At 71.6% G+C, this 453037-nt stretch carries 426 protein-coding genes, 7 tRNA genes and 7 pseudogenes (2 of these 440 cut by a window edge); 169 read left to right on the top strand and 271 right to left on the bottom strand.

The genetic code is table 11. The features are described from left to right. Positions 1-2542, bottom strand: the 5' portion of a protein-coding gene (gene secA / locus ACGFI8_RS10020; RefSeq protein WP_392802525.1) for a preprotein translocase subunit SecA. The gene continues 380 nt to the left of window position 1, outside the view; the window shows 2542 of its 2922 coding nt (coding positions 1-2542); the start codon lies at positions 2540-2542; its stop codon lies beyond the left edge, outside the window. Positions 2543-2724: 182 nt separating this feature from the next. On the opposite strand from secA, the gene ACGFI8_RS10015 reads away from it, so the two are divergent. From ACGFI8_RS10015 to ACGFI8_RS10005, 3 genes are all read left to right on the top strand, one after another. Then, positions 2725-3873 carry a GNAT family N-acetyltransferase gene (locus ACGFI8_RS10015; RefSeq protein ID WP_392802523.1) on the top strand — a complete coding sequence of 383 codons (1149 nt, stop codon included), beginning with the start codon at positions 2725-2727 and terminating at the stop codon, positions 3871-3873. A gap of 8 nt (positions 3874-3881) precedes the next feature. After that, the gene (locus ACGFI8_RS10010) at positions 3882-4949 is read left to right on the top strand and encodes a GNAT family N-acetyltransferase (RefSeq protein WP_392802520.1); all 1068 of its coding nucleotides are present in this window, start codon (positions 3882-3884) and stop codon (positions 4947-4949) included. A 68-nt stretch (positions 4950-5017) separates the two neighbouring features. Further along, positions 5018-6121 (top strand): glycerophosphodiester phosphodiesterase, encoded by a 1104-nt coding sequence (locus ACGFI8_RS10005; protein ID WP_392802517.1) that lies wholly within the window; start codon positions 5018-5020, stop codon positions 6119-6121. Positions 6122-6226: 105 nt separating this feature from the next. Here the strand turns inward: ACGFI8_RS10005 and hpf are convergent, their stop codons facing one another. The 5 genes from hpf to mtrA form a co-directional block, all read right to left on the bottom strand. After that, positions 6227-6886 (bottom strand): ribosome hibernation-promoting factor, HPF/YfiA family, encoded by a 660-nt coding sequence (gene hpf / locus ACGFI8_RS10000; RefSeq protein ID WP_392802899.1) that lies wholly within the window; start codon positions 6884-6886, stop codon positions 6227-6229. 574 nt (positions 6887-7460) lie between these two features. Beyond that, positions 7461-8516, bottom strand: a complete 1056-nt coding sequence (locus tag ACGFI8_RS09995; RefSeq protein ID WP_392802514.1) for a ComF family protein — start codon at positions 8514-8516, stop codon at positions 7461-7463. A 28-nt stretch (positions 8517-8544) separates the two neighbouring features. Continuing rightward, positions 8545-10533 (bottom strand): LpqB family beta-propeller domain-containing protein, encoded by a 1989-nt coding sequence (locus ACGFI8_RS09990; RefSeq protein WP_392802896.1) that lies wholly within the window; start codon positions 10531-10533, stop codon positions 8545-8547. After that, entirely contained in the window at positions 10533-12200 is a 1668-nt protein-coding gene (gene mtrB, locus ACGFI8_RS09985) for an MtrAB system histidine kinase MtrB (RefSeq protein ID WP_392802511.1), read from the bottom strand. Before mtrB ends, ACGFI8_RS09990 begins: the two co-directional genes overlap by 1 nt. A 6-nt stretch (positions 12201-12206) precedes the next feature. Next, the gene (mtrA, locus tag ACGFI8_RS09980) at positions 12207-12896 is read right to left on the bottom strand and encodes an MtrAB system response regulator MtrA (protein WP_392802508.1); all 690 of its coding nucleotides are present in this window, start codon (positions 12894-12896) and stop codon (positions 12207-12209) included. A 139-nt stretch (positions 12897-13035) separates the two neighbouring features. Here mtrA and ACGFI8_RS09975 point away from each other — a divergent pair, with 139 nt between their 5' ends. The 5 genes from ACGFI8_RS09975 to ACGFI8_RS09955 are packed head-to-tail and all read left to right on the top strand — an operon-like array spanning position 13036 to position 18442. After that, entirely contained in the window at positions 13036-13890 is an 855-nt protein-coding gene (locus ACGFI8_RS09975) for a hypothetical protein (RefSeq protein WP_392802505.1), read from the top strand. Further along, positions 13887-14465, top strand: a complete 579-nt coding sequence (locus tag ACGFI8_RS09970) for a DUF4129 domain-containing protein (RefSeq protein WP_392802502.1) — start codon at positions 13887-13889, stop codon at positions 14463-14465. Before ACGFI8_RS09975 ends, ACGFI8_RS09970 begins: the two co-directional genes overlap by 4 nt. Next, positions 14462-16069, top strand: a complete 1608-nt coding sequence (locus tag ACGFI8_RS09965; protein ID WP_392802500.1) for a DUF4350 domain-containing protein — start codon at positions 14462-14464, stop codon at positions 16067-16069. Before ACGFI8_RS09970 ends, ACGFI8_RS09965 begins: the two co-directional genes overlap by 4 nt. Before the next feature lie 5 nt (positions 16070-16074). Then, positions 16075-17064, top strand: coding sequence for an AAA family ATPase (locus ACGFI8_RS09960; RefSeq protein ID WP_392802894.1), 990 nt, complete (start codon positions 16075-16077; stop codon positions 17062-17064). 31 nt (positions 17065-17095) lie between these two features. Then, the gene (locus ACGFI8_RS09955; RefSeq protein ID WP_392802497.1) at positions 17096-18442 is read left to right on the top strand and encodes a DUF58 domain-containing protein; all 1347 of its coding nucleotides are present in this window, start codon (positions 17096-17098) and stop codon (positions 18440-18442) included. Between the two features lie 34 nt (positions 18443-18476). Here ACGFI8_RS09955 and ACGFI8_RS09950 read toward each other — a convergent pair whose 3' ends face one another. Next, positions 18477-19472 carry a stage II sporulation protein M gene (locus ACGFI8_RS09950; protein ID WP_392802495.1) on the bottom strand — a complete coding sequence of 332 codons (996 nt, stop codon included), beginning with the start codon at positions 19470-19472 and terminating at the stop codon, positions 18477-18479. Positions 19473-19532: 60 nt separating this feature from the next. On the opposite strand from ACGFI8_RS09950, the gene ACGFI8_RS09945 reads away from it, so the two are divergent. Then, on the top strand, positions 19533-20504 hold the full coding sequence (locus tag ACGFI8_RS09945; protein ID WP_392802492.1) for an RDD family protein: 972 nt from the start codon (positions 19533-19535) through the stop codon (positions 20502-20504). 7 nt (positions 20505-20511) lie between these two features. Here ACGFI8_RS09945 and ACGFI8_RS09940 read toward each other — a convergent pair whose 3' ends face one another. The 10 genes from ACGFI8_RS09940 to ACGFI8_RS09895 form a co-directional block, all read right to left on the bottom strand. Then, a complete protein-coding gene (locus tag ACGFI8_RS09940) occupies positions 20512-22245 on the bottom strand; it encodes an ABC transporter family substrate-binding protein (protein ID WP_392802490.1) in 1734 nt (577 codons plus the stop codon). Positions 22246-22291: 46 nt separating this feature from the next. After that, the gene (gene efeB, locus ACGFI8_RS09935) at positions 22292-23548 is read right to left on the bottom strand and encodes an iron uptake transporter deferrochelatase/peroxidase subunit (RefSeq protein WP_392802488.1); all 1257 of its coding nucleotides are present in this window, start codon (positions 23546-23548) and stop codon (positions 22292-22294) included. Between the two features lie 68 nt (positions 23549-23616). Then, entirely contained in the window at positions 23617-24762 is a 1146-nt protein-coding gene (gene efeO / locus ACGFI8_RS09930; protein ID WP_392802485.1) for an iron uptake system protein EfeO, read from the bottom strand. A 31-nt stretch (positions 24763-24793) separates the two neighbouring features. Then, positions 24794-25642, bottom strand: a complete 849-nt coding sequence (efeU, locus tag ACGFI8_RS09925) for an iron uptake transporter permease EfeU (RefSeq protein WP_392802483.1) — start codon at positions 25640-25642, stop codon at positions 24794-24796. Between the two features lie 162 nt (positions 25643-25804). Continuing rightward, on the bottom strand, positions 25805-27271 hold the full coding sequence (ahcY, locus tag ACGFI8_RS09920) for an adenosylhomocysteinase (protein WP_392802481.1): 1467 nt from the start codon (positions 27269-27271) through the stop codon (positions 25805-25807). Positions 27272-27805: 534 nt separating this feature from the next. Then, positions 27806-28948 (bottom strand): mannose-6-phosphate isomerase, class I, encoded by a 1143-nt coding sequence (gene manA / locus ACGFI8_RS09915; RefSeq protein ID WP_392802478.1) that lies wholly within the window; start codon positions 28946-28948, stop codon positions 27806-27808. A 2-nt stretch (positions 28949-28950) separates the two neighbouring features. Continuing rightward, entirely contained in the window at positions 28951-29919 is a 969-nt protein-coding gene (locus ACGFI8_RS09910) for a cation diffusion facilitator family transporter (RefSeq protein WP_392802475.1), read from the bottom strand. A 79-nt stretch (positions 29920-29998) separates the two neighbouring features. Further along, positions 29999-31195 carry an SIS domain-containing protein gene (locus tag ACGFI8_RS09905; RefSeq protein WP_392802891.1) on the bottom strand — a complete coding sequence of 399 codons (1197 nt, stop codon included), beginning with the start codon at positions 31193-31195 and terminating at the stop codon, positions 29999-30001. A gap of 5 nt (positions 31196-31200) precedes the next feature. Continuing rightward, positions 31201-31440, bottom strand: a complete 240-nt coding sequence (locus tag ACGFI8_RS09900; protein ID WP_392802473.1) for a Trm112 family protein — start codon at positions 31438-31440, stop codon at positions 31201-31203. Between the two features lie 30 nt (positions 31441-31470). Then, positions 31471-32844, bottom strand: coding sequence for a phosphomannomutase/phosphoglucomutase (locus ACGFI8_RS09895; protein ID WP_392802470.1), 1374 nt, complete (start codon positions 32842-32844; stop codon positions 31471-31473). Between the two features lie 125 nt (positions 32845-32969). Here ACGFI8_RS09895 and ACGFI8_RS09890 point away from each other — a divergent pair, with 125 nt between their 5' ends. Beyond that, the gene (locus ACGFI8_RS09890; protein ID WP_392802467.1) at positions 32970-33950 is read left to right on the top strand and encodes a cation diffusion facilitator family transporter; all 981 of its coding nucleotides are present in this window, start codon (positions 32970-32972) and stop codon (positions 33948-33950) included. A 4-nt stretch (positions 33951-33954) separates the two neighbouring features. Here the strand turns inward: ACGFI8_RS09890 and ACGFI8_RS09885 are convergent, their stop codons facing one another. Further along, a complete protein-coding gene (locus tag ACGFI8_RS09885) occupies positions 33955-35379 on the bottom strand; it encodes an aldehyde dehydrogenase family protein (protein ID WP_392802464.1) in 1425 nt (474 codons plus the stop codon). A 115-nt stretch (positions 35380-35494) separates the two neighbouring features. Between ACGFI8_RS09885 and ACGFI8_RS09880 the strand changes: the two genes are divergently transcribed. The 5 genes from ACGFI8_RS09880 to ACGFI8_RS09860 all read left to right on the top strand — a co-directional run bounded on the left by ACGFI8_RS09880 (position 35495) and on the right by ACGFI8_RS09860 (position 41572). After that, a complete protein-coding gene (locus ACGFI8_RS09880; protein ID WP_392802462.1) occupies positions 35495-36925 on the top strand; it encodes a gamma-aminobutyraldehyde dehydrogenase in 1431 nt (476 codons plus the stop codon). Beyond that, complete coding sequence (gabT, locus tag ACGFI8_RS09875) at positions 36925-38259, top strand: 4-aminobutyrate--2-oxoglutarate transaminase (RefSeq protein WP_392802460.1); 1335 nt, start codon at positions 36925-36927, stop codon at positions 38257-38259. Before ACGFI8_RS09880 ends, gabT begins: the two co-directional genes overlap by 1 nt. A 104-nt stretch (positions 38260-38363) precedes the next feature. Beyond that, positions 38364-39650 (top strand): GAF domain-containing protein, encoded by a 1287-nt coding sequence (locus tag ACGFI8_RS09870; RefSeq protein ID WP_392802457.1) that lies wholly within the window; start codon positions 38364-38366, stop codon positions 39648-39650. Positions 39651-39659: 9 nt separating this feature from the next. Next, the gene (gene adh / locus ACGFI8_RS09865) at positions 39660-41183 is read left to right on the top strand and encodes an aldehyde dehydrogenase (protein WP_392802454.1); all 1524 of its coding nucleotides are present in this window, start codon (positions 39660-39662) and stop codon (positions 41181-41183) included. 2 nt (positions 41184-41185) lie between these two features. After that, the gene (locus tag ACGFI8_RS09860) at positions 41186-41572 is read left to right on the top strand and encodes a DUF779 domain-containing protein (protein ID WP_392802451.1); all 387 of its coding nucleotides are present in this window, start codon (positions 41186-41188) and stop codon (positions 41570-41572) included. On the opposite strand, the gene speB is transcribed toward ACGFI8_RS09860, so the two are convergent. The 6 genes from speB to ACGFI8_RS09830 all read right to left on the bottom strand — a co-directional run bounded on the left by speB (position 41555) and on the right by ACGFI8_RS09830 (position 47965). Further along, entirely contained in the window at positions 41555-42556 is a 1002-nt protein-coding gene (speB, locus tag ACGFI8_RS09855) for an agmatinase (protein ID WP_392802448.1), read from the bottom strand. The genes ACGFI8_RS09860 and speB overlap by 18 nt on opposite strands. Next, positions 42553-43758, bottom strand: a complete 1206-nt coding sequence (locus tag ACGFI8_RS09850) for a saccharopine dehydrogenase family protein (protein ID WP_392802445.1) — start codon at positions 43756-43758, stop codon at positions 42553-42555. Before ACGFI8_RS09850 ends, speB begins: the two co-directional genes overlap by 4 nt. 19 nt (positions 43759-43777) lie before the next feature. Then, positions 43778-44584 (bottom strand): ABC transporter permease, encoded by an 807-nt coding sequence (locus tag ACGFI8_RS09845; protein WP_392802443.1) that lies wholly within the window; start codon positions 44582-44584, stop codon positions 43778-43780. Further along, positions 44584-45492 carry an ABC transporter permease gene (locus tag ACGFI8_RS09840; protein ID WP_392802440.1) on the bottom strand — a complete coding sequence of 303 codons (909 nt, stop codon included), beginning with the start codon at positions 45490-45492 and terminating at the stop codon, positions 44584-44586. Before ACGFI8_RS09840 ends, ACGFI8_RS09845 begins: the two co-directional genes overlap by 1 nt. Positions 45493-45577: 85 nt before the next feature. Continuing rightward, positions 45578-46723 (bottom strand): ABC transporter ATP-binding protein, encoded by a 1146-nt coding sequence (locus ACGFI8_RS09835; RefSeq protein ID WP_392802437.1) that lies wholly within the window; start codon positions 46721-46723, stop codon positions 45578-45580. Positions 46724-46726: 3 nt separating this feature from the next. Beyond that, complete coding sequence (locus tag ACGFI8_RS09830; protein ID WP_392802434.1) at positions 46727-47965, bottom strand: extracellular solute-binding protein; 1239 nt, start codon at positions 47963-47965, stop codon at positions 46727-46729. A 293-nt stretch (positions 47966-48258) separates the two neighbouring features. On the opposite strand from ACGFI8_RS09830, the gene ACGFI8_RS09825 reads away from it, so the two are divergent. Genes ACGFI8_RS09825 through ACGFI8_RS09810 form a run of 4 tightly spaced genes read left to right on the top strand, consistent with a single transcriptional unit; the run spans position 48259 to position 52008 of the window. Then, entirely contained in the window at positions 48259-48714 is a 456-nt protein-coding gene (locus ACGFI8_RS09825) for an Lrp/AsnC family transcriptional regulator (protein WP_392802431.1), read from the top strand. Beyond that, entirely contained in the window at positions 48711-50093 is a 1383-nt protein-coding gene (locus tag ACGFI8_RS09820) for an aspartate aminotransferase family protein (RefSeq protein WP_392802428.1), read from the top strand. Before ACGFI8_RS09825 ends, ACGFI8_RS09820 begins: the two co-directional genes overlap by 4 nt. Then, positions 50078-50665: a pyridoxamine 5'-phosphate oxidase family protein gene (locus ACGFI8_RS09815; RefSeq protein ID WP_392802425.1), complete on the top strand. Its 588-nt coding sequence runs from the start codon at positions 50078-50080 to the stop codon at positions 50663-50665. The genes ACGFI8_RS09820 and ACGFI8_RS09815 overlap by 16 nt, the downstream gene beginning before the upstream one ends. Further along, positions 50662-52008: an NAD(P)/FAD-dependent oxidoreductase gene (locus tag ACGFI8_RS09810; protein WP_392802422.1), complete on the top strand. Its 1347-nt coding sequence runs from the start codon at positions 50662-50664 to the stop codon at positions 52006-52008. The genes ACGFI8_RS09815 and ACGFI8_RS09810 overlap by 4 nt, the downstream gene beginning before the upstream one ends. Positions 52009-52036: 28 nt before the next feature. Here the strand turns inward: ACGFI8_RS09810 and ACGFI8_RS09805 are convergent, their stop codons facing one another. Next, positions 52037-52486 (bottom strand): metallopeptidase family protein, encoded by a 450-nt coding sequence (locus ACGFI8_RS09805; protein WP_392802419.1) that lies wholly within the window; start codon positions 52484-52486, stop codon positions 52037-52039. 118 nt (positions 52487-52604) lie between these two features. Between ACGFI8_RS09805 and ACGFI8_RS09800 the strand changes: the two genes are divergently transcribed. Then, positions 52605-52958 carry a DUF3499 domain-containing protein gene (locus ACGFI8_RS09800; protein WP_345134832.1) on the top strand — a complete coding sequence of 118 codons (354 nt, stop codon included), beginning with the start codon at positions 52605-52607 and terminating at the stop codon, positions 52956-52958. An 83-nt stretch (positions 52959-53041) separates the two neighbouring features. Here the strand turns inward: ACGFI8_RS09800 and ACGFI8_RS09795 are convergent, their stop codons facing one another. From ACGFI8_RS09795 to ACGFI8_RS09785, 3 genes are all read right to left on the bottom strand, one after another. Continuing rightward, positions 53042-53299: a WhiB family transcriptional regulator gene (locus ACGFI8_RS09795; RefSeq protein ID WP_033364663.1), complete on the bottom strand. Its 258-nt coding sequence runs from the start codon at positions 53297-53299 to the stop codon at positions 53042-53044. A gap of 618 nt (positions 53300-53917) precedes the next feature. Further along, positions 53918-56434, bottom strand: a complete 2517-nt coding sequence (locus ACGFI8_RS09790; protein ID WP_392802415.1) for a bifunctional FO biosynthesis protein CofGH — start codon at positions 56432-56434, stop codon at positions 53918-53920. A 105-nt stretch (positions 56435-56539) separates the two neighbouring features. After that, positions 56540-58249, bottom strand: a complete 1710-nt coding sequence (locus ACGFI8_RS09785) for a hypothetical protein (RefSeq protein WP_392802413.1) — start codon at positions 58247-58249, stop codon at positions 56540-56542. A 149-nt stretch (positions 58250-58398) separates the two neighbouring features. Between ACGFI8_RS09785 and cofD the strand changes: the two genes are divergently transcribed. From cofD to ACGFI8_RS09770, 3 genes are read left to right on the top strand one after another with little or no spacing between them, the layout of a single operon-like run. Further along, positions 58399-59355 carry a 2-phospho-L-lactate transferase gene (gene cofD / locus ACGFI8_RS09780; protein WP_392802410.1) on the top strand — a complete coding sequence of 319 codons (957 nt, stop codon included), beginning with the start codon at positions 58399-58401 and terminating at the stop codon, positions 59353-59355. Then, positions 59352-60449: a coenzyme F420-0:L-glutamate ligase gene (locus tag ACGFI8_RS09775; RefSeq protein ID WP_392802407.1), complete on the top strand. Its 1098-nt coding sequence runs from the start codon at positions 59352-59354 to the stop codon at positions 60447-60449. Before cofD ends, ACGFI8_RS09775 begins: the two co-directional genes overlap by 4 nt. Next, positions 60446-60991, top strand: coding sequence for an NUDIX hydrolase (locus ACGFI8_RS09770; RefSeq protein ID WP_392802405.1), 546 nt, complete (start codon positions 60446-60448; stop codon positions 60989-60991). The genes ACGFI8_RS09775 and ACGFI8_RS09770 overlap by 4 nt, the downstream gene beginning before the upstream one ends. A gap of 111 nt (positions 60992-61102) precedes the next feature. Here the strand turns inward: ACGFI8_RS09770 and ACGFI8_RS09765 are convergent, their stop codons facing one another. The 3 genes from ACGFI8_RS09765 to ACGFI8_RS09755 all read right to left on the bottom strand — a co-directional run bounded on the left by ACGFI8_RS09765 (position 61103) and on the right by ACGFI8_RS09755 (position 63886). After that, positions 61103-62224, bottom strand: a complete 1122-nt coding sequence (locus ACGFI8_RS09765; protein ID WP_392802402.1) for a mannose-1-phosphate guanylyltransferase — start codon at positions 62222-62224, stop codon at positions 61103-61105. Between the two features lie 118 nt (positions 62225-62342). Continuing rightward, complete coding sequence (locus tag ACGFI8_RS09760) at positions 62343-63491, bottom strand: glycosyltransferase family 4 protein (protein WP_392802399.1); 1149 nt, start codon at positions 63489-63491, stop codon at positions 62343-62345. Between the two features lie 143 nt (positions 63492-63634). Continuing rightward, positions 63635-63886, bottom strand: coding sequence for a hypothetical protein (locus tag ACGFI8_RS09755; RefSeq protein WP_392802396.1), 252 nt, complete (start codon positions 63884-63886; stop codon positions 63635-63637). Between the two features lie 316 nt (positions 63887-64202). Between ACGFI8_RS09755 and ACGFI8_RS09750 the strand changes: the two genes are divergently transcribed. After that, positions 64203-64901 carry a TIGR03089 family protein gene (locus tag ACGFI8_RS09750; protein ID WP_392802393.1) on the top strand — a complete coding sequence of 233 codons (699 nt, stop codon included), beginning with the start codon at positions 64203-64205 and terminating at the stop codon, positions 64899-64901. A gap of 25 nt (positions 64902-64926) precedes the next feature. Here the strand turns inward: ACGFI8_RS09750 and ACGFI8_RS09745 are convergent, their stop codons facing one another. Together ACGFI8_RS09745 and ACGFI8_RS09740 are read right to left on the bottom strand one after the other, a co-directional pair. Then, positions 64927-66879 carry an acetoacetate--CoA ligase gene (locus ACGFI8_RS09745; protein ID WP_392802390.1) on the bottom strand — a complete coding sequence of 651 codons (1953 nt, stop codon included), beginning with the start codon at positions 66877-66879 and terminating at the stop codon, positions 64927-64929. Positions 66880-66990: 111 nt separating this feature from the next. Beyond that, on the bottom strand, positions 66991-67512 hold the full coding sequence (locus tag ACGFI8_RS09740) for an acyl-CoA thioesterase (RefSeq protein WP_392802387.1): 522 nt from the start codon (positions 67510-67512) through the stop codon (positions 66991-66993). A gap of 24 nt (positions 67513-67536) precedes the next feature. Here ACGFI8_RS09740 and ACGFI8_RS09735 point away from each other — a divergent pair, with 24 nt between their 5' ends. Together ACGFI8_RS09735 and ACGFI8_RS09730 are read left to right on the top strand one after the other, a co-directional pair. After that, positions 67537-70122 carry a hypothetical protein gene (locus tag ACGFI8_RS09735; protein ID WP_392802385.1) on the top strand — a complete coding sequence of 862 codons (2586 nt, stop codon included), beginning with the start codon at positions 67537-67539 and terminating at the stop codon, positions 70120-70122. Positions 70123-70386: 264 nt separating this feature from the next. Then, positions 70387-71766, top strand: a complete 1380-nt coding sequence (locus ACGFI8_RS09730; RefSeq protein ID WP_392802382.1) for a carbohydrate-binding protein — start codon at positions 70387-70389, stop codon at positions 71764-71766. Positions 71767-71937: 171 nt separating this feature from the next. On the opposite strand, the gene ACGFI8_RS09725 is transcribed toward ACGFI8_RS09730, so the two are convergent. Further along, a complete protein-coding gene (locus ACGFI8_RS09725; protein ID WP_392802888.1) occupies positions 71938-72129 on the bottom strand; it encodes an FIST N-terminal domain-containing protein in 192 nt (63 codons plus the stop codon). A gap of 330 nt (positions 72130-72459) precedes the next feature. After that, on the bottom strand, positions 72460-73296 hold the full coding sequence (locus tag ACGFI8_RS09720) for a LysR family transcriptional regulator (protein ID WP_392802379.1): 837 nt from the start codon (positions 73294-73296) through the stop codon (positions 72460-72462). Between the two features lie 71 nt (positions 73297-73367). Here ACGFI8_RS09720 and ACGFI8_RS09715 point away from each other — a divergent pair, with 71 nt between their 5' ends. Continuing rightward, entirely contained in the window at positions 73368-74243 is an 876-nt protein-coding gene (locus tag ACGFI8_RS09715; protein WP_392802376.1) for an NAD(P)H-binding protein, read from the top strand. Here the strand turns inward: ACGFI8_RS09715 and ACGFI8_RS09710 are convergent. Continuing rightward, entirely contained in the window at positions 74221-74877 is a 657-nt protein-coding gene (locus ACGFI8_RS09710) for a VC0807 family protein (protein WP_392802373.1), read from the bottom strand. The two genes, ACGFI8_RS09715 and ACGFI8_RS09710, sit on opposite strands and share 23 nt — an antisense overlap. A 138-nt stretch (positions 74878-75015) precedes the next feature. Here ACGFI8_RS09710 and ACGFI8_RS09705 point away from each other — a divergent pair, with 138 nt between their 5' ends. Next, positions 75016-75558: a PadR family transcriptional regulator gene (locus ACGFI8_RS09705; RefSeq protein WP_392802371.1), complete on the top strand. Its 543-nt coding sequence runs from the start codon at positions 75016-75018 to the stop codon at positions 75556-75558. Between the two features lie 4 nt (positions 75559-75562). Here ACGFI8_RS09705 and ACGFI8_RS09700 read toward each other — a convergent pair whose 3' ends face one another. Together ACGFI8_RS09700 and ACGFI8_RS09695 are read right to left on the bottom strand one after the other, a co-directional pair. Continuing rightward, entirely contained in the window at positions 75563-80602 is a 5040-nt protein-coding gene (locus ACGFI8_RS09700; protein WP_392802369.1) for an SCO7613 C-terminal domain-containing membrane protein, read from the bottom strand. Positions 80603-80726: 124 nt separating this feature from the next. After that, on the bottom strand, positions 80727-82148 hold the full coding sequence (locus ACGFI8_RS09695; protein ID WP_392802366.1) for a UDP-glucose dehydrogenase family protein: 1422 nt from the start codon (positions 82146-82148) through the stop codon (positions 80727-80729). Between the two features lie 185 nt (positions 82149-82333). Here ACGFI8_RS09695 and ACGFI8_RS09690 point away from each other — a divergent pair, with 185 nt between their 5' ends. Beyond that, positions 82334-83482 (top strand): acyl-CoA dehydrogenase family protein, encoded by a 1149-nt coding sequence (locus ACGFI8_RS09690; RefSeq protein ID WP_392802363.1) that lies wholly within the window; start codon positions 82334-82336, stop codon positions 83480-83482. 366 nt (positions 83483-83848) lie between these two features. Then, positions 83849-84004 (top strand): hypothetical protein, encoded by a 156-nt coding sequence (locus tag ACGFI8_RS09685; protein ID WP_392802360.1) that lies wholly within the window; start codon positions 83849-83851, stop codon positions 84002-84004. Between the two features lie 5 nt (positions 84005-84009). On the opposite strand, the gene ACGFI8_RS09680 is transcribed toward ACGFI8_RS09685, so the two are convergent. The 11 genes from ACGFI8_RS09680 to ACGFI8_RS09630 form a co-directional block, all read right to left on the bottom strand. Next, positions 84010-84132 carry a hypothetical protein gene (locus ACGFI8_RS09680; protein WP_392802358.1) on the bottom strand — a complete coding sequence of 41 codons (123 nt, stop codon included), beginning with the start codon at positions 84130-84132 and terminating at the stop codon, positions 84010-84012. 123 nt (positions 84133-84255) lie between these two features. Further along, positions 84256-84549: a hypothetical protein gene (locus tag ACGFI8_RS09675; RefSeq protein ID WP_392802355.1), complete on the bottom strand. Its 294-nt coding sequence runs from the start codon at positions 84547-84549 to the stop codon at positions 84256-84258. Positions 84550-84605: 56 nt separating this feature from the next. Next, positions 84606-85466 (bottom strand): hypothetical protein, encoded by an 861-nt coding sequence (locus ACGFI8_RS09670; protein ID WP_392802352.1) that lies wholly within the window; start codon positions 85464-85466, stop codon positions 84606-84608. Then, entirely contained in the window at positions 85454-85972 is a 519-nt protein-coding gene (locus ACGFI8_RS09665; RefSeq protein WP_392802349.1) for a SigE family RNA polymerase sigma factor, read from the bottom strand. Before ACGFI8_RS09665 ends, ACGFI8_RS09670 begins: the two co-directional genes overlap by 13 nt. Before the next feature lie 41 nt (positions 85973-86013). Then, complete coding sequence (locus tag ACGFI8_RS09660) at positions 86014-86271, bottom strand: hypothetical protein (RefSeq protein WP_392802346.1); 258 nt, start codon at positions 86269-86271, stop codon at positions 86014-86016. A 99-nt stretch (positions 86272-86370) separates the two neighbouring features. Further along, positions 86371-86931 carry an exonuclease domain-containing protein gene (locus tag ACGFI8_RS09655; RefSeq protein WP_392802344.1) on the bottom strand — a complete coding sequence of 187 codons (561 nt, stop codon included), beginning with the start codon at positions 86929-86931 and terminating at the stop codon, positions 86371-86373. A gap of 37 nt (positions 86932-86968) precedes the next feature. Continuing rightward, on the bottom strand, positions 86969-87487 hold the full coding sequence (gene purE, locus ACGFI8_RS09650) for a 5-(carboxyamino)imidazole ribonucleotide mutase (protein WP_392802342.1): 519 nt from the start codon (positions 87485-87487) through the stop codon (positions 86969-86971). Beyond that, entirely contained in the window at positions 87484-88614 is a 1131-nt protein-coding gene (locus ACGFI8_RS09645) for a 5-(carboxyamino)imidazole ribonucleotide synthase (protein WP_392802339.1), read from the bottom strand. The genes purE and ACGFI8_RS09645 overlap by 4 nt, the downstream gene beginning before the upstream one ends. Positions 88615-88744: 130 nt before the next feature. After that, positions 88745-89311 carry a hypothetical protein gene (locus ACGFI8_RS09640; RefSeq protein ID WP_392802336.1) on the bottom strand — a complete coding sequence of 189 codons (567 nt, stop codon included), beginning with the start codon at positions 89309-89311 and terminating at the stop codon, positions 88745-88747. 108 nt (positions 89312-89419) lie between these two features. Continuing rightward, positions 89420-91390 carry a thioredoxin domain-containing protein gene (locus ACGFI8_RS09635; protein WP_392802333.1) on the bottom strand — a complete coding sequence of 657 codons (1971 nt, stop codon included), beginning with the start codon at positions 91388-91390 and terminating at the stop codon, positions 89420-89422. A gap of 265 nt (positions 91391-91655) precedes the next feature. Next, positions 91656-92216, bottom strand: a complete 561-nt coding sequence (locus ACGFI8_RS09630) for a Uma2 family endonuclease (RefSeq protein ID WP_392802330.1) — start codon at positions 92214-92216, stop codon at positions 91656-91658. A 286-nt stretch (positions 92217-92502) separates the two neighbouring features. Between ACGFI8_RS09630 and trpB the strand changes: the two genes are divergently transcribed. The 3 genes and pseudogenes from trpB to ACGFI8_RS09615 all read left to right on the top strand — a co-directional run bounded on the left by trpB (position 92503) and on the right by ACGFI8_RS09615 (position 95101). Further along, positions 92503-93648, top strand: coding sequence for a tryptophan synthase subunit beta (trpB, locus tag ACGFI8_RS09625; protein ID WP_392802328.1), 1146 nt, complete (start codon positions 92503-92505; stop codon positions 93646-93648). An 8-nt stretch (positions 93649-93656) separates the two neighbouring features. After that, positions 93657-94360, top strand: a pseudogene (gene trpA / locus ACGFI8_RS09620) (tryptophan synthase subunit alpha). 3 nt (positions 94361-94363) lie between these two features. Next, a complete protein-coding gene (locus ACGFI8_RS09615) occupies positions 94364-95101 on the top strand; it encodes a GntR family transcriptional regulator (RefSeq protein ID WP_392802325.1) in 738 nt (245 codons plus the stop codon). Here ACGFI8_RS09615 and ACGFI8_RS09610 read toward each other — a convergent pair. The 4 genes from ACGFI8_RS09610 to mca form a co-directional block, all read right to left on the bottom strand. Then, positions 95081-95716, bottom strand: a complete 636-nt coding sequence (locus ACGFI8_RS09610; protein ID WP_392802323.1) for a hypothetical protein — start codon at positions 95714-95716, stop codon at positions 95081-95083. The two genes, ACGFI8_RS09615 and ACGFI8_RS09610, sit on opposite strands and share 21 nt — an antisense overlap. Positions 95717-95804: 88 nt before the next feature. Then, positions 95805-98291 carry a putative bifunctional diguanylate cyclase/phosphodiesterase gene (locus ACGFI8_RS09605; RefSeq protein ID WP_392802321.1) on the bottom strand — a complete coding sequence of 829 codons (2487 nt, stop codon included), beginning with the start codon at positions 98289-98291 and terminating at the stop codon, positions 95805-95807. A gap of 223 nt (positions 98292-98514) precedes the next feature. Then, positions 98515-98781: a hypothetical protein gene (locus ACGFI8_RS09600; RefSeq protein WP_392802318.1), complete on the bottom strand. Its 267-nt coding sequence runs from the start codon at positions 98779-98781 to the stop codon at positions 98515-98517. Positions 98782-98786: 5 nt separating this feature from the next. Beyond that, positions 98787-99656: a mycothiol conjugate amidase Mca gene (gene mca / locus ACGFI8_RS09595; RefSeq protein WP_392802315.1), complete on the bottom strand. Its 870-nt coding sequence runs from the start codon at positions 99654-99656 to the stop codon at positions 98787-98789. Positions 99657-99769: 113 nt separating this feature from the next. Between mca and ACGFI8_RS09590 the strand changes: the two genes are divergently transcribed. Then, a complete protein-coding gene (locus tag ACGFI8_RS09590; protein ID WP_392802314.1) occupies positions 99770-100198 on the top strand; it encodes a DUF4307 domain-containing protein in 429 nt (142 codons plus the stop codon). 102 nt (positions 100199-100300) lie between these two features. Then, a complete protein-coding gene (gene greA, locus ACGFI8_RS09585; protein WP_392802311.1) occupies positions 100301-100801 on the top strand; it encodes a transcription elongation factor GreA in 501 nt (166 codons plus the stop codon). A 35-nt stretch (positions 100802-100836) separates the two neighbouring features. Here greA and ACGFI8_RS09580 read toward each other — a convergent pair whose 3' ends face one another. From ACGFI8_RS09580 to ACGFI8_RS09560, 5 genes are read right to left on the bottom strand one after another with little or no spacing between them, the layout of a single operon-like run. Further along, positions 100837-101988 (bottom strand): M48 family metalloprotease, encoded by a 1152-nt coding sequence (locus ACGFI8_RS09580; protein ID WP_392802309.1) that lies wholly within the window; start codon positions 101986-101988, stop codon positions 100837-100839. Between the two features lie 14 nt (positions 101989-102002). Beyond that, the gene (gene ilvA, locus ACGFI8_RS09575; RefSeq protein WP_392802307.1) at positions 102003-103232 is read right to left on the bottom strand and encodes a threonine ammonia-lyase; all 1230 of its coding nucleotides are present in this window, start codon (positions 103230-103232) and stop codon (positions 102003-102005) included. Then, complete coding sequence (locus ACGFI8_RS09570) at positions 103229-103906, bottom strand: hypothetical protein (protein WP_392802305.1); 678 nt, start codon at positions 103904-103906, stop codon at positions 103229-103231. Before ACGFI8_RS09570 ends, ilvA begins: the two co-directional genes overlap by 4 nt. Next, complete coding sequence (locus ACGFI8_RS09565; protein ID WP_392802302.1) at positions 103903-105291, bottom strand: amidase; 1389 nt, start codon at positions 105289-105291, stop codon at positions 103903-103905. The genes ACGFI8_RS09570 and ACGFI8_RS09565 overlap by 4 nt, the downstream gene beginning before the upstream one ends. A 43-nt stretch (positions 105292-105334) precedes the next feature. Continuing rightward, complete coding sequence (locus ACGFI8_RS09560; protein WP_392802300.1) at positions 105335-106474, bottom strand: cystathionine gamma-synthase; 1140 nt, start codon at positions 106472-106474, stop codon at positions 105335-105337. A 34-nt stretch (positions 106475-106508) separates the two neighbouring features. Here ACGFI8_RS09560 and ACGFI8_RS09555 point away from each other — a divergent pair, with 34 nt between their 5' ends. From ACGFI8_RS09555 to ACGFI8_RS09525, 7 genes are all read left to right on the top strand, one after another. Then, complete coding sequence (locus ACGFI8_RS09555; RefSeq protein WP_392802297.1) at positions 106509-106925, top strand: HIT family protein; 417 nt, start codon at positions 106509-106511, stop codon at positions 106923-106925. A 64-nt stretch (positions 106926-106989) separates the two neighbouring features. Further along, positions 106990-107661, top strand: coding sequence for a peptide-methionine (S)-S-oxide reductase MsrA (gene msrA / locus ACGFI8_RS09550; protein WP_392802295.1), 672 nt, complete (start codon positions 106990-106992; stop codon positions 107659-107661). Between the two features lie 135 nt (positions 107662-107796). Next, the gene (locus ACGFI8_RS09545) at positions 107797-108324 is read left to right on the top strand and encodes a hypothetical protein (protein WP_392802292.1); all 528 of its coding nucleotides are present in this window, start codon (positions 107797-107799) and stop codon (positions 108322-108324) included. 180 nt (positions 108325-108504) lie between these two features. Continuing rightward, on the top strand, positions 108505-108786 hold the full coding sequence (locus ACGFI8_RS09540; protein WP_392802289.1) for a DUF1778 domain-containing protein: 282 nt from the start codon (positions 108505-108507) through the stop codon (positions 108784-108786). A gap of 6 nt (positions 108787-108792) precedes the next feature. After that, entirely contained in the window at positions 108793-109284 is a 492-nt protein-coding gene (locus ACGFI8_RS09535; RefSeq protein ID WP_392802287.1) for a GNAT family N-acetyltransferase, read from the top strand. A gap of 62 nt (positions 109285-109346) precedes the next feature. Further along, positions 109347-109652: a type II toxin-antitoxin system Phd/YefM family antitoxin gene (locus ACGFI8_RS09530; RefSeq protein ID WP_392802285.1), complete on the top strand. Its 306-nt coding sequence runs from the start codon at positions 109347-109349 to the stop codon at positions 109650-109652. A 4-nt stretch (positions 109653-109656) separates the two neighbouring features. Continuing rightward, positions 109657-110175 (top strand): type II toxin-antitoxin system RelE/ParE family toxin, encoded by a 519-nt coding sequence (locus tag ACGFI8_RS09525; RefSeq protein WP_392802283.1) that lies wholly within the window; start codon positions 109657-109659, stop codon positions 110173-110175. 165 nt (positions 110176-110340) lie between these two features. Here the strand turns inward: ACGFI8_RS09525 and ACGFI8_RS09520 are convergent, their stop codons facing one another. Then, a complete protein-coding gene (locus tag ACGFI8_RS09520; protein ID WP_392802281.1) occupies positions 110341-110466 on the bottom strand; it encodes a hypothetical protein in 126 nt (41 codons plus the stop codon). A 321-nt stretch (positions 110467-110787) separates the two neighbouring features. Then, complete coding sequence (locus ACGFI8_RS09515) at positions 110788-111111, bottom strand: hypothetical protein (RefSeq protein WP_392802279.1); 324 nt, start codon at positions 111109-111111, stop codon at positions 110788-110790. 148 nt (positions 111112-111259) lie between these two features. Between ACGFI8_RS09515 and ACGFI8_RS09510 the strand changes: the two genes are divergently transcribed. Together ACGFI8_RS09510 and ACGFI8_RS09505 are read left to right on the top strand one after the other, a co-directional pair. Further along, positions 111260-112933, top strand: coding sequence for an aminotransferase class V-fold PLP-dependent enzyme (locus ACGFI8_RS09510; RefSeq protein WP_392802277.1), 1674 nt, complete (start codon positions 111260-111262; stop codon positions 112931-112933). A gap of 43 nt (positions 112934-112976) precedes the next feature. Beyond that, entirely contained in the window at positions 112977-113906 is a 930-nt protein-coding gene (locus tag ACGFI8_RS09505; protein ID WP_392802275.1) for a S1C family serine protease, read from the top strand. A gap of 76 nt (positions 113907-113982) precedes the next feature. On the opposite strand, the gene ACGFI8_RS09500 is transcribed toward ACGFI8_RS09505, so the two are convergent. The 4 genes from ACGFI8_RS09500 to ACGFI8_RS09485 all read right to left on the bottom strand — a co-directional run bounded on the left by ACGFI8_RS09500 (position 113983) and on the right by ACGFI8_RS09485 (position 117835). Further along, on the bottom strand, positions 113983-115230 hold the full coding sequence (locus tag ACGFI8_RS09500; protein ID WP_392802272.1) for an acetyl-CoA C-acetyltransferase: 1248 nt from the start codon (positions 115228-115230) through the stop codon (positions 113983-113985). 101 nt (positions 115231-115331) lie between these two features. Continuing rightward, positions 115332-116114, bottom strand: a complete 783-nt coding sequence (locus ACGFI8_RS09495; protein WP_392802270.1) for an SGNH/GDSL hydrolase family protein — start codon at positions 116112-116114, stop codon at positions 115332-115334. A gap of 188 nt (positions 116115-116302) precedes the next feature. Then, positions 116303-117343 (bottom strand): SGNH/GDSL hydrolase family protein, encoded by a 1041-nt coding sequence (locus tag ACGFI8_RS09490; protein WP_392802267.1) that lies wholly within the window; start codon positions 117341-117343, stop codon positions 116303-116305. Between the two features lie 78 nt (positions 117344-117421). Continuing rightward, positions 117422-117835, bottom strand: a complete 414-nt coding sequence (locus tag ACGFI8_RS09485; protein WP_392802265.1) for a PPOX class F420-dependent oxidoreductase — start codon at positions 117833-117835, stop codon at positions 117422-117424. Between the two features lie 73 nt (positions 117836-117908). Between ACGFI8_RS09485 and ACGFI8_RS09480 the strand changes: the two genes are divergently transcribed. Together ACGFI8_RS09480 and ACGFI8_RS09475 are read left to right on the top strand one after the other, a co-directional pair. Next, entirely contained in the window at positions 117909-118259 is a 351-nt protein-coding gene (locus tag ACGFI8_RS09480; RefSeq protein WP_392802263.1) for a YkvA family protein, read from the top strand. A 27-nt stretch (positions 118260-118286) separates the two neighbouring features. Beyond that, positions 118287-119651, top strand: a complete 1365-nt coding sequence (locus ACGFI8_RS09475) for a cystathionine beta-synthase (RefSeq protein ID WP_392802261.1) — start codon at positions 118287-118289, stop codon at positions 119649-119651. A 40-nt stretch (positions 119652-119691) separates the two neighbouring features. On the opposite strand, the gene ACGFI8_RS09470 is transcribed toward ACGFI8_RS09475, so the two are convergent. The 3 genes from ACGFI8_RS09470 to ACGFI8_RS09460 all read right to left on the bottom strand — a co-directional run bounded on the left by ACGFI8_RS09470 (position 119692) and on the right by ACGFI8_RS09460 (position 120994). Beyond that, complete coding sequence (locus ACGFI8_RS09470) at positions 119692-120012, bottom strand: hypothetical protein (protein WP_392802259.1); 321 nt, start codon at positions 120010-120012, stop codon at positions 119692-119694. After that, a complete protein-coding gene (locus ACGFI8_RS09465) occupies positions 120012-120797 on the bottom strand; it encodes a Bax inhibitor-1/YccA family protein (protein ID WP_392802257.1) in 786 nt (261 codons plus the stop codon). The genes ACGFI8_RS09470 and ACGFI8_RS09465 overlap by 1 nt, the downstream gene beginning before the upstream one ends. A gap of 116 nt (positions 120798-120913) precedes the next feature. Continuing rightward, positions 120914-120994: transfer RNA gene (locus ACGFI8_RS09460), tRNA-Leu, on the bottom strand. A gap of 76 nt (positions 120995-121070) precedes the next feature. On the opposite strand from ACGFI8_RS09460, the gene ACGFI8_RS09455 reads away from it, so the two are divergent. Next, positions 121071-122921, top strand: coding sequence for a hypothetical protein (locus ACGFI8_RS09455; RefSeq protein WP_392802254.1), 1851 nt, complete (start codon positions 121071-121073; stop codon positions 122919-122921). Positions 122922-122945: 24 nt separating this feature from the next. On the opposite strand, the gene ACGFI8_RS09450 is transcribed toward ACGFI8_RS09455, so the two are convergent. The 10 genes from ACGFI8_RS09450 to ACGFI8_RS09405 all read right to left on the bottom strand — a co-directional run bounded on the left by ACGFI8_RS09450 (position 122946) and on the right by ACGFI8_RS09405 (position 131591). Continuing rightward, positions 122946-124313, bottom strand: a complete 1368-nt coding sequence (locus tag ACGFI8_RS09450) for an NAD(P)/FAD-dependent oxidoreductase (protein WP_392802252.1) — start codon at positions 124311-124313, stop codon at positions 122946-122948. 144 nt (positions 124314-124457) lie between these two features. Further along, on the bottom strand, positions 124458-125051 hold the full coding sequence (locus ACGFI8_RS09445) for a hypothetical protein (protein WP_392802250.1): 594 nt from the start codon (positions 125049-125051) through the stop codon (positions 124458-124460). Further along, the gene (locus ACGFI8_RS09440) at positions 125051-126379 is read right to left on the bottom strand and encodes a DUF58 domain-containing protein (RefSeq protein WP_392802247.1); all 1329 of its coding nucleotides are present in this window, start codon (positions 126377-126379) and stop codon (positions 125051-125053) included. Before ACGFI8_RS09440 ends, ACGFI8_RS09445 begins: the two co-directional genes overlap by 1 nt. 5 nt (positions 126380-126384) lie before the next feature. Next, entirely contained in the window at positions 126385-127374 is a 990-nt protein-coding gene (locus ACGFI8_RS09435) for an AAA family ATPase (protein WP_392802244.1), read from the bottom strand. Further along, positions 127371-128024, bottom strand: coding sequence for a hypothetical protein (locus tag ACGFI8_RS09430; protein WP_392802241.1), 654 nt, complete (start codon positions 128022-128024; stop codon positions 127371-127373). The genes ACGFI8_RS09435 and ACGFI8_RS09430 overlap by 4 nt, the downstream gene beginning before the upstream one ends. Further along, positions 128014-128748: a DUF4129 domain-containing protein gene (locus tag ACGFI8_RS09425; RefSeq protein WP_392802239.1), complete on the bottom strand. Its 735-nt coding sequence runs from the start codon at positions 128746-128748 to the stop codon at positions 128014-128016. The genes ACGFI8_RS09430 and ACGFI8_RS09425 overlap by 11 nt, the downstream gene beginning before the upstream one ends. Positions 128749-128771: 23 nt before the next feature. Beyond that, positions 128772-129473 (bottom strand): uracil-DNA glycosylase, encoded by a 702-nt coding sequence (locus tag ACGFI8_RS09420; protein ID WP_392802237.1) that lies wholly within the window; start codon positions 129471-129473, stop codon positions 128772-128774. 10 nt (positions 129474-129483) lie between these two features. Continuing rightward, a complete protein-coding gene (locus ACGFI8_RS09415; RefSeq protein WP_392802234.1) occupies positions 129484-130389 on the bottom strand; it encodes an HAAS signaling domain-containing protein in 906 nt (301 codons plus the stop codon). A 136-nt stretch (positions 130390-130525) separates the two neighbouring features. Then, positions 130526-130849: a PadR family transcriptional regulator gene (locus ACGFI8_RS09410; RefSeq protein ID WP_392802232.1), complete on the bottom strand. Its 324-nt coding sequence runs from the start codon at positions 130847-130849 to the stop codon at positions 130526-130528. Positions 130850-130973: 124 nt separating this feature from the next. Then, positions 130974-131591, bottom strand: a complete 618-nt coding sequence (locus ACGFI8_RS09405) for a hypothetical protein (RefSeq protein ID WP_392802230.1) — start codon at positions 131589-131591, stop codon at positions 130974-130976. Between the two features lie 155 nt (positions 131592-131746). On the opposite strand from ACGFI8_RS09405, the gene ACGFI8_RS09400 reads away from it, so the two are divergent. After that, on the top strand, positions 131747-132169 hold the full coding sequence (locus ACGFI8_RS09400; RefSeq protein ID WP_392802227.1) for a hypothetical protein: 423 nt from the start codon (positions 131747-131749) through the stop codon (positions 132167-132169). Between the two features lie 31 nt (positions 132170-132200). On the opposite strand, the gene ACGFI8_RS09395 is transcribed toward ACGFI8_RS09400, so the two are convergent. Both ACGFI8_RS09395 and ACGFI8_RS09390 read right to left on the bottom strand, forming a co-directional pair. Beyond that, positions 132201-133103 carry an exopolyphosphatase gene (locus tag ACGFI8_RS09395; protein WP_392802885.1) on the bottom strand — a complete coding sequence of 301 codons (903 nt, stop codon included), beginning with the start codon at positions 133101-133103 and terminating at the stop codon, positions 132201-132203. A gap of 20 nt (positions 133104-133123) precedes the next feature. Then, the gene (locus ACGFI8_RS09390) at positions 133124-133627 is read right to left on the bottom strand and encodes an amino-acid N-acetyltransferase (protein ID WP_392802225.1); all 504 of its coding nucleotides are present in this window, start codon (positions 133625-133627) and stop codon (positions 133124-133126) included. A gap of 24 nt (positions 133628-133651) precedes the next feature. Here ACGFI8_RS09390 and ACGFI8_RS09385 point away from each other — a divergent pair, with 24 nt between their 5' ends. Genes ACGFI8_RS09385 through ACGFI8_RS09375 form a run of 3 tightly spaced genes read left to right on the top strand, consistent with a single transcriptional unit; the run spans position 133652 to position 135900 of the window. Continuing rightward, positions 133652-134146, top strand: a complete 495-nt coding sequence (locus ACGFI8_RS09385; RefSeq protein WP_392802223.1) for a cellulose binding domain-containing protein — start codon at positions 133652-133654, stop codon at positions 134144-134146. A gap of 42 nt (positions 134147-134188) precedes the next feature. Then, positions 134189-134941: a hypothetical protein gene (locus tag ACGFI8_RS09380; RefSeq protein ID WP_392802222.1), complete on the top strand. Its 753-nt coding sequence runs from the start codon at positions 134189-134191 to the stop codon at positions 134939-134941. 59 nt (positions 134942-135000) lie between these two features. After that, positions 135001-135900 (top strand): phosphotransferase, encoded by a 900-nt coding sequence (locus tag ACGFI8_RS09375; RefSeq protein ID WP_392802219.1) that lies wholly within the window; start codon positions 135001-135003, stop codon positions 135898-135900. Here ACGFI8_RS09375 and ACGFI8_RS09370 read toward each other — a convergent pair. The 5 genes from ACGFI8_RS09370 to ACGFI8_RS09350 form a co-directional block, all read right to left on the bottom strand. Continuing rightward, positions 135877-136434, bottom strand: coding sequence for a DUF501 domain-containing protein (locus ACGFI8_RS09370; RefSeq protein WP_392802217.1), 558 nt, complete (start codon positions 136432-136434; stop codon positions 135877-135879). The two genes, ACGFI8_RS09375 and ACGFI8_RS09370, sit on opposite strands and share 24 nt — an antisense overlap. After that, positions 136431-136865 carry a septum formation initiator family protein gene (locus ACGFI8_RS09365; protein ID WP_392802214.1) on the bottom strand — a complete coding sequence of 145 codons (435 nt, stop codon included), beginning with the start codon at positions 136863-136865 and terminating at the stop codon, positions 136431-136433. Before ACGFI8_RS09365 ends, ACGFI8_RS09370 begins: the two co-directional genes overlap by 4 nt. 198 nt (positions 136866-137063) lie before the next feature. Next, complete coding sequence (eno, locus tag ACGFI8_RS09360) at positions 137064-138341, bottom strand: phosphopyruvate hydratase (RefSeq protein WP_392802212.1); 1278 nt, start codon at positions 138339-138341, stop codon at positions 137064-137066. A gap of 88 nt (positions 138342-138429) precedes the next feature. Continuing rightward, entirely contained in the window at positions 138430-140061 is a 1632-nt protein-coding gene (locus ACGFI8_RS09355) for a DUF885 domain-containing protein (protein ID WP_392802210.1), read from the bottom strand. A 136-nt stretch (positions 140062-140197) separates the two neighbouring features. Continuing rightward, entirely contained in the window at positions 140198-141568 is a 1371-nt protein-coding gene (locus ACGFI8_RS09350) for a PLP-dependent aminotransferase family protein (RefSeq protein WP_392802208.1), read from the bottom strand. Between the two features lie 69 nt (positions 141569-141637). On the opposite strand from ACGFI8_RS09350, the gene ACGFI8_RS09345 reads away from it, so the two are divergent. Next, positions 141638-142537 (top strand): DMT family transporter, encoded by a 900-nt coding sequence (locus tag ACGFI8_RS09345; protein WP_392802206.1) that lies wholly within the window; start codon positions 141638-141640, stop codon positions 142535-142537. Positions 142538-142621: 84 nt separating this feature from the next. Here ACGFI8_RS09345 and cysC read toward each other — a convergent pair whose 3' ends face one another. Next, positions 142622-144166 (bottom strand): adenylyl-sulfate kinase, encoded by a 1545-nt coding sequence (cysC, locus tag ACGFI8_RS09340; RefSeq protein WP_392802883.1) that lies wholly within the window; start codon positions 144164-144166, stop codon positions 142622-142624. A gap of 28 nt (positions 144167-144194) precedes the next feature. Continuing rightward, complete coding sequence (gene ppc / locus ACGFI8_RS09335; RefSeq protein WP_392802204.1) at positions 144195-147020, bottom strand: phosphoenolpyruvate carboxylase; 2826 nt, start codon at positions 147018-147020, stop codon at positions 144195-144197. Between the two features lie 300 nt (positions 147021-147320). Here ppc and mfd point away from each other — a divergent pair, with 300 nt between their 5' ends. Together mfd and ACGFI8_RS09325 are read left to right on the top strand one after the other, a co-directional pair. Beyond that, positions 147321-150911, top strand: a complete 3591-nt coding sequence (gene mfd, locus ACGFI8_RS09330; RefSeq protein ID WP_392802201.1) for a transcription-repair coupling factor — start codon at positions 147321-147323, stop codon at positions 150909-150911. Positions 150912-150977: 66 nt separating this feature from the next. Next, on the top strand, positions 150978-151925 hold the full coding sequence (locus ACGFI8_RS09325) for a MazG family protein (protein WP_392802199.1): 948 nt from the start codon (positions 150978-150980) through the stop codon (positions 151923-151925). On the opposite strand, the gene ACGFI8_RS09320 is transcribed toward ACGFI8_RS09325, so the two are convergent. The 4 genes from ACGFI8_RS09320 to ACGFI8_RS09305 are packed head-to-tail and all read right to left on the bottom strand — an operon-like array spanning position 151917 to position 153876. Next, a complete protein-coding gene (locus tag ACGFI8_RS09320) occupies positions 151917-153032 on the bottom strand; it encodes a Fic family protein (RefSeq protein ID WP_392802196.1) in 1116 nt (371 codons plus the stop codon). The genes ACGFI8_RS09325 and ACGFI8_RS09320 overlap by 9 nt on opposite strands. Before the next feature lie 37 nt (positions 153033-153069). Then, positions 153070-153267, bottom strand: coding sequence for a WecB/TagA/CpsF family glycosyltransferase (locus tag ACGFI8_RS09315; protein ID WP_392802193.1), 198 nt, complete (start codon positions 153265-153267; stop codon positions 153070-153072). Continuing rightward, entirely contained in the window at positions 153264-153698 is a 435-nt protein-coding gene (locus tag ACGFI8_RS09310) for a WecB/TagA/CpsF family glycosyltransferase (RefSeq protein WP_392802190.1), read from the bottom strand. The genes ACGFI8_RS09315 and ACGFI8_RS09310 overlap by 4 nt, the downstream gene beginning before the upstream one ends. Then, positions 153589-153876, bottom strand: a complete 288-nt coding sequence (locus ACGFI8_RS09305; RefSeq protein WP_392802187.1) for a WecB/TagA/CpsF family glycosyltransferase — start codon at positions 153874-153876, stop codon at positions 153589-153591. Before ACGFI8_RS09305 ends, ACGFI8_RS09310 begins: the two co-directional genes overlap by 110 nt. 355 nt (positions 153877-154231) lie before the next feature. Here ACGFI8_RS09305 and ACGFI8_RS09300 point away from each other — a divergent pair, with 355 nt between their 5' ends. From ACGFI8_RS09300 to ACGFI8_RS09290, 3 genes are read left to right on the top strand one after another with little or no spacing between them, the layout of a single operon-like run. Further along, positions 154232-155449 (top strand): NADP-dependent isocitrate dehydrogenase, encoded by a 1218-nt coding sequence (locus ACGFI8_RS09300; RefSeq protein ID WP_392802184.1) that lies wholly within the window; start codon positions 154232-154234, stop codon positions 155447-155449. Next, positions 155383-155625 carry a CGNR zinc finger domain-containing protein gene (locus ACGFI8_RS09295; protein ID WP_392802181.1) on the top strand — a complete coding sequence of 81 codons (243 nt, stop codon included), beginning with the start codon at positions 155383-155385 and terminating at the stop codon, positions 155623-155625. Before ACGFI8_RS09300 ends, ACGFI8_RS09295 begins: the two co-directional genes overlap by 67 nt. 32 nt (positions 155626-155657) lie before the next feature. Next, positions 155658-157220, top strand: a complete 1563-nt coding sequence (locus ACGFI8_RS09290) for a hypothetical protein (RefSeq protein ID WP_392802178.1) — start codon at positions 155658-155660, stop codon at positions 157218-157220. A gap of 155 nt (positions 157221-157375) precedes the next feature. On the opposite strand, the gene ACGFI8_RS09285 is transcribed toward ACGFI8_RS09290, so the two are convergent. After that, positions 157376-158245 (bottom strand): bifunctional methylenetetrahydrofolate dehydrogenase/methenyltetrahydrofolate cyclohydrolase, encoded by an 870-nt coding sequence (locus tag ACGFI8_RS09285; protein WP_392802175.1) that lies wholly within the window; start codon positions 158243-158245, stop codon positions 157376-157378. A 31-nt stretch (positions 158246-158276) separates the two neighbouring features. Between ACGFI8_RS09285 and ACGFI8_RS09280 the strand changes: the two genes are divergently transcribed. Then, on the top strand, positions 158277-159194 hold the full coding sequence (locus ACGFI8_RS09280) for a serine hydrolase (protein WP_392802172.1): 918 nt from the start codon (positions 158277-158279) through the stop codon (positions 159192-159194). Positions 159195-159218: 24 nt separating this feature from the next. Here ACGFI8_RS09280 and purH read toward each other — a convergent pair whose 3' ends face one another. Beyond that, entirely contained in the window at positions 159219-160751 is a 1533-nt protein-coding gene (gene purH, locus ACGFI8_RS09275; protein ID WP_392802169.1) for a bifunctional phosphoribosylaminoimidazolecarboxamide formyltransferase/IMP cyclohydrolase, read from the bottom strand. Then, the gene (purN, locus tag ACGFI8_RS09270) at positions 160744-161358 is read right to left on the bottom strand and encodes a phosphoribosylglycinamide formyltransferase (RefSeq protein ID WP_392802166.1); all 615 of its coding nucleotides are present in this window, start codon (positions 161356-161358) and stop codon (positions 160744-160746) included. Before purN ends, purH begins: the two co-directional genes overlap by 8 nt. Positions 161359-161591: 233 nt before the next feature. On the opposite strand from purN, the gene ACGFI8_RS09265 reads away from it, so the two are divergent. Next, positions 161592-162182 (top strand): DUF4190 domain-containing protein, encoded by a 591-nt coding sequence (locus tag ACGFI8_RS09265; protein ID WP_392802164.1) that lies wholly within the window; start codon positions 161592-161594, stop codon positions 162180-162182. A gap of 33 nt (positions 162183-162215) precedes the next feature. Here ACGFI8_RS09265 and ACGFI8_RS09260 read toward each other — a convergent pair whose 3' ends face one another. The 4 genes from ACGFI8_RS09260 to ACGFI8_RS09245 all read right to left on the bottom strand — a co-directional run bounded on the left by ACGFI8_RS09260 (position 162216) and on the right by ACGFI8_RS09245 (position 166414). Further along, on the bottom strand, positions 162216-163517 hold the full coding sequence (locus ACGFI8_RS09260; protein ID WP_392802161.1) for a DUF6350 family protein: 1302 nt from the start codon (positions 163515-163517) through the stop codon (positions 162216-162218). 62 nt (positions 163518-163579) lie between these two features. Then, positions 163580-164467, bottom strand: a complete 888-nt coding sequence (sucD, locus tag ACGFI8_RS09255) for a succinate--CoA ligase subunit alpha (RefSeq protein WP_392802158.1) — start codon at positions 164465-164467, stop codon at positions 163580-163582. Between the two features lie 5 nt (positions 164468-164472). Further along, the gene (gene sucC, locus ACGFI8_RS09250; protein WP_392802156.1) at positions 164473-165648 is read right to left on the bottom strand and encodes an ADP-forming succinate--CoA ligase subunit beta; all 1176 of its coding nucleotides are present in this window, start codon (positions 165646-165648) and stop codon (positions 164473-164475) included. A gap of 370 nt (positions 165649-166018) precedes the next feature. Next, positions 166019-166414 (bottom strand): cobalamin B12-binding domain-containing protein, encoded by a 396-nt coding sequence (locus ACGFI8_RS09245; protein WP_392802154.1) that lies wholly within the window; start codon positions 166412-166414, stop codon positions 166019-166021. A gap of 294 nt (positions 166415-166708) precedes the next feature. Here ACGFI8_RS09245 and ACGFI8_RS09240 point away from each other — a divergent pair, with 294 nt between their 5' ends. After that, the gene (locus tag ACGFI8_RS09240; RefSeq protein WP_392802151.1) at positions 166709-167398 is read left to right on the top strand and encodes a M23 family metallopeptidase; all 690 of its coding nucleotides are present in this window, start codon (positions 166709-166711) and stop codon (positions 167396-167398) included. Positions 167399-167417: 19 nt separating this feature from the next. Here the strand turns inward: ACGFI8_RS09240 and pcrA are convergent, their stop codons facing one another. Next, positions 167418-169817, bottom strand: coding sequence for a DNA helicase PcrA (pcrA, locus tag ACGFI8_RS09235; RefSeq protein ID WP_392802148.1), 2400 nt, complete (start codon positions 169815-169817; stop codon positions 167418-167420). Positions 169818-170166: 349 nt separating this feature from the next. On the opposite strand from pcrA, the gene ACGFI8_RS09230 reads away from it, so the two are divergent. Next, entirely contained in the window at positions 170167-170460 is a 294-nt protein-coding gene (locus ACGFI8_RS09230) for a chorismate mutase (protein ID WP_392802145.1), read from the top strand. Between the two features lie 26 nt (positions 170461-170486). Beyond that, the gene (locus tag ACGFI8_RS09225; protein WP_392802142.1) at positions 170487-171215 is read left to right on the top strand and encodes a PIG-L deacetylase family protein; all 729 of its coding nucleotides are present in this window, start codon (positions 170487-170489) and stop codon (positions 171213-171215) included. 3 nt (positions 171216-171218) lie between these two features. Here ACGFI8_RS09225 and ACGFI8_RS09220 read toward each other — a convergent pair whose 3' ends face one another. Further along, on the bottom strand, positions 171219-171875 hold the full coding sequence (locus tag ACGFI8_RS09220) for a response regulator (protein WP_392802139.1): 657 nt from the start codon (positions 171873-171875) through the stop codon (positions 171219-171221). Beyond that, positions 171872-173152, bottom strand: a complete 1281-nt coding sequence (locus ACGFI8_RS09215; protein ID WP_392802136.1) for a PspC domain-containing protein — start codon at positions 173150-173152, stop codon at positions 171872-171874. Before ACGFI8_RS09215 ends, ACGFI8_RS09220 begins: the two co-directional genes overlap by 4 nt. 159 nt (positions 173153-173311) lie before the next feature. On the opposite strand from ACGFI8_RS09215, the gene ACGFI8_RS09210 reads away from it, so the two are divergent. The 3 genes from ACGFI8_RS09210 (at position 173312) to ACGFI8_RS09200 (ending at position 176977) form a co-directional block, all read left to right on the top strand. Continuing rightward, positions 173312-175354, top strand: a complete 2043-nt coding sequence (locus ACGFI8_RS09210) for a PspC domain-containing protein (protein ID WP_392802134.1) — start codon at positions 173312-173314, stop codon at positions 175352-175354. Next, entirely contained in the window at positions 175351-175599 is a 249-nt protein-coding gene (locus tag ACGFI8_RS09205) for a hypothetical protein (protein WP_392802132.1), read from the top strand. Before ACGFI8_RS09210 ends, ACGFI8_RS09205 begins: the two co-directional genes overlap by 4 nt. Positions 175600-175723: 124 nt before the next feature. Beyond that, complete coding sequence (locus ACGFI8_RS09200; protein ID WP_392802130.1) at positions 175724-176977, top strand: phosphatidylserine decarboxylase; 1254 nt, start codon at positions 175724-175726, stop codon at positions 176975-176977. Between the two features lie 84 nt (positions 176978-177061). On the opposite strand, the gene ACGFI8_RS09195 is transcribed toward ACGFI8_RS09200, so the two are convergent. The 5 genes from ACGFI8_RS09195 to ACGFI8_RS09175 all read right to left on the bottom strand — a co-directional run bounded on the left by ACGFI8_RS09195 (position 177062) and on the right by ACGFI8_RS09175 (position 183289). Further along, positions 177062-178060: a CDP-alcohol phosphatidyltransferase family protein gene (locus ACGFI8_RS09195; RefSeq protein ID WP_392802880.1), complete on the bottom strand. Its 999-nt coding sequence runs from the start codon at positions 178058-178060 to the stop codon at positions 177062-177064. A gap of 277 nt (positions 178061-178337) precedes the next feature. Further along, positions 178338-179072 (bottom strand): NUDIX hydrolase, encoded by a 735-nt coding sequence (locus tag ACGFI8_RS09190; RefSeq protein ID WP_392802128.1) that lies wholly within the window; start codon positions 179070-179072, stop codon positions 178338-178340. Between the two features lie 5 nt (positions 179073-179077). Continuing rightward, on the bottom strand, positions 179078-180013 hold the full coding sequence (locus tag ACGFI8_RS09185; protein ID WP_392802125.1) for an NUDIX domain-containing protein: 936 nt from the start codon (positions 180011-180013) through the stop codon (positions 179078-179080). A 61-nt stretch (positions 180014-180074) separates the two neighbouring features. Then, a complete protein-coding gene (gene guaA / locus ACGFI8_RS09180) occupies positions 180075-181625 on the bottom strand; it encodes a glutamine-hydrolyzing GMP synthase (protein ID WP_392802122.1) in 1551 nt (516 codons plus the stop codon). Continuing rightward, positions 181622-183289, bottom strand: coding sequence for an FAD-dependent oxidoreductase (locus ACGFI8_RS09175; RefSeq protein ID WP_392802120.1), 1668 nt, complete (start codon positions 183287-183289; stop codon positions 181622-181624). Before ACGFI8_RS09175 ends, guaA begins: the two co-directional genes overlap by 4 nt. 77 nt (positions 183290-183366) lie before the next feature. Here ACGFI8_RS09175 and ACGFI8_RS09170 point away from each other — a divergent pair, with 77 nt between their 5' ends. Continuing rightward, positions 183367-184611: a hypothetical protein gene (locus tag ACGFI8_RS09170; protein ID WP_392802117.1), complete on the top strand. Its 1245-nt coding sequence runs from the start codon at positions 183367-183369 to the stop codon at positions 184609-184611. Positions 184612-184620: 9 nt separating this feature from the next. On the opposite strand, the gene ACGFI8_RS09165 is transcribed toward ACGFI8_RS09170, so the two are convergent. Further along, a complete protein-coding gene (locus ACGFI8_RS09165) occupies positions 184621-185877 on the bottom strand; it encodes an ABC transporter substrate-binding protein (RefSeq protein ID WP_392802114.1) in 1257 nt (418 codons plus the stop codon). A gap of 319 nt (positions 185878-186196) precedes the next feature. Here ACGFI8_RS09165 and ACGFI8_RS09160 point away from each other — a divergent pair, with 319 nt between their 5' ends. Continuing rightward, positions 186197-189166: a nitrate- and nitrite sensing domain-containing protein gene (locus tag ACGFI8_RS09160; protein WP_392802111.1), complete on the top strand. Its 2970-nt coding sequence runs from the start codon at positions 186197-186199 to the stop codon at positions 189164-189166. Positions 189167-189168: 2 nt separating this feature from the next. After that, positions 189169-189582, top strand: a complete 414-nt coding sequence (locus tag ACGFI8_RS09155) for a roadblock/LC7 domain-containing protein (protein ID WP_344616054.1) — start codon at positions 189169-189171, stop codon at positions 189580-189582. 66 nt (positions 189583-189648) lie between these two features. Here the strand turns inward: ACGFI8_RS09155 and ACGFI8_RS09150 are convergent, their stop codons facing one another. Together ACGFI8_RS09150 and guaB are read right to left on the bottom strand one after the other, a co-directional pair. Beyond that, complete coding sequence (locus ACGFI8_RS09150; protein ID WP_392802109.1) at positions 189649-190767, bottom strand: GuaB3 family IMP dehydrogenase-related protein; 1119 nt, start codon at positions 190765-190767, stop codon at positions 189649-189651. 37 nt (positions 190768-190804) lie between these two features. Then, positions 190805-192295, bottom strand: coding sequence for an IMP dehydrogenase (gene guaB / locus ACGFI8_RS09145; protein WP_392802878.1), 1491 nt, complete (start codon positions 192293-192295; stop codon positions 190805-190807). Positions 192296-192425: 130 nt separating this feature from the next. Between guaB and ACGFI8_RS09140 the strand changes: the two genes are divergently transcribed. After that, positions 192426-192818, top strand: a complete 393-nt coding sequence (locus ACGFI8_RS09140) for a DUF5319 domain-containing protein (protein ID WP_350543513.1) — start codon at positions 192426-192428, stop codon at positions 192816-192818. A 70-nt stretch (positions 192819-192888) separates the two neighbouring features. Here the strand turns inward: ACGFI8_RS09140 and ACGFI8_RS09135 are convergent, their stop codons facing one another. Continuing rightward, positions 192889-193647, bottom strand: coding sequence for a LuxR C-terminal-related transcriptional regulator (locus tag ACGFI8_RS09135; RefSeq protein ID WP_392802106.1), 759 nt, complete (start codon positions 193645-193647; stop codon positions 192889-192891). Between the two features lie 180 nt (positions 193648-193827). Here ACGFI8_RS09135 and ACGFI8_RS09130 point away from each other — a divergent pair. Next, positions 193828-194193 (top strand): annotated as a pseudogene (locus ACGFI8_RS09130) (WhiB family transcriptional regulator); the annotation flags it as partial. A gap of 148 nt (positions 194194-194341) precedes the next feature. On the opposite strand, the gene ACGFI8_RS09125 reads toward ACGFI8_RS09130, so the two are convergent. The 3 genes from ACGFI8_RS09125 to groES all read right to left on the bottom strand — a co-directional run bounded on the left by ACGFI8_RS09125 (position 194342) and on the right by groES (position 198042). Next, a complete protein-coding gene (locus tag ACGFI8_RS09125; RefSeq protein ID WP_392802104.1) occupies positions 194342-195850 on the bottom strand; it encodes a molybdopterin-dependent oxidoreductase in 1509 nt (502 codons plus the stop codon). Positions 195851-195984: 134 nt separating this feature from the next. After that, on the bottom strand, positions 195985-197622 hold the full coding sequence (gene groL, locus ACGFI8_RS09120) for a chaperonin GroEL (RefSeq protein WP_392802102.1): 1638 nt from the start codon (positions 197620-197622) through the stop codon (positions 195985-195987). Positions 197623-197727: 105 nt separating this feature from the next. Continuing rightward, positions 197728-198042, bottom strand: a complete 315-nt coding sequence (gene groES, locus ACGFI8_RS09115; protein ID WP_344616035.1) for a co-chaperone GroES — start codon at positions 198040-198042, stop codon at positions 197728-197730. A 184-nt stretch (positions 198043-198226) separates the two neighbouring features. Between groES and ACGFI8_RS09110 the strand changes: the two genes are divergently transcribed. Next, positions 198227-199432 (top strand): methyltransferase domain-containing protein, encoded by a 1206-nt coding sequence (locus ACGFI8_RS09110; RefSeq protein WP_392802099.1) that lies wholly within the window; start codon positions 198227-198229, stop codon positions 199430-199432. Here ACGFI8_RS09110 and ACGFI8_RS09105 read toward each other — a convergent pair. Beyond that, entirely contained in the window at positions 199392-200138 is a 747-nt protein-coding gene (locus ACGFI8_RS09105) for a hypothetical protein (RefSeq protein ID WP_392802096.1), read from the bottom strand. The genes ACGFI8_RS09110 and ACGFI8_RS09105 overlap by 41 nt on opposite strands. 17 nt (positions 200139-200155) lie before the next feature. Here ACGFI8_RS09105 and ybaK point away from each other — a divergent pair, with 17 nt between their 5' ends. Both ybaK and ACGFI8_RS09095 read left to right on the top strand, forming a co-directional pair. Next, complete coding sequence (gene ybaK / locus ACGFI8_RS09100; protein WP_392802093.1) at positions 200156-200635, top strand: Cys-tRNA(Pro) deacylase; 480 nt, start codon at positions 200156-200158, stop codon at positions 200633-200635. Positions 200636-200639: 4 nt separating this feature from the next. Beyond that, entirely contained in the window at positions 200640-200927 is a 288-nt protein-coding gene (locus ACGFI8_RS09095) for a DUF1707 domain-containing protein (RefSeq protein ID WP_392802090.1), read from the top strand. 3 nt (positions 200928-200930) lie between these two features. Here the strand turns inward: ACGFI8_RS09095 and ACGFI8_RS09090 are convergent, their stop codons facing one another. From ACGFI8_RS09090 to tsaB, 6 genes are all read right to left on the bottom strand, one after another. Beyond that, on the bottom strand, positions 200931-202655 hold the full coding sequence (locus ACGFI8_RS09090; RefSeq protein WP_392802088.1) for an ABC transporter ATP-binding protein: 1725 nt from the start codon (positions 202653-202655) through the stop codon (positions 200931-200933). Continuing rightward, on the bottom strand, positions 202655-204328 hold the full coding sequence (locus ACGFI8_RS09085; protein WP_392802086.1) for an ABC transporter transmembrane domain-containing protein: 1674 nt from the start codon (positions 204326-204328) through the stop codon (positions 202655-202657). Before ACGFI8_RS09085 ends, ACGFI8_RS09090 begins: the two co-directional genes overlap by 1 nt. Before the next feature lie 46 nt (positions 204329-204374). Beyond that, positions 204375-204632 carry a hypothetical protein gene (locus tag ACGFI8_RS09080; RefSeq protein WP_392802084.1) on the bottom strand — a complete coding sequence of 86 codons (258 nt, stop codon included), beginning with the start codon at positions 204630-204632 and terminating at the stop codon, positions 204375-204377. A gap of 220 nt (positions 204633-204852) precedes the next feature. Next, on the bottom strand, positions 204853-205902 hold the full coding sequence (gene tsaD / locus ACGFI8_RS09075; RefSeq protein WP_392802081.1) for a tRNA (adenosine(37)-N6)-threonylcarbamoyltransferase complex transferase subunit TsaD: 1050 nt from the start codon (positions 205900-205902) through the stop codon (positions 204853-204855). Continuing rightward, the gene (rimI, locus tag ACGFI8_RS09070) at positions 205886-206374 is read right to left on the bottom strand and encodes a ribosomal protein S18-alanine N-acetyltransferase (RefSeq protein WP_392802876.1); all 489 of its coding nucleotides are present in this window, start codon (positions 206372-206374) and stop codon (positions 205886-205888) included. Before rimI ends, tsaD begins: the two co-directional genes overlap by 17 nt. Before the next feature lie 8 nt (positions 206375-206382). After that, entirely contained in the window at positions 206383-207036 is a 654-nt protein-coding gene (gene tsaB, locus ACGFI8_RS09065) for a tRNA (adenosine(37)-N6)-threonylcarbamoyltransferase complex dimerization subunit type 1 TsaB (RefSeq protein ID WP_392802079.1), read from the bottom strand. Between the two features lie 137 nt (positions 207037-207173). Between tsaB and ACGFI8_RS09060 the strand changes: the two genes are divergently transcribed. Then, on the top strand, positions 207174-209246 hold the full coding sequence (locus tag ACGFI8_RS09060) for an Hsp70 family protein (RefSeq protein WP_392802077.1): 2073 nt from the start codon (positions 207174-207176) through the stop codon (positions 209244-209246). A 3-nt stretch (positions 209247-209249) separates the two neighbouring features. Here ACGFI8_RS09060 and ACGFI8_RS09055 read toward each other — a convergent pair whose 3' ends face one another. The 13 genes from ACGFI8_RS09055 to ACGFI8_RS08995 all read right to left on the bottom strand — a co-directional run bounded on the left by ACGFI8_RS09055 (position 209250) and on the right by ACGFI8_RS08995 (position 222162). Beyond that, complete coding sequence (locus tag ACGFI8_RS09055; RefSeq protein ID WP_392802075.1) at positions 209250-209888, bottom strand: RloB family protein; 639 nt, start codon at positions 209886-209888, stop codon at positions 209250-209252. Continuing rightward, on the bottom strand, positions 209888-211117 hold the full coding sequence (locus ACGFI8_RS09050) for an ATP/GTP-binding protein (protein ID WP_392802072.1): 1230 nt from the start codon (positions 211115-211117) through the stop codon (positions 209888-209890). Before ACGFI8_RS09050 ends, ACGFI8_RS09055 begins: the two co-directional genes overlap by 1 nt. Positions 211118-211232: 115 nt before the next feature. Further along, complete coding sequence (gene tsaE / locus ACGFI8_RS09045) at positions 211233-211712, bottom strand: tRNA (adenosine(37)-N6)-threonylcarbamoyltransferase complex ATPase subunit type 1 TsaE (protein WP_392802069.1); 480 nt, start codon at positions 211710-211712, stop codon at positions 211233-211235. After that, positions 211709-212785, bottom strand: a complete 1077-nt coding sequence (locus tag ACGFI8_RS09040; RefSeq protein WP_392802066.1) for an alpha/beta fold hydrolase — start codon at positions 212783-212785, stop codon at positions 211709-211711. Before ACGFI8_RS09040 ends, tsaE begins: the two co-directional genes overlap by 4 nt. A 20-nt stretch (positions 212786-212805) precedes the next feature. Beyond that, positions 212806-214251 carry an NAD(P)H-hydrate dehydratase gene (locus ACGFI8_RS09035; RefSeq protein ID WP_392802063.1) on the bottom strand — a complete coding sequence of 482 codons (1446 nt, stop codon included), beginning with the start codon at positions 214249-214251 and terminating at the stop codon, positions 212806-212808. Beyond that, positions 214248-214643: a holo-ACP synthase gene (locus tag ACGFI8_RS09030; RefSeq protein WP_392802060.1), complete on the bottom strand. Its 396-nt coding sequence runs from the start codon at positions 214641-214643 to the stop codon at positions 214248-214250. Before ACGFI8_RS09030 ends, ACGFI8_RS09035 begins: the two co-directional genes overlap by 4 nt. A 24-nt stretch (positions 214644-214667) precedes the next feature. Then, complete coding sequence (gene glmS / locus ACGFI8_RS09025; RefSeq protein WP_392802058.1) at positions 214668-216551, bottom strand: glutamine--fructose-6-phosphate transaminase (isomerizing); 1884 nt, start codon at positions 216549-216551, stop codon at positions 214668-214670. 85 nt (positions 216552-216636) lie between these two features. Then, the gene (locus ACGFI8_RS09020) at positions 216637-217395 is read right to left on the bottom strand and encodes an SDR family oxidoreductase (protein ID WP_392802056.1); all 759 of its coding nucleotides are present in this window, start codon (positions 217393-217395) and stop codon (positions 216637-216639) included. 28 nt (positions 217396-217423) lie between these two features. Further along, positions 217424-218770 (bottom strand): phosphoglucosamine mutase, encoded by a 1347-nt coding sequence (gene glmM / locus ACGFI8_RS09015; RefSeq protein WP_392802054.1) that lies wholly within the window; start codon positions 218768-218770, stop codon positions 217424-217426. 88 nt (positions 218771-218858) lie between these two features. Continuing rightward, positions 218859-219350, bottom strand: coding sequence for a 30S ribosomal protein S9 (gene rpsI, locus ACGFI8_RS09010; protein WP_392802052.1), 492 nt, complete (start codon positions 219348-219350; stop codon positions 218859-218861). A 20-nt stretch (positions 219351-219370) separates the two neighbouring features. Continuing rightward, positions 219371-219814, bottom strand: a complete 444-nt coding sequence (gene rplM, locus ACGFI8_RS09005) for a 50S ribosomal protein L13 (protein ID WP_350543468.1) — start codon at positions 219812-219814, stop codon at positions 219371-219373. A 177-nt stretch (positions 219815-219991) separates the two neighbouring features. Next, complete coding sequence (locus tag ACGFI8_RS09000) at positions 219992-221332, bottom strand: nitrate/nitrite transporter (protein ID WP_392802049.1); 1341 nt, start codon at positions 221330-221332, stop codon at positions 219992-219994. A 122-nt stretch (positions 221333-221454) separates the two neighbouring features. Continuing rightward, complete coding sequence (locus tag ACGFI8_RS08995) at positions 221455-222162, bottom strand: hypothetical protein (RefSeq protein ID WP_392802046.1); 708 nt, start codon at positions 222160-222162, stop codon at positions 221455-221457. 373 nt (positions 222163-222535) lie between these two features. On the opposite strand from ACGFI8_RS08995, the gene nirB reads away from it, so the two are divergent. The 3 genes from nirB to ACGFI8_RS08980 are packed head-to-tail and all read left to right on the top strand — an operon-like array spanning position 222536 to position 226490. Further along, positions 222536-224998 (top strand): nitrite reductase large subunit NirB, encoded by a 2463-nt coding sequence (nirB, locus tag ACGFI8_RS08990; RefSeq protein ID WP_392802043.1) that lies wholly within the window; start codon positions 222536-222538, stop codon positions 224996-224998. Next, positions 224995-225351: a nitrite reductase small subunit NirD gene (gene nirD / locus ACGFI8_RS08985; protein WP_392802040.1), complete on the top strand. Its 357-nt coding sequence runs from the start codon at positions 224995-224997 to the stop codon at positions 225349-225351. The genes nirB and nirD overlap by 4 nt, the downstream gene beginning before the upstream one ends. A 50-nt stretch (positions 225352-225401) precedes the next feature. Then, entirely contained in the window at positions 225402-226490 is a 1089-nt protein-coding gene (locus ACGFI8_RS08980; protein ID WP_392802873.1) for a uroporphyrinogen-III synthase, read from the top strand. A gap of 15 nt (positions 226491-226505) precedes the next feature. Here the strand turns inward: ACGFI8_RS08980 and ACGFI8_RS08975 are convergent, their stop codons facing one another. From ACGFI8_RS08975 to ACGFI8_RS08960, 4 genes are all read right to left on the bottom strand, one after another. Next, positions 226506-226751: a DUF2630 family protein gene (locus ACGFI8_RS08975; RefSeq protein ID WP_392802038.1), complete on the bottom strand. Its 246-nt coding sequence runs from the start codon at positions 226749-226751 to the stop codon at positions 226506-226508. Positions 226752-227085: 334 nt separating this feature from the next. Further along, positions 227086-227382, bottom strand: coding sequence for a bifunctional hydroxymethylpyrimidine kinase/phosphomethylpyrimidine kinase (locus ACGFI8_RS08970; RefSeq protein WP_392802035.1), 297 nt, complete (start codon positions 227380-227382; stop codon positions 227086-227088). A gap of 50 nt (positions 227383-227432) precedes the next feature. Continuing rightward, entirely contained in the window at positions 227433-229100 is a 1668-nt protein-coding gene (locus ACGFI8_RS08965; protein ID WP_392802033.1) for an ABC-F family ATP-binding cassette domain-containing protein, read from the bottom strand. A 28-nt stretch (positions 229101-229128) separates the two neighbouring features. Then, entirely contained in the window at positions 229129-229743 is a 615-nt protein-coding gene (locus tag ACGFI8_RS08960) for a class I SAM-dependent methyltransferase (RefSeq protein ID WP_392802030.1), read from the bottom strand. A 485-nt stretch (positions 229744-230228) separates the two neighbouring features. Here ACGFI8_RS08960 and ACGFI8_RS08955 point away from each other — a divergent pair, with 485 nt between their 5' ends. Continuing rightward, entirely contained in the window at positions 230229-232589 is a 2361-nt protein-coding gene (locus ACGFI8_RS08955) for a hypothetical protein (protein WP_392802029.1), read from the top strand. A gap of 4 nt (positions 232590-232593) precedes the next feature. Here ACGFI8_RS08955 and truA read toward each other — a convergent pair whose 3' ends face one another. The 58 genes and pseudogenes from truA to ACGFI8_RS08665 form a co-directional block, all read right to left on the bottom strand. Beyond that, positions 232594-233403 carry a tRNA pseudouridine(38-40) synthase TruA gene (truA, locus tag ACGFI8_RS08950; protein ID WP_392802027.1) on the bottom strand — a complete coding sequence of 270 codons (810 nt, stop codon included), beginning with the start codon at positions 233401-233403 and terminating at the stop codon, positions 232594-232596. Positions 233404-233474: 71 nt separating this feature from the next. Continuing rightward, a complete protein-coding gene (rplQ, locus tag ACGFI8_RS08945) occupies positions 233475-234017 on the bottom strand; it encodes a 50S ribosomal protein L17 (RefSeq protein ID WP_392802025.1) in 543 nt (180 codons plus the stop codon). Positions 234018-234047: 30 nt separating this feature from the next. Then, complete coding sequence (locus ACGFI8_RS08940; protein ID WP_363340519.1) at positions 234048-235070, bottom strand: DNA-directed RNA polymerase subunit alpha; 1023 nt, start codon at positions 235068-235070, stop codon at positions 234048-234050. Between the two features lie 137 nt (positions 235071-235207). Then, positions 235208-235834: a 30S ribosomal protein S4 gene (gene rpsD, locus ACGFI8_RS08935; RefSeq protein ID WP_392802022.1), complete on the bottom strand. Its 627-nt coding sequence runs from the start codon at positions 235832-235834 to the stop codon at positions 235208-235210. Positions 235835-235853: 19 nt separating this feature from the next. Then, positions 235854-236264, bottom strand: coding sequence for a 30S ribosomal protein S11 (rpsK, locus tag ACGFI8_RS08930; protein ID WP_033357646.1), 411 nt, complete (start codon positions 236262-236264; stop codon positions 235854-235856). A 43-nt stretch (positions 236265-236307) separates the two neighbouring features. Then, entirely contained in the window at positions 236308-236688 is a 381-nt protein-coding gene (gene rpsM, locus ACGFI8_RS08925; protein WP_392802018.1) for a 30S ribosomal protein S13, read from the bottom strand. A 179-nt stretch (positions 236689-236867) separates the two neighbouring features. Beyond that, positions 236868-236984: a 50S ribosomal protein L36 gene (rpmJ, locus tag ACGFI8_RS08920; protein WP_014687778.1), complete on the bottom strand. Its 117-nt coding sequence runs from the start codon at positions 236982-236984 to the stop codon at positions 236868-236870. A gap of 81 nt (positions 236985-237065) precedes the next feature. Further along, positions 237066-237287, bottom strand: coding sequence for a translation initiation factor IF-1 (infA, locus tag ACGFI8_RS08915; RefSeq protein WP_007073013.1), 222 nt, complete (start codon positions 237285-237287; stop codon positions 237066-237068). A gap of 210 nt (positions 237288-237497) precedes the next feature. Further along, positions 237498-237986, bottom strand: a complete 489-nt coding sequence (locus ACGFI8_RS08910) for a DUF1707 domain-containing protein (RefSeq protein ID WP_392802016.1) — start codon at positions 237984-237986, stop codon at positions 237498-237500. Positions 237987-238055: 69 nt separating this feature from the next. Beyond that, entirely contained in the window at positions 238056-238901 is an 846-nt protein-coding gene (gene map, locus ACGFI8_RS08905) for a type I methionyl aminopeptidase (RefSeq protein ID WP_392802013.1), read from the bottom strand. A gap of 20 nt (positions 238902-238921) precedes the next feature. After that, the gene (locus ACGFI8_RS08900) at positions 238922-239575 is read right to left on the bottom strand and encodes an adenylate kinase (protein WP_392802010.1); all 654 of its coding nucleotides are present in this window, start codon (positions 239573-239575) and stop codon (positions 238922-238924) included. Continuing rightward, positions 239575-240912 (bottom strand): preprotein translocase subunit SecY, encoded by a 1338-nt coding sequence (secY, locus tag ACGFI8_RS08895; RefSeq protein ID WP_392802007.1) that lies wholly within the window; start codon positions 240910-240912, stop codon positions 239575-239577. Before secY ends, ACGFI8_RS08900 begins: the two co-directional genes overlap by 1 nt. A gap of 196 nt (positions 240913-241108) precedes the next feature. After that, positions 241109-241567: a 50S ribosomal protein L15 gene (gene rplO, locus ACGFI8_RS08890; RefSeq protein ID WP_392802005.1), complete on the bottom strand. Its 459-nt coding sequence runs from the start codon at positions 241565-241567 to the stop codon at positions 241109-241111. Between the two features lie 4 nt (positions 241568-241571). Then, a complete protein-coding gene (gene rpmD, locus ACGFI8_RS08885) occupies positions 241572-241754 on the bottom strand; it encodes a 50S ribosomal protein L30 (RefSeq protein WP_190249371.1) in 183 nt (60 codons plus the stop codon). 2 nt (positions 241755-241756) lie between these two features. After that, positions 241757-242383: a 30S ribosomal protein S5 gene (gene rpsE, locus ACGFI8_RS08880; protein WP_392802001.1), complete on the bottom strand. Its 627-nt coding sequence runs from the start codon at positions 242381-242383 to the stop codon at positions 241757-241759. A 15-nt stretch (positions 242384-242398) separates the two neighbouring features. Continuing rightward, positions 242399-242794 (bottom strand): 50S ribosomal protein L18, encoded by a 396-nt coding sequence (rplR, locus tag ACGFI8_RS08875; RefSeq protein ID WP_392801999.1) that lies wholly within the window; start codon positions 242792-242794, stop codon positions 242399-242401. Then, positions 242791-243333, bottom strand: coding sequence for a 50S ribosomal protein L6 (gene rplF / locus ACGFI8_RS08870; protein ID WP_392801996.1), 543 nt, complete (start codon positions 243331-243333; stop codon positions 242791-242793). The genes rplR and rplF overlap by 4 nt, the downstream gene beginning before the upstream one ends. A gap of 13 nt (positions 243334-243346) precedes the next feature. Further along, entirely contained in the window at positions 243347-243754 is a 408-nt protein-coding gene (gene rpsH / locus ACGFI8_RS08865) for a 30S ribosomal protein S8 (RefSeq protein ID WP_392801993.1), read from the bottom strand. 63 nt (positions 243755-243817) lie between these two features. Continuing rightward, positions 243818-244003 carry a type Z 30S ribosomal protein S14 gene (locus ACGFI8_RS08860; RefSeq protein WP_190249376.1) on the bottom strand — a complete coding sequence of 62 codons (186 nt, stop codon included), beginning with the start codon at positions 244001-244003 and terminating at the stop codon, positions 243818-243820. Between the two features lie 13 nt (positions 244004-244016). Beyond that, complete coding sequence (rplE, locus tag ACGFI8_RS08855) at positions 244017-244580, bottom strand: 50S ribosomal protein L5 (RefSeq protein ID WP_392801990.1); 564 nt, start codon at positions 244578-244580, stop codon at positions 244017-244019. After that, complete coding sequence (gene rplX, locus ACGFI8_RS08850; protein WP_392801987.1) at positions 244580-244894, bottom strand: 50S ribosomal protein L24; 315 nt, start codon at positions 244892-244894, stop codon at positions 244580-244582. Before rplX ends, rplE begins: the two co-directional genes overlap by 1 nt. Positions 244895-244896: 2 nt before the next feature. After that, positions 244897-245265, bottom strand: a complete 369-nt coding sequence (gene rplN / locus ACGFI8_RS08845) for a 50S ribosomal protein L14 (RefSeq protein ID WP_033357657.1) — start codon at positions 245263-245265, stop codon at positions 244897-244899. A gap of 88 nt (positions 245266-245353) precedes the next feature. Continuing rightward, positions 245354-245638 (bottom strand): 30S ribosomal protein S17, encoded by a 285-nt coding sequence (gene rpsQ, locus ACGFI8_RS08840; protein ID WP_238007611.1) that lies wholly within the window; start codon positions 245636-245638, stop codon positions 245354-245356. A gap of 2 nt (positions 245639-245640) precedes the next feature. Continuing rightward, positions 245641-245880: a 50S ribosomal protein L29 gene (gene rpmC / locus ACGFI8_RS08835; RefSeq protein ID WP_259859806.1), complete on the bottom strand. Its 240-nt coding sequence runs from the start codon at positions 245878-245880 to the stop codon at positions 245641-245643. After that, the gene (gene rplP / locus ACGFI8_RS08830) at positions 245880-246305 is read right to left on the bottom strand and encodes a 50S ribosomal protein L16 (protein WP_350543396.1); all 426 of its coding nucleotides are present in this window, start codon (positions 246303-246305) and stop codon (positions 245880-245882) included. Before rplP ends, rpmC begins: the two co-directional genes overlap by 1 nt. Before the next feature lie 3 nt (positions 246306-246308). Next, complete coding sequence (gene rpsC, locus ACGFI8_RS08825) at positions 246309-247160, bottom strand: 30S ribosomal protein S3 (protein ID WP_392801982.1); 852 nt, start codon at positions 247158-247160, stop codon at positions 246309-246311. 113 nt (positions 247161-247273) lie between these two features. Next, a pseudogene (gene rplV, locus ACGFI8_RS08820) lies at positions 247274-247714 on the bottom strand (50S ribosomal protein L22); the annotation flags it as partial. Positions 247715-247745: 31 nt separating this feature from the next. After that, on the bottom strand, positions 247746-248027 hold the full coding sequence (gene rpsS, locus ACGFI8_RS08815; RefSeq protein ID WP_190249384.1) for a 30S ribosomal protein S19: 282 nt from the start codon (positions 248025-248027) through the stop codon (positions 247746-247748). 12 nt (positions 248028-248039) lie between these two features. Beyond that, positions 248040-248879 carry a 50S ribosomal protein L2 gene (gene rplB / locus ACGFI8_RS08810; protein WP_392801979.1) on the bottom strand — a complete coding sequence of 280 codons (840 nt, stop codon included), beginning with the start codon at positions 248877-248879 and terminating at the stop codon, positions 248040-248042. 12 nt (positions 248880-248891) lie between these two features. Then, positions 248892-249194 carry a 50S ribosomal protein L23 gene (gene rplW, locus ACGFI8_RS08805; protein ID WP_033357665.1) on the bottom strand — a complete coding sequence of 101 codons (303 nt, stop codon included), beginning with the start codon at positions 249192-249194 and terminating at the stop codon, positions 248892-248894. A 3-nt stretch (positions 249195-249197) separates the two neighbouring features. Then, the gene (gene rplD, locus ACGFI8_RS08800) at positions 249198-249866 is read right to left on the bottom strand and encodes a 50S ribosomal protein L4 (RefSeq protein ID WP_392801976.1); all 669 of its coding nucleotides are present in this window, start codon (positions 249864-249866) and stop codon (positions 249198-249200) included. Then, positions 249863-250534, bottom strand: coding sequence for a 50S ribosomal protein L3 (gene rplC / locus ACGFI8_RS08795; RefSeq protein WP_392801974.1), 672 nt, complete (start codon positions 250532-250534; stop codon positions 249863-249865). The genes rplD and rplC overlap by 4 nt, the downstream gene beginning before the upstream one ends. A gap of 12 nt (positions 250535-250546) precedes the next feature. Continuing rightward, complete coding sequence (rpsJ, locus tag ACGFI8_RS08790; protein ID WP_018347762.1) at positions 250547-250855, bottom strand: 30S ribosomal protein S10; 309 nt, start codon at positions 250853-250855, stop codon at positions 250547-250549. A 326-nt stretch (positions 250856-251181) separates the two neighbouring features. Continuing rightward, entirely contained in the window at positions 251182-252375 is a 1194-nt protein-coding gene (gene tuf, locus ACGFI8_RS08785; RefSeq protein ID WP_392801970.1) for an elongation factor Tu, read from the bottom strand. Positions 252376-252506: 131 nt separating this feature from the next. Next, a complete protein-coding gene (gene fusA, locus ACGFI8_RS08780) occupies positions 252507-254606 on the bottom strand; it encodes an elongation factor G (protein WP_392801967.1) in 2100 nt (699 codons plus the stop codon). A gap of 64 nt (positions 254607-254670) precedes the next feature. Further along, positions 254671-255141: a 30S ribosomal protein S7 gene (rpsG, locus tag ACGFI8_RS08775; protein ID WP_392801964.1), complete on the bottom strand. Its 471-nt coding sequence runs from the start codon at positions 255139-255141 to the stop codon at positions 254671-254673. Position 255142: 1 nt separating this feature from the next. Then, the gene (gene rpsL, locus ACGFI8_RS08770) at positions 255143-255517 is read right to left on the bottom strand and encodes a 30S ribosomal protein S12 (RefSeq protein WP_033357671.1); all 375 of its coding nucleotides are present in this window, start codon (positions 255515-255517) and stop codon (positions 255143-255145) included. A 359-nt stretch (positions 255518-255876) separates the two neighbouring features. Continuing rightward, a complete protein-coding gene (locus ACGFI8_RS08765) occupies positions 255877-256443 on the bottom strand; it encodes a hypothetical protein (RefSeq protein ID WP_392801961.1) in 567 nt (188 codons plus the stop codon). Then, on the bottom strand, positions 256443-256778 hold the full coding sequence (locus ACGFI8_RS08760) for a hypothetical protein (RefSeq protein WP_392801959.1): 336 nt from the start codon (positions 256776-256778) through the stop codon (positions 256443-256445). Before ACGFI8_RS08760 ends, ACGFI8_RS08765 begins: the two co-directional genes overlap by 1 nt. Positions 256779-256855: 77 nt before the next feature. Beyond that, on the bottom strand, positions 256856-260743 hold the full coding sequence (locus ACGFI8_RS08755) for a DNA-directed RNA polymerase subunit beta' (protein WP_392801957.1): 3888 nt from the start codon (positions 260741-260743) through the stop codon (positions 256856-256858). A gap of 83 nt (positions 260744-260826) precedes the next feature. Then, positions 260827-264252, bottom strand: a complete 3426-nt coding sequence (locus tag ACGFI8_RS08750) for a DNA-directed RNA polymerase subunit beta (protein ID WP_392801954.1) — start codon at positions 264250-264252, stop codon at positions 260827-260829. Between the two features lie 528 nt (positions 264253-264780). Next, a complete protein-coding gene (gene rplL / locus ACGFI8_RS08745) occupies positions 264781-265161 on the bottom strand; it encodes a 50S ribosomal protein L7/L12 (protein ID WP_392801951.1) in 381 nt (126 codons plus the stop codon). Positions 265162-265207: 46 nt separating this feature from the next. Next, the gene (rplJ, locus tag ACGFI8_RS08740) at positions 265208-265777 is read right to left on the bottom strand and encodes a 50S ribosomal protein L10 (protein ID WP_392801949.1); all 570 of its coding nucleotides are present in this window, start codon (positions 265775-265777) and stop codon (positions 265208-265210) included. Positions 265778-265991: 214 nt separating this feature from the next. After that, positions 265992-266681 carry a hypothetical protein gene (locus ACGFI8_RS08735; protein WP_392801947.1) on the bottom strand — a complete coding sequence of 230 codons (690 nt, stop codon included), beginning with the start codon at positions 266679-266681 and terminating at the stop codon, positions 265992-265994. After that, positions 266678-267406 carry an ATP-binding cassette domain-containing protein gene (locus ACGFI8_RS08730; protein ID WP_392801945.1) on the bottom strand — a complete coding sequence of 243 codons (729 nt, stop codon included), beginning with the start codon at positions 267404-267406 and terminating at the stop codon, positions 266678-266680. The genes ACGFI8_RS08735 and ACGFI8_RS08730 overlap by 4 nt, the downstream gene beginning before the upstream one ends. 60 nt (positions 267407-267466) lie before the next feature. Next, entirely contained in the window at positions 267467-268195 is a 729-nt protein-coding gene (rplA, locus tag ACGFI8_RS08725) for a 50S ribosomal protein L1 (RefSeq protein ID WP_392801941.1), read from the bottom strand. Positions 268196-268263: 68 nt separating this feature from the next. Then, positions 268264-268695 (bottom strand): 50S ribosomal protein L11, encoded by a 432-nt coding sequence (gene rplK, locus ACGFI8_RS08720; RefSeq protein WP_392801938.1) that lies wholly within the window; start codon positions 268693-268695, stop codon positions 268264-268266. 102 nt (positions 268696-268797) lie between these two features. Next, positions 268798-269430, bottom strand: coding sequence for a transcription termination/antitermination protein NusG (gene nusG, locus ACGFI8_RS08715; RefSeq protein WP_392802870.1), 633 nt, complete (start codon positions 269428-269430; stop codon positions 268798-268800). 187 nt (positions 269431-269617) lie between these two features. After that, positions 269618-270094, bottom strand: a complete 477-nt coding sequence (secE, locus tag ACGFI8_RS08710) for a preprotein translocase subunit SecE (protein ID WP_392801935.1) — start codon at positions 270092-270094, stop codon at positions 269618-269620. A 211-nt stretch (positions 270095-270305) separates the two neighbouring features. Next, a tRNA-Trp gene (locus ACGFI8_RS08705) sits at positions 270306-270378 on the bottom strand. Positions 270379-270462: 84 nt separating this feature from the next. Then, entirely contained in the window at positions 270463-270864 is a 402-nt protein-coding gene (locus ACGFI8_RS08700; RefSeq protein ID WP_392801933.1) for a MaoC family dehydratase, read from the bottom strand. A gap of 1 nt (position 270865) precedes the next feature. Next, positions 270866-271312 carry a MaoC family dehydratase N-terminal domain-containing protein gene (locus ACGFI8_RS08695; RefSeq protein ID WP_392801930.1) on the bottom strand — a complete coding sequence of 149 codons (447 nt, stop codon included), beginning with the start codon at positions 271310-271312 and terminating at the stop codon, positions 270866-270868. 71 nt (positions 271313-271383) lie between these two features. Next, positions 271384-271551 carry a 50S ribosomal protein L33 gene (gene rpmG, locus ACGFI8_RS08690; RefSeq protein WP_033357682.1) on the bottom strand — a complete coding sequence of 56 codons (168 nt, stop codon included), beginning with the start codon at positions 271549-271551 and terminating at the stop codon, positions 271384-271386. 110 nt (positions 271552-271661) lie between these two features. Next, positions 271662-271734: transfer RNA gene (locus ACGFI8_RS08685), tRNA-Met, on the bottom strand. 32 nt (positions 271735-271766) lie between these two features. Then, a tRNA-Thr gene (locus ACGFI8_RS08680) sits at positions 271767-271839 on the bottom strand. A 139-nt stretch (positions 271840-271978) separates the two neighbouring features. Then, positions 271979-274544, bottom strand: a pseudogene (locus ACGFI8_RS08675) (putative bifunctional diguanylate cyclase/phosphodiesterase). A gap of 67 nt (positions 274545-274611) precedes the next feature. Then, on the bottom strand, positions 274612-274830 hold the full coding sequence (locus ACGFI8_RS08670) for a hypothetical protein (RefSeq protein WP_392801927.1): 219 nt from the start codon (positions 274828-274830) through the stop codon (positions 274612-274614). 159 nt (positions 274831-274989) lie between these two features. Beyond that, the gene (locus ACGFI8_RS08665) at positions 274990-275412 is read right to left on the bottom strand and encodes a hypothetical protein (protein ID WP_392801924.1); all 423 of its coding nucleotides are present in this window, start codon (positions 275410-275412) and stop codon (positions 274990-274992) included. Between the two features lie 83 nt (positions 275413-275495). Between ACGFI8_RS08665 and ACGFI8_RS08660 the strand changes: the two are divergent. The 8 genes and pseudogenes from ACGFI8_RS08660 to ACGFI8_RS08625 all read left to right on the top strand — a co-directional run. Next, positions 275496-276008, top strand: a pseudogene (locus ACGFI8_RS08660) (NuoI/complex I 23 kDa subunit family protein); the annotation flags it as partial. 126 nt (positions 276009-276134) lie between these two features. Beyond that, complete coding sequence (locus ACGFI8_RS08655) at positions 276135-276656, top strand: NADH-quinone oxidoreductase subunit J (protein WP_392801922.1); 522 nt, start codon at positions 276135-276137, stop codon at positions 276654-276656. After that, on the top strand, positions 276656-277123 hold the full coding sequence (gene nuoK / locus ACGFI8_RS08650) for an NADH-quinone oxidoreductase subunit NuoK (RefSeq protein ID WP_392801919.1): 468 nt from the start codon (positions 276656-276658) through the stop codon (positions 277121-277123). Before ACGFI8_RS08655 ends, nuoK begins: the two co-directional genes overlap by 1 nt. After that, positions 277120-278967, top strand: coding sequence for an NADH-quinone oxidoreductase subunit L (locus ACGFI8_RS08645; protein ID WP_392801917.1), 1848 nt, complete (start codon positions 277120-277122; stop codon positions 278965-278967). Before nuoK ends, ACGFI8_RS08645 begins: the two co-directional genes overlap by 4 nt. Next, positions 278964-280478 (top strand): NuoM family protein, encoded by a 1515-nt coding sequence (locus tag ACGFI8_RS08640; RefSeq protein ID WP_392801914.1) that lies wholly within the window; start codon positions 278964-278966, stop codon positions 280476-280478. Before ACGFI8_RS08645 ends, ACGFI8_RS08640 begins: the two co-directional genes overlap by 4 nt. After that, positions 280475-281971: an NADH-quinone oxidoreductase subunit N gene (locus tag ACGFI8_RS08635; protein WP_392801912.1), complete on the top strand. Its 1497-nt coding sequence runs from the start codon at positions 280475-280477 to the stop codon at positions 281969-281971. The genes ACGFI8_RS08640 and ACGFI8_RS08635 overlap by 4 nt, the downstream gene beginning before the upstream one ends. A 65-nt stretch (positions 281972-282036) precedes the next feature. Further along, the gene (gene htpX, locus ACGFI8_RS08630) at positions 282037-282912 is read left to right on the top strand and encodes a zinc metalloprotease HtpX (RefSeq protein WP_392801909.1); all 876 of its coding nucleotides are present in this window, start codon (positions 282037-282039) and stop codon (positions 282910-282912) included. 70 nt (positions 282913-282982) lie between these two features. Then, positions 282983-284188 carry an MFS transporter gene (locus tag ACGFI8_RS08625; RefSeq protein WP_392801906.1) on the top strand — a complete coding sequence of 402 codons (1206 nt, stop codon included), beginning with the start codon at positions 282983-282985 and terminating at the stop codon, positions 284186-284188. A 50-nt stretch (positions 284189-284238) separates the two neighbouring features. Here the strand turns inward: ACGFI8_RS08625 and ACGFI8_RS08620 are convergent, their stop codons facing one another. Beyond that, positions 284239-284733, bottom strand: coding sequence for a YajQ family cyclic di-GMP-binding protein (locus ACGFI8_RS08620; RefSeq protein WP_392801903.1), 495 nt, complete (start codon positions 284731-284733; stop codon positions 284239-284241). Positions 284734-284833: 100 nt separating this feature from the next. Here ACGFI8_RS08620 and ACGFI8_RS08615 point away from each other — a divergent pair. From ACGFI8_RS08615 to ACGFI8_RS08580, 8 genes are all read left to right on the top strand, one after another. Continuing rightward, positions 284834-284914: transfer RNA gene (locus tag ACGFI8_RS08615), tRNA-Tyr, on the top strand. Between the two features lie 199 nt (positions 284915-285113). After that, complete coding sequence (locus tag ACGFI8_RS08610; RefSeq protein WP_392801901.1) at positions 285114-285668, top strand: Uma2 family endonuclease; 555 nt, start codon at positions 285114-285116, stop codon at positions 285666-285668. A 614-nt stretch (positions 285669-286282) separates the two neighbouring features. Then, positions 286283-290179 carry an NACHT domain-containing protein gene (locus ACGFI8_RS08605; RefSeq protein ID WP_392801898.1) on the top strand — a complete coding sequence of 1299 codons (3897 nt, stop codon included), beginning with the start codon at positions 286283-286285 and terminating at the stop codon, positions 290177-290179. A 140-nt stretch (positions 290180-290319) separates the two neighbouring features. After that, positions 290320-291531: a helix-turn-helix domain-containing protein gene (locus tag ACGFI8_RS08600; RefSeq protein WP_392801895.1), complete on the top strand. Its 1212-nt coding sequence runs from the start codon at positions 290320-290322 to the stop codon at positions 291529-291531. Between the two features lie 5 nt (positions 291532-291536). After that, positions 291537-292088: a flavoprotein gene (locus tag ACGFI8_RS08595; protein WP_392801892.1), complete on the top strand. Its 552-nt coding sequence runs from the start codon at positions 291537-291539 to the stop codon at positions 292086-292088. A 386-nt stretch (positions 292089-292474) separates the two neighbouring features. Then, entirely contained in the window at positions 292475-292792 is a 318-nt protein-coding gene (locus tag ACGFI8_RS08590) for a hypothetical protein (protein ID WP_392801890.1), read from the top strand. A gap of 3 nt (positions 292793-292795) precedes the next feature. Continuing rightward, positions 292796-293170, top strand: coding sequence for a hypothetical protein (locus ACGFI8_RS08585; protein ID WP_392801888.1), 375 nt, complete (start codon positions 292796-292798; stop codon positions 293168-293170). 339 nt (positions 293171-293509) lie between these two features. After that, on the top strand, positions 293510-294238 hold the full coding sequence (locus ACGFI8_RS08580) for a GntR family transcriptional regulator (RefSeq protein WP_392801885.1): 729 nt from the start codon (positions 293510-293512) through the stop codon (positions 294236-294238). A 34-nt stretch (positions 294239-294272) separates the two neighbouring features. On the opposite strand, the gene ACGFI8_RS08575 is transcribed toward ACGFI8_RS08580, so the two are convergent. After that, entirely contained in the window at positions 294273-295664 is a 1392-nt protein-coding gene (locus ACGFI8_RS08575) for a hypothetical protein (protein ID WP_392801882.1), read from the bottom strand. Then, on the bottom strand, positions 295664-296875 hold the full coding sequence (locus tag ACGFI8_RS08570) for an ATP-binding protein (RefSeq protein WP_392801879.1): 1212 nt from the start codon (positions 296873-296875) through the stop codon (positions 295664-295666). The genes ACGFI8_RS08575 and ACGFI8_RS08570 overlap by 1 nt, the downstream gene beginning before the upstream one ends. 569 nt (positions 296876-297444) lie before the next feature. Here ACGFI8_RS08570 and ACGFI8_RS08565 point away from each other — a divergent pair. The 9 genes from ACGFI8_RS08565 (at position 297445) to ACGFI8_RS08525 (ending at position 305383) form a co-directional block, all read left to right on the top strand. Next, on the top strand, positions 297445-297894 hold the full coding sequence (locus tag ACGFI8_RS08565; RefSeq protein WP_392801877.1) for a hypothetical protein: 450 nt from the start codon (positions 297445-297447) through the stop codon (positions 297892-297894). A 249-nt stretch (positions 297895-298143) separates the two neighbouring features. After that, entirely contained in the window at positions 298144-298545 is a 402-nt protein-coding gene (locus ACGFI8_RS08560; RefSeq protein WP_392801875.1) for a hypothetical protein, read from the top strand. Further along, complete coding sequence (locus tag ACGFI8_RS08555) at positions 298545-299969, top strand: FtsK/SpoIIIE domain-containing protein (protein ID WP_392801872.1); 1425 nt, start codon at positions 298545-298547, stop codon at positions 299967-299969. Before ACGFI8_RS08560 ends, ACGFI8_RS08555 begins: the two co-directional genes overlap by 1 nt. Further along, a complete protein-coding gene (locus tag ACGFI8_RS08550; protein ID WP_392801870.1) occupies positions 299966-300493 on the top strand; it encodes a DUF2637 domain-containing protein in 528 nt (175 codons plus the stop codon). The genes ACGFI8_RS08555 and ACGFI8_RS08550 overlap by 4 nt, the downstream gene beginning before the upstream one ends. Further along, positions 300490-302244, top strand: coding sequence for a replication initiator (locus ACGFI8_RS08545; protein WP_392801868.1), 1755 nt, complete (start codon positions 300490-300492; stop codon positions 302242-302244). Before ACGFI8_RS08550 ends, ACGFI8_RS08545 begins: the two co-directional genes overlap by 4 nt. Beyond that, positions 302241-302426 carry a helix-turn-helix transcriptional regulator gene (locus ACGFI8_RS08540; protein ID WP_392801866.1) on the top strand — a complete coding sequence of 62 codons (186 nt, stop codon included), beginning with the start codon at positions 302241-302243 and terminating at the stop codon, positions 302424-302426. The genes ACGFI8_RS08545 and ACGFI8_RS08540 overlap by 4 nt, the downstream gene beginning before the upstream one ends. Next, positions 302423-303781, top strand: coding sequence for a tyrosine-type recombinase/integrase (locus ACGFI8_RS08535; RefSeq protein ID WP_392801864.1), 1359 nt, complete (start codon positions 302423-302425; stop codon positions 303779-303781). The genes ACGFI8_RS08540 and ACGFI8_RS08535 overlap by 4 nt, the downstream gene beginning before the upstream one ends. Next, complete coding sequence (locus tag ACGFI8_RS08530; protein WP_392801861.1) at positions 303774-304061, top strand: hypothetical protein; 288 nt, start codon at positions 303774-303776, stop codon at positions 304059-304061. The genes ACGFI8_RS08535 and ACGFI8_RS08530 overlap by 8 nt, the downstream gene beginning before the upstream one ends. Positions 304062-304357: 296 nt before the next feature. After that, a complete protein-coding gene (locus tag ACGFI8_RS08525; RefSeq protein ID WP_392801859.1) occupies positions 304358-305383 on the top strand; it encodes a hypothetical protein in 1026 nt (341 codons plus the stop codon). Here ACGFI8_RS08525 and ACGFI8_RS08520 read toward each other — a convergent pair. Next, positions 305302-306678, bottom strand: a complete 1377-nt coding sequence (locus ACGFI8_RS08520) for a gamma-glutamyltransferase (protein ID WP_392801857.1) — start codon at positions 306676-306678, stop codon at positions 305302-305304. The two genes, ACGFI8_RS08525 and ACGFI8_RS08520, sit on opposite strands and share 82 nt — an antisense overlap. A gap of 64 nt (positions 306679-306742) precedes the next feature. Between ACGFI8_RS08520 and ACGFI8_RS08515 the strand changes: the two genes are divergently transcribed. Both ACGFI8_RS08515 and ACGFI8_RS08510 read left to right on the top strand, forming a co-directional pair. Further along, on the top strand, positions 306743-308089 hold the full coding sequence (locus ACGFI8_RS08515) for an MFS transporter (RefSeq protein ID WP_392801854.1): 1347 nt from the start codon (positions 306743-306745) through the stop codon (positions 308087-308089). Then, positions 308031-309506 carry a pyridoxal phosphate-dependent decarboxylase family protein gene (locus ACGFI8_RS08510; RefSeq protein WP_392801851.1) on the top strand — a complete coding sequence of 492 codons (1476 nt, stop codon included), beginning with the start codon at positions 308031-308033 and terminating at the stop codon, positions 309504-309506. The genes ACGFI8_RS08515 and ACGFI8_RS08510 overlap by 59 nt, the downstream gene beginning before the upstream one ends. Here the strand turns inward: ACGFI8_RS08510 and ACGFI8_RS08505 are convergent. The 5 genes from ACGFI8_RS08505 to ACGFI8_RS08485 are packed head-to-tail and all read right to left on the bottom strand — an operon-like array spanning position 309472 to position 313065. Then, on the bottom strand, positions 309472-310443 hold the full coding sequence (locus tag ACGFI8_RS08505) for an NADH-quinone oxidoreductase subunit H (protein ID WP_392801849.1): 972 nt from the start codon (positions 310441-310443) through the stop codon (positions 309472-309474). The genes ACGFI8_RS08510 and ACGFI8_RS08505 overlap by 35 nt on opposite strands. Next, positions 310443-311015, bottom strand: a complete 573-nt coding sequence (locus ACGFI8_RS08500) for an NADH-quinone oxidoreductase subunit C (protein WP_392801846.1) — start codon at positions 311013-311015, stop codon at positions 310443-310445. The genes ACGFI8_RS08505 and ACGFI8_RS08500 overlap by 1 nt, the downstream gene beginning before the upstream one ends. Beyond that, positions 311012-311521, bottom strand: coding sequence for an NADH-quinone oxidoreductase subunit B (locus ACGFI8_RS08495; RefSeq protein WP_392801843.1), 510 nt, complete (start codon positions 311519-311521; stop codon positions 311012-311014). The genes ACGFI8_RS08500 and ACGFI8_RS08495 overlap by 4 nt, the downstream gene beginning before the upstream one ends. Positions 311522-311546: 25 nt before the next feature. Continuing rightward, positions 311547-311753: a hypothetical protein gene (locus tag ACGFI8_RS08490; RefSeq protein WP_392801841.1), complete on the bottom strand. Its 207-nt coding sequence runs from the start codon at positions 311751-311753 to the stop codon at positions 311547-311549. A 13-nt stretch (positions 311754-311766) separates the two neighbouring features. Continuing rightward, the gene (locus ACGFI8_RS08485) at positions 311767-313065 is read right to left on the bottom strand and encodes a hypothetical protein (protein WP_392801837.1); all 1299 of its coding nucleotides are present in this window, start codon (positions 313063-313065) and stop codon (positions 311767-311769) included. A gap of 186 nt (positions 313066-313251) precedes the next feature. Between ACGFI8_RS08485 and ACGFI8_RS08480 the strand changes: the two genes are divergently transcribed. The 3 genes from ACGFI8_RS08480 (at position 313252) to ACGFI8_RS08470 (ending at position 315523) form a co-directional block, all read left to right on the top strand. Beyond that, positions 313252-313728 (top strand): hypothetical protein, encoded by a 477-nt coding sequence (locus tag ACGFI8_RS08480; RefSeq protein WP_392801834.1) that lies wholly within the window; start codon positions 313252-313254, stop codon positions 313726-313728. 466 nt (positions 313729-314194) lie between these two features. Beyond that, on the top strand, positions 314195-314914 hold the full coding sequence (locus tag ACGFI8_RS08475) for a hypothetical protein (protein ID WP_392801831.1): 720 nt from the start codon (positions 314195-314197) through the stop codon (positions 314912-314914). A 57-nt stretch (positions 314915-314971) separates the two neighbouring features. Beyond that, positions 314972-315523 (top strand): GNAT family N-acetyltransferase, encoded by a 552-nt coding sequence (locus ACGFI8_RS08470; protein ID WP_392801829.1) that lies wholly within the window; start codon positions 314972-314974, stop codon positions 315521-315523. Positions 315524-315549: 26 nt separating this feature from the next. Here ACGFI8_RS08470 and proB read toward each other — a convergent pair whose 3' ends face one another. After that, positions 315550-316650: a glutamate 5-kinase gene (gene proB / locus ACGFI8_RS08465; RefSeq protein WP_392801826.1), complete on the bottom strand. Its 1101-nt coding sequence runs from the start codon at positions 316648-316650 to the stop codon at positions 315550-315552. Positions 316651-316702: 52 nt separating this feature from the next. On the opposite strand from proB, the gene ACGFI8_RS08460 reads away from it, so the two are divergent. Next, a complete protein-coding gene (locus tag ACGFI8_RS08460; protein WP_392801824.1) occupies positions 316703-317002 on the top strand; it encodes an MGMT family protein in 300 nt (99 codons plus the stop codon). A 113-nt stretch (positions 317003-317115) separates the two neighbouring features. On the opposite strand, the gene ACGFI8_RS08455 is transcribed toward ACGFI8_RS08460, so the two are convergent. From ACGFI8_RS08455 to ACGFI8_RS08435, 5 genes are read right to left on the bottom strand one after another with little or no spacing between them, the layout of a single operon-like run. Then, on the bottom strand, positions 317116-317913 hold the full coding sequence (locus ACGFI8_RS08455) for a squalene--hopene cyclase (protein WP_392801822.1): 798 nt from the start codon (positions 317911-317913) through the stop codon (positions 317116-317118). A gap of 42 nt (positions 317914-317955) precedes the next feature. Next, entirely contained in the window at positions 317956-319134 is a 1179-nt protein-coding gene (moeZ, locus tag ACGFI8_RS08450) for an adenylyltransferase/sulfurtransferase MoeZ (RefSeq protein WP_392801820.1), read from the bottom strand. 41 nt (positions 319135-319175) lie between these two features. Continuing rightward, positions 319176-320036 (bottom strand): DUF3152 domain-containing protein, encoded by an 861-nt coding sequence (locus ACGFI8_RS08445; protein WP_392801818.1) that lies wholly within the window; start codon positions 320034-320036, stop codon positions 319176-319178. A gap of 6 nt (positions 320037-320042) precedes the next feature. Then, positions 320043-321074 (bottom strand): alpha/beta fold hydrolase, encoded by a 1032-nt coding sequence (locus ACGFI8_RS08440; RefSeq protein ID WP_392801815.1) that lies wholly within the window; start codon positions 321072-321074, stop codon positions 320043-320045. Between the two features lie 31 nt (positions 321075-321105). After that, positions 321106-323283 (bottom strand): hypothetical protein, encoded by a 2178-nt coding sequence (locus tag ACGFI8_RS08435; RefSeq protein WP_392801813.1) that lies wholly within the window; start codon positions 323281-323283, stop codon positions 321106-321108. 89 nt (positions 323284-323372) lie between these two features. On the opposite strand from ACGFI8_RS08435, the gene ACGFI8_RS08430 reads away from it, so the two are divergent. Further along, entirely contained in the window at positions 323373-324011 is a 639-nt protein-coding gene (locus tag ACGFI8_RS08430; RefSeq protein ID WP_392802867.1) for a TetR/AcrR family transcriptional regulator, read from the top strand. A gap of 69 nt (positions 324012-324080) precedes the next feature. Further along, positions 324081-324314, top strand: coding sequence for a DUF3107 domain-containing protein (locus ACGFI8_RS08425; RefSeq protein ID WP_392801810.1), 234 nt, complete (start codon positions 324081-324083; stop codon positions 324312-324314). A gap of 37 nt (positions 324315-324351) precedes the next feature. On the opposite strand, the gene ACGFI8_RS08420 is transcribed toward ACGFI8_RS08425, so the two are convergent. After that, positions 324352-325023, bottom strand: coding sequence for a ferritin-like fold-containing protein (locus ACGFI8_RS08420; protein ID WP_392801807.1), 672 nt, complete (start codon positions 325021-325023; stop codon positions 324352-324354). 235 nt (positions 325024-325258) lie between these two features. Here ACGFI8_RS08420 and ACGFI8_RS08415 point away from each other — a divergent pair, with 235 nt between their 5' ends. Continuing rightward, a complete protein-coding gene (locus ACGFI8_RS08415) occupies positions 325259-326917 on the top strand; it encodes a DEAD/DEAH box helicase (protein ID WP_392801804.1) in 1659 nt (552 codons plus the stop codon). Between the two features lie 283 nt (positions 326918-327200). Here the strand turns inward: ACGFI8_RS08415 and ACGFI8_RS08410 are convergent, their stop codons facing one another. Beyond that, complete coding sequence (locus ACGFI8_RS08410; protein ID WP_392801801.1) at positions 327201-328061, bottom strand: hypothetical protein; 861 nt, start codon at positions 328059-328061, stop codon at positions 327201-327203. 126 nt (positions 328062-328187) lie between these two features. On the opposite strand from ACGFI8_RS08410, the gene ACGFI8_RS08405 reads away from it, so the two are divergent. Both ACGFI8_RS08405 and ACGFI8_RS08400 read left to right on the top strand, forming a co-directional pair. Further along, the gene (locus ACGFI8_RS08405) at positions 328188-328496 is read left to right on the top strand and encodes a C40 family peptidase (RefSeq protein WP_392801798.1); all 309 of its coding nucleotides are present in this window, start codon (positions 328188-328190) and stop codon (positions 328494-328496) included. 36 nt (positions 328497-328532) lie between these two features. Next, positions 328533-330623 carry a DEAD/DEAH box helicase gene (locus ACGFI8_RS08400; RefSeq protein WP_392801795.1) on the top strand — a complete coding sequence of 697 codons (2091 nt, stop codon included), beginning with the start codon at positions 328533-328535 and terminating at the stop codon, positions 330621-330623. Between the two features lie 780 nt (positions 330624-331403). Here ACGFI8_RS08400 and ACGFI8_RS08395 read toward each other — a convergent pair. From ACGFI8_RS08395 to ACGFI8_RS08365, 7 genes are all read right to left on the bottom strand, one after another. Further along, the gene (locus ACGFI8_RS08395) at positions 331404-332939 is read right to left on the bottom strand and encodes a hypothetical protein (protein WP_392801793.1); all 1536 of its coding nucleotides are present in this window, start codon (positions 332937-332939) and stop codon (positions 331404-331406) included. Between the two features lie 140 nt (positions 332940-333079). Further along, a complete protein-coding gene (locus tag ACGFI8_RS08390; protein WP_392801790.1) occupies positions 333080-334465 on the bottom strand; it encodes a protein kinase in 1386 nt (461 codons plus the stop codon). Then, a complete protein-coding gene (gene cphA, locus ACGFI8_RS08385; RefSeq protein WP_392801787.1) occupies positions 334447-337107 on the bottom strand; it encodes a cyanophycin synthetase in 2661 nt (886 codons plus the stop codon). Before cphA ends, ACGFI8_RS08390 begins: the two co-directional genes overlap by 19 nt. Continuing rightward, positions 337097-337909, bottom strand: a complete 813-nt coding sequence (locus ACGFI8_RS08380; protein WP_392801785.1) for a cyanophycinase — start codon at positions 337907-337909, stop codon at positions 337097-337099. Before ACGFI8_RS08380 ends, cphA begins: the two co-directional genes overlap by 11 nt. A 128-nt stretch (positions 337910-338037) precedes the next feature. Next, positions 338038-341712: a family 78 glycoside hydrolase catalytic domain gene (locus tag ACGFI8_RS08375; RefSeq protein WP_392801782.1), complete on the bottom strand. Its 3675-nt coding sequence runs from the start codon at positions 341710-341712 to the stop codon at positions 338038-338040. A gap of 141 nt (positions 341713-341853) precedes the next feature. Further along, the gene (locus tag ACGFI8_RS08370) at positions 341854-345999 is read right to left on the bottom strand and encodes an AAA domain-containing protein (protein ID WP_392801779.1); all 4146 of its coding nucleotides are present in this window, start codon (positions 345997-345999) and stop codon (positions 341854-341856) included. 73 nt (positions 346000-346072) lie between these two features. Beyond that, positions 346073-347035, bottom strand: coding sequence for a LysR family transcriptional regulator (locus tag ACGFI8_RS08365; RefSeq protein WP_392801777.1), 963 nt, complete (start codon positions 347033-347035; stop codon positions 346073-346075). Between the two features lie 162 nt (positions 347036-347197). Here ACGFI8_RS08365 and ACGFI8_RS08360 point away from each other — a divergent pair, with 162 nt between their 5' ends. Then, the gene (locus ACGFI8_RS08360) at positions 347198-347788 is read left to right on the top strand and encodes a DUF998 domain-containing protein (RefSeq protein ID WP_392801775.1); all 591 of its coding nucleotides are present in this window, start codon (positions 347198-347200) and stop codon (positions 347786-347788) included. Positions 347789-347849: 61 nt separating this feature from the next. Further along, positions 347850-348635 (top strand): SDR family NAD(P)-dependent oxidoreductase, encoded by a 786-nt coding sequence (locus tag ACGFI8_RS08355; RefSeq protein WP_392801773.1) that lies wholly within the window; start codon positions 347850-347852, stop codon positions 348633-348635. Here the strand turns inward: ACGFI8_RS08355 and ACGFI8_RS08350 are convergent. From ACGFI8_RS08350 to ACGFI8_RS08340, 3 genes are read right to left on the bottom strand one after another with little or no spacing between them, the layout of a single operon-like run. Beyond that, the gene (locus ACGFI8_RS08350) at positions 348624-349322 is read right to left on the bottom strand and encodes an NRDE family protein (protein ID WP_392801770.1); all 699 of its coding nucleotides are present in this window, start codon (positions 349320-349322) and stop codon (positions 348624-348626) included. The two genes, ACGFI8_RS08355 and ACGFI8_RS08350, sit on opposite strands and share 12 nt — an antisense overlap. Before the next feature lie 10 nt (positions 349323-349332). Next, on the bottom strand, positions 349333-349569 hold the full coding sequence (locus ACGFI8_RS08345) for an EAL domain-containing protein (protein ID WP_392801768.1): 237 nt from the start codon (positions 349567-349569) through the stop codon (positions 349333-349335). 7 nt (positions 349570-349576) lie between these two features. Continuing rightward, the gene (locus ACGFI8_RS08340) at positions 349577-350065 is read right to left on the bottom strand and encodes a winged helix-turn-helix transcriptional regulator (protein WP_392801766.1); all 489 of its coding nucleotides are present in this window, start codon (positions 350063-350065) and stop codon (positions 349577-349579) included. 65 nt (positions 350066-350130) lie between these two features. On the opposite strand from ACGFI8_RS08340, the gene ACGFI8_RS08335 reads away from it, so the two are divergent. From ACGFI8_RS08335 to ACGFI8_RS08325, 3 genes and pseudogenes are all read left to right on the top strand, one after another. Further along, positions 350131-350634 carry a PaaI family thioesterase gene (locus ACGFI8_RS08335; RefSeq protein ID WP_392801763.1) on the top strand — a complete coding sequence of 168 codons (504 nt, stop codon included), beginning with the start codon at positions 350131-350133 and terminating at the stop codon, positions 350632-350634. Positions 350635-350696: 62 nt separating this feature from the next. Beyond that, positions 350697-352637, top strand: coding sequence for a glycosyltransferase family 39 protein (locus ACGFI8_RS08330; RefSeq protein ID WP_392801761.1), 1941 nt, complete (start codon positions 350697-350699; stop codon positions 352635-352637). Positions 352638-352779: 142 nt separating this feature from the next. Next, a pseudogene (locus ACGFI8_RS08325) lies at positions 352780-353994 on the top strand (glycosyltransferase); the annotation flags it as partial. A 287-nt stretch (positions 353995-354281) separates the two neighbouring features. Here the strand turns inward: ACGFI8_RS08325 and ACGFI8_RS08320 are convergent. The 4 genes from ACGFI8_RS08320 to ACGFI8_RS08305 all read right to left on the bottom strand — a co-directional run bounded on the left by ACGFI8_RS08320 (position 354282) and on the right by ACGFI8_RS08305 (position 358756). After that, on the bottom strand, positions 354282-355007 hold the full coding sequence (locus ACGFI8_RS08320; RefSeq protein WP_392801758.1) for an enoyl-CoA hydratase/isomerase family protein: 726 nt from the start codon (positions 355005-355007) through the stop codon (positions 354282-354284). Then, positions 355001-356470, bottom strand: coding sequence for a glutamate--cysteine ligase (locus tag ACGFI8_RS08315; protein WP_392801756.1), 1470 nt, complete (start codon positions 356468-356470; stop codon positions 355001-355003). Before ACGFI8_RS08315 ends, ACGFI8_RS08320 begins: the two co-directional genes overlap by 7 nt. Before the next feature lie 74 nt (positions 356471-356544). After that, positions 356545-357534, bottom strand: coding sequence for a hypothetical protein (locus ACGFI8_RS08310; protein WP_392801753.1), 990 nt, complete (start codon positions 357532-357534; stop codon positions 356545-356547). Positions 357535-357715: 181 nt separating this feature from the next. Continuing rightward, the gene (locus tag ACGFI8_RS08305; protein ID WP_392801751.1) at positions 357716-358756 is read right to left on the bottom strand and encodes a helix-turn-helix domain-containing protein; all 1041 of its coding nucleotides are present in this window, start codon (positions 358754-358756) and stop codon (positions 357716-357718) included. A gap of 372 nt (positions 358757-359128) precedes the next feature. On the opposite strand from ACGFI8_RS08305, the gene ACGFI8_RS08300 reads away from it, so the two are divergent. The 5 genes from ACGFI8_RS08300 to ACGFI8_RS08280 all read left to right on the top strand — a co-directional run bounded on the left by ACGFI8_RS08300 (position 359129) and on the right by ACGFI8_RS08280 (position 362600). Further along, positions 359129-359413 carry a hypothetical protein gene (locus ACGFI8_RS08300; protein ID WP_392801748.1) on the top strand — a complete coding sequence of 95 codons (285 nt, stop codon included), beginning with the start codon at positions 359129-359131 and terminating at the stop codon, positions 359411-359413. A 100-nt stretch (positions 359414-359513) separates the two neighbouring features. Next, a complete protein-coding gene (locus tag ACGFI8_RS08295) occupies positions 359514-360020 on the top strand; it encodes a GNAT family N-acetyltransferase (RefSeq protein ID WP_392801745.1) in 507 nt (168 codons plus the stop codon). A 62-nt stretch (positions 360021-360082) separates the two neighbouring features. After that, positions 360083-360454, top strand: a complete 372-nt coding sequence (locus ACGFI8_RS08290) for a DUF4407 domain-containing protein (RefSeq protein WP_392801742.1) — start codon at positions 360083-360085, stop codon at positions 360452-360454. 58 nt (positions 360455-360512) lie between these two features. Continuing rightward, complete coding sequence (locus tag ACGFI8_RS08285; protein ID WP_392801739.1) at positions 360513-362135, top strand: glycoside hydrolase family 10 protein; 1623 nt, start codon at positions 360513-360515, stop codon at positions 362133-362135. 36 nt (positions 362136-362171) lie between these two features. Then, positions 362172-362600, top strand: coding sequence for a hypothetical protein (locus ACGFI8_RS08280; protein ID WP_392801736.1), 429 nt, complete (start codon positions 362172-362174; stop codon positions 362598-362600). A gap of 55 nt (positions 362601-362655) precedes the next feature. Here the strand turns inward: ACGFI8_RS08280 and ACGFI8_RS08275 are convergent, their stop codons facing one another. Both ACGFI8_RS08275 and ACGFI8_RS08270 read right to left on the bottom strand, forming a co-directional pair. Further along, complete coding sequence (locus ACGFI8_RS08275) at positions 362656-362850, bottom strand: CsbD family protein (protein ID WP_392801733.1); 195 nt, start codon at positions 362848-362850, stop codon at positions 362656-362658. 313 nt (positions 362851-363163) lie between these two features. Next, on the bottom strand, positions 363164-364153 hold the full coding sequence (locus tag ACGFI8_RS08270; RefSeq protein WP_392802866.1) for a sigma-70 family RNA polymerase sigma factor: 990 nt from the start codon (positions 364151-364153) through the stop codon (positions 363164-363166). Positions 364154-364162: 9 nt separating this feature from the next. On the opposite strand from ACGFI8_RS08270, the gene ACGFI8_RS08265 reads away from it, so the two are divergent. Next, positions 364163-364840, top strand: a complete 678-nt coding sequence (locus ACGFI8_RS08265; protein WP_392801730.1) for an RluA family pseudouridine synthase — start codon at positions 364163-364165, stop codon at positions 364838-364840. A gap of 34 nt (positions 364841-364874) precedes the next feature. Here the strand turns inward: ACGFI8_RS08265 and ACGFI8_RS08260 are convergent, their stop codons facing one another. Beyond that, the gene (locus tag ACGFI8_RS08260; protein ID WP_392801727.1) at positions 364875-365627 is read right to left on the bottom strand and encodes a CPBP family intramembrane glutamic endopeptidase; all 753 of its coding nucleotides are present in this window, start codon (positions 365625-365627) and stop codon (positions 364875-364877) included. Positions 365628-365779: 152 nt separating this feature from the next. Here ACGFI8_RS08260 and ACGFI8_RS08255 point away from each other — a divergent pair, with 152 nt between their 5' ends. The 4 genes and pseudogenes from ACGFI8_RS08255 to ACGFI8_RS08240 all read left to right on the top strand — a co-directional run bounded on the left by ACGFI8_RS08255 (position 365780) and on the right by ACGFI8_RS08240 (position 369593). Further along, positions 365780-367021, top strand: a complete 1242-nt coding sequence (locus ACGFI8_RS08255; RefSeq protein WP_392801725.1) for an APC family permease — start codon at positions 365780-365782, stop codon at positions 367019-367021. A 738-nt stretch (positions 367022-367759) separates the two neighbouring features. After that, entirely contained in the window at positions 367760-368116 is a 357-nt protein-coding gene (locus ACGFI8_RS08250) for a hypothetical protein (protein WP_392801722.1), read from the top strand. A gap of 3 nt (positions 368117-368119) precedes the next feature. Beyond that, positions 368120-368623, top strand: a pseudogene (locus ACGFI8_RS08245) (ABC transporter transmembrane domain-containing protein); the annotation flags it as partial. Between the two features lie 259 nt (positions 368624-368882). Beyond that, positions 368883-369593, top strand: a complete 711-nt coding sequence (locus ACGFI8_RS08240; protein ID WP_392801720.1) for an ABC transporter ATP-binding protein — start codon at positions 368883-368885, stop codon at positions 369591-369593. A 91-nt stretch (positions 369594-369684) separates the two neighbouring features. Here ACGFI8_RS08240 and ACGFI8_RS08235 read toward each other — a convergent pair. After that, positions 369685-369778, bottom strand: a tRNA-Arg gene (locus ACGFI8_RS08235). A 484-nt stretch (positions 369779-370262) separates the two neighbouring features. Here ACGFI8_RS08235 and ACGFI8_RS08230 point away from each other — a divergent pair. The 4 genes from ACGFI8_RS08230 (at position 370263) to ACGFI8_RS08215 (ending at position 374087) form a co-directional block, all read left to right on the top strand. Continuing rightward, entirely contained in the window at positions 370263-370604 is a 342-nt protein-coding gene (locus ACGFI8_RS08230) for a hypothetical protein (RefSeq protein ID WP_392801717.1), read from the top strand. 13 nt (positions 370605-370617) lie between these two features. Further along, positions 370618-371829, top strand: coding sequence for a hypothetical protein (locus ACGFI8_RS08225; RefSeq protein WP_392801714.1), 1212 nt, complete (start codon positions 370618-370620; stop codon positions 371827-371829). A gap of 458 nt (positions 371830-372287) precedes the next feature. Then, a complete protein-coding gene (locus ACGFI8_RS08220) occupies positions 372288-372695 on the top strand; it encodes a hypothetical protein (RefSeq protein WP_392801711.1) in 408 nt (135 codons plus the stop codon). Between the two features lie 441 nt (positions 372696-373136). After that, a complete protein-coding gene (locus tag ACGFI8_RS08215; protein ID WP_392801710.1) occupies positions 373137-374087 on the top strand; it encodes a hypothetical protein in 951 nt (316 codons plus the stop codon). 429 nt (positions 374088-374516) lie between these two features. On the opposite strand, the gene ACGFI8_RS08210 is transcribed toward ACGFI8_RS08215, so the two are convergent. The 3 genes from ACGFI8_RS08210 to ACGFI8_RS08200 all read right to left on the bottom strand — a co-directional run bounded on the left by ACGFI8_RS08210 (position 374517) and on the right by ACGFI8_RS08200 (position 376319). Further along, the gene (locus tag ACGFI8_RS08210; RefSeq protein WP_392801708.1) at positions 374517-375536 is read right to left on the bottom strand and encodes an IS110 family transposase; all 1020 of its coding nucleotides are present in this window, start codon (positions 375534-375536) and stop codon (positions 374517-374519) included. Between the two features lie 88 nt (positions 375537-375624). Beyond that, a complete protein-coding gene (locus tag ACGFI8_RS08205) occupies positions 375625-376062 on the bottom strand; it encodes a hypothetical protein (protein ID WP_392801706.1) in 438 nt (145 codons plus the stop codon). A 184-nt stretch (positions 376063-376246) separates the two neighbouring features. Continuing rightward, positions 376247-376319, bottom strand: a tRNA-Arg gene (locus ACGFI8_RS08200). Positions 376320-376425: 106 nt separating this feature from the next. Here ACGFI8_RS08200 and ACGFI8_RS08195 point away from each other — a divergent pair. Together ACGFI8_RS08195 and ACGFI8_RS08190 are read left to right on the top strand one after the other, a co-directional pair. Beyond that, entirely contained in the window at positions 376426-376941 is a 516-nt protein-coding gene (locus tag ACGFI8_RS08195) for a SigE family RNA polymerase sigma factor (protein WP_392801704.1), read from the top strand. 3 nt (positions 376942-376944) lie between these two features. Beyond that, entirely contained in the window at positions 376945-378102 is a 1158-nt protein-coding gene (locus ACGFI8_RS08190) for a hypothetical protein (RefSeq protein WP_392801702.1), read from the top strand. On the opposite strand, the gene nhaA is transcribed toward ACGFI8_RS08190, so the two are convergent. Further along, entirely contained in the window at positions 378053-379957 is a 1905-nt protein-coding gene (nhaA, locus tag ACGFI8_RS08185; protein ID WP_392801700.1) for a Na+/H+ antiporter NhaA, read from the bottom strand. The genes ACGFI8_RS08190 and nhaA overlap by 50 nt on opposite strands. 82 nt (positions 379958-380039) lie before the next feature. On the opposite strand from nhaA, the gene ACGFI8_RS08180 reads away from it, so the two are divergent. The 4 genes from ACGFI8_RS08180 to ACGFI8_RS08165 are packed head-to-tail and all read left to right on the top strand — an operon-like array spanning position 380040 to position 384129. Beyond that, entirely contained in the window at positions 380040-380669 is a 630-nt protein-coding gene (locus ACGFI8_RS08180) for a response regulator (RefSeq protein ID WP_392801697.1), read from the top strand. Continuing rightward, positions 380666-381775: a sensor histidine kinase gene (locus tag ACGFI8_RS08175; RefSeq protein WP_392801694.1), complete on the top strand. Its 1110-nt coding sequence runs from the start codon at positions 380666-380668 to the stop codon at positions 381773-381775. Before ACGFI8_RS08180 ends, ACGFI8_RS08175 begins: the two co-directional genes overlap by 4 nt. A gap of 3 nt (positions 381776-381778) precedes the next feature. Then, positions 381779-382639, top strand: coding sequence for an ATP-binding cassette domain-containing protein (locus tag ACGFI8_RS08170; RefSeq protein ID WP_392801692.1), 861 nt, complete (start codon positions 381779-381781; stop codon positions 382637-382639). Further along, positions 382636-384129 (top strand): ABC transporter permease, encoded by a 1494-nt coding sequence (locus tag ACGFI8_RS08165; RefSeq protein WP_392801689.1) that lies wholly within the window; start codon positions 382636-382638, stop codon positions 384127-384129. The genes ACGFI8_RS08170 and ACGFI8_RS08165 overlap by 4 nt, the downstream gene beginning before the upstream one ends. Positions 384130-384140: 11 nt before the next feature. Here the strand turns inward: ACGFI8_RS08165 and ACGFI8_RS08160 are convergent, their stop codons facing one another. Continuing rightward, positions 384141-385037, bottom strand: a complete 897-nt coding sequence (locus tag ACGFI8_RS08160) for an alpha/beta hydrolase (protein WP_392801687.1) — start codon at positions 385035-385037, stop codon at positions 384141-384143. 117 nt (positions 385038-385154) lie between these two features. Here ACGFI8_RS08160 and ACGFI8_RS08155 point away from each other — a divergent pair, with 117 nt between their 5' ends. Then, positions 385155-388574 (top strand): ATP-binding protein, encoded by a 3420-nt coding sequence (locus ACGFI8_RS08155; protein WP_392801685.1) that lies wholly within the window; start codon positions 385155-385157, stop codon positions 388572-388574. Between the two features lie 49 nt (positions 388575-388623). After that, positions 388624-389973: an FAD-binding oxidoreductase gene (locus ACGFI8_RS08150; RefSeq protein WP_392801682.1), complete on the top strand. Its 1350-nt coding sequence runs from the start codon at positions 388624-388626 to the stop codon at positions 389971-389973. Positions 389974-390041: 68 nt separating this feature from the next. Here the strand turns inward: ACGFI8_RS08150 and ACGFI8_RS08145 are convergent, their stop codons facing one another. Next, on the bottom strand, positions 390042-390611 hold the full coding sequence (locus tag ACGFI8_RS08145) for a permease (protein ID WP_392801679.1): 570 nt from the start codon (positions 390609-390611) through the stop codon (positions 390042-390044). Between the two features lie 184 nt (positions 390612-390795). Here ACGFI8_RS08145 and ACGFI8_RS08140 point away from each other — a divergent pair, with 184 nt between their 5' ends. Beyond that, the gene (locus ACGFI8_RS08140) at positions 390796-391425 is read left to right on the top strand and encodes a TetR/AcrR family transcriptional regulator (RefSeq protein WP_392801677.1); all 630 of its coding nucleotides are present in this window, start codon (positions 390796-390798) and stop codon (positions 391423-391425) included. On the opposite strand, the gene ACGFI8_RS08135 is transcribed toward ACGFI8_RS08140, so the two are convergent. Further along, positions 391407-392072: a response regulator gene (locus ACGFI8_RS08135; protein ID WP_392801674.1), complete on the bottom strand. Its 666-nt coding sequence runs from the start codon at positions 392070-392072 to the stop codon at positions 391407-391409. The genes ACGFI8_RS08140 and ACGFI8_RS08135 overlap by 19 nt on opposite strands. A gap of 2 nt (positions 392073-392074) precedes the next feature. Next, the gene (locus ACGFI8_RS08130; protein ID WP_392801672.1) at positions 392075-393178 is read right to left on the bottom strand and encodes a sensor histidine kinase; all 1104 of its coding nucleotides are present in this window, start codon (positions 393176-393178) and stop codon (positions 392075-392077) included. A 101-nt stretch (positions 393179-393279) separates the two neighbouring features. On the opposite strand from ACGFI8_RS08130, the gene ACGFI8_RS08125 reads away from it, so the two are divergent. The 3 genes from ACGFI8_RS08125 (at position 393280) to ACGFI8_RS08115 (ending at position 395173) form a co-directional block, all read left to right on the top strand. After that, complete coding sequence (locus ACGFI8_RS08125) at positions 393280-393975, top strand: ABC transporter ATP-binding protein (RefSeq protein WP_392801669.1); 696 nt, start codon at positions 393280-393282, stop codon at positions 393973-393975. Beyond that, positions 393972-394733: an ABC transporter permease gene (locus ACGFI8_RS08120; RefSeq protein ID WP_392801666.1), complete on the top strand. Its 762-nt coding sequence runs from the start codon at positions 393972-393974 to the stop codon at positions 394731-394733. The genes ACGFI8_RS08125 and ACGFI8_RS08120 overlap by 4 nt, the downstream gene beginning before the upstream one ends. A gap of 80 nt (positions 394734-394813) precedes the next feature. Continuing rightward, the gene (locus tag ACGFI8_RS08115) at positions 394814-395173 is read left to right on the top strand and encodes a response regulator (protein WP_392801664.1); all 360 of its coding nucleotides are present in this window, start codon (positions 394814-394816) and stop codon (positions 395171-395173) included. Between the two features lie 58 nt (positions 395174-395231). On the opposite strand, the gene ACGFI8_RS08110 is transcribed toward ACGFI8_RS08115, so the two are convergent. Further along, on the bottom strand, positions 395232-395921 hold the full coding sequence (locus ACGFI8_RS08110) for a response regulator (protein ID WP_392801661.1): 690 nt from the start codon (positions 395919-395921) through the stop codon (positions 395232-395234). Positions 395922-395963: 42 nt separating this feature from the next. Here ACGFI8_RS08110 and ACGFI8_RS08105 point away from each other — a divergent pair, with 42 nt between their 5' ends. After that, a complete protein-coding gene (locus ACGFI8_RS08105) occupies positions 395964-397874 on the top strand; it encodes a CHASE3 domain-containing protein (RefSeq protein WP_392801658.1) in 1911 nt (636 codons plus the stop codon). Between the two features lie 139 nt (positions 397875-398013). Further along, positions 398014-398259: a hypothetical protein gene (locus ACGFI8_RS08100; protein ID WP_392801655.1), complete on the top strand. Its 246-nt coding sequence runs from the start codon at positions 398014-398016 to the stop codon at positions 398257-398259. A 78-nt stretch (positions 398260-398337) separates the two neighbouring features. On the opposite strand, the gene ACGFI8_RS08095 is transcribed toward ACGFI8_RS08100, so the two are convergent. After that, entirely contained in the window at positions 398338-399348 is a 1011-nt protein-coding gene (locus ACGFI8_RS08095; protein WP_392801653.1) for a coiled-coil domain-containing protein, read from the bottom strand. Between the two features lie 215 nt (positions 399349-399563). Here ACGFI8_RS08095 and ACGFI8_RS08090 point away from each other — a divergent pair, with 215 nt between their 5' ends. The 6 genes from ACGFI8_RS08090 (at position 399564) to ACGFI8_RS08065 (ending at position 405189) form a co-directional block, all read left to right on the top strand. After that, a complete protein-coding gene (locus tag ACGFI8_RS08090; RefSeq protein WP_392801651.1) occupies positions 399564-399788 on the top strand; it encodes a hypothetical protein in 225 nt (74 codons plus the stop codon). Then, the gene (locus ACGFI8_RS08085; protein ID WP_392801649.1) at positions 399785-401143 is read left to right on the top strand and encodes a hypothetical protein; all 1359 of its coding nucleotides are present in this window, start codon (positions 399785-399787) and stop codon (positions 401141-401143) included. Before ACGFI8_RS08090 ends, ACGFI8_RS08085 begins: the two co-directional genes overlap by 4 nt. A 394-nt stretch (positions 401144-401537) precedes the next feature. Beyond that, the gene (locus tag ACGFI8_RS08080; protein ID WP_392801646.1) at positions 401538-402554 is read left to right on the top strand and encodes a hypothetical protein; all 1017 of its coding nucleotides are present in this window, start codon (positions 401538-401540) and stop codon (positions 402552-402554) included. Positions 402555-402680: 126 nt separating this feature from the next. Further along, a complete protein-coding gene (locus ACGFI8_RS08075; protein ID WP_392801644.1) occupies positions 402681-403310 on the top strand; it encodes a hypothetical protein in 630 nt (209 codons plus the stop codon). Positions 403311-403382: 72 nt separating this feature from the next. Continuing rightward, the gene (locus ACGFI8_RS08070) at positions 403383-404771 is read left to right on the top strand and encodes an MFS transporter (RefSeq protein ID WP_392801641.1); all 1389 of its coding nucleotides are present in this window, start codon (positions 403383-403385) and stop codon (positions 404769-404771) included. Further along, positions 404764-405189 (top strand): MarR family winged helix-turn-helix transcriptional regulator, encoded by a 426-nt coding sequence (locus ACGFI8_RS08065; RefSeq protein ID WP_392801638.1) that lies wholly within the window; start codon positions 404764-404766, stop codon positions 405187-405189. Before ACGFI8_RS08070 ends, ACGFI8_RS08065 begins: the two co-directional genes overlap by 8 nt. Positions 405190-405202: 13 nt before the next feature. Here the strand turns inward: ACGFI8_RS08065 and ACGFI8_RS08060 are convergent, their stop codons facing one another. From ACGFI8_RS08060 to ACGFI8_RS08045, 4 genes are all read right to left on the bottom strand, one after another. After that, entirely contained in the window at positions 405203-406288 is a 1086-nt protein-coding gene (locus tag ACGFI8_RS08060; RefSeq protein WP_392801636.1) for a branched-chain amino acid aminotransferase, read from the bottom strand. A gap of 82 nt (positions 406289-406370) precedes the next feature. Further along, entirely contained in the window at positions 406371-407222 is an 852-nt protein-coding gene (locus ACGFI8_RS08055) for a spermidine synthase (protein ID WP_392801634.1), read from the bottom strand. 66 nt (positions 407223-407288) lie between these two features. Next, complete coding sequence (locus ACGFI8_RS08050; protein ID WP_392801632.1) at positions 407289-409835, bottom strand: glycoside hydrolase family 9 protein; 2547 nt, start codon at positions 409833-409835, stop codon at positions 407289-407291. Between the two features lie 94 nt (positions 409836-409929). Next, positions 409930-410409: a DUF6328 family protein gene (locus ACGFI8_RS08045; protein WP_392801629.1), complete on the bottom strand. Its 480-nt coding sequence runs from the start codon at positions 410407-410409 to the stop codon at positions 409930-409932. Between the two features lie 126 nt (positions 410410-410535). Here ACGFI8_RS08045 and ACGFI8_RS08040 point away from each other — a divergent pair, with 126 nt between their 5' ends. After that, positions 410536-410856 (top strand): DUF6401 family natural product biosynthesis protein, encoded by a 321-nt coding sequence (locus ACGFI8_RS08040; RefSeq protein WP_392801627.1) that lies wholly within the window; start codon positions 410536-410538, stop codon positions 410854-410856. 73 nt (positions 410857-410929) lie between these two features. Here the strand turns inward: ACGFI8_RS08040 and ACGFI8_RS08035 are convergent, their stop codons facing one another. Next, on the bottom strand, positions 410930-411202 hold the full coding sequence (locus ACGFI8_RS08035; RefSeq protein WP_392802863.1) for a CAP domain-containing protein: 273 nt from the start codon (positions 411200-411202) through the stop codon (positions 410930-410932). Here ACGFI8_RS08035 and ACGFI8_RS08030 point away from each other — a divergent pair. The 3 genes from ACGFI8_RS08030 (at position 411150) to ACGFI8_RS08020 (ending at position 412467) form a co-directional block, all read left to right on the top strand. Next, positions 411150-411437 carry a hypothetical protein gene (locus tag ACGFI8_RS08030; RefSeq protein ID WP_392802921.1) on the top strand — a complete coding sequence of 96 codons (288 nt, stop codon included), beginning with the start codon at positions 411150-411152 and terminating at the stop codon, positions 411435-411437. The two genes, ACGFI8_RS08035 and ACGFI8_RS08030, sit on opposite strands and share 53 nt — an antisense overlap. Positions 411438-411617: 180 nt before the next feature. Then, on the top strand, positions 411618-411800 hold the full coding sequence (locus ACGFI8_RS08025) for a PspC domain-containing protein (protein WP_392801625.1): 183 nt from the start codon (positions 411618-411620) through the stop codon (positions 411798-411800). Between the two features lie 274 nt (positions 411801-412074). After that, on the top strand, positions 412075-412467 hold the full coding sequence (locus ACGFI8_RS08020) for a DUF6401 family natural product biosynthesis protein (RefSeq protein WP_392801622.1): 393 nt from the start codon (positions 412075-412077) through the stop codon (positions 412465-412467). A 31-nt stretch (positions 412468-412498) separates the two neighbouring features. On the opposite strand, the gene ACGFI8_RS08015 is transcribed toward ACGFI8_RS08020, so the two are convergent. The 13 genes from ACGFI8_RS08015 to pdxH form a co-directional block, all read right to left on the bottom strand. After that, positions 412499-414193: an MFS transporter gene (locus ACGFI8_RS08015; protein WP_392801620.1), complete on the bottom strand. Its 1695-nt coding sequence runs from the start codon at positions 414191-414193 to the stop codon at positions 412499-412501. 10 nt (positions 414194-414203) lie between these two features. After that, complete coding sequence (locus tag ACGFI8_RS08010; protein ID WP_392801617.1) at positions 414204-414938, bottom strand: LppX_LprAFG lipoprotein; 735 nt, start codon at positions 414936-414938, stop codon at positions 414204-414206. Positions 414939-415026: 88 nt separating this feature from the next. Next, on the bottom strand, positions 415027-416502 hold the full coding sequence (locus tag ACGFI8_RS08005) for a glycoside hydrolase family 3 protein (RefSeq protein WP_392801615.1): 1476 nt from the start codon (positions 416500-416502) through the stop codon (positions 415027-415029). 141 nt (positions 416503-416643) lie between these two features. Continuing rightward, positions 416644-417108, bottom strand: coding sequence for a DUF4442 domain-containing protein (locus ACGFI8_RS08000; protein ID WP_392801612.1), 465 nt, complete (start codon positions 417106-417108; stop codon positions 416644-416646). A 63-nt stretch (positions 417109-417171) separates the two neighbouring features. Beyond that, the gene (locus tag ACGFI8_RS07995; protein ID WP_392801609.1) at positions 417172-418353 is read right to left on the bottom strand and encodes a hypothetical protein; all 1182 of its coding nucleotides are present in this window, start codon (positions 418351-418353) and stop codon (positions 417172-417174) included. 27 nt (positions 418354-418380) lie between these two features. After that, on the bottom strand, positions 418381-419709 hold the full coding sequence (locus ACGFI8_RS07990; RefSeq protein WP_392801607.1) for an ABC transporter ATP-binding protein: 1329 nt from the start codon (positions 419707-419709) through the stop codon (positions 418381-418383). A 162-nt stretch (positions 419710-419871) separates the two neighbouring features. Next, positions 419872-420672: a DUF4230 domain-containing protein gene (locus ACGFI8_RS07985; RefSeq protein WP_392801604.1), complete on the bottom strand. Its 801-nt coding sequence runs from the start codon at positions 420670-420672 to the stop codon at positions 419872-419874. A gap of 69 nt (positions 420673-420741) precedes the next feature. Continuing rightward, entirely contained in the window at positions 420742-421914 is a 1173-nt protein-coding gene (locus ACGFI8_RS07980) for an acyl-CoA dehydrogenase family protein (protein WP_392801601.1), read from the bottom strand. A gap of 89 nt (positions 421915-422003) precedes the next feature. Then, the gene (locus ACGFI8_RS07975; protein ID WP_392801599.1) at positions 422004-422294 is read right to left on the bottom strand and encodes a type II toxin-antitoxin system VapB family antitoxin; all 291 of its coding nucleotides are present in this window, start codon (positions 422292-422294) and stop codon (positions 422004-422006) included. A 56-nt stretch (positions 422295-422350) separates the two neighbouring features. After that, positions 422351-422968: a nitroreductase family protein gene (locus ACGFI8_RS07970; RefSeq protein ID WP_392801596.1), complete on the bottom strand. Its 618-nt coding sequence runs from the start codon at positions 422966-422968 to the stop codon at positions 422351-422353. A gap of 9 nt (positions 422969-422977) precedes the next feature. After that, on the bottom strand, positions 422978-423907 hold the full coding sequence (locus ACGFI8_RS07965) for an aldose 1-epimerase family protein (RefSeq protein WP_392801593.1): 930 nt from the start codon (positions 423905-423907) through the stop codon (positions 422978-422980). A gap of 16 nt (positions 423908-423923) precedes the next feature. After that, positions 423924-425180 carry an MFS transporter gene (locus tag ACGFI8_RS07960; protein ID WP_392801590.1) on the bottom strand — a complete coding sequence of 419 codons (1257 nt, stop codon included), beginning with the start codon at positions 425178-425180 and terminating at the stop codon, positions 423924-423926. Positions 425181-425260: 80 nt separating this feature from the next. Beyond that, on the bottom strand, positions 425261-425866 hold the full coding sequence (gene pdxH / locus ACGFI8_RS07955; RefSeq protein ID WP_392802861.1) for a pyridoxamine 5'-phosphate oxidase: 606 nt from the start codon (positions 425864-425866) through the stop codon (positions 425261-425263). Positions 425867-426047: 181 nt separating this feature from the next. Here pdxH and ACGFI8_RS07950 point away from each other — a divergent pair, with 181 nt between their 5' ends. The 4 genes from ACGFI8_RS07950 (at position 426048) to ACGFI8_RS07935 (ending at position 430603) form a co-directional block, all read left to right on the top strand. Continuing rightward, positions 426048-427154 (top strand): citrate synthase 2, encoded by a 1107-nt coding sequence (locus ACGFI8_RS07950; protein ID WP_392801587.1) that lies wholly within the window; start codon positions 426048-426050, stop codon positions 427152-427154. A gap of 108 nt (positions 427155-427262) precedes the next feature. Further along, positions 427263-428381 carry a phosphoserine transaminase gene (serC, locus tag ACGFI8_RS07945; RefSeq protein WP_392801584.1) on the top strand — a complete coding sequence of 373 codons (1119 nt, stop codon included), beginning with the start codon at positions 427263-427265 and terminating at the stop codon, positions 428379-428381. A 117-nt stretch (positions 428382-428498) separates the two neighbouring features. Continuing rightward, positions 428499-429578 carry a septation protein SepH gene (gene sepH, locus ACGFI8_RS07940; RefSeq protein ID WP_392801581.1) on the top strand — a complete coding sequence of 360 codons (1080 nt, stop codon included), beginning with the start codon at positions 428499-428501 and terminating at the stop codon, positions 429576-429578. 38 nt (positions 429579-429616) lie between these two features. Then, positions 429617-430603: an aldo/keto reductase gene (locus ACGFI8_RS07935; protein ID WP_392801579.1), complete on the top strand. Its 987-nt coding sequence runs from the start codon at positions 429617-429619 to the stop codon at positions 430601-430603. A 74-nt stretch (positions 430604-430677) separates the two neighbouring features. Here the strand turns inward: ACGFI8_RS07935 and thpR are convergent, their stop codons facing one another. From thpR to ACGFI8_RS07910, 5 genes are all read right to left on the bottom strand, one after another. Then, positions 430678-431211, bottom strand: a complete 534-nt coding sequence (gene thpR / locus ACGFI8_RS07930) for an RNA 2',3'-cyclic phosphodiesterase (protein WP_392801576.1) — start codon at positions 431209-431211, stop codon at positions 430678-430680. 71 nt (positions 431212-431282) lie between these two features. After that, positions 431283-431987, bottom strand: a complete 705-nt coding sequence (locus ACGFI8_RS07925; RefSeq protein ID WP_392801574.1) for a hypothetical protein — start codon at positions 431985-431987, stop codon at positions 431283-431285. 524 nt (positions 431988-432511) lie between these two features. Next, positions 432512-433309 carry a maleylpyruvate isomerase family mycothiol-dependent enzyme gene (locus tag ACGFI8_RS07920; protein WP_392801571.1) on the bottom strand — a complete coding sequence of 266 codons (798 nt, stop codon included), beginning with the start codon at positions 433307-433309 and terminating at the stop codon, positions 432512-432514. 34 nt (positions 433310-433343) lie between these two features. Then, positions 433344-434651 (bottom strand): MFS transporter, encoded by a 1308-nt coding sequence (locus ACGFI8_RS07915; protein ID WP_392801568.1) that lies wholly within the window; start codon positions 434649-434651, stop codon positions 433344-433346. Next, complete coding sequence (locus ACGFI8_RS07910; protein ID WP_392802858.1) at positions 434648-435088, bottom strand: MarR family winged helix-turn-helix transcriptional regulator; 441 nt, start codon at positions 435086-435088, stop codon at positions 434648-434650. The genes ACGFI8_RS07915 and ACGFI8_RS07910 overlap by 4 nt, the downstream gene beginning before the upstream one ends. A gap of 132 nt (positions 435089-435220) precedes the next feature. On the opposite strand from ACGFI8_RS07910, the gene ACGFI8_RS07905 reads away from it, so the two are divergent. Both ACGFI8_RS07905 and ACGFI8_RS07900 read left to right on the top strand, forming a co-directional pair. Then, positions 435221-435460: a DUF2530 domain-containing protein gene (locus ACGFI8_RS07905; RefSeq protein ID WP_392802856.1), complete on the top strand. Its 240-nt coding sequence runs from the start codon at positions 435221-435223 to the stop codon at positions 435458-435460. A gap of 10 nt (positions 435461-435470) precedes the next feature. Next, positions 435471-435863, top strand: a complete 393-nt coding sequence (locus ACGFI8_RS07900) for a VOC family protein (RefSeq protein ID WP_392801565.1) — start codon at positions 435471-435473, stop codon at positions 435861-435863. A 310-nt stretch (positions 435864-436173) separates the two neighbouring features. Here the strand turns inward: ACGFI8_RS07900 and ACGFI8_RS07895 are convergent, their stop codons facing one another. Continuing rightward, on the bottom strand, positions 436174-436869 hold the full coding sequence (locus ACGFI8_RS07895) for a helix-turn-helix domain-containing protein (protein WP_392801562.1): 696 nt from the start codon (positions 436867-436869) through the stop codon (positions 436174-436176). Then, on the bottom strand, positions 436856-437707 hold the full coding sequence (locus tag ACGFI8_RS07890) for a DUF3027 domain-containing protein (RefSeq protein ID WP_392801559.1): 852 nt from the start codon (positions 437705-437707) through the stop codon (positions 436856-436858). Before ACGFI8_RS07890 ends, ACGFI8_RS07895 begins: the two co-directional genes overlap by 14 nt. A 71-nt stretch (positions 437708-437778) precedes the next feature. Here ACGFI8_RS07890 and ACGFI8_RS07885 point away from each other — a divergent pair, with 71 nt between their 5' ends. From ACGFI8_RS07885 to ACGFI8_RS07875, 3 genes are all read left to right on the top strand, one after another. Next, positions 437779-439554: an MFS transporter gene (locus ACGFI8_RS07885; RefSeq protein ID WP_392801556.1), complete on the top strand. Its 1776-nt coding sequence runs from the start codon at positions 437779-437781 to the stop codon at positions 439552-439554. Then, positions 439551-440243, top strand: coding sequence for a futalosine hydrolase (locus ACGFI8_RS07880; RefSeq protein ID WP_392801553.1), 693 nt, complete (start codon positions 439551-439553; stop codon positions 440241-440243). Before ACGFI8_RS07885 ends, ACGFI8_RS07880 begins: the two co-directional genes overlap by 4 nt. 364 nt (positions 440244-440607) lie before the next feature. Continuing rightward, on the top strand, positions 440608-441426 hold the full coding sequence (locus tag ACGFI8_RS07875) for a 1,4-dihydroxy-6-naphthoate synthase (protein WP_392801550.1): 819 nt from the start codon (positions 440608-440610) through the stop codon (positions 441424-441426). Positions 441427-441569: 143 nt separating this feature from the next. Here ACGFI8_RS07875 and ACGFI8_RS07870 read toward each other — a convergent pair whose 3' ends face one another. Continuing rightward, complete coding sequence (locus ACGFI8_RS07870; RefSeq protein ID WP_392801547.1) at positions 441570-441968, bottom strand: cold-shock protein; 399 nt, start codon at positions 441966-441968, stop codon at positions 441570-441572. Positions 441969-442037: 69 nt separating this feature from the next. After that, complete coding sequence (locus tag ACGFI8_RS07865; protein WP_392801544.1) at positions 442038-442727, bottom strand: HAD family hydrolase; 690 nt, start codon at positions 442725-442727, stop codon at positions 442038-442040. Between the two features lie 84 nt (positions 442728-442811). Between ACGFI8_RS07865 and ACGFI8_RS07860 the strand changes: the two genes are divergently transcribed. Together ACGFI8_RS07860 and ACGFI8_RS07855 are read left to right on the top strand one after the other, a co-directional pair. After that, a complete protein-coding gene (locus tag ACGFI8_RS07860) occupies positions 442812-444446 on the top strand; it encodes a glycosyl hydrolase family 18 protein (protein WP_392801541.1) in 1635 nt (544 codons plus the stop codon). 79 nt (positions 444447-444525) lie between these two features. Next, positions 444526-446895, top strand: a complete 2370-nt coding sequence (locus ACGFI8_RS07855; RefSeq protein WP_392801539.1) for a helicase-associated domain-containing protein — start codon at positions 444526-444528, stop codon at positions 446893-446895. A 6-nt stretch (positions 446896-446901) separates the two neighbouring features. Here ACGFI8_RS07855 and ACGFI8_RS07850 read toward each other — a convergent pair whose 3' ends face one another. Next, complete coding sequence (locus ACGFI8_RS07850; protein WP_392801536.1) at positions 446902-447129, bottom strand: hypothetical protein; 228 nt, start codon at positions 447127-447129, stop codon at positions 446902-446904. A gap of 391 nt (positions 447130-447520) precedes the next feature. Between ACGFI8_RS07850 and ACGFI8_RS07845 the strand changes: the two genes are divergently transcribed. After that, a complete protein-coding gene (locus tag ACGFI8_RS07845; protein WP_392801534.1) occupies positions 447521-449161 on the top strand; it encodes a DNA repair helicase XPB in 1641 nt (546 codons plus the stop codon). A gap of 208 nt (positions 449162-449369) precedes the next feature. Here the strand turns inward: ACGFI8_RS07845 and ACGFI8_RS07840 are convergent, their stop codons facing one another. From ACGFI8_RS07840 to ACGFI8_RS07825, 4 genes are all read right to left on the bottom strand, one after another. After that, entirely contained in the window at positions 449370-449954 is a 585-nt protein-coding gene (locus ACGFI8_RS07840) for a TetR family transcriptional regulator (RefSeq protein ID WP_392801533.1), read from the bottom strand. Continuing rightward, the gene (locus ACGFI8_RS07835) at positions 449932-451446 is read right to left on the bottom strand and encodes an MFS transporter (protein WP_392801532.1); all 1515 of its coding nucleotides are present in this window, start codon (positions 451444-451446) and stop codon (positions 449932-449934) included. Before ACGFI8_RS07835 ends, ACGFI8_RS07840 begins: the two co-directional genes overlap by 23 nt. Before the next feature lie 244 nt (positions 451447-451690). Then, positions 451691-452752 (bottom strand): aspartate-semialdehyde dehydrogenase, encoded by a 1062-nt coding sequence (locus tag ACGFI8_RS07830; protein ID WP_392801529.1) that lies wholly within the window; start codon positions 452750-452752, stop codon positions 451691-451693. Between the two features lie 11 nt (positions 452753-452763). Next, a protein-coding gene (locus ACGFI8_RS07825; protein ID WP_392802853.1) for an aspartate kinase crosses the window boundary here: on the bottom strand, positions 452764-453037 show its end. The gene runs 992 nt beyond the window's last position; 274 of the gene's 1266 nt are visible here — the last part of the coding sequence; its start codon lies beyond the right edge, outside the window — the gene reads right to left on this strand; the stop codon is at positions 452764-452766.

Below are 453037 nucleotides of genomic sequence, written 5' to 3'. Positions count from 1 at the left end.
CGTCCACCTCGTCGTCGGCCTCGACCTCGGCGACGGCCTCCTCGACCTGGACCTCAAGGTTGAACAGGAAGCCGACGGCCTCCTCCTTGATGCCCTCCTGCATCTGCTGGAACATGTCGAAGCCCTCGCGCTGGTACTCGACCACCGGGTCGCGCTGCGCGTAGGCCCGCAGGGTGATGCCCTCCTGCAGGTAGTCCATCTCGTAGAGGTGCTCGCGCCACTTGCGGTCGATGACGTTGAGCAGAACCTGCCGCTCCAGCTCGCGGACGGCCTCGGCGCCGAGTTCCTCCTCGCGGCGGTCGTATGCGGCGTGGGCGTCCTCGATGAGCTGGACGCGCAGGAACTCGGGGTCGAGCTGGCCGCCGGCCTCCTCCTCGAGGTCCTCGATCGTGACGCCGACCGGGTAGAGCTGCTTGAGGTTGGTCCACAGCTGCTCGAGGTCCCAGTCCTCGGACGTCTCGCCGTGGGAGGTGGCGCCGACGACGTAGGCGCCGACCACACCGTCGATCATGTTGCGGACCTGGTCGCTGAGGTCCTCGCCGTCGAGCACGCGCTTGCGCTCGGCGTAGATGACCTTGCGCTGCTTGTTGAGGACCTCGTCGTACTTCAGAACGTTCTTGCGGATCTCCGCGTTCTGCGCCTCAATCTGGGTCTGCGCGCTCTTGATCTGGCGCGTGACCATCTTCGACTCGATCGGCACGTCCTCGGGGATGTTGAACCGGTCCATCACGGCCTCGACCGCGCTGGCCCGGAAGCGGCGCATGAGCTCGTCCTGCAGCGACAGGTAGAAGCGGGACTCGCCCGGGTCGCCCTGCCGGCCGGAGCGGCCGCGCAGCTGGTTGTCGATGCGGCGCGACTCGTGCCGCTCGGTGCCGAGGACGTAGAGGCCACCGGCGTCGGTGACCTCCTCCGACTCCTGGTCGGCTAGCTTCTCGAACTCGGGCAGGAGCTCCGCGAAGGCCTTCTCGTACTCCTCCGGGTTCTCCTCCTCGGTGATCCCGCGCTGGCGAAGCTCGGCGTTGGCCAGGTATTCGGAGTTGCCGCCGAGCAGGATGTCGGTGCCGCGGCCGGCCATGTTGGTGGCGACCGTCACGGCGCCCTTGCGCCCGGCCTGCGCGATGATCTCGGCCTCTTTGGCGTGGAACTTCGCGTTGAGCACGGCGTGCGCGACGCCGCGGCGGCGCAGCAGCTGGGAGAGCAGCTCGGACTTCTCGACGGACACGGTACCGACGAGGATCGGCTGGCCGAGGGCGTGCCGCTCGACGATGTCGTCGACGACGGCGTTGTACTTCGCCTTCTCGGTCTTGTAGATCACGTCTGGGTGGTCGAGGCGGATCATCGAGCGGTGGGTCGGGATCGAGACCACACCCACGTTGTAGACCTTGTTGAACTCGGCCGCCTCGGTCTGCGCCGTGCCGGTCATGCCGGAGAGCTTGGTGTACAGCCGGAAGAAGTTCTGCAGCGTGACCGAGGCGAGGGTCTGGTTCTCCTGCTTGATCTCCACGCCCTCTTTGGCCTCGATGGCCTGGTGCATGCCCTCGTTGTACCGCCGGCCGTGCAGGATGCGGCCGGTGAACTCGTCGACGATGAGGACCTCGCCGTCGTTGACGACGTAGTCCTTGTCGCGCTTGTAGAGCTCCTTGGCCTTGATCGCGTTGTTCAGGTATCCGACCAGCGGGGTGTTCACCGACTCGTACAGGTTGTCGATGCCGAGCTGGTCCTCGACCTTCGCGACGCCGCGCTCGGTGACCGAGATGGTGCGCTTGGACTCGTCGACGTCGTAGTCGGCCTCGCCCTCTTTGCCGCGCTTGAGGCGGTTCACCACGCGGGCGAACTCCTGATACCACCGGGCGGACTGCTCGGCCGGGCCCGCGATGATCAGCGGGGTGCGCGCCTCGTCGATGAGGATCGAGTCGACCTCGTCGACGATCGCGAAGTTGTGGCCGCGCTGCACCAGCTCGTCACGCGACCAGGCCATGTTGTCGCGCAGGTAGTCGAAGCCGAACTCGTTGTTCGTGCCGTAGGTGATGTCGCAGTCGTACGCCGCCTTGTGCGCGCTGGAGGGCTGGTTGGGCAGCACCGTTCCAACGGTGAGGCCGAGGAAGCGGTGGACGCGCCCCATCCACTCGGCGTCGCGCTGTGCGAGGTAGTCGTTGGTGGTGACGACGTGTACACCCTTGCCGGACAGCGCGTTGAGGTATGCCGGGAGTACACAGGTAAGAGTCTTGCCCTCACCGGTCTTCATCTCGGCGATGTTGCCGTAGTGCAGGGCCGCGCCGCCCATGATCTGCACGTCGTAGTGCCGCTGCCCGAGCACCCGCGAGGCGGCCTCCCGGGCCACCGCGAAGGCCTCCGGCAAGATGTCGTCCAGGGTCTGACCGTCGGCGAGCCGCTCTTTGAACTGCTCGGTCATGCCGGCGAGTTCTTCGTCGGTCAGGTCGGCATACTCGTCCTCCAGCGAGTTGACGGCGTCGGCGACGGCCTTCAACTTGCGTAGCATCCGGCCCTCGCCGGCGCGGAGGATCTTCTCGAAAATCGACACGGGTCAGCGCTCCCTCAAACGTCTGCGACCCATCGTAGGCGGCTTTCCGACCGAACCGCCGCCCCCGCCCGCCTACTCTACGGACAGCAAGGGCAAAAACCGGACATATTCCCCGGCGTACCGCGGAAATATCCGTCTCCTGACGCCTCCTGACGCGGACCTTTGCGGCAGGATCGGCGTTCATGGAGCCGATCGAACTCGCCACCGGCGACGGTCTTGTTCTGCGTGCCTGGCAGCCGGACGACGCCGAGGACGTGTTCCGCGCCTGCCAGGACCCGCTGATCCAGCGCTGGACCATGGTCCCCGTCCCCTACCTGCGCGAACACGCCGAGGATTACACGGGTGCGCTCACCCGCGCGGCGTGGGCGGCCCGGACGGCCGCGCCGCTGGGGGTCTTCGACGCCCGCACGGGTGAACTGCTCGCCTCGGCCGGGCTGGTCACTCTCGATCTGCCCAACCGTAACGCGGAGCTCGGCACCTGGGTGGCGCCCTGGGCCCGGGGCCGGCGGGTCGCCGAGCGGGCCGGGCGCGCGGTGGCGCACTGGGCCTTCGAGGTGCTCGGGCTGCGCCGGCTGGTCTGGCGGGCCGAGGTCGGCAACCACTCGTCCCGGCTGAGCGCCGAGCGCATCGGCTTCGCGTTCGACGGGGTGATCCGCGCCGGCCTGCCCTCGAAGTCGGGCGGTTTCGTCGACTGCTGGCACGGCGTCCTGCTGCCCGGCGAGGTCTGCGACACGCCGCCGGCCTGGGTCGCGCCCGGCGGCCCGGGCGCACTGCGCGCTTGGGCGTTCGGCCACCAGCCGGAGCGCCTCCCGGCTGGCCCGTGCACGCTGCGCGCCCTGCGCGAGAGCGACCTCGACGACCTCGTGGCCACGTTCCGCGACCCCGGCACGGTGGAATGGACCTCGATCCCGCCGGACTACCGGCCGGCGCAGGGCCTGGACTTCATCCGCTCCGCGTTTCCGGCCATGTGGCTGCGCGGCACCGGCGCCGGCTTCGCGTTCGCCGACGGCGACGACCGGTTCGTCGGCACCGTCGACCTGCGCATCAGCCCGACCGACCCGGTCACCGCCGAGGTCGGGTTCTCCGCGGCGCCCTGGGCGCGCGGCAAGGGGTACACCACGGAGGCGGTCCGCGCGGCGTGCGTCTACGGCTTCGAGCGCCTCGCGCTGGGCCGTATCGTATGGCGCGCCCACGTGGGCAACACGGCGTCCCGCCGAGTGGCGGAGAAAGTGGGTTTCGTGGTGGAGGGCGTGCAGCGCGAGAGCTGCGTGCAGCGCGGCAAGCGACTCGACGGCTGGATCGCCACGCTGCTGCCGGGCGACCTGCGGTGAACCCTGCCGTGAACCCTGCCGTGAACATGGCCCTGCGCCCGTGGCGCGAGGGCGACGCCGACGACCTCGTCGAGGCCTGCAACGACCCGTTGACGCAGCGGTACCTCCCGCTGCTTCCGGACCCATACACCCGCTCGGACGCACTCGCGTACATCGGGAACGGCGACACCGCACGCGCCGCGGTCGTTGACCGGGACACCGACGAGGTCCTCGGCGCGATCGGCTACACGCCGGGCCGCGACGGCGGCGCCGAGATCGGCTACTGGGTCATGCCGGCGGCCCGCGGGCGGCGGGTGGCAACGACGGCGGTGGAGCTGTTCAGCGCGCAGTTGTTCCAAAGCGATTTCCAGCGGTTGTACCTCCAGACGGCGCTGCCCAACCTCGCCAGCCAGCGGGTGGCGATCGCGGCCGGGTTCGTCCGCGAGGGCATCGCGCGCGGCGCCTCGCGAAACCGGGACGGGAGCCGGTACGACACGGTGGTGTGGGCGCGGCTGGCGGACGACCCGCCCGGCCCGAGCCCCCGGGCGCTGCCCGACCTGCCGGACGGCCGGCTCACCGACGGCGTCGTGGTCCTCCGGCCGTTGACCGAGGATGACGGCCTCGTGACGTACGACATGCGGATCCTCCCGGAGGTCAGCGGCCGCTCCGTCGTGGGCCAGCCCATCGACCCGGCGGCCGTCACGCGCCAGTGCGCCGAGTCCGGCGCGAAGTGGCTGGCCGGACAGCGGGCGGAGATGACGATCCGGCGGGCCGGCGACGACGCCTACCTCGGCGAGATCGCGCTCTACTACGCCGAGCCGCTGCTGCGGGAGGCCATGATCGGGTACAGCCTCGCGCCGGAGGCGCGCGGGCACGGCTACGCCGCCCGGGCAGCCCGGCTGGTGACCGACTGGGGCTTCGAGATCGGCATGAACCGGATGATCGCCGGCACCGCCGTCGACAACGTCGCCTCCCAGCGCGTGCTGGAGGCGGCCGGCTACTCGCGGGAGTCCGTCCAGCTGACGCGACTGCCCGGTCCGGACGGCACGCGCATCGACAACGTTGCGTTCGCCAAACTGCGCCCGGCGGCCATCTGAGCGTCACGTGACGTTGCGATGGGCCATCTTTCGTATGGCCCATGCGTCGTCGTGCAGTGATTTCCGGCATGGGTGTGGCCGCGGGTTCGGCCGTCCTGCCCGCAGCCCTCGTCAGCCCCGCCGCCGCCCACGCCACCGACAGTGACCGCCACCGCCCGGCCCGCCCGCTGGTGATCGGCCACCGTGGTGCCAGCGGCCACCGGCCCGAGCACACGCTCGGCTCGTACACCCTCGCGATCGAGCTCGGCGCCGACTTCATCGAGCCCGACCTGGTGCCGACCAAGGACGGCCAGCTCGTCGCCCGGCACGAGAACGAGATCGGTGGCACCACCGACGTCTCGACGAAGCCGCAGTTCGCGTCCCGCAAGACCACCAAGACCGTCGACGGGGTCGCGGTCACCGGCTGGTTCACCGAGGACTTCACGCTCGCCGAGCTCAAGACGCTGCGCGCCGTCGAGCGGCTGCCCGCCGTGCGGCCGCACAACACGATCTACAACGGCCTGTACGAGATCCCGACCTTCCAGGAGGTCATCGACCTCGCCCGCGAGCAGAGCCGGCGGGTCGGCCGCACGATCGGCGTGTACCCCGAGACCAAGCACCCCACGTACTTCCGCTCGATCGGCCTGGAGCTGGAGCCGCTGCTCGCGCGGGTGCTCAAGCGCAACGGCCTGGCCGGGCGCAACGCGGCGGTGTTCCTGCAGTCGTTCGAGCCGACCAGCATCAAGAAGCTGCGCGGCCTGGTCGACACGCCGTCGGTGGTGCTGCTCGACGCCGCGGGCCAGCCGTTCGACTTCAAGACCAGCGGCGACCCGCGCACCTGGGCCGACCTCGCCACCCCGGCGGGCCTGGACTACCTCAAGGCCTTCACCGACGGCGTCGGCGCCACGAAGAACCTGGTCATCGCCCGCGACGCGGCCGGCAACCTGCTGCAGCCGACGGCGCTGATCCACAACGCCCACGCCCGCGGCCTGAAGGTCCACTCGTGGACGTTCCGCAACGAGAACCAGTTCCTGCCGCTCAACCTGCGCACGGGCGACGACCCCAACGCGTGGGGCAACATCCTCGAGGAGGTCCGGACCTTCCTCGCCGCCGGCCTGGACGGCCTCTTCGCCGACTACGCGGACACAGCGGTGCTGGCCCGGGACCTGTTCCTGCAGTCCCAGGGCCGCTGAACGCGCGCGCTGCCTGCGTGACACCTCCGCGCAGGCGGCGCGGTCCCATCCGGGTTCTCGCGCGGGGTGGGCCCTGGCACCGGGCCCACCCCGTCGCGTCGGCTGTTACATTCCCAGGCTCATGACGCCGTAGTCATACGCCCTGCGGCGGTAGACCACGCTCGGTCGCCCGGACTCCTTGTCGTTGAACAGGTAGAAGTCGTGGCCGAGCAACTCCATGTGGAACAGCGCGTCGTCCACGGTCATCGGCTCGCCGGGGTGCTCTTTCTCCCGCACGATGTGCCAGGGCTGGTCGCCGCCCTCCTCGATCAGGTCGAAACCCTCACCGCGGGCGTGCCCGGCGGGCTCGGCCTGAGTGGTGTCGGACCTGGTTGCGAGTGCTGTGGCGGCATACCGCTCGGGTGGCGTGAATGCGAGTGACGCGGTCGCCGCGGCGACGGAGACCGGCGCACGCCGGCCCCGATGGACCCGTCTGCGATCGGCGGCGCGGCTGAGCCGGCTGTCGAGCTTGCTGATCGCGTTGTCCAAGGCGCTGTAGAAGTCGGCGGCGCAGGCTTCCGCCCGGATCACCGGACCACGCGAGTAGCACGTGATCTCGACACGCTGACAGTGATCGGATTGGCGCGGATTGCGCTCGTGAAACAGCTCGACGTCGACGCGGATGAGCTTGTGGTCGTATCGCTCGACCTTCTGCAGCTTGTCGGCGACATGCTGCCGGTAGTGGTCGGGCACCTCGACGTTGCGGCCCTTGACGACGATGTCCACTCCTGACCTCCCCCACGGGTTTTTCAAGACAAAAGGGTTCGGGTTTCGGTTTTGAGACTCGGCCGGCACGCGCCTCCCCAGAGGCTGAGCCCACGCGGCACGCGACCGAAACAGCGGGTGTCAGGCCCTCCCTTCGCGGCCGTCTCGCCGAGGTTGACCCGGGAGCGCCGCCGTGACGAGCATTGGTCGTCTCTCGACGTTAAACCGAGGACAGCCGCTAGTCACCCCTGGTTCAGAAGAATGATCGGTTCCCACGCCGAAACCCTCCCGAGGGATTACCCCATGCTGTGCACGAAGTTACTTTTAGTACAAATGGGGTATATCGCGTGTTCTACCGCTGACGTTGCGTAACGTCCTCACCCGCCGAGACGATTCCTCGCTGGAACCCACCGCGTCCGGTCTTCCCGGCCTCCCGGCACCGAAACCCCCACCCCCCGGAAAGGCCGTCCGAGACGCGGGAGGCCGCCCGCGGGCGGCCCGGACGGCCGAGACGCGGGAGGCCGCCACAGGCGACGCGGGCGGTTGATGGCCTCGCGCCGACCCCCCGCTCAACGTCCCCCCACGGCGCTGCCCCTCAAGCCCCACCACGGCCCCGCAAGGCCGTCCCGTCATCGCGCCCCGCTCCCCGCTCCCCACCAGGGCGCCGCAAGGCGGTCCCACGATGGCGCTGCACGGATTCGCCATGGCGGTGCGGGGCGGCCCCCACGCGGCGCGGTGAGGCAGACCCGTCACGGCGCTGCGTGGCGGCCAGCACGGCGGTCCGGTCGACCCGGATGCCCGCCTCCGCGAGCCGCCCGGCCGCGGCCGCGAGGGTGACGCCGGTGGTGACGATGTCGTCGACCAGCACAACCGTGGCGCCGGTGCGGGCGAGCCGGGTCCGAAGGTCGGCGGCGTGCTCGCGGCGGATCGCGAAGGCGCGCCGCGCCGCCAGCGCCCGCTGCGCGGCCGAGAGCTCCGCGGAGTCTTCGGCCTTCGGCAGCGCGCGCAGGGGACGGGCGATCGACGCGCCGGGCAGGGACCGGGCCGCCGCCCTCGCCAGCCGCAGCATGTGATCCCCGTGCCGCCGCCGTGCCGCCGCCGCGGTCGCCGGCACTGGCACCAGCACCACCGGGCTCGCCGCCAGGTCGACGACCGGGCCGGCCACGGGGTCGGCCACCGGTCGAATCGCCGGGCCAACCATCCGGCCACGCGCCGGGCCGACCATCGGGCCAAGCATCGGGCCGCGAGCCGGCCCAAACATCGTGCCGCGAGCCCGGCCAACGGTCCGGCCACGCGCCGGGCCAAGCAGCGGGCCGCGAGCCGGGCCGAACCCCGAGCCCGGGGCCGAGCCGGGCAGCGACCGGAGCACCACCCGGGCCAGCAGGCCGCCGAGCGCCGAGGTCAGCTCGTGCCGGTTCTCCTCCTTGTACTGCACGACCGCCCGCCGCAGCGACCCCGCGTACGCCGCCAGCGCAAACGTCGGCGGCAGCCCGGCCGGCTCCGGGTCGGGCCGGGTCCGCTGCGGGATCGCCGCCTCGAGGGCGTCCCGGCACGGACCGCAGAGCGCCCGCGCGGACGGCTCGTCGCAGCCCGCGCACGTCGCGGGCAGCACGAGGTCGATCAGGCCGTCGACGAGCTCGACGAACGACACAGGCGGCTCCAGCGAGTGGGTCGAGGCGTCAGTAGTCCGGATAGAACGGGGCGGTCGGATTGGCCGGCTCGCCCGATGGCGACGCGGTCGGCGTCGAATCGCCGAGATTCAGCGGCCCGATGGAGTCCCGGTACACCTCGCGCGCCACCCCGTTGGACTCGACCATGGCCGTCGGCCACGCGAACGACAGCGAGTCCCGCGGGTTGTTGGTCCGCACGACGACCTTGTTCACGTCCTGCTGCGAGGCCGGCCTGAAAGCGCCGGCCGGCAGCACGTCCTCCTCCGCGCCGTCGACCGTGATCGCGACCAGCGAGTAGGGCAGCACACCGTTGAGCGGCGCCGGGCTCGGGCCGCCGCCGACGATGAGCGTCGTCTCGGTGAGCCAGCCGACGCCCTGGTTGTCGCGGAGCGAGGTGTAGATCTGCTGGGGCGAACGGATGTTCAACTTGCCGTTGTTCGCGAACTCCAGTGCCGCCACGATGAGCGCACCGTCCGCGATGAGCGCGATGCGGTGCCCCTCGGGTGCGACCGCGAAGGCGGAAATCGGCCCGATCTGCAGGCTCGGCTCCAACCGGTCGAACTTGCGCGCGCTGGCATCGGTGCTGACCCACAGCCGCGTGCCGTCGGAGATCAGCAGGCGCTGCTCCGGATAGTTCATCCAGGCGGGCCGGCTCAGCCGCGTGTCGTGCACTTCGGTCTGCTCGTACTTCGGCGCGCCGTCCTCGTCAGAGCTGACGTACAGCCGCTGCTCCTTGCCGATCTGGCGCACGAGGGCGGCCTTCGAACCCTGGCGGTTGATCGCCGCGGAGACGACCTGGGTGTTGAGGCCACCGGGGGCGAACAGCCCCGACCCGCCCGAGCTGACGGCCCGGACGGTGCCGCCCGAGACGTAGTACTTGTCCGGTGCGGATGTGGGCAGCCCGGCGGCGACGTTGTCGTCCAGCCAGCCGTCCGACGAGATGTCGTAGGTCTGATTCTCGATGGTCAGCCGCACCGCCGGGTGGTCTGATCCGGTCGAGAGCGACCAACGGATCTGCCGTGCCAGCCAGGTGAGATCTCCGAGGTTCTTGGTCGCCTGGCCGTTGAGGTTGACCTTCACGGTGCCCTTCTCGATCACCGGAGTGTCCTTGAACTGGAACGTCTCCGGCACGAAGGCCGCAACGCTCTGCAACCACTGGCTGGGACCGTGGCTGAGCCAGTTCAGCACCTGGGCGGCCCGCCTTGTCTTCAACAGCGTCCGCGGCATGTACCGCAGATCCGGCACCAGCTTCCCGTGGCCCGTCCCTAGCTCCCAGAAGTAGATGGGCTGCCAGTCGTACCAGTCCTTCAGGCCGGTCACGGTGAGGTACAGCTGTTCGGGCTTGGGCACCGCACTGAGCCGCAGTTGGCCGCCGGCGACGGTCGTCGCCCTGTACGTCAGCGCAATCGGGTCGGGCGTCTGCGTGTTGATCTGGAACTCGCCGCTGTCGGTGAGCTTGCCGATCGGCTGTAGCGTGACCTTGATCTCGAACTGCCCGTTGCCGAGCGACGTCTCGTCGATCTTCGTCGGATCCTTGACGATCGTGAGCCCCGGCTCAGGGTTCCACTGGGGGCCCAGGTCGTCCGTCATGAACTGCCGCAGCCGGTCCCGCGTCTCCTTCTGATCACCGTCGGTGTTCAAGTTGCCGCCGACCGATGACTGCAGGAACTGCGAGAGCAGCCCGGAAGCGGTGGTCACCTCGGTCGGGACCGGTGGCGCCTTGGCCTCGTCCTGAGCCGTGGCGGCGCTCATCGGTGGCCCGGCGTACCTGGGGTCGGTGCGCGAGGGCAGCCCGCATCCGGTGAGCCCGAGCGCCAGCCCGAGCACCGCGGCGAGCGCCGTCCGGCCCGCCGCCCCGCGCCGACGCGCGCCCGCGGGCCACGGCGCCGGGCCGGCCAGGCCGGACAGCGTCGACGCCCGCGGCTGGGCCGTTCCGGCCGACGATCGGGCCGACGACCGGAGCGGCCACCGGGCCGGGGATAGGCGATCCGGGCGCATCACGGGGCCTCGCCGATCAGGGCGGTCTCGTCGGCGCGGGCGTCGTCGGGCACCAGCCGCAGGGGCGAGGAGACAAGCCGGTCGCCGCCTCGGGTCGGCAGCGTCAGGCGGAACTGTGCGCCCTTGCCGGGCGCGCCCCACGCCTCCAGCCAGCCGCCGTGCAGACGGGCGTCCTCCAGGCTGATCGACAGACCGAGGCCGGTGCCGCCGGTCTGCCGGGCGCGTGACGGGTCGGCACGCCAGAACCGGTTGAACACCAGCTTCTCCTCTCCCGGCTTGAGGCCGACGCCGTGGTCGCGGACCGTGACGGCGACGGCCGAGGCGTCGGCGGCCAGCGTGACAATCACCGGCCGGCGCTCGCCGTGCTCGACGGCGTTGCCGACCAAGTTACGCAGGACCCGCTCCACGCGGCGGGGATCGACCTCGGCGATGATCTCGGCGTCGGGCACGACGACCGTCAGCTCGGCCTTGCAGCGCTCGGCGAGCGCGGCGAGCTGGTCGGTCACCCGGCGCACCACCGCCACCAGGTCGGTGGGCTCGGCGTCGAGCGCGGCGAACCCGGCGTCGAACCGGCTGATCTCCAGCAGGTCGGTCAGCAGGCCCTCGAACCGGTCGAGCTCGGCCTGCAGCAGCTCGGCGCTGCGCGCGGCGGCGGGGTCGAACTCGTCGCGGGAGGCGAACAGCAGGTCGGCGGCCATCCGCACGGTCGTCAGCGGGGTGCGCAGCTCGTGCGAGACGTCGGAGGTGAACCGCCGCTGCAGGCGCGACATCTCCTCCAGCCGCACGATCTGGCGCTGCAGGTTGGCGGCCATCTGGTTGAACGCCCCGGCGAGCCGCGCCAGGTCGTCCTCTCCGCGGACCACCATGCGCTGGTCGAGCAGGCCGGCCGAGAGCCGCTGCGCGGTGCGCGCCGCCACCCGCACCGGTGTCACCACCAGGCGGGTCATCATGGCCGCGATCAGGGCGAGCAGCGCGACGAGCGCGATGCCGGTGCCGGTGACGACCGCGCCGGTGAACCGGACGAGCTCGTCCTCATTGTTGAGGGGGATGACGTAGTACAGCTCGATCGGCTCGGCGCCGACCGCGACCGGGGTGCCCATCACGAGGTACTTCTGCAAACCGTCGCCGATGTCCAGCGTCGCGATCTGCTGGTAGGTGCCGGCCTTGGCCCCGACCACCGAGGAGCGCATGCCGCTTACCTGGGGGTCGTTCATCACCTGCGCGCTCTTCTGCGGCGGCCAGACGGCGCTCAGGCCGCCGTTGCGCCGCAGCATGATGACCTGGGCCTGCTGGTTCTTCGTCGACCCATACAGCTGGGTGACCACGTTGTCCACCGCGAGCGGCAGGCTGGGGTCGTCGGCCTGCGTGAAGCCCGACAGCTCGCGCGTGGCGTATTCGGCGCCGTTGTCGACCATGGACTTGGACTGATCGATCTTGTTCTGCAGGACACTGTTGCTGATCAGCGACGCCACCGTGTAGCTGAAGGCCAGCACGAGGGCGGCGGACAGCGACAGCGTGATGCCGACGACCCGGAACTGCAGCGAGCGGCGCCACTGCCGGCGGACGACCGCCCAGAGCCGGCGCACCCGCCGGCTCACGGCCTGCGGAACGAGCCGCCGGGGCCGGAGCTGGCGGGCCCGCAGAATGATCGGGTCGATGCGCACCATCAAGGCTTATCCGGTCCCGGCCTTGTAGCCGACGCCGCGGACCGTGAGGATGATCTCGGGCTTCTCGGGATCGGGCTCGATCTTGGCACGTAAGCGCTGCACGTGGACGTTGACCAGCCGGGTGTCGGCCGCATGGCGGTAGCCCCAGACCTGCTCGAGCAGCACCTCGCGGGTGAACACCTGGCGCGGCTTGCGGGCCAGGGCGACCAGCAGGTCGAACTCCAGCGGGGTCAGCTTCACCTCGTCGCCGTCGCGCATGACGGTGTGCGCCGGCACGTCGATGGTGATCTGGTTGCCCGGTGGCCCTATGGTCAGCAGCTCCGGTGCGACGTCCTCGCCGCGGCGCAGGCGGGCCCGCATCCGGGCGACCAGTTCCTTGGGCTTGAACGGCTTCATCACGTAGTCGTCGGCACCCGACTCCAGGCCCAGCACCACGTCGACCGTGTCGCTCTTGGCGGTGAGCATCACGATCGGCACGCCCGACTCGGCCCGGATGGACCGGCACACGTCGATCCCGCTCATGCCAGGCAGCATCAGGTCGAGCAGGACGATGTCGGGGCGGGTGTCCCGGAAAGCGCCGAGAGCGCGCTCACCGTCCGCGACGAAGGAGGGCAGGAAGCCCTCGCTGCGCAGGACGATGCCGAGCATCTCGGCGAGGGCGGGGTCGTCGTCGACCACCAGGACACGGGCTCTCATGCGGTCCAATATTTCACCTCGGCGCCCACACGTGGGAACCCGACCACCGATCTTGAAATTTTCGCGTCCGATCGTGTCGATCACACAACTCTGCGTGACCAGGGCTTCCGGAGTCGCTGTCGCCTACTACGGTGTCCGCGTGGAGGAGACCCGAGCCGTGATACCGATGCGCCCACTCACCTTCGGTGAGCTGCTGGACGCCGCGGTGTCGCTGCTGCGCGCCCAGGCGCCGCTGCTGCTCGGCGCGGCGCTGGTCCTGGCCGCCTGCGAGCAGGCCCTGCTCTTCCCGCTGCGCTCCTGGAGCCACATGAAGCTGCCGTACTTCTGGCTCAACTGGCCCCACATCGGCGAGTCCTGGCTGGTCTTCTGCATCGGGGTGACCGCCGAGGGCACGATCCTCGCGCTGCTGGGCGGCCTCGCCGGCGCCGCGGCCGGGCCCGGGCTGCTCGGCCGGCCCGCCCGCGCCCGGGCCCTGCTCGGCCAGGTGCTGCGCCGCGGCCCGGCGCTGCTCGTCCTCGCAGCGGTGACCGCCGCACTGCTGCTCATCACCTCGCTGCTCGTGATGCTCCCCTGGCTGCTGGTGTTCGGCCTGCTCGGGCTCGCCGCGCCCGCGCTCGTCGTGGACCGGATCGGGCCTCTGCGGGCGGTGGGCCGCTCGTTCAAGCTCGCGGGGCGGGGGCTGCGCGGCGCCGCCATCCGGCTGGGCGGATACGTCAGCTGGGTGGCCATCCGCACCGCGCTCGGCCTCGGCGGCGCGGCGGTGCTGGAGATCTGGCTGCGCAACGGCGAGACTGGCTTCACGTTCGCCATGATCGCGATCTGGGCGTTGATCGACGCCGTCGCCTACGCCACGCTCGCCTGCATCGACGCGGTCCTCTACCTGGAGGTCCGGATGCGCGTCGAGGGCCTCGACGTGGCGATCGGCCGCCTGCGCCGCCTCGGCCGCCCGATCGACCTGGCCCGATCCGTCATCCTCGGGGCGGCGGTGCGATGACCAGGGCGTGGGCGCAGTTCCTGCAGGCCGTCGACGATCTCATCGGCGTGCCGCTGGCCGGCATCATCCTGGTCGCGGCCGCGGCGGTCTTCGGCCTGCTCTACTACTTCTATCCGCGCTGGGTGCCCAGGCGCTTCCCCCGGCTGCGGTTCGGCCGGCAGCGCGGCGAAAAGGAGCAGAACGAGCAGCTCGACGTCGACCTCGGGCCGGACGAGGAGCAGGAGCCCGAGGGGCCGGCCGACGACGAGGAGGTGCCGGAGCTGCCCGCGCATGTGTTCGCGTCGCTGGCCGACCGCCTGGCCGCCGAGGGCCGCTACGCCGAGGCCGTGCGCGAGCGGCTACGGGCGATGGTGCGCGGCCTCGTCGAGCGCCGCGTCCTGGAGCACCGGCCGGGCATGACCGTCACCGAGCTGGCGCGGGCGGCGGGCGCCGCCGAGCCGGCCGTCGAGGCGCCGATGCGCGCCGCGGCGGGCATCTTCTCCGATATCTGGTACGCCGAACGCCCCGCCACCGCCGAGCACGACCATCGCATGCGGCAGCTTGCCGGTGAGCTCGGGCAGGTGGTGGCCCGATGACGACCACGACGCCGACGCGCACCGCCGGTGACGGACCGGGCAGCAGCTCGGACAGCTCGGACAACCCGGGCGTGTCCCGCCCGAAAGCCCCGCGTCGACCGCGCGGCCGGCGCTGGCTGCGGCTCGTCGTCCCGCCGGTGGCCGCGATCCTCGTCCTGCTGGTCGGCGCCGTGCTCTACCGGCTCGAGCAGCCCGGCCGCACCGACGCCGACTACCTGTCGCCGGAAAGCCACGCGGCGATCGGCGCCGCCGACCTCGCCGGCCGGGTGCGCGCGGCGGGCGTCACGATCATTCCGGAGCACCACAGTTCCGACGCGCTGGTCGCGGCGTACAGCGGCGACGCCACGTTGCTGATCACCACTCCGGAGCTGATGCACAGGTACTACCTGCGCATGCTCAAGCTCCTGCCGGCCTCCACGCGCGTGGTCGTCGTCGAGCCCGGCACCTCGACGATCGCCGACGGGCAGCTGCCGTTCGGCGCCGCCCGGCGCAACTACTCCGCGAAGGTCGCCGCGCCCGGCTGCGACTACGCGCCCGCCGCCCGGGCCGGGCAGGCGGCCGTGGTGCGCACGCGGTACGGGCCGGTCCTGTCCGGCCTCGGCGAGGAGATCTCGCGCTGCTACGACGACTCGCTGGTGGTGTACCGGCGGGAGGCCGTGACCGTCACCGTCGTCGGCTCCGCGGACCCGTTCCGCAACGACCGGATCGGCGAGCACGGCAACGCCGAGCTCGCCACCGCGCTGCTCACCGGCGCACCGCGGCTGATCTGGCTCGACCTGCACCGGCGCGAGCCCCCGCCGCTGGTGACCGACGACCCCGGCCTCAAGGGCGCGCCGGCCGCGCCGCCCTCGCTGCGCCCCATCCAGCCCGGCGAGCCGGAGAACACGGACTTCCCGGTGGAGGGCAAGAGCCCGCCGCCGCGCCCGGTGCCGCCCGCCGCCGGCGGCGACCCGGGAAATGCGCAGCCTCCGCAGGACCCGCCCAACCCGCTCTGGGTCGCGTTCCCGAAGTGGGTGTATCCCACCGTCGCCCTGCTCGTGCTCGGCGTGGCCATGCTCGCGGTGGCGAGGGCCCGGCGGCTCGGCGGCCCCGTGGTCGAGCCGCTGCCGGTCGTGGTGCGCTCGAGCGAGACCGCGTCGGGTCGCGGCCGGCTGTATCAGCGCGCCCGGGCCCGCCCGGAGGCGCTGCAGGTGCTGCGCGACGCCGCGCTGGCCCGGCTGGCCCGCCGGCTGCGGCTCGACCCCGACGTGGAGCACACGGCACTGATCGAGGCGGTCGCGGCGAGCAGCGGCTGGCCGCCCGCGACGGTCGGGCACGTCCTGTTCGGGCCGGCACCCACGAACGACGCCGAGCTGGTCGCCGCGGCCGCCCACCTGGAGCAGCTGGTCGACGCCGCCACGACGCAACCATCCGCGCCGGACGCCACATCCCAAACCAGCGCCGCCACCACCCAACCACCCGCGCCGGACGCCACGTCCGAAGCCGGCGCCACCACCACGCGACCGCCCGCGCCGGACGCCGCGTCCGAAGCCGGCGCCACCACCACGCAGCCACCCGCGCCGGACGCCGTATCCGAAGCCGCATCCGAAGGAGAGCCACGGTGACCGACATCGCCGCCCCGCTGATCGAAGGCTCGCCGGAGGCCGCCACGCTGCAGGCCCGGGCCGCGCTCGGCCGCCTGCGTGCCGAGGTGGCCAAGGTCGTCGTCGGGCAGGACGCCGTCGTGACCGGTATGGTCATCGCCCTGCTGGCGCGTGGCCACGTGCTGCTGGAGGGGGTGCCCGGCGTGGCCAAGACGCTGCTCATCCGCACCATCGCGGCGGCTCTCGATCTTGATGCCAAGCGCGTCCAGTTCACCCCGGATCTGATGCCCGGCGACGTCACCGGGTCGCTGATCTTCGACGCCCGCAGCGCCGAGTTCCAGTTCCGGGAGGGGCCGGTCTTCACCAACCTGCTGCTCGCGGACGAGATCAACCGCACGCCGCCGAAGACCCAGGCCTCGCTGCTGGAGGTCATGGAGGAGCGGCAGGTGTCGGTCGAGGGCAAGGCGCGGCCGCTGCCCGACCCGTTCCTGGTCGCCGCGACTCAGAACCCGATCGAGTACGAGGGCACGTATCCGCTGCCCGAGGCGCAGCTGGACCGGTTCCTGCTCAAGCTCACGGTGCCGCTGCCGACCCGGGACGAGGAGCTGGGCGTGCTGCGGGCGCACCACCAGGGCTTCGATCCGCGCAGGCTGCGTGAGGCCGGGGTCCAGCCGGTCGCGACCGCCGCCGACCTGGCCGCCGGGCGCGCCGCGGTGCAGCAGGTCGCGGTGGCCGAGGGCGTGCTGGCGTACATCGTCGATCTGTGCCGCGCGACCCGCGTGTCGCCGTCGCTGGAGCTGGGGGCGTCGCCGCGCGGCGCCACCGCGCTGCTGGCCGCCGCGAAGGCCTGGGCGTGGCTCACCGGCCGCGAGTACGTCACCCCGGACGACGTCAAGGCCCTGGCCCGCCCGACGCTGCGCCACCGGGTGCGGCTGCGGGCCGAGGCGGAGCTGGAGGGCGTGACCACCGACGCCGTGCTCGACTCGGTGCTGGCCACCGTCCCGACCCCCCGATGAGCGCACACCGCGCGGCGGCGAAGGGCGACGCATGATCACATGGCGGGCGGCGGCGCTGCTGGGGGCCGGGACCGTGCTCCTGGCGCTCGTCGGCGCCGTCGCGGGCCCGGCCATCCCGGCCGTGGGGCTGTGGATCGCGGCCGGCGCGATCGTGCTCGTGGTGGCCGCCGCATGCGTCGTGGATCTCCTCGGCGCCGCGTCGCCGAAGCTGCTGCGCATGAGCCGAAGCGGCGACCAGTCGCTGTGGCTCGGCGAGACCGGGCAGGTCACGCTGCTGCTGCAGAACCGGTCCAACCGGGTGCTGGCCGGGCGCGTTCGCGACGCCTGGGTGCCGTCCGCGGGCGCCGCCCCGACGATGCAGGACGTGCGGATCGAGCCCGGCCGCGCGGTCGCCGTCACCACCGCGCTCACCCCGACGCGGCGCGGCGACCGGCCGGCCGTGCGGGTGCTGGTGCGCAGCTACGGGCCGCTCCGGCTGACGTACCGGCAGACGAGCCGGGCGACCGCCGACCGGCTCACCCCGGCGTGGCGGCTGCGGGTGTACCCCCGGTTCAACTCCCGCCGCCTCCTGCCCGAGAAGCTCTCCCGCCTGCGCGTGCTGGACGGCTCGGTCGTGACCCGCGGCCGCGGCCAGGGCACCGAGTTCGACACGCTGCGCGAATACGTGCTCGGCGACGACGTGCGGTCGATCGACTGGCGCGGCAGCGCCCGCCGCTCCGACGTCGTGGTGCGCACCTGGCGCCCCGAGCGCGACCGGCGGCTCGTCTGCGTCCTGGACACGGGGCGTACCTCGGCCGCCCGCATCGGCGACGAGCCCCGCCTCGACGCGGCCATGGACGCCGCGCTGCTGCTCGCCTCGGTGGCGGCGCGCGCCGACGACCGGGTCGACCTGCTCGCCGTCGACACCGCCGTGCGCGCCTCGGTCACCAACGTCGAGCAGCACACCCTGCTGTTCCGGCTGGTCACCGCGATGGCGCCGTTGGAGCCGGCCCTGGTCGAGACCGACTTCGGGCTGGTCGTGGGCGAGGTCCTGCGCCGCGAGCGCAAGCGGGCGCTCGTCGTGCTCTTCACCGCTCTGGAGCCCGGCGCGCTCGGCGAGGGGCTGCTGCCCGTCCTCCCGCAGCTCGCGGCCCGGCACAAGGTGATCGTCGCCGCGGTGCACGACCCGGAGCTGGCGCGAATGGCGCGCGTGCGGCCCGACGCGGCCCCCGCCGAGGTGTACGCCGCCGCAGCCGCCCAGCGCGCGCTCGCCGAGCGCGACCGGGTCGCCGCCGCGCTGCGCCACCACGGCGTGGAGGTCGTCGACGCGGCGGCGGACGAGTTCGCATCCCGCCTGACCGACCACTACCTCGCGCTAAAGCACGCCGGGCGGCTCTGAGCGCGGCGGCGCCGGGCCCGCGATCAACGAGGGGTCAGACGGCTGGCAGCGCCGCCTCGGGCACCTCGCCCTCGATCGCCGTCGACCCGACCTCGCGCTCGGCCTTGCGGCCCAGGACGAAGACGTACACCAGAAACGCCACCCACACCACGAACCCGATGAAGTCCTTGACGATGTTCGGCAGCGGCGCCGGCGTCACGAAGCCCTCCAGCAGGCCGCTGACGAGCAGCACCGCGACCAGCCCCAGCGCCACCAGGATGCCCTCGATCGCGGTCTCGGCCAGCGCCCGCCCGCGCGTGCGCAGCGGCCCGGGTGCGACCCACGCCCAGCCGATGCGCAGCCCCACCCCGGCGCCGATGAAGACGGCGGTGAGCTCGAGCAGGCCGTGCGGCACGATCAGGCCGAAGAACACGTCGCCGTGGCCGTAGGCGATCATGATGCCGCCGATCAGGCCGACGTTCAGGGCGTTCTGGAACAGCAGGTAGACCACCGGGAGGAAGGCCACGCCGGAGGCCAGGGCCATGCCGGTGAGCAGGGCGTTGTGGGTCCAGACGCGCAGGAACGAGTTTTGCGGCAGGTACTCGCTGTAGTAGCCCTCGAAGCTGCTGTTGACGAGGTCGTCGATGTCGGCGTCGCTGAGGAAATATCCGGCCACCTCGGGGTTGGCGGCGACGTATGCCATCAGAGCGAACGTGAGCACCGAGAACGCCGTCGCCACCCCGCACCACCACGGCCAGGCGCGATACACGGCCAGCGGGAAGGTCCGGGTGAAGAACCGGCCCACCCCGGCGAGGGAGAACGAGGGCGCGCCGGTGAGCGCGTTGCGGGCGGCCAGGACCAGGCGGGACAGCCGCGCGATCAGGATCGGGTCGGGCGAGCGGCTGCGGATGAGCGACAGATGGGTGGCCGCGCGCTGGTACAGCGCCACGAGCTCGTCGGCCTCGGCCGCGTTGAGCCGCCGACGCCGGGAGAGCTCGTCCAGCCGCCGCCACTCGGCGCCGTGCTCGGCGACGTACGCGTCCAGATCCACCCCGGCAGCGTAAACGGGCGGGGCACGCGAGGGGTGCCCCGCTGTAGGACACTGCTTGCCATGAAGGACACCTCGGCCCCGGCGGCCCCCGGCGAGCGCCTGGTCAGCGGCGAGGCCGTCGAGCTCGAGGTGCGCGTGGCCCGGGCCGGGTCGCGGGTCCTCGCACTGCTGCTCGACATCATCCTGCAGCTGGTGCTGCTCACCGCGCTGCTCATGGCGACCGCCCTGGTGATCTACCTGACGGTCAAGGTCAGCCTTTTCGACGGCGGCCTCGGCCAGGCGCTGATGGTGATCGACCTGACGCTCGTGCTGGTCGGCTACCCGGTGTTCTGGGAGACTCTGCTGCGCGGGCGCACCCCCGGCAAGCTCGCGATGGGCCTGCGCGTGGTGCGCGACGACGGCGGCCCGATCCGGTTCCGCCACGCGCTGGCGCGCTCGCTGGTCGGCCTCGCGATCGAGTGGCCCGGCCTGCTGTTCCCGGTGGCGTCCTGGCTGGCCGGCCTCGGCGTGCTCATGCTCAACCCGAGCGGCAAGCGCATCGGCGACCTGGTCGCCGGCACGATCGTGATCCACGAGCGCACGCCGGCGAGCTGGGGTTGGGTGCCGGCGATGCCGCCGCCGCTGGCGCAGTGGGCGGCGCTGCTCGACCTGACCGGGCTGGACGACAGCCTGGCGCTGGCGGTGCGGCACTTCCTGGCGCGCAACCGCGAGATCGGCGAGCCGGCCCGCACCGCGCTGGGGCAGGCGCTGGCCAGCGAGGTGGCGAGCTGTACCACGCCGCCGCCCCCGCCGGGCGTCCCGGGCTGGGCCTACCTCGCCGCCGTCCTGGCCGAGCGGCACCGCCGGGCGAGCCACCGGCTGGCCCGGGCCCGCGCCGCCTCCGCCAGCGTCTGGCCCGGCCTGGCCGCAGCGATGGCGCCGCGCCGGCCCGTCCCGACGATCGTGGCCGGCCCACCGGCGCCGGCCGTTCCGTGGACGCTGCCGGCCGCCCAGCCACCGCCGGCCGTCCGGCCGCCGGCCCCGCTGCGGTAGCCGGGGCTCAGGCGGCCCGCTGGCCCCATTCCTGGATGTTGTACGTCGGGCCCCACACCGACGGGTTGTCGCGGATGTTCGCGTACTCCTGGTAGGTGAACGTCAGCGTCGGCCGCTGCATCAGCGGCAGCACGTAGGCGTCCTTGGTCAGCAGGTCGTCGGCCTGGTTGAGCAGGTCGGCGGCGTGCCTCGGGTCGACGTCCACCGCAGCGGAGTGCACCAGCCGGTCGAGTTCCGCGTTGGAGTACCCGCCGAAGTTGCCCGGCGCGCCCGTCGACCACCGCCGCTCCGGCGCGCCCTGGTAGAGCGGCCCGTTCACCCACTCGGCGAGGACCAGGTCGAAGTCGCCGGTGCTGAGCGTCAGCGCGAGCCCTTCGGTGGTCTCGGCCCGGGCCTCCACGCCGATCGCCTTCAGCGCGGCGGCGATCTGCTCGGCGGCCGCGGCGCGGATGGCGTTGTCGTTGTCGTAGCGCAGGCGCAGGGCGGGCACCGCCTCGCCGGCCTTCGTCACCAGGTGGCCGTTCTCGATCTTGTAACCGGCGTCGGTGAGCAGCTTCTTCGCCTTGTTCGCGTCGCCGGAGCCCTGCCCGGTGCCGCTGACGACGTCCTTGTACCCCGTGTCGCCGGGCACAAAGTTGTGGCTGCCCAGCGGCTTGAGGTTCTTGTCGAACGCGCCGTACGTCTTCTCCACGACGGTCTTGACGTTCACCGCGGTGAACATGGCCCGGCGCAGGACGGGATCGGCGAGGTACTTGTTCTTCAGGTTGAGCGTCAGGTGCTCCCACGCGTAGCTCTCCCCGACCTCGTAGATCACCCCGGGGGTGCCGGCCACGCCGGCGATCAGCGCCTGGCTGGGCTGCGGCGACATGCCGGTGAGCTCCTTGGCGCGCAGCGCGGGGATGATGGCGGCCGGGTCGAGCACGAACTTGAAGGTGATCCGGTCCAGCGACGGCTTGATCTTGCCGTACCACTTGTCGTTCTTCTTCAGCACCAGCGACTGGTCCTTGGCGAACGACTCGATCTGGTACGGGCCGCCCGACCACGTCGGCACGGTCCGGCTGAACCAGTCGGCGGCGCCGGCCACGCCCTCCGGCTTGGCCAGGTCGAAGCCCTGCTTGGTGGCCAGGTGCGACGGGTAGAGGCCGTCGTTGGAGAAGTCGCCCTTCCAGTCGCCGAACGTCTTGCCGTCGGTGAAGGTCATCGTCACGGTCTTGCCGGCGTCGGAGCCGACGATGCTCTTGATCACGTCGTACCCCGCGGTGCTGGCGGGGGTGCAGGCCGAGCAGTGCGCCGGGTTACCGGAGTTCTGCTTCCAGGTCAGGATGAAGTCGTCGGCGGTGATCGGGATGCCGTCGTTCCAGACCGCGTCCGGACGGATCTTGTAGACGATCGTCTCGGGGTTCTGGTTGGTGATGTCGGCGGAACTCACCAGGTCGGCGTTGAGCTGCAGGCGGCCCTGCGGGTCGACCTTGAACACCTGTGGCAGCAGTCCGGAGAGCGCCTGCTTGGTCGCGGGCGTGTTTCCCGCCGCCGTGTTGACGTTCCAGCTGGTGATCGGCTGGTCGAGGCCGTAGGTGTACGAGCCGCCCAGCTTGATGTCGCCGCCGTTGCAGGTCGTCGGGTTCTTCTCGCAGTCGGCGAACCCGATCGTGGCCGTGGGCGACGGCTTGGCCCCGCCGCCGCCGGTGCATGCGCCGAGCAGCAACCCGGCCGCCGCGACGACGGCGATCGAAGCCCGCATCTGCCTTCCAGTTAGAAACGCCACCCGGCAACCATAGGGGGCGACCCTAGGCGAACAGGGCACGACCCCAGTAGTCGTCGGCCGACGTGATGCCCGGCGGGCATGCGAACAAACCGCTCGACACGTGCCGGATGTACTCGTTGAGCGCGTCCTGGCGCGACAGCCGCGTCTGGATCGGCACGAACTGCTTGCGCGGGTCGCGCTGGTAGGCGATGAAGAACAGCCCGGCGTCGAGGCGGCCCAGGCCGTCGGAGCCGTCCACGAAGTTGTACCCGCGGCGCAGCAGCCGGGCGCCGTCGTTGAACTCGGGGTGGGCGAGGCGCACGTGCGCGTTCGCGGCGATGGCCGGCCGCCCGTCGGTACCGTTGGCGGAGAAGACCGGCTCGTCGAACTCCTTGGCGCCGCTGAGCGGGGCGCCCTCCCCCTTGTCGCGCCCGACGATCGCCTCCTGTTCGGCCAGCGAGGTGCGGTCCCACGTCTCGATCACCATCCGGATCTTGCGGGTGACCATGTAGGAGCCGCCGGTCATCCACGCCTCGCCGTCGCCGGACTGCACCCACAACTGCTCGTCGAGCAGCTTGGTGTCCTCGGCCTTGAGATTGGCGGTGCCGTCCTTGAAGCCGAACAGGTTGCGCGCGGTCTGCTGGTTGCGCGAGGTCGAGGAGGTGCGCCCGAAGCCCAGCTGCGACCAGCGCACGCTGACCACGCCGAAGCCGATGCGCGCGAGGTTGCGCACCGCGTGCACGGCCACCTGCGGGTCGTGCGCGCAGGCCTGCACGCACAGGTCGCCACCGGAGATCTCGGGCTTGAGCGCGTCCTTGGCGAACCGCGGCAGGTCGGCCAGCGCCGCCGGGCGCCGGGCCGCGATGCCGAAGCGGTCCTGACCCTGCCCGTCACGGAACAGCGTCGGGCCGAAGCCGACCGTGAGGGTGAGCCCGGACGGCGGCAGGCCGAGCGCCTCGCCGGTGTCGTCCGGGGCCGCCTCCGGGGCTCCGTTGACCGCACCGATCGTGCCGGCGTCCTTGCCCGCGGTCATCCGCGCCGCCGCCGCGGTCCACTTCTGCAACAGCTCGACGACCTCGGCCTTCTTGTCGGTGATGACGTCGAAGGCGACGAAGTGCAGCCGGTCCTGCGCGGGCGTGACGATGCCGGCCTGGTGCGGGCCGTAGAAGGGCACGGCCGCGCCGGGGTCGGCCGCCCGGGCGGGCTCGGCGCGATCGAAGACCTGCGAGCCGATGACGCCCGCGGCGGCGGCTCCGACGGCGCCCGCACCGGCGAGCCCGATCATCTTCCGGCGGTCCATGGTCAAAACCCTTCAATCGGATTCGGTACGGCAGGAGGCGCGCCCGGTGGCCGGGCGCGCCCACGGACCTACCTCGTGGCGACGAGCGGCGCGACCTTGCTGATCGGCTCGGCGAGCGCGTTGATCGCGTCGGCCAGGGCCTTCAGCTGCGGCTCGGTCAGCTCGTTGTGCAGCTTCCAGCCGTCGCCGCTGCGGTACTTGTCGAGCTCGGCCTGCGCCGCGGCGAACTTCTCATCGAGCGTCTTGGCCAGCGCGGCGTCCTTGTCCGCGATCACCGGGCGCAGCGCGGCGATCGCGGCCCGCGAGCCCTCGAGGTTGGCCGCGAAGTCCCACAGGTCGGTGTGCGAGAAGGCGTCCTCCTCACCGGTGATCTTGCCGGTGGCCACCTCGTCGAGCAGCTCCTTGGCCCCGTTGGCGAGCTCCAGCGGGGACAGCTGGGCGGTGGCGGCCTTCTCGACGATGGTCTTGACGTCGGCGAGCAGCTTGTCGGCGGTCGGGCCGGACTTGCTGATGTCCTTGGTGACCCAGAGGTCCTTCTCGAGCTTGTGGAAGCCGGTCCACTCCTGGCCCGCCTCCAGGTCGGCCTCGCGGGCGTCGATGGCCGGGTCGAGGTCGCCGAAGCTCTCCGCGACCGGCTCGATACGCTCCCAGTAGGTGCGGGCGATCGGGTACAGCGCCTTGGCCTTCTCCACGTCGCCGGCCTTGACCGCGTTGACGAACTCGGTCGTCTTGTCGATCAGCGCGCTGGTCTGGCTCTGCACGTACCGGTGGTAGTCCCCGATGGCCTGGGCAAGCTTGGCATCCTCGGTGAGCGGCCTGCTCTCGCCGGTGGCCTTGAACGCGCCCCGGATGCCGTTGCCGACCATGCCCGGCTTGCAGGCGGTCTCGTAGGTGCCGGGCGGCAGCTCGATGATCAGCTCGCGGGTCAGGCCGGGCGCGATGTTCTCGACCTCGCCGACGATCCGGTCGCCGGTCGCGTACACGTAGAACTCGGTGACCTTGGCGCCCTTGTTGCTGATGGTGAAGGTGACCGGGCCCGAGGCCGCCTCGGTCCGCTCGAGCTTGCACTCGGTGTCGGTGGCGGTCACGGCGATCTTGCCGTTGCCGCTCGCGCCGGTGCCAGCCTGGTCGCCGGTCTTGCCGCCGCCGCAGCCGGTCACGGCGAGGGCGAGCGCCGGGACGGCGCCGAGTACGAGCAGGCGTGTTTTAGGCATGGTTCTCCTACGGGAGGGGCTTGTCGCGAATTCAGGCGCTGGTGCTCGCCGGCTGTGGCGCCACCGGCTCGGGCGCGACCGGCTTGCGCAGCAGCGGCAGCAGGAACAGGACGAGGACGGGCACCCCGTAGGCGACCCAGGCGATGGTCTCCAGGACGGACGGCTGGGGCGTGAAGTTGAACATGCCGCGCAGCAGCTCGGAGTACCACGCGGTCGGCGGCAGGGCGCCGGTGAGGTCGTAGGCGTGGTTGTTGAGGCCGGGCACGACGCTGGCCTCCTGCAGGTCGTGCACGCCGTACTTGAAGATGCCGGCGGCCACCAGCACGAGCAGGGCGCCGGTCCAGGTGAAGAACTTGGTCAGGTTGATCCGGATGGCGCTGGCGTAGAGCAGGTAGCCCAGCACGATCGAGGTGGCGAGGCCGAGCGTGATGCCGATCAGCGGCTGAAGCGTGTCGGAGCCCTGCGCCGCGGCGAAGAACAGGATCGCGGTCTCCAGGCCCTCCCGGATGACGGCGAGGAAGGCCATGCCGGCGACCGCGAACGGGCCGACCTCGATCGCGCCCTCCAGCTTGCCGCGCAGCTCCTTGCCCATCTGGCGGGCCATCCGGCGCATCCAGAAGATCATCCAGGTCACGAACGCGACGGCGACGAGCGAGGCGATCGCGTCGAACAGCTCCTGGTGCGGGCCGGAGAGGTACGCGGTGCCGGCCTGCAGCAGCGCGGCGAACCCGATCGCGAGCAGGGACGCGGCGACGACGCCGGTCCAGACGAACTTGAGCAGGTGCCTGCGATTGCTCTTGACCAGGAATGCGACGAGAATGGACACCACAAGGGTGATCTCGAGGCCCTCACGCAGTCCGATCAGGTAGATGGCGGTCATACAGAGCTCCGCAGGTTAGCCGTACCTTACTTAGGTCAGCATTACCTTAGACCCCATTGACCACGGCCTCAAGCGCCGGGGGCTGAGTGAGCCCGGTCATATTCCTGAACGCGGAGAGGCCCCGCCGGTATCCACCCGGCGGGGCCCCCTTCCTTGATGCGTTCAGTAGCGGTAGTGGTCCGCCTTGTAGGGGCCCTCGACCGGCACGCCGAGGTATTCGGCCTGCTTCTTGGTCAGCTCGGTGAGCTTGACGCCCAGGGCGTCCAGGTGCAGCCGGGCGACCTTCTCGTCGAGGTGCTTGGGCAGCGTGTAGACGCCGACCGGGTACTGGTCGGTCTTGGTGAACAGCTCGATCTGGGCGATCGACTGGTTGGCGAAGCTGTTGGACATCACGAACGACGGGTGACCGGTGGCGTTGCCCAGGTTCAGCAGGCGCCCCTCGGACAGCACGATGATCGAGTGGCCGTCGTCGAACTTCCACTCGTCGACCTGCGGCTTGATGTTGATCCGCGTCACGTCCGAGCGGCGGGCCAGGCCGGCCATGTCGATCTCGTTGTCGAAGTGGCCGATGTTGCCGACGATCGCCTGGTGCTTCATCCGGCCCATGTGCTCGGCGGTGATGACGTCGAGGCAACCGGTCGCGGTGATGAAGATGTCGGCGGTCTCGACGACGTCCTCGACCGTGGCCACCTGGTAGCCGTCCATCGCGGCCTGCAGCGCGCAGATCGGGTCGACCTCGGTCACGATGACCCGGGCGCCCTGGCCGCGCAGCGACTCGGCGCAGCCCTTGCCGACGTCGCCGTAGCCGAAGACGACCGCGACCTTGCCGCCGATGAGCACGTCGGTGGCGCGGTTGATGCCATCGATGAGCGAGTGGCGGCAGCCGTACTTGTTGTCGAACTTCGACTTGGTGACCGAGTCGTTGACGTTGATCGCCGGGAAGAGCAGCGTGCCGGCCTGCTGCATCTCGTACAGCCGGTGCACGCCGGTGGTGGTCTCCTCGGTCACGCCCTTGATGCCGGCCGCGACACGGGTCCAGCGGCGGTTGTCCTCCTGCAGCGAGCGCTGCAGCACCCCGAGGATGACCGCGTACTCCTCGGAGTCGGCGGTGTCCGGCGACGGGACCGCGCCGGCACCCTCGAACTCGGCGCCCTTGTGCACCAGCAGAGTGGCGTCGCCGCCGTCGTCGAGGATCATGTTCGGGCCCTGGCCGTCGGGCCAGAGCAGCACCTGCTCGGTGCACCACCAGTACTCTTCGAGGGTCTCGCCCTTCCAGGCATACACCGGGACACCGGCCGGCTTCTCCGGGGTGCCCTCGGGGCCCACCGCGATCGCGGCGGCGGCGTGGTCCTGGGTCGAGAAGATGTTGCAGCTGGCCCAGCGGACCTGCGCGCCGAGGGCGACGAGGGTCTCGATCAGCACCGCGGTCTGGATCGTCATGTGCAGCGAGCCGGTGATCCGCGCACCCTTCAGCGGCTGCGCGGCAGCGAACTCACGCCGGATGGCCATCAGGCCCGGCATCTCGTGCTCGGCGAGCTGGATCTCCTTGCGCCCGAACGCGGCGAGGGACAGATCGGCCACCTTGAAGTCACCGTCGGCGACGGTCCGCGGTGGCAGCGTGCTGGTCAATGCGATCTCCTGATCTGCATAGGCGAACGGCGACCCTTCACGGTACGCGGCGGCCTCGCTTCGCTCCAATCGCCCCTGCGATGCGTGCGGGTCGCGCGAGAGCGGGTCCGGACAGCGCGCGGGGCGGTGAGATCGCTCCCACCGCCCCGCGCTTTCCCCCCGGTTTGGTTCCGCCGCATGTGGCTCGGGCTTGACCTCGAACCTTGCGTAGTCAGAACACTACTCTGCGCAACTCGGATGTCAAGCAAATCTCCTGAATTCGGACACGTTGGAGGGCTGACGAGCGGAGCTGATCTGATCCGCCGTGGGCGCGGATAAATCCAGACGCTCTGCGTCCGCATTTATCCGACATTTCGCATATGCACCGCTCGGGGTGGCGCGTGCCGTCAGGGCCGCGCGAGGCACGACCGTGAGGCCAGACCGGGCCAGCACGGACCGTAAGGAACGGTGTGCCGGGCCGGCCGGCGAACGGCGCGGGCCGGTACGCGGGGGCTTGCCCGCGTGCCGGCCCAAAGCGTTGGCCTCGCGGCTGTGCTACGACGTGGCGGCCTGGAAGGCCTCGCCCGCGCCGCTCAGCGACAGCTCCTTGCGCCCGGCCCGCGCGAAGGCCGCCTGGCCCTGCCGCAGGGTCACCGGGACGGCGCCGTCGTCGACGCTGATCGAGCCGCGCGTGCACAGGACGATGCGCGGGCCGCCGCCGGGGAGGCGTACCGCCGGCACGGCCGGGTCGACGACCGCGCGGTGCAGGGTGAAGTCGGCGATCGGGACCGGGTAGGCGAACAGGCCCGGGCCGAGGACGTTCGGCCGGGTCACGGGCTCGTCGAGGACCTCGAACCGCAGCACCCGCAGCAGCTCCTCGACGTCGACGTGCTTGGGGGTCAGGCCGCCGCGTAGGACGTTGTCCGAGGCGGCCATGATCTCGACGCCGACGCCCCGCAGGTAGGCGTGCAGGTTGCCGGCCGGCATCCAGACCGCCTCGGTGGGGCGCAGGCGGATGCGGTTGAGCAGCGTGGCGACGATGACGCCGGAGTCGCCCGGGTATTGCGCGGCGAGCGACACCACGAGGTCGTAGGCGGGCCGCTCGGCCGCGCGCGGGCGGCAGGCCGTCACGACGTCGGCCACGAGCTCGGCGTCGGGGTTGGCGAGCAGGCCCCGGACCGCGTCGTGCAGGGCGACGGCGGGGTCGGGCTGGGACAGCGCGTCCACGGTCGGCTTGAGCCGGGTCACGCCCAGTGCGGCCAGGTCGCGCGAGGCCGCAGCCGGGTCGCGGAAGCCGCACAGGGCGTCGAAGTCGGTCAGCGCGACCAGCATCTCCGGCTTGTGCCAGGCGTCGACGTAGGAGGGGTGCCCGGCCGCGTGCGCGGCGCGGGCCTGCTCCAGCGTCGGGTGGGCCTGCAGGGACAGCGGCTTGGCGGCGGCGAGCACCTTGAGCAGGAACGGCAGCCGGGGGCCGAACCGCTCGACGTTCGACGCGCCGAGCAGCGTCACCGGGTCGGCGGCGATGGCGTCCACGAGCGGGGTGCCGCTCACGGCGAGCCGGGACGGGCTCGCCGGGTGGGCGCCCATCCACAGCTCCGCCTCCGGGTCCGCGGTCGGCGCCGGCCGGCCCTGCAGCGTGGCGATCGCGTTGTGCGACCCCCAGGCGTACTTGCGGATCGGGCTCTCCAGCAGTTCCACGGTCAGTGCGCCTCCGCGCTGGTCGGGACGGCCGCCGCTGCGGAGCGGCCGGCCTTGCTCGCCTGGTAGATGTCCGGCTCCAGGTAGATCACGCGGGCGATCGGCACCGCGGCCCGGATGCGGGCCTCGGCGGCGTCGATGCCGCGGGCGATCTCGTCGGCCGTCTCGTTGTGCCGTACCGCGATCTTCGCCGCGACCAGCAGCTCCTCGGGGCCGAGGTGCACGGTGCGCATGTGGATCACGCACTCGACCTCAGGGCCGTCCACGATCGCCTTCTCGATGGCCTCGACCTGCTCCGGGGTGGCCGCCTCGCCGACCAGCAGGCTCTTCATCTCCACCGCGAGGACGGCGGCCACGGCGATCAGCAGCAGGCCGATCGCGGCGGTGCCGATGCCGTCCCAGATGCCGTTGCCGGTGATCAGGGTCAGGCCGACGCCGAAGAGGGCCAGCACGAGGCCGACCAGGGCGGCGAAGTCCTCCAGCAGGATGACCGGGAGCTCCGGCTGCTTGGCCCGGCGGATGAACTGCACCCAGGTGGCCTTGCCCTTGATCTTGCGGGTCTCGCCGATGGCGGTACGGAAGGACAGCCCCTCCATGACGATCGCCGCGACGAGCACCGCGACCGGGACCCACTGCCAGGAGCGGATCGGCTCGGGATCGGTGATCTTGTGCCAGGCCTCGTAGATGGCGAAGACGCCGCCGACGAAGAACAGCACGACGGCGACGACGAAGGCGTAGATGTAGCGCTCCCGCCCGTAGCCGAACGGGTGGCGGGCGGTCGCCCGCTTCTCGGACTGCTTGCCGCCGAGCAGCAGCAGCCCCTGGTTGCCGGAGTCCGCGACCGAGTGGATCGCCTCGGCCAGCATCGACGACGAGCCGGTCAGCACGAACGCGACGAACTTGGTGACGGCGATGCCGAGGTTGGCGGCCAGCGCCGCCAAGATCGCCTTCGTCCCACCCTCAGTGCTCACATCGCCTCCGCTTCGCTACGGCGATGCGAGGATGGCGCTGCCCCATGGTTCGAGGCCCCTCCGCTTCGCTCCGGACCTCTCACGGACTGACCAGCTCCTTCATCTCCGAGACGGCCGGGACGGCCATCGGGTCGAAGCCGTGGGCGAGACCGAGGTAGATCGAGGCGAAGTCCGGCACGGCCACGAGCGATGCCAATCGTTCCAGAGGGGATCCACCCTCCGCGGTGATCAGGCTCACCCGCACGCCCCGCTCCTCGGCCAGCTCCTGCACGGCCTCCGCGCGGCGCTCCTCGACCGCGACCGGCTCGTCGCCCTCCTCGTCGTCGGCGGTCAGGCCGCCGTCGCGCAGCAGCACGAGGCGCAGCCGGGTGGCCGTGCTCGTCTCCTCCCCCGGGTCGGCGAAGATGTCGCGGTCGGCCTCGGCCAGCCCGCCGTACACCCCGTCGAGGAGCCCGACCCGGCCGCGGCCGGCCTCGCCGAGCGCGCCGACGACCGCGGGGTAGCGGGCGTTGGCGGCCAGCGTGTCGCCGAAGCGGCGGGCGGCGACGGTGGCCAGGGGCGAGGAGCCCCAGACGATCGGCACCGAGTGGGCGAGGTCGAGCGCCAGGCTCTTGCCGGGGTTGACGAACAACTCGAGCGCCGTGCGGCAGCGCTCGGCGTCGGCGTCGAGGCGGGAGGCCGTCTCGGCGAAGTCGGCCTCGTTGACCTTGACCAGGCCGAGCTGGCGGCCGGCCAGCAGGACCGGCACGGCCAGGCCCCAGAGGCTGGCCCGGGCCGGCGCGCGCCGCGGCACCGGGATGAACGGCGCGCGGAAGCGGTCGGCCAGGGCGTGCAGCTGGGTGTCGGGCGCGCCGATCGCGACGAGCCGGGCACCGCGGCGACCGGCGGCCTCGGCGGCGGCGAGCGCCTCCGGTGAGCGGCCGGACGCCGAGACGGCGATGACGACGTCGGCGGCGCCGACCCAGCCGGGGATGCCGGCGCTGCGGTGTGCGAGGACCGGCACCGGGCAGCGCGGCCCGGCGACGGTCTCGAGGATGTCGCCGGTGCGTGCGGCGGTGCCGACCCCGGCGATGACGACCGCGCGCGGGCGGCCCTCGTCGGCCAGCGCGCTCAGGTCGGTCTCGGCGGCCAGGGTGGCCGCCTCCCGCACCTGGGCGCCGGCCGACGCGGTCGCGCGCAGCATGCCGCCCGGGTCGTTGCGCTCCAGCGCCTCGGCGTTGTCCAGCAGCGCCAGGTCGATCTCGCGATGCCCGCGGACCCCCGCGGTGCCCTCCAGCGGATTCACGCGGCACCACCCTCGCCACTCACGGCGTCGGTGTCCGGCGTGGGGGCCGCCGTGGCGGGACCCGACTCCGGCGTGCGCGCCTCGTCGAGCAGGAGCACCGGGATGCCGTCGCGGATCTCGAAGATCCGCCCGCATTCGGTGCAGGTCAACGTCTGCTCCTCCGCGTCGAGGGCGAGCTCGGCGTGATGCTCGTCGGGGCAGCGCAGGATCGAAAGCAGGGCGGGGTCCACGGACACGTGTTCCACTCTCCTTTGTGCGGCTGATCGTCAGCGGCGGATGACGATCAGCATCTCATCGCGCAGGGCGGCCATCCGCTCCGCGGTCGGCGCCTCAACGTTAAGCCGCAACAGCGGCTCGGTGTTGGACGGGCGGACGTTCGCCCAGCTGCCGTCGGGGAAGCTGAGAGTGATGCCGTCGAGCCGATCGACCGGAACGCCGAACGCCTGCTCGATCTCCGCCATCTTCGCGGCCTGGTCGGCGACGGTCGAGTTGATCTCGCCGGAGGCCGCGTAGCGCTCGTAGTCCTTCGCCAGGGCCGACAGCGGCGCGGCCTGCCCGCCGAGCAGGGCCAGGGTGTGCAGGGCGGCCAGCATGCCGGTGTCGGCGCCCCAGAAGTCGCGGAAGTAGTAGTGCGCGGAGTGCTCGCCGCCGAACACCGCGCCGGTGCGGGCCATCTCGGCCTTGATGAACGAGTGGCCGACCCGGGTGCGCACGGGCACACCGCCGTGTTCCCGGACGATCTCGGGCACGACGTGCGAGGTGATGAGATTGTGGATGATCGTGGCGCCGGGCTCCTTGGCCAGTTCCCGGACCGCGACCATGGCCGTGATCACCGAGGGCGAGACGGCGTCGCCGCGCTCGTCGACGACGAAGCAGCGGTCGGCGTCGCCGTCGAAGGCGAGCCCGAGATCGGCGCCGGTCTCGCGGACCTTGGCCTGCAGGTCGACCAGGTTGGCGGGCTCGAGCGGGTTGGCCTCGTGGTTGGGGAACGTGCCGTCGAGCTCGAAGTACAGCGGGATGATCGTCAGCGGCAGCCCCGAGCCGAGCACCGCCGGCACCGTGTAGCCGCCCATACCGTTGCCGGCGTCGACGACCACCGTCAGCGGCCGGATGGCGGAGAGGTCAACGAGCTTGAGCAGGTAGGTCGCGTAGCGTTCGAGCAGGCTGTACTGCTCGACGCCGCCCTTGAGCTCGGCGTCGGTGACCCGCGGCGCCCCGCTGTCGAGGATCTCCTGCGCGCGCTGACGGATCTCGGCGAGGCCGGTGTCCTGCCCGACGGGCTTGGCGCCCTGCTTGCAGAGCTTGATCCCGTTGTACTGCGCGGGATTGTGACTCGCCGTGAACATCGCGCCCGGCAGGTCGAGCGCGCCCGAGGCGTAGTAGAGCAGGTCGGTGGAGCCCAGCCCGGCCTCCAGGATGTCGGCACCCTCCGCGCGCGCCCCGGCGGCGAAGGCGGCCGCCAGCGCCGGGCCCGAGGCCCGCATGTCGTGCGCGGTGACGATCTTCTCGGCGAACTCCCCGCGCGAGCGCAGCGTCTGCACGAACGCCCGCCCGAGTGCCTCCGCCACCGGCTCGTTGAGCTGGTCCGGCACCGTTCCCCGCACGTCGTATGCCTTGACGATCCGGCTCAGGTCGATCACAGTCTCGCACCCCTAGTCGTGGTCGCTGTTCCTACCGGGGAGCCTAGTGCGGTTGCGTTCCGTGCACGTGTCAGTCCGGAGTTGCTCATGTGAGTTCCAGGAAAGCTTGTGGTAGAGGATGAGGCATGGCGGAGGAAGGTAACTCCCTGCGGGCGATCGTCGCGGCACTGGCGGCCAACCTCGGCATCGCGCTCAGCAAGTTCGCGGCGTTCCTGTTCACCGGCTCGTCGGCGCTGCTCGCGGAGGCGGTGCACTCGGTGGCCGACACCGCCAACCAGATCCTGCTGCTCGTCGGCGGGCGGCGCGCGCAGCAGCGGGCGAGCCAGCTGCACCCGTTCGGCTACGCACGGTTCCGGTACTTCTACGGCTTCCTCGTCACCCTGGTCATCTTCCTGGTGGGCGGCGTGTTCGCGCTGTACGAGGGCTACGAGAAGCTGCACGACCCGACGCCGGTCGAGGACCCGATTTGGGCCTTCGCCGTGCTCGGCATCTCGGTCGTGCTGGAGTCGTTCTCGCTGCGCACCGCCGTGCACGAGGCCCAGCCGTCCCGCCGCGGCGCGCCGTGGCTGCGCTTCATCCGCACCACCCGCTCCCCTGAGCTGCCGGTAGTGCTGGCCGAGGACTTCGGCGCGCTGACCGGCCTCACCTTCGCCTTCATCGGCATCACCCTCGCGGTCGTCACCGGTGACGCGCGCTGGGACGCGGCCGGCACGCTGGCCATCGGGGTGCTGCTGGTCGTCATCTCGATCACGCTGTCGCAGCGGATGCGCAGCCTGCTGATCGGCGAGTCGGCCGACAACGGCACGCTGCTGCAGATCGAGTCGGCGATCGAGCGGGAGCCGCTGATCGAGCGGATGATCCACCTGCGCACCATGCACCTCGGCCCCGACCAGCTGCTGATCGCGGCCAAGGTGGCGGTGCGCGCCGACGAGACCATGTCGCACGTGGCGGCCGCGATCAACCGGGCCGAGGCGCGGGTGCGCGAGGCGGTGTCGTACGAGTGCTTCATCTTCCTGGAGCCCGACGTGTTCGACCAGCGGCTCTACGAGAGCCAGGAGAAGCCGCCGGGCTCCTCGTCGCGGGAGGCCCGCCCCGCGTGGGAGTGACGCCCTACAGCTGCAGGCCGGTCAGGACCATCACCCGTTCCTCGGTGTAGTCGGTCATCGCGCTGGCGAGCCCCTCGCGGCCGATCCCGCTGGCCTTCGCCCCGCCGTAGGGCATCTGGTCGGCCCGGTAGCTCGGCACGTCGCCGACGATCACGCCGCCCACGTCGAGCACGCGGTGCGCCTCGAACGCGCGGTCGAGCCGCCGGGTGAAGACGCCGGACTGCAGCCCGTACTGCGAGGCGTTGACGGCCGCGAAGCCGTCGGAGTCGGAGCCGACGCGGGCCAGCACCAGCACCGGGCCGAAGACCTCCTCGCTGACGACCTTCGCGTCCGCGGGCACGCCGGTGAGCACGGTCGGCGCGAAGGAGGCGCCGTCCCGGGTGCCGCCGGCGAGGAGCTTGGCCCCGGCCGCGACGGCCTCGCCGACCCACGCCTCGACCCGCTTCGCGGCGTCCTCGCTGATCAGCGGCCCGACGTCGGTGGCCTCGTCGTTCGGGTCGCCGGTCCGCTGCGCCTCGACGGCGGCGATGAGCTTGTCGGCCAGCGCGTCGTAGTGCCGGTCGTGGACGTACACCCGCTGCACCGCGATGCAGCTCTGCCCGGCCTGATAGTTGGAGAACGTGGCGATGCGGCCGGCGGCCCAGTCCAGGTCGTCCCAGTCCTCGCAGACCACCACGGCGGCGTTGCCGCCCAGCTCAAGGGTCACGTGCTTGCGCGGCACGGCGTCGCGGATCTGCCAGCCGACCGGCCCGGAGCCGGTGAACGACACGACCGGCAGGCGCGGGTCGGCGACCAGGGCGGGCGCGCGGTCGTTCGGGATCGGCACGATCGACCACATGCCGGCCGGCAGCTCCGTCTCGGCCAGGATCTCGCCCAGCAGCAGCGCGCTGAGCGGGGTCGCGGGGGCAGGCTTGAGCACGATCGGCGCGCCGACGGCCAGCGCCGGGGCGACCTTGTGCGCGACCAGGTTGAGCGGGAAGTTGAACGGCGCGATGCCCAGCACCGGGCCCTTCGGCACCCGCTTGACCAGCGCGATCCGGCCGGTGGCGGCCGGGTCGGTGTCGAGCCGCTGCAGGGCGCCGGAGAACCGCCGGGCCTCCTCGGCCGCCCAGCGGAACGTCGACACCGCGCGGGAGACCTCGCCGCGCGCCCACTTCAGCGGCTTGCCGTTCTCGGCGGTGATCAGCCGGGCGACCTCTTCGGCGCGCTCCTTCAGCCGGGCGCTGACGTGGTCGAGCGCGGCCGCCCGGGCGCTCGCGGGCAGGGCGGCGGCCTCGGCGGCGACGGCCGCGGCCGCGGCCACGGCCTCCTCCACCTGCTCCGGGGTGGCGTTCGAGGTGCTGCCGACCGGGCGCCCGTCATACGGGTGCCGGATCTCGACGACGTCGTCGCTGCTTGCCGGGCGGCCGGCGATGAAAAAGGGGGTCACGACCCCACACTAATCCCTGGCTCGGCCGGTTCACAGCGCGGAAACAGTTGCCCAAGGGGTTGTGTACTGCGGATTCGATGGAAGGATGTGGCTGCCGGCACTCAAAGGAGTGGACATGACCAAGCAACTACAAAACTTCATCGACGGCGCCCACGCGGATCCCGCCGACGGCCGTTACTCCGACATCATCGACCCCTCGACCGGCGAGGTCTACGCCTCCGCGCCGGTGTCGAGCGCGGAGGACGTCGACCGCGCTATGAAGGCGGCGGCGACGGCGTTCGAGACCTGGCGCGACGCCACGCCGGCGGAGCGGCAGAAGGCGCTGCTCAAGCTCGCCGACGCGATGGAGGACCGGGCCGCCGAGATCATCGACGCGGAGGTCCGCAACACGGGCAAGCCGCGGGCGCTGACCGCGAGCGACGAGTTGCCCCCGTCGGTGGACCAGATCCGGTTCTTCGCCGGCGCCGCCCGCGTGCTCGAGGGCAAGTCGGCCGGCGAGTACATGAAGGGCCACACCAGCTACGTGCGGCGCGAGCCGATCGGCGTCTGCGCGCAGGTCACGCCGTGGAACTACCCGCTGATGATGGCGGTGTGGAAGATCGCGCCGGCGCTCGCCGCGGGCAACACGGTCGTGCTCAAGCCGTCCGATACCACGCCCGCCTCCACGCTGCTGCTGGCCGAGATCGCGAGCGAGTTCCTGCCGCCCGGCGTGCTCAACGTGGTCACCGGCGACCGGGAGACCGGCCGGGCGCTGGTCGCCCACCCGACGCCGCAGTTCGTGTCGATCACCGGCTCGGTGCGGGCCGGCCGCGAGGTGGCCGGGGCGGCCGCGCCGTCGCTCAAGCGCACCCACCTGGAGCTCGGCGGCAAGGCCCCGGTCGTGGTGTTCGACGACGCCGACCTGGCCGCCGCGGCCGAGGCGATCGCCGTCGCCGGCTACTTCAACGCCGGCCAGGACTGCACCGCGGCCACCCGGGTGCTGGCCGGCCCGGGCATCTACGACGACTTCGTGGCCGCCCTCGCCGAGCAGGCGGCCGCCACGAAGACCGGCGCCCCCGACGACGAGGACATCCTCTACGGCCCGCTGAACAACGCCAACCAGCTGGCCCGGGTCGGCGGGTTCATCGACCGGCTGCCCGACCACGCCAAGCTCAACACCGGCGGCGCGCGGGTCGGCGACAAGGGCTTCTTCTACGCCCCGACCGTCGTGTCCGGCCTGCGCCAGGACGACGAGATCATCCAGGACGAGGTCTTCGGCCCGGTCATCACCGTGCAGCGCTTCTCCGACGAGGACGAGGCTGTGCGCTGGGCCAACGGCGTCGAGTACGGCCTGTCGTCGTCGGTCTGGACCCGCGACCACGGCCGCGCGATGCGCATGAGCCGTCGGCTGGACTTCGGCTGCGTCTGGGTCAACGCGCACATCCCGATCGTCGCCGAGATGCCGCACGGCGGGTTTAAGCAGTCCGGCTACGGCAAGGACCTGTCCATGTACGGGCTGGAGGACTACACGCGGATCAAGCACGTCATGCACAACATCGAGCTGTGATGTCAGCGTCAGGGGAGCTTTCGAGCGACATCCACAAGCGCCGCGCGGCCGCCGTCGCGCGAGGTGTCAGCAGCATGATCTCGTCGTACGTCGACCACGCCTCCGGCGGCACGCTGTCCGATGTGGACGGCCGCGAGTGGGTCGACATGGCCGCCGGCATCGCCGTCACCAACGTGGGCAACTCGAGCCCGCGGGTCGTGGCGGCGGTGCAGCGGCAGGTGGAGCGGTTCACCCACACCTGCTTCATGATCGCGCCGTACGAGGGCTATGTCGCGGTCTGCGAGCAGCTCAACGCGCTCACGCCGGGCTCGTTCGAGAAGCGCTCGGCCCTGTTCAACTCGGGCGCCGAGGCGGTCGAGAACGCGGTGAAGATCGCCCGGCACGCCACCGGCCGGCGGGCGGTCGTCGTGTTCGACCACGCCTACCACGGCCGGACCAACCTCACCATGGCGCTCACGGCCAAGGACATGCCGTACAAGCACGGCTTCGGCCCGTTCGCCGGCGAGATCTACCGGGTGCCGATGTCGTACCCGTTCCGCGACGGCCTCGACGGGCCCGACGCCGCCGCGCTGGCGATCAACACGATCGAGAAGCAGGTGGGCGCGGACCAGGTCGCGGCGGTGCTCATCGAGCCCATCCAGGGTGAGGGCGGTTTCCTGGTGCCGGCACCGGGCTTCCTGCCGTCGCTGGCGGCCTGGGCGAAGGCCAACGGGGCGCTGTTCGTGGCGGACGAGATCCAGACCGGCTTCTGCCGTACCGGCGACTGGTTCGCCTCGACCCACGAGGGCATCGAGCCCGACATCGTCACCACGGCGAAGGGCATCGCCGGCGGCCTGCCGCTCGCCGCGGTGACCGGCCGCGCGGACGTCATGGACGCGGTGCACGTGGGCGGCCTCGGCGGCACGTACGGCGGCAACCCGGTGGCCTGCGCCGCGGCGCTCGCGTCGATCGAGACGATGCGGGAGCTCGACCTGTGCGCCGCGGCCCGCCGGATCGAGTCGGTGATGCTCCCCCGCCTGCGCGCCCTGCAGGAGGAGCACCGGTTCATCGGCGACGTCCGGGGCCGCGGCGCGATGCTGGCGCTGGAGATCGTGGTGCCGGACTCCGCAACGCCCGGCTCGCTGACGGCCGAGCGCGGCTTCGCCCGGGGCGCCCCGCTGGGCGCGACCCCGGATCCGGCGAAGACGGCGGAGATCCAGCGGCGGGCGCACGAGGCCGGGCTGCTGCTGCTCACCTGCGGCACCTACGGCAACGTGATCCGCTTCCTGCCCCCGCTCGTCATGGACGATCCGACGCTGGAGCGCGCCCTGGAGATGCTGGCCTCCGCGCTCTGATCCGGCTATTGCAGTGAAAGGCCGGTAGAAGGCCCGGCCGGGGCGCCCACCTCACGTCCCGGCCGGGCCTTGGCGTTCCCGGGTGACGCGGGTCACTATGGGGCATGCACAATCCCTGGTTGGCCCTGCCCGCGGGGGCCGATCCCCGCGAGCGGATCAGCCAGAACGGGCGCGCCCGGGACGCGTTCCTCGGCGGCGGCCGCGTCGGCGGTCAGGTCCGCGACGTCGTCGCCGAGTCGTGGCGGCGCAGCGCCGCGGCGCACCTGGACCCGGACGCCACCGCGCCGGTCGACCTGGGCGACGAGGAGCTCGAGGACTACCGCGGCGCGCACCCGCTGCGCCGCGCGCTGCCGCTCTTCCGCGACCTGCTCGGCAGCTTCGCCGACGACGGTGACCACCTGATGGCGATCTGCGACGCGCACGGGCGGCTGCTGTGGGTGGAGGGGCACCCGACCGTCGTGCGCCGGGCCGAGGGCATGAACTTCGTCGCGGGCGCACGCTGGGACGAGACGCACGCGGGCACCAACGCACCCGGCACCGCGGTCGCCGTCGATCACGAGGTGCAGATCTTCGCCACCGAGCACTTCAGCCGCCGGGTGCAGCGCTGGACCTGCTCGGCCGCGCCGATCCACGATCCGCGGACCGGGCGGCTGCTCGGCGCGATCGACGTGACCGGCGGCGACCACCTCGCCAATCCGCACTCCCTGGCCCTGGTACTCGCAACGGCCCGCGCCGCCGAGGCGTACCTGGCCACGCTGCCGTCCGCGGCGCCGCCGGGGCCCTCCTACGGCGCGCTGGGCCGCGACGCCGGGGTACTGTCGATCGGCGGGCGCTCGCTGCGGCTGAGCCGGCGGCACAGCGAGATCGTCGCGCTGCTCTGCGCGCACCCGGAGGGGCTGACCGGCGACCAGCTGGCGCTCGAGCTCTACGGCGACGAGCCGGTCAACCCGGTGACCCTGCGGGCCGAGCTGTCCCGGCTGCGCCACGCGCTCGGTCCGCTGTTGGTGTCCCGGCCGTACCGGCTGCGCGAGCCGGTGCTGTCCGACTTCGCGGAGATCTCGGCGCACCTCGCCGCCGGCGACGTCGCCGCGGCGCTGCGCGCCTACCATGGGCCGCTGCTGCCGCGCTCGGAGGCGCCCGGCATCGTGCGGCTGCGCCGGCTCGTCGAGGGCCAGCTGCGCGCCGGCGTGCGGGCCAGCGGCGACCCCCGGCTGCTCGCGGCGTGGACCGAGGCGAGCTGGGGCGCCGAGGACCTGTGGATGTGGGAGGCGCTCGCCGCGGCGCTGCCGGCCGGCTCGCATCGGCAGGCGCTCGCGCTGGAGCGGGTGGCGCGGCTGTCCGAGGAGTACGCGCCGCCGGACGCAACGTGGTTGCAACGTCGCCGTAACTAACTTCCGGGCATGACCCGCTACGCAGCCCCCGGCCAGGACGGTGCCCTGGTCGGATACGAGCCCCGCTACGACCACTGGATCGGCGGCCAGTACGTCAAGCCGGTCCGCGGCCAGTACTTCGAGAACCCGACGCCGGTGACCGGGCAGACGTTCTGCGAGATCGCCCGGGGCACGGCCGAGGACGTCGAGGCCGCCCTCGACGCGGCGCACGGCGCCGCCGACGCGTGGGGGCGCACCCCCGTCGCCGAGCGCGCGAACATCCTCAACAAGATCGCCGACCGGATCGAGGCCAACCTGGAGGCCCTCGCCGTCGCCGAGACCTGGGAGAACGGCAAGCCGATCCGGGAGACGCTGGCGGCGGACCTGCCGCTGGCGGTCGACCACTTCCGGTACTTCGCCGGCGCCATCCGCGCGCAGGAGGGCAGCCTCGGCGAGCTCGACGACGACACCGTCGCCTACCACTTCCACGAGCCCCTCGGCGTCGTCGCCCAGATCATCCCGTGGAACTTCCCGCTGCTCATGGCCACGTGGAAGCTGGCGCCCGCGCTCGCCGCCGGCAACGCCGTCGTGCTCAAGCCGGCCGAGCAGACCCCCGCGTCGATCCACGTGCTCATGGGCCTCATCGCCGACCTGCTGCCGCCGGGCGTGGTGAACATCGTCAACGGCTTCGGCGCCGAGGCGGGCAAGCCGCTGGCGAGCAGCCCCCGGGTGGCCAAGGTCGCCTTCACCGGCGAGACCACGACCGGGCGGCTGATCATGCAGTACGCCAGCGAGAACATCAAACCGGTGACGCTGGAGCTCGGCGGCAAGAGCCCGAACATCTTCTTCGACGACGTCTCGTCCGCCGACGACGCGTTCTACGACAAGGCGCTCGAGGGCTTCGCGATGTTCGCGCTCAACCAGGGCGAGGTGTGCACCTGCCCGTCCCGCGCCCTCGTCCAGCAGGGCCACTACGGCGAATTCATGGACGCCGCGACCGAGCGCGTGCGGGCCATCCGCCAGGGTCACCCGCTCGACACCGAGACGATGATCGGCGCCCAGGCCTCCAACGACCAGCTCGAGAAGATCCTGTCGTACCTCGACATCGGCCGCCAGGAGGGCGCGAAGGTGCGCATCGGGGGCGAGCGCGCGGACCTCGGCGGCGAGCTCTCCGGCGGCTACTACGTGCAGCCGACCGTCTTCGAGGGCGACAACGCGATGCGCATCTTCCAGGAGGAGATCTTCGGCCCGGTCGTCTCGGTGACCTCGTTCGCCGACTTCGCCGACGCCATCAAGATCGCCAACGACACGCTCTACGGCCTCGGCGCCGGCGTGTGGACCCGTGACACGAACACGGCCTACCGCGCGGGCCGGGCCATCCAGGCCGGCCGGGTGTGGACGAACTGCTACCACGCCTACCCCGCCCACGCGGCCTTCGGCGGCTACAAGCAGTCCGGCATCGGCCGGGAGAACCACAAGATGATGCTGGAGCACTATCAGCAGACGAAGAACCTGCTGGTCAGCTACTCCCCCAACAAGCTCGGGTTCTTCTAGTCATGGACCGGGTGGCGGTGACCCCCGCGGCGGCCGGCCTGATCCGGTCGCTGCGGGGCACGCACGGGCCGCTGATGTTCCATCAGTCCGGCGGCTGCTGCGACGGCAGCGCCCCGATGTGCTACCCCGCGGGCGAGTTCCGCACCGGCTCCGCCGACGTCCTGCTGGCGTCGCTGGCCATCGACGGCGTCGAGGAGCCGGTGACGTTCTGGATGTCGCGCGCGCAGTTCGAGCGGTGGCGCCACACGCACCTGACGGTGGACGTGGTGCCGGGCCGCGGCAGCGGCTTCTCGCTGGAGGCGCCGGAGGGCGTGCGGTTCCTGATCAGGTCCCGCCTGCTGACCCCGGAAGAGCAAGCCTCCCTGGACGCCTCAACGGTCGGAGAGTAGGGGGCGGCGGGGGTTCCAGGGGTCGCCGCGGCGGCGAGCCGCGATCGCCGACAGGGACTCCAGGACCACTCGGTTGGCCAGGTATGCCGTGATCTCGGCGTGGTCGTACGGGGGGCTCACCTCCACCACGTCCACGCCGACGATCGGCAGCTCGTAGCAGCAGCGGCGGACCGCGTCCAGGAGCTGGCGGGAGGTGAGGCCGCCCGGCTCGGGGGTGCCGGTGCCGGGGGCCATGCCGGGGTCGACGACGTCGACGTCGACCGAGAGGAAGACGCCCTCGCACTCGTCGGTGGCGATCCCGAAGGCCTCGCCGAGGCACTCGTCGAGGCCGCGGGCGACGATCTCGGTCATCTCGTACGAGCGCATGCGCTGCCCGGCCATCCAGTCCAGCGTCTCCGGGCCCGGCCAGTAGCCGCGCAGGCCGATCTGCAGGAAGCGGTCGCCGCGCACGGCGCCGGACTCGATCAGGCGGCGCATCGGCTGGCCGTGGCCGATCAGGGAGCCGAACTCGACGTCGCCGGTGTCGGCGTGGGCATCGAAGTGGACCATCGACACCCGGCCGTAGCCGTGCTTGCGGGCCACGCCCGTGGCGTCGGGCCAGGCGATGGTGTGGTCGCCGCCCAGCACGAGCGGGATCGCGCCCGCGTCGGCGACGGCGAAGACGGCCTCCTCGAGCGCCTGGATCGAGGCGGCCGCGTCGCCGGCGTACATCTCCACGTCGCCGGCGTCGAGGACGCGCAGGTCGCGCAGGGCGTCGACGCGCAGGGCGAGCGACGGGCGGGAGCCGTCGTGCGGCAGGTAGCAGGCCTGGCGGATCGCCTGGGGGCCGAAGCGCGTGCCGGGGCGGTGCGAGGTGCCGCCGTCGAACGGCGCGCCGATGATGACCACGTCCGCGCCCTCGAAGGTGGACCGCTCGGCGAGGTCGCACGGGGGCACGCCCAGGAACGTGATGTCCGGGCCGAACATCGGGCCGTAGCGGGTCATAGTTCCTGAATACCCCAGGGCGAGCCGTACTCGGTGAGGAGATCGAGGAACGGGCGCGGCGGCAGCGCCTCGGGGCCGAGCACACCGGTGCCCGACCACGTGCCGGCGGCCAGCAGTTCGAGGGCCACGACCGGGTTGATCGCGGTCTGCCAGACGACGGCCTGGGAGCCGTACTCGCGCATCGTCCACGCGTTGTCCACGACGTGGTAGAGGTACGTGGCCCGTGGGCGCCCGTCGCGGCCCAGGCCGGTGACGTAGGTGCCGGCGCAGGTACGGCCGTGCATGCGATCGCCCAGCGTGGCCGGGTCGGGCAGGCAGGCGGCCACGACGTCGCGCGGTGAGACGTCCACGCCGCCGACGCGCACCTTCTTCGTCGAGTCCAGGCCCAGCTTGTGCAGGGTCTTGAGGACCTCGATGAACTCGTTGCCCAGACCATACTTGAAGGTGACCCGCCGCGCGTCGACCCAGCGCGGGATGAGCAGCACCTCCTCGTGCTCCACGTTGACGCACTCGACGGGGCCGATGCCGGCCGGGAAGTCGAAGATCTCCGGCTCCGAGAACGGCTCGGTGACGTACCAGCCCCGGTTCTTCTCGTAGATGACCGGCGGGTTGAGGCACTCCTCGATCGTCGTCCAGATCGAGAAGGAGGGCGCGAACTCGTAGCCCTCCACCACCAGGTCGGATCCGTCGCGGACGCCCACGTCGTGCACCTCGGCGAAGAGGGTGTCGGCGGCGTAGCGGGCGAAGACGTCGGACAGGCCGGGCTCCACGCCGATGCCGACGAGGGCCAGCCGGCCGGCCGCCGTCCACCGGTCCTCGACCGCGAACTGCTCGTCGCCGAGCTTCACGCCGGTCAGCTCGTACGGCCGCTCGGGGTGCGGACGGGACAGGGACATCGCCATGTCCAGGTAGTGCGCGCCGGCCGCGAAGGCGCCGTCGAACACGGGCATCACGAACCGCGGGTCGACGGCGTTGAGTACGTGCGTGATCCGCAGGCTCCGGCAGAGCTCGGCGACCGCGGCCGCGTCGGAGGCGTCGATGGAGGCCGCCGTGAACCGGGGGTCGTCCACAGAGGACACGGCGGCCTGCGCGCGTGCCGAGTCGTAGTCGGCGACGACGCAGTGATCGAAGAACTGACGGCGGGCGGCGATGCGCACGGCGGCGGTGCCGACGCCACCGGCGCCGACGATGAGAAGTCGCATAGCTGGGTCGAGCCTTTCGTTACCCGGCCTTACGGCGCAGGCGCGGCAGCTGTCCGATGAGGACGATCAGGAACGAGATGAGGAACATCGCGGTACCGATCACGTTGATCTGGGCTGGGATACCACGCTGGGAGGCGCCCCAGACGAACATCGGGAACGTGACCGAGGTCCCGGAGTTGAAGTTGGTGACGATGAAGTCGTCGAAGGACAGCGAGAACGACAGCAGCGCCGCGGCCACGATGCCCGGCATCACCAACGGGAGCGTGACGCGCATGAACGTCTGCCGCTCGTCGGCGTAGAGGTCCATCGCCGCCTCCTGCAGCCGCGGGTCGAGGCCGGCCAGGCGGGCCTTGACCGTGACGACCACGAACGACAGGCAGAACAGGATGTGCGCGATGACGACCGTCCAGAAGCCCAGCGGCACCCCGGACGCGACGAACAGCGCCAGCAGCGACGAGCCCATCACGATCTCCGGCGTCGCCATCGGCAGGAAGATCAGCGTGTTGGTGGCGCCGCGGCCGCGGAAGGAGTGCCGGGCCAGCGCGAAGGACATCAGCGTGCCGAGGATCGTCGCGCCCACCGTGGCGACCAGCGCGATGGTGATGCTCAGCAGGAAGGCGTCCTGGATGCCCGCCACGCCGAACGGGTTCTTCCAGTTGTCGAGCGTGAACTTGTAGTTGTCGAGCGTGTAGGGCGCTTTCTGCCTGGAGTCGCGGAACGACATGGCAGCCACCACGCCGATCGGCACGAACAGGTACAGCAGCACGATCAGCCCGATCGCCAGGACCCAGTGGTCGGCGACGAAGCGGCGCAAACGGTGGACCATCAGAGCACCTCGTCCGTTCCGGCGCGCTTGACGTAGACGAAGACCAGCACGAGGATCGCCGCCATCAGCGTGAACGACAGCGCGGCCGCGGCGGGGTAGTCGCCGACCTTCAGGAACTTCGACTGGATGACGTTGCCGATCATGTACTGCCGGCTCGTGCCCAGCAGCTCGGCGTTGATGTAGTCGCCGGCGGCCGGGATGAAGGTGAGCAGCGTTCCGGCCACCACGCCCGGCATGGACAGCGGCAGCACCACCCGGGTGAACCGCGCGATCGGCCGGGCGTAGAGGTCCCCGGCGGCCTCGATGAGGCGGGGGTCGAGCTTCTCCAGGCTGGCGTAGAGCGGCAGGACCATGAAGGGCAGGAAGTTGTACACCAGGCCGGCGATGACGGCGGGGGCGGTGGCGAGCAGCCGGTTGTCGGGCAGCGGGACGTGCAGCGCGTTGAGCACCGCGACGACCGTGCCGTTGTCGGACAGGATGACCTTCCAGGCCAGGGTGCGGATCAGGAAGCTGGTGAAGAACGGCGCGATGACGCAGATGAGCAGGACGTTCTTCCAGCGGCCGGCCTTGAGCGCGATGGCGTAGGCCAGCGGGTAGCCCAGGAGGAGCGAGAAGAACGTGGTCAGCGCGGCGTAGCCGATCGACCGGCCGAACTGGGGCAGGTAGGCGGAGACGGCGTCCGGGTAGTTGCTGAACTGCCAGGTCATCGCGTAGCCCTCCTCGAGCGACCCGTTCGGGTCGTAGAGGCTGGTCGCGAGCAGCTGGACGCACGGTATCGCGAAGAAGAGGATCAGCCACAGGCCGCCGGGCAGCAACAGGAGGTACGGCAGCCATTTCTTTCTGGGTTGTTCCAGCTTGACCGGGGTCGCGGACCCCGCGCCTGCACCCACATGCCCCAACGCACTCATGCCGTCACCTCCGCTGCGCTCCGGCAGCGGCATGAGTTGAACCTGCGTTTCTGATGAGGGGCCACTCCGCTTCGCTCCGTACCCCTCATGCCGCCACTTCCTCCGGGTCCACCACCGGGGCATGCGTCTCGCCGGCCGGGCGGGCCAGCAGGAACGCGTGCTCGGGGCGCCAGTGGACGGTGACCTCGCTGGCCACGGCGAGCGGCGCGGCGACGCCGGAGTTGGGCACGAACACGGTCAGCTCGTCGCCCCACGGCGCGCGCACCAGATACTGCGTGCTCACGCCCATGTACGAGGAGTCGGTGACGATGCCGGTCACGCTCTGATGGCCGTCGGGCACGACCTGGGTGGTGAGGTGCAGCTTCTCCGGCCGCACGCCGAGCCAGACCGTGCCGTCGGTGGCGCGGGCGCGCGCCGCGGGCACGGTGTAGCGGCCGCCGTACGCCTCGACGAGCAGATCGGCGCCGGAGCGGCCGCGCACGTCGGCGGCGAGCAGGTTGGACTGGCCGAGGAAGTTGGCCACGAACGCGGTGCCGGGGAAGTCGTACATCTCGACCGGCGCGCCGAGCTGCTCGATGCGCCCCGCGTTCATCACCGCGACCGTGTCGGCCATCGTCATGGCCTCCTCCTGGTCGTGAGTGACGTGGACGAACGTGATGCCGACCTCGGTCTGGATCCGCTTGAGCTCGACCTGCATCTGCCGGCGCAGCTTGAGGTCGAGGGCGCCGAGCGGCTCGTCGAGCAGCAGCACCTGCGGCTGGTTGATCAGGGCCCGGGCGAGCGCGACGCGCTGCTGCTGGCCGCCGGACAGCTGCGACGGCTTGCGCTTGCCGAAGCCGTCCATCTCGACCAGGTGGAGCATCTGCTCCACCTGGTCGGCGTACTTCCTGACGCCACGCCGGCGCAGGCCGAACGCGACGTTGTCGCTGATGGTGAGGTGCGGGAAGAGCGCGTAGCTCTGGAACACCGTGTTCACCGGGCGCTTGTACGGGCGCAGGTGTGTCACGTCCTGATCGCCGAGCAACACCCGGCCAGCCGTCGGCTCTTCGAGGCCGGCAATCATCCGCAGGGTGGTCGTCTTGCCGCACCCGGACGCACCGAGCAAGGCGAAGAACGACCCCCGGGGCACCGTGAGGGTGAGGTCGTCGACAGCCGTGAAGGCCCCGAACCGCTTCGTCACGTCGACCAACTTGAGGTCGGCGCCGCTGGCACCGTGTTGCTGCTCGGTCATCTATCAGGCTCCACGAACCGACTCGAACTTGGCGGAGTACTTCTTGTCCTCATCCTCGGACAGCGCCCGGAAGGGGTGCGTCTTCGCCAGCGTCGCGGCGTCGGGGAAGATGAGCGGGTTGGTGGCCATGTCCGGGTCGATCTTCTGCATGGCCTCCTGCGCGCCCTGGACGGGGCAGATGTAGTTCACCGAGGCGGCCACCTCCGCGGCGACCTCGGGGTCGTAGAAGTAGTCGATGAGCTGCTCGACGTTGGCCTTGTGCGTCGCCGGCGCCGGGATCAGCATGTTGTCGGACCAGAGCATCAGGCCCTCTTCCGGCGTGACGAACTTGACCTGCGTGCCCTGCTCGGCATTGATCTGGATGATGTCGCCGGACCACGCCATGCAGGCGGCGATGTCGCCCTTGGCGAGATCCTCCTTGTAGTCGTTGCCGGTGAACTTGCGGATCTGGCCGGAGGACACGGCCTTCTTGAGCTTCTCCAGCGCCGCCTCGTAGTCGGCGTCGGTCACGGTGGCGGGGTCCTTGCCCATCGACAGCAGCACCAGGCCGACCGTGTCACGCATCTCGCTGAGCACCGCGACCTTGCCCTTGAGGTCGGGGCGGGTCAGCAGGTCGTCGATCGTGCGGATCTCCTTCGCGACCTTGGCGTTGTACGCGAGGCCGGTGAAGCCGGACTGCCACGGCGCGGCGTGGGTCATGTCCTTGTCCCACGGCCGGTTGCGCAGCGTGGCCAGGACGTTCTTGGTGAAGTTGGGGATCTTGGCGTTGTCGAAGGGCTGGACCCAGCCCAGGCCGACGACGCGCGAGGCCATCCAGTCCGTGAGGATCATCAGGTCACGGTCGATCGACTGGCAGGCCTGCAGCTGGTTGCGGACCTTGCCGAAGAACTCGTTGTTGTCGTTGATGTCCTCGGTGTAGGTGACCGCGATGCCCGTCTTCGTGGTGAAGTTGTCGAGCGACGGGTGCTTCTTGTCGTCGTTGCTGTCGACGTCGATGTACAGCGGCCAGTTCGAGAAGTTGATCTTCTTTTCGGTCGCCGAGGCGTCGGTGCCGACGCAGGCCGCCTTGTCGGACTCCGGCTTCTTCGCGGGCTTCGTGCCGCAGGCCGCCAGGGCGCCGCCGGTCGCAACGAAGGCACCGCCGGCCAGCAGGCCGCGCATGAGGGTCCGGCGCGACAGGCCGGTGGCATTGATGACCGCCTGCGCTTCTGGAGAGAGCGGCGGGCGAGAAGGGTTTCGCACGGGGGGCTCCTACGGATCTCGGTGCCGGTCGACACTTCTGGGGGGCGGTGACCGACGACTGATCCTGACACGCGATGGCATCGCTCACAAGGGATTCCGTCGTCACGATCGGGCCGCACAACGAAAAGCGCTATGTAGTCACGCCGTGGTTACAACTGTCACCTCCCGGAAACACGATGGGTCAGTCTGCCACGGTTCCGTGATCGACGGCATCCCTAACGAATCCGCAGATCTCTCGTTAACTGGCCGTGGAATTAGTTGCCAACCGCGGGCTCCTAGGCAAGAATCCACACGTGACCGAGCCCGTCCTCGACGACGTCAACAAGCGCATCATCGAGCAGCTGCAGCGCGATGGTCGCATGTCCTACGCCGCCCTCGCCAAGGTCGTCGGCCTCTCCGAGGCCGCCGTGCGCCAGCGCGTACAGCGGCTGCTGGACACCGGCGTCATGCAGATCGTGGCCGTCACCGATCCCCTCACCCTGGGCTTCGCGCGGCAGGTGATGATCGGGATCAAGGTGGAGGGGGACATCCGGCCGGTCGCGAAGGCCCTCGCCGCGGTGCCGGAGATCGATTACGTGGTCATCTGCGCCGGCGGGTACGACCTGCTCGCGGAGCTCGTGTGCACCGACGACGAGCACCTCCTCGACCTCATCAACGACACAGTACGGAGCATCCCCGGCGTGACCGCGACGGAGACCTTCGTCTACCTCAAGCTCGCCAAGCAGACCTATGCGTGGGGGACCCGATGACCATCGACCAACAACCTGACGCCGCCACCCTCGACTCGGCGGCGCGCGAGCACCTCTGGATGCACTTCACGCGCCTGTCGGCGTACGCCGACGCGCCGGTGCCGGTGATCGTGCGCGGCGACGGACCCTACATCTACGACAGCAACGGCCGGCGCTACCTCGACGGCCTGTCCGGACTGTTCGTCGTGCAGACCGGGCACGGACGGCAGGAGCTCGCCGACGCGGCCGCCAAGCAGGCCGCCGAGCTCGCCTACTTCCCGCTGTGGTCGTACGCCCACCCGAAGGCGATCGAGCTGGCCGACCGGCTGGCCGAGATCACCCCCGGCGACCTCAACCGGGTCTTCTTCACCACCGGCGGCTCGGAGGCCGTGGAGAGCGCGTGGAAGCTCGCCCGCTCCTACTTCAAGCACACCGGCAAGCCGATGAAGACCAAGGTGCTGTCCCGCGCGATCGCCTACCACGGCACGTCGATGGGCGCCCTGTCGATCACCGGCATCCCCGTGCTCAAGCAGGACTTCGAGCCGCTCGTGCCGGGCGCGTTCCGGGTGCCCAACACCAACTACTACCGCCGGCCGGACGAGTCGATGACGCCCGAGCAGTTCGGCGTCTGGGCCGCGGACCGCATCGCGGAGGCGATCGAGTTCGAGGGCCCGGACACGGTGGCCGCGGTGTACCTCGAGCCGGTGCAGAACGCCGGCGGCTGCTTCCCGCCCCCGCCCGGATACTTCGAGCGCGTCCGCGAGATCTGCGACCGCTACGACGTGCTGCTGGTCTCCGACGAGGTGATCTGCGCGTTCGGCCGGCTCGGCGAGTACTTCGGCGCCAAGCGCTACGGCTACCAGCCCGACATCATCACCTGCGCCAAGGGCCTCACGAGCGGCTACGTGCCGCTGGGTGCGATGCTCGCCTCCGACCGGCTGGCCGAGCCGTTCCTGGGCGGCACGAACTGGTTCGCGCACGGCATCACCTACGGCGGGCACCCGGTCGGCTCCGCGGTGGCGCTGGCCAACCTCGACATCTTCGAGCGCGAGGGGCTCAACGCACACGTGCGCGACAACTCGCCGCTGTTCCGCTCGTACCTCGAGCGCCTCTACGACCTGCCGATCGTCGGCGACGTGCGCGGTGACGGATACTTCTTCGGCATCGAGCTGGTCAAGGACAAGGCGACGAAGGAGACGTTCGACGACGCCGAGTCCGAGGCGCTGCTGCGCGGTTTCCTGTCCAAGGCGCTCTTCGACGCCGGGCTGTACTGCCGCGCCGACGACCGCGGCGACCCGGTGATCCAGCTGGCCCCGCCGCTGATCTGCGACGAGAGCCACTTCGCCGAGATGGAGCAGATCCTGCGTTCGGTGCTGACCGAGGCATGGGCGCGCCTGTAGAGCGCACGCGGATCCGCCGCCTGCCCGACAAGGCGGTCCGCGAGCGCGAGGCGCTGCACGGCGTGCTCGACGCGGGCATGGTCGCCCACGTCGCGTTCGTGGACGACGACCAGCCGTACGCGATTCCGGTCGCGTACGGCCGGGACGGCGACACGGTGCTCTTCCACGGCTCGACGGGCAGCCGGCTGTTCCGGCTGCTCGCCGGGGGCGCCCCCTGCTGCCTCTCGGTGACGCTGCTCGACGGGCTCATCCTGGCGCGCAGCGCGTTCGAGGCGTCGATGCGGTACCGCTCGGCGATGGTGCTCGGGCGCTGCACGGTGATCGAGGACCAGGTGGCCGCGCTGCGCACGATCAGCGAGCACCTGGTGCCCGGGCGCTGGGACGTGGTCCGCCCGCCGTCGCGCAAGGAGCTGGCCGCCACGCTCGTGCTGGCGCTGCCGCTGGACGAGTGGTCACTGAAGGTGAGCGACGGCTGGCCCGAGACCTCGCCGGAGGACGAGGGCTGGTCCCCGCCCACCGGCGTCATTCCGATCCGTACGGTGCTGGACGACTTCGTCGAGGGCGAAGCATGAGCTTCTGGATGTCGGTGCTGCCGGAGCTGCCGTCGCGGCCGGCCCTCCCCGGGGACGCCGAGGCCGACGTGTGCATCGTCGGCGCCGGGTACACCGGCCTGTGGACCGCCTACTACCTGGCCAGGGCCGACCCCTCGCTGCGCGTCGTCGTGCTGGAGGCGCAGACCGCCGGCTTCGGCGCGAGCGGCCGCAACGGCGGCTGGTGCTCCGCGCTGTTCCCCAAGTCGGTGGCGGCGCTGGAGCGCACGTACGGCCGGGAACGCGCGCTCGCCCTCAACGCCGCGATGGAGGCATGCGTCGACGAGGTCGGCCGGGTCGCCGCGGAGGAGGGCATCGACTGCGACTACGCCAAGGGCGGCACCGTCGTGCTGGCCCGCACGAAGGTGCAGCTGGAGCGCGCCCGGCACGAGGCCGAGGAGGCCGCCGGCTACGGCATCGACCTGCGCCTGCTCTCCGCCGAGGAGGCGTCCGCGCGGGTCGGGGCGACCGGCGTGCTCGGCGGGACGTACACGCCGCACTGCGCGGCGATCCAGCCGGCCAAGCTCGTCCGCGGGCTCGCGTCGGCCTGCGAGCGCCGCGGCGTGCGCATCTTCGAGCACACGCCGGTGACCCGGCTCTCCCGCGGCCGCGCCGAGACCCCGCACGGCACCGTCCGCGCCCCGATCGTCGTGCGTGCCACCGAGGGCTTCACGCCGCTGCTGCCCGGCATGCGGCGGGCGATCGCGCCCGTCTACTCGCTGATGGTCGCCACCGAGCCGCTGCCCGAGTCGTTCTGGGCGAGCGCGGGCCTGGCGCAGCGCGAGACGTTCTCCGACCACCGGCACCTCGTCATCTACGGCCAGCGCACCGCCGATGACCGGCTGGCCTTCGGCGGCCGCGGCGCCCCGTACCACTACGGCTCGGCGGTCGACCCGTCCTTCGACCTGGAGCCGCGCGTCTTCGCCGAGCTGCGCCGCACGCTGGGCGAGCTCTTCCCCACGCTCGGCGACGTGCCGGTGGAGTACACCTGGGGCGGGCCGCTGGGCATCGCCCGTGACTGGATGGCCTCGGTCGGCCTCGACGCCTCGACGGGCCTGGCGTGGGCGGGCGGCTACGTCGGCGACGGCGTCGGCACGTCCAACCTGGCCGGCCGCACGCTCGCCGATCTCATCCGCCGGGCGGACACCGACCTGGTGCGCCTGCCCTGGGTCGGGCACCGGTCCCCACGCTGGGAGCCGGAGCCGCTGCGCTGGCTGGGCGTCAACACGAGCCTGCGGGTGATGACCGCCGCCGACGCCGCCGAGGCGAGAACCGGCCGCCCGTCCCGCCGCGCCGCCCTGATGTCCCGCGTCCTCGGCGCCTGACCGCTGCTCCACCGCGCGGCGCGGCGGGTCAGGACTCGAGGTCGTCCGGGGAGACGCCCAGCAGGTTGGCCACCTGCTCGATGATCACGTCGTGGACGAGGTCGGCCAGGTCGTCGTGGTCGGCGGCGCGGAACTCGAGCGGGCGGCGGTACAGCACGATCCGCGGCGGCACGCCGTGGCGGCCCGGGCGGCCCGGCAGGAGCCGGGCCAGCGGCACCTCGCCGTCCTCGAGGACGTCGGAGTCGTAGACGTTGAGGTCGGGCGGGACGTCCTCGACCGCGAACTCCACGCCGGCGAGCTCCTGCGAGAACCGCTGCTCGAGCTGCTCGACGGAGTCGAGGACCAGGTCGTCGAACATCTCGGCACGGGTGCGGGACATCGGCAGCGACGCCGGCACCAGGCGGCCGCGCAGACCCCGGCCATGCCGATCACGACCGCGCCGTCCCGGTCCACTGCGTCGTCGGTCTGGGCTCGCCACGATGTCAGCGTAGCGCCAGCACACCCTATCGCCCGAGTGAGCGTGTCGCCGTGGTCACCCCGGCGTGTCGCGGGGCTTCCGGGACGGCGCGAAGGCCTTGGGGAGATACCGTTCGGCCGTGAGGACCCCACGTCGATGCTCGCGCAACGGTTGCCCCCGACCCCCCGTTGCGACGTTGACGTACGTTTATGCCGAATCGACCGCAGTTGTCGGTCCGCTGGCCGCATTCGCCGAGCCGCACTCCTACGACCTTTGCGAATCGCACGCCCGCGGGCTCACCGCGCCGCGGGGTTGGGACCTGGTACGGCACGAGGGCGAGTACGGCCCGCCCCCGCCGACGAACGACGATCTGGTCGCGCTCGCCGAGGCCGTGCGCGAGGCGGCCCGGCCCGCACCGCGGCGCGAGGAGCCCGACCAGCAGCATCCACTCGGGCGCCGCGGCCATCTGCGCGTCATTCCCCCCGACGCATAAACATAAATACCCGGCGCATTTATCACGAAAAGGGCGCCGACCCCATTTCGGAAGTCGGCGCCCCATTTCAAAATCCCGATCTGCTAAGCAGCCCGTCGCTTGAGCTTGCGGCGCTCGCGTTCCGAGAGCCCGCCCCAAATCCCGAACCGCTCGTCGTGTCCCAGCGCGTACTCCAGGCAGTCCGCCCGTACCTCACAGCGCGAGCAGATGCGCTTGGCCTCGCGCGTCGACCCGCCCTTCTCCGGGAAGAATGCCTCCGGGTCGGTCTGTGAACACAGAGCGCGCTCTTGCCACTCCGGAGCGTTACCCAGCAGGTCGGCCACGACTGGTCGGCCGTCCATCAGCGTGCCTCCTTCTTGCGCACCGGCGTCAATGCCGGCGCAACCCCCCCACGCGGAAGGCGCATGTCCTACAAGGTTGCTGTACCTCGGCGCGGTGTTCCTTATGTCCGCATGGTGGCGACTTGCTACCAACCCCGCGAACATCCCCCGTGAAATTACACGCGTGTAATGCGTGCGTCGTCAAGCCGAACCTGATAAATAGGCCCGCTCGGGCGACCGCCCACACCCCGCGTCGTACCCATACCGACGCAGCACCGCCGGAGGTAACGGGCGACACGCCGGACGCGCCGGAAGAGTCCCGGCAAGTTTGCTCAACCGGCCCGGGCCGCAGCCGAACTGCGCCGATGTGCGGCGGTGCAGGTGCGCACCCACCCGGTCAAGGTGGCCGGCGGGGCGCTGCTGCTGGCCGTGCTGTTCCCGGGGCGCGCCGGCTGCTGGGCCTGCTCATGCTGGGCGGCCTGGTCGCGGTGGTCGCGATGGTGCCGACGACCGGCGCGCACCCCTAAAGCGACCCGGTCGCGAAGAAGGCCGCCAGATTGGGCACATAACCGAAATGTCGGATATGTCCGTCACGGAGTGGCGGACATATCCGGAAGGCCGCGCCGCGCCGGGCCGCCGTTACGCGTCCGCGGGCACGCGGCCGTAGACGGTGGTCCGGCGGCGCACCGGACGACCGGCCGCCGTGCCGATGGCCTCCAGCTCCTCCGTCGTGCGAGCGGAGCCGTGCTCCGAGCCGGCCATGCGGGAGATGGTCTCCTCCATGAGCGTGCCGCCGAGGTCGTTGGCCCCGCCGCGGAGCATCGCCACCGTGCCCTCGTCGCCCAGTTTGACCCACGAGCACTGAATGTTGTCGATCCGGCCGTGCAGCAGGACCCGGGCCATCGCGTGTACCGCGCGGTTGTCGCGCCAGGTCGGGCCCGGGCGGGCGATGCCGGCGAGGTAGATGGGCGCGCTGTGGTGCACGAACGGCAGCGCCACGAACTCGGTGAAGCCGCCGGTGCGGTCCTGGATGCCGGCGAGGACGCGGAAGTGGCCGAGCCAGTGGCCGGGGTGGTCGACGTGGCCGTACATCATCGTGGAGCTGGACCGGATGCCGAGCTCGTGCGCGGTGGTGACCACCTCGACCCACGCCGACGTCGGCAGCTTGCCCTTGGTGAGCACCCAGCGCACCTCGTCGTCGAGGATCTCGGCGGCGGTGCCGGGGATCGTGTCCAGGCCCGCCTCCTTGAGCTGGGTCAGCCAGTCGCGGATCGACACGCCGGCCTTCGAGGCGGCGGTCACCACCTCCATCGGGCTGAAGGCGTGCACGTGCATTCCGGGCACCCGGTTCTTGACCGCGCGGACCAGCTCGGCATACGCGCCCACAGGCAGCTTGGGGTCGATGCCGCCCTGCATGCAGACCTCGGTCGCGCCGGCCGACCACGCCTCCTCGGCGCGGTCGGCGACCTGCTCGTAGGAGAGCCGGTACGCGTCGGCGTCGCGCTCGCGCTGGGCAAACGCGCAGAAGCGGCAGCCGACGTAGCAGACGTTGGAGAAGTTGATGTTCCGGTTGATCACGTAGGTGATGTCGTCGCCGACGGCCTCGCGGCGCAGGTCGTCGGCGATGCGGACCAGCTCCTCCAGGCCGGGACCGTCCACATTGAACAGCGCGAGGGCGGCGGCCTCGTGCTCGGGCAGCAGCAGCCGCGCCGGGTCGCTCGCGGCCAGCGACAGTCCGGTGTGGACGTCGCCGTCCAGGCGCTGCGGCGCCGCCTGCGGGATGCGCGTGGCCACCTCGTTCCAGTCGCCGTACACCGTGTCGAAGTCGCCCCGCCGGTCCGCGCCGCGCCCCTCCGAGTCGATCGCCGCGAACAGGTCGGTGCGGCCGCTGTCCTCGTGGCCGCCGTCCGGCTCCTGCCAGGGCAGGCCCGCCGGGCGGGCGCCCTCGTCGGCGAGGCCGGTGTCGCGCTCCATCAGGGCCTCGACGTGCGCGGTCAGCCGGGCGTCGAGCCAGGGCTCGCCGCGGCGGGCGTACTCGGGGTAGATGGTCAGGCGCTCCCGCAGTACGAAACCGGCGGCTTTTGTCCGTTCCGCGAGCTCGTCGAGGGCGGGCCAGGGCCGTTCGGGGTTCACGTGGTCCGGCGTCACCGGCGACACGCCGCCCCAGTCGTCGATGCCGGCCCGGATGAGCAGCGCGTACTCGGAGTCGATGAGGTTGGGCGGGGCCTGGATGCGCGCCTTCGGGCCGAGCACCAGCCGGGCCACGGCGATGGTGGCCGCGAGGTCGTGCAGCTCGGCGTCGGGCATCCCGCGCATCGCCGTGTCCGGCTTGGCGCGGAAGTTCTGGACGATGACCTCCTGGATGTGGCCGTACTCCCGCAGCGTCTTGCGGATCGCGAACAGCGACTCGGCCCGCTCGTCGAGCGTCTCGCCGATGCCGATGAGGATGCCGGTGGTGAACGGCACGCCGACCCGGCCGGCGTCGTCGAGCACCCGCAGCCGCACGGCTGGCTCCTTGTCCGGCGAGCCGAAGTGCGGGCCGCCGGGCTCCGACCACAGGCGGGTCGCGGTGGTCTCCAGCATCATGCCCATGCTGGGCGCGACGGGCTTGAGCCGCTGCAGCTCGGCCCAGGACAGCACGCCCGGGTTGAGGTGCGGCAGCAGGCCGGTCTCCTCGAGCACGGCGATGGCGCAGGCGCGCAGATAGGACAGGGTCGAGTCGTAGCCGCGCTCGTCCAGCCAGCGCTTCGCCTGGGGCCAGCGCTCCTCGGGCCGGTCGCCGAGGGTGAACAGCGCCTCCTTGCACCCCTGCCGGGCGCCCTCGCGGGCGATCTCGAGCACCTCGTCGATCTCGAGGTACTCGCCGGGCAGCCGGTGCGGAACGGTCGCGAACGTGCAGTAGTGGCAGCGGTCCCGGCACAGCCGGGTCAGCGGGATGAAGACCTTCTTCGAGAAGGTGATGACGCCCGGGCGACCGGCGTCGACGAGCCCCGCGTCGCGGACCGCGCCGGCGGTCGCCAGCAGGTCGTCGAGGGCCGGGCCCCGGGCGGTCAGGAGCACCGCCGCCTCGGTCGCGTCGAGCGACCGGCCGTCGGCCGCCCGGCGTAGCGCCCGGCGAATCGCGTTGCCTTCGGTACCTCTGCCTTCAGACGTCACGCATTGCAGCGTAGGCCGCCGTCGGGCGGATCCACGTGTGCCCGGCGTGTGACATGTTCCCCGTGGCCGCGGGCGCGCCGCGGCCACGGGGAGGCCGTCACCGGCTCAGTTGCTCGGCGGAATCGCCTGAGTGCGCTGCGTTTCGTCGCCGTCGTCGGCCTTGGTGCCGGGCCGCAGCACCGTGGTGGCATCCGGGTCGGCCAGGGACAGCACGGCGGTGCCCTCCTCATCGGGCTGGGCCGGCGACAGCACCGCCGTGCCCTCCTCCGACTGGGCGGGCGAGAGGCCCGCGGTGCCCTCCGGCTGCGCCGGGGCGAGGCCGGCGGTCGCCTCCTGCGGCTGGGCCGGGGCCAGGCCCGCGGTCGCCTCCTGCGGCTGGGCCGGGGCCAGGCCCGCGGTCGCCTCCTGCGGCTGGGCCGGGGCCAGGCCCGCCGTCACCTCCTGCGGCTGGGCCGGCGCGAGGCCCGCCGTCGCCTCCTGCGGCTGGGCCGGGGCCAGGCCGGCGGTCGCGTCCTGCGTGATGTCGGCCGGCGGGTGGGTGGAGCTGCCGCCCGGCCAGCCGGCCGCGGCGAAGCCGCCGGGCGGCGTCGACGGCCCGGAGTCCGCGGGCGACGCGGAGACCGGCTCGTCGGAGACCGGGGTCGGGGCGGGCGCCGTGTACGCCGCGAACGGCGAACTCAGCGGCGGCGCCGACGCGGGCGCCGCGGAGACCGGCTGCGCCTCGGCCGGCGGGGTGGCCGGGGCGCCGAAGCTGGGCGCCGCGGCGGCCGGTGCCGTGTAGCCGGGGGCCGCATAGCCGGGGGTGGCATAGCCCCCCGAGGTCGGCACGGCCGGGGTCGGGGCACCGGTGATCGGGGCGCCGGTCTGGGCGGCGGATTGGGCACCGGACTGGGCGCCGGTCGCCGGGGTGGCGTAGCCGGGGGCCGCGAACGTACCGGTCGTGGCGGCCTGCGCCGGGTAACCAGTCGCCGCGCCGGCGATGACGCCGGGGGTGACCGCGGGGGCGGTGCCGGTCTGCTGCGCCCAGCCGGTCGTAGCCGGCTGCTGCTGCCCGTAGGCCGCGTATCCCTGGTATCCCTGCGCCGCCGGCTGCGCGCCGGTGACATAGCCGGTCTGCTGGGCGTACTGCTGCTGCGGGTAGCCGTAGCCGGCCGGGTACGGGTAGCCCGGCTGCGCGTACGGCAGCGCGGCCGGCTTCGGCGCGGTGTAGGCGCCCAGGAAGATCCGCGCGGTGAGGAACAGGCCGAGCCCGATGAGGCCGAGGCCGGCCAGGTGCTCCAGGAAGCTCGAGAACGCGTAACCGACCGCGAGGCCCTGGCTCTGGATGTCGCCGATGAGGCCGGCGAGCAGCAGGACGACGCCGATGACGGCGGCCACCGCGTATTCCACCAGCGCGCCGATGACGACGAACTTCGCCCGGGCGGTGACCGGCGCGACCTGCGTGGCCAGCACGACGGCGAGGATCGGCAGCAGGATGATCTGGAAGCCGACGACGTTGCCGAACGACGTCGTCGCCGTGGCGAGGAACGTGTTGAACATGCCGGTGAGCATCTCGATCAGGCCCGCCAGCAGGAAGATCGCGGCGGCGCCGAGCAGCGCGAAGGCGACGATCTCGCGGTAGGGCTCCAGCAGCCCGCGGACCTTGTCGGCGTCCGGCGGCGCAACCGGCGCGGCCGGCATCGGCTGGTGCTGCTGCGCGGGGCCCACGACGGGGACGGCCTGGGTCGCCGGGCCGGCGGCGGGGGGCTGGTACTGGGCCGCGGCCGGGCTCGCGAACCCCCCGGTGGGGGTCGGATCGGGTGGCTGGGTGCTCACTGGCTCTCCCGAGGTGAAACGGTCCGAGTTGCTGTCCGAGTCGAAGGTCCGTGCAACGGGTCGCCAGCAGCCTAGCTCTCGGATGCTTTTCCCGCGTGCGCGAGAGACCCCGCAGCCGGCCGTGACGGCGGTGGGGCAGGATTGAACGCATGCGGATCGTGGTACTGGCTGGTGGGATCGGCGGCGCGCGCTTCCTTCTCGGGGTGCGCGCGGTGGGCCGGGAGTTGGGCGCGGACGTCACGGCGGTGGTCAACGTCGGCGACGACGTGACGCTGCACGGGCTGCGCATCTGCCCCGATCTCGACAGCGTCATGTACACGCTCGGCGGCGGGGCCGATCCGGAGCGTGGCTGGGGCCGGGTGGGCGAGAGCTGGACGGTCAAGGAGGAGCTGGCCGCCTACGGCGCGGAGCCGACCTGGTTCGGCCTGGGCGACAAGGACATCGCCACGCACCTGGTGCGCACCCGGATGCTGGAGGCCGGGTATGCGCTCTCCGCGGTCACCGAGGCGCTCTGCGACCGCTGGAAGCCCGGCATCCGCATGCTGCCGGCCAGCGACGACCGCGTCGAGACGCACGCGGTGGTCGAGCTGGACGGCGCGACCCGGGCGATCCACTTCCAGGAGTGGTGGATCCGGCACCGCGCCGAGCTGCCGACCCAGCGCTTCGTCTTCGTGGGGGCGGACACGGCGAAGCCGGCCGCGGGGGTGCTGGACGCCATTTCCGAGGCCGATGTCGTACTCCTGGCGCCGAGCAACCCCATCGTGTCCATCGCCCCGATCCTCGCCGTCGCGGCATTGCGCGACGCGGTGGCGACCGGCCGCGCCCCCGTCGTCGGCGTGTCCCCGATCATCGGCAGCGCGCCCGTGCGCGGCATGGCCGACAAGTGCCTCGCGGTGATGGGCGTGGAGTGCAGCCCGGCCGGCGTCGGCGGGCTGCTCGGCGCGCGAGCGAACGGAGGCGTGCTCGACGCGTGGCTCGTCGACGAGACCGACGCCGGAGTGGAGGTGCCCAGGCTGACCGTGCGCGCCGTACCGCTGTGGATGACCGACGAGGCCGCGACCGCCGCGATGGTCCGCAACGCGCTCGCCACGGTCGGTGTCGCATGACCGAGCCCGCGCACGTGCCCGGCCGGCTGGAGATCCTGCCGGTCACCGGCATCGGCGACGTACGGCCCGGCGACGACCTGGCGGCGCTCATCGCGACCGCCGCCCCCTGGCTCGCCGACGGCGACGTGCTCGTCGTGACCAGCAAGATCGTGAGCAAGTCCGAGGGCCAGCTGGTCGAGATCCCGCTCGACGAGCCGGCCCGGGAGGCCGCCCGCGAGGCCGCGCTGCGCGCCGAGACGGCCCGCGTGGTCGCCCGGCGGGGCGCGACCCGGATCGTGCAGACCCACCACGGCTTCGTGCTCGCCGCGGCCGGCATCGACGCCTCCAACGTCGACCCCACCCACCTCGTGCTGCTGCCCAAGGACCCGGACGCCTCGGCCCGCTGGCTGCGCGACGGGCTGCGGGAGCGCTTCGGCCTCGACGTCGCGGTGGTCATCACCGACACCATGGGCCGGCCGTGGCGGCTGGGCCTCACCGACGTGGCGATCGGCGCGGCCGGCGTCGGCGCGCTGGCCGACTACCGGGGCCTGCGCGACGGGTATGGCAACGAGCTGCAGCTGACCCAGATGGCCGTGGTCGACGAGCTGGCCGCGGCCGCGGACCTGGTGAAGGGCAAGGTCGCCCAGGTGCCGGTCGCCGTGGTCCGTGGGCTGGCCCACTCCCCCGGCGCCGGGCACGGCCGCGGCGCCGCCGAGCTGGTCCGGGGCGCCGACGCCGACCTGTTCTCGCTCGGCACCGCCGAGGCGGTCGCCCGGGGCCTGCGCGCCGCCGGCGAACTGCCCGACGCCGAGCGCTTCGCCCCCGCCGACGGCGCCGTCCAACTCCCCGATCTGCCGTTCCCGACAACACGGAGCGTGACCGTCCCGGAGAACACCGTGGCGGCCGTGCTGGTGTGGGCGCCCGCCGGCGACGTGCGCGCCGCCGTCGAGGCCGGCCGCCGCGTCGAGCGGCTGCGGGCCGTTCTCGCAGCCGACGGGCTTGCGACCGCATGGCTGGAGATCGACGACCCGGTCCGGTTCGCCGGGGAGATCCCGGAAGGCGGCGTGCCCCTCGGCGTGCTCGCGATCGGGCGCGGTAGCCTGCCGTCACTATGACGCTGCATGAGGACGCACTCGCAGTACTGTCGGCATGGGCGGCCCCATCGGCGGAGGCCGAGGCCACCCGCCAGCGGTTCCTGGATTTCGTAAGGCCCGATCCGTCCACCGTCTGGCGCGAGCACCCCGGGGGTCACGTGACGGCGAGCGCGCTGGTCGTGGACGCTGCCGCCGAGCGCGTGCTGCTCTGCCTGCACGGCCGGATCAAGCGCTGGGTCCAGATGGGCGGCCACTGCGAGGCGGCCGACGCGACGATCGCGGGCGCGGCCCTGCGCGAGGCGACCGAGGAGTCCGGCATTCTCGGCTTGCGCATCAGCGAGGCCCCGATCGGCCTGGACGTGCACCACGTGTATTGCTCGGGCGGGCCATCGCTGCACTACGACGTGCGGTATGCGGCGATCGCCCCGCCGGGCGCCGTCGAGATGGTCAGCGCGGAGTCGAGCGCGCTGGGGTGGTTCGCCCCGGACGCGCTGCCCGACCCGCTCGCCGACGCGACGGAGGTGCTGGTGGGGCCGGCGCTGGCCTGGGCCAAGCGCGCCTGACCACCGCGCCGCGCGAGGCGCGGACGCCCGGGGCTGTGGGGGACGCGGCGTGCAAAACGGGCCCAGGCCGCGGCTCGGCGGCTGGGCCCGTGTGCGAGGCCGGACGGCGGACTACAAAAGCTCGATCGAGCCGCGCTCCTTCAGCGAGTCGACCAGCTTCTTGACGTCCTGGGCGCGGGCGCGCGGGCAGATCAGCAGCGCGTCCGGCGTGTCGACGATGACGAGGTCGCTGACGCCCACGGCGGCGACCAGGCGGCCCGAGCGCGGCACCACGACCACGCGCTCCGCGTCCTGCATGAGGACCGTGGGCTTCTGCGACGGGGCCAGGTCGGGCTCGGCGTCGGCGCCGAGGTCGACGACCACATTGCCGGCGGTGTCGGTCTCGAGCAGTTCGCCGAGAGTGTGGAAGTCGCCGACATCGTTCCAGCCGAAGTCGCCGGGAACGGTGCCGACCAGGCCGGCGCGGCCCGCGCCCTCCATGACGCCGAAGTCCACGGAGATCTTGGTGAGGCCCGGCCACAGCTCGGCCAGGACCTCCTCGCGGTCGCGCGTCTCCCAGGCCTCGGCGATGCTGCGCAGGCCGTCGTGGAGGGTCGGCTGCTGGCGGGCGAGCTCGTCCAGGAAGACGTCGACGCGCCAGACGAACATGCCGGCGTTCCACAGGTACTCGCCGGAGTCGACGTAGCGCTGCGCCACGTTCAGCGCCGGCTTCTCGGCGAACTCGGCGACCTTGCACACGTCGCCGGTGCCCGTGGGCTCGCCGACGTGGAGGTAGCCGTATCCGGTTTCGGGGTGGGTCGGCGTGATGCCGATGGTCATCAGGAGGCCGTCCTCGGCGCCCTGGATCGCCCGGTTGAGCGTGTCCGTGAACGCCGGGACGTCGCGGACCAGCTGGTCGGCGGCGAACGCGCCCATGATGGCGCCCGGGTCGCGCCGGGCGATCACCGCGGCGGCGAGCCCGATCGCCGCGCACGAGTCGCGCGGGGTCGGTTCGACGAGGATGTTGCCCTCCGGCAGACCCGGCAGCTGCCGGGCGACGGCGGCCGCGTGCGCCACCCCGGTGACCACGAACGTGGACTCGGGCGTCGCGAGGCCGTCCAGCCGCCCGTACGTCGCCTGGAGCAGCGACAGCGGGGTGCCGGTCAGGGCATGGAGAAACTTCGGATGGCCGGCTCGCGACAGCGGCCAGAGCCGCGTGCCGCTGCCACCTGCAGGAATCACCGCGTAGAACACGGGCACATCATGCCCAGCGGAGGGCACCCTTCCACACTCGGGGGTGTCGCAACCATTACCAATATCGCCTTTGCCGGTTTCGGAAGGTGATGTTCGGAGTCACCGGGCTAATACCCGCCTAATACCCGCGCGGTCCCGCGGCTCTGGCCCACGCGGCGAGGTGAACCTCGGCGCTCGACTCCCAGGTGAACTCCTTGGCGCGCGCGGCACCCGCCTTTGCCAAAGCGTTACGTCGCTCCGTGTCGTCGAGCAGCGCCGCAAGGTCGCGGGCGATCTCGTCGGGGCTCGGTCCGGTGTAGGCCACGGCGTCACCGCCGACCTCGGGCAGGGACAGCCGGGGCGTGGTGAGCACGGGCGCGCCGCAGGCCATGGCCTCCAGGATCGGCAGGCCGAAGCCCTCGCCGAAGGACGGATAGGCCGCCACGACCGCGCCGCCCAGGAAGCCGGGCAGGTCGGCGTATCGCAGATACCCCGGCCGCAGCAGGCGGAGGTGGCTCGGCACCTCGGCGATCGCGCCGTCGATCTCGTCGTCGTGCCCCTGCCCGCCGGCCACCACCAGGGCGGGCGGGTCCTGCCGGTCGCACACGGCGGAGATCCAGCCGCGGATCAGGCTGGGCACGTTTTTGCGGGGCTCCTTGGCGCCGAGGAAGGCGATGTACTCCGTCGAGCCGAGCCCCAGCCGCGCCCGCACCCGGGCCTTCTCGTCCTCGCTGGGCGCGTGGAACGCCTCCGGGTCCACCCCGTGGTACGCCACGTCGATGCGCGTCGGATCGGCGTCGAGCAGGCGGATCAGCTCGTCGCGGGTCGCCTTGCTGGGCACGATGACCCGGCTCGCGCGGCGCAGCGACGTCTTGATCGCGGAGCGGAAGAAGGTGCGGCGGGACTTGTCGTAGTGCTCCGGCTCGGTGAAGAAGGTCGCGTCGTGGACGGTCACCGTCACCGGGCAGCCGGCGCGCAGCGGGCAGGTGTAGAAGGGCGAGTGCAGCACCTGCGCGCCGACCTGCTGGGCGAGCATCGGCAGGCCGGTCTGCTCCCAGGCGAGGCGGGCCGGGCGGTGCGCCGCCGCGGCCGGGGCGGACATGATGCGCGCGTTCGGCAGGAGCCGGCCGTAACGCTCGGCATCCGTGCGTTGACAGACGACGGCGAGATCGGCGTCGAGCACGCCCAGTGCTCCTAGCAGACCGTCGACATAGCGCCCTACACCGCCTCGGTCGGCTGGGACACTCGTGGCGTCAACAAGCACGCGTGGCGGACGGCCGGGGGTCACTTGGCGACTCCTTCTGGACTCGATGCGACGGTCTCGGCAAGCCTACGCCCGATCCGCCGGTGATCGATGTCCACGACGCGACTAGCGACATGAGTTCCACCCAGGATTCAGCCTGAATCAACTCACGTGTTGTTTTCACCGCATCAGAACAGTGGCATCGGGACGTCTCCCGGCGCGCCGACCGCGTACCTGCCCACGCCGCGGATCTCGAACCATCCGTCGTGGTAGACGGCCAGGTCGGCGCGGCCGTCGCCGTCGTACTGGCCGGGCACCGGCGTGTCGCCCGGGTCGCCGAGCCGAACCGGGGACTGGCCCCCGATCGTGAACTGCTGCGTCGCCGGGCGCCGTTGTAGTCGGCGGGAACGGCGATCGCTCCGGGCTCGCCGAAGTGCCACTCGCGGATCGCACGGATCGCCCACAGGCCGGTGGACGGGCGCCAGATCGCGGGCTCGGCGCGCCCGTCGCCGGTGTAGTCGCCGGGAACGGGCTGGTCACCGGGCTGGCCGAGCTGCAGTTCGCCGACGCCCTTGATGTTCGGGCGGGCCGAGGCGCCCCCGCCGGTGAGGCCGGCGGCGACGAGCACGAGTGCGCAGCCGGCGACGGCGAGCATCCCGCCGCGCCGGTATCGTCGCGTTGCCCAGACACCCATCTCGCTCGCCCCATCTCGCTAGAAACCCGGGTGAGATGCTATGGAAGGGATTTTTTGGACATATGAGGAATACAATTCCTTCACTCTTTGCGGCAATTGTCGGTAAGGACCCGTCACTTCCGTTCCTGACGTTCTACGACGACGCGACGGGCGAGCGGACCGAACTGTCGGGCGCGACGCTGGCCAACTGGGTGTCGAAGACCGCGAACCTGCTCGTCGACGGGTGCGGCCTCGGCCCCGGCGACGCGGCCGCGGTGCGCCTGCCCGCGCATTGGCAGACGGCGGCGATCCTGCTGGGGGCCTGGACGGCGGGGCTGCGCGTCGCGTACGGCGAGCCGACCTCCCAGGCAACGATGGCCGGCGCCGACGTCGAGTTCGCGTCGCTGGCCGTCGCCGAACGGGATGTCGAGACCGGCGCGCCGGGCCCCGCCGACCGCTACGTGCTCGGCCTGGCCCCGATGGGCCTGCCGATGCGCGGCGGCGTGCCCGCCGGCTGGGCGGACTACGTGGCCGAGGTGCGGCAGTTCGGCGACCATTACCCGGGGCCGGTCGGCGGCGAGGGCACCGGCGAGCTCGTCGAGCGCGCCCGCGCGCTGGCGTTGCCGGGCGGGCGGCTGCTCGTCGACGCGGTCGCTCACCCCGACCCGGTGGAGTGGCTGGTCGGCCCGCTCGCGGCCGGCGCGAGCATCGTGCTGAGCGTCAACAGCGACCCGGAGAAGCTGGCCGCGCGCGCCGCCGCCGAGCAGGCCGTAGCGATCTGAGGTGGCGATCTGAGCTGGCGGGCCGTCAGCCGCGGGCGGCGCGGATCTCGGCGAAGTAGCGCAGCGACTCGGGGTTGACCAGGGCACCCTTGGCCGCCGCCTGTTCGACCGGCGTGCCGGTGAGGATCCGCTTCACGGGCACCTCGAGCTTCTTGCCCGACAGCGTCCGCGGTACGGCGTCGACCTGGAAGACCTGGTCCGGAACGTGCCGCGGGGAGAGCGCGGTGCGCAGCTCCCGCGCGATGCGCGCGCGCATGGCGTCGTCCAGGGACTCGCCGGGGCGCAGCACCACGAACAGCAGCAGCTCGCCGGCGCCGCCCTCCGGGTCTTCCAGGTGTACCACCACGGAGTCCACGACCTCGTCGAGGCCCTCGACGACGGAGTAGAACTCGCTCGTGCCCAGCCGCACGCCGCCGCGGTTGAGGGTGGCGTCGGAGCGGCCGGTGATCACGCAGGCGCCGCTCTCGTCGATGGTGATCCAGTCGCCGTGCCGCCAGACGCCCGGGTATGTGCCGAAGTACGCGTCGGCGTAGCGCGAGCCGTCCTCGTCGCCCCAGAAGCCGACGGGCATGCTGGGCATCGGCGCCGTGATCACCAGCTCGCCGAGCTCGCCGACGACCGGGCTGCCGTCCGCCGCATACGCCTCGACGCGGGCGCCGAGCGCACGGCAGGCGATCTCGCCGGACCGCACGGGCAGCAGCGGCACGCCGCCGACGAAGGCGGTGCACACGTCGGTACCGCCCGAGGCCGACGCCAGCAGCACGTCCGCGGAGACCGCCTCGTAGACCCAGTCGAAGCCCTCCGGCGGCAGCGGCGCCCCGGTCGAGCCGACGCCGCGCAGCCGGCTCAGGTCGGCGATGTCCTTCGGCACCAGGCCGGCCTTGCGGCAGGACAGCAGGAACGGCGCGGACGTGCCGAAGTATGTGGTGCCGGTCTCCTGCGCGACCCGCCAGAGCCAGCCCAGGTCGGGGTGAGCGGGGTTGCCGTCGACGAGCACGATCGCCGCGCCTACCGCCGGGCCGGAGACCAGGTAGTTCCACATCATCCAGCCCGTGGTGGTGAACCAGAAGAACCGGTCGCCGGGCCCGAGGTCGTGGTGCAGGGCGAGCATCTTGAGGTGCTCGAGCAGGATGCCGCCGTGGCCGTGCACAATCGGCTTCGGCAGGCCGGTCGTGCCGGAGGAGTAGAGCACGTACAGCGGGTGCTCGAACGGCACCGCCTCGAACGCCAACGGCTCGTCCGTCTCCGCGGTCAGCGCCGCCCAGTCCGTGCCCTCATGGCCCTCGTGCAGGTGTCCGATCCGCACGACGTGCTCCAGCGACGGCAGCTCCGCGCGGATCGCCTCGACCTCGGCGGCGCGGTCGACGATCTTGTCGCCGTAGCGGTACCCGTCGACGGCGACCAGCACCTTCGGCTCGATCTGCCGCCAGCGGTCCACTACCGAGCGGGTGCCGAACTCGGGCGCACAGCTGGAGAAGATCGCCCCAAGGCTGGCCGTCGCGAGCAGCAGGACGAACGTCTCCGGGATGTTCGGCGCGTAGGCGGCGACCCGGTCGCCCGGCCCCACCCCGAGCCGGCGCAGCCCGGCCCGCGCCCGGCGGACCTGCTCGCGCAGCTCGGCGGCGGTCAGCGTCACCGGGCCGCGGGTCTGCGACCGGGCGAGCACGATCGGCTCGTCGTCGGCGACGCCGGGCATGCGCAGCACGTTCTCGGCGTAGTTGAGCCGCGCGCCGGGGAACCACTTCGCGCCCGGCATGCGCGCGTCGGCGAGGGAGGCGGTCGGCTCCGCCTGGGCCACGACCTCGAAGTGGTCCCAGATCGCCTGCCAGAACTCGGCGGGGCGGTCCACCGACCACTGCCACAGCGCCGCGTAGTCCTCGAACTTCTCGCCGCGCTCGGCCTCCACCCAACGCAGGAACGCCCCGATCCGGGTGCGATCGAGCACGTCCGCCGGGGGTCGCCAGAGCACCTTCGCCATTGGACCATCTTGCGGTACGCCCGAACGATCGCTCAGTGTGGGCCTCCCCTACCCGATCCCTCGCTCCAGTGTGTCGCGCCCACGTGGCGATCCGGACGTGCGTCTTGCCGGCTACCGCGCCGAGCGGTGGCGCTGGATCGCATCCCGGCGGGCGAGGCGGTGCTCGCGTCGGATTTCCGCCTCTCGCCACCGCCCCTCGTTCTCCGGCGAGTCCGGCACGACGGCGGGCACGGGGCGCGGCTTGCCATCGGCGTCGACGGCGACGAACACGAGGTACGCGGTGGCGACCACGACCGGCGCGGACTCGCTCACCTCGTCCCACCGCTCCGCCTCCAGCCGCACCCCGACCTCCATCGACGTGGTGCCGGTCCAGTTGACCTGCGCGTACGCGTGCACGAGGTCACCCACCCGCAGCGGCTCAACGAACACGATCTCGTCGATGGAGGCGGTCACCGCGATCCCGCCGCTGTGCCGCGCCGCGGCCGCACCGGCCACGTCGTCGATAAACTTCATGATCACGCCGCCGTGCACCGTGCCGTACAGGTTCACGTCGACCGCGGTCATGATCCGGCTCAGCGTTACCCGCGAGTAACCAGTGGGACGGCTGGTCGGTCGGCCAGTGTGCTCGGTCATGCCAAAGACGGTACGGTGCGACTCATGCGACACGTCGGAAGCCTGATCGCGGGGATATTCATCGCCCCCCTCGCGTGGCTGCTGATCGCCATCGGTCAACAGAAATCCACGGATACCGTGGGGAAGTGGGTCGGACACGGCGCTTTCGACTCCGTCGACCTGCTCGCGCCCGCCGCGTACCTGCTCGGCGCCGGCCTGCTCATCGGCCTCATCGCCACCCTGCGCATCTCCCCCCTCGGCCCGATCGTCGCCGGCCTGGCGCTGCTCGCCACGTACGTCAGCCTCTTCATCGATCCGCTCTCGGCGCTCAACAGCATGCCGAAGGACCTGGAGATCCCCGGCCTGACGGTCGACCTCACCGTGCCCGTCACCAACGGCACCACCGCGGTGCTGGGCCTGGCCCTGCTCGTCGCGGCCGTGAGCGTGAAGCGCTGGCGCGCCTGGCCGGCGGCGGTTCCGCTCGGGACGGCCGGTGCGGACGCGCCCACGGACATCCACGAGTACCCGCTGGGCCAGGGTCCGGGCGCCGCTCCGCCGGTGGCCGCCCGGCCGCCGTACGGCGGGGCGCCCAGCCAGACCACCGCGTTCCCGGCGGCGCCCACCTCGGTCCTGCCCGCCGCCGCCCCCGGCGGCTACCCGCCGCCGGGCGGTTTCGGTGCGCAGGGCGGTCTCGGGGCACAGGGCGGCTTCCCGGCACAGGGCGGCTTCCAGGCGCCGGCCAGCGACGAGACGCAGCCCGTCCCGGCGCGGGGCGGGCCGCCCGTGTCCGGCGGCGCCCCCGCCGGCTACCCGGCCTTCGCGCCGCCGGTCGCGTCGGGCCCGCCGGTTGTATCCGGTCCGCCTGTCATGTCCGGTCCGGCCGTCGTATCCGGTCCGGCCGTCGTATCCGGTCCGCCCGTCGTATCCGGTCCGCCCGTCGTATCCGGTCCGCCGGCTCAGACGGTCTCCGCACCGCCCGCGGTCACGCTGCCTGCGTCGGCGGTCGGGCAGCCCGGTTCGCCGCCCGGGCCGTTTCCGCCAACGCCGGCCGGGGTGGCTCCGCAGGCCGTTCCGCCGAGCCGGTTCGATCGCACCGCCTCCGCGCCACCGCCCGTCGCCACCCCTCCGATGCCCGGTGTTGTTCCGCCCGGCGTCGGTGGGCCGGCGGCTCCGCCGCTTCGAACCGTCGGGGGTCCCGGCGATCCGGCCTGGCTGACGCCCGAGTACGCAGCCCCGCCGCAGCCGCCGGCCCCGAGCGGTGCCGGATCGCCGACCGGGATGACTCCGGCCGGTGGGTCCGTGCCGCCGGGGCCGGCTGGAGCGGCTGGAGCCACGCCGTGGAGCGGGGCGCCGGCCGGGGCTCGTCCCGGGTCCGCCGGTTCCGTGACGGGTGAGCTTCCCGTCCGTCCGCCGACCGTGCCGATGTCGCCGCCTCCGCCGTACGGTGGTGGGCAGCCGGCCACCCCGCCCGCGCCCACCGAGACCGTCGCGGCGTCGCCCTCTGGCCCCGCGCCGGAGGGTGCCATCGCGTACAGCCGGGGTGCCGGCGCACCGCCGGCGGCCGTTGACAGGGCCACGGAGCCGACCGTCTCCACCACGCCTGCGCCGGTGTCCACGCCGCCGGTCACGGCTCCGCCGGTGTCCGCTCACCCCGCCGCATCGCCGGCCCCCGCGCCGCCGGCCTCCACGCCGCCCGGGCGTCCCGAGCTGGGGCCGTCGGGGTCCTGGCCGGTCGTTCCCGCGCCGGGTGGCACCGGGAGCGCGCCGGACGAGGACGCCACGCGGCCGCTGCATGCGGGCGGGTCCGCGCCGGCGACGCCGAGCGGGCTGCCGTCCCGCGCCGCCCGTGGGCCGGTCCCCGAAGAACAATCCATCCTGGACGGGCCGTCGTTCGACGGGTTCGCGGTGGCGTCGCGGCCCGGGCGCGAGGAGGAGACCGAGGCGTTCCACCCTGGGCATCAGTCTCCGGTGCCCTCGCGACCGCGGCACGCGGCGCCGAGCGAGGCCGGCGAGCACCCGGTGGTGTCGGTGGAGGACGAGGACAAGGCCGGGCCGCGGGGGCGGTTCCAGCCGATGGCGCCGCTCGAGCCGGTCGCCCCGCCCAAGGGGGCGCCCGCCGGGAACGCGGACACGGCCGAGCCGACCACTGTCCTGAAGGCCCAGCCGGCGGCCGATCCGTTCACGCGGCTCCAGGCCCCGTCGTCCGCCGCCGTCGCCGACGCCTCCACCGCGGCGACCGGCTTCGGGTCCGTCACGAGCGGCGGCCCGGGCGACGACGCGGGCGAGGCGACGACGCGGTTCCGGCCGCCCTCGGAGCCGGTCGCGGACGCCGAGGCGACCGCGAACTTCGGGTTCGGGGGCGGGACGGTCAGCGCGGCCGAGCAGGCGGAGCGGCGGGCGGCGTTCGCGCGCGGCGAGGCCGAGCGGCGCGCCGGCGCGCAGTCCGAACTCGACCGGCTGGCCGCCGAGCGCGCCGCGCGCGAGACCGCCGTGCGGGAGCCCGGCGCGCGGGAGCCCGGCGCCGAGCAGGGTTCACCGGACGGCGACGCCACCGAGGCGGTCGACACCCGGCCGCGCCGCGACACTCCGCCCACCTCGCCGTGGGCGCAGCCGCCGCGCGATCGGGGCTGACCGCCGCAAGACCGCTGTGATCCGGCCCCGTCGCCCCTCGGGCGGCGGGGCCGCTCGTCACGCGCGCGAACCTGCTGGCCGGTCGGCGCAGAATCGCAGGGACCTCGGCCACCAGGTACGACCCCATGCCCGGGCGCGCGGCGCCCGCCGCGCGCTCGTTGACGGGGATCGGCTGTCGCCACTTTAAGGTTCCCGACCCTTACATTTAATAGTGTTAACTGATAGCGTCCCTGCTCATCGATCCATCGATGGGCAGGAGGTCCCGTGAGATCTCGTCGTCGCACATTCGCCCTGGTAGTCGGCGCGGCTGCGGCCGTCGTGGCGGCGCTGGTCCTCGCGCCCACGCTCCAGGCGCAGGCCGTCAGCAGCGCGGCCGAGGCCGCCTGCACCGCGCCCAACTGGGCTGAGGGCAACACGTACACGGTCGGCACGCAGGTGACCTACAACGGTCACACGTACCAGGCTCTGGTGACCCACACCGCCTATGTGGGCGCCGGCTGGAACCCGGCGGCGACGCCGTCGCTGTGGAAGGATCTCGGCGCCTGCACCGGCGGCGGTGGCACGCCGTCCCCCTCGCCGTCGGCCTCCCCGAGCAAGTCCCCGTCCCCGTCGCCGTCGGCCTCCCCGAGCAAGTCGCCGTCCAGCTCCCCGTCGACGTCGCCGACGACCTCGACTTCCCCGACCGGCGGCACCTGCGGCGTGAAGTCGCGGCCGGCCGGCAAGGTGCTGCAGGGCTACTGGGAGAACTGGGACGGCGCGTCCAACGGCGTGCACCCGGGCCTCGGGTGGATCCCGATCACCGACGCGCGGATGGCGCAGCACGGGTACAACGTGATCAACCTGGCCTTCCCGGTCATCCGCTCCGACGGCACGGTGCTGTGGGAGAACGGCATGGACGCGGGCGTGAAGGTGCCGACCCCGGCGGAGATGTGCCAGGCCAAGGCGAGCGGCATGACGCTGCTGATGTCGATCGGCGGCGCCGCGGCCGGCATCGACCTGAGCTCCTCCACGGTCGCGGACCGGTTCATCGCCACCATCGTGCCGATCCTGAAGGCCAACAACTTCGACGGCATCGACATCGACATCGAGACCGGCCTGACCGGCAGTGGCAGCATCGGCACGCTCTCGACGTCGCAGGCCAACCTGATTCGCATCATCGACGGCGTGCTCGCGCAGATGCCGTCGAACTTCGGCCTCACCATGGCGCCGGAGACGGCGTACGTGACCGGCGGCAGCGTCACCTACGGCTCCATCTGGGGCGCGTACCTGCCGATCATCAAGAAGTACGTCGACAACGGCCGCCTGTGGTGGCTCAACATGCAGTACTACAACGGCAGCATGTACGGCTGCTCCGGCGACTCGTACTCGGCCGGCACGGTCCAGGGCTTCACGGTCCAGACCAACTGCCTCAACGCCGGCCTGACGATCCAGGGCACGACGATCCGGGTGCCGTACGACAAGCAGGTCCCCGGCCTGCCCGCGCAGTCGGGCGCCGGCGGCGGCTACATGACCCCGTCGCTGGTGTCGCAGTCCTGGAACAGCGTGTCGGGCCAGATCAAGGGCCTGATGGACTGGTCGATCAACTGGGACGGCTCGAAGAGCTGGACCTTCGGCGACAACGTGAAGTCGCTGCAGGGCCGCTGATCCCGGCGTAAGGACGCAGGGCCGGGTGCTCGCCCGGCGTGACCAGGAGGGGGCCGGGCGATCGCCCGGCCCCTTGCCGTTCGGGCGGGGCCCCAGCTCAGGCGGCGCGGTTCAGGGCGAGCGCGGGCAGCAGCGCGGGCAGCTCGGCCGGGTCGAGCGGGGGCGCGCGGGTCACGTGGCCCGCGAAGTCGGGGCGCGCCAGCCGTGCGCGATGCCGATGCCGATCGGGCGGTCGGAGCCGATCGCGACCCCGACGACGCCGCCGGGCAGCACCCGGTCGCCGAGGAACTGCCGGCCGTCGGCGGTCAGGCCGCCGACGAGCGGTACGGTCGCGCCGACCACCGAGTAGGCGCCCCGGACGATCTCGTGCGGGCCGATCGCGGTGCCGTCGCAGAGCAGCAGCAGCGCGGTATGGAGCGTCGACCTCGGTCATGACCCGGGCCGCCTCCGCGCCGGCCGCCCGCGCGCCCAGCTCGGCGATGCCGGCCGCGTGCGCGCGGACGGTGAAGCTGGCGCCGCCGAGGGCCGCCACCGCGACACCGTGCTCGGTCGCGCCCGCCGGGGACAGCTCGCCCGGGGAGATGCGTCTGTTTCGGCGCCCGCCGTTCGTCGTACCGGTAGCGGGGGCGGACGGGGGCGGTCGTGGGAGGGGTGCACCCTCCCCACGACCGTTGGTCGACCCCGAGGGGCGGGTCAGGACCTCGCGAGCGAGGTGGCGGCGCGCACGAGCGCGGCGGTGGCCCTCGACCGGGACTGCTGCGGCCAGGCGATGGCCAGGACCGCCGGCGGGGCGTCGGGCACGGGGCGGTAGACGACGCCGGGGCGCGGGTACCGGCCGACGACCGACTCCGGCAGCAGCGAGACGACGACGCCGAGCTCGACGAGCTTGAGCAGCTGGGCCAGGTCGCGCACGCCGTGCCGCTGAACGATCTCGCCGGCGTGCCGCTGCAGCTCGGCCGGGCTGTCCGGCAGGCCGAGGTCGGCGAGGAGGACGGTGTCGCGGGCGGCCATGGGGTGTGCCGCCGCGAGCGCGGCCACCTGCGGCTCGACGGCCACCGTCTCGGCGTCGAGGCCGGTGTCGTCGAACGGGCGGTACAGCAGCGCAGCGTCGGCCTCGCCGCGGCGCAGCAGATCCGGCTGCTCCGCCCAGCCGCACAGGCGGACCGCGAACGGCGTCGAGCCGGGCTCGGCCGCGTTGCGGGCAAGGATCTCCTCCAGCAGCCCGGCGTCGCCGTCGGCCTTGACGGCCAGGATCGGCTTCGAGCCGGGCCCGGCCGCGCGCTGGGCCCGGCGCCCGGCGGCCTCCAGCGCGTCGAGCGCGATGCGGGCCTGCTCGAGCAGCACCTCCCCGGCCGGGGTCAGCACGACGCGGTGCGTGCTGCGCTCGAACAGCGCGACGCCGAGCTCCGCCTCCAGCTTGCGGATCGCCCGGGACAGCGGCGGCGGGGCGATGCCCAGCCGCTCGGCCGCGCGGGTGAAGTTGAGCTCCTCGGCGACGGCGAGGAACTGCCGCAGCGGCCGGGACTCCATGACCCCCAGGGTAACAACCGGGACCGGAGCGATCCTTCAGCTCGTGGCCCCCGCGGCGGAGGGTTGGTCCCATGATGGTGATCACGACACCCAGCGGCCAGATCGGCCGGCAGCTCGTCGAGGACCTCGTCGACCGCTCGGCGGCGGTCCGCGTCGTCGTCCGCGACCCCGCGAGCCTCCCCCCGCACATCCGCGAGCGCGTCGAGGTCGTGCCCGGATCCCACGGCGATCCCGAGGTCGCCGCCGCGGCGTTCGCCGGGGCCGCGTCGGTGTTCCTGGTGGTACCGCCGGAACCGCGCACCACGGACGTCGACGCCCACTACCTGCGCTTCGCCCGCGTGGCGTGCGACGCGGTCCGCGAGCACGGCGTCGAGCGCATCGTCGCGGTGTCGAGCCTCGGCCGCGGCGTGGCGAAGGACGCCGGGCACATTTCGGCGGCGCTGGCGATGGACGAGCTGTTCGACGCCGCCGGGGCGCACTTCCGCGTGCTGCGCCTGCCGTTCTTCATGGAAAATCTGCTGACCCAGGCGGCCGGGATCCGGGACCGGGGCGAATTCTGGCTGGCCAACGCCGCCGATCGGCCGCTGCGCGCGGTCGCGACCCGCGACATCGCCGCCGCGGCCGCGGGGCTGCTGCTCGACGACGCCTGGACCGGCCACGGCGACGTGCCGGTGGTGAGCCCCGACGACCTCTCCCCCGACGGGATGGCCGCGGTCATGTCCGAGGTGCTGGGGCGGCCGATCGAGTTCCGGCGGGCCGCGCTCGAGGACTACCGGGCGACGATGCTGGGCCACGGGATGAGCGAGGCCTGGGCGCAGGGGCTGGCCGACATGGCCGCGGTGCAGAACGAGCGGGACGTGTACGACCTCGCGCCGGAAACCCGTCGCGCGCCGACGGGCTTCCGGCGGTGGTGCGCGGAGGTGCTCAGGCCGGCGCTGCGGGCGTGAGCGCCGCCTCGAGCCGCGCGGCCCGGGCCTGGATCCGCTTGACGTAGCGGACGTTCCACAGCGCCAGCAGCACCATCGTCGCGACGAACAGCACCGTCGAGGCGGTGACCGCGGCCGAGGTGGACAGCGCCAGCACCAGCGGGATGCGCACGACCGCGTCGAAGAGCAGGCCCGCGCCCCACGCCGCGGACATGATGCGGAAGCTGCGACGGAACCCCGGCAGCTCGCTCCACTTCCGCTCGAACTCCGCGACCCGGGCCGGGTCGCCCTCCTGCATCCGCAGGGAGGCGTGGTAGATCAGCGGGCGGCCGACGAAGCAGGACACGACGAAGGCCAGGCCGGCGATGCCGGTGCCGAAGGACTCCTTGATGAGCAGGAACTTGGCGTCGCCGGTCAGGAAGGACAGGCCCAGGCCGACCAGGAACACGCCGAGCATCACGGCGGCGAACACGTCGAACTTGCGCGCCCGGGCGGCGACGTAGAGGACCCGGGCGAGCGCGACCACCGAGCCGGCCAGCAGGGCGACGTAGTCGCTCGCGCCGAGCCAGTGCGCCACGAAGTAGGCCGCGAGGGACAGGCCGACGTCCCACAGCAAGGACGCCATGATGGCCACGAAGCCGGGGGTCTTGTTCATCGTGCGTCTCCGATCCAGCCGGGCTTGTCGTCATCCACGTGGCAACCATGACATGTCACATTCGACATGTCAACATCGTCATGACGGCCGTGACATGACGATCTCGACATGTTGATTTCGACAGGTTAGACTGCTGGCATGTCCCTCCGTCACGCCCTGTTGGGGCTGCTCGCCGACACCCAGCAGAACGGCTACGACCTCACGAAGCGGTTCGAGCAGACGTTGTCGGGCCACGCGTGGAACGCCGGCCACAGCCAGATCTATCCGGAGCTCAAACGCATGACGGCCGAGGGCCTGGTCGAGGTCGTCGACGAGGGGTCGCGCGGGAGCAAGGTCTACGGCGTGACGGACGCCGGCCGCGCCGAGCTGCGCCGCTGGATGTTCAGCCCGCTCGGCGAGACCCCGCCGCGCAACGAGTTCGTGCTCCGCCTGTTCCTGCTGTCCTCGCTGGACCTGCCCGACGTGCGCGTGCTCGCCGAGCGCATGGCCGGCACCAGCGACCAGAGGGCGATCGACCTCACCCACGCGATCAAGGAGATCGAGGACTCGACGCCGCCCGGCCAGCCGCACGGATATGCGCGCTTCGCCGCCGAGTTCGGCCGGCGGTACTTCGAGCTGCAGCGCGACTGGGCGCGCTGGGTCGTGGAGCAGCTGGAGAGCGGGGAACGACCGTCCTCGTAGGCGGTCACCGCATGCCCCGGTACACGCCGCGCAGGCGGTCGAGGCGCTGCCGCTGCTCGTAGGTGGCGCCGAGGCTGATCAGCAGCACGCCGGTGCCCGTGAACAGCAACAGCATCATCCACAGCGGCATGCCGATGCGGAACAGCTCGTTGACGGTGGAGATCACCGTCACCGCCGCACCCACCGCGACCGGGGCCTTCTGCTGGCGTACCGCGCCGATGGCCACGGTGATGACGCCGGCCAGGATGAGCAGCACCCGCCGCAGCTCCGGGGAGTCCGGCTGGGCCACCGCGATCGCCAGGCTCGGCGCGAAGCCGGCGACCAGCGCCGGGCCGTAGGCGAGCCAGCTGCCCAGCTCCGGCCGGTTGCGGATCTCGATCAGGCCGGTGATCAGGGCGAGCGCGGCGAACGGCAGTGTGTACGCCTCGGGCAGCGCGACCCGCACCGTGATCAGCAGCAGCCAGATCGCCAGCATCTCGGCGACCGACGCGGCGATGATCAGGACCGTGCGGTGCCGGGGGCTGCGGCCCTTGCGCGCCGCGGACAGGCCGAGCACGGCGCCGACCGCGGTGAGCGCGGCCGCGGTGTGCGCCGGCGAGCCGAGCGTGAGCAGGACCGCGATGCCGGCCCCCGCGTAGCCGGCGGCCTCGATCGTGAGCGCCTCGCGGTTGATGGTGTCGCTCGGGCGTAGCCGGGGCAGCGCCGCGCCCACCACGAGCAGCGCGGTGGCGACGATGAGCAGCGGGAACGCGCACTGCTTGATCCCCAGCCCGGCGGCGAGGCCGGCTGCGATCGCCAAGCCCTCGGCGGTCGAGGCGGCCACGTGCCAGCCGAGCATCCGCCCGTTCGTGGTCCGGCCCCAGATGCCGCCGATCGCGCCGACCACGACCGAGCCGGCGAGCCAGCTGAGGGTCTGCTCGCGGGTGGCGAGGCTGCCCGCGCCGCCGGCGCCGGCGGCCAGCGCGGCGATCGCGAACACCAGCCGGCGGGCGTGAATCATCAGCCGGCCGTCGGGGCTGTCCGCGATCGGCGGCACGGTGAGCGCCAGGCCGAGCCCGGCGATGGTGGAGACCAGCAGGGCGAGGGTCGGCTGCACCGGCCAGGGCGCATGCAGCGCGGCGGGGGCGATGAGCAGCGTCAGCGCGGCGCCGGGCACGACGATCGCCACGGCCCGGTTGGCCACCGCCTGCCCGCTGCCGCCCAGCCCGACGGCCATCAGTGCGCCCGCGACGGTGAGCAGGAAGGCGCCCAGCACGTGGGTGCTGTTGCCGGCGTACTGCACGAGCGGGCCGAGGTCCGCGGCGGTCTCCGGGGTGCCGGTCCAGGGCTGTTCGATCCAGCGGTACGGCCCGGCGAGCGCGGCGAACAGCGCGGGCGCGAGGAAGACCACGACGATCGCGGCCGGGATCCCGGCGGCCGCGGCGACGCCGAGGGCGAAGTTGCGCGGGATGCGGGACCGCTCCCAGCGGGTGACCGGTCGGCTGGTGCGGTCGGGGCGGAACCCGCGGGCCGGCTCGGGCTCGGCGGGGGTGTGCCAGTTGGCGCGCAGCAGCTCGACGAGGACCCCGAGCAGCGCGGCCGCCGCGGCGTAGACGACGGCGCCGTCGCGCTGCACGATGAGCGCCGCGATCGCGGTCGTAGTGGCGGAGACGGCGACGCCGGCGCTGACGTACGGCAGATAACCGGGCGCCTTCTGGGCCGCGGCCGCCGCGGCGGCGAGCCCGACGGCGGCGGTGGCCAGCGCCGCGATGAGGATCGTGCTGGCCCGGTCCGGGTAGATGCCGCCGACCACCGCCGCGGCCGCGCCGGTGAACGCGAACAGCGCGCCGGCCACGGCGGTGCCGCCGACCACGCCGAGCGGGCCGTCGTCGGGATCGCGGCCGCCTTGGGCGGGCCGTCCCTGCGAAGCGTCGGCGGGCCGGCCTTGGCGCAGCCGCGCGACGTTGCGGGCCAGACCGGCGATGAACACGCCGCTGACGCCGAGCGCGGCCAGGGTGCCGGCGGTGGCGCCCGGGCGGACCAGGCCGGCTCCGGCCGCGAACGTGCCGGCCACGAGCGCCGCGCCGAGCCTGGTGTAGGCGCCGCGCCAGCTGCGCGCGAAGCTCGCCCACGCGGCGACGCCGGTCGCGGCGGCCCAGCCGATGACCATCGGGGCCTGCCAGCCGAGCCCTAGCCCGACCGGCGCGCCGAGGGTGGCGAGCACGAGGGCGGCCGAGGCGGTGTCGTCGCCGTACGGCTGCGGCAGCCCGATCGCGGCCGCGCCGGCGAGCAGCAGCAGGGCGATCGGCACCTGCCAGCCGAACTGCACCAGGCCGTACGCGGTGGCGGCCCAGTGCGCGTCGAGCGGGGCGTGCCACGCCGGGTCCGCGGCGCGGATCACCCCGATGGCGCCGACCACCGACAGCGCGCCGGCGTAGAGGCCGGTGCCGAAGCCGACCATGGCGGCGCCGACGACCGGGCCGCGGCGCCACTCCTCCGGCAGCGTCCGCGCGGCGACCGCGACGATGAAGACCAGCAGCGCGAGCGTGACCACCTCGATACCGGAGGCGGCAAGCGACACGGCGCGGGCCACGGCGCCGATGGCGGCGGTCGTCACGGCCGCCGCGGCCGCATCCGCGCCGGAGAAGTCGATGCCGAAGGTCCGCCGGTCGTCCATGCGCGGCGCGGCCCACAGCATGACGGCGGCGATCACCATGAGCAGGCCGATGACCAGGTCGATCGTGGTGGCGCCGCGTGCGACCACGGTGGCGACGCCGACCGCGACAGTGCCGGCGGTGGCCCCGGCCAGCAGCGGCGGGCTCGGCTCGCCACGGGCGACCTGGGTGAGCGCGGCGACGCCGAGGCTCACGGCGAGCGCGAGGAAGCTCAGCACCAGCACCACGGTGGCGCCGCCCGGCAGGTCCCCGAAGACGATCGCGGCGGCGGCCGCGGCCGCGCCGGGCAGGGCGAACAGCGCGCCGCCGGCCGCGGCGTCGCTGACCCGCCGCGAGGCGGCCATCCGGTTGCCGTCGGTCTGGTGCGGGCTCGGCAGCAGCGCGATGGCGGCACCGGCGACGGTGATCGCGGTGAGGGTGATCGCGGTGGCGGCGGGCCGGGTCATGCTGGCCGCGGCCGCGTACGTGCCCAGGACGAGCGCGGCGCCGAGGCAGGCCCAGGCGGTGTGCGCGGCGCGGACCCGCAGGGCGAGGGCGCCGGCCGCGATGGCGGCGCTGACCGCCAGCGCCGGGATCGCGAGCCAGCTCAGGCCGAGCGCGGCGGGCGCGACGAGCAGGGTCAGGGCGGCGCCGACGACACCGACGTCGGCGCGCAGCTCGTCGGGCGGCACGGACGCACCCCGGCCGGGCCGCAGCGATACGGCCACGGGCTCGCTGCGGCCGGTGAACATGAGCACGCAGGCGCCGGTCAGCAGCAGGACGGCGATGACGTACTGCCAGCCGTCCCGCCCGACCGCCTCGTGCACGCGGCCCGCGTACCCGCTCAGATCGGCGTTCCAGACCGGCCACGCGGCGCGCAGCGGCGCGACGATGCCGGGGAACGCCCGGACCAGGACCAGCAGCGCGGCGCCGGCGGCGGACACGGACACGGCGTAGCGCGGGCCGCGCCGGGCGTCGGCCGGCAGGAACGGCACCCCGGCGGCGGCGACGGTCACCGCGAGGGCGAGGAACAGCGGCGTCGAGCCGGGCAGCCAAACCGCGCCGACGCGGGCGATGGCGACGACGACCGCGCCGGTGGCGATGCCGGCCGCGGTGTCGGTCAGCGCGCCGCGCCGCCAGGCCAGCGAGCCGCCGACGCCGAGGGCCGCGGCGACGAGCATGGCCACGGCGGCCTGCATCGTCGCGACGCGCTCGGCGGTGCTCGCCAGCCCGACCGCGGCCGACATCAGGGCGAGCGCGGAGGCGAGGGCGAACAGGCTCCAGGCGAGATCCCGCATGAGCCCGTCGGCGATGCGGTTGGTGCGGCCGGTGTGGGCCGGCTGGTCCTCGGCCGCGGCGTTCTCGTGGTGGGCGTCGATGCGCCGCTGCACGGACCGCTTGAGGGCGACGGCGAAGCCGAGGTCGATCAACGCCACCCCGGACAGGGCCATGGACCAGCCGGTCGGGCCGTGGATCTTGTCCAGGGCGAGCAGCGGCAGCACCGGCTGCAAGGCGAGCAGGGTCGCGTACCGGGAGGCGATGAGGTGGCTCTGCATGCTGTACACGGCGGCGACGCCGGCCGTGGCCAGGCACACGATGCCCAGGTAGGTGCTGAACTGGGGGCGGTCGGCGCCGAACAGCTTCTCGGAGCGCACCACGTAGCCGTCGAGCAGCACCAGCAGCAGGGCGACCGAGGCGACGGTCTCGGCGGTGGCGCTCAGCCCGCGCCGCACGAGCACCAGCGGCAGGGCCAGCGCGATGGCGGTGATGGCGGCCAGCGACACGATCCGGCCGAACGTGCCGACGGTGCCGAACGCGTCGACGGTGAGCACGATCGCGGCGCCGGCCAGCAGCAGGCCGCCCAGCGCCAGCACGGACGCCTGCATGCTGCTCTGCGTGGCCTCGGGCTGGTCGGCGCCGGGCGCCCCGCCGCCGTCGCGGGGCGGGCGGCGCATCTGCGGCAGCTGGGCCCGGGGCCGCTCCGGGGCGATGACCGGATGGGACGGGCCGCCCTCCGGCGCGTCCGGGGCATGACCGCTCTCGATCGCGTGGGGTGCCCTCGGGGAGTACCGCTCCTGGACCGTGGGGTTGGTCTGCGTGACCGCCGCGGGCGGTGGCGTCTCCCGGGCGCGGCCCAGCAGCGGCCGCTTGGACCGCGCCGCCTGCTCGGCGTCCATCGCCGCCCGGACCTTGCGCCGCAGGTTGTCGCGCTGGGCGGTGGTGTGTGCCAGCTGCTTGCGCAGGACCTGGGTGTCGTCGGTGAGGTCGCGCTTCTTCTGCTCGAGCGCCGCGACCGTGCGCTGGAACATGGCGAGCGCGGCCGCGTCCGGGTCATGCGGCCGGCCGCAGTTACGGCAGCCGGTGGCCTCGGTGGCCGGCCCACCGCACGCCGGGCACGGATATGTCTCCACGCCACTCCTCCCCCGGTGCTGGCGGCCGGGGTCGCCGTGCGGTTCCCCGGCCGTTCACGCCCTACTGGGAAGAATGCCTTGTTTCGCCGGGCTACGAAAGCGAAGCGCCCGTTCGGGAGGTTCTCTATGAAACGACCGGGCGCCCCATGCCGCGGTACTCCCACCCGCCGGCGGCCCAGACGGCCTGGTCGAGGCAGTTCCGGCCGTCGATGACCTTCTTCGCCGCGACGAGCGGGGCCAGCGTATTGGGGTCGGTGTTGCGGAACTCCTCCCACTCCGTGAGCACACAGATCAGGTCGGCGCCGGTGACGGAGTCGGTGAGGGTCTTGGCGTAGGCGACGTCGGAGACGTCGGTCCGGGCGTTGTCCATGCCCTCCGGGTCGTAGACGGTGACCTCGGCGCCGGAGCGGGACAGCTTGCGCACGACCGACAGGGCCGGCGAGTCGCGTACGTCGTCGGAGTTGGGCTTGAACGTGGCGCCCAGCACGGTGATGCGGGTGCCGGCGAGGTCGGGGCCGGCCGGGCCGTAGCCGCGGCCTAGCAGCTCGGCGGAGAGCTGGACGATCTTCTGCCGGCGGCGCTGGTTGATCAGGTCGACCTCGTGCAGGAACCGCAGCGCCTCGCCGACGCCGAGCTCCTGGGCGCGGGCCTGGAACGCGCGGATGTCCTTGGGCAGGCAGCCGCCGCCGAAGCCGACGCCGGCGCGCAGGAACTTGTTGCCGATGCGGGCGTCGTAGCCGATCGAGCGGGCCAGCTGGGTCACGTCGGCGCCGGCTGCCTCGCACACCTCGGCCATCGCGTTGATGAACGAGATCTTGGTGGCCAGGAACGCGTTGGCGGCCACCTTGACCAGCTCCGCGGTGGCGAAGTCGGTGACCACCACCGGGACCTCGCGGTCCTCGGTCAGCGCCAGGTCGAACACGCCCTTGTGGGCGGAATACAGCATCCCGGTCGCCCACTCGGACTTGACGCCGAAGATGACGCGGTTGGGCCGCAGCACGTCCTCAACGGCCACGCCCTCCTGCAGGAACTCGGGGCTCCAGGCCACCTCGACGCCCAGGTCGGCCGCGGTGTGCCGGTCGACGAGCTGCTCGATCCACTCGGCGGTGCCGACCGGGACGGTCGACTTGCCGACGATGAGGGCCTTGCGGGTCAGGTGCGGCGCCAGGTTGGTGACGGCGCTCTCCACATGCGACAGATCGGCGGCCATGCCGTCGGGCCGCTGCGGGGTGCCGACGCAGATGAAGTGGATGTCGCCGAACTCCGCAACCTCCTCATAGGAGGTGGTGAAGCGCAGCCGGCCGGCCGAGAGGTTCTTGCGGAGCAGTTCGTCGAGGCCCGGCTCGTGGAACGGCACGTCGCCGTCCGCGAGCTTGGCGATCTTCGCCTCGTCGATGTCGAAGCCCAGGACTTCGTATCCGAGCTCCGCGAAGCAGATCGCATAGGTCGCGCCAAGGTAGCCGGTGCCCAGGAAGGTCAGCCGGGGCCGCGCCGAGCCGGACGGCGGGGCAACGACGGGTGGGGTGCTCGGGTACGCGATGGTCACGCCATGTCTCCGCTCGGTCGAGGTCCGCTACGCGGCCTTCCCCTGGTGGGATCGGGCCGACGTCGCCACGGCGAGGATAGTCCCTTGGCCCCGACCGCGCCTCCGGCCGCTTCATTACTCGTCGGTATGCTCACACCGCGAGCCGCTGAACGGCGGTTCAGTGCCGCCGCGAAGAGGGGGTTGCCGTGTTCGACGTCTACCAGCTGCCCGAGGAGCACGTAGCGGTTCGTGAAGCGGTTCGCGCGGTGTGTGACGGCAAGGTCGCGCCCAACGCTGCGGCCGCCGACGAGACCGGCGAGTTCCCCCAGACCTCCTACGACGCGCTGCGCGCATCCGACTTCCACGCGCCGCACATCCCCGTCGAATACGGCGGGGCCGGCGCCGACGCGCTCGCCACCGCAATCGTCATCGAGGAGGTCGCCCGGGCCTGCGCCTCCTCCTCACTCATCCCCGCGGTCAACAAGCTCGGCACGATGCCGCTACTGCTGGCCGCCTCCGAGGAACTCAAGCGCCGCTACCTGACCCCGGTCGCGCGCGGCGAGGCGATGTTCTCGTACTGCCTGTCCGAGCCCGAGGCCGGCAGCGACGCGGCCGGCATGAAGACCCGCGCCGAGCGCGACGGCGACGCCTGGGTACTCAACGGCGTCAAACGCTGGATCACCAACGCCGGCATCAGCGAGTACTACACCGTCTTCGCCGTCACCGACCCGGCCGCGCGCTCCCGCGGCATCTCCGCGTTCGTGGTCGAGAAGTCCGACCCAGGCGTCACCTTCGGCGCGCCCGAGAAGAAGCTCGGCATCAAAGGCAGCCCCACCCGCGAGGTGTACCTCGACAACGTGCGCATCCCCGCGGACCGCATCATCGGCGAGCCCGGCACCGGCTTCGCCACGGCGATGCGCACCCTGGACCACACCCGGGTGACGATCGCGGCCCAAGCCCTCGGGATCGCGCAGGGCGCGCTCGACTTCGCACTGGGTTACGTGCAGGAGCGCAAGCAGTTCGGCAAGGCCATCGCCGACTTCCAGGGCATCCAGTTCATGCTGGCCGACATGGGCATGAAACTGGAGGCGGCCCGCCAGCTCACCTACGCCGCCGCCGCCAAGTCCGAGCGGGGCGACGCCGACCTCACCTACTTCGGCGCCGCCGCGAAGTGCTTCGCCTCGGACGCGGCGATGTCGATCACGACCGACGCGGTGCAACTGCTGGGCGGCTACGGCTACACGAAGGACTTCCCCCTGGAGCGCATGATGCGCGACGCGAAGATCACCCAGATCTACGAGGGCACCAACCAGGTCCAGCGCATCGTCATGGCCCGCCAGCTCCTGAAGGGCTGACTTTTCGCGTTTTCGCAATGCAGCTTCAGACCTGCTGGGGAAATGCTGGTGCCTGGGTCCACTGTGGACGTCTAATCAGGGGTTCGAGGCGATGACCCATCGGTAGCGCCGGTTCGGGCCCATAGGTCCAGCTTCACACCAAGCTTCACACCTGACAAGCGATGTGCGAAGCTTGGTGTGATGTCCGGCCTGCTGATCGTCGGCGCTGTGGCCAGATGGCGACCTTGTTGACTGGATGGGTAGCTTCATCCGCCGACATCGCCGCAACGGCCGGCGGCGAAGGTTGAAATCTTCGCGACCATCCTCGACGACCTACGTCCGCATCTCGGCCCAGTCGATAGCGCCAGCGATCCCCCGCCGACGGACGTGGCCGACACAGTCGCGCCCGACACCTCCGACATCGTCCTCGGTCGCACGCTACGCGGCGACCAGCCGGTCACCGTCGCGCCAGAGCAGCTGGAGCCGCCCCTCGGCGGCGGGGGCTCCGGTAGGACGGCCTTCGCGGCGAGCGTCGCGCCCTGACAGTGTCAGCGCAGCAGGGTGTTGACGGCGATCGTGCAGATCACCGACAGCAGCACGGACGCCAGGATCATCAGCAGGCAGCCCAGGCCGCCGCCCAGGGGGCGGATCTCGACGTTGCCGATGCGCATGCGCCGCCGGATACCCGGGCGGTGCCCGGCTCAACCGTGATCGCGGCCGGCGGGGCGATCGTCACGGCGTCGGGCAGGACGTCCGGCGCGGGCGGCACCTGGACACCGCGCCGGTGCCCGACCTCAGCCTATGCGCTCCCGCAGCCAGGCGATCAGGGCCGGGTACTCGTGCAGCACCCGGTCGACGGCCGCGGGATCGTCCGCCCGCAGCCGCTGCTGCTCGGCGATGCAGGCCGACTGCTCGGCCTGGAGCCGCTCCGCCTCGGCCGTATTGCCGGCCGAGACCGCCCGGTTGCGCAGGCGGATGTAGCACGCGATGACCTCGTCGATGTTCTCCATCGCCGCGGCGTAGCGCGCGGCGTCTCGCCGGTTCCACTCGAACGACTCGACTCCGCCGACCGCCGAGTAATCGGACATCGATGCCCCTCTCCGTCCCGTGATGGCGTCACTGTACCGCCACGACGGCCGTTCGCTCAGGGGAACAGGGTCAGCGCCGGGTCCAGCGCCACCTGCTTCAGCTCGTCCTTGTCGACGCTCGGCCCCTGCCTGGTCACGATCATGCGATCCCGCTCCAGGCGGTAGGTGGACAGGGCGATCTCCACGATCGTGTGGTCCGGGAACACGCCGTGGGCATTGATGTCCTCCGCACCGCCGCCGAAGCCGGCGCCGTAGGCGGCGGCCATGGGCACGCCCATTTCACCGGCGGGCTTGCAGTGCGTCGTTTGGTCGTCGCACACGTACACCACCTGCGTGTGGTCCGGCGCCGCGAGGCGCACGGACAGACGCTGCAGGCCGCCGGCGTCGTACACCTCCAGGTCGACCGCATAGCCGCCGTCGGACGGCACCATCGACCAGCGCTCGTCGCAGGTGCCGGCCCGCACGATCGTCGCGCCCGGGAAGACCGGCCGCAGCGCGGCGCGCAGGGCCGTGGTGAGTCGCGCGACCGCCGCCGACGACGGCTCGGACGGGCGCGCCGCGCTCGGGCCGGGGCTGAGGTCGGGCACCCACCCGGGGCCGGAGTAGCCCGGGGCCGGTGACCCGGCGGGGCCGGAGCCGTCGCCCACGGGTGGCGGGACCTGGGACGGGACGGCCGACCGTACGACCGTGGGCACCGGCATGCAGTCGCGGTGGCCGAGCGGGGCCGGCGCTGCCGCGGGGCGCAGGGCGGCGGCCGCGGTCGCCAGGGCCAGGACGGCGAGCGTGGCCCCCGATGCGGCGCCGGCGCGGGCGAAGGCGCGGCGGCGCAGGCCGCGGGCGATGACCCGGTCCAGGTCGACGGCCGACGCCGGGGCCGGCGGGTCGAGGTCACGCAGGTCGTGAATCAGCGGGTCCATGACTCCTCCTCCAGTGCGTCGCCGGCAGCCAGCCGCTCGCGCAGGGTCGCCAGGCCGCGCGCGGCCTGGCTCTTGACCGTTCCGGTGCTGCAGTTGAGCTCCTGCGCCGTCTCCTCGACCGAGAGATCGCAGCAATAGCGCAGCACCAGGACCGCGCGGCGCCTCGGAGGCAGCTCGGCGAGCAGCGCGGAGAGGGCCAGGCGGTCGGCGACGAGGTCGGTGGCGGCGGCGGGGCGCGGCTCGTGCGGTACCGATGCGAAGGAATGCTCCCGGCGCCAGGGCCTTCGCCGCTCGTTGAGCATGGTCCGTACCAGCACCCGGCGCACGTATGCGTCGACGTCGTCCGCGGCCGACACCCGCGGCCAGTGCTGAAGGATGCGGACCAGCGCGTTCGAGAGCAGGTCGTCGGCCCGGTGCCAGTCGCCGCAGAGCAGGTAGGCGACGCGGCGCAGGGCCGGTAGCCGGGCCGTCACGTAGACGCGAAAGCCCTCGACGTTCGTTGCCATACCCTCCAGACACGCGCCGCGCGGCGGCGGGTTGCCCGAGACTAGCGGGAACCGAGGAAGCGGGAGCGGACCAGCCGGAACAGGCGCGGCACGGCGACGAGGACCGCGCCGGCGAGGAGCAGCAGCAGGGTCACCGACGCCACGCCGGTGACCACGACGTCGCCGGACGCGAGCGCGGGCGCGCCGTCCGGAGGCGCGGCGGCCGCGGGGCCGGACGCGAGCGCGGAGCCCGCCCCGGCGCCGGTGGCGAGCACCCGCGCCGTCCACCGGTGGAGTCGATCGCCCCGCTGCCCCGTCATGCCGTACCGCCCCTGTCGCCCCGAATGCCTCCACCCGATAACTTCCGGTTTGCGTGTTTGGTGACGCCGAGAACCCGAATCCCGCCCCGTGCAGAGCGGTCAGACGCCGTAGTCCTCGCCCGGCCACCGGCCGCGCTCGACCAGGTACAGCACGAGCGCAGCGATGTTCCAGGCGTCATCGGCACCGTTGTGGTGCCGCCCCTCCAGCGGCAGGCCGGCGCTCTCCAGGGCGCCGGCCATGCCCTGCCGGCGGGCCCCGCGAGCGTCGGCGAAGACGGCCTTCGCGTTGACGTGGACCGATCCGAAGGGGTACTGCCGGGCACCGTCACACTGCCGCGCGAACTGCTTGCGGTCGTAGTCGCCCCAGCTCGCCCAGGGCCGCGAGTCCGACCGGTGGCGCCGCACGAGCTGCCGGCACGCCTCCTCGAACGGCACGCCGGCCGCCGCCTCCTCGGGAGTGATCCCGGTCAGCTCGGTGCAGAATCCACTCACGGTCGAGCGGGCGGGCCGCACCATGATCCGGTCCCGCCCCACCCGTTCCCGGGCGTCGAGGTCCACCACGCAGACGCCGATCTCGATGATCTCGTTGACCTCACCGGCCGGCAGCGGCCCGTCCCAGCAGGTGGCCTCGACATCGATCACGTTGAGCAGTCGGTCCATGGTGTGCCAGCTTAGGAAGCGGTACCCCGAATCCGCCTCAGGTTTTCGCCGCGCCGGTGGACGGCTCGGCGAGGGACGCCGAGAGGGCGGCGTCCTTCTCGGCCACCATCGCGCGCAGCGACTCCTGGAAGTCGCGGACCTTCGCCAGCAGCGCGGGGTCGGCGGAGGCCAGGATGCGCACGGCCAGCAGGCCCGCGTTGCGTGCGCCCGCGATCGACACCGTGGCCACCGGGATGCCGGCCGGCATCTGGACGATCGACATGAGCGAGTCCATGCCGTCGAGATACTTCAGCGGTACCGGCACGCCGATGACCGGCAGCGGAGTGGCCGAGGCGACCATGCCGGGCAGGTGGGCGGCGCCGCCGGCCCCGGCGATGATGACCTTCAGGCCCCGGGCCACGGCCTCGCCGGCGTAGTCGAGCATCAGGTGGGGGGTGCGGTGCGCGGAGACGACCCGTACCTCATAGGCAACGCCGAACTCGTCCAGCGCCTCGGCCGCCAGGCGCATGACCGGCCAGTCGGAGTCGCTGCCCATGATGATGCCGACGTCGGTCAATGCTGGTACCCCTCCTCGAGAATGCGGGCGGCCCGGCGGGCGCGCCTGCGGCAGTCTTCCAGGTCGTCACCGAGCACCGTCACGTGGCCGATCTTGCGGCCCGGGCGGACCTGCTTGCCGTACAGGTGCACCTTGGCGCCCGGCTCCTCGGCGAACAGGTGGTGCAGGCGCTCGTCGATCGACATGCCACCCGGCTCGCCGCCCAGGACGTTGGCCATGACGACGGCGGGGGCGGTCATCCGGGTGTCGCCCATCGGGTAGTCCAGCACGGCGCGCAGGTGCTGCTCGAACTGCGAGGTCCGGGCGCCCTCGATCGTCCAGTGCGCGGAGTTGTGCGGGCGCATCGCGAGCTCGTTGATGAGCAGCCGCCCGTCGGTCGTCTCGAACAGCTCGACCGCGAGCACGCCCACGACCCCGAGGCCCGTGGCGATGTCGATGGCCAGGCGCTGGGCCCGCACCGCGAGCTCCTCGTCGAGGCCCGGCGCGGGGGCGAGGACCTCGACGCAGATGCCAGCCTCCTGGACGGTCTCCACGACCGGGTACGCCGCGACCTGCCCGAGCGGCGACCGTGCCACCACCGCGGCCAGCTCGCGCCGCAGTGGTACCCGCTCCTCGGCGATGATCTCTACGTCCGAGGGGATGTCGGCGGGCGACCCGGCCAGGAACACGCCGCGCCCGTCGTACCCGCCGGTCGCCGTCTTCACGATCACCGGCCAGCCGACCTCGTCGCCGAACTTGCGCGCGTCGCCCGCCGTCCAGCGCGGCATGGGGAACCCGAGGGTCCCGAGGTGCTCGCGCATCGCCCGCTTGTTCTGGGCGTACTGCAGGGCGTCCGCCCCCGGCAGCAGCGTGTGGCCCTCGGCGGCGAGCGTCCGGATGATCTCGCCGGGCACGTGCTCGTGGTCAAACGTCACCACGTCGCAGCCCTTCGCGAAGTCGCGCAGCGCGGCGAGGTCGTCGTGCCGACCGATCCGCACGTCGGCGGCGACGAGGGCGGCGCCGTCGTCAGGCGAGACGGCGAGCACGCGCAGCGACTGGCCGAGGGCGATGGCCGCCTGGTGGGTCATCCGGGCCAGCTGCCCTCCGCCCACCATGCCGACGACGGGGAGTCCGGTTCGGGTGTCCATAGGCTGGCCAGCCTAACGTTTCCGCCCGGGCCGATGGCACAGGCCGGGCACCGCAGCATCCGGATATGTCCGACTTATCCGGTGATGCCCCGGCGCCCGACCGTCGTCGGCCGTCAGTGAGCCGCGCGAATCACACCGCGGGGCCGCGGCGACGCAGCTCGTCGACCGACTCCATGGCCTGCCGCAGCTCGGTCAGCCAGGCGTCGGCGTGCTGCCCGACCAGCGCCACGCACCACGCCAGCGCCTCGGAGCGCGAGCGCGCCACGCCCGAGTCGACCAGGGTGTCGAGCACCTGGCGCTCGGCCTGGCGCAGGCGGGTCATCACCGGCGCCGAGTGGGTGGTGAACAGCTCGCGCACCTCGCCGACCTGCACGCCCCACGAGACCTTGCGCCGGTATCGCCGCTCGAGCTGCTGCGCGATGCCGATGCGCTGGTCGCGGGTGGTCTCCCGGAACCCGGCGATGCGGCCCTGCCCGGCCGCGGCCCGGTCGGCGTCGGTGGCGTCGTCCGGCAGCGCGGGCTCGCTCAGCCGACCGACGATCAGGATCTCGTCGCGGTCGATGGTCACCTCGGCCGGACCCTGGAACCAGGTCTCCGGCAGCGCGCCGCCGATCCAGGCGGTCGCGTCGTCGGCCGGTGGGGGTTCGCTGCGCGGGCCGCCGCCGCGCCCCCAGGGCACGTCTCCTCGTCGAATCATCATTACTCCCTTGCTTGAGCAACTCTGATTACACAATTACACCGTTACAAGGACATGCCAAGGCCGGGTGCGTTCGCCTGCGGTGAACGCACCCCGGGGTACGACCGGCTAGGCCAGCTTGGCGACGAGGTCCTCCAGCGCCGTGACGGGCGCGTCGCAGACGAAACCCCGGCAGACGTACGCCGCGGGCCGCCCGTCCCGCAGCGGACGCCCCTCGAGCAGGGGCACCCCGGCGCGGTCCGGCTCGCCGGCGACGACGACGGCGCCCGGGGGCGCGTGCCACCAAGCGGCCGCGACGAGCGGGTCGGCCGCGTCGTGGGTGGCGATGGCGATCTCGTACGGGCCGGAGAGGAGCGCCTCCCCCGCCGCGCAGGCGTATCCGGTGAACCGCCCGTGGGTCGCCGCCACGACCGCGACGGTGCCGAGCGCGCGCTCGGCCGCCTCGCGGTAGGCGGTGTCGGCGGTCAGCGCCGAGTACGTGACCAGCGCCGCCGCGATCGCCGAGAGCCCCGCCGGGGTGGCGTTGTCGGTGACGTCGGCCGGCCGGGCGACGAGCGCCTCGGCGTCGTCGGCGGTGTCGAAGAAGCCGCCGCTGTCCGCGTCGCGGAACCGCTCGAGGGCCACGTCGAGCAGCTCCTTGGCAAGCGCCAGCCAGCGGCCGTCGCCGGTGGCCTGGTGTACCGCGCAGAACGCCTCGGCGACCGCGCCGTAGTCCTCCAGCACTCCCGCCGGCTCGCCGACCACGCCGTCGCGGGACACTCGGCGCAGCCTCCCGCCGACCAGGTGGGTGCCGGCCAGGAACTCGGCGGTGCGGACCGCGAGGCCGATCGCCTCCCCGTCGTCGTACGCCTTCCCGTACTCGACCAGCGCGGTGATCGCCAGCCCGTTCCAGGCCGCGACGACCTTGCCGTCACGCGCCGGCTGCGGCCGCCCGCCGCGCGCCCACAGCAGCTTGGCCCGGATGTCCTGCCAGCGCTCGGCGTTCATCGGGTCCTCGGGCAGCTGCAGCACCGAGCTGCCGTGCTCGAACGTGCCCTCGCGGGTCACCTCCAGCAGGTACCGCGCCCAGGCCCCGTCGACCTCGCCGAGCACCTCGTCGACCTGCTTGGGGGTCCAGACGTACGTCAGGCCCTCCTCACCGTCGGCGTCGGCGTCGAGCGCCGAGATGAAGCCGTGCCCGTCGTGCAGGTCCCGGGCCAGGAACGCGGCGGTCTCCTGGGCCACGCGCCGCCCGGTGCCGCTGCCGGCGATGCGGTCGAGGTGGGTGTACACGCGCAGCAGCAGCGCGTTGTCGTAGAGCATCTTCTCGAAGTGCGGCACGGTCCAGGTGGCGTCCACCGCGTACCGCGCGAAGCCGCCCGCCAGCTGGTCGTACATGCCGCCGCGGGCCATCCGTTCGCAGGTGTACCGGACCGCGTCGAGCACCGTGTCGTCGCGCGTGCGCTGGTAGTGGCGCAGCAGGAACAGTAGCGCCATGTGCGGCGGGAACTTGGGCGCCCCGCCGAAGCCGCCGTGCTCGCCGTCGTAGGTCTTCATCAGCGTGGCGGCGGCGGCCCGCAGTACCGAATCGTCCATGGGGTTTGCCGGGGGTCGCTCCGCGACCTTGCGGACGGCATCGACCACGGCGGCGCTCTGCCGGACCACCGCGTCGCGCTGGCCGCGCCAGGCGTCGGAGACGGCGTGGACCAGCCGCAGGAACGCGTCGCGGGGGAAGTAGGTGCCACAGTAGAAGGGTTCGCCGTCGGGCGTGGCGAAGACGGTCATCGGCCACCCACCCTGCCCGGTCATGGCCTGCGTGGCCGTCATGTAGACCGCGTCGACGTCCGGCCGCTCCTCACGGTCGACCTTGATCGGCACGGTGAGCTCGTTGACGGCGGCCGCGACGCCCTCGTGCTCGAACGACTCGTGGGCCATCACGTGGCACCAGTGACAGGCCGCGTACCCCACGGAGATGAGCACGGGCACGTCGCGTCGGCGCGCCTCCTCGAACGCCTCGGGCGACCACTCCCACCAGTCGACCGGGTTGTCCTTGTGCTGCTGCAGGTAGGGCGAGGTAGCCCCGGCGAGACGGTTGGCCATGCTCCAACCCTCTCACGACTACCTTGGGTACCCAGCTCGTTGCCGTCTTCGCGGAGCCGGCGAACGTCGACCAACCCCGATATGAACTCAGCTGCTATGCCAAGCCGGGTCATAGCGCCAGCGATCTCGGACGATGGATTGCGACGCGGACTTGCCTACACGAGGGGAGAGCGGCGGTCTTGAACCGGCCTCCGGAGCGGACTGCTGATGTCGGTCCGCTCCGGACCTCCGACCGCTTCGGGCTCTGCCGAACGGCGCGGTTCCCTCAGTCCAGGTAGTCGGCCGGTGCGGTGTTGAGCACCCAGGCGAGCGGCATCGTGGCGCCCACGCGGTAGCCGTCATGGGCGAGCCGGTACATTGTGACCGTCTGGCTCGCATCCCGATCCACGGTCCAGTACTGCGCGATGCCGGCACCGGCATACTCAGCGCGCTTGGTCACGGTGTCGGCCGCTTTGGAGCCCGTCGAGATGATCTCCACAACGAGCAGCACACCATCGACCGGCAGCCACACCGCGCGAGGTTGCGTCGGCACCTTGCCCCAGACGACGAGGTCGGGGATCCGTCCGCCCACGCTGTCGTCCGAACCCGGGATGCGAAGGCCGACGGCCTGGGTTATCCGTTCGAGCGGCCAGCCAGCCATGATGAGCCATCCCATGAGGCGAGTCGCGATGACGGCGTGCTCGAAGTCGGGCGGCGGCATGACCGACAGGACCCCCTCAGGGCTGATCTCGTAGCGATGACCATGTGGGTCGGCGGCGCTCATCGCGGTGAGATCATCGAGCGTCGCGATTGCCGGCATATGACGGCCAACGGACTCTGCGCTCATGGCGACCATCTTATCCGCGCGGGCGCCCCCTGACCGTCGCTGCCTGGGCGAATCTCGGCTTATTAGGGCCACATGGCAACAATACCTAGACCCGGGCATCCTCACAACCGCGTACAGAGTCGGCGTGGACGCCAACTACCGGGTTGCCATGGTTACTGGCACGCCCTCGACAAGGCCGAGCCGCATGTGGCACAGTTCTAGAACTGTTAACTGTTCTAGAACTGTGGAGGGGCTCGTGGGTGAGTTGCTCATCCGGCCGCGGCGGGGGGTCGCACGAGGGCCGGTCATGGGGGATCCCGGGGCGCTCGGGCGGTTCGGGGAGTACGGCGGGCGGTACGTGCCCGAGTCGCTCGTCGGGGCCTGCCGCGAGGTCGAGGAGGCGTTCCGCGAGGCCTGGGCCGATCCGGCGTTTCGCGGGCAGCTCGACCGGCTGCTCGCCACCTACACGGGGCGGCCCACGCCGCTGACACCCGCCGTGCGGCTCTCGGCGGAGCTCGGGCTCACCGTGCTGCTCAAGCGCGAGGATCTCACGCACACCGGGTCACACAAGATCAACAACGTGCTCGGGCAGGCGCTGCTGGCCAAGCGGATGGGGCGGCGGCGGTTGATCGCGGAGACCGGGGCCGGGCAGCACGGGGTCGCCACCGCCACGGCGGCGGCGCTGTTCGGGCTCGGGGCCACCGTGTTCATGGGCGAGCGGGACATCGAGCGGCAGGAGCTCAACGTGTTCCGGATGCGCATGCTCGGGGCCGAGGTCGTGCCGGTGCGCAGCGGCGGGCGGACGCTCAAGGACGCCACCAGCGAGGCGATGCGGCACTGGGTCGGGGCCGTCGGCGAGGCGCACTACTGCATGGGATCGGTACTCGGGCCCGCGCCGTACCCGTGGATGGTCCGCGAGTTCCAGCGCGTCATCGGCGACGAGGCGCGCCGGCAGTGCGCGGCCGAGCTGCCCGCCGCGGTGCCGGACTACGTGGTCGCGTGCGTCGGCGGCGGGTCGAACGCGGCCGGGACGTTCGCCGGGTTCGTCGACACCACGGCGCGGCTGGTCGGGGTCGAGGCCGACGGCGGGGCGGGCGCGAGCAGGGGGCGGCTGGGCGTGCTGCACGGCGTGCGCTCGATGTTCCTGCAGGACGACGACGGGCAGATCAGCGAGGCGCACTCGATCGCGGCCGGGCTCGACTACCCGGGCATCGGGCCGGAGCACGTGCACCTGCGCGACCTCGGGCGGGCGCGGTACGTCACGGTCACCGACGGCGAGGTGGTCGAGGCGGCGGTACGGCTGGCGCGCACCGAGGGCATCATCGCCGCGCTCGAGTCGGCGCACGCGCTCGCGTGGGTGCTGCGCGGGGAGCTGCCGGCCGGCTCGACGGTGCTCATCACGCTGTCGGGGCGCGGGGACAAGGACCTGGCGACGCTGCGGGAGGCGCTGTGAAGCTGCTGATGCCGTACATCACGGCCGGCGTGACGGCGGACTGGACCGACTACGTCCACGCGTTCGCCGCCGCCGGCGCGGACATGATCGAGATCGGGCTGCCGTTCTCCGATCCGACGCTCGACGGGTCGACGATCCAGGAGGCGACGGCCGCGGCGCTGCGCCGGGGCGCGACACTGGACCGATTTTTCACGAAATATCGAAAATTTCGTCTCCGGTACCGCTGATCGCCAGCACCTACGCCAACCTCGTGATCCGCGAAGGCGCCGAGAAGTTCTGCCGGCGGCTGAGGGACGCCGGCGTGAGCGCGCTCATCGTCCCCGACCTGCCCCTCGAGGAGTGCGCCGAGGTCGCCGAGCACATCGACCTCGTCCTGCTCGCCTCCCCCGCCACGCCGGACGGCCGGCTCGCCGAGATCGGCCGGCGCAGCCGGCGGTTCGTCTACGCGGTGACGGTCATGGGCACCACCGGCGAGCGCGACAAGCTCGCCGCCTCCGCGGCCGCGCTGGCCGCCCGCCTCAAGGCCCGGACCGAACTGCCGGTCTTGTTAGGATTCGGCATCTCCACGCCCGCGCAGGCGGCGGAGGCGGCCGCCCTGGCCGACGGCGTCGTGGTCGGGGCCGCCGTCATGCGCCGCGTGCTCGACGGGGCCGGCCCGGCCGAGGTCGGGGCGCAGGTGGCCGAGCTGAGGGCGGCGATGTCAGGAGGGTGATCCTTGGTCCGCGACGGCGAGCCCCGCTACCGCGCCATCGCCGCCGACCTGGCCGCGAAGATCCACGCCGGCGACTACCCGGCCGGCTCCGCGCTGCCCGCGCAGCGGGAGCTCAGCAGCGCGTACGGCGTGACGCTCATGACCCTCCGCCAGGCGCTGCGGCAGCTCAGCGACGAGGGGTTGATCGTGCAGCAGGCGGGGCGGGGCACGTTCGTGTCGCCGCCCCACCTCGCGTATCGGCTGGGCTCGCTGCGCAGCCTCGCCGACGACCTGCGCGAGCAGGGGCACGCGGTGCGGACCGTGGTGGTGGCGGCCGGGCTCGCCGCGTCGGCGGAGTTCGGGTCGGGGGCGCTGCGGCTCGAGCGCGTGCGGGAATTCGCGGGCCGGCCCTCGGTACACCAGATTTCCTGGGTCTCCGCCCCGCACGGCGAGCGGCTCCTCGGCGTCGACTTCACCGCAGTCGCCCTCTACGCCGCGCTCGCCGACATCGGCGTGGCGGTGGCGCGCGCCTCTGAGACCGTCCGGCCCGCGCCGCTCGATCCGGTTTCGCAGGTGTACCTGCACAGGCCCGCCGGCACGCCGGTGTTCGTGAGCGAGCGGGTGACGTACGCGCTGGACGGCGCCGCGGTGGTCGCCGACCGCGCGGTGATCCTCGGCGACGCGATGGAGATCCGCGCCGAGCGGGCCGCGACCGGCCTGTCGATGACATGGTCCGCCGGGTCAGACGTGGCCGCGCAGTGACTCGTCGTACGTGATGGCCGCATCGCCGCCGAGCACGTCCTTGGCGGCCCGCTGAAACGCGGTCGCGTCGCTGCGCTTGCGCAGCTGGACGGCGACCTCGCCGCAGGGCGCTCCCCCGTCGAGCCGGTCGATCGCGCCGGCCGGCAGCAGCGCCACCGCGTCCGGACGCCCGGACGGCTTGGCGACGACGCCGACAACGCTGCCGGCCAGGCCGTGCCCGCCGCGGGTCAACGCGACCCGGTCGCCGAGGCGCAGCCCGCGCCCATCGACGGCGAGCAGCTCGGCGTCCTTGCCGGGGGCCCGCCCCTCCAGGAGCGCCGCGCCCTGCAGCGCCGCGCTGCGCACCGCGGTCGCCACCGTCGCGTGCGCCAGCGTCACCCCGACGGTGGCGACCCCGACGTCGCGCAGCGCCTGGTCGCACTCGACCACGGCGGCCTGCGGCAGCGCGGCGAGCCGCTCGATCTGCTTGGGCGTGAAGCGCCCGACGAGCCGCACGTCGGCCCCGCCGGGCAGATCGGCGAAGCGCTCGCTCCCGCCGAAGTGATCCAGTACCACGAACGCCGCGACCGCGGCCACGGCGAACCCGATCGCGCCGGTGAACCCCCGCCTGCTCACAAAGGGTGACGCTAAGGCAACACCGGCGCCGCGCCGTCGCATGCCGCCGGCGTGTCGGACTTTTCGGTTTTTTCGCCGGAAGGGGCGATCAGCCGGCGCCCTCGGCGCGCAGGTGGCGGCGTTGCACCTGGCGGCGTTCGCGCAGCACGGCCAGCAGGGCGTCCGGGGACATCGGCGGATAGAAGAGGAAGCCCTGCGCGGCCGAGCAGCCGAGCTCGCTCAACCGGGCCCGCTGCTCCGGATTCTCCACGCCCTCCGCGACCACCCGCAGGCCCAGCCGGCGCGCCAACTCCACCGTGGCCTGCACGATCGCGCCCGGCTTCGGCGCGTCCAGCATCTGCGCCACAAACTCGCGGTCGATCTTGACCTCCTGGACCGGCACGCGGGTGAGGACGGTGAACGCCGAGTAGCCGGTGCCGAAGTCGTCGACCGCGAGCTGGACGCCGAGGCGGCGCACGCGGGCCAGCACGTCGTCGATGACCGGAGAGCTGGAGAGCATGACGGTCTCGGTGATCTCGAGGACCAGCAGCTCGGCGGGGAGGCGGTGGCGGCCGAGCAGCTCGCCGATGGTCTCGGGCAGCTGCCGCTCGGCCAGGCTGCGCGCCGAGATGTTGACGGCCACCGGGACGGCCAGGCCGGCCCGGCGCCAGCCCGAGGCCAGGGTGATCGCGCGCTCCAGCACCCAGTGCGTGAGCGGGCCGATGAGCTCGCTCGCCTCGACGGCCGGTAGGAACTGGGCGGGCGAGAGCTTGCCGCGGCGCGGGTGCCGCCAGCGGATCAGCGCCTCGACGCCGGTGATCTGGCCGCCGGTGATGGAGGCGCCGGCCGGGCCGGCGAGCGCGACCGCGGGCTGCAGTTCGAGGGTGAGCTGCTCCAGGCCGGGCGCGTTGACGGCGAGGGCCTCGCGCAGCTCGGCCAGCAGGGCCAGGCGGTCGGTGCTGGCGTCGTCGCGCGTCGCGTCGTACCAGGCCACCGGCTGGCCGCCGTCCTTGGCCTGGTACATCGCGATGTCGGCCCGGCGCAGCAGCTCGGTCAGGTCGGCCGAGCCGGCCGCGGCGACCACGACGCCGATCGACGGCTCCTTGGACAGTGCGACGCCGTCGATGCGCATCGGGGCGGCGATCTGGGCGCCGAGCTTGCGGGCGCGCTCGACGGCGGCGGCGAGGGCCAGGTCGGCCTCGCCTGCGGCCAGGTCGGTGATGAGGATCGCGAACTCGTCGCCGCCGAGGCGGGCGTGCAGGTCCCCGGCGTTGCCGGCGTCCAGGACCCGGCGGGCGATCACCTTGAGCACCTCGTCGCCGGCGGTGTGCCCGAGGGCGTTGTTGACCTCCTTGAAGTCGTTGACGTCGAACAGCAGCAGGGCCACCGGGTCGCCGGGGGCGCGGGCGCCGAGCTGCAGGTCGCCGCGGGCGAGCAGGGCGGCGCGGTTGAACAGGCCGGTGAGCGGGTCGCGCACCGCGTCGTACGTGGTCCGCTCGCTCATCGCGCGCAGCTGGTCCTGGGTGATCGCGTCGTGCAGGGCGGCCGCGAGCGCGTCGCCGAACGTGGCGAGCATCAGGCGGTCGCGGGCGCGCCGCGGCTCGGGGCCGGCCAGGTGCAACTCGCCGACCGCGACCGCGCCGACGGTCAGCGGACGGGTGGTGACCGGGCCGGGCGGGAGCTCGCCGTAGCCGCGCCCGCCGGCGAGCACGATCCGGGCGGCCGGCACGCCGAACAGGCGCACGGCGCCGTTGACGCCGGCCTGCGCGGCGTCACGCTCGTCGAGGCGGTTGAGCTCGCGGGCGACCTCGGCGAACTCGGCCCAGGTGCGGCGCTCGTCGTCCTCGCCGAGCCGGTTGGCGTAGAACTGGTGCATCAGCCACAGCACCGGCGGCAGGAGCAGCAGCAGAAACCCGCTGGTGGCGCACGCCCAGACGATCACCAGGCCGGTCGCGACGTTGCCGACGAGCATCAGCGCGGTGCTGCCGAGCATCGTGCCGGCGACGGCGCGCGCGGTGCCGCCGCCGGTCACCACGAGGCGGACGGTGACGAGCGCGACGGTGGCCAGGTAGTAGACGGCGGCCGCAGCGACGAGCGCGGCGATCAGCGCCGGCGACAGCCCGTCGCCGGTGTCGCGACCCGGCGCGGCGCTCTCCACGACCGCGCCGAGCGCCGCGGCGACGGTGAGCCCGGCGACGCCGTAGAAGATCTCCCGGGCCGGCCGGGCGTGACCGGAGTGCCGGTCGGCGGCGTGCAGGGCCGCGTGTGCCGCGGCGAACCCGACGAGGGCGACCGGCGGCACGAGCGCGGGCGGCAGGCTCGCGCACAGCACCACGACGGCGGCCTCGCCCCAGGCCAGCCGGGCCAGCCCGCCGCCGGCCCGCACCCGCAGCCGGGCCAGCTGCGACACCATCGCCACGGCGGCACCGGTGAGCACGGCGACCGGCACGGCCGCCGGGCCGCCGATGCCGAACCGATTCAACGCGGCGCCGACGGTGCCCTCGGGCAGGCCGGAGGCGATCACGAGGGCGGCCGACACCGCCAGGGCGGCGGCGAGGACCAGCGCGGCGACCAGGCGGAGCGGCAGCGGTCTCATCGCCCGGCCGAATCGACCTGGGGCAATGACCCTGGGGGCAATGGCCCTGGGTGCCGGGCGGCCGATCGGGCGCGCGTCGGGGCGCTCACCATTTGCCCCCTTCCCTGGCCCACAGGGATGCGCGATCGGCGAAAACGCGCACCCCGAGAAGGCTAAGACACAACGGAAAGGGGCAACAGAGGTCAGTGATGCGTTTCTAACTCAGATCATCGGCCGGCAGTACTCAAACGGGCGTCGATTTGTCCAGCTGATCTGGGCCGGAGTCGGCACGATCCGCGCGGTCCGCGGGCTCCGGGCCGCCGGTCCGCCGCTCGGCGTCCCGGTCGGGGAATTCGGCCGGCAGACGGCGGATCCGCGCGGTCATGTTGCGGATCAAGAAAACCGTCACAATGCCGAGGAGCACGATGATGAGCAAGCCCATGGGGCCGGCCAGGCCCCCGGACCGGGTGTCGCCGAAGTTGTTCTCGGCAAGAACGGTCAACGCGCCCATGCCGTTCACCTTACGCCCGCGAAGAGATCGTCTTCGGGCGTGCTCGACTCGACGTGCGACTTGACCAGTTCGTAGTCCTCCGTCGGCCAGATCTTCTGCTGGATCGGCAGCGGTACGGCGAACCAGAACCCGTCGGGGTCGACCTGGGTGGCGTGCGCGCGCAGGGCGTCGTCGCGGACCTCGAAGAACTCGCCGCAGGGCACCCGCGTGGTGACCCGCTCGGCGGGGTCCGGCCGGTCCTGCTCGTCCCAGTTCTTCATCCACTCCGCATACGGCGACTCGCCCGTCGCCTCGAGCATCGCCTCGTGCAGCAGCTGGATGCGGGCGCGCGACCAGCCCATGTTGTAGTACAGCTTCAGGGGCTGCCACGGCTCGCCGCGGTCCGGGAAGCGGCTCGCGTCGCCGGCCGCCTCGAACGCCACCATGCTGACCTTGTGCGTCATGACGTGGTCGGGGTGCGGGTAGCCGCCCCGCTCGTCGTAGGTGGTGACCACGTGCGGGCGGAACTTGCGGATCAGCTCGACCAGCGGCCCCGCGGCCTCCTCGGGGTCGACCAGGCCGAAGCAGCCCTCGGGCAGCGGCGGCAGCGGGTCGCCCTCCGGGAAGCCGGAGTCGACGAAGCCCAGCCACTCCTGGCGGACGCCCAGGATCTCCCGCGCCCGGTCCATCTCGGCGCGGCGGATCTCGGCGATGTTCTCCCAGATCTCCGGCCGGTCCAGCTTCGGGTTGAGCACGCTGCCGCGCTCGCCGCCGGTGCAGGTGACGACGAGCACGTCGACGCCCTCGGCCGCGTATTTCGCCATGGCCGCCGCGCCCTTGCTCGACTCGTCGTCCGGGTGTGCGTGCACCGCCATCAATCGCAGCTGCTCGCTCACGAGCTCTCCCTCACGGTCTGTCCGGCCCCGTGGGCGGCCCCGCCGCGGGGGCGCCCCGGGTAACGACCCTATTGTGGTCGGTACCTCCGACAAAACGACGAGGACGCACGCCCATGACCGACCCGCGCAACGAGACGCACGCCACAACGAAGTACCCGCCCGGCCGATACGGCCGACGCCGGGAGCCGCAGCCACGCCGCCGCTGGCTGGTGTTCGCGCTGGCCGGGGTCGTCGCGCTGGCCGGGCTCGCGATCGCGTGGCAGCTGTATGCGCAGTACGGACCGCAGGACTACGAGCCGCAGGTCCAGCGCTTCTACAACGTGACCGACGACGGCGTCACCGTCGAGTTCGTGGTGCGCAAGGACCCGGACAAGCGCGCGACCTGCCGCGTCCGGGCCCGCTCGGCCAGCGGTCAGGAGGTCGGTCTGGCGCAGGTCGATGTGCCACCCGGCGCAGAGGCGTTCGTCACATATCGGCTCGCCACGAGTGCCCGGCCGGTCACGGCGGAGGTTCCGGCCTGCGGGCCGCTACAGTCGAGATGAAATGACCCGCCGGTGACGCCCCGGCGAATTCAAGTGGCCGCGGTGATGCGAGTCACTGGTACTTTGGTGGTTTGACCAAGCGTGCCCGTAAGGAGATCTTCAGTGTCGACCACCGACGGCGACCAGGCCACCACCTGGCTGTCGCAGGACGCCTATGACCGGTTGCAGGCCGAGCTCGACGAGCTCATCGCCAACCGTCCGGCGCTAGCCGCCGAGATCAACGCACGCCGCGAAGAGGGCGACCTGCGCGAGAACGGCGGCTACCACGCGGCGCGTGAGGAGCAGGGCAAGGCCGAGGGCCGCATCCTGTACCTGAAGGAGTTCCTCCGCAAGGCGGTCGTGGGCGACGCCCCGACCACCGACGCCGTCGCTCCCGGCACCGTCGTCACGATCCAGTTCGACGACGACGAGGACGACACCGAGAAGTTCCTGCTCGGCTCGCGCGAGATCGCCGCGACCACCGACCTGACCGTCTACAGCCCGGAGTCCGCGCTGGGTCAGGCGATCCTCGGCGCGAAGCGCGGCGACACCGTGACGTACACGGCCCCGAGCGGCGCCGCGATCAAGGTGAAGGTCATCGAGTTCGAGCCGTTCGCCGGCTGACCCGGCACCCGCGCCACGCCCGTCGGCGCGCCCCCTCACATCGACTTGAGGGTGCGCGCCGATCGTGCGTTGTGGGCCGCGAGCTCCGCGTCGATGCGGTCGTTCCGCGCGGCGTTCGCCACGACCGCGGCCGACTCGCCGGACCGGGCCTCGATCACCCGCGCACGCAGCCCGCTGGGCGGGTGCGAGTCGAACAGTGACACCCGGTCGAGCTCGGCGTCGCGCCGCCCCTCGATCGTGGGCCGCGCCTCGACGACCAGCTTCGCGATGGTCTCCGGCCACCCGGTGACCGGCTTGCCGGCCCGCGCCTCGCGCTTGACCAGCATGATCACGCTGTCGCTGAGCGTCAGCACATCCAACAGCTCGACCATGGCGGCCCGACCGGCCACGGCCGCCGCGACCTGGTCGGCCCGATACTCGGCTCGCTGCCCGTCGCGCAGCGCCAGCACGGCGAGCACCACTCGCGGGACGAAGAGCAGGCCGCGCAGGATCGCCTTGATCAGACTGAACAGCAGGCCGACCAGCCATCCGAGCAGGCCCGGCCCGCCGACCGTGCCCGACTGGCCGAGCGGCACCGGCTCGTGCGCCAGCATGCGCGTGAGCCGGGTCAGGGTGGTCAGCGCGGGCTGCACGAGCAGGCCCCGCCGCGGGTCGCCGTTGACGAAGTGGCCCAGCTCGTGGCCGAGCACGGCGACCCGCTGCTGCGCGGACAGCGCGTTCCACATCGGCAGCCCGACCACCAGTGCGGGGCGGCGGCGCAGACCGACCGCGAGGACCCCGATGTTGAAGACGTCATCCTCGACGGAAATCGCCGGGGCCGGGGCGCCCAGCTCGGCCGCCACCTGCCCCACCAGCCGATACAGCTCGGGCGCGGCGGCCGCAGGCACCTCGGTGGCAAACTTCGGCAGCCGGTCGAAACGCGGGCGCAGCTCCAGCGCCGTGCCGACCAGCACGACCGCGGGGACGAGCCCGAAGCCCGGGAACGACAGGCTGCCCACCCAGAGACCGGCGGCCAGCATGACCAGGATCATGAGGTACAACATCAGGCTCGAAACCACGAGCACGGCGGACCCGGCGGTGCCACCCGGACGTCCCTGCAGTTGCGCCTCGTAGGCGCCCACGGTGTGGCGCCGGGCCGACCGGTGCGCCCACCGGTCGAGCGGGCCCCAGCCGAAGTCTCCCGTCACAGCCGGAGATCTTCCTAGATGCCGAAGGTCACCGTATAGCCAGCCGAACGGAGAGCGCTGATCAGCCGATCGGAGTGCTCGGAGCCGCGGGTCTCCACGGACAGGCCGAGCTCGACCTCGCCGAGCTGCAGGCGCGGATCCTGGCGGCGGTGGGCGACGTCGACCACGTTGGCGCCCTGCTCGGCGATGGACGTCAGCAGCTTCGCCAGGTGGCCGGGGCGGTCGCCGCAGCGGACGGTGAAGGTGAGGTAGCGCCCCGCGGCGGCCAGGCCGTGCTCGATGACGCGGACCATGAGCATCGGATCGATGTTGCCGCCCGAGAGCACCGCCACGGCCGGCGTCTCGACCTGCACGACGCCGGCGAGCAGCGCGGCCACCCCGACACTGCCGGCCGGCTCGACGACCATCTTGCCCCGCTCCAGCAGCATGAGCAGCGCCCGGGAGATGTCCTCCTCGCTCACCGTGACGATGTCGTCGACGAGCTTGCCGACGTGCGCGAAGGTGAGGTCGCCGGGGCGGCCGACCGCGATGCCGTCGGCGATGGTGCCGAACGCTCCCAGCCGCACCGGGCGGCCCTCGCGCAGCGACGGCGGGAACGCGGCGGCGTCGGCCGCCTGCACGCCGATGACCCGCACGTCGGGGCGCAGCGCCTTGATCGCGACGGCGAGACCGGAGATGAGCCCGCCCCCGCCGACCCCGGCGATCACGGTCTTGACCTCGGGCACCTGCTCCAGCAACTCCAGGCCGATGGTTCCCTGCCCGGCGATGACGTCGGGGTGGTCGAAGGGGTGAATCAGCACGGCGCCGGTGCGCTCGGCGAACTCGTGCGCGGCGACGAGGGCCTCGTCGACGGTGGAACCGGCGAACTCGACGGCCGCGCCGTACCCCTTCGTCGCGGCGATCTTGGGCAGCGGCGCGCCGACCGGCATGAACACGGTGCTGGCGATGCCGAGCAGGGTGGCCGCGAGCGCGACCCCCTGCGCGTGGTTGCCGGCGCTGGCGGCCACGACGCCGCGCTCGCGCTCCGCCGCGCCGAGGCGGGCCAGCCGCACGTACGCGCCGCGCACCTTGAAGGATCCGGCGCGCTGCAGGTTTTCACACTTGAGCCACATCGGCCCGCCGAGTTTGGCGGTCAGTGGCCGGCAGGGCTCCACCGGGGTCAGGCGGGTCACGCCTGCCAGCAGTTGCCTTGCCGCTTCGACATCGGCAAGGGTCACGAGCTCCGACGGGACGGCGACGGTCATGACCTGATCGTGCCACCATCCCCGGGAATCGTCTGAGGCACCGGCGGCATCGCCGCGCCGCTTCCGGCCCAGTCCCGCAGCCGGGCCACCCGGCCGTACTGCGCGCTCGTCACCCGGGCGATCAGCAACAGCGCGACGACCGCGGCCGCCACGAACAGCGCCGCGGCCGGCAGGCGCAGCACGAGCTGGCGGCCGAACAGGTGCGCGGCGAGCGCGTCATCGACGCGCAGCCCGGCCGCGGCCTGCCGGCGCACGTCGGCGATCTCGGCCGCGTTGTCCAGGCCGGCCAGCCAGGCCACCAGCATCGCCGCGCACCCGGACAGCAGGGTCGCCCGCAGCAGCCAGGTCAGCACGGTCATCCGGCGGCGCAGCCCGGGCAAGGGCCCGACGCTGCCGTGGGTGATCCGGCGCGACGACACGCCGAACGCGGCCAGGTTGGACCGGGCCCGGGCGGCCCAGCCGCCGGCCGCCACGGCGGTCACCACGCCGGTGACGGCGAGCGCGGTCCAGGCCCCGATGCGGATCGTGGTGGCGAGCGCGGCGGACTCCGGCCCCGGGTGGTGCGCCGCCCAGAGATCGGCGAGCGGCAGGAACGCGATCGCGAGGTCGACCAGCGCGGTGGCGGCGACGCCGAGCATCGCGACGGTCGCCCAGCGCGAGATCGCCCTGATCATCGGCGCCGGGCCGCCATCCTCGGCCAGCCCGGCGCGTGCCGCCGCCAGGGCGCGGCCTGCTCGAGCTGGCCGGCGAGGGCGAGCAGCAGCAGCTCCGAGCCCGGCTGGCCGACCAGTTGCACGGCGACCGGCAGCCCGTCGTCGCGCACCCCGACCGGGATCACCAGGCCTGGGAAGCCGGCGAAGTTCCATGGCGCCGCGTACGGCGCGTAACGCGTGCTGGCCACCATGTTGGCCGCCCACGAGCGGGCCGACCAGCGGTCCGCGACCGGTGGCGCGCCGGCCAGCGCCGGGGTCACCAGCACGTCGTAGCCGCCGTCGTTGAACCAGTTGCGGCACCGCTCCCGCCAGGCTGCCCGGTCGGCCTCGCGGACCAGGCCTCGGCGCAGCGCCGCCTCGCCGAGCGTCACATGGCGCCGGGTGCGCGGCTGCAGCGCCTCGCGATCGAGGCCGGCGGCGTCGAGGCTCGCCGCGCCGAACCAGGTGGCGAGCACCCGGGCGGCTAGCGCCGGCGGGTACACCGGGTCGGCCCGCACCGCGCCGTGCCCGTGCGCCACCAGCAGCCGCGCGGCGTCGCTGAGCCCCTTGCGCGCGCCGGCGTCCGGGAACACGCCGGCGACCGGGCTGCGCAGCGAGACGGCGACGCGCAGCCGGCTCGGCGGGGTGAGGGCCCGCGGGGTGTGCCCGGCGAGCACCGCATACCCGAGATGCGCGTCGGCGACCGTGGTGGCCAGGATGCCGTTCTCGGCCAGGCCGTACCAGTCGTTGGCGCCGATCCCGGCCGGCACCGCGCCGCGGCCGGGCTTGAGCCCGACGATCCCGCAGCAGGCGGCGGGGATGCGGATCGAGCCGAGCCCGTCGTTGCCGTGGGCGATCGGCACGAGGCCGGCGGCGACCGCGGCGGCCGACCCGCCCGACGAGCCGCCGGGCGTGCGGTCGGTGCGCCACGGGTTGCGGGCGGTGCCGCCGGCGTCGTCGGTGGCCGCCCAGATGCCCAGCTCCGGCATCCGCGTCACGCCGACCACGACCGCGCCGGCGCCGCGCAGCCGCCGCACCACCTCGTGGTCGCGGTCCGCGACCGGCCGCCGGGCCGCGGTCGACCCGTTCCAGGTCGGCGCCCCGGCGACCTCGACGTTCTCCTTGACCGCGACCGGGACGCCGGCCAGGGCCAGGTTGCCCAGCGTGGGCTGGTCGTCGACGGTCTCCGCCTCGGCGATCGCCTCGGCGGCGCGCACCTCGCGGAACGCGCCGACGATGCGGTCGTACGCCCGGATGGAGTCGAGGTGGTCGGCCACGACGGCGGTTGCGGAGGTGTCGCCGCGCCGGACCGCGCGGGCGATCTCCCTGGCCGTGGCGCCTACCCAGGTGGTGGAGCGCTGCAGCATGCCGAACACCCTTCCGTACCCGTTGGCGGTGCGGTCAAGTGTGTCAACGAGCGAGCGCGTACTCCAGATCGGCCAGAAGATCGTCGATCGTCTCGATGCCGACCGACAGCCGGACGAGGTCGGCCGGCACCTCCAGCGGGCTGCCGGCGGCGCTCGCGTGGGTCATCCGGCCCGGGTGCTCGATCAGCGACTCGACGCCGCCGAGCGACTCCCCCAGGACGAACAGCCGGGCCCGGTTGCAGATCTCCACCGCGTGCTCCTCGCTGTGCGCGCGGAAGCTGACCATGCCGCCGAACCGCTTCATCTGCTTGGCGGCGGTCTGGTGGCCCGGGTGTTCCGGCAGGCCCGGGTACAGCACCTGGGCCACCGCCTTGTTGCGCTGCAGGAACTCGACGACCTTCTCGGCGTTGTCGCAGTGGCGGTCCATGCGCACGCCGAGCGTCTTGATCCCGCGCAGGGTGAGCCAGGCGTCGAACGGGCCGTTGATCGCGCCCATCGCGTTCTGGTGGTAGGCCAGCTCGCCGAGCAGGTGTTCGTCGGTGCCGACGAGCGCGCCGCCGACGACGTCGGAGTGGCCGCCGAGGTACTTCGTGGTCGAGTGCACGACTAGGTCCGCGCCCAGGTGCAGGGGCTGCTGCAGGTACGGCGAGGCGAACGTGTTGTCCACCACGAGCAGCGCGCCGCGGTCGTGCGCGACCTGGGCCAGGGCGGCGATGTCGGCGATGCCGAGCAGCGGGTTGGTGGGCGTCTCGACCCACACGATCCGGGTGCGATCGGTGATCGCGGCGCGCACCGCGTCGACGCTGTGGATCGACGCGGCGGTCCAGTTCAGGCCCCAGCGTTCGGCGACCTTGGAGAACAGCCGGTAGGTGCCGCCGTAGGCGTCGTCCGGGATGACGACGTGGTCGCCGGGGCGGCACACGGTGCGCAGCAGGGTGTCCTCGGCGGCGAGGCCGGAGGCGAAGGTCAGCGCGCGGCGGCCGCCCTCGATCGCGGCGAGGCACTCCTGCAGGGCGTCGCGGGTCGGGTTGGCGGTGCGGCTGTACTCGTACCCCAGCCGCGGGCTGCCGACGGCGTCCTGCGCGTAGGTGCTGGTCTGGAAGATCGGCGGCACGACCGCGCCGGTGGCCGGGTCCGGCTCCTGGCCGGCGTGGATGGCGAGCGTCTCGAAGCCGTGGTTCATGAGGTCGACCCTAACGGCGGCTAATCTGGCGATCGTGTCGGACTGCCTGTTCTGCTCGATCGCGTCGGGCGACACGCCCGGCTTCGTGGTGGCGTCGACCCCGACCGCCGCCGCGTTCCTCGACATCCGGCCCGTCTTCAAGGGCCACGTGCTCGTCGTGCCGAAGGCGCACGTCGTCACCCTGACGGACCTCGACCCGGCCGAGATCCCGGCGTACTTCGGGTTCGTCCAGCGCATCGCCCGCGCGGTCGAGACCGGCCTGTCGGCGGGCGGCTCGTTCGTGGCGATCAACAACCGCGTCTCGCAGAGCGTCGCCCACCTTCACACGCACGTCGTGCCCCGCACCAAGGGCGACGGGCTCAAGGGCTTCTTCTGGCCGCGCACGAAATACGAGTCCGACCAGGAGGCGTTGTCCTACGCGGAGAAGATCTCGGCCGTAATGACCTCATAAGGCATCGCGGCCGATGTCGCGGCAAACTTGAGTCAGAGCACCTCAAGTTTTGAAGGAGCGGATCGTGTTCCTGCGGTACACCAAGCAGCTTGACCTGCCGACCGCCGAGTCGGCCATCCCTGGGCGCGACACCGAGATGCCCGTCGCCGCGAAGCACACCGTCCTCGGCACCCCGCTGCGCGGCCCCTGGCCGGCCGGGCTGGAGGTCGCCTACTTCGGCATGGGTTGTTTCTGGGGCGCGGAGCGCATCTTCTGGCGCATCCCCGGCGTGTACTCGACCGCGGTCGGATACCAGGGCGGCTTCACGAAGAACCCGACGTACGAGGAGACTTGCTCCGGCCGGACGGGCCACACCGAGGCGGTGCAGGTGGTCTACGACCCGGCGAAGGTGTCGTACGAGCAGTTGCTGAAGGCGTTCTGGGAGAACCACGACCCGACCCAGGGCATGCGCCAGGGCAACGACGTCGGCACGCAGTACCGCTCGGCGATCTACACCACCACCCCGGCGCAGGCCGCGGCGGCCGCCGCGTCGCGCGAGGCCTTCGCCCCGGTGGTGCGCGCCGCGGGCCGCGGCGAGATCACCACGGAGATCGCCCCGGCCGGCCCGTTCTACTACGCCGAGGACTACCACCAGCAGTACCTGTCGGACTCGAAAAATCCGGGCGGCTATTGCAACCACGGCCCCAACGGCATGACCTGCCCGATCGGGGTGGCCCGGGTACCGGACCACCACTAGCCTGGCTGCGTGCCGAGGCCAGACGAAACCGTCGCGGAGATTCAACCGTCGCCTCCTTCCTCTCCTGGGAGGAGGCGGCGCGCCTACCGCCTTGCGATCGCCTGGCTGGCGGTAGCGTGCGTCGAGGCAATCGACGTGCCGAATGAATCCCTGCTCGCGTTCGTCGTCCCCCCGTTCGAGTTGGCGTTGTGGCTCGCCGCAGCCGCCCTGACCGTGGTCGCGATTGCTGGGTTCAAGGGTTCGACGCTGGTGCGGGTGGTCGCCGCGGTCGTACTGCTGGCAGCGACGATCCAGTTCAACAACTGGTCGATCTTCGAGCCGCGCTCGTACTACTGGTCCCACCGGTGGGCCTTCGCGGCCGTCGCCGATGGGGTTCGCCATGGCACGATCGGGGCGTCCAACGCCTACTACGGTGAGCCGTTACCCCGGACTCTGCGCGATCTGTCGACCAACGGCCGGGCCGCGGCGATCGGCCGGTACGGCGGCCGGCCGGTCGTGTTCCTGCCTGAATACCTCGGTATCCCCGACGACGCGGCGGGCTATGTCTTCTACGAGGGCGTACTACCCGCCGACTTCGCGCTCGACCTCTATGGCTCCCAGGCTTCACTCAACGGTGCGGAGAACCTGGGCGACGGATGGTGGTATGCCCGGCCCGGCGACTGACCCGCTGGTTACCGGAGTAGCGCACCATTCGCCAGAGTCCAAAACCCGGGTGGTTACTGCAACCACGGCCCCAACGGCATGACCTGCCCGATCGGCGTCGCAACGGTCCCCGACGCTTCCTGAAATGGACGCTTCGGCCGTGCTGTCCGTACAATCGTACGGACAGCACGGGAGGGTTCAATGACCATCGCAGCCTCTGCGCGCTTCGAGTTCCGCCTGCGGCCGGAGGCCAAAAGGCGGATCGAGCAAGCCGCAGATCTTGTACACGAAAGTACGTCCGACTTCGCGCGGACGGCGGCGGAGGAGCGCGCCGAACGCGTCCTGCAAGAGCACATGATGACCACCGTCGTGCCAGCGGAGTTCTTCGACGAACTCTTGGCCGCGCTCGACCAGCCGGCAACGCCGAACCAAGCGCTGCGGGCCGCAGCAGCTCGGGCTCGCCACGTCGTGGAACGGCGGTAAGCCTGGGTGGCGTTCATCAGCGAGGCCCTGAGCGAGCACCACGACACCAGCTGCTTCGACAGCAGCAAGCCTGACCTGGACGGCTGGCTCCAGCAGCACGCGATGACGACCGAGGCACGGCGCACGGGGCGCACGTTCGTATGGCACGAGGAGCATCGCGTAGTCGCGTATTACACCATCGCCGCGCATCTGATCGTGCGCGAAGACCTTCCGCGCGCACTCGGCCGGGGCAATCCAGCTCAGATCCCGGCCGTGCTGCTTGCCCGACTCGCGCTCGACAAGACCCTCCACGGTCAGGGCTACGGCGGCGCGCTGCTCTCCGACGCGCTCCACCGGATCGTCGTCGCCACGCAGACCGTTGCCGCCAGGTTTGTGGTCGTCGACGCGATCGACGGGGCGACCCACGGCTTCTATCAGCACCACGGCTTCCGGGAGATCCCCGGATCGATGCGCCTGGTCCAGAAGGTCAGCGACATCGCCGCCGCAGTTGGCCTCTGAGGTACTCAACCACCAGCGGCGATCCGTTGGCACCCTGGACAGAATTCTGTACAGTTTTCTGTATGGGGATACTCGCCCACCCAGAGGAGATGACGGTAAGCGAAGCCACGCAACGTGGCGTAGCCGGGCTTGTTGCGGAAGCCGAGCGGGGCACGGACGTGGTGGTGACTCGCCACCGACGCCCGGTGGCAGCCGTTGTCGCATATCAGCGACTCGAGGAGCTTTCCCAGGCCGCCGAGGATCTGCGCGACTTCGCACTCGTTCTAGCCCGCCAGGCGGTAGACAGCGGCAACAGAACGTCGCTGGACGCCGTGCTCCAAGCGTATGGACACACCAGGGACTCGCTGGCGGACATGCCCGACGAGTGAACTGATGGCAGAGATCCGCTTCACCGACGAGGCGCTCGATGACCTGCGGCGGATCGGGCCGTCCACCGTTCCGAGAATCCTGAAGAAGCTGCTCATCCTCGAAACCGACGTCGAGGCAGGCTATCCCTTGGGAGATGAGCTAACCGGGTTTCGGAAGCTTGTCGTCGGCAGGAACACCTGGCGAATCGTCTATCGAGTCCAGGACGGCGTCGTTGAGATCTGCGAGGTGTGGGCGGTCGGCGAGCGCGCAGACGCCGAGGTCTACGACAAGGCCGTCGCGCGCGTCCGTGCGGCTGCCACGACAAGGCCTCACCTTCTGGCTCTTGTGGACGTGATGGAAAGGCTGGGCAAGCTGGCCTCGGGCATCGAGATTGCGAATCCTCCACCCCCACAGCCGGTTCCCGACTGGCTTGCCCAACGCTTGATCTACACCGTTGGTCTACCGCGAGAGGTGGTTGCCGCGATGGATCTGCAGCAGGCCGTTGACAGGTGGGGAGAACACACCTCCCGGACCCAGCCGTAATCGACCTGCAGCCGTCCTCCCGCGCTGCCCGGCGTCCCAACGGCATGACCTGACCGATCGACGTCGGCACGCCGCCCGCCTGACCACACCCCACGCCGGAGTTGTCCCACCCGGGGCGCCTCCGGCGTGTTGCCAGTTTTGAGGAACTTTCAGATACCTCCGCTGCTACGTTGAGTGACAGTCCAGGTACGTCGTGAGCAGCGGCGCGATCGGTGCGAACAGCACGACCACGACGACGACCAACACGCCGCCGTACGTCCAGTCGATCATCTCGAGCGGCTCGACGTTCACGGTCGCGGACTACCTCAACTAACCCTCAACCAGCCCGGGCAACGACGGCGGCCCGGAGTCCTCCCGACTCCGGGCCGCTTGTCGCGCGCATTGGGGTTTTGGCAGGCGAGGGCACAACATCGCGATATATGCGGGGGAACCACGAGAAGTGCCCTCGCCTGCCGGGTAGACCCGCCCGATCCCTGGGGAGGACGCCTGGCCGGAGGCGTTCGGAGCCGGCGGAGGCGTGCCGGCACGCCGTATCCGGGCGGGTCTTTGTCTCGCGGGACTGCGTTGCACTGGCGGGGCGCGCCGAAGTCTCCGCTTGGAGCAACGATCGTGTCAGAGGAAGGTTTCCCGGTTGCCCGCGGCGCGGTGCCAGCCGCCCCGCGAGGCGCCCGGCCGGCCGAGGTCGATGCGCCAGTCGGGCATGGTCCGCAGGCTGTACAGGTCGTGGCGGGCCGTCCAGGCCTCGTTCCACGGCCGGCAGGACGCCTCGACGGCGTTCTCCGCCAGGCGGCGCGGCGCGCAGGGCCACTCGCGTCCGCACCAGAGGCACTGGCCCTCCCCGTCGGACTCGCTGTGCCGACTCAGGATCTGCGTGGCGTCCCGCCACAAGAGTCGATCGACGACATCTGTTGGCTCGGACTGGTCGACACTGACCAACTTCCCTACCCCCAGTCTCCATGAGGCTTCCTGCGCGCCTCCGGACGAAACGTTAAACAGTCGAGGGGTGTGCCGGAGCGGACAAGCAGTGCGACATCCTCCCGACCACACGAAAGAGGTCGGCGTGGCGGCGGGGATAATGACCGCCATGGAGAGCCCCCTCTTACAGCGGATCCGTGCCGCCGTCATCGGAGACGACCAGGTGATGTGGGGGCCGTTCGGCGCTCGCCGCGTCACGTATGCGGACTACACCGCCTCCGGGCGGGCGCTGGACTTCATCGAGCGGTTCATCCGCGACGAGGTGCTGCCGCGGTACGCCAACACGCACACGGAGTCGTCCGGCACCGGCCTGCAGACCACGCGCCTGCGCGAGGACGCGCGGCAGATCGTCAACGAGGCCGTCGGGGGCGACGCGGAGACGGTCGTGATCTTCACCGGCTCGGGCTCGACCGCGGCGATCGACAAGATCGTGCACATCCTGGGCCTGCGGGTGCCGGCCGGGCTCGAGGACCGCTACGACCTGTCGGCGCACATCCCGCCGGGCGATCGCCCGGTCGTGTTCATCGGGCCGTTCGAGCATCACTCCAACGAGTTGCCGTGGCGCGAGTCCATCGCGGACGTGGTCGTCATCCCCGAGGATCACAACGGCCACATCGACCTGGACCGGCTGCGCGCGGAACTCGCGCGGCACGCCGACCGGCCGCTGAAGATCGGATCGTTCTCGGCGGCCTCCAACGTGACCGGGATCGTCAGCGACACGCACGCGATCTCGGCGCTGCTGCACGAGCACGGCGCGCTGTCGTTCTGGGACTTCGCGGCCGCCGCGCCGTACGTCGACGTCGCGATGTACGGGCCGGGGCCGGGCGAGTACAAGGACGCGGTGTTCATCTCGCCGCACAAGTTCGTCGGCGGGCCGGGCACCCCGGGCGTGCTCGTGGTGCGCCGCGAGGTGCTCACCAACCGGGTGCCGACGGTGCCCGGCGGCGGCACGGTCGACTACGTCAACCCGACCGAGCACCACTACATCGCCGACCCCGCGCACCGCGAGGAGGGCGGCACCCCCGCCATCGTCGAGTCGATCCGCGCCGGCCTGGTGTTCCAGCTCAAGCAGGCCGTCGGCACGCCGACCATCCGCGCCCTGGAGGAGCACTTCCTGCGCGAGGCGATCGCCTCGTGGAAGACCAACCCCAACATCGAGATCCTGGGCAACCTGGACGCGTCACGCCTGTCGATCGTGTCGTTCGTCATCAAAAGACCCGGGGGGCGGTACCTCCACCACAACTTCGTCGTCTCGCTGCTGAACGACCTGTTCGGCATCCAGTCGCGCGGCGGCTGCTCGTGCGCGGGGCCCTACGGGCACCGGCTGCTCGGCATCGACATCGAGCGCTCGCACCGGTTCGAGCAGGAGATCATCGCCGGCTGCGAGGGCATCAAGCCGGGCTGGGTGCGAGTCAGCTTCAACTACTTCATCTCCGCCGCCGTGTTCGAGTACATCGTCGAGGCGGTGCACCTCGTGGCCACGCACGGGTGGGCGCTGCTGCCGCAGTATCGCTTCGATCCCTACACCGGCCTGTGGCGCCACCGCGACGGGGTGGTCGAGCCGCCGCTGCGCCTGTCGGAGCTTCGCTACGACGCCGACGGGGTGCTGACCTGGCCGGCGAGGCACGAACGGGCCCCCGAGTCGGACTTATCCGGATATCTGCGGTATGCGCGGGAACTGTTCGAGACCCTGCCGATCGACGAGCAGCCCGAGGGCGTCGTTTCGCCCAACTTCGAGGCTTTGCGGTGGTTCGATCTGCCGGCGGTATCGCTGTTGGCGTAACCGGACGGGCATGCGAGGCCGGCGGGGGCGTGTTCTCCTGGGCATGGACCCAGAAACCGACGCGCTCGACGCGTACAGCCGGGTCGTCTCCACCGTGGCGGCCTCCCTGCTGCCGAGCGTGGCCAGCCTGACCGTGCGCAGCCGGCGCGGTGAGGGGGCCGGCTCGGCCGTCGTCTACACCCCGGACGGCTTCATCCTCACCTCCGCCCACGTGGTCGCCGGCGCCGACGGCGGCGTGGCCGAGTTCACCAACGGCACGCAGACGAAGTTCGACGTGGTCGGCGCCGACCCGCTGTCCGACCTGGCGGTGCTGCGCATCCGCGAGACCGGCGTGCCGCCCGCGACCCTCGGCAACGCCGACGACCTGCGCATCGGCCAGCTGGTTGTGGCCGTGGGCAACCCGCTGGGCCTGGCCGGCTCGGTCACCGCCGGCGTGGTCAGCGCCCTGGGCCGCTCGCTGCCGGTCCGCGACGGCCGGCACACCCGCCTGATCGACGACGTGATCCAGACCGACGCCGCGCTCAACCCGGGCAACTCCGGCGGGGCACTCGCCGACTCGGCCGGCCGGGTGGTGGGCGTCAACACCGCGGTGGCCGGCATCGGCCTGGGGCTCGCGGTGCCGATCAACAGCACGACCAGGCTCATCATGTCGGAGCTCATGTCGACCGGCCGGGTGCGCCGGGCCTGGCTCGGCGTCGCGGGCGCGACGGTGCCGCTCCCCCAGCCGCTGGCCCAGCGCCTGGGGCAGTCGAAGGGGCTGCGCCTGGCCGAGGTGGTCCCGGGCAGCCCGGCGGGCCAGGCCGGTCTCTACGTGGGCGACGTCTTGCTGTCCGCGGGCGGCCGGCCGATCACGGGCGTGCAGGACGTGCTCCGGCTGATGCTCGGCCCGGCGATCGGCACGCGGCTGCCGATCACGGTGCTGCGCAAGGACGCCCTCGTCGACGTGGTGGCGATCCCCGCCCCGCTGGACTGACCGCCCCGCCGGACCCGCGGACGGGAAGGGTCCGGACGCTCGCGCGTCCGGACCCCTGCGACTCGTCGCCGTGCGATCAGGAGAGGCGCTCCAGGACCATGGCCATGCCCTGGCCGCCGCCCACGCACATCGTCTCGAGCCCGATCGACTTGTCGTGCCAGCTCAGCGAGTTGATCAGCGTGCCGGTGATGCGGGCGCCGGTCATGCCGAAGGGGTGGCCCACCGCGATCGCGCCGCCGTTGACGTTGAGCTTCTCCAGCGGCAGGCCCAGCCGGCGGTACGACGGGATGACCTGCGCGGCGAACGCCTCGTTGATCTCGACCAGGTCCACGTCGTCGATGGTCATGCCGGCCCGCGCGAGCGCGCTGCGCGACGCCTCGACCGGGCCGATGCCCATGATCTCCGGGGACATCGCGGTGACGCCGGTGGAGACGATGCGGGCCAGCGGGGTGATGCCGAGCTCGCGGGCCCGGGTGTCGCTCATGATCACGACCGCGGCGGCGCCGTCGTTGAGCGGGCAGCAGTTGCCGGCGGTGACGCGCCCGTCGGGGCGGAACACCGGCTTGAGGCCGGCCACGGCCTCGTACGTCACGCCGGGGCGCGGGCCGTCGTCGGCCGAGACCACGTCGCCCGACGGCGTCGTGACCGGCGTGATCTCCCGGGCCCAGAAGCCGCTCTTGATGGCCTCCTCGGCCAGGTTCTGCGACCGTACGCCGAACTCGTCCATGTCCTGCCGCGTCACGCCCTCGATCTCGGCGAGATTTTCGGCGGTCTGCCCCATCGCGATGTAGATGTCCGGCAGCTCGCCGTCCTCGCGCGGGTCGTGCCACGTCTCAGCGCCGCCCTCGGCGCGCTTGGTGGTGCGGGCGTACGCGCCGGCGAAGGCAGGGTTCTGCCACGGGCCGCCGACCGCGGCCTGTGCCTCGGCGGGCAAGGTGTCGGAGTTGCCGCGGGCGTATCGGGAGACGCACTCGACGCCGGCCGAGATGAAGACGTCGCCCTCGCCGGCCTTGATGGCGTGGAAGGCCATGCGGGTGGTCTGCAGCGAGGAGGCGCAGTACCGCGTGGTCGTCGCGCCCGGCAGGTGGTCGAACCCGAGCAGGGTGCTCACCACGCGGGCCATGTTGAAGCCCTGCTCGCCGCCGGGAAGGCCGCACCCCAGGTAGAGGTCCTCGATCTCACGCGGGTCGAGCTGGGGGACCTTGTCGAGCGCGGCGCGGACGATGGTCGCGGCGAGATCGTCGGGGCGGAGGTCGCGCAGCGATCCCTTGACGGCACGGCCGATCGGGGACCGGGCGGTGGCAACGATGACAGCTTCCGGCATACCCCCGAATCTACCGGAGGGTAACCGCACGAGCCCGGCCAAAATTGTCACACGCGGTGCGCTACCCGGCCTCTCGGCTGCGAGGCCGCGCCGGGGCGGTGCTATACGCCGCGGCGCACCGCGCCGGCCTCCTCCACGGCGGGCAGCAGCGCGTGGGCCCAGACGCGGTAGCCGTCCGCCGACGGGTGGAACCCGTCGTGGCACAGCGTGCCCTCGTCCGCCCGGAACACGGCGCCCGTGCGCGCGCCGAGGTCCACGACGACCGCACCGGCGGCGCCCGCGGCGGCGGCCTGCAGCCGGGCCATCCGGCGGCTGCGCAGGCCGAGCAGCTGGCGCAGCGGCGGGGCGAAGGCGCGCAGGGCGCCGAAGTCGGGGCACGTGCCGACGACCACGGGGATGCCGGCGTCGCCCAGCCGGCGGCAGGCCGCGCCCAGGTGCTCGGCGGCGTCGGCGACCCGGCCGGGGTGGGTGATGTCGTTGGTCCCGACGAGCACGAGCGCGACGTCGGGAACCGGGCCGACCAGCGCCCGGGCCACCTGCGTGGCCAGATCGGAGGAGCGGGAGCCGGCCACGGCGACGCTGGACAGCTCCACCCGGCGGCCCGCGGAGCCCTCCGCCAGCAGGGCGGCGAGCTGGCCGCCGACGGTGTCGGCCACCCGGTCGACGCCGACGCCGAGCGCGGTGGCGTCGCCGAGCAGGACCAGGCGCATGGGGGGCTTGCCGGCGGCGCCGATCGACGAGCGCATCGCCAGGCGCATGTCGGGCTTGGCGTAGTCGCGGGTGCGGGCGGCGACCGCCTGCGCGGCGAGCACCGCGGCCCCGCCCACGGTGCCGGCGATCACGGTCACGGTAGCGACCTTGGCGAGGCGCTTGACGACGCTCACGCCGTCACCTCCGTTCCGGGCGAGTCAGGGGGCATGACCGGTCCGGAGCGAAGCGGAGGGGCCGGTTCATTATGAGCTCAGTTCGGAGGTCGTGCGGCCGGAGCGAAGCGGAGGCCGCATGACCGGACGAAGTACGAGAGTAACGGGCGAATTCGCAGGCTGCTCCCGACGTGGGGAGGCCGGCGTCGTCATGCCGGCTCCGCCGTGCGGTCGGGGGTTCGGTCGGCCTGCTGCGGCAGCCGCTGCCACACCCGGTGGCGCAGCTGCGCCCAGCGGCCCGCCGGGCCGCGGTCACGGCCCGCCACCTGCACGGCGCTGACCTCGGTGCCGGGCCGGTGCGCGGCCTCCGCCGCGGCCTGCGGCAGCGCCCGCACGCCCTCGCCGGCGCTCAGCGCCGCGACCTCGGCCGGGGCCGGTACGGGCTCGGCCAGGGCGGCGACGACGGTGGGGAGCACGGCCTGGGCTGCGGCGAGGTAGCCGGCGCCGGAGGGGTGGAACCGGTCGAAGCTGAACATGCGGTCGGGCTCGGCGTAGAACAGCTCCCCCAGCAGGTCGCCGAGCGACACCGTGCGGCCACCCGCCTCGACCACGGCGATCGTCTGCGCGGTCGCCATCTGCCGGCTCCACCGCCGGGCCAGCCAGCGCAGCGGCGGCTGGATCGGCCGGATCGTGCCCAGGTCGGGGCAGGTGCCGACGACCACCTCGACGCCGGCCGCGCGCAGCGCGCGCACCGCGTCGACGAGATGGCGCACCGCGGTCTGCACTCGGACGCGGTGCGTCACGTCGTTGCCGCCGATGCAGATGACGGCGATGTCGGGCCGTTGGCGGAGGGCCACCTCGACCTGCGGCGGGAGGCCCTTTGACTCCGCGCCGACGACGGCCACGCAGCGCATCCGGACCGCCTGCTGCCGCTGCTCGGCGAGGCCGGCCGCGACCGCCGCGGCGAACGTCTCGCTGGGGCGCTCCGCGCCGTATCCCGCGGCCGAGGAGTCGCCGAGGACCGCCAGGCGGATCGGCTCGCCGCCGAAGTGCGCGCCGTAGAGCCCGTCCGCGCGCGGCGGCGGGCTGACCACAGGCGGAATCGTCTTGCGCGCGATCAGCGCCTGCCCGATCACCAGCCCGTAGAACAGCGCGCTCGCACCGGCGACACCCCCGCCACCGACCACCGCCGCCGTGGCAATCCGCCGTGCCCGCTCCGACTGCAGTTTCACCGCCCCCGCCCTTTCCATGCCCGAGGCCCTCGCGAACCTGAGGCTAACCTCCGCCCTCCAAGTATTCGCCGCTATTCGTCCTGATCCCGATGGTCCTCATCCCGACCGATCGGGGCCCGCCCGCGTCAGCGAGACGCGGATCAGCACCCGCTGCTCCCGCAGCATGGCCGCCCGGTAGTCGTCCCAGTCGGGATGCTCCCCTCCGGTTGCCCGCCGGTAGTAGTCGACCAGACCCTCCACGCTCTGCGGCGGCGGCACGATCTCGGCCTCGCCCTCGACCTGGACCCAGCGGCCGAAGAAGCCGTCCGGCAGCACGCACAGCGCCGCCCAGGGGTCCCGCCGCAGGTTGCGCACCTTGTACGCGGGCATCCTGCTGCTGATCGCCACCCGCCCGTCGGCATCGACCACGGCCAGTACCGGCGACATCTGCACGCCGCCGTCGGCGCGCCGGGTGGCCAGCACGGCCTGGTGCTGTTCGGCGATCACGGCGCGGGCCTCATCGAGATCCATGTCGTCATTCTTACCTCGGCGCATGGTGACCGACACCATTACATTCATAGCCAAGGGAGAGAGGGCGGTCAGCATGGCGGAGAGTGCGCTGCGACGGCGGATGGCATGGACTGCGCTGCTGCGGGTGTTCCGGCACGACACGCCCGGCCTCGGCCGGCGGCTGGCCGCGCTGCCCCGCATGATCAAGGCGACCCTGAAGCGCGAGTACGACGGCGGCTCGCGCCTGTTGATGCTCGCCGCGGCCGGCGTCTACATCATCTCCCCGATTGACGCCGTCCCCGAGGCGTTCCTGCTGGTCTTCGGCCTGGTGGACGACCTGGCCGTGGCCGGGTACTTCGCCGGCGCGCTCATGGACGAGCTGGAGCGCTTCCTGGAGTGGGAGAAGCTGCGCGACAACGTCGTGCCGGGGCACGTCGTCGGGTAGTCGAGCCGCTCCCGATAGGCTGGCGACGTGCGCTACTACGACAACGTCGTCGAGTTGGTGGGCAACACCCCCCTCGTCCGGCTCCGCAACGTCACTGCCGGCATCTCCGCCACCGTGCTGGCGAAGGTCGAATATCTCAACCCGGGCGGCAGCGTGAAGGACCGCATAGCGCTGCGCATGGTCGAGGAGGCCGAGAAGGCCGGCCTGCTGCAGGCGGGCGGCACGATCGTCGAGCCGACCTCCGGCAACACCGGCGTGGGCCTGGCGCTGGTCGCCCAGCTCAAGGGGTACCGCTGCGTCTTCGTGTGCCCCGACAAGGTGAGCGAGGACAAGCAGAACGTGCTGCGCGCCTACGGCGCCGAGGTCGTGGTCTGCCCGACCGCCGTCGCCCCGGAGGACCCGCGCTCGTACTACAACGTCTCCGACCGCCTGGCCCGGGAGATCCCCGGCGCCTGGAAGCCCGACCAGTACGCCAACCCGGCGAACCCGCGCTCCCACTACGAGACCACCGGCCCCGAGGTCTGGGAGCAGACCGATGGCCAGGTCACCCACTTCGTCGCGGGTGTCGGCACCGGCGGCACGATCTCCGGCGTCGGCAGATACCTCAAGGAGGCCTCCGGGGGCCGCGTGCGCATCGTCGGCGCCGACCCGGAGGGCTCGGTGTACTCGGGCGGCACCGGCCGGCCCTACCTGGTCGAGGGCGTGGGCGAGGACTTCTGGCCGACCACCTACGACCGGGACATCTGCGACGAGATCGTCGAGGTCTCCGACAAGGACTCGTTCGAGCTCACCCGCCGCCTGGCGCGCGAGGAGGGGCTGCTCGTCGGCGGCTCGTGCGGCATGGCCGTGGCCGCCGCGCTGAAGGTGGCCCGCGAGGCCGGCCCCGACGCCGTGGTGGTGGTCCTGCTCCCGGACGGCGGCCGGGGTTACCTTTCCAAGATCTTCAACGACACCTGGATGGCCCGCTACGGCTTCCTGCGCACCGCCGCCGAGACGCCGACCGTCGCCGACGTGCTGATCGGCAAGGACGGCCAGATCCCGGGCATGGTGCACATCCACCCCAACGAGACGGTCCGCGACGCGATCGACTACATGCGCGAATACGGCGTGTCCCAGCTGCCGGTGCTCAAGGCCGAGCCGCCCGTCGTCACCGGCGAGGTCGCGGGCTCGATCGCGGAGCGCGACCTGCTCGACGCGCTGTTCTCCGGCCAGGCCCACCTGCACGACATCGTCGAGCGCCACATGTCACCGCCGCTGCCGATGATCGGCGGCGGGCAGCCGGTGAGCGAGGCGGTGTCCCTGCTGGAGAAGGCCGACGCCGCAGTGGTGCTGATCGACGGCAAGCCGGCCGGCGTCCTGACCCGTCAGGACCTGCTGACCCACCTGACCTGAAAGCGGACGAAGCCACACAAAAGCTTCAGATGCACCATATCTAGGCGAAGGCGCCGCGGAGAGCGTTGATGCGCTCCGCGGCGTCGGCCTGCACCGACTCCGGCGCGAAGCGGCGCAGGTCGGCCGCGACCACCTGAAGCTGGTCGGGCAGGGCCAGGTCGTTGTCGAGGCGGGGCACCGGCAGCGCCGGGCGGCCCTCCGCCTCGGCGCACCGGTCGGCCATCCACTGGACGAGGTCGTGCATGAGCGCCGCCCGGCTGGCCCCCGACCAGGCGGACGCCGCCCATCGGGGCGGCGTCCAGTGTGAGACCTGGCCGACCAGCTTGCGCACGGCGGCGCCGAGCTGATCTTCGTCGGGCATCAGCGGCGTAGGTAGCTCAGCAGGCGCAGGATCTCGTAGTACAGGAAGATCAGGCCCACCAGGATGCCGAACGCGCAGTACCACGCGTATTTCTCCGGCAGGCCGTAGCGCATGCCCTGCTCGATGGCGTCGAAGTCGAGGATGAAGGTGAGCGCGCCGACGGCGATCACCACGATGCTGAAGACGATCGGCAGCCAGCTCACGTGGCCGTTGGCGGTGTACTCCCGCAGGCCCAGGTTGAGCCCGAACAGGTAGAACAGCCAGTTGGCGAAGCTCAGCACCACGACGCCGATCAGGGCGCCGATGACGAACTTCGTGAACCGGGGCGTGGCCCGCAGCACCTGGAGCTTGTAGAGCGCCGCCATGATGCCGAAGATGCCGAAGGTGCCGATCACCGCCTGGATGACGATGCCGGAATACCAGCTCTCGAAGGCGCGGCTGATCACGCCGAGCGCGATGCCCTGCAGGGCCGCGTAGGGAATGATCACGGCCGGGCTGGTGACCCGGCGGAACGAGATGACCAGGCCGAGGACGAGCCCGGCGAGGCTGGCCATGACGGCGGCGAAGTAGGTCACGACGCTGCTGGCCGGCAGCATCACCCAGGCGGCGGCGCCGACGACGCCGGTGACCGCGAGCAGCGCCACCGTGCGGACGACGACGTCGTCCATGGACATGGCGCGCGACGGGGTCTGCACGCCGGGGTAGCCGGGGCCATACCCGGTCTCATACCGGGACGCCCGCGCCGCCTCGCCAAGGCGGGTGAGCACCGGGTTGGAACTCTGCACGATCGGCCTCCATGGGCGTCGCATTCACATGTACGACCAGGGTACCGCGAACAGGCGGGTTGAAAACGTCGACCGTACAGTGTGACGTGCCGGTTGAAGCGAAAATGCGGAAATCGTGCCCGGGGCGGGGTTCGAACCCGCACGCCTCGCGGCAGCCGCTTTTAAGGCGGCCGTGTCTGCCGTTCCACCACCCGGGCGTGGAAACGCGTCTCACGGTAGCCCGTCCGACGAAGCATCAACACCGACAAGGGGACGGCCGTTACTGTCATCCGGGTGACCAGCGCTCAGCAGACCGACGAGGAAGAGACTGCGCCGGTCGAGCATGCAACACCGGCCGGTCCGCCGATGCGCTTGCGGCGCCCATGGATTAAGGACACGGCCGCGTGCCTGTTGCTGGTGCTCGCCGGAGCCCTGCTGACCCGCGGGCTCTGGCCGGACCCGGCCGGGCGGATGCTGTCGCTGAACCCCAACGACCAGGCCCTCGACGAGTGGTTTCTCGCCTACGCCACCCGAGCGTATCGCGGCGACTTCGGCCTCGTGACCGGTGCGCTGAACGCGCCCGAGGGCATCAACGTCCTGGGCAACGCCTCGCTGGTCGGGCTCGGGCTGCTGTTCGCGCCACTGACCCTCGCGCTGGGCGCGCCGGTGACCTTCGCCGTGCTGACCGGGTTCAACCTGGCCGCCAACGGCACCGGGTGGTACCTCCTGTTCTCCCGCACCGCCGGAATGCACCGGCTGGCGGCGCTCGTCGGCGGCGCGTTCTGCGGCTTCGCGCCGGGCATGGTCAGCCAGTCCAACGCCCACCTGCACATGACGGCCGCCTGGCTGGTGCCCGCGATGGTGTGGTGCGTCGTGTCGCTGGCCGGGGAGAGGCACCACGCCGTCCGCCGGGGGGTGCTGCTGGGCGCCCTGGCCGCCGCGCAGCTCTTCCTCGGCGAGGAAGTGCTGTTCCTCACAGCGCTCGCGCTGGGGCTGTTCTGCCTGGTGTTCGCCGCGACCGCGCGGCCGGTGCCTGGTCCGGGTCGAGACCGCGAAGCCGCATCGAGCCAGACCGGGCGTAGCCCGCGCGCGATGCTGCCGGGGCTCGGCATCGGCCTGGGCGTCGCCGCCGGGGTCGCCGGGCTGCTGCTGGCCTACCCGCTGTGGGTGCAGTTCCGCGGCTCCCAGAGCGCGCAGGGCGGCGTGTTCGCCCCGGCCTTCTACTCGGCGGACCTGCACAGCTTCGCGTCCATCTCGCCGCTGTCGCTGGCCGGCGGCGACGGTGCGGCACGGCTGGCGAGCGGGCCCGCGGAGTACACCACCTTCTTCGGCGCCCCGGTGCTCATCGTGGTGCTCGGCGCGACGCTGTGGATGTGGCGGCGCCCGGCCGTGGTGGCGTGCACGGTGGTGTCGATCGTGCTGTTCGCGCTGTCGCTCGGGCCCCGGATCGTGGTCGGGCACCAGCGGACCGCGCAGCAGGGGCCCTACGCGTTGCTGGCGCACCTGCCGGTGTTCGAGTGGGCCCTGCCGGCCCGGTTCGCGCTGGCCGCGATACCGCTGCTCGCGTTCGTGCTGGCGCAGGCCGTGCACACCGCGCTGACCCGGACCGAGACGCTGCGGCTGCTGGTGCCGGTCGCGATCGTGGCCGCGCTCGTCCCGTTGGTGCCGGCGCCGCTGCCGACCGCGCCGCGAGAACCGGCACCGCGGTTCTTCACGGAGGGGCACTGGCGGGAGTTCGCGCCGCGCGACGGGACGATCGTGCCCGTGCCGCTACCGGACGCGAAGGACCCGCAGGCGATGCGCTGGGCGGCGGCCACCGGCGTCGCGTTCGCCACGCCGCAGGGCTGGTTCATCGGCCCGTACGGCCGCGACGGGCACGCCGCGGTCGGGATCTACCCGCGGCCGACGGCGCTGCTGCTGCACCGGGCGGCGGTCAACAACAGCGTGCCGCGGCTCACCGACGAGGACCGCGTCGCGCTGCGCCGGGACGTCGCCTACTGGCACGCGTCCTGCTTCGTGCTCGCCGACGGCCAGCCGGGCGCCGAGGCGCTGCGGAGCACCCTCGACGCCCTGCTCGGCCCGGGCGAGCACGTCGCCGACGTGTGGGTCTGGCGCGCCCGCGCCGAAAGCCCTGCCGCGCCGTAAGAGCCGCGCCGCGCCCCATATGCCTTAGGCGGCCCTGCGGTCCGAGCCGCCCGGTCGGCCGACCGGCAGCGGGATCGGCACCGCGACCTCGGTGAACGCCTCGCGAGGCTCGTGCAGCGAGCCGAGCGCGACGACCTCGCGGCGCAGCACCAGCTGCAGCGTCCAGTCGACGAGCACCCGGATCTTGCGGTTCAGGGTGGGGATGCGGCTGAGGTGGTACGTGCGGTGCATGAACCACGCCGGCACGCCGCGCACCTTGATGCCGTACACCCGGGCGGCGCCCTTGTAGAGCCCGAGCCCGGCCACCGAGCCGACGTGCTTGTGCCGGTAGTCGACCGGCTGCCGCCCGCGCACGACCGCCGCGATGTTGTCGGCGAGCCGGGACGCCTGCCGTACGGCATGCTGCGCGCTCGGCGAGCACAGCGCGCCGGGCTCGGCGGAGGTCAGGTCCGGTACGGCGGCGCAGTCACCCGCGCTCCACGCGCCCTCGACCACGTTGCCCTCGGCGTCCACGACCTGCAGCGTCGGCTTGCAGGTGATGGCGCCGCGCGGGTTGCGCGGCAGGTCGGTGTCCTCGAGCATCGGGTGCGGCTTGACGCCGGCGGTCCACACGATGGTGTCGGCCTCGAAGGCGTCGCCGTCGGAGAGCTTGACCAGCCCGTCGACGCACGATTCGAGCCGCGTGCCGAGCCGGATGTCGATGCCGCGGCGGGTCAGCTGGACCGCGGTGTAGGCGCCCATCTCCGCGCCGACCTCGGGCAGGATCCGGTTGGCCGCCTCGACGAGGACGAACCGGACCTCCTCCTGCGGGATCTCCGGGTAGTAGCGCAGCGCCCCGCGGACCATGTCCTCCATCTCGGCGAGGGCCTCGACGCCCGCGTAGCCGCCGCCGACGAACACGAACGCCAGGGCCCGCCGGCGCGTGGCCGGGTCGGTGGTGGTCGCCGCGACGTCGAGCCGGTCGAGCACGCTGTTGCGCAGGAACACCGCCTCGCCGATGGTCTTGAAACCGACGGCCTGCTCGCGCAGGCCCGGGATCGGCAGCGTGCGCGAGACCGAGCCGGGCGCCACGACGATGTGGTCGTACGGCACCTCGCGCGCCGGCCCGATGATCGGCTGGACGATCGCCACCTTCCGCGCGTGCTCGATGCTGGTCACCGTGCCGGACAGCACGTGGCAGCGCTTGAGCTCGCGGCGCAGCGGGACGACGCTGTGCCGGGGCGAGATGTTGCCGGCCGCCGACTCGGGCAGGAACGGCTGGTAGGTCATGTGCGGCTGAGGGTCGACCACGGTGACCTCAGCCTCGTGCAGGTTGAGCTTCCTGGACAGGCGCAGGGCGGCATAGAGCCCGACGTGCCCGGCACCGACGATCAGAATTCGCTTTGCAGCCACAACTCAACGCTAGCGACGCGATCGCCCCACAACCGCTCAGGCCACGGACATGTAACCGGCATTACCCGGACTGTAACGGCCACCACAGCGAACCGACGCCGGTCGATCTCGCCCGTCACCCGCCCGTCGCCCGCGCGTAACGCATCAGGCCCGGCGGGCGATCAGGTACGCCAGCCAGGCGGCCGCGAGCACGCCTACGAGCGATGCGACGAGGAACACAGGACCGATCGTCAGCTTGACCACCACCAGCAGCGCCACGCTCACGATCGAGCTGACCGCGACGACGCCCCCGGCGCGCAGCAGCCACCCGGCCAGCACGCCCGGGGAGAGCACGGCGTCGTACGGCAGGACCGCGGCCAGGGCGGCGAGGGAGTGCATGAGGTACAGCGCGGCCGACAGCGCGACGAGCCGGACCACGGAGATCGGCCCGCCGGAGAGCACGGAGATCGGCTCGCCGTAGAGGAAGATGCCGACCAGCCAGCCGAACGCGCACGCGAAGATCGCCAGGCCGACCATGCGGGTGCGCGGGAACACGGCCGGCAGCAGTGCGACGACCCCGGCCACCGCGATCGCGGCCAGGTTCTGCATCACCGCGGCCGGGAACCCGAGCACCATGCTCAGCGCGGCGAACACGGCCACGCCGAGGCGGACCAGCAGCGGCCCGGCCGCGGCGCGCTCGGCCATGTCGCGCGCGCGGCCGACCCGGCCGGCGAAGTACTCCCGAAGCTCGTCGAGCATTACGTCGTCACCGTCCGCCCGACCGCCACGCGGGCCACGCCCTGCAGCACCTCGTCGAGGCTCCCCGCGCCGCCCCAGGCCACGACCGGGACGCCGTGCTCGCGGAGCTGGCCGATGATCGCCTCGCGCTCCAGCCGCCACATGCGCTGCGCCACGTCGCCCCACTTGCCCGTCGCGCGCACCCGCAGTACCGGATCGGCGAGGGTGTCGACGGCGACGACGAACCTCCCGGCGCGGGCCAGGTTGGCCAGCATCGCCGCCGACCGCACGTCCAGCAGCGGCGTGAGCACCATCACCAGCGCGTTGGCCTGGACCATGTGCGGCCCGAACGACGACGGCGGCGGCTCGTCGTCGTGCCCGCCCGCGGCGACGTCGAGCAGGAACTCCAGCGCCGTCATGTAGTGCCGCCGGCCGCTCGCCGCGCGCAGGTGGCGTACGGTGCCGCCGTACTGCAGCAGCGCCACCCGGTCGCCCCGGTGCAGATAGTGCTCGGCGATGCCGGCCGCGGCGCGCACGGTGATGTCGAGCACGGAGGCCTTCCCGTCGATGCCACCGGAGCGGCCGGCCTCGTGCAGCGCGTCGAGCAGCACCACGACCTCGGCGTCGCGGTCGGACAGCGTGCTCACCACGTGGATCTCGCGGGTGCGCAGCGACACCCGCCAGTCGATGCGGCGCAGCCGGTCGCCGGGGCCGAAGCGGCGCACGCCCGCGAGCTCGCCGCCCTCGCCGGCGCGCCGGGAGCGGTGGCCGCCGACGTGGCCGGCCGCGCGGGGCATCGCCTCGGCGGCGTCGAAGTGCTCGGTCGCCGGGTAAGCCTTCAGCGGCAGCGGCGGTGCCGACACGGCGCGGCTGATGAGCAGCCCGTCGGCGGCGATGGCGTGCGCGACCACCGGGCCCAGCGGGTGGCGGCCCCACCGCAACACGCGGCCCTCGAGCTCGACGCCGGCGATGGTGCCGCCGTCGACGTTCACCGCGTAGGGGCGGTCGCTGTGCACCAGCCGGACCCATCGTGGTACCACCGACCGGACGACGACCAGGTCGAAGCCGGACGGGTTGGGGTTGCCCAGGTTGATCGTCACGCCGAGGTCGTTGCCCTCGACCAGGAACGGCTCGGCCGCGGTGACCTGCACCGTCGGCACCCGCTGCGGCCGGCGCACCAGCGAGACCGCGGTGCCGATGGCGAAGGGCGCGGCGAGCACGACGAGGTCGAAGTTGCCCGTGAGCACGGCGACGAAGACGAGCACGCCGGCGACCAGCACGGCCCGGCCCAGCGCCCGGGTCGGCTCGAACGCCCGCGCGTGGGACCGGGGTGCGCCGCGCTCAGCCATCGGGCTCAGCCACGCCTTCCGCCGTAGGTCGGCAGCGCGCCGCTCGCCGGCGCGGGCGTCTCGGCGAGCACCTCGCCGACCACCGAGCGCGGGTCGATGCGCTTGAGCCACATCTCCGGGCGCAGCGAGATGCGGTGCGCCAGGGCCGGGACGGCGACCGCCTTGACGTCCTCGGGCACCACGTAGTCGCGGCCGCTGAGCGCGGCGGAGGCCCGGGAGAGCAGCAGCAGCGCGAGCGAGCCACGGGGCGAGGCGCCGACCAGCACGTGCGGGTGGACGCGGGTGGCGGCGGTGAGGGAGACGATGTACCGCCCGATCGAGTCCTCGACCGCGACCTCCTCGAGCGCACCCTGCATGGCCAGCAGCGTCTCCGAGTCGACGACCGGCTCGAGGTTGGCGTCCTCCTGCCGGCGGGCCATCCGCCGGCGCAGCACGTCCCACTCCTCGTCGGCCTCCGGGTAGCCGAACGACACACGCAGCAGGAAACGGTCCAGCTGGGCCTCGGGCAGCGGATACGTGCCCTCGTACTCGATCGGGTTGGCGGTGGCGAGCACGTGGAACGGCGCGTCGAGCCGGTAGGTGGCGCCCTCGACCGACACCTGGCGCTCCTGCATCGCCTCCAGCAGCGCCGACTGCGTCTTCGGCGGCGTGCGGTTGATCTCGTCGGCGAGCAGCAGGTTGGTGAAGACCGGGCCGGCCCGGAACGTGAACTCGTGGTTGCGCTGGTCGTAGAGGAACGACCCGGTCACGTCGGCGGGCAGCAGGTCGGGCGTGAACTGCAGCCGGCGGAAGCCGATGCCGAGCGCCTGGGCGAACGAGCGCGCGGTCAGCGTCTTGCCGAGGCCGGGCAGGTCTTCCAGCAGCACGTGGCCGCCGGCCAGGATCCCGGCCAGGACCAGCTCGAGCGAGTCGCGCTTACCGACGACCACCGTGCCGACCTGGTCCAGGACCACCTTGGCGATCCGGCCCACCTCGGCCGGTGCGAGCGTCTTCATAGCGCCTCCACCTTCGCGACGATCGATGCTATGTCCTGCGGGCTGGGTACGCGGGACGGCGTGTAGTGCAGCAGCTGCCAGATCTCCTCGCCGACGAGCCGGCGGGCCTGTTCGGGGGCGCCGGCCAGAGTGATGCCGTGGCGCTGGCGCAGCCGGGCGTCGACGAGGTCGGTGAAGCGGGGCACCACGACGGCCGCGAACCGCCCCGGGTCGCGCTCGCCCCACACGAAACGGTCGTCCCACTTGGCCACGGCGAGCCGGATGCCGTCGCCGGACGGGATCGAGTCGCGCAGCTCGCGCCGGGGCGAGCGGTCCGAGCGCTCCGGCGGCTCGCGGACCGGGTCCAGGCCGACACCGGTCACCGCGGCGGGCAGGTCGTCGGCGTGCACCTGCATCAGCACCTGGCGCATCACCTGGACGGCCACGATGGAGAGCAGCACCAGGGGGTACGACACCCGGTAGCTGGCCACCCAGAGCACGCCGTAGCCGACCGAGGTCAGCGCGACGGCGACGAAGAGCCGGCGCACCCACCAGCGCCAGTCGAAGGGCCGCGACGGGCGGCGCACCGGGCGCGGGTCGCGGCGCTGGGCCGCCCGGCCGCCCTCGAACAGCTCGTCGAGGCCGACCACCTGCTCCTGCTCACGAGGCACCGGGCACACCTCCGGGCACGGCCCGGCCGATGCCGGACAGCTCGGCGCGGATCTGTCGCAGGGCGGCGATCGCGTCCTGGCGCGAGCGCTCGCCGACCGGGTGGGTGGCGTAGCGGGCCTCGCGGTACACCTCGGCGAACCCCTCCAGCGTCGGGCGGCTCACCTGGTGGGCGGCCAGCAGGCGGGTCACCAGCTCGGTCGGGCTGTCGCCGACCAGGCGCGGGGTGCCGGCCGCGGCGGCGGCGCGCTCCAGCCGCACCCAGCACGCGATCACGGCCCGCCGCGGGTCGGTGTCGGTGTCGGAGAGCTCGACCAGGCCGGCCTCGACCGCGGCCATGACCTCCTCGCCGGCATCGGCGGCCACCATCGGCTTGGGCTGCTCCGGCTCGACGAACAGCCGCGGCGGCTGCTTCGGGGTGCGGTGGCGCAGCAGATACCACACCAGGCTGCCGACGAGCACCGCGACCAGCAGCAGGCACAGGCCCACGGCCACGTACGTCAGCCAGGCCGGCAGATCGCCCGTCCCGGATCCGCCGGTGCTCTGCGGGGCCGAGGTCGGGTCGATCTCCGTGGTCCGCAGCGGCGGCGAGGGCCGGTCCGTGTTCGGCGGCGGCACCGGCACATTCGTGATCTCCGGCGAGGACATCGACGCCGCGAGGGCCGCGACTGCGAGTACGCCCACGACGCCCAGCACCGGCAACCAGCGGTTGAAGGTGCGGTCCATGATGTCGAGGGCTTCCCGTCGCTCTATGTGAGCCCGGCGAGTTGCTTCGCCCGGGCGAGAATCTCGTCCAGCATTCCTGGCGTGAGCCGACCGGTAAAGGTGTTCTGCTGGCTCACGTGGTAACAACCGAGCAACGCGGGAGCGCCGTCGGTCCGCCACAGGGCGCCATGACCGAACGGCACCTTCCGTGCCGGTGCTACACCGTAGACGGCGCGGATCGCGGGCCAGAAGGCGGCCCATGCGAACGCGCCCAGGGCGACGACGACCCGCAGGTCGGGGGCGATCTCGCGCATTTCGCGGTGCAGGAACGGCGCGCAGGTGTCGCGCTCGAGCGGGGTGGGCTTGTTGTCCGGCGGCGCGCAGCGCACGGCCGAGAAGATCCGGGTCGAGATCAGCGTCAGCCCGTCGTCACGCGACGTGCTGGTCGGCTGGTTGGCCAGGCCCGCGCGATGCAGGGCGGCGAAGAGGACGTCGCCGGAGCGGTCGCCGGTGAAGATCCGGCCGGTGCGGTTGCCGCCGTGCGCGGCCGGGGCGAGGCCGAGGATGGCGATGGGCGCCCGGTGCGAGCCGAAGCCGGGCACCGGGCGCCCCCAGTACTCCTCGTCGCGGAACGCCGCCCGCTTGGTCGCCGCCACCTCTTCGCGCCACGCCACCAGGCGCGGGCAGCGGCGACACTCGGCGATCTCGGCGTCGAGACGGTCCAAGGCATCGCAGGCGTCTTCCACCTGCCGAACGTTAGCTGGATGGCGAGGCCGATGGCGAAGCCGCTGGGGAGGCCGTTGGGGAGGCCGTTGGGGAGGCCGACGGCGTCGCGGTCGGCTCCGCCCTGAGCGGCCGCACGCACATGGGGTAGGTCGGCTGCTCCGGGAGCGGCTGGCTGTTGTTCGCGCACCGCCACTGGTCGCCGAGCACGATCGGGTTGCCGTTCTGGTCGAACAGCGTGACGCCCTCCAGCGGCGTGCCGCTCTGGTCGACCGGGTAGACGTCGGTGACGTACGAGTACGGGTTGTACGTGGCGGGTTCCGGGGGGTAGTGGTACACGTCGAAGCGGCTCGCATTGACGAGGACCACCAGAGCCCCGATCGCGGCCAGCCCGGTGACGGCGTAGCCGGCCCAGCGCGGCATGCGCGGGCGGCCGGTGGCGCCGACGCGGACCGAGAACACCACGGCGACCGCGACGAGGATCCAGCCGATGGGGTGGTCGAAGCGATCGGTCGGGAGGATGTCGAGCGCGAAGATCAGGGCCACCAGGCTCACCCCGCGCACGATCCACCAGGCGGGGCGCAGCAGCCGCAGGAAGTCGGTGGCCCGCTCGTAGCCGATGAGCCGGCCGGTGCGCTCGTCCAAGACCCGCGCCCGGGCCGTGACGGGCTCCAGGACGAGCTCCAGGTCCAGGCGGCCGCGCTTCGGCCGGGTCGCCGCGTCCAGGCCGGCCGCGGCGCGCAGCTCGGCGGCGTAGGCGGCGGGCGGGCCGAGCCGCTCGACCAGCGACCCGCCCTGCTCCTCGAGGACCTCGGCGAAGTGCGCCGGCAGGTCCTCCATCAGGTCGTCGCGCACGTCCGGCGGCAGGTCGGCGAGGGCGGCCCCGACCCGCTCCAGGTAGTAGTCGATCTCCAGGCTGCTACTGCTCGGCGCGGTCATGCGCCCTCCTCGCTTCGCTCGTCGGTTGCATGACCTGAAGACCGAGCCAGCCGATGACCGGCCCCAACACCCAGTCTGGCTCGATGAGGCTTCGCGGAGATCGACCCAGACCAGGTGGCGCTCCGCTTCGGACCGGTCATGCGGTCTCCCCGATGAGCTGGTCCATCGTCTGCGCGAAGCCGCGCCAGACCTTGCCGGACTCGGCGAGCTGGGCCCGGCCGGCGGCGTTGAGCGCGTAGTACTTGCGGTGCGGGCCGGACTCGCTGGGCACCACGTAGGTGGTGAGCGACCCGGCCTGGAACAGCCGGCGGAGGGTGCCGTAAACCGACGCGTCGCCGACGTCGTCGAGGCCCGCCGAGCGCAGTCGGCGCAGGATGTCGTACCCGTAACCGTCCTCGTCCCGCAGCACGGCGAGGACGGCGAGGTCGAGCACCCCCTTCAGCAGCTGGGTGGTGTCCACGGCAAGCAGAGTAGTACGCAATGCACAGTAGTATCAAGCGCGGAGCACCTGGGCACGCAAAAGGCGGCCCGCCCGGAGCGGACCGCCTCGCGGTGTCGTGGGGCTTCCGTGGGCTTGCTCGGCCCTACTTGGCGTCGCCGAGGCAGAGCGCCTGGCCGCTGGCGTCGTTGGGGCCCTGCCAGAGCACACGGTTGGCGCCCTGATCGATGAACTCGTCGCACACGGTGGGGTTGTCCTTGAGCGCCTCGGCCTTCGGCACGCCCTCCTTGATGCCGACGACCTTGTACTTCGCGGTCGAGTCGTCGCACTTGACGATCTTCACGTTGACGCTCTTCGACGTCGAGTCGTTGATGTCGTCGCCGGCGAGGCAGTCGCCGACCTTGGCGTTCGTCGAGCTGCTGCTGACGATGTCGTCCCAGGTGCCCTTGGCGAAGAAGAAGACGCCGCCGCAGCACAGGACCGCCAGGAGCAGGATGACGCCGAGGATGATCAGGATGATCTTGCCGGCGCTGCTCTTCTTCGGGGGCGGCGGCGGGGCGCCGAACGGAGCACCGTACGGAGCGCCGGGCGCGCCCGGGCCGGGGGCGCCGTACGCCGGAGGCTGGTCATAGGGCGAGCCCGACGTCGGGTACGGCGCGCCGGAGGACGGCGGACCGTAGGGGGGCTGGTCACCGCCCGGCGGCGGGTAACCCCCGCCACCTGGAGGCGGATAGCTGCCGGGTGGCGGGTACTGATCAGACATGCGTTTCCTTCCGGGGTATGCCGCAAAGATCACCCTAGCGGGCCGAAAGGGGGTTGAGCTTGGCAAACCGACCCCCGGCCTGCTGGACCGGCTCACGATAGCTGTAGAGCACCAATATGCGCAGCACCGAGCGTGCTCGTATTACGGTGTGCGCCGTGACCGATCTCTTGAAACGACTCGCCGCGGCGCCCGGTGTGTATCGCGGACGCGGTGACGGGCTGGAGTCCGGGCCCTTCGTCGCCCGCATCAAGGTGACCTCCGTGGTGCGCGGCAACGCCATCACGCTGGACTACGAGGCGGTCAGCGACAGCAAGGGACTGCAGCACGTCGAGCACACGATCCTCACCGCGAGCGAGGCCGGCCGGCTGGAGCTGCACGTCACGTGCCTTGAGCTGCCCGGCGTCACCCGTTTCGTGCAGAGCGAGCCGGGGGTGTTCAACGCCTACGAGGGCGCCCTGCCGGCCAAGATCATCATCACGATGCCGAGTGACGGCGTCCTCACGTACGGCTGGTGGTGGTCCCGCGACGACGCCGAGCCCCGGGAACAGTCCCGAGCAGAGGTCCGCCGGACCGGGTGACCTGCGCTGACGCAAATCCGACAGCGACCGCTCAGGCCAGTGACAGGGCGATTCCGTCCAGGATGTCCGACTCGGACGCAATGACCGAGTCGGCGCCGGATCGCTCGACGATGATCCGCAGGATCAGCGCCCCCGCGCCGATCACGTCGGCGCGGCCGGGGTGCATGACCGGGCTGGCCAGCCGCTGCTCCGCGCTCTTCGCCAGCAGGTCGGCGGTCACCTTGGCGACGTCGGCGGCGGAGATCCGGGCCCGGTGGATGCGCCGGGGGTCGTACTCCGGCAGCCCGAGCGCGAGCGCGGCCACCGTCGTCACCGAGCCGGCCAGGCCGACGAGCGTGTGCGCCCGGGTGCCCCGCACCGCGGCGAGCGCCCGGTCGACGGCGGCGGTGATGTCGGCCTCGGCCGCCGCCACCTGCTCCGGCGTGGGCGGATCGGCGCGCAGGTGCCGCTCCGTCATCCGCACGCAGCCGATGTCAACGCTCAGCGCCGCGTCCACGCCGTCGGTGCCGACGACGAACTCCGTCGAGCCCCCGCCGATGTCCACCACCAGGAACGGCGGCTGCGCGGTCAGGCCGCGCACCGCGCCGGCGAAGGACAGCCGGGCCTCCTCGTCGCCGGTGATCACCTCGGGCTCGAAGCCGAGCGTGTCGAACACCATCGCGCGGAAGTCGGCCGCGTTCTCGGCGTCGCGGGAGGCGCTGGTGGCCACCATGCGGGCCGCGTCGACGCCCGACGTCGCGATGTCCGCCGCGTAGTCGGCCAGGGCGAGCCGGGTCCGCTCGATGGCCGCCGGGGCCAGCCGGCCGGTCTGGTCGACGCCCTCGCCGAGCCGGACGATCCGCATCTGACGGGTCACGTCCGAAATTTCCGACGTTTCGCTGACATCCGCGATCAGGAGCCGGACGGAGTTGGTGCCGCAGTCGATCGCCGCCACTCGCTTCACGATCGGTAAGCCTACAAATGCAGCAGCATCCGGTGGTTGCCGAGGGTGTTCGGCTTGACCCGCTCCAGGTCGAGGAACTCCGCGACGCCCTCGTCGTAGGAGCGCAGCAGCTCCTCGTACACCTGATGGGTGACCGGCGTCCCGTCGATCGGCACGAAGCCGAACGAGCCGAAGAAGTGCGTCTCGAACGTCAGCACGAACACCCGGCGCACGCCGATTTCCCGGGCCGCGTCCAGCAGCTCGGCGACGATCCGGTGCCCGATCTTGTGCCCGCGCAGCAGCGGGTCTACCGCCACCGTGCGCACCTCGGCCAGGTCCTCCCACATCACGTGCAGGGCGCCGCAGCCGACGATCGTGCGGTCGCTCTGCCGCTCGGCCACCCAGAACTCCTGGACGGCCTCGTAGAGCGCGACGGTGGGCTTGGACAGCAGCCGGCGGTCCGCGACGTACATCGCGACGAGCCGCCGAATCCCCCGCACGTCGGCGGTTCGCGCCCGCCGAACGGTTACCTCCATGGCCGTAAGGGTAGTGGCGCGGGGATGTGGCATCTGACACGCGACCGGGTGCTGATGATCACCGCTGCGGTGATGACGGTGGTGGCCTGCACGATGACGGTCCTGTACGTGACCAAGGGCGACGAGAGCCCCCAGCCGGCGCGGTTGGCGGGCACCAACGGGCCGACCGCGGCGGCGAAGACCACCCCGAGCATCCACGCCACGGCGGCGCCCGGGACGGTCAAGGCCGCGTACGCGGTGCGCAGCCAGTGGAAGGACGGCTTCAACGCCGAGGTGACGCTCACCAACCTGGGCAGCCAGCCCCTGATGGGGTGGACGGTCCAGTTGGACCTGCCCAAGAGCGTCGACGTGACCTCGACGTGGGGCGCCAAGGCGGAGCTGCAGCCGGGCCGGCTCGTGCTGCGCTCGCAGGCGTACAACACCTATCTCGAGGCCGGCGGGGCCATCCGGATGGGCTTCGAGGCCAAGGGCGCGGCCGTGCAGCCGACGAGTTGCTCGGTGAACGGGTCGCCCTGCTGACACATTGTTGCCCGGACGGCCGGGCGGCCCCACATTGTGCGAATGAACCGAACCGCATCCCGGCTGCTCGCCACGGCCACCGCAATCGTGCTCGGCGCCGGCGCGCTGGGCTGCGGCGTGCTCGGCAAGGTCAAGCAGGCCGTCGACAACGTCTCCGCGATCTCCAAACTCTCCGACCGACTCGGCAAGTCCGGTGAGCTGACCTTCACCGCCGAATACAAGAACATCGACGGCTCCAAGGACGACGGGAAGACCACGACCGTCGTGCAGCAGCCGCCGAAGGCCGCCTACCTGGGCACCGAGGGGCGGTTCATCCTCACCGACGACACGCTGTACAACTGCGCGGGCAAGCCCGGCGCCAAGCTCGTATGCCACAAGAGCCCGGTGCAGACCGGACAGCTGTCGAAGTCCGACCAGGCCACGTACCTCTCGGCGGTAGCCGGCGGCGGGTTCGTCAACGCCGAGATGGCGCTGGCGCTCATGACCGCCGCCGCCGTCGTGCCGGGCGTCAAGATCGTCGAGAGCACCGCGACGATCGCGGGTCAGAAAAGCGACTGTCTCGATGTGACGGGCATCCCTCGCGACGCCGACCCCAACGCGGTCACCGCGAAGGAGTTCCACGTCTGCGTCTCGGAGAACGGCCTGCTCACGCGGTTCAAGGGGGTCGGCACGGACGACAAGCCGCTCGGCGTGGAGCTGACGAAGTACAGCGACAAGGTCGACCCGCAGGCGTTCGTACCCCCGAAGGGCGCCCAGATCATCGAGGGCACCGCCCCGCCTGTACCGAGCAAGTGACGTACCTTGTCGGGGTGTTGACGCCACCCGCTGGGCTCCCCGAGGACACGCTCAGGGCGATGCTCGCGAGGAAGTGGGGCATTCCCGTCAAGTCGCTCACATACCGGCCCGTGGGGTTCGGCAGTCACCACTGGGAGCTCGTGGACACCACGGGCTCCCGGTGGTTCGTCACCGTCGACGAGCCGGCCGACCCGGCGAAGCTGGACGCCTCGCTCCGCGTCGCGGCCGATCTCTACGCCACCGGCCACACGTTCGTCGTCGCACCGGTGCCCACCGCCGGCAGCGGGTCCACCATGCGCAGTGGGCCGTTCACGATCGCCGTCTACCCGTTCGTCGACGGCGCGAGCTTCGAGTGGAACGCCTTCACCGGGCCCGCGCACCGACAGGCCACGCTCGACATGATCATCCGGCTGCACACCGCGCCGCCGATCGCGCGCCGCCACGCACGGGTGGACGACTTCGCCGTGCCGCACCGCGACGAGGTCGAGGCGGCGCTGCGCCGGCCCGGCGCCGAGTGCGGGCCCTACGCGGTGCCGGCCGCCGACCTGCTCGCCGAGCACCGCCGGCCGCTGGAGCGGGTGCTGGCCCGCTACGACGAGCTGGTGCTGGAGAGCCGCGCGGAGCCGGTGCGGGCGGTGCTCACCCACGGTGAGCCGCACTCCGGCAACACCATGCGCACCCCGACCGGGTGGCGGCTCATCGACTGGGACACCGTGCTCGTCTCGCCGCCGGAACGGGACCTGTGGCTGATCGAGCCCGGCGACGGGTCGATCTTCGCCGCCTACGCCGAGGCCACGGGCGTGCTCGTCCGCCCCTCGACGATCATGCTGTTTCAGCTGCGCTGGGCGCTGGCCGACATCGCCGTCGAGGTGCGCCGCTTCCGCCGCCCGCACACCGGCACCCAGGACGACGCCGAGGGCTGGGAGATCCTGCGCTCAGTCGTCACCAGCATCGAATGAGTTCGCCCCGTCGATCGAGACGCACGGCCCCGCCTTCCACCACTCACCCGCGAGCTCCCGGGTCTCGTCCCCGAAGGGGTTGACGCCCGGACCGACCGCGAGGGCGTGGCCGAGGTGCACGTGCAGGCACTTCACCCGGGTCGGCATGCCGCCTGCGGACACCCCGGCGATCTCCTCGACGTGCCCGACCTGCTCGCGGCGGCGCAGGTAGTCCTCGTGCGCGCGCGCGTACTGCGCGGCCAACTCCGGGTCCTCGGCCAGCCGGGCGCCCATCTCGCGCATCAGCCCGGACGACTCGAGCCGGCTGCACTCGTGCACCGCCCGGGGACAGGTGAGGTAGAACAGCGTCGGGAACGGCGTGCCGTCGGGCAGCCGCGGCGTGGTCTCCACGACGTCGGGCAGGCCGCACGGGCAGCGGTGCGCGACCGCGCGGGTGCCCCGGGGCGTGCGGCCGAGCTGCGCCGCGACCACCGCGAGATCCTCCTCGGTGGCTTTCACGGGTTCCCCGGCATGCACGCTGTCGAATTCCGTCACCGCTTGTCCGCCGCCTCGACGCTCGACCACAGCTTGCCGTACCAGGGCCGGGGCGGCTTCGGCGCGCCCGGCAGGTCTGCGGGGTCGGTCTCCTGGCTGTTGGCCGGGTCGACGACCACGTAGGGCTTCTCGCCGGGCAGCACCATGTGCAGCCGCTGGCGGGCCTGGGAGATCACGTATTCGGGATCGTCCCACTTCTTCGCCCGCGCCTCCATCTCGGCGACCTTGACGCTCTGCCGCTGCTGGCTCTCCTCCAGCGACTGGATCTCGGCCTGCTGGGCGAGGTACACCCGGACCGGATAGGCGTAGGCGAGCAGCAGCACCAGCAGCACGATGCTGAGCAGGACGGCCCGGCTGGTGAAGCGGCTCGGCTGCGGCGCCCGGGTGCGCATCGCGGCGCCGTTGGTGGTGACGGCCCGCCGGGCCACCATCGGGCGGGAGGGCGCACGCCCCGCACCGGCGCGCGGGCCGCCATGCTGGCCCCTCGGCGCCGAGCCGCGGGAGCCCGCACCGCGTCCACCCGGCCCACCCGGGCCAGCCGGCCTGGTGCGCTGCTGCATGCCCTCCCCCAAGGTCCGAACGACCCGCGGCCCGCGCATCACGCGAGGGCCGCGGGCGATCAAGAACGGTTAACGGTACCGCGGGAAGGCCCCGCGCCCCGCGTAGCGCGCCGCGTCGTCGAGCTCGTCCTCGATGCGCAGCAGCTGGTTGTACTTCGCGACCCGCTCGGAGCGGGCCGGCGCGCCGGTCTTGATCTGGCCGCTGCCAACGGCGACGGCGAGGTCGGCGATCGTGGTGTCCTCGGTCTCGCCCGAGCGGTGGCTCATCATCGTGCGGAACCCGGCGCGGTGGGCCAGGTCGACGGCGTCGAGCGTCTCGGTGAGCGAGCCGATCTGGTTCACCTTCACCAGGACCGCGTTGGCGGTCTGGGTGGCGATGCCCCGGGCGATGCGCTGCGGGTTGGTGACGAACAGGTCGTCGCCGACGATCTGGATGCGCCCGCCGAGCGCGTCGGTCATCGCCTTCCAGCCGTCCCAGTCCTCCTCGGACAGCGGGTCCTCGATGGAGACGATCGGGTAGGCGTCCACGAGAGAAGAGTAGTAAGCGATCATCTCCTCGGACGACTTGCTGCCGCCCTCGAAGCCGTAGCCGCCGTCCTTGAAGAACTCGGTGGCGGCCACGTCGAGCGCGAGCACGACGTCGCTGCCCAGCGAGTAGCCGGCCTTCTCCACGGCCTCCGCGATCAGGTCGAGCGCGGCGGCGTTGGTCGGCAGGCTCGGGGCGAAGCCGCCCTCGTCGCCCAGGCCGGTGGCCAGGCCCTTCTTCTTCAGCACCGACTTGAGCGTGTGGTACACCTCGGCGCCGGTGCGCAGCGCCTCGCGGAACGTCGGGGCGCCGATCGGCGCGATCATGAACTCCTGGATGTCCACGTTGGAGTCCGCGTGCGCGCCGCCGTTGAGGATGTTCATCATCGGCACCGGCAGGACGTGCGCGTTGGGGCCGCCCAGGTACTTGAACAGGCTCAGGCCGGCCGAGTCGGCGGCGGCCTTGGCCACCGCGAGCGAGACGCCGAGGATCGCGTTGGCGCCGAGCTCCGACTTCTCCGGGGTGCCGTCGAGGTCGAGCATGGCCTGGTCGACGAGGCGCTGCTCGGTGGCGTCGAAGCCGCGGACGGCCTCGGCGATGCGCTCGTTGACGTTCTCGACGGCCCGCTCGACACCCTTGCCGAGGTAGCGCTTGCTGTCGCCGTCGCGCAGCTCGTTGGCCTCGAAGGCGCCGGTGGAGGCGCCCGAGGGGACCGCCGCCCGGGCCAGGGTGCCGTCGTCGAGAACGACCTCGACCTCGACCGTCGGGTTGCCCCGCGAGTCCAGGATCTCCCGCGCGCCGATTGCTTCGATAGTGGCCACTGTCGTGTCACTCCCTGCAGAAAAAAGTTTGGTCGGCCGCCACGGTGCGGCACCTCAGAGCCTATCGCCCGGGCGGATCTTGCTTGCGCTACGGGTTGAGATTCAGCAGCGTGCGCAGGTGGCGGGGCGGAGGCGAGCCGTGCGCCAGCATCCGGTCGTGCCAGTCGCGGAGCGTGACGTTCGCCGGCCGTTCATCGGCGATCTGCCGGACCTCGGTGTAGCCCACGAAGTACGTCGAGAGCTGCGTCGAGCTCAGCAGCGCGCGCCGCCACTTGCCGGCCGCCTCACCCTCCTCCTGGAAGCCGCGCTCCATCATGAGCGCCATCGCCTCGTCCTCGGTCATCCCGTCGCAGTGCACCCGCTGGTCGATGATCGCGTTGATGCTCATCCGCAGCTGCATCTTGAGCTGCTGCAGGCGCACCGGGAGCCCGCCGAAGCCGCGGTCGGCCATGAGCTCTTCGGCGTAGACCGCCCAGCCCTCCACGAACGGCCCCGACCAGCCGATCGCCCGCGCCCGCGTGCGGCCGCGGAACCGGCGCGCGTGCGCCAGCTGCAGGAAGTGCCCCGGCGTCGCCTCGTGCACGGTCAGGTCACGCAGCATGTGGCTGTTGTACTCGCGGTAGAACGACGCCACCCGCTCCGCCGACCAGTCCGCCGGGGTCGGCGAGATGCAGAAGAACGTCGGCAGCTCGGCCGGCTCCAGCAGGCCCGGCGGGTCGCAGTACGCCACCGCCACCCCCCGCGCGAACTCCGGCATCTCCATGATCACCAGCGGGTCGTCGATCAGCGTCACCAGCTCGTGGTCCCGCACGAACGCGGTCGCCTCGTCCAGCGACACCTTCGCGAGTTCGACGATCGTGTCGTTGTCCGGCACGTCGGCGGCCGCGCGGGCCAGCGCCTCCCGCACCGTCTCCGTCGACTCCGCCCCGCCGGTCAGCTCCGCCGCCACGGCCCGCAGCTCGCCGCTCACCCGCTCGAGGTTGGCCTCGGCGCGCTCGAGCACCGTTCGCGCGCCGAGCTCGGTGTCCAGCGTGTGCCACAGCCGCGCCTCCCACAGCCGCCGCCCCAGCCGCGGGTCGCGCTCGGCCGACTCCCCAGCCTGCTCCAGCCGCCCGCGCAGCCACTCCGCGAAGGCGTCGAGCTCGGCCGCGGCCCGCTCCTGCGCCGGCGCGACCACCTCGGCCATGCCGGGCGCCTCCTTGAACAGCTCGCCGAGATCCTCGCGCACCAGCCGCGCGGTCCCGGCGAACTGCCCGATCGCCGTCTCCACATGCACCCGGGGCGAGTCACCGAGCACCTCCCGCGCCGTCGCGAGCGAGTCGGGAATCGCCGACAGCCGCGCGGCGATCGACACGAGCCGCTGCTCCGCCGGCGCGAACGGCCGCGAGATGAGCCCGTGCAGCAGGGTGCCGGGGTTGTGCACGAGCGGGTTCCACTCGTGCTCACGGATCTCGGACCGCTCGAACAGCATGCGCTCGACCCGGGCGAGCAGCACCGCGTGGTCGACCTGGTCCTGCACGCCGAGCTCGTCGACGTCGACCTGGCTCAGCGCCGCGGAGGCGTCGCGCAGCATCTCGACGTCGGAGGCCACCCCGTCGGTGGAGTAGTCGGGCAGCCGGTCGTCAAAGCGGTGGTCGCCCGCGCTGGCGGCGAGCCCGGGCGCACACTCGAGCAGCGCGTCGGCGATGTGCTCGGCTAGTGGCACGAAATCCTGGGACATGCCTCGACGTTATCGTCTGCCCGGCCACCCGGCGGCCCGCCTCGCACTCCGGCGCGTGATATGTCGGATATGCCTGGCGCGCCAGCGCCGGACATATCCGGAATCCCCGCAGCAACGGCAACCGCCGCGGGCGCGGTCAGAGCAGCAGGGCCAGCGTGCGCACCGCGGTCGTGAGCTCGTGCGGCGTGTGTGCCGCGTAGCCCAGCACCAGCCCGCCCGGCCCGCCCTTGCGCATGCGCAGGGTCGAGAGCGCCAGCGGGCCCAGGCCAGCCTCGGCCGCGCGCTCGGCCAGGGCCACGTCGTCCACGCCCGGCGGCAGCTCCACCACAAGGTGCAGGCCCGCCGCGATGCCGCCGATCCGCGCCCTCGGCAGATACCGCCGCAAGGCCGCCACCACCGCATCGCGGCGCTCCCGGTGCAGGCGGCGGGCCCGGCGCAGGTGGCGGTCGTACCCGCCGCCGGCCAGAAACTCGGCGAACGCCAGCTGCTGCAGCGCCGGGCCGCCGTTGTCGGCGTCGTGCTTGGCCGCGCACAGGTCCGGCAGCCAGGCGACGGGGGCGGCCAGCCAGCCCAGCCGCAGGCCGGGGGCCAGCACCTTGCTCACCGAGCCGACCAGCGCCACCCGGTCGGGGGCCAGGCCCTGCAGGCACGCGACCGGCTCGCGGTCGTAGCGGTGCTCGGCGTCGTAGTCGTCCTCGACCACGAGGCCGTCGACGCGCCTCGCCCAGGCGATCACCTCGGCGCGGCGGCCCGGTGCGAGCACCACGCCGGTCGGGAACTGGTGCGCGGGGGTGAGCACGACCGCCCGGACGCGGGTGCGCGCCAGCGCGGCCACGTCGATGCCGTCCTCGTCGACCGGGACGGGTACCACGTCCAGGCCCAGGCGCACGAGGTGATCGCGCAGCGCGGCCGGGCCGGGGTCCTCCAGGGCGATGCGACGGGCGCCCCGGGCCAGCAGCACCCGCGCCAGCAGGGCCAGGCTCTGGGTCACGCCGGCGGTGACGATGAGGCCGTCCGGCGGTACCAGGGCGGCGCGCACCCGGCCGAGGTAGCCCGCGAGCTCGGTGCGCAGACGGGGCACGCCGGTCGCGTCGGCGTAGTCGAAGTCGGCGTCCAGCGCGCCGGTCAGGGCGGTCTCGTACGCGCGGCGCCACGCCGTACGCGGGAAGGCGCCCAGGTCCGGCACCCCCGGCCGCAGCGGGGCCACCGCGGTGCGCCGCTGGGAGGCGTCGCCGCGCTGGCGGGGCACGGCGGTCACCACTTCGGCGACGACCGTGCCCGAGCCGCGCCGGCTGACCAGCCGCCCCTCGGCGGCGAGCTGCTCGTAGGCGCCGACCACCAGGCCGCGGGACACGCCCAGGTCGGCGGCGAGGTCCCGGGTCGAGGGCAGCCGGGTGCCGGGCGCGAGCCGGCCGCGGGTGATCGCCTCCCGCAGCGCGCCGACGAGCTGCTCACCCACGCGCGGGCGGGTGCGGTCCAGCTCGACCAACGCCTCCCAAACCGACAAAGTGGCCCTCCAAAAGCAGCTTTCAGTGGCACTGTAGCGTGGACCACTGGCGCTCGTAAGTTTCTGCTCATGCCCCGCCGCTACGCCGCGTACTGCGTGCTGACCTGCGCGATTCTCGGCGGCTCGTTCACCGTGAGCCGCTCGATCGTCGACTATCCGATCCTCACCGGCCAGGCGCTCCGGTACGCCCTCGCCGCCCTCGCCCTGTTCGCCCTCGCCGCGCGTGGCGAGTCGAGAAGACCGACCGCGCGGGAGCTCGGCCGGCTGGCGCTGGTCGCGGCGACCGGCCTCGTCGCGTTCAACGTCCTGCTGCTCTTCGCGCTGCGGCACGCCGATCCCGCGGTCATCGCCACCATCGTGGGGGTGAGCCCGCTGCTGCTCGCGCTGCTCGGCCCGCTGCAGGCTCGCCGCCGCCCGGCGCCCCGGCTGCTCGGCGCCGCCGCGGTGGTCGTGGCGGGCGCGGCGCTGGTCTCGGGCTTCGGGGCGCACGACCGGGAAGGCCTGGTCGCGGCGGTCGGGGTGCTGTGCTGCGAGGCCGCTTTCTCACTGCTGGCGGCGCCGCTGCTGCCCCGGCTCGGGCCGGTGCGCGTGTCGGCGTGGAGCACGGCGCTGGCGGTACCGATCCTGCTGCTGACCCTGCCGCTCACCGGCGAGCGCCCCCGCCTGCCCGACTTGGGCGAGGCGGCCGCGCTCGCCTTCCTGGGGCTGGTCCTGACCGTGGTCGCGTTCGTGTGCTGGTACACCGGCGTCGCGGGCCTCGGCGTGGACCGGGCCGGGGTGTTCCTGGCGCTGGTGCCGGTGTGCGCCCTGATCACCACGTCCCTCGTGGACCGGGCCGAGCCCGGGCCGGCCAAGGTGGCCGGCGTCCTGCTGGTCGGCGCCGGCCTCGTGCTGGCGGCCCGGCGTGTCAACCAGGATCCGGCGCCGGCCGCGGCGGAGCGCCAGGGCCGCGAGCTACCGGTGCGCTGAGGCCGCCATCGGCCCGTAGTAGGCGTCCCGCGCGAGCGACGAGCGGAACGCGGCGAGCACGTCCGTGCGATGCGCCTTGGGGATCTAGGGGATGGGGCGCGGGTCGAGCCAGCCGTGGCTGCCCAGGTAGCGCAGCACCGTCGTCACGGCCTCGCCCTGGGACAGGTTCGTCGTGTCGATCGTGAGCTCGGCGTCGAGCGGCTCCTCGTACGGGTCGTCGATGCCCGTCATGCCCTTGATCAGGCCGGCGCGGGCCTTCGCGTACAGCCCCTTGCGGTCGCGGCGTTCGCACTCGGCCAGCGGGGTCGCCACGTGCACCAGCACGAAGCCCGCGCCCGCGTTGTGGGCGAACTGGCGCGCCGCCGCGCGGGCGTCGCGGTACGGGGCGATCGGGCAGCAGATCGTCACCCCGCCGTGCCGGCCGACCTCGGCGGCGACCCAGCCGATGCGGCGGATGTTCGTGTCGCGGTCCTCGGCGGAGAAGCCCAGGCCGGCCGAGAGGTGCCGGCGCACGATGTCGCCGTCGAGGAGGGTCACGGTGCGCTCGCCGGTCTCCAGCAGCGCGTCGGCCAGGCCGGTCGCCATCGTGGACTTGCCCGAGCCGGACAGGCCGGTGAAGAAGACCACGAGGCCGCGCTGGCGGCGGGGCGGGCGGGCGCGGGCGAGCTCGCGCGCCACGGCCGGGGGCGTGTGCCACTCGGGCAGGATCGTGCCGCGGTCGAGGTGGTCGTCGATCTCGGCGAAGGTCAGCGGAAGGCGGCGGTGCCGGGGCGGGATGTCGTCGAGCGAGCGCCACTGGCCGTCGCGGCCGTCGTAGGCGAGCTCGCGGGGCACCAGCACCCGCAGGCCGCCGCCGGAGAGCATGGACTCGCTCGACGCGAGCAGGTGCGTGACGCCGTAGGCGGCGGCGACCCGGGTGCGCAGCATGGCGTCGCGGATGTCGTCGCCGTCGTGGCAGGGCAGCGGCAGCGCCACGATCGTCGAGGCCGGCATCCGGTCGCGGGCGGCCAGCACGCAGCGCACGAGCGACTCCGGGGCCAGGCCGTCGGGGCCCGGGCCGTCGACGGGCACGAGGACGACCAGGTGCGCGGCGAGCGTACGGGCGGCGCGGGCGATCTGCGCGAGCTGGGGGCGGTGCAGTGGGCGGTCGGCGATGACGCCGAGGATGCGGCCCGGCGGCAGCGAGCCGCGCACCTCCGCAGGGGTGCGGCGCATCCGGCGGAACGCGCCGTGACCGCCGTCGCCGAGGCGGCGGACGCGGCCCGCGACGCCGAGCGTGGTCTTGCGCGCCGGGTAGAGCTCGGTCGCGTCCAGCGCCGCGACGGGTGCGCCCTCGAGGTCGGCGAGGATCAGCACCCGCCGCAGCGGGTTGGTCACGTCGAGCTGCTCGGCGAGGGTGCGGGGCAGCTCCAGGGTCACCGGCACCGGCCAGGTCGTGCCGTCGGCGAGCCGGCCGGTGCGGCGCAGCGCGATGAGGTCTCCCGAGCCCAGGAAGCCGGTCAGGGGCGTGTACGCGCCCGAGAGCAGCAGCTCCAGGTCGGCGAGCTCGGACGGTTTCGGCGTATACGTCGGGGCGTCGCGCAACACTTCGTCCGGCAACGCCCATCCATCGACTGCCCAACCGTTCACAGACACGCCCGCAAGCCTGCCACAGCGGTCATCCGGTGTTGCGCATGCCCGCCGCGATGCCATTGATCGTGGTCAGCAGGGCTCGCTCCAGCGCCGGGTCCGGCGAGGAGCGCCGGCCGCCGGGCCAGGCGCCGCTGTCCGCGGTCTTGCTCGCGCGGTACTGTCCGAGCAGCGTCACCTGCAGATGGTGCAGCGGCTGCAGGTAGCTGTCGCGGACGCCGAGGGTGCGCTGGAGCACCGGCTGGCGGTCGAGCAGCCCGGCCTCGCCGGTGATGGCGAGCACCTCGGCCACGGTCCGCTCGTATTCCTCGCTGATCACGTCGAAGATCGGCCGCAGCGGGCCGGGCACGAGCGTCTCGACATACCGCGACGCGATCTCCAGGTCGGTCTTGGCCAGCATCATCTCGACGTTGGACAGGAACGTGGCGAAGAAGTGCCACTTCTCGTGCATCTCGCGCAGCACGTCGGCGAGGCCGGCCTCGCGGGCCGCCTGCAGGCCGCTGCCCACGCCGAACCAGCCGGGCACGATCTGGCGCGACTGGGTCCAGCCGAACACCCACGGGATGGCCCGCAGGCCGGACAGGCCGGCGTCGGCGTTGGGCCGCTTGGCCGGGCGCGAGCCGATGTTGAGCGCGCCGAGCAGCTCGGTCGGGGTGGCCGCCCAGAAGTACGCGGGCAGGTCCGGATTCTCCACCAGGGCCCGGTAGTTGGCGAACGCGGCGGAGGAGACGGTCTCCATCGCGGCGTCCCAGCGGGCCAGGGACTCGGCGGGCTGGCGCGGCTCGGTGTGCAGCAGCGCGCTCTGCAGCACCGCGGCCAGCGTGAGCTCGAGGTTTTCCCGGGCCAGGGCGGGCAGCGTGTACTTGTCGGAGATGACCTCGCCCTGCTCGGTCACCTTGATCGCGCCGTCGAGCGTGCCCCACGGCTGGGCCAGGATCGCCTCGTGGGTGGGGCCGCCGCCGCGCCCGACGGTGCCGCCGCGGCCGTGGAACAGGCGCAGCCGCACGCCGTGGCGGGCCGCGACGTCGCGCAGCTGCCGCTGGGCCTTGTGGATCATCCACTGCGAGGTGGTGATGCCGGCGTCCTTGTTGGAGTCGGAGTAGCCGAGCATGACCTCCTGCACGTCGCCGCGGGCGCGGACGATGGCGCGGTACACCGGGATCGACAGCAGGTCGTCGAGCAGCTCGCCGGCCATCTCCAGCTCCCGCGCCTGCTCCAGCAGCGGCGCGAAGCCGATGCGGGCGCGGGCCGACTCCATCGAGGCGCCGCCGAAGCCGGCCCCGGCGCTGACCTCGACCAGGCCCCACTCGCGGGCCAGCACGACCGCGGCCAGCACGTCGTCGATGCCCTGGGTCATGGAGATGATGTACGTCTCGATGACCTCGGGGCCGAAGCGCTCCTGCACCTCGCGGATCGCGGCGAACACGTCGAACGTCTTGCGCGCGCTGTCGGTCAGGCCGGTGTCGCGGGTGGCCAGCGGCCGGCGCCCGTTGAGCTCGTCGATGAGCAGCTGGCGGCGCGCGTCGCGGTCCAGCGCGCCGTAATCGACCTCGCCGACCCGGCGGTACAGCTGGGAAAGGACCTCGTGATGCGCGTCGGCGTGCTCGCGGACGTCCAGCGTGGCCAGCTGCAGGCCGAACGCGGACAGCGTGCGGATCGCGGACGCGAGCTTGCCGGTCGCGGCGAGCTGGCCGCCGTTGCGCGCCAGCGACGCCCGCATCAGCTCGAGGTCGGCGATGAGCTCGCCGGTGCCGAGGTAGTCGCGGCCGGGCTTGTGCGGTGTGCCGGTGGCCAGGCGGGTCCGGGTTTGGCCGAGCTTGAGCCGGATGCAGCGCAGCTTGAGCCGGTAGGACTCCTCCATGTTGACCCGGCGGTAGCGGGCCGGCAGCTCCGGCAGGTTGTCCAGGTCGGCGGCGAGGCTCGCGGAGAGGTCCAGCGACACCCCGCGCAGGCGCTTGGAGACCGAGACCTCGTCGATCAGGCCGTCGATCACGCTCTCGGCCATGCGGATGCCGTACTCGTGCTGGATGAGCAGCACGTCCCGGGTCACCGCCGGGGTCACGAACGGGTTGCCGTCGCGGTCGCCGCCGATCCACGAACCGAAGGTCAGCGGCCGCGCCGTCGGCGGCAGCTGTACGCCGAGATCGCGCAGCGTCTCGTAGAGGTCGTCGAGGACCTGCGGCGCGGCGCCCTCGGCCAGGTCGGCCAGGTAGTACACGGCGTTGCGGGCCTCGTCGCTGGGCTCCGGCCGCTCCAGGCGCAGCTCGTCCGTCTGCCAGAGCAGGTCGAGCAGCTCGGCGAGGCGCCGGTCGGTGCGCGCGGTGCGGGTCTTGTCCGGCTCCGCCGAGCCGTCCAGCGCGGTCGCCACGGCCTCGGCGTCGAGCTCGTCGCCGACGGCGCGCAGCTTGGTCAGGATCGAGCGGCGCGCGGCCTCGGTGGGGTGCGCGGTGAACACCGGACGGACGGCGAGCCTGGAGGCGATCGAGCCGATCTCGCGGACGCCGACGCCGCGGTCGGCGATGAGCTTCGCGGCCCGCTCCAGCCAGCCGCCCTCGCGGACGCGGATCCGGCGCAGCTCGCGCGCGCGGTGGACCTGCTCGGTGATGTTGGCGAGGTGGAAATACGTCGAGAAGGCGCGCGCCAGCTGCGTGCCCGTCACCACGTCGAGCCCGTGCAGCCGCTCGGCGGCCGCCTCCGGGTCGGTGCGGACCAGCGCGCGGACCTCCTCGACGAGGTCGAGCAGCTGCTGGCCGTCCTGACGGACGAGACTCTGGCCGAGCAGGGAGCCGAGCCGGCGGACATCGGCGCGCAGCGCAGCGTCGGCGATCGACGCTTCGTGGACCTCAGCAGACATGTTCCTGTCCCCTCCCAAGTATGGCTCTCCTCGGCTGGGGGACGGCGCTGTCCGTTTTCTGCCCGTATCGGTTTCTGTCCGGATTGCTTCCACGGCATCGTATCGGCTCGCACGACGCGCTGTAGTGCCGCGGTGAGTCACGTCTCAAGATCTCACCCGGTGTTCACACGGCTTCGCCCCCGGCTTTTCTGTCATACCCGCCGGATAGTCTGGTACCCGCATCGACCACCCCCGCCCTGTCTGGGCGCGGGGCTGTTTGCCGTGCAGCGTCAACACCAGAAGTAGTGGGTGCATATCACCATGAAGCTTGCCGGTCTCATCGCCGCCGCCCTCGACGATCCCGCCCTCGCCCGCGCGCGTGACCTCGCCCGCGCCGGGCACGCCGACCAGGTCGACCTGACCGGGCCGGCGGCCCTGCGCGCCTTCGTGACCGCCGCGATCGCCGCCGAGCGGCCGGTGCTGGCGGTGACCGCCACCGGGCGCGAGGCCGAAGACCTGGCGGGCGCCCTGGGCTGCCTGCTCGAGCCGGACTCCGTCGCGGTGTATCCGTCCTGGGAGACGCTGCCGCACGAGCGGCTCTCCCCCCGCTCCGACACGGTCGGCCGGCGCCTGGCCGTGCTGCGCCGGCTCGCCCACCCGACCGCGGCGGCGCCCCGCCCGCGGGTGGTCGTCGCGCCGGTCCGCTCGGTGCTGCAGCCGCAGCTCAAGGGCCTGGGCGACCTGGAGCCGATCGAGCTTCGGCCGGGTGGCTCGGCCGACCTCGACGCGCTGACCGTCCGGCTGGCCGAGCTCGCCTACACCCGGGTCGACCTGGTCACCAAGCGCGGCGAGTTCGCGGTCCGCGGCGGCATCCTCGACGTGTTCCCGCCGACCGAGGAGCACCCGCTGCGCGTGGAGTTCTGGGGTGACGAGGTCGAGGAGATCCGCTCGTTCGCGGTGGCCGACCAGCGCACGATCGAGAAGGCCGACCGGCTCTGGGCGCCGCCCTGCCGGGAGCTGCTGCTCACCGAGGAGGTGCGGGCCCGGGCGGCGGCGCTGTCCACCGACCACCCGCAGCTGGCCGAGATGCTCGACAAGCTCGCCGGCGGCATCCCCGTGGAGGGCATGGAGTCGCTCGCGCCGGCGCTGCTGGGCGGCACCGACTCGCTGGAGCTGGTGCTGCACACCATGCCGCCGGGCACCCACGTGCTGCTGTGCGACCCGGAGCGCATCCGCACCCGGGCGCACGACCTGGTCCGCACCAGCGACGAGTTCCTGGAGGCCAGCTGGGCCGCGGCCGCGGTCGGCGGCAAGGCGCCGATCGACCTCGGCGCGGCGGCGTTCCGCCACCTGGGCGAGGTGCGCGCCGCAGCCGCCTCGCTCGGGCAGCCGTGGTGGTCGCTGAGCCCGTTCACGGCGGCCGAGACGACGCGCGAGGCCGACGAGCCCTGGCGCCTCGGCGAGGACCGGGCGGTCACGGTCTCCGACGACGCGGTGTCGATCACGATCGCCGCGCAGGCGGTGCCGCTGTACCACGGGGAGACGGCCCGGGTCGTCGACGACCTCAAGCGGCTGATCGGCGACGGCTGGCGGGTCGCCCTGGTGTTCGCGGGCACCGGGCCGGCCCAGCGCGCCGCCGAGGTGCTGCGCGGCTCCGACCTCGGGGTGTCGCTGGTCGAGTCGCTGGAGCGGGCGCCGGAGCCGGGCGTGATCGCGGTCGCCACCGGCTCGCTCGAGCTCGGGTTCCTCGACGAGGACGCCCGGCTGGCGGTCATCACCGGCGCCGACATCTCCGGCGGGCGGGGCGCGTCCACCAAGGACATGCGCAAGATGCCCAGCCGGCGGCGCAACCAGATCGACCCGCTGGAGCTGCGCACCGGGGACTTCGTGGTGCACGAGCAGCACGGCATCGGCCGATACGTCGAGATGGTCCAGCGCACCGTCAACGGCGCCGACCGCGAATACCTCGTGATCGAATACGCGGCGTCCAAGCGCGGCCAGCCCGGCGACCGGCTGTTCGTGCCGACCGACCAGCTCGACCAGCTGTCGCGCTACGTCGGCGGCGAGGCGCCCACGCTGCACAAGATGGGCGGCTCGGAATGGCAGAAGGCCAAGTCGCGGGCGCGCAAGGCGGTTCGCGAGATCGCCGCGCAGCTCATCCAGCTGTATGCCGTGAGGCAAAACTCCCAGGGCCACGCCTTCGGCCCGGACACGCCCTGGCAGCGTGAGCTGGAGGACGCGTTTCCCTACCACGAGACCCCCGACCAGCTCGCCGCGATCGAGGAGGTCAAGGCCGACATGGAGAAGTCGGTCCCGATGGACCGGCTGATCTGCGGCGACGTCGGCTACGGCAAGACCGAGATCGCGGTGCGGGCGGCGTTCAAGGCGGTCCAGGACGGCAAGCAGGTCGCCGTGCTGGTGCCGACGACGCTGCTGGCGCAGCAGCACTTCAACACGTTCTCGGAGCGGGTGGGGCAGTTCCCGGTCGAGGTGCGGCAGCTGTCGCGGTTCCAGACGCCGTCGGAGACGAAGGTGACGCTGGAGAAGGTCGGCGACGGCAGCGCCGACATCGTCATCGGCACCCACCGGCTGCTGCAGACCGCGACCCGGTTCAAACAGCTGGGCCTGGTCATCGTCGACGAGGAGCAGCGCTTCGGCGTCGAGCACAAGGAGTTCCTCAAGCAGCTGCGTGCCTCGGTCGACGTGCTGACCATGTCCGCCACCCCGATCCCGCGCACCCTGGAGATGGCGATCACCGGCATCCGGGAGATGTCGACGATCGCCACGCCGCCGGAGGAGCGTCACCCGGTGCTCACGTTCGTCGGCGCCCAGGACGACAAGCAGGTGGCCGCGGCGATCCACCGCGAGCTGCTGCGCGACGGCCAGGTCTTCTACCTGCACAACCGGGTCGAGTCGATCGAGCGGGCCGCCCGCCGGCTGCGCGAGCTGGTCCCCGAGGCACGCATCGCGGTCGCCCACGGCCAGATGACCGAGGATGCCCTCGAGAAGATCATGGTGGGGTTCTGGGAGAAGGAGTACGACGTCCTGGTCTGCACCACGATCGTGGAGAGCGGCATCGACATCCCCAACGCCAACACCCTGATCGTCGAGCGCGCCGACCTGCTCGGCCTGGCCCAGCTGCACCAGATCCGCGGCCGGGTCGGCCGGGGCCGGGAGCGGGCCTACGCCTACTTCCTGTATCCGCCGGACAAGCCGCTGACCGAGCACGCCCACGAGCGGCTGGCGACGATCGCGCAGCACACGGAGCTCGGCGCCGGCATGTATGTGGCGATGAAGGACCTGGAGATCCGCGGGGCGGGCAACCTGCTCGGCGGCGAGCAGTCCGGGCACATCGAGGGCGTCGGCTTCGACCTCTACGTGCGCATGGTCGGCGAGGCGGTGCAGCAGTTCAAGGGCGAGCGGCCCGAGGAGGAGGAGCCCGACGTCAAGATCGACCTGCCGGTCGACGCGCACCTGCCGCTGGAGTACATCTCGGCGGAGCGGCTCCGGCTGGAGATCTATCGCAAGATCGCCGGGGCCAAGGGCGACGCCGCGCTCGACGAGATCGTGGCCGAGATGCGCGACCGCTACGGCGAGCCGCCGCTGCCGGTGGCCAACCTGCTGGCGGTGGCCCGGTTCCGGTTCCTGGCCCGCGCCTACGGCCTGACCGACGTGTCGCTGCAGGGCAAGCACGTGCGCTTCGGCCCGCTGCAGCTGCCCGACTCCAAGCAGATGCGGCTCAAGCGGCTCTACCCGGAGGCCGTCTACAAGGCTGCGGCCGACACGGTGTCGCTGCCGCGCCCGTCCACCCGGCGGGTCGGCGGCGAGCCGATGCGCGACACACAACTGCTCGACTGGGCGGCCGAGCTGCTGACCTCGGTCCTCGGCGAGCCGGTGGCGGCCAAGTCGTGAGCCGGTTGCGTGGGCACTTCGCGGACGCCCTACTGGATATTTCGTTCGCCGCTGAGGAGGGCTGACGTGCCGGGCAGGGTGGTCCTGCTGGTGACGTCGCCCCGGCTGCCGGCCGGGGTGCTGACCGCGCAGGCGTGGGACCTGGTCCGCGCGCACCCGGTGCTCGCGGCGGAGGAGTCCGAGCAGGCCGCCGCCCTGCGGGCCGCGGGCGCAACGGTCGCCGTCACGCCGGCCACGGTCGACGCGCTGGTCGCCGCGATCGCCGAGCACGGCACCGTGGTCTGGCTGGCCGCCCCCGACGGCGACGAGCGCCTGGCCCGGGAGCTGGGCCTACGGCTGGCCCGGGAGCCGGGCCTGGCCGAGCTGGAGCTGCTCTACGGCTCCTGGGATCCGGCGGGCGCCCGCCTCCTCGACGTCGTCACGGTCATGGACCGCCTCATGCACCCGGACGTGGGCGACCCGTGGAAGCGGGCGCAGACGCACGCGAGCCTGGCGCCGTTCCTGCTCGAGGAGGCGTATGAGCTCTACGACGCCATCCGCGACGATGACGCCGAGGCCGTGCGCGAGGAGCTCGGCGACGTGCTGCTGCAGGTGATCCTGCATGCCCGGCTCGCCGAGGAGACCGCCGGCTTCACCGTCGACGACGTGGCCGGCGACCTGGTCGACAAGCTCATCCGGCGCAACCCGCACGTCTTCGCGGGCACCGAGGTCGGCGGCATCGACGAGATCATCGCCAACTGGGAGCAGATCAAGAAGGCCGAGAAGTCCCGCGGCTCCGCGGTCGACGGCGTCGCCCTCTCCCAGCCGGCCCTGGCCCTGACCGCGAAGCTCCTGCAGCGCGTGGAGCGGGCCGGCCTCGACGTGCCGCCGCCGCCCCCGGACACCCTGGGCGGCCGCCTGTTCGCCGCGGTGGCCGACGCCCGTGCCACGGACGCCGACGCCGAGGCCGCCCTGCGCGAGGCCGCCCTGACCTACATCGAGACGGTCCGCACCACCGAGCGCCGCTCAGCTTAGATACGGATCCCGCAGTGGGGCCGGCCGCCCGAGACTCTCGGCGATGGCGAGAATCGGCCCGGCCGCGACGTAGTAGCGCCCGCGCGTCTGCCCGCGCTGCTCCAGCAGGCCGCGGTCGAGCAGCATGCGCAGGTCGCGGGTCGCCTGGTCGGTGGTGAGGTCCTCGTCGCGCTGATACGCGGTGCGCCGCACCCGCCCGCCGGACGCCGCCGCATAGAGCGCCGAGACCGTCCGGCTCGGCAGCCCGAGCTCTTCGAGCCTCTCCCAGAGCCGCCCGGCCCGGTCGAGCCGCTGCCGCACGCGTTGCATCTGCATGTGATGCGCCCGCAGACAGAACCGCACCCACGGCAGCGTGTCATCGTGCGGCCGCCAACCGTCCCGCCCCGTCTCGCGCAGGGCGTCGTAGTAGGCGATCGTGTTGCGCCCGTTGCCGAGCCACTCCTCGATGGAGGAGAACTCCGGCGCCAGAATGGCATCCCGCGCGAGGACCAGCGTTTGGACGCAGCGGGACATGCGGCCGTTGCCGTCCCGCCACGGGTGGATGCGGACCAGGTTGAGATGCGCCAGCGCGGCGCGAACGAACAACGGCGCGTCGAGGTCCCCGTCCTCGAGCCAGTCGGCGAAGTCTTGCATGAGCCGCTTGAGCTGGTCGGCGTCCGGTCCCGTGTAGACCACCTCGCCGGTCGGGTGGTCGGTGATCCAGATACCGCCCGGGCGGAAGCGGCCGGGCCACTTGTCCGGATGGTGCTTCAGCAGCATGAAGTGCAGGCTGTTGAGCAGCATGTAGTCGAAGTGGAACTCGGCGGAGTGGGCAAGCTGCTGCACGTAGGTCAGCGCGTCGCGGTAGCCGGTGATCTCCGCCCAGACGTCGGGCTCGGTGTCCAGCGGCTCGTCGCCCGACGTCGCCGCGATGGCGTCGTCGATCGTGACGTCGTAACCCTCGATCGAGTTCGAACCCTTGATGCCCCGCGCCACCAGCTGGCGGCGCAGCTGACCGGTCCACCGGTGCGGCGTGGCGACCTGGTAACGCAGGTTGTCCCGCATCCGATCGAGCTCGTCCATGACCCGCTTGTCCTCGCCTTCGAGGCGCGGCGACACGTAAAGCATTTAATGATAGTAGCACAATGCTGAAACTATTAACGCACTATGCACGGTGGGCGGGGCGGTGGGTCAGGCGGTGGTGCAGGGAGCGAGCCAGCAGGGCGGCGGCGAACGGGGCGTCCTCGCGTAGGTAGCGGCGGGCCAGGCGGCGCGGCTCGCGGGCCAGGTGGTCCAGCCACTCCAGGCCCGCCTTCCGCAGCGCGGGGCGGGCGCGGCTCACGTCGCCGGCCACGAAGTTCACGCGACGCCGCAGCCCAGGAACCAGGTCGAGGGCAGCTCAGCGCGCAGGGACACGATCAGGTGCTCCTGGCGGGGGAAGCCTATCCCGACGTACACCATCTGCGGTTTGGCCTTGATGACCCTGGCGCAGATCGTCCGCAGCGCCCGCGTGCGGCGGTCGAAGCCGAACGGCGGGCAGTGCGCGCCGGCGATGCGCAGGCCGGGGCAGGCGGCGGCCAGGCGCGCGGCGGCGCGGTGGGCGCCGTCGGGCTCGCCGGCGGGGTGCCGCCGAGGACGAAGGCGCTGCCGCCCCGCAGAGCCAGGCCCCGCGACAGGGACCAGATCAGGTCCGAGCCGGGACGCGGGCCGGCAGCGCGCGGCCGGCCAGGCGGGCGGCCCAGACCAGCGGGGCGCCGTCGGCGACGACCAGGTCCGCGGCGCCGAGCTGGGCACGCAGGGCCGCGTCGCGGGAGACCTGACGAAGGATGTCGACGTTCGGGGTGACGATCCAGCCACCGCGGCCCCGGTCGAGGGCGTCGAGAACGCGGGCGACGACCTCGGCCTCGGTGAGCGGGTCGATGGCCAGGCCGCCGACAGGGACCCGCCGGGTGTGGGTGTAGCTGCGCAGCATCGTTCGTCCGCAATTCCTCGTTAAACCTACCAGATGCCAGAGAAACTGGCATATCTACCAAAACGACCAAGGAGGACGGTTTGGTACGCGTTCTGTTCCTCGGCGGCCACTCCGATAAATCCAGCCACTTCGTGACCGAATTTATCGGACATTTCATGATATTTCATGTTGTGATCGGCGCAGACTTGACCGGAGCGGGGTCGACACGGCCGTTCCGCGGGGATGCAGTACGCTCGTACTGCTAAGCGACGCCGCGTCCGTCCGGTGGAGCGCGGCGAAGAGCTGAAATCAGCGAGAACTACCCCGACGGCGGCGGAGACCCCCCGGAAAGCAGCGCGAGAGGAGCGCCCGGCCGATGGCGAAGATCAAGGTAAACAACCCTGTCGTCGAGCTCGACGGCGACGAGATGACCCGGATCATCTGGAAGCAGATCCGCGAGCAGCTGGTCCTGCCCTACCTCGACGTGGATCTGAAGTACTACGACCTGTCGATCGAGTACCGCGACGAAACCGACGACCAGGTCACGGTGGACGCCGCGAACGCCATCAAGCAGTACGGCGTCGGGGTCAAGTGCGCGACGATCACGCCCGACGAGGCGCGCGTCGAGGAGTTCTCGCTCAAGAAGATGTGGCGCTCGCCGAACGGCACGATCCGCAACATCCTCGGCGGCGTGGTCTTCCGCGAGCCGATCATCATGTCCAACGTGCCGCGCCTGGTCCCGGGCTGGACCAAGCCGATCATCATCGGCCGCCACGCCCACGGCGACCAGTACAAGGCGACGGACTTCGTGGTCCCGGGCCCGGGCAAGGTCACCATCACGTACGCCCCGGCCGACGGCGGCGCCCCGATGGAGTTCGAGGTCGCCAACTTCCCCGGCGGCGGCGTCGCGATGGGCATGTACAACTTCGACGACTCGATCCGCGACTTCGCGCGCGCGTCGTTCCGGTACGGCCTGGACCGCGGCTACCCGGTGTACCTGTCGACCAAGAACACGATCCTCAAGGCGTACGACGGCCGCTTCAAGGACCTGTTCGCCGAGGTCTTCGAGACCGAGTTCAAGGACGAGTTCGCCGCGGCCGGCATCACCTACGAGCACCGCCTCATCGACGACATGGTCGCCGCGGCGCTGAAGTGGGAGGGCGGCTTCGTGTGGGCCGCCAAGAACTACGACGGCGACGTCCAGTCGGACACCGTGGCTCAGGGCTTCGGCTCCCTCGGCCTGATGACCAGCGTGCTGATGACCCCCGACGGCAAGACCGTCGAGGCCGAGGCGGCGCACGGAACGGTGACCCGTCACTACCGCCAGTGGCAGAAGGGCGAGAAGACCTCGACCAACCCGATCGCGTCCATCTTCGCCTGGACGCGCGGCCTCGCCCACCGCGGCAAGGTCGACGGCACCCCCGAGGTCACGAACTTCGCCAACACCCTGGAGCAGGTCTGCATCGACACCGTCGAGGGCGGCCAGATGACGAAGGACCTGGCCCTGCTCATCTCGCGCGACGCCCCGTGGCTCACGACGGACGAGTTCATGAACGCGCTGGACCAGAACCTCTCGAAGCGCCTCAACGCCTGACGAGGTTTCGTACCGCAACACCGCCGGCCCCGCCCCTCTGGCGCGGGGCCGGCACCGTTTCCGCCCGACGCCTCGACTCGACCAAGAACACCAGCCGCCGGTTCTGCTCGCTCGCATGCCAGAACAGAGCGAAGTCGGCCGCTTACCGTCAGAAACAATGCAGTCGGCCCGGGTGAAAACTGTCGTAGCCACCCGTCATCCTGTCCTCGTGAATCTCCTCGCTCGCGCCGCAGGCTTCGTCGTCGTAGGGCTCGGCATGGTCGCAACCATCGCCGGGCTGGCGTTGCCATGGACGCTGGCCGGCGGCCGGCATCCCGACCCGGTCACGATCGCCGGCATCGCGTTCCTCGGGCCGCTGCTGAGCGCGCTCTGCCTGGCATACACACGAACGGAGCCGCGCAGGTCCCGGCTGATCGCCGCCGTGGCCGGGGTGGCGGGCGCGGCGGCGGCGGTGCTCGCGACGGCGCTCGCGCGGCTGGTCGAGCCCAGCGCGGGCATCGGCCTCGGCGGGCCGGTCACGGTCGCGGGATCGGCCGCGCTCTTTCTGGGCTGGGCGACGCTCGCGGTCACCGGCGCCGGCGCGCTGCCCCGCGCGGACTGGCGGCCCTGGGCCGCGGTCGGGGGCGTGGCGGCCGCGCTGATGGTCGTCGCCGGGTTCGCGGTCGACTGGGCCCGCGAGGGGCGCTTCGTCGACGCAACGACTGCCGGCGCCGCACCCGCGACCCAGGCGCAGTCGTGGCCGCTGCCGTTCGCCGGGGTAGAGCTCGTGGGCGTGCACGGCGAGCTGGCGATTCTGCGAGCGAGCGACGGCATCCGGGCGGTTTGGGTCGGCAGCGGCACCACGGCCTGGCAGTATCTGCGCTCCGACCTGTCCAGCCAGGCGGCCGGCCTGGTCGACGACGCGGTCGTGGTCGCGTTCGGGACCGATGACGGGGTGCTGGTGACGGCGCTGGAGGCGGATACGGGGGCGGAGCGGTTCTCCCGGCGGTACCAATCGGGGAAACTGGCGACCGTTCACGCCGCGGGTCGCACGGCGGTGCTGTCCGGGGCGGGCATCGGCGCCGGGGACCTGCTCGGCGTCGACGCGCGGAGCGGCACGCAGCGGTGGCGATGGGCGCCGGCCCGCAACGCAGCGGCGTGCGACGTGACCGACCTGGCGGCGACCGCCGAGACCGTCGCGGTGGCGCTGCGGTGCCGCGCGGAGGGTGTGGACGACGTGGCCGTCGGCTTGGCCGCAGCGACGGGCACCGAGCGCTGGTCGTGGCACGCGATCCAGCGGGGCGGCAAGGAGCTTCGGGTGTACTCCACGGGGGCTGGCTTCGTCACGCTGACCGGAGCGACGCCGCAGCGGGCCACGTACATGGATGCGAACACCGGCACTGTCGGCGCGCTCCACGACGCGCCCGGCACGCTGGCCGTGGCCGCGGGGGCGAGCCTGATCTACGCCGATCCGGGCAGCGCCCAGGGGCACCTGACCGCCGTCGACGCCCGGACCGGCGCCGCGCAGTGGAACGTCGGCCTGGCGGGGCTGGGCGGATACCAGCCGGTGGCGGGGACGGCGGCGGACGGCCACACATACCTGCTGTGGCGCAGCTCGACGGGCGCGCTGCGTCTACTCACCGCGTCGACCGGCGACGGGTCGACCGAGGAGCAGCGCGCCGTCGGCTGCACCGCCCGGTGCCCGGAGATCTCGATCGCCGCCGCCGGCTCGCACGCCGTCGTCGCCACACGGGAGGAGAAGGCCACGCAGCTGTACCTGAGCATCACCTGACCCCGGGCCGGATGGCCGCGACCGCGCTCCGGCATCCCGGCCTCCGTGGCCGAGACGGTCCGCGCGGGCGTCCCGGGCCAGGGCTCGGACCGGGCCGAGCCCGCAGCGGACCGACCACGCGCGGACCGATCACGCACGGACCGACCACGCGCGGTTTACGAAGCGGCTTGGCGTTCGGCGAGTTCTACCACGTTTGCCAGGAGCATTGCCCTCGTCATCGGGCCAACGCCGCCGGGCATGGGGGCCAGGTAGCCGGCCACCTCGGCCACGTCTGGGGACACGTCGCCAACCAGACGGGCCTTGCCGTCCTCGCCGACCACGCGGGTCACGCCTACGTCCAGGACGGCGGCGCCGGGCTTGACCATGTCGCGGGTGAGCAGGCCGGCGGAGCCGGCCGCGACGACGATGATGTCGGCGTTGCGGGTGTGGGCGGGCAGGTCGCGGGTGCCCGTGTGGCAGAGGGTCACTGTGGCGTTCTCGCTCTTGCGGGTGAAGATCAGGCCCAGGGGCCGGCCTGCGGTGGTGCCGCGGCCGATCGCGGTCACCTCGGCGCCCGCGATCGGGATGTCGTAGCGGCGCAGGAGCTGGACGATGCCGTTCGGGGTGCACGGGAGCGGCGCGGGGATGTTGAGGACCAGGCGGCCCAGGTTGGTCGGGTGCAGGCCGTCGGCGTCCTTGTCCGGGTCGATGAGCTCCAGGATGCGCTGCTCGTCCAGGCCCTTCGGCAGGGGCAGCTGGACGATGTAGCCCGTGCAGGCGGGGTTGGTGTTGAGGGCGTGCACCGTCTCCTCGACCTCGGCCTGGGTGGCGGTCGCGGGCAGGTCGCGGCGGATCGACGCGATGCCGACCTCGGCGCAGTCGCGGTGCTTGCCCGCGACGTACGCGTGGGAGCCGGGGTCGTCGCCGACCAGGATCGTGCCCAGGCCGGGGATGATGCCGCGCTCGGCGAGGGCCTTGACGCGCTCGCGCAGCTCGTCCTTTATGGCGGTCGCCGTTGCCTTACCGTCGAGAATGGTTGCCGTCACGGCCTCTGATCCTGCCACTAGAGTGCAGGGCGTGCTGCTCCGGCGCGGCCTTGTCGCCCTCTTGACCCTGCTCACGCTGACGGCGTGTGGCCACGACGAAAATCCTGCCCCTGAGGAGCCGGTGGTGGCCGAGAGCCAAGGGCGGCAGGTGGACGAGGAGCCGCAGGCGGCGGCCGGGCTGGGCAGCAGGGGTGCCTCGGCGGCGCCGAGCGCGAAGAGTCAGGGCGCGCAGGCCACGGCGTTCGTGCAGAAGCTCTCGGGGACGTTCGGGATCGTCGTGCGGGACCGGACGACCGGGGCCGTGTGGAAGGCCGGCGACACGAAGGCGACCACGTGGACGGCTTCGACGATCAAGCTCGCGATCGCCACGGACGTGTTGGAGCGTAACCAGGCCAAGCAGATCACGCTCGACGCGACGGATCGGTCCAATCTCGACAAGGCATTGATCAACTCCGACAACGACGCGGCGACGGCACTGTGGAACCGGTACGACGGGCCGGGCATGCTGGAGCGCTTCCGGTCGAAGTACGGCATGGGCAGCCTCGCCGTCATCGACGGGTACGAGACCTTCTGGCGCAACCTGCGGTGCAGCGCCGAAGACCTGCAGAGCCTGATGTCGTACGTCCTGGAGAAGCTGGACGCGCAGAGCCGGTCCTACCTGGTGACGACCCTGCGGAAGGTCGCGAGCAACCAGCACTGGGGCGTGTGGGCAGCCGGGTCGGGCCTCAAGCCGGGCAACAAGGACGGCTGGGCGGAGAAGCCGGTCGGCGGCAAGAACGTCTGGGTGACGCACACGGTCGGGTTCGCCGGAGACGGGGAGCGGTACGTGGTGGCCGTCATGTACGAGCAGAGGCCGGGCGGCACGCTGGAGAAGGGCGCGCACGCGGTGAGCGACGCGGTCGCGACGTACTTCGGGGCGAAGGTGCCCGCCCCGGTCACGCTGCCGTGACCGGGGACGGCGGCAATTGCGGCGTCAGTGGAAGAAGTGCCGGGTGCCGGTGAAGTACATGGTCACGCCCGCGGCGCGCGCGGCCTCGATGGTCAGCTCGTCGCGGATCGAGCCGCCCGGCTGCACGATCGCCTTGATGCCGGCGTCGATGAGGGCCTGCGGGCCGTCGGGGAACGGGAAGTAGGCGTCGGACGCGGCCACCGAGCCGGTCGCCCGCTCGCCCGCGCGGGCGACCGCGAGCCGCACCGAGTCGACCCGGTTGACCTGGCCCATGCCGACGCCGACCGTCGCGCCGCCGGAGGCGAGCAGGATCGCGTTGGACTTCACGGCGCGGACCGCGCGCCAGGCGAACTCCAGGTCGCGCAGCGTCTCCTTGTCGGCGGCCTCGCCGGTGACGAGCCGCCAGTCGGCGACGGCGTCGCCGTCGGCGTCGATGCGGTCGGCGGCCTGCACGAGCACGCCGCCGGAGATCTGCCGCTGCTCCAGCGGGGCGGGCGACCAGGCCGGCGCGCGCAGGACCCGCAGGTTGGCGCGGGCGGTCAGCAGCTCGAGGGCGTCGTCGGAGTACGACGGCGCCACCACGACCTCGGTGAAGATCTCGCTGATCTGCTTGGCGAGCTGGACGGTCACTTGGGCGTTGACGGCGATCACGCCGCCGAAGGCGCTGACCGGGTCGCAGGCGTGCGCCTTGCGGTGCGCCTCGGCCACGTCGGCGCCGATCGCGATGCCGCACGGGTTGGCGTGCTTGATGATCGCCACGCACGGCTCGGCGAAGTCGTGCGCGGCGCGCCACGCGGCGTCGGCGTCGACGTAGTTGTTGTAGGACATCTCCTTGCCGCCGAGCTGCTCGGCCTGGGCAAGGCCGGGCGCGGCGGCGGGGTCGGTGTACAGCGCGGCGGACTGGTGCGGGTTCTCGCCGTAGCGCAGCGTCGCCGCCATGCGCAGAGCCGTGCCCGCGAACCGCTGGTCGTCGCGGGCGAACCAGGCGGCAACGGCGACGTCGTACTCGGCGATGTGGGCGAAGGCCTGGCCGGCCAGGTCGCGCCGCTCGTCCAGCGTGAAGCCGCCGTCGGCGAGGGCCTGCCGTACCGAATCATAGGAAGCCGGCGAGGTGACGACCGCGACGCTGTGGAAGTTCTTGGCCGCGGCCCGGACCATGGCGGGGCCGCCGATGTCGATCTGCTCGACGCACTCGTCGTCGGAGGCGCCGGACGCGACCGTCTCGGTGAACGGGTACAGGTTGGACACCAGCAGCTCGAAGGGCTCGATGCCGAGCTCGGCGAGCTGGGCCGCGTGGGCCTCCAGCCGCAGGTCGGCGAGTAGGCCGGCGTGCACCTTCGGGTGGAGGGTCTTGACCCGGCCGTCGAGCGTCTCGGGAAACCCGGTCAGCTGCTCGACCCTCGTGACCGGCAGTCCGAGCGCCTCGATGCGGCCCGCGGTGCTGCCGGTGGAGACCAGCTCCACGTCGGCGGCGGCCAGCGCGCGCACCAACTCCTCGAGCCCGGTCTTGTCGTAGACGCTGACGAGCGCGCGCCTGATGGGACGGCGGTTAGCCACGGCCCAGCCTGACCTTTCGTTCGTTGACGGTCCAGCCCTCGCGCGCCATTCGTCCGACCGTGTCGACCAGCTGGCGGCGCTCGGCTACTTTGATCCGCTCCAGGAGCGTGTCCTCGGTGTCGTCGTCGAGGACCGGCACCGCGACCTGCGCGATGATCGCCCCGGTGTCGACGCCGCTGTCGACGAAGTGCAGCGTGGCGCCGGCGAGCTTCACGCCGTAGGCGAGCGCGTCGCGCGGGCCGTGCATACCCGGAAATGCCGGAAGCAAAGCGTTGTGTGTGTTGATGTACCGGCCCTCGTACTCGGACAGGAAGCGCGGGCCGACGAGCTTGAGGAACCCGGCCGAGACCACCAGGTCGGGCTTGAACCGGGAACACTCCGACAGCAGCGCCTCGTCCCATTCGTCCCGCGATGCGAAGTCACTCACTCGGACGACGAAGGTGGGCACGTCGCGGCGCTCCGCCCGGGCCAACCCCTCGATCGAGGGCCGGTCCGCGCCGACCGCGACGACGGTGGCGCCGTACGACGGGTCCTCGGCGGCGTCGAGCAGGGCCTGCAGATTTGACCCGGAGCCGGACACGAGCACCACAAGCCGAACTGTCACCACGAAACTGTATCGACCGGGTCGGCCCTGCTCAGCGGCGGGCTGCCCGTCATTGCGGTACAAAACCGGACAAATACCTAGACAATATGGTCCAGTTATCGATACTCCGCCGTGTTCCTCCTGCGCAGAGTTGATCGGGGCAAGTACGCTGCCGTGGTTCCGTATCCCCTCGGGACTACCCTGATGCGAACCACCCGTCGCAGCGAGAGTCGTCCCCAGCCTTAGGAGCCATAGCCATGGGCTACCCACCACCGGGCCAGGATCCGTACGGGCAGCAGCCCAATCAGGATCCCTACGGTCAGCCCCAGTACGGGCAGCAGCCACAGTACGGCCAGCAGCCCCAGTACGGCCAGCCGGCATACCAGGACCCGTACGCGCAGCCGCAGCAGCCGGCATACCAGGACCCGTACGCGCAGCCGCAGCAGCCCGCCTACCAGGACCCTTACGCGCAGCAGCCCCCGGTCTCCGGCACGCCGTACCCGACCTCGGGCGGCGCGTACCCGACCTCCGGCGGGGCCTACCCGGCCCCCGGCTACGGCGCGCCGGGCTATGGCGCGCCCGCGCAGCCGCAGAACACCTTCGGCCTCATCAGCATGATCCTGGGCATCATCTCGATCCCCACCTTCTGCTGCTACATCGGCCTGGTGCTGGGCGTCGTCGCCGTGGTGCTCGGCTACCTGGGCCTGAACAAGGCGAAGCAGGGCGAGGCCACCAACCGCGGCCAGGCGCTCGCCGGCCTCATCTGCGGCGGTATCGGTGCCGGTCTCGAGTTGCTGTGGCTGATCCTGGTCTTCGCGCTCAACATGGGCAGCCTGACGTTCTACTAATAGGCCCGTTCCCCGGACAAAGGGGCGCGCGAGCTACTCGCGCGCCCCTTTTGCGCGCAGCGCGAGCTTGGTCGCGGCCGTGGACAGCGGCGCGCCGATCGAGATCATGAACATGGCGACGAAGGCGACCGCGCCCGAGTGCGGCCCGACGTCGGCGAGCCCGCCCGCGCCGAGGGAGCCGCCGGCGGCGGCGCAGCAGAGCCCGAGCAGCACTCCCGCGACCGGGCCGGCCAGGATGGCCGCGCCGAGCAGCGGAAACCAGGAGCGCCCGGGGTCGCTACGCAGCGACCGCCGGGCCAGCAGCCACCCAGCGACCAGGGCCGCGGCCAGCGGCAGGCCGAGCAGCAGCGGGGCATAGCCGGTCGCGGGCGTCGAGGGAAGACCGGCCAGCAGCGGTACCGCGGGAAGAGGCCCCACCGACACGTGCGCCGCGCTGATGACGGTCTCCGACCCGATGGTGAAGCCCGGGCCGACGAGGTAGCTGGCCGCCCAGGTGGTCACGTCGGGTGCGAAGAACGCGCACATCACGACGAGGCCGATCTCCCCGGCGATGCCGGTGTGGTAGTCGTCGATGATCTGGCTGGCGTCGCCGCCGCTGAACGCGACCGCCATGCCGGTCGTGGCCGCGCCGGCGCCGAGCACGAGCAGCGCGGCGACGGCCCCGGTGCGGGTCGCGTCGCGCACGACCCGGGGCGTGCGGGCGGCCAGCCGCGCGATCCCGCGGGCCTCGGCGAAGGCGCCGAGCGAGCCGGCGGCCAGGCCGAACGCGGCGAAGGTGAGGGCGGCGCGCACCGCGGACACCTCGACGCCCTTGTGCTCGGCGAGGACGGCGGCCAGGGCGCCGAGCGCGGCGTAGACGACGCCGACGGCCGCACCGGCACGGGCGGCCGGCCACGGGGACCACGGCGCGCTGCGGCGGCGGGCCCGGGCGCCGACGGCCCGGGAGGTGTGCACGCCGGCGCGGTACACCCGCCAGGCGGCCACCGCGGTCAGGCCGAGCGGGGCGAGGCTGACCGGGCCGATGCCGGTCTGCAGCGGTACCCAGTGCGCGAGCAGCCACCCGCCGAGGCCGAGCCGCAGCACGTTCGCGAGCGGGGCGCCAGAGTTGTCGAGGGCGAAGAGGAACCAGACCACGACGAGGGTCGGCACGAGCGAGACGACCGCCGCCCACAGCGAGTTGACCACGGCGGCGAGCGCCAGCGGGGCGCGCCGGGCCGGGCGGCGGGCGGGGTCCTTGCCGCGAACCGCACGCCGCTGGATCGGCAGTCGGACGGTCTCGCGGTCGGCGAGTCGGGTCTGCGCCCCTTCGTCTGGGTCCTCTGGGGTGGTCGGCATCGCCCTTAACTCTGCCAAAGTCCGGACGGCCGGTCACTAACCCCGGCCGTCCGGACTTGCGCTCACAGCGCGGTGACGATGTCCCGCATGAGGTTGGCGGTCTCGGTCGGGGTCTTGCCGACCGCGACGCCGGCCGACTCGAGCGCGAGCTTCTTGGCGTCGGCGGTGCCCGCCGAGCCGGAGATGATCGCGCCGGCGTGGCCCATGGTCTTGCCGGGCGGGGCCGTGAAGCCGGCGATGTAGCCGACGACCGGCTTGCGCACGTTGGCCTTGATGAACTCGGCGGCCCGCTCCTCGGCGTCGCCGCCGATCTCGCCGATCATCACGATCGCGGCGGTCTCCGGGTCGGCCTCGAACGCGGCGAGCGCGTCGATGTGCGTCGTGCCGATGACCGGGTCGCCGCCGATGCCGATGGCCGTCGAGAAGCCGATGTCGCGCAGCTCGTACATCATCTGGTACGTCAGCGTGCCCGACTTGCTCACCAGGCCGATCTTGCCGGCGCCGGTGATGTCGGCGGGGATGATGCCGGCGTTGGACTTGCCCGGGCTGGCGATGCCGGGGCAGTTCGGTCCGATGATCCGCGTCTGGTTGCCGGCCGCCTGGGCGCGGGCCCAGAACTCGGCGGTGTCGTGCACCGGCACGCCCTCGGTGATGACCACCGCGAGCGGGATCCGCGCGTCGATCGCCTCGATCGCGGCCGACTTGGTGCCGGCCGGCGGGACGAAGATGACGCTGGTGTCGGCGCCGGTCTGCTCCATCGCCTCCGCGACGCTGGCGAACACCGGCAGCTTGGTGCCGTCGAAGTCGACCTGCTGGCCCGCCTTGCGCGGGTTGACGCCGCCGACCACGTTCGTGCCCGCGGCGAGCATGCGCCGGGTGTGCTTGGAGCCCTCGGCGCCGGTCATGCCCTGGACGATGACCTTGCTGGACTCGGTCAGCCATACCGCCATGGTCGTTACACCCCACTCGCTGCGAGCTCGGCGGCCCGGCGGGCCGCGCCGTCCATCGTGTCGACCCGCTCGATCAGCGGGTTGGCGGCCTGGTCGAGGATCCGGCGGCCCTCCTCGGCGTTGTTGCCGTCGAGGCGGACCACGAGCGGCTTGGTGACCTCCTCGCCGCGGTCCTTGAGCAGCTGCAGCGCCTGCACGATGCCGTTGGCCACCGCGTCGCAGGCGGTGATGCCGCCGAAAACGTTGACGAAGACGCTCTTCACGTCGGGGTCGCCCAGCACGATCTCCAGGCCGTTGGCCATGACCTGGGCGCTGGCGCCGCCGCCGATGTCGAGGAAGTTGGCCGGCTTGCTGCCCAGACCCTCGCCCGCGTAGGCGACCACGTCGAGGGTCGACATGACCAGGCCCGCGCCGTTGCCGATGATGCCGACGTTGCCGTCGAGCTTCACGTAGTTGAGGTCCTTCTCCTTGGCTGCCTGCTCCAGCGGGTCGGCCGCGGCCTTGTCCTCGAGCTCCTCGTGGTCCGGCTGCCGGAAGTCGGCGTTGGCGTCGAGGGTGATCTTGGCGTCGAGGCACAGCACGGTGCCGTCGGCGGTCTTCGCGAGCGGGTTGACCTCGACCAGCGTGGCGTCCTCGGCGACGAACGCCTGCCACAGCTTGACCGCGATCGAAACGACCTGGTCGGCGACGTCGGCCGGGAACTGGGCCTGCTCGACGATCGTGCGAGCCGTCGCCTCGTCGACGCCCTTCACCGCGTCGATGGCGACCTTGGCCACCTTCTCGGGCGCGTCGTGCGCGACGGTCTCGATCTCCATGCCGCCGGCGACGCTGGCGATGCACAGGAACGTGCGGTTCGCGCGGTCGAGCAGGTAGGAGAAGTAGTACTCCTCGGCAATGTCGGCCGTGGTGGTGACCATCACCTTGTGGACCGTGTGGCCCTTGATGTCCATGCCGAGGATGTTGGTGGCGTGCGCGGTCGCCTCGTCGGCGCCGTCCGCCAGCTTGACGCCGCCCGCCTTGCCGCGGCCGCCGACCTTCACCTGGGCTTTGATGACGACCCGGCCGCCGAGTTCCTCGGCGATCGCCCGGGCCTCTTCAGGGGTCTCGGCGACATCGCCGCCGAGCACGGGGAGCCCGTGCTTGGCGAAGAGGGCGCGCCCCTGGTACTCGTACAGGTCCACAGTTGGTCCCGTTCCGTCAACCGTGCCGCCTGCCCCATCGCGAGGACGGCTCAACGATCGCAGCCTAACCACGGACTCACCCACGGCGACCGCGCGGGTTCCCGATGTGCCCGATTCCACTCCGCCCGGGTTTTCACTTCCGGGGGACAGCCCGGCACCCGCGTAACCGCCCCGGCGGTGCGTCGTTGAGAGCAGTGTCGGCCCGCCCACGGGGAAAGCCTCGGGGGTAGGGCCGGCACCAGGACGGCCGATGCCCTGTCGGTCGAGGGGTGGCGGCGGGGCATCGTGCGATAGAGGGGCCGGACGTGTGAGGGGTGCGTCCGGCCCCTCCCCCTGTTTCCGAATCGCCGTCGCGATCGAGCGCGGCCAATCAGCCTTTGATGTTGTCCCGGGCCCATTCGACGATCGACTCCGTCGTCGCGCCGGGGGTGAATATCCTCGCCACGCCGAGCCGCTCGAGCTCGGGCAGGTCCTCGTCGGGAATGATCCCGCCGCCGAACACGGTCACGTCGGCGGCGCCCCGCTCGGCCAGCAGCTCGATGACCCGCCGGAAGAGGGTCATGTGCGCGCCGGAGAGCACCGACAGCCCCACGGCGTCGGCGTCCTCCTGGATGGCGGTCTCGACGATCTGTTCGGGCGTCTGGTGCAGGCCGGTGTAGATGACCTCCATGCCGGCGTCCCGCAGCGCCCGGGCAACGATCTTGACGCCTCGATCGTGTCCGTCGAGGCCAGGCTTGGCGATGACGACGCGGGTCCGCGCGCTCATCCTCACGGTCCTTCCCGGGCCGTTCGTGGCGGCCACCGCGTGCGGTCCGCACCGTTGCGGGCCTAAGCCGAAGGTACCCCAGAACAATTCGCCGCCGCCCAACGAGCGCACGACGCCGCGGTTACGCACAACCAACCCGACGGGCACAATCGCGCCGCCCACACGGCGCGGCGCGCCGCTCGGCTTGGGCCGCGGATTATTGCGTGGCTACCGTGACATTCGGTTTCGCCGAATGCTCCTCATTCCGCGATTCTTTCGCGATCACGCATTTGCCGGAATCGGAGGTTCACCGCGTTGCCCGCAAGATCCGCGCGCGCGAACTACCGCGGCCGGCGCCGCCTGCCGACCCCACGCAGCCGCTACCTGGCCGTGCTGACGACCGCGGTGGTGAGCTCCGCCGTGGTGGCCCTGGGCACCGCCGCCGCACTGCCTGAGCCGCACACCGACGGCCTGTCGATGGAGGTCAGCGGCAACTACGAGGACATCACCGGCCGCTCGGGCGGCCTCACCGGCCGGGCCAGCCGCGCCGACGCGCACAGCACGTCGGAGACGGCGAACCAGCCGGCCCCGGACGTCTGGATCCTCCCCCTGCACGCCTACACGCTGACCTCGTTCTTCGGCGAGCGCTGGGGCCGCCTGCACCCCGGCGTGGACCTCGGCGCCGCTCAGGGCGCCCCCTTCACCGCGGTGGCCGCCGGCCGGGTGATCCTGTGCCGCTGGAACGGCGGCTACGGCTACAACGTGATGATCGACCACGGCGGCGACATCGTGACCGTCTACGGCCACGCCTCGAAACTGCTCTGCCGGGCGGGCCAACAGGTCAAGCCGGGCGACGAACTCGCCCTGGTCGGCGACACGGGCCACTCGTTCGGCTCCCACCTCCATTTCGAGGTGCGAGAGAACGACAAACCGATAGAGCCCCTGGCATTCATGCGCAAGCACGGCGTAGACATCCAGAAGCACACAGAGTCGGTCTATTCATAAATCTTTCATACACAGCGCTTCAGATCTTCTCGAGAGCCGCATGCCGGAGAACGATCCACATCACCTGATCGCCGAAGTCGATCTGCGCCTGCGCCCGAGGCCCGGCCCCCTCGACGGCCAGCACCCGCCCGAGCCCGTACCGCTGGTGATTCACCCGATCCCCGACGGCCAGCGACGGCACGTCGCGCTGCAGCTCGGAGGCCGTGGACAGCTTCGAGGCGTCAAGACCCAGCTTCGCCGCCAGCTGGGCCGCCTTCGGCGTCCCACCCACGAACGACGACGTCCGCGCCTGCGTGGCCCCGGAGCCGCGACCGCCGACACCCGCCCGACCGGACCAGCTGGTGTACGCCGCGTCCGTCCGCTCCCACCGCACCAGCTCCGGCGGCAGCTCCTCAAGGAACCGCGACGGCGGGTTGTAGGACGGCTGCCCCCACGCCGACCGGGTCACGGCGCGCGAGATGTAGAGCCGCTGCCGCGCCCGCGTGATCCCGACATAGGCCAGCCGCCGCTCCTCCTCCAGCTCCTTGCGATCGCTCATCGCCCGCTGGTGCGGAAAGACGCTGTCCTCCAGCCCGGTGAGGAAGACCACGGGGAACTCCAGCCCCTTGGCCGTGTGCAGGGTCATCAGCGTGACGACCCCGGTGTGGTCGGGATCGTCGCTGGGGATCTGGTCGGCGTCGGCGACGAGCGAGACCTGCTCCAGGAACCCGGCGACGCTCGGCCCCGGCACCGCGGTCGCGTCGCCCTGCTCGGCGGCGACCGCGACGGTGGCCTCGGTGCGCTCCGTGTATTCCCGGGCGACGCTGACCAGCTCCTGCAGGTTTTCGACCCGGCCCGCCTCCTGCGGGTCGGTGCTCTCCTCGATCTCGCCGAGATATCCGGAGCGCTCCAGCGCCGCCTCCAGGACCTCCTCCGGCATCGCGGTCTCGGCCATGACCCGCAGCTCGTCGAGCAGCGCCACGAAGTCGCCGATGGCGTTGACCGCGCGAGTGGAGATGCCGGGGGCCTCGCTCGCGCGGCGCAGTGCGGCGCCGAACGAGATCCGCTCGCGGCTCGCGAGCGCCTCGATGCACGCCTCGGCGCGGTCGCCGATGCCGCGGCGCGGGGTGTTGAGGACCCGGCGGGTGCTGACGGTGTCGTCCTCGTTGACCACGGCGCGCAGGTAGGCCAGCGCGTCGCGGACCTCCTTGCGCTCGTAGAACCGCACGCCGCCGACGACCTTGTACGGCAGGCCGAAGCGGATGAACATCTCCTCGAACACGCGGGACTGCGCGTTGGTCCGGTAGAACACCGCCACGTCGGCGGGGCGCACGCCCTCGTTGTCCGACAGCCGGTCGATCTCCCGCGCCACCCAGTCGGCCTCCGCGTGCTCGGTGTCGGCGACGTAGCCGACGATCTGCTCGCCGGCACCCTGGTCGCTCCACAGCCGCTTGGGCTTGCGCTCGGTATTGCGCCCGATCACGGCGTTGGCCGCGGAGAGGATCGTCTGGGTGGAGCGGTAGTTCTGCTCCAGCAGGATCGTGTGCGCGTTGGGGAAGTCGCGCTCGAACTCCAGGATGTTGCGGATCGTGGCGCCGCGGAACGCGTAGATCGACTGGTCGGCGTCGCCCACGACGCACAGCTCGCCGGTGTCCCCGACCAGCTCCTTCACCAGCATGTACTGCGCGTGGTTGGTGTCCTGATACTCGTCGACGAGCACGTGGCGGAAGCGCCGGCGATAGCTCTCGGCGACCTCGGGGTGGCTCTGCAGCAGGTGCACGACCCGCATGATCAGGTCGTCGAAGTCGAGCGCGTGCGCCTCGTTGAGCCGCTGCTGGTAGAGCGTGTAGGCCTCCGACAGCGCTCGCTCGGCCGGCCCCTTCGCGGTCGCGGCGAACGCCTCGGGGTCGATCAGCTCGTTCTTCAGGTTGGACACCTGGGTGGCCAGGCCGCGGGCCGGATAGCGCTTCGGGTCGAGGTCGAGCTCGCGCGCGACGAGCTGCATGAGCCGGCGCGAGTCGTCGGCGTCGTAGATCGAGAACGTCGACTTGAGCCCGGCGTGGTCGTGCTCGGCGCGCAGGATGCGCACGCAGGCGGAGTGGAACGTGGACACCCACATCAGCCGGGCGCGGTTGCCCACCAGCCGGGCGACCCGCTCCTTCATCTCGCCGGCGGCCTTGTTGGTGAACGTGATGGCGATGATCTCGCCGGGGTGCACGTCGCGCGCCGCCAGGAGGTAGGCGATGCGGCTCGTGAGCACCTTGGTCTTGCCGGATCCGGCGCCGGCCACGATGAGCAGCGGCTGGCCCTCGTGGGTCACCGCGTCGCGCTGAGGGCCGTTGAGGCCTTCCAGCAGGTCGCGCTTGGGCGGTCTGGGCTGCGCCGCCGGGGCCTCGGGCTGCGGCGGGCGGGACTGGGGAACCTCGAAGAGAGCATGCATCGCAGGGGCGAGTCTATGCTCTTGCCGGCTTGGTGGCGCCTTCGGCGCGGCGCTGCCGGGGAGTTCGCGCAGTGGGCGCGGTTGCTGACGGCGTGCCGTCCACAGGCCGTACGGATGACCGGAAACCGACGCGTCCCACCCTGCGGAAGATCTTCCCGCGGCGCTTGACCGCGTGCCATACTCGGCTACGTGATCGAGCGGGCGCGCTACTTTTTTTACGGCTTCCGGAGTCCGGCAGCCGTAGGTCGCGCCTGATCGCTAAACCTACCGACGCCCCGGGCTCCGAGCCCGGGGCGTTCGCGTTCCCGGGAGCGGAGCACCGGACCCGATCCGACAAGGACGCAGAGAAATGGCCGCCATCACCATGGAGCAGCAGCCCTCCGACGCCCAGCAGGTCTCCCCGGACGATCACATCGCCGGCCTGCGCAACCGCATCGACGAGATCGACGCCGCGATCGTCGCGCTGTGGAAGGAACGCGCCGCGATCTCGCAGGAGGTCGGCAAGACCCGTGTCGCCGCCGGCGGCACCCGGCTCGTGCTCTCCCGCGAGCGCGAGATCCTCGAGCGCTTCAGCAAGGAGCTCGGCGCCGACGGCACGCAGCTTGCGCTGCTGATCCTGCGCGCCGGCCGGGGCCCCCTGTAGGTCCGGAGGACGGTACTAATAGGTACATGAGCTTTCCTCCCTCGGCCGCGCCCCTGACCGACGTCCAGCGCGTGCTGTGCGTGCTCGCGCACCCTGACGACGTCGACTTCGGCTCGGCCGGCACCGTCGCGACCTGGGTCGATGCCGGCATCGAGGTGGCATACCTGCTGGTGACCCGGGGCGATGCCGGCGGCTTCGACGACACGCCCCGCGAGCAGATGCCCGCGCTGCGCGAGGCGGAGCAGCGGGCGGCCGCGGCGGCCGTGGGCGTCAAGCAGGTGGAGTTCCTGGAGGGGTACCGCGACGGCATCCTCGAGCCCACGATCGGGCTGCGCCGGGACATCACGGCGGCGATCCGCCGCTTCCGGCCCGACCGCGTCCTGACCAGCTCTCCCCTGCGCCGCTGGGACCGCCTCGCCGGCCCCAGCCACCCCGACCACCTGGCCGCGGGCGAGGCGACGACCTGCGCGGTCTACCCGGACGCGCGCAACCCGTTCACGTTCACCGACATCGGGCTGGAGCCCTGGACGGTGCGCGAGATCTGGTACGGCGGGGGCCCGAACCCCGACCACTTCGTCGACGTCACCGACGTGTTCCCGCGCAAGCTGGCGGCCCTGCGGGCGCACGTGTCACAGACGTCGCACCTGGACGGGTTCGACGAGATGCTGCGCGGTCGGCACGCGATGGTGGCGAGGGCCGGCGGCCTGCCCGACGGCCGGCTCGCCGAGGGCTTCTCGATCTTCGCGACCGCCTGAGCCTCAGACCAGGCGGCGGTCGGCGGCCCACCGGGACAGCTCGTACCGGTTGGACATCTGCAGCTTGCGCAGCACGTTGGAGACGTGCGTCTCGACCGTCTTGATCGAGATGAAGAGCTCCTTCGCGATCTCCTTGTAGGCATACCCCCGGGCGAGCAGCCGCAGCACCTCCCGCTCCCGATTGGTGAGCTGGTCGAGCTCGGGGTCGGCCACCGGGGCGTCCGGCCGCGCGGCGAACGCGTCGAGCACGAAGCCGGCCAGCCGCGGGCTGAACACCGCGTCGCCGTCCGCGACCCGGCGGATGGCGTCGGCGAGCTCGTCCGGGGAGATCGTCTTGGTCACGTAGCCGCGGGCGCCGGCGCGGATCAGCCCGATCACGTCCTCGGCCGCGTCGGAGACCGACAGCGCCAGGAAGCGCACGTGCGGGTGGCTGCGGCGCATCGCGTCGAGCACCGCGCGGCCGCCGCCGTCGGGCATGTGCACGTCGAGCAGCACGACGTCGGGCTCGAGCGCGGAGATTTTCTGCACCGCCTCGGCGACCGCGCTCGCCTCGCCCACGACGTCGACGTGCAGGCCGAGCTCGGCGCGGACGCCGGCGCGGAACATCGCGTGATCGTCGACCAGGAACACCCGCAGCCGCTGGGTCTCTTCGGTGCTCATCCTTCTCCGCCTTCACTGTTACCTACGCCCTGAGCCGCGTGCTTGCGGCGCCGAGCCTCCGTGTCGATCGGCATGCTGAGGCGCACCTCGGTGCCCTCGCCCGGCGTGCTGCGGATCTCGGCCTTGCCGCCGTGGCGCTGCATGCGCAGGACGATCGAGCCGCGGACCCCGTGCCGGTCGTCGTCCACCGCGGCGAGGTCGAAGCCGGCGCCCCGGTCGCGCACGAAGACGCTGACGCAGTCGGGCTCCACCTCGGCGTACAGCGAAATCGTCTGCACCTTCGCGTGCTTCGCGGCGTTGACCAGCGCCTCCCGGGCCGCCGCGACGATCGCGCCGACCTTCTCGTCGACGTCCACGTCGCCGACGACGACGGTCTCGACCGCGACCGCGAACGTGTCCTCGACCTCGGCGGACGCCTCCTCCAGCGCCGCGCTGAACTTCTCCATCGGCGAGGCCGCGGGCTTGTACAGCCAGTTGCGCAGGGTGCGCTCCTGCCCCCTGGCGAGGCGCTGCACCTCCTTGACGTCGCCGGCGTTGCGCTGGATCAGCGCCAGCGTGTGCAGCACCTGGTCGTGGATCATGGCGGCCAGCTCGGCCCGCTCCTGCTCGCGCACCCGTGCCTCGCGCTCCGCGCTGAGCTGGGTGAACATGCGGTACAGCAGGGGCGCGAGCGCCAGCCCGACGCCGGCGAGCGCCACGGCGGCGAAGGCGAGACCGTAGCCGATCGAGGAGAACGGCACGCCGCGCAGCGGGACGCCGACCACGAACACGCCGATGATCCCGACGATGACCAGCAGGCCGCCGCCGACGAAGCGGAAGAGATACGACTTGCGGTTGTTGTCCATCATCGCGCCGAGCCACGGCATGCCGGGCACGGCCGAGGACCAGCGCTCCCGCCGCTTCGGGTCGGCCTGGTGCCAGATGATGCCGGCGCCGAGCGCGATGATCGCGGCGAGCCAGCCGATCACGGCCTCGACGCTGCCGTCGGGCTGCACCATCATGCGCAGGACCGCGATGCCGACGCCGAGCGCGAGGAACGAGAACAGCTGGTTGACGTTGCGCCCGCCGCGGCGGTGGTGCGGGGGCAGCGGCAGCACCGCCCAGAAGGCGGCGTAGAGCAGCGCGCCGAGCCCGTTGAACACGGCGAGCACCACGAACGCCACCCGGACCAGCAGCACCGGCGCGCCGAGGTGCGCGGCGATGCCGGCCGCCACGCCCGCGACGACCCGATCGGCGGGCTCGCGGTACAGGCGGCGGGCGGGGGCTGGGCCGGTCATTGCGCTCGTTTCTGCTCCGGTTCGGAATTCGGTACCTCAGATCGTCACACGAACGCCGACGGCCGGACCACTCCGAACGCCCCGGAGCCGCAGAATCAGGGTGGCGTCAGGGTCGATGCCTGAGGCGGCGGACGGGCCGCGTCCGCGAGCATTGATGCCATGACGAAACCGCCTGCCGCCGACGAGCCGGCCGTCAACGCCGCCGCGGAACGGGCCGCGGAGCCAGTGGAAGACCGCACGCCGGACGAGGCCGCCACGGCCGCGACCGGGCCGGCCGCCCACGAGTCCGCACGGCCCGCCGCATCCGGCGCCGGCGACGAGACCCCCACCCGCACCCCCGCCGATGACGACGAACCCCGCTTCGAGGCGGACTCCGGCGCCGCCGGCACCCCCACGCCGGCCAACTGGCCGACCGACGAGCCGAGGACGGTGGAGGAGCCCACGCCGTCCCCGCAACCGCCGCCGGGATCGACGCCGCCGCCTGGCAGCACGCCGCCACCCGGGTCGACACCGCCGCCCGGCAGCACGCCGCCGCCGGGCAACGTGCCACCGCCTCCGCCGCCGGGGGCCACGCCGCCGCCGTTCGGCAACCAACCGCCATTCGGCAACCAACCGCCGTTCGGGGCGGGATTCAATCGGGCGCTGCTCGTGCGGCCGCTGCAAGGCCGTTACGTGGCCGGCGTCTGCGCGGCCATCGGCCGGGCCACCAACACCGACCCCACGCTCTGGCGCGTCATCTTCGCCGTGCTGACGCTGGCCGGCGGCGTGAGCATCGTCGTGTACCTGCTCGGCTGGCTGCTCCTGCCCGCCGAGGGCGACACCGGCTCCCCGCTCGAGGCGCTGCTCGGCCGCGGCCGCTCGGGCACCTCCACGCCGCTGGCGATCGTCATCGGCGTCTGCGCGGTGTTCGCGTTCATGCTCGTCATGTCGCAGAACTTCAGCGCCGCCCTGGTCGGGCTGGTCGTCGTGATCGGCGTGGTCGCGCTCGTGATGCGCGGGCAGGGCGGCAACCAGCAGGCGGCCGCCGGGCCGTTCGCGCCGCCGCCCGTGCCCAACCCGGCGCAGCCGGGGCCGTTCGCCCCGGCCGGGGCGCCGTTCGGGGCCGCGCAGTTCGAGGCCCGGCCGGGCGCGACCGGCTCGTTCGGGCCCGGACCGTCCGGTCCCCGGCCGTTCGGGCCCCCCTCGTTCGGATACCCCTCGTTCGGGGCCCCCTCGTTCGGACCCACGCCGTTCGGGGCCCCGTCGCCGGGCAACGCCACGGCGACCGGCGCCGGCGAAGCGGGCACCGCCGGCCCGCCGCGGGAGGACACGACCGACGCCTCCACCATCGGATCGGCGCCGACCACGGCGGTCCCGGCGACCGGCGAGCCCGCCGCGTACTCGGCACCCTCGGTACCGAATCCGCCACTGATGCCCCCGAAGCCGCCGCTGCCGCCCTTGCCGCCGATGCCCGGGTTCGGCCCGGCGGGCTACCGGGCGCCGTTCGCCCCGCGCGGCCCGTACGCCGGCAGCCCGTACGCGGCGAGCCTCGGCTACCCGCCACCCGGCGTCCCGACGTCGCCCTACCCGGGGCTGGCGCCGACCCCGCCGCCGAAGCCGCCGAAGGAGCGCTCGAAGCTGGGGCGGATCACGTTCTCGCTGATCCTGCTCTCGCTGGGGGTGCTGGCCGCGCTCGAGGTCACCGTGGCGGACTTCAAGGCCAGCACGTTCTTCGCGGTACCGCTGGCGATCACCGCCCTCGGCCTGATCACGGGTGCGTGGCTCGGCCGGGCCCGGGTGCTGATCCTGCTCGGCGCCCTGCTGAGCATCGCGCTGGCGATCGCGACCGCGGCGAGCACGACCGTGCCGCATCGCACCGAGAACATCACCATCGCGCCCACGTCGGTGGGCTACCTGCAGCCGCGGTACTCGACGGACTTCGGCAACATCAACGCGGACCTCAGCCAGATCGACTTCACCGACCAGGACGTGACGGTGGCGTTCCGGGTCGGGGCCGGCAACCTCCAGATCGTGGTGCCGCCGAAGGTCGACGTCACCGTTGACGTGCACATCCAGGGCGGTGACTGCCGGGTCTTCGGCAACAACTGCGGCGGGCTCAGCCAGACCAACTCGTTCACGGACCACGGCACGGACGGCCAGGGCGGGGGCAGGCTCCACCTCAACCTGGACATGGACTGGGGCAATGTGAGGGTGACCCGATGAAGCCACACCGACTGGACGGCGTCTCGCTGACGTTCGGCCTGATCTTCCTGGGAATCGTGGTGGTCTGGCTGTTCAACCAGGCCGTCTCGGTACACCTCAACGCGGGCTGGATCGTGGCCGTGGGCCTGATCCTGTTCGGGGGGCTCGGCCTGGTGGGGGCGCTGCGCTCCGACAAGTCGTCGGAGCGCGGCAAGGCCGGGCAGCAGAACGCGGATCCGTACGACTACGACCTGGACGTCGACTGACGGGCCGCGGCACGGAATATGCTGGCCGGCGGGGCATGTGCCCCCGTCGGCCAGCGGCCTGTTCCGGCCCGGCCTGTTTCGTCTTCTGCCTATTTCCGTCTTCTGCCTGAGGAGCCCTTCCGAGATGACCCAATTTCCCGTTGGCGGCACTTCCGGCGCATCCCGCCGCCCGATCCAGATCGGTGACCGAGCCGCCCGGGTCCTCGCCTCCGAGCTCGCCCGCCACGGCGGCCCCAAGACCGGCCTGGTGATCGGCGCGGCCGCCGGCTCCGCCGCCCTCGCCGCGGCGATCGACGCGCTGCTGCCGGACGACCGGCTGACGGTGGTCGGGTCCAGCCCCGGCGCGGCGGCCGCCCTGCGCGAGCACGTGGAGCGCCAGGGCCGCTGGGTCGCCGAGCGCACCCGCGTGATCGACTCGGTCGACGCCGCCGAGCCCGCCGACGTGGTGATCCACGCCGAGGCGCTCACCGGGACCGCCGAGGACGCCCGAGAGGTGCTCGCCGGCCTGGCCAAGCTGGTCACCACCGGCGGCGTGCTGGCCGTGGTGGTGCCCGCCACCCGGCTGCCCAGCGGCGCCGCCGACGAGGTCGAGCGGCAGGCCGCCCTCTACGGCGTCGGCAGCGACCTGGTGCTGCGCAACGTGCCGCCGGTGCGGATCCACCGGCTGCGGCACACCCCGGCCGACCACGCCACGGCGGAGAACCTGCTGCCCGCGCTGCGCCCCTCCAGCGTCCCGCTGACCCGGGGCATGAACATCGACTCCAACGGCGTGGCCGCCGCCGGCATCGCGCTCGGCCTGGCCGCGCTGGCCAAGGCGGCCCGGCCGAAGTCGAAGCTGTGGCTGGTCCCGGCGCTGGCCGCGGCCCCGGTGGCGGCGTTCTTCCGCGACCCGCAGCGCGACGTGCCGGAGGACCCGAAGGCCGTGGTGGCCGCGAGCGACGGCAAGGTGCTCGGCGTGGAGCGGATGCAGGACAAGCGCTTCGGCGACATGGAGTTCCTGCGGATCGCGGTGTTCCTGTCGGTCCTCGACGTGCACGTCAACCGGGCGCCGGTGGCCGGCAAGGTGATCGACTACTTCGTCGAGGACGGCGGATACGCGGCGGCGATGAAGCCGGAGGCCGAGCACAACGTGGCGGCGTACACGCTGCTGGAGACCGCGCACGGGCCGGTCGCGGTCGTCCAGCGCACCGGGCTGATCGCGCGGCGGATCGTGCAGCGGGCGCCGATCGGCTCGCTGCTGGCCAAGGGCGAGCGGTTCGGTCTGATCCGGTTCGGCTCGCGCACCGACGTCTACCTGCCCTCCGACCGGGCGACGCCGGCCGTGGCGCCGGGCGACCGGGTCGTCGGCGGCCAGACGGTCATCGCCACCTGGCGCTAGGCGCGGCGAACACCGAGGGCACCAAGGCGCAGACGAGACGGCCCCCACCCGCAGGTGGGGGCCGTCGTCGCGAAGCGGGGCCGCTCAGGCGGCGTGGTTGCGCTGGCGCAGCCAGATCAGCGGGCCGCTGACCAGGTAGGCCAGCACGACCACGACGAACGTCATCCGGAAGTCGACCAGGGCGCCGACGACCGGCAGCACCAGCAGCCACGGCGGCAGCTTGAGCAGCCGGGCCAGCTTCGCGTAGGGGAAGCTGGAGACCATCGCCAGGCCCAGCAGCACCACCCCGGCCACCCGCAGCACGGGCGGCATCTGCGGGGCGATCAGCGTGCTCAAGGCCAGCACCGCGGCACACATCGTGGTCGGCACGCCGCAGAAGAAGCGGCCGTCCTTGGGCGACACGTTGAAGCGGGCCAGGCGGATCGCCGCGGCGCACGCGACCAGCGCGCAGGCCGGCACGAGCAGGCCGATCGGGGCCGAGCCGTTGAGCCAGGCGTACACCACGACCGGGGCGGCCAGGCCGAACGAGCACATGTCGGCGAGGGAGTCCATCTGGGCGCCGAACGGGCTCGCGACGCCGAGCCGGCGGGCCAGGAAGCCGTCGAGGCCGTCGAAGACGACGCACGCGATAAGCAGCGCGGCCGCGACCCGGACGTCGCCCCGGTTGACCGCGATGAAGATCGCCGACAGGCCGAGCATCAGGCTGCTCAGGGTGCAGGCGTTGACCAGCGCGAACCGGATGCGACGGGCGATCGTGCGCTCGCCGGGCAGCAGCGGGATGGCCAGCGCGGCCGGCTCGTCGCGCACCGTGCCGGCCGTCGGGCCGGCCTCCGGGTGGCCCGCCTCGGAGCCGGCGCCGGCCGGACTGACCGGCGCGACCGAGATCGCCTCGGCGGCCAGGTCCCGTGACAATCCGTCACGGCGGCGCATCCGAAGGCGCGGCAGCCGGACCCGGCCGGTGCGGGTGTCGGTCTCCGCGGGGGGCACGAGCAGCGAGGTAGCGCCGGCGACATTGCCGTCACTGCGGCGGCCGACGCGTCCGGCGAAGAGCACCTGACGGGCGAGGGAGCCGCTGCGTCGCAGCCGCCCGGCCCATTGCCGCCCCCCACCGGGCCGCGGGCTGTCCGTGGTGCGTCGTCGCTGCCAAGGTGCTCTCGGCACTGATCCTCCATGTAGGAACGAGGTTCCCACGGTCGCATTTCGGGGTCGATTGACCCCTGGTGTCCGTTTCGCGAGCCCATCTCGCGATCTACACGATCCCATATCAGATCGCGGTTGGCGATGCCTCGGGAAGGAAACCGCCATGAGAGGCGAGCCGCGGAACTACAGGGTGTAGTGTCTCGTTAACCTCTAGTCCATGTTAACGAAAACGGTCACTCCCCGTCGCAGGCAGTGAGGCGGCCCACTGAACCACCTCGGTCACGGGCAGGCCCGCCAGCTCCCCGGGCTCGAACCAGGCCGCCGCCGCGGTCGACCCGCCGGCCGCCTCCGTCACGCTGGGTGTCGACGGTTCGGGCACCAGCACCCGATAGAGCGCCCGGACCGCGTGCCAGTTCATCGGGTACCCCTCCGGGCCGACGAGCCCGAGGCTGCGCCGGTGCGTGACCCCCAGCAGCTCGACGATCTCGCCCCGCTGGCCGGTCTCCTCGTACAGCTCGCGCAGCAGTGCCTCGGCCGGCTGCTCGCCGACGTCGGTGCCGCCGCCCGGCAGGTGCCAGCGGCCGGCCCCCGGAAAGCCTTGGGCGATCTCGGTCAGCAGCACGCGCCCGGCGGGATCGGTGACAAACCCGTACGCGGCGAACCGCTGGCCCTTCGGCAGCTCCGACTCCGCGGCCGCCGCGGCGGTGTTGGCGGGTGCCGAGCCCGCCGAGGCGGCGGGCACCACGTCGAAGGTCACCCGGTCCTCATGAACATCGGGCGTGACCAGGGCGCGAACCTCGCGTACCGCCGAAACCACCACCGGCAGCCCGGCCTCGTCGCGGAACAGGCGGACCACCGCGGACGCGGGATTCTCCCCGTGCCGGATCGGACCACCCACCTCGCCGTTTGCGCCCGGCAGCCGCCCGTAGACCGTGATCACCCGAGTCTGCGTCATGGTGGTCAGCGTAGGCCGGCGCCGCGCAGCGCCTCCTCGGTCACCTCGGTCAAAGGCAGCTCGTCCAGATCCTCGGGGTCGAACCAGCGCGCCTCGGCGGTCGAGCCGCCGACGTCGTGGATGACCGGGCGGCTGGAGCGGGCCACGTGCACTCGGTAAAAGGCGCGCACGCCGTGCCAGTCGATCGGGTAGCCCTCGGGGCCCAGCTGCGCCGCGTCGCGGTGACTGGCAACGCCGAGCAGCTCGACGATCCGGCCCTCCTGCCCGGTCTCCTCGACCAGCTCGCGGATGAGCGCGACGCCGGGCTGTTCGCCGAAGTCGGTGCCGCCGCCGGGCAGGTGCCAGCAGCCGCCGCCCGGGTAGCCGTCGGCGATGCGGGTGAGCAGGACGCGGCTGCGCCGGTCGGTGCAGACGGCGTAGGCGGCAAAGCGCTGCGCCCGGTGCAGGCCGTCGGGGCCCGGTACCGCATAGAAGGAAGGCACCTCGGGCACCCCGTCGGGCCGGATGTCGGCCGCGGCGTCGGGCAGGCCGAGCGCGTCGGCGGTGAACCGGCGCAGCGGCAGCGACTGCGCCTCCTCGAGCGTCACCCAGCGGGCGAGGTCGGTGGGCTGGCCGACCCGGTCGCGCAGCGCGCCGCCGCGCACGGAGACCTCGTAGATCAGCCGGTCGGTGTGGATGGTCAGCCCCCGCGGCGGCAGCGCCCGCATGTCGGCGAGCACATCGCGCAGCCGCACCACGGCGACGGAGAGGCCGGTCTCGGCCGCGGTCTCGCGCACGACGGTGTCGACCGGGTTTTCACCGTGGTCGACCGCGCCGCCGGGCAGCGACCACACGCCCGGCGTGCCGGACTTGGTCGACGCGCGGACCAGCAGGAATCCGTCGCCGTCGGCGCAGACACAGTAAGCCGCAATGCGCCGCAGCGGCTGTAAGGCAGGAGTCACGTCGATAAATTGTCCGGCTTTTACCACCGGTCGCAAGAGCGAAAACCACCTGAAGGGGGATTCACTCCCATTCAATGGTGCCCGGCGGCTTGGACGTGACATCCACGACCACGCGATTGACCTCCCGGACCTCGTTCGTTATCCGGGTCGAAATCTTCGCGATCAGCTCGTGCGGCAGCCGCGACCAGTCGGCGGTCATCGCGTCGTCGCTGGAGACCGGGCGCAGCACGATCGGGTGGCCGTAGGTCCGCCCGTCGCCCTGCACACCGACGCTGCGCACGTCGGCGAGCAGCACCACGGGGAACTGCCAGACGCTGCGGTCCAGCCCGGCCGCGGTGAGCTCCTCGCGCGCGATGAGGTCGGCGGCGCGCAGGATGGCCAGCCGCTCCTCGTCGACCGCGCCGATGATCCGGATCGACAGCCCCGGGCCCGGGAACGGGTGGCGCATGACGATCTCCTCGGGCAGGCCGAGGGCGGCGCCGATCTGGCGTACCTCATCCTTGAACAGCGTCCGCAGCGGCTCGACCAGCGCGAACTTCAGGTCCTCGGGGAGCCCGCCGACGTTGTGGTGCGACTTGATGTTGGCGGTGCCGGTGCCGCCGCCGGACTCCACCACGTCGGGGTAGAGCGTGCCCTGCACCAGAAACTCGATGTGCTCCTCGGCGTCGAGCTCGCGGGCGGCCGCCTCGAAGACCCGGATGAACTCCCGGCCGACGATCTTGCGCTTCTGCTCCGGGTCGGTGACGCCGGCCAGCGCGCCGAGGAACTGCGCGGAGGCGTCCACGACCTTGAGGTTGATGCCGGTCGCGGCGACGTAGTCCTTCTCGACCTGCTCCGCCTCGCCCGCGCGCAGCAGCCCGTGGTCGACGAACACGCAGGTCAGCTGGTCGCCGACGGCCCGGTGGACGAGCGCCGCGGCCACCGCGGAGTCGACGCCGCCGGACAGCGCGCAGAGCACCCGCTTGCTGCCGACGCGCGCGCGGACCGCCTCGACCTGGTCCTCGATGATGTTGTTCGAGGTCCAGGTGGGCTCGATGCCGGCGATGTCGTAGAGGAAGCGGCGCAGCACCTCCTGCCCGTGCGGGGTGTGCGCGACCTCGGGGTGGAACTGCACGCCGGCCAGCCGGCGCGCGGTGTCCTCGAACGCGGCGACCGGCGCGCCCGCCGACCCGGCGGTGACCGTGAAGCCCTCGGGCGCCGCGGTGACGCAGTCGCCGTGGCTCATCCAGACCGACTGCTCGGCCGGCAGGTCGCGCAGCAGCACGCCGCCCCCGCCGGCGATCTTCAGCGCGGTGCCGCCGAACTCGCGCTGCCCGGTGTGGCGGGCCTCGCCGCGCAGCGCGACGGCCATCGCCTGGAAGCCGTAGCAGATGCCGAACACGGGCACGCCGGCCTCGAACAGGGCCGGGTCGACCTGCGGCGCGCCGTCCTCGTAGACCGACGACGGGCCGCCGGACAGCACGATCGCGGCGGGCCGCTTGGCCAGCATCTCGGCAACCGGCATCGAGCTCGGCACGATCTCCGAGTAGACGTGGGCCTCGCGCACGCGGCGCGCGATCAGCTGTGCGTATTGGGCGCCGAAGTCGACGACGAGAACCGGCGGCGTGGTCATGCCGAAAAGCCTAGTCGGAGAGCGGCCGGAGCCTCCGCCGGGACCGCCGGACGTGACGGAGCTATCGCCGCCACCGGGGCGTAGGGCGCGCCGAGTTCGGGGCGCGGGTCGGCGTCGCCCTTGTTGGGCCACATCGACATCGCCCGCTCGGCCTGCGCGGTGATCGTCAGCGAGGGGTTCACCCCCAGGTTGGCCGAGACCGCGGCGCCGTCGACCACGTGCAGCCCCGGGTGGCCGAAGACGCGGTGGTACGCGTCGACGACCCCGGTCGCCGGCGAGTCCCCGATCGCCGCGCCGCCCAGGATGTGTGCGGTCAGCGGGATGTTGAAGACCTCCGACCAGCCGCCACCCGGCACGCCGCCGATCTCCTCGGCCAGCAGGCGGACCGCCTCGTTGCCCGCCGGGATCCAGGTCGGGTTGGGCTCGCCGTGGCCCTGGCTGGAGGTCAGCCGCCGGCGGCCGGTCCACGAGCGGCGGTAGTGCACGTCGAGGGAGTTGTCCAGCGACTGCATGACCAGCGCGATCACGGTCTGGTGCGACCACCGGCGCACCGAGAGCACGCGCAGGTGCTTGACCGGGTGGCGGAAGAACACGCCGAACCAGCGCAGCGGGCGCCACGACCCGCCGTCGGTCAGCACCGTCTGCAGCAGGCCCATCGCGTTGGAGCCCGGCCCGTAGCGGACCGGCTCGATGTGGGTGTTCGCGTCGGGGTGGAACGAGCTGGTGATCGCGATCCCGTCGGTGAAGTCCACGCCCTTGCGCAGCGACCTCGCCCCGACGATGGACTCGGAGTTGGTCCGGGTGAGCGTGCCCAGCCGCGGGGACAGCCCCGGCAGGGCGCCCTCGGCCCGCATCCGATGCAGCAGGCGCTGGGTGCCCAGGGCGCCGGCGGCGAAGACGACCTGGCCGGCCTCGAAGGTCCGGCGGCGACGGCGGCGGTCCGTGCCGCGCGTGCGCACCAGGTAGCCGCCGTCGGTGCCGTTCGAGGCGGGGCGGACGGCGTCGACCGTGGTCAGCGGGAAGACCTCGGCGCCGAGCCGCTCGGCGAGGTACAGATAGTTCTTCACCAGGGTGTTCTTGGCCCCGACGCGGCAACCGGTCATGCAGGCGCCGCAGTGCGTGCAGGTCTGGCGCTCGGGGCCGGCGCCGCCGAAGTACGGGTCGGCGCCCGACCGGCCGAAGTACACCCCGACCGGCGTGGCGTGGAAGGAGCCGCCGGCGCCCATGCGCTCGGCGACCGACCGCAACGCGCGGTCGGCGCTGGTCGTGCGGGCGTAGGTGGTGACCCCGAGCATCCGCTCGGCCTGGTCGTAGAACGGCTCGAGCTCGGCGCGCCAGTCGGCGATGTCCTTCCACTGCGGGTCGTCGTAGAAGGGCTGCGGCGGGCGGTACAGCGTGTTGGCGTACACCAGCGAGCCGCCCCCGACGCCGGCGCCGGCCAGCACGAGCACGTTGCGCAGCATCGTGATGCGCTGGATCCCGTAGCAGCCGAGGGCGGGGGCCCACAGGAAGCGCCGGGCGTTCCACGACGTCTTCGGGAAATCGTCGTCGGCGAAGCGCCGGCCGGCCTCCAGGACCGCGACGGAGTACCCCTTCTCGGCCAGGCGCAACGCGGTCACGCTGCCACCGAAGCCGGAGCCGATCACGACGACGTCGTAGCGCATGCCCCATAGTGACTCATGAGTAACTTACGGGGAAGACCCTTCGGTTTCGGTGCCGTTCTGCGGCAGACTGGTCAACTATGGCGAGACTTCCCGGCGGGCTGGCCGTCTGGCGTGGTCGCCGGCTGCTGGGCAGCCCGGCCGCGGCGTCGCCACCCGCGCTGCCGGCGGTCGACGCGGGCAACCACGCGGCCCTGCACTCGATCGTGCTCGACGCGCTGAAATACGCCGACGTCCCGCCGCCGCAGTCGGTGCATCTCGGCGGCACCGCGAGCGTGCGGACGACCGGCGGTGTGCTCGTCGTCGGGCTGCCGCTGGTGTGGGGCCTCTCCGCCGATCAGCTGCGGGTCCTGCTGACCCACGAGCTCGCGCTGCCCGCCTCCCGCCACCCCGATCTGGTCCGCGGGCTGCTCAACGAGCGGCTGCGTTCGCCGGGCTCGGAGAAAGCGGCCGCCCGGCACGCACGGCTGCTGGCCGCGACCGAGACGCTGCTGGCCGAGGCCGAGCAGGTCCGCGACGCGGCGGCGGTGACCGCGGCCGGCGGGGGGCTCTCCGCGGTCGAGGACGCGGCCCTCGCGCTGCTCAAGGCCGCCGCGATCGACGGGGCCTTCGCGGCCTTCGCCGCCGCCCCGCTGGCGTCGGGCACGATCTCGGCGTTCGCGACCGGGTCGCTGCCCACGGCCGGCCCGATCCGGGCGGAGGACCTGCACGCCGGCTGGCGGCTGCGGCTGGAGCGCTGGGGCGCGCCTGCCCGGGACGTCTCGGCGCTGCACGGCGAGCTGGCGGCCCGGCACCTCGGGCTCGCCGAGGAGCTGCGCGCGCCGGCCGCCGGGCCGCTCGTGGCGCTCGACCCGGGCTCGGTCGTCCTGGACGAGCTGGGGCCCGCCGCCGGGCGCGCCCTCGCCGCCGAGGCGCTGAGCGCCGCCGAGGGCCCCTGGGTGCGCCTTGCCGACCTGCCCGTCGAGGCCTACCTGCCCGACGTCGAGCGGCGGGCGCGGCAATACGTCGAGGCCGTGCACGAGGTGTTGGGCCGCGCACCGGAGGGGCGCGACGAGCTCGCGGGCACGCTGCTGCGCCGCCCGGTCGACGTGGAGCGGGCCCGCCGCGGCCTGCCGCCCGGAGGCGGGGACGACGCCGCCGCGCCGCCGTGGATGGGGGCGGCGCTCCTCGCGGTCGTGGTGGAGTATGCGCTGCTACGCCAGGGCTGGCGGCGCGAGCACCCGCTGCTGCCCCGCCGGCTCGCCGGCCCGGACGGCTCGGGCGTGCTCGACCTCAACGAGCTGGTCCGCAGCGACCCCGCCGGGCTGCGCGCCCACCTGGGGTGAGCCGGCCGGTCACAGGTTCAGCGTCGGCGTGGCCGCCAGCTCGGCCGGGTGGATGACCAGGTAGCCGTTCGGCCAGCGCTGCTCGACGACGCCGGCCGCGAGCTGGTTGGCGCCGTTGCCGTCGAAGCGCACCCCGTTCCACGGCATGATCGTCTGCGTGGCCGGGAGCTTCACCTGCTGCACGGCGTTGCGGACCGCCTGCTTCGAGTAGTCGACCGACTGGTCCATCGCCATCGCGAGCACCAGCGTCGCCATGAAGGCGTCCGCGGCGACCTCGGTCAGCTTGGTGTGGAACGCCTGCTCGTACATCGCGCCGACGACCTGCGCGATCGGGTTGCGCGCGGCGAACTCGTTCGACCAGCCGGAGGCCCGCAGCACGGCCGGGTTCTTCACCAGGTCGAGCGCGGCCACGGCCGGCCCGATCGCGATCACCGGGGCGGCGCCCTTGAGCTTGATCGCGAGCTCGTTCGCCGCGGACGCCTCGGCCGCACTGGTCACGATCGCGAGCACCGCGTCACCCTTGGTCACCAGACCGCCGGGCTGCCCGGCCTCGCTGCCCGCCAGCGGCACGACGTGGTCCTTGCCGGCCACCTCGTAGCCCGCGGCCAGGCTCAGGTCCTCGATCGAGTTCTTGAGGGCGGCCGCCTCGTCGGCGAGCGGGCCCGCGGGCGAGCCGGCCGCGGTGACGATCCGCTTGTACTGCCCGCCGCCGCGCTGGCGGTAGAGCAGGTCGAGCGCCGTGGAGACCATCCGCCGGTCGCTCGGCTGGATTCGGAAGTGCCCGATGCGGTTGAGTTCGCCGAAGGTGTCCGACGTGCTCAGCGCGTCGACCAGCGAGACGCCGAGCAGGTCGGTGACCCGGCCGGCGGGCAGTGCCACGTCGATCGTGTCGGCCACCACCAGCGCGACGGCGCCTTCGTCGACCAGGCGGGTGGCCTCCTTCTCGACCTTCTCCGGCGCGCTGTCGGTGTTGCCGGTGATCAGCGTCAGCTTGGCGCCGCTGCGCAGGCCGGCGCCCGGGCCGAGCGGCAGGGGCAGCGGCTGGGCCGGAATGTCCCGGTTGACCAGTTCGACGGCGAGCTTCGCGCCCAGCGTGGCCTGCTGGCCGAGGGCGGCGTTGGCGCCGCTGGTCGGCACCAGCAGCCCGATCGCGATGGTGGCCGGCACGCTCGATCGCGGCGTGTCCCCGCTCGTGCAGGCCGACATGAGGAACGCCGACGCGAGCACCAGGGCGGTCACTGCGGGCCGGAGGCCCCGGGTGAGCACGGCGAAAGACTCCTTGCGGCGTGCGGCAGGTCGGACGGCCGTATCCTTCCCCTCCGGCCAATACGGAGCAAGCCCGCTGTCCGGCTTCAAGTATTGTGACCTGCGCCACTATGACGTGGTTGGACACGAGTCGCAACCCTGGTTTGATAAGGGCCGCACGTTGCTCAGGCAGCGCGATGACGCATGCGAAAGGTGTGAAGGGGTGCAGACCTTCGCTTCGCCGCCTTCGACGAGGGCTCCGGCCGTCGTGATGAAGGTGAACAGCCATCGCCGGAGACGGCCGGGGGAACCGCAACGGCGCAGCGCGTCGCTGTTCCGGGTGCGCGACTGGCGCGTGCCGACCAAGCTCGCCGCCGTCCTCGTCCTGCCCGCCGTCGCCTTCCTCGTCATCGCCGGCGTGCAGATCAACCTCTCGGTGCAGGACGCGACAAGGCTGGATCAGTTCGCCCAAGGGGTCAAGGTCGGCCGCCAACTCACCGACCTCATCCACCAGTTGCAGCTCGAAAGGGACCGAACGGCCGGAGTTCTCGCCAAGTCGAACACCCCCGCCGCCCCGGCCGGCCCGAACCAGGCCGCCGACGAGCTCGCGGCGAGCTACGCCGCGACCGACGCGGCCCTGCAGGCCTTCTCCGCGCAGGCCCGCCCGCTGCTGCAGAACCCGCTCTTCAACCAGACGCAGAACCGGGTCAGGGCCGACTTCCAGGACCTCGCGCTCGTGCGCGCCGGCGTGAAGGCGCGCTGGCTGCGCGAGGAGGCGGTCTTCGACCAGTACTCCGTGACGATCCAGCACCTGTTCGACCTCGTGCCGGACCGCCCGGACATCGGCGGCGACTCCGAGTCCGTCTCCGAGGTCTCCTCGCTGATGGACCTCGGGCAGGCCAAGGAGCTCAAGGACCAGCTGCGCGGGCGGATTTTCGCCGCGGCCAGCGCGGGCAAGTTCGCGCCGGACGACTTCGAGACGTTCTCGCAGATCCAGGCCCGGCAGGTCGCCGCCGTCGAGCGGTTCCGCGCCTCGGCGAGCCCCCGCCACCTCGCCCTCTACGACCGCAACCTGCGCCAGCCCGCGGTCTCCACCGTCGCCCGGATGCAGCAGGAGATCATCTCCCGCGCCCGGGGCGCCGCGGTCGGCCTCTCCGCCGAGGACTGGTGGCGGGCCAGCACCCAGGAGCTGGACTACCTCCGCAGCATCGAGAAGGAGATGCTGGAGGACGCCATCAAGGGCGCCGGTGGCCGTAGCTCCACCCAGCGCAACAACGCCATCGCCGCCACCTCGGCGATCGTGCTGGTCATGCTGCTGGCGCTGCTGCTGTCCTGGCTCATCGGCCGGTCGATGGCCCGCTCGCTGCGCCAGCTGCGGGCGCAGGCCCTCGACGTGGCCCAGCACCGCCTGCCCGAGGCGATCCAGCGGCTGCGGACGCTGCCGCGCGGCGAGACGGTCACGGTCGACACGACGACCCGGGTCCGCTCCTCCGACGAGATCGGCGAGGTCGCGGACGCGTTCACCGCCGTGCACCGCAGCGCGGTCAGCCTGGCCGTCGAGCAGGCGGTCATGCGGCGCAACGTCAACTCGATGTTCGTCAACCTGGCCCGCCGGTCGCAGACGCTGGTCGAGCGCCAGCTCCAGCTCCTGGACCAGCTGGAGTCGGCGGAGACCGACCCCGACCAGCTGGCCAACCTGTTCCGGCTGGACCACCTGGCCACGCGCATGCGCCGCAACGACGAAAACCTGCTGGTCCTCGCCGGCAGCGAGGCGACCCGCCGGTGGGCGCAGCCGGTCTCCCTCTCCGCCGTGATGCTCGCGGCGATGGCCGAGATCGAGCAGTACGCCCGGATCCGCCACGACGTGTCCAACGACATCTACGTCGTCGGCCACGCCGTCTCCGACATCGTCCACCTCTTCGCCGAGCTGCTGGAGAACGCGACGACGTTCTCCCCGCCGGACACGGTCGTGACGGTGACGGGCTGGCCGGCCCAGCAGGCCCGCGAGGCGACGATCGTCATCGAGGACAAGGGCATCGGCATGACCGAGTCCGGCCTCATCGAGGCCAACGAGCGCGTCTCCAGCCCGATCGCGATCGACGTCGCCGCCTCCGAGCGGATGGGCCTCGTCGTGGTCGGTCACCTCGCCGATCGTTACGGGGTCTCGGTCCGGCTCACCGCCACCGACGGCGGCGTGACGGCGTACGTGACAATGCCGGCCCGCCTGCTGGCCTCGCCGCCCGAGGGCATGGGGCTCTACGGCCACACCTCCAACCCGCTCGCCGGCGCGGCCCGCCTGCCGATCCCGGTCGACGGCGGCGCGTCGCAGGCGCCGGCCGGGCCCGAGCCCGGCGACTCGCCGACCGCCGTGCTGCCGGCCCTGCCCGGCCGGCCGGCGCCCGCTGACGGTCAGGAGGGCGCCGAGGGGGCGCGGCCGGTCTCCGGGGTGCCCGCGGTCGCGGCGCTGCCGGTGCCGGGCGTCCCGGCGGCGGACACGACCTGGCCCGTGGCCTCCTCGGCCGCGGCGGCCGCGGCCCGCGAGGCGGCGGAGGCGGACCAGGACACTGACCAGGACACGGACCAAGCCGCGAACCGGGCCGACGGGGCCACCGAGCCGCAGGTGCCGGCGACGGCGGGCCGGACCGCACCGGTCTCCTCAGCCCCGGTTTCTGCGGCGCCGGTCTCCTCGGCCCCCGTGTCAGCCACACCGGTGTCGGCGGCTCCCGTGTCGGCAGCTCCGGTCTCCTCGGCCCCCGTGTCGGCGACCCCTGTCTCGGCGGCGCCGGTGTCGTCCGCGCCGCTGTCGGCGGCGCCGTCGTCCGAGGCGCCGGCCGCGCCCGGCGCGCCGGTGCCGGGGGCGCCCGCGTCGACGCCGCCGGCGAACCGGGCGGCGAACGGCGGCCCGGCCAACATCCGGCGCGGCCCGACCCGCGCCGAGGACATCCTGGGCGCCGCGGCGCGCGGCAACGTCGCGCCCGCGGCGAAGAGCACCCGCTGGTGGTCCCGCGGCGGGGGCGGCGACGCACCCGCCGCGGCGCCGGCGATCCCGGTGCAGCGCCAGCCGGTCACGGCCGGCACCAGCAGCGCCGGGCTGCCCATCCGCGTCCCGCTCGCCCAGCTGCCGGGGGACCCCACCGGCCAGGTGCCGCCGACCGAGCCGGTGCAGCCGATCGTGACCCCCCAAACGGAACCGGATCCGGCTAGCGTTGGGAGCATGCTCACCCGGTTCTACAGTGGTGTGCACCGGGCCGCGAACGAGGATGAGGTGCCCACGGTGCCGATCAACGAACATCGAGGGAGCACGGCGTGACCCTGAGCCAACAAGCACGAGACCTGAGCTGGCTGATCAACGCGTTCACCGAGCGGGTGCCCGGCATCGCACATGCTGTGGTGGTCTCCTCCGACGGCCTGCTGGTGGCCGTCTCCGACCACCTGCCCCGCGACAGCGCCGATCAGCTGGCCGCGGTCACGTCCGGCCTGGTGAGCGTCACCAGCGGCGCCGCGCGGATCTTCGACGGCGACGAGGTCAAGCAGACCGTGGTCGAGATGGGCCAAGGCTTCTTCCTGGTCATGTCGATCCGCGACGGGTCGATCCTGGCCACGCTGGCCGGCCGCGAGGCCGACATCGGCGTGGTCGGCTACGAGATGGCCCGCCTGGCCAAGCAGGCCGGCGAGATGCTGACCCCCGCGCTGCGCGCCGAGTTGCAGCAGGCGCTCCCCCGCTGAGCCGACGGCGGGAGGGCCGGGTCCCCGGTCCTCCCGCCGACCTCACTACACGCGGGGCGGTCGCTCTTACTTGTCCAGGATCAGGCCGACCTTCTGGAACTCCTTCAGGTCGCGGTATCCGCACTTGGCCATCGCCCGGCGCAGGCCGCCGAAGAGGTTGAGCACGCCGTCGGGGTCCTCGGACGGGCCGTAGAGCACCCGCTCCAGGCTGCCCAGCGAGGACTCGGCCGAGCCGAACGAGCCGCGCGGCAGCTTCGGGTGGCTCGCCGCCGAGTGCCACCACGCGCCGCCGGCCGGGGCCGTCTCGCTGCGCGACAGCGGCTCGCCGACCATGACGGCGTCGGCGCCGCAGCCCAGCGCCTTGGCGATGTCGCCGGAGGTCTGGATGTTGCCGTCGGCGATGATGTGCACGTATCGCCCGCCGGTCTCGTCCAGGTAGTCGCGGCGCGCGTCGGCGGCGTCGGCGATCGCCGTCGCCATCGGGACGCGGATGCCGAGCACCCGGTCGGTGGTCGACCACTCGTCGGCGCCGATGCCCACGATGACGCCCGCGGCGCCGGTGCGCATGAGGTGCAGCGCGGTCTGGTAGTTGGTGCAGCCGCCGACGATGACCGGCAGGTCGAGGTCGGCGATGAACTCCTTGAGGTTGAGCGGCTCGTCGGTCGTCGAGACGTGCTCGGCGGAGACGAGCGTGCCCTGGATGACCAGGAGGTCGACGCCGGCGTCGAGGATCACCGGGGCCAGCGCGAGCGTGTGCTGCGGCGACACCCGCACGGCGACCGTGACGCCGCCGTCGCGGATCTCCTTGACGCGCTCGCCGATCAGCTCGGGCTTGATCGGCTCGGCGTAGACCTCCTGGAGGCGGGCGGTGGCGGGGGCCTCGTCGTCCAGCCCGGCCAGCTCCTCGAGGATCTTGGTCGGGTCGGCGTATCGCGTCCAGAGCCCCTCGACGTTGAGCACGCCGAGGCCGCCGAGCTTGCCAAGGGCGACGGCGGTGGCCGGGCTCATCGTGGCGTCGGAGGGGTGCGCCACGCAGGGAATCTTGAACGGGTACGCGTCGAGCTGCCAGTTCGTGGAAACGTCGTCGACGTCGCGGGTGCGGCGCGTCGGGACGATCGCGATGTCGTCCAGGTGGTAGCCACGCCGGGCGCTCTTGCTCAGCCCGATCTCGACCACGTCACGCATTGTCAGCTCCTGTTGAATTCGGGGTGTAAGTCCACCACTACCGGGAGTGATAGTTCGGCGCCTCGACGGTCATCTGGATGTCGTGCGGGTGGCTCTCCTTGAGCCCGGCCGCGGTGATCCGGATGAGCCGGCCGCGCTCGTGCATCTCGGCGACGGTCGGCGCGCCGACGTAGCCCATGCCCGAGCGCAGGCCGCCGATCAGCTGGTGGGCGACCGCGGCGAGGGGGCCGCGGTAGGGCACCTGGCCCTCGATGCCCTCGGGGACCAGCTTGTCGTCGGAGAGCACGTCGTCCTGGAAGTACCGGTCCTTGGAGTAGGAGCGCGCCTGGCCGCGGGACTGCATGGCGCCGTGGGAACCCATGCCGCGGTACGCCTTGTACTGCTTGCCGTTGATGAAGATCAGGTCGCCCGGGCTCTCCTCGCAGCCGGCGAGCAGGCTGCCCAGCATCACGGTGTCGGCGCCGGCCACGATGCCCTTGGCGATGTCGCCGGAATACTGCATGCCGCCGTCGGCGATGACCGGCACGCCGAGCGGGCGGCAGGCGCGGGCGGCCTCCATGATCGCGGTGATCTGCGGCACGCCGACGCCGGCGACCACTCGGGTGGTGCAGATCGAGCCGGGCCCCACGCCCACCTTGACCGCGTCGGCGCCGGCCTCGGCGAGCGCCTTGGCGCCCTCGTAGGTGGCCACGTTGCCGCCGACGACGTCGACCGGCGTCTCCTTCTTCAGGCGGGCGACCATCTCGAGAACCTGCCGGTTGTGCCCGTGCGCGGTGTCGACCATCACGATGTCCAGGCCGGCGTCGATGAGCGTGCGGGCCCGCTTGTAGGAGTCCTCGCCGACACCCACCGCGGCGGCGACCCGCAGGCGGCCGGCCTCGTCCTTGGTCGCGTGCGGGAACTTCTCGCTCTTGGAGAAGTCCTTCACGGTGATGAGGCCGCGCAGCTTGCCCGAGTCGTCGACGATCGGCAGCTTCTCGACCTTGTGCTTGCGCAGCAGCGCGAGCGCCTCCTCCTTGCTCACCCCGACGCGCGCGGTGATCAGCGGGGCGACCGTCATGATGTCGCGCACCCGGGTGTGCGGGTCGGACACGAAGCGCATGTCGCGGTTGGTGACGATGCCCACGAGCTGGCCCTCGGCGTCGGTGACCGGGACGCCGGAGATGCGGTAGCGACCGCACAGCGCGTCGACCTCGCCGAGGGTGTCGTCGGGCGAGCAGGTCACCGGGTTGGTGACCATGCCGGCCTCGGACCGCTTGACCAGGTCGACCTGCTGCGCCTGCTCCTCGATCGACAGGTTGCGGTGCAGGGTGCCGATGCCGCCCTGCCGGGCCATGGCGATCGCCATCCGCGCCTCGGTCACGGTGTCCATGGCGCTGGAGACCAGCGGTATCCGGAGGGTGATGTTCCGGGTGACCCGGCTCGAGGTGTCGACACCACTGGGCACGACGTCCGATTCGCCCGGAAGCAGCAGCACGTCGTCGAAGGTCAGGCCCAAAGGCAGCACGTCAGGTCGCGAGAAGTCCATGAACGCATCCCAGCTCTCGGTCGTCCGGCGGGTGCGTCTCATCGTACTTCCGCTCCGGCGGCGCACCCGTCCGCCATGGCAGAGCCGTGCCCGGGCCCACACCGAGGCCGAATGGGGCTACCGTTGAGTCGTGCACGAAGAGCCCATCGACCCGTTTGCCGGCGACCCGGCCGATCCGTCGGCCGAGCTCGACGACAGCGCGACCGACGACCCGTTGACCGCCGCCGAGCGCCAGGACGTTCTCGAGGACCTTGCCGACCTCGAGATCTACCAGGCGCTGCTCACGGCGATCGGCGTCCGTGGGCTCGTCATCGAGTGCGAGGACTGCCACGAGCCGCACTATTTCGACTGGGACCTGCTGCGGGGCAACCTCAAACACCTGCTGACCTCCGGGCGCCCGCGCGTGCACGAGCCCGCCTTCGACCCGGACCCGGACCATTACGTCACGTGGGAATACGCGCGGGGTTACGCTGACGGTGTCCACGATGCGCTGGCGAGCGCGACCGATGACAACGACGGCTGAACAGGCTCTCGTTTAGGTTTCACACGCGACGGGTACCGCTGCGGCATGCGCTGGATCGCCCGCAACGCCGCTAGCTCACGAGCCCGGCCCGAAACGCCGCCGCTACGGCGTGTGCCCGGTCACGTGCTCCCAGCTTCCGGAACAGCCGGCGAGCGTGCGTCTTGACGGTGTCCTCCGAGACGAACAGCTCGCGTCCGATCTCGGCGTTGCTCTTCCCGTCCGCCATCCCCCGCAGCACCTGCAGCTCGCGCTCGGTCAGCTCGACGCGGCGCCGCGGCGGCTCGCCGGGCACGTCGCCGCGCTGCTGGGGCACCCCGGCCCCGGCGACCCGGCCGTTCGGCACGCCGACGGCGGTGCGCGCGGTGCTGGGCAGCCCCCGGCCGGCCTGCAGCATGCCGCCCGCGGCCTGGCTCGGCACGCCGACGCGCGCCTGGAGCACCGGCTCGCCGTTGCCGCGACCGACCTGGCTCAGCACCAGCAGGACCGCCTTGGCCAGCGTCGTCACCGGGTCGGCCGTGTCGACCCGGATGACCGCCCGCGCGCCGGCGGCGATCGCGGCGGCGGCGGCTCGGGGCTCCTCCGTGCCGAAGAAGACCACCGTCGCGCCCGGCGCCACGGCCAGCACGCGGCGGGAGAACTCCGCGCTGTCGGGCCGGGAGAGCGTCGGGTCCGCCAGCACCAGGTCGGCCGGCTGCTCACTGAGTCGCGCCAGCGCCTCGACCATCGTGACGGCGGTCCGCACCGCGTGTGCCACTCCCAGCCTGGCCGCGGCTGCGGCAACCGTCTGTGCCGCGACCTGTGTTCGCACACACACCAAAATCGTACGCACCGTCGTGCTCCTCTCTCTCAAAGAGAGAAACACGAAATGGCGAGATCTAGACGTGGTTTCGCGGCGATTGGCCTACGAGAAATTGACCGACGACGTGCCGTCACCCGCGGCGGTCTCGCGCGTTGTACAGGGACTGTGCGCCGCGCGAATTCCAGGCCGCACGCCTGGAAGGAGGAGCGAATGACCAATGTGACTCGCCTGCCCGGTCCGATCGCGGACGTGTGGGACTGGCAGCGGCTCGGCCTGTGCCGCGGACGGGACAGCGCACAGTTCTTCCACCCCGACGGCGAGCGCGGGGCATCGCGCGGCCGCCGGGAGACCGCCGCCAAGAACGTGTGCCGGGCGTGCCCGGTGCGCGCGGAGTGCGCCGCGCAGGCGCTGAGCACCCGCGAGCCGTACGGCGTGTGGGGCGGCTTCACCGAGGGCGAGCGCCTGCGGCTGCTGGCCCTCGGCTGGGAGGACGCCGCCGACCGCCGGCGCACCCGGGTGGACGTGTCGCGGCTGGAGGCGAAGCTTGGCCTGCGCCCGACGCCGCCGATGCCGGCGACCAACGCGGGCGCGCAGCAGCCGCTGCGCACCGCGCCAGGCGGGCGCCCGGGCCCCACGCACCCCGCGCCCGGCGTGCCGTCGCAGCGCCGCCCGCAGACCACGGCCGGCACCCCCCGGTCACGGACCGTGGCCCGCTAGCTCTCTGCTAGCTCACTGCGACGTCGATCGAGTGCCAACCCGTGGCGCCGTCGGGATCCGGCGGCGCCACGGCGTCCGTCTGTGTCTGGCCGCCGTTGTCGGTCGCGCGCACCGTCAGCCGGTGCCTGCCCGGCGTGGCCCGCCACTTGAGGGTCCACTGCCGCCACGTGTCGATCGACGGTACGGGCAGCAGCGTCGCCGCCTGCCACGGCCCGTCGTCGACCCGGACCTCGACCTTGGAAATGCCGCGGTGCTGCGCCCAGGCCACGCCGGCAATCATGACCTCGCCGGCGTGGAGATTGGCGCCGTCGCGTGGGGTGTCGATTCTCGATTCCGTCTTGATCGGCCCCTGCGCCGACCAGCCGCGTTTGATCCAATAAGCGTCGAAATCGGCGAACGACGTCAGCTCGAGTTCCACGAGCCATTTCGTCGCCGAGACGTATCCATACAATCCCGGCACCACCATGCGGACCGGAAAACCGTGCGCGATCGGCAGCGGCTCGCCGTTCATGGCGATGGCGAGCATGGCGTCGCGTCCGTCGCGCAGGACCGCCGTGGGGGTGCCCGCGGTGAACCCGTCGATCGAGCGGCTCACGACCTGGTCGGCGCCCTGCTTGGGGCGCGCCTCGTCGAGCAGGTCGGCGACGCGCACACCCTGCCACTTGGCGTTGCCGATGAGCCCGCCGCCGACCTCGTTGGACACGCACGCGAGCGTGATGTACCGCTCGATCATGGGCCGCTTGAGCAGCTCCCGGTAGCTGATGGTGATCTCCTTCTCGACCCGGCCGTGAATGCGCAGCGTCCAGTCCTCGCTGGCCAGCTGGGGTACCACCAGCGCGGTGTCGATCAGGTAGAAGTCCTTGTTCGGGGTGACGAACGGGGCGAGATCGGGCAGGCCCGCGTCGGCCGACGGCGGCAGGGGCGCCACCGTGTCCGGCGGGAGGCTGGGCAGGTCGATCGCGGCCCGGTCCGCCTCCACGCCGCGGCGCGTCGACCACCAGCGGCTCGCGAAGCCCGCGACGGCGGCCGCGGCGAGCGTGTAGCCGGCGGCGCGCAGGAACCACCGGCGCTCCTCGGGGGTCGCGTTGTACCCCGCCTCGTGGCTGAGCAGCCAGCGCAGGACGGCGGCGCCGGCGAGCACGCCGGCCAGGGTGGGGACGAACGCGTACCACGGGGCGTTGTGCCGGCTGAGCGCCGCGGCGATGCCGACGACCCCGAAGACGGCGATCCCGAGGTACCCGATGATCCGGCGCCGGGTCGCCAGTATCCCGATCACCGCGGCGAAGACGGCCAGCACGACGATCGTGCCGATCGTGAGGGCGAGCTTGTCGTAGGTGTAAAAGACCGAGACGGCGAAGTCCTTGACCCCGGCCGGCACGCTGTCGATGACCACGCCGCCGACGCTGACCAGGGGCGACGTGGTGGCCCCGGTGAGGATCGCGACGGCTTCGGCGACGCCGAGCGCGACGGCCGCGGCGGCCAGCCCGGCGAGCGCCCCGAACCTACGAGTCTGCACGCCCCAAGCATGCGGCGATCGTCCCGGCGGCTCCAAGACCGGTAATGAGTCCCTAATCTTTTCCGCCGCCGCCCGATCGGCGAACGGCCCCGGGCGCAAGCGCCCGGGGCCGTCCGGTGTGGCACTCGGCCGGGTCAGAAGCCCGGGCCGTGCGAGTGGCCGTGCCCGTGGCCGTGACCGCCGGCGGCGGGCTCCGGGGCGGTCGGCTTGTCGACGATCAGGCTCTCCGTCGTCAGCAGCAGGCCGGCGATCGACGAGGCGTTGGCGACCGCGCTGTGCGTCACCTTCACCGGGTCGACGATGCCCGACTTCACCAGGTCGACGTACTCGCCCGTGGCGGCGTCCAGGCCGTGGCCGAAGTCGAGCGCCGTGACCTTGCCGACCACGACGTACCCGTCGAAGCCGGCGTTCTGGGCGATCCACCGCAGCGGCTCGACCAGGGCCTTGCGCACGATGGAGACGCCGACCTTCTCGTCGCCGGTGAGGCCGAGGTCGCCGTCGAGGACCGGGACGACCTGCGCCAGGGCGGCGCCGCCGCCCGGGACGATGCCCTCCTGCACCGCGGCCTTGGTCGCGGAGATCGCGTCCTCGATGCGGTGCTTGCGCTCCTTCATCTCGACCTCGGTCGCCGCGCCGGCCTTGATGACCGCGACGCCGCCGGCGAGCTTGGCGACCCGCTCGTTGAGCTTCTCCTTGTCCCAGTCGGAGTCGGAGGCCTCGATCTCCTTGCGCAGCTGCTCGACGCGCCCGGCGACCTCGGACTGCTCGCCGCCGCCGTCCACGATCGTGGTCAGGTCCTTGGTGACCACCACGCGGCGGGCGGTGCCGAGCTGCTCCAGGCCGACGCCCTCGAGCTTGTAGCCGAGCTCGGGGGCGACCAGCTCGGCGCCGGTCAGGATCGAGATGTCCTGCAGCATCGCCTTGCGACGGTCGCCGAAGCCGGGGGCCTTGACCGCGACGATCTTGAACGTCTTGCGGATCGCGTTCACGACGAGGGTCGACAGCGCCTGGCCCTCGACGTCCTCGGCGATGATCAGCAGCGGCTTGTTGTTCTGGACGATCTTCTCCAGGAGGGGCAGCAGCTCCTCGATGGCGGAGATCTTCTGGGTGGTGACGAGGACGTACGCGTCCTCGATCACCGCCTCCTGCGCCTCCGTGTCGGTCACGAAGTGCGGGGAGATGAAGCCCTTGTCGAACTGCATACCCTCGGTGACCTCGAGCTCGGTCGTGAGGGTCGAGCCCTCCTCGACCGTGATGACGCCGTCGCGGCCGACCCGCTCCATCGCCGAGGCGATCAGGTCGCCGATGGCGGCGTCCTGCGCGGAGATGGTCGCGACCTGCGCGATCTCGGTGTGGCTCGCGACCGGCGTGGCCTTCTCCTTGAGCGCGTTCACGACCGCGGCCGCGGCCGCGTCGATGCCGCGCTTGATGCCGGCCGGGTTGGTGCCGGCTGTCACGTTGCGCAGGCCCTCGCGGACGAGCGCCTGGGCCAGGACCGTGGCGGTGGTGGTGCCGTCGCCCGCCACGTCGTTGGTCTTGGTGGCGACCTCTTTGACCAGCTGGGCGCCGAGGTTCTCGTACGGGTTGGCGAGCTCGATCTCCTTGGCGATCGTCACGCCGTCGTTGGTGATGGTGGGGGCACCGAACTTCTTGTCCAGGACGACGTTGCGCCCCCGGGGGCCGAGCGTGACCTTGACCGTGTCGGCCAGGCGGTTGACGCCGTGCTCCAGCAGGTGGCGCGCCTCGTCGGAGAAGCTCAGGATCTTCGCCATGCTTGTGGATTCCCTTCAAAGCGACACCGCCCCGGCTGCCTCGCGCCTGCGCACGGGTCCGGGGCGGTGGCCACTGCTTCTAGTGAGTTGCTTGTTGAAACGCGGTCACTTCTCGATGACGGCGAGCACGTCGCGGGCGGAGAGCACCAGGTACTCCGCGCCGGCGTACTTGACCTCGGTGCCGCCGTACTTCGAGTAGATGACGGTGTCGCCGACCTTGACGTCGATCGGCACCCGGTTGCCCTTGTCGTCGATGCGACCCGGGCCGACCGCGATGACGGTGCCCTCCTGGGGCTTCTCCTTCGCGGTGTCCGGAATGACGATGCCCGAGGCGGTGGTCGTCTCAGCCTCGTTGGCCTGGACCAGGATGCGGTCCTCGAGCGGCTTGATCGCAACCTGCGTCGCGGTAGTCACGGGCATACCCTCCTGGGGTATCGAGCTTGCTATCGAGTGCCCGGTGAAGCCGTCGTCGCGGGTGCCGGCTCCGGCCGGGTTTACTGGCACCCTCCACCGGAGAGTGCTAATCGGAGGTTATGTCGGCGGCTAGCACTCCGTCAACTAGAGTGCCAGACACGCCGCGAAATCACCCCGGGATAATCGCCGGGTGGAGCTCAACGACGTGCAGACCCTCGAAACCGAGGCCGGGCGGGCCGCGCTCGACGCGGCGGCCGCGCTGCCCGACGGCGACCCGCTCGCCGCGGCCTCCGCGCTGCGCGCCCGCGGGTTCGCGCCGTCCCTGGCCGCCGCCGCGCTGACCCAGGTCGCGCTGCGCCGCCGCGCGGCCGCGAAGTTCGGCGCGGACGCCGCCGTGATGCTCTTCACCCGCGCCGGGCTCGAGCAGGCGACCCGGGCCGCGGTCGCGCGCCGCCGGGCCGCCCGGCTGGCCGCCGCGGGCGTGCGCCGCGTCGCGGACCTGGGCTGCGGTGTGGGCGCCGACACCATCGCGTTCGCCCGGGCGGGGCTGCGGGTGCTGGCCGTGGACGCATCCGCCGCCACGGCCGCCGTCGCGGAGGCCAACGTCCGCGCCCTGGAGCTGGCGGATTCGGTACTCGTGGAGACCCGCGACGCCACCGAGGTCCCCCTCGACGCCGTCGACGCCGTGTTCTGCGACCCGGCGCGCCGCACGTCGGGCGGCCGGCGGGTGTTCGACCCGCGCGCGTACTCCCCGCCCTGGGACTTCGTCACCGGCCTGCCCGGCCGGGTGCCGCACACGGTGCTCAAGCTCGCCCCCGGCATCGACCACGCCCTGCTGCCGGCCGGCGCCGAGGGCGAGTGGGTCTCGGTGGACGGCGACGTGGTCGAGGCGGCCGCGTGGTGCGGGCCGCTGGCCGCGGCCCCGCGCCGGGCCACCGTGCTGCGCGGCGCGGACGCGTTCGAGCTCACCGGCACCGGCGACGAGCGCGCCCCGGCGGGCCCGGTCGGCGCCCACCTCTACGACCCCGACGGCGCCGTGGTCCGCGCCCACCTCGTGGCCGAGCTCGCGGCGGAGCTCGACGGCGTGCTGCTGGACCCGACGATCGCCTACATCACCGCGGACGCGGCGACGCCCACCCCGTTCGGCCGCCGCTACGAGATCCTCGACCGGCTGCCGATCGCCCTGAAGAAGCTGCGGGCCGCGCTGCGCTCGCTCGACGTCGGATCCGTGCAGATCCTCAAGCGCGGGTCCGCCCACGACGTCGACGACCTGCGCCGGCAGCTGCGGCTCGAGGGCTCCCGCGCCGCGACGCTCGCGCTGACCAGGATCGCCGGGGAGCCCGCCGCGCTGCTGCTCACACCAGCGGATAGCCCAGGCGCCGCTGCAGGTCGTTGAGCGCGTCGTCGGCGAGCAGGTCGGGCGGGCGCAGGCCGAGCTGGCCGAGCAGCTGGCGGCCGGTGTCGCGGCACATCTCGTACGTCAGGCGGTCGTTGAGCCAGCGCAGCCACTCGACGATGTCGTTGACGTAGAAGGCGACGCTCTGCTCGGAGTTGCGCTGCCGGCGCTCCTCGGCGACGACCAGCAGCGCCGCCGCCAGGCGCTTGCGCGGGAAGTCGTGCCCGGCGAGGGCGTCTGCGAACGCGTCGGCCCGATGCCGCGGCGCGGTCGGCGACACCGTCAGCTTCGGAAACGGCGGCTCGCCGGCGGTCCAGACCTGCGCGCTGCGGGGCACGAACTCGGGCTCGAGCACGACGTCGACGCGGGAGGCGTGCCCGGGGTCGTCGACCGCGACCAGCACGCGCGGGCTGTGGCTGTTCACCTTGGTGACGTACCGCGACAGCCCGGTGCCCTCCTCGACGCAGAACTTCGCGTCCGGCAGCTTCAGCAGCCCGTCGAAGACCAGCCGGCCGACCCGCGGCCCGGCGCCCTGCCACAGCCGCACCCGCACCAGCCCGACCTGCGGCCGGGCGGCGATGCGCACGTGGTGCTCGGTCGCGGTGACCGCCCCCTCACCGTCGAACACCGACAGGTCCACGCCGTTCGTCGCGCCGAGGAACAGGTGGCCGTGGCCGAGGTACAGCTGGACCGCGCCGATCTGCATGTCGCTATTGTGGGCCAGTGGCGAGCAAGGGCACCCCCGCGACCGCACTGCTGACGCGCGCGAAGATCGCGTTCACCCCGCACACCTACGAGGTCGACCCGCGCGCGGCCTCCTACGGCGAGGCCGCCGCCGAGGCGCTGGGCGTCGACCCCTCGCGGCTGTTCAAGACCCTCGTGACCACGGTCGACGGGCAGCTCACCGTCGGCGTGGTGCCGGTCTCCTCCTCGCTGGACCTCAAGGCGCTGGCCGCCGCGGTCGGCGGCAAGCGCGCCGCGATGGCCGAGCCGGCCGCCGCCGAACGCGCCACCGGCTACGTGACCGGCGGCATCTCCCCGGTCGGCCAGCGCTCCCGGCTGCCGATCGTCATCGACGACTCCGCGTCGCAGCTGCCCACCATGTACGTCTCGGGCGGGCGGCGCGGGCTGCAGATCGAGCTGGCCCCCGCCGACCTGGTCCAGGTCACCGGGGCCGCCCTGGCGCCGATCGCGGCACACTGACAGCATGGTCGCCGTGCGGGCATCCGACGAGGACCGGCAGCGCGTGATCGCGGCCCTGCAGCGGCACACCGAGGCGGGCCGGCTCACCCTGGACGAGTTCTCCGACCGGGTCGGCATCGTCTACGCGGCCAAGACGCTCGACGAGCTGCGCGCCGCGATCGTCGACCTGCCGGCGCTCGCCCCAGCCGCGCCGCCGCCGGCGTCGCACGGCGACCGCCAGCTGCTGCTGACGTTCGCGCTCGCCATCCTGGCGGTGGCGCTGATCGGGACGGTCTACACGCTGTTCCACTAGGCCCTACTTGGTCCCGTGCCACGACCGCCACAGGGCCGCGTAGGCGCCGCCGGCCTCCACCAGCTCGTCGTGGCTGCCCAGCTCGGTGATCCGGCCGTCCTCCACGACCGCGACCCGGTCCGCGTCGTGCGCGGAGAAGAGCCGGTGCGCGATCGCGACCACGGTCCGGCCCTCCAGCGCGCCGGCCAGCGAGCGCTCCAGGTGCCGGGCCGCCCGCGGGTCGATCAGGGACGTCGCCTCGTCGAGCACCAGCGTGTGCGGGTCGGCGAGGACCAGCCGGGCCAGCGCCAGCTGCTGGGCCTGCGCCGGGGACAGCGCGAGGTCGGTGGTGTCCAGGCCCTCGGGCAGCGCCAGCGCCCAGTCCAGCGCGTCGACGGTGGCCAGGGCCGCGCACAGCTCCTCGTCGGTGGCCCCGGCGCGGGCCAGGGTCAGGTTGTCCCGCAGGCTGCCCAGGAAGACGTGGTGCTCCTGCGTCACCAGCGCGACGTGGCCGCGCAGCTCGTCCAGTGGGAGCTCGGTCAGCGGTACCGCGCCCAGCTCCACCGAGCCGGCCCGGGGCGCGTGGACCCCGGCCAGCAGCCGGCCGAGCGTCGACTTGCCCGCCCCCGACGGGCCGACCATGGCGAGCCGCTCGCCGGGCCGGATCGCGAGGTCGATGCCGTGCAGGACGTCGCGGCCGTTGACGTACGAATACCGCACGCCCTTCGCCACGAGCTGCTCGTCCACCGGCCGCGGGCCGCCCGCCGGCACCGGCTCGGCCGCCGCGGTGCGCACGCCGACCAGGCGCGCGAACGAGGCCAGGCCGAGCTGCAGCTGGTCGAAGTACGACAGGATGCGGTCCAGCGGGTCGATGATCGCCACGAAGTACAGCACCGCGGCGGTCACCTGCCCGACCGTCGCCCAGCCCTCCGTCACGAACCAGCCGCCGGCCACCAGCGTCACCGCGGCCGGCAGCGCGTAGCCGAACTCGGTGAGCGGGAACCAGACCGTGCGCAGCGACAGGGTGTACATCGCCGCCGAATAGGTCCCGGCGAGATGCTCCTGCGTCCGCTCGATCCGGCGCCGCGGCAGCCGCAGCGTGTCGACGGTCCGGGCGCCCTCGACGGTCTCGGTCAGCCCGTCGGTGAGCCGCGCATACGCCGCCCCCTCGCGCAGGTAGCCCGCGGTCGCGCGGCGGAAGTACCAGCGGGAGCTGAAGTACAGCAACGGGACCGCGACCAGGCCCGGCAGCAGCAGGATCGGCCCGACCAGCGCGATGGCGCCGAAGGTGAGCAGCATCTGCAGCAGCCCGACCACGATCGCCGGCAGCGCGGCCTGCACCGACTCCGAGGTCTGCGAGACGTCCCGCGAGGCCCGGCTGAGCAGGTCACCGGTGCCGGCACGCTCCACGGTGGACAGCGGGACCGCGAGCACCCCGTCGACGAACTCCTCGCGCAGCCGGGCGAGCACCAGCTCCGCGAGCTGCGCGGCGGCCAGCCGGGCGTAGCGCACCAGCACCGACTGCGCGACCACAAACCCGGCGATGGCCAGCGCGATCCGGTCGACGGTCCAGGTCGTGGTGCCGGCCGCGACCCGCTCGACCAGCGCGCCGAGCAGCGGCGGCGCGGCCAGCCCGGCCACCGCGGCGGCCAGGTGCAGCGCGAGCACCAGGGCGAGCCGCCCGGGATAGGCGGCGAACAGGCCGCGCAGGTAGGCGCGCACCTGCGCCGGTCCGGCGATCGGCAGCATCAGTCCTCCCCGCGGGTCACGGTTGCGGCGTACTCCGGGCAGGTGTCCAGCAGCTCGCGGTGCGGCCCGGTCGCGGCGACCCGCCCGTCGGCGCCGACGAACGCGACGGTGTCGGCCCGGTCGAGCAGCAGCGGGCTGGTCGTGCAGACCACGGTCGTGCGCCCGGCGCGGGCCGCCGGCAGCCGCTCGGCGATGCGCGCCTCGGTGTGCGCGTCGACCGCGCTCGTCGGCTCGACGAGCACCAGCACCGGCGGGTCGAGCGCGAGCGCCCGGGCCAGCCGTAGCCGCTGCTGCTGGCCGCCGGAGAAGTCCCGCCCGCGCTCGGCGATCTCGGTGTCGAGGCCGTCGGGCAGCGCGTCGACGATGTCCCGCGCCGCCGCGTCGTCCAGCGTCGCGCCGTCGCCGACCTCCTCCCGCAGCGGGCCGCGGAACAGCCGCCCGTCGTTGTCGGCGAGCACGATCCGCCGCCGCACGTCCTCCAGCGCCATTTCCCGCAGCGGTACCCCGTGCAGGCGGGCCGAGGACCCCGGGGCGAGCAGCGCGATCCGGTCGGCGATGGCCGCCGCGTCCTCCGGGCGCACGGCCGCCACCGCCGTCAACCGGTTCTCGCGCACGACCAGTCCCGAGTCGGGGTCGTCGAGGTCGCCCGGCTCCGCCGGTACCGTATCCGGGGGATCCTGAAGATCCGGCTCGATCTGCAGCAGGTCGACCACCCGCCGCGCGCTCACCAGGCCCCGCGTCACCTTGTCGGCAAACTCGGTCAGCGTCCGCAGCGGCGCGATCAGGAACGCCGCATACGCGTAGAACGCGACCAGTTCGCCCGGCGTGATCCGGCCCGCCACCGCGAACCGCGCGCCGAGCCACGTCACCAGCGCGACGAAGCACCCGGGCAGCAGGATCTGGGCCGCCTCCAGCATCGACTCGACCCGGGCGACCCGCACGCCCGCGAGGCGCACGCGCTGGGACTCGGCGCGGTACCGCGCGGAGAACACCGCCTCGCCGCCGACCCCGCGCAGCACCCGCAGCCCCGCCACGATGTCCGCGGCCCGCCCGGTGAGCGCCCCGGCGAGGTCACGCTGGTGCCGCCGCCGGTGGTGCAGCGGACGCAACAGCAGCCCGACCACGGCGACCAGGACCGGCACGCCGAGCACCACGACCAGGCCGAGCGGCACCGACACCCGCAGCAGCAGCGCGGAGACGACCACGATCGACACGACGGCGCCGCTGCCGCGCGCGGTGATGTCCATCGAGTACCCGATGTGGTCGAAGTCGGTGGTGCCGATGCTGACCACCTCGCCCGTCGCCACCCGCCTCGGCAGCGTGGCCCCGAGCCGCGTCGCGTGCCGCACGGTCACCTGCATGGTGCGAAAGCCGGCGCTGAGGAAGTTCGAGATCGCGAACCGGTGCCGCATGATCCCGGTGAACGCGGTCGCGGCGCCGAGCCCGAGCACCCCCGCCGCCGCCCAGAGCAGCCCCCGCCGGTCGTGCCGCGCGAGCGCGTCGACCCCGGCCCCGATGGCCGCCGGCACGAGCGCCTGGCTGACCATCCACACGATGCCGAAGCACACACCCCCGGCGATCAGCGAAATCTGGTGACGCGCGATCCAGAGCAGGTATCGGGCGGCCGACCGGCTGTCGGGCTCGCCGGGCTCGGCAAGGGGCAGTCTGCGCACAATCCCCGACCGTAACCGCAGCCCCCGGGTGGGCGCCTTACATTTTTCAGCGGTCGACCTGCGTGAAGTCCCAGAACTGCGGCTTGCGCGCAACCAGGTGCGACGGCGGCTCGGCAAACCCCTCGGGCGTGCTGCCCCGCCACTTGGACACGACGACGAGCCGCTGATCCGTCGAGGCGTATACCTCGCTGCTCATGTGCATCGGGTGCACCTCGACCTTGGGCAGCATCGCCTCGCAGACCCAGGACAGCAGTTCACCGAACGCCTCCTGGTGCGCCCTGACCTCCCACATGCGCACGATCACGGCGCTGGACTCTACTCCCACACGATCCCCCTCGATGACCATGGTGGACACCCACGGCCGCTCGCTCAAGCCCGGCGCGGCCAACTCTTGATCATGTGTAAAAAGTGGCTGCCATCACAGCCATCCTTTACACATCAAGTCCGGCAAGCCGAGCCTGCTGGAGCGCCTGAGGGCGTGGCCCCCGCCACGCCCGGTCCCGGAACTTTGCGACGCTCCGGCCCTACGCCGTGACGAGCGTGATCGGCATGGCCGAATCCGAGGGCAACCCCAGCGACCCCGGCGCCGCTCCCGCGGCCACCAGATGCGACCCGAGCGCCGCCACCATGGCGCCGTTGTCGGTGCACAGCTTCGGTCGCGGCACACGCAGCGTGATGCCGTACTTGTCGCAGCGCTCCTGGGCCATGGACCGGATCCGCGAGTTGGCCGCCACGCCGCCGCCGATCACGAGCGTCTCCACGCCGTGCTCCCGGCACGCGTCCACGGCCTTCGCGGTGAGCACGTCACACACCGCCTCCTGGAAGCTCGCCGCCACGTCGTTGACCGGCACCGCCTCACCGGCCCGCTGACGCGCCTCGACCCATCGCGCCACGGCCGTCTTCAGCCCCGAGAACGAGAAGTCGAACCGGTGCTCGGCGAGGTCGCGCGGCGCGGTGAGCCCGCGCGGGAACGGGATCCCCGCCTGCCCCTCGCGCGCCGCCCGGTCGATCGGCGGCCCGCCCGGGAACGGCAGCCCCAGCAGCCGCGCCACCTTGTCGAACGCCTCGCCGGCCGCGTCGTCGATGGTCGCGCCCAGCGGCACCACGCCGCCGGCCAGGTCGTCGACCCGCAGCAGCGAGGAGTGCCCGCCCGAGACCAGCAGCGCGATCGCCGGCTCCGGCAGGGCCCCGTGCTCGAGCGTGTCGACGGCGACGTGGGCGGCGAGGTGGTTGACGCCGTAGATCGGCTTGCCCGCGGCCAGCGCATATGCCTTCGCGGCGGCCACCCCCACCAGCAGCGCGCCCGCCAGTCCCGGCCCGGCCGTGACCGCGATGGCGTCCACGTCGGACAGTGTCACGCCCGCCTTGTCCAGCGCCCGCTGCATCGTCGGGACCATCGCCTCGAAGTGCGCCCGGCTCGCCACCTCGGGCACCACGCCCCCGAACCGTGCGTGCTCGTCCACGCTCGACGCGATCTCGTCCGCGAGCAGGGTGTGCCCGCGAACGATCCCGACGCCGGTCTCGTCGCACGACGTCTCGATCCCGAGGACCAGCGGCTCAGTCTTCGTGCTCACGCATCATCACCAGTGCATCCGTATTGCTGGGCTGGTAGTAGCCGCGGCGGATGCCGACGGCCTCGAACCCGTACTGCGCGTAAAGCTTCTGCGCCGGCGCATTGTCGACGGCGACCTCGAGCAGCACCTGCCTGACCCCGCGCCGCTCGGCCTCGTCGAGCAGCGCCTCCAGCAGCAGCCGCCCGATCCCGCGCCGCTGCGCGTCCTTGCGCACGCCGATGTTCTGTATCCACGCCTCGTCCGGCGGCGCCACGGCGAGCCCGCCATATCCGACGATCCGCCCCGCCCCAGCATCGCCGCCGGAGCCACCCGAGGCGGCGGGAGGCGCGGCCCGGTCCAGGGCGACCAGGTAGTGATGCCCGTTGGCCAGCTCGTTCCAGAACATGCCGGCCGACCAGCGCTCCTCGCCGAACAGCTCGTCCTCGATCGGCAGCAGCTCCTCGATGTGGAACCACCGCAGCTCGGCCAGCATCACCGCGCTCACTGCAGGGCCGGTTTCCGCTCGCCGGGCAGGACCGCGTCGGGGCGGCGCAGGTAGAGCGGGGTCAGCGTCTCGCCCGGCGCCTTGGCCCGCACGCGCTCGGCCGCCAGCTCGGTCAGCGCGAGCGCGGACGGGTAGCTCGGCCCCTCGACGGGAAGGCCGAGCACGTCGGCATACTTCAGGGCGCCGTCTCCCGCGGCCCGCTCGATCCCGTCGAGCGCGACGGCCGCGGGCCGCGCCACGTCCGGCCCGGCGAGCCGCTGACCGTCCCGGTAGACCGCCCAGTAGATCTCCTTGCGGCGCGCGTCGGTCGCCACCAGCGCCCGGCCGGACAGCCGCAGGCCGATCGCGTCGAGGGTGCACACCCCGTAAACGGGCACGGAGAGCGCGTGGCCCATCGCCGTGGCCGTGACCAGCCCGGCGCGCAGCCCGGTGAACGGCCCGGGCCCGAGGCCCGCCACGACCGCCGTCAGGTCGCCGGCCGCCACACCGCCCTCGGCCAGCACGGCGGCGATCTGCGGCGCCAGTAGCTCCCCGGCGCCGCGGGCGTCGATGGTCACCCGCTCGGCGAGCAGGGTCACCTCGTCGTCGCCGACCCGCGCGAGCGCCGCGGTCACCGCCGCCGTCGCCGTGTCCACCACCATCACCAGCACGGCCCCAACTCTAGAGGAGGGGTCTGACACTTCTACGGTGTGACCCTGGGGCTTGCGACGTCACAACCACGATCAGTTAACGCGGCTGCAACGAGCGGCACTTAGCATCGGCGGCTATCGACGCCGGGAGTGCCGCAGTGACCGAACCTATCCTGGTCGTGGACATCGGGTCGTGGGCCCTGTCCGCCGCCGTCGTCCTGCCCGATCAACTGCACCCGGTGCGCGAGCCGGTCACCGGCGCTCCACGCTGGCCGGGCAGCGCCACGCTCGCCACCGGCGCCGGCCGCCCGCGCCTGCTCGTCGGGGCCGCCGCGGAGCAGGCCCGCGACCAGCATCCGCGGCAGTACGTCGACGGCGTGCGCCGCGCGGTCGATGTCAACGCCCCGATCTGGCTCGGCGACCAGCTCGTCAACGGCGTAGAGCTGGTCAGCGCCGCGCTGGAGGCGATCGCCGACGAGGCGCGCCGAGTCTACGGGCCGATCGACCGGCTGGTGCTGAGCGCGCCCACCGGGTACCGCACCCATGACCCCCGCCGCGAGACCCTCGTCGCCGCCGCGGCCATGGCCGGCTTCCCCGACGCGGAGCTCGTCTGCGACGCGACCGCCGCGGTGCTCGACCCGATGACGCTGGTCGAGGTCGCCGAGGGCGGCCACGTGCTCGTGTGCGACCTGGGCGCGACGTGGTCGGCCACGCTGGCGCAGATGCAGCACGGCCAGCCGGTACCGCTGAGTCAGGAAAGCTCCGGCAGCGGCCGCGACATCGACGTGATGCTCACCGCGGACCTGCGGGCCACGCTCGCCGAGTGGGTGGAGCCGGCGTTCGCGGCCGGCGGCGACACGAGCGTCCGCGCCAATCTGCACGCCCTGGACATCGTCCGCCGGCTCAAGCACCGGCTGGCCGACGCGCCCGAGGCCGCGGACGAGGTGGAGGCGGGTGTCCCGGCGTACCGGATGGATCGCCGGATGCTCGACCAGCTCACGGAGCCGGCGACGCGGTGGCTGATCGCCAGCTGCCGGGCGGTCGTCGCGCGGGCCGGGCTCGTGCCGGCCGACGTGGCCGCGGTGCTCCTGGTCGGCGGCGCGGCCCGGCTGCCCGGCGTCGGCCCGGCGCTGCACGTTGGCCTCGGCCGCCCGGTGACCCGCCCGGCCGACCCCGAGTTCGCCGTCATGCGCGGCGCCGCCGCCTGGGTCCGCGCTCGCCAGTCCCGCGCCGTGCCCGCCGACCCGCCGTCGTGGCGGGTCGAGCCGCTGTCGTGGACGATCCCGGGCGGCCGCGGCCGGCTGGTGCGGTGGCTGGTCAAGGAGGGCGAGGCGTACCGCCGGGGCATGCCGCTGGCCCAGGTCCGCACCGCCGACGACCGGGTGTACGACCTGAGCGCCGGCCGCGCCGAGGGCATCCTGCTCGAGCAGCGCGTCGCCGTCGGCGGCATGGTCGTCTCCGGCGCCGTGGCCGCGCACGCGCGTCTGGAGCCGGCCGGCGCCGAACGGTTCCAGCTGGCCAAGCGCCACCACCTGCGCGCGGCCGGCGACTGGCTGCTCATGCCCGACCGCCGGACGCTGGTCGAGTGCTCGCGCACCGGCGAGTACGTCAAGGTCCGCGCCATCGACACCGCCGCCCTGGTCACCGAGCTGCGCCCCGGCCGCGGCGCCGGCCGCCCCCTGCACGCGCAGGTCGCCCTCGGCCAGGGCCACCAGCTCGCGCTCGTCACGTGGGACGCCGACGGCCATTTCGCCGTGTGGGACGTGCTCTCGGGCCGCGTCATGGCCAGCTTCTCGGACGTTCACAAGCCGGATGCCGTACTGCTCAACGAAGCCGAATGGCGCCTCGTCAGCACCGGCGAGGGCGCGGCGAGCGTCGGCCGCTACCGCCGCGACGTGGCGACCGTCTGGGACCTGGCCACGGGCGCCCGCCTCGACCGCATCGTGGGCGAGGATCTTCCGAAGCGCTTCACCGGGTACACCGAGACGAGCCGCGCGGACGCCTTCGCCACGGAGATGGAGAGCCCCGACGGCCGCCTGCGCGCGGCGGCGCTGGACGGCACGCTGTCGGTACGCGACCTGGAGACGGAGTCGGAGGTGTTCCGCGCCGACCTGGCCCCGGGCCGCCGGCTGAGCACCGCGTTCTGCCACGCGGGCCGCCACCTGCTGGCCCGCGCCACGGACGACGAGGGCACCTGGGTCGACGTCTGGGAGGTCCTCCAGCCCGCCTGACGGTCAGGCCTGCGGCGGCAGAACCGACTCCATGAGCCGATGCATCCCAGACGACGGATTGTCGTTCGGGATGCGGTTGCCGTTCTGCTGATGGACCCGATCGAGTGCGGCCGCACGGCGCGCGGCGTCGCGCTTGTACGGCATGTACACCACCCCGTCGATCCCCTTGTCGGCGGACCCGTCATGGTCGCGGCGCACACGACGGGCCTCTTCGTTGTCAAGGAACCGGCGGTAGTCCCGAAAGTGGAGCACCAGCCACAGTTCAAAGCAGGGGTTCGAAACCGCAAGGTTGATCCCGTTGCGCTGGGCCAGGTCGCGCGCCTCGGTGAGTGACGGGTGATGCTTTGGCCACTCGACGTCGTACACACACCAGATCTCGTCGATCTCGCTCTGCTCCTGCCGCGCTCTCTCGCGGATCTCGATCGCACGACGTACCAGAGTGAGGGGTACCGCGCCGCTCGCATTGCTCTCGATACGGATGTCCACGGCCGCGACGTCATGGACCTCTCGATCGCGCCGAAGCGCGTCCAGGTATTCGGGTTCGGTGCGCTGCCCTTCGCAAAGGATCACCAGCGTCTTGCGCGGCTGCCGCTCGCCGACCTTCCGGCGTAGCGACGCCGGCGGTTGCCTACCGCGTGTCATCAGGCGACCAGTCCCAGCGCCCGGCGCAGCCGCTGCTGGTCGAACTCGGGAACACCGCCGAACCGGCCCTGGAGATACGCCCGTTCCAGGTTCAATGAGCGGCGTACCTTGTCGCCGCCGAACTCGGCCAGGGCGGTCAACGTCGTCGCGCCCGAAGATCCCTTCTCGGTCAGCCAGACCTCGTCCCTGTTGAGGTGGTTGAGCAGGCTTGTGTCATGGGTCGTGAAGACGAGCTGGGCCGCCGCCGGATTCGTCACGGGGTCCTGGAAGAGCTCGATCAGCTTGGCCGACAGCCGCGGATGAAGGCTGGCGTCGATCTCGTCGAACAGCAGAACCTGGCCAGTACTCAGCGCGTTCAGGACTGGGCCGATGAGTTCGAACCACGCCAGCGTGCCGTCGGACTCGTCGCGCGAGTCAAAGGCCACGAACTGCTCGCCGACCTGATGGACGAGCCGGACCTGTAGCTGCGTCGCGGCCTTGCCGTCCCGGTTCACGACCGGCTTGCCCGCCGCGTCGACGAACTGACGCTCGGTGACGTCGATGTCGTTGATACCGAGATCCGCAAAGCGCAGCAGTTCGAGCGCCGCCTCCGCCGAGAAGCCGTCGGGCAGCGGCAGGCCCGCGGCCGACGCGAGCAGCCGCGCCGTGGAGCGGGAAGATCGTCGCCGGCCGACGCCGAGCGTCCCGACGCCGGCGAGCGCACGGGCGAACGGGCGCACCTCCGGCTCATCGAATCGCATGGCCGCCGACAGCGCCAGGGTCGTCGGCGTCAGCAACTCGCGGATACCGGAGAGCCGGCCGAGCCCGCGGCGCAACGACAGGTTCAGGTCCTCACGCTCGAAGAGCGATCGCGGCTGCCGCTTCGGGTAGCTGTGGAGTGCCTCGTAGAGCACGCACGTGTCATCGAGTTCGATCTGGTACGAGTACCGCACGCCATCGACCACCATGTCGACCTCGAAGCGCGTCGGCCGGTCGGGGCCGTCCCCGAACTTGAACGGCTCCCGAGGTACGGCGTCGCCCCATGATCGCAGCGAACGGTCGACAGCCTCGGCGAGCCAGGCGAGGGCGGCGAGCAGGTTGGACTTGCCGGACGCGTTCGCACCGTACACACCGGCAACCGTCAGGACATGCTCGTTGAGACGCTCGAACACGCGAGCCGCGGGTCGATCCTCGTCGACCGCGATCATCGAGAACTCGATCGGCTCGCCGATCGAGCGGTGATTGGCCACTTGAAAACGCAACAGCACGGCGTCAACCCCCGCAGCAAGATGCACGTCCAGGCCACTCTACGTCAATTTTCGACGAAAAGAGCGGCGCGTGTGCTGCGGAATGACCCGAACCCGGTCAGGTGGTCAGGGCGGCCGCTCGGGAAGGCCAGTCGCCGCCGCGCGGGATCAGGGCCACCACCCGTGAATCGTCGTCGCGGCGGTCCAGGTGGACCTCCAGGTGCTCGTCGCTCAACTGCTCGACCAGGCCCTCGCCCCACTCCACGAGCGTGACCGAGTCTTCCAGCGTCGCGTCGAGGTCCAGGGCGTCGACCTCGCCGATCGGGTCCTTGACGTTGCCCAGGCGATAGGCGTCGACGTGGACGAGCGGCAGCGTCCCGCCGCGCGACTCGTCGGGGCGGTGCACCCGCGCGATCACGAACGTCGGGGAGGTGACGTCGCCGCGCACGCGCAGGCCCGCGCCCACGCCCTGGGCCAGCGCGGTCTTGCCCGCGCCGAGCGGGCCGGTCAGGACGACCAGGTCGCCCGCCCGCAGTACCGCCGCCAGGGCCTTTCCGAAGTCCCTCGTCTGCTCGACGGTCGACAGGATTCTCGTCACTCCAGCACCTTCGTCAAGAACGTGTCCATCACATCGTTGACCTCGTCGGCGTGCTCGAGCAGGACGACGTGGCCGCCGTCGGCGACCACCATCAGCTCCGCCTCGGGCAGCACCGACGTTATCTCGTACGTGTGCGTCAGCGGCGTCAGCACGTCCTTGTCGCCGCAGACCAGCAGGACCGGCACCGTGCGTAGCGGGCCCAGGACGAGCAGCCGGGCGTGGGTGTAGAGGGTGCGCAGGTACCGCGCGATCACGTCGGTCGACGTGGTCGAGTTCATCTTCTCGACGTACGACACCAGGGCCGGGCTGGGGCGTGCCGTGCCGAACCCGTAGCGCCGGGTCAGCAGCCAGGCCAGGTCGGTCGAGGCGCGGCGGGCCCGGTCGATGACGGCCGAGCTGATCGGGCCGGCGAAGCCGACGATCGGCATCAGCGGGCGGCGGAAGCGGGCCACGACGTCGGGGAAGCCGAAGTTGACCTGGTCGAGCTTGCCTGCCGAGGTGGAGATCAGCACGGCCGCGGTGACGCGGGACTCGAACAGCTCGGGCACCTGCTCGGCGAGCGCCATGATGGTCATGCCGCCCATGGAGTGGCCGACGAGCACCACCGGGCCGGTCGGCGTGGTGGCCTGCAGCACCGCGCGCAGGCCGGCGCCGAGGGAGTCCAGGGTGTACTCCCCCTTGCTGAGCCGGCCCGAGCGGCCGTGGCCGGGTTGGTCGTAGAAGACCATCCGGTGCTTGCCCTGGAAGTACTTGCGCTGGAAGTGAAAGGTGCCCATGTCCAGGCAGAAGCCGTGCACGAAGACGAAGGTGGGGCCGTCGTCTCCGGGCGGGCCGTCGACGACCTCGACGTGCAGGTCGATGCCGTCGTCGGTGGTGACGGTGAGCTGCTCGTCGCTGTCCCAGACGCCGAACTCCTCGTCGGCGTAGGGGTCGTCGGCGTTCTTGGAGCGCCGGACAAGGTACCGCTCGGCGGCAACCCCGGCGGCCACCCCGGCCGCCGCAAGACCCACGATCGCGCCGATGATGCCGGCCGTTCGCTTGCGGTTGCCGTTCTTGACCACCTCGGTACCCATGCCCAGAGCCTAAACGGTCGTTACCCGCGAGTTAAGATCCCGACCGCCTCGCGTAGGCGGGAAGCCACGTCGGCCGAGGTCACCGGGCCGCCCTCGGCGGCGAGGCGGCCGGCCAGGCCGTGCGCGTACGCCGCGGCGAGGGCCGCGTGCTCGGCCTGCAGGCCCCCGGCGAGCAGCGAGCCCAGCAGCCCGGACAGGACGTCGCCGGTGCCGCCGGTGGCCAGGGCCGCGGTGCCGGTCGGGTTGACGAAGACCCGGCCGTCGGGCGTGGCGATGATCGTGCGGTCGCCCTTGAGCAGCACGACCGCGTCCATCCGGGCGGCGAGGCCGCTCGCTGCGGCGACCCGGTCGTCGCCCGGCGCGCCGCCGGAGAGGCGCTGGAACTCCCCGTCGTGCGGGGTCACCACGGTGGGCGCGTCGCGCGCCCGCAGCCAGTCGGCCATCCGGGCGTCGGCGAGCAGGGTCAGCGCGTCGGCGTCGAGCACCACCGGCACCGGCGCGCCCAGCACGGCGCGCAACTCGCCGTAGGCGCGCTCGTCGGTGCCGAGGCCGCTGCCGCACACCCATGCCTGCACCCGGCCCGCGTCGGCGACCCGCTCGTTGGCGATCACGGGCGGGTGGTGCAGGCGCACCGCGTCGGCCGCGGCGCCGGCGTAGCGGACGAGGCCGGACGGGCCCGCGAGGGCACCGCCGACGGAGAGCACCGCGGCGCCCGGGTATTTCGCGGAGCCGGTGGAAAGGCCGACGACGCCGCGGGAGTACTTGTTGTCGTTCGCCCGCGGACGCGGCCACCAGGCGGCGATGTCGGCGGCGTCGGGCACGCAGAGGGCGGGGTCGCCGTCGAGGTATCCGCCGAGGCCGATGTCGACGAGCTCCACGATCCCGCTGTGTACCGCACCCGCGCCGACCATCAGCCCCGGCTTGAGCACGCCGAAGGTCACGGTGATGTCGGCGTGGATCGCCATGCCGGTCACCGCGCCGGTGTCGGCGTCGACGCCGGACGGCACGTCGACCGCGATGACGGGCGCGGCGTGCAGGACGTCGGAGATCGCGGCGACCCGGGCGGCGGCCGGCTCGCGCAGCCCGCCGCGCCCACCGATGCCGAGGATGCCGTCGACCACGAGGTCGGCCGCGTCCGGCCGCGCCGAGGCGGACTCGAGCAGGCGCCCGCCGGCCCCGTAGAGCGCGGTGGCGCCGCCCCGGTGCACCCGCTCGGGGTCGAGCAGCAGCGCCTCCACGCGAGCGCCGCGCCGGGCGAGCCGGGCGCCGGCGTAGAGCGCGTCGCCGCCGTTGTTGCCGGGGCCGACGAGCAGCAGGACGCGGCTGCCGTACACCCGGGAAAGGGTGTCGGCGCAGCGCCGGGCCAGGCCTGCGGCGGCGCGCTGCATGAGCGCCCCGTCGGGCACGGTCTTCATCAGGGTCTCTTCGGCCGCGCGAACCTGCGCGACCCGCCACGCGGCTCTCATTGGGCGCTCCCGGGGTCGGCCGGCGTTTGTTCCGCCACCACCATCGCCGAGGCGATGCCGCCGTCGTGCGACAGCGACAGGTGCCAGCGGGAGATCCCGCGCTCTGCGGCGGCCCGAGCGACGGTACCGGAGACGGTCAGCCACGGCCGGCCGTCCGGATCGGTGACGATCTCGCAGTCGTGCCAGTGCAGCCCGCCGGGCGCGCCGAGGGCCTTCGCGACCGCCTCCTTCGCCGCGAAGCGGGCCGCGAGCGACTCCGCCGAGCGGGGGTTTCCCGAGGAGGTGACCCGCTCGGCGGAGGTGAACAGCCGCTCGGTGAGCAGCGGCGTGCGTTCCAGCGCTTGGCCGAACCGCTCGACCAGGACGACGTCGATGCCGACAGACACGATCACAGGGACAACCCTGTCACACGTGCCCTACTCGACGGTGACGGACTTGGCCAGGTTTCGCGGCTGATCCACGTCGTGACCGCGGGCCGCGGCGATCTCGCAGGCCAGGACCTGCAGCGGAACCGTGGTGACCAGCGGCGCCAGCAGGGTCGGGGTGATCGGGACGTAGAAGAGGTGATCGGCGTAGGGTGCGACGGCCTCGTCACCCTGCTCGGCGATCACGATCGTGCGGGCGCCGCGGGCCCGCACCTCCTGGATGTTGGAGACGACCTTGTCGTGCAGCACCCCGCGGCCGCGCGGCGAGGGCACCACGCACACCACCGGGGTGCCGTGGTCGATCAGCGCGATCGGCCCGTGCTTGAGCTCGCCCGCGGCGAAGCCCTCGGCGTGCATGTAGGCGAGCTCCTTGAGCTTCAGGGCGCCCTCCAGGGCCACCGGGTAGCTCACGTGCCGGCCGATGAACAGCACGCTCTTGGCCTCGGCCAGCTCGCGGGCCAGCTCCCGGATCGGGGCCATCATCGCCAGCACCTGCTCGACCTTGGCCGGCATCTCCTGCAGCTGGGCGACGACCGCGCCCACCTCGTCGGCGTATTTCACCCCGCGCACCTGCGCGAGGTGCAGCCCGACCAGATAGCAGGCGACGAGCTGGGTGAGGAACGCCTTGGTCGAGGCGACCGCGATCTCCGGGCCCGCGTGCGTGTAGAGCACCGCGTCGGACTCGCGCGGGATCGTGGAGCCGTTGGTGTTGCAGATCGCGAGCACCCGGGCCTTCTGCTCCTTCGCGTGGCGCAGCGCCATCAGGGTGTCCATCGTCTCGCCGGACTGCGAGATCGCCACGACGAGCGTGGATCGGTCTAGCACCGGGTCGCGGTAGCGGAACTCGCTGGCCAGCTCGACCTCGCACGGGATGCGGGTCCAGTGCTCGATGGCGTACTTGGCCACCATGCCCGCGTGGTACGCGGTGCCGCAGGCGACGATGAAGACCTTGTCGACGTCGCGGAGGTCCTGGTCGGAGAGGCGGACCTCGTCGAGCATGAGGTCGCCGTGCTCGTTGAGCCGGCCCAGCAGCGTCTCGGCGACGGCGTGCGGCTGCTCGGCGATCTCCTTGAGCATGAAGTAGTCGTAGCCGCCCTTCTCGGCGGCGGAGGCGTCCCAGTCGATGTGGAACGTCTTGCCCTCGGCGGGGGTGCCGAGGAAGTCGGTGATGACGATCTCGTCGCCGCTGATCAGCACGACCTGGTCCTGGCCGAGCTCGACCGCCTCGCGGGTGTGCTCGATGAACGCGGACACGTCGCTGGCCAGGTAGTTCTCGCCGGCGCCGCGGCCGACCACGAGCGGGGAGTTGCGCCGGGCGCCGACCACCACGCCGGGGGCCTCCACGTCGACGGCGAGCAGCGTGAACGCGCCCTCCAGCCGGCGGCACACGGCGCGCATCGCGTCGGCGAGCCGCTCGCCGGGCGTGTCGCCGGCCGCCTCGGGTAGCGCGAGCGCGAGCAGGTGGGCGGCGCACTCGGTGTCGGTGTCGCTGGCGAACTCGATGCCGGCGGACTCGAGCTCGGTGCGCAGCTTGGCGAAGTTCTCGATGATGCCGTTGTGGATCACCGCGACCCGGCCGTCGTGGGAGCGGTGTGGGTGCGCGTTGCGGTCGGTCGGGCCGCCGTGGGTGGCCCAGCGGGTGTGGCCGATGCCGGTGGTACCGACGCCGAGGGCGTGGCCGCTCTCCTCGGCCAGCAGCTCGGACACGGCCTTCTCGAGGTTGGCGAGCTTGCCGGCACGCTTGGCGGTCAGCAGCCCGCCGTTGACGATCGCGACGCCGGCGGAGTCGTAGCCGCGGTACTCCAGCCGCCGCAGCCCGTCCAGCACGATGTTCAAGGCCGGCCGGGCGCCGGCGTACCCCACGATTCCGCACATGCCGGTACCGTAGCAGAAATGCGAGCATGGCCCGTGCGTGAAACTGTCGCATACGCGCACGGGCGATGCGCACAACCGCCGATGGCTAGGCGATCGAGGAGCGGACCTGCGCGCCGCCGTCCACGATGAGGGTCTGCCCCGTCATCCAGCGTGACGATGGACCCGCCAGGAAGGTGATGACATCGGCGATGTCCTCCGGCTCGCCGATGCGCCCCAGCGGCAGCTTGTCGCTGAGGTACTCCTCGTTGTTCTCCCACAGCCCGCGCGCGAGGTGTGTGCGCACGATGCCGGGCGCGACCGCGTTGACCCGCACCGACGGCGCCAGCTCGGCGCCCATCTGCCGGGTGAGGTGGATGACGGCGGCCTTGGTGGCGTTGTAGTAGCCGATGCCCGGCTCGGTGAGCACGCCGCCGACCGAGGCGACGTTGACGATGGCACCGCCGCGCGCGGACATCGACGCCTTCCACACCAGCTGGCTCCACAGGACCACGCCGAACTGGTTGAGCCGGACGGTCTTCTCCGCGCGCACCGGGTCGATGTCCATCAGCGGCCCGAAGTACGGGTTGGTGCCGGCGTTGTTGACCAGGACGTCGATCGCCGCGAAGCGCCGCATGGCGGCGTCGACGACCTCGGCGGCCTGGTCGGGCTCGGCCGCGTGCGCGGCGTGGGTGAGCACGCCGACGTCCGGGAACCGGGCGGAGATCTCCGCCGCGACCTCGTTCAGCGAGTCGATCTTGCGGGAGGTCAGCACGACGTTGCAGCCTTCGGCGGCGAAGGCCACGGCGCTGGCCTTGCCGATGCCGCGGGAGGCGCCGGTGACGATGACGGTGCGGGCATTGGTCATGCGCGCACGTTACTACCCGGTAGAAAAACTACTCGACGGAAGACACGGTCCTCACGATGTGCGCGATCCGCTCGGCGGCATCCCGGGCGACCTCCTGAGTCCCGGCCTCCACCATCACCCGGACCAGCTGCTCGGTGCCCGACGGGCGCAGCAGCACCCGGCCGGCGCCGCCCAGCTCGGCCTCGACCTGCTTGGCCGCGTCGAGCACCCGCGGCGAGCGGGCGGCCGCGGACCGGTCGAGCACGGGCACGTTGATCATCACCTGCGGCAGCCGCTGCACGACCGCGGCCAGCTCCTTGAGGCTCTTGCCCGTCTGCTCCATGCGACCCATGAGGTGCAGCGCGGTGAGCACGCCGTCGCCCGTGGTCGCGAACGCCGGCATCACGATGTGCCCGCTCTGCTCCCCGCCGAGCGCGAGGCCCTTGGCGCGCAGCTCCTCCAGCACGTACCGGTCGCCGACCCGGGTCTCCAGCAGCCGGATGCCGGCCTCGGCCATGGCGAGCTTCAGGCCCAGGTTGCTCATGACGGTCGCGACGAGCGTGTCCTGCGTCAGCGCGCCCGCGTCGCGCATCGCCAGCGCCAGGATCGCCATGATCTGGTCGCCGTCGATCTCGGTGCCGTCCGCGGCGACCGCGATGCAGCGATCGGCGTCACCGTCGTGGGCGATGCCCAGGTCGGCGCCGTGCTCAACGACGGCCGCGCACAGCTGGGCGATGTGGTTGGAGCCGCAGTCCTCGTTGATGTTGAGGCCGTCGGGGTCCGCGTTGATCGCGATGACCGAGGCGCCGGCGCGGCGGTAGGCCTCCGGCGCGGCCGACGAGGCGGCCCCGTTGGCGCAGTCCACGACGACCTTGAGCTCGACGAGCGGGCTGGGCAGCGAGGTGAGCAGGTGCCGCACGTAGCGGTCCTCACCCTCGGCGTAGTCGGTGACCCGGCCGATCCCCGCGCCGGTCGGGCGGCGGTGGGTGCCGCTGTCCATGAGGCGCTCGATCTCGTCCTCGACCTCGTCGGGCAGCTTGTGCCCGCCGGCGGCGAAGAGCTTGATCCCGTTGTCGGGCATCGGGTTGTGCGACGCCGAGAGCATCACCCCGATGTCGGCATCGAGCACGCCGGTGAGGTAGGCGACGGCCGGCGTCGGCAGCACGCCCACCCGCACCACGTTGGCGCCGGCGCTGGTGAGGCCGGCCACGACGGCCGCCTCCAGCATCTCGCCGCTCGCCCGCGGGTCGCGGCCGACGACGGCGACCGGGGCGTGGGAGTGGTCATGCTCGAACAACGCCTGGGCGGCGGCGATGGCGACCGCCATCGCAAGCTCGGGAGTGAGGTCGGCGTTGGCCCGCCCACGCACTCCGTCGGTGCCGAAGAGTCGCCCCATCGCGATACCTTCCTGGTCGAACCCCGCCGCGGCAACACGAAACGGCCGGGCGCGCACCTCCAGGGTGGCACCCGGCCGACAGGCTTCGTTAGCGCTTCGAGTACTGCGGGGCCTTGCGGGCCTTCTTCAGGCCGTACTTCTTCCGCTCGGTGGCCCGCGCGTCCCGGGTCAGGAAGCCGGCCTTCTTGAGCGCGGCGCGGTCGTCCGCGTCGTTCTCGACGAGGGCCCGGGCGATCGCGAGCCGCAGCGCACCGGCCTGGCCGGTGGTGCCGCCGCCGCGCAGGTTGGCGAAGACGTCGAACGTCTCGGCCTTCTCGGCGATGACCAGCGGCTCGCGGACCGACTGCTGGTGGACCTTGCTCGGGAAGTAGTTCTCCAGCTCGCGCCCGTTGAGCAGGAACTTGCCGGTGCCCGGGACCAGGCGGACCCGGACGATGGCCTCCTTGCGGCGGCCCACGGTCTGGATCGGCTGGCCGGCGCGGCGCGACCGGGTCGGCGCGGTCGCGGTGGCGGTGGCGGTGGGCGCCTCGACGGTCGCGACAGCGGCCGGCGTCGGGGCGGCGATGGTCTCGTCGGTCACGCTCTGTCCTTCGTCGGCGCTCACTGCGCGATCTGCTTGATCTCGAACGGCTGGGGCAGCTGGGCCGCGTGCGGGTGCTCGGCGCCCGCGTAGACCTTCAGCTTGCGGATCTGGCGCGCGCCCAGGCGGTTGTGCGGGAGCATGCCCTTGACGGCCAGCTCGATCGCCCGCTCGGGGTGCTTGGTCAGCAGCTCGTCGTAACCGACCGCCTTGAGACCACCCGGGTAGCCCGAGTGGCGGTAGGCGACCTTCGACTGCCGCTTGTTGCCGGTCAGCGCCACCTTGCCGGCGTTGATCACGATGACGAAGTCGCCGGTGTCCACGTGCGGGGCGAACGTCGGCTTGTGCTTGCCGCGCAGCAGCGTCGCAGCGTGCGTGGCCAGGCGGCCGAGCACCACATCGGTGGCGTCGATGACGTGCCACACGCGCTCGATCTCACCCGGCTTCGGGCTGTACGTACCCACAGGTCTACCTTGTCTTCCACGTCGTCGGTCTGGGGTGCGCTCTCGGTGGCGGCGTCGGACCGGTCGGCCTCGACGCACGACCAGCCAGCGTACCCGAACGATGGGGACGCCTTGTCATCGCACAACAGCAGTCCACGATACTCGGCGTCCCCATCGACCACAAAATCGGGTGGCGCCTCAGACCCCCGCGAGCCGTTCGGGCGACTTGCGCAGATAGACGAACCAGGTGACCAGGAAACACAGGGCGTAGAAGCCGATGAAGACGACGTAGGCGCCGTCACCCGTCTTGTACTCCAGGAACGACTGCCGGAACGCGAGATTGACGAGCACGCCGCCGAGCGCGCCGACCGCCCCGGCGACGCCGATGAGTGCGGTCGCCAGGCGCCTGGCCTCCCGCTCGTCGGCGGGGTGCTTGGCCTTGAAGATCGCCGGGATCATCTTGTACGTCGATCCGTTGCCGATGCCGCTGAAGAGGAAGAGGAACACGAACCCGGTCACGAACAGCGGCAGCGAGTGCTGGCGGGAGGCCAGCAGCACGGTGCCGGCGCCGACGGCCATCGCCACGAAGTTCCAGAAGGTGATCAGAGCGCCGCCGAAGCGGTCGGCCAGCATGCCGCCGACCGGGCGGATCAGCGAGCCGAGCAGCGGGCCGAGGAAGGTCAGGTAGGCCGCCTTCACGGGGGTGGAGAAGTCCGCCTTGAACTGCACCTGCAGGACCTGCCCGAAGGCGAAGCCGAAGCCGATGAAGGAGCCGAAGGTCCCGATGTACAGCAGGGACATGATCCAGGCGTGGCGGTCCTTGATGACGTCCCGCATGGCCCGCTTGTCGTTGGAGGCGTGCGTCAGGTTGTCCATCAAGATCGCGGCGAGCAGCGCGGCGATCACGATCAGTGGCAGGTAGATCAGCACGATGAGGCGGGGGTGCGCTGCGCCGGCCGTCGCGAGCACCAGCAGCCCGACGAGCTGCACGGCGGCCACGCCGATGTTCCCGCCGCCCGCGTTGATGCCCAGCGCCCAGCCCTTGAGCCGCTGCGGGTAGAAGGCGTTGATGTTCGCCATCGACGAGGCGAAGTTGCCGCCGCCGACGCCGGCCACCGAGGCCGCGACGAGCAGCGTCGTGAAGGAGACGCCGGGCTTCAGGATGATGCCGGCGTAGACGGTCGGCACCAGCAGCATGAGGGCGCTGAAGATCGTCCAGTTGCGCCCGCCGAAGGTGGCCACCGCGAAGGTGTACGGCAGGCGCAGCGCGGCGCCGACGAGCGTGGGGGCGGTGGTGAGGAGGAACTTCTGCGCGGGGTCGAGCCCGTACGCGGGGCCCAGGAAGAGCACGAAGACCGACCACAGGCTCCAGATCGAGAAGCCGATGTGCTCGGAGAGGATCGAGACGATGAGGTTGCGCCGGGCAACCTTCGCCCCGGTCCGCGCCCAGAACTCCGGGTCCTCCGGGCGCCAGTCGTCGATCCACCGGCCGCGGCGCGGCTCGGGCTGAGACTGCGGTTTTTCCACGGCGAGGGTCATGACCGCGGAACCTATGGATGCCCGGTTTCCGCTTCTCGCGTCGAAGTTGTCGGCGCCGAAACGTTTCCCCCACGGCGGCGGATCGGTGCTTGTGAGATCCGCCGCCGGGAGAAAGACCCTGATCAGGCCTTCTTGAACGTCCAGGTGCCGGTGTCGGCGCCGCCCTGCGGCGGGGAGAGCTTGAGCGTGTTGCCGGCGCAGTCGTACTGGCTCTTCTTGAGCAGGGGCTGCCCGTCGACGGCGCCGCCGGTGTCCGCGGTGCCGCTCCCGGTGAACTCGGTGATCGGCATCTTGTCGGCGACGCGGACCGAGGCGGGGGCGGTGAGGTCCACGGTCACGGTGAGGGTGCCGAAGTCGACCGTGCCGGTGGGCTCGAGCGTGCCGGTCGCCGACGACGGGGTCTTGATGGAGCCGTTGACCTTGCCGCCGTAGGCGAAGGTGCCCTTCACGTCGTTGCCGGACACCGAGAAGGTGAAGGTCACCGGCTGCATCGGGCCGAAGTCGACCTGCGTCTTGCCGCCGGAGTCGATCGTCAGCAGGGTGCCGCCGCCACCCGTGAAGGTGCCGTTCACCGCGCCGCTGAGCTTGCCGGTGAGACTGTCCGCCTTCCAGGTGCCGACGAGGCACGACGCCGCGGTGCCCTGCCCGCCACCACCGGTGGTGCCGGCGCCGCTGTCGTCGCCCGCGCCGGTCGAGGCGCCCGCGGAGGCGTTGCCGGAGGCTCCGGCCGAGGCGGCGGCCCCGGGGTTGGCCTTGTCACCGCTGCACCCGGTGAGCCCGATGCCGAGCACCGCAACGGCCGCGATCGCGGCCTTGCCGGTCGTGCGCATCTGCTTCCTCCTTGCTGCTACATAGGGGTCGATGGCTTGTTTACCCCGCCGTGAACCGTCGCCACCCTACAGTGCGAAGATCTGACACACCCCGCGCCCAGAATCCGGGACGACATCGACCGTTATCGACAAATATTCGACCACGGAACGGTAACGGCCTGCTCAAGATGCGTGTGAGCCGCTCTTAGCAGGCGTGAAACATTCGGGACTTTGGAGCGAAACCGCCCCCCGGCAGCCTTTTGGCCATGTCCGAAGCGGTCGCCGCGTGCTGCCCGGCCCTCGCACGACGCCGTCGTGGGTCCGCAACAACGCCGAAACGACGCTGTCATTGCGGCTTTACCGAGGGGCACGCATGGGTGACTCAAGGTCTTCGATGAAGCTCGTCGTCGTCGGCCACGGCATGGTGGGGCACCGCTTCGTCGAGGCACTGCAGTCCCGCGACACCGAGCGGCGGTGGCACGTCACCGTGCTGGCCGAGGAGGGCCGCTCCGCCTATGACCGGGTGCGCCTGTCCGCGTACTTCGACGGCGTCTCCGCCGAGGAGCTGACCTACGCCGTGCCCGACGGGATCGACCTGCGGCTCGGCGAGCTGGCCGTGTCGATCGATCGCGAGGCGCGCCGGGTCCGCACGGCCGACGGGGAGTACGAGTACGACGCGCTGGTCCTGGCCACCGGCTCGTCGGCGTTCGTGCCCCCGATCAGCGGCGTCGACCAGCACGGGGTCTTCGTCTACCGCACCCTCGACGATCTCGAGGCGATCCGCGACCACGCCAAGGGCAGGGAGGTCGGCGCGGTCATCGGCGGCGGCCTGCTCGGCCTGGAGGCGGCCAATGCGCTGCGCCTGCTGGGCCTGCGCACGCACGTGATCGAGTTCGCTCCGCGGCTGATGCCTGTGCAGGTGGACGAGGCCGGCGGCGCCGTCCTGCGCCGCTACGTGGAGGACCTCGGCGTGCGCGTGCACCTCGGCGCCGGCACCACCGCGATCCGCCGCACGGCCCCGAGCGGCCGGCTCGGCCTGACCCTGTCCGACGGCGCGCACGTCCCGGCCGACATCGTAGTAGTGGCCGCGGGCATCCGGCCGCGCGACGAGCTGGCCCGCTCGATGGGGCTCGCAACCGGGGCGCGCGGCGGGGTGGTCGTCGACGCCGGCTGCCGTACCGACGACCCGGCGATCTACGCGATCGGCGAGTGCGCCGAGATCGGCGGGCGCTGCTACGGCCTGGTCGCGCCGGGCTACGCGATGGCTGAGGTGGTGGCCGACCGGCTCGTCGGCGGGGCCGCCGAGTTTCCCGGCGCGGACACGTCCACGAAGCTCAAGCTCCTCGGCGTCGACGTGGCGAGCTTCGGCGTAGCGCCCGAAAAGCCAACGCCGCGCGACGACCTGCTCGACATCGTGTACCTCGACCCGGCCAACGGCCGCTACGCCAAGCTGGTGCTCTCCGACGACGCCCAGACCCTGCTCGGCGGCATCCTGGTCGGCGACGCGAGCGCCTACCCGACGCTGCGGGCCAGCGTCGGCGGCCCGCTGCCCGGCCACCCGCTGACCCTACTGGCCGGCGACGCGCCCAGCGACGTCGCGCTGCCGGCCGAGGCGCAGGTCTGCAGCTGCAACGCGGTCACCCAGGGCCAGCTGGTCGCCGCGATCGCGGACGGCTGCACCGACGTCGGCACGCTCAAGGAGTGCACCCGGGCCGGCACCAGCTGCGGCTCGTGCGTGCCGCTGCTCAAGCAGATCCTCAAGCAACAGGGCGTGGCCGCGAGCAAGGCGCTGTGCGAGCACTTCGAGTACTCGCGCGCCGAGCTGTTCGACATCGTCCGCATCCGCGAGATCCGCACGTTCTCGCGGCTCATCGCCGAGCACGGGCAGGGCCGCGGCTGCGACGTCTGCAAGCCCACGGTGGCCTCCATCCTGGCGTCGCTGCACAACGACTACGTCCTGGACGGCGAGCAGGCCTCGCTGCAGGACACCAACGACCACTTCCTGGCCAACATCCAGCGCAACGGCACCTACTCGGTGGTCCCGCGCATCCCCGGCGGCGAGATCACGCCGGAGAAGCTGATCGTGATCGGCGAGGTCGCCCGGGACTTCAACCTCTACACGAAGATCACCGGCGGGCAGCGCATCGACCTGCTCGGCGCCCGTGTGGAGCAACTTCCGGCGATCTGGAGCCGGCTGGTCGCGGCCGGGTTCGAGTCCGGCCACGCCTACGGCAAGGCCCTGCGCACGGTGAAGTCCTGCGTCGGGTCGACCTGGTGCCGGTACGGGGTGCAGGACTCCGTCGGGCTCGCGATCGAGCTCGAACTGCGGTACCGCGGCCTCCGCGCACCCCACAAGATCAAGTCGGCGGTGTCCGGCTGCGCCCGCGAATGCGCCGAGGCCCGGAGCAAGGACTTCGGCATCATCGCCACCGAGAACGGCTGGAACCTCTACGTTGGCGGCAACGGCGGCTTCCGCCCGCGCCACGCCGACCTGCTGGCCTCGGACCTCTCCACCGAGGAGCTCATCCGCGTCGTCGACCGGTTCCTGATGTTCTACATCCGCACCGCCGACCGGCTCCAGCGCACCGCGGCCTGGATCGAGGGCATGGAGGGCGGCCTGGACTACCTGCGCGCGGTGATCGTCGAGGACTCTCTCGGCATCGCCGCCGAGCTCGACGCCATGGTGGCCCACCACATCTCGTCCTACATGGACGAGTGGCGGGCGACGGTCGAAGACCCGGAGCGGCTGGCGCGGTTCGTGTCGTTCGTGAACGCGCCCGGCACCCCGGACCCGACGATCTCCTTCGTATCCGAACGTGGCCAGCCCGTACCTGGAGTCCTAGGAGCGCGCCCATGAAGTGGACCGCCGTCTGCCCGTACCTGCGCCTGGAGCCGGAGCGCGGCGTGGCCGCGCTGGTCGACGGGGTACAGGTGGCGCTCTTCCGGACCTTCGACGGCAGCCTGCACGCGATCGGCAACCTCGACCCGCTCAGCGGCGCCGCGGTGCTCTCGCGCGGCATCGTGGGCAGCCGCGGCGACACCCCGGTCGTCGCCTCGCCGATGCACAAGCAGGCGTACGACCTGACCACCGGGGAGTGCCTCGACGAACCGAGCGTGCGCGTGCCCGTCTACCCGGTCCGCGTCAGCGACGGCATGGTCGAGGTCGCCGTACCGCGGATGGCGGCCGTCACGGGTGGAGAGACGACGTGAGCGCGGGCAGCACCCTGGAGGCGCGCCCAGCCTCGGGCGAGGACCTTCCCCTGGCGGGCTTCACGGTGGCCGTGACCGCCGACCGCCGCCGCGACGAGCTGAGCGCACTGCTGGAGCGGCGGGGCGCCCGCATCGTGCTCGCCCCGGCCCTGCGCATCGTCCCGGTCGCCGACGACACCGAGCTCAAGGCGGCCACGGTGTCCTGCGTCGACGTGGCGCCGGACATCGTCATCGCCACCACCGGCATCGGCCTGCGCGGCTGGATCGAGGCCGCCGAGGGCTGGGGCCTCGGTGAGGCGCTGCGGGCGCGGCTCGGCGAGGCGTACCTGATCGCCCGGGGCCCCAAGGCCAAGGGCGCGGTCCGCGCGGCCGGCATGATCGAGACCTGGTCCCCGGACGACGAGAGCTGCGACGAGGTCCTGGACTACCTGCTGTCCGGCGCATTCCCGGGCGGGATCGCGGGCCGCCGGATCGCCGTGCAGATGCACGGGGAGCCGCACCCCGAGTTCACGTCCTCGCTGCGCGACGCCGGCGCGATCGTCGTGGAGATTCCGGTGTACCGCTGGGCGCCGCCGGTCGACCCCGCGCCCCTTCGCCGCCTCGTGGACCTGATCTGCTCGCGCCTCGTCGACTCGGTGACGTTCACCTCCGCGCCCGCGGTCGGCTCGCTGCTGCGGGTCGCCGGCCCGGAGGCCCCGGACGTGCTCGAGGCGCTGCGCACGGACGTCCTAGCCGCGTGCGTCGGCCCGGTCACCGCGGCCCCGCTGCAGCGCCTCGGCGTGCCGGTCGCGGCGCCCGCGCGGGCCCGGCTCGGCGCGCTCGTGCGCATCCTCGTCGACGAGCTGCCGAAGCGCTCCCCCACCCTCTACGTCGCGGGCGCGGCCGTCACCCTGCGCGGCCACGCCGCGATCATCGACGGCACGCTCAAGCCGCTGGCCCCCGGCCCGATGGCGGTCCTGCGCGCCCTGGCGGCCTCGCCGGGCCGCGTGCTGTCGCGCGCGGCCCTGCTGCGGGAGCTGCCGAGGGGCGCCGACGAGCACGCCGTGGAGATGGCGGTGGCCCGTCTGCGGGCGGCGCTGGGCGGGTCTGCGTTCGTGCAGACGGTCGTGAAGCGGGGCTACCGCCTGCGGGTCGACTGACCCCGTTTCGACGCCCTACTGCAGGTAGTGCTCGACCTCGTCGATCGAGTGCGCCTCGACCTCGTCCGGCGAGAGCCCCTGCAGCTGTGCCGCGCGCCGGCGGCGCAGCAGATCCCAGAGCTGGTCGAGCTGCGCCTCGATCCCACGCAGCCGATCGTGCTCCTCCTGCTCGGTGATCTTGCCCGCCTGCAGTTGGGTGCGCAGCTTGTGCTCCTCGTCGACCAGGTTCGAGATCTGGTGGATCAACGTCTTCTCGTCCATGGGTTGCATCATCCTCCACGCGGCGGCGACCCGGCCGCCCCGCGCCGGGTCTTGGACCGTCTCCCTCGCCACACCACCCGCCCCTCCGGCCCCCGGCTTCGCGCCCCTGCGCCCCTGCGCCCCCAGGCCACCCGACTGCCAACCGCCAGCCACGGCCCGTCGCGCCCGCCTGCGCCCGCGGGGATCGCCCACCACCGGCCGGCCCGGCCGCCGGGCGCATGATCACGGAGCCTTACACGGACGGTCACGCTAAATCAGGAAATATCGGATAAATCCGGTCGCGGAGCGGCCGGATTTATCCGTTCTCGTCGGGGCTGACGCGGCGAGCCGCGGCTCAGCGCAGGGTCAGGGAGGACCAGCCGAACTGGTCGATCGGGCCCGCGCCGCTGCCGAGGCGCCACTCCGCCGCGTCGCCGATCGCGCGGCCCACGAAGCCCTTCGCCCACAACACCGCGGCCGGGGCGTCGCCCGCGGCCAGCCGGGCCGCGATCGCCGTGGCGAAGGTCGCGCCGCTGCCGTCGGTGTTGCGGCTCGCGATGCGCGGGCTGTGCAGCATCCGCGTCGCGCCGTCCGCCCACAGGGCGTCGACCGCCTCCGTGCCGGCCGCGAAGTCGCCGCCCGTGACGACCACGGCGGATAGGTCACCACGGAGCGTGAGCTGTGAACCGCACAACCGGTCCGTCAGCCGCGCCCCTCCCACACCGGCTCGGGCACCTCGACCACCTCGCCGTCGGCGCGAAACAGCACGTACCGGTCGAACGAGCGGCTGAACCACCGGTCGTGCGTCACCGCGACCACGGTCCCGTCGAAGCTCCTCAGCCCCTCCTCCAGGGCCTCGGCGCTGGCCAGGTCGAGGTTGTCGGTCGGCTCGTCGAGCAGCAGCAGCGTCGCGCCGGACAGCTCCAGCAGCAGGACCAGGAACCGGGCCTGCTGGCCACCGGACAGCGTGCCGAAGCGCTGATCGGCCTGGCCCGCCAGCTCGTACCGCGACAGCGCCGGCATCGCCTGCGGCCGGGGCAGCCCGTCACGCCAGTCGTCGCCGCGCCAGAGGATCTCGGCGAGGGTGCGGTCCGTGAGCTCGGGGCGGTCGTGCGTCTGGGAGAAGTGCCCGGGCCGGACCCGCGCGCCGAGGCGCACCTGCCCGCCGTGGGCGACCGGCGCGAGTTCCGTACCGATCCCGGAGCCGATCTGCGGGCCGTCGGGGTCGGTGCCGCCGCGGGCCAGCAGCCGCAGGAAGTGCGACTTGCCGGTGCCGTTGCCGCCCAGAACCGCGACGCGGTCGCCGTACCAGATCTCCAGGTCGAACGGGTAGGTCAGGCCGTCGAGCTCGAGCTGCTCGCACATGATCGCGCGCTTGGCCGTACGGCCGCCGGACAGGCGCATCCGGATGTCCTGCTCCTTCGGGGGCGCCGGCGGCGGGCCGGCCTCCTCGAACTTGCGCAGCCGGGTCTGCGCCGCCTGCAGGCGGGAGGCGAGCCCGTCGTTGTAGGCGGCCTTCGCGCGGTACATCTGGACCAGGTTTTTGATCTTTTCGTGCTCCTCGTCCCAGCGCCGGCGCAGCTCGTCCAGCCGCTCGTGCCGGGCGCTGCGGGCCTCGTGCCAGGAGGCGAAGCCGCCGGGATGCACCCAGGCGGAGCCGCCCTCGACCGCCACCACGCGGTCGGCCGACTGGGCCAGCAGCTCCCGGTCGTGGGAGACGTACAGGACGCTCTTGGACGACTCGCGCAGCCGCTCCTCCAGCCACCGCTTGCCGGGCACGTCGAGGAAGTTGTCGGGCTCGTCGAGCAGGAGCACCTCGTCCTCGCCGCGCAGCAGCAGCTCGAGCGCGAAGCGTTTCTGCTGGCCGCCGGAGAGGGTGCGGACGGGGCGGTCCCGGGTGTCGTCCCAGGGCAGCCCGAGCGCGGCGACGCTGGCGGTGTCGAAGAGCACCTCGGCGTCGTACCCGCCGGCCTCGCCCCACGCCGCGAGGGCGTTGGCGTAGCGCAGCTGGGCCTTCTCCGCGGCGGCCCCGGTGGCCTCGTGCATGGCGCGCTCGGCGGCGGCCAGCCGCTGCCCCACCTCCCCCAGCCGCGGCGGCGCGAGCTGCAGCGCCAGGTCGTACAGCGTGCGGTCGTCGCCGATCATGCCGATGAACTGGCGCATCACGCCGAGCCCGCCCGAGCGCGCGACCGAGCCCGCGTGCACCGGCAGGTCGCCGGCGACCATCTTCAGCAGCGTTGTCTTGCCGGCGCCGTTCGGCCCGACGAGCGCCACCTTCGCGCCCTCGCCGACCCGGAACGACACCTCGGAGAAGAGCTCACGGCCGTCCGGCAGCGTGTGCCCGACCCCTGCGACGTCCACATATCCCACGTCGAAGAGCTTCGGCGGCAGCGATACGTCATGAAAGCGGTTTTTCGACGCGCAGCACCCGGAACCCCTTGTGGCTGGCGTGCCGCTCGGCCGCGAAACCCTGCTCGCCGAGCCAGCGCTGCAGCGAGTCGCCGCCCAGGTTCTTGGCCACGACCAGCCACGCCGTGCCGCCGGGCACCAGCCGCGGCAGCCAGCGCAGCAGCAGCGCGTGCAGCTCCGGCTTGCCGATGCGGATCGGCGGGTTGGACCAGATCTGCGCGAACGCGACAGTCTCCGGCACCTCGTCGGGAAGAGCCGCGACGATCCGGCCGGCCGCCCCGAGCGCCGCCGCGTTCTCGCGGACCAGGTCGAGGGCGCGCTGATTCACGTCGATCGCGTAGACGGTGGCCCTCGGCGCGGCGGCGGCCAGCACAGCGGCGATCGGCCCGTATCCGCAGCCCAGGTCCAGCAGCGCCCCCTCCGTGCCGGGGTCGGGCGGCGGCGCCTCCGACAGCAGTACCGCGGTGCCCGGGTCAAGCCGGCTCCACGAGAACACCCCGGACGCCGAGGTCAGCCGAAACTCCTGGTCAAGGGCCTCGAAAACGACCTCGTGCCGCTCGTGCGCGACCGCCGGATCGGCCGAGAAATAGTGCTCGCCCGCCAAGATGCCTCCCTCGCCGCGGCCCGCAACGCATTGTCCACGGGCAGGTGACCGGGGGATTGCGCGGCCACCCGTTCGGATTGTGCGAAATCTCGCCGACACTCCACCGATTGGCGCCGTCGGCTACCCTGTGCGACATGACTTCTCGGGACGAGCAGCGCCGGAAGCGGCGTTCCGACTCGTTCCGCCAAGATGAGGCGGACGAAGCCGACAACTGGCTCGCGGGCCTCCGGGGCGGCGGACGGGGCGAACCCGACCCGTTCGCGGCTCCTCCGCCCGAGCCGGCCCCCTTCGATCGCCCCGGCCAACCGGAACGGCCCGGCTCGTTCGACCGCCCCGGGCCGCCGGAACGCTCGGGATCCTTCGACCGTCCCGGCCCGCCGGAACGGCCCGGCTCCTTCGACCGCCCCGGCCCGCCGGAACGGCCCGGCTCCTTCGATCGGCCCGGACCGCCGGAACGGCCCAGCGCGGCCGATCGGACCACGGCGATGGAGCGGCCTCGGTCTGCCGACCGCCCGGGCGGGTACGACGGCAGCGGCGAGTCCCGCGCACCGGGTTCGCCCCAGCGCGGCGGCCGGCGCTCCCGCGACGACTCCCCCAGCGGCGTCTTCGGCCCGTCGGCCCTGCCACCCGCCCCGCCGCCGGCCCGGCCCAACCTCGACGGCTGGTCCGCACCGGAGGCCGCCCCGTCCGGCCGCCGCCGCGGCACCGCCGATTCGCCCGGCGGCACGTACGGGCGCTCCGTGCCCCCGGCGGGCCCTCCGACCGGCCGAGCCGCCGCCGAGCCGCCGCCCGCCGAGTCCCGCGGCCGCCGCCGCGCACGCGACGAGGCGGAGCGTGGCCCCTCGGAGTCGTATGATCACGGCCCGCAGCTGACACCGATCATCAAGCCGCTCGCGGAGCTCGCGCCGGCGGAGCCGCAGACCGAGCCCCCGCCGCTCGTGCCGATCTTCCCGAACATGCGCCCGGACTCGTCCCCGACGAGCGGCGCCGGTCGGCGGTCCAGGCGCGCGGCGGAGGACGACCAGCCCGCCGCCTTCACCGGCGACGTCACGGGCGGCCGCCGCCGCGCCGCCGACGAGCCCGCGGGCCGCCGTCGCCGCGACGACAGCGGCGAGTTCGGCCCGCGCACCGGCGACCTGGCCGCCCGGACCGGAGATCTCGGACCCCGCACCGGCGACCTGGGACCCCGGGGCGGCGACCTCGGATCCCGCACCGGCGATCTCGCGTCCAGGACCGGCGACGTCGCCGGCCGCACGGGCGACCTCGGCGGGCGGCGCCGTGCCGCGTCCGACGAGCCCGGGGTCCACAACGGCAACGGCTTCGAGTCCCCGGCCTTCGCCGCCGACCGCGACGAGGCCGGCACCCGCCGCAACGGGTTCGGCGGCGAGCCCGGCCCAGCGGGCCGCGGGGCCGCGCACGCGGGCGAGACCACGACGTTCCGCCGCGGCGAGGACACCGGCGCGCGCCGGCAGCGCCCCGGCGTCAATGACGAGGGCACCCCCGGGCGGGTCTACGGCGTCGAGCCCGGGCCCGCCGCCCCGTATGCGGGCGAGACGACCATGTTCCGCCGCGGCGAGGACAGCGGCGTGCGGCGCCAGCGGGCACCGTTCGACGACGACCCGCGGCGCGGCTTCGAGGACGATCCCCGCCGGGGCTTCGAGGATGGGCCCCGCCGCGACGACACCGGCGCCGGGCGGCGCGGCCGGGCCGCGAACGAGGTCGGCTTCCAGGCGGGTCCGCCGGCCACCGAGGCGCTCCGGCGCGACGACAGCGGCGCGCGTCGGCGCGAGGAGGCCCTGCGCCGCCAGCCCGCGCTGGACGAGCCGCCGCACCAGCGCCGCACGCTCGACGACGCGATGCCCGGCTACGACGATCCTTCCGCCGCCCGCAGGCGCGGCGAGGGGCGGCGCGGCAGCGAGGAGTACTCCGGCGACTTCAGCTCCGGCGGCACCCGCCGCGCGCTGCGCGAGCCGCCCGGCGGCCAGCCCGGCCAGCCCGGGCGCCCGGACCGGCTCGACCGTGACGATCGCGACGGCGGCCGCGGGCGACCCGGCGGGCCGCCGGCGCGCGCGGTCGCCGGCCCGGCCGGCACCGCCCCGCGGCCGCACCGCTGGGTGGCGCTGCTCAGCGTCGTGGCCGTGCTCGTGGTGCTGGGCGCCTGCGGGATGGGCACCTGGTTCATCCTCAAGGACGAGAAGAACGGGCCGGACTCGGCGAAGTCCAGCACGACGTCCGGGCCGAAGAAGCGCGACATCAGCAGCCGCGAGGTCGACCCGAAGCCGCTGACCGAGGCCGAGGTGTTCCCGAGCAACAACATCGTGGCCGCGCCGGACGAGCAGCCGTACGTCATCATGGCGACGAAGGCGTCCAACGACTGCAAGGTGGCCGCGACCGAGGAGCTGGCGACGCTGCTGGCCAACGCGGGCTGCAGCGAGGTCGTGCGCGCGACGATGAAGTCGCCGAACGAGGAGTACCTGGTCACGGCCGGGATTTTCAACCTGAGCAACGAGAAGGTGGCCGCCCAGACCTTCGACAGCATCAAGCCAATCGTCGACGGCCAGAAGGGCCGCTTCGCCGGCATGAGCGTGGGCGTGGGCACCGGCACGGACGCCCTGGTCCGCGCGCCGACGCAGCTGGGCTGGAACTACAAGGGCCACTTCATCACGTACTGCGTGATCGCCCGCGTCAACGGCAACAACTTCGCCCAGGGCGACCAGTACCCGAACCAGATCACGTTCGACATCGTCGAGACGTACCTGGACAACGGCATCATCGAGAACCGCGCGATCATCCAGCCAGAGGCGACCCGGGCGGCGTCGCTGCCGGCCTCCCCACCGCCGAGCTAGTGCCCTAGAGGTCGCGGCGGCGGCGGGTCTGGACGGCTCGCTCGCGGAAGGACTCGGCCGAGGACGGGTACGTCACCTCGACCAGGGTCAGGCCGTGGGCGGGGGCGACCACAACCTCGTCGGCGCGGACGCTGCGCGTCAGCAGGGTCGACGGCCAGTCCGGCGGGCGGCGGCCGTCGCCCGCGACCAGTTGGGCGCCCACCAGGCTGCGGACCATCGACCAGCAGAACGCGTCCGCCTCGACGGTGACCACCAGCGTGCCGTCCGGGTCGCGGCGCCAGTCCATGCGGCTCACGGCGCGGATCGTGCTCGCGTGCTCCTTGCGGCGGCAGAAGGCGGCGAAATTGTGCTCGCCCACGAGGCCCGCGGCGGCGGCGTTGAGCCGCTCCAGGTCGAGCGGGCGGGGCCAGGCCAGGGTGTCGCGGCGGCGCAGCGGGGCGGAGCCGTGCGGGGCGTCCGTGACGCGGTACTCGTACCGGCGCGACAGGGCCGAGAAGCGCGCATCGAACTCGGCGGGGACGGCGCGGGCCGCCAGGACGCGGACGTCCGGCGGGAGGAGGCCGGCCAGCTTGCGGATCAGCGCCGGCTCGAGGGCCGCCCAGCGCTCCTCCGGCACGTCGGCGTGGCAGACCTGGCCGGTGGCGTGCACGCCGGCGTCCGTGCGGCCGGCGACGGTCAGACCCTCGACCGTGCCGAAGAGGCGCTCCAGGACCGCCAGCAGCTCGCCGGCCACCGTCCGGCGGCCCGGCTGCAGGGCCCAGCCCGAGAAGTCGGTGCCGTCGTAGGAGACGTCGAGCCGGATGCGCACGCTCATGCGGTACAAACTCCCAAAGGAAAGCCCGGCACCCCACGAAGGGTGCCGGGCCGACGGACCTTGACCGGTGATCAGGCCTTGGTCTCTTCGTCCTTCGCCTCGTCCGCCTCGTCGGCGGCCTTGGCCTCGGCGGCGTCCTCGTCCGCGGCCTTGGCGGCCGGGGTCTCGTCCGCCTCGTCGCCGGCGAGCACCGCGATCGAGTCGGCCTTCGCGGCCTTCCGAGCGGCCTTGCGCGGCGCCGCCGGCGCGGCCACCTCGAGCTCCTCGACCAGCTCGATGATCGCCATCGGAGCGGCGTCGCCCTTGCGCGGGCCCGTCTTCACGATGCGGGTGTAGCCACCCTGACGGTTGCTGAACCGCGGCGCGATCTGGTCGAACAGCGTGAACACCACGTCCTTGTCCCGCACCACGGAGAGCGCTTGACGGCGCGCGTGCAGGTCGCCGCGCTTGGCCTTGGTGATGAGCTGCTCGGCGAGCGGGCGCAGCCGCTTGGCCTTCGTCTCGGTGGTCGTGATGCGACCGTGCTTGAACAGCGACGTGGCAAGGTTCGCCAGCATCAGCCGCTCATGCGCGGGGCTGCCGCCGAGGCGGGGACCTCTGGTGGGCGTGGGCATTGTTGGGACTCCTCTAATACAGCGGCTGGGCTACAGCTGCTCGGTCTCGCGGTAGTCGTCGGCGTCGTAGTCCACCTCGGCGAAGGAGTCCACGACGTGGGCCGGGTCGAACGTCGGGGCGGAGTCCTTGAGACCCAGGCCCATCCCGGCGAGCTTCATCTTGACCTCGTCGATCGACTTCTGACCGAAATTCCTTATATCGAGGAGGTCGGCCTCGGTGCGGCTGATCAGCTCACCGACGGAGTTGATGCCCTCACGCTTGAGGCAGTTGTAGGAGCGGACGGTCAGGTCCAGCTCCTCGATCGGCAGCGCCAGGTCGGCGGCGAGCTGCGCGTCCTGCGGCGACGGGCCGATGTCGATGCCCTCGGCGGTCTCGTCCAGCTCGCGGGCGAGGCCGAACAGTTCCACCAGCGTCGAGCCGGCCGAGGCCAGCGCGGTGCGCGGGGTCAGCGACGCCTTGCTCTCGACGTCGATGATGAGCCGGTCGAAGTCGGTCCGCTGCTCGACGCGGGTCGCCTCGACCCGGTAGGTCACCTTGAGCACCGGCGAGTAGATCGAGTCGACCGGGATGCGCCCGATCTCCTGACCCTGCTGCTTGTTCTGGTTGGCAGTCACGTAGCCGCGCCCGCGCTCGACGGTGAGCTCCATGTCGAGCCGGCCCTTGCCGTTGAGGGTCGCCAGCTTGAGGTCGGGGTTGTGCACGGAGACGCCGGCCGGGGGCTGGATGTCGCCCGCGGTGACGTCGCCCGGGCCCTGCTTGCGCAGGTACATCGAAACCGGCTCGTCGTGCTCGGAGCTGACGCACAGCTCCTTGATGTTCATGACGAGCTCGACCACGTCCTCCTTGACGCCGGGGATCGTGGTGAACTCGTGCAGCACGCCGTCGATCTTGATGCTGGTCACCGCCGCGCCCGGGATGGAGCTCAGCAGGGTGCGCCGCAGCGAGTTGCCGAGCGTGTAACCGAAGCCCGGCTCGAGCGGCTCGATGGTGAACTTTGACCGGACCTCGCTGATCGACTCTTCGGCGAGGCTGGGCCGCTGGGAAATGAGCACGTTCTGTTCCTCCAGTTCGTTGCGCGCCCGCTATTTGACGCGCTCCGCTTCGGCGGGGCCATGAGCGGCCTACGCCCAGTCTGGCTCGATGACGCTTCGCGAGGATCGACCCAGACCAGGCGCCGCCGACAATGGTGCTACTTGCTGTAGAGCTCGACGATGAGCTGCTCCTGGACCTGGGTGTCGATGACCTGCCGCGCCGGCAGGCTGTGCACCAGGACCTTGAACTCGCTCGGGATGAACTCCAGCCACGCGGGGACGGTCTTGCTGCCCGCGAGGCCCTGCGCGATCTGGAACGGGGTGAGCTCCCGCGACTTCTCGCGCACCTGCACGATGTCGTGCTCGCGCAGGCGGTACGACGGGATGTCGACCTTGCGGCCGTTGACCAGGATGTGGCCGTGCTTGACCAGCTGGCGGGCCATGTCGCGCGACGACGCGAGCCCGGCGCGGTACACGACGTTGTCCAGCCGCGACTCGAGGATCCTCAGCAGCTCCTCACCGGTCTTGCCCGGCTTGGCCACGGCCTCCTCGTAGTAGCCGGCGAACTGCCGCTCCAGCACGCCGTAGATGCGGCGGGCCTTCTGCTTCTCGCGCAGCTGCAGCAGGTACTCGGTCTCCTTCGGACGCCCACGGCCGTGCTGGCCGGGCGGGAAGGGGCGCGACTCGAACGGGCACTTCGGCCCGTCGCACTTGCTGCCCTTCAGGAACAGCTTCATCTTCTCGCGACGGCAACGACGGCAGTCGGCACCTGTGTAACGAGCCATGTTCTCTTCGTCTCTTCCCTTAGACCCGGCGGCGCTTCGGCGGACGGCAGCCGTTGTGCGGCTGCGGCGTGACGTCAGAGATCTGCCCGACCTCCAGGCCGACGGCCTGCAGCGAGCGGATCGCGGTCTCCCGGCCGGAGCCGGGGCCCTTCACGAAGACGTCGACCTTGCGCATGCCGTGCTCCATCGCGCGGCGCGCGGCGGCCTCGGCGGCCAGCTGCGCGGCGAACGGGGTCGACTTGCGCGAGCCCTTGAAGCCCACCTGACCGGCGGACGCCCAGGAAATGACGGCACCGGTCGGGTCGGTGATCGACACGATGGTGTTGTTGAACGTGCTCTTGATGTGCGCCTGCCCGTGGGCGACGTTCTTGCGTTCCTTGCGCCGGACCTTCTTGACAGCGGTCGCGCCGGCGCGAGCCTTCGGCGGCATTCTCTATGCGCTCCTAGATACGTTTCTGATCTCGAACCGGCTGTTACTTCTTGCCCGGCTTCTTCTTGCCGGCGACCGTGCGCTTCGGCCCCTTGCGGGTGCGCGCGTTGGTCCGGGTGCGCTGACCGCGCACGGGCAGGCCCTTGCGGTGCCGGATGCCCTCGTAGCAGCCGATCTCGACCTTGCGGCGGATGTCCGCGGCGACCTCGCGGCGCAGGTCACCCTCAACCTTGTAGTTGGCCTCGATGTAGTCGCGCAGCTGCACGACCTCTTCATCGGTCAGGTCCCGAGCCCGCTTGTTCGGGTCGATGCCGGTGGCGGCCAGGGTCTCGACGGCGCGGGTACGCCCAATGCCGTAGATGTAGGTGAGTGCGATCTCGGCGCGCTTGTCGCGCGGGAGATCGACACCAACGAGACGTGCCATAAGTGGGCGTGCTCCTCGTGTGTACGGAGGTCTGTGCCCGCTCCGCTCCCGTCTGCCCACAGACGGGCCCCGGCCTCCGACCGGGGGTGCAGCCCACGCACGCCGCCGTGAAAGCGGCCGCCCGGGGCTGGAACGGGCAAATGCAATGTGTTGCTGTGGGATCCGGCAGTGCCCGGGGCTCAGCCCTGGCGCTGCTTGTGGCGCGGGTCAGTGCTGCAGATGACCATGACCCGGCCATGCCGCCGGATAATCCGGCAGTTGTTGCAGATCCGTTTGACGCTCGGCTTGACCTTCACGGTTTGCCTAACTCTCGCTGCGTGCGCGCTGCTGCGAGCGGGCACGGCAGAACCCGACCGTTACCTGGGTACCGACACCGATCACTTGTAGCGGTAGACGATGCGCCCGCGAGTGAGGTCGTAGGGCGACAGCTCCACGACGACACGGTCCTCGGGCAGGATGCGGATGTAGTGCTGCCGCATCTTGCCGCTGATGTGCGCCAAGACCTTGTGGCCATTGGCCAGCTCCACCCGGAACATCGCATTCGGGAGTGGCTCGATCACTCGGCCCTCGATCTCGATGGCCCCGTCTTTCTTCGGCATGTCCTCCGCTACCTGACATCGGGTCTGGTGGTCGACGCTTGCATCCGTTTCTCGAGGCCACCGGCAGTGCCGTTGAGCAGAGCCGTAGATCTCGAGCCAGCCGCGGCTCCGGTCATGCCACTAGAAGCGCGTGGAGGCACGCCGGAGGGGACGCTTTGCGCCAATGGGGAAGTCTACGCGGGAGAAGGCGGCGCACCAAATCGGGGGTGTCTAACTGTCACGGTAGCGCTTTTGATTGTCCGGACCGTTGCCGAGCGCCCTCACCGAGAAGGTGGAGGCGAGCAGCACCGCGCCCCAGGGGCCGGCGACCCACATCGGCCAGAAGTACACAGGCTCGCCGCTGGAGATGCTGACGAGGGCCCAGATCACCACGTTGACCGAGACCGCGACAAACCAGGCGCTCCAGACGCCGACCAGCCACCTCGGGTTGCGGCTGTCGGAGCGGCCGGGCCGCTCGTCCGGGTCGTCCGCGACCGGCGCGGCCGGCTCGACGCGGGAGCCGCCGACCGGGTGGAAGCCGGGCAGGTCCTTGAGGATGACGTCCAGGTCGCCGTAGGTGCGCGCCGCGTACGTCTCCTTGAGGCGATCATCGTATTCGCCGAGCGACAGCCGGCCCTCGTCGAGCGCCGCCTTCAGGCGCTCGGCCACGAACTGCCGGTCCACGTCGGCCGCACGCAGGTCTTCCCGCCGGTCCGCCACCGTTCCCCCTTCGCCCTCTGCACACAGCATCCCACCGCGCCCGGAGGGGGCTCTACCCCGGTCTTTCCCTTACTCGGTCGCCGGCACGGGCTCACGGGCGGTGACCAGGTCGCCCAGGCGGGCCCGGCCGCCATCGCGGGCCGTGAGCACCCAGACGCCGTCGTCGCAGAAGGCCATCGTGTGCTCGACGTGCGCGGCGGCCGATCCGTCGACGGTCACCACGGTCCAGCCGTCGTCGAGCTCGGCGACCTTCGGCTTGCCGCGGGTGACCATCGGCTCGATCGCGAGCGCCATGCCGGGCCGCAGCATCGGGCCCTTGCCCGGCCGGCCGGAGTTCTGCACGAACGGGTCCTGGTGCATGGCGGTGCCGATGCCGTGGCCGCCGTAGCCCTCGACGATGCCGTACCGGCCCGCCTTGCGGATCGAGGACTGGATGGCGAACGAGATGTCCGTCAGCCGCCCCCGGCCCGAGCGCGCCCCGCGGGCCCCCGCGGCGATCCCGGCCCACATCGCGTCCTCGGCGACCCGCACGAGCCGGCGCAGGTCCGGATGGACCTCGCCGACCGGGACGGTGATCGCCGCGTCGCCGTGCCAGCCGTCGAGGTCGGCGCCGCAGTCGATGGAGATCAGGTCACCCTCGCGCAGCACCTGGCGCGGGCTGGGGATCGCGTGCACGACCTGGTCGTTGACCGACGAGCAGATCGAGGCCGGGTAGCCGTGGTAGCCCTTGAACGACGGCACGGCGCCCGCGGCGCGGATCGTCTCTTCGGCGATGCAGTCCAGCTGCGCGGTGGAGACTCCAGGCGCGACCGCGGCCCGCATCCGCTCCAGCGCATCGGCGACGACGAGCCCGGCGCGGCGCATGAGGCCGATCTGTTCCGGGGTTTTGAGTTCAATCTCGACCTGGTGGGCCATGAAACTTACCCGCCGCGCTCTCAGCCGCCGTAGGAACGGAGGGCGTCGATCGCGCGCACGGTGACGTCCTCGACGGGACCCGTGGCGTCGATGCCCACCAGCTTGCCCTGCGCGCCGTAGTAGTCGACCAGCGGCGACGTGTCGCGGGCGTACACCTTCAGACGCTCGGCGATCGTCTCGGCCTTGTCGTCGTCGCGCTGGAACAGCTCGCCGCCGCACCGGTCGCAGACACCGTCGTGCGTGGGCGCGTCGAACTCGACGTGCCAGATCTTGCCGCAACCACGGCAGGTCCGCCGGCCCGAGAGCCGGCGGATGACCTCTTCGTTCTCGACGACCAGTTCCAGAACGATGTCCAGGCCGGTGCCGAGGTCGGCCAAGAGCTTGTCCAGCGCGTTGGCCTGCGGCACCGTGCGGGGGAAGCCGTCGAGCAGGAAGCCGTCGAGGGCGTCGCCCTCGGCCAGCCGGTCGGACACCATGTTGATGGTGACCTCGTCCGGCACCAGCTGCCCCGCGTCCATGAACCGCTTCGCCTCGACGCCGAGCGGGGTGCCCTGCCCGACGTTGGCCCGGAAAATGTCGCCCGTGGAAATTTTGGGCACGGCGAGGTGCGCGGCGATGTACTCGGCCTGGGTCCCCTTGCCCGCCCCGGGGGGACCTACCAGCACCAGCCTCACTACCGGAGGAACCCTTCGTAGTTGCGCTGCATCAGCTGGCTCTCGATCTGCTTCACCGTCTCGAGGCCCACACCAACAATAATGAGCACCGCGGTGCCGCCGAACGGGAAGTTCTGCAGAGCCTGCCCGCCGCCCACGATCTGGATGAGCAGGTTGGGCAGGATCGAGATGATGCCCAGGTACAGCGCGCCCGGGAGGGTGATGCGGCTGAGGATGAAGCTGAGGTACTCGGCCGTCGGCTTGCCCGGGCGGATGCCGGGCACGAACCCGCCGTACTTCCGCATGTTGTCCGCCACCTCGGTCGGGTTGAAGGTGATGGACACGTAGAAGTACGTGAAGAAGATGATCAGCAGGAAGTAGATCGCGATGTGCCAGTAGCTGTCCTGCGGCTTGATGTTGCGGTCGATCCAGAGGACCACCTTGTTCGTCGAGTCGCTGCCGGCGAACGAGGTGATCAGCGACGGGATGTAGAGCAGCGACGAGGCGAAGATGACCGGGATGACGCCCGCCTGGTTGACCTTCAGCGGGATGTACGTCGAGGTGCCGCCGTACATGCGCCGGCCGATCATGCGCTTCGCGTATTGGACCGGGATGCGCCGCTGGGCCTGCTCGAGGAACACGACGAAGGCGATGACCACGACGGAGATGCCGACGATCACGAAGAACGTGGTCTTGTTGTCCTGCCAGATCTGGATGCCCTCGATCGGCAGCCGGGCCGCGATCGAGGTGAAGATCAGGACCGACATGCCGTTGCCCACGCCGCGGTCGGTGACGAGCTCGCCGAGCCACATGATGACGCCGGTGCCGGCGGTCATCGTGACGACCAGTGCGGTGAGCGTCAGCCACATCGGGATCTTGTGGGTGTCCGGGATGATCGGGTACTGCGACTGGTCGCACGCGCCGCCGAAGAGCTGGCCGGACCGCGCCAGGGCGACGAACGTCGAGGCCTGCAGGATGCCGAGGCCGAGCGTCAGGTAGCGCGTGTACTGCGTGATCTTCGCCTGGCCGGACTGGCCCTCCTTGCGGAGCTGCTCCAGGCGCGGGATCACCACCGTCAGCAGCTGCAGGATGATGCTCGCGGTGATGTAGGGCATGATGCCCAGCGCGAACACCGACAGCTGGAGCAGTGCGCCACCGGAGAACAGGTTCAACAAGGTGAAGACCTGGTTGTCCTTGCTGTTCTCGACGATGTTGAGGCACTTCTGCACGTTGCCGTACGACACCCCGGGGCTAGGCAGGGTGGCGCCGAGCCGGTAGATGCCGATCATGAGCAATGTGAACAGAATTTTCTTGCGCAGGTCAGGCGTACGGAACGCGCTGGCAAAGGCGGAGAGCAACTTCATCCTCCTGCGCAAGGCGGCCGGTCGTTCGGCCGACGAGGTGGGGTCCTGGTGGTGCGGTTGACACTGTCGAACGTATGAGTCGAACGTGTCTCTGCGCAACGGACTCTAACAGGATGTCCGGAGCACATCACGTCCGGCTTTTGAGGTGCCGCGTGGCGCCCACCGGAGCGGTGGACGCCACGATAGCGCTCTATGCCGTTTCGCCGCCGAGCAGCTGCACAGAGCCGCCGGCCGCCTCGATCTTCTCCTTGGCCGACGCGCTGAACTTGTGCGCGCTGACCTGCAGCTTCACGCCGCCGAGCTCCCCGTCGCCGAGGACCTTGACGAGCTCGCCCTTGCGGACGGCGCCCGCCTCGACCAGATCGGCCACGCCGACCTCGCCGCCCTGCGGGAAGAGTTCCGCGAGGCGTGCAAGATTCACAACCTGGAACTCGATGCGGTTGCGGCTGCGGAAGCCCTTGAGCTTCGGCAGGCGCATGTGGAGGGGCATCTGCCCACCCTCGAACGCCGCCGAGATGTTCTTGCGGGCCTTCGAGCCCTTGGTACCACGACCGGCGGTCTTGCCCTTGGAGCCCTCACCGCGACCCACACGGGTCTTCTCGGTCTTGGCGCCCGGGGCGGGCCGCAGGTGGTGCAGCTTGATCGTCATCGGATTACTCCACCTCTTCCACGGTGACCAGGTGCGTCACGGTGTGGATCATGCCGCGGATCTCCGGGCGGTCCTCCTTGACGACCACGTCGCGGATCCGCTTCAGCCCGAGGGAGCGCAGCGTGTCCCGCTGGTTCTGCTTCGAGCCGATCTCTGACCGGATCTGGGTGACCTTCAGACGAGCCATGGCTATGCACCCACCCCGGCGCGAGCGGCCAGCATCGCGGCCGGCGCGACATCCTCGACCGGCAGGCCGCGGCGCGCGGCCACCGCCTCCGGGGACTCGAGCTTCTTCAGCGCCGCCACCGTCGCGTGGACGATGTTGATCGCGTTGGAGGAGCCGAGGCTCTTGGAGAGCACGTCGTGGATGCCCGCGCACTCCAGGACCGCGCGGACCGGGCCGCCGGCGATGACGCCCGTACCGGCGGAGGCCGGCTTGAGCAGCACCACACCGGCCGCGTCCTCGCCGATCACCGGGTGCGGGATCGTGGCCGCGAGCCGCGGAACCTTGAAGAAGTGCTTCTTGGCCTCCTCGACGCCCTTGGCGATCGCCGCGGGCACCTCCTTGGCCTTCCCGTAGCCGACGCCGACCGTGCCGTCGCCGTCGCCGACGATGACCAGGGCGGTGAAGCTGAAGCGACGACCACCCTTCACGACCTTGGCGACGCGGTTGATCGCGACGACCCGCTCGAGGTGCGGGGTCTTCTCGGCGGGCGCGTTGCCGCGACCGCCACCCTCGCGACGATTCTCGCGACGGCCGCCACCACCTTCTTGGGTGTTACCGGACCCGCCGCCCCTGCGCTGAGGACCAGGCATGAACGTTTCTCCTTCTCAGAACTCGAGTCCGGCTTCGCGGGCGGCGTCCGCCAGGGCCGCGATGCGGCCGGCGTACCTGTTGCCACCACGGTCGAAGACGACCTTGCCGACACCCGCGGCCCTGGCCCGCTCGGCGAGGAGGGCGCCCACCTTGCGGGCCTGCGCCTTCTTGTCGCCATCGGTGCCGCGGATGGTCGCGTCGAGCGTCGAGGCCGAGGCCAGCGTGTGGCCCTTGAGGTCGTCGACGATCTGCGCGGTGATGTTCCGCAGCGAGCGGGTGACCACCAGGCGGGGACGCTCGGCGGTGCCACTGACGTGCTTGCGGATACGGAAGTGCCGGCGAGCACGCCCCGTGCGGCGCGCGGCGGCAACGCCGCCGGAGTTGCGGCGCTTGAGCAGCGTGGCGCTCATTTCTTACCAGCCTTTCCGGCCTTGCGGCGGATGACCTCGCCCTGGTAACGCACGCCCTTGCCCTTGTACGGCTCCGGCGGACGGATCTTGCGGATGTTGGCGGCGACCTCGCCGACCTGCTGCTTGTCGATGCCGGCGATGTGGAACACCGTCGGCTTCTCGACCGTGAAGGTGATACCGGCCGGCGGCGTCACCACAACCGGGTGAGAGAACCCGAGCGCGAACTCAAGGTCGCTGCCCTTGGCCGTGACGCGGTAACCGGTGCCGGCGATCTCCAGGCTCTTGCGGTAGCCCTCGGTCACCCCGACCACCATGTTGGAGACCAGCGTGCGCGACAGGCCGTGCAGCTCCTTGGCCTTCCGCTCGTCGTTCGGGCGGACCACGTTGTACGTGCCGTCCTCGGCCCGCTCCATCGAGATGGGCTCGGCGAGGGTGTGGGAAAGCTCACCCTTGGGGCCTTTGACGGTGACGACCGGGCCGTCGATCTTGATTTCGACGCCCGCGGGCACCGTGATCGGCTTACGTCCGATTCGAGACATGTGATGCCTTCCCTTACCAGACGTAGGCGAGGACTTCCCCGCCCACCCCTCGCTTGCGGGCCTGCTTGTCGGTCAGCAGCCCCTGGGACGTCGAGATGATGGCCACGCCGAGACCACCGAGCACACGCGGCATCTCGACCGACTTCGCGTAGACGCGGAGACCGGGCTTCGACACGCGACGGATGCCGGCGAGGCTGCGCTCGCGGTTCTGGCCGTACTTGAGGTCGACGACGAGGGTCTTGCCGACCTTGCCGTCCTCCGGCTCCTGAACCAGCCACGAGGACACGTAGCCCTCGGACTTGAGCACCTCGGCGATGTTCGCCTTGATCTTCGAATATGGCATCGACACCCGGTCGTGGTACGCCTGGTTGGCGTTGCGCAGACGGGTCAACATGTCTGCGATCGGGTCGGTCATGGTCATGGGTTTGTCAGCCTTTCTCGCCGCGGTTCCGCACCGGTTCGGTGGGCCTACGGCGAAGGAGGATTACCAGGAAGCCTTGGAAACGCCGGGCAGTTCGCCACGGTGCGCCATCTCGCGGATGCACACGCGGCACAGACCGAACTTGCGGTAGACGGCCTTGGGCCGGCCGCAGCGCTGGCAGCGGGTGTACGCGCGGACCGCGAACTTGGGCTTCGCGGCGGCCTTGAGGACGAGAGCCTTCTTCGCCATTGGTCAGTTCTCCCTAGTTCTCACGGAAGGGGAAGCCGAGCAGCTTGAGCAGTGCGCGGCCTTCCTCGTCCGTGCGGGCGGTGGTGACCACGGTGATGTCCATTCCTCGCGGCCGGTCGATGCGGTCCTGGTCGATCTCGTGGAACACCGACTGCTCGGTGAGACCGAACGTGTAGTTGCCGTTGCCGTCGAGCTTGCGCCCGTCGAGGCCGCGGAAGTCGCGGATACGCGGCAGCGCGATGGACAGCAGCCGGTCCAGGAACTCCCACATGCGGTCGTTGCGCAGCGTGACCTTGGCACCGATCGGCATGCCCTCGCGCAGCTTGAACTGTGCGATCGACTTGGTCGCTCGGCGGACCTGCGGCTTCTGGCCGGTGATCGTGGCCAAGTCGCGGACCGCGCCGTCGATCAGCTTCGAGTCGCGGGCCGCCTCGCCGACGCCCATGTTGACGACGACCTTCACCACGCCCGGGATCTGCATGACGTTGGCATACTTGAACTGCTCCCGCATCGCACCGGCAATCTCATCACGGTAGCGCTGCTTGAGGCGCGGGTTCACCTTCTGGACGGTCGTCATCACAGTTCCTTACCGCTACGGCGGGACACGCGGGTCTTCACGCCGTTCTCGTCCTCGCGGGAACCGACCCGGGTGGCATGGCCGTCCGAGTCGATCACCATCACGTTGGAGATGTGGATCGGGGCTTCCTGCGTCACGATGCCGCCGGTCTTCGAGCCCCGCTGGGTGGTGCGGATGCGGGTGTGCTTCTTGACCCGGTTGACGCCCTCGACGATGACCTTGTCCTCGCGCGGGAGGGCGGTCAGCACCTTGCCGCGCTGCCCCTTGTCCTTGCCGGCGATGACGAGGACGGTGTCGCCCTTCTTCACCTTCATGGCTACAACACCTCCGGCGCGAGCGAGATGATCTTCATGAAACGCTTGTCCCGGAGCTCACGCCCGACCGGGCCGAAGATGCGGGTACCGCGGGGGTCACCGCCGTCCTTGATGATCACGGCGGCGTTCTCGTCGAAGCGGATGTACGACCCGTCCGGCCGGCGCCGCTCCTTCGTGGTCCGGACGACGACGGCCTTGACCACGTCGCCCTTCTTCACGCCGGCGCCCGGGATGGCGTCTTTCACCGTGGCCACGATGATGTCACCGATGCCTGCATAGCGGCGGCCGGAGCCACCGAGTACACGGATGCACAGGATCTCCCGGGCACCCGTGTTGTCGGCGACGCGCAGCCGCGACTCCTGCTGAATCACGCTTGTCTCCTAATGTCTGCCAGTTCTCGGCGCCGGGCCATGCAGATGGTCGGCAAGATCCGGCGCCGAGCTTGGCGGAACGGCGGCCTTACTTGGCCTTTTCGAGGATCTCCACGACCCGCCAGCGCTTGGTCGCCGACAGGGGACGGGTCTCCATGAGCAGCACCCGGTCGCCGATGCCGCACGCGTTCTGCTCGTCGTGCGCCTTCAGCTTGCTGGTGCGGCGCATGACCTTGCCGTACAGCGGGTGCTTGACCTGGTCCTCGACCGCCACGACGACGGTCTTGTTCATCTTGTCGCTGACCACGAGGCCCTCGCGGACCTTGCGGCGGCCGCGCACCTCGGTGCCCGACTCGGTCGTCTGCTCGCTCATGCTCATGCCACCTCAGCCACAGCGTCGGGCGCGGCCGAAAGACCCAGCTCGCGCTCGCGCATGATCGTGTAGATCCGGGCGATGTCCCTGCGGATGATCTGCAGGCGCCCGTGGTTGTCCAGCTGCCCGGTGGCCGACTGGACGCGGAGGTTGAACAGCTCCGCCTTGGCTTCCCGCAGCTTCTCGACCAGGCCCTCGTCGGACAGCTCACGCAACTCGGTCGCCTTGATACCGGCGGCCATCACACATCAGCCCCTTCGCGCGTGACGATCCGGCACTTCAGCGGAAGCTTGTGGATCGCACGACGCATAGCTTCCCGGGCGATCTGCTCGTTCGGGAACGACATCTCGAAGAGGATCCGGCCCGGCTTGACGTTGGCCACCCACCACTCCGGCGAGCCCTTGCCGGAACCCATCCGGGTCTCGGCCGGCTTCTTGGTGATGGAGCGGTCCGGGAAGATCGTGATCCAGACCTTGCCACCACGACGGATGTGCCGGGTCATCGCAATACGCGCCGCCTCGATCTGGCGGTTCGTGATGTACGCGGGCTCAAGGGCCTGGATACCGAACTCACCGAAGACCACGCGGGTGCCACCCTTGGCCGGACCATGCCGGTCCGGGTGGTGCGGCTTGCGGAAGCCCTTCGGGGGCTTACGAGGGATCAGCATTCGTCAGCCCTCCTGCTGCGTCTCTGCCGGAGCGGCGGCCGCCTCGGCGGCGGGTGCGCTCTCGCCGGCGGCCTCGGCGGCCTGCGCGGCAGCCGCGGCCCGACCGGCCTCGGTGCCACCGGCGGTCGTGCCGGAGGAGCCGGAACGCCCGCGACGCGGCCGCTCGGGCCGGTCGGCGCGCTCACGACGGCCACGCGGGGGGGCGGCCTCGGCCGGCGCCTCGCGACCCGGAACGGCGTCGCCCTTGTAGATCCACACCTTCACGCCGATGCGGCCGAAGGTGGTACGCGCCTCGAAGAAGCCGTACTCGATGTTCGCGCGCAGCGAGTGCAGCGGGACGCGACCCTCGCGGTAGAACTCGGTCCGGCTCATCTCGGCGCCGCCGAGGCGGCCGGAGACCTGCACCCGGATGCCGCGCACCAGCGGGTTCTTCATCGCCGACTGCATGGCCTTGCGCATCGCCCGGCGGAAGCTGACCCGGCTGGACAGCTGCTCGGCCACGCCCTGCGCGACGAGCTGCGCATCCGACTCGGGGCTCTTCACCTCGAGGATGTTGAGCTGCACCTGCTTGCCGGTGAGCTTCTCGAGCTCCGCACGGATGCGGTCCGCCTCGGCGCCCTTACGGCCGATCACGATGCCCGGGCGGGCCGTGTGGATGTCCACACGGACCCGGTCGCGGGTGCGCTCGATGTCGACCTTGGCGATGCCGGCGCGCTCCAGGCCCTTGGACATCATCCGACGGATCTTGACGTCCTCGGCGATGTAGTCCTTGTAGAGCTTGTCGGCGTACCAGCGGGACTTCCAGTCGGTGCTGATGCCGAGCCGGAACCCGTGCGGGTGAACCTTCTGACCCATTACTCGGTCCCTTCCTCGGCGTCAGCCTGCTCGGCCGGCGCCTGCTTGGCCGCCGGAGCCTTCTTGGCCGGGGCCTTCTTCGCCGCGGTCTTCTTCGCGGGCGTCGAGGACTCCTCGTCCGGCTCCGGCGTCACGGCCTTGGCGGCCTTGGCCGCTTTCGCCACGCCGGCCTTCGCCGCGCGGGCCTGTGCGGCCGGGACGCTCTCGACCACGATCGTGATGTGGCTGGTCCGCTTGCGGATCCGGTACGCCCGGCCCTGCGCCCGCGGCCGGAACCGCTTCAGCGTCGGGCCCTCGTCGACGTAAGCCTCGGCGACCAGGAGCGAATCGGGATCGAGACGCTCATTGTTCTCTGCGTTGGCAATGGCGCTCGCGAGCACCTTGTAAACCGGCTCGCTCGCCGACTGCGGCGCGAACTGCAGCACCGTGAGCGCCTCGCGCGCGGGCAGCCCGCGGACGAGGTTCACCACACGGCGCGCCTTCATCGGCGACACGCGTACGTGCCGCGCGATCGCCCGCGCACCGGGCAGCGCCGCCTCGCTCTTCGTTGGCATCGGGAAATCCCCTTGATTCCTATCGGCTGCCTTAGCGGCGGCGGCTCTTCCGGTCGTCCTTCTCGTGACCCTTGAACGTGCGGGTCAGCGCGAACTCGCCGAGCTTGTGCCCGACCATCGCCTCGGTCACGAAAACGGGCACGTGCTTGCGTCCGTCGTGGACGGCGATCGTGTGCCCGAGCATCTCGGGGACGATCGTCGACCGGCGCGACCAGGTCTTGATGACATTCTTGGAGTTTTTGGCGTTCTGGACTTCCACCTTCTTGATCAGGTGGTCGTCAACGAACGGGCCCTTCTTCAGGCTGCGAGGCATTGCTCAGGCTCCTTAGCCGCGCTTCCGGGTGGCGTAACGCCGACGGACGATGAGGCGGTCGCTCGGCTGGCCCTTGCGCCGCGTGCGGCCCTCCGGCTTGCCCTTCGGGTTGACCGGGTGGCGACCACCCGAGGTCTTACCCTCACCACCACCGTGCGGGTGGTCGATCGGGTTCATCGCGACACCGCGGACGGTCGGGCGCTTGCCCTTCCACCGCATGCGGCCGGCCTTGCCCCAGTTGATGTTCGACTGGTCGGCGTTGCCGATCTCGCCGACGGTGGCACGGCAGTGCACGTCGACGCGCCGGATCTCGCCCGAGGGCATGCGCAGCGTGGCGTACTGCCCCTCGCGGCCCAGCAGCTGGATGCCGACGCCGGCCGAGCGGGCCAGCTTGGCACCGCCGCCCGGGCGCAGCTCCACCGCGTGGACGGTGGTGCCGACCGGGATGTTACGCAGCGGCAGGTTGTTGCCCGGCTTGATGTCCGCGCCGGCACCCGCCTCGACGTGATCGCCCTGCTTGAGGTCCTTCGGGGCGATGATGTAGCGCTTCTCGCCGTCGGCGTAGTGCAGCAGGGCGATGCGCGCGGTGCGGTTGGGGTCGTACTCGATGTGCGCGACCTTGGCGGGGATCCCGTCCTTGTCGGCACGCCGGAAGTCGATCAACCGGTACTGGCGCTTGTGGCCGCCGCCCTGGTGACGCGCGGTGACCCGCCCGTGGACGTTGCGGCCGCCCTTGCTCGGCAGCGGGACGAGCAGCGACTTCTCCGGCGTGGACCGGGTGATCTCCGCGAAGTCCGCGACGCTCGAACCACGACGACCGGGCGTCGTCGGCTTGTACTTACGAATAGCCATCGTCTATACCCCTCAGCTGACCGGTCCGCCGAAGGCTTCGATCCGGTCACCCTCGGCGAGCTTCACCATCGCCCGCTTCGTGTCCTTGCGCTTGCCCCAACCCGTGCGGGTCCGCTTGCGCTTGCCTTCGCGGTTGATGGTGTTGACCGACAGGACGCGGACGTTGAAGATCTGCTGGATCGCGATCTTGATCTCGGTCTTGTTGGCGTCCGGGTGCACCAGGAACGTGTACCAGTTGCGGTTGAGCTCGCTGTAGCTCTTCTCCGAGACCACCGGCTGGATGATCACGTCACGCGGGTCGGCGATCGTCGCCATGGCTCAGCCCTCCTCGTTGCTGTCGGCGTCGGCGCTCGCGCCGAACTCGGCCGGCACCCCGAGGAACTCGTTCAGCGCCGCGGTGGTGAAGACCACCTCGTCGGACACGAGCACGTCGTGGGTGTTGAGCTGGTCGGCGACCAGCAGGTGCACCGACTGCTCGTTGCGCAGGCTCAGCCAGTTGGCCTCGTCGTCACGCGCGAGGACCACCAGGACCCGGCGCGCCTCGGTGATGCCGCGCAGCACCTTCAGCGCTTCCTTGGTCCTCGGCGTGTCGCCCTCGATGAAGGCCTCGACGACGTGGATGCGACCGTCGCGGGCGCGGTCCGACAGCGCGCCGCGCAGGGCGGCCGCCTTCATCTTCTTGTTCACCCGCTGGGTGTAATCCCGCGGCACGGGGCCGTGGACGACGCCACCGCCGGTGAACTGCGGCGCGCGGATCGAGCCCTGGCGGGCGCGACCGGTGCCCTTCTGCTTGTAAGGCTTCTTGCCACCGCCGGCGACCTCGCCGCGCGACTTGGCCTTGTGCGTGCCCTGACGGGCCGCGTTGAGCTGGGCCACGACCACCTGGTGCATCAGCGGGATGCTGGCCTGGGCGTCGAAGATGTCGGCCGGGAGCTCGACGGTGCCGTTGGTCTCGCCATCGACCGTGCGGATGTCAACGGTGGTCATTTGGTGATCCCACCCTTCTGCGCCTTCGCCTGGGTCTTGGCCGCGCTGCGCAGCAGGACGAGGCTACCCTTCGGACCCGGGATCGCGCCCTTGACCAGGATCAGGCCGTCCTCGGCCTCGACCTTCTGGATCGTGACGTTCTGCACGGTGAAGCGCACGCCACCCATGCGACCGGCCATCCGGACGCCCTTGAAGACGCGACCGGGGGTCGCGCAGGCGCCGATCGAGCCGGGCGAGCGGTGCTTGCGCTCGACACCGTGGCTGGCCCGGAGGCCATGGAAGCCGTGCCGCTTCATGACACCGGCGTAGCCCTTGCCCTTGCTGCGGCCGGTCACGTCGATGCGCTGGCCGGCGGCGAAGCTGTCGGCCGTGATCTCCTGGCCGAGCGAGTACTCGCCCGCGTCGGTGGTGCGCAGCTCGACGATGTGCCGGCGCGGCGCGACGTCCGCCTTGGCGAAGTGGCCGGCGCGCGGCTTGTTGACCTTGCGCGGGTCGATCTGGCCCCACCCGAGCTGGATCGCCGAGTAACCGTCGTTGTCGGGCGTGCGCACCTGGGTCACGACGCACGGGCCGGCCTGCACCACGGTCACGGGGACAACCTTGCCGTTGTCCCAGACCTGGGTCATGCCGAGCTTCTCACCCAGGATGCCCTTGACTTGCCTGTCCATAAGTCCGAGTCCCTACAGCTTGATCTCGATGTCGACGCCGGCCGGCAGGTCGAGCCGCATGAGCGAGTCGACCGTCTTCGGCGTGGGGTCGATGATGTCGATCAGTCGCTTGTGCGTGCGCATCTCGAAGTGCTCGCGCGAGTCCTTGTACTTGTGCGGCGAGCGGATCACGCAGTAGCGGTTGATCTCAGTGGGCAGCGGCACCGGCCCAGCGACCTGAGCCCCGGTGCGCGTGACTGTCTCGACGATCTTCCGCGCCGAGGAGTCGACGACCTCGTGGTCGTAGGCCTTGAGCCGGATGCGGATCTTCTGTCCCGCCATGGTGGCTTAGTTCCTTCTCTCGTGCAGGGCCTCGCAGCCCTGCGAACCCCGAGGGGTCCGGTGCCGCCTATTGGTGTTTGTCCGACCCCCGCGGTCGGGCGTGTCGCGGCCAAGGGCCAGGCTCCGCCGCAGCAAAACTTCCGCTGTGGATACCTACCCCAGGGCGTGCCACGCCCAAGTCGTGGGGATGGGCGCCAGTCGCAGAACTGACGCCGCGCAGAAGCGGTCGAGACTTCTCATTGAGCAATCTCGACCGCCCCGCGACGCAACCCGTCCATTATGCCGCACGTACTGCGGCAAAGTGAAATCGGGGTACCTCAGGGTTGTTACTTGATGATCTTCGTCACGCGGCCGGCGCCGACCGTGCGGCCACCCTCGCGGATCGCGAAGCGGAGGTTCTCCTCCATCGCGATGGGCTGGATGAGCTGCACGCTCATGCTGGTGTTGTCGCCCGGCATGACCATCTCGGTGCCCTCGGGCAGCGTGACGACGCCGGTAACGTCCGTGGTGCGGAAGTAGAACTGCGGACGGTAGTTCTGGAAGAACGGGGTGTGCCGGCCACCCTCCTCCTTGGAGAGGATGTAGACGGTCGCCTCGAACTCGGTGTGCGGGGTGTTGCTGCCCGGCTTCACCACGACCATGCCGCGCTCGACGTCCTCGCGCTTGATACCACGCAGGAGCAGACCGACGTTCTCGCCGGCGCGCGCCTCGTCGAGGATCTTGCGGAACATCTCGATCGCCGTGCAGGTGGTCTTCATCGACTTGGCCTTGATGCCAACGATCTCGACCTCCTCGTTCGGCTTGAGGATGCCACGCTCGACGCGGCCGGTGACGACCGTGCCACGACCGGTGATCGTGAAGACGTCCTCGACGGGCATGAGGAACGGCTTCTCGGTCTCACGCTCGGGCTGCGGGATCGCGGAGTCGACCGCGCCCATCAGCTCCATGAGCGCGTCGGACCACTTCTGGTCGCCCTCGAGCGCCTTGAGCGCCGAGACGCGCACCACCGGTGCGTCGTCGCCCGGGAACTCCTGGCTCGACAGCAGCTCGCGGACCTCGAGCTCGACGAGCTCGAGGAGCTCCTCGTCATCGACCATGTCGCTCTTGTTGAGCGCCACGACGATGTACGGCACACCGACCTGGCGGGCCAGCAGCACGTGCTCACGGGTCTGCGGCATCGGGCCGTCGGTCGCCGCCACCACCAGGATCGCGCCGTCCATCTGCGCGGCACCGGTGATCATGTTCTTGATGTAGTCGGCGTGACCCGGGCAGTCCACGTGGGCGTAGTGCCGGTTCTCGGTCTGGTACTCGACGTGCGCGATCGAGATCGTGATGCCGCGGGCCTTCTCCTCCGGCGCCTTGTCGATCTCGTCGAACGGCGTGTACGGGTTCACGTCCGGCATCCGGTCGTGCAGCACCTTGGTAATGGCCGCCGTCAGCGTCGTCTTACCGTGGTCGATGTGACCGATGGTGCCGATGTTGACGTGCGGCTTAGTCCGCTCGAACTTCGCCTTCGCCACTGGTGTCCTCCTGTGGACTTCTTGGTTCGCGGTGCGCCGACGCTGGAAGCGCCGACGCACCCTGTCGACTTGGGTCTGGCGGCCTAAGCCTCAGTCCCGCTGACACAGCCTCACGGCCAAACTACCGGTGATTACTCGCCGGTCGCCTTCGCGATGATTTCCTTCGCCACGTTCGCGGGAACCTCGGCGTAGGAGTCGAACTGCATCGAGTAGCTCGCCCGGCCCTGAGTCTTCGACCGGAGGTCGCCGACGTAGCCGAACATTTCCGAGAGCGGCACGGTCGCGCGGACGACGCGGGCACCGCCGCGCTCCTCCATCGCCTGGATGGTGCCACGCCGGGAGTTGAGGTCGCCGATGACGTCGCCCATGTTCTCCTCGGGCGTCGTCACCTCCACGGCCATCAGCGGCTCGAGCAGCACCGGGTTGGCCCTGCGGGCCGCGTCCTTGAGCACCATCGAGCCGGCGATCTTGAAGGCCATCTCCGAGGAGTCGACCTCGTGGTACTGGCCGTCCAGCAGCGTGAGCTTGATACCGACCAGCGGGAAGCCCGCCAGCACGCCGTACTGCATGGCGTCCTGGGCACCGGCGTCGACCGAAGGGATGAACTCCTTCGGGATGCGGCCACCGGTGACCGCGTTGACGAACTCGTAGGTGGGACCGTCGGCGCTGGTCTCCAGCGGCTCGAGCTTGATGATCACTCGGGCGTACTGGCCGGAGCCACCCGTCTGCTTCTTGTGGGTGTACTCGACCTTCTCCGCGACCGACTTGATCGTCTCGCGGTAGGCCACCTGCGGCTTGCCGATGTTGGCCTCGACGTTGAACTCGCGCCGCATGCGGTCGACGAGGATGTCGAGGTGCAGCTCGCCCATGCCGGCGATGACCGTCTGCCCGGTCTCCTCGTCGTTCTTGACGCGGAAGGTCGGGTCCTCCTCGGCCAGGCGCTGAATGGCGGTGCCCAGCTTCTCCTGGTCGGCCTTCGTCTTGGGCTCGATGGCCACCTCGATGACCGGCTCCGGGAAGGTCATCGACTCCAGGATGACCGGGTTGGCCGGGTCGCACAGCGTGTCACCGGTGGTGGTCTGCTTGAGACCCTGTACGGCGATGATGTCGCCGGCGCCGGCGGTGCTGCGCTCCTCACGCTTGTTCGCGTGCATCTGGTAGATCTTGCCGATCCGCTCCTTGCGGTCCTTGGTGGAGTTGACCACCTGGGTGCCGGAGTCGAGCGTGCCGGAGTAGATGCGCACGTAGGTGAGCTTGCCGAGGTGCTTGTCGGTCTGGATCTTGAAGGCCAGACCGGAGAACGGCTCTTCGACCGAGGGCTTGCGCAGCAGCGGCGTCTCGCCGTCCGTCGCGATGCCCTCGATGGCCGGGATGTCCAGCGGGGAGGGCAGGAAGTCCACGACGGCGTCGAGCATGGGCTGCACGCCCTTGTTCTTGAACGCCGAGCCGCACACGACCGGGTTCAGCTTGCCGGCGATCGTGGCCTTGCGGATCGCGGCCTTGAGCTCCTTGACGTCGAACGTGCCGCCGTCGAGGTAGCGGACCATGATGTCGTCGTCCGTCTCGGCCAGCGTCTCGAGGAGCTTGTCCCGGTACTCGTTGGCCTGCTCGACCAGGTTCTCCGGGATCGCCTCGATGGCGTAGTCGTCGCCCTTCTGGGTCTCGCCGCGCCAGGTCAGCGCACGCATCTCCAGAAGGTCGACAACGCCGATGTGGTCACCCTCGAGCCCGATCGGGATCTGCAGCACCAGCGGGGTGGCGTTGAGCCGGTCGACCATCATCTGCACGCAGCGGAAGAAGTCCGCGCCCGTGCGGTCCAGCTTGTTGACGAAGCACATACGCGGGACGTTGTACTTGTCCGCCTGCCGCCAGACGTTCTCGGTCTGCGGCTCCACGCCGGCGACGCCGTCGTAGACCGCCACCGCGCCGTCGAGGACGCGCAGCGACCGCTCGACCTCGACCGTGAAGTCGACGTGGCCGGGCGTGTCGATGATCTGGATCGTGTGGCCCTTCCACTCGCACTTCGTGGCGGCGGAGGTGATGGTGATGCCGCGCTCCTGCTCCTGCTCCATCCAGTCCATGACCGCCGCGCCCTCGTGGACCTCGCCGATCTTGTACGTGATGCCGGTGTAGAAGAGGATGCGCTCGGTCGTCGTCGTCTTACCGGCGTCGATGTGCGCCATGATGCCGATGTTGCGGACCTTGGCGAGGGCGGCGTCTGCGGCAGCCACTACAAATCCCTACTTCGTCTCTCGTCGGGTGCTGGTCTCGTCCGATTGCTGGGGAAGCGTCCGCTTACCAGCGGTAGTGCGCGAAGGCCTTGTTGGACTCCGCCATCTTGTGCGTGTCTTCGCGGCGCTTCACCGAAGCACCGAGACCGTTGCTCGCGTCGAGCAGCTCGTTCATCAGGCGCTCGATGATGGTCTTCTCGCGGCGGGCCCGGGAGTAGGTGACCAGCCAGCGCAGGCCCAGCGTCGTCGCCCGGACCGGCTTGACCTCGACCGGCACCTGGTAGGTCGCGCCACCGACGCGGCGGCTGCGGACCTCGAGGGTCGGCTTGACGTTGTCCATGGCGCGCTTGAGCGTCACCACGGGGTCGGTGCCGGTCTTCTCACGGGCGCCCTCGAGAGCGCTGTAGACGATGCGCTCGGCGAGCTGGCGCTTGCCCTCGACCAGGATCTTGTTGATCAACTGGGTCACGAGCAGGGAGTTGTAGACCGGGTCCGCCACGAGCGGCCGGCGCGGCGCGGGGCCTTTACGCGGCATGTCAGCTCTTCTCCTTCTTCGCGCCGTAACGGCTGCGAGCCTGCTTGCGGTTGCGGACGCCCTGGGTGTCCAGCGAGCCGCGGATGATCTTGTACCGAACGCCGGGGAGGTCCTTCACACGACCGCCACGGACCAGCACGATCGAGTGCTCCTGAAGGTTGTGACCGACACCGGGGATGTAGGCCGTCACCTCGATACCGTTGCTCAGCCGCACACGGGCAACCTTGCGCAGCGCCGAGTTGGGCTTCTTCGGCGTGGTGGTGTACACACGCGTGCAGACGCCCCGCCGCTGCGGGCTTCCCTTGAGCGCCGGCGTCTTGGTCTTGCTCAGCTTCGCCTGGCGGCCCTTGCGGACCAGCTGCTGGATCGTAGGCACTGGGCCTGCCTCTCCCTTCGGCCTCCCGGCCGCACGTCTTCTCTTTTGTCTGCCCGGCGTGACCGGCACCCGCGGTCGGGCGTGTCGCCCTGTCCGCGACCCGGCCCGTGTGATCCCAGCCCGGGGTTGTGGTCCGCACCCACCCTCACTCCCGCGGAGCGGGGCCGATGTGGGCGCACGCACGAGTTGCCCGGCAAAGCCGGGCACGAGGGGAAAGAGTACCCATCGTGAGGACGCTGGTCAAAATTCGGCCGGGGCGCCTGCTGATGGAACACTCTTCATACCTAGAGTACCTGGTCGCCGATCGAAGTGTTCGGGGGGCTCCATTTCGGGAACACGGGCCGGCTCAGGCCGTCGGCTCACGCCGCCAGGAACGACACGAGCAGCGCGAGCAGGGCAAGGCCGGCGCCGACCGCGCCGAGCACGATCCCGGTGATCGCCATCCCCTTGCCGGTGACGACCTCCCCGGCGGCCCGGCGGATCCGGCGGATGCCGTACAGACCCAGGCCGATCGCACCGCCGCCGAGAAAGACACCCAGCACGGTGAACGCGCCGCCCGCCGCCAGGCCCCAGCCCTCCGAGGCGCCGGTCGCCCCGAGGCAGATGGCGAACAGCGCGACCAGGACCGACGCGATGCCGGCGACCAGGGCGCCGATGGCCTGGCCGCTGGGGACCGACTGGACCGCCGGGTAGGCGACCCCGAACGGCGTGCCCTGCACGAGGTCGACCCGCATGGCCGGCACGATCGCCGGCGGCGGGGGCACCGGGGCGCCGTAGGGCGGCGGATACGCCGCCGGATAGCCCGCCGCCGGATAGCCCGGATAGCCCGGATAGCTGGGATGGCCCGGCCACGGCTGCTGCGGCTGGGGATACTGCGGCTGCGGCTGCGAGTACTGCGGATGCTGCGGCGCGCCCGGGTAGGCCATCAGTTCACCGTCGGGTCGAAGTCGGTGCCGCGCTGCCGCGCGTAGTGGAGCAGCCCGATGATCGTCAGCACGACGAGACCGGCGATGGCGAGCACGATGCCGGTCCAGGCCAGCCGCACGCCGCTGCGCAGCCGCCGGGAGCCGAGCAGGAAGCCGTCGGCGGCGACCAGCTCCCGCTGCGACTCCCTCGCCATGAGCAGCGCGAGCGTCGCCGGGATCACCCCGCCGAGGAACGGCCCGGTGACCACGGAGAGCAGGCCCAGCCCGAACACGGCCGAGGCCTTCGTCGCGCGGACCGGATCAGGGTCCAGCGGGTGCCGGGTCGAGGACGTCACGTCACGACTGTATCCGGTACACGAAGAGGGGGCGGAGACACGTGGTCTCCGCCCCCTCCGCGGGTTTTGCCTCAGGCCTAGCGGAACGAGCCCAGGTCGAAGTCGTCCAGCGGGACGGCCTGGCCACTCGCGGGCCCGAAGCCGTAGTCGGCCTCCGGGTAGCCCGTCATCGAGTAGACCTTGGCCTTCGCCTCCTCGGTCGGCTCGACCCGGATGCTGCGGTACTTGCTGATGCCCGTACCGGCCGGGATGAGCTTACCGATGATGACGTTCTCCTTCAGACCGATCAGCGAGTCGCTGCGCGCGTGGATCGCCGCGTCGGTCAGCACCCGGGTCGTCTCCTGGAACGAGGCCGCGGACAGCCACGACTCCGTCGCCAGCGACGCCTTGGTGATACCCATCAGGACCGGACGGCCGGCCGCCGGCTCGCCGCCCTCGGCGACGACGCGGCGGTTCTCCGCCTCGAACATCGCGCGGTCCACGAGCACGCCCGGCAGGAACTCGGTCGAGCCGGAGTCGATGACCGTCACCCGCTTGAGCATCTGGCGGATGATGATCTCGATGTGCTTGTCGTGGATGAGCACGCCCTGCGAGCGGTACACCTCCTGGACCTCGGAGGTCAGGTGAACCTGGACCGCCCGGGGACCCATGATGCGCAGCAGCTCGTGCGGGTCGATCGTGCCCTCGGTGAGCTTCTCGCCGACCTCGACGTGCTCGCCGTCCTGCACCCGCAGCTTGACGCGCCGGCTGAGCTTGTCGTGGACGATCTCGTCGCTGCCGTCGTCCGGCACGATGATGATCTTCCGCATCCGCTCGCCGTCCTCGATGCGCACGCGGCCGGGGGTGTCGGCGATGGGCGCCTTGCCCTTCGGCACGCGGGCCTCGAAGATCTCCTGCACACGGGGCAGACCCTGGGTGATGTCCTCACCCGCGACGCCACCGGTGTGGAAGGTACGCATCGTCAGCTGCGTGCCCGGCTCACCGATCGACTGGGCGGCGATGATGCCGACCGCCTCGCCGACGTCGACGGTCTTGCCCGTGGGCAGCGACCGGCCGTAGCAGGCGCCGCAGACGCCCAGCTTCGACTCGCAGGTGAGCACGCTGCGGACCCGGACGTTCTCCACGCCCGCGGCGACCAGCAGGTCGACCACGATCGAGTTGATGTCCGTGCCCCGCTCGGCGACCATCCGGCCGTCCTTGTCCCGCACGTCGTCGGCGAGGGTGCGCGCGTGCACGCCCGTCTCCGCGTGCTGGTGGATGCGCAGCACGCTGTCGACCAGCTCGCCGACCGCCATCGGGATGGCGCGGTCAGTGCCGCAGTCCTCCTCGCGGATGATGACGTCCTGCGAGACGTCGACCAGACGACGGGTCAGGTAACCCGAGTCGGCGGTCCGCAGCGCGGTGTCGGCCAGACCCTTGCGGGCACCGTGGGTGGAGATGAAGTACTCCAGCACGGACAGACCCTCCCGGTAGCTGGCCTTGATCGGCCGCGGGATGATCTCGCCCTTCGGGTTGGCCACCAGGCCACGGATCGCGGCGATCTGGCGGAGCTGGAGGAGGTTACCGCGGGCACCCGAGTTGATCATCTTCCACAGCGGGTTTTCGCGCGGCAGCGCGCTCTCCATCTCCTTGGCCACCTCGCCGGTCGCCTTGGTCCAGATCTCGATGAGCTCGCCGCGGCGCTCCTCGGCGGTCATGAGACCACGCTGGTACTGCTTGTCGATCCGCTCGGCCTCCTTCTCGTAGCGCTCGAGGATCTCGCGCTTACGAGGCGGCTGGATGACGTCCTCCATGCCGATGGTGACGCCGGACCAGGTGGCCCAGTGGAAGCCGGCCAGCTTGAGCGCGTCCAGGGTCGCCGCGAGGGAGACCTTCGGGAACCGCTCGGCGAGGTCGTTGACGATCGCCGAGAGCTGACCCTTGCGGATCTCGTAGTTCACGAAGCGGTACCCCACGGGCAGCGTCTCGTTGAACAGCACGCGCCCGAGCGTCGTCTCGACGATGACCGTCTCGCCCGGCTGCCAGCCCTCCGGTGCCTCCCACGGCGCGGCACCCGCGCCGTTGTCGACCCCGACGATGCCCTTCAGGCGGATCCTCACCGGCGCCTGCAGGTGCAGCTCGCCGTTGTCGAACGCCATCCGCGCCTCGGCGTCGGAGCTGAAGGTCCGCCCCTCGCCGATCAGGTTCTTCTGGATGTGCGTGAGGTGGTACAGGCCGATGACCATGTCCTGGGTCGGCATGGTGACCGGCTTGCCGTCGGCAGGCTTGAGGATGTTGTTGCTGGACAGCATGAGGATGCGGGCCTCGGCCTGCGCCTCGGAGGACAGCGGCACGTGCACGGCCATCTGGTCGCCGTCGAAGTCGGCGTTGAAGGCGGTGCAGACCAGCGGGTGGATCTGGATGGCCTTGCCCTCGACCAGCTGCGGCTCGAAGGCCTGGATGCCCAGGCGGTGCAGGGTCGGCGCGCGGTTGAGCAGCACCGGGTGCTCCGCGATGACCTCCTCCAGCACGTCCCACACGACCGGCCGCTGCCGCTCCACCATGCGCTTGGCCGACTTGATGTTCTGCGCGTGGTTGAGGTCCACCAGGCGCTTCATCACGAACGGCTTGAACAGCTCCAGGGCCATCTGCTTGGGCAGGCCGCACTGGTGCAGCTTGAGCTGCGGGCCGACGACGATGACCGAACGGCCGGAGTAGTCGACGCGCTTGCCGAGCAGGTTCTGACGGAACCGGCCCTGCTTGCCCTTGAGCATGTCGGACAGCGACTTCAGCGGCCGGTTGCCCGGGCCGGTGACCGGACGACCGCGGCGGCCGTTGTCGAACAGCGCGTCGACGGCCTCCTGCAGCATCCGCTTCTCGTTGTTGACGATGATCTCCGGGGCACCCAGGTCGATCAGGCGCTTGAGCCGGTTGTTCCGGTTGATCACCCGCCGGTATAGGTCGTTGAGGTCGCTGGTGGCGAACCGGCCACCGTCGAGCTGCACCATGGGGCGCAGGTCCGGCGGGATGACCGGGACGCAGTCCAGCACCATGCCCAGCGGCGAGTTGCCGGTGTTCAGGAAGGCCGCGACGACCTTGAGCCGCTTGAGCGCCCGGATCTTGCGCTGGCCTTTGCCGCTGCGGATGGTCTCGCGCAGAAACTCGGCCTCGTCGTTCAGGTCCAGGTTCTCCAGCAGGGCCTTGATCGCCTCGGCGCCCATGGCGCCGGAGAAGTACTCACCGAACCGGTCGCGCAGCTCGCGGTAGAGCAGCTCGTCGGTGATGAGGTTCTTGCGGTCCAGCTTGCGGAACGTGTCCATGACCTCGTCGAGGCGGTCGATCTCCCGCTGCGCGCGGTCGCGGATCTGCCGCATCTCGCGCTCGCCGGCCTCCTTGACCTTGCGGCGCACGTCGGCCTTGGCACCCTCGGCCTCGAGCTCGGCAAGGTCCTGCTCCAGCTTGGCGGCGCGCTTCTCGATCTCGGAGTCGCGGGCGTTCTCCGCCTGCCGCTTCTCCGCCGACACCTCGTTCTCGAGGGTGGCGAGGTCGCGGTGGCGGGCCTCCTTGTCGACGCTGGTGATCACGTACGACGCGAAGTAAATGATCTTCTCGAGGTCCTTCGGGGCCAGGTCGAGCAGATACCCGAGCCGGCTGGGCACACCCTTGAAGTACCAGATGTGCGTGACCGGCGCGGCGAGCTCGATGTGGCCCATGCGCTCGCGGCGGACCTTCGCCCGGGTCACCTCGACGCCGCAGCGCTCGCAGATGATGCCCTTGAAGCGGACACGCTTGTACTTACCGCAGTAGCACTCCCAGTCGCGGGTCGGGCCGAAGATCTTCTCGCAGAAGAGCCCGTCCTTCTCCGGCTTCAGGGTGCGGTAGTTGATCGTCTCGGGCTTCTTGACCTCGCCGTGCGACCACTGCCGGATGTCGTCGGCCGTGGCCAGGCCGATGCGGAGCTCGTCGAAGTAGTTGACGTCGAGCACTTCGTCTATGTCCTCACGATTCAGTTGCTCGGGTAATTGCTAGGTCGCTACGGCGGCGCCCCCGGAGGGACGCCGCCGGCGAATCAGACTTCCTCGACGCTGCTCGGCTCGCGCCGCGAGAGGTCGATGCCCAACTCCTCGGCCGCGCGGAACACCTCGTCGTCCGTCTCGCGCATCTCGAGGGCCACGCCGTCGCTGGAGAGCACCTCGACATTCAGGCACAGCGACTGCAGCTCCTTGAGGAGCACCTTGAAGGACTCCGGGATGCCCGGCTCCGGGATGTTCTCGCCCTTGACGATCGCCTCGTAGACCTTGACGCGTCCGAGGACGTCATCGGACTTGATCGTCAGCAGCTCCTGCAGCGCGTAGGCCGCGCCGTAGGCCTGCATCGCCCAGCACTCCATCTCACCGAAGCGCTGGCCACCGAACTGTGCCTTACCACCCAGCGGCTGCTGCGTGATCATGGAGTAGGGTCCGGTGGAGCGAGCGTGGATCTTGTCGTCGACCAGGTGGTTGAGCTTCAGGATGTAGATGTAGCCAACCGCGATCGGGTCCGGCAGCGGCTCGCCGGAGCGGCCGTCGAACAGCCGCGCCTTGCCGCTCGCCCCGATCAGCTGGTTACCGTCCCGGTTGGGCAGCGTGCTGCTCAGCAGGCCGGCGATCTCCTCCTCCTTGGCGCCGTCGAAGACCGGGGTCGCCACGTTGGTGTCCGGCTCGGACTCCCCCGCGTTGATGGCCTTCAGCGCCCTCTTCCACTCGGTGTCGTCGCCGTCGATCTTCCAGCCCGTCTTGGCGACCCACCCGAGGTGGGTCTCCAGTACCTGGCCGATGTTCATACGGCTGGGCACACCGAGCGGGTTGAGCACGATGTCGACGGGCGTGCCGTCCTCGAGGAACGGCATGTCCTCGACCGGAAGGATCTTGGAGATGACACCCTTGTTGCCGTGACGGCCGGCGAGCTTGTCGCCGTCCTGGATCTTCCGCTTCTGGGCGACGTAGACGCGCACCAGCTCGTTCACGCCCGGGGACAGCTCGTCGCCGTCCTCGCGGCTGAACGTCCGCACGCCGATGACCGTGCCGGTCTCGCCGTGCGGCACCTTGAGGCTGGTGTCGCGCACCTCGCGGGCCTTCTCGCCGAAGATCGCGCGCAGCAGCCGCTCCTCCGGGGTCAGCTCGGTCTCGCCCTTGGGCGTGACCTTGCCGACCAGGATGTCGCCGGTGACGACCTCGGCGCCGATCCGGATGATCCCCCGCTCGTCGAGGTCGGCGAGCATCTCCTCGCTGACGTTCGGGATGTCGCGGGTGATCTCCTCCGGCCCCAGCTTGGTGTCGCGGGCGTCGACCTCGTGCTCCTCGATGTGGATCGAGGTGAGGACGTCGTTCTGCACCAGCTTCTGGGACAGGATGATCGCGTCTTCGTAGTTGTGGCCCTCCCAGGGCATGAACGCCACGAGCAGGTTGCGCCCGAGCGCCATCTCGCCCTCGTCGGTGCACGGGCCGTCGGCGATGACCTGACCCGCCTCGACCCGGTCGCCCTCGAAGATCACCGGCTTCTGGTTGACGCAGGAGCCGGAGTTGGAGCGGCGGAACTTGTGCAGCAGGTAGGTCCGGCGGTGGCCGTCGTCCTGGTGGATGGTGACGTAGTCGGCGCACATGTCCTCGACGACACCGCCGACCTCGGCCACGACCACGTCACCGGCGTCGACCGCGGCACGGTACTCCATGCCGGTGCCGACGAGCGGCGACTCGGCCTTGACCAGGGGCACTGCCTGGCGCTGCATGTTGGCGCCCATCAGTGCCCGGTTGGCGTCGTCGTGCTCGAGGAACGGGATCATCGCGGTGGCGACCGAGGTCATCTGCCGCGGCGACACGTCCATGTAGTCGACCTGTTCGGCGGGGACGTTGTCGACCTCGCCGCCCTTCCGGCGGACCAGGATCCGGTCCTCGGCGAAGTTGCCGTCGCTCTTCAGCGGGGCGTTGGCCTGCGCCTTGACGAACCGGTCCTCCTCGTCCGCGGTCAGGTAGTCGATCTGGTCGGTCACCCGGCCGTCGACGACCTTGCGGTAGGGGGTCTCCACGAAGCCGAACGGGTTGACCCGCGCGAACGTCGACAGCGCGCCGATGAGACCGATGTTGGGGCCTTCGGGGGTCTCGATCGGGCACATGCGCCCGTAGTGCGACGGGTGCACGTCGCGGACCTCGAAGCCGGCCCGCTCACGCGACAGACCACCCGGGCCGAGCGCGCTCAGCCGGCGCCGGTGGGTCAGGCCCGCCAGCGGGTTGGTCTGGTCCATGAACTGGGACAGCTGCGACGTGCCGAAGAACTCCTTGATCGCCGCCACGACCGGGCGGATGTTGATCAGGGTCTGCGGCGTGATCGCCTCGACGTCCTGCGTGGTCATGCGCTCGCGCACGACGCGCTCCATCCGGGACAGGCCGACGCGGACCTGGTTCTGGATGAGCTCGCCGACCGTGCGCAGGCGCCGGTTGCCGAAGTGGTCGATGTCGTCGGCCTCGTAGCCCTCTTCGCCCGTGTGCAGGCGGCAGAGGTACTCGACCGTGGCGACGATGTCTTCCTCGGTCAGCACGCCCTGGTTGATCGGGACGCTCAGCTCGAGCTTCTTGTTGAACTTGTATCGACCGACCTTGGCGACGTCGTACCGCTTCGGGTTGAAGAACAGGTTGTCCAGCAGGTTCTGCGCGTTCTCCCGCGTCGGCGGCTCACCCGGCCGCAGCTTGCGGTAGATGTCCAGCAGCGCCTCGTCCTGGCCGGCGATGTGGTCCTTCTCGAGCGTGGTCATCATGAGCTCGGACCAGCCGAACTTCTCACGGATGCGCTCGGCGGACCAGCCGATGGCCTTGAGCAGGACGGAGACGGCCTGCCGGCGCTTGCGGTCGATGCGGACACCGACGGTGTCGCGCTTGTCGATGTCGAACTCCAGCCAGGCACCCCGGCTCGGGATGACCTTGACGCTGGTGAGGTCGCGGTCGGAGGTCTTGTCCGGCTGCTTGTCGAAGTACACGCCCGGGGAGCGGACAAGCTGGCTCACCACGACGCGCTCGGTGCCGTTGATGATGAACGTGCCCTTGGGCGTCATCATCGGGAAGTCACCCATGAACACCGTCTGGCTCTTGATCTCGCCGGTGGTGTGGTTGGTGAACTCCGCGGTCACGAACAGCGGGGCGCAGTACGTGAGGTCCTTCTCCTTGCACTCCTCGATCGGGGCCTTGACCTCGTCGAAGCGCGGCGCCGAGAACGACAGTGACATCGTGCCGGAGAAGTCCTCAATAGGACTGATCTCATCGAGGATCTCCGCGAGCCCTGAACGGGCGTGCTGATCACCGGCCGTGCGGCTCTGCCAATTCTCGTTGCCAACCAGCCAGTCGAACGAGTCGGTTTGGATGGCAAGGAGGTTGGGAACCTCAAGGTGTTCGGTGATCCTGCCGAAGGAGACCCGGCGGGGAGCGTAAGCGCTCGAACTGGTCTTCGCAGGGCGGGAAGCTGCCAAGATGCGTCCTTCCGAGGACCGGTGTTGCAGACAGGCCGTTTCGCGTGCAGCCTGACGACCTCCGATGTGGAGGAGCCCACGAAGGGACCCCTCACGCCAGAGGTGAAGTCAGAAGACAGCGCAAACTAGCAGTGTAGCCGAAGGGCTAACCGCTGTCCAGCGGCCTCGTGCACGATGTTTTCAACGACCTTTTGCGAAGATCGTTTCTCCACCGGCCGAGCCGCTCGCGTCGGTCGTGGCCTGCGGCTCCCCGGTTGATGCGCTCAGAACCAGGCCCAAGAAGGGCCGGGGCACATCGGTCGGTCCGCTCGGCCGCCGCGTCCGCGGAAGGCAGTGCCTGATTAGCGTGCCTGCCCGCCGGTCATCGCGTCAAGGGTTCCCACGCGCGTCGAGGCACCGTGACAGATATCTCGCAGCCCGACCACTAAGTGTTGTGGTCGGCCCCCCTAGATCTTGGGTCCTTACAGGTTGCGAACGAAAAGGCGGCCGCCGGACATCCGGCGGCCGCCCACGTCGCGTGGCGCGAACTTACTTGAGGGTGACCTTGGCGCCCTCGGCCTCGAGCTTCGCCTTGGCCTTGTCGGCGTTCTCCTTGTTGGCCTTCTCCAGGACGGCCTTCGGAGCGGCCTCGACCAGGTCCTTGGCCTCCTTGAGGCCCAGGCCGGTCAGCTCGCGCACGACCTTGATGACCTGGATCTTCTTGCCGCCGTCACCCTCGAGGATGACGTCGAACTCGCTCTGCTCTTCCTTCTCCTCGACCGCCGGGGCAGCGCCGACGGCGGCAACCGCGACCGGAGCGGCGGCGGTGACCTGGAAGACGTCCTCGAACTGCTTCACGAACTCGGAGAGCTCGATCAGCGTCATCTCCTTGAACGCGTCGAGGAGTTCGTCGTTGCTCAGCTTCGCCATGGTGGCGTTTCCTTTCGAAAGTTTGGTTGGGGAGACGGGCTGATGCCTACTCGGCCTGGTCGGCCTGCTCGGCCGCGCCGCCGCCTGCTTCCTTCTCGCGCTTGTCTGCCAGAGCCTGGACGGTCCGGGCCGCCTTCGACAGCGGGGCCTGGAACAGCGCCGCGGCCTTGCTCAGGTTGCCCTTCATGGCGCCGGCCAGCTTCGCCAGCAGCACCTCGCGGGACTCCAGGTCGGCCAGGCGGCGGACCTCGTCCGCGCTGATGGCCTTGCCCTCGAACACGCCGCCCTTGATGATCAGCAGCGGGTGGGCCTTCGCGAAGTCGCGCAGGCCCTTGGCCGCCTCGACCGGGTCGCCGCCGACGAAGGCGAGCGCGGTAGGACCGGAGAACAAATCGTCGAGTCCGCTGATGCCCGCGTCCGTCGCGGCACGCTTCGCGAGCGTGTTCTTCGCGACGGCGTACGTGGTCTCACGGCCCAGGCTGCGGCGCAGCGTCTTGAGCTGCGCCACGGTGAGGCCGCGGTACTCGGTCAGCACGGTGGCCGTCGAGCCACGGAACTGCTCGGTGAGCTCCGCGACAGCGGTGGCCTTGTCGTCTCGAACCGGCTTGTCCGCCATGTCCCTCCTCTCTCCTTGCTTCGGGTGCTGGTCGGCCCCGGGCAATGAAAAACGCCCCGGCGCAGGGGCGCACGGAGCGGGAGGGCGGCGCACGGTGGCGCCGACGTTCACACTGCTGTCCGGCCCTGCGCGGGTCGCCCGCATTGCTGCGGGACCTTCGATGTCCGCTCACGCGGGACATGACCAGCGGTCTTCGGGTTTCGGCATTACAGTATCACGCCCGTGAGCGGCGCAGCGTCGCGTAGGCGGCGACCGCCGCCGCGGTCCAGGCCAGCCCCCAGGCGGTCGCCCCGGCCAGCGCCGGCAGGTGGGCAGCGCCGACGGTGTCGCGGGCCGTGGTCATCACCGGCGGGGCCAGCCACGGCACCGGGAAGCTCTTGAGGCCGAACACGATCGTGAAGACCGCACCGGAGACCAGCACGGCCAGCCCGCGGGCCGCCTGGGTGGTCACCGCCCGGCTGGACAGCGCGCCGAGCGCCACCGCCGGCAGCAGGAGCAGCAGGTGGGCCCACACGCCCAGCGCTATGCCGGTGGACAGCGGCGGGTCGCCGGCCCGCGGGGTGGTCACGCCGCCGACCACCCACGGCAGGACCAGCGCGACGAGCACCACGGGCAGGCCGGCGAGCACCGCGGCGACCAGGCCCGCGGCGACCTCCCGCCCGGCGCTGCCGACCGCGACCAGGCCGAGGCGCCGCTGCACGTCCGGCTCGACGTCGAGCAGGACCTTCGTCTGCCAGGCGAGCACCACGAAGAGGATCGCGGCGGAGACCCCGTAGGCCTCACCGGCCTGCGCCTGGCCGCCGCCGTAGAGGACCGAGAGCACGACCAGCGCGGCCAGCAGCGGGGCCGCGGCCCGGCCGGTGTGGACGAAGCCGGCCAGCCGCATGCGGATCAGCGCGATCATGACAGAGGCACCTCGTCGCGTACCGTCAAAATCTCGAAGCCCGCGGAGCGCAGCCGGCTGACCGCGTCCGGGGCCTCGGCCGCGTCGACCGCGAGTTCGATCACCTTCTTGCGGGCCGGCCGCTCCCCCGCCTGCACCTGACCGTCGCGGACGTGCCAGCGCCGCGCGCCCGGCAGCCGGGCGACCTCGCCGAGGTGGTCGCTGACCAGCACCGACCCGCCGCGCCCGACGACCTCGGCGACGATGGCCGGCACCTGCTCGCGGGTCTGCGCGTCGAGGCCCTCCCACGGCTCGTCGAGGACCAGCAGGCCCGGCGGCGCGAGCAGGGCCTGGACGAGCCCCACCTTCTGGGCCGAGCCCTTCGACAGCCGGTTGAGCCGGACGTCGAGAAAGTTTTCGAAGTGCAGCCGGCGCGCCCACCGCTCGATGTCCGCGGTGCCGTCGCGGCCGCGGATGGCCGCCATGTGGTTCAGGTGGGTACGGGCGGTGAAGGGCTGATCCGCGGGAAAGCGCTCGGGGACCCAGCCGACCACGGCGGGCCGACCGCTGATCGCACCCCGCCCGGGGCGCAGGACACCGGCCACGAGCTGCAGCAGCGTGGACTTGCCGGATCCGTTCGGCCCGGTCACGACGGCCGTCTCGCCCGGTTCGAGGGTCAGGTCGACGCCGCGCAGCGTCCAGGGTGCGCGACGGCCGTAGCGGAACCACACGTCCTGCAAACGCACCGGGACAGCGTGCCACAGACACGCTGTCCCGGGTGATCCCGCTTTGCTGGGAGTTCGGTGTTACTCCGCGGCGGTGACGCTGTCGTCCTCGAGGAGGTTGCGCGTCTTGTTCGGGTCGACCGGGATGCCCGGGCCCATGGTGGTGGTGATGAAGACCTTCTTGAGGTACTTGCCCTTGGCCGCCGAAGGCTTGGCCCGGTTGACCTCGTCGAGCACCGCGGCGTAGTTCTCGATCAGCTGCTCCTCGGAGAAGCTCGCCTTGCCGATGATCAGGTGCAGGTTCGAGTGCTTGTCGACGCGGTAGGTGATCTTGCCACCCTTGATCTCGTTGACCGCCTTGGTGACGTCCATGGTCACCGTGCCCGTCTTCGGGTTCGGCATCAGGCCGCGCGGGCCCAGGATCCGCGCGATCCGGCCGATCTTGGCCATCTGGTCGGGCGTGGCGATTGCCGCGTCGAAGTCCAGCCAGCCTTCCTGGATCCGGGCGACGAGCTCGTCGGTGCCGACCGCGTCCGCACCGGCGGCCTCGGCCTCGGCGGCCTTCGCGCCCTGCGCGAAGACGATGACGCGGGCGGTCTTGCCGGTGCCGTGCGGCAGGTTGACCGTGCCCCGGACCATCTGGTCGGCCTTGCGCGGGTCGACGCCCAGGCGCATGGCCACCTCGACGGTGGGGTCGAACTTCACGGTCGACGTCTGCTTCGCGAGACGGACGGCGGCCTTGGGGCTGTACAGCGCGTTGCGGTCGACAAGGTCGACGACCTTGCGGTAGTTCTTGCCGTGCTGCGACATGTCGCTCTGTTCTCCTGTGGTCTCAGTGCGGACGCCGTCCGGGCGTCCTCCCACTCGATGGCGGTGCTTCAGTCCTTGACGACGATGCCCATGGAGCGGGCGGTGCCGGCGATGATCTTCTCGGCCTGCTCGACGTCGTTCGCGTTGAGGTCGGCCATCTTCTTCTCGGCGACCTCACGCAGCTGGGCCTTGGTGATCGAGCCGACCTTGTCCCGCTGCGGGACGCCGGAGCCCTTGGGCACGCCGGCGGCCTTGAGCAGCAGGCGGGCGGCGGGCGGGGTCTTGAGGATGAACGTGAAGGTGCGGTCCTCGTAGACGCTGATCTGCGCCGGGATGATGTCACCGCGCATGGACTCCGTCTGGGCGTTGTACGCCTTGACGAACTCCATGATGTTCACGCCGTGCTGACCAAGGGCGGGACCGACCGGCGGAGCCGGCGTGGCCTGGCCGCCCGGCAACTGAAGCGTGAAGGTCTTGACGAGCTTCTTCTTCGGAGGCATGGCTGCTTTCGTCTTCCTGGGCTGGAATCGGTTCGTGCTGTTTTTACGCACGCATGAGCGCCCGGCAACTCGGGCCGGACGCTCTAGCGTACCGCAGCGGAATTAGATCTTCGTGACCTGGTTGAAGTTGAGCTCGACCGGGGTCTCGCGACCGAAGATCGAGACCAGCACCTTGAGCTTCTGCTGGTCGGCGTTGATCTCGCTGATGGTCGCCTGCAGCGAGGCGAAGGCGCCGTCGGTGACGGTGACCGAGTCGCCGACCTCGAAGTCGAGGACCTTGACCTCGGGCTTGCCGGCCTTCTTGCCCTCCTGCTGCACGGCGGGCGCCAGCCACTTGAGGACCTCGTCGAGGGAGAGCGGCGCCGGGCGGTCGGCGCGGTCGGTCGCCCCGACGAACCCGGTGACGCCCGGCGTGTTACGCACGCAGGAATACGACTCCGGGGTGAGCTCCATCCGGACCAGGATGTAGCCGGGGAAGACCTTGTTCTGCACCTGGGTGCGCTTGCCGTTCTTGATCTCGACCTCTTCACGAGTCGGGACCTCGACCTGGTAGATGAACTCTTCCATGTCGAGGCTCGTGATGCGGGTCTCGAGATTGGTCTTGACCTTGTTCTCGTAGCCGGCGTAGGAGTGCACCACGTACCAGTCACCGGGCGCGAAGCGCAGTGCGGCACGCAGCTCGGCGACGGGGTCCTCGGCGTCGGACGCCACCGTCGGGGTGGCGGCCGTCATCACCGTCGACGCTTCTTCGTGCTGCTCGTCGTCGGCACCGGGCGTCTCGTCGAATTCCTGCACGCTGCTCACTTCCGTCTGTCTGTCTTCGCCGGCGCCCGGTGCGGACCGGCGGTCGCCCTACCGGCCCACCGTCGCCTCGCTGGTCGGCGTCGCCGCCCGCCTCACCGGCGGGCGGTCGCCCCGGCCCTTACTGGTCGACGTTGCCGTTGCCGAAGGTCCAGAGGACAAGCTTCGCGAAGCCGAAGTCGAGGCCACCGACGATCGCCAGCATGATGATCACGAACACCACCACGACGAGCGTGTAGGTGCTCAGCTCCTTGCGGGTCGGCCAGATAACTTTACGCAGTTCGGCGACGACCTCGCGGATGAAGTTGATAAGCCGCACGAAGATGTTGTTCGAGCTGCCCTCTTTGACCTTGGTCTTCTTGCCGTCCTTGGTCTTCAGGTCCTTGACCTTGGTGTCCTTGGCGCGGCCGTTCTTGCTCGCGGTCTCGCCGGCGTCGTCGAGGTCGTCCTCGACGACGGCATCGTCGACGTCGTCCGCGGTGTCGAGGCTGTCCAGCTCGTCGGCGAACTCTTCCTCGATGGCGGCGTCCTCGGCGCTGAGCTCCTCTTCACGGCGATCGTCGGCGGGATTGGTCCCGCGTCGCCTGCGTTCGGCCACTTTCGCCCTCTTCCGTGATCTCGCGAGTGCTCGGTCCGTGTCGGCCGGCAGCAAGACCCCGGGCCTCGCGACCCGTCGACCACCGGTTCATGTCCGATCGTCGGGCCGCCGGCGGGAGCCGGCGGCACGCGGTCGGACCAACCGTGACCGCTGCGGTCGACGTCCCGACCTCATCGATCGGGACCACCAGACCCAGGTCAGGCCTTCGGCGCAGGGGCGACAGGACTCGAACCTGCAACCTGCGGTTTTGGAGACCGCTGCGCTACCAATTGCGCCACACCCCTTTGTGAAGAGGGCAACGTTCAGTTGCTCACCCCACGGCGGACCAGTGTACGGGTTGAGGCCGGGATATCCCAACCACCCCCCTCCTACTGGTTGCGGACCAGTGCCTTCGCGGCCCCCAGGACCTTCTCGCCCTGGCAGGTCGCCGTCACGTCGATCTGCACGAGGCCGTCGTCAAGGACCTTCTTCACCACGCCGCTCACCACGATCTCGGTGCCCTTCTCGTCGTCGGGCACCACGACCGGGTTGGCGAAGCGGGTGGAAAATTCCACGATCGAGGCGGTGCCGCCCACCCAGCAGGCGACGGCCTGGCCGGCCAGGCCCATGGTGAGCATGCCGTGGGCGATGACGCCGGGCAGGCCGACGGCGGTGGCCTGCCGGTCGCTCCAGTGGATCGGGTTGAAGTCGCCGGATGCGCCCGCGTAGCGCACCAGATCGGCGCGGGTGACCCGGAACGTCTGGGCCGGGAACTCGGTGCCTGGCTGCATCTCAGCCCTCCCCACGGATCACGAGCCGGGTCCAGATCGTCACGACGGGCTCGCCCTCGACCGTGGCCACCTCGTGCCGGGTGGTCAGGAAGGCGTGGCCGGCCCGGCTGCTGATCTCCTCGACCGTCATGACCGTGACCAGGTGGTCGCCGGCGACGATCGGGCGCTCGTAGCGGAACGTCTGGCCGCCGTGCACCACCCGGCTGTAGTCCATCCCGAAGGTGGGGTCGTCGACGAGCTGCTGGCCGGCGTTCTGGCTCAGGATGATCGCGAACGTGGGCGGCGCGATCACGTCGCTGTAGCCCTTGGCCCGGGCCTCGGCGAGGTCGCGGTGCACGGGGTCGGTGGCGCAGACCGCGTCGGCGAACTCGCGGATCTTCTCCCTGCCCACCTCGTAGGGCGGGGTCGGCGGGTACACCCGGCCCATGAACGACTGATCCAGCGGCATGGGATGGAACTTACCCGTAACGCGCCGATGCCCCGGCCTCAGGCCGGGGCATCGGGTTGTTTTTGGGACGACTACCGGGTCTCGCGGTGGACGGTGTGCTTGCCGTCGCGCGGGCAGAACTTCTTCAGCTCGATGCGGTCCGGGTCGTTGCGCCGGTTCTTCTTCGTGATGTAGTTGCGCTCTTTGCACTCCGTGCACGCCAGCGTAATCTTCGGACGAACGTCGGTCGCCTTGGCCATGGCGAAGTGCCTTCCTTCAGAGCGTTCTCGTGGGGCGGATCAGATCCAGCGAACCAGCATAGCGGCTCACACAGACGGACGCCCAATCGGGCGTCCTATGGTGCGTTCTGTAGCGGTGGCCGGACTTGAACCGGCGACACAGCGATTATGAGCCGCTTGCTCTGCCATCTGAGCTACACCGCCGCGGCGGACTCGATGTCTCAAGCCCGGTCTCGAGCCCCCTTACGGAATCGAACCGTAGACCTTCTCCTTACCATGGAGACGCTCTGCCGACTGAGCTAAGGGGGCGCATCGCATACGTTCCCGCACACGCGCTCGCTAAGCGTACACGGCCCCCGGCCGGGCACGAAATCGACTTACCCACTTTCCGTCTTTTCCCAGCTCACGGCGCGTTTTGGGCGCTGCGTCCCGATCGGCGCCCGTCGGGCTACGGGACGGCCCGCAGCCAGCGGACCTCGCCCGCCGGGGCCTCGGCCGGGTCGGCGGCCGTCTGGACCTGCAGCCAGGACTCGAAGCGCTCGTACGGCAGCGGCCGGCTGAACAGGAAGCCCTGCCCCATGTCGCAGCGCATGTCCTCGAGCAGGCCGAGGGTGAGTTCACTTTCCACGCCCTCGGCGACGACGTCGAGCCCGAAGTTGCGCGCCATGTCCACGATCGTGCGCACGATCTCGAGGTCGCCCGGCGACGTCGCCATGCCCTGCACGAACATCCGATCGATCTTGACTTCCTGCACCGGCAGCCTGCTGAGGTCGGCGAACGCCGAGCGCCCGACGCCGAAGTCGTCGACCGAGAGCCGGACGCCGAGGTCGCGGAGCCGGTCCAGCGTCGGCAGCGCGCGCCCGCCGGCCAGCAGCCCCTCGTCCTCGGAGATCTCCAGGATCAGCCGGTCGGCCGGCACGCCGTGCCCGTCGAGCAGCTCGGAGATCTGCAGCGGCAGGTCCGCGTCGCCGAGGGTCCGGGCGGACAGGTTGACCGCGACGGCGAGCGGCCGCCCGGCGTCGGCCCACTCCCGGGCCCGCCGGATGCCCTCGCGCAGGACCACGCCGTTGAGCCGGGCCAGCTGGCCGGTGTGCTCCGCCACGGCGACGAAGTCGGGCGGGGCGACCTGGCCGTGCACGGGGTGCTCCCACCGTGCGAGGCACTCGACCCCGACCAGCCGCCGGTCGGTGAGCGCGACCTTGGGCTGGAAGTACACCTCGAGCTCGCCGTTGGTGAGCGCGGTCCGCAGGTCGGCCGCGAGCCCCAGCGGTCCGCAGGTCGGCCGCGAGCCCCACGCGCCGCACCGCCCGCGACTGCAGCCCGGCGTTGAACACCTGCACGACACCCCGCGACTTGGCCACGTGCGTGGCCACGTGCGCGCGCTGCAGCAGCACCTCGGCGTCGGCGCCGTGCTCCGGGTAGATCGACACCCCGACGTTGGCGTCGACGTCGACGGTGAGCGGCTCGATCACCATCGGGTCGCTGAGCCCGTTGCGCAGCGTCCCGGCGACCGCGACGGCCGCCTCGACGCCGGCGGTGCGCAGCTCGATCGCGAACTCGTCGTCGCCGACCCGCGCCACCAGGGCACCCTGCGGGGCGAGGCTCTGCAGCCGCCGGGCCACCTCGACCAAGACCTTGTCGCCGGCCGTATACCCGAGCGAGTCGTTGACCTGGCGCAGCGCCACGACGTCGAAGAGCAGCACCGCCACGACCTCGCGCTGCCCGCGGCCGCTCATCGCCTCGCCCAGCGCCTCGAGCATCCGCCGTCGGTTGGCCAGCCCGGTGAGGGCGTCGTGGTTGGCGTCGTACTGCAGCCGGTCGACGAGCCGGCTGTTCTCCACGGCGACGCCGGTGTGGGCGGCGAGGGCCTCGATCAGCTGGACGTCGTCGGCGCCGAAGGCGCTCCGATCGCCGAGCCGGCCGGCCACCTCCAGGGTGCCGACGGTGACACCGCCAGAGCGCAGCGGGACCACGATGATGTCCTTGACGCGGGCCTCCTGCAGCTTCGAGCGCAGCTCTGGGTCGCCGGTCTTCGGCCCGACGGCCACCGTGCGCCCGGAGCGCATCGCCAGGTCGCGGAAGAGGTCGGGGGTCGGCGCGACGTCCAGCAGCCCCGGGTAGTCGAAGCGGGCCGAGAGCAGCAGCTCGTCGTATCGGCCCTGGCTGGGCAGCCACAGGGTCGCCGAGTCGGCGACGAGCAGCGCGCGCACCCGGCCGAGCAGCACGTCCGGCAGCGTGCCGTCGTGGTTGGTGCTGGCGATGTCCCGGGTCAGGGCGTACATCTCGGTGAGGCTCTTGTGCTGGCGCAGGAACTGGGCGTAGGCCCGGTTGCCGATGATCAGCACGACCGCGAGCAGGATGAGCAGGATGCTCGACCACGGGCTGGCGTGCAGCGTCAGCAGCATGACCAGGCCGAGCACGATGTTGACGCCCATGACCACGTGGCCGGGCACCGCGGTGCGCAGGAACTGCGGCACGTGCTTCGCACCGTGCAGCAGCGCCATCACGCCGCCGACCGACGCGAGGTTGAAGAAGTTGCTGGTCACGATCGCCAGCCCGAGCACGAGCCACGTGCGCGGATCAACCTCGGGGCCCAGGCCGAACAGGAAGACCACGAGGTTGGCCGCCGAGACCGCGGCTGCCTGGTTGGCGGCGTTGAATGCGGCCTTGTGCGGACCCAGCCGGAGCGTGAAGCCGTTCCAGGTCAGGTCCGCGATCACCCGCACGGCGATGACCAGCAGCGGCGACAGATAGAACAGCGCCAGTAGCAGCGGCACGTCGCTCATGCCGACTGCCAGCGCCTGCCGGCGGACGTCGAAGCGGAGCCGCATGTGTGCGGCCAGAATCGCCAGCACCAGCAGCGCCGGCGCGTATCCGATGTGGTGGTCCAGGGGCGCCACGCGGCCGGACAGCAGCACCGGCAGCGAGAGGAGCAGCGCCAGCATGAACAGCGGGCCAGTGATCAGCCACGCGTGCGCATCAGGCCTGCTGATCGGCGTCTTCGGTGCGGGCAACTGCTCCCCAATCGCACGAGACCGTGGTCCGGGTCAGCCGCCCGCCACATCGGACGCGCCGGGCCGGCTACTCCCAGCCGTAGTCTTCTTTGACGAAGACGCGCTCCGTAACCGGCGTGATCGAGGGCGCCTTGGTCACACCGAGCGAAATCGGCACGGCGACGAAACGGCTCTGGGAGACCACGTTCGCATGTGCCGCCGCACCCGATAAGCCGAGCGCCACGGTCCCCGCGCCGATCGTGACCGCCAATCGAACGATCCACCGGCCGAGCGTCCTGTCACGCATATCTCGCTCCCATGCGGTCGTAGTGACACCTGGTCCGGATTGGTTACCCACGATCGTGCCATAACCCACGCGGGAACCAACAGAGCGCAGCCCAAGATGACTCGGTCGCACGGAAGAATCGACCTTTCGGCCGATTTCGGTGTGGTCGGACCGGCTATATCAGCTCACTCGCCGGAGCTTCCGTGCAACGCTTCGGCGCCGCCATGAGTCGATCCGGCTCGGCATCTCCCGCCGGTCGGACTCGGCAGCGACCACCTCCCGCCGGTCGGGCTCGGCGACCACCCCCCGCGGCTCGTGCCCGGCAGCGGTCACCTGCCGCCGGTCATGCCCGGCGGCGACCCCCTTCCGGCGGTGGGGCTTGGCGGCGGTCACCTCCCGCCAGTTGGGCTCGACGGCGATCACCGCCGACTCGATCCACTCGACGGCCTCCAGCTCAGATCCGAACGTTCGGCTCCGTGCGCGCCCGTCGGGGCCGCCGCGGCGGAGCTCGACCTGCCAGCGGCCGTCGACCGCGTTGCGTACGTAGACGTCACGGCGCGTCAGCCGCGACCAGCACCCGTTCCACCACCGTCGCTCGTTCATGGGTACATCTTAGAACGGGTGTACGACAATTTTCGGCCCTTCGAGATCCGCAGCAGCCCCTGCTGCGGTGTTAGGTTCCGAAGGTGGAGTTTCCGGGCAAGGGTCTCGCCAAGGGGCTGGCCGTCACGCTGGGCACGATGACCAAGCGGGCGCACACCCAGCAATACCCGGACGTCGAGCCGGACCTGCCGCCGCGCTCGCGCGGCGTGATCGCGCTGCTCGAGGAGAACTGCACCGTGTGCATGCTGTGCGCGCGGGAGTGCCCCGACTGGTGCATCTACATCGACTCCCACAAGGAGGAGGTGCTGGTCCCCGGCGCGGCCCGGGCGCGCCAGCGCAACGTCCTGGACCGATTCGCGATCGACTTCTCCCTCTGCATGTACTGCGGGATCTGCGTCGAGGTCTGCCCGTTCGACGCGCTGCACTGGTCGCCCGAGTTCGAGTACGCCGAGCACGACATCCGCGACCTGCTCCATGAGAAGGAGCGGCTCGAGGAGTGGGTCCCGACCGTGCCCGCGCCGCCCGCCCACGATCCGCGCGGCGAGCCGGCGAAGGAGCAGACGGCCGCGGCGAAGCGCGCCGCGCGGGATGCTGACTGACGCTCGCGCACGCCGCGTAGCGGCCTGCGGACCGTGCGCAACTTTCCCGAGCGGTCTGCGGCCTGGTGGTCGATTCGTGTCGTACCCGGGTGGCAGGATGTCCGCCATGAGGGTGGCGCAGCGATGACCGTGGCCGATGTGCTCACGGCGGCGCTCGGCGCGGTGGCGCTGGGGGCCGGCCTGCTGGTCGTGACCACCCGGCACGTCGTGCGGGCCGGGCTGTGGCTCGTCGTCGCCCTGGGCGCGATCGCCGGGCTCTTTCTGGTGCTCACCGCCGAGCTCGTCGCCTGGGTCCAGGTGCTCGTCTACGTCGGCGCCGTCGTGGTGCTCCTGCTCTTCGCCGTCATGCTGACCCGCGCGCCGATCGGCGCCAGCGCCGATCTGGACCGGGTCCGCTGGCCGGGCGCCCTGGTCGGCGCCGGGGCCGGGGCGGGGCTGGCGGCGCTGCTCATCGACGCCTTCCGCTGGACGCGGGTCGAGATGCCCGAGCCGGGCACCGCGCAGCGACTCGGCGAGGCGCTGTTCCGCACCTGGGTGCTGCCGTTCGAGCTGGTCTCGGTGCTGCTGCTGGCGGCGCTGATCGGCGCGATCGTGGTGTCCCGGCCCGATATCGGCGCCCGGGCGGCGGGGCGGAGGCGAGGCTGATGCATCCGGCGCTGCCGTTCACCATCGCGGCCCTGCTGTTCGGCATCGGGGTCTACGGCGTCCTCGTGCGCCGCAACGCCGTGCTGCTGCTCATGGCCGTCGAGCTGATGCTCAACGCGGTCAACCTGATCTTCGTGACCGCCGATGCCTCGATCCGGGCCGCGGTGCCGCGGGCCGGGCAGTCGTTCGCGCTGTTCGTAATCGTGCTGGCCGCGGCCGAGATCGGCGTCGGGCTGGCGCTGATCCTGCAGCTGTACCGGCTGCGCCGCACCGTCGGCGTCGACGACCTGCCGCTGGCCGACGCGCCGCCCGATGCCGGTGGCGGCCCCAGCGCCGGCTCGACCGGCGGGCCCACCGGATCGGACGGACCCGACGGCCCGGACAAACCCGATGATCCCGACGTTCCGGGCGGGTCCGTGGCTTCGGACAGATCGGCCGAGTCGGACGAGGCGGGGGTGGCCGGGTGAGCGTCGATCCGCTGGGCGCGGCGCTGCCGGCCGTGCCATTGGGGCTCGGGCTGGCGGGGCTGCTGGTGCCGTACCGGATGCGGGGCCTTGCTGCCCTGCTCGGGATCGGCGGGGCGGCCGTCGCGCTCGCGTGCGCGATCGCCGTCGCGCTGCGCGGGGCGCGCGGGGCGGACGCCGGGGTCACCGTCGCGGAGTTCGGCCGGTTCCCGGTCACGTTCGGCACCTGGCTCGACGGGCCGGCCGGGCTGGTCGCCGTCGCGGTCGGCGTGGTGGCGCTCTGCGTCCAGGTCTACTCGGTGGCCTATCTGCACGACGACGAGCGGTATGCGCCCTATGCCGCGCAGGTGAGCCTGTTCACCGGGGCGATGTTGCTGGTGGTCGTGTCCGGGGACCTGATCGCGCTGCTGGTGGGCTGGGAGGTCATGGGCATCTGCTCGTACCTGCTGATCGGCCACGACCGGCGGCTGCCGGAGGCGCCGGGGGCGGCGGTGAAGGCGTTCCTGGTCACCCGGGTGGGCGACGTCGGCTTCCTGCTCGGCATCGTGCTGCTCGGCCTGCACGCGCACAGCTTCCGCATCGCCGACGTGTTCGCGGCGGCCGGCTCCGGGGCGCTGTCCGCCGGCACGGTGACCGCGGCGTGCGTGCTGCTGCTGGCCGGGGTGGCGGGCAAGAGCGCGCAGTTCCCGCTGCACACCTGGCTGCCCGACGCGATGGCCGGCCCGACGCCGATCTCGGCCCTGATCCACGCCGCGACGATGGTGGCGGCCGGTGTTTACGTGGTGGCCCGGCTGTATCCGCTGTTCGAGCGCTCACCCGCGGCGCTGGTCGTGCTCGCCGTGATGGCCTCGGTGACCATGCTGCTCGGCGCCCTCAGCGCGCTCGGGCAGGACGACATCAAGCGGGTGCTGGCCTGGTCGACGGTGAGCCAGCTCGGATACATGACCGGCGCCCTGGCCGTGGGCGCGCCCGCCGCGGCGCTGTTCCACCTGCTCACGCACGCCGCCTTCAAGGCGCTGCTGTTCCTCGCGGCAGGATCGGTGATCCACGCCGTCGGCAGCAACCGGATGTCGGCGATGGGCGGGCTGCGGGAGCGCATGCCGGTGACGTTCTGGACCATGACCGTCGGGCTGGGCGCGCTGGCCGGGGTACCGCCGCTGGCCGGCTTCTGGAGCAAAGACGCGATCCTCGAGGCCGCCGCCGGGTCGGGGCCGGTGCCGAGGGGCGTCGCCCTGATCGTGCTGTGCTCGGCCGGGGCGACGGTGGCGGTGACCGCGGCATACGTCGTGCGGCTGTGGCGGCGCACCTTCCTCGGCGAGCCGCGCGGCGAGGCGGCCCGGACCGGTCACGAGCCGGGCTGGGCGATGCGGGGGCCGCTGCTGGTCCTGGCGGTGCCGTCCGCGCTGCTCGGCCTGGCCGGGCTGGTGCCGGGCTTCGGCGCGCGGCTCGGCTCCGCCGAGCGGCTCGCGGCGGTGGGCTGGACGACGGCGGCGGCCCTGGTGCTGCTGCTGGCCGGCGGCTGGGTGGCCTGGCGCCGCACGTCGCGGGGCGACCTGGTGGCGCCGGACACCGGCGCGGGCCGGCTGCTGGCCAACGCCTTCTATCTCGACGCCGTGCAGGACGCGCTCGTCACGCGGCCCGTTGTGGCGCTGGCCGGGCTCGCTCGGCAGGCCGACGAGCGGCTGGTCGACGGGGCGGTCGAGGGGGTCGGCGCGGGCGCCGGGGGGCTCGGCGGGCTGCTGGCGCGGGCGCACACCGCCGCGCTGCCGCGGGCCGCGACGGCGGTGCTCGGCGGGGCGGTCGTCCTCGCCGTCGTGATCGCGGTCGTCCTGGGGGTGGCGCGATGACCTCCGGGCAGACCCTGCTGCTGGCGACCCTGCTGTTGCCGGCGATCGGCGCCCTGCTGGCCGCCGGGCTGCCGGCGCGGCTGGACCGGGCGGGGCGGATCGGCGGCACCGTGTTCGCCGCGGCCACGGCCGGCGTCGTGGTCGCGCTCGGGCTGTCGGGCACCCCGGGGACGGGGCAGCGGCGGATCGAGCCGTTCGCCGAGATCGACGTGCCCTGGGCGCCTGCGCTGAGCCTGCGCTTCCACATCGGCGTCGATGGCATCTCCTATCCGCTGGTCGCGCTGACCGCGCTGCTCACCCTGCTGTGCTGCGCCTACTGCCTGTGGCGGGTGCCGGAGCCGGGGCGGGGGCGCCTGCTCGTGTCCCTGCTGCTGGTGCTCCAGGCCGGCATCACCGGGGTGTTCCTCGCCCTCGACCTCGTGCTGTTCTTCGTGTTCTTCGAGGTCGTGCTCCTGCCGATGTATGCGGTGATCGCCGTGTGGGGCGGCGCCGACCGGCGGCGGGCCGCGCGCAAGTTCGTGCTCTACACGCTCTTCGGCTCCGTGCTGCTGCTCGTCGGCGTGTTCGTGGTGGTGGCGGCGTCGGGCACGGGCGACATCGTGGCGCTGAGCGACCCCGCCGTCCGGCCGATGTCCGCGGGCGTGCAGTTGCTGGCCTTCGTACTGCTGGCGCTCGCCTTCGCGGTCAAGAGCCCGCTCTGGCCGCTGCACACCTGGCTGCCGGCCGCGCACACCGAGGCGCCGACGGTCGGCTCGGTGATCCTGGCCGGCGTGCTGCTGAAGCTGGGCACGTACGGTCTGCTGCGGGTGGCGGTGGGCGTGGCACCCGATGGCGCGGAGCGCAGCGCGCCCGTGGTCGGGGCGCTGGCCACCGCGGCGATCATCGCCGGCGGCCTGATCTGCCTGGCGCAGACCGAGCTCAAGCGGCTGATCGCGTACTCGTCGGTCGGGCACATGGGCTTCGTCCTGCTCGGCGTGGCGACCCTCACCGCCACGGGCATGCAGGCCGCGCTGATCGGCAACATCGCCCACGGGGTCGTCACCGGGCTGCTGTTCTTCGTCGCCGGCGGGATCAAGGACCGCGCGCACACCGGGGACCTCGCCCGGCTCGGCGGGCTGCGGGAGACCGCGCCCGCGCTCAGCGGCGTGCTGGCCTACGCGGCGATCGCCTCGCTGGGCCTGCCAGTCCTGGCCGGCTTCTGGGGCGAGGCGTTCGCGGTGCTGGCCGCGTTCGAGCGGGGCGGCCCGCTGTGGACGACGCTCGGGGCGCTGGCCGCGGTCGGCGCGGCGATCGCCGCCGCCTACTTCCTGCGGCTGCTGCGGCGGGTCACCCACGGTCCGGCCGCACCCGCGGTCGCCGGGCTGGGGCCGGCCGCGCGGCTGGGCCCCGGCGAGCTGGTCGCCTGGTCGCCGCTGATCGCGCTGACGCTGGCCGTCGGCGTCGCACCGGCCCTGGTGCTGCACTGGTCCAATGCGGCGATCGAGGCGCTCGCGGGGGTGTTCGGGCGATGAGGATCGATCATGTGGCGCTGATTCCCGCGTACGTCGCGGCGGGCACGGCGCTGCTGGCGCTGCTCGTGGACCTGATCGCGCCCGGCCGGCGAGGGCCGGTGGTGGTCGCGACCGCGCTCGGCATGGCCGGGACCGCGGCGGCCGCGATCGCGGTCGGCGTCGGCGGCGGCCACCGCACATCCCTGTGCCTCGAGCCGGACCGGTGCTCGCTGGTGCTCGACCCGGCCGCGGCGATCGTCGCCGGGGTGTTCGCGGGGCTGGCGCTCGGGGCGCTGGCGCTGTCGGTGCCACTGCTGCGCACGGGCGAGGTCCCGGTCGGCGAGTACTGCTTCCTGCTTGCCGCCTCGCTCACCGGGGCCGTGGTGCTGGGCGGCGCGCGCGACCTGATCACGCTGATCGTGGCGCTGGAGACACTGACGCTGCCGCTGTACGTGCTGGTCGGGCTGCGGCGCGGGGCGCGCGAGGGCGCGTCGGCGGCGGTGACGTTCTTCGTCGTGAGCGTGGCGTCGACCGCGGTCGCGCTGCTCGGCGCGGCGCTGGTGTTCACCGCGACCGGGGGCGTGCACTTCGCCGACATCGCCGCGGGGCCGCTCGTGCCGGGCGCGAAGCCGCTGCTCGAGGTCGGCGTGGTGCTGCTGCTGACCGGGCTCGCGTTCAAGGTGGCCGCGGTGCCAGCGCACGCCTGGGCGCCGGCGACCTACGACGGGGCGCCGCTGCCGGTCGCCGCATACCTGTCGACCTCCTCGAAGCTGGGCGGCGTCGTCGCGCTGCTGCTCGTCGGGGTGTCGGCGGCGCGGCCGGTGCTGTCGACGTCTGGGCTGGTGCTCGCGGCGCTGGCCGTGCTGAGCATGACCGTCGGCAACCTGGTGGCGCTGCGGCAGCGGCGGATGGTGCGGCTGCTGGCCTGGTCGTCGGTGGCACAGGCCGGATACGTGTTGGCCCCGCTCGGCGCGCTGATCGCCGCCGACGACGTGACGCCGCTGCTGGTCGCGGCCACGATCGGATATGCCTTCTTCTACGTGCTGCTGGAGTTCTCCGCGTTCGGCGCGCTGGTGGCGGTGCGGGGCGCGGGCGACGGCGGGGCGATCGCCGACTACCGCGGCCTCGCGCGGCGATCCCCCTGGTCCGCCGGGGTGCTGGTGCTCGCGCTCGCCGGCCTCGCCGGGCTGCCGCCCGGGCTCGCCGGGCTGTTCGCGAAGGTGGCGGTGGTCCAGGCGTTGCTGGGCGGCGACGCCACCTGGCTGGCCGTGGTCGTGGCGATCAACGCGGTGATCGGACTCGCCTACTACGTGCGCGTCGGCGCGACCCTCTTCGCACCCGCCGAAGCCCGTGACGAGGCCTACGAGGGTGAAATGCCGGGGGAATTCGCCCCATCGGGTGGCGGGCGAGCGCCGTGGCCGGTTGTCACGGCCGTGGCGGTTGCGGCGGTTATAGCGGTAATTGTCGGGTTTGGGCCTGAATTGGTCATGCGCGCGGCGGCGACATTCGGCTAAAGCTTTCAGCTAGCTCACAGCTAGCACCGGGAAGGCACACCGGGAGTCGCGCTGTTATTGAAGACATGCAGCACAGGCATTTCAACGGCTTGAAGACGGCGGCCCTTCTCGGACTGCTGACCTCGCTGATTCTGCTTGTCGGCTACTGGCTCGGCGGTAGCACCGGTCTGGTTATCGCCGTGATCCTGTCGCTGGCGATGAACGCGTTCAGCTACTTCTACTCCGACAAGATCGCCCTGCGCGCCATGAACGCGCAGCCGGTGACCGAGGCACAGGCGCCGCAGTTGTACGCGATGGTGCGGGAGCTCGCGACGTCGGCCGGGCAGCCCATGCCCCGGCTGTACATCAGCCCGACCCAGCAGCCCAACGCCTTCGCCACCGGGCGCAACCCCAAGAACGCGGCCGTGGCGGTGACCGCGGGCATCCTCGACATGCTGACGCTCCGCGAGCTTCGGGGCGTCATCGGGCACGAGCTGTCGCACGTGTACAACCGGGACATCCTGATCTCCAGCGTCGCCGGCGCGCTCGGCGGCATGATCACCATGCTGGCCAACCTCGCGATCTTCCTGCCGATCGGCGGTTCGAGCGACGACGAGGACGGGCCGGGCATCGTCGGCGTCCTGCTGATGCTGATCCTCGGCCCGCTCGCGGCCATGGTGATCCAGCTGGCGATCAGCCGGAGCCGGGAGTACGAGGCGGACGAGTCCGGCGCGAAGCTGACCGGCGACCCGCTGGCGCTGGCGAGCGCGCTGCGCAAGATCCACCGTGGTACCCAGGCGCTGCCGCTGCCGGCCGACAGCCAGCTGGCCAGCCAGGCGCACCTGATGATCGACAACCCGTTCAAGGGCGGTGGCATCGCGTCGCTGTTCTCCACGCACCCCCCGATGGAGCAGCGCGTCGCGCGGCTGGAGGAGATGGCCGGTGTGAGCAGCTACCGGTAACCGCGTCGAAACGAACCAGGGCCCGCCGTACAATCGGCGGGCCCTGTCGTGTGTAAGGAGTGAGGCCGCCGTGAGGCAGTACATGTCCGTCTGGCGGCTTCCCGGCGCGCCCCTCCTGCTGATCGTGAGCGTGCTGGCACGCCTCGGCATCGGAATGGTGTCGCTGTCGCTGCTCCTGCTGCTGCAGCAGGCGCACGGCCGGTACACCCAGGCGGCGCTCGCCTGCTCCGTCTACGCGATCGCGAGCGCCGCGGCCAGCCCGGTGGTGGGCCGGCTGGCGGATCGGATCGGGCCGGCGCCGGTCCTGGTGATCACGGGGTTGGTGTACCCCTGCTGCCTGGTCTTTCTGATCTTTGCGGGCCTGCGGGACCTGCCGCTGCCGATCGTGCTCGGCGCCGCGGTCCTGGCCGGCGTGACCTTTCCGCCAATGACGGCCGCGGTGCGCGGCACCTGGAACGCGCTGACCGACGACGAGCCCGAGGTGCGGGTCACCGCCCTGGCCGCCGAGACGGCACTGTTCGAACTCGTCTTCGTCGTGGGCCCGATGCTCGTCGCGCTCTGCGTGGCGCTGTGGCAGCCCGCGGTGGCGCTCGCGGGCGCGGCGGGCATCACACTGATCGGCACGCTGGCGGTGGCGCGGGGCCAAGCGATGCGCTCCTGGCGGCGCCACGAGGGGCACGCGCCGGCGCGGGGACTCGGGCCGCTGCGGGTGGCCGGCTTCCCCGCCCTGCTGGTCACGGCGTTCGGCCTGGGCTTCGCGTTCGGCGGCACCGGCGTGGCCGTGCCGGCCTACGCGACCGAGTACGTCGCCCACGACCCGCAGAGCGCGGGCGGCATCCTGCTCGGCGTGTGGGGCATCGGCAGCGCGGCGGCCGGCGTGTGGTTCGGCAGCCGCCCGCGCACCCGGGCGCGGCTGCGCTGGATGCTGGCCGGGGTCGCCGCCAGCCTGGCGATCCTGGCGGCGATGCCCAACGCGGTCGCGCTCGGCGTCGCCCTCGTGGTCGGCGGCGCGACCATCGCCCCGGCGCTGACGGTCCAGAACTCGATGGTCGGCGCGATCGTGCCGCGGTCGATGCTGAACGAGGCGTACACCTGGCTGGTGACCGTCTCGGTCGGCGCGAGCGCGGCCGGGGTCGCGGTGACCGGCCTGGTCGTCGACCGCCCGGGCGGCGCGCCCTGGGCGTTCATGCTGGCCGGCGCCGCGGTGGCGGCGGGCGCCCTGGTCGCGCCCGAGCCGCTCACGCACACGAGCTCTCCGGACCAGGCGCCCGTGTAGCTTGCTGGTTCAGCGCAACCGGCGGTCACGCTGAACCAGCCGCACCGGCCTCAGCGGTAGTTCGTGAACTGCAGGGCGATCCCGAAGTCCTCCTGCTTGAGCAGCGCGATGACCGCCTGCAGGTCGTCCTTCTTCTTGCCGGTCACCCGCAGCTGATCGCCCTGGATCTGCGCCTGGACGCCCTTCGGACCCTCGTCGCGGATCTTCTTCGAGATCGCCTTGGCCTTGTCCGACTCGATGCCCTGCACGATCCGCGCATCGATCTTGAAAGTCTTGCCAGACGCCCGCGGCTCGCCCGCGTCGAGCGACTTCAGCGAGATGTTCCGCTTGACCAGCTTCTCCTTGAAGACCTCGAGCGCGGCGACCACCCGCTCCTCGGTCTCCGCCTGGAGGGCGACCGCCTCCTCCCCGGCCCACTTGATCTCCGCCCCGGTGCCGCGGAAGTCGAACCGCTGCGCCAGCTCCTTCTCGGCCTGATTGAGCGCATTGTCAACCTCCTGCCGGTCGACCTTGCTGACGATGTCGAACGAGGGTGCCGAAGCCATGGCAGACGCTCCCTGGTGACTGCGTGCGGACGGTTGTGGGCGTGCCGAGGGTACCCGTTTGCATTGCCCCCGGGTCGTACCGCTATTCTGGCTTCCGCCAGGCGGGTTGCCCGAGCGGCCAATGGGAGCGGACTGTAAATCCGTCGCGAAAGCTACAGAGGTTCGAATCCTCTACCCGCCACCGGCAAGAAAGAAGGCCCTCGACCAGGGGAAACTCTGGACGGGGGCCTTCTTCATGTGTCCGGCCCGGTCCCGGTGAATCCAGCCATCCACGGCTGGTTGTGGGCACATCGTGGGCGGGTCGATCTTGTCCGCGCTGCCTGGAGCAGGCTCGGGTCATGAGAAGCTTGAGCCAGGTGTCAGCCGGGAGGTGGTCCGAGATGAGCGTCGCCGTGCTGGAGCACGTCGGTCCGTGGAGTGAGGCGGACTATCTCGCGCTGGGTGAGACGGTGGACCGGATCGAACTGCTCGATGGGAGCCTGTTGGTGAGCCCCGCCCCGACGAAGCGCCATCAGCGGTTGTCCCGGCGAATCGCCAACGCGCTCGACGAGTCGGCTTCGGAGGCTGGCCTGGAAGTCTGGGAGGCGATCAACGTCCGGCTGCAAACCGGTCGCATCGTCATCCCCGATCTGGTCGTGGCGGACACCGACAACGATGGCGCGATGACCGAGGCGTCCGAGGTCGTCCTGGTCGGCGAGGTCGTCTCGCCGGGCAACGCGTCGGCAGACCGCCTGCTGAAGATGCAGCTGTACGCGGCGGCGCAAATCGCGTGGTACCTGCTGGTCGAGCAGGATTCGGACGCGCTGCTGTTGCGGCTGTACCGCCTGGAAGGCGCGCACTACGTCGAGCACGCGACAGCTACGAGCGGCGCTGCGCTCGCCTCGGACCGGCCGTTCCCGTTCCAGCTCGACACCGGGTCGCTGGTGGGCCGGTAGCGCCGGGTACGGCAGACGTCGTGTCTTCCGACTCTCACCGGATACTTAGGCAGTTCGGACAACGCGCTGCGGAGCGTCTGAGCCCGGTGAGCCGCCGCGCCGGCCGATGCCGGCGCTTGCGCCGCCAGCAGGCCGAGCGCGGGCGGCGTTCCTGAACTTGACACCCCCTCCCCCGGCTCCGTAGCGGAGCCTCCCGTATGCCGTCGGCCACCCCCAAGGGCAGCGGGGCGGCGTCGGCTGGGCCAGGCTCGCCGGAGGCGACCGCGAAGCGGCTTGGCCTGGCCCAGCCGGCGCCGGTCTGCTGGGCTCGACCTGGACGACGGCCCGGGAGCGAAGCGACCTCCCCGGAGCCAGAGGTCCCGCCGGAGGCAAAGAGCGCAACCAGCCACGGAGGGCGAGGCCGCGGGAGCTACGGCTCGGGCCACGACGGACATCGCGGCAGCCCAAAGAAGCAAGGCCGACCATCGACGCCGAACGTCACCGACTCTGCGCCGCGCGCGCAGCGCGGCGCCTTGACTGCGTACAGGTCAACTCGGCAGCATCTTGACAAGACAATCAGTCTGAGGCCACAACATGCCTGAAGAGTACACATTTTGGACGCTAGGAGAGAGTGAATGGCCGACTATCAGCTGGATCAGCTTTCTCCGCGTTCTTTTGAACAGCTCGTCCAAGCCCTCGCACTGCGCGAGGTCACCGCGCAACTCGTTCCCTTTGGAGACGGCCCAGACGGAGGTCGGGAAGCAACCTTCGATGGCCCAACTTCATACGGCCCAGAGCACAAGCGGTGGGACGGCTACGGAGTCATACAGGCGAAGCACCGCCAGAGAACGGGAAGAGGCGATGGCACATGGGCGCTCCAGGAATTGCGAAAGGAGCTGCGAGGGTTCGACGACCCCGGCCAAAAGCGCAAGATTCCGGAATTCTATATCTACGCAACTAACGTTATCCTGAGTCCAACGCAAGAGTCAGGCAGTAAAGATAAGATCTTAAAGGAATTGGCAAGGTTTGCAGCGAATTACAACCTAAAGGGCTTCGATGTCTGGGACTACGACAAGCTGCGCATACTGCTAGACAATAACGAAGCTGTCAGGAACGCCAACGCCGCTTGGATAACCTCGGGTGATGTGCTCGCCGAACTCTCTCGTATGGTGCGCTCCCAGCGGCAGGACTATTATCGAATTCTTACAAACTTTCTGCAAAAGGAAATTCGTTCCGACCGGTTCGCCAAACTTGAGCAAGCCGGGCATTCTGCCGACGAGGCGATCCCGCTCTCCCAGGTTTTCGTTGACCTCCCCGTGAGTGATCGCCCAGTATTGCCCGACGCGGTAGTGGACCTACAGGTAGGGCGATATCCCAACTTCGTAAGGCTCGTCGTCGAGGCAGCCGAAATGCGAAACGCCCGCGACCACGAATATCTGTTGGATGGGGCGGCGCGTAAGCGGCATGATCGCTTCGTGCTCATCGGAGGTCCCGGGCAGGGTAAGACGACGCTGGGACAACTTATCTGCCAGACTTTTCGAACTGCTCTATTGGTCGATGTACCGTCCAGTCGAATCGACACGCCGGTGCGTGACGCGATGGACGATATTGTTCAACAGTGGGCTGCAGACAAGTTGCCGAAACCCAACGCACGCCGCTTTCCCCTCCGAGTCGTCCTTAGTGATTTTGCTAAACAGCTAGCGGAGGAAAAGTCGAGCACAATGCTCGACTACCTGGCGCAATACGTTGGAAAGCGTGCGAGTGTCAATCTGCAGCCAATAGATATGCGGGAAATTTTCGTTAAGTATCCAGCACTAATTGTACTTGACGGTCTAGACGAGGTTCCGGCGTCCTCCAATCGCACGCAAGTGTTGGAGGCAGTTCATGAATTCAGCGTAGACGTGGTCTCGGACAATGCAGATGTGCTGATAGTAGCGACGAGTAGGCCTCAGGGATACACCGAAGAGTTCTCCACCCAACACTATCGACATCTGTATCTTGTGCCCCTACCCAGAACCATTGCGTTGAACTACGGATCGAAACTGGCGACGATTCGGTTCGGGAACGAACCGGATAGGACAACGAAAGTCATAGAGCGGCTACAGAGAGCTTCGGTCGAGAAGGCAACGGCGCGCTTGATGAGTAGCCCACTGCAGGTGACGATCATGACGCTTCTGGTTGACAAATTAGGGCAGCCGCCACAGGAGCGATGGGATCTCTTTCGCGAATACTACGGGCTCATATATCATCGTGAGACCGAACGGGATATCCCTACCGCAGCGGTACTCAGGGAACATCGAGCTGACATCGATGCAATTCACGAGCGAGTTGCGCTTGTCCTCCAAATGGAGACAGAGCGGTCCGGCGGCACCGATGCGAGAATGACATTGAATCAGTTCGCCAGCATTGTTGAAGCATACCTGAGGGAAGAGGGGCACGAAGGTAAGAGATGCGAAGAGCTGCGACAGTCAATTATCGACGCAGCCGGCCATCGCCTAGTGTTCCTCGTTGGGCTTGAGGCCGGCATTGTCGGATTTGAGATCCGCTCATTGCAAGAGTTTATGGCTGCCGAGGGGCTGCTTGATGCAGACGACGCCATTGCCCAGCAGCGACTGAGGGAGATTGCGCCAATATCCAACTGGCGCAATGTGTTCCTCTTCGCCGCTGGAAAGTGCTTTGCGAAGCGACGATATCTACGTGATACTATCGCACAAATTTGCGCGGAACGAAACGAAGACGCCAACGATTCGATCGCGAGAAATTACCTAGCTGGATCCCGCCTAGCGTTGGACCTTTTGGAAGACGGATCCGCGGCGAAGCAACCGAATAAATGCCGTGTTCTTACCCGATTGGCCCTGCGGCTGATAGATTCGGTCGACCAAGTGGCTCATGCTCGCCTAGTGTCGGTATTTCAGGAGAGCACGGCCGACGTGTACGTCGAAGAGTTAAGCAGCCGGATCAATTCTGACCAAGTTAGAAATCGCTCTGCTGTGTTCGCCGTGGCCGCTGGCGTGTGTGATGTATCAACCGTCGGGCTGCCGACCTTGCGTGCGGCGGTTGAAAAACGTTTGACCCAAGCCACCTCGGAAGACCTTTCTGCGATGATTCGCGTCACCGACGGTAGGGCCGGATTGATTCGGGACACGATCATCGATGCCGTTCCGGTCTTGGACGTCGCTCAGGCGCTCCCAGTTTTTCGTAACACTGCAATAGCAATATTCAATTCACCTGACGTTCCCCCGTGGCTGCCGGGGATCAATTATCTGTTACGTAACCCCAGCAAGCTTCGTCGTATCTGGGTGCCGATACGTGGCGAGAGTGGCGCAAGAATCGGCGAATTTGGCATTCTTAGCGTCGACCAACCGAATGCTGATTCGCTTGCGATGATTAGCTCGATTCCATCTGGTCGAGACAGCTGGAATTTGCTTCGCGCTACGCTTCAATTTTCTCAGGAGCCGAGTAAAGGCCGCCTTGCTGCGGCTTTGGAGATTGCTTCTAGGCTTGAACCGACACAGCTCTGGTCAGTGTCGAATTACGCTCCGTGGCCGTTGGAAAACGCGTTGCGTCAAGTCCTGGCCAACGAGAGGGTTGAAGATCTGATTGCCAGCGCGGCGAATGGCGGACTCGGAGATGTGGAAGAATGGCGATTGCTTGAGCAGTACATGAATTCCGGCGTATCCGCAGATTGGATAATGGACCATCCAGAGTTTGCTATTTCAGGGCGTCTCGGGTATACGGCCGAGCCCGGCACGTTCGAAGACGCGATAAGGTTGGCGTTGTGGTTCAACCGATTTGACAACAACGACGCTGACTTTGCGGTGCATGATCTTTTTAGTAGGGCTGCCGAGGAAGCGATCCCTGCGGCTGGCGTATGGGTTGATGAGATCTTTGAAGCATTGGTGACATCTAGGTATGCAGGGGCCGCTACTTTAATCCTTCATCGGCGCCCGCTGAGTGATCCTAGATCTGCTCGCTGGCTTGGCGTCCTCTGTCGTGCAAACCTACAAATTGGCGCCGCGGCGAGCCCCGTCGCTGTCAAGCGATTTTCTGAGGTTTTGGCGGCCTGCTGGTTCCACGAGCCACGTCCTGAACTGTTTGCCGCGTTTGGCACGATCGCGCAAAGCCCACATTTGGACGACAACTTCTTCTCGGACCCTGAAAACTCGGCCGGGGAGCCTGTCCGGCCTGTCGATGCGCTCGGTCGAGCTCTTGTCCGTCTACGGAGGGGCAGCTCTATTGGTGATGTGTCGGCTACGCTAGTGGAGGCTAGCGCATATTTTCCCGCTGCTGAAGCCGCTGCTAATACTCTTAAGGCTAGACGGCAGGACCGCCGAGCCCTTGAGCGTTCTTTGGTCGACCTGTATGACCTATTCCGCGGAACTACGAGTGAAACGTGGATGCTGCGGCATCTATGGCAAATGGACGACGACAGAACCAGCCACTTGCTGGACGAGAATCGCTGGTATCACCTTGGCTTTTCAGAATCTTTGCGCCGTGCGTTTTTGGGTAATTTCGATTCCTCAAGCCTGTGATATTCGGGCCACACGTGAATGTCGCGTCACTTCGTTGCACTCTGCCAGATCGGGCGCTAGCTCGCCAGTAGCAGGAACTGGATGACGACGAATCAAGTTAGGGGCTTCTATTGGCGATGCGTATCTGCCAAACTGTTTAGATGGTGTCAGGCTCGGTTGGGGAGCGGATAGCGGCGTATCGGCGCCGACGTGGGCTGAGCCAGACTGCTTTGGCCGGGCTGGTCGGGCGATCGGAGTCGTGGCTGTCGCAGGTTGAGCGGGGCGTTCGCTCCGTGGACCGGTTGTCGGTACTGCTTGATCTTGCGAAGGTGCTTAACGTCGAAGTTGAGGCGTTGACCGGCCAGCCGTGGCAGTACGCACCGAATGGAAGCCCGCTTGTCGATGGGCTCGATGATGTCCGGCGGTTTTTCAGTCGATACGACAGCCTGCTTGGCATTGCGCCCGACGACCAGGTCGACGTGGTCGACGTGCGCGACCGCGTCAACGCGGCGCATCGCGCGTACCAGGCCGCCGAGTATGAACGCGTCGTTCAGGAGTTGCCCTCGCTGCTGTCGCTCGCTGATCCGCTGCGGTCGACCGCGAGCGGGGGCCGCCGCCGGGAGGCGTTGGCGAGTTACGTGAACGCTTACGCCATGGCCGCGAAGCTGTTGACGAAGATGGGTGCGGCTGATCTCGCGCTGTTGTCAGCCGATCGGGCGGCTTCCGCTGCGGTCGACGCTGACTCGGTTGAGGCGCGCGGGATGGCGGCCTATCAGGTGGTGTGCGCGCTGCTGCGGGCAGATCGCGCCGAAGACGCCGAACAGCTCGCAGTGCAGATGGCTGAGGTGGTGCAGCGTGAGGCCCGCCCGGAACAGCCGGAGGTGATCTCCGTGGCCGGCGCGCTATGGCTGATCGCCGCCGTGATCGCTGGGCGACGCACCGAACGCGGCGAGGCGTGGCGGCGGCTCGACCAAGCCGAAGTGCTCGCCACGATGCTCGGGCAGGATGGCAACTTCGCATGGACGGCGTTTGGGCCGACCAATGTAGCTATCCATCGCGTGTCAGTGGCGGCCGAACTCGGCGATCCTGCGGAAGCGATCCGCGCGGCGGATGCCGTCGACCCGGACCGGCTGCCAGCAGGGCTCAACAGCCGGCGGGCACAGGTCCACCTCGACCTAGCCTGGGCACAGGGCCAGCGGAAACGAGACGCTGACGCACTGCTGCACCTGATGGAAGCTGAGCGAACGGCACCGGAGATGGTGCGGTACAACGTCATGGCTCGTGAGCTGGTCCGGGAGATGCTGGCTCGCCAGAAGAAGTCGAAGACCAGTGCCCTGCACCGGTTGGCGGTCCAGGCGGGTGTGCTGGACTAGCAGGCGTGGCTGATCGCTCGGTGACGCTCGTCGTGTGCGGTGCCCCGTTGACGGTGCGTACCGCTGGCCTGGTGACGGCTCTCCAAGGTGGCGGTTGGCAGCCGCGCGTGGTCGGTACGCCCGCGGCGCGGGAGTGGCTGGATGCCGACGCCGTCGAGCGGCTGACCGGCTGGCCCCCGCAGTTCGACTACCGGGCGCCCACGTTGGAGCGCCGAGCCCAGCCGCCGGCGGCGCTTGTGGTGTGTCCGGCGACGTTCAACACGGTGAACAAGGCCGCAGCCGGTGCGATGGACACGTACGCGCTCGGGCAGATCTGCGAGGCGATCGGGATGCGGCTGCCGATGCTCGTGGTGCCGATGGTGAACGACAAACTCTGGGGCCACCCGGCGTGGCCGTCCAGCCTTGCCATCCTGCACGCGGCTGGCGTGCGCCTGCTCGACATCCACACTGGGCAGCTCGGCGAGGTGCCGACCAAGTCCGGCACGGGTGCCGAAGTCATCGAGCGGTTCGACCCCGCCTGGCTCGTCGCCCAGCTCGACGCACTCACGGCAGGCTGAGCCCGGCTGCGCGCTTCGGTCCCTAACCCGCACAAAAGTGCGGGTCGTTTGGCGGTGCGGGGTCATCGTCCTGTGTGGTTGCACGCTGTCTTCTAACAACGATCTTTGCGCATCAATCGATCCGTGGCCCTCACGCGGCGGGTCGGTCGCCCAGCGCGCAGGGACACGATCGTGAGGAGGACGGCGACCCATGGGGAGCGCCGAGAGCGTCGATCAGGCCGACCGGTGCGGTGCGTGTGCCGGATTCGGGTGGGTGTACGTCACGGCCAAGCTCTCCCTCGCCACCGGCGGGGAGCGTGGAGCGCGGGCCGGGCGTGCGTGCCGGGTCTGCGGTGATCCGGGCGCCGATCTGGGCGGGTCCGCCTCGTGAGCTGGCACCGGGGCGGGTGCTGGACCCGGTCTGCCCGTGGGCCGCTGTGCGCCCGCCCGCCTCGGTGCCGTTCCACCGGATCGGGGTGGCGGTGATGTACGTCCCAGAGCCTGGCCACATCGTGTGGGCCTGGATTCGCCCGCCGCTCGAAGAGGGCGCCGGCGGTCGAGCCGCGCGGATCAGGGTTCGCAGCGTCGATACCGATCCCGCCCTTGGTGACCGGCTGCGGTTGTGCGGTGCCGAGCTCGATCCGGCGTACCGGCCGACCGGTGACGTCTCCGTCCTCGTTGAGCCCGACCGGCTCTGGCCGGTCGCGACGGAAGGGGACGAGTGAGCGATGGACGAGCCGGTTCTCTACACCGAGCGCTTCTACCGCGACGCCGAACAGCACCGGGTGCGCCGGCCCGGCTGGACCTGTGCACAGTGCGGCCTACCGTGGCCCTGCCTGACCGCGAGGCTGCTCATCCGCCATCACATGAAGGATTTCTACGACCTGGTCCGGGCCGCGACGGCGGGGCAGCTTCGGGTCGCGGACACCGAGGTCGGCGAGCACCCCCGGCACAAGCTCTACCGGCAGTTCACCGTGTGGACCCATCGCCACCTGGTCTGTGGTGTCTGCGGCAGTGACCGGCACGTCGCCTTGCCTGGCGTTCCGCCGCGGCTGTACCAGTGCGACGGCATCCGCGCCCTCATGGCTGGCGACGCGCGATGACGGTCTACCTCTCGACCGACGCACGCGATCAGGTCAATGCCGCGCAAGACCAACTGAACCTGCATGCGTTGACGCTCAACGGCAGCCTCTGCACCGCGTGTGGCACCGAAGGACCCTGCCAGCAACGGCGGGCGGCTCTCCGGACGCTGGCGCGCTACGGTCGGCTACCGTGCCGCCGGCCCGGTGCGTCGAGACCTGAGCGGCTGTCGGTGCGGCCCGCTGGCGGTTCCGGGTGGTTCGGCTAGGCGGGCATTGCCCGATGAGGCGACTTGTGTACTCATCGTTAACTCACTACGGTCTTGTCTTAACAAGTAATGGTCAGGCGAGGGGCGGTTCCGCGTGCTGAACCTCGAACCGAGGACCCCCAAGTACGTCCGGGTCCTCAACACGTTGCGGCAGCGCATCGAAGACGGGACGTACAAGCCGGGCGCGGCGCTGCCCTCGGAGAACCAGCTCGCCGGGGAGTTCGACGTCTCGCGGCCGACAGTGCTCAAGGCCCTGGCCTACCTGAAGCAGGACGGCTGGATCGAGTCGCAGCAGGGCAAGGCCAACTTCGTGCGGGGCAAGCCGACCGCACGCCGCACCGTGCCGCCGCACGCCCACGGGGCGCTGCACCTGGATGAGGCGACCGAAACCGAACTTCTCGCTGTAGCGCCGGTGCTCGCCGACCGGCGCATAGCGTCGATCCTCGCCGTGCCCGAGGGAACCCCGGTGTATCAACGGAAACGGCGGACGACCGCGGACGAGGGCGCCGTCGACCTGGTCACGGTGTGGCTGCCGATCGACGTGGCGGCAGGCTCCGATGCGATGAAGCCAGAGCCGATGGCGGGGAGCCTGCTCGACCACCTGGCGCAGCGAAATGGCGTACGCGGGGACTATGCCGTCGAGTGGACCTCGGCGCGCCGACCGACCGCCGACGAGGCGCAGTTGCTCGACATCCCGGCCGATGAGCCCGTTCTCGCGGTGACCATCGCGGTGCACACCGCGCGCGGCGATCTGGTCCTCGCCGTCGACGTCGTCCTGCCGGGCAACCGGCACGAACTCGAAGACTCCTACCCACTGTCGTAGGTCGACCGTGAGCGTTCCGGGGATGCATATCTGCCTACCAATAGATGGCTACAATCTCTGCGTCTATGTATCGCTCCTCTTCCCGCTGTGGCGCAGTGGGAAGAGGGGCGGTGGCTCGCGTCGTCGGTTCTTGGCCCGGAAGTAGTCCGTACTCTTCCATGGCCTGCATCCTCAATCGCGACAGTTCTTCTGCGGGTACTCTTCCTTCGTTGAGTTCGTTTTCGTCGCTAAGGACGATGTTCGAAATCTGGGCGAACTCGGCGCGACGTCGATCAACACTCACCGTCTGGGTTGAACTGAGAACTGCGACGCTTGCCATCTTTTGCATTACCTCGTCATTTAGGTCAATTCCCGCTCGATCCGCTAATAGTTGACCGAACCTAATGAGCGCCATCGCGGCTGGCGGCATCTCAGGAACGGCGGCCTCCTCGAGCTCCGGGAAGGAACGTGTCGCGTCGAGGCTAAATTGTTCAACCGCTTGCCGGAAAGTCGGAGCCACTTCGCTGAACATATGCGCCAGCTTTACGGCAGTCCATTCACGTGTCACGCCATCGTCATTTAGCCTGCACAAAACCCGGAAGTGGGAACCCGAAAAGAGGACTCTGCGGATGTCCTTCCAAAAGGACGATCGCTCAACAACTCCGACCAAGAAGACGTTATGGGCAGGATTATCCTTCTGGCTGGCCAGAATTTCATAAGCGCTGCGGTGTATTAGCGTCTCACCCTGTGGAGTGGCTATAGCCAAATAGTCGACGATCCTACACTTTAGCGGGACAAGCCCAGCCATGAGCTTCTCAAGGATGGCGTTGGTCGATGATAGCTCCCTCAGGGAGTTTTCATCAATTCCCCTAAAGGTCTTGCTGCCCTCTTCGACGAGATCGGTAAACGTGCTGACCATTGCGCTGAGCCGGAATATGGGATCGGCCTGAAGCTCCACTTGCAACTCGACTAGAGATCCACGCTGCAATTGTGCTGGCTCAACAATCCACTGCTTCGTCGCCTCGCCAGCCACGCCGCGCAATGCGCGCTCTATATCCGCTTTGGTTGGGTGCATTGCCTTCGGGCCAGGCGGAATTGTCAAGAGCGTGCTTTTGACCTCTTGGTGTAGGCGCTTGAAAAGTGCCTGGATCGTCGCTTTGCTTTGAACCTTCGCGTCGTCCGTTCGTGTTGTATCGGTGCCGAACCCAAGCTTTACCTTAATCGGGCCAGCATCGGTATCGAACCCTACATTGCGCTGAGCTTTGACCACGACATTCGATGTGTCAGTAAACTCGCTCGGCACCTTCCCGAGCAGCGATGACACCAAACTGGTAATACTGACCTCGTCCAAATATACAAACTCACGCAGAGGGTTGTTGAGGAGCCTCTCAGCCTGCAATATCGCGGCCTTCTTGCGCCTACGTCGTTGACGCCAGAACCAGTCCATCACTGCTTCTCCGGATTTGTTTTCGCAGCCGCGGTCGCCATCAGACTATGAAGTACCGCAACGCGCTCGTACCCGCCAATGCAATCTTCGGATAGGATACAGTCGCGACCATCTTTCACCGCAAGGATGGATGCTTCGCTCCAGATTGCGGTCAGATGGGCAGAGGACCATCCATCGGTGAGCGAAGCAATTCTTTCGTACGGCAAGTTGTTTTCAACGTTCAAGCCTGACGCGGAAGTTTTCAAGATCTGCATCCGGTCTTCCAGCCTCGGAAGCTCAAAACGAATTTCCCAGTCAAACCGCCCAGGCCGCCGCAGCGCTATGTCGAGATCGTCGGGCCTGTTCGTGGTCGCGACAACAATGACGTTGCTGCGTTGCGAAAATCCGTCCATCGTTGTAAGGAGCTGACCAACCACCCGCTTTGAAGCTTCGTGGGACTCTTCATTTCGCTGGCTCGCAACGCTGTCGATCTCGTCGAAAACTACTACGGCCCTCTTCTGTTTGCCGGCATCCGTAAAGATCGCCCGTATTACTTCCTCGCTTTGGCCGTACCATTTGCTAAAAATCTGTGGTCCACTGATTAGGTAAAACTCTGCTCCAACTGTGCTTGCTATGATCCTGGCTAGCATTGTTTTTCCCGTGCCGGAGGGTCCAGAGAACAGCACACCCTTGATAGGGCGGGCGTTAATCTTTTCGAACTTTTCGGCATTTTGTAAGCGCAACCCGATTAGCTCGTGAGCACGCTCCTTGACTGTGGGATTTCCGCCAAAGTGGTCGAGCGACAGAGATTCGGTTGGCGTTTGCTTGAACAAGCTAAGGTCGACTGAATCTCGATCGCGGAGCAGTGAATGATCAATGGGGCCCTCTGTTACGACGCGACGGATGCCCGACAGCTCCGAAACTTCAACAGTGTTACCCTCGGTGAGATCTACACCCTCTGGAGCTAACAAAGTCCGGAGCCTTAGGCCCCCGTCAACCACTACCTCTTCACCTAGAACCTTTCGAACAGTCGCCAGGTACGTCTCATCCGGCCACAACTCTGGGGCACCGAAGTCGATGTCGTCCCATCTTGGCCCAACAAGAAGAACGTCGCCGACTAGTAGTGAGTCGTCCTGCTTCCCATCGTCGTGGTCGGAGAGGGCATGGCGCATCACTGTGCCGTTGCGGAACTCAAGGTAGGCGACACGCTCTTCGTAGTCGATGTGCCTCACCCGTGCAACGAGTCGTTGTGGCCCGGAATCCGATGTCATGAGCCAGAGCCCCTCCGATCCGGCTTTCCGATGTTGGCCCGCAACCCTAACGCATGCATGGGGTGCAGGATGCCGTTCGGATGTCTGTGTATCAGGTGCAGTCTAGGGCAATTCGGTCAATCTAGTATCGCGAGGCGATATGACGTTCCGCCTCATCGGCGACCGCTTGCCGTAGACACGATAGTGGCGAAGTGTTCTACATCGCTGGCGGCTTCGGTGGGTGGCTGAGTCGCACGCCTATCCGCTCCCCGCGGTGACCGTTACCGTCCACACCGCGTGGCGACCTAGCGCTCGGAGTCGCCGTTGCGCTGCTGGACAACCGGCACGAGATCGAGGCACCTACCTGCTGTCCTGACAGGCGTCGAGGAAGACCTTGCGCCCGGGTCCACGGCCCGGGCGCTTCTTCATGCTGCTCAAGGTCGCAAGTGGCCACTTGACTCATAAGCATGTCTCGAATTACTCATTGGCATGTGTTTACAAGTGCTCTTACTGTTGCAGCTAAGTGCACGATGCAATGGAGGTTCAGAGACGTGGTTCCCAACTCGATGCGGTACCCGATGCCGTTCGACTACGCCTTCCCCGCCGGGGCGCTGTTTCTCGGCGTGGACAAGCAGACCGACTTCGACAAGCTGCGCGAGGACGACAACCAGGCCCGCGACGAGCACGGCGTACGGCTCTGGGTCGTCACCGTCATGGACCAGGACCCGGAGGCGTCCAAGTTCGGACGCACGCCGCAGGTCAAGGTCAAGATCGCCGCGCCGCACCAGCCGGTACCGCCGGAGCCGATCCAGGTGGCCGGGATGTCGATCACGCCGGTCGCGTTCACCGACCTGACGGTCACGCCGTACACCGACACGACCGGCTGCAAGGGCGCCCGACAGCCGCACCGATGCCGCGCCCGGCTGGCCTGGTCCTACCGCGCCTCGGGCATGGTCGCCCCGGCCGAACTCGGCGTCACCCCGGTCGCCTCGGCGGCCTGACCGCGCTTTGCGCGCGGGGCGGGCCTTCCTCCGGCAAGAGACCTGCCCGCCCCGCCTTCCCAACCCCCTCAAGGAGAAGGCTGGAATGCCCAAGCTAGCCGATGCTGCCCGCCTCACGTCGCCCGACGGCACCGTGTGGCGTACCTGCTCCGCCTGCCAGACCCTGGCCCCGCTCCCGCCCGCCGTTCAGTGCTGCGACAACTGCCGCCTCGGTCCGGCCCCGACCATCCCGGGCGGCGGTGAGGCGCGATGAGGACGCACCGCCGTACCGTCGCCGCGCTCGCGGCCACCGGCGTCAACGCCGCCCGGGAGCTCTACCAGACCGTCCCCTCCGACACCGTCCGCGTCGCGGCCCTGGTCGAGATCTCGGCCGCTGCCGCCGCGCTCGCCCGGACCGTCGTCAAGCTGCGCCACCTCGACCCGGACCTCATCGCCCCGCACGTCTCCGACCGCGCCGACCTCCGCGCCGTGCTCGGCCGGGGCCGGTGGCTGCCGACCATGGTCCGGCACGTCCCCGCGCTCACCGCCGGACCGGTCGACCTCGGCGCCCTGGTCCCGGCCGCCGTCACTTCACGCTCGACCCGCCGGCGGGTCGAGCGCCGCAAGACAGCCGCGCAGCTGGCCCTGTTCGCGAACGGCGGTGAGCGCTGATGCCGCTCGTGAACGTGATCCGTGGCGAGCGGATCGAGCCCGCGCCGTTCAACGTCCGCACCCCGTACCTCAAGGTCCCGCTCTGGCTCGTCCTGGCGCTGTGGACCATCCGCGGCCTGTGGCGGCTGTTCGTGGTGTACTGCCGTTTCTGGTACGTCACCCTCCCGCTCACCGCCCTGACCGCGCTCTACCTCCGGTTCGGCTGGTGGGGTCCCGGGCTCGCGCTCGGCATCCCCGCCGCGGCCATCGGCCTGTGGGCGGCGCTGGACTGGCCCTCCTGCCAGCGGTGGGCGTGGTGGCCAGCGCTGGCCCGGTGGCGGCGCTTCCGGTACCGCCGCATCTGGCAACCAGCCATGGTCACTGCCGGCCTGTCGGTCACCTTCGAGCGCCACACGATCCTGCCCGTGCTCAAGAAGGTCCGCGTCAACGGGGGCACCGACGTGCTGACCGTGCGGATGGTGACCGGTCAGATCCCGGACGACTTCGCCAAGGTCTCCGAGCGCCTCACCCACACCTTCGCCGCGCTCAACTGCCGGGTCACGCCCGGCACGCGGCCCGACCTGGTGGTGCTCACCATGCGCCGGGGCGATCCGCTGACCACGGTGGTCGAGCCGCTGCCCGTCACCCATGTCCCGGACTTCACCGCGCTCCCGATCGGCCTGCGGGAGGACGGCAGCGTCTTCGAGCTGCGCCTGTACGGCACGCAGATCCTCGTCGTCGGCGCCACCGGCGCGGGCAAGGGCTCGGTCGTCTGGTCGATCGTCCGCGCCCTGGCTGGCGGCATCTCGGCCGGCCTCGTCCAGCTGTGGGCGTTCGACCCCAAGGGCGGCATGGAACTGGGCGCCGGGGAGCGGCTGTTCGCCAAGTTCGCCTGCACCGACTTCAAGGCCATGGCCGACCTCCTCGAGTTGGCGCTCAAGACGGCGCAGGACCGGGCGGCGCGGCTGCGGGGCCGCACCCGCCAGCACATCGCTAGCGTCACCGACCCGCTCATCGTGATCGTCATTGACGAGCTGGCGGCCCTGACCGCGTACGTCACGGACCGCCAGACCAAAGACCGGATCAAGGCCGTGCTCGGGCTGCTGCTCACGCAGGGCCGCGCGGTCGGCGTCCACGTCATCGGTTGCCTCCAGGACCCGCGCAAGGAAGTCCTGCCGTTCCGGAACCTGTTCCCGACGCGGATCGGCCTGCGCCTGGCTGAGGAGCCGGAGGTCGACCTGGTCCTCGGCGACGGCATGCGCGACCGCGGCGCCCTCTGCGACCGCATCCCCATGTCCCTGCCCGGCGTCGGCTTCGTCGTCCTCGACGGCGACCCCACCCCGGCCCGCGTCCGCTTCTCCTACCTCACCGACGACGACATCACCGACCTCGCCGACACCTACGCCTTCAACGGCGCCCGCGTCGTGGACGGAGAGTTCGTATGACCACGACGCAACTGCTGCGGATCCGCTGGGCCGTCCGCGCCACGCTCCTCCTCGGCGTGGCTGCCTCGGTCGCCGCGAACATCCTGCACGCCAACGGCAACCCGATCTCGCAGACCATCGCGGCCTGGCCGCCGCTCGCGCTGCTGCTCACCGTCGAGCTGGTCTCCCGGGTGCCGGTCCACCGGCGCAGCCTGGCCATCCTGCGCGTGGTCGCCACGATCGCCATCTCCGGCATCGCGGCCTGGGTGTCGTACTGGCACATGGCCGGCGTCGCGGCCCGCTACGGCGAGACCGGCGCCAGCCCCTACCTGCTGCCGTTCTCCGTCGACGGCCTCATCGTGGTCGCCTCGATCTGCCTCGTAGAGCTGGGCGGTCGCATCCGGGCGGCAGCCGACGACAACAAGCCAGCCGACGCCGCGCCGCCGGCTGAGCCTGCTCCACCGCGACCCGCGCCGCCGGTACGCCTGCCGGTCCTGCCGCCGAACGGGCTCCTCCGGCCAAGCATCAACGGGGCCGCCCGGTGACCAACACACCGACGCTGCCCGGCCTGGAACCGGCCCCACCGGCGGCCGACAAGCCCCGGCCGGGCAGCCGCCTCGCCCGACTCCTCACCCCCAGCGCCATCGACGCCCTCAAGACCATGGCCGAAGAACACGGCGTCTGTACCCGCCCGGTCCTGCTACGCCGCACCGACCTCGCCACCGGACAGACCGAAGTCATCGACCTGCCCTGCGGCGCCACCCGGGAAGACAAATGCAAGCCTTGCGCCAAGCGCGCCCGCCGGCTCCGCCAGCAGCAATGCCGGGAGGGCTGGCACCGCACCGACGAACCCCTGACAGACCCGGACGACCCCACCGACGAACAGCGGGCAATGCTTCAGCTCCGCGCGCACTTCGTCTTCGAACGCAACCGCGCCGAACAACTCGCCGAGTGGAACCAAGTCGCCGAGCTCGAAACGGCCATCGGCGAACTCGACCAGGCCATCACCGAATCGGGCATGCGCGGTCGGCTCACCCCGGTCGGCGCTACGGACGGCGAGGAACTGCCGGCCAAGCGCCGCATCCGCTCGACCCGGCGCCGCCAGGACGCACCCGACCTGCCACGGCTCAAGGTCGCCCCGACCACCATCGGCCGCACCTTCACCGGCCACGACGGACAGGTCTTCCAGCCCTCGACCTTCCTCACCCTCACCCTCGACACGTACGGCCGCGTCCTCAACGACGGAACCCCAGTCAACCCAGCCACCTACGACTACCGCCGCGCCGCCTGGGACGCCGTGCACTTCCCGGCCCTCCTCGACCGCTTCTGGCAGAACATCCGCCGCGCCTGCGGCTGGAACGTCCAGTACTTCGGCTGCGTCGAGCCCCAACGACGCCTCGCCCCACACGCCCACTTCGCCATGCGCGGCACGGTGCCCCGGGAACTGCTGCGCAAGGTCGCGGCGGCCACCTACCACCAGGTCTGGTGGCCACCCACCGACGTCATCCGGTACCCAGACCACAACGCCCCGATCTGGGAGCCCGACCTCAAGCAGTACCTCGACCCGCAGACCCGCGAGCCGCTACCCACCTGGGACGAGGCCCTGGACCAGGTCGACGCCGACCCAGACGCCGAACCGCTCCACGTCGCCCGATTCGGCCCGCAGGTCCACGCAGAGGGCGTCCTCGGCGGCACCCCACAGGCCGACAAGCTGATCGGCTACCTCACCAAGTACCTGACCAAGTCCGTCGACACCTGCCACGAGACGACCACCACCCGGCAGACCGCACACCTCGAGCGGTTCTGGGCCGAACTGCGATACACGCCCTGCTCGCCCCGCTGCGCCAACTGGCTCCGCTACGGCGTCCAACCGAAGAACGCCCGCCCCAACCAGTCCGCCGGCCGCTGCAAGGCCAAGGTCCACCAACGGACAACCCTCGGCATGGGCGGCCGGCGCGTCCTCGTCTCACGCCAGTGGTCCGGCAAGACCCTCGCCGACCACAAGTACGACAACCGCGCGTGGGTCAAGGCCCTCCTCGGCATCACCGACCCGCACGACCAGGCCCCGACCGTCGACGCTCGCCCGGGGCAGCCGGCCCCGTTCGCGTGGGAGATGGCCCGCAACGACGACCCCGACGTACCACCGCTGCAACACCGACTCCTGCGGTCCATCTCGGCTCGCATCCAGCAACGCGCCCAACTGCGAACGGCCATGAATGCGGCTGCGCAAGGGCCGCCCGACGTTTCGGCAACTTCGACAGCAGCTCAGGCAACGGGGAGGAACGGAGAGGCGTGAAAGACGAGCTGATGACCGTGCCCGAGGTACTGACCGAGCTGAAGGTCTCCCGCTCGACCTGGTTCTACTGGCGACAGGTCGGCAAGGCACCGCGGGTGATCAAGCTGCCCAACGGGGAGCTGCGCATCCGCCGGTCGGTCCTCCACGACTGGCTCGGCTCCCTGGAGAGCGACGCCGCATGAACAGCTACCAGGTCCAAACGTGGGAGATCACCAAGCGCGCGGATCGGAAGGCCCGTCCCTGGCGGGTCCGGTGGGCGGTCGACGGCCAGCGCTTCGAGGAGATGTTCAAGACCAGGGCGCTCGCCAACTCATTCCGCTCCGGACTGATCAAGGCCGCCAACGACGGCGAGCCGTTCGACCGGGCGACCGGCCGGCCGATGTCGGAGGTCCGGGCGCGGAACACGACGACGTGGTACGAACACGCTCGCGCATACAGCGGCATGAAGTGGCCGCGGATGTCGGCGCACTCTCGGCGCTCGATCGTCGAGGCGCTTACCTCGCTAACGGTCTTGTTGATCTCACCGAACCGGCGCGGCCGGCCGGACGACAACATCTTGAGGCAAGCGCTCTATCTGTATGCCTTCAACCCTCGCCGCTGGAACGACCAGGTCCCCGACGACATGGCGGCGGCGCTGGCCTGGCTGGAGCGCTCGTCTCGGCCGATCGTCGACCTTGCCGACCTGGCGGTGATCCGGCGGGTGCTCGACGGGCTCTGCGTCCGGCTCGACGGCAAGCCGGCTGCGGCGACGACGGTCCAGCGGAAGCGGACCACCTTCTACAACGCGCTCGGGTACGCCGTCGAGCTGGGGCACCTCGACTCGAACCCGATCGACCGCATCCAGTGGACCAAGCCGGAGATCGCGCAGGCCATCGACCGGCGGGTGGTGGCGAACCCAGACCAGGTCGCCGCGCTGCTCGACGCTGTCCGAAGTTTCGGCAAGCGGGCCGAGCGGGTGGTCGCCTTCTTCGGCTGCCTGTACTACGCGGGCATGCGCCCCTCGGAAGCGGCCGACCTGCGGCACGGCGACTGCCTCCTCCCGGCGACCGGCTGGGGAAAGGCGGTATTGGCTGAGACTGCGCCGCATGTCGGCTCGCACTGGACCGACGACGGCTCTGCGCACGAGCGGCGCGGTCTGAAGCACCGAGCTCGGACAGAGACTCGACCTGTCCCGCTGCCGCCGCAGCTCGTCGCGATGATGCGCCACCACGTCGAGACATTCGGCGTGGCTGAGGACGGCCGGCTCTTCCGGGGCATCCACGGCGGGCCGCTGTCGTCCTCGATATGCAATCGGTGGTGGCAGATGGCGCGGATCAAGGCGCTCAGTGCGGAACAGGTCGCCTCGCCGCTCGCTCGCCGTCCATACGACCTCCGTCATGCTGCGGCTTCGCTCTGGCTCAACGCCGGCGTGCCGCCGACCGAGGTCGCTCGCAGGCTGGGCCACGGCGTCGCGGTCCTGCTGAAGGTGTACGCCAACTGCGTCGACGGCGGGGACGAGGGGAACAACACCAAGATTGCTGGTGCGCTCGGTGCATGATCAGGTCGTGGATAAGCCAGATGTGTTGATCAAGTTGAGTCATGACCAGGCGCTGGTGCTCTCGGACTGGCTGGACCGGGTGGAGTCCACGGAAGCCTTTCAGCGGGTCGTCGATGACCGTGCGGTGTGGTCGGCGCTGCACCGGATCGGCGGCACGCTCGACAAGGCACTTCCGGATCTGTTCGCGTCCGATTACGCCGAACGACTACGGGCCGCCCAGGAGCGCTTGATCGAGAGTCTGGGCGACTTCGGTGCTGAGCCCTCAGGCGACCAGGGGTAGCCGTTGGCAGGTTGTGGGCGGGTTGTGGGCGCCGCCGCGACCGAGGTGTTGACGATCTTGCCAAACGCCTGCTCAGGGGCGGTGGGCCTATCAAGATCGCTGGTGCTCTGTAAATCCGTCGCGAAAGCTACAGAGGTTCTACCCGCCACCAGGCAGGCGAAAGGGCCTGCCACCAGCGGAAACGCTGGTGACAGGCCCTTCGCGTTGGTCCCGCTGGGTCTCGGCCGCTGCGGTCAACCAGTCTCTGCGATGGCCGCAGATGTCGCGGTGCACATGGGATAGTCCTCACCGTGCCGTTGGACGATCTGCCGGGCTGGTTGGCGGCTTGGTGTCTGGATCATCTAGGCGGCGAGCCCGCCGGCGTGCTGTTCCAGTTGCACCAGATCTCGATGGTGTTCGGGCTCCGGTTGGCCGATGGCAACGACGTCGTGGTCAAGGCGCGCGACGATGACGGTCGGGCCGTGTCGTGTGTCGCGGCCCAGGCTCGGCTGGCCGAGCGCGGGTTTCCGTGTGCCCGGCCGCTCACGCCGGTGGTCGGTGTCGGTTCGCTGGCCGTGCACGCCGAGGAGTTTCGGGACGGCGGCGACGTGTTGCACGGGGAGTCGCCGGACGTGGCCGTGCGCTACGCGGAAGTGTTCGCCCGGCTGATGGCCGAACTGGCCGACGTGGCCGTCGCGCCGCCGCTGCCGAATCCGCGGTGGGTGCGTTGGGACCACACGGGTTCCGGGCCGTGGCCGGCGATCGACTTCCTCGATGAACGGGACCAGAGCGCCGTGCCCGCGCACGTCGTCGCCACGGCCGAGCGGGCCCGCGGGCGGTTGCTGGCCGCCGGTCTGCCGTGCGTGCTGGGCCACGCCGACTTCGAGGCGCAGAACCTCCGGTGGCGCGGTCGGGAGGTGTGGGCGGTGCACGACTGGGACAGCCTGGCGTGGCAACCGGAGGCGGCGCTGGTGGGAGCGGCGAGTGGGGCGTTCGCCAGAGGTGTCGGACTGCCCACGCGGCGCCGATCGAAAGTTCCGAGGCGTTCCTGGTGGCGTATCAGGACGTTCGGGGGCGCTTGTTCACGGCCATGGAGCAGGAGATCGCGTGGGCGGCCAGCTTGTGGCCGGCGGCGCACAACGCCCGATGGGAAGTCCTGCACGGTCAACCCCCGGTGTGCGGCAATGCGCTCCGGGCACAAGCGGCCGAGCGCCTCCGCCGAGCGGATGCTTAGCGGGCCGCCTCGGGCGCGTGCGGCCGGTCAGAGGCGGCGGCCGGTGCCGCCCCTCCTCGGGTCGCCGGCGGCGCCGTCCGGGCCTACCGCGCTCACGCCGCCGAAATAGTGGTCCAGGTAGTCCCACCGCTGGAGTTTGTAGCCGGCCTCCGACAGGGCCTCCAGCTCCTCCTCCGGGTAGCCGGGCTCGGCGTGGACCACATCCGACACCACGTGGAACCTCGGGCGGTGGATCGCGGTCGCCGTGTCGGTGTCGTCGACCAGAGTGTTGATCAAGGTGTGGAGCAGGGCTGTGCGGATTCTGGTGGCGCCCGCCGAGCCTATGGCCAGGAGCAGGGGTCCGTCCGGGGCCGTCACCACCGTGGGGCACATGCACGAGGCCATGCGGTCGCCAGGGTTCGTACCAGGACGGATCAACTCGCCCTCGCCCAGCATGGAGTTCAGGTGGATGCCCAGGCCGTCCAGCCAGACCCCGGAGCCTATGCCGAGCGTCAGGGTGATCACGCAGGCGTTGCCGTCGGTGTCCACCACCGTGATGTTCGTGGTGTCGCCCAGGCGCTGAGGAGCGTTCGAGCGCAGGGCGTTCGCCAGAGCGACCGCCCGCGCCGGTCGCGGCAGATCCGCTACATCGGTTAAATCATCTAAGGTTTCGATAAATCTGTTCAGATCGCGCCGTGCCAGCACCGTCCGGCCGGCAAGGAAGGCCGCCGCCACGGGGTGGGACAGGACGCGGTACGACCTGAGATCGCTCTGGGTCAGGATGCCGCCGCCGGACTGGACCGTGGCCACCGTCTGCTCGGCGATGGAGCCGCTGTAAAAGGCGGCCGGGCCCTCGTCGGACAGCACGGTCAGGGCCGTGGACAGGCCCGGGTGGAACAGGAGATCGCCGCCGGCCAGGAGGCGGCCGTTCGGGGCGTACACCTGCGCTCCGAGGCCGGGCAGCATCGCCGCCCGCAAGGTCGCCAGGGTCGCGGCGTGCGCGTGCGGCAGCAGGGTGCCGCTGCGGGCCAGCGACCGGGCCGGGTCCACGACGCGCCGCCACGACACGCGGCCCCAGCGGTGGTGCAGGGCGCCGCAGCCCGCGGGGACGCCGGGGACGCCGACGCTGGAGGCGCCGATCTCGTACCGCTGCGGCACGCCCCCGAAGGCGACCGCGATCGGCTCCATGGGGGCGGCGGCGCGGGTGGCGTCCAGGCCCGGCACCGCGCAGAAGAAATCCAGGCACGTCGTGGTGCCGGTCGCGGCCTCGTGGTACGTCGCGAAACCGCCGCCGGCGATGCCGGTCAGCACGCTCTCGGCGACGCACGCGGCCAGCATGGCGGCCACGCCCGCGTCAGCGGCGGAGCCGCCCGCCTCGAGAGTGCGCAGGCCCACCTCGGCGGTGGCGGGGTGGCCCGCGGCCACGCCCGCCGGGATCTTCGGATCAGAGCCTTTCCATGAAGAAAACTCGCGGTAGCATCCGTGGACCATGGGTCACCCGTCGGAGTCACTGCCCGGTCGCGTTCGGGCGGGTTATGCGCTCGGCTCGCTGGTCACGGGAGCCTTCGGCACCGTGCCCGGTCTGCTGCTCCTGCCCTACCTCACCGACACCCTGGGCGTCACGGCCGGGATCGCCGGGCTGCTGGTGCTGGCGCCGAAGGCGTGGGATGTGCTGATCAACCCGGTTGCCGGGCGAATTTCCGATCGTACCCGCACCAGGTGGGGCGCCCGGCGGCCTTTCCTGCTCGGCGGGGGTCTCGCGGTCGCCGTGCTGTTCGCCGCGATCTTCGCCGCGCCGGTGCGCAGCGGCGTCTACGTGGCCGTGGTCTTCCTCGCCACCGCCACCGCGTACGCGTTCTACCAGGTCCCGTACGTGGCGATGCCCGCCGAGATGACCGACGACTACGCCGAGCGGACCCGGCTCATGACCTGGCGGGTCGCGCTGCTCGCGGTCGCGATCCTGGTCTCCGGCGCCCTGGCCCCGATGGTGACCAAGCGGTTCGGCGACGGGATCCCGGGCCACCGGGCGATGGGCGTCTTCGTCGCGATCCTGATCCTCCTCGGTACCGCCGGATCCTTCCTCGGCACCCGCGGCGCCCCGACGGGCCGGGTCCTGGAGAGCGAGTCGAGCCTCGGCCGGCAGCTGCGCACGGCGCGGGACAACGGCGCGTTCACCCGGCTGCTGATCTGCTTCATCGTCCAGGCGGCCGGCATCGCGACGATGCTGGCCGGGGTGAGCTACTTCGCCACCCAGATCCTGCGGGACCCGGACACCGGCGCCACCGTGCTGTTCGCCTGCTTCGTCGGGCCGGCGCTGCTGGTGATGCCGCTGTGGTCGCGGGTCGGCGCCCGGCTCGGCAAGCTGCGCGCGTACGTCCTGGCCTCGCTGCTCTTCGCCGCGGCCGCCGCGCTCATCGGACTGGCGCCGGTCCTGCCCCCGGCCGCGACGTACGTGGTCACCGGCCTGGTGGGCTGCGGCTACGCCGGCCAGCAGGTCTTCGGCCTGGCCATGCTGCCCGACTGCATCGCCTACGACGCGGCGCGCACCGGCCGGCGCCAGGCGGGCGTGTTCACCGGGCTGTGGACGGCCGGCGAGACGTTCGGGCTCGCCCTCGGCCCGGGCATCTTCGCGCTGATCCTGGCCGGGTTCGGGTATGTCTCCAGCGACTCGGGCACCGCCGCCGCGCAGACCGACACGGCGCGGCTCGGCGTGCTGCTCGGCTTCACCGTCGTGCCGGCCGTGGTCGTGGCATTGGCGCTGTTCACTCTGCGAGGCTATGACCTCGACGAAGCGCGACTGTCGCAGGAGGGTGAGGCCCGTGAGCGCGTTGCCTGAGCACGGTGTGCCGGCCGGGGAGGTCCTGGCGGAGCTGCGGGCCATGCGAAGCGGCGACCTGCCGACGCACGGCGGCCGGCTGTTCGCCTACGTCTACGACCCGGGCCTGGCCGGCCTCGACGAGCTCGCCGCCGCCGCGCACGCCATGTCGGCGCACGTCAACGGGCTCGACCCGACCGCATTCCCGTCACTGCTGGCGATGGAGAACGACCTCGTCGGCGCGGCCGCGCAGGTCCTCGGCGGCGACGAGCACACGGTCGGCAGCGTGACGGGCGGCGGTACCGAATCGCTGATCCTCGCGGTGAAGGCGGCCCGCGACGGCCGCCCGGACGTCACGGCCCCGCGCCTGGTCATGCCGGTCACGGCGCACGCCGCGCTGGCCAAGGCCGCCGCCTACCTGCGGGTGGCGCTCGACACCGTCCCGGTCGACCCGGTCACGCTGCGTGTCGACCCGGCGGCGGTGGCCGCGGCGATCACCCCGGAGACGGTCCTCGTCGCCTGCTCCGCGCCGTCGTACGCACACGGGCTGATCGACCCGGTCGAGCCGATCGCGGCGGCGGCCGCCGCCGCGGGCGTGCGCTGCCACGTCGACGCGTGCTTCGGCGGCTGGACGCTGCCCTACCTGCGCCGCCTCGGCGAGCCCGTCCCGCCGTTCGACCTGTCCGTGCCCGGGGTCACGAGCATCTCGGTCGACCTGCACAAGTACGCGTACGCGCCGAAGGGCGTCTCGGTCCTGCTGCACCGCGACGAGCGGCTGCGCGCGTCACAGTACTTCGGCTACGCCGACTGGCCCGGCTACACCATGGTCAACCCGGTCATCTCCTCGACCCGCTCGGGCGGCCCGATCGCGGCGGCGTGGGCGACGCTGCGCCACATCGGCGACGACGGCTACCTGGCGCTGGCGGCGAAGACGCGCGACGCCACCGCGGCGATCGCCGGCGCCGTTTCCAAGATCCAAGACCTTCATGTCGTACCGCGGGAGTCGACGGTCGTCGCCTTCATGTCCTCGGCGGTCGACCTCTTCGTGCTCGCCGACGAGCTGGCCGCCCGCGGCTGGCACACCCAGCCCCAGTTCCGGCACGGCGAGATTCCGGCCTCGGTGCACCTGACCGTCACCGCCGCCGTGGCGCCCCGCGTCGCGGAGTTCGAGGCCGACCTGGCCGCGTCGGTGGCCGCGGCGCGCGAGCACGGCCCGGTCGAGCTGCCGCCGGGGATTCTCGACCTGCTGGGGGCGGCCGCCGCCGAAAGCGTGGGCGTGGAGCAGTTGGCCGGAGCGCTCGGGCTCGGCGAGGGCGGGGCGCTGCCGGAACGCATGGCCGTCGTGAACTCGCTGCTGGACGCCGCGGATCCCGCCGTACGAGAGAAGCTGCTCGTCGCTTTTCTCAGTCTCCTGCAGCGACCTTCACGGCGGCCGTGAGCACGAGCTGGCCCAGCGCGGCGGGCACCAGGACCAGCCAGCACAGCCGCTGTAGCTGGTCCTCGCGCAGCCGCGGGTAGGAGACCCGCACCCAGATCACCACGAACGACACGGCGAAGACCTTGATCAGGGTCCAGGCCCAGCCGAGCTGCTCGTCCAGGCCGAACGGCCCCTTCCAGCCGCCCAGGAACAGCACGGTCGTCAGCGCCGCGATGACGACGATGCCGACGTACTCCGCGAGCAGGAAGAACGCGAAGCGCAGGCCGGTGTACTCGGTCATGTAGCCGAACACGAGCTCGGAGTCGGCGATCGGCATGTCGAACGGCGGCCGGCGGATCTCGGCCAGCCCGGCGGTGAAGAACACGAGCATCGCCGGCAGCTGCCAGAGCAGCCACCAGGGCCGCCACGCCTCGACGATTCCGGACAGCGACAGCGTGCCCGCCGCCATCGCGACCGAGAGCGCGGCGAGGATGAAGGGCAGCTCGTAGCCGAGCAGCTGAGCCGCCGCGCGCAGGCCGCCGAGCAGCGCGTACTTGTTCGCCGAAGACCACGCGGCCATGAGCACCGCGACCACGCCGACGCCGACCACGGCGAGCACGAAGAACAGCCCGATGTCCAGCGACTGGGCCACCAGCCCGTGCGGGCCGAGCGGGATGACGAGCAGGACGACCAGGTAGGGCAGCAGGGCGATCACCGGGGCGAGCCGGAACACCGGCCGGTCGGCCGCCCGCGGGGTGATGTCCTCCTTCTGCACGAACTTCACGCCGTCGGCGACGAGCTGCGCCCAGCCGTGGAACGCGCCGGCGTACATAGGGCCAAGGCGCCCCTGCATGTGCGCCATCACCTTGTGCTCGGCCTGCCCGACGATGAGCGGCAGGGTGAGGAACGCGACGACGACCGCCAGGACGCGGATCGCCAGCTCCAGCCAGACCGGCATCAGCCGCGCCCTCCCGGCCACTCGTCGGGGTCCGGCACGCCGGGCGGCCGCATGGGTGCGCGCTTGCCCGCCGCGTGCTCGCTCTCGCCCGGCTCCTTGGCGCCCGGCCAGGGCTTGGCCACGCGCGAGGCGAGCACGAACTCCTTGCGCAGCGGGTGCCCCTCGAACTCCGGGGGCAGCAGTAGCGGTACCAGGCCGGGATGCCCTTCGAACGCGATGCCGAACATCTCGTGGGTCTCCCGCTCGTGCCAGGCCGCGCCCGGGAACAGTGCGACGACGGACGCCAGCGCGGGCTCCTCCCGCGGCAGCGCCGTGCGCACGAGCACGCCGTGCCGCCGCGCGGTCGACCACAGGTGCGCCACGATCGTGAACCCGCCGGGCAGCTCGTCGACGGCGGACAGCCAGTCGAAGAAGTCGCAGCCCAGCTCGTCGCGGGCGGTGTGGATCGCCTCGGCCCAGCGCTCCGCCGGCACGTCGACGGTCGCCCGGGCGAACCGCCCGCCGCCGCTCTCCGATGCCTCGCCGGCCCCGAGCGCCCCGATCAGCCGCTCGCCGACCTCGGCCGGGTTCACGGCTTCACCGGCAGCGCGGTCAGCGCCCGCACGTCGGGCCGGGGCGTGCCGCCAAACCCGGCCTGCTCCCCGGCGATCTTCTCCTGCAGCCGCATGATCCCGTGCAGCAGCGCCTCCGGCCGCGGCGGGCACCCCGGAACGTACACGTCCACGGGGATGATCTGGTCGACGCCCTTCGTCACCGAATACGAGTCCCAGTAGGGCCCGCCGCAGTTGCTGCAGGCCCCGAAGCTGATGACGTACTTCGGCTCGGGCATCTGGTCGTAAAGCCGCTTGATCGCGGGCGCCATCTTGTCGGTGACGGTCCCGGACACGACCATGAGGTCGGCCTGCCGCGGCCCGTGCGCAAACGGGATGACGCCGAGCCGCATGAAGTCGTGCCGCCCCATGGAGGTGGCGATGAACTCGATCGCGCAGCAGGCGAGCCCGAAGTTGAACACCCACAGCGAGTAGCGCCGCCCCCAGTTGAGCACGAACTTGATCGGCTCACCCAGCACTCCCGACATGGCGACAGCCTACTCGCCGGAGCTTTCATCCGTACCGGGCGACGACGGCGGCGATACGCGGCACGAACGACCGCCCGAACACCGAGCCCCCGTCCACCGTCACCACGGCCAGGTAGGCGAACAGCCGCCACAGCACCCGCCGCCCTGCGAACCCGGCGTCGACGGGCAGGACCTCGCGATACGCGTCGAAGTCGGGCACCACGACGCACACCGTCACCCTCGCGTGAGCCAACGCCTGGTACCTCTCACTCCACAGGGTCCGGGGCCGCCGTCGCCGGCGCTCGGCGGGCGTGCCACGCCAGGAGGAGGAACGCCACCACAGTGACCGCGATCTCGACGGCCAGCACGACGTGCAGTGACAGCCCGGCGTGGACCCCGCTCAGGAAGAACGTGATGAACCCTCCGATCACGACCGCCAATCCGATCCGCCGCAGTCGTTCCGCCCGGCGTGACCGCTTCGGTGCCTCCCGGCCGGTCAGCACTCCCCTGGCGGCCCCCGCGAACGCGGCGCCGTACCACATGAATCCTGCTGAGACCGGCACCAGCGGTACGAATAAGGGCACTTGCTCGTCCGGGTTGTCGGTGGTGCGTCGGGTGGCGCCTGCGGCGGAGACGGCGAATACCTTGCCGTCGTAGCGTTCCATCGTGACCATGAGTCCGTCGGTGGGGTGCAACCGCCACTGCTTCGGTCGCGTGGCTACCCGGGCCCGGACGCCGTCGCCGGTGGTCAGTTGATACTCGTCCGGCTTGCTTCTGTCGATCTTGACCTGGCGGATGTCGACCACCCGCGTCGTCTCCAGCGACCTGCAGCCCGACGTGACCGTTTCCGAGCACGGCGGCGCATGGTGGTACTGCCACGACTCCCTGCCGAAGTCGATCAAGACAGCAACCAGCCCAACTGTCAACGACCCGGACAGCACCACCGCGACGACACCGACCCAGTACGCACCGCTCGGCCCTGGCCGCACGCCCGGAGGAGGGCCGGCCTCAGCAGCCTCGTCGCCCGATGCGCGTGAGTGTGCGACCCGCAGCGCCCACCCGACGGTGGCCAGGAAGCGCAACACCCGGTACAGCAGCGTGAAGGCCAACACGGTGATGAGCACGATGTCGACGATCGCCAGGATCCACACGGCGACGTTCGCGACCTGCCCGATGCCGACCTCGTCCTGCCGCTGCAGAAGGGTGCCGAACGTATACGTGATCGCCGCCGGTACCGCCAGGAGCGCGATCCCACGCCCGAGCGACCTGAGCGACGACCACACCGTCCGGGACAGTTCACGCCGCTGGTCGGGGCGATCGGCGCCGTGCACCACGTCCGGCGGATTCCCGACCGGTGTCACCCCGGCGAAACGCCGAACGATGTGTATCGTGCCGTAGCCGGCGACGACGAACCCGGCGAGTAGCAGCAGCGCACCGGGCACGGCCGGCACCCAAGCGGTCAGCGCGATCAGCCCCAGCGCGGGCACCAGCACGACGACGTACCAGACGACGAACCACACCGCCCAGCGCCACGGCGTGCGGTCCGTCTCAACTGAACCGTCCACAATCTTCGATTTTCGCGCACCGGCACAACGCAGTGAGCACTCGCGAAGATCAGAACGCCCCATCTTGTCCGCTTTCGCTCTAGCAGAGCCACCCCTAGAGGAATACGAGGCCCGTGACCATTTCGGACGCGGCGTCCGGTTTCACTGTGAGATCATCTGGCGGCGGTTTCCAGACTTGGAGGAAGTGTGCTGGAGAAGGTACAGACCTGGGCCCGTCGGCTCGGTGCGACAGGCACGGCGGCGCTGGTGGCGGTGGCGGTGACCGGCGCCCCGGCCCACGCCGCGGGCAACCCCTACACGGCGGCGTCGGCGTGCAGCAATGAGTTCGGCGGCAGTTGGAGCAGCGTTACCGACGGGCACCGCGGCGTGATCAACGCCCAGGGTCGGAGCGTGGGTGACGTCTACCTGATGTATAACAACGCGACCGGATATAACTGTGTCGTCACCCTGAAGTCGAGCTGGGTCGGTACGAAGACGTACACCGAGGCGAATCTCTGGGTCAGCGACGGCGGCATGTATACCGACGAGGGGTTGTACTCCTACTACGCGGCGACCAAGGGGCCCGCCAAGGGCAAGTGCGTGTCCTACGGGGGCAAGATCTACGCCCCCGACGGCATCACCTGGGCGTCGGGCGATCGCTACCAAATGGGCAACTGCGGCTGACCCGCGTCGCCGGGCACCCCGACGGATTTCGAGGTGCCCGGTCGTCCACCTCGCCCCGCGACACGATCTCGGGTCTTCTTGTGATCGCGCAGCCCCTCCCCTCGCGTTCATCGCGACTCCGTGCCGCAGCGGCCGTCGCTGTCGTTCTCGCGGCGTGCCTCGCGGTCCCCGTTGGTGGGCCGCCGTGAAGACGGTCGAAGCGGACCGGGGCGAAGGGACACGTCTCGACCTTGGACGGCCGATTCGCGTAGCCGATCACCCGCACCCCGGCGGCCCGTCGGCAGCACCTCCTCTGTTCCAGCCGACCATTCGACGAAATGGCTAAAAGTCAGCGTTTCCAGAGGCATATGCCGCAACTCGACCGCGTACACGGGACATCCGGAACGGGGCGTACGTTCAGGCTCTTCAATGTCACTCACCGGCGTGCTATCCATTGAGCGTGGCGAAGAAACCCCGGGATCCCACCGTGGGGCACATCGTGCGGCGGTCGTTTCTTTTCGTGTACTTCCCCACCCTGCTGCTGGGGGTGCTAGGTGCAAACCTGATCTGGGAGGTTGTCCGGCAGAACATGAGCCCGGCCGCGAGGCAGGACTGGCCGCTGCGGTTCACCGTGCTCGACACGTCCAACACCGCGACCCTGCTCGGGGTGATGACCGGATTGCTGCTGGCCCGGCTGCAGTGGGCCCGCGCCAACCGCCCGACATTGAGCTACGTGATCAGCGACGAGAAGGGCACGTTTGACGCCGCGAGCACCAAGTGGATCGTGTGGCTGCACAACGGCGGCCCCGGCATCGCGGTGGTCCTGCAGTTTCAGTATGTCGTGGGATTCACCAACGCGCCGACATCGACGCATACCACCCTCGATGAGATCAATCGGGTGATGGACAGCCGCGGCTTGGTCAGCGGCGTCGACTACTTCGTGCGGGAGATGGGGCCGGGCGCGGCGCTGCCTGCGTCGTCAGCCCGCGACGCGCCACTGATCTGCTGGTTCAACATCCGTACCCTGGCCGAACTCACCCAGTTCGACATCCTCGTACAAGTCCGGGACGGGCTGGGCGACGTGCACGAGCGCACGATCGTCGTCTTCGGCAAGCTGCCGGACATCGCGCTGCGGGCTCGCAAGGAACATCTGGACGCGCTGGGTAGGCAAAAACAACAGGGCGGCGCCCCGTCGCTCGGGGGATGAACGGGGATGAACGGCGACACACCGCAATGCCGACGCGAATTCAGATACAATCCGGCCGTGAACCTCGCCGACGTCCTGCTCAGACCGGCTACTGCCGCCGACCTGTGGTTATTCGAGCGGCAAGCCGATGAGCCCGACGCCGGAGGCACGTTCAACTGGTCGGGGTATCGGGATATCGCGGGCACCCGCCGCCGGCTCGACGAGAATCGGCTGATCGGGCCGGACAACGGGTGCTTGATCGTTGAGCACGAGGACACGGTCGCCGGGTCCGTGGTGTGGAGCAAGGTCACCTACGGCATGCCGACTTGGTGCTGCTGGAATATCGGCATCTCGCTGCTGCCCGAGTTCCGCGGCAAGGGATTCGGCACCGGGGCACAGCGGCTGCTGGTGTCATACCTGTTCGACATCAGCCAGTTTGATCGCATCGAGGCGTACACCGACGTGGAAAATGTCGCCGAGCAGCGGGCGCTGGACAAGGTCGGTTTCAAGCAGGAGGGGACGATCCGCTCGGCCCAGTTCCGGCAGGGCCGGTGGCGCGACCTGTTCCTCTACTCGGTGCTGCGCGACGAGTTCAAGGCGATTTCGAGCACCTCGGCGCCTCGGACGTAGCCGACGGGTGGCGCTCGGGGCGGGTTCTAGAGCAGGACCAGGTCGTCCCGGTGTACGACCTCTCGCTCGTATGCGGGGCCGAGCTCCGCGGCCAGATCGCCCGTCGAGCGGCCCAGCAGCGGCGGGAGCTCGGCGGCGTCGTAGTTGACCAGGCCCCGGGCGATCGGCACGCCGGCCACGTCGACGAGGTCGACCGGGTCGCCGGCGGCGAACCGCCCGTCGACCGATGTGATACCGGCGGGCAGCAGCGACGCGTGGCCGCCGACGACCGCGCGGACCGCGCCCGCGTCCAGGTGGAGCCGGCCGCGGGGGGTGGTGGCGTGCGCGAGCCAGAACAGCCGGGCCTGGGGCCGCTCACGCTGGCGGTGGAACAGCGTGCCGACCGGGTGGCCGCCGAGGACCCCCGCGGCGTGCGGGGCCGAGGCCAGCACGACCGGGATGCCGCTGGTGGTGGCGATCCGCGCGGCCTCGACCTTGGTGACCATGCCGCCGGTGCCGACGCCGGCCTTGCCGGGGCGGCGGATGTCGACATCCTCGAGATCGCCGAACGTGCGCACGTCGCTGATCGCACGCGAGGTCGGCAGGGACGGGTCGCCGGTGTACAGGCCGGTGACGTCCGACAGCAGAACCAACAGGTCGGCGTGCACGAGCGCGGCGACCAGCGCGGCCAGCCGGTCGTTGTCGCCGAAGCGGATCTCCTCGGTCGCGACCGTGTCGTTTTCGTTCACGATCGGGATCGCCTTGAGGTCCAGGAGGCGGCGCAGCGTGCGGTACGCGTTGCGGTAGTGCGCCCGGCGGGTCACGTCGTCCACGGTCAGCAGCACCTGGCCGACCACGCGGCCGTGCCTGGCGAAGGCGTCGTTGTACGCACGCATCAGCAGCCCCTGGCCCACGCTCGCCGCGGCCTGCTGGGTCGCCAGGTCCCGCGGCCGGCGCGGCAGGCCGAGCGGGGCGAGCCCGGCGGCGATCGCGCCCGACGAGACCAGCACCACCTCGGCGGGCGTGCTGGCCAACGCCTCGACCAGCGCCTCGACCCGACTCTCGTCGAGGCCCCCGGCCGCGGTGGTCAGCGACGACGACCCGACCTTGACGACGATGCGTCGAGCCTCGGTGACCTGTTCGCGCACGCCGCCTATCTTGCCGCGTGCCCCGCGCAGCTGCGCGGTAGGTTCCCATATCGTGGCCGACGAGGAGTACGCCGAGATGGTGCTCGACCTTGTGGAGCGCATCCCGCCGGGGCGGGTGATGTCGTACGGCGCGATCGCCGAGTATCTGGGCCGCGGCGGCCCACGGCAGGTGGGGGCGGTGATGTCCCACTACGGCGGGGGCGTGCCCTGGCACCGCGTGGTGGCCTCCAACGGGCGGCTGGTGCCCGGGCACGAGACGGAGGCGCTGCGGCGGCACCGCAGCGAGGGCACGCCGCTGCGCGGGGAGAAGATCGACATGCGCAGCGCCGCGTGGTGGCCGGACGAGTCGTGACTTCGCGCCCGACGTGACGCAAAATGGACCGATCAGTCCAGTCGACACGAAATGTCGGATAAGTCCGGACGCGTCAGCGTCTGGACTTATCCGGGCCGAGGCAAGACGGAGGTTCAGCGCAGGGCGCGGATCGCGGTCAGCGTTGTGTGGACGTTGAACCGGTCGCCGTCGTCGCTGGTCCAGCCGCCGTCGCTGCGCTGCGTCTCGGACAGGCGGCGGCGTGCGGCGCTCAGCAACCAGTCCTCCGTCGACATGCCGATGCGGCGCAGGGAGGCGAACAGCTGGGCCGTGTCCGCGGCGGACATGTCGGGGACGCGGTCGGCCAGCGCCACCTGGATCTGCGCCGACTCGTAGAACCAGCCCAGGTGGTAGAGCACGGCGCAGCCCAGCCAGCCGGTGACGAGGAAGGACGGCCAGGTGCCGTCGGGGCGCAGCGAAGCGCGGAACGCCTCGGCGGCGCGGGCGATGCGGGCCGCGTGCTCATCCTCGTCGCCGGGGGCGGAACCGCCGACGATCAGCCAGAAGGCCGCGCTCGTGGTCAGGTAGAGGCGGGCCTCGTCGTCGCCGGGCTGGGCCCACGGCGGGGCGATGCCGGCCAGCGACTCGTCCTCTTCCCACATGCCGTCGGGGCGCTGGCTGCGGCCCAGCCAGCCGAGGGCCTTGCGGGCCGCGGGGCGGTCGATCGCGCCGAGGTCGTCGAGCTCGGCGAGGCGGAAGCACGTCGCGTCGACCGAGGCCACGTGCGCGCCCCAGTAGGCGGGCCACCCGCCGCTGGACGCCTGGCCCGTCTCGGCCTTCTCCAGCACGTCGACCGGGGGCGCCTGGCCGGTGCGCAGCCAGGCGAGGCGGGCGCGGTCCACGGCGTCACCGTGTGCGACGACGTAGCCGATCGCGGCATCAAGGTCCACCATGGGCCGTACCGTACCGCGCGCCCGCCTCCCCCTCGTGATCCGCTAGTACACCGGCAGTGAAGGATCGACGGTCTTCACCCAGGAGACCACGCCACCCTGCACGTGTACGGCGTCCTTGAAGCCGGCCGCCTTGACGGCGGCAAGGGCCTCGGCGGAGCGGACGCCGCTCTTGCAGTACAGGACGATCTGCTTGTCCTGAGGCAGCTCGGCCAGCGCGTTGCCGTTGAGGATCTCGCCCTTCGGCACGAGCCGCGCGCCGGGCACCCGGACGATCTCCCACTCGGCCGGCTCGCGCACGTCGATGAGCTCGATCGGCTTGCCGGAGTCCTGCCAGTCCTTGAGCTCGCTCGCGGTGATCGTCGAGCCGACGGTCGCGGCCTGGGCCTCGTCGGACACGGCGCCGCAGAAGTCGTCGTAGTCGATGAGGCCGGTGACGGTCGGGTTCTCGCCGCAGATCGCGCAGTTCGGGTCCTTGCGCAGCTTGATCTTGCGGTAGGTCATCTCCAGCGCGTCGTACACCATGAGGCTGCCCAGCAGCGAGTCACCCACGCCGGTGAGGAGCTTGATCGCCTCGGTCACCTGGATCGCGCCGATGGACGCGCACAGAACGCCGAGGACACCGCCCTCGGCGCACGACGGGACCATGCCGGGCGGGGGCGGCTCCGGGTAGAGGCAGCGGTAGCAGGGGCCGTGCTCGGCCCAGAAGACCGAGGCCTGGCCGTCGAAGCGGTAGATCGAGCCCCAGACGTACGGCTTGCCGAGCAGCACCGCGGCGTCGTTGACCATGTACCGCGTCGCGAAGTTGTCGGTGCCGTCGATGATGAGGTCGTACTGCGCGAAGATCTCCAGCACGTTGTCATTGGTGAGCATCTCGTTGTGCAGCACGACGTTGACGTACGGGTTGATCTCGCGCACCGAGTCGCGCGCCGACTCCGCCTTGGGCCGGCCGATGTCCGACTGGCCGTGGATGATCTGGCGCTGCAGGTTGGACTCGTCCACCGTGTCGAACTCGATGATGCCGAGCGTGCCGACGCCGGCGGCCGCGAGATACATGAGGGCCGGCGATCCGAGGCCGCCCGCGCCCACACACAGCACCTTGGCGTTCTTGAGTCGCTTCTGCCCGGCCACCCCGACGTCGGGAATGATCAGATGGCGCGAATAGCGGCGGACCTCGTCCACCGACAGGTCGGCGGCGGGCTCGACCAGAGGAGGCAACGACATGGTTCTCATTCTGCCGCGCCCGGGTGCCAAACCCACGTGAGCTACGGCACTTTGGGGCCCGTGTACCGCTGGCCGTCCACGTAGGGCCAGGAGTTGGCCACGCAGCCCTTCAGGCCGTACGTCTGCTGCATCATGACCGGCGCCGGGCGTCCGGCTTCCGGGCACGCCTCATGGCCATAGCCGAGCTCGTGGCCGGTCTCGTGGTTGATGACGTACGTCTGGTAGTCGGCCACCGGCTTGCCGTAGTCCGGGATCGCGGTGAGCCAGCGAGCCAGGTTGATGATGACCTTGCCGGTGGTCCGGCAGGAGCTGTACCCGTCCGTGTGCAGCCCGGCCGTCGCGCACATGGCGTCCGAGGTGGCCGGCGTCGCGAGGAAGACCGTGAAGTCGGCGGCGCCCTCCCCGGCGACACGCTGCAGGCGCACGTCGCCGCTGGCGATCCAGCCGCGCGGGTCGCCGTAGGTCTGCTCCACGGCCGCGGCGAACGCGTCGGCCTCCTGGCCGGAGCCGTTCTCGACCGCGACCCGGTACTTCTTCAGCGCCCCCGCGGCGCCCGCGACCGGCCCGGCGGAGCTCGCGTAGGCGAAGGTGCCGTCACCCTTGGCCGGCCCGGCCTCCGGCGGCGGGCTGGCCGGCTGGGAGGGCGGGGCGAGCATCGGTGCCTCCCGCCGCACGGACGCCGTGGGCGGGGCGGTGTCGTCGGCGAAGAGCAACTGCCGGCCGAGGCCGAGCGCGGCGATGAGGCCGGCCGAAGCCATCACGCCGGCGACCAGGTAGCGCCGTCGGCGGGCGTCCCGGCGGCGGCGATGGCGGGCGGCGAGCACGATGTCGCGAGCAACCACAGGGTCGCTCGGCAGTGCAACCGGCTCCCGCCGGCGGTCGCTGATCAGCCGGCTCGCCATCGATGCTCAGCTTGCCATGCGCACCCGAGCGGCGCGCGGCCGGACCTTTCCCTGCACCTCGACCGCAACCGGCTTACCGGAAATTTCATCCAAGAGCCCGAAGACCGCCCGGGCGACCGAGCGCGGCACCTCCATCTGCGCCACGTGGCCGACGCCCTCCAGCATCATCAGCCGGCTGTCCGGGATGAGCTGGGCGACCTGCGGGGCGGTGCGGATGTCCACGAGCCTGTCCTGCCGCCCGGCGATGACCAGCGTCGGCGCGGAAATCCGGGCGGCGGCCCGCCAGATGGAGCCCTTGCCCGGCAGGTATGCGCGCAGAAAGCTGCTGACCAGGCCGCGCAGACTGCCGACGTACGCCTCGGCGTACCACGGCACCTGATTGCGCAGCCGGGCCTCCTCGATCGCCTCCAGCCGGCGCTGCTCCGGATAGCGGGTGGGGTCGGCGTAGCAGGAGTCGATGACCATGTCGGCCAGCTCCTCGGGGTCCATCGCCGACATCCGGCGCCCGGCCAGGCGCGCCGCGTTGGGCAGGAGCAGCAGCGGCACGAGCCGGCCCTGCAGGGAGCGGCGCGGGTCGAGGAACGGCATCGCCGGGGAGATCAGGGTCAGCGTGCGGACGAGATCGGGGCGCCTCGCGGCGGCCTTGACGACCGCGGCTCCGCCCATCGAGTTGCCGAACAGGTGGACCGGGCCGCGGTCGCTGCGCTCGATCCAGCGGATGACATGGTCCGCCATCGCGTCGAGGGTGTAGCTGCGGGCCCGGCCGCTGTAGCCGAAGCCGGGCAGGTCGATCGCCTGGCCGTCCAGCGCGATGCCGTCCTGCCGGGCCGCGAGGATGCCGGCCAGATCGGTCCAGTTGGTGGACGAACCGCCCAGCCCGTGCACGTACACGGCCGGCTCCGCGTCGGGCATCGCGGCGGGGGTGTCGCGGACGTACACCACCGTCCCGTCGAGCTCCACCTCTCGTCCCGGCCAACGCTCCGGCAGCCGTTCAGGTGACGGGACGGTGAACTCTGGGACAAGAGACGCACGCTTCATAAATCAAGTGTGCCCCGAACGCGCGACAAGCCTAAGGAAGCAGGGCCTCCAGGCGGCGGTTGACCGCGGCCAGCGTCGCACGGACCACGGCCTGACGGGAGTCGCCGTCCCCGGACACCACCGCGGAGCCGGTGAGCTGCTCCACGAAGCCGTCGTACATCAACAGCAGCACCACGACCGCCACCTCGCACCCGCCCAGGGCCACGACGGCGGCGTGCTCGATGTAGCAGCGCGCGCGGATCGTGTCGGCGTCGATGAGCAGCTGGTCGACGGCGGAGGCGGCGGCCAGCGCGGCGAGCTTCAGCATGTATCCGTCGAAGTTCGGGCCGCTCGCCACGCCCAGGGCGGGCTGGTTGTCGGCGGTCAGCCGCACCTCGACGGTGGCGTCGATGCCCTGCGTGCTGACGTCGACGGACTCGATGACGACCCGCGGCGAGACGATCGCGCCCGGGTTGGGCAGGAGCGCGGGGGCCTTCTGCTCCGGAGCCCGGCGCCCGCCGCTGACGGGTCGCCGGCGGCGGGCCTCCCGGCCGTACCCCGGCTGGGCGCTGTGCGGCGCGTTGCGCGCGGGCGGCCGGGCCGCGGGCACCACGGCCGACGACGGGGCGGCCCCTGCTGCTGTGGACTGGACCGGCGCCGGGGGCGCGTCTTCCTCCGGCAGCAGCGGGTTTTGCTCGGCGGACAGCCCCATCGTCTCGTTGAGCATGCGCGCGACGATCCGGCTGACCTGCCCGGCGTCGGCCTCGTCGGCCAGCTCCAGGCGCAGCGTGTGCAGGCCGTTGGCATTCTCGCGCAGGGTGGCCCGGTGCACGCCGCTGACGGTCTGCACCGCGCGGAGCACGCTCTGCACGTCGAAGCCGTCGGGGCGGTCGTCCGGGCTGTCCGGCGCGCCGTCTCCGTCCTCGCGCAGCTTGTTGGTGATCCGGGCGAGCTCGGGCGCCCCGACCGCGACGGACTGCGGCTCGACGGCGGGCACCGGCGGCACGTCGGGCTCGGCGGGGACGCGCTGGGGCAGCTCCAGCGGCTCGTACGCCGGCTGCGTCATGCGGTCGGCGAACGTCGGCATGACCGGCTCGGCGGCCGTCAGCGCGGTGGCGGAGCCGAGCAGGACGGGCGGCAGGGGCCCGGCGAGCGGGTCGTTCTCCGGCATGCGCTGCGCCGGCACCTGCTGGGGCTGCGGCTGCTGCGGCAGCGGTACCGCGGGCTGCGGCGGCACGGACTCGTGCTGGACCGGCGCCGCCCAGTCGAACTCCGGCTTGGCCGGCTCGGGCGCCCAGTGCCGCTGCTCCTGCTGGTACGGCTGTTCCTGCTGGTACGGCTGTTCCTGCTGGTACTGCTCGGGCTGGTGATACTGCTCGGGCTGGTACTGCTCCTGCGGATACTGCTCGGGCTGCTGGTACTGCTGCTCCGGCTGGTACTGGTCCTGCGGGTGCTGGTAGGGCTCGGGCTGGTGCTGGTACTGGTCCTGCGGGTGCTGGTATTGCTCCTGCGGGTGCTGGTAGGGCTCGGGCTGGTGCTGCTGGTACGGCCCCTGCGCGTACTGACCCTGGTAGCCCCACTGGTCGGACTGGTGCGCCTGCTGCTCGGCGACCCGGTCGAGGGCCGACTGCTGCGGCTGGTTGTAGTCGTAGGGCTGGTCGTAGGGCTGGTCGTAGGGCTGCTCGTACTCGTACGGCTGCTGCTGCGGCGGGTGGGGCTGGTGGGGCGCCTGCTCGAACGCGGGCTGCGCGGAGACCGGCTGGCGAACCTCGCCGGCGTGGTCGACCGGCTGCGCGCCATAGACGGTGCCGGGCGCGGGCGTGGCCGGGACGCTCTTGGTCTCACCGGTGGTGCTGGAGGTCGGCCAGCCCTGACCGTCGGGCCCGTAATGGCCGTAGTGCAGCGTGGAGGTCGGCGGCTGGACCGGCGGCGGGGCGGAGACCGGCGGGCTCATGGGGGCCAGCATGTCGGAATACGGACTGCGGACCTCGGCGCGCCCGCGCGGGCCGAGGGCGCCATTGACGCCGTTGACCGTCGCACGGCCGGCGATGGCGCCGGTGGCCGGCTCGCGCCAGGCCGAGACGATCGCCTCGAGGGCGTCATCGGACGTCGGCGAAGCCCCGTTGACGTGCCCTTCCGGGTATCCGTTCCGGCCCCGGTTCAGGCCCGGGTTCGCGCCAGGGTAGGCGCCAGCCGCGTCCGGGCTTCCGGCTTGCCCCGTTTCGTCCACCGCACGCTCCTCCGTCGCCCCTAGGTGAGGCTACCGTGTGGGTGGAAAGGGGGTAAGTTGCAATCTCGACCCAAATCCGGATGGTGAAGATGACCTCGGCGATGAGCGGGACGCAGGCGGCCGGACGGCCAGTGCGGCTACCCCGGTCGGCGCGCCGCAAGCAGTTGCTCGCCGCTGCGCAGCAGGTCTTCGTGGCGCAGGGCTACCACGCCGCGGCGATGGACGACATCGCGGAGCGCGCGGGCGTTTCCAAGCCGGTGCTCTACCAGCACTTCCCGGGCAAGCTCGAGCTCTACCTGGCCCTGCTCGACACGCACTGCGACGCGATGGTCTCCCGGGTGCGCTCGGCGATGGAGGCGACCACCGACAACAAGGACCGCGTGCGCGGGGCGATCCAGGCGTATTTCGACTTCATCGACCACGAGAGTGAAGCTTTCCGGCTCGTCTTCGAGTCCGACCTGCGCAACGACCCGGCCGTGCGCGAGCGCGTCGACCGCGTCGAGAGCGGTTGCATCGCGGCCATCACCGACACGATCATGGCCGACACCGGCGTCAGCCGCGCCCGCGCCGAGCTCCTGGCCTCCGGCCTGGTCGGCGCCGCTGAGATCGCGGCCCGGTTCTGGCTCGCCGGCGGTCGCCAGGTCGACAAGGCCGAGGCGGAGAGCCTGCTGACCACACTGTCGTGGCGCGGCATCGCGAGCTTCCCCCTGCAGGGCGAACACGCCTGATCGCGTTAATCTTCAACCACACTGGGTGTGCGGGCCTACCCACGGCCGCGCCCGATCAAGGAGGAAGACGTGGAGGTCAAGATCGGCGTGCAGTACGCGCCTCGGGAACTGGTGCTCGAGAGCAGCCAGTCGCCCATTGAGGTCGAGTCTGCGGTCACCGACGCGATCAACGGTGGCGATAAAGGTGTTCTGTCCCTGGTCGACGAGAAGGGCCGCCGGGTGATCGTGCCGGTCGGCAAGCTGGCCTACGTGGAGATCGCCGAGTCCTCCCCGCGACCGGTCGGGTTCTCCGCCGCGCGCTGAGGACGCTGCTACGAAGGGCCCCCGCCGGGGGCCCTTTTCAGTTGTTGAGGCCGACCGCGCCCATGCGGGCGGTGTGCGCCGTGGTGAGGCGCTTGAGCAGGGCCTGGAAGTCGGCGCCGTTGATCGCCAGCAGGGCGGCCAGCGAGGGGCGCTCGCCGGCCACGTGCATGGCCTGGGAGATGCCCTCGCCGACCAGGCGGCGCGCCCACATCGACAGGCGGTTGGCGACCTTCGGATCGATCGCGATCGCGGCGCGCAGCTCGTCGGCGGCGAAGTCGGCGTGCTCGGAGTCGTGCAGCACGTCCAGGATCAGGTCGCGATCGGGGGTGGCCAGCACGGCGGCGACCTCGCGCGTGAAGTCGTCGGCGATGCCGTCGCCGACGTACGCCTTGGTCAGGCCCTCCAGCCAGTCCTTGGGCTCGGTCTGCTCGTGGTAGTCGGACACGGCGCGCACGTAGGGGCGCATCGCCGCCTCGGGGTCGGCGCCAAGCTCGGCCAGGCGGTCGGCGAGGCGGCGGTAGTTGGTGATCTCGCGCGCCGCCATCTCGCTGAGCACGGCGCGGCGGCGCAGGTCGGGGGCCAGCCGGGCGTCGACGGCCATGCGGTCGAAGGCCACCAGCTCGCCGTATGCGAGCATGCCCAGCAGGTCGACGACCGCCTCGTGGGGCGACTCGACGCTGGACCGGGCGGCTGGGGTGACATCGGACACATCGGCACAGTACCCCGCCGTATCACCCTATGCCCTCACGCAGTGTCGTGCGCGAATCCGTCGCCTGGCCGGTACAATGACCGGGAATAGCCAACGGGCGGACCCTAGCCCAGGCAACCGGCGCTTGTAGCCCGCGACCACAGTCCACCGGTCGCGTGTGGCCCGCGCCCTACACAGATCGAGCGCACCCGGCAATTCAGGGGCGCTCCCGCGAGAGAGACACCCCGAGCAAAACATGACGATCGACAACACCGAGGCCGCCGAGACGGTGGCCCCCCGCGCACCCGTGCGCACCGACAGTCCCACCTTCGCCGACCTGGGCGCCCGGCCTGAGACCGTGGCCGCGCTCGAGGCGGTCGGCATCACCCGCGCCTTCGCGATCCAGGAATACGCCGTGCCGATCGCGCTGCGCGGCACCGACCTGATCGGCCAGGCGCCGACCGGCACCGGCAAGACCCTCGGGTTCGGCGTACCGCTGCTGGACCGCGTCACCTCACCCGGCGAGGGCGCCGACGGGCTGCCGCAGGCGCTCGTCGTCGTGCCGACCCGCGAGCTCGGCCTGCAGGTCGCCCGCGACATCGCCGCCGCCGGCAAGACCCGCGGCGTGCGGGTGCTTCCGCTGTACGGCGGCGTGGCGTACGAGCCGCAGGTCGAGGCGCTGCGCAACGGCGTCGAGATCGTGGTCGGCACACCCGGCCGGCTGCTGGACCTGGCCAAGGGCAAGCACCTGCGCCTGCACTCGGTGCGCGCGCTGGTGCTCGACGAGGCCGACCGGATGCTCGACCTCGGGTTCCTCGACGACGTCGAGCGCATCCTCACGCTGCTGCCCGAGGAACGGCAGACGATGCTGTTCTCGGCGACTATGCCCGACCCGATCGTGACGCTGGCGCGGCGGTTCCTGCGCCAGCCGATGACGATCCACGCACATCACGACGCCAACACGGGTCCGTCGCCGCTCACCAAGCAGTTCGTGTACCGCACGCATCCGCTCAACAAGCTCGAGATCGTGGCCCGGGTGCTCCAGGCGACCGATCGCGGGCTGACGATGATCTTCTGCCGTACCAAGCGGGCGGCCGACCGCGTCGCCGAGGATCTCGACTTCCGCGGGTTCGCCGCGGCGGCGGTCCACGGCGATCTCGGCCAGGGCGCCCGCGAACGGGCCCTGCGCGCCTTCCGGGCCGGCAAGATCGACGTGCTCGTCGCCACCGACGTGGCCGCCCGCGGCCTCGACGTCTCCGGCGTCACGCACGTGATCAACTACGACTGCCCGGAGGACCCGGACACGTACACCCACCGCATCGGCCGCACGGGCCGCGCCGGCGCGACCGGCGTCGCGGTGACGTTCGTGGACTGGGAGGACATGCCCCGCTGGCGGATCATCGACAAGACCCTGGGGATGGACCTGCCGGAGCCGCCGGAGACATACCACACGTCGCCGCACCTGCTCACCGACATCGGCATCCCGGAGGGCACGACGGGCTCGCTGCCGACGGCCGACCGCAAGCGGGCCGGGCTGTCGGCGGAGAAGCTCGAGGACGTCGAGGGCAAGCCGCGCGGGCGGGGACGCACGCGGGGCCGGGGTCGCTCGTCGTCGCCGTCGGCGGTCGCGACCGACACCGCCGAGGCGACCGAGCCGCGCCGCCAGCGCCGGCGTCGCCGCCGGGGCGAGGTCGACGCCGCCGAGCACGCCGAGTCGTCGGCGACGCTCACGGACTCCGGGCCGGCCGAGTCAGCCGGGCCTGCGAGGGGCGATGCGGATGCCGCCGGGGCGCACGTCGCGGTGGCCGGCGACGAGGGCGGGGCCGCGCGCACGCGGCGCCGTCGCCGCCGGGGCGGCCGTGGGCGTGGCGGTTCCGGCGAGGCGGCCGCGGTCGACGCCACTCCGGAGTCGTAGGGCGGTCACCGATCGCCCGGCTTCACCATCTGAAGAACATCTGCCGCTGTGGGGCGGGCCCGGCTCGGGTCCGCCCCACGCGCTGTTCCGCGTTCGCGAAGGTTCGCACTTTCGCCGCATAACCGAAATGTCGGATATGTCCGTCACGAAGGGGCGGACATATCCGCTTTGCTCTTGGCACGACGGACATGGCAGGGCCGGGGCGCCCTTGAGGCAGCCCCGGCCCGGTGTCTCGCGGGAGGAACGATCTACAAATGACGCGGACCCGAGTCCAAAAACATCGTCACGGTATGTCGACCGTGAACTCCGCGCGGTGGACCGTGCCGGACTTCTGGAACTCGAAGAACATGCGGTAGCGGCCGGGGCTGGGCGCGGACAGCCAGAACTTCACGGCGCCACCCGCGAGCCGGTCATCAGGGTGCACGTGCAGGTAGCCGAGGTCGCCGTCGCGGATGACGACCAGGTGACCGTACGCGCCCAGGTAGTGCTCCAGGTCGGTGACCGGCGCGCCGGACGCGAAGACGCGCAGCGATAGCGGCTGGGTGGCGTTGACCTGCGGTGTGCCCTCGAGGGTGACCGTGAACGTGTCCGCCTCCACGGTACGCGACGGCGGCGGCACCGCGAGCGGGGCGTAACTGCCCGCAACCGTGGCATCCACGGCGAGTGTCAGGGGCAGCTGCTGACCCGTCGGGTCGAAGGTGACGAAGTCGGTGTAGAGGCGCCAGATACCGGGCGTGGGCAGGGTCAGAGGGATGGACCAGGTGCCGTCGGCGGCCATCGTGGGGTGCAGGTGCTGGAAGCCGGACAGATCATGCTTTATGGCCATGAAGTGCATGAGCTTGTCGTGATTGGGGACGTACCGCGTGACCGGCTTGCCGTCCGGGCCGAGGATCTTGAACGCGAACTGCTGCTGAGCGTCGGGCGGGACGGTGAGCGGCTGGGCGGGCACCAGGGTGAAGCCGGCCGCGCTGAGCGAGAAGCCGCCCAGGTCGCCGATGGCCCCGCCGCCGTGGGAGTGGGACGGGATCGCGGTCGTCGCCGGGGCGGGCCGGCCGGCCGCGGAGTCCGTCGCGCGGGCGATGCCGAAGCCCAGCAGGAGGGCCGCGACCAGCCCGGCCGCCACCAGCGGACCCTTCAGCACCATGCGACCCACCCTAGTGAGGGACCTTAGGGCCACCGTCGATTGGCTTCTCAGGATGCCGACGACCCAATGAACGGGCACACTTCAGCAACCTTTGTCCAAATTGCGACGTTAGTGACGCGTGGGGTTTTGCCGCAAGAGCCTGCGCAGCGCGGGCCGGACAGCTTCGACTGCTCCGGGCTCACGATGGCCGCCTGGAAGACCGCGGGAGTCGTACTGCCGCACAACGCCGCCAGACAGAAACAGACGGTCCAGCCGATCACGCGGAGCGAGCTGCGCCCCGGCGACCTGGTCTTCTACTACAAGGACGTGAGTCACGTCGGCATCTACATCGGCGAGGGGCGCGTGATCGAGGCGCCCCGGGCGGGCGAACGTATCTCCATGCGACTCCTCGACTACGCTCCGATCTCCGGATACGGGCGCCCGCAGTACTCGTAGCCGTTTTTGTCAGACCCCGTTGCTAGCGTCGACCCCGTGCGACACGAAGCCTCGGAAGTTCTCAAGAAACTCGCCGGCCCCGCCGCCGAGCTGCGCGAAGACCAGTGGACGGCGATCGAAGCGCTGGTGGCCGGGCACCGCCGGGTGCTCTGCGTGCAGCGCACCGGGTGGGGTAAGTCGGCGGTGTACTTCGTGGCGACCGCCCTGCTACGGGCGCGCGGCGCCGGGCCGACGGTGATCGTGTCGCCGCTGCTCGCCCTGATGCGCAACCAGGTCGACGCGGCGGCCCGAGCCGGGATCACGGCGCGGACGATCAACTCCGCCAACCTCGAGGAGTGGGACGCGATCACCGCGGAGATCGCGGCCGGGTCGGTCGACGTGCTGCTGGTGAGCCCCGAGCGGCTCAACAACCCGGCATTCCGCGACGACGTGCTGCCCAAGCTCGCGGCCACGACGGGGCTGCTGGTCGTCGACGAGGCGCACTGCGTCTCCGACTGGGGGCACGACTTCCGGCCCGACTACCGGCGGCTGCGGACGCTGCTGCTCGACCTGGCGCCGGACACGCCCGTGCTGGCGACCACCGCCACGGCCAACTCGCGGGTCACCGCCGACGTGGCCGAGCAGCTCGGCGACGCGCTGGTGCTGCGCGGCTCGCTCGACCGCGAGTCGCTGCGGATGGGCTCGCTGACCCTGCCGTCGGCGTCGCACCGGCTCGCCTGGCTCGGCGAGCACCTCGGCGGCCTGCCCGGCTCCGGGATCATCTACACGCTGACCGTGGCGGGGGCGCACGAGACCGCGGCGTATCTGCGCGGCCAGGGGTACGAGGTGGCGGCGTATACGGGCAAGGACGAGACCGCCGACCGCCTCGGCGCCGAGGCCGACCTGCTGGACAACCGGATCAAGGCCCTCGTCGCCACCTCGGCGCTGGGCATGGGGTTCGACAAGCCCGACCTCGGATTCGTCGTGCACCTGGGCGCGCCCTCGTCGCCGATCGCGTACTACCAGCAGGTCGGTCGAGCCGGGCGGGCCGTCAAGAAGGCCGACGTGCTGCTGCTGCCGGGGAAGGAGGACGCCGACATCTGGCGGTATTTCGCCTCGCTGGCCTTCCCGCCCGAGCACCAGGTGCGCGCCGTCCTCGACGTGCTGGCCGAGTCCGGCCGGGCGCTGTCGACCATGGCGCTCGAGCCGCGGGTCGAGCTGCGCCACAGCCGGCTCGAGCTGATGCTCAAGGTGCTCGACGTCGACGGCGCGGTCCGGCGGGTCAAGGGCGGCTGGGAGTTCACGGGCGTGCCGTGGCGACACGACACCGAGCGTTACGCGCGCGTCGCCGCGGCCCGCGAGGAGGAGCAGCAGGCGATGCGCCGATACGCGGCGCTGACCACGTGCCGGATGGAGTTCCTGCGCGGCCAGCTCGACGACCCGGACGCGGCGCCGTGCGGGCGGTGCGACAGCTGCGCCGGATCCTGGTATGCGACGGAGGTGTCCCCCGAGGCGCTCGCCGCCGCCCGGGCACACCTCGGCCGCGCCGGCGTCGAGATCGCGCCGCGCAAGAAGTGGCCGACGGGGATGGCCGCGGTCGGGGTGGCGCTGACGGGCAACATCCCGGCCGGCGAGCAGTCGCTGCCGGGGCGCGCGATCGGCCGGCTCAGCGACCTCGGCTGGGGCGACCGGCTGCGCAACCTGCTGGCCGGCCCGGACGGCCCGGTCACCGACGAGGTCTTCAAGGGGGTCGTGGCCACCCTCGCCGAGTGGGCGAAGGGCGACGCCCGGTGGGAGCAGCGCCCGGCGGGCGTGGTGGTCATCGGGTCGCGGCACGCGCCGGGGCTGGTCGGGTCGCTGGGGGCGCGGATCGCCGAGGTGGGGCGGCTGCCGCTGCTGGGGACGGTGCCGCCCGGCGCCGCCACCGAGCTGGCGTCCCGGACAAACAGCGCGCAGCGCGTGCGGGCCCTGCACGGCGGGTTTTCGATCCCGCCTTCGCTGGCCGAAGCGGTGCGCGGCCTCGACGGGCCGGTGCTGCTGGTCGACGATCAGGTGGACAGCGGGTGGACCATGGCGCTGGTTGCCCGGGGGTTGCTGGCGGCGGGGGCCAAGGGGGTGCTGCCGTTCGCGTTGGCCGTGACTGGTTGACGGCGGCGTTGCCTTTGAAAACCGGGGGCCACCGTGCCCCCTCGCGTGATGACCGTTTGGGCTAGGGGCCGGGCCGTCGTGCGGCCCGGCGGGATGGCCGCCGAAGAGCGACCGCCCAATTGAGCCGTTGGCATCTCGAGCCAAGTCCGGGCGGCGCCGGCCGGGTGTGCGATCTGTGCCGGACGGCGTGCGCGGTTCGCCATGGTCCACCGTTGCCGTGCCGGCTATCCAGGATGGCCAAAACTGCCCCCTTCCATCCGACTTCGACCCCACCCCGCAGCCCTGGACTCGATCGCGGTCTTCTCCCGGACGGCGATCGAGCGCACGCCGCCCCGATCTACGACCGCACCCCGTCCGGCAAGACGTTCCGCCTGGCCGAGCTTCCTGACGGTGAACGAGTCCGGCCCGATCACCGAGATCCGCCGGGTGCACGACCTCGACGCCGTGCAGCGCCTGATGCCCGACCCGCTACTGGGGACTGTGTAAAAAATGGCTGTGATCGCAGCCATCTTTTACACGTGATCTTGCACCATCCCGGACGGCCGGCACGGCAACGGCGACTGCCCTCTCCCGTCCCGCTTCGACCCCACACCGCGGCCTATTTTCGACTCATGACGGAGTCAACATGTACAAGGAGCAGCACGTTCGCTCCGTGATCACGGAAGACCCCGCGCACCGCGGCCGCCGGGCCTAGCTCGGGGCTGCCGTGTGCCCATGGCAAGGCGGCCGCCGGGGTTGAGGCCGCGGGTCCGGGTCGGCTTCGGGCGGTGGTGGGAGCGGTCAGTCGACTAGGCGCATGGCCACTGTCGGGGCGTCCAGCAGGACCGAGGCGGGCTCCGAGCCGACGACCGTCTGCAGGCGGTGGTCGCCGATGACCAGTTCTACGCCGGTGTACAGCTCGATCGAGTCCCAGCCGTTCAGCTGGTACGACTTGCGGTAGAGGCGCTCGGTCTCCTCCTTGATGTCGGGGGTCGAGCGCTTCCAGATCAGGGTGCCGTGGTCGCTGGTGTCGGTCACCACCAGGTGGCCCTGCTCGATCGAGAGCTTGACGTGCTCCTTCGCGATCCAGGCGGCGGCGGCCTCGTGCAGCCAGGCGGCCACCGAGATGTCGTCCGGGTCGGACGGCTCGCGGCCTACCACAACCGGGCGGTCGGCGCTGACGACGAAGCGGCGGCGGGCCAGGTCCTCGACGACGATCGCGACGGCGAACGCGGCCGGGCGCGGGCCGATGTCCTTGACGGCCTCGCCGTGGCGCGGGCAGGCGGGCACGCCGGCGCGCATGCGGGGCACGGGCTGGCCGATGCGCCGGAACTGGCCGAACGCCGGGCAGTCGGGCTCCTTGCACCGCCACTGCCGTGCCATCAGGGACGCGCCGACGCCGCTGGGGTCCGCGCGGGTGAAGCGGCGGCGCACCACGCGGGTGCGGCCGAACCGTTGAACGCCGCGGGCCGTGAACGACTGCAGACCGTCGGGACGGCCGCCCTTGGCAGGCTCCGCAGGAGCCTTGGAAGCCTTGCCGCCCTTCGGGTTTGCGGATGCCTCGTCGCCGGGGCCGGCGTCCTGCGCGGGCTTGGTATCGGTGGCCGGGTCGGCGGCGTCGGCGGAGCCCGCGGTGTCGGCCTGGTCGGTCGCGCCGGCAGCGTCCGATGCGTCGGCGGGGTCCGTCGCGCCGGCAGAGTCCCTGGCAGAGTCCGTGGTGTCAGCCGAGTCCGTGGAGGCGGGCGCGGGCTCGGCCATCGGCTTCTCCGTCGCTGGGTCGTCCGGGTCGGGCGGGACGATCGGCAGGGTCGCCTTGCCGACGACGACCAGGCGCTCCTTGCCGTCCTTGGGCGGGGCCGGCTCGCCGCCGGGGGTGAGCACGGCGCCGCCGGCGCGCGGGGTCAGCCGGAGCAACCGTTCGGGGCTGTCGGCGAGCCAGGGGAAACGGGCCGCGTACTGCGGCACGTCGCGCACCACGATCAGCGGCAGGCCGGTGAAGTCGGCGATCTCGGCCGGGCGGTCGGCGACGACCGGCGTGACCTCGATCAGCCCGTCGTCGGCCCAGCGGCCCAGGACCATGCGCTCCTTCGACGTCAGCGCCGCCTCGGAGAGCACCTCGCGGCCGGCGACCGGATAGAGCATCGCGCCCGCGTCGATGAGGTAGCGGCTCAGCGCGTCGACGACCATGCCGAGGCGCAGCAGGTTGATGGGGCGGCCGCCGTCGAGCGCCATGAACCGGGCGACCTCGGCCAGGTCAACCACGGCCTGCGCCAATGTGACGTCCGTGGTCAGCCGCTGCTCGATCGTGTCCATGACCCGGCTGATCTCGAACCGCACGGCGCCTCCCTACCTTCGACCCCAACACCCTAAAGCGAGCGACCCGGAAATCGATCGGACGCCACGAGGATCAGACTTGTGTACCAGTCAGGAAGGTTGCACGCCATAACCTACAAAACGACGATCAACTTACGAAAGGGTCAGTGCTGCTCCTTCTTGTCCCTCTTCTTGTCCTTCTTGGACCCGTGGTCGTTGTGCGTCGCGACCGGGGCGGTGGTGGTCGGGGCCGGCGCCGCGGCGGGGGCGAGCAGCACCGAGCGGCACCCCGCGCCGTTGAGCGCGAAGTCGGTCGGGAGCGCGGTGGACTCGCGGTAGGCGCCGGTGATCGCGAAGTTCGCGCCACGGGACAGGTCGGCGGCGAGGTCGCGTCCGCCCAGCAGCACGGTTTCGCCGTCCTGGTGCCAGCTCGCGCCGTCGACCGCACCGATCGCCTGGCCGTCGGGAACGCGGAAGGTCAGGCTCCACCCGCCGTCGCCGCCCGACGCGGTGAGCCGCAGGTCGGCGGTGAAGGCGCCGTCGCGATCGCTGCGGACCGAGTACCGCACGGCGCAGTCCACCGCGGCGGGCGCCGGGGTGGCGGCCGCGGCCATCCACTCCGGCTTCGGGCCGCCGGCCGAACACATCGCGAGCCCGCTCACCGCCGCCGCGGCCACGACGCCGGCGGTCGCCAGCCTGCTGCGGGCGATGCGGGGCAGCGGCACCGTCGGCCGCGGGGCGGCGGGTGCCGCGCGCGGGGCGGGGATCCGCGCGGGCGGGGCCGCACCGGCGAGGATGCCCTGCATCTCGGCGGCGGACGGCCGGTGCTCGGGCGCCTTGGCCAGGCAGCGGGCGATCGCCCTCGCGACGGGCTCCGGGACCAGGCCCGGCGGCAGGGGCTCGGGCCGGGCGTGCCGGTGCGCCGCGATCACGCCGATGGTGGTCGTCTGCGCGGGCCACGGGAAGCGGCCGGTAAGGGCGCGGTACAGCAGCAGGCCGAGCGCGTAGACGTCGGTGGCCGCGGTGGTGGGCAGGCCGCGCAGCCGCTCCGGGGCCAGGTACGCGGGCGTGCCGAGGATCTCGTCCTGCCTGTCGCTGTGATCGCCGGCGATGGCGGAGATGCCGAAGTCGACGAGCTTGGCGCCGCCGTCGGTGAGCATCACGTTGGCCGGCTTGACATCACGGTGCACCAGGCCGCGCGCGTGGACCGCGGCCAGCGCGTCGGCGAGGTGGGCGCCGACGCGCAGCATCTGGGCGGGCGGGAGCGGGCCCGCCTGCTCCAGCGAGCGGCCGGTGACGAGCTCCATGACCACGTACGGCGCGCCGTCGGGGCCGTGGCCGAAGTCGTACACCTGCGCGATGTGCGGATGGCTCAGCACCGCGGCGACGCGCGCCTCCGCCTGGATGCGCCGCCGCGAAAGCGGGTCCGCGAGCAGCTTCGGGGCCAGCAGCTTGACCGCGACCGGGCGCTCGAGTACCTCGTCGAAGGCGCGCCAGACCACGGACATGCCGCCGGTGCCGAGGGGTTCGATCAGCCGGTACCGGTCCACGCCATGGTTTTGCCCAGATTCACGTCGGCCACACCACCTTCTCCGGCCCGGCGCGCGCCGAGGGTTTCGAGCAGGGCCAGGACGGGCTCGATCTTCTCGTAGAGCAGCAGCACGACGTCGCCGGGGCGGGCCAGGGCCAGCGCCGCGGGGATCGCCTCGTCGACGGTGCGCACCTCGGTGCACGCGGCGTCCGGGGCGACCCGCCGCAGCTCGTCGCGCACGATGCCGGGGACCTCGCCGAGGGCCCGGCCGCGGCGGTCGGCGTCCTCGTAGAGCACCACTCGGCCGAACCGCGCCCCGACCACGGCAGCCGACTCGCGCAGCAGGTCGTCACGCCGGTCGCCGGGCAGCGTGATCGCGGCGACCGCCCGCTCGCAGCCCCAGACCCGGTCGACGAGGTCGCTAACGGCGGCGATGGCGGCCGGGTTGTGCGCGTAGTCGACGAGCACGTGCACGTCGCCGCAGCGCAGCAGCGTGCCCCGGCCCGGGTTGTCGGCGGGGTCGTCGCCGAAGGTGCGGAGCCGCTCGGCGACCCGGGCGGTGGTCACGCCGAGCACGCGGGCCGCGGCGGCCGCGGCGAGCGCGTTGGCGACCAGGTGCCGGGCCGCGCCGCCGAAGCCGCCGCCGAGCTCGTGCGCGGCCAGCAGCGGCACCCACCGCCGCCCGGCGAGCTCGACCAGCCAGCCGTCGGCGAGCAGGTACGCGCGGCCGCCGGAGTCCCAGTGCCGCCGGACGAGCGGGTTGCGCGGGTCAAGGGCGAACCAGATGATCTCGCGCCCGGCGAACTCGAGCTCGCGGCTGCGCGGGTCGTCGGCGTTGAGCACGACCGCGCCGCCCTCCCGGACCCGCTCGGCGACGACGGACTTGAGGTCGACGAGGTCCTCCATGCTCTCGATGCCGTCCTGGCCCAGATGGTCGCTGGCGAGGTTGGTGATGACGCCGACGTCGCTCCAGTCGTACCCCAGCCCCTGGCGCACCAGGCCGCCGCGCGCGGTCTCCAGCACGGCCGCGTCGACGGTCGGGTCGCCGAGCACGACCCGGGCAGAGCGCGGGCCGGTGGCGTCGGCGCGCTGGACGGTCCGGCCGCCGACCATCACGCCGTCGGTCGTGGTCACGCCGACCCGCAGACCGGCGCCGGCGAGCAGGTGCGCGGTCAGCCGGGCCACGGTCGTCTTGCCGTTGGTGCCGGTGATCGCGACGATCGGGATGCGCGACGGGGTGCCCGCCGGGTAGAGCGCGTCGACGATCGTGGCGCCGACGTCGTGCTGCTCCAGGTGCATGCGCAGGCCGGGCGCGGCGTTGACCTCGATCACGGCGCCGCGGTCCAGCGGCAGCTCCTCGCCGATGTCGGGCAGGCGCAGGTCGATGCCGGCGATGTCCAGGCCGACCAGGCCGGAGACGCGGCGGCACAGGTCGGCCACCGACGGGTGGACCCGGCGGGTGACGTCGACGCTGGTGCCGCCGGTGGAGAGGTTCGCGTTATCGCGCAGCCACACCGTGTGGCCGTGCTCGGGCACGTCGTGCATGCTCAGGCCCTGCCGGCTCAGCAGCGTCCGGGCGACCTCGTCGACCGCCAGCCGGGTCAGCGCCCGGGCGTGGCCGACGCCGCGGCGGGGGTCCTCGTTGGCCCGCTCGACCAGGCCGGCGATGTCGGTGCCGCCGTCGCCGACCACGTGCGCGGCGACCCGCTCGGCCGCGGCGACGATCTCGCCGCCGACGGTGAGCACCCGGTAGTCGCGGCCGCCGACCTGGCGCTCGACGACCGCTTCGCCGCCGTCCGCGGTCGCGGCCAGGTAGGCGGCGCGCACCGCGTCGGCGGTGTCGAGGCCGAGGTACACGTGCTGCCCCTGCCGCCCGCCGCGGGGCTTGACCACGACCGGCGGGCCGAGCTCGGCGAAGAGCTGCAGCGCGGCCTCAATCATCGGGGCGGCGCCGCCGTGCGCCACGGGGATGCCGGCCTCGTCGAGCAGGCGGCGGGTGAGCTCCTTGTCGCCGGCGATGTCGACGCCGATCGCCGACGTCTGGTCGCTCAGCGCGGCCCAGACGAGCCTTCGGTGCCGGCCGTACCCGAGCCGCAGCAGGCTGAGGTCGCCGACGCGCTCGACCGGGATGCCCCGCTCGCGGGCCGCCCGCGCGATCGCCTCGGTGCTCGGGCCCGGCTTCTCCCGCTCGTACCGGCGCTGGAGCTCCTCCAGGTCGAGCGCCGGCGGCGGCTCGGCGCGCGTGAGGGGTACGACTATATTTATCGCTGTTTCTAATAATTTTTCGGACATTTCGGATTCGTGCGGCTCGTCCGCTGGACACTCCATGATGACGTCGAACGCCGACGGGTCCTGCGTGCCGACCGTCCGGCCGAAGCTCACCTCGCGGCCGATGCGGTTGGACAGCTCGATCGCCACGTGCTCGGCGGTGTGGCCGAAGTACGTGCCGCCGTAGAGCCGCTTGACGAACCCGCCCGGCGCGCCCGCCGCGCAGTGATGGTCGGCCAGGCCGGGCAGCAGATCCAGCAGCCGCTCCGGAAAGCCCGGAAAATCGCAGGTCTCGCGGCCGGTGAACCCGTCGAGCAGGACCCTGGTGACCTGGACGGGGCGGGCGAGGTACCGATTGGGCCCCCGCAACCGCCGGCTGCTCTCAATGCGCATGATCCTCTTCCGCTCTCCTCATCGGCGCCCGCTCGGTCAGGTTGAACCGGTGTCCGGCCGGCAGGACGTGCAGTTGGACGCCCCACAGGGCGATCGGCCCCTCAGCCTCGGCCGGGGGGCAGCTGATGTCGCGCGCCTGGCCGGCGTCGATCACGGTGACGGTGCCGTGCCCGAGGACCTCGAACACGTCGCCGTCGACGAGGATGGCGGTGTTCTCGTCGATGCCGAGCCCGAGCTCGTGCGGGAACATCGCGATCGCGCTGAGCAGCCGGTTGAGCCGCCCGCGCTGGGCGAAGTGCATGTCGATGAGCACACCGGGCAGGAACTCCATGCCGGGCCCGGTGCGCACGCTGGACGTGCTCACCGAGGCGACGCTCCCGCCAAGGATCATGGTGCTCGACATCATCGTGGCGCCCGCGCTGGTTCCGGCCAGGATCATCCCGTCGGCCAGCCGCGCGTGCAGCGCGGAGTCCACCTTCGAGCCGCCGACGACGGTCGTGATGCGCAGCTGGTCGCCGCCGGTGAAGAACACGCCGGTGGCCCGCTCGATGGCGGCCACGGCGAGATCGCCGTTGGCGTCCTCCCGCGACTCCAGGCGCAGCGGCGTGACCCGCTCGGCGCCGAGCCGGTGGAAGACCTCGGCGTACTCCTTCTCGCGCTCGGCCGGGCTCTCGCTCGCCGTGGCGATCACCACGAGCTGCGCATCGCCCCTGCCCGCGAGCAGCACAAAGCGCTCGAGGATCTCGTCGTCGCCCGCGTCATGGCTCTCGGCACCGCCGATGACGAGCAGCTTTCCCGGCATCCCACCTCCACAACCCCTTCATCTTGCAAACCGGGGCCCGCCGCCGCCTCGCGTTTGCCGGGATTGCCCTGTAGCGGGGCGCGGGACACTCATGCCACGAATGTCCCGCGCCCGTCCGGCGCTGATGATCAGGAAGCGGCGGTGAAGGTGTAGGAGCCGGCCGGCAGGTAGTACGTCGCCGAGCCGGCCGGGACCGCCTGGGCCGGGGCGGCGACCGACGCCGGGTTCGACGTCGGCACCCGGACCGTCGCCGAGGCGCCGGCCGGGACCGTCACCCGCAGGGTCAGCGTCCCGCCGGAGATCGACCAGTCGCTGACCGCGTTGCCGTACGGCGTCTCGTACGCCGACTTCGCCGACGTCAGGCCGCCGCCCGGCCGCGGGGCGACGAGCAGCGCCGAGTAGCCGGGCGCCGCCGGGCCCAGGCCGCCGACCTGCCGGTACAGGAAGTCGCCGACCGAGCCCAGGCCGTAGTGGTTGAAGGAGTTCATCCCGGGGTCGTTGAACGAGCCGTCGGTACGGATGCCGTCCCAGCGCTCCCAGATGGTGGTGGCGCCCTTGCCGATCATGTAACCCCAGCCGGGGAAGCCGGGCTGCATGAGGATCTGGTACGCCGTGTCCGCGTGCGCGTTGTCGGCGAGGACCGGCAGCAGGTTCTCCACGCCGAGGAACCCGACGGAGAGGTGCCCGCCGGTCGCGGCGACCTTCGCGGCGAGCCGGTCCGCCGAGGCCTGCACCCGGTTGGCGGGCAGCAGGCCGAACGCGAGCGCCAGCACGTACCCGGTCTGCGTGTTGCCGCTGACCGTGCCGTCGACGGCCACGAACCGGTTCGTGAACGCCGCCGCCACCTGGTCGGCGAGCTGGCCGTAGGAGGTCGCCTCGGCGGTGCGGCCGGTCGCCGCCGCCATCCGGGACACCAGCCGCGCCGACCACGCGAAGAAGGCGGTCGAGATGACGTCCTGGGCGGTGTTGTCGTTGACGTTGAGCCAGTCGCCGTACGTCGGCTGGTTGCGGATGAGATCGGCGCCCGACGTGCTGCGCAGGTAGTCGACCCACTTCGCCATCGCCGCGAAGTGCTCGTCGACGACGCGGACGTCGCTGTAGCGCTGCCACAGGGTGTACGGCACGATCACGCCCGCGTCGCCCCACCCGGCGGTGCCGGCGCCGCAGCACACGCCCGGGGCGACGTCGGTGAACGCCCCGTCGGAGCGCTGGGCGTCGACGAGGTCGTCGGCGAACTTGTCGAGGAAGGCGTGCACGTCGACGTTGAAGGTGGAGGTACCGCTGAAGATCGCGATGTCGCCGGTCCACCCGAGCCGCTCGTCGCGCTGCGGGCAGTCGGTCGGGATCGAGAGCATGTTGCTGCGCTCACCCCAGAGGATGTTGTGCTCCAGCTGGTTGAGCATCGCGTTGGACGTGGTGAACGTGCCCAGCTGCGCGCCGCTCGTCCACACCGCGCGGCCGGTGATCGTGTCCGCGGTCGGCGTGAAGCCGGACGGGGCGCCGGTGAGCTCGACGTAGCGGTACCCGTGCACGGTGAACCGCGGCTCGTACGTCTCGGTGCCGGTCCCGGCGAACGTGTACCGGTCGGTGGCCTGGGCGTTACGCAGGTTGGCCGTGTAGATCGTGCCGTTCGGATTGAGCACCTCGGCGTGGCGCAGCTGGACCGTGGTGCCGGCCGGGGCGGCCATCGTCAGCCGGTTCGAGCCGGCGAAGTTCTGGCCCAGGTCGAACACCCACACGCCGGGCTGTGGCTGGGTGACCGCCACCGGCCGGAACTCCTGCTGCACGGTGACGCCGCCGTCGACCTGCGCCACCAGGCTGGGCTTGGCGCCGCTCTTCACGGCCACCGCCGGCCATGCGCCGTCGTTGAACCCGGGGCCGTCCCACCCGGCGATGCTCATCCTGGCGTCGTAGGTCTCGCCGTTGTACAGGTCGTCGGCGCGGATCGGGCCGGTCGTGACCTTCCAGCTGCTGTCCGTGCGCACCGTCTGGGTGGTGCCGTCGGTGAACGCGATGACCAGCTGGGCGGAGTACCACGGCTGCGTGCCGTAGCGCTGGCTGCCGGCGAAGCCCAGGCTCCCGGAGTACCACCCGTTGCCCAGCCATGCGCCGAGGGCGTTGTCTCCCTGACGGATCTGCCCGGTGACGTCGTACTCCTTGTACTGCAGCCGCTTGGTGTAGTCGGTCCAGCCCGGCGCGAGCACGTCGGTGCCGACCTTGGCGCCGTTGAGCCGGGTCTCGTGCAGGCCGAGCGCGGTGGTCAGCAGCCGCGCCGAGCCGATCGGCTTGCTCACCGTGAAGCCCTTGCGCACCAGCGGGGCGGCCTTGGCGACGACGACGTTGGAGGCCCACGGCCCGCTGCCGTACGTCGCGACCGCCTTCGCCGCGGGCCACGCCGAGTCGTTGAAGCCCGGCTGGTTCCAGCCCGACGGCGCGCTGGTGAACGACTTCCAGGCCGCGTCGGTGGTGATCGTCGGGCTGCCGCTCACGGTCAGCTTCGCGATCATGCCGGCCGGCGACTGGGTGGTGTTCTCGGTGGAGATGGCGATGGTGTTGGTACCGGCGGTGAGCCGGCTCGTCAGGTCGAGCGCCGCGGCCTGTTGCCACGACTGGTAGACCCGCGGCGAGGAGCTGACCTGTACGCCGTTGACCCACACGTCGGCGGTGTCGTCGCCGGTGACGACCAGGGTGGCGCTCGACGGGGCGCCCGGCAGGGTGAAGGTGCGCCGGAAGTAGCGCGTCGACGGGGGCACGCCGGCGGCGGGGTCGCCCTCGGGATACCAGATCCAGGTGGCCCCGGACAGGTCGGCGTTCACCGCCGGCTGCCCGATGAAGTCCGCGGTCCACTCGGTCGCCGGGGCGCGCAGCGCGGTCTCGAAGGTCCGGGTCGCGCCCCACCCGCTCGCGCGGCCCTGGGTGTCCCAGACGCGCACGCGCCAGTAGTACCGCTTCATGCTGCTCAGCGCGGGCCCGCCATAGACGACGTCGACCTGGTTGCCGGACGGCACCCGCCCGCTGTCCCAGACGTCGGCGGTGTTGCCGCTCGTGGTGGAGACCTGGATCTGGTACGCCGCCTGCCGCTGCTGCGCGGCGGTCGAGCTCAGCTTCCACCCGAACCGCGGCTGCGCGGCGTCGACCCCGAGCGGGTCGACCCAGTGCTCGACGGTTCCGCTCGCGACGCTCAGCGGCGAGGCCACGGCGGGGTCGGGCAGGACCACGGAGGTGTTCCACGGCGAGGACCCGTAGAGCCCGAGATCCTGCGCCGCGGGCCACCCGCCGTCGCCGAACCCGGCCTGCTCCCACCCGGCCGGCGCGTTCTGCCCGGCCTTCCAGGTGCCGTCGGTGACGAGATCAGTGGTGCCCCCGGCGGTGACGACGCGAACGTGCCCGATGACGCCGGCCGGCCCCACGGTGGTGTTCTTCACCGCCAGAGCAATGGTGTTGGTACCGCCGGTGAGCGCGCTCTGCAGATCGACGTAGAGCGCGTTCTTCCACGCATCGACGACCCGCGACGACCCAGCGAGCGGCTTGCCGTTGAGCCAGACGTCGACGGTGTCGTCCCCGGTGACGACGAGCTGCGCGTCGCTGACGCCCCCGGCGGCGACGCTGAAGGTCTTGCGGAAGTACCGGTACTCGGCCGGCGCGCTGGTGCGCGGATCCCCTTCGGGGTACCAGATCCAGTGCGCCCCCGACAGGCTGACCGGCGTCGCCGCCACCGCGGGCGCCGGCGGCGCGACGAGAACGGTAGCGGCGAGCGCGAGCAGCGCGATGGCGGCCGCGCGACTTCGTTTCTGCAGGGGCATGGCGGGCTCCCTTGGTTTGTGTCGAGGTGTATGAAACGTTTCATTAAAACGTTTCATACACCCGTGGTGCGCTTACTGTAATGAGACAGGCGTCAATTCGCAACGCCCTCGCCCGCAGGCCGCGGTGCGCGGGGTGGTCGGTCAGTCGGTCTCCGGGCGTTGGCGGGGGTCGGGCTCCGGGAGCCGTAGGACCCGCGTCCGGTCCTGGTCCGGTGAGTGGTTCGGTTGCTCGGCGCGGGCGTCGGTCATTGCCGCGGACAGGGCCGCGTTGATCCGCGAGCCGCCGCGCTTGAAGCCCAACTGGCGGCGGGCCTCGTCCAGGACCTGCTCCTCGGTGCGCAGCAGGGTGTCGGACTCGATCCAGCGGATCAGGTCGACCAGGAGCTCGTGCGGGTACTCACCGATCGGGCGGCCGGGGGTCAGGGCCGGGCGGGGCAGGGGGCGGCCGTCGTCGTCCCCGGCCGGGTCGGGGGTCGGGGGTTGCCGGTCGAGCACGACCGTGGGCTCGTCGGTGCGGCGCGCCTCGACCGCGGCCACCGCCTCGTCGTACGCGGCGCGGGCGCGGGCGGTCTCGGCGACCGGGTCGGCGAACCAGTCCGTCGACCAGATCCGGTGGAAGCGCCAGCCCAGGCGTTCGAGCTGCTCCTGGCGCAGGCGGTCGCGGTCGCGGGCGGTGCTTGCCGAATGATAGGAGGCCCCGTCGGTCTCGATGGCCAGGACCATCTCGTCGGGGGTGGTCGGGTGGGCGCAGGCGAAGTCGATGCAGTACCCGGCCACGCCGAACTGCGGGGTTACGGAGATGCCGGCGGCGGCCAGGCGGTCGCGGACGTCCTGCTCGAAGGGGTTCAGGGGCGGGCGGGCGGTGGTGGTCGCGGCCAGGGAGGTGCCGCCCGACTCCGCGTACTCGAGGTAGGAGCGCAGCAGGCGCACGCCGTCGCTGGTGCTGCGGGACGGGTCCATGTCGGTGGCGGTGAACGAGCTGACCAGGGTCATGCGGCGGCGGGCCCGGGTGACGGCGACGTTCAGGCGGCGCTCGCCTCCGGGCAGTAGGAGGGGGCCGAAGCGGTACAGCAGGCGGCCGGCCGAGTTCTTGCCGTACCCGATGGAGAGGATGATCGCGTCGCGCTCGTCGCCCTGGACGCGCTCGAGGTTCTTGACGAAGAACGGCTCGGGCGCGGTCTCGGCGAAGAACGGGTGCAGCTCGCGGCGGGCGGCCAACGCCCTGCGCAGGGCGAGGTCGATGCGCTCGGCGTGGGTGATGCCCATCGTGATGACGCCGAGCGACTCGTTGGGGCGGACCTGCGCGTGCTGGAGGATGAGCTCCACGACGCGCTGGACCTCGGCGGTGACCGAGTCGGTCGCCTCCTCCCCCACGGCGTCGCCCGCCGCGAAGGGCACGTGGACGTGCTGCACGGTGCCGGAGCCGGCCACGCCGGGGAAGGTGACCAGCGAGCCGTCGTAGATGTGGGCGTTGGAGAAGCCGATCAGGCGGTCGTCCTGGCTGCGGTAGTGCCAGCGCAGCAGGTAGCCGGGCAGCAGCGCGGTCAGCACGTCGAGGATCGACTCGTACCCCGAGGTCAGCGACAGGTCGATCGAGCCGTCGGGGTTGACGCCGAGCGGGTCGGCGGCGGTGCCCTCCTCGGCCGCGGTGAAGAACGACGTCGGGGGCAGCTGGTGCTCGTCGCCGGCGACGACGATCTGGCGGCCGCGCAGCAGGGCCGGCACGGCGTCGGCCGGGGTGACCTGGCTCGCCTCGTCGAAGACGACCACGTCGAAGAGGTCGGCCTGTGCGGGCAGCAGCTGCGAGACGACCAGCGGGCTCATCGCCCAGCAGGGGCGCAGGGCGGTGAGTATGTGCGGCGCGGTGGCGAACAGCTGGCGGATCGGCAGGTGCCGGCGCTTGAGGTTGGCCTGGTGCTCGACCAGGCGGCTCTCGTCCGGGTACTCGTCGCGGACGCGCGTGATGTGCTCGGCCACGGCGCGCAGCACCCGGGTCGCGGTGGCGTCGATGTGGCGGTGGTCGGCGTCGCGGTACTCGGCGACGGTGCGGGTGTGTAGCGGGCCGTCGAAGGCGCCCACGCGCGGGTCGGTGAAGTTGAGGTGCTGCACGATCGAGGCGTTCCAGCAGGCGTCGAAGACGGCGGCGGCCAGGTCGGCGTCGGGGCGCCGGGCGACCAGGTCGGCGACGAGCTGGTCGAGGCCGAGGGCGTCGAAGGCGTTGCCGAGCTCGTTGAGGCGCGGCATCCGGCGCAGGGTGCGCTCGTCCGCGGCGAGGGCGGCGACGACCCGGCCGAGCCGGTCGAGGTCCATGGTGGCCATCGGGATGTGGCGGCAGTACCGCTGAAGCCCCTGCACCTGCGCGTCCAGCTGGTCGAACGCGGCGCGGGCGCGCGGCAGCTCGGCGGGCAGGCGCGGGGTGCCGCCGTCAACGGCCAGCCGGGCCCACTGCTCGCGCTGGGCGAGCGCCGCCGACAGGCCCTCGAAGAGCTGCTGCCGGCCGGGGGTGCCCGGGCCGCGCCACAGCTGGGCGGCCTGCTTGCGCATGCGGCGGCGGGTCAGCCAGCCGGCGTCGGTGCCGGGCTGCCCGGCGTGCGCGCGGCGCCAGTCCCTGCCGGCGGCGGAGGCGATGTGCATGGGCAGGTCGGCCCGGTAGTCGATACGGAACACCTCCTCGCGGAACCGGGCAAGGGTCGCGGCGACCCCGTCGAGGAGGGCGAAGAGGGCGCGCCAGCCGGCGAGGTCGGCCGGGGCCCGCAGGCCGGTGTGGTCGGCCACGTATCGCAGGGCCGGCCGCGCGTCGGCGAGCGTGCGCCGAGCGAGGCGCTCGGCGAGGTCGAAGGCGGCCTCGGCGTCGGCCGGGGTGGCGACATCGGCGCCGATCCAGCCGGACTCCTGCTCGGTCGCGGTGAACCCGCCGAGCGTCGCGTAGTCGCGCAGCTGCTCGCGGACCCGGCGGGCGGTCGCGGCGTCGAGGACGGCGAGCGCCGGGCCGCGCAGCCGCACCGCGGTCATCGGCCACACCACACCGTTCAGCCGGATCAGCTCCGCCTGGGCCTGGTACGCCGAGATCCCCCACGGCTCGCGCGGCTGGTGCATGGCGTCGTCGTGGTCGTTGAGCGTGGCCCGGCGCGCGGCGAGCGTCTCGTGCAGCACGCCGAGATCGGGCTGGGCGATGCGGGCCGCCGAGTCGAACGCGGCTTTGAGGTCGGCGGCGACCTTGCGCCGCGAGGTGGTGCCGTCGTGCACGTCCATCACCAGGTTGCCCAGCCCCCGGCGGGCGAGCCGGTCGGTGACGGCGGTGATCGCGGCGCGCTTCTCGGCCACGAACAGCACCCGCTTGCCCCGTGCGACCAGCGACGCGATCAGGTTGGCGATGGTCTGGCTCTTGCCGGTGCCGGGCGGGCCCTTGATGACGCTGTGCTGGCCGGCGAGGACCGCGTTGATCGCGTAGTTCTGCGAGGAGTCGGCGTCGAGGACCAGGAACTCGTCCTCCGGCAGGATCCAGTCGGGCTCGCGCAGCGCGATGCCGGCCGCCGGGCGCAGCGCCGCCTGGGCGTCGCGGTCGCCGGCGATCGCGGCGATGACGTCGTGCTCGACCAGGGCCCGGGCGGCCACCCGCAGGTCGGTGACCATCGGCAGCTTGGCGTAGGAGAACGTGCCGAGCACGAAGCGGGGGCTGACCGCGAAGTCGCGGACCCGCCCGCTCGCCTCCTTGACGAGCCGCTCGTACAGCGGCTGCGGATCGAAGCCGGCGGTGTAGCTGACCAGCTCCTCGAGCTCGTCGGCGTCGACCCGCACGCCGAAGTCCTCCTCGAGCAGCTGCAGCAGCGTCGGGTTGAGCTCCAGGTCGCCCTGCAGGGTGAGATCGAAGTCGTCCTCGGCCGCGCCCCGGGCCCGCAACAGGGCCGAGCGCAGCAGCACCGGCGCGGCCGGCACGGCCCCGCCGCCGGGCGGCTGGGCCCAGGTGGCGCTGCCGATGGCGGCGAAGCAGGTCTCGATGCCGCGCTCCTCGGTGAGCTCGCGCGCCTTGTTGCGGATGGTGCGGGCCCGCTTGATCGCGGCCGCGTGCGCCTCGGGATCGGCGAAGAGGTGGCCGAGGGGCAGGGTGCGGCCGCCGAGCAGGGCTTCGAGCGAGACCGGGTCGGCGGCGCTCAGGTCCAGCGTGCCGGCCCGCAGGTCGCGGTAGTACAGCAGCGTGTTGCGCCCGCCGAGATCGATCAGCTGGGACCGCCACCGGCGGGAAGCCTCCTGGACCAGCGCGCCGCGCCGGTCGACAAGGTCCTCCACGGTTGCGAGCGTAGCGGCCCCGCGCAGCCACCCGCAGCAGCCAGCCAGTACCGATAGACCGATGCCTTCGGCGCTACAGCGCCATTCCCCGCCGGTCCGGGTGACGGCCGAGCCACGCGGCGTAGCGCTCGTTGCGGCGCGCCGCGTCGGCGTAGGACTCGATCGCGTACGCCCACACCTGCCCGGCCAGGTCCGCCGCGGGGCCGTCGGGCAGCCAGCCGAGCATGTGCCGCCAGTGCAGCGGCGCCCCGGCGATCGGCACCGTGGTCAGGCCGGCCATCGGCCGCAGCGTGGCCTGGCACAGCCCCACCGCGTCGCCGGACTCGATGAGGTCGATGGCGCCGCGCACCTCGGTCTCGAAGAGCACCTTCGGCGTGAAGCCCGCCTTCGCGCAGGCCGCGGCGTGGCAGGCGGAGAAGCACCCGTCCCCCGGCGCGGCCACCCACTGCGCCTCGGCGAGCTCGGCCAGGTCCACCTCGTCGCGGCCGGCGAGCTCGTGCCCCTCCGGCAGCAGCAGGAAGACGGGGTCGGCGGCGACCGCGCGCCAGGCCAGCCCGGTGTCGGTGGCCGGCGGGGCGTCGCCGCACGCGCCGACCAGCACGAAGTCGAGCCGGCCGGTCAGCACGAGGTCGCCGAGCTCCGCGGCCGACCAGGACGCGTAGGTGCTGACCTGCGCGGCCGGGTGGTTGGTCGTGATCCGGTGCACCAGGCCGCCGAGGATCGGGCCGTTGACCGCGCCGATCCGGTACCGCCCGGTGGTGCCGGCCGCGCTGGCCAGCCGGGTCGCCTCGTCCTGCAGCCCCTTCACCGCGGGCAGGAGCACGCGGGCGCGGGCCAGCACCAGCTCGCCCAGTGGGGTGGCCCGGGCGCCGCGCCGGTCGCGCTCGAACAGCACGCCGCCGAGCGCGCGCTCGATGCGCTGCAGCTGGGCGGTGAGCGCCGGCTGGGCGAGCCCGAGCGCCGAGGCGGCCTTCGTGACGCTGCCGGCGTCCGCGATCGCACATACGATCCGCAGATGCCGCAGCTCCAGATCCATACAGAGACCGTAGGGCGGTTCGGCCCCAGGCAGAAGGCCTGATCGCATCGAGACGTGCCGTTTTACCGAATCTTCAAATTCCTGATCGCCCGTGGCCGCGGTCACGCGGTCGTTCACCGGCATCACCAGCACGGTCACGCGCGACATCACTAGGCTGAATCGGTGATCAGCCGCTGGGCCGCCGCCGGGTCCGCGATCGCCGGGACACTCGGCGCCGCGGGCCTGGCCGCCGCTGTGGCGGGATCGGCGCCGTGGCGCTATGTGTCGGAGTCGGGCGTGCCCGGCGCGCCGCACGCCCCGCTGTACCAGGTCAGCATGCTCCTGCTGGCGGCCTCGCTGGCGCTGCTGGCGGTGCCCGCGCGGCGCGCCTGCGCGCTGATCGGCGGCTCGCTCGGGCTCGCCGCCCCGCTGGCCCTCGTGGCCGGCGTCGTGCACTGCAGCCCGGGGTGCCCGCTGCCGCCGTACGAGACGCCGGCCGCGCGCGACCTCGTCCACGCGGCCGGCGCGATCGGCGCGCTGCTGCTCTGCGCGCTGGCGATCCTGCTGTACTCCGTGCTGCCGATCACCCGCCGCCTGCGCCAGGCCGGGTGGGTCGGGGTGCTCGTCGCGTATCCGCCGCTGATCCTGTCCGCGGCCGGCATCCTCTTCGCCGGGCGCTCGCTCTTCACCGGGGTGGCGGAGCGCATCGCCCTGGTCGCCGTGTCCGCCTGGGTGGTGCTGACGGCCGCCCTGCACCTCCGGGCCAGGTCATGACCGGTCGTCATAGGCTCAGGTCCAAGTCATGCCGCAGCCGGAGCGAAGCGGAGGTTCCGGCATGACCCGGACGGTGGTCGTCACCGGTGCCAGCGCCGGCATCGGGCTGGCCGCCGCGCGCCGCTTCGCCGCGGCCGGCGACCGGCTCGTGCTGCTCGGCCGGGACGAGCGCCGGCTGGCCGCGGCCGGCGCCGAGCTCCCGGGCGCGACGACCGTCCGCGCCGACTTCGCCGATCTCGGCCAGGTGCGCGCGGCCGCCGGGGCCGTCGCCGCGGCCTGCGAGCGCATCGACGTGCTCGTCAACAACGCGGGCGGGCTGTACCGCGGGCCCCGCGCGGTGGTCGTCAACCACCTGGCCGGGTTTCTGCTCGCCCACCTGCTGCTCGACCGGCTGCGCGCCGGCCGGGCACGGATCGTGACCACGGCGTCGCTGGCCGAGGCGTGGGGCGTGCTCGACGTCGACACGCCGCTGCGCCCGTCGCCGGCGCATCGGGTGCGGTGGCTGGCGTACGGCTCGTCGAAGCAGGCCAACCTGCTGTTCACAGCCGAGGCCGCGCGGCGCTGGGGCCCGCTGGGCATTCTGCCGACGGCGTTCTTCCCCGGGCTGGTGCGCAGCCGGTTTGCCCGGACCAGCCCGCTGTTCACGCTCGGCCGGCTGATCCCGGTGGTGTACACGTCCCCGGACCGGGCCGCCGGCACGCTGCAGTGGCTCGCCGACGCCCCGGCCGAGCAGCTCGTCCCGGGCGGGTACTACTTCCTACGCCGCCCCTTCGCCGCGACGCCGCGGTCGACGAGCCCGGACCGGGCGGCGCGGCTGTGGGAGGCCTCGCTGGCGTTAGTCCGGTAGCGCGATCTCGTCCCAGACCGCGTCGGGGCCCGGGTTGGCGGTGAAGTCGTAGCGGACACCCGGCTCGCCGATCGCGACCAGCGTGGCCGAGCCGGAGCCGTACAGCAGGCCGTCGACCTCCCGGCGGATCAGCAGCGGGCGCTCGGCGGCGCCGGTGAACTCGCCGCCGGACAGCAGCCCGATCCAGTCGCCCCACGCCGCGCGCGGCGGCAGCCCGGGCTTCGGGTCGGGGTTCGCGGCGGCGCGCAGCGGGGCGAAGTCGTTGACGTCCACGCCCTGGTTGACGAGCACGTGGTCGCCGGGCTGCAGGAGCCGGTGCGTGACCGCCGTGCCGTCCCACGAGGTCACCGCGACCTCGGTGGGCTCCGCGCGTACCAGATGGAAGGCATCGAAGGCCCGGAGCACGTCGTCGTCCGGCGGGAACGGGGCCAGCGGGAGCGAGCCGCGGGTCGGGCGGTCGCCGGCCGGCGGCAGCGGCGGGTAGCCGTTGAGCAGGGCGGTGACGCTCGGGCGGGCCGGGTCCACGGCCAGCCAGGTCCCGCCGGCGGTGCTGTCGCGGCCGCCGAACCGGCCCGGCCAGTGCTCGGCGGGCGGCTCCCAGGGGCGGGCCAGGTACTCGTCGCGGACGGCGGCCAGCAGCACGGGCCAGGTGGCGTCGGGGTCGAACCGGAGGAGCACGGTGCACATGGACCGAACGTTATGCCCCGCCCAGCTGAGGGATCCGGGCGGTCAGCCAATCCGCGAAATCGTCGGCCGGCAGCGGCTTGGAGATGTGGTACCCCTGGACCAGGTTGCGCCCCTCGTGGCGCAGGTGGAGCAGGGTCTGCTCGTCCTCGACGCCCTCCGCCACGACCATGAGGTCGAGGGCGTGACCGAGCTGGACGGCCGAGCGGACCACGGCGCGGTCGCGGTGGTCGACGGCGATGCGCTGCACCGAATCGTCACGGCACGGGGTTTTGCTCCCGCCGGATCGCGCCCGGGCCGGGCTGCGGGACGACGTCACGGGGCGCGATGCCGAGGTGGCCGTGCTCGCAGATCAGGGTGGCGTGGACGTGGGCGCCGCAGCCGCGGTGGACGGTCTCCAGCGGCGGGCCGCCCGGGTCGGCCAGGTAGCGGTCGCCCCACTCGCGGACGGCCACGATCATCGGGTACAGGTCGAAGCCCTTCTCGGTGAGGCGGTACTCGTCGCGACCCCGGGAGCCGGGCTCGCGATACGGGACCCGGCGCAGGATGCCGTTGTCGACCAGCACGCCGAGCCGGTTGGTGAGCACCTGGCGAGGAATGCCGGTGCGCACGCGCATGTCGTCGAAGCGGAAGATGCCGTTGAAGACCTCGCGGAGCACCACGATCGTCCACCGCTCGCCGAGGATCGCCATCGCCCGGCCGATGGTGCAGTTGTCCACCGACCATTCGAGTGCTCTAGGTCTCATGCAGTCAGGCTAGCGCCGAGCTGGGTCTTATTGACAGATCCAGCCTGGGCCGGGAGGCTGGGTCCATGACGCAGACCGAGGGAGAACTCCGCAGCCGCACGTTCTCGTGGTCCGATCCGATGCTCAACGCGGCGGAGATCGGCCGGCGAAGCGGGCTGGAGCTGCTGCAGGCCATGTCCCGCGGCGAGCTGCCCGCGCCGCCCGTCACGCACCTGCTGGGCACGGGCAAGGTCGAGGCCGAGGCCGGGCGCGTGGTGGTGACGCTCGAGCCGCAGGAGTACCACTACAACCCTCTCGGCAGCGTCCACGGTGGCGTACTGGCCACGCTGCTGGACACCGCGACCGGCTGCGCCGTGCACTCGACGCTGCCGGCCGGGATCGGGTACACCACGCTCGACCTGACCACGAAGTTCCTGCGCCGCGCCTCGATCGCCTCCGGCGTGCTGACCTGCGAGGGCACCGTCATCTCCAAGGGCCGGCGGACCGCGCTCGCCCAGGCCCAGATCACCGACGCCCGCGGCGTGCTGGTCGCGCACGCCACCTCCACCTGCATGCTGTTCGACCTGTAGTTCACAGCCGGCACACAGCTGCCGTTGAAGGCGCCGGAAGGGTCGCGGCGCACCTTGGCAGCATGACGACCACGCTGACCCCTCCGGCCGCACCCGAGGCCGACGCCGGGACCCCGGCCGGCAGGAAGGCCGGCCCTCCGGTCTGGGTGCGCCCGGCGCTCGCGCTGCTCCTGCTCGCCACCGGCGCGCTGTACCTGTGGAACCTCAGCGCCTCCGGCTGGGGCAACGCCTTCTACGCCGCGGCCGCGCAGGCCGGAAGCGAGAGCTGGAAGGCGTGGTTCTTCGGCTCCTCGGACGCCTCCAACTTCATCACCGTGGACAAGACGCCGGCGGCGCTGTGGGTCACCGGCCTGTCGGTGCGGATCTTCGGGCTGAGCTCGTGGAGCGTCCTGGCCCCGCAGGCGCTGATCGGCGTGGCCGCGGTCGGCCTGCTGTACCTCACCGTCAAGCGGTGGCACGGCCCGGCCGCCGGGCTGCTCGCCGGCGCGGTGCTGGCCACCACGCCGGTCGCCACGCTGATGTTCCGCTTCAACAACCCCGACGCGCTGCTCACGCTGCTGCTGGTGGCCGGGGTGTACGGCATGCTGCGCGCCCTGGAGCGCGGCAGCACCTGGTGGCTGGTGTTCGCGGGCGGCGCGATCGGCTTCGGGTTCCTGACCAAAATGCTGCAGGCCCTGCTGGTCGTCCCGGCGTTCGGGCTGGCGTATCTGCTGTTCGCGCCGACCGGCTGGGGCCGGCGGCTGGTGCAGCTGCTCGTGGCCGGCGCCGCGGTGATCGTCTCGGCCGGCTGGTGGGTGGCGATCGTGTCGCTGACGCCGGCCTCGTGGCGGCCGTACGTCGGCGGCTCGCAGACCAACTCGATCCTCGAGCTCACCCTGGGGTACAACGGCTTCGGCCGGCTGACAGGCAACGAGACCGGCAGCGTCGGAGGCGGCGGCCCGGCCGGCGGCGGCTGGGGCGAGACCGGCTGGTCGCGCATGCTGGACGGGCAGACCGGCGGCCAGGCGTCCTGGCTGCTGCCGGCGGCGCTCATCCTCACCGTCGCGGGCCTGATTTGGTCGACGCGCGAGGCGGCCTACGTGCTGTGGGGCGGCTGGCTGGTCACCACCGTCGTGGTCTTCAGCTCCATGCAGGGCATCTTCCACGACTACTACACGGTGGCCCTGGCCCCGGCGATCGGCGCGCTGGTCGGCATGGGCGCGGCGACCCTGTGGCGGCGCCGGTCCGATCTCTACGCCCTGCTGGTCCTCGGTGGCACCGTCGCGATCAGCGCGATCTGGTCGTACATCCTGCTCGAGCGCAGCAGCGACTTCCACCCGTGGCTGCGGGTGGCGGTGCTCGCCGCCGGCGCGTTCGGGGCCGCCGGCATCCTGCTCAGCCAGCAGCTCGGCCGGGGCCCGCGGCTCGCGGCGGCCGCCCTGGCGCTCTTCGCGATCCTCGGCGGCCCGGTCGCCTACTCGCTGAACACCGCCGCCACGGCGCACGCCGGCTCGATCGTCACCGCCGGCCCCGCGGTCGCGGGCGGCATGGGCCGCTTCGGCGGCCGCGGCGGCTTCGGCGGCGCGCCGCCCGGCGGCGGGGGCTTCACGGGCGGGGGCTTCCCCGGCGGGGGCTTCCCGGGCCGCGGCGGGGGTGGCATGGGGGGCCTGCTCAACGCCACCACGCCGGGCGCCGAGGTGATCTCGGCCCTTCGGCAGGACAGCTCGAAGTACGCCTGGGTCGCCGCGGCGGTCGGCTCCAACAACGCCTCCGGCTACCAGCTCGCCGCCGAGCTGCCGGTGATGGCGATCGGCGGCTTCAACGGCAGCGACCCCGCGCCGAGCCTGGCGCAGTTCCAGCAGTACGTCCAGCAGGGGAAGATCCACTACTTCATCGGCGGGTCCGGGTTCGGCGGGCGCAGCAACGGCGGCAGTAGCGTCAGCGCGGAGATCGCGGCCTGGGTGGAGGCCAACTACACGCCCCAGACGATCGGCAACACGACCCTCTACGACCTGACCGCCTGACCGGCCGCTGGTCAACGGAAATGTCCGGACACGCCGTGTCCGGACATTTCCGACTTTTCGTACATGTGCCAATTGTGGATTCACAGGCTGGGCACAGGTTGGCCGAAAGCTTCCGGAAGGTCGGAGCCCGAGCGTGGTCCCCATGAGCACAGAGACCCTTCCTCGCGCCAGCGGCGCCGGCGACCCGAACGCCGGCGCCGTCCTCGACGTCGTGATCCCGGTCTACAACGAGGAGGCCGATCTCGAGCCCTGCGTCCGCCGGCTCCACCAGCACCTCACCGAGGGCTTCCCGTACCCCTTTCGGATCACCGTCGCCGACAACGCCAGCACCGACGCGACCCACGCGGTGGCCACGGCGCTCAGCGTGGAGCTGCCGGGCGTCGAGGTGCTGCGCCTGGCCGAGAAGGGCCGCGGGCGGGCGCTGAAGCGGGCGTGGTCGGCGTCGGACGCGCCGGTGCTCGCGTACATGGACGTGGACCTGAGCACCGACCTCAACGCCCTGCTGCCCCTGGTCGCGCCGCTGCTGTCGGGGCACTCCGACCTCTCCATCGGCAGCCGGCTGGCGCGCGGCTCGCGCGTGGTGCGAGGCCCGAAGCGCGAGTTCATCTCCCGCAGCTACAACCGCATCCTGCGTACCGCCCTGAGCGCCCGCTTCTCCGACGCGCAGTGCGGCTTCAAGGCGATCCGGCGGGACGTGGCCGAGCAGCTGCTGCCGATGGTCGAGGACATCGGCTGGTTCTTCGACACCGAGCTGCTCGTGCTCGCCCAGCGGGCCGGCCTGCGCATCCACGAGGTGCCCGTCGACTGGATCGACGACCCGGACAGCCGCGTCGACATCGTGGCCACCGCGGTTGCCGACCTCAAGGGCATCGCCCGGCTGGGCCGCGCCCTGGTCACCGGCAAGCTCCCGCTGGCCGCCCTGCGCAGCCGCTTCGGCCGCACCCCGCTCGTCGAGGGCGTGCCCGCCGGGATGCTGCCCCAGCTGCTGCGCTTCGGCGGCATCGGCATCCTCTCGACGGTGGCCTTCCTCGCGCTCTTCGCCCTGCTCCGCCCGGCCACCGGCGCCCAGGCCGCGAACTTCGTCGCCCTGCTGACCACCGCGGTCGCCAACACCGCGCTCAATCGGCGGCTGACGTTCGCCATCCGCGGCGCCGAGGGTGCGCTGCGCCACCAGGTGCAGGGCCTGCTGCTCTTCGCGCTGGGCCTGGCCCTGAACGCGGCGGCGCTGGCGCTGCTGAACGTGGCCGCCCCCGGGCACGGCCATTTCGCCGAGCTGGCGGTACTGGTGGTCTCCAACGCCGTGACCACGCTCCTGAGGTTCGTGCTGATGCGCGTGTGGGTCTTCCGGCGCGCCGGAACACTTGGTGCAGACGAGTCAAGTCCGACAGATCGGCGTCATCCGTACGATACCGTCCAAACCGATGAAAGCGGGATTTCTTCATGAAGTGCGCGACGGTGTCACGCCGCGCGCGGGTGCGCTGGTCCTCGCGGTCCTCGCCCTCCAGCTGGCGTTCATCGCCAGCTACGTCGGGGCCTTCCAATGGGCCTCTTCGAGATGCACTGACCGACTTATCGCCTTTTATAACCCGACAGGCGAAAAATGCGATAAGTCGTGGCGCGGAGCGCCCGACTTATCGCGGGAGGTCACGACCAGCCGAAGTGGGGTGGGCGGCGTTCGGTGAACGCGGTCAGGCCTTCGGCCAGCTCCGCCTCATCCTGATCCGGCGGGTCGCCGTCCGCCAGCACCCGCTTTGCGGCGAACTGCGTCAACCCCGAGCGGGCGGCGATCGTGGTGGCCACGCGCAGTACCGAATCGGCCAGATCGGCGGCGGGTACCACCGCGTCGACGAGGCCCATGCGCTCGGCCGCCGCGGCGTCGATCAGGTCTGCGGTGTAGAGCAGCAGTTTCGCGCGGGCCGGGCCGATGAGGGTGGCCAGCCGGCGGGTGGTCGACGGAGGGTACACGATCCCGAGTTTGGCCGGGGTCACGCCGAAGCGGCTGTCGTCCGCGGCGAAGCGCAGGTCGCACGCCACGGCGAGCTGGCAGCCGCCGCCGACGCAGAAGCCGTCGATGCGCGCGATCGTGGGCTTCGGGAAGCCGGCCAGCGCCCGCTCGGCCGCGACCGCGAAACTCGCGTCGCCGGCGCGGGCCACCGCCGCGGCCTCGGTGATGTCGGCGCCCGCGCAGAACGTGCCGCCCGCGCCGGCGAGGATCAGCACGCGTACCGACGGGTCCTTGGCCGGGCCGTCGAGCAGGCCGGGCAGGGCGCGCCACATCGCCGCGGTCATCGCGTTGCGCTTGGCGGGGTTGGTGATGACGATCGTGGCGATCGGGCCGTCCTGCGTGAGGACCAGCTCGCCGCTCACCATTCGTGCACGGGGACGTTCGAGTGCATCCTCGGAAGGTACTCCTGCAGCAGCCTGCGCATCGTGTCGTCCCGCTCGACCGGGCCGCTGCCCTCGATCGCGTGCGCCGCCTCGACCTGCCAGGCGGCGCCGTTGCGCTGCGCCAGGCAGCGCTGCTCGATGATGCCCAGCAGCCGGTCGCGGTGGTCCGGGGCGACGCCCCACTCGTCGAGGCCCTCGTAGGCCAGCGGCAGCAGCCGGCGCAGCACCAGCTCGGTCACCGGCACCGAGCCGAGGCCGGGCCAGAACACGGCGGCGTCGATGCCCTGCCGCGCCGCGGTGTGGAAGTTCTCCTCCGCGGCACCGAACGACATCTGTGTCCACACCGGACGGTCCTGCCCGGCGAGGCGGTGCACGAGCCCGAAGTAGAAGGCGGCGTTGGCCATGCTGTCCACCACGGTCGGCCCGGCGGGCAGGACGCGGTTCTCCACGCGGACGTGCGGCCGGCCGTCGACCACGTCGTAGATGGGCCGGTTCCAGCGGTAGATCGTGCCGTTGTGCAGCCCCAGCTCGCCCAGGTGCGGCGTCCCGCCGTGGTCGAGCGTCGCGATCGGGTCCTCGTCCTCGCAGATCGGCAGGAGCGCCGGGAAGTACCGCACGTTCTCCTCGAACAGATCGAAGATCGAGGTGATCCAGCGCTCGCCAAACCAGACCCGCGGGCGCACGCCCTGGGTCTTGAGCTCCTCGGCGCGGGTGTCGGTCGCCTGCTCGAACAGCGGGATCCGGGTCTCGCGCCACAGCTCCTGGCCGAACAGGTACGGCGCGTTGGCCCCCAGCGCCACCTGCGCCGCCGCGATCGCCTGGGCTGCGTTCCAGTACGCCGCGAACCGCTGCGGCGCGACCTGTAGGTGGAACTGCACGCTCGTGCAGGCCGCCTCGGGCGCGATCGAGTCGCACCGCACGTGCAGCCGCTCCACGCCGTCGATCGCGATCAGCAGGTCTTCCCCGCGCGCGGCGAAGATCTGCTCGTTGAGCAGCGCGTACCGCGGATTCGCCGACAGCACGTCGGGCGTCAGCTGGTCGCGCCGCAGCGTCGGCAGGATCCCGATCATCGCCAGCCGCGCGTCCGCCCGCACCGCGTGCTCCTCGGCGGCGTTGAGGCTCTCCCGCACCTGCGCCTCGAACCGCCCGAACCCGTCGCCCTCCAGCTGGCGCGGCGGCACGTTGATCTCGATGTTGAACTGCCCCAGCTCGGTCACGAACGCCGGGTCGGCCACGGCGTCGAGCACCCGCTGGTTGCGCAGCGCCGGCTCGTACCGCTCGTCGACGAGGTTGAGCTCGATCTCGAGCCCGCTCATGCCGCTGCCGACGTCGAAGTTGGACTCGGCCAGCATCCGGGCGAACGCATCGAGGCATCGGCGCACCTTGTCGCGGTAGCGCATCCGGTCTTCGCGGCTGAACACGTGCGATTCGACGTCCTTGCCCATGGGATGCCACCTCCGCCGGGGGAAGAGCCGTCCATCTGGCATACCACGCGCGACGCCCTTTTACTCCTGTCTCGTCACGCGGGTCGCAGACTGAGGTGTTTCAGGGCGGCGTGTACGTCGCTGAGCTTGGGCAGCGCCTCCAGGAACTCCTCCCACGCCGCGCGGTCCCGCCGCCAGGCGTCGAGGTACTGCACGCACAGCTCCGGCGTGATCTCGGCCCGGCTGTTCTGCGCGGCGTGCAGCGCGTCGGCCATCTTCTTGCGCTGCTCGGGCGGCAGCGGCAGCCCGTGCGCGCGCTGGAGGATGCCGGCGATGAACGCGCCGCGCCGGGCAAGGTAGTCCCGCCAGAAGTCCAGGCCGGCGTCGGCGAGCTCGCGGCCGTCGTCGAGCAGCTCGAAGACCCCCTCGGCAAGGCAGTCCCCGAACTCCTGCCGGCGCGCCCGCGTCGGGCCGTCGAACGGGTCGTACTCCTTCTGCTCGGCCCGCCCCGTGATCGCGACCCGGCGCTCGCGGATGTGGTCGAAGAGGAAGAACCAGTCCTCGTTGTACACGTGGGGGAAGTACGAGCGGCTGGTCGCCGGCACGAGCAGCGCGCCGCCGCCGATGAAGGTGTCCTGCACCCCGCCGACTTCCCGGTTGGCGTGGCAGACCACCGAGTTGTCCGGGAAACCGGCGTTGGCCAGCCCGACGGCGTCGTACTCGGCGAGCAGCCCCGCGGCGCCGCGCACGTCATCGGCGGTGACCGCGATGTCGTCGTCGAGGAAGAGCACCGACCGCCAATCCGGCATCATGTGCGCGACCGCAAGGGCGATGTTGCGTTTCATGCTGGTGTCGGTGCGGCTGCGAAACGGCGTCTCGCGGAGCACCTCGTCGGCGTTCAGCCGCGGCAGCCGGGCCCGGGGCGGCACGTCGACGGCCACGGCCGACACGTCGGCCCGCGCGGCCTCGCTGATCACCAGGCTGGCGCTGCTCCACCTGCTGCACAGCACCAGGAGCAGGCAGTCCAGCTCGCGGGCCAGGCGCATCGCGTCGCGGACGCGGTCGACCGGCCGGTTGGTGGGCACGACAACGGCGTCCACAGCGCCCGGAGCCGAGGTTTCCAACCGGAGCAGTTGCCTGTGGGAGAAGTGATGATGCGGATTGGTGGAGTCCGTCATAAAACTGCCGACTCCACGCGTCGCCTCCAGGACTCCCCATTCGTGTGACGAGTACTTTACGGCCCGCGCCGTCCCATGTCACAGCTGCTCAGCCGGACCGCATCGGCCATTCGTGCAGTCGGATGCGCGGATCGGTCCAGTTCGGAACGGTGACGATCCCGGCGACGATCCGCACGCGCGAGACCAGGCTGAACGTCGGCACGCTGCCGAAGCGCCACTCCAGGTAGCGGAAGTTCCGCTCGCGCCAGTCGACGTCGGTCAGAGCCCTGACGATGCCGTAGGTGCCACGGCCGTACATCGCGTTGAAAATGGTCACGGTCATGGCCTGGCGGCTGAAGGGATTCGGCGCGCGGCACAGGTGCGCCACGTCCTCGAGGAGCCTGAGCCGTCCGTCCACCTTCTCGAGCACCGGGACCAGCGTGCGGCTGGCGCCGTCGGGGTCCGTGACCTCGAACGCACCGGCCTCGATGCCATCCCGGCCGACCTGCGCGACCGGGAGGCCCAGCACGTCGTACACCTGCCTGGTCAGAGTGTTCCAGTCGACGCCGCCGAGCAGCAGCAGATGGGTGTCGAGGTCGGCGCGGTCGAGGCGGGTGACCAGCTTGTAGCGGATCCGGTTGTTCGGGTTGACCTGGCGCAGGTAGCTGTAGAGGTCGAACAACGCGTCGGGGTCGGCGTAGCTGTACAGCTCGACGTGGTCCGGGGACAGCGGATCAGCGTACTCCCGCGCCGCCTGCAACTGCTCGGGCAGCTCGGCGCAGACGACGGTGAGCGGCTCGCCGAGCGGGAACCGCAGCGGGTTCGCCGGCTCCGACTCCAGGCCCAGCTTCTTCTTCAGCTCGTCATAGCTGACCCGCTCCTCGGGCGTCAGCGCCTCGAGGTCGAGCAGCTCCGGCCGCTGCCCGGCGAAGGAGCGTGGAGTGGCGAACAGGCGTGCGTACTTCTCAAGGTGTGTGGGGCCGGGCCGGGCGGCGCCGACCGGCTTCTCCCACGAGGAGATGAGCGGCACGCTGACACCGAAGGCGTGCGCGAGGTCGCCCTGACTCACCTTCATGGGCGAAAGTCCGTGAACGTCGGCTGTAGTCCGCAGGTCGCGCAGCCGCTGCGCGAGGTCCTCAGGCTCCGTCAAGCCCGCCCCCTTCAGTCGACTTCAGGAGTTGGCGATCGTCTCGCCGCCGGTCTGACCTTCGATCGATCGTCGCCGCGATCTGGCAGTTTCCGATATTCACGCTCACGGTCGCGACGATCATTGTTTCAGGTATTGCTGAACAATAAACTATTGACCAAGAGGAGTCGAGGACTTCAGGCATCACTGAAATTCAGTCGCGTTGACTGAAACGAGGGGGGTCGGAGTGATGTCCTACGGACCGGTCCACCGCATCAGGGCACCGCCGCCCAGGGGTGACACAAAAATGGGGCCGTCCCGGTTGCCCCCGGGACGCCCCAAATCGGCAGCTCCACCCTTTCCCCAGGCACCGGGTCAAGGCTAAGGAACGTACCGATGGTCATTCTATTCTCTTCCAGTTCACCGGTAAATCACGAAACGGGGGCGAACTCGGCGGCGCTGCTCATCACCGTCGCGTTCGTCGTGGTACTCGTCATCGGCCGAGTCGGCCGATCGTTGAACGGCTACAGGAACCCCGCCCCGGCTCCCATGACCCACCACCAGCGCGAGGTGCGGCGCGACTCGCTCCACAACCTGGTGCGGGGTTGGCTGCTGCTCGCGGTGCTGGTTCCCGTAATGTTCGTCACGCTGTACGAGATGATCCACGCGGGCTCCGGCTGACCCTTCAGCCGGGTTTACCACCAAGAAAACCGGGGACGGCACCGCGGGCGGGCGCCGTCCCCGCCCCACGTTTCCAGCCGGCAAGAGGAGCGCGACAACGGTGTTAGCGGTACGACCAGCGGTCAGCGCGGACCTGCCGGCCTTGATCAACGCGTTCGGTGAGCGCTTCTACTTCGAGGATCGGCTCGCCCGCCGACCCCAGCAGGGCGTCCTGTTCGCCGCCTTCCTCGACAACGTCGCCGTCGGCGCGGCATTCCTGCGGCTGATGCCGGCCGAGGAGTGGGAGCTGCGCGAACGCCTCCGCGGCGTGCCGATCCTCAGCCACCTGCAGGTCCGGGAGAACGTGCGCCGGCAGGGCGTGGCGTCCGCGATCATGAACACCGCCGAGGAGTACGCCTGGATGCGGGGCCGCATGCGCATGGCGCTCGGCGTCACCCCGCAGAACACCGCGGCGCGGCGGCTCTACCTCGACCGCGGCTACGTGGAGTGGGACTTCGGCCTGGTCAACGCGATGGTCGTCGATTACGACGAGACGGGCCGCAAGCAGTTCAGCATCGAGCGCTGCCAAATCCTGGTCAAGGCGCTACGCGCCCCGGCCCGGGTCTGATCCGCTTGCCGGGCGCCGCGCCGCCTTCTAGCGACGGTTATGGTTACGGGAAACACCCGCAAATGCGCGCCGGGTTCGGGGCCCGCACCACCGCGATGTGGCACCTGGTGACCGGCGACTTCTGGGGGTTCGGCTTCTTCTACCTCGGCGTCGCCGCGCTGCTGGTCTGCCTGGACTGCGCGGCGGTCTGGCTCAAGCTCGTCTCGCACGGCAACGGCTACGAGCGGACCGAGGCGCGCGAGGCCCGGCGCAAGGAGCTGTCCGAGACCAAGCGGCACGAGCAGGAGCTGCTGGTCGCGCACTCGGCGCGGGAGATCGCCGGCGACGGGGTGGACGCGGTGGTGAACGAGCGGCGGCTCATGGACGCCGCGGTGAGCCGGGCGACCGAGCGTTTGATGGCGGAACTGGAGGACCAGTCCCGACTGGTCCGTTAGTACAGAAATTGCCCGAGTGACTTGCTCCGGGGCCCGGCCGCCCGGGCAGACTGGGCCGGTGCGTCACCGCCTGCCCCGCCGCTCGCCGGTGCTGCCCATCGTCGTCGGCATCGTGCTGGCCCTCGTGGCCGGCGTCGGCGCCATCCGCGCGGTGTGGGTCGACACCCTCAACGCCTCGGCCGGCGACCCGCCCGGGGTCGAGCGCGCGGGCCTCGGCGACCGGGCCGACCGCGCCGAGGCCCGGGCGGCCCGCTGCGACGGCGTGCCGCTGAGCGCGCCCCGCGAGCTGCGCGGCATCTGGATCACGACGGTCGAGAACATCGACTGGCCCAGCCGGCCCGGCCTGCCGGTCGACCAGATCAAGGCGGAGTACCTCTCCTGGCTGGACCTCGCCCAGCAGCGCAACCTCAACGCGGTCTTCGTCCACGTCCGGCCCAGCGGCGACGCGCTGTGGCCATCGCAGTACGCCCCCTGGTCCGAATGGATCACGGGCGTGCGCGGCCAGGGGCCGGGCTTCGACCTCATGCAGTGGATGATCGACGAGACCCACCGGCGCGACATCGAGTTCCATGCCTGGTTCAACCCGTACCGCGGCAGCCAGCCCGCCCCGGCCGGCGCCGGGCCGGACATCGACGCGCTCGCGCCCGATCACCCGCTGCGCAAGCACCCGGAGTGGGCGGTCGTCTACCCGTCGGCGGGCACCACCGGCAGCCGCCTGCATTTCAACCCCGGCATCCCGGAGGCACGCAAGTTCGTCGAGGACTCGATGCTGGAGGCGGTCGAGAAGTACGACGTCGACGGGGTGCACTTCGACGACTTCTTCTACCAGTACCCCGTCGGCAAGCAGGACTTCCCCGACGACGCGGCGTACCGGCAGTACGGCGGCGGCAAGAGCAAGGCCGACTGGCGCCGGGACAACGTCAACCAGCTGGTCCAGGAGATGAGCCAGCGGATCAAGCAGCTCAAGCCGTGGGTGAAGTTCGGCATCAGCCCGTTCGGGATCTGGCGCAACAGCGCCACCGACCCATCCGGCTCCCCCACCCGCGGCCTGCAGAGCTACGACGACATCTACGCCGACACCCGGTTGTGGGTGCGCGAGCAGTGGCTCGACTACATCGTCCCGCAGCTGTACTGGAACATCGGCTTCGACGTCGCCGACTACGCCAAGCTCCTGCCCTGGTGGGCGGGGGTCGTCAAGGACACAAGGGTGCAGCTGTACATCGGGCAGGCCGACTACCGCGTCGGGCAGTCCGGCCCGTGGTCCGACCCCGGCGAACTCGACCGCGAGCTGGCGCTCAACCGCACGTATCAGCAGGTCACCGGCAGCATCCACTTCAGCGCCAAGAGCGTGCGGGCCGACGCGCTGGGCTCGGTGTCGAAGTACGCGGCGCACTTCTACGCCACGCCCGCGCTCCCGCCGGTGATGCGGTGGCTGCCGAACGCGGCGCCGGCCGCCCCCGTGGTGCGGTCCCGGGCCGACGGGGACAACGTCGAGCTCAGCTGGACCGGCCGGGGCGTCTCCGCGGCCGTGTACCGGGTCGAGAACGACACGGCGCGGCTGGTCGCGACGCGGCGCGGCGGCGACGGGGAGTTCACCGGGCCGAAGGGCACCTACTGCGTCACCGAGCTGGACCGGTCCTGGAACGAGGGTCCCCCGGGCGAAAGCCCACCGCCGGGGTGAGCCCCTCTCATCCGGGTGTTGTCGAGGCTTCGGGCCATGAGCACGAGCTTCATCTCGGACCAGGACTTCACGACGCCGGCGCACATCCGTGTCGCCCCGGCGGACAACCACGGACCCGCGAACGAGACGAAACACCCCTCGAAGGCCCTGCTCACCGTCATCTTCCTGGCCGCGGTGTGGCTGGTGATCTCGGCGGTACCGTTCGGCTACATCGGGGCCGGCCGCTACGACGTGTTCTGGAGCGACGCGGTCACCGGCATCACCATCGCGACCGTCACGACGATCCGGATGGTCAACACGCGCTCGGCGGCGTTCGGCTGGATCACCGGCGGGCTGGCCGGGTGGCTGCTGGTCGCGCCGCTGGTGCTGCGGTACGGCTGGTCGACCTCGACCGCCAACGACGTCATCGTCGGGATGCTCATCCTGGTCTGCGCGGCGCTCGGCACGGGCGACGACCGGGACTGAGCGACAGCGGGCCGCCCCCTGATACGAGGGGCGGCCCGATTCCGTCGCGGTATGGTCAGCGCTCGACTGCGTCGCGGACGTTGCGCCCGGCGTCCTTCACGTGCTCACCGGCCTGCTTGACCTTCGCGGCGGCACGCTCGGCTGCGCCCTCGGCCTCGAGACGCTCGTTGTCGGTGGCCTCGCCGTACTTCTCCTTGGCGATGCCCTTGGCCTCCTCGGCCTTGTGCTCGGCCTTGTCCTTGAAGCCCATCACACTTCCCTTCCACGTTTCCGGTCGGTTTCCGGTCGGTTTGCGGTCGGTTTCCGGTCTTGGCCTGTGCTTCTTTCAGGGGTGCCCGGCGTTGCGGGGGCGCAAACGCATCCGCTGTGCCGCGGTCGTCACACCCCCGCCGCGAGCGGGTTGCCGGTGAACACGTTGCCGCCCAGGTAGCCCAGGCCGACCGTGTACACGCTCCACAGCAGCGCGTCGTGCGCCCGAGCGGGACGATGGCGAGGTGCAGGTGCCCGCGTCGCGGTGGCGCTCTTCGCCGCCTCGCCACGCAGCGTGACCCGCTGGGGGCGCCTTACGACGAGTCGCGGGCCACGAAGTCATCGAACACCCGCGGATCGTGGAAGGCGGCCATGTCCCGGATGAGGCCGCCCTCGATGCGCAGGACCGAGATCGCGAACGGCCGCTCCACCGACTCGCCGGGCGGCGTGTGGTAGGTGATGACCGCCGGGGCGCGGTTGGCGCGCGTGACGACCGCGCGGATGCGCCCGATGTGGCTCGGGACGCCGGGCGGGACGCTGCGCATCAGCGCGCCGACGATGGCGGGCTTGCCGAGGTACCACATGGGCAGCGGCGGCATGACCGCGCGCGCCTCGTCGGCCAGCAGCCGCGCCATCCCCGCGACGTCGGCGCGCTCGAACGCATCGACGTAGCGGCGCAGCACCTCCCGCTCGTCCGGCTCCGGCCCGCGCTCGGGCGTCCAGTCGGCGCCGCGCTCCGGCAGCCGCTCGCGGAGCGTCGCGCGGGCCCGCCGCAGCGCGCTGTTGACCGCCGGCGCCGTCACGCCGAGCAGCGCCGCGGTCTCCCCCGCGGACCAGCCGAGCACGTCGCGCGAGATGAGCACGGCCCGCTGCCGCGGCGGCAGGTGCTGCAGCGCGGCCAGGAACGCCAGCTCGACAGTCTCCCGGGCGACCAGGCGCGTCTCGGGGTCCCCGTCGAGCACCCGGTCCGGCACCGGTTCGAGCCAGGGTACGTCGGTGCGCGGCGGCAGGCTCACGCCCGGGTCGGACGGCGGCCCCAGGTCCATGGGCAGGACCCGCCGCTGGGCGCTCTTGAGCGCGTCGAGGCAGGCGTTGGTGGCGATGCGGTACAACCAGGCCCGCACCGACGAGCGCCCCTGGAAGGCGTCCCAGCCGCGCCAGGCGCGCAGGAACGTCTCCTGCACCAGGTCCTCGGCCTCGTGGAACGAGCCGAGCATGCGGTAGCAGTGCACCTCGAGCTCGCGCCGGTGCCGCTCCAGCTGTTGCGTCAGGTCCATGCGAGCCCCCTCGTCGCGACGTGCGATCTTAGGACGATGTGGGCGGAGTTTCGTGAGCGCGTGATCCTGGAGGACGACGCGATCCTCGTGCTGGACAAGCCGGCCGGCGTGTCCGTGATGGGCGAGCGGCACGAGTCCGACCTGGTGCGCATGGCTGCGGAGGCAGGCGAGGAGCTCTTCCCCGTGCACCGCATCGACAAGGTCACGTCCGGCGTCATCCTCTTCGCCAAGGAGCTCTCCGTCCACGGCGGGCTGACCCGGCAGTTCAACAAGCGCACGGTGGACAAGGCGTATCTGGCGGTGACCGCGCCGGGCGGCCTGCCGCCAGCCGGCCGCATCGACCTGCCGCTGAGCGTCGGCCGCAAGAACCGGGTGCGGATCGCGGCGCCACGGGAGAGCATCGAGCTCAAGGATGACACCTGGACGGTGCCCGCGTCGGCGGTGTTCGACACGGTGCCCACGTATCCGTCGGTGACCACGTTCGCGGTTCGCTCCCAGACCGCGGAGCGCGCCCTGCTGGAGGCGGTGCCGCAGACGGGCCGCCGCCACCAGATCCGCGTGCACCTGGCGTGGATCGGCCACCCGATCGTGGGCGACCCGCTGTTCGAGAAGTCCCCCGCCGGGCGGACATACCTGCACTCGTGGCGGCTGTCCTTCGACCACCGCGGCGAGCGGGTCACGGTCGAGGCCCCGGCCCCGCCCGATTTCGCCTGACGGGGCTATGCCGCGCTGATCGCGCGGTGCGGGATCAGCGCAGCACGGCGGCCAGGGACAGCAGAATCGCCAGGCTGTTGGTGAAGCAGTGCACGGCGATGCTCATCCGCACGCTGTTGAGCCGCAGCATGACCGCGATCAGCAGGAGCTGGGCCACGAAGATGAAGACGAACTTCTCCGGCTGCCAGTAGTGCTGCGCCGCGAACAGCGCCGCCGACGTCACCACCGCGAGCACGCCGCGCACGGGCAGCCGGGGCAGCAGGTACGCCCGGAAGTACAGCTCCTCGACGGCCGGGTTGACCAGGCCGTCGATGAGCAGCGCGAAGAGCAGGGTGGCGACCGTCGTCGAGGCCGGGAACGCGTCGGAGCCGGCCGGCAGCAGCCAGGACGACGGGTAGACGTCGAGGATCCGCTCCTCCAGCGGCGCCAGCAGGACCACCAGGCCGAAGCCGATGGCGGTCAGGCAGGGCACGATCATGAGGTACAACCGGAGCGGCAGTTTCCGCCGGAACGCCAGGACCTCCGGCAGCCGCCGGAACGACCACCCGGCGGCGCGCAGCAGCAGGCCCAGCTCGATCGGCGTGAGCACGAGCGCGAAGGCCAGCGTCAGGGCGAACTGTGGCGGCAGGTGCCACGCCCGCACGAGCGGGCCCAGCGCGAACGCCGCGGCGAACGTGGCCGCCGCCGGCAAGAGGTGCATGGCGAGAACCGCTGGCCACTGCATCGTGCGAGCCAGCCGTCGCACCGGCCGCGTGGCGCCGCGGCCCCGGATCGGGATGGTCGTCATAGACCTGACGCTATGGAATTCGCCAACCCGGCCCCAGCCCGCTGGGCGGAGTGTTCGGGGTGGGGCAGGCCCTACCCCGGGCACTCATGCCTGCATGACCCCGGCGACGGCCGCGTTACCCGCTGTTTCCGCTGGTGTGCTGGACTTCGTTCGTGACGACTCCGCGGCTCGCCCGCCGCCTCAAGACCCCGGACGCGGTGGTCGTGGGCCTCGGCGCCATGATCGGCGCCGGCGTCTTCGCCTCCTTCGCGCCGGCCGCGCGCGCCGCCGGCGGCCTGCTGCTGGTCGCGCTCGGCGTCGCCGCCGTCGTCGCCTACTGCAACGCCACGTCCTCGGCGCGCCTCGCCGTGCTGTACCCGGAGTCCGGCGGCACCTACGTCTACGGGCGGCGGCGGCTCGGCGACTTCTGGGGATACCTGGCCGGCTGGGGCTTCGTGGTGGGCAAGACCGCGTCGTGCGCGGCGATGGCGCTCACGGTCGGCGCCTACGCGCTGCCCGGGCACCAGCGCGTGATCGCGGTGCTCGCCGTCGCCGCCGTCACCGTGCTCAACCTGTTCGGGGTGCAGAAGTCGGCGCTCGCCACCCGGGTCATCGTCGGCGTCGTGCTCCTGGTGCTCGCCGCCGTCGTCGCCGCGTGCCTGCTGGGCCGTTCGGGACCGCACGAGCTCGCCGCGACGGGCGGCGGCTGGGGCGTGCTGCAGGCCGCGGGGCTGCTGTTCTTCGCGTTCGCCGGCTACGCGCGCATCGCCACACTAGGCGAGGAGGTCGCCGATCCGGCCCGCACGATCCCGCGGGCCATCCCGCTCGCCCTCGGCATCACGCTCCTGGTGTACCTCGCCGTCGCCGTCGCCGCCCTGGCCGCGCTCGGCCCGGGGCGCCTTGCCGCCTCCACCGCCCCGCTGGCCGACGCCGTCACCGCGGCCGGCGCCGGGTGGCTCCCCCCCGCCGTGCGCGCGGGCGCGGCGATCGCGGCGCTGGGCTCGCTGCTCGCGCTGGTCCTCGGCGTGTCTCGCACGACCCTGGCCATGGCCCGCGACCGGCACCTGCCCGGGTTCCTCGCCGCGGTGCACCCGGCCCGGCGCATCCCGCACCGCGCGGAGGTGGCCGTCGGCGTCGCGGTGATCCTGCTGGTGACGTTCCTCGACCTGCGCGGCGCGATCGGCTTCTCGTCGTTCGGCGTGCTCGTCTACTACGCGATCGCGAACGCCGCGGCGCTCACGCTGCGCCGCGACGAGGGCGCGCCGCCCCGGGTCGTCCCGGTGGCCGGCCTGGTCGGCTGCCTGCTGCTGGCCGCCACGCTGCCCGCCACATCGGTACTCGCCGGGCTCGCCCTCTTCGCCATCGGCGCCCTGCTGTGGCTGGCCCGCCGTGCCGCACGGCCGACCGGTTCTTGAAGCCACCTAGCCAGCCGTCGGACTGTTCGCGATGTTCGTCATGATGACTGTGGACAACCAGCTTGGGGATCGCGATGCGTTGCATGGCACCCCGATGCTAGCGTGGGCTCCCATTCCATAGCCCATAGCAGCCGAGCGGAGAGCGCCGTGACTGGCCAGGACGAGCAGAGCCCGCATCGGCACAGCGCCTACCCCGCCGAGGAACGTGGTCGCCGGATACTTTGGCGTACGGTCACCATCGGCCTCTTCGCCGCGCTGGGAGTCCTCGCCTTCTGGGCGGCGGCCAGGCTAGGGTGGTCGTCTCGGTTGACGTTGGCCTTGGTCGCTATCCCCTATTGGGCGGTCGTCACGGTCGTCTGGCTGCGTCGCGGGCCGTACATGCCGCGCCTTCACGGAAACCGCGAGACCGGGCGCGAGTAGTTCCAGCCGCCGCGCCGGCCGATGCCGGCGCTTACGCCGCCAGCGGGCCGAGCGCGGCAACGCCCCACGGGGCCGGCACAGGCTGGCCACTTTGCCTGGGTTTGGCTCGGTCCGGCCGGTTGCTGCACCCCGCTGCTGTACGACCTAGCGCCGCCTTGGCAGTCCGACCTTGGGATGAAATCGAATCCCGTGACTGGCGAATTTCGATACGCTCGCCCGCGCCCAAGCAACGACGAGACTCAGGAGATCGAACGATGAGGATCGCAGGCATCTCGCCGACCCCCACCCGATCTTTCGTGTCCGCCTGGGAGAGCATCCTTGTCTCGCTTGTTCCGCCTGCTCGAGAACCTCGTTGACCCGTTCGACCAGCACGACCTGAGCACACCGCCGTCCGGTGCGCGCGCCTTCCTGTTCCGTGAGCTCCGGCCGCTGCGCGGCGTGATCATTGTGCTCACCGTGGTCGGTGCCGGCATCGAGGTGTGGCTCATCGGTTATGCCGGCCATTTGGTGGATACGCTCGCCGCCACGTCGCCAGCGCGACTCTGGCAGTCCCACGGCGCCGAACTGGTGGCCGTCGCGCTGCTCGTGCTCATCGTCCGACCGCTGGTCCACCTGGTCAGCGAGGGGCTCGACGACATCGCGTTCCGGCCCAACGCGCTGACGCTCGCGCTGTGACGCATGCATCGGTACGTGTCGCGCCAGTCCGTCGGCTGGTTCCGCGGCGAACTGGCGGGACGCGTCGCCACGTACGTGCGTGACGGTGCGACCGCGGCCACCGGCGTCGTCTACAACACCATCCACGCGCTCGCGTTCGTCGCCGCGTACGTGCTGGGCTCGCTCGGGCTGATGGCCTCGATTGACCTGCGCCTGGTGCTGCCGCTGGCCGGCTGGATCGCGCTGTACGCGGCGCTCATGGCGTACGTCGTGCCCCGCTACCGGGACGCTTCCGACCGGCTGCAGCACGCGAACTCGGCGCTGACCGGGCTGCTCGTCGACGTGTACGCGAATATCGACACCATGGCGCTGTTCGCCGACCGGGCTCGCGAGGACCGGGAGAACCAGCGGGTCCTCGCCGCCGCTCGCCGCGCCCACCTGCACGTGCAGCGCGTCGAGGTGACCATCAACGCCGGCATGATGACCCTCAACAGCCTGCTCATGGTCGGCCTCATCGGCTACGGCATCGTCCTGTGGCAGTCCGGTGCCGCGCCCATCGGCCTGATCGCGGCCGCACTCGCGCTCAGCTACCGGATCACGGCGATGGCCGAATGGCTGCTCGACGGTGTGTCGTCGGTTTTCGGCGCGGTCGGCGCGCTGCGGCGCTCGCTGCACACGATCGCCCAGCCGCTGGCCGTGGCCGACCGGCCCGGCGCCGGCCCACTCGTCGTGCGCGGCGGCCGCATCCGGCTCACCCGGGTCAGCCACCACTACGGCCGCCCGGACGGTGGCGGTGTCGCTCGGCGTCGCGCCCGGCGAGGGCATCGGACTCGTCGGGCCCTCCGGCGCAGGCAAGTCCACGCTGGTCAACCTCGTGCTGCGGTTCTACGAGCCGGAGGCGGGCACGATCGAGATCGACGGTCAGGACATCACCTCAGTCACCCAGGAGAGCCTGCGTCGGCAGATCGCCGTAGTGACCCAGGAAACGATGCTGCTACATCGCTCGGTGCGCGACAACATCGCGCACGGCGTCTCAGATCCTGGCGAGAGCTCGCCTGCCGACGAGGCGGCGGTCCGAGTGGCGCGGCGCGCCGCAGCCGACGACTTCATCGCCGCGCTCCGCGACGCCGAGGGCCGGCAGGGGTACGAAGCGCACGTCGGCGAGCGCGGCGTGACGCTCTCCGGCGGCCAGCGGCAGCGCATCGCGCTCGCTCGGGCCTTCTACAAGAACGCGCCCGTGCTCATCCTGGACGAGGCCACGTCCGCCCTGGACTCCGAGGTCGAAGCGGCCATCCACGACACGCTGGACGAGATGCTCGCGGGCCGCACGGTCATCGCGATCGCACACCGGTTGTCCACGATCGCGCGGATGGACCGCATCGTGGTCCTCGACGCGGGCCGGATCGTCGAGGAGGGTACGCACGCCGATCTGCTCGCCCGCAACGGCCTGTACACCGCGCTGTGGTCCCGCCAGTCCGGCGGCTTCCTCGGCCGGTGAGCCGGGGACAGCCGGACAACGAGCGAGCCCCCTGGCCGCGTTGCCGCTGGTCAAGGGGCTCGTTTCGGCTGGTCAACAGCCCTTCCATCGGTGGCCCCGGCGCGAATCGAACGCGCGACACCCGCTTTAGGAGAGCGGTACGTGCTCCACGGGAGGGATGACGATGTACCAGCGCAAACACCGCCGGGCTACCCGCTCCCGTGCGGTAGTTGGCCGTGCATTTGCCGTACGGGCGTTCGTCCGGCTCTGGTCGCGGCAACGAATGCCAGGCACCCTCGATGCGAACAAGGTCAACTCGGCCTCGGCACCTGCGGCGGACCGCGAATGGCCTGGTAACGCGCAGGTTGCTATTAATCTGCCGAGGCGCTCGCGACGGTGACAGGCAAGATCGTCTCCCAGATTTCTCCCAACACGGTGTTTAGGGTGGCTTGGCTGCCCGGTGCTCCCGCAGAGTAAAAACGATCATGCTCGCGGTCGGCGGGGGAAGCGAGCGCTAGCCGAGCCGGAACGCCGCAACCGATTGTCAGAGATTCGTCCTAGTCGGTGGATTGTTCAGTCGGGCCAGCGCTGGTAGACCGATCTACACGTATCCGCGGTTGCCGGAGGCTCCGCGAACCCAATATGTAAGCAAAACCGGCCGGCGTCTCCAACGAAGGGAATGAGCTAGGAGTGGCGGATCAGTTCAATTTCTACGGGCAAACGACCTTTGTCAACCGACCGGCGAAGAGTGTCGTGTCTGATTTTCAGAATCGTTACGCCCGACTACCGGCGGCAGACGATCTTTCGGAACTGCTGCGCCTCGTTCTCACAAGCGCCGAGCTCGGCAGCGACAAGCGGGAGCGCGCAGCGCGCGAGTTGCACGGCGTTGGTGCTGAACTAGAGCAACCTGGGCGTGATGACGGCCGCGTAAGGAAATTGCTTGAGTCTGTGCAGGACATCGTATCCAAGGCGGCGGATATTGCGCTGCCCGCGACATCGATCGTGAGTCGGATCATGGATCTCGTGGGATGATCAGGTAGATCATATGAATTTCTCAATCTTCGTCTCCCGCGGGTCTGATGCAATTTATGACCGCGCGCGAAAGCTCCTGGACAATTGCCCGACCGTGTCGCTCGATGACGACGACGGAACCGAGGATTGCTGGAATTCGTTGTACGAGCATCTCTACTCAGACGCGGCCGCTGTGAGATTGTCTGACGACGGCACTGTCGATGATCTGCTTGATGCAATGATAGGGCTTCGCCTACTACCCGAATCGTATTTGAAGCGAGGGCGCGGCCTTCGGCGAGATGATTCTTTCGATTTCTACGAATATGTGCTAGTTCGTAATGCAACGACTGGTGAGTTGATTTTCGACGGGAGCGATGGGAATCGAGGCCGATTGCTGGACCAGCGTCGGCCGGGACACTCGGCGTCCAGTCGAGCACTCCGTAAGCTTGGCGTCGCCGATGGTGACGATATCGAAGTCACTGTTACGCGACAATACCAATATGAAACCGTCGTGCCGTTAAACGCGATGCCTCAGCGCTCGCTGCGTGATCTCCGAATGCACCTAGCGGCCTGGGAAGAATCTGCGGAGCAAGTCACGCTGCCGGAGGCACCCTATTGGGGGGACAGCCTGAGTGGTGTCTTGCTCTACACTGAGGAGGATAAGGAAGTCGCTGCGTACGTCCGGCGCCATTACCTTGCTATACATGACCTTTCAGGTCCGCACCTAACAATACATGTCTTCGAACGGCCTGTCGGACCAGCTGGCGTCAGGTACTGGCGCCATATTCTAGGAGAGAGGTTCTTCCGACTGTGCTGCAGCTTAGGGTGGGTTAGTTCCATCCCCTTTGATCTGCGCAATGCCTATGCAGCCGCAGACTATCTCGGGGTCGACCGCTCGCATCTTCCTTGCTTGGTCATATTCGATACAGTAGACCGGCCGAACAAGCTGGTAATTTCAATGACGCCCTTGTCGGCTCAGCGAATCAGGATCATTCTGTCTAAGATTGATGGCATCCTCCGCCAGAAATTCGACTCCATTAGACACGGCCCCGGAAACACGGTCCGCGAGTACCAAAAAGTGGCGTTCGATGCGGTAGGAAGTGCGCATGAATCGATTCTTCATGAAGCTTTCCGTCGGGCGCCGCTTCACGATGGTGCATACAATTTCTTCGGGCAGACCGTTTTCATCTCCAAGCCGAAGAACACCATCATTAGGGATTTCCAAAATCGGAATAGTTCGGGCTAGCTTGACTCAGACCTCGACCTTCCGAGTACTGGCGATAAGGTTTGGTGCAGTCGGTACCGTTGCGCCGCAACGGTACTCGGCCCGACTGGGGTTGGTTCGGTTCGGCGGGTTGCTGTACTCCGCCGCTGTACGCCGTCGCGCTGTCTTGGCAACTCGACCTTGGGACTAGAAGGCACAGCGCCGGTTCCGGCCCCGCGGTCGGCGTTCGCGCCCTGGTCCTCGGTCATGCCGGCGGGCCGGGGCGCTTCGTGTTCTGGGCCTGTGCGGGTTGGGGTCTGGCGTCGCTAAGTCCGGTGCGGGGACGGGGGCTTGCCTGCCACGCAGCGTCAGCAGAGTTGCAATGGCGAAGCGACCCCGGGCGCCGTGTCGGCGGCGCCTTGGTCATGGGCCACATCCGTACGACACCTCGGTAGCGTAATGTAGCGTCATGTCCTGACTAGTATGCTATAAAAGACTACATGTTGATCCACGGCAAGGGCGTGGCGTACTCGTTCTGGCTGGCCGTAGAACAGGAACGCGCCGCGCAGGGGCTTACCAAGATGGACCTGTGGAACCTGCTGAAAGAGCGGGCGGGAGACGGGCCCACACCCGCACGGAGCACGATCGACAACCTTCGCGACAGCACCCGAGCGCCACAGCCCCGAATCGTTCACGCACTTGCTGACACACTCGGCATCGACAGGGAGGAAGCGAGGCGCATGGCCGGCCTCGCGCCTTCCCAACCGATGCCGGGCGTAACCGTTCGCTCAGCCATCGAGGCGAGCACTGAGTACACGAAGGACGAGAAACAGGCGCTTCTGACGTTCATTGACGCGATCGAGCGGGCGAAGGGCACCTCTCGGGCTACTCGGGCCGAGTCGGCATGAAGACGGCGCTCGCCGGGCTGTGCGGCGCCATAGCCGCCGCCGCGACCGCTGGGCTGCCGGTGTTGATTGGTCTGGGCGCCCTCCTCACGGTCTCCATGGCTCTGCTTAGCTGGATGGTCAATGACAAAGGGCGCTCAGCCGACCTCGCGATGATCATTTCCGCACTACATACACCCGTCGCTCGCGCCCGACCCGCACGGCGCCGAAGATGGCACCGAAGGTAGCTCCGGCGTTACGAACCGCGTCTTGTACCGGCTGCACATCCGTAGATCTTGCTGAGCGACTAAGCGGGCCATGGCCCGCCGACCGTAGAATAGATCGAAGTGCACGCGAGCCTGTTGGCATCTCGATCAACACACGCCTCCGGACCCGTTTTGCCGTGAAGGCGTTGCATGTGGTCGACTGGGACGACTGTAAGCGACCAGCTTGGAGGCGAACTGGATGGCCAAGGCTCGTGAAAAGGATGATCATTTCTTAGCCCACCCCGTCTACCTTGATGTGCCGATGATGGTGAGTTTTCTCGCAACTCTCGACGACGGTGTCGCGTACACGAGCGAGGTGGCCGAGAAGCTTACATCGGCGAAGGAAGGTGAAGGCGAGGGTAATGTTAAAGCCGGAATTCCCAGCCTCGCCCAATGGCTCGGCCTGACACTCAGCGCGGAAGGTAAGTATCGACGGCGCTCATCAACTGATGAATCGGTCGAAGCAAAGCTTGTTCGAGAACACACCTCGGCTTCTTTGTTCAACATTTTGCGAAGGCGTCTGATTTCAACAAGCAGCATCAAGGGCTTGACGCGTGCCGAGGATTTAGTGGAACTCCAAGTGGGCGACCTCGTAGAAATTCGAGGGACCATTAATGGGGATCCGCTTCGACAGGTGCTTGCGGTTTTCTCGGCGATCGCGCCGTATGTGGGTATAGATCTCGCTACAGAAGCTGACCCATCCAAGCCTCGGCAACAGGCTTCCCCCCGCCAGAAGGCGAGCCAAGTCACGCCTCGCCAGTCGATTCAACCCCAGCAACTCGACGAGCTGGCCCTGATGCGAGTTCTTATGGCAGACGTCGCAAAGTCAACGGTTCTGGATCTTACAATGCAGCTGCGGTCCGGTATGCAAGTTGTGCTTGCGGCTTCAAATGAATACATGACCGATGCGGCCGAGCAGTACATGCTTGCTGGTTCTTTCGTCGCACTCGGCAAGGTTACGCAGATCCTGCAGCCAAATGAACGCATCAACCTTCTGAGACGGACTGTTTTCGGCGTACTGGAAGCCACAGGAGGTCGGCCGGAGGATGTGTTTTCCGGGCTAGCAAGCAGCATGCCGGGTATGAACTTGTCCAGCCTTAGCATTACGGGTCCGGGCTTACAAGTACTGCCGTTGGCAATCTACGTGTAAGTAGACACGTACGTGTCATCCCTGAAGGAGCGGGGCCGTGTCAACCCCTCGATGCCTGGTGGTCTGTGACCGGTTTGGACCGTTTCCCGGCTCGGTGCGGACAAACGCCGGTAAGGGGTCGGGGCCAAGACTCGACCGCAGGTCGACCCGCGTAGCGGGCTCGGTCTTGACGCCGATCCCGGGCGGCGCAGAATCGGTGCGCCGGGAACGACGACTGTGGGGTTGTGGGGGGCCGTGTTCTCCATCGTCCGAAATGGACGGTTTGGCGGAACCGGGGTCCGGTTGCCGGTCATCCCTTCGCCGCGGCGGGGGCGGCATGGAGTGTTACGGCCGCGACCAGGCGGGGTCAATCAAGTGTGGTCGACCGCGCCACCGCAGTGGGGGTCAGACACTCCACGACCTCGCGCCTGGCCGCGCCGGGCTGGGGGCTCACGCGGGGGCCAGGCAACGGATGTGCCCGTCGCGTAGGCCGTAAAAGACCAGGGTGAGTAGTTCACGGGCGGCGGCGACCTTGGCGATGTTGTTACCGCGCCGCTCGCCGATGCGCGCCCGGGTCCGCGCGATGGGCCCGGTGTGCACGCGCTGGACAGCCTCGACCGCAGCCCACCGGACCAGGGTGTTGCCCTGCTTGGTAATGCGACCTCGGTGGACCTTGGTGTCGGACTCCCGGTGCTTGGGCGTCATGCCTGCCCACGAACACAGCTGTTGCGGCCGGGCGAAGCGGGTGACATCGCCGATCTCGGCCACGAACACCGCGGCGAGCACCGGCCCGACCCCGGGCAACGCCTGGATTGCCTGATAGCCCGGATGGGTCTTCAACTGGGCGGCGGTGCGCTTGGCCACAATGTCGATCTCGAGGGTGACCGCGTCGATGAGCCGGCGAAGTGACAACACCCGCGCGCTGAACGGCGCGTCGAGCTGCAGATCGTCGAGCAGTTGCTGCCCGCCGACGCCGAACAGGTCAGACATGGCCACACGCACGCCTTGCTTGGCAAGCACCGAGTGGACCTGCGCTTTGAGCCCGGAGCGCAACGCCACCAGCTTGCACCGGTGACGCACCGCCTCCCGCAGACCACGAACCTCGGTCGGGGCGACCCACGCCTCGGGGAGGCGACCCATCCGCAGCAGGTCGGCCAGATCGGCGGCGTCACGTTCGTCGTTCTTCACCCGCCGATAGGCGAATCCTTTTACTCCCAACGGATGCGCCAGGTGAACCTTGGCGCCGGCCTCGGCGAGCACGTCTGCCGCCCAGTACCACCCATACGTGGCTTCCAACACCACGTCGGGGCTCTCACCCCAACCGGCGACCTGCCGCGCCAACTCGAACGGATCATTGTCGATCCGAACCATCGAACCGATTCGTTGCCCTTCCGGAGTCATCCGCACGATCACGCTGCGCCGCCGGTGCAGGTCTATCCCCACATACTGCCGGCCGTCGTACTCTGCCACAGGGGCCTCCTTCGTCGTGGTACTTCGTGACAACCCCAGGAAACCCCTGACTAGGGTGACTGTCACGAGGAGCGGAGGCCCCGCTCCTTCATCGCATCAACGCTGGGCTGCGGTCGCCTAGCGTCCTTGGGCTTCTGGGCCGTGTCGTGCTGGTACGGCATCCCAAACGGCCGTACAGCTCCATGATCTGGCTCTGCATGACGCCTACCTGGCGCCGAATCTCCGCGATGTCGGACGTGACGTCGCCCTCCAGGCGGGCGCTCAGTTCCCGCACCGCGGCTTCAAGCTCGGCGATGCGGCCAGGCGTGTCGGCGTTCCGGGCTAGCTCGTCGTCCGTAGGCTTGTGCTGGACGTAGACGCCCTTGCCTGGCTGTCCAATGAGGATTCCCTCGACCTGAAGCTCTTTGATCGCAGCACGGACAACCGCCGGGATTGGCTCACCAATCCGGTAGACCTCGTCCGCGATCTTGCGGCGTAAGTCGTGGGCTATCTGCTGGTATGCCGGCTGTCCGGTGATCTCGGTCAAGGTGCCTCCGCTGGAGGCGGCGTTGGGTCACTGGTAGGCGCCACAAAACTTGGCCGCGTATTTGCCGCGAACGGCCGATCGTGGCCGGTGAGCGCCGGGGACAGCCGGACAACGTGCGAGCCCCTTGACCGCGTCGCTGCTGGTCAAGGGGCTCGTTTCGGCTGGTCAACAGCCCTTCCATCGGTGGCCCCGGCGCGAATCGAACGCGCGACACCCGCTTTAGGAGAGCGGTGCTCTATCCCCTGAGCTACGAGGCCTTGCCCGAGGTCGAGTCTAGGGGAACACCCGGCCTGGCCGAAATCGCGTATCCGTGCAACCTCCCGCCGGGCGCGGCTCGTTTCAGTCCGACCGAGGGGGAGGCCGATGCGCGCAGAGGCGCAAGAGGAGTACGTCGAGTACGTGACCGGGCGGCTCGCGCCGCTGCGGCAGCTGGCGTTCCTGCTGTGCGGCGACGAGCACCGGGCCGACGACGTCGTGCAACAGACGATCGAGAAGCTGTACCTGCGCTGGCCGCGCGTCAGCGCCGTCGAACACCTCGACCGGTACGTGCGGCAGATGCTCGTGCGCACGTTCATCGACGAGCGGCGCCGGCCCTGGGCACGCGTCGGGCTGACCGGCCGGGCGCCCGAGCCGCCGCCCCCGCCGGCGCCGACGGGCCCGCACGACGCGGTCGAGGACACGCTGGTGCTGCGGGCCGCGCTCGCCCGGGTGCCGCGGCGGCAGCAGGCGGTACTCGTCCTGCGGTACCTCTGCGACCTGCCCGTCGACGAGGTCGCCGCGATCCTGAACTGCTCCGCCGGGACGGTGAAGAGCCAGTCTTCGCGCGGGCTGGCCACGCTGCGCAAGCTTGTCGGCGACGACCTGCAGAGGACGGTCTGAACGATGGACATCGACGACAAGCGCGCGACCGACCTGCTGATGCCGCTGCGCCGGGTGCCCCGCGGCCTCTCGACCGTCGACGTGAGGCGCGCCATCGCGCGGGGCGAGCGGCGCCGCGCCGCCGTCCGCGCCGCGTCCGTGGCGGCGATCGTGCTGATGGTCCTCGTCGGCGGCTGGGCGTTGGCCGGCACCCGGGAGAACCGGCCGGACCCGGAGCCCGCGATCAGCACCTCCCCCGGGCCGGAGCCCTCGACGACCGGGTGCCAGGCGGCGCCGCTCGATGCGCCCCCGGGGGCGGTGCTCGGCAGCACCGTCACCGGCGGCGACCCGACCGGGCGGTACCACGTCGGGCAGAGCTTCGACGGGGCGAAGGTGACCGTGCTGCTCTGGGACCGCGGCCGGTACCAGGTCGTGGACCTGCCCGGCCAGGACCAGACGCTGGTGGACGTCAACTCCGCCGGCACGGCGGTGGGGTGGACCCGGCGCAAGGCCGACGCCGTCGCCGTGGTGTTCGAGGACGGGCGGGTGCGCGACCTGCCCGGCACCGCCGGCTCCGACGCCAAGGCGTACGCGATCAACGACCGGGGGCAGATCGTCGGCTCGATCCAGGGGCGGCCCGTGGTCTGGGCGACCCCGCACAGCCAGCCGACCCGGCTCGCGCTGCCCGGGTCCGGCTACGGTGGCGAGGCCCGCGGGATCGACGAGGACGGCACGGTGGTCGGGACGCTGCTCCACAACGGCGCCGCGGCGATCTCGGTCTGGTCGCCGGACGGCAAGGCGACGAATCTCCTGTCGACGCCCGTGATCGACGGCAAGGCCGTCACCGTTGCCCTCGGCATCCGCGAGGGCTGGGTGATCGGGCGGGTCGGCGATGAGCTCGGCGCGGCGCTGTGGAACCTGCGCACGGGCGAGGTGCGGGCCATCACCTGGGGCTACCCGGCGGCGGTGAACGCCCAGGGCTGGACGGCGCAGTCCAACGCCTCCTACGCGGCGATCGACACCGGCGGCTCGCGGATCGACCTGCCAGCGCTGCCGGAGGGCCGGGCCGGCGACCACTCGCTGACCCCCGTCACGCTCAGCGACGACGGGCACACGGTCGCCGGGACCGCTGTCACCTCGCAGAACGGTCACCGGGTGGCGATGCTGTGGACGTGCCGATGATCGCGCGGATGCGGGCCTCCTTCACCGCCTCGGTCAGGGTCGCGATGTCGTAGGCGCCGTAGTGGCGGCGGCCGTTGATGAAGAAGGTGGGGGTACCGCTGACGCCACTGAGGTCCGCGGACTCCAGGTCCTGGGCAATCCGCGCCGCGTGCACGTGGTGTATCAGGTCCTCGTGGAAGCGCTGCCGGTCCAGGCCGAGCCGCTCGGCGTAGCCGACCAGGTCCGTCGGCTTGAGCTCGTCCTGGTGGTCGAGGAGGAGGTCGTGCATGGGCCAGAACGCGCCCTGCGCGGCCGCCGCCTCGGCCGCCTCGGCGGCGAGCTGTGCCTGCGGGTGCACGTCGGTGAGCGGCAGGTGCCGCCAGACGTAGCGCAGGTCGGTGTCGGCGAGCAGCTCGCGGACGACGGGCTCGGCCTGGCCGCAGTACGGGCACTGGAAGTCGCCGTACTCGACCACCGTCACCGAGGCTCCCGCGGCCCCGCGCACGTGGTCGACGGTCACGTCCACGGGCGGGATGAGGTCGACGAGGACTTCGGCGTCGCCCAGCAGCGCCCGGGCGCGCCTCGGCTTCGGCAGCATGGCCGTCACGCGGTACACCACCCAGGTGGCCAGCGACGCGAGCACCGCGGCGGCCAGCACGCCCAGCTTGGCCTCGGCGAGGTCGTCGCCGGTGAACGCCAGGCTCGCGATGAGCAGCGACACCGTGAAGCCGATGCCGGCGATCGTGCCGCTGCCGAGCACCGCCGCCCACCCGGCGGCGGGCCGCACCCGGCGGCCGGACAGCCGGGTCACCAGCCAGGCGGTGCCGGCGACCGCGATCGGCTTGCCGAGCACGTACCCGGCCAGCACGCCGAGGGTGATCGGCGAGGTGAACGCCCGCACGAGGAACGGGCCGTCGATCGGGATGCCGGCGTTGGCCAGGCCGAAGAACGGGACGATGAGGAAGCTGCTCCACGGGTGGTACATGCGCTGCAGGCGGTCGTTGGGCGACAGCGTCTGGGTGAGACCCAGCGACGCCGAGCGGGCCAGCTCCGCGGTCGGCTGCTCGCGGAAGAGCTTGAACATGCCGCTGGCCGCCTCCAGCGCGCCGCGGGCGGGCGTGTACGCGGTCGCGGTCAGCCCGATCGCGAGCCCGGAGACGACCGGGTCCACGCCGCTGCGCAGCATGAAGTACCACAGCAGGATGCAGAACGGCGCGTAGACGGCGCCGCGGCGCACCCCGAGCGCGCGCAGGGCGAGCAGCAGGCCGAACACGGCCACGGCGAGCAGCAGCGGCATCAGGGCGATGTGCTCGGAGTACGCCACCGCGATGATCAGGAGCGCGGCCAGGTCGTCGACGACGAACACGGTGAGCAGGAAGACCCGCGCCTGCTCCGGCACGCCGCGGCCGACGAGCGCGAGCAGGCCGAGCGCGAGCGCGGTGTCGGTGGACATCGCCACCCCCCAGCCCTCCGCGCCCGGGCCGCCGTGGTTGACCCCGAGGTAGATGGCGACCGGGATCACCATGCCGGCCAGGCCGGCGGCGAGCGGCAGCACGAACCGGCGGCGGTCGCGCAGGTCGCCGAGGTCGAACTCGCGCCGCGCCTCCAGGCCGACGACCAGGAAGAACAGCGTCATGAGGCCGCTGTTGACCCAGGTGCGCAGGTCGTCGGCCAGCTCCCAGCCGCCGACGCGGAGGGCGAACTCGGTGCCCCACACCCGCTCGTAGCCGGCCGGGTCGACGTTGGCCCAGACCAGCGCGGCGGCGATCGCGGCGACCAGGACGCCGGCGCTGCCGGACTCGGTGCGCATGAAGGCCCGCAGCGGAGCGGTCACGTCGCGCCGCCAAATGGTAGTTCGTCCTGATATTTCCGACATGTCAGATGAGGCGCCTTGCGGTGTCTCGGCTGCGGCCATATCGCGAAAGCCTATGTCGCGCCGGCGCCGTTACGCTCGGGCGGTGGGGATACGGGTGCTCATCGCCGACGACCAGGAGATGGTCCGCGATGGCCTGCGGCGCATCCTGGGCGCGGCCGGGGACATCGAGGTGGTCGGGGAGGCCGCGGACGGGGTCGAGGCGCTGGAGCGCGTCCGGGTGCTGGAGCCCGACGTCGCCCTCGTCGACATCCGGATGCCGCGCATGGACGGCCTCACCCTCACCCGCGAGCTCGCCGCCGGCCCCACCCGGGTGGTCGTGGTCACCACGTTCGACCTGGACGAGTACGTCTACGCGGCGCTGCGCAACGGGGCCGCCGGCTTCCTGCTCAAGCGCTCCGGCCCGGCCCTGCTCACCGAGGCCGTGCGCGCCGCCGTCTCCGGCGAGAGCCTGATCAGCCCGGCGATCACGGTCAAGCTGCTGCGCCACCTGTCGCGCCCGCGCCCCGAGTCCCCGGAGCCGCTCACCGACCGCGAGCTGGAGATCGCCGGGCACGTCGGGGCCGGCCGGACCAACGCGGAGATCGGCGCCGAGCTGTTCATCTCGGCCGGCACGGTGAAGACGCACGTCGCGGCCGTCCAGCGCAAGCTCGGCGTGCGCAACCGGGTCGGGATCGCGGTGTGGGCCTGGAACAACGGGGTCGTCGCGCCGTGAAGGCGGCGTGGCTGCTCCTGCTCGCCGTGCCGGTGCTGTGCGGGCTGCCGTTCACCCGCGGGCCGGGCGTCCTCGTGAGCGTGGCGGCCATGCTCGCCGTCGCCGCCGCGATCCGCCCCTCCCTCGCCGCGCTGCCCCTGGCCGCCGCGCTCGGCTCGCTCGCGGTCACCGCCGGCTACCGGGGGCCGCCCCAGCCGGCCGGCCTGTGGCTCCCGTTCGAGTTCCTGCCCCTGTTGGTACTGCAGGTGCGCCTGCTGCGCCGCACCCCCGCCCGGCGGGCGGCCGTGGCCGGCGCGCTGGTGGCCCTGGCGACGACCGCGCTCCCCCTGCGCGTCACCCTCCACGTCCCGCACAACCGGCTCAACGCCTCGGTCCTGCTCGTCGCGACCGCGTTCGTGCCGGCCGTGGCGGCCGCCGGCGTGGGCCTGTGGCTGCGGGCGGCCGACGCCCGCCGCGCCCGCGCCCTGGCCGCGGCCCGCCGCGCGCAGCGCCTCGAGCTCGCCCGCGACCTGCACGACCTGGTGGCCCACGAGGTCACCGGCATCGTCGTCGAGGCGCAGGCCGCGCAGGTCGCCCCGGAGGCGGGCTCGTACGAGCGCATCGAGGCCGCCGGGCAGCGCGCGCTGGCGGCGATGGACGACATGGTGGCCGCGCTGCGCGCCGACGATGACGCCGCGCCGCGGGCGTACGGCCTCGCCGACCTGCCGGGCGTGGTCTCCCGTTTCGGCGGCGGCGCGACGCTGGAGATCGAGCCGGGCGTGGGGCTCCCGGCGGTGGCGGGGACGGCCGCCTACCACGTGGTCATCGAGGCCCTCACCAACGTGCGCCGGCACGCCCCGGCCGGCGCGCGGGTGCGGGTCCGGCTGTCGGCGTCAGGCGTGCTGACCGTCGACAACGACGGCGGCACGGAGCATGGAGTGACGGGTGCATCCGACATTTCGGTTACACCCAGGTCTGGCGGCGGAAGCGGGCTCGCGGGGCTCGCCGAGCGCACCCGTGCCGTGGGCGGGGAACTGCGCGCCGGGCCGCACGCCGGCGGCTGGCGCGTGGTCTGCGATCTCTCCCGTTCGGCAGATGTGCCGGGCGACCGCGCCGCCCAGCCTTGAGGCATGCTCGAACTGCTCGACATCACGAAGGTCTACAAGGGCGGCAAGCGCGCCGTCGACGGCCTGACGCTGCGCCTCGGGCCGGGGCTGCTCGGCCTGCTCGGGCCCAACGGCGCCGGGAAGTCCTCGCTGCTGCGCATCGCCGCGACGGTGACCCGGCCGACGAGCGGCCGGGTGCGCTTCGACGGCGCCGACGCGGTCGCCCGGCCCGACGGGCTGCGCCGCGCGCTGGGCTACCTGCCGCAGGACTTCGGGGTGTACCCGAACCTGTCGGCGGTGGAGTTCCTGGCGTACCTGGCCGCGGTCAAGGGCCTGTCCGGCCGCTCCGCCCGCGCCCGCATCGACGAGCTGCTGGAGCTGGTGAACCTGACCCACGCCGCGCGGCGGCCGCTCGGCGGCTACTCCGGCGGCATGCTGCGCCGGGTCGGCATCGCGCAGACGCTGCTGGCCGACCCGCGCGTCGTCATCGTCGACGAGCCCACGGCCGGCCTCGACCCCGAGGAGCGGGTCAGGTTCCGCAACCTGCTCAGCGACCTCGCCGCCGACCGGCTGGTGCTGCTGTCCACGCACATCGTGAGCGACGTCGAGTCGGTCGCGACGCGGATCGCGGTGGTCAAGGGCGGCCGGATCCGCCTCGACGGGACACCGGAGGAGCTGCTGCACGGCGTCGCCGGGCACGTCTGGGAGGTCACCGTGCCGCCCGAGGCCGCCGCCGGGCTGCAGCAGCGGCTGCTCACCACCCGGGCGGTGCGCACCCCGGCCGGCGTGCGGCTGCGGGTGCTGGCGACGAGCCGGCCGCTCGCCGACGCCACGCCGGCCGCACCGGACCTGGAGGACGCCTACGTCGGGGCGGTGCATCGATGAGCGGGCTGCTCGGCTTGGCGCTGGCGGACTTTCGCGAGCGGGTGCGCCGGCCGGCGTACCTCCTCATGCTGATCTCCGCGATCGGCCTCGGGCTGCTGGCGGTGCCGCCGGCGGACTCGCACTGGTCGGTGCTCGTCATCGGGGGCTTCCGCGGGCGGTACACCAGCGACTATGTGGGCATGGTCACCGCCCTGACGAGCGCCCTGTGGCTCACGCTGGTCGGGTTCTACCTGGTGCGCGACGCGGTCGCGCGGGACGAGCGCACCGGCGTCGGGCAGCTGCTGGCCGCCTCGCCGCTGCGCACGCCCGTCTACCTCGCCGGCAAGCTGCTCAGCAACGCAATGGTGCTCGGCTCGATGGTCGCGGTCCTCGCCGCGACCGCGCTGGTGCTGCAGCTGCTGCGGGGCGAGTCGCGCGCGGTGGACCCGGTCGCGCTGGCGCTGCCGTTCGCGCTCGTCGCGCTGCCGATGCTCGTGCTCACCGCGGCCCTGGCCGTGCTGTTCGAGACGACGCCGGTGCTGCGGGGCGGGCTGGGCAACGTGCTGTGGTTCTTCGTGTGGATGATCGGCGCGATCGGCGGGCAGTCGGCGCACGCGCCGTTCGGCGGGCTCGGCCTGCGGCCGGTCACCCTGCCGGCCGGCGCCTCGCACGACGTCGGGCTCGGCCTGATGTACGTCGAGGAGCCCCTGCGCACCTTCGACTGGCCCGGCCTGCGGCTGGACGCCGGGTTCCTCGGCGGCCGGCTCGCGCTCACCGCCATCGCGGTCGCGGTCGCGCTCCTGCCGGCGCTGTGGTTCCACCGCTTCGACCGCCCGGCGCGCGCCGCTCGGGCGGCCGCCGGCGCCGAGCCGCGGACCGTCTACAAGGGACTCCCCCCGACCGAGCCCCGCCGCGGCGGGACGGGCCCGCGCCTGCTCGCCGGCGAGGTGCGCATCCTGGTGCGGGGCGCGCCGACGTGGTGGTGGCTGGGCGCGGGCGCGCTGGCCCTGGCCGGCCTCGCCGCGCCGCCCGGCGCGGTGCTCGCGCTCGTGTGGATCTGGCCGGTGCTGCTGTGGTCGCGCCTGGGCACCCAGCCGGCGGCGTCGGGCGCGGACGCGATCCTCGCCGCCTGTCCGGCCCCGCGCCGCCGCGTCGTCGCCGAGTGGGGCGCGGGCGCGCTGCTGGCCGCGGTCACCGGCGCGGGCGCGGCGGCCCGGATGGCGTTCGCCGGCGACCTGCCGGGGCTGGCCGCCTGGACGGCCGGTGCGGCGTTCATCCCGGCGCTCGCCCTGGCCCTGGGCGCGCTGACCGGGGCGCCGAGGGTCTTCCAGGCGATCTACACCGTCCTGTGGTACCTCCTGATCAACGACACCAGCGCGCTGGACTTCATGGGCGCGCTGCGCGACCACGGCCGCCTCACCGGGCCGAGCCCGGCGCTGTGGGCGGGGGCCGCGGCGGCCGGCATCGCCGTCGCGCTCACCCGCACCGCGTGGCGCGAAACCCGCCGCTGAGGCCGTGCCGGTTATGCGAGCGCGGCGGAGATCGCTCGGACCTGGGCCGGGGCGACCGCGCCCCAGAAGCGGCCGTCGTGGCAGCCGGTCGACAGCGTCACGACCGACGGGTCGGGCAGGCGGTCGCGCAGGCGGCGCACCGCGGGCGCGAACGGGTCCGCCGCGCCGATGTCGATGCGGAATGGCAGCCCGGACAGCTCGGCCGCCCGTGCGGTCACGTCGTAGCGCGCCCACTCCTGCTCCGAGTCGTACGCGCCCGCATTGACCCGCTCGGCGTCGGCGTAGTCGCGGAAGATCGCCGGCGAGGAGGCGACGATCAGCCGGAAGCGGTCGCGGTACTCCAGCCCGCACAGCAACGCGCCGTAGCCGCCCATCGACCAGCCGGCCACCGCGGCCCGGCCGATGTCGAGGTCCCAGCCCGCGATGAGCGGCAGGAACTCGTCGATGAGCATGCCGAGCGGGTCGTCGGTGGCGTGCGGGTGCCAGTACCCGTCGCCGCCGTCGGCCGCGGCGATGACGAAGGGCGCCGCACCGGCGCGCACGGCCCCGGCGAGCAGCCGCGGGTAGTCACCCGTGTTCACCGCCTGCTCGGCGTTGGAGCCGAAGCCGTGCAGCGCGAGGCACACCGGCAGCCGGGCCCCCGGCTCGTGCCCCGGCGGGTAGGCCAGCGCGTAGCCGACCGCCCGGCCGCGGTGCCGGGAGCGGAACGAGCCGGTGATCGGCGGCGGCGCCTCGGCCGTCGGCGCGGCCGGGGGCCTCGGCGCGGCGGCGTCGCAGCGGCCGAGGGCCTCGTCCAGGCGCCCCTTGCCGGGCAGGACGGCGTGGTCGACGAGCTCGAACCCGGCGACGGCGGCCAGCGCCACGCCGCCGCCGAGCGCCAGCAGCGCCGAGCGCCGGCCGATGCCCATGCGCGCCACGGTAGCGGTTCGGTGACCGTCGCGGGGACCCGCGCGTCGGCTCTTCGGGCCGGCGTGGCGATCTTCCGGCCGATCTGCGGGGCCCGCTGGACGGCTATCGTGACGCAGGTGACGCGGCTCGACTTCCGGATCCTCGGCCCGCTCGAGGCGTGGGCGCCGGACGGCCGGCCGATCGACCTCGGCGCCCGCAAGCAGCGCGCGGTGCTCGCCATGCTGCTGCTGGAGCCGGGCCGCGTGGTGTCGGTCGACCGGATCGTCGAGGGGCTGTGGGCCGGGGAGGCGCCGGCGAGCGCGACCGGGACACTGCAGGCGTACGTGTCGCAGCTGCGCCGCGCCCTGGAGCCGGACCGGCCGCCGCGCACGCCGCCGGCCGTGCTGCTCACCCGGGACCCCGGCTATCTGCTGGCGGTCGACGACGCACAGGTGGACGCGCGCCGGTTCGCCGCCGGCGTCGAGGCCGCCCGGGTCGGCCTGGCCCGGGGCGACCTGGCCGCGGCCGAGCGCGCGCTGCGCGAGGCGCTGCGGGAGTGGCGCGGCGAGCCGCTGGCGGACCTGGCCGACGAGGAGTTCGCCGCCGCGGCGGTGGCCCGGCTCGGCGAGCTGCACGACGGTGCCCTGGAGGACCTCGCCGAGGTCCAGCTCGGCGCCGGGCAGACCGCGGCCGCGATCGCCGGGGCGCAGGCGTTGCTGGATCGCCGGCCGTTCCGCGAGCGGTCGTGGGGGCAGCTGATGCTCGGCCTGTACCGCGAGGGCCGCCAGGCCGACGCGCTGGCCGCGTTCCGACGCGCCCGCGCGGTGCTCGACGAGGAGCTGGGCCTGCCGCCGGGGCCCGAGCTGCGGACGCTGGAGGCCGCGATCCTCCGCCACGACCCGTCGCTGGCCGAGCCGGCCCGGCCCGCCCAGCCCGCGCAGGCCTCGCGAGCCGGGCAAGCCGCGCAGGCCGCCCCGCCCGAGCGGGTCGTGGCGACCGCGCCCGTCGCGGTCGCCGAGGGGGCACCGGGGCTGGTGGGGCGGGGCGCGGAGGAGCGGCGCATCGCCGAGCGGGTCGAGCTCGCCGCGGGCGGGGCGGGCGGCGTGCTGCTCGTCGCCGGCGAGGCCGGGCTCGGCAAGACCCGGCTCGCCGAGCGCGCGGCCGAGCTCGCCGCCGGGCGCGGGCTCGCGGTTGCCTGGAGCCGGTGCGTCGAGGCGAGCGCGACCCCCGCGTTCTGGCCGTGGGCGCAGGTGCTGCGCGCGCTGCCGGACAGCGGAGACGGGCGCCGGCTCCTCGACGTGCTCGCCGGCCGGGGCGAGAGCAGCTGGCGAGCCGGGGACCCGGACACCGCGCGGTTCCACCTGCACGAGACGGTCGCCGACACGCTGCGCTTGCACGCGTCCGCGCGGCCGCTGCTCATCGTGATCGACGACCTGCACGCCGCGGACGCCTCGTCGCTGCAGCTGCTGGCGCACCTCGCGCCGGCGCTGCACCGGCAGCCGATCCTGACGCTGGCCACGCTGCGCCCGGAGGCGGCCGACGCCGACCCCGCGCTGCGCGAGACGCTGGCGCTGCTGGCCAACGAGCGCGGCGCCGAGCGGCTGCGGCTGGCCGCGCTCACCGAGGACGACATCGCCGAGTTCACCAACCGGCCCCGCGCGGTCGCGCACGCGCTGGCGGAGCGCACCGGCGGCAACCCGTTCTACCTCAAGGAGCTGCTGCGGCTGCTGGAGAGCGAGTACCCGGACGGCTGGGGCGACGCACAGGCCGTTGCGGAGACCGGCGTGCCGGAGAGCGTGCGGGACGTCATCACCCGCCGCCTGTCCCGGCTGCCCGAGCGGACCCGGCGGCTGCTGGAGACGGCCGCGGTCATCGGCCGTGACGTCGACCTGCTCCTGCTGGAGGCCGCGACGGAGGATCGCGAGTCGGGAGGGCACGAGCTGGTGATGGCCACCCTCGAGCCGGCCGTCGCGGCCGGGGTGCTGCTGGAGCTGCCGGACGGCTGGGACTATCGCTTCTCCCACGCCCTCGTCCGGGACGCCGTCTACGGCGGGCTCAGCCGGCTGCAGCGCGCACGACTGCACCGGCGGGTCGGTGAAGCGCTCGAGTCCTTCGACCGGCCCGACGACCCCAACCTGCTCGGGCGCCTGGTGCACCACTTCACGATGGCCGCGCGGCTGGGCGTCGCCGATCGCGCGGTGCGGTACGCCACCCGGGCCGCCGAGCTGGCGATGGCGCAGCTGGCCTACGACGAGGCCGTCCGATACCTGGAGGCTGCCCTCGGCGCGCTCGACCCCACCGGCGCGGGCGCGGCCGAGCGGCGCTGCCGCCTGCTGGTGCAGCTCGGCGTGGCCCGGCGGGCCGCGGGCGACGTCGCCGGCACCCGCGCGGTGCTCGACGAGGCGCTGACGCTGGCCCAGCAGCTCGGCGACGACGGGCTCGCCATGGACGCGGCGACCCTGTTCGGCGGGGTGACGCTGTGGACCTGGCGGCCGTACCTGATCGTCGACGAGCGCATGATCGGCATCCTGCGCGGGCAGCTGACCCGGCTGGACCCGAACGACCGCTACCGGCGCGCGGTGCTGCTCGGCACGCTCGCCGTCGAGCTGTACCACAGCCCGGAGCGCGCCGAGGGCGAGGCGCACGCGGCGGAGGCGGTGCGGCTGGCGCGCGGGCTGGGCGACCCGGAGCTGCTGACGCGCACGCTGAACAACTACTGGAACGCCGCCTGGGTGCCGGAGCGCGAGCCGGAGCGCCGCGCCGTGGTCGACGAGCTGCTCACGATCACGGCGCTGCCCCGCACCGTCGAGGCCATCGCCCGGCTGCACCGGATGATGACCGAGATGAGCGCCGGCGACGTCGCCGGGTTCGACGCCGACCTGGCCCGCTGCGTGCGCCTGGCCGAGGAGATCCGCAGCCCGGTGCTGCCCGCGCAGGTGCGCTTCGCGCAGGCGGGGCGGGCGATGCTGGACGGCCGGTGGGCCGACGGCGAGCGGCTGATCGACGAGGCGTTCGCGCTGCAGGAGCACACCAGCCTGTGGGGCAGGCAGTGGATCCGGCTGGCGCTGCTGTACACCAGCCGCCGCTTCCAGGGCCGCCCGGCCGAGCTGCGCGACGAGCTGGTGCGCCGCGCCGACGAGCCACTGCTGGAGCTGCTGCGCCCCACCGCCGTGCTGGCCGCCGTCGAGTCGGGCGACGAGGACCTGGGCCGGGCGCTGGTCGAGCGTTGGGGCGCCACGCGGGACCGGCTGTGGGCCTGGGAGTTCCTGGTGTTCCAGTGGGGGCTGGTCGCGGCGCGGCTGGGCACCCCCGACCCGCAAGAGCTCTACGATGAGATCGCGCCCTTCGCCGACCGCTGCTGTACGGTCGGCAGCGGAGGCGCCACCTGGGGCTCCCTGCATTTCGTCCAGGCCGAGCTGGCGGTGCGGCTGGGCGAGCGCGCCGTCGCCCTGGACCACGCGCGCGCCGCCCGGTCCACGCACGAGCGGCTCGGCGCGGCGCACCTGATCGCGGCCAGCGACGCGCAGCTGGCGACTCTAGTGGTCCACAAGCGCTGACCAACTCACGTCCAAACGGGCTCCAAGAGGGTCCCGGCACCGTCATCGCATGACCATCGCTATGACTGAGCTCCCGGCCCTGGCCGGACCCGTCTTTTTCCCCGGCGACGAGGGCTACGCGGCGGAGGTCGCGTCCTGGAACGTCGCGACCACCCACGAGCCGCTCGCGGTCGTCGGCGCCACCAGCGCGCAGGACGTCGCCGCGGCCGTCCGCTGGGCCGGCACGCACGGCCTGCCCGTCGCGGTCCAGTCGACCGGGCACGGCGCGGTGCGCCCCGCCACCGGCTGCGTCCTGATCACCACCGGCCGCATGAACGAGGTCTCCGTCGACCCGGTCGCGCGCACCGCGCGGGCCGCCGCCGGCGTGCGGTGGTCACAGGTGATCGAGGCGGCCGCCGCGCACGGCCTGGCGCCCCTCAACGGCTCGGCCTCGCACGTCGGCGTCGTCGGGTACACGCTCGGCGGCGGCGCCGGGCCGCTCGGGCGCAAGTACGGCTTCGCCGCCGACCACGTCCGCTCGATCGAGATCGTCACCGCCGACGGCGCGCTTCGCACCATCGACGCCGACCACGAGGCCGACCTGTTCTGGGCCGTGCGCGGCGGCAAGGGCAACTTCGGCATCGCCACCGCGATCGAGTTCGACCTGTTCGAGGTCGCCGGGCTCTTCGGCGGCGGCATCTACTTCCCGGGCAGCCACGCCGCCGAGGTCCTGCACGCCTACCGGGCCTGGACGGCCGGGCTGCCGGAGGAGATGAGCACGTCGGTGGCCCTGCTGCGGCTCCCGCCGCTGCCCGAGCTGCCCGAGCCGCTGCGCGGGGCGTTCGTGGCGCACCTGCGGGTCGCGTACCTCGGCACGCCGGAGGACGGCGACGCGATGCTCGCCCCGATGCGCGCCGCCGCGCCCGCGCTCATCGACGACGTGTCGTGGCTGCCGTACACGGCGATCGACTCCGTGCACCGGGACCCGGTCGACCCGGTCCCGTCCCGGGAGCGCGGCGTGCTGCTCGGCGAGCTGACCGAGCGGACCGTCGACCACGTGCTGGAGGTGGCCGGGCCCAAGGTGGACGTACCGCTGATCATGGTGGAGGTGCGGCACCTGGGCGGTGCGTTCGCGCGGACGCCGGCCACCCCCAACGCCGTGAGCGGCCGCGGGGCGGAGTTCTCGCTGTTCGCCCTCGGGCTCGGCGTGCCCGAGCTCGCGCCCGTCGTGGACGCCGTCACCGATCAGGTGCTCGCCGTCGAGACGGTGCCGGGCGGGCTCATGAACTTCTCCGGCCACGCCGGCCCGGAGGCGCTCCTGGCGAACTGGGCGCCCGCCGACCGGGACCGGCTGCTGCGCACGAAGCGCTCGTACGACCCGACGAACGTGTTCTCCAGCGGCCAGGCCATCGTCGCCTGACGGACGCCTTCCGTGATCACGGAGTGAAAGCGACACTTTGACTCCGTGATCACGGGGACCCGCAGGGGCTACATGCCGGCGAGGTCGAGGCCGAGGGTCACCGCACCGCAGGCCACGATCAGGGCCGCGATCAGGTTGACCCGGCCGGCCGGGCCGCCGGTCCGGCGGGCGGCGCGCCAGTACAGCGCCGCGCCCACGAGCACGAGCAGGCCCTCGATCGTGGCGGTCAGCGCGTGGTACTGCCACAGCCCGAACCCCAGCCGCGGCAGGTCGCCCGCGTTGCCGGGCAGCAGCGGCATGTCGGTGCGGTGCACGACCAGGTCGAGCAGCCAGTGCGAGAAGACGACCGCGCCGATCACGGTGCCGCCGCGCCGGCCCCACCAGCGAACGCAGAGCAGACCCGTCGCGGCCGAGATGAGCAGGGCGCCCAGCAGCGAGTGGGTGTAGTCCGCGTAGATGATCCCGTTTCCGTACCCCCCGTCGGTGCCCGGAGCGGGATCGATGTGCTCGACGCCGCTGAGGTACAGCGGCACGAAGATGACGTCGAGCCAGACCGTCGCGAGCATCAGCGCCCACAGCGGTATGGGCCGCTCGATCGACTTGACGGCCGCCGCGAGGCCGAAGTGCCCGGTGACCATTACTTGCCTTCCTTGCGGCCGGACGGCCACGGGAGTTTCGCGTCCAGCGCGCCGATGAGGGCGGTGAACAGGAGCGCGCCGAGTATGAACGCCATGAGAGGCTCCAGGAGTGCTACTAAGTGAACCGTAGTTGCGTTAGCCTGAGCATGGCAGACGATCGACGCTTAACGCAACTGGAGTTTCATTGAGGGAGCCGGTTGGCACGGTACGGCCAGGCGGGCGCACCGCCCGCACGCGCGCCGCGGTGGCCGAGGCCCTGCAGGCCGAACTGCTGGAAGTCGGATACGCGGGCACGACGATCGAGCGCATCGCCCAGCGCGCCGGAGTGGCGAAGACCACGGTGTACCGCCGCTGGGGCAGCTTGACCCAGCTGGTCGTGGATGTGTTCTCGGAGACCGCCGGCACCCGGATCCCGCTGCCGGACACCGGCACGTTCGAGGGCGACCTGCGCGCGCTCGGCCGCGCCAGCATTCTGCTGCTGTGCACCCCGCACCTGCGGGCCATCTTCGACGTGGTGGTCCGCGAGGCGATCCACGACCCGGCCGCCCGTGCCGCGCTGACCAACTTCTTCGCGTCGCGGATCGCGATCGGCTCGGCCCTGGTGGACCGCGCCGTCGACCGCGGCGAGGCGGCGCCCGGCACCGACGCGGCCGAGGTGATCCGGCTGGTCGGCGCCCCGTACTACGCCCGGGCGTACATCACGGGCGAGGAGATCGACCCGGCCGTCGCCGACCGCACGGCCGCGATGATCGCGCTGGCCGCCCGCGAGGGCGTCCTGGTGCCGGCGCCCGAAGATCAGAGCGTGTCGCGGTAGAGCAGGGCGGCCTGGACCCGGTTGGCGCAGTCGAGCTTCGTCAGCACCCGGCTCACGTACGTCTTGACGCTGGGTTCGCTCATGCGCAGCCGAGCCCCGATGTCCGCGTTCGACAGGCCCTCGGCCACCAGCCGCAGCACGTCGGCCTCGCGGGGGCTCAGCGCGGCCAGGCGGCCGGCCGCGGCCCGGCGGCGCTCGGCCTCGGCCAAGCTGGCCGGGCCGCCCGGGCCGACCAGGCCCAGCAGGTGCCGGGTGACCGGCGGCGACAGGTACGCATCGCCGGCGTACGCCGCGCGGACCGCCCGGATCAGCTCCTCCGGCGCGCACGACTTGAGGACGAACCCGGCGGCGCCCTGGCGCAGGGCGCGCAGCACGTTGGGCTCGTCCCCGAACGACGTCAGCACCACGATCGCCACGCCCGGGCGCGCGGCGCGCAGGGCGGCCATCGCGTCCAGGCCGCCGAGCACCGGCATCCGTACGTCGACCAGCGCCACGTCCGCCTCGACGCGCTCCGCGGCCTCGATCGCGCCCGCGCCGTCCGCGGCCACGGCGACGACCTCCAGGCCGGGCTCGGACTCGAGCACCGTGCGGATGCCGGCGACGATCAGCGGCTCGTCGTCGGCGACGAGCACCCTGATCCGGTCCATGATCAGGCCACCCCGACCATGAGGCTCAGCGGTACGAACCCGAACATCAACCCGGCCACGGCCAGCCCCAGCAGCGCGGGCCGGCGCGGCGCCGGCGCGACCGGGAACACCGCCCACAGCCGGAACTCGCCGCCGGCCAGCCCGTGGCCCACCAGCCCGCCGGCGAGCTCGGCCCGCTCGGCCAGCCCGAGCAGGCCCCGCCCGGGCGGGGCGGGCGCCGCGGCGGCAGGGGCCGGGTTGGCCACGGACAGCAGCAGCGCGTCGTCCTCCCAGTCGGCGCGCACGGTCAGCGGCGCGCCCGGCGCGTGCTTGACGCCGTTGGTGAGCCCCTCCTGCACGACCCGGTAGGCGACCGGCCCGGCCTCCTCGGGCAGCTCCCGCTCGCTGCCTCGGACGACCAGGTCGACCCGCACGCCGGCGGCGCGGGCCCCGGCGACCAGGTCGCCCACCGCGGCGAGGCCCGGCCGCGGCGCGCGCAGGCCGGTGACCACCTCGTGCAGGTCGCTCGCCGCGCCGCGGGCGGACTCGGCGAGCCGGCGCACCGCGGCGCGCTGCTCGGCCGGCAGCCCGGCGACCTCAAGCGCGGCGGCCTGCACCGAGACCAGGCTGAGCCGGTGCCCGAGCGCGTCGTGCATGTCGCGGGCGATGCGCAGCCGCTCCTGCGCGGCGAGGGCGGCGGCCCGCCGCTCCTGCTCGGCGACGTACCGCCCGGCGAGCATCGGCAGCAGCACGAACACGACCGACGCGACGACCAGCGGCGCCGCGGCGGCCGGGCGCAGCGCGATCTCGGCGCCGAGCGCCACGGCGGCGGCCGTCCACATCACGACCCAGGATGTCGTACGGCGAACAGACCGCCCGGCCTGATATGCGCTCCACGGCAGCAGCGCGGTGGCCCCGCCGGTGACGACGGCCGGCCCGAGCGCACAGACGAACGCGGCGGCGGGGCTGCGGTACCGCAGCACGATGACCGACGCCACCACGAGCGCCCACACCGGCAGCAGCGCCGGGCGGCCCAGGCCAGCAGGGCCAGGAGGGCCCGGATGCGCGAACGTCAGCAGCACGCTGTCGACGGCCACGATGCCCGCGGCGGCGAGAAATCGGCGCATGTCAGCAGGCTACTGCGCGCTGGCACCCGCGACGTTCGTCGCACGCCGGCGGCGACTTTCGGTGACTGTGCCGGCCGCCGGGTCCGCCTAGCGTGCTGGGCATGATCGTCGCCGAGCAGCTGACCAAGCGGTACGGGCGGACCGTCGCCGTCGACGGGCTGTCCTTCGCCGTGCGACCCGGGCACGTGATGGGCTTCCTGGGCCCGAACGGGGCGGGCAAGTCCACGACCATGCGCATGATGCTGGGCCTCGACCGGCCGAGCGCCGGCCGCGCACTGATCGACGGCCGGCCGTACGACGCGCTGCGACATCCCCTGCGCCGGGTCGGGGCGCTGCTGGAGGGCCGGTCCGCGCACCCGGGCCGCCGGGCGTACCACCACCTGCTCTATCTCGCGCGCAGCAACGGGATCCCGGCCCGGCGGGTCGGCGAGGTGCTCGCCCTCGCCGGGCTGGAGGGCGCCGGGCGGCGGCGCGCCGGCGGCTTCTCGCTCGGCATGGCGCAGCGGCTCGGCATCGCCGCCGCGCTGCTCGGCGACCCGCCGGTCCTGCTGCTGGACGAGCCGGTCAACGGCCTCGACCCGGAGGGCGTGCACTGGCTGCGCGCGCTGCTGCGCGGGTTCGCCGCGGAGGGGCGCACGGTGCTCGTGTCCAGCCACCTGATGGCCGAAACCGCGCTGACCGCCGACCGGCTCGTGGTCATCGCCCGGGGCCGGCTGGTCGCCGACGCCACGGTCGAGGAGTTCGTCGCGGGCGCGGGCACGCTCGAGGAGGCGTTCCTGAAGGCGGTCGCCCGATGAACGCCTTCGCCGCCGAGTGGATCAAGGTGCGCACCCTTCGCTCCACCCCCTGGACCCTGGCGCTGACCGTCCTGGTCGCGGCGGGCATCGCCTTCCTCGTCGGCATGAGCTTCCGGCACGCCGACCCGGCGACGTCGCGGTTCGACGCGATGTTCGCGACGTTCTACGGGCTGAGCCTCGCCCAGCTGGCGCTCGTCGTGTTCGCGGTGCTCGCGGTGGGCGGCGAGTACGGCACGGGCACCATCCGCCCGTCGCTCGCCGCCGTACCTCGCCGGGGCACGTTCTACCTGGGCAAGGTGGGCACGGTCGGGCTGTGCGCAGCCGCCGTGTCGGCGCTGAGCGTGGCTGCCGCGTTCGTCGCCGGGCAGGCCGGCCTCGGCCCGCTCCACACCACGCTCACGGCGGCCGGCGTGCCGCAGACCGTCGCCGGCGCGTTCCTGTACCTGGTGCTCATCGCCCTGTTCGCCACCGGCGTGGCGCAGGTGCTGCGCAGCTCGACGCTCTCGCTCGGCGTGCTGCTGCCGCTGTTCTTCCTCGGCTCGCAGGGCCTGGGCAACATCCCGGGCGTGCGGCGGGTGACGCAGTTCCTGCCCGACCAGGCGGGCGCGGTGATCCTGCACTTCTTCGGCCCGCCGGACAACCCGGAGTACGATCGCGCGTTCGGCCCATGGACCGGGATGGGCATCCTCGCGCTGTGGGCGGCTGCCGCGCTGGCCGCGGGGTACATCAGCCTGCGCCGCCGCGACGCCGTCTCCTAGACCGGCCAGAAACCACCGGAAGTGGCCTTTCCCGTTAACCGCAAGGCCGAACCACCCAGATTCGTGGCAATGTCTCGGGTATGACGATCCGCTGCGTCATCGTGGATGACTCGGAGCGCTTTCGGGCCAGTGCCCAGCGCCTCCTCACCGACCAGGGCATCGCCGTGGTCGCGACTGCGGCGGACAGCCATCAGGCGCTGCACGCGGTGGAGCACGAGCATCCGGATGTCGTACTCGTGGATGTCGGCCTCGGCACCGAGAGCGGCTTCGACCTCGCGGCCCGCATCAGCTGCAGTCCGGTGATCATGGTGTCCAGCCTCGCGCCGGAGGATCTGGCCGAGCTGCTCGTGGACAGCCCGGCGATCGGCTTCCTGCCGAAGGAACAGCTGTCCGGCGGAGCGATCACCGGCCTGCTCCAGACCACGTCACCGGCCGGCTGACGTCGTCCCGGGTCTTCCAGGTCACCCAGGTCACCCGGGTCACCCAGGCCACCCGGCATCACGATCCGGCCGAGGACGCGGCCTCCAGGAAGGTGAGCACCGCCAGCACCCGGCGGTGGGTCTCGTCGGTCTCCGGCAGATCCAGCTTGGTCAGGATCGAGCGGACGTGCTTCTCGATCGTTCCCTCAGTGACCCACAGCGCCTTGGCCACGCCGGCGTTGGAGCGCCCCTCGGCCATGAGCGCCAGCACCTCGCGCTCGCGCGGGCTGAGCACGTCGAGCGGGTCGCGGCGGCGGTGCGCGGCGACGAGCTCCTGGACCACCGCCGGGTCCACCACGGTCCCCCCGTCATTCACCCGGTGCAGCGTCTCGATGAACTCGTCGACGTCGGTCACCCGGCTCTTGAGCAGATAGCCGATCCGCTCGCCGCTGGCCAGCAGCTCGATAGCGTGCTCGACCTCGACGAAGGCGGACAGCACCAGGATCGCCACCTTGGGGAAGCGCACCCGGATCTCGCGGGCTGCGGCGAGACCCTCGGTGGTGTGCGTCGGAGGCATCCGGATGTCGACGACGGCCATGTCCGGCGACGTCTTCTCGACCAGCTCGAGCAGGTGTCGGCCGTCGTCGGCGAGCCCCGTCACGGTGAAACCGTGACGGTCGAGCAGGCTCGCCAGCCCCTCACGCAGCAACACGTCGTCGTCGGCGATCACCACCGAACGACGGAGCGCCGTACTCGCCTCGAATGCCATCAAATCCAACATAACCCCGCGAGTCGGGGTACACACCCCCTCATGCACGGGGGGTTGACCGCCCGGCTGGCGGTGACGAGCGCGCTGTTCTCGGTGATGATCAGCGCGGCGTTCGCAGCGATCCTCTACGAGGTGTACCAGCTGCGCTCCTCGGTCATGGTCGTCAGCCAGGCGGAGCAGGCCGTGTCGGCGAGCAACGCCCTGGAGCGCCTGGTCCTCGACGTCGAGGCGGGGCGGCGCGGTTACGCCCTCACCCACGACCGCGGGCTGCTGGTGCCCTGGATCCGCGCGCAGCAGCAGATCCCGCTGCGTCAGCAGGAGCTCGCCTCGTCCGTCGCCGGCAGCCCGGTGCAGGCGGCCCGGGTCACCAAGCTCAACAACGACGTCACCGCGTACCTCGACAACTACGCCGATCCGGCCATCGTCGTCGACGAGGCCGGCGAGCCGCAGAACATCGACCCGAACTCGATCATGGACGGCCAGCAGCACATCGCCGCGCTGCGCAGCGAGTTCGACGACTTCATCACCAACCAGCGGGCGACCGTCGACCGGATGCACGTGGCCGCGAGCCAGGCCGGCCAAGGGGCGCTGATGGCCGGCCTCGCCGGGTTCGTCGTGTCCCTGGGCGCCGTGGCGCTACTGACCCGATCGCTCGCCGTCATGGTGGTACGCCCGCTGCACCGGATGGTGATGGCCGCCGACCGTGCGGCGGGCGGCGACCTGACCGTCCGCGTCGCCACGGACGGCCCGCAGGAGGTCGGCGTGCTGCAGCGCACGTTCAACTCGATGGTCGCGGCGCTCGACCACGGGCGCGTCATGCTCGGCGCGGTGGCGGCCGAGCAGGCGGCGCTGCGCCGGGTGGCCACCGTGGCCGTGCGCGGCAAGCCGGCCGACGACGTGTTCGCGGCGGTGACCGAGGAGGCCGGCAAGCTGTTCGGGGCCGACGCCGCCGTACTGCTGCGATTCGAACCGGACGGGAACGCCACGGTCGTGGCGAGCTGGAGCCAGGACCCCGCGCACCGAATCGCGCTGGGCCGGGTGGAGCTGGCCGACACCGGGATCGCCGGGCGCGTGCTGCGCTCCGGCCGGCCCATCCGGCTGGCCGGGGCGCGCAGCGCGGACTTCCTGCAGCACGAGTTCGACGACTCCTCGATCCGCTCGGCGATCGGCGCACCGGTGCTCGTCGCCGGCCGCACCTGGGGCGCGCTCAAGGCCCTGTCCACCCGCGCCCGCCCGCTGGAGGAGCACGACGCCGAGCGGGCGGCCGAGTTCACCGAGCTGGTCGCGAGCGCGATCGCCAACTCGCAGGCGCGCGCCGACCTCACCGCGTCGCGCGCCCGGGTCGTCGCCGCCACCGACGAGAGCCGCCGCCGCATCGAGCGCGACCTGCACGACGGCACCCAGCAGCGGCTGATCGCCCTGCTGCTGGGCCTGCGCGCGGCCGAGACGCAGGCGACCGGCGCCCTGCAGGACCGCCTGCACACCATCGGCAGCGACCTGTCGGAGGCGATCGACGAGCTGCGCGAGCTGGCCCGCGGCATCCACCCGTCGATCCTGTCCGAGGGCGGTCTGACCCCGGCGATCAAGTCCCTGGCCCGCCGTTCGCCGGTCCCCGTGAAGGTGAGCCTGGCACTGCCCGAGCGCCTCGACGCGAAGGTCGAGATCGGGGTGTACTACGTGGTCGCCGAGGCCCTCACGAACGCGATACGGCACGCGCACGCGACCGTCATCTCCGTCAGCGCCGCGGTGACCGACGGCCACCTGACCCTGTCCATCGAGGACGACGGCGTCGGCGGCGCCGACCCGGGCACCGGCACGGGCCTGACCGGCCTCGGCGACCGGGTGGCGGCGCTCGGCGGCACCATGCAGATCGCCAGCCGGCCCGGGACCGGCACCCGCCTGGGCATCACGGTCCCCCTCGCGACCGCCCCCACGGAGGGTGAGAACGGTTGAGTCGCGTATGGCGGCCAGCCGGAACTCGCGGGTGCGGAAACCCGCAGGCGCAGACGCCCGCTGGCGCCGAAGCGAAGACCCTCCGGGCGGAGGCACGGTGGAACAGTCATCCACACCCCGTGGGAACAGGTGATCCACCATGACGACTTGCCCGGTCGACCCGGTGCTGTGCATGGCACTGTTCGTCTCCGACACCCCGTGCTACTCCGACCCCGACGCCGCCACCGTCCGCGCAACGGTCGACGCCACGCTGGACCGCTTCGGCCCCGACGAGTGCTACGCCCGCGCGGCCGAGGTCTTCGGCGACCGCCCGGACGTGGCCCTGGACCGCATCCAGTGGGCCCGCAGCGTCTGCGCGAAGGCCCTGGCCCCCGCCGCCGCCTGACCCCTGCACCACACTCCTGCCAATGGCGCACCGCCTTCGAACGGTGCGCCTTTTTCGTGTCTAGATCACGGATAGTCTCTAGATCACGGATAGATGGACGTGGTTCGTGTGGTCGCTGTTCGGGTCGCCGTTGCCGCCGCTGTACGCGTGCCACCCCGCCGCCGGCGTCCAGACCTGTCTGAACCAGATCACGTACAGCACGCCCAGCGACGAGGCGTTCTTGACGAAGAAGGCGGCGAGGTTCGTGCCGTACGTCTTGTCGTTGCCCGTCGCCACCCCGCCGAACCCGTCGGACGCGGCGGCGAAGTCGCACGCCCGGCCCTTCGGATGCTCATACGGCCCGGACGGCCGGAAGCACGAGTAGAAGTGCGTGAACCCGGCCTTGCGCGCCTCCTGCGCCGCGTGCAGCATGCGCGGCGTGATGCAGCCCGAGGTCGTCGGGTCGTCGATGATGCAGTTCTCCTTCGGCCAGCTGCCGTCGGCGTTGCGCGGCGCGGGCGTGGCCAGCGGGGAGTTGACGCTGACGTACCCGTCGGCCCTGCCCCGCATCTTGGCCAGCGCGGCCTCAGCATCGGCCTTCTTCTTGGCCTGGATGGCGGCCTGCGCCTGCTGCTTGGCGACCTCCTCGTCGATGGCCTTCTTCGCGGCCGCGAGGTCCGCCTCGAGCCTGGTCAGCCGGCCGATGACCCGGTCGTTGTACAGCGCGATCTCGTTCACCAGCAGCACACGGTCCATGAACTGCTCGGGCGAGTCCGTGTTCACCAGCGCGGCGCTGAGCCGCACCTTGCCGCCGGTGCGGTACGCCGCGGCCGCGATCACGTTGACGCTGGCGCGGACCGGCTCGAGCTCGCGCTGCATCTCGTCCATCTGCTTGACGAGGTCGGCCTGCCGCTGCTTGGACGCGTCCAGGGTCGCCTGGGCCTGCAGCCACTCGGTGTTGGCCGCGTCGAGCTTGTCGCCCAGCGTCATGTTTGCCGTGCCCTCGTCGGGAGGGGCCGTGGGATCGCCCGGCGCGGCGGCCACGGGGGTTGCCCAGGCGCCGATCAGCACGAGCGACGCAACCACGAACATGAGTGCCCGGCGTCGCATGCGGTGAGCGTACCGAACGCCCCCGGCCCGGCACAGGACCGAGAAACGCTCCCGAGCGACTACGCAAGGTGAGACTTCCGATCATTTGAACCTTTGCGCCGCACGGTCCGTAATGGCGCGTCGCCGGTTCGAACACATGTCGGGCGTGTCCGATTCGGTCATCGACCGATGTTTTGCTAGCGTGCGCGCTAGCACAACGGCTAGCGGGAGTGGCGTTGGAAGCGACAGACAAGACGGTGGCGATGCCGCCGCAGCGGCCGCGGTTCGAGCGGGTCCAGCTCAACACCCGGGTCCGGGTGGAGATCGAGCAGATGCTGCAGCGGTTCGTCGTCGACCACAACACCACGGTGCAGAGCTCCGTGGACCTGGCGCTGGCCGAGTTCCTCGCGGCGCGGGGCTATCCGCTGCCCCAGCCGACGGACGACAGGAGAAGCCGGTGAGCACGCCGGGCATCAATCAGCTCGACGCGGATCTGCGCAAGACGGTCCAGCGCACGTCGTACATGCGGCAGCTGTTCTACATCGTCGTGTTGCTCGTCGCCCTGGCCGGTCAGGTCTCCGGCGCCGTCGAGGCCCTCGGTATCCCGATGATCTGGGCGATCCCCGCGGTCGGCGCGCTGGAGCTCGGCGGCATCGTCGTGCTGGCCAACGCCGACGTGCGCCGGCGCCTCGGCGAGCGCGCGGTCGCCTCGCGCATCCTGTCGGCCGCGATCGCCGCGTTCGCGGTCGCGTTCAACTGGATGGCGCACGACAACAAGCTCCTCGCGGGCTTCTTCGCCGGGATGTCGGCGCTGGGGTACCTCGTCTGGCTGATGCACACCGAGAACCAGCGGCGCGACCGGCTGCGGGCCAAGGGCGACCTGCCGCCGACCACCCCGGCCTACGAGGTGGTGGGCCACTGGGTCCGGCACCCTTGGCTGACCCTGCGCGCGAAGAACCTCGCGAAGGCCGACTCCCGCCTGGGCCTCTACACCTCCATCGCGGCCGCGAAGGCGGAGAAGCGCAAGGAGCAGCGCACCGCCGCGATCGCCAAGGTGCTGCACCGCAAGATCCGCGCCGCGGTCGACCCGACCACGGCCGACATCGCCGTCGCCGTCTACGACCTCGACGAGATCGCGGTGCGCCTCGCCGACGGCGCCGACTACGACGGGCTGACCGCGCTCATCGCCGCCGACCTGGCCCCAGCCCGCCTAGCCGCGGTGACCGGCACGCCGGCCCCGGTGCAGGCGGCGGCGCAGTCCGATCCGCTGCCGGTGCTCGACACCGAGGAGCAGCACGCGCTGCCCCCCGCCGACGAGCGCGGCGCGGCCCGCGACGACGAGCGACGGGCGGCACGCGAGGCGGTGGCCCGGGCGACCGAGGCGGCCGCCGAGGGGACCGTCATCGCAACGGCGGCCGTGCCCTCGGCGCTGGGCGGGCTCCGCGGCGAGCTCGAGGGCATCCTCCCGGCCGCGCCGGCGACGCGCCGGGCGCGCTCGCGCACGGCGCCGGTGACGCACGAGACCAGCGAGGCGGTCGAGATCGGCGAGGAGCCGACGCTGACCCCGACGCCGCTGATGCGGGATGGGTCGCTGCGCAACCAGGTGTACCAGCTGCTGTACGACCACGTCCCGGCGAACGACCGGCGCGACGTGGTGGCGCTGACGACCCTGGTCGGCGAGCTGCTCGACCTGGACGACGTGGAGCGGCTGACCGCCTCCAACTACGTGCGCACCTGGAAGAACGAGGCCGACGCCGGCCGACGCGCCGCGGTCAACGGCCGCCACCTGGAGGGCATCCTCCCGGCGCAGGGCTGAGCCCGAAAACCGGTAAGTCCCGCCTCCCGGCTGCCGATGGGCCGTCGGAGAGGCGGGAGGTGCGGTCCATGGCGCGGTTGCTCGTGGTGGACGACGAGCAGGACGTCCGCGACCTGATCGTCAAGCGGCTGCGGGCCGACGGGCACGACGTCCTCGCCGCCGAGCACGGCGACGTTCACGCTGCCGCCCGCGGGCACGCCCCCTCGGGCGGCGCCGCAGCGAACCCACTTCCCCGAGGTCGCCCGCTCCCTGCATCCGTAGCCGCCGGCCGATCATGCAGCACCCGCCGCGAGCGTGAGCGGCGTCGCAATGCAAAACGAACGTTCGTTCTTGACGTGCGACAGCCACCGTACGATCCTCTGAAAAGAACGAACGTTCTTTTTAGGAGACTCAGATGGCCGTGCAGCACACCGACCAGCGGTCGGCCTGGCCCCGCGTCGGGGGGATCGTCCTCCTGCTCACCGCACTGCTCAGCGTCATCATGATCGCGTTCGCCTGGCCCGCGACGCGGGCCGGCGTGCACGACATCCCGCTCGCCGTCGCCGGGCCACCGCAGGCCACCGGGGCGGTCGTCGAGCAGCTCAACGCCAAGCGGGCCGGGGCGTTCGACGTCACAGTCGTCGCCGACACGGCGGCGGCCGAGAAGCTGATCAAGGATCGGGAGGTGTACGGCGCGATCGACCTCTCCTCCGGGCACCCCCAGGTGATCATCGCGTCCGCGGCGAGCCCGGCCGTGGCGCAGGCGCTGCAGCAGATCGCGCAGGGGCTGGGGCAGCAGCCGGGCGAGGCGCCCGCGGTGCGCGACCTCGTGCCACTGCCGGCGGACGACCCGCGCGGGGCCGGACTCGCGGCCGGCGCGCTGCCGCTCGTGCTCGGCGGCATCATCGCGGCGGGGCTGCTCACCAACCTGGTCGCCGGCATCGGGCGCCGGGTCGTGGGTGCGCTCGTCTTCGCGATCACGGGCGGGCTGGCGCTGGTGGCCATCCTGCAGTACTGGCTGGGCTCCCTGGAGGGCGACTACTGGACCAACAGCAGCGTCGTGGCCCTGTCCATCAGCGCGACCGCGCTCACCCTCCTCGGCCTGGAGGCCCTGTTCGGCGTCGCCGGCCTCGGGGCGGGCGGCGCGGTCATGATGCTGCTCGGCAACCCGCTGTCCGGCCTGACCAGCGCGCCGGAGATGCTGCCGTCCGGCTGGGGCCTGCTGGGGCAGTACCTGCCGCCGGGCGCGGCCGGATCGCTGCTGCGCAGTACCGCCTTCTTCGACGGCGGCGGGGCGACGCCACACCTGCTGGTCCTGGCCGGCTGGGCGGTGCTCGGCCTGCTCCTGGTGGGCGCCGCCAGCCTGCGCCCGCGCGGGCGGCGCGACGCCGGCGCGACCGCCACGGAGGGCGAGCGGCTCGTGGCGGCCTGACGGACCGGCGGGCTCACAGGCTGTTGCCAAGCTGCCGGAGGCCGGGTGCCAGGGAATCTCGCGATCGTTGCTGGCGAGCGGCTCCCCCGGAAGCGAGCCGCCGGACGACGACCGAGGGAGCCACGCATGAGCAGCCAGACCGACCAGCAGCCCGCCGCGCCCGTCTGGGCCCAGGCCCCGCAGTACACGACCCCGGCCCCCGACCTGCCGCCGGCCGCGCCGGCGCCGCCGAAGGCGTCCAGGATGAAGACCGTCATCGTGGGCGTGGTGGCGGCGCTGGTGATCGGCGGCGGCGGGTTCGCGGTCGTCAAGGCCGCGGGCGGCTCCTCGTCGACCTCGCAGCAGGCGGGTCAGGGCGGGCCGGGCGGCGGCTTCGGCCGGTTCGACGGCGGGATGGGCGGCGCCAACGGCCTCTCCGGCGCCCTGTACGGCGACTTCACCGCCTCCGACGGCAACGGCGGCTACGTCACCAAGCGCCTGCAGAGCGGCACGGTGACCGACGTGAGCACCACGTCGATCACGGCGAAGAGCGCCGACGGCCACACGACGACGTTCAAGATCGGCTCGTCGACCACCGTCGACAACGGCAACGACCAGGTCTCGGACATCAAGACCGGCGACACGGTCACCGTGGTCGGCACGGTGGACGGCTCGACGGTCACCGCGACCACCATCACCGACACAACGCTGAACGAGGCCAACGGTCAGCAGGGCGGCGGAATACCCGGCGCACCCCAGGGCAACGGCACCAACTAGTGCCGGTGGCGGGAAGGTGATCTGAGCCGCACGGCTTGGCGCCGACCGCTTGCTTGTACGAACATAATAATTATGGCCGTACAAGCACGCAGCCGGCGCCTGCTCATTCTCGGCATCTGCTGCATGAGCCTGCTCATCGTCGGCCTCGACAACACGATCGTGAACATCGCGGTGCCGGCGATCGGCCGCGACCTGCGGGCCCCGCTCTCCGGCCTGCAGTGGACGATCGACGCGTACACCCTCGTCCTGGCCAGCCTGCTGCTCATGGCCGGTTCCACCGCCGACCGGGTCGGGCGCCGCCGGACCTTCCAGACCGGCCTGGTGGTGTTCTCGATCGGCTCGCTGCTCTGCGGCCTGGCCCCCTCGCTCGGCTGGCTGATCGCCTTCCGGGTGGTGCAGGCGATCGGGGGCTCGATGCTCAACCCGGTCGCCATGTCCATCATCACGAACGTGTTCACCGACCGGCGCGAGCGCGCCCGGGCCGTCGGCGTGTGGGCGGGCGCGGTCGGCATCAGCATGGCGCTCGGCCCGGTGGTCGGCGGGCTACTGGTCCAGACCACCGGCTGGCGCACCATCTTCTGGATCAACGTGCCGATCGGCATCGCCGCCGTCGTGCTCACCGCGCTGTTCGTGCCCGAGTCGCGCGCCCCGCGGCCGCGGCGGGTCGACCTGCCCGGCCAGGCCATCGTCCTGGTACTGCTGGCCAGCGCCACCTACGCGATCATCGAGCACGAGCCCGTGGCCGGCGTCGTGGCGCTCGTGGCGCTCGCGGCACTGCTGCTGGTGGAGCCGCGCCGCCCCGAGCCGCTCGTCGACATCAGGCTGTTCCGCAGCCCGCCGTTCTCCGGCGCCACCTCGATCGCCGTCGCCGCGTTCGGCGCGCTCGCCGGCTTCCTGCTGCTCAACACCCTCTACCTGCAGGAGGTGCGCGGCTTCTCCCCGCTGCACGCCGGCCTGCTCACCCTGCCGATCGCGGCGATCACCGTGGTCCTCGGCCCGCTCTCGGGCCGGCTGGTCGGCGCCAGCGGCCCGCGCGCGTCGCTGCTCGTCGGCGGCGCCGGGATCGCCGTCAGCGGGCTGCTGCTGACGGCGCTCACGCCGCACACGCCGATGGTGCTGGTGCTGGCCGCGTACGTGTCGTTCGGCATCGGCTTCGCCATGGTCAACCCGCCGATCACGGTCACCGCGGTGTCGGGCCTGCCCATCGCCCAGGCCGGCGTCGCGGCCGCGTTCGCCTCGACGAGCCGCCAGTTCGGCTCGGTACTCGGCATCGCCGTCCTCGGCGCCGTGATCACCACCGGCCTGCAGGGTCGCCCGATGCCCACCGGCTTCAGCCCGGCGAGCCACGCGGGCTGGTGGATCATCGCCGGGTGCGGCGCCGTCATTCTTGCCATCGGTACGCTCACGACAGGACGATGGGCGACAAGCAGACAACCCGATGCGGAGCTCGTCGATGCCTGACTCGGAAACCGCTCACCAGGCCGGTCAGGTCTGGCGCGAGCTGCTGGCCCTGGTGCACGAGCGCCACGACCGCCGCAAGGAGGCCTGCGAGGCGCTGGACCTGAGCTTCGTGCGGATCAAGGCGCTGCGCCGCATCGCGATCGAACCGACGACCATGCGCGAGCTCGCCGCCGGCCTGCAGACGGACGCGCCCTACACCACCCTGGTCGTCGACGACCTGGAGCGGCGGGGCCTGGTGCTCCGCGCGCCGCACCCCGCAGACCGCCGGGCCAAGCTCGTCACGGCGACGGAGCTGGGCCGGGCGGAGGCGGCCCGCGCCGAGGAGATCCTGACCCAGCCGCCGCCGCAGATGCTCGCCCTCGACCCCGAGGAGCTGACCACGCTGGCCCGCATCGTCGCGAAGCTCGGCTCCGCCTGAGCGGCCGTCGCGGTCAGGAACGGCGGGACCAGCCGAACGGGTCGTCGGCCAGGCCGCGCTGGATGCCGACGATCGCGTCGCGGATCGACGACGTCACCGGGCCCTCCTGCGCGCCGCCGATGAGAAACTCGCCGTCGCGCGACCGCGCGGTGCCGATCGACGTGATGACGACGCCCGTGCCGCAGGCGAATGCCTCGCGCAGCTCCCCGGTCGCGGCGTCCGCGCGCCACTCGTCCAGGGAGTACGGCCGCTCCTCGACGCCCCAGCCGCGGTGGCGGGCCAGCGTCAGAACCGAGTCGCGGGTCACGCCCGGCAGGATCGAGCCGTTCAGCGGCGGGGTGACCAGCAGCGGCGCGCCGTCCCGCTCGTACACGAAGAAGAGGTTCATGCTCCCCGACTCCTCGATCCACCGGCGCTCGACCGCGTCGAGGTAGACCACCTGGTCGCAGCCGGCGTCCTGGGCCTGGGCCAGCGCCCGAAGGCTGACCGCGTAGTTCGCGGCGGCCTTGACCGCGCCCGTGCCGCCGGGCGCGGCACGCGTGTAGTCCTGCGACACCCAGACGGTGACCGGCTTGGCGCCGCCGGAGAAGTAGGCGCCCGACGGCGAGGCGATGACCGCGAAGAGGTACTCCGACGACGGCCGCACGCCGAGGAAGGGGTCCGTGGCGATCATGAACGGGCGGATGTAGAGGCTCTGCCCCTCGCCCGCCGGCACCCAGTCGCGGTCGGCCTCGACCAGCGTCCACACCGCGCGCAGGAACAGCTCCTCGGGCAGCTGCGGCATGGCGAGCCGCTCGGCGGTCGCGTTCAGGCGGCGGGCGTTGGCCTCGGGGCGGAAGAGCCCCACCCCGCCGTCGGGCATCGCGTATGCCTTGAGGCCCTCGAAGAGCTCCTGGCTGTAGTGCAGGGCGGCGGTGGCGGGCGAGAGCGAGAGCGGCCCGAACGGCACCAGGCGGGCGTCGTACCAACCCTTGGTCTCGGCGTACCGGATGGTGACCATGTGATCGGTGAAGACCCGGCCGAAACCCGGATCGGCGAGCAGGGCGGCGCGCTCCTCGGCCGGGCGGCGCGCGGCGGGAACGATGTCGAATTCGAGCATCCAGGAACTGTATGCGGATACTGAACGATCCCTCAGCAGATCCCGACCACTGGTCGGTAACAACGGCCATCTGGCAGAACGCCTAGAACAGGTCGGCGGGTGGCGCGGGAGAGGACGTGGCGGTCGCGTCGGTCACCACGCGCGCGCCGCCGACGAGCTTCGCCAGATCGTCGCCGGAGACCAGCCGGGCCGGAAACGGGTCCGCGGCGGCGGCGCGGGCCAGCGAAGCCTGCGGAATGCGGCCGGGCTCGGCGGAGGCCACCAGAACCACGTTGCCGAACCGCCGGCCGCGCAGCACGGCCGGCTCGGCGAGGAGCACGATCTCGCCGTACACCCGGCGCAGGGTCGCCGCCTGGCCGCGGGCGAAGGCCAGGCCGGAGCCGTCGGCCAGGTTGGCCACGTAGAGACCGCCGGGGCGCAGCAGCCGCGCGGCCGCGGTCAGGAACTCCAGCGACGCGAGGTGCGCCGGGACCCGTGCGCCGCGGTAGACGTCGGCGACGACCAGGTCGAAGCGGCCCGGGGCGAGCGACTCGACCGCGGCCCGGGCATCGGCCGCCCGGACCCGGATGTCGGCGCCGCGCGGCAGCGGCAGCTCGCGCCGCACGAACGCGATGAGCGCCGCGTCGAGTTCGACCACGCGCTGCGAGGAGCCGGGGCGGGTGACGGCCACGTACCGCGGGATGGTCAGCGCGCCCCCGCCCAGGTGCAGCACCGACAGCGGCGAGCCGGCCGGGGCCATCGCGTCGATGACCGAGGCGATGCGGCGCATGTACTCGAATTCCAGCAGCCGCGGATCCGCGAGGTCGAGCGCCGACTGCGGATATCCGTCGATCAGCAGCGTCCAGCGGCCGGGCCGCCCGTCGTCCGGGCACAGCTCGGCCACGCCCCCGTCGATCTGCTGGACAATACCCGTCACTCGTTTGCGCCCGCCCACGTATGCAATCTTGCAGTTCGCGGCGGGACCGAGTGGGGCGGGCCCTGCGGGCCCGCCCCGTTCCGCCTAACCGCAGGAGAACACCGCGGGCGCGGCGTTCGGGCCCCAGGGGACCGTGCCGACGATCAGGATCGTCGTCTGCTCCCCTGGCCGCAGCCGCGACTGGCGCGGCGTGATCTCCACCGTCGCCGCGGTCTGCGCCGCCGAGCCGTTGATCGCCAGCTCGACCTTCTGCGTGCCGGTGTACGCGTAGCGCAGCTTCCAGTCGTTCAGCGTCTGCCGGCTTGTGTTCTGCACCGTCGCCTGCGCGATGAACGCGCCGCCCAGGTCGAGCACGTTGCTGTAGTGCACGGAGCACGGCGAGGAGGCCACCGGGCCGCCCTCGCCCTGGTCGGCCATGAACGAGGCCACCCAGGACAGCGTCGAGTTCCAGTTGATCGCGATCTCGTTGGTCGACCACGAGTTGATGTCGTCGACGTAGCAGAACTGCGGCGCGCAGCCGGCCAGCAGCTTGGCCGCCACCGGGTCCTGGATCGAGGAGTTCGGGCCGCCCGCGAGCGAGCCCACCGGCGGGTTGGGCAGGGCCGCGTTGAGCTGGTGCGCGTACATGCGGGAGTGCTGGTTGTGCGACGAGCGCTCGCCGTATCCGGTGATGTACGACTGGTTGAGCGCGTTGCGGCCGAGCAGGTAGTCCATCCCGCCAGCCACGCCGTCGCGGTACTGGGCATCGCCGGTGAGGTCGAACGCGGTCGCCACCACGACCAGGTTGTTGAGCACCGCGCTGTTGGAGCCCCAGTCGAACTTGCCGTTGCTGGGCGCGTACGCGATGCCGTACGGGTTGGCGCGCAGCGTGGCGAGGTACCGCTTGGCGGCGTCCACGACCGTCTGGCGCACCCGGGCCCGGTCGGGCAGGTTGCTGGGCACGGTCGCCAGGTCGAGCCGGCCCGCGGCCGCGGTGCCCTGCCAGCCGAAGCCCTCCGGCTTGAACACCTCGGCGGTGTGCCACGGCGAGGCCACGACCGCGTCCCGGTAGGCCTTCTCGCCGGTGGTGAGGAAGAGCTCGGCGGCGGCCCAGTAGAACTCGTCGGTCACGTCGGCGTCGTCGTAGGTGCCGCCGCCGTTGCCGTCCGCGGTCGAGGCGTAGATCGCCGGGTGGGCGAGCGCCGCCGCGTACGCGGTCCTCGACGCCGCGAGCAGCCGCGCCGCGAACGCCTTGTCGTACGGCTGGAACAGCCGCGCGGCCTGCGCGGCGGCGGCCGCGAGGTTGAGCGTCGCCGCCGTCGACGGCGGGTGCAGCTCGCGCGGCTGCGAGTCGGCCGCCGGGTCAAGCGGCAGGCCGGTCCAGTTCTGGTCGTGGACCTTGTGGTGGACCATACCGGCCAGCGGCTTACCGGCCGGGACCTGCATGCGCAGCATGAACTCGAGCTCCCAGCGGGCCTCGTCGAGCACGTCGGGCACCCGGTTGCCGTGCTCGGGCAGGCGCAGGGTGCCGTCGGCGAGGCGCTCCGGACGGGCGGTGGCGGCGAGCTTGGTGCGCTCGAAGGTGCTCAGCAACTGGTACACCGCGATGCCGCCGTTGACGACGTACTTGCCGTGATCGCCGGCGTCGTACCAGCCGCCGCGCACGTCGAGCCGGTAGTCGCACACGCCGGGCTGGCACGGCACGTCGGTGTCGCCCTGGTTGGGCGCGACGCCGAGGTGCCCGGCCGCGCGGCCGTACCCGGGCGCGATGTCGTTCGAGATCGCGATACCGCTGCGCTGGGTGTAGTACCAGGACAGCGAGTCGACGCGCAGCTTCTCGTAGGCCGCGTTCACCCCGATGTCGAAGCGCACGCTGGTCTCCCCGTCGACGCTGAGCGTCAGGCCGCTTCCCGCCGAGGTGTACCGCGAGAAGTCCGCCGTCTGCACGTTCTGCCCGGACGTCGGGTCGACGCCGCGCGGGGTGGTGGTGCCGGTGGCGACGACCGCGCCGGCGGCGCTGCGCAGCTGCCAGGGCAGCGGCGTGGTCGCCTCGGTGACGATCGTGGCCTGCTTCGGCCCGTTGGCGAGGTACCCGACCTGGTTCACCCGCACCCGCGGGCCGGTGTCCGGGACGTACACGGGCGGCGGCGCCCCTCCCTGCAGCGAGACGTTGTCGACGCAGAACGTCCACGCGGTGGCGCTGCCGCCGACCTGGAACGCGACCTGCCCGGCGGTGGTGTCGGCGGCCGCGGTGAAGGTGTAGCTGAAGTCTTTCGGCTCCGGGGTGAGCGCCGGGGCCTCCGAGAGCTCCTGGGTGTACGGCGGGTCGGCGAGCTGCACGTTCGCGCGTACCGTCACCGGGGCCGAGCCGCTGGCCGTGAACGCGAGCCGGTAGGACTCGCCGGCCTGCAGGCTGATCGCGTTCTGGCCGATGATGGCGTCCCACGGATTGGTGGTGCCGGCGGGAATGTTGGCACATAGTCGGCCGTCGACCACCTTGGCCGGCGAGTTGCCGGTCCACCACCAGGGATCGGTGCCGCTGTCGAACGTGCCGTTGACGATCTGTTCCGGTGGATCCGCGTACGCGACGGATGCGGTCAGCGGAACGACCAGCAGTGCCGCCGCGACGGCTATGGGGAATTTGCGCTGCACAGACACCCCTTTTTGGCGGAAAGGAAATGGGAGCGCTCCCACTGTGGCGTAGCGCACAGCGCGATGTCAAGAGCGACATCCACGGGCCGGCGGTTCAGCGCTTGAGCGTCGGCAGCAGGTACCAGATCCCGATGAAAGCGACAGCGAGCGCGCCGCCGACGCCGACCGCCCACGACAACCCCAGGACCACGTCGAAGATCAGGAATACCGCGCCGACGATCGAAAGCCACAGGAACACCAGGCCGATTCCGGCGAGATTGCTGCTGATCGCGACGAGCTCCTTCTTCCGGCCCCGCCGGAACAGAATGCGATGGTGGCTGACCGGCGCGATGAGGCACAGGGTTGCCACGGCGGTGCACAGGAGGGTGACGACATAGGCAGCCTCCTGTCCGCCGGACACCATGGCGAATCGCTGGCTGAACGGCAGCGTCAGCAGGAACGCGAACAGTATCTGGACCCCGGTCTGCGCGACCCGCAGCTCCTGGAGCAGCTCGGTCCAGTTGCGGTCGAAACGCTGCTCCGGCGTTTCATGGCGGTCGAAACGCTCATGGGGAGTCTCGTCGCGATCGGCCATGTGGGCTCAATTACCCACCGGATCAACCCGGCGAACGTGGCGGTTCGGCCGGTCTCGGCCGGTCCCGGCCCCCGCCGCGCATTTTGGGGCTGCGCAGGCTTGCACGCTCGGCTTATGGTCGCGGGCGTGAGTGCCCCCTTCGATGAGCTGACCGCCGGACGGCGCGCCTGGCTCGCCCGCGCCGGCCTGGCCGAGCTCGCCGCCACGATCGGGCGCCCGGGCCGGGCGGCGGTGGCGGCGCGTCCGGAACTGCTCGCCCGCGTCGACCAGCACGCCGCCGCGATCCGCGACTCGCTCGGCGGGGCGCTGCTCGACCCGGTCGCCCTGGCCGGCTATTCGGCGGCCATCCGCGACGCGGCGCGCGACGCCGGCGACCCACTCGAGGACTGGTCGCGCCCATCCTGGGCGATGCTGCGCCTGCTGGCGGTGTGCAGCCTGGTCCCGTAGGAGCGCCGGCCGCACACCGCCGCCGGTTCAGACCCGGCCGAAGTCCTGCGTCCAGTACGGCGTGCCATCGGCCTTATACGCGAGCCCGACGCCGACCGCGACGCTCGAGCAGTTCAGGATGTTTGGCGCGGTGGCCCGGGCTGTTGATCCAGCCGTTGACCACGTCCTGGCCGGTGCGGTACTCCCAGGCGATGTTCTCGGCCGACGCGCCCGTGGTGTAGCCGGCGGCGGCCTCGCGCTGCACGAAGTTGCTGCCGTTCGAGCCGGTGTGGTCGAAGAAGTGGTTCGTCACCATGTCGGTGCTGTGCGCCCTTGCCGCGGCGACGAGCCAGCCGTCGACGCGCATCATCGGCGGCGGGCTTCGCGGCCGCGGCGTGCGCGCCCACCGCCTCGACGACATGCGCGACACCGGCCGTGACGGGCGCGCCGGCCGCGAAGGCCTGTGGTCCGGTGGTCGTGACGAGCGCGAAGCCGAGGGGCGCCGCGACGAGCGCGGCGGCGATGGTGGTGGCGCGGCGGGCGAACCGGGTCACTGTGTGAGGCCTTCCGTCGGGGACTCTGGTGAGGTCTGTCGCCCCTGACATCGGGCGTGTCACGACCCCCGTGAGCGGCTCAACCGCCCCGCAACGCTCGGCAACCGACCGGCTACCCGTGCGGACGAATCCCTAGTGGTCGGCCCCCTGGATTTCCGCCAAAGGTTGGAGGGCGGGCGCCCAGGGCATTTCTACGGTTGAGGTACACATCGATACGAGGAGCCAGGGATGCGCAGTCTCGTCAGACCCCGTGACAACCGTTGGATCGCCGGCGTCTGCTCGGGTCTCGCCCGCCGCTTCGGTATGTCCCCCAACGTGGTGCGGCTGCTCTTCCTCCTCTCGTGCCTGCTGCCAGGCCCGCAGTTCGTGATCTACCTGATCCTGTGGGTCCTCATGCCGGACGAGTCCTAGGCCCGCGGCTACGGCTGAGCCCGCCCCCTCCACAGCGGGGCTTCAGCGGCGGGGCGGGTGGCCCGGGGTGCGGCCCGGGCCACCCCTTGCCGCTCCCGCTCCCCGCTCACAACCCGCCGCGCGGCGCGGTGCGGTCGTTCCGATCAATCGAAGGTTCGAACCTTTCACCTGAGCGGCGACCACTGACGCGCCGGCTCGGTAGCGGTACGGGTGACCCGGGGTGCGGCCCGGGTCCACCTGTCATGCGGCGGGCGACGCGGCCGAAGTCGGTGGCATGTCCAACGACACGAGCTTCACCGCCGCCGGCACCGGAAGCGGCGCCTTCGGTGACTTCTCGGAGGCCACCCGCCTCACCGTCGCCCGCTCGACGCTCAACGGCCTGATGACCTGGCTCGGCGAGGCCGGCCTGGCCGCGGCCCGCGAGTCCGCCGGCCTGCAGGCCGCGATCGACCAGCACGCGGCCTCGGTCCGCGACGCGCTGGGCGACCCCGCACCCGGCCTCGGCGCGGTCCCGCTGGCCGGCTACGCGACCGGCGTACGCGACGCCCTCATCGAGGCGCAGTGGCAGCTCGCCCCGAGCACCGAGGTCGACTGGTCAAACCTCGAATGGCCCGCCCTCCGCCTGATCGCCATCTGTGCCCTGGCCCGCGCAGGCGGCCACGCCTAGGAGCGACCGTGGATCGGCGTCCAGCACACGGTCAGTGGCTCGGTTCCGCGCCGGGGCGGGTGGCGCGGCCCTGGAGCAGGAGCGCGCACGCCGCGCCCACTACGCAGACGGCGGCCGTGGCCAGGAAGATCTCGCGGTATTCGGTGCGTAGCGCGGACTGCAGCGCGGCCTTGTACGCGTCCATCAGGCGCCGCTGCTCGTCGGCGGGCTTGCCGAAGACCAGCGGGAAGTTCAGCCGGGCGGTCAGCTCGTGGAAACGGTGCAGGCCCCACGCGGTCAGCGCGGCCACGCCGATCAGCATGCCCATCATCCGGGCCACGACCACGGCCGAGGATGCCACGCCGTGCTGCGCGGACGGGGTGGCCCGCAGGATCGCGGCGGAGAGCGGGCCGATCACCAGGCCCAGCCCGAACCCGGCGACGACCAGGTCGGTGTCCAGCCGTGGCAGGAAGCCGAGGTAGCGCACCGCGAGCACGTCGGCCGGCCAGCCCGCGACGAGCACGTAACCGCCCGCGGCCACCAGCAGCCCGCCCGCCGCGACCAGGCGCTCGCCGAGCCGCGACACCAGCCAGCCGCCGAGCACCGCGCCGATCGGCAGCGCGACCAGGAAGCGGGTCAGGACGAGCGTGCCCTGCACGCCCTGGCGGCCGAGCAGCGTCTGCGCCACCAGCTCCACGTCGACGAGCGTCACCATCAGCGCGGCGCCGGCGCAGAAGCTCGCGCCGAGCGCGGCGAAGAACGGGCGCCGCAGCGCGCCACGCAGGTCGACCAGGCGGGTGCGCGCCCGCAGCTCCCACGCGACGAACAGGACGGCCCCGGCCGCCGCGCCGGCGAGGGTCCAGCCGCCCCACGGGGGCAGGACGGCGCGCTCCGGGTCGGGGTTGTAGAGCGCCACCACCGCCGCGCCGAGCGTCAGCGCCAGCAGGAGCCCGCCGACGACGTCGGTCTTCGGCCGCGCCGCCGCGGGAGCCCGCCCGGGCAGCGCCACCCACACGAGCGCGATGGCGACGGCGACCAGCGGAAGGTTGAGCCAGAAGATGCCCCGCCACGAGCCGAGCAGGGCCGCGATGGCCACCCCGTACAGCGGGCCGAGCACGCTGCCGAGTTCCTGCGCCGCGCCGACCGCGCCGAGCACCGTCGCGCGGCGCCGCTCCGCCCACAGGTCGCCGGCCAGCGCCAGGGTCACCGGCAGCAGGGCGCCGCCGGCCAGGCCCTGCACCGCCCGGCCGGTCGCGAGCAGCCAGACCGAGTCGCCCGAGGCCGCCGTGAGCGCGGAGCCGCCCGCGAAGCCGACGAGGCAGCCGATCAGTACCGCCCGGCGCCCGAGCCGGTCGGAGAGCGACCCGAGCAGCGGCATCCCGGCGATGTACCCGAGCAGAAACCCGGTGACGACCGGCGTCACCCGCTCGAGCCGGTTGGCCGCGATGTGCAGCGCGTCGAGGATGTCGGTGAGGACGCCCACGACCACATACGCGTCCAGCGCCGCCAGCAGCACCGTGGCCCCGCCGACGCCGATGGCCAGCCGCCGTCGCGAATGCCCGCCGTCCCCGCCCTGAGCGCCGGCCGAACCGCCCCCAGCCCGGCCTACGGCGCCGGCCGGGTCGCCGGTGGAGCCGACGGAGCGGTCGGGAGACGCTGAGGCCGTCGTGGTGTGGGCGGCCTCAGCGGCCGCGCGGCGCCGGGCGGGCGTCGGTGGCGGCTCGGCGGGCGGGTCGCTGTCCAGCATCGGCTCGGCGCTACTTCGGCGGCGTGATGGTGACGGCGGCGTCGAACTCGGTGAACGTCACGGTGACCGTGCCGCCCTTGGCGTCGCCGACGGCGGGCAGGTCGAACGCGGCCTTCAGCACGCGCTTGTCGTCCTTGCCGATCCACAGGCGGCCCGGCACGCTGCCGGTCACGCCGGGCACGACCTTCGAGAGGTTCTCGGCCGGGAACTTGGCGCTGACCCGATACGTGGCCTGGCCGTCCACGGCCTCGGCCCCCTCGGTCTTGCCTTCGGTCGCGGTGGCGACCACCTTCGCGATGCCGCGCTCGGGATCGAGGATCGCCGACGGGTCGTAGACCGAAGCGGCGAGCGCGAGCGGGATCTGCTGGTAGTCGCCGGTGGGGCCCTTGAGCCACATCGTCTGGCCCACGATGGTGAACGCCAGGTCGGCGGTCGTGCCCATCTGCTCGACCTGCGCGGTGCCCTGGGCGTTGCCCTCCTTCGTGAGCACGCCGTCGGCGCGCTTGATGGCCACCCCGGCGATCGTGCCGTCGGCGGTGATCAGGAACTTGGCGGTCTTGATGCCGCCCATCGCCGTCGCGGAGTCCTTGAGCAGCCCTTCGGCGGCCGGCAGGTTGGGGTCGGGCGACGGCGCGCCGCCCTTCTTGTCGGACTTGCCGGAGCAGCCGGTGAGGGCGACGAGCACCGCCGTCAGCGCGGCGATGCCGGCGATGAGAAGGCCGGGGCGGGACTGGGTCGGGGACATACCGGCATGCTAGACCGGCGGGGGAAACGGCGCGGGTGTCGAAGCTGAGCGCGATCTCAGCGTCACGGGACCCTCACCATTCGCGCATTCAGCGACCCGCCAGCAACTCGGCGACCGCGCGGCCGGCCGCCGCCGTCGCGCCGAACGTGGCGATGTGTACGTCACCTTGGGGATCCGCCGGGACGCCCATCTCGACGACGACGGCGTCCTGCCGTTCGGCCAAGAAGGCTTGTAAAGAGTCCGCCATCCACGGATAGCGGTGCGGGTCGCGCACGACCAGCACCAGTGGACGGCCGACCGAGGCCCGAAGCGCGTCGGGCAGGCCGTCCTGCGAGGTCAGCCGCACGCCGGACGTCGCCGGGACGAGTTCCGCGAGCGGCGCGAGGAGCCCCCACGGCGTCTCGGGCGCGATCGCGAAGTTGAGCTGAGGCTGAAACTCGATCACGTACGGCGCGCCCGCCAGCGGGAACGTCGCGTCCGGCGCGGTGATCCGCAGCGCCCGGCGGGCCGCCGACAGCCCGATCTCCCCCGCGCGCGGGTCGGGCGCGAGCTTGGGCGCCGCGACCGACCAGGCGGCCAGGCGCGCGACCCGCGCGGCGGCGTCGGCGAGCCGCTCCTCGGACAGCTCGCCCGAGCGCACCGCGGCGACGATCGCGTCGCGCAGCATGACCGCGGTCTCCTCGTCGGCGTGGTCGCCGCCGACGCAGATCGCGTCCGCGCCCGCGTCGAGCGCCATGACGGTTGCGTGGGCGAGGCCGTATCGGCCGGAGATCGCACGCATCTCGATACCGTCGGTGACGATCAGCCCCTCGAATCCGAGCTCGCCGCGCAGCAGCTCGGTCATGATCTTCCGGCTCAGCGTCGCGGGCAGCTCGGCGTCGAGGACCGGCACCCGCAGGTGCGCGCTCATCACCGCTTGTACGCCCGCCGCGACGGCCGCCCGGAACGGCAACAGTTCCACCGCGTCGAGCTCGGCCCGGCCGGCCTTGATCAGCGGTACGTCAAGATGGGAGTCCACGCTCGTGTTCCCGTGCCCGGGAAAGTGCTTGGCGCACGCGGCCACGCCGGCCTCCTGCAGCCCGGCGATCCAGGCCGCGGTGTGCCGGGCGACCCGCTCGGGCTCGGCGCCGAACGCGCGCGAGCCGATCACCGGGTTGTTCGGGTCGTTGTTGACGTCGGCGTCGGGCGCGTAGTCGAACGTGATGCCGGCCGCGGCCAGGTCGCGCCCGATGTGCCCGGCGACCTCGCGGGTCAGCGCCGGGTCGTCGATCGCGCCGAGCGCCAGGTTGCCCGGCCAGGGGCTGCCGGTGTGCGCATGCAGCCGCGTGACGTCGCCGGCCTCCTCGTCGATGGCGACGATGACGTCCGGCTTCTCGGCGCGCATCGCGGCGGTCAGCTCCGCGACCTGGTCCCGATCCACCACGTTGCGCGCGAAGAGAGCGACGCCGCCAAGCCCTTCGGCGAGGCGGCGGCGTAGCCACGGCGGCGGCTCCTTGCCGATGAATCCCGGCTGGAGCACGGCATCCGCCATGCCGACCAGGTCGACCCCCGTGCGTGCATCCATGCGTGAACCACCCTTCGCGCCTGGCGATGATGGTCACATCACATCTCAGTAATAGTCAAGAAACTTTCCAGTAGTTAACAGGTTCGTACTCTTCCAGGTGCGAGTCGGACTACAGACCACGCAACGCGGCCGCGGGGCGGTTCAGCGATTCGGGCGGATTGTCCACACCACGGTCATGGCCGTGGTGACCGCGCCGTCCTCGCGGGTGATCTCGATGGTCACCGGAAACTCGGGACGGCCACCCGCCGTCAGCTCGTCGATGACCTCGCCCACCCCGCGGCCGAGGGTGGCGGTGGCGCGGACCGGGCCCCTCGCCAGCTTCGCGTACGCGATGTCCGCGCGCACCGCCAGAGCCGTGCCCAGCGACAGGTGCGGGCCGAACGCGGCCATCACGACCGCGCCCGAGGCGGTCTCGCCCAGCGCGAACAGCGCGCCCGCATGGGGGCCGGCCACGTGGTTGTGCAGGCGCTCCTCGTCGGGCAGGGTGGCGACGGCGCGCACGTCGTCGCCGTCCACCACCACCTCGACGATCTCGATGCCCACGGTGCGGGCGAACGGCACGGCCGACGTCAGGCCCTCGGCGAGCGCCTTCGAATCAATGCTCATGCCGAGATGTTACCGGTCAGTAGCAAGTGGTCGGAACGCCGACTTCCAGACGCGGCTCGGCGGTCAGGTGAACAGGCGGCCGATCGCGCGGACCACCTCGACGTAGAAGTTGCCCTCGATCTTGCGGAAGATCTCGAACGGCTCGCCCGGGGAGCCCACGAACGGGCGCAGCGTCCACGCCAGCTGCGTGCCGACGAAGCCGAACAGGAGGATCCACACGTTCAGCAGCGTCATGCTCGCCGGCCGCTCCCCCGGCGCCGCCTGCGGCTCGGGCCGGGCCGCGGGCCGCGTCATGGCCACCGGCTTCGGGTACGACACCGGATAGACGGTCCGGCCGTCGGGCATCAGCAGGGGCTGGCCCTGCATCACGGGCGGGTGCGGCGGGGAAACGATGGTGGCGACCAGCCCGTTCGGCGCGGCGGCGGTCGCAGGCACCGCGGAGATCTGGGCCGGGACCGTGGAAACCGGGACCGCGGAGACCGGCGCGGCAACGGGCGCGCCGCCGGGCGCCGGCGCGGGCGAGGTGGGCACGGCCGGCCCCGGATCGCCGCCTGGCGCCTGCTCGCTCTCGGCGGCCTCCCCATCGACGGCGGCCGAAGCGGCGGCGGTGGCCGAAGCGGCGGCGGTGGCCGAGGCGGTGATGGCCGGGGCGGACAGCGCGGCCAGCGTCGCGGCCGCGGCGGCCGCCGCGGCGCGCTCCTCGCGCTCGAGCTCCTGCCGCCGCGCCTCGGCCAGCACGGCCGTGTGCTCGTTGAGCGCACGCATGCCACTGGTCAGGAACCGCAGGCCGACGAAGGCGGTCAGCGTGAGGACCGCGACGTTGAGAATCTTGTAGAAGTCGTAGCTGAACGCGGTGATGAGAAAGAACAGGCTGATCGGCGCGAAGGCCAGCGACAGCACCGACGTCACCGTGACCGTGACCATCACCAGCGACAATGCCTGTTTCACCTGGAGGCGGGCGCCGAAGACCAGGTTGAACAGGTACAGCGTGGGCAGGCAGATGGCCAGCGTCATGAGGAACAACAGCGGCAGTTTCGCCGCCGACAGGGCCGCCTGCGCGATGCTGTGGGACGCGCCGAGCACAGCTCCGTAGCAAGCCAGGGCCACTACGGAGCTGTACAACATCTGCTTGGTCAGCTTGCCGAGGTCACGTTCCTCACCGATCTGTCGCCAGATCGACTCACGATCACGCAGGATGCGCTCGATGATGAGCAGTCCGGATCCGGATTCGCCATAGGCTGCCATCGGCGCAGGCTAAGCGACACACGTCACTCAGCGCCACCCCACGTCGATGCGTTGTCCCCTTTCGTCGAAAAAGTGCAGAGCTTCCATGCGCACAGCGACGGTCAATGGGTGACCGTGCGTCACGTTCGGGTACGGCGCGAGCCGGACCGCCAGCTCGGCCGGGCGCCGGTGGTGCCGGCCCGGGTCGCTCAGCACGCTCTCGCGGTGGGACGTGCGGCGCGGGCCGCCGCGGCCGTTGACGCCGGCGCCGACGAGCTCCATGTCGTCGGCCCCGCCGCCGCGGCCGGTGAGCTTGCTGACGAACTTGCGCAGGCCGCCGCCGTTGATCGGGATGTCCGCCGGGGGCTTGCCGATCTCGTCCACGATCACCGCGGTTGCGCCGATGTCGAGGAACGCGAGCGACTCGTGGCCGTGGTGCTCGAGATACCGGATGCGGCCACGCAGCACGTCCCCGGTCGTGGAGTCGGGCACCGGGGTCAACGCCTCCGCACGCACCCCGATGACGATCCGCTCGCCGTGGAAGTGGGCGACCTGCCGCGAGCGCAGGTCGTTCCACGGCAGGTGCAGCACCTGGTCGCCCATGTGCAGGGCGATGTGGCGGTCGAGGTGCACGTAGACCTCGGCCTCCAGCAGGTTCATCCGCGGGCTGCCGAGGAAGGCCGCGACGTAGAGCGTCGCCGGCCTGCCGTACACCTGCGTCGGCGTCCCCACGTCCTGCAGGACGCCCTTGCGCAGGATCGCGACCCGGTCGGCCATGGTCAGCGCTTCGGCCTGGTCGTGCGTGACGTAGATCGTGGTGACGCCCAGTTCCCGGACCAGCCCGGAGATCTCGGCGCGCAGCTCGGCGCGCAGGCCGCTGTCCAGATTGGACAGTGGCTCGTCCATGAGGAAGAGCTTCGGCCGGCGCACGATGGCCCGCCCCATCGCGACACGCTGGCGCTGACCACCGGACAGCTGCGCCGGCTTGCGGGCCAGCACGTCGCCGATGCCCAGCGCGCTGGCCACCTCGGCGACCTGCTCGGCGCGCGGCTCGGGCTCCACCCCGGACAGCCGCAACGGGAAGCCGATATTCTCGCCGACCGTCATATGCGGGTAGAGGGCGAAGTCTTGGAAGACCATGGCGACCCCACGCTCGCGTGGCGGGAGGTCGTTGGCGAGGTCGCCGTCCATGATGATGGCACCGGAGGTGGGGTCCTCCAGGCCGGCCACCATGCGCAGCAGCGTCGACTTGCCACAGCCGCTCGGACCGAGCAGCACCATGAACTCGCCCTGCCCAACGTCCAGGTTGACGCGGTCGACGGCGACGGTGCCGTCGGCGAACACCTTCATCACATCTTTGAGCGCGACGGTAGCCACCGTCACACCTCCGCCCCAGGTCAGCAATTCGCGGATCGGCCAGTTACCCCGAGTCAAATACTGTGATGAGGCGCACGCAAGTTGGTCCATCGGGTAAATGACCAGTGTTCGGCGTGTTACCGCGCAACTACTGTTGTGTAACTTTGCAGTTCAGGGCGAGGATCAGGGCGCCGGAAAGTTCACCGTCACCGATGTGTAGCCGAGGGCCGCGAGGAACTGCTGGAGCATCTTGCGGGTGTTGTCCTCGGCGCGTTTCTGCAGGCCAGCGTCCTTGGCGGCGTCGCCGATCTTCTGCTCGGCGAGCTTGTAGACCTCCTGCAGACGGTTCGGGTCCGAGCTGAACGCGTCACCGATGCGGTTGAAGATCCCCCGCTCCTCCTCAAAGACGTAGCTGTGATCGTTGTCAATCCGGACCGGCCGCAGCTGGGGCGCCGGCAGGTTGATCTCCGCGGTACGCCGGTCCTCGGACTCCTTCACCGCGCCCTGGCCGATGCTCGCGAAGTCGACGTACACCTCGACGGAGCCGGCTGCGACGAACAGGATCCGCTCGTTGAGCAGGAAGTCCGGGATGTACTTGCGGTCCTTCTGCACGTCGACGATGACCTGGAAGTTGCCCTCGGCCGCGACGAACTGGTTGAGGTCCTGCACGGACTTGAGCAGCGCCGGGCCGCTTCGGTCGGTCTGCTGCTCGGCGAACGGGTTCGTCAGGCCGGGGAAGAGGCCGATCGTCTTCGCGCCGAGCACCAGCGCGATGACCAGCCCGATCGTGGCGACCAGCCAGAAGAGGCCGCGCGTCACGCCGCCGCCCTGCTTGACCGGCACGACGACCGGCTCGCGCGGCGCCGGCGCCGTGCGCTTGTCCGCCCGCGGATCGACGGGGTCCCCTATCTCCGGGCTCCAGCCGCCGGCACCCGACGTGACCTCGGGGTACTCGGAGGTCTTCGACTCTTCCTTGTCGGCCATGCTCGACTCCTCGGGGAGGATCTTCTCCCCATCAAGGTAAGGGGCCGAGTAAAGAGTCGCGAGTCGATCTCAGGCGAACGCGGCGATCCCCGTGAGGCGCTGCCCGATGACCAGCTGATGTATCTCCGAAGTTCCCTCGTACGTGAGCACCGTCTCAAGATTGGCGGCGTGGCGCATGACCGGGTACTCCGCGCTGATGCCATTGGCGCCGAGGATCGTGCGGCACTGCCGGGCGATCGCGAGGGCCTCCCGCACGTTGTTGAGCTTGCCCACGCTGACCTGCTCGGGGCGCAGCTTCCCGGCGTCGGCGAGCCGGCCGAGGTGCAGCGCCAGCAGGTAGCCCTTCTGCAGCTCGACCGCGGCGTCGGCGAGCTTGGCCTGGGTCAGCTGGAAGCCCGCGATCGGCCGGCCGAACTGCTCCCGCGCGCCGGCGTAGTCCAGCGCGGTGTGCAGGCTGTCGCGGGCGGCGCCGAGGGCGCCCCACACGATGCCGTACCGCGCCTCGGTGAGGCAGGACAGCGGCGCCTTCAGTCCCCGGGCGTGCGGCAGTTGCGCCGAGGCGGGCAGGCGCACGTCGTCGAGGAAGATCTGCCCGGTGCAGGAGGCCCGCAGCGACAGCTTGTGGTGCACCTCGCGCGCGGACACGCCCGGGGTCTCCATCGGTACCGCGAAACCGCAGACCCCGTCGTCGGTGCGCGCCCACACGACGGCCACGTCGGCCACCGGCGCATTGGTGATCCACATCTTGCCGCCACTGAGGATCCAGTCGTCGCCGTCGCGGCGCGCCCGGGTGGTCATGGAGGCGGGGTCGGAGCCGTGGTCGGGCTCGGTCAGCCCGAAGCAGCCGATCGCGTCGCCCGCGGCCATCCGCGGCAGCCACTCGTCCTTCTGCTCGTCGGATCCGTACTTCCAGATGGCATACATCGCCAGCGACCCCTGCACCGAGACGAGGCTGCGCACCCCGGAGTCGCCGGCCTCGAGCTCCAGGCAGGCCAGCCCGTAGGCGACGGCGCTCGCCCCGGCGCACCCGTAGCCGTCCAGGTGCATGCCGAGCAGGCCGACGCCGGCGAACTCCTTCGCCAGCTCGCGCACCGGCACCTCACCGCGCTCGTACCACTCGGCGACGTTGGGCCGGATGTGGTCGTCGACGACCCGGCGCACCAGCGCGCGGATCGCCAGCTCCTCCTCCGAGTGCAGGGCGTCGAGGTCGAGCAGGTCGAGGGGGCGCGGCGTCGTTGTCACGCCCCAAGAATATGCATCGGGACCCGAATCGAAGTGGATGGCCGGCGCCTGGGCCTTGCCCCGCTCCGACCCCCACTTCGATTCAAGCGCTAAGCCTGCAGGACCCGAGCGTGGATGGACGTTCGCTGCTGCAGCGCGGCCCGCAGCGCACGGTGCAGGCCGTCCTCGAGATAGAGGCTGCCCTCCCACTGCACGACGTGCGGGAACAGGTCACCGTAGAAGGTCGAGTCCTCGGCGAGCAGCTTGTCGAGCGCCAGCTCGCGTTTGGTGGTGATGAGCTGGTCGAGCCGCACCGGGCGCGGCGGGATCTCGGACCACTGCTTCAGCGTCAGCCCATGCTCCGGATACGGCCGACCGTCGCGGACCGCCTTGAAGATCATGAACGTTCACCCCCCTGACCGTGCCAGGGTACCGACTGGGTGCGACAGAAAAGGTGTCACGAGTCGGCTCGGTTACCCCAGTTGCCCCGATGCGTCACGCTGGGCGACTCCCGCCGTCCCCGTTTGAGTGACGGCGAGCGCTTGTCCACGGCCCGGTAGCCGATGGTCATGACGCCGACCGGCGTGTAGGCCTCGGGGACGCCGAACTCCGCGCGGAAGCGCGGGATCCGGTCCGGGGTGATGCCGAAGAAGCACGCGCCGAGGCCCTCGTCGACCGCGCCCAGCAGGACCAGCAGGCTCGCCATCCCGGTGTCGATGTGCCAGTAGGGCACCGGCCAGCGGGCCTCGTCGCGGTCGGTCCATCCCTTGTCCGGCTGGGCGTAGCGGTCGAGGTACGCGTCGCGGTGGCTGAGCGCCACGACGACGACCGGCGCCCGGCTCATCCCCTCCAGCCAGCCCGTGGGCAGGTTGTCCTCGGGCGTGGTGGCCGCCCAGAAGCGCTCGACATCCTTGCGGGTGTCCAGCAGCAGGAACTCCCAACCCTGGGAGAAGCCCGCCGACGGGGCGTGCGTGGCGTAGCCGAGCAGCCGCTCGACGGTCTCCGCCGGCACCGGACGGTCGGGGTCGTAGTTGCGCACCATCCGCCGCCGGCGGATCACCTCGGAAAGTTCCACAGGTGAAGCCTAAATCGCGCGGATCCCCCAGCTGCCGCGCCAGCTCGAACCCGGCTCCAGCGTCACCACGTCGCGCCCGGAGCGGAACGCGTCGGGCGGGCAGGTCATCGGCTCGATCGCGAGCGCCTTGCGCGTCCGGTCGGCGGGCAGGGTGTCGGAGGAGTACACCTGCCACCAGGTGAAGGCGGAGTCGGCCCAGACGGTGACGCCGCGGCCGTCGGGCGCGGTGACGTCGATCTGCGAGCCGCCCTCGGCGTCGTGGTCCACCTCGCCGAAGGCCGTGTCCAGGACGGTGCCGCCGAGGCGCCGCCCCTCGGTGAAGTCGTATTCGCTGCCGGCGACCCGGGCCGCGCCGATCGGCAGCAGGCGGGCGTCGACGAGCAGCCGGCTGCGGGCCGGCACGCGCAGGGTCAGCTCGTCCACCGGCACCCCGGGCACCAGCACGTACGGGTGGGTGGCGAGGCCGAAGGGCGCCGCCGTGTCGCCGGTGTTGGTGACCAGGTGCTCGGCGCGCAGTCCGGCGCCGCTCACCGACCACGTCGTCTGCAGGCGCAGCGGCCACGGGTACCCCGGCTGCGGTACCAGATCGTGGGCGACGGTCACGCTGTCGGACGTCGCATCGACCTCGTACCAGCGCGCCCAGTTCACCAGGCCGTGGATCGCGTTGTGCCGCTCGGGCTCGGTCAGCGGCAGCTGCAGGTGCTCGCCGCCGAACGCGTACTGCCCGTCGCGGATGCGGTTGGGCCAGGGCGCCAGCACCTGCCCGGCGGAGCCGACCGCGTGCTCGTGCTCGGCGAATCCGGCGACGACGTCTCGCCCGTCGGAGGTGAAGGCGCGCACGCCCCCGCCGACCTCGACGATGGCGGCCTCCTGGCCGCCGGAGCGGATCGTCCACTGTGTACCCGAGGGGGCGTGCGAGAGCTGCGCGGCGGTGTCCATGGGCGCGACAATATCCTCAGTGTGTCGGGTCGGTGTAGCGGAGGAGGACGGGAAATGTCAGGGCTAGGAGGACCGCCACCACGGCGGCGGCGATCCCGCCGCTGACCCAGGAGAAGCTCGCGCTCGTCGCGTCGGCCACCGAACCAGCCCGAAGGTCACCCAGACGTGGACCTCCGGCCACCACGGCGAAGAAGACGCCCTGCAAACGGCCGCGCATCGCGTCGGGCGCGCTGAGGAGCACCGTCTGGCGGTACACCCCACTGATCATATCGGCGGCGCCGGCCACCGACATGAAAGCTACACACGCCCACAACCACGGCACCGCGCCGGCCGCCGCGACGGCGAGGCCCCAGCCGACCACCGCGAGCACGAGGGCGATGCCCTGCCGATGCACCCGCCCGATCCACCCGGAGGTGAGCCCGGCCAGCACTGCGCCGATCGCGATGGAGGAGTACAGCCAGCCGAGCGACGACTGCCCGAAGCGCTCGTCGGCGACGACCGGGAACAGCGCCTTCGGCATCGCCAGCACCATGGCCGCGATGTCGATGGCGAAGGTGAGCAGGATGAGCTTGTGCCCGGCCAGGAACCGCAGCCCGTCGCGGATGTCGCGCAGGCCCGCCGTGGCGCGGGCGCCGGTCGGCGGCAGCGCGGGCAGGCGCAGCGCGGCCCAGAGCACGACGGTGAACAGCACGGCGTCGACGGCGTAGGCGGCGGAGAAGTCGAACGCGGCGATGACGATGCCGGCGCCGACCGGCCCGCCGATCGCGGCCACATTGGACACCGTGAAGCCGAGCGTGTTGGCCGCGGCGACCTCCTCACCGCCCACGAGCGCGGGGATGATCGCCTGCCGGACCGGGCTGTTGATGCCGAAGGCCGCGGACTGGGCCGCGATGAGCAGCAGCATCAGCCACGGGTTGTCCACGTGCAGCACCGCCTGCGCCAGCAGGCCGAGCGTCGTCAGCCACATCAGGGTGGAGCTGACCAGCAGGACCCGGCGCCGGTCGTAGGCGTCGGCGATCGCGCCGCCCCAGATCGAGAACACGATCAGCGGCACCAGGCCGACGAAGCTGCACAGGCCGACCCACAGCGCGGACTTCGTGATGGCGTAGACCTGCACGGGTACGGCGACCGCCGTGAACTGCACGCCGAAGAACGACACGGCGTTGCCGACGAAGATGCGGCGGTACGCCGGGTGCCGCAGCGGCCGGATGTCGATCGCGTGCCGCCGCAGCCAGCCTCGTCGCTCCTCCTCCTGCTCGTCTACCGCGGTCACGCGCCCTCCGCTTCGCTCCGGCCGCGCGAGCTCCGGACTGCGCCCACGGTGACCGGCCTCTCCGCTTCGCTCCGAACCGGTCACGGAGCAAGCCGCTCGAGCTTGCCTTCGCTGAAGCGGAGCCGGTCGTGCAGCCGGCTGGCCCGGCCTTGCCAGAACTCGACCTCGTCGGGCGCGACCCGGAACCCGCCCCAGTGCGGCGGCGCCTCGATCGGACCGTCGCCGAAGCGCCGCTCCGCGTCCGCCCACCACCCCTCGAGGTCCGCCCGCGAGCCGATCACGCTGGACTGCGGGCTCGCCCACGCGCCGAGCTGTGCGCCGCGCGGCCGGACGGCGAAGTACTCCTCGGTCTCCTCGCGCGAGACCTTCTCCACCGCGCCGCTCACGATGACCTGGCGATGGAGGTGGTACCAGGGGAAGACGAGCGTCGCGCGCGGATTGCCGGCGAGGTCGTTGCCCTTGTGCGACTCGTAGTTGGTGAAGAAGGTGAAGCCCCGCCGGTCGTACCCCTTGAGCAGCACCGTGCGCGCCGACGGCCGCCCATCGGCGGAGGCGGTGGCCAGCAGCATCGCGTTGGGCTCCGGCAGGCCGGCGTCCACCGCGTCGGCGAACCAGGTGGCGAACTGGTCGAGCCAGTTGTCGGCGACCGAGTCCTCGGTCAGCTCACCCGAATACTCCTTGCGCATGAGCGACAAATCTTGCGGTGATGTGCTGGGTCTCACGCTCACATCCTTCCTCCGACGATCACATATGCGTGAAGATGTGTCATGCAGGACACATCTGAGCCTCCGTTCAGTCGGCAGCCGCCACGCCGAGGGGTGAAGATGTCACAAGGGAGTTGACACCCCGATTCAGCAGGAGTGCGTGATGTCCGATTTCAAGCCGGGACTCGAGGGCGTCATCGCCTTCGAATCCGAAATCGCGGAGCCCGACAAAGAAGGCGGCGCCCTGCGCTATCGCGGCGTCGACATCGAGGATCTCATCGGCCAGGTGTCGTTCGGAAACGTATGGGCGCTCCTCGTCGACGGCAAATTCGGGCCGGGTCTGCCGCCGGCCGAGCCGTTCCCGGTACCGGTGCACTCCGGAGACATCCGGGTCGACGTCCAGTCCGCCGTCGCGATGCTCGCGCCGTACTGGGGCCTGGGCCAACTGCTCGACATCGAGACCGCGCAGGCCCGCGAGGACCTGGCCAGGGTCAGCGTCACCGCGCTGTCCTTCGTCGCACAGTCCGCCCGCGGCCTCGGGCTGCCCGCGGTACCGCAGAAGGAGATCGACAAGGCCGAGACCATCGTCGAGCGGTTCATGCGCCGCTGGCGGGGCGAGCCGGACCCGCGGCACGTCAAGGCCGTCGACGCCTACTTCATCTCCGCCGCCGAGCACGGCATGAACGCCTCGACGTTCACCACCCGCGTGGTCGCCTCGACCGGCGCCGACGCGGCCGCCTGCATCTCCTCCGGCATCGGCGCCCTGTCCGGCCCGCTGCACGGTGGCGCACCGTCGCGCGTCCTCGGCATGATCGAGGCGGTCGAGCGCAGCGGTGACGCCGAAGGGTACGTCAAGAGCGTCCTCGACCGCGGGGAGCGCCTGATGGGCTTCGGGCATCGGGTGTACCGCGCGGAGGACCCCCGCGCCCGCGTGCTGCGGCGCACCGCGAAGGAGCTCGGCGCGCCGCGCTTCGAGGTCGCCGAGGCGCTGGAGAAGGCCGCACTGGAGGAGCTGCACGCCCGCCGGCCCGACCGGGTGCTGGCGACCAACGTCGAGTTCTGGTCCGCCGTGGTCCTCGACTTCGCCGAGGTGCCCGCCCACATGTTCACCTCGATGTTCACCTGCGCCCGCGTGGCCGGGTGGAGCGCGCACATTTTGGAGCAGAAGGAGCTGGGCCGGCTGGTCCGCCCGTCCGCGAAGTACGTCGGCCCCGGGCCGCGCAAGCCGCAGGACGTCGAGGGCTGGGACCGGATCCCGCACGGCGTGTAGGCGGTGTGACGCTCGTCGCGTCACCGACGAATTGTCCCCGGGTTGCGGCGCGGATGATGGCAGGATCCGCGGGGTACCCGCCCGCCCGCCGCACCCCGGAGTACTCACATGGCCGAAATCCGCATTCCTGACGAGATCAAGCCCGCCGACGGGCGCTTCGGCGCCGGCCCCAGCAAGGTGCGGCCCGAGTCGGTGCACGCGCTCGCCGAGGTGGCGAAGACGTGGCTGGGCACCAGCCACCGGCAGAAGCCCGTCCGTGACCAGGTGGCCCGCCTGCGCCGTGGCCTGGCGGACCTGTTCAGCCTGCCCGACGGCTACGAGGTCGTGCTCGGCAACGGCGGCAGCACCGCGTTCTGGGAGGCCGCGGTCTTCGGCCTGATCCGCGACCGGGCGCAGTTCGCCAGCTTCGGCGAGTTCGGCGCCAAGTTCGCCTCGGCCGCCAAGAAGGCGCCGTTCCTCGGCGAGCCGACCGTGATCAAGGCCGACCCCGGCACCGGCGCGTTCCTGCGCGCCGAGGAGGGCATCGACGCGTACTGCGCGCCGCACAACGAGACCTCGACCGGCGTCGCGGTACCGGTCCAGCGGCTCGCCGGCACCGACGAGGGCGCCCTGCACCTGACCGACGCGACCTCGGGCGCCGGCGGGCTCGACGTGGACGTCAGCCAGACCGACGTGTACTACTTCGCGCCGCAGAAGGGCTTCGGCTCCGACGGCGGGCTCTGGATCGCGCTCATGTCGCCCGCCGCGATCGCGCGCGTCGCGGAGATCAAGGAGTCGGGGCGGTACATCCCGGACTTCTTCGACCTGCAGACGGCCATCGACAACTCGCGGCTGGAGCAGACGTACAACACCCCGGCCCTGGCCACGATCTTCCTGGCCGCCGAGCAGGTGGACTGGATGCTCGCCGGCGGCGGCCTGTCGTTCGCGGCCAAGCGCAGCGAGGAGTCGGCGTCCATCCTGTACGGCTGGGCAGAGCGCTCCGCCGTGGCCACGCCCTTCGTCGCCGACCCGGCGGTGCGCTCCAACGTCGTCGGCACGATCGACTTCGACGGCTCGATCGACGCGACCGCCCTGGCCAAGGCGCTACGCGCGAACGGGATCGTGGACACGGAGCCGTACCGCAAGCTCGGCCGCAACCAGCTGCGGATCGCGATGTTCCCGGGCGTCGACCCGGCCGACGTGGAGGCGTTGACCGTCTGCATCGACTACGTCATCGAACGGCTCTGATCTGCTCCGTTTCGGGTTTCTGTCGGCGCGGCGTGCGTCCTTCCAGCTAGGGTTGCCGTACTGTGACCGGAAGGCGCCGACCGATGGCGCCTGAAGCGGGTGGGACGGAGGCACGCGATGCGGCCTGTGCGATTCGTCGCCCTCTCGGAGGACGGCCAGGCGTTCGTCCTTGCCGATGAGGTCGGGCGGCTGCTGGCGCTGCCCATCGACGAACGCGTCCAGAGCGCGCTGCGCCCCGATCACAGTCACCCGACCACCACCGTCGAAACCGGCTCCTCGCAGCTCGCGCCGCGCGACATCCAGGCCCGCATCCGCTCCGGCGAGTCGGCCGAGGAGGTCGCGCGGGTCGCCGGCGTGCCCGTCGACCGGGTCCTGCGCTACGCGGGCCCGGTGCTGCAGGAGCGCGCGATGCTCGCCCAGCACGCCCGGCGCACCCGGCTGAAGACCTCGGAGAAGGGCTCGTCGCTGGCCGAGGTCGTCGACACCCGGCTCGGCCAGCACGGCATCGACACCGAGAAGATCTCCTGGGACGCGTACCGGCGCGAGGACGGCACGTGGCGGATCACCGCGACCTGGCCGAGCGGCAAGGCGACCGCGCAGGCCGTCTGGGAGCTGGACAAGGCCCGCCAGCTGGTCGCGCCGCACGACGACATGGCGCAGTACCTCTGCACCGAGCGCGGCCCCGGCATCCTCGGCCAGGAGCCGCCCGCGACCGGGCGGCAGCTGCCGGCCCGTGGCGAGACCAGCCGCGGCGACCTGGGCCTGCGCCCCGACGCGGTGCGCAGCGGCGGCCACGAGCCGATCCGCCCCGCGACGCCGGAGCGCCGCCCCGGCGGCCGCACGCTGGGCAACGACCCGATCCGGGCCGGCCGCGACGCGCTGCTCGCCTCGCTGGACCGCCCGCTCGGCGCCAACGCGTCCGACGAGCCGGTCGTCACGCCGCCGCCGGTCAAGCACGACAACCGGGCCCGCGGCGCCGCCGCGCTCATCGGCCGCTCCCCGTTCGACGAGGACAGCGACCAGGCCAAGGAGGTTCCGGCGGTGCCGTCGCTGGCGGTGCTGCGCCCGCGGCGCAACACCACGTCGGCCGCGTCCGCCGTCGAGCAGCCCTCGGCCACCGCGGAGAAGCCGCGCAAGCGCCTGCCGAGCTGGGACGACGTGCTCTTCGGCGGCGCACCGGCCCGCGAGACCTCGTAACTCGGATATTCGTCTCGCCCGGCGATAGGTTGGTGTACATGGAGTACACCAACCTCGGCCGGACCGGCCTCCTCGTCAGCCGGCTGTGCCTGGGCACCATGAACTTCGGCCCGAAGACCACCGAGCCGGACAGCTACGCGATCATGGACCGCGCGCTGGAGCACGGCATCAACTTCTTCGACACCGCCAACGTCTACGGCTGGAAGCTGGGCGAGGGCGTCACCGAGCAGATCGTCGGCCGCTGGTTCGCCCAGGGCGGCGGCCGCCGCGACAAGGTCGTGCTCGCCACCAAGGTCTACGGCAAGATGAGCGAGTGGCCCAACGGCCAGGGCCTCTCCGCACGGCACATCATCGCCGAGGCCAACGCCTCGCTGAAGCGCCTCCAGACCGACTACATCGACCTGTACCAGATGCACCACATCTCCCGCACCACGCCGTGGGAGGAGATCTGGCAGGCGATGGAGGTGCTCGTCGCGCAGGGCAAGGTGTTGTACGTCGGGTCGTCCAACTTCGCCGGCTGGCACATCGCCGCCGCGCAGGAGTCGGCGAAGGCCCGCAACTTCCTCGGCCTCGTCGCCGAGCAGTGCATCTACAACCTCATGGCGCGCACCGTCGAGCTCGAGGTGCTGCCCGCGGCCCGGCAGTACGGCCTGGGCGTCATCCCTTGGTCGCCGCTGCACGGCGGCCTGCTCAGCGGCGCGCTGGCCAAGCTCGCCGCGGGCAGCGCGGCCCGCACGGCCGAGGGCCGCGCCGCTGAGGACCTGGACAGGCACCGCACGTCGCTGGAGGCGTTCGAGAAGCTTGCCGCCGAGCTCGGCGCCGACCCGGCGAACCTGGCCCTGGCCTGGCTGCTGGCGCAGGAGGGCGTGACCGCCCCGATCATCGGCCCGCGCACGATCGAGCAGCTGGACAGCACGATGGGCACGCTCGACCTCACCCTCGACAAGGAGACCCTCGACCGCCTCGACGAGCTGTTCCCGCCGGTCGGCAAGGGCGGCCCCGGCCCCGAGGCCTGGGCCTGGTAGCCGCTTGGTTCGGCGCTGGCCGATAACCCGGCCAGCGCCACGCCCACCAGCGCGCGACGCTTCGGCGGCGGCGGTCAGGCCAGTGCTACGGCCGCCACCGTGTCGTACTCGGGCTTCGGGCCGAGGTGGCTCCGCATCAGCCGCACCTCGTCGACGCGCCATCGCGGCCCGCGGTATCCGGTCAGCATCGCCAGATCGCCGGCCAGCTCCTCCGGGCTCAGCATCACCCCCGGCCGGGCGATCGTCACGTGCGGCTGCCAGGGCCGCCGGTCGAACGGCAGCCGGCGCCTCTTGAGCGCCCGCCGCACCGCCAGGCCCAGCGGCGCCAGGTCGTCGCTCTCCAGCTCCGCCACGAGGTGCCTGAACTGCCCGCGCCCGAGCGTCTTGCCGCCCGCGATCCGCACGGTCGGCGCGGCCGTTCCGGCCAGTTCAGCCAAGGCTTCGACCGACGCGGTCTCGTCCTCGACGTCCCCGATGAACGCGACGGTCAGGTGCCACCGCTCGGGCGGGGCGAGCCGGACGGACCGCTCCCGGGGCCGCGCCACGGCGAGCCCGTCGACCATGCTCTTGAAGTGCTCCCGCACGTCGTCCGGCGGGTACGCCGCCATGAACACCCTCAACCCCGCAGTGCCCCCATGCCTTGTGTGCCTGGTTTTCCTGTCGCCGCGCCTGCGGGCTCTCAGCGCTGCTGCGCTCCGGCGCCTCGCAGCACCAGCCCCGCCCGCTGCAGCTCACCCTCGACCCGCAGCCGCTCCAGCTCCAGGTCGACCCCGGCGAGCTCGTCGAGGTGCTCCTCGACGCCGAGCTGCGCGCAGGCCACCCGCAGCCCCTCGTCGTACGCTTCCTGCACCGCGACGAACCATACCCGCGACCGCATGGCGACGCCCTCGCGCAGCCGGTTGAGCCGCCGCAGATCCCCGGCAACCTGCTCGATCGGCGGCCCCACGGCCCACGCCCGCCGGGCGTGCGTGACCTCGTCGATCCCGCGCCCGAACCGGCCGAGCCGCCACCGCCGCCCGAGGCGTGACTCACTCCACCATCCGCCGAGCTTCGACCACCCCCGAAGCCGGGACCGCCCGTCAGACCCGGACCGCCCGTCAGACCCGGACCGCCCGTCGGACCCCGGCCGTCCTCCGAGCGTGGACCACTCACTCAGCCCGGCCCGCCCACGGAGGCCGGATCGCCCAGAGAACTCGGACCGCTCGCGGAGCTCGGACCGCCGCCGGAGCCGCCGCTGCACCGCCCGGGGAAGCAGCCGCCGCACCCATTCCCCGAACCGCGAGATCATCTCTTCGGCGGACAGGAGCAGCGCACAGATCAAGCACGGCGCCACGGCTATAAGCCCGATGACGCCGGCAACGAGCAGGCCGTGCAGCACGCCCACGATCTGAGACTAAACTCACACGAGAGCGACCGCTACCGATTCCCGCACACCCGCTGCGCGAACCTCGCATCCCACGCAAAACGCCACCCGAACCCACGCTCACCATGAGCGGCCATCACCGCGCCGTGACCGTGCGTGGTGATGGCCGATAGGACGGCGCACGGTCGGGCCGGGCCTGCAATAGCCCGCCGGACCCGCAAGAGACTCCGGCAGGGCGGCGCCAGGACCTCGCTGGGCCGCAATAGCCGCCGGACCCGTAGTGCGGCGCCAGGACTCCGACCCCTCCCCAGGCCCCGGTCCGGGCCCCACCGCGCGGCGCTGGGCAGCGCTGGGCGGGCCGCGATGGGTGTCGTTTGCGGGTGCGGCGGGTGCGGCGGGTGCGGTGCGATGGGGCCGGGCAGGCGGCGCCCCCTCGCCGCCGCCTGTCCGGCCTCACCGCCGTCCGTGACCGCGGGCCGGGGCAGGGCCGGAACGCGGCTCGATCGCCGCCGCGGAGCCGTCCTGAGCCGGTCGGGTCGCGGTGACTACTGCGTCGAGGCCACCAGCATTGCTCGGAATTCCTTGATGGCTTCCCCGTCACCCTCCACCTGGATCGGCGTATGCGCATCAGTCGTTGGGGTCGATTCGCGTGCCCATAGCCACCGCAGCAGGGGGGCCGGATCGCCCGTTACCGATGCGTCGGGGGTGATGGATTGGTCGGCGGAGGCGGGGGTGGTTGCTGAGGCGACCGTGGCGCCGTCGGGGTCGGTGCGGATCAGCCAGGCGGGGCCGCGCGGGGAGACCTGGACGCGGACCGTGCGGCCCTTCGCCGACGCCAGGGCCTCGGTGAAGTCTTCGTGCCAGGCGTGGGAGCCGTAGCCGACGAAGAGGCGTAGCACCTCGTCGATGCCGTCCACCGCCAGGTCGTCGGGGATGGGGTCGGAGTCGATGTGGAGGGCCAGCTCGCCGTCGAGGCGGTGGATGACCGACTCCTGGGCCATGCGGCGGATCCAGAACTTGACCGTCTGGTCGGGGGCGTGCCAGGTGAGGGCCGGGTCGGTGTCGCCGCGGCGAGAGAACTCGTGGGTGACCGCGCCGTAGGCCCGGTCGAGCAGGGCGATCGGGTCCTCCGTCACGGTTGCGGGCGGGGGCCAGGCGACGGGCCACGCGCCCGTTTGCATCACCGTGGCCTTGTGCAGGTAAACCTGGCCGACGTGCCTGACGAGGTCTGTCACGGTCCAGCCCGGGCAGCTGGGCACCGGGGCGGTGAGACCTGTGCCGGCGACATCGCGCAGGCGCATGTAGTCGGCGGCCAGGCACTGCAGCAGACGTGATCGCTCCATGCCCGTGACTCAATCACACGGGTACGACAAAAAATCAGCGCACCGCCGGACGGACCGCGGGGAGACCCGCGGCGCGCTCGTGCACCCGCACGTGCAGGCGGGGGCGGAGCCCGACGTGGATGCGCCCGCCGACCCGGCGGAGCTGGAGCACGCCCAGGGCGACGGCGGCGATCAGCGATACCAGGCCGCCGGTCCACAGGCCCGAGCGGGGCCCGAACCGCTCGGCGCACCAGCCGATGATGAGCGAGCCGATAGGGGTGCTGCCGAGGAACACGAGGATGTACAGGGCCATCACCCGGCCCCGGAACGCGGCGTCGACGCCGAGCTGGACGCGCTGGTTCGCCGCCTGCGCGAAGTAGATCATGAAGAAGCCGGTCGGGATGAGCAGGATCACCGCGATCACGAACGACGGGGCGAATCCGACCAGCGTCTCGAAGCCGGCGAACAGGATGGCCGCGGCGAGCACCAGGTACACCGACGGGCGGCTGCGGCGGCGGGAGCTGGCCAATGCGCCGGCCAGGGCGCCGAGCGCGATGGCGGTGGAGAGCATGCCGAAGTACTTCGCGTCGACACGGAACTCGACCTTCGCCAGCACGGCCAGGGTCAGCTGGAAGTTGAACCCGAACAGGCCGACGATCAGCACCAGCAGGATGGCCAGGCTCAGGTCGGGGCGGCGCCAGACGTACCGCAGGCCGTCGATCGTGCGGGCCTCGCTCGCCGCGACCGCGACGCGCTCGGCGCGGAACAGCTCGGCGGCGCGCATGCGGGCCAGGCAGATCAGCGGCGCGATGCACAGCAGCGCGGTGAGCAGGAAGATCGGGCCCGTCTTGTCGTGCAGCGCGGCGATGACGAGGCCGGCGATCGCGGGGCCGACGATGCGGGCGGTGTTGAACGTCGCGGACGAGAGCGACAGCGCGTTGGGCAGCAGTTCCTTGCCGACCAGTTCGGAGACGAACGACTGGCGCACCGGGGTCTCGATGGCGCTGATCACGCCGAAGAGCGCGGCGGTGACGAAGACCCACCAGAGGCTCACCACGCCGGTGACCACCAGGGCGCCCAGCAGGGTCGCCACCAGCGCCGACGCCGCGTTCGCCAGGAGCAGGAGGTGCCGCTTGTCGAAACGGTCGGCCAGCTGCCCGCCGTACAGCGAAAGGAGCAGCACCGGCGTGAACTGCAGGGCCGTCACGACGCCCAGTGCGGACGCCGAGTTGCCCGAAAGCTGTAGGACCAGCCAGTCCTGCCCGGTGAACAGCATCCACGTGCCGAGGAGCTTGACGAGCTGGCCAATGGTGAACAATCGATAGTTGCGAACCTTCAATGAGCCGAACGTGGTACCGCTCATGCGCTCCGTCCGATCCTCCCCAGAATCTCGGCGGCCTTGGTGAGCACCTCACGCTCCTCCGGGGTGAGGGCCATAAGCTGCTTGGCGAGCCACTCGTCGCGGCTGCGGCGGTGCTCGGCGACGACCGCGCGACCCGACTCGCTGGCGGCGAGGATGACCTGCCGGCCGTCGGTCGGGTGCGGCGAGCGCTGGACGAGACCGCGGTCTTCCAGCTTCGCGACGATCTTGGTGAGGGTCGGCGGTTGGACGCGCTCGATCTCGGCGAGCTCGCGCGGCGTGAGCGCGCCGCCGAGCTCGAGGCTCGTCAGCGCGGACAGCTGGGTGATCGTGAGATCACCCATGGGCCGGGCCTGGCGCAGGCGCCGGTTCAGCCGGGTGATGCTGTCCCGCAGCGCCGCCGCGAGCTGGGCGGCCGCCAGTTTCGGTACGCGAACCATCACATTAGTTAGCTTACCTAATGAGCATGGCTAACGACCTGTGCCGTCGATCACCCGGGCGCCTGCGGCGGGCGGCGCGGGCCGGGTACCGTGATCGGCGTGCCCACGCCGCCCAAGCCGCTCGACCCACCGATGGTGCCGTTCGCCGTCGTGGGCATCGTGCTGTGGATCATCGCCGCGCTGATCATGCTGCCGTTCCGCGACCATCTCGCGAAGGCCGGCCACGGCGACTGGTTCGGCATCGCGATCGCGGGCGCCCTGTGGGGCATCCCCGGCCTGCTCACAATGGTCGTGCACGACCGGAACCGGCGGCGGCGCCGGGCCCGGGCGGCGTCCGATTCGTTCAAGACGGACACGCCCACCGCGCCCTAGCCTGGGGCACATGGCACTTCGACTCAACGTCATCGGCATGGTCGTCGCGGACATGCCCCGCTCGCTCGCCTTCTACCGCCGACTCGGCCTGGACGTGCCCGAGGCCGAGGACAAGAGCCCGCACGTCGAGCACGTGCTGCCCGGCGGCATGAAAATCGCCTGGGACACCGTCGAGACGATCCACTCGTTCGATCCCGATTGGGCGCCGCCGAGCGGGGGTGCGCGGGTGGCGCTGGCCTTCGAGTGCGACTCGCCGGCCGACGTGGACCGCCTGCACGCCGAGCTGGTCGCGGCCGGATACGCCAGCCACAAGGCCCCATGGGACGCGTTCTGGGGGATGCGGTACGCCGTCGTGCACGACCCGGACGGCAACGGCGTCGACCTGTACGCGACGCTGTCGTAGCCCGGCCGCTCGGCCCTCCGCGATCATGATGCGGGGCCGAGTGCATCGCTACAGTCGAGCGCCATCGGGTCGTCGAGCCGTGCGGCCGTCGAGCAGCCGGCGACTGGCGTGCGCCTCGACCCATCGGCGAGCGTCGTGCGGGCCTTGCTGCCGGGGTGCGCGGCGCCAGCGGGGGTCGCGGCCGGCAGGCCGCGTGTCCTTGGCACCGCGGACGTGGCAGGGAGACGCGCCAGCGTCGACCGGTGTCTGACGGGAGCAACGGTCGTGCGTTGCACGGACCGGAGTCAGGAATATTCAATTCTCGACCGCACTAGGCGCGCAGCAGCTCGCCCATCGGGACGCCGGCCAGGGCCTTCACCTCACGGGCGAGGTGGGCCTGGTCGGCATAGCCCGCCGTCGCGGCCACCGTTGCGAACGCCATCCCGCGGCGCGCCAGGTCCAGCGCGCCGTTCAGCCGCAGGATGCGGGAGAGGGTCTTCAGGCCGTACCCATACAGGAACAGACCTCTCCTGTGCAGCTGGCGCTCGCTGAGGCCGACCTCGGAGGCGATGCCCGCCACGGAGCCTCCGGCGCGCAGGCGGGCAAGCACGTGCGGCGCCAGCGGGTCTGGGACGAAGTCCGTCGAGAGCAGGGCCGACTCGAGCACGGCCGCGCGGTCGGGCGCGTCGTCGAGAGCCTCGGTCAGCCGACGGGCGCGTTGCCGGGGCCAGAGGTTCTGGAGCGGAACCCGTTGATCCCGTAACTCGCTGGCGGCCACACCGAGGACGGCCGGGCCCGTTCCTGGCGAAAACCGGACCGCCGTGAAGCGCCTGCCGGCAGGGCTCCACGAGAGGTGCGCGGTCGTGTCCGGGCCCGCGACGAACAGCTCGCCGTCGCAGTGGATGACGTCCATGCAGCCATCGGGAAGGATACGGCTCGCGCCGGTCTCCTGCACGCCCCTGCGCCAGACGACCGCGCCGGGTAACCGGGATGGTCGCTCCGTGTAGTTGGACTCAGCCGTGCCCATAGGGTTCGGCCGGTTCGTCGCCGTCGACCGAGCCCGGCGCGTGGCTCACGGCGACCTCCTCGACCTCGCTGTCGTCGAAGACCGTCGGCAGCTCGTCGACCGCCTGGACCTGCTCGACCAGGACCTCGGAGTGCGCGCCGCACCCGTGGTCGATCGAGACGACCTGGGCGTCGTCGGGCGCGTACTCGTTGCCGCACACGCCGAAGGCCTGCCGCAGCGATCCGGCGAGCTGCAGGTAGAACCCGCACGAGCCGCAGCGCGCCGACGACGGGGCCGCGACGGAGATCGCGGCGTTGGGGCCGCGCTCCCCGTCGTACCAGCGCTGGGCCGCGTCCAGGCGCCCGTCGCGCGACATCACGCGGGCACGGCCGAGGCCGAGCTCCCAGTTGATCTCTTCGACCGCGGGGTCGTCGGACTGGACATACCCGGGCATGAGCCGCGGGTCGTCGGGCGGGGTCGGCAGCAGGTCGCCGATGCCGAGGTCGCCGGGCTGGAGGCGCTCCTGCCAGGGCACCCACTCGGGCGCGCGCAGCGCGTCGGGGCCGGGCAGCAGCGTCGACTCACAGATCGTGACCTGCTTGCTGCGGGGAATGCGGGTGACGGTGACGGCCCAGCGCCAACCGCGGTAGCCGGGCAGGCCGCACTCGAAGAAGTGCGTGACGAGCCGATCACCCTCAGCGACGACGCCCAGATGCGCGCCGATGTGGTCAGGATCGACGACGTCGAGCCCTTGCAGCGCCGTCTCGACGGCGTCCGCCAGGACCTGGTCGAGCTTGGCGGCGCGGCCGCTTCCGCGCGCCGGTGCAGTCGAGGCAGTCACACCACCATTCTTCCTCATCGCCACGCCCGCCGAGCACGGCGGCCCCGGCGTGCCCCGAAACTGTCGTACCCATGGTTCAGGATGGTGGCATGTCCGTGATTCGAGGAGTGGCGCAGACCGTGGTCACCACCGTGCGCGCAGCGCGGGTCGCCACCGTCGGCACGACCAGGGCGGGCCGGTTCCTCGGGCGCAACCTGCTGCGCGTGCGCGAGCGCGGAGCCGGCGGCGAGACGGGCATGCTGCGCCTGCTCGACCTGCACGCGGCATCCTGCGCGGGAGACACGCTGGTCGCGCTGGGTCTCGCCGGGACCATTTTCTTCTCGGTACCCGCCGGGGAGGCCCGCGGGCGCGTGGCGCTCTACCTGATCGTGACGATGCTGCCGTTCGCGCTGCTCGCGCCGGTGGTCGGACCCGTCCTCGACCGGTTCCGTCACGGCCGGCGATACGCGCTGGCCGTCACGATGCTGGGGCGCGCGTTCCTGGCGTTCCTGCTCTCGGAGCACCTCACCGGCTGGGCGCTGTACCCGTCCGCGTTCGGCATGCTCGTGCTGTCCCGCGCCTACGGCGTGGCCCGCAGCGCCGCCGTGCCCCGCGTGCTGCCGCCCGGCCTGGGCCTGTCCGAGGCCGGGGCCCGGGCCTCGGTGTTCGGCACGTTCGCGGGCGCCGTCGTGCTGCCCATCGGCCTGCTCGCCGGGCAGTTCGGACCGCAGTGGCCGCTGCGGGTGTCGATCCTCGTCTTCCTCTACGGCATGGTCACCGCGCTGCGGCTGCCCCCGCGCGCCGACTCCGACCCGCCCGAGACCATGCCGCGCATCCTGCAGCCACTGGGCCGGCGCGGCATGAAGGTCCTCAGCGGCCGCGTGGTGGTGGCCGCCCTGCTCGGCAGCGCCACGCTGCGGGGGCTCTACGGATTCCTGACGTTGTACCTCGCATTCGCCATCAAGGAGGGCACGCTCCCGGTCCGCCTCGCCGCCTGGCAACTCTCCCAGCAGTCGGCGGTCGTGGTGGTGGCGGCCGCGCTCGGGGTCGGCTCGTTCCTGGCCACCGCGATCGGCACCCGGCTGCGCATCCATCGCCCGACGCTGCTTCAGGCGATCGGCATCGTGCTCACCGCGTTCGTCGCCGTCATCGCCGCCAACCGCGGCTCGCTCGGGGCCGTGGCACTGCTCTGCCTGCTCACCGCCGTCGCCAGCGGCCTGGCCAAGCTCGCCGTGGACGCCTCGATCCAGGAGCGGATCGACGAGCAGGTCCGGGCGAGCGCGTTCGCCCACTCCGAGACGCTGCTCATGATCGCGTGGGTGCTGGGCGGCGCGGTCGGGCTCATACCGTTCGGCGGGTCGTGGGGGCTACTGGTGGCCGCGGCGTTCGCGACGCTGGGCGCGGTCCGGGCGCTGTACTCGGCCGTGGTCCTGCGCAAGGAGCGCCTGAGCGGGGCGCCGCCGGACGCTTCCGACGCGACGACGGCCGCGACGCCCGCCGCCGGGACCGCGGCCGGGTCGGGCTCCGGGTCCGCAGCCGGGGCCACTGCTGGGGCCGCTGCCGGGTCGGGGGCCGCGGCCGGCTCCGGTGGGCGGACGGCGCCGACCGCGCGAATGCCCGCCGAGGACGCCACCACCGTCCCCCGGCCCGCCGGGGCCACGGCGGCGACCAGCCCGGGTGCACCGGGCGACGACGGCGGGCGGCGGCGCTTCGGGTGGGGGCGCCGCCGTGGCGCGGACGAGCCGCCGGCGGCCGCGCCGGCGGCGACCCGAAAGATGCCCGCGGTCGACGTCGAGGACGGCACGTCGCCGCTGGCGCCGCCCGGGTACACGCTGTATCGGCCGTCGGGCGCCGACCCGACGGCCCGGCTGGAGGACAAGGAGTGAGGCGATTGCTGGGATACGGGCGGGCGTTGATCGTGACGGCGGTCGAGGTCGAACAGAGCACGGTCCTCGCCGGGCTCGGCATCGGCGAGCAGGCGCCCGACGCGCTCGAGGCCGGCGCACCGGTGGTGGTTGCCGCGTGCGGCGTCGGGCCGGCGGCCGCGGCGGCGGTGACGTCGCAGTTCCTGACGGTCGCGGCGCAGCAGGGGGCGCCGTTCGACGTCGTCCTGTCCGCCGGGATCGCGGGCGGGTTCGCGGGCCGGGTGGAGATCGGCGGCCTGGTCGTCGGCACCGAGTCGATCGCGGCCGACCTGGGGGCCGACGGCCCGGACGGGTTCCAGAGCGTCGACGAGCTCGGCTTCGGGGCGTCGCGGCACGAAGCCGACCCGGCGCTGCTGCGGATGCTGCGCCAGAGCCTCCCGGAGGCCGTCGGCGGCCCGGTGCTGACGGTCTCGACGGTGACCGGGACCGGCCACGCGAAGGAGCTCGTCGAGAAGCGCCACCCGGACGCGGTGGCCGAGGCGATGGAGGGCTTCGGCGTCGCCACCGCGGCCCGCCTGTGGCCGACCACCGCGTTCGGCGAGATCCGCACCATCTCCAACGCCGTGGGGCCCCGGGACCGTGCCACGTGGCGCATCCCGCAGGCCCTGTCGACGCTGCGGGACGCCTTCGCCACCCTCAGCGGCCACTGACCGTCGTGCGCGGCCCCGCTCGCGGGGGGCGGGCCGCAAGGGGCCGCGGGCCGGAGAGCAAGGGATGGGTGCGCCGGGATGGGCCGCGGCGCCGGGGCACGGTCGCGGGGCTCAGCGCGGGCCGCGGGTCGGTGCGGGCCGACGTGAGTGCGGGTCGATCCGGAACCAGCGTGGTCGGGTCGAGCTCGGCGTCGCGCTCCGTGGTCGCTGGCGGGTTTCGTGAGCTGCGCGACAATGATGGTTCACTATCGGGTGGCCCCGTGTTCGCGCGTCCGTGGGTGGTGGGCAGGAGAGTCGCGAGGGTCACACCGGGGGATTCCATACTCGGGGTGCGGGCCCGGCCGCAAGGTCTAGATTCGGATTTGTGACGCTTTCCCTCGCCTTCTCGCCGTGTCCGAACGACACCTTCGTCTTCCACGCGCTCACGCACGGGCTGGTGTCCGGGGCGCCCGGCTTCGACGTCACCTTCGCCGATGTCGACGTCACCAACACCGCGGCGTTGAACGGGGAGTTCGACCTCGTCAAGGTCAGTTACGCGGCGTTGCCGTGGCTGCTCGACAAGTACACGCTGCTGCCGTGCGGCGGGGCGCTCGGGCGTGGGTGCGGGCCGCTGGTGCTGGTCAAGGATCCGTCGATCGAGTCGCTCGGGGGCAAGAGCGTGGCGGTGCCGGGGGACCGGACCACCGCGTACCTGCTGATGCGCCTCTGGTCGGCCGGGGACCCGCCGGCGAGCGTCGAGATCGTGCCCTTCGCCGAGATCATGCCCGCGGTCGCGGCCGGACGGTTCGATGCCGGGCTGGTGATTCACGAGGCGCGGTTCACATACCAGCGGTATGGGCTGCACGCGCTCGCCGATCTCGGGGAGTGGTGGGAGAACGACACCGGGCTGCCGATCCCGCTGGGGGCGATCATCGCGCACCGGGACCGGGTCGACCCCGAGCAGGCGACCGCCTGGATCAAGGAGTCGGTGCGGCTGGCCTGGGAGCACCCGCACGCCAGCCGGGAGTTCGTGCTCGAGCACGCGCAGGAGATGGAGCAGGTGGTCGTCGATCAGCACATCGCGCTGTACGTCAACGAGTTCACGACCTCGCTCGGGCCCGACGGCCATGCAGCGGTCGACGCGCTGTTGAACCGGGCCGCGGCGGAAGGGCTGGTTCCCGCTACGCCGCTTGTCGGGGCATAGGAGCGCCTAGCGGGCCGTTGGCATCGCCATGAATCGGTCGAATCACGATTTATCCGGTATGAGGCGGCCGTGAAAGCGCACAGCAGAAGGGCCCGGCGGCGCGGGCCCTTCTGCATGCGGCTAGCGGCGAAACGGGGCCGAGGTCAGACCTCGAGTTCCCGAGCCACCAGGTGTACGGCCTCGGCGACCGTGCGGGACGTCTTGCGGTCCGGGAAGCGGCCGCGTTGCAGGTCGGGCTGGATCTTTGCCTCCAGCACCTTGATCATGTCTTCGATCAGGCCGTGCAGCTCCTCCGGCTGGCGGCGGCTCGCCACCGCCCGGGCCTCGGCCACCGACGGCGGCGCGTCGAGCAACTTCACCTGCAGCGCCTGGCTGCCCTTGCGGCTCTCGACCACCCCGAACTCGACCCGCTGACCGGTCTTCAGCTCACCCACGCTGGACGGCAGGGCCGCCTTGTGCACGAAGACGTCGCCCCCGTCGTCGCTGGTGAGGAACCCGAAACCCTTCTCCTGGTCGTACCACTTCACTCGACCCGTCGGCACGCTGCCCTGCTCCCCAGTGTCGGACCCGTCCCGGGGCCGCAAATGGCACGCCGGGATTGCACACCAAGGCTAGTCACCGGAAACGGCCCGGCCAACCGAGATCATGCCTTTGAGAAAAGCCGGAAACGGGCGCAGATCCTCGAAAACGACGGTCGCGCCCGCGGCGCGGAGGTCCTCCGCGGAGCAGGGGCCCGAGGTGACGCCGACGACCGGGATGCCGGCCAGGACCGCGGCCTGCATGTCGGCCACGTGGTCGCCGACGTAGAGGGCGGCGCCAATGTCCCGCAGGACCTGGGCCTTTCCGGCGTGGAAGACGTCGCCGTACACCTTGTCGACCGAAATGCCCAAATGCGCGAGGTGCAGCTCGGCGAGGCGCCCGAGCTTCGAGGTGATGACGGCGATTCGCGCGGGCACCTGGCGTACCGAATCCAGGGCTTGTTCTGCTCCTGGCAGAGCGACCGAAGGCGCGATGGCGTGGTCGGGATAGAGCGAGCGGTAGATGCCGACCGCCTCCTCGATCCGCCCGGTGGGGAACCATTCGGACATCTCCTGGCGCAGCGGCGGACCCAGGCGGCTGACCGCGAGGTCGGCGTCGACGTGGACGCCGGTCCGCGCGGCGAGCGCCCGCCAGGTCGCGGCGATTCCCAGCCTGGTGTCGAGGAGCGTCATGTCGAGGTCAAAGCCAATGACAACCGGTTGTTGAGACACCTTTAAGGATGCCCAGGTCACAGTGGGTACGCCATCGAGAAACGAGCTCATCTCCTATTGACGAGGTGAGACCTCGACCACTAGCGTCACCCATACTTTTAGGAAAGTTTCCTAAAGGATAATCCAGGAGACGCGATGAAACGATCCGTCCGCAACGGCCTCATCGTCGCCGCCGCGTTGGCGGCGGCCGGGGCCGTCGTCCCCATCGTCACCACGAACGCCAACGCCGCCGGCAGCCTCAGCGCCACCTTCACGGTCGACCAGGACTGGGGCACGGGCTGGGGCGCCACCTACAAGATCACCAACGGCACCGCGAGCACGATCAACGGGTGGACGCTCGAGTTCGACCTGCCCGCGGGCGGTTCGATCACCAGCTTCTGGGACGCCGACGTGACCCGCACGGGTCAGCACTACGTCGCCGTGAACAAGTCCTGGGCCCCGACGCTCGCCGCGGGCGCCACCTTCAGCTGGGGCATGAACGGCGCCGGAGCCAAGCCGCCGATCAACTGCACCATCAACGGCGTGAGCTGCAGCGGCGGCACGCCGACCACGGCGCCACCGACCACCACCAAGCCGCCGACGTCCAACCCGCCGACCTCCAACCCGCCCACGTCGAACCCGCCGACCTCCAACCCGCCGACCAGCAACCCGCCCGGTGGCAAGAAGGTCGTCGCGTACTTCACCGAGTGGGGCATCTACGGCCGCAACTACCAGGTGAAGAACATCGAGACCAGCGGCTCGGCGTCGAAGCTCACGCACATCCTGTATGCGTTCGGCAATACGGCTAACGGCCAGTGCTCGCTCGGTGACAGCTACGCGGACTACGACAAGGCGTTCACCGCGGCCGAGTCGGTCGACGGCGTCGCGGACACCTGGGACCAGCCGCTGCGGGGCAACTTCAACCAGCTGAAGAAGCTGAAGGCGAAGCACCCGGGCCTGAAGGTCATCTACTCGTTCGGCGGCTGGACCTGGTCGGCCGGCTTCACGCAGGCCGCACAGAACCCGACCGCGTTCGCGAACTCCTGCTACAACCTGGTCAACGACCCGCGTTGGGCCGGCGTGTTCGACGGCATCGACATCGACTGGGAGTACCCGAACGCCTGTGGCCTGCAGTGCGACAGCAGCGGCCCGAACGCGTTCAAGAGCGTCGTCGCGGCGCTGCGCGCCAAGTTCGGCTCCAGCGCGCTGGTGACTGCGGCCATCACGGCCGACGGCTCCAACGGCGGCAAGATCGACCTCACCGACTACGCGGGCGCGATCTCGAACCTCGACTGGATCGACCCGATGACGTACGACTACTTCGGCGCCTTCAACGCGCAGGGCCCGACCGCCCCGCACTCGCCGCTGACCTGCTACTCGGGCATCCCGACCGCCGGCTTCTGCGCCGACGCGGCCGTCCAGAAGCTCAAGGGCAAGGGCATCCCGTCGAGCAAGATCCTGCTGGGCATCGGCTTCTACGGCCGTGGCTGGACCGGCGTCACCCAGGACGCGCCCGGCGGCACGGCGACCGGCGCGGCGCCCGGCACGTACGAGGCGGGCATCGAGGACTACAAGGTCCTCAAGAACACCTGCCCGGCCACCAGCACGATCGGCGGCACGGCGTACGCGCGGTGCGGCAGCAACTGGTGGAGCTACGACACCCCGGCCACCATCAACAGCAAGATGGCCTACGCGAAGACGCAGGGCCTCGGCGGCGCGTTCGTCTGGGAGCTCTCCGGCGACACCACCGGCGGCGAGCTGATCACCGCGGTGAGCGGCGGCCTGAAGTAACGCACGGTAAGGACATCGAGGGCGGGCCCGCCGGGCCCGCCCTCTTTTGTCATACGGGGCGGTTAGCGTATGAGGCGAGATGACGACGACTTCGCTGGCCGACCATCTACGCGCCCTGCCCGACGAGGAGCTGATGGCGCTCATCCGGCTGCGCCCTGACCTGGTCATTCCGCCGCCGTCCGACTTCTCCGCGCTGGCGCACCGGGCGCAGTCCCGGGTCGCCGTCGCCCGGGCGCTCGACGCGCTCGACCAGTTCACGCTGGAGATCCTCGACGCCCTGCGGTACACGCGGGTGGGGCACACCTCGTCGACCGAGGCGGTGCTGGCGCTCACCGCGCAGTCCGGGGTGGAGGCGGCGCGGGTGCGGGCGGCGGTCGACCAGCTGCGCGCCTATGCCGTGGTGTTCGGACCGGACCAGGCCCTGCGCATCGTCGGGGCCGTGGAGGAGGTCTGCTCGCCGTATCCAGCCGGGCTCGGCCGCCTCGCCGAGGAGCTCGACCCGATGGCGGGCGCGCTGGCCGCCGACGCCGCCGGGCTACGCCGCACGCTGCTGGCCGCCCCGCCGGCCGCCCGGGCGGTGCTCGACCGGCTCGCCGCCGGGCCACCGGTCGGCACCGTCGCCGCCGCCAGCCTGCAGCCTGACTCCGACTCGCCGATCCGCTGGCTGATCAACCGCCACCTGCTGGTCCCGGTCGGGCGCGACGCCGTGGAGCTGCCGGTCGAGGTGTCGCTCGTGCTGCGCCGCGACGCGGGTCCGCTGGGCCAGCTGCACCCCGACCCGCCGCCGATGGACACCCCGCAGCGCGAGCCCGCCCAGCTCGACCGCGCGGGCGCGGGGCAGGTCCTGGAGCTGGTGCGCAACGCCGAGGCGCTGATCGAGATCATCGGTCAGGAGCCGCCGTCGGTACTGCGCTCCGGTGGCCTCGGCGTCCGCGAACTGCGCCGCTACGCCAAGACCGTCGGCGTGGAAGAAGCGCAGGCGGCGCTGCTGGCGGAGGTCGTCACCGCGGCCGGCCTGGTCGGCGAGGAGATCATCGACAACAAGCGGATCGAGAGCGTGTTCCTGCCCACGGTGGCGTATGACGTCTGGCGGGCGGGCGGCATCGCGGCCCGCTGGCACCGGCTCGCGGTCGCCTGGCTGACCATGACCCGCGCCCCGGCGATGGTGGGGCAGCGCGACGACCGCGACCGGCCGATCAACGCCCTCGCGCCCGAGCTGTCCCGGCCGGGCGCGCCGGCGCAGCGGCGGGCGGCGCTGCAGGTGCTCGCCGACCTGGCGCCGGGAGGGACCGCGGCCCGGTCCGCCGTAGTGGAGACGCTGGCGTGGCGCGCGCCGCGGCGCATCAACCGGGGCGCCTCGGCGGGCATCGAGGCGAGCCTGGCCGAGGCCGCGTTCCTGGGCCTGACCGGTTTCGACGGGCTGACCAGCTACGGCCGGCTGCTGCTGGCGGAGCTGCTGTCCGACGGCCTCGACCCGGATGACCCGCTGGGGATCGTGGCGCCGGAGGGATACGCGATGACCGGCTCGGCGGCGCTGCTCGACACGCTGCTGCCCACGCCGGTCGACCACGTGCTGCTGCAGGCCGACCTCTCCGTGATCGTCCCGGGCCCGCCGGAGCCGACCCTCGCCGGCGAGCTGGAGCTGCTGGGCCAGCAGGAGTCGGCCAGCGTCTACCGGATCACCGCGGACACGGTCCGCCGCAGCCTGGACGCCGGCTATTCGGCCGCCGACCTGCACGCGCTGCTCGCGCGGCGGTCCCGCACGCCGGTGCCGCAGACGCTGACGTACCTCATCGACGACGTCGCCCGCCGGCACGGCGGCATGCGGATCGGTTCGGCCAACTCCTACGTGCGCAGCGACGACGAGTCGGTCATCGCCGAGGTGCTCGCCGACCGGCGCCTGCAGGCGCTGGGCCTGCGCCGCCTCGCGCCCACCGTGCTGGCCTGCCGCCACACCCCGGCCCGCCTGCTGGAGGCGCTGCGCGGGGCGGGCTATCCGCCGGTACAGGAGGATGCGACCGGCGCCGCGGTGCTGACCAGGCCGAAGGTCCGGCGCGGGGCGCCGCGGCCGACGTGGGCCGCCCGCGGGGTGGAGGACCCGACCACGAGCGTGCGGCTGTCGGCGCCACGGCTGGCCGGGGTGATCGAGCAGATCCGCCGGGGTGACGCCGCGGCCCGGGTCGCCCGGCGGGCGCCGGTGACCGTGCGCGCCAACGGGGCGTCGGGCGCGTCGCACACCGAGGCGCTCGAGGTGCTGCAGCAGGCGCTGCGGGACAAGACGCGGGTCTGGGTCGGCTACGTCGACGCGCACGGGGCCACGGCGTCGCGGCTGGTCAGGCCGGTCTCGATGGGCTCGGGCTACCTGCGCGCCGAGGACGAGCGCACGGAGATGCTGCACACGTTCGCGCTGCACCGGATCACGGGGGCTGTGCCGGAGGCCGACGCCTGAGCTCTGTCAGTCGTGGGCGCGGGCCGTGCCGATGACGGAGACGATGAGCAGGACGACGGCGAGGCTTCCGGCGGTCTCGCCGATCGCTTCGGTGAGCGGGCTGTGCAGGACCCGCCACGAGACCAGGAAATAGGCCAGGGAGGCGACGGCGACGATACCGATGCCGAGCTTGGCCAGCGGCGAGAAGCCCTCCGGCAGGGTCTGCCGCTCCGGCGCGTGGTCGAGGTCGCTCATTCGTGCCCGCCTCGGCGCCGGGACCTGATGATCGACACCGCCACGAGCGACTCGCTCACCGCCACCGCGATGGCCGCGATCCCGCCGAACGTGAGGGTCGCCCTCGGACGCATGCATCGATGGTAGTGCGGCCGCCCAGACCGCGGATCAGGGGAAATTCCCGATCCCTGCCGGAGCCAGGATCGGACGACGCGCCCGCCCCCGAACTGATTCGACCGCCCGCTCCCAGCATGCCGGGTGCTGACGATCGCCGAACGCGCACGCCCGGCTCCGCGGCGACGGCCGCCAGACCGTCAATGCTCAAAACGCGTATGGCCCTTCGGCCGGTTGCATTGGCGTGAATCCTTCCCACTATCCGGGAACTGTCATACCCGCATGCGACACTGGTCCGGTGCCTGAAGGTCCGCTGATCGTCCAGTCCGACAAGACCCTGCTGCTCGAGGTTGACCACCCTGACGCCCAGGCCTGCCGCATGGCCATCGCGCCGTTCGCCGAGCTCGAGCGCTCCCCCGAGCATGTGCACACCTACCGGCTGACCCCGCTCGGGCTGTGGAACGCGCGCGCCGCTGGCCACGACGCCGAGGGCGTGGTCGACTCGCTGCTGCGCTTCTCGCGCTACCCGGTGCCCCACGCGCTGCTCGTCGACATCGCCGAGACCATGGATCGGTATGGTCGGCTCCGGCTGCTCAACGACCCGGTCCACGGCCTGGTCCTGAACGCCTCCGACCGGGCGGTGCTGATCGAGGTGTCGAAGAGCAAGAAGCTCGCCGGGATGCTCGGCGCTCAGATCGACGCCGACACGGTCATCGTGCACTCGTCCGAGCGCGGGCGGCTCAAGCAGGCGCTGCTGAAGCTGGGCTGGCCGGCGGAGGACCTCGCCGGCTACGTCGACGGCGAGGCGCATCCGATCAGCCTCGCCGAGGACGGCTGGCACCTGCGCTCCTACCAGCGCGAGGCGGTCGAGTCGTTCTGGGCCGGCGGCTCGGGCGTCGTCGTGCTGCCTTGCGGCGCCGGCAAGACGCTGGTCGGCGCGGCGGCGATGGCCGAGGCCAAGGCGACGACGCTGATCCTGGTCACCAACACGGTCGCCGGGCGGCAGTGGAAGCGCGAGCTGCTGGCGCGCACCAGCCTCACCGAGTCGGAGATCGGCGAGTATTCCGGGGAGCGCAAGGAGATCCGGCCGGTCACGATCGCGACCTACCAGGTGCTGACGACCCGCCGCGGCGGCACCTTCGCGCACCTGGACCTGTTCAACGCCCGCGACTGGGGCCTGGTCGTCTACGACGAGGTCCACCTGCTGCCGGCCCCGATCTTCCGGTTCACCGCCGACCTGCAGGCCCGCCGCCGCCTCGGGCTGACCGCGACGCTCGTGCGCGAGGACGGCCGCGAGGGGGACGTGTTCTCGCTCATCGGCCCGAAGCGGTATGACGCGCCGTGGAAGGACATCGAGGCGCAGGGCTGGATCGCGCCGGCCGAGTGCGTCGAGGTGCGGGTGACCCTGACCGACGCCGAGCGGATGGCGTATGCGGTCGCGGAGCCGGAGGAACGCTACCGGGTGGCGGCCACCGCGCGGACCAAGCTGCCGGTCGTGCGCGCGCTGATCGACCGGCACAAGAACGACCAGATCCTGGTCATCGGGGGCTATATCGACCAGCTGCACCAGCTCGGGGAGTTCCTCGAGGCGCCGATCGTGCAGGGTTCGACCACCAACAGGGAGCGGGAGCGGCTGTTCGACGCCTTCCGGAACGGGGAGCTCAAGACGCTGGTGATCTCCAAGGTCGGCAACTTCTCGATCGACCTGCCCGAGGCCGCCGTGGCGGTCCAGGTGTCGGGGACGTTCGGGTCGCGGCAGGAGGAGGCACAGCGGCTGGGGCGGGTGCTGCGCCCCAAGGCGGACGGGCGGCAGGCGCATTTCTACACCGTCGTCGCCCGGGACACGATCGACACGGAGTATGCCGCGCACCGGCAGCGATTCCTGGCCGAGCAGGGTTATGCGTACACGATCACCGACGCTGACGACGTGCTGGCCTGATTGAAAAGATCTTCTCCGGGGGCCGGGTGCCGTCGTTCAGCACCCAGGGCCTGTATCGAAGTGGGGGTCGGAGCGAGGCGAGGCTCAGGCGTCGGCTGGGGCCGCGCCGGGCGCGCCCCGATACCGGTGTTGTATCGGGGTGTGACCGGCGTGGTTCCAGCCGACGCCTGAGTCCGCCGCAGCCCGGCCATCCACTTCGATACAGGCCCTAGGGGCCTTCGGCGATCACCGACAGGGCCTCTTCGATCATCGAGATGACGTCGTCCGTGCTGCCGCCGTCCTGGACCCAGGTCATCAGGGCGTTGATCATGGCGCCTACGCAGGCGCCGACGAAGGCCTGGCACCGGAAGTCGTCCTTCGGGCGGCCCAGGCGTTCCGCCAGGGGGGCGGCCAGGTAGCGGATCGAGTCCTGCATGCTGTCCAAGGCTCGCATCCGCAGGGCCGGCACGGCGAACTGCAGCTTCGCGCGCTGCATGGTCTGCTCGATCTCCTCCGGGCCGATCGAGCCGAACGCGTTGGTCAACGTGCGACGGAAGACCTCGAGCGGGGGCAGGTCCGGCGGGGCGTTGCGGATCTCCTCCGCCATGAGTTCGTCGTAGCGGTCCTGGATGACCACGTCTTCCTTGGTCTTGAAGTATCGGAAGAACGTGCTCGGCGAGATCTCGGCGGCCTCCGCGATCTGCTCCACCGTGGTCGCGTCGTAGCCCTGCTGGACGAACAGGCGCACGGCGTGCTCCTGAATCGCCCAGCGGGTCTTCTGCTTCTTGCGTTCACGCAACCCTGGTGAGCCCATCCACCGATTCTTCCGCACCGGGGGCCCGTTGCGCACTCGGCAGGAACAGCGCCACCAGCACCGCACCCGCCACGGCGATGGCCGCGCAGACCAGCAGTACCGCGCTCATCGCGTGCAGGAACGCCGAGCGCGCCGACAGCGCGAGGGCCTGGTCGCCGGTGCGCGCGGCGATCGCGACCGCGGCCGAGATCGACTGCTTCGCGGTCTCGGGGGCGGCGTCCAGGCGGTCGCGGTACACCGCGGCGGTCAGGCTGCCCAGCAGTGCCACACCCAGGGCGCCGCCGACCTGGCGCAGGGTCATCGTGATCGCGGTGCCGGAGCCGGCCTCGTCGCGCGGCAGCGAGCCGAGCACCGCGTCCATCGCCGGGGTCAGCGCCAGGCCGACACCGACGCCGCTGACCGCCAGCCAGGTGGCCACGAAGCCGTACCCGGAGTCCACGCCGGTGCGGGCGCCCAGGCCCAGGCCGACCGCGCCGATCAGCAGCCCGGCAGCCACCGGCAGCCGCGTCACCGTCAGGTGCGCGATGCGCTCGCCGAGCGGCGCGCCGACGAAGAGGCCGCCGATCAGCGGGAGCAGCCGCAGGCCGACGCCGAGCGCGTCGCCGCCGCGGACCGCCTGCAGGTACTGCGGCAGGATGAACAGCACGCCGAAGAGTGCGAAGGACGCCAGGGTTCCCGCGGCGGTACCCCAGGCGAAGCGCGCCTTCCGGAAGAGCCGGAGGTCGATCATCGGGGCCTCGGCGCGCCGCTCGACGAGCGCGAAGATCACGAGCAGGGCCGCGCCGAGGGCGAGGCCGGCGAGCACGCGGGCGTCCGTCCAGCCCCGGGTGGGTGCCTCGATCACGCCGTACACCAGGGAAACCAGGCCCAGCGTGGACAGCCCGGCGCCGATCAGGTCAACGCGCTTCGGCGTGGAGGACCTCGACTCCGGCACGAGCAGCGCGACGGCCACGAGCGCGACCAGCGCGACCGGAACGTTGATCACGAAGATCGAACCCCACCAGAAATGCTCGAGCAAGTATCCGCCGATGATCGGCCCGAGCGGCAGCCCGATGCCCATGCCCATGGTGACCAGGGAGATCGCCTTGCCGCGCTCGTGCGGCTCGAACATCACGGGCAGCACGGCCATCGTGATCGGGGTGAGGATCGCGCCGCCGATACCCATGAGTGCGCGGGCGGCGATGACCTGGCCGGCGCTGCTCGCGAACACGGCGATCAGCGAGGAGCCGGCGAACAGCAGGAGGCCGGCCATCAGCAGGCGCTTGCGGCCGTAGCGGTCGCCGAGCGCGCCCATCGGCAGGAGCAGCCCGGCGAACACCAGCACATACGCGTTGACCATCCACTGCAGGTCGTCGTTTCCGGCGTTCAGCGCGGTCGCGAGCGTGGGCAGCGCGACGTTGAGGATCGTGGTGTCGAACCCGACCGTGAGCACGCTGAGCACGATCGCGATCAGCGCCCACCACCGGCGCGGGCTGGAAGTGACAGCAGACATATTTTGAGAGTAGCTACCACTTGTGTGTTCATGTCAATCGAGATGCGCTTCACAAAGCTCGCATCTGGGTCCGGCTGCAGCCCCGGGCGCGCTCGGCGACCGGAAATATGGTGATAAGTCCGATAAGTCCGGTGCTTGCGCCGGACTTATCGCGACCGCCAATTGGGCACTTGGCATCCCGCCACGCGCCGGTCCCGCGGCAGCGGGCGAAAGAGAACGCGCGCGGTTGTGTGGAGCGAGGCGGCTACGCGGCCCGCAGCTCCGCGGAGAGCAGTTCGGCGATCTGGGCGGTGTTCAGCGCCGCGCCCTTGCGCAGGTTGTCGCCGGTCACGAAGAAGTCCAGCGCCCGGGGGTCGTCGACCGAGCGCCTGATGCGACCGACCCACGACGGGTCGGTACCCACGGCGTCGATCGGCATCGGGAACTCGCCCGCCGCCGGGTCGTCGACCAGGATCACGCCCGGCGCGTGCCGCAGGACCTCGCGGGCGCCCTCGGCGTCGACCTCGGCGCCGAAGACCGCGTGCACGGCGACGGAGTGGCCGGTGACCACGGGGACCCGCACGCAGGTGGAGGAGACCTTGAGGTCGGGCAGGCCGAGGATCTTGCGCGACTCGTTGCGAAGCTTGAGCTCCTCCGAAGACCATCCGGCGTCGCGCAGGGAGCCGGCCCACGGCACCACGTTGAGCGCCAGCGGGGCCGGGAACGGGCCGAGGTCGTCGCCGACGGCCTGGCGCACGTTGCCGGGGCGCGAGCCCAGCGCGCGGTCGCCGCTGACCCGCCGGAGCTGGTCGAGCAGCGTGTCGACGCCGTCCTTGCCGGCGCCGGAGACCGCCTGGTAGGAGGCCAGGACGAGCTCCTTCAGGCCGTACTCGCGGTGCAGCGGGGCCAGCGCCACGATCATCGTGAGGGTGGTGCAGTTGGCGTTGGCGATGATGCCCTTGGGGCGGTTGCGCACCTGCTCCGGGTTGATCTCCGGCACGACGAGGGGCACGTCGGGGTCCATGCGGAAGGCGCCCGAGTTGTCCACGGCGACCGTGCCGTGCGAGACGGCGATCGGCGCCCACTCCGCGGAGACCTCGTCGGGCACGTCGAACATGGCCACGTCGATGCCGTCGAAGACCTCGGGGGCCAGCTCGTGGACGACCGTCTCCTCCCCGCGCACGGTGAGCTTGCGGCCCGCCGAGCGCTTGGAGGCGACGAGCCGGATCTCGCCCCACACGTTCTTGCGGGACGAGAGCAGCTCACACATCACGGAGCCGACGGCCCCGGTGGCACCGACCACAGCCAGGCTCGGCAGACCGCCCATGGGGGACGAACCTACCTTCCGGTCCCCGCGTAGACCACGGCTTCTTCGTCGCCGCCCAGCTCAAACGCGTCGTGGATGGCCCGGACGGCGACGTCGAGGTCGGTGTCACGGCACACGACCGAGACCCGGATCTCCGAGGTCGAGATCATCTCGATGTTGACGCCGGCCTCGGCGAGGGCGGCGAAGAGCTTGGCCGCGACGCCCGGATTGGAGCGCATGCCGGCGCCGATGAGCGAGACCTTGCCGATGTGGTCGTCGAACAGGATCGACTTGAAGTCGATCGAG

Origin of the sequence: Dactylosporangium sp. NPDC048998 (assembly GCF_043197855.1) — a bacterium.
Classification (GTDB): domain Bacteria; phylum Actinomycetota; class Actinomycetes; order Mycobacteriales; family Micromonosporaceae; genus Dactylosporangium.
This window is presented reverse-complemented; position numbering and strand designations above follow the sequence as displayed.

Coding starts and splice junctions, on each gene's coding strand:
- ACGFI8_RS08190 (WP_392801702.1), top strand. CDS start 376,945: ATGGACATCGACGACAAGCGCGCGACCGACCTGCTGATGCCGCTGCGC.
- ACGFI8_RS09000 (WP_392802049.1), bottom strand. CDS start 221,332: ATGACCCTCGCCGTGGAAAAACCGCAGTCTCAGCCCGAGCCGCGCCGC.
- ACGFI8_RS09415 (WP_392802234.1), bottom strand. CDS start 130,389: ATGACCGCGCCGAGCAGTAGCAGCCTGGAGATCGACTACTACCTGGAG.
- ACGFI8_RS08060 (WP_392801636.1), bottom strand. CDS start 406,288: ATGCTCGAATTCGACATCGTTCCCGCCGCGCGCCGCCCGGCCGAGGAG.
- ACGFI8_RS08265 (WP_392801730.1), top strand. CDS start 364,163: ATGTGGGCGGAGTTTCGTGAGCGCGTGATCCTGGAGGACGACGCGATC.
- ACGFI8_RS08020 (WP_392801622.1), top strand. CDS start 412,075: ATGTCCAACGACACGAGCTTCACCGCCGCCGGCACCGGAAGCGGCGCC.
- ACGFI8_RS09715 (WP_392802376.1), top strand. CDS start 73,368: ATGATGGTGATCACGACACCCAGCGGCCAGATCGGCCGGCAGCTCGTC.
- rplO (WP_392802005.1), bottom strand. CDS start 241,567: ATGACGATCAAGCTGCACCACCTGCGGCCCGCCCCGGGCGCCAAGACC.
- ACGFI8_RS09435 (WP_392802244.1), bottom strand. CDS start 127,374: ATGAAGACGCTCGCACCGGCCGAGGTGGGCCGGATCGCCAAGGTGGTC.
- ACGFI8_RS08075 (WP_392801644.1), top strand. CDS start 402,681: ATGAGCAGCCAGACCGACCAGCAGCCCGCCGCGCCCGTCTGGGCCCAG.
- rpsC (WP_392801982.1), bottom strand. CDS start 247,160: ATGGGTCAGAAGGTTCACCCGCACGGGTTCCGGCTCGGCATCAGCACC.
- ACGFI8_RS09810 (WP_392802422.1), top strand. CDS start 50,662: ATGAGCTTCTGGATGTCGGTGCTGCCGGAGCTGCCGTCGCGGCCGGCC.
- ACGFI8_RS08695 (WP_392801930.1), bottom strand. CDS start 271,312: ATGCCGCTGGATCAGTCGTTCATGGGCCGGGTGTACCCGCCGACCCCG.
- ACGFI8_RS08170 (WP_392801692.1), top strand. CDS start 381,779: ATGCTCGAACTGCTCGACATCACGAAGGTCTACAAGGGCGGCAAGCGC.
- groES (WP_344616035.1), bottom strand. CDS start 198,042: ATGCCCGTGACTACCGCGACGCAGGTTGCGATCAAGCCGCTCGAGGAC.
- ACGFI8_RS08415 (WP_392801804.1), top strand. CDS start 325,259: ATGACGATCGACAACACCGAGGCCGCCGAGACGGTGGCCCCCCGCGCA.
- ACGFI8_RS09035 (WP_392802063.1), bottom strand. CDS start 214,251: ATGAGAGCCGCGTGGCGGGTCGCGCAGGTTCGCGCGGCCGAAGAGACC.
- ACGFI8_RS08275 (WP_392801733.1), bottom strand. CDS start 362,850: ATGGGCTTCAAGGACAAGGCCGAGCACAAGGCCGAGGAGGCCAAGGGC.
- ACGFI8_RS09190 (WP_392802128.1), bottom strand. CDS start 179,072: ATGACGCAGACTCGGGTGATCACGGTCTACGGGCGGCTGCCGGGCGCA.
- ACGFI8_RS08445 (WP_392801818.1), bottom strand. CDS start 320,036: ATGGCGAGCCGGCTGATCAGCGACCGCCGGCGGGAGCCGGTTGCACTG.
- rplK (WP_392801938.1), bottom strand. CDS start 268,695: ATGCCTCCGAAGAAGAAGCTCGTCAAGACCTTCACGCTTCAGTTGCCG.
- ACGFI8_RS07975 (WP_392801599.1), bottom strand. CDS start 422,294: ATGATCTTCAAGGCGGTCCGCGACGGTCGGCCGTATCCGGAGCATGGG.
- speB (WP_392802448.1), bottom strand. CDS start 42,556: ATGACCCGCTACGGCCCGATGTTCGGCCCGGACATCACGTTCCTGGGC.
- ACGFI8_RS09390 (WP_392802225.1), bottom strand. CDS start 133,627: ATGGAGGTAACCGTTCGGCGGGCGCGAACCGCCGACGTGCGGGGGATT.
- ACGFI8_RS08765 (WP_392801961.1), bottom strand. CDS start 256,443: ATGGCCTACCCGGGCGCGCCGCAGCATCCGCAGTACTCGCAGCCGCAG.
- truA (WP_392802027.1), bottom strand. CDS start 233,403: ATGAGCGTGCGCATCCGGCTCGACGTCTCCTACGACGGCACCGACTTC.
- ACGFI8_RS09040 (WP_392802066.1), bottom strand. CDS start 212,785: ATGGGTACCGAGGTGGTCAAGAACGGCAACCGCAAGCGAACGGCCGGC.
- ACGFI8_RS08600 (WP_392801895.1), top strand. CDS start 290,320: ATGGTGTCAGGCTCGGTTGGGGAGCGGATAGCGGCGTATCGGCGCCGA.
- ACGFI8_RS07840 (WP_392801533.1), bottom strand. CDS start 449,954: ATGGGCTCACCAGGGTTGCGTGAACGCAAGAAGCAGAAGACCCGCTGG.
- ACGFI8_RS08280 (WP_392801736.1), top strand. CDS start 362,172: ATGAGCACGAGCTTCATCTCGGACCAGGACTTCACGACGCCGGCGCAC.
- ACGFI8_RS09645 (WP_392802339.1), bottom strand. CDS start 88,614: ATGGACACCCGAACCGGACTCCCCGTCGTCGGCATGGTGGGCGGAGGG.
- ACGFI8_RS08995 (WP_392802046.1), bottom strand. CDS start 222,162: ATGCGCACGACCGGCAAGGCCGCGATCGCGGCCGTTGCGGTGCTCGGC.
- efeU (WP_392802483.1), bottom strand. CDS start 25,642: ATGACCGCCATCTACCTGATCGGACTGCGTGAGGGCCTCGAGATCACC.
- rplP (WP_350543396.1), bottom strand. CDS start 246,305: ATGCTGATCCCTCGTAAGCCCCCGAAGGGCTTCCGCAAGCCGCACCAC.
- ACGFI8_RS09205 (WP_392802132.1), top strand. CDS start 175,351: ATGAAGCCACACCGACTGGACGGCGTCTCGCTGACGTTCGGCCTGATC.
- ACGFI8_RS08125 (WP_392801669.1), top strand. CDS start 393,280: ATGATCGTCGCCGAGCAGCTGACCAAGCGGTACGGGCGGACCGTCGCC.
- ACGFI8_RS08160 (WP_392801687.1), bottom strand. CDS start 385,037: ATGGGCATCGGCCGGCGCTCGGCGCTGCTGGCGCTCGGCGGCGGCGTG.
- ACGFI8_RS09485 (WP_392802265.1), bottom strand. CDS start 117,835: ATGGATCTCGATGAGGCCCGCGCCGTGATCGCCGAACAGCACCAGGCC.
- serC (WP_392801584.1), top strand. CDS start 427,263: ATGGCCGAAATCCGCATTCCTGACGAGATCAAGCCCGCCGACGGGCGC.
- ACGFI8_RS08320 (WP_392801758.1), bottom strand. CDS start 355,007: ATGGTGAGCGGCGAGCTGGTCCTCACGCAGGACGGCCCGATCGCCACG.
- ACGFI8_RS09775 (WP_392802407.1), top strand. CDS start 59,352: ATGACCGAGCCCGCGCACGTGCCCGGCCGGCTGGAGATCCTGCCGGTC.
- ACGFI8_RS08095 (WP_392801653.1), bottom strand. CDS start 399,348: ATGCGACGCCGGGCACTCATGTTCGTGGTTGCGTCGCTCGTGCTGATC.
- ACGFI8_RS09745 (WP_392802390.1), bottom strand. CDS start 66,879: ATGGCGAAGGTGCTCTGGCGACCCCCGGCGGACGTGCTCGATCGCACC.
- cphA (WP_392801787.1), bottom strand. CDS start 337,107: ATGCGCATTGAGAGCAGCCGGCGGTTGCGGGGGCCCAATCGGTACCTC.
- ACGFI8_RS09405 (WP_392802230.1), bottom strand. CDS start 131,591: ATGTCTGATCAGTACCCGCCACCCGGCAGCTATCCGCCTCCAGGTGGC.
- ACGFI8_RS09665 (WP_392802349.1), bottom strand. CDS start 85,972: ATGGCAACGAACGTCGAGGGCTTTCGCGTCTACGTGACGGCCCGGCTA.
- ACGFI8_RS07830 (WP_392801529.1), bottom strand. CDS start 452,752: ATGGGCGGTCTGCCGAGCCTGGCTGTGGTCGGTGCCACCGGGGCCGTC.
- ACGFI8_RS08030 (WP_392802921.1), top strand. CDS start 411,150: ATGTCGGTGCTGTGCGCCCTTGCCGCGGCGACGAGCCAGCCGTCGACG.
- ACGFI8_RS09265 (WP_392802164.1), top strand. CDS start 161,592: ATGGGCTACCCACCACCGGGCCAGGATCCGTACGGGCAGCAGCCCAAT.
- ACGFI8_RS09680 (WP_392802358.1), bottom strand. CDS start 84,132: ATGCGCATCGGCAACGTCGAGATCCGCCCCCTGGGCGGCGGCCTGGGC.
- groL (WP_392802102.1), bottom strand. CDS start 197,622: ATGGCGAAGATCCTGAGCTTCTCCGACGAGGCGCGCCACCTGCTGGAG.
- ACGFI8_RS08355 (WP_392801773.1), top strand. CDS start 347,850: ATGACCCGGACGGTGGTCGTCACCGGTGCCAGCGCCGGCATCGGGCTG.
- ACGFI8_RS08290 (WP_392801742.1), top strand. CDS start 360,083: ATGCGCGCCGGGTTCGGGGCCCGCACCACCGCGATGTGGCACCTGGTG.
- ACGFI8_RS08375 (WP_392801782.1), bottom strand. CDS start 341,712: ATGCCCCTGCAGAAACGAAGTCGCGCGGCCGCCATCGCGCTGCTCGCG.
- ACGFI8_RS08380 (WP_392801785.1), bottom strand. CDS start 337,909: ATGCCGGGAAAGCTGCTCGTCATCGGCGGTGCCGAGAGCCATGACGCG.
- infA (WP_007073013.1), bottom strand. CDS start 237,287: ATGCCGAAGAAAGACGGGGCCATCGAGATCGAGGGCCGAGTGATCGAG.
- ACGFI8_RS07995 (WP_392801609.1), bottom strand. CDS start 418,353: ATGGCAGCCTATGGCGAATCCGGATCCGGACTGCTCATCATCGAGCGC.
- ACGFI8_RS08330 (WP_392801761.1), top strand. CDS start 350,697: ATGACGACCACGCTGACCCCTCCGGCCGCACCCGAGGCCGACGCCGGG.
- sucD (WP_392802158.1), bottom strand. CDS start 164,467: ATGGCGGTATGGCTGACCGAGTCCAGCAAGGTCATCGTCCAGGGCATG.
- ACGFI8_RS09300 (WP_392802184.1), top strand. CDS start 154,232: ATGGCGAAGATCAAGGTAAACAACCCTGTCGTCGAGCTCGACGGCGAC.
- ACGFI8_RS09655 (WP_392802344.1), bottom strand. CDS start 86,931: ATGGACCGACTGCTCAACGTGATCGATGTCGAGGCCACCTGCTGGGAC.
- ACGFI8_RS08065 (WP_392801638.1), top strand. CDS start 404,764: ATGCCTGACTCGGAAACCGCTCACCAGGCCGGTCAGGTCTGGCGCGAG.
- ACGFI8_RS08505 (WP_392801849.1), bottom strand. CDS start 310,443: ATGCCGGTCTGGCTGGAGCTGGCGATCCGCGTCCTGGCGGTCGTCGTC.
- ACGFI8_RS08665 (WP_392801924.1), bottom strand. CDS start 275,412: ATGAACGAGCGACGGTGGTGGAACGGGTGCTGGTCGCGGCTGACGCGC.
- ACGFI8_RS07935 (WP_392801579.1), top strand. CDS start 429,617: ATGGAGTACACCAACCTCGGCCGGACCGGCCTCCTCGTCAGCCGGCTG.
- ACGFI8_RS09320 (WP_392802196.1), bottom strand. CDS start 153,032: ATGCTTTACGTGTCGCCGCGCCTCGAAGGCGAGGACAAGCGGGTCATG.
- nirD (WP_392802040.1), top strand. CDS start 224,995: ATGAAGTGGACCGCCGTCTGCCCGTACCTGCGCCTGGAGCCGGAGCGC.
- nuoK (WP_392801919.1), top strand. CDS start 276,656: ATGCATCCGGCGCTGCCGTTCACCATCGCGGCCCTGCTGTTCGGCATC.
- rplE (WP_392801990.1), bottom strand. CDS start 244,580: ATGACGACCGTCCAGAAGGTGAACCCGCGCCTCAAGCAGCGCTACCGT.
- rpsE (WP_392802001.1), bottom strand. CDS start 242,383: ATGCCTGGTCCTCAGCGCAGGGGCGGCGGGTCCGGTAACACCCAAGAA.
- ACGFI8_RS07950 (WP_392801587.1), top strand. CDS start 426,048: ATGTCCGATTTCAAGCCGGGACTCGAGGGCGTCATCGCCTTCGAATCC.
- rpsK (WP_033357646.1), bottom strand. CDS start 236,264: ATGCCGCCGAAGGCTCGCGCCGGCGCGACCGCTGTCAAGAAGGTCCGG.
- ACGFI8_RS07890 (WP_392801559.1), bottom strand. CDS start 437,707: ATGAGGAAGAATGGTGGTGTGACTGCCTCGACTGCACCGGCGCGCGGA.
- ACGFI8_RS08005 (WP_392801615.1), bottom strand. CDS start 416,502: ATGGATGCACGCACGGGGGTCGACCTGGTCGGCATGGCGGATGCCGTG.
- ACGFI8_RS08165 (WP_392801689.1), top strand. CDS start 382,636: ATGAGCGGGCTGCTCGGCTTGGCGCTGGCGGACTTTCGCGAGCGGGTG.
- ACGFI8_RS07895 (WP_392801562.1), bottom strand. CDS start 436,869: ATGGGCACGGCTGAGTCCAACTACACGGAGCGACCATCCCGGTTACCC.
- ACGFI8_RS09150 (WP_392802109.1), bottom strand. CDS start 190,767: ATGCGTGACGTGGTCGAGATCGGGCTGAGCAAGAGCGCCCGGCGTGGC.
- ACGFI8_RS08105 (WP_392801658.1), top strand. CDS start 395,964: ATGCACGGGGGGTTGACCGCCCGGCTGGCGGTGACGAGCGCGCTGTTC.
- ACGFI8_RS08150 (WP_392801682.1), top strand. CDS start 388,624: ATGACCATCGCTATGACTGAGCTCCCGGCCCTGGCCGGACCCGTCTTT.
- ACGFI8_RS08215 (WP_392801710.1), top strand. CDS start 373,137: ATGGCCAAGGCTCGTGAAAAGGATGATCATTTCTTAGCCCACCCCGTC.
- ACGFI8_RS09440 (WP_392802247.1), bottom strand. CDS start 126,379: ATGGCTGAGCGCGGCGCACCCCGGTCCCACGCGCGGGCGTTCGAGCCG.
- rplC (WP_392801974.1), bottom strand. CDS start 250,534: ATGGACAGGCAAGTCAAGGGCATCCTGGGTGAGAAGCTCGGCATGACC.
- ACGFI8_RS09675 (WP_392802355.1), bottom strand. CDS start 84,549: ATGTCCGATTACTCGGCGGTCGGCGGAGTCGAGTCGTTCGAGTGGAAC.
- ACGFI8_RS08635 (WP_392801912.1), top strand. CDS start 280,475: ATGAGGATCGATCATGTGGCGCTGATTCCCGCGTACGTCGCGGCGGGC.
- ACGFI8_RS09470 (WP_392802259.1), bottom strand. CDS start 120,012: ATGCCCGACGAAGATCAGCTCGGCGCCGCCGTGCGCAAGCTGGTCGGC.
- ACGFI8_RS09705 (WP_392802371.1), top strand. CDS start 75,016: ATGTCCCTCCGTCACGCCCTGTTGGGGCTGCTCGCCGACACCCAGCAG.
- ACGFI8_RS08515 (WP_392801854.1), top strand. CDS start 306,743: ATGGGTCACCCGTCGGAGTCACTGCCCGGTCGCGTTCGGGCGGGTTAT.
- ACGFI8_RS08860 (WP_190249376.1), bottom strand. CDS start 244,003: ATGGCGAAGAAGGCTCTCGTCCTCAAGGCCGCCGCGAAGCCCAAGTTC.
- ACGFI8_RS08585 (WP_392801888.1), top strand. CDS start 292,796: ATGGACGAGCCGGTTCTCTACACCGAGCGCTTCTACCGCGACGCCGAA.
- ACGFI8_RS09260 (WP_392802161.1), bottom strand. CDS start 163,517: ATGCCGACCACCCCAGAGGACCCAGACGAAGGGGCGCAGACCCGACTC.
- ACGFI8_RS09795 (WP_033364663.1), bottom strand. CDS start 53,299: ATGGACGGCCGACCAGTCGTGGCCGACCTGCTGGGTAACGCTCCGGAG.
- ACGFI8_RS08080 (WP_392801646.1), top strand. CDS start 401,538: ATGGCCGTGCAGCACACCGACCAGCGGTCGGCCTGGCCCCGCGTCGGG.
- ACGFI8_RS09590 (WP_392802314.1), top strand. CDS start 99,770: ATGACCGACCCGCGCAACGAGACGCACGCCACAACGAAGTACCCGCCC.
- ACGFI8_RS09055 (WP_392802075.1), bottom strand. CDS start 209,888: ATGACACGCGGTAGGCAACCGCCGGCGTCGCTACGCCGGAAGGTCGGC.
- ACGFI8_RS09305 (WP_392802187.1), bottom strand. CDS start 153,876: ATGCTGCGCAGCTACACCCACACCCGGCGGGTCCCTGTCGGCGGCCTG.
- moeZ (WP_392801820.1), bottom strand. CDS start 319,134: ATGTCGTTGCCTCCTCTGGTCGAGCCCGCCGCCGACCTGTCGGTGGAC.
- rpsM (WP_392802018.1), bottom strand. CDS start 236,688: ATGGCACGTCTCGTTGGTGTCGATCTCCCGCGCGACAAGCGCGCCGAG.
- ACGFI8_RS09945 (WP_392802492.1), top strand. CDS start 19,533: ATGAAGGACACCTCGGCCCCGGCGGCCCCCGGCGAGCGCCTGGTCAGC.
- ACGFI8_RS07855 (WP_392801539.1), top strand. CDS start 444,526: ATGACGACGACTTCGCTGGCCGACCATCTACGCGCCCTGCCCGACGAG.
- ACGFI8_RS09835 (WP_392802437.1), bottom strand. CDS start 46,723: ATGACCGAGCAGCAACACGGTGCCAGCGGCGCCGACCTCAAGTTGGTC.
- ACGFI8_RS08315 (WP_392801756.1), bottom strand. CDS start 356,470: ATGGGCAAGGACGTCGAATCGCACGTGTTCAGCCGCGAAGACCGGATG.
- ACGFI8_RS09215 (WP_392802136.1), bottom strand. CDS start 173,152: ATGACCGGCCCAGCCCCCGCCCGCCGCCTGTACCGCGAGCCCGCCGAT.
- pdxH (WP_392802861.1), bottom strand. CDS start 425,866: ATGCGCAAGGAGTATTCGGGTGAGCTGACCGAGGACTCGGTCGCCGAC.
- rimI (WP_392802876.1), bottom strand. CDS start 206,374: ATGCTGGCCGAGCTGCGGTGGTTCCACATCGAGGAGCTGCTGCCGATC.
- ACGFI8_RS09445 (WP_392802250.1), bottom strand. CDS start 125,051: ATGCTCGACGAGCTTCGGGAGTACTTCGCCGGCCGGGTCGGCCGCGCG.
- ACGFI8_RS08655 (WP_392801922.1), top strand. CDS start 276,135: ATGACCGTGGCCGATGTGCTCACGGCGGCGCTCGGCGCGGTGGCGCTG.
- trpB (WP_392802328.1), top strand. CDS start 92,503: ATGGGGGATCCCGGGGCGCTCGGGCGGTTCGGGGAGTACGGCGGGCGG.
- ACGFI8_RS09720 (WP_392802379.1), bottom strand. CDS start 73,296: ATGGAGTCCCGGCCGCTGCGGCAGTTCCTCGCCGTCGCCGAGGAGCTC.
- ACGFI8_RS08700 (WP_392801933.1), bottom strand. CDS start 270,864: ATGCAGCCAGGCACCGAGTTCCCGGCCCAGACGTTCCGGGTCACCCGC.
- ACGFI8_RS08015 (WP_392801620.1), bottom strand. CDS start 414,193: ATGCTGGACAGCGACCCGCCCGCCGAGCCGCCACCGACGCCCGCCCGG.
- ACGFI8_RS09500 (WP_392802272.1), bottom strand. CDS start 115,230: ATGCCGGAAGCTGTCATCGTTGCCACCGCCCGGTCCCCGATCGGCCGT.
- rplF (WP_392801996.1), bottom strand. CDS start 243,333: ATGTCTCGAATCGGACGTAAGCCGATCACGGTGCCCGCGGGCGTCGAA.
- ACGFI8_RS09385 (WP_392802223.1), top strand. CDS start 133,652: ATGTGGCATCTGACACGCGACCGGGTGCTGATGATCACCGCTGCGGTG.
- guaA (WP_392802122.1), bottom strand. CDS start 181,625: ATGACCACGCCGCCGGTTCTCGTCGTCGACTTCGGCGCCCAATACGCA.
- map (WP_392802013.1), bottom strand. CDS start 238,901: ATGGCCCACCAGGTCGAGATTGAACTCAAAACCCCGGAACAGATCGGC.
- ACGFI8_RS08070 (WP_392801641.1), top strand. CDS start 403,383: ATGGCCGTACAAGCACGCAGCCGGCGCCTGCTCATTCTCGGCATCTGC.
- ACGFI8_RS09850 (WP_392802445.1), bottom strand. CDS start 43,758: ATGCGACTTCTCATCGTCGGCGCCGGTGGCGTCGGCACCGCCGCCGTG.
- ACGFI8_RS07860 (WP_392801541.1), top strand. CDS start 442,812: ATGAAACGATCCGTCCGCAACGGCCTCATCGTCGCCGCCGCGTTGGCG.
- ACGFI8_RS07850 (WP_392801536.1), bottom strand. CDS start 447,129: ATGAGCGACCTCGACCACGCGCCGGAGCGGCAGACCCTGCCGGAGGGC.
- ACGFI8_RS08620 (WP_392801903.1), bottom strand. CDS start 284,733: ATGGCTTCGGCACCCTCGTTCGACATCGTCAGCAAGGTCGACCGGCAG.
- ACGFI8_RS09505 (WP_392802275.1), top strand. CDS start 112,977: ATGGACCCAGAAACCGACGCGCTCGACGCGTACAGCCGGGTCGTCTCC.
- ACGFI8_RS08555 (WP_392801872.1), top strand. CDS start 298,545: ATGCCGCTCGTGAACGTGATCCGTGGCGAGCGGATCGAGCCCGCGCCG.
- ACGFI8_RS09225 (WP_392802142.1), top strand. CDS start 170,487: ATGAGCTTTCCTCCCTCGGCCGCGCCCCTGACCGACGTCCAGCGCGTG.
- ppc (WP_392802204.1), bottom strand. CDS start 147,020: ATGTCTGCTGAGGTCCACGAAGCGTCGATCGCCGACGCTGCGCTGCGC.
- ACGFI8_RS08000 (WP_392801612.1), bottom strand. CDS start 417,108: ATGAGCATTGATTCGAAGGCGCTCGCCGAGGGCCTGACGTCGGCCGTG.
- ACGFI8_RS08145 (WP_392801679.1), bottom strand. CDS start 390,611: ATGGTCACCGGGCACTTCGGCCTCGCGGCGGCCGTCAAGTCGATCGAG.
- ACGFI8_RS07915 (WP_392801568.1), bottom strand. CDS start 434,651: ATGAGCGGTACCACGTTCGGCTCATTGAAGGTTCGCAACTATCGATTG.
- ACGFI8_RS09710 (WP_392802373.1), bottom strand. CDS start 74,877: ATGAACAAGACCCCCGGCTTCGTGGCCATCATGGCGTCCTTGCTGTGG.
- ACGFI8_RS08640 (WP_392801914.1), top strand. CDS start 278,964: ATGACCTCCGGGCAGACCCTGCTGCTGGCGACCCTGCTGTTGCCGGCG.
- ACGFI8_RS09355 (WP_392802210.1), bottom strand. CDS start 140,061: ATGTCCCAGGATTTCGTGCCACTAGCCGAGCACATCGCCGACGCGCTG.
- ACGFI8_RS08340 (WP_392801766.1), bottom strand. CDS start 350,065: ATGAGACCTAGAGCACTCGAATGGTCGGTGGACAACTGCACCATCGGC.
- ACGFI8_RS09890 (WP_392802467.1), top strand. CDS start 32,970: ATGGCGGAGGAAGGTAACTCCCTGCGGGCGATCGTCGCGGCACTGGCG.
- ACGFI8_RS08610 (WP_392801901.1), top strand. CDS start 285,114: ATGAGCGTCGCCGTGCTGGAGCACGTCGGTCCGTGGAGTGAGGCGGAC.
- ACGFI8_RS07900 (WP_392801565.1), top strand. CDS start 435,471: ATGGCACTTCGACTCAACGTCATCGGCATGGTCGTCGCGGACATGCCC.
- efeB (WP_392802488.1), bottom strand. CDS start 23,548: ATGGACCGCCGGAAGATGATCGGGCTCGCCGGTGCGGGCGCCGTCGGA.
- pcrA (WP_392802148.1), bottom strand. CDS start 169,817: ATGCATGCTCTCTTCGAGGTTCCCCAGTCCCGCCCGCCGCAGCCCGAG.
- ACGFI8_RS08115 (WP_392801664.1), top strand. CDS start 394,814: ATGACGATCCGCTGCGTCATCGTGGATGACTCGGAGCGCTTTCGGGCC.
- ACGFI8_RS08195 (WP_392801704.1), top strand. CDS start 376,426: ATGCGCGCAGAGGCGCAAGAGGAGTACGTCGAGTACGTGACCGGGCGG.
- ACGFI8_RS07965 (WP_392801593.1), bottom strand. CDS start 423,907: ATGGACACCGCCGCGCAGCTCTCGCACGCCCCCTCGGGTACACAGTGG.
- htpX (WP_392801909.1), top strand. CDS start 282,037: ATGCAGCACAGGCATTTCAACGGCTTGAAGACGGCGGCCCTTCTCGGA.
- ACGFI8_RS09820 (WP_392802428.1), top strand. CDS start 48,711: ATGACCATCGACCAACAACCTGACGCCGCCACCCTCGACTCGGCGGCG.
- ACGFI8_RS08260 (WP_392801727.1), bottom strand. CDS start 365,627: ATGACGACCATCCCGATCCGGGGCCGCGGCGCCACGCGGCCGGTGCGA.
- ACGFI8_RS08670 (WP_392801927.1), bottom strand. CDS start 274,830: ATGCGTGACAGGACGCTCGGCCGGTGGATCGTTCGATTGGCGGTCACG.
- ACGFI8_RS08100 (WP_392801655.1), top strand. CDS start 398,014: ATGACGACTTGCCCGGTCGACCCGGTGCTGTGCATGGCACTGTTCGTC.
- thpR (WP_392801576.1), bottom strand. CDS start 431,211: ATGGCGGCGTACCCGCCGGACGACGTGCGGGAGCACTTCAAGAGCATG.
- rplL (WP_392801951.1), bottom strand. CDS start 265,161: ATGGCGAAGCTGAGCAACGACGAACTCCTCGACGCGTTCAAGGAGATG.
- ACGFI8_RS09770 (WP_392802405.1), top strand. CDS start 60,446: ATGACGCTGCATGAGGACGCACTCGCAGTACTGTCGGCATGGGCGGCC.
- ACGFI8_RS09425 (WP_392802239.1), bottom strand. CDS start 128,748: ATGGACCGCACCTTCAACCGCTGGTTGCCGGTGCTGGGCGTCGTGGGC.
- rplJ (WP_392801949.1), bottom strand. CDS start 265,777: ATGGCGGACAAGCCGGTTCGAGACGACAAGGCCACCGCTGTCGCGGAG.
- ACGFI8_RS09870 (WP_392802457.1), top strand. CDS start 38,364: ATGCACAATCCCTGGTTGGCCCTGCCCGCGGGGGCCGATCCCCGCGAG.
- ACGFI8_RS09020 (WP_392802056.1), bottom strand. CDS start 217,395: ATGACCAATGCCCGCACCGTCATCGTCACCGGCGCCTCCCGCGGCATC.
- ACGFI8_RS09965 (WP_392802500.1), top strand. CDS start 14,462: ATGACGACCACGACGCCGACGCGCACCGCCGGTGACGGACCGGGCAGC.
- ACGFI8_RS09845 (WP_392802443.1), bottom strand. CDS start 44,584: ATGGTCCACCGTTTGCGCCGCTTCGTCGCCGACCACTGGGTCCTGGCG.
- ACGFI8_RS08550 (WP_392801870.1), top strand. CDS start 299,966: ATGACCACGACGCAACTGCTGCGGATCCGCTGGGCCGTCCGCGCCACG.
- ACGFI8_RS09955 (WP_392802497.1), top strand. CDS start 17,096: ATGATCACATGGCGGGCGGCGGCGCTGCTGGGGGCCGGGACCGTGCTC.
- sepH (WP_392801581.1), top strand. CDS start 428,499: ATGCGGCCTGTGCGATTCGTCGCCCTCTCGGAGGACGGCCAGGCGTTC.
- ACGFI8_RS09210 (WP_392802134.1), top strand. CDS start 173,312: ATGACGAAACCGCCTGCCGCCGACGAGCCGGCCGTCAACGCCGCCGCG.
- ACGFI8_RS09750 (WP_392802393.1), top strand. CDS start 64,203: ATGAGGAATACAATTCCTTCACTCTTTGCGGCAATTGTCGGTAAGGAC.
- ACGFI8_RS09815 (WP_392802425.1), top strand. CDS start 50,078: ATGGGCGCGCCTGTAGAGCGCACGCGGATCCGCCGCCTGCCCGACAAG.
- ACGFI8_RS07910 (WP_392802858.1), bottom strand. CDS start 435,088: ATGGTTCGCGTACCGAAACTGGCGGCCGCCCAGCTCGCGGCGGCGCTG.
- ACGFI8_RS08225 (WP_392801714.1), top strand. CDS start 370,618: ATGAATTTCTCAATCTTCGTCTCCCGCGGGTCTGATGCAATTTATGAC.
- ACGFI8_RS08455 (WP_392801822.1), bottom strand. CDS start 317,913: ATGGTGGACCTTGATGCCGCGATCGGCTACGTCGTCGCACACGGTGAC.
- ACGFI8_RS08975 (WP_392802038.1), bottom strand. CDS start 226,751: ATGGACGAGAAGACGTTGATCCACCAGATCTCGAACCTGGTCGACGAG.
- nhaA (WP_392801700.1), bottom strand. CDS start 379,957: ATGTCGGAAATATCAGGACGAACTACCATTTGGCGGCGCGACGTGACC.
- ACGFI8_RS09840 (WP_392802440.1), bottom strand. CDS start 45,492: ATGAGTGCGTTGGGGCATGTGGGTGCAGGCGCGGGGTCCGCGACCCCG.
- mtrB (WP_392802511.1), bottom strand. CDS start 12,200: ATGGTGCGCATCGACCCGATCATTCTGCGGGCCCGCCAGCTCCGGCCC.
- rpsG (WP_392801964.1), bottom strand. CDS start 255,141: ATGCCGCGTAAAGGCCCCGCGCCGCGCCGGCCGCTCGTGGCGGACCCG.
- ACGFI8_RS09525 (WP_392802283.1), top strand. CDS start 109,657: ATGGCAGAGATCCGCTTCACCGACGAGGCGCTCGATGACCTGCGGCGG.
- ACGFI8_RS08045 (WP_392801629.1), bottom strand. CDS start 410,409: ATGGCCGATCGCGACGAGACTCCCCATGAGCGTTTCGACCGCCATGAA.
- ACGFI8_RS08350 (WP_392801770.1), bottom strand. CDS start 349,322: ATGTGCACCGTGCTCCTCCGGTTCGACCCCGACGCCACCTGGCCCGTG.
- ACGFI8_RS09860 (WP_392802451.1), top strand. CDS start 41,186: ATGGACCGGGTGGCGGTGACCCCCGCGGCGGCCGGCCTGATCCGGTCG.
- ACGFI8_RS08955 (WP_392802029.1), top strand. CDS start 230,229: ATGGAGCGGCCTCGGTCTGCCGACCGCCCGGGCGGGTACGACGGCAGC.
- rplX (WP_392801987.1), bottom strand. CDS start 244,894: ATGAAGGTGAAGAAGGGCGACACCGTCCTCGTCATCGCCGGCAAGGAC.
- ACGFI8_RS09375 (WP_392802219.1), top strand. CDS start 135,001: ATGCTCGCGAGGAAGTGGGGCATTCCCGTCAAGTCGCTCACATACCGG.
- ACGFI8_RS08365 (WP_392801777.1), bottom strand. CDS start 347,035: ATGGATCTGGAGCTGCGGCATCTGCGGATCGTATGTGCGATCGCGGAC.
- ACGFI8_RS09220 (WP_392802139.1), bottom strand. CDS start 171,875: ATGAGCACCGAAGAGACCCAGCGGCTGCGGGTGTTCCTGGTCGACGAT.
- ACGFI8_RS09880 (WP_392802462.1), top strand. CDS start 35,495: ATGACCAAGCAACTACAAAACTTCATCGACGGCGCCCACGCGGATCCC.
- ACGFI8_RS09245 (WP_392802154.1), bottom strand. CDS start 166,414: ATGAGCGCGCGGACCCGCGTCGTCATCGCCAAGCCTGGCCTCGACGGA.
- ACGFI8_RS09940 (WP_392802490.1), bottom strand. CDS start 22,245: ATGCGGGCTTCGATCGCCGTCGTCGCGGCGGCCGGGTTGCTGCTCGGC.
- ACGFI8_RS07835 (WP_392801532.1), bottom strand. CDS start 451,446: ATGTCTGCTGTCACTTCCAGCCCGCGCCGGTGGTGGGCGCTGATCGCG.
- glmM (WP_392802054.1), bottom strand. CDS start 218,770: ATGGGGCGACTCTTCGGCACCGACGGAGTGCGTGGGCGGGCCAACGCC.
- ACGFI8_RS09635 (WP_392802333.1), bottom strand. CDS start 91,390: ATGGCCAACCGTCTCGCCGGGGCTACCTCGCCCTACCTGCAGCAGCAC.
- ACGFI8_RS07985 (WP_392801604.1), bottom strand. CDS start 420,672: ATGGCCGACAAGGAAGAGTCGAAGACCTCCGAGTACCCCGAGGTCACG.
- ACGFI8_RS08410 (WP_392801801.1), bottom strand. CDS start 328,061: ATGGTGCTGAAGGGTCCGCTGGTGGCGGCCGGGCTGGTCGCGGCCCTC.
- ACGFI8_RS08035 (WP_392802863.1), bottom strand. CDS start 411,202: ATGCGCGTCGACGGCTGGCTCGTCGCCGCGGCAAGGGCGCACAGCACC.
- ACGFI8_RS09540 (WP_392802289.1), top strand. CDS start 108,505: ATGACCATCGCAGCCTCTGCGCGCTTCGAGTTCCGCCTGCGGCCGGAG.
- ACGFI8_RS08110 (WP_392801661.1), bottom strand. CDS start 395,921: ATGGCATTCGAGGCGAGTACGGCGCTCCGTCGTTCGGTGGTGATCGCC.
- ACGFI8_RS09200 (WP_392802130.1), top strand. CDS start 175,724: ATGACCCAATTTCCCGTTGGCGGCACTTCCGGCGCATCCCGCCGCCCG.
- ACGFI8_RS09970 (WP_392802502.1), top strand. CDS start 13,887: ATGACCAGGGCGTGGGCGCAGTTCCTGCAGGCCGTCGACGATCTCATC.
- ACGFI8_RS08120 (WP_392801666.1), top strand. CDS start 393,972: ATGAACGCCTTCGCCGCCGAGTGGATCAAGGTGCGCACCCTTCGCTCC.
- ACGFI8_RS08335 (WP_392801763.1), top strand. CDS start 350,131: ATGACGCAGACCGAGGGAGAACTCCGCAGCCGCACGTTCTCGTGGTCC.
- ACGFI8_RS09735 (WP_392802385.1), top strand. CDS start 67,537: ATGCGACACGTCGGAAGCCTGATCGCGGGGATATTCATCGCCCCCCTC.
- rplQ (WP_392802025.1), bottom strand. CDS start 234,017: ATGCCCACGCCCACCAGAGGTCCCCGCCTCGGCGGCAGCCCCGCGCAT.
- ACGFI8_RS09175 (WP_392802120.1), bottom strand. CDS start 183,289: ATGCGCTACGACGTCGTCGTGATCGGCTCCGGCTTCGGTGGCAGCGTG.
- ACGFI8_RS09490 (WP_392802267.1), bottom strand. CDS start 117,343: ATGGAAAGGGCGGGGGCGGTGAAACTGCAGTCGGAGCGGGCACGGCGG.
- rpmD (WP_190249371.1), bottom strand. CDS start 241,754: ATGGCTCGTCTGAAGGTCACCCAGATCCGGTCAGAGATCGGCTCGAAG.
- rpsS (WP_190249384.1), bottom strand. CDS start 248,027: ATGCCTCGCAGCCTGAAGAAGGGCCCGTTCGTTGACGACCACCTGATC.
- ACGFI8_RS09230 (WP_392802145.1), top strand. CDS start 170,167: ATGGCCGCCATCACCATGGAGCAGCAGCCCTCCGACGCCCAGCAGGTC.
- adh (WP_392802454.1), top strand. CDS start 39,660: ATGACCCGCTACGCAGCCCCCGGCCAGGACGGTGCCCTGGTCGGATAC.
- ACGFI8_RS09565 (WP_392802302.1), bottom strand. CDS start 105,291: ATGCTGCAGCGCTCCACCACCTGGGTAGGCGCCACGGCCAGGGAGATC.
- ACGFI8_RS08010 (WP_392801617.1), bottom strand. CDS start 414,938: ATGTCCCCGACCCAGTCCCGCCCCGGCCTTCTCATCGCCGGCATCGCC.
- ACGFI8_RS08535 (WP_392801864.1), top strand. CDS start 302,423: ATGAACAGCTACCAGGTCCAAACGTGGGAGATCACCAAGCGCGCGGAT.
- glmS (WP_392802058.1), bottom strand. CDS start 216,551: ATGTGCGGAATCGTGGGGTACGCCGGCGCCCGGCCGGCCTTGAACATC.
- rpmG (WP_033357682.1), bottom strand. CDS start 271,551: ATGGCCAAGGCGACCGACGTTCGTCCGAAGATTACGCTGGCGTGCACG.
- ACGFI8_RS08135 (WP_392801674.1), bottom strand. CDS start 392,072: ATGGACCGGATCAGGGTGCTCGTCGCCGACGACGAGCCGCTGATCGTC.
- ACGFI8_RS10015 (WP_392802523.1), top strand. CDS start 2,725: ATGGAGCCGATCGAACTCGCCACCGGCGACGGTCTTGTTCTGCGTGCC.
- ACGFI8_RS09510 (WP_392802277.1), top strand. CDS start 111,260: ATGGAGAGCCCCCTCTTACAGCGGATCCGTGCCGCCGTCATCGGAGAC.
- ACGFI8_RS07885 (WP_392801556.1), top strand. CDS start 437,779: ATGTCCGTGATTCGAGGAGTGGCGCAGACCGTGGTCACCACCGTGCGC.
- nirB (WP_392802043.1), top strand. CDS start 222,536: ATGAAGCTCGTCGTCGTCGGCCACGGCATGGTGGGGCACCGCTTCGTC.
- ACGFI8_RS08560 (WP_392801875.1), top strand. CDS start 298,144: ATGAGGACGCACCGCCGTACCGTCGCCGCGCTCGCGGCCACCGGCGTC.
- ACGFI8_RS10005 (WP_392802517.1), top strand. CDS start 5,018: ATGGGTGTGGCCGCGGGTTCGGCCGTCCTGCCCGCAGCCCTCGTCAGC.
- ilvA (WP_392802307.1), bottom strand. CDS start 103,232: ATGACCGTCGCCGTCCCGTCGGAGCTCGTGACCCTTGCCGATGTCGAA.
- ACGFI8_RS09740 (WP_392802387.1), bottom strand. CDS start 67,512: ATGACCGAGCACACTGGCCGACCGACCAGCCGTCCCACTGGTTACTCG.
- ACGFI8_RS09365 (WP_392802214.1), bottom strand. CDS start 136,865: ATGGTGGCCCGGCGGGCCGTCACCACCAACGGCGCCGCGATGCGCACC.
- cofD (WP_392802410.1), top strand. CDS start 58,399: ATGCGGATCGTGGTACTGGCTGGTGGGATCGGCGGCGCGCGCTTCCTT.
- ACGFI8_RS09530 (WP_392802285.1), top strand. CDS start 109,347: ATGGGGATACTCGCCCACCCAGAGGAGATGACGGTAAGCGAAGCCACG.
- guaB (WP_392802878.1), bottom strand. CDS start 192,295: ATGGACTTCTCGCGACCTGACGTGCTGCCTTTGGGCCTGACCTTCGAC.
- ACGFI8_RS08430 (WP_392802867.1), top strand. CDS start 323,373: ATGACCTCGGCGATGAGCGGGACGCAGGCGGCCGGACGGCCAGTGCGG.
- mtrA (WP_392802508.1), bottom strand. CDS start 12,896: ATGAGAGCCCGTGTCCTGGTGGTCGACGACGACCCCGCCCTCGCCGAG.
- mfd (WP_392802201.1), top strand. CDS start 147,321: ATGAAGCTTGCCGGTCTCATCGCCGCCGCCCTCGACGATCCCGCCCTC.
- rplW (WP_033357665.1), bottom strand. CDS start 249,194: ATGGCGACGATCGCCGACCCGCGTGACGTGATCATCCAGCCGGTGGTC.
- ACGFI8_RS08605 (WP_392801898.1), top strand. CDS start 286,283: ATGGCCGACTATCAGCTGGATCAGCTTTCTCCGCGTTCTTTTGAACAG.
- ACGFI8_RS08130 (WP_392801672.1), bottom strand. CDS start 393,178: ATGCGCCGATTTCTCGCCGCCGCGGGCATCGTGGCCGTCGACAGCGTG.
- ACGFI8_RS08510 (WP_392801851.1), top strand. CDS start 308,031: ATGACCTCGACGAAGCGCGACTGTCGCAGGAGGGTGAGGCCCGTGAGC.
- rplD (WP_392801976.1), bottom strand. CDS start 249,866: ATGACCACCGTTGACATCCGCACGGTCGATGGCGAGACCAACGGCACC.
- rpmC (WP_259859806.1), bottom strand. CDS start 245,880: ATGGCCGCCGGTATCAAGGCGACCGAGTTGCGTGAGCTGTCCGACGAG.
- gabT (WP_392802460.1), top strand. CDS start 36,925: ATGTCAGCGTCAGGGGAGCTTTCGAGCGACATCCACAAGCGCCGCGCG.
- ACGFI8_RS09560 (WP_392802300.1), bottom strand. CDS start 106,474: ATGAACCACGGCTTCGAGACGCTCGCCATCCACGCCGGCCAGGAGCCG.
- efeO (WP_392802485.1), bottom strand. CDS start 24,762: ATGCCTAAAACACGCCTGCTCGTACTCGGCGCCGTCCCGGCGCTCGCC.
- ACGFI8_RS09380 (WP_392802222.1), top strand. CDS start 134,189: ATGAACCGAACCGCATCCCGGCTGCTCGCCACGGCCACCGCAATCGTG.
- ACGFI8_RS09670 (WP_392802352.1), bottom strand. CDS start 85,466: ATGGACCCGCTGATTCACGACCTGCGTGACCTCGACCCGCCGGCCCCG.
- rplA (WP_392801941.1), bottom strand. CDS start 268,195: ATGTCGCAGCACGGCAAGAACTACCGCAAGGTCGTCGACCTTGTCGAC.
- ACGFI8_RS09660 (WP_392802346.1), bottom strand. CDS start 86,271: ATGACGGGGCAGCGGGGCGATCGACTCCACCGGTGGACGGCGCGGGTG.
- rplR (WP_392801999.1), bottom strand. CDS start 242,794: ATGAGCGCCACGCTGCTCAAGCGCCGCAACTCCGGCGGCGTTGCCGCC.
- ACGFI8_RS08735 (WP_392801947.1), bottom strand. CDS start 266,681: ATGATCGCGCTGATCCGCATGCGGCTGGCCGGCTTCGTCCACACCGGC.
- ACGFI8_RS09105 (WP_392802096.1), bottom strand. CDS start 200,138: ATGCAGATCGGCGCGGTCCAGCTGTACCTCGGCCACGGCCACCTGTTC.
- ACGFI8_RS09170 (WP_392802117.1), top strand. CDS start 183,367: ATGGCGAGACTTCCCGGCGGGCTGGCCGTCTGGCGTGGTCGCCGGCTG.
- ACGFI8_RS09090 (WP_392802088.1), bottom strand. CDS start 202,655: ATGCTGCCGATCGCCGGACCGGCGCAGGTGCGCGCCTACCTGCGCGGC.
- ACGFI8_RS07905 (WP_392802856.1), top strand. CDS start 435,221: ATGGTGCCGTTCGCCGTCGTGGGCATCGTGCTGTGGATCATCGCCGCG.
- rpsH (WP_392801993.1), bottom strand. CDS start 243,754: ATGACCATGACCGACCCGATCGCAGACATGTTGACCCGTCTGCGCAAC.
- ACGFI8_RS09095 (WP_392802090.1), top strand. CDS start 200,640: ATGGTCGCCGTGCGGGCATCCGACGAGGACCGGCAGCGCGTGATCGCG.
- ACGFI8_RS08495 (WP_392801843.1), bottom strand. CDS start 311,521: ATGTCGGGAGTGCTGGGTGAGCCGATCAAGTTCGTGCTCAACTGGGGG.
- ACGFI8_RS09480 (WP_392802263.1), top strand. CDS start 117,909: ATGGCGGAGAGTGCGCTGCGACGGCGGATGGCATGGACTGCGCTGCTG.
- ACGFI8_RS09630 (WP_392802330.1), bottom strand. CDS start 92,216: ATGAGCGCAGAGTCCGTTGGCCGTCATATGCCGGCAATCGCGACGCTC.
- ACGFI8_RS09570 (WP_392802305.1), bottom strand. CDS start 103,906: ATGATCAGGGCGATCTCGCGCTGGGCGACCGTCGCGATGCTCGGCGTC.
- rpsQ (WP_238007611.1), bottom strand. CDS start 245,638: ATGAGCGAGCAGACGACCGAGTCGGGCACCGAGGTGCGCGGCCGCCGC.
- ACGFI8_RS08220 (WP_392801711.1), top strand. CDS start 372,288: ATGTTGATCCACGGCAAGGGCGTGGCGTACTCGTTCTGGCTGGCCGTA.
- ACGFI8_RS08025 (WP_392801625.1), top strand. CDS start 411,618: ATGCGCAGTCTCGTCAGACCCCGTGACAACCGTTGGATCGCCGGCGTC.
- ACGFI8_RS09990 (WP_392802896.1), bottom strand. CDS start 10,533: ATGCGCCCGGATCGCCTATCCCCGGCCCGGTGGCCGCTCCGGTCGTCG.
- ACGFI8_RS08300 (WP_392801748.1), top strand. CDS start 359,129: ATGGTCATTCTATTCTCTTCCAGTTCACCGGTAAATCACGAAACGGGG.
- rplB (WP_392801979.1), bottom strand. CDS start 248,879: ATGGCTATTCGTAAGTACAAGCCGACGACGCCCGGTCGTCGTGGTTCG.
- ACGFI8_RS08440 (WP_392801815.1), bottom strand. CDS start 321,074: ATGAAGCGTGCGTCTCTTGTCCCAGAGTTCACCGTCCCGTCACCTGAA.
- ACGFI8_RS09600 (WP_392802318.1), bottom strand. CDS start 98,781: ATGGGCGCGTTGACCGTTCTTGCCGAGAACAACTTCGGCGACACCCGG.
- ACGFI8_RS07920 (WP_392801571.1), bottom strand. CDS start 433,309: ATGGAGCGATCACGTCTGCTGCAGTGCCTGGCCGCCGACTACATGCGC.
- ACGFI8_RS08575 (WP_392801882.1), bottom strand. CDS start 295,664: ATGGACTGGTTCTGGCGTCAACGACGTAGGCGCAAGAAGGCCGCGATA.
- rpsJ (WP_018347762.1), bottom strand. CDS start 250,855: ATGGCGGGACAGAAGATCCGCATCCGGCTCAAGGCCTACGACCACGAG.
- ACGFI8_RS09640 (WP_392802336.1), bottom strand. CDS start 89,311: ATGATTCGACGAGGAGACGTGCCCTGGGGGCGCGGCGGCGGCCCGCGC.
- ACGFI8_RS09605 (WP_392802321.1), bottom strand. CDS start 98,291: ATGAGACCGCTGCCGCTCCGCCTGGTCGCCGCGCTGGTCCTCGCCGCC.
- ACGFI8_RS09345 (WP_392802206.1), top strand. CDS start 141,638: ATGCCCCGCCGCTACGCCGCGTACTGCGTGCTGACCTGCGCGATTCTC.
- rpsD (WP_392802022.1), bottom strand. CDS start 235,834: ATGGCTCGTTACACAGGTGCCGACTGCCGTCGTTGCCGTCGCGAGAAG.
- ACGFI8_RS07865 (WP_392801544.1), bottom strand. CDS start 442,727: ATGAGCTCGTTTCTCGATGGCGTACCCACTGTGACCTGGGCATCCTTA.